The organism is Methylobacterium sp. NMS14P, from assembly GCF_028583545.1.
Lineage (GTDB): Bacteria > Pseudomonadota > Alphaproteobacteria > Rhizobiales > Beijerinckiaceae > Methylobacterium.
In genome coordinates this window covers 1,855,230-2,289,567 of record NZ_CP087106.1, presented here as the reverse complement: position 1 = coordinate 2,289,567, position 434,338 = coordinate 1,855,230, and the positions used below count along the sequence as shown (strand labels likewise).

Here is a 434,338-nt window from a genome sequence, read left to right as displayed (position 1 = left end):
GCGGCTCGTAGTCCTGCGCGAGGCACGCGATGCGCCACGATGACCCGACGGGCGGCACCGACGCGGTTTGCCCGTCGTCTCAGGCGGCGAGGCGTCCCGTCGTCAGCGAAGGAGGTTCGGGGGCACCGGCGGGCTCGCATTGAGCAGCGTGACCGTCACCCGTCGGTTCGGCGCGAGGTAGGGATTGTCGGGGAAAACCGGTTCGGTGTCGCCGCGCCCCGACACGGAGGAGAAGTTGTCGTTGGGAACCCCGGCACCCGACAGGATCTCGCGCACGGCGAGCGCGCGCCCGGCGGAGAGGTTCCAGGGTTCGCCGGCCCGCGTCGAGCCCGGGCGCGCGACGGCCGTGTAGCCGGTGATGGACAGGCGGTTGGGCATCCGGCGCAGGGCGGGCGCGAGCGCCTCCAGCACGCGACGGGTGCGCTCATAGGGCTCGACGGAGCCCTCGCGGAACATGGAGCGGCCGTCCTGGTCCACGAGGGACACGTTCACGCCCTCCTTGGTCTGCTCGATCACGATGTTCTTTGACAGCTCGGCGATGTCGGGCATCGTCTGGAGCGCCTGCCGGAGGCTGGCTATGGCGCTCCAGTTGGCCTCCACGCTGGCGACCGGGCGGCTGGCCTCGACATCGCTGGCGCGGCCGGGACTGGTCGGGCGCGACGTGACCTCCCGCTCGGCGGAGCCCCGCTCCGCGTCGCGCGGCGTGGACGGCTTGTTGCCCGCGGTGTCCAGGGCGGTGCCGTACAGGATGCCGCCAGCGCCGCTGGTTGCAGGGCTCAGGGCCGCCGGCGAGAAGTATTCCGCCAGACCGATCTTCTGCTCCTGCGTCGTCATGCTGATCAGCCACATCAGCAGGAAGAACGCCATCATGGCGGTCACGAAGTCCGCGTAGGCGATCTTCCAGGCCCCGCCGTGGTGGGCGTGGGCGGCCTTCTTGACCTTCTTGATGATGATCGTGGTCATCGAATCCCTGCCGGATCTCGGGTCAGCTCTGGGCGGGCAGAGCGGCGGTCGCCGCCTCCACCTCGTTGAAGGTCGGGCGGACGTCGCTCATCAGGGACTTGCGGGCGAACTCGACCGCCATCACCGGGGGCTGGCCGGCGATGTGGGCGAGCAGACCCGCCTTGAGTGAGAGGTAGTATTTGGACTCGGCCTCGAAGAGGCTCTTGAGCGACTGCGCCATGGGCCCGAAGAAGCCGTAGGCGACGAAGACGCCGAAGAAGGTGCCGACGAGCGCGCCGCCGATCAGGTGTCCCAGCACCTCCGGCGGCTCCTTGATCGCGCCCATCGTCTTGATCACGCCGAGCACGGCGGCGACGATGCCGAGCGCCGGCGTCCCGTCGGCGAGCGACTGCATGGCCGAGACGACGCGCTCCTGCTCCTGGTGGTGCGTCTCCAGCTCCTCGTCCATGAGCGCGTCGATCTCGTGGACGTTGTTGGCGCCCAGCGTCACCATCCGCATGTAGTCGCAGACGAACTCGACCGCGTGATGGTTCGCCGCGAAGGTCGGGAAGGCGTTGAACAGCGTCGACTCGCCCGGATCCTCGATGTGCGGCTCGAGCGCCATCGAACCCTTCTGCTTCGCGAGCTTGAACAACGAATACTGCATTCCCAGCAGCTCGACATAGGATTGCTGGTTGTACTTGGGGCCCTTCACGAGCGTGCCCAGCATGGCGGGCACGGCCTTGAGCACCGGCCCGGTGTTGCCGATGACGAAGGCGCCGATCGCTGCGCCGAGGATGATGACGAACTCGAACGGCTGCCAGAGGACCAGCAGATGGCCGCCCATCGCCGCGTAGCTGCCGAAGACGCAGGCGAAGACGATCAATGTGCCGACGATCAGCCGCATGGTGTGCCATCCTTGAGCGGCGGCAGGTGCAGCCCGCGCGACGCTACCAATGATCCGGGAAATCACTGATCTTGGTTAACGGCGCGTTTAGAGCCGTGGCCGGAGGCGGGTGGGAGGCCTCCCCCGGCGCCCGGTGGAGCCGGTTCGGCCCGATGCAGCGGGCGCGGGCGTGTCGCGAACGCGATCGCGCCGACTGTCCCAGGCCGCGGCCGACGCCCACCGGTTGGAAGTCCGGATCTCGCGATCGACCGTGCCGTCTCTTTTGACGACGATCTGGGCGTGATACCCCGTCGTCCCGGCCCTCCGCGCGCTCGACGATGGTGCCCATCGCGCGCCTCGCGATGGCGCGGCGCGGGGCCGAGCCGGCGCGGCAGAGCCGGACGCCGAGCGGTCCGACGACCGATGTGGCCCGCCGAGGTACAGCACGAGAGCGACAGCACGTGATTGCCGCAACGGAAGAACCCCGAACTCTCAGCGGATGGCGCTTCTCCGTCGCCCCGATGATGGACTGGACGGACTGATCGACTTTCCCCTCTGCAATTTGCACTTGCGGGCTGGCGTGTACTAGCTGGCGTATCAGGTTGCCCTTTACTCACACAACTGACGGCACTCTTTTCGGGCTGCCTCAATCCGGCGGTCGAGGTACGCCGCGAGGTCGACCAGAGCGACGCCCTTGGCCGATTTCTGGCTGGCGTCGATCCTCACCACTGGCAGATCCAGCTTGCCCTCGCTTATCCGGCGCAGCAGGTGTTCCTGCGACATCCCATCGAAGAAATCCTCCCGCACGCGATCCAGCGGGATGATGACCCGTGGGCCATAATGCTCCCTGAGGGTCGCGAACGTCGTCGGCGCGCTCGGCTCGGGCAGGCGCATGCTACGGGCCTTCACGACTTGCCTCCTGTGTCACTGTCGGGGAGAGGGGCGGCCTTGGCGGCGAGCCTCTGTCGCTTCTTCGCGGCGATGATCTCGGCGCAGTGGCCTACGTCCTCATCGCAGATGAAGACCGAGCATGGGCCAGCGAGCAGGATATCGACCTCGTGCTCACTGCGACCGCAGAACGAACAGTAGAGGGGCTCGGCAGCCTTTGTGATGGGCCAGGTCATGAGCCCTCCTGCGACAGGAGAGCGAGCTTCGCGGAGACGCGGACCGACGCCTCAACGGGCTTGTGCTTGGGAGTTATCCACCCGGCTTCAGCCCAGTAGGCGTCGACATGGGCTTGTGCCTCGGCCTCGGTGTCGAAGATCCGATCGGTCCAGAGCATCCCGCTCCCGTTCGGGATGACCCAAGCGCGGCGGGGGTAGGACAGCAGGTTCTTAGCGGCCATCGCCAGCCTCCTGGTTCGGGGTGAGGGCGGCGCGGGCGGCTTCGGCGATGCGATGAGCGCACCGACCGCCCCAGCGGTCATCAGGGCACTGCCGGCCAGCCATGACCGTATCAGTTCCGCACGGGTTGCCTGTGGCCGTGCAGCGTTCCGGCCCAGGGGCGGGCGGCGTCCGGATCGCCAAGCAGCCTCCGACCTCGTGCTGCTGGTATGGGTACTCAGGCATCGCCAGCGGGCGCGGGATGGGTTGCGCAGGTGGCCCAGGCATCTTGGCGAGTGCCGCTTGGATGGCTTCACGGAAGGCCGGTCCGGGGCCGAGCAGATGCGGCTGTCCTGGCCAGCGGTCTCGCACGACGGCCCAGGCTGCAGCGATCATCTCGGGCGTCGGGACGAAGGGCTCAGCGGGCACGGCGAGCATCCTGTCTCGGAGGCGGCACGATCTGCCACGTCTTGCGCCACGCCCGGCTCAGCGGAGTCGTCTTCTCAGCGACGACCCAAGCGGCAACTTCCACGCACTCGTCGCAAATATGGACCGTCCTTCCGCAAAGGAGCGCCGCAACCTCGTATTGGCTGTGACCGCAGAACGAACAGTAGAGGGGCTCGGCAGCCTTTGTGATGGGCCAGGTCATGAGCCCTCCTGCGACAGGAGAGCGAGCTTCGCGGAGAGGGCTTCGCGGGCATCCTCACACCAGCCGCGTTCGGCCTCGGCATCGCATTCTCCGCAGGGAGTGATCCCTTCGGCCCCGTCGCAGTGCTTCGCGCACAACTCACGGGCCTTGGCCGCGATGGCTTCCTCAGAGATGCCTTGGCGAGCGAGGATCAGCCCCCGCACATAGTTGCCAGCCGCGGCCAGGAACGTGGCGTTCGCCTTCTCGGCGCCAGAGCCGGTGCTGGTGAGCGCGATGGTCAACGCCGGCATCCCGTTCCGGCAGACCTTGATGGCGTAGTGGTCCGGCCAGGATGAGAACTCGCCGGGCGTGGCCTTCGCGCTCAGAGCCGAAAGCTCGGAAAGGCGCGCGTCCTCAATCTGCTCAGCGTGGCTCATGATCGCCAGCCTCCTGGTTCGGGTTGAGGGGCAGGCCTCTGATCGCGGCAGCTAGGTCGGCTCGTGTCGTCGCCCGGTAGCCATTGCCGGGCGGGCTACGAGGGCCGCGCGAGTGCCAAGCCAGGATCTGCTCAGGAAAGGTCTCGAGCAGCCTCGCGTAGGCTTCCCGCATCGCCTCCCCGCCCTGCTCAGCCTCGAGGAGACGGGAGCGGAGTTGGGCGATCTCGGCGCGAAGGCGCTCAACTTCGTTTGGCGGTGGCGGTAGGACCGGCGCACGGTCGTCCTGCATCGCGTGGTGAAGCTCGGTCTCGCAGCGCTCGCAGCTCGTGCCGTAGTACTCCTGTTCCTCGGCGGTGAGTGGGCGCCCACAGTGAGCACAGGCGGCCGTCCGGCCGGTCTCGGGGGCAGAGGTCATGGCGTCTGGCCTTCGGCCACCGCGCCCTCGTGAACGAAGCCGCCTTCAGCGTCTTCGCCCTTCGGGCTTCGGTCGCATGACGCTGGCGGCTCCGGGATCGGCATCCAGTGCGTCGGGCCGAAGTTCTTCAGCTCGTCGGGGTCGACGTCCTCGTCCACCTCGGCATCAGGGTCGAAGCCGGCGTCGTTCTCGTCCACAGAGCCTTCGCCCGTGAACCACTGGCCCTGCTCGAAGCGCCCCATCTGGACGCCCCAGGTCCAGTCCCAGGCCGCCGCGTAGAGCAACACGTCGGTGCCGTCCTTGGGCGCCGTCGCAATTGGCTGCCACCCGCGCGAAGGACACTCGGGCGAAGCCTTGAGACCGGAGGGCTCAACTCGCGAGTGGCCTGACCCCATCGGGGTCGCGCCCTTCGTCTCTTCCTTCCTCGATCCTGTAGAGGCGACGAGCTTGCCGGTAAGGCCAGACTGCAACTCATAGGCAGCGTCGAGATGCTCGGTCGGCTCCTCGTTCCCGCAGCGGGAGCACGTCAGGAACCCGCTCTTGAGGTACATCAGCGCCATCTCTGCCGAGGCGCGGACTGCCTTCTCGCCAGCGATCTGGCCGGTGGTGTGGGCCAGCCTCAGAGCTTCGGCGATGTCGGTCAGGTGCCCTGCCGGCAAGGCTATGTCGCTGCCCCGCATGAATGCCGTCTGCATCCACTTCAGGCGGATGTCCTTGGCGGCCTCATAGGCCCAATCGCTCGCCCCTTCTCCGGCCGGTGCAGTGTTGGTTGCTTCGGCCATGTCAGGCCTCCGAGGCGGTGAGAGCGGAGGACTCGGGCTCAAGCAGCCGGGTGATCTCGGCAGGAAGAGCCGGCGGCGTCAGCTCGACAGCCTGCGGGGCGGCCCAGGGCTCGCCAGCGGTCGGCTCCGGTCCCCAGTCCACGACGATCTCGCCCGTGGCGAGGTAGTGGTCGCGGAGGCGTTTGAGGGTGGCGATGACGCGGTGGGCGGGGTAGCGAACGACGCCTTCGCCCTCATCAAAGTAGCCGTCCGGCATGTAGAGGTCATTCGGAACGACGTCTTCGGGGTCGAAGGCCTCGCAACCAATCGTGTCGCCGAACAGCAGATCCGAATGCGCGAGGATGCAGCCGCATTCGCCGACGAGCGGGCGCTGTCGGACGGACGTGAAGGCCATATTGATCCGCTCCGGCGGCTGCGCCTCCAGATGCGCGATGAGCTTGTCGAGGTTCGGGACGTTGAGGGTCATCTCAGTCTCCTATCGGTTCGATCGAATGAGGCAGCGCAGCCAAGTCCGCCTCGCTCCTGCTGAGCGGGGAGTCTGTTGGGGCGCCCGCATCAGCGGTCCTCGGTCAGCCACAGCAGCGGCCAGACCGTCGCCCACATCCCGGCCCAGCGCAGGGCATCCTGCGGGCCCGGGTACATGCTGGCTCTGTTCAAGCCGACGATGACGCCGGCTCCCATCCAGCCCATCACAGCCAGTGCGGCGCCGGTCATCGCGTGAGATCCCCGCCCCAGGCCCGGCTCACGAAGGCAACGAAGCCGTTGAGGTTGCCGAGCACGAGGGACTTCTCGTCCTCACTCGCGGAGACCCAGATCATCTCCATGATGAACTCCTGCTTCAGGCGCTCCAGATCGGCCAAGCGCAGGACTGCGCGCTGAGCAATTGCCTCGTCCCGTGCGGCAGCCTCTGGCGACTGCATCGCTTCGTCGAAATCGCGGGCGAATTCTTCATTCGTAATCATCTCAGTGTCCCTTTTCAATTTGCGAACCATCGGCCCCAGCCGGTAGCCAACGAAGGCAGAGGACGCTGCGGTGTAGGCGAGCAGACCGGCGGCCAGGGCGAGGGAGGGGGTCATGTCGACGCCTCGTCTTCAGCCATCTCGGCACGAAGCTCTGCGGCGTGTTCGGGATCGACGATGTCCCAGTCGGCCAGCGTCATGCAGTCTTCGCAGACTGCCTTGCCGGCGACGTTGTGGCCGCACATCTCTTTGGCTGTTTCGTAGTCGCAGCGTGAGCAGATCGCCTCACTGCCGATGTCGAGCCAGTCGCCGCTGCCGATACTGGCTTCCGGGCGGCCATCCCATTGGGTGACGCGCGTCGCCTCGTAGTTGCCCCGCGCCAAGCAGGGCTCGCACTCGCAGCCGTCCGGGCCGGCGAAGTCCTCATCGTCCTCGCCTTCGCACTCATCGCAGCGGAGAAGGACAGCCGCCTCGCGCGTCGCCGCACGGATGATCTCGTGATCCCACTCGCCGGGCGTGCCAACGATCCAAGTCGGCAGCGGAGGCTTCACGGCCTTGGCGATAGGCGCGACGGGGACGCTTGCTCCCGCCGGTAGCCCGGCGACGGCAGCAACTGCACCTGCGCTCGCCAGGAATGCTCTGCGGCTGACAGAGGTCATGCGTCATCTCCCGCGGTGATCGCGATGGCGCCGGCTAGGGCGAGGGGGAGGAGGACGGAGGTCATACGGCCTCCCGCGTGCTGTCCCAGATCGTTTCGGACGGGGTCACGATCAGCCAGGAGTGCTGGCACAGCCGCTCCCGCAGCCGGTTCGCGAGCGCGATGGCCTTTGCGAAGATCAGATCGGGCTCGGCCGGGAAGCGCGGGTAGTTCAGCAGCCCGACGCGCACGCCAGCCTCGGCGCCGCCCGTGTAGATGAACTCGGTCGGCTCGACCGTGACGCAGAGCCCCGACATGCAGAACTCGCGGCAGACCTGCCGAGCCGTCGCGAGATCGCCCGCGAGGTAGATCGTGGCCGTGAAGGTGGGGTCGATGCGGCTGGTCATTGCTCGCACCACATGCTGTCACAGACGGCGGCGGGCTCTTCCGGCGGCTCGTACTGGCCGCGGGGGCTATGGGCCCACTTGATGATCTCGTGGATGCCCTTGGCGCCCATGCTCCGATGTGGCCGGTACATCGTCTTGCCGACCTCGGCCTCGAGGGCGGCGATGGCTTCGATGTCGGCCTGATCGAACAGGCGCAGATCGGCCTTGTTGGCGTTGATGCAGCGGCACTCGCGGGACCGGTGCGGCAGCACCTCGATGCCGGCGCGGGCGAGCAGGGCGTTGCGGCCCTCCTCCTTCATCTCGACGAAGGGTGCGAGCACCGCGCGATTGCCGTGATTGCCGCTCTTCGGCGAGAACCCAGGCCACTGAGCGCGACCGTCGTTCGGGTTTTTGGCTTCCTCGTGCCGGACGCCGACGATGCAGATCGCCCGCTTCTCCGGATCGTGCTCGGCGAGCCAGCGCATGCCCGGCTCGATCTTGAGGCGCCAGGAGCACCACTGGAAGCGCTGGGTCGGAAACCCCTTCTTCTCGCGGGCGAGGTTGGCGAAGCCGATGGACGACGTGCGGTAGGTCGCAAAGCCCAGGCTTTGAGCCCAAGCCTCCATCTTCTCGACGCGCTCGGCCCACGCCGCGGTGGCCCAGCCCGTGTCGGAGTAGACGACAGCGACGCCCTCAAGGCCCCACTCATGCGCCCACTGGATCAGCGCACAGCTATCGTTGCCGTAGCTGGAGAAGATCACGAAGCGGATCGCCGTGCTGGCGGTTGCCGCGACGGGGAAGAGATCGGTCTGCGTGGGCGAGGTCATGCGCAAGTCCTCTCGTCCTCACCCGCCTTCACGGCGGCCAGGGCATCGGTGGCGGGGAGAGCGGAAACAGCGCGACGGATGTCGAGCCAGAGGCTGATGAGCTTGACGCCGAGGCGGCCAGCGAAGGGGATGAGGAGCCAGAGGGCGAGGTGCTGGTTCATGCCGCGGCTCCCGGATGATCGGTCGGAGCGCGCTCAATCGTGCGTCCGCAGGTCCGGCAGACGTCCCGCACGTAGATGCGGACCTTGGCCGCCTGAAGCACGGAGACCGTGAAGTCGCGATCACCCTGGGTGTCGGCCGGGGTGCCAGGCGCCTCGTCGTATCGGGGCTCATAGTGGCAGCCGCGGATCCACTTGCCCCGCCGGGTGCAGTAGGGGTTCGGGCCGGCGCTCATGCCGCCTCCCCCCTCGCAGCGGCCTCGCGGCGCACGGCTTCCTCAAGCGCGGAGGTGGCGGCACGCTGGGCGGCGCGGGCTTCGGCGACAGAGAGGGGCTCCGGCACCCGGACCGGGCCCGGCTCGTCGTAGAAGGACGCCACCGGTGCCCCGAGAAGCTCGGCAACCTCCTCGAGCCGGCCGGCGCCGATGCGGTTCGTCCCGAGCTCGTATTTCTGGACCTGCTGGAAGCTGACGCCGAGAGCGTTGCCGAGATCGGTCTGGCTGAGGCGCATGAGCTCGCGGCGGGCTCGGATCCGTGCACCGATGCGGATGTCGCGATCGGTGGTGCGCTTCGGGGCGGGGGCAGGCACGGCGGCGCTCACGGGCACACCGCGGCGAGCGCGGCGCGGCGCTCGTCCTCGGATGCGGCGCGGAATCGGTTCAGCAGCACGCGCTCGTCGGCCGTCGCCGCGATGGCGGCCATGTCGAGCCCGTCGATCAGCGCGATGTCGAAGCCGTAGAGATCCGCGATCCTGGTGCGCATCTCCGGCGGGACGGCCTGCTTGGCCCGCTCCCACTTCGAGAGGAGGGCCTGCGAGATCCCGAGCTGCCGGGCGGCCTCGACCTGGAGCATGCCCTTCCGGAGCCGTGGCTCGCGGATGAGGCGGGCGACGCGCAGGCGCTCGGCCTGCTCGAGGCGGCCGTCCACCCGCTGCGGGCGGGGCCCGGCCTCGTAGCGCGGGCGAGACGGTCCCCGGGGCGCCGGCTGGCGCAGGAATGCGAGCTCGCTGGCGCTCATCGGCGCGGCTCCGTGAAGGTGTTGCGGGGAAGGCCGGCGAGCTTGCTCGGGACCCGGCAGGGCGAAGGCTTGTCGGCGGGCCGGCCGGGCAGGCCGCGCCCCTGGATCGTCTTCTGCGGCGGCTGCCAGCGATCCGGCTTCGGCGCCCAGCGCGCGATGCTCGGATCGTCGGGGGCGACCTCGCCACGATCGATCCGCTTCCCGACGAGCTGCCGGGTCTTCCGCATCTCGCCGACATCGCTGCCGGCGGTGGTGGCGCCGGTACCGCGGGTTTTCACCGCGTGCCGCGCCTTCGGCCGCCAGACGAGATACCTGGGGTCGTGCTGGTGCGGGCGGTGCTCGCCGGTGGCGGAATCCACGTCGCGGAGCCCTAGGGCCGGCTCGTGGTCGAGCTCCAGTTCCACGGGCTCGCTGACTGCCACCATGCCCAGGCGCTTCATCAGCTCGGCAATCTGGCGCTTAGACGCCTCGAGCTGCTTCGCGAGCGGCACGGCGCGGCGGGGCTCGGCCTTCATGCCGCCCTCCCGACGTTCGCGCTGAGCGCCGAGGCCGGAACGCCGATCAGATCGGCGACCACCTCGAGGCAGCCCTGCTTGGACCGCTGGAAATCCTCGCGACCCATGGCCCGCAGCGACTGCGACATGGCCCGCAGATGCCGGACGACGTCCCGGCGGACCTCGGTGACGCTGTAGGGGTCTAGGCTGCCGATGACGGTCGCGAGCCGCTGAGCCTCGGCCTGCGAGCCGCAGACGTGCTCGGTGACCGTGGCGAAGCCGGCCTTGATGAGGGCGAACTTCCGCAGGGCCTCGGCGGTCGGGAACCGCTCGGCCAGATGCTCGGGCAGCGTGCGCCAGGCGTCGCCGATCTCAGCGAACTGGTGCCCGTGCGAGGCGCGCGAGCGCTGCTCCTCCGGGACGAGGTTGCGGATCTCGCCGATGGCGTAGTGCTTGTCGGCGACCCGCTGCCAGTGCGGGGTGAGAGGCACCCAGCTCTCGCCCGTGTAGCGGTGCGGGATCGGCGGAACGATGTCCGTCACAGCGCGCCTCCAACGTTCGAGAAGAGGTCGATCTGGCCGGGCAGCGCGGCGGACGGCGGCGTCGCCCGGCGGCCCGGGACGGCCGGCTTCGCGCCGCGCCCGAAGAGGCCGCTCGCGTAGACCGGGTACTCGTGGCAGTTCTTCCGCCGGTCGGTGGCGCACGGCCGGGTCCGTCCGGTCTTGACGATCACGCCCTCGCGGATCGCGCGCTTCCAGACGCTGCCCCAGGCGTTCGGCGAAGTCGGCCGCACGGCGCAGGCGGTCAGCACGTCATCGACGTGCACCGTGGCCTGACGGGTCGCGACGGAGAGGATGGCCGCGTAGGCGGCGACAGCGAAGGCGGGCTGGCGGCGATCCTCCGCCTCGGCCGCGGCCTCCATGCCGGCATCGCGCCGGGCGCGGGCGTCAATGAGGGCGCTCATGACCCGGCACCGCGCTGCGCCGCCTCGATCGCCTTCTTCGTCTCCAGCGGGTCGCGAGAGTCGTCGCGGCCCCACCACTCCCGCAGGCCGTGCCGGTTCTGCATCTCCCAGGCGCGCACGGCCGCTGGATCGCCGGCGAGGGCCTTGAGGTGCTCCCGCACGCGGTCGGCGATGCGGCCGATCTCGACGGGCTCCAGGGGCGTATTCGGCCCGAACTGGAAGAGGATTGTCCGGCCGGCGCCAATGCGCTCCAGCCGCTCCTGTGTGGCACCCTCGGCCGCCGCCTCGGACGGCAGCACCTCAGACGCCCGGCTCCGGTCCATCTCCTCGGCGGCGTAGACGTTCGCGAGATCGTCCGGCCACGCCTTGCGCAGAGCCAGAGCCTCGGCGACCTTCGCCAGCATCAGCCGGGGCATCTTCCCCCAATTGCCGGACGTGTCGAGCTTCAGGATCCGGGTCGCGCCCTCGGCGGGGACGACGTCGTACTTCACGTCGCCGTTCGGCCATGTCTTGCCCGAGTCCTTCCGGACCACGTCCGACCACTGCTCGGTGACCGGCGCGTACTCCTCCCAGTAGGCGGAGGCCGTCACGCGGTGCCACCCGCCGTGCGCGAACTTGAACACCCGGACGGTGGCCTTCACGAGCCCCGCGGGGTTGGCCGGGCCCTTCAGCTCGGGATCGATCTCAAAGGATGGCTCGTCCTCGTCCGGCCGGTAATCGCCGGTCCGGTCCGCGATCGCGCGAAAGCCGTCGATCGCCACGATGATCGACATCCGCCGCTTGGCCGGCTTGTCCTTGTTGTAGACGAAGGCGAAGATCTGCCGGCGCAGCGGGTCCAGGCGCAGATGCCGAGCCGTGTGAACGAAGAGGTTGAACTCGTCGTCGTTGGTGTCGGCGGCGACCGTCCGGCGGATCAGCGCCACGGCCTTGGCGTCGTAGGCGGCCGCGGCCGCGGGCATGGAGACCACGTTCGACACGTTCAGGCCCTCCGGATGCTGATGGTGGTGCCGCCGTTGCTCAGGCTGGCGCCGGGGACGTCCCGGCCTTCCTTCAGCGCGGCCAGCAGTGCGCGGCGGTCGAGCTTCGGCGGCTGCGGCTGCCAAAACTCAGCGGGGATGTCGGCGATTTCACCCTCGACGACCTTCGGCGCGACCGGGCGCAGCGTGACCGTGCCGCCGTCCGTCTCGATCGTGGGCCGGCCCGAGATCTCCAGGGCCTGCACGAGCAGCCGGCGCTTGAACTCGGCGCGCTCCCCGTACAGCGCGACCCGGAGTGCGATCTGGTCCTGGTAGGCCTTCAGGCCGACGGCGTGCGCCTCGTCCTCGCCGATGGCGTGCACGAGCGTGGAGACGAGCCCGTCGAGGTCAGTCTCGCCCTCAAGCGAATCCCGGATGAAGAGCTCATCACCCTGCGCGAGATCGGAGAGGTGCTCCCGCAAGACGCGGGCGGCCTCCAGCTCCTTCACGGCGTCGCGGGTGAGGTCGGGCCGGCGGCGGGCGGTAGCCATCACGCGGCCTCCCCGTTCGCGCCAGCAATGCTGACGATCTCGAAGGGGCCGCGGCCGGCCATCTCGTTCGCCTTGGCGCAAGCGCCCGGCCCGAACCGCCGGACGTCGCCGACGGAGAACTTCGACCCGCGCAGGGCCGCGTCGGTGCAGCAGCCCTGCTCATCCGTGATGCGGATGATCTCCAGGGCCATGTCGGCAGTCATCCGCCGTGCATGCTCGTCTTGGAAGCCGGCCCAGCCAGCGCGCAGATCCGCAACGACCTGACCCAAGTCATCGCCCTTGCACACGAAATTCGGGCTGCGCTGACTCATGCCGCCTGCGTAGATCGAGGCGCTGAGGATGCCCTCCGCGTATTCGGAGACGGTGATGCTGACGGAGACGTAGGCCTTCGGGCCGATCTCGGTTCGCAGAGCCGCGAGCGCGGCATGCGCCTCGACAGCGCTCATGGGGGTGATGGTCTTAGCCCGCTTCATTTGTGAAGACCTCCATCGCCAGCAACACGAGACGCCTCTTCAAGACTGTCGAAGATGCCGCGGTAGAACACTTTGCCGCCCGCACATCCCGAGACTTGATATTTGATCTTCCCGTGTCGAAGGAGTTGGCTGACGTACTTCGGTACGTGAGAAGGCTTGCGCGTTCTCGCGCTGTTGATTGAATTTCCGTAAGGGTCCACGAGCCTTAGGTTGGCAATCCTGTTGTCAGCACGATCCCTGTTGATGTGATCGATCAGCATGTCTCGCGGCGGATGCGAGCCGCTATAGAGAGCCCAAGCAAGACGATGGGCAAACATATGGTGGCGGATGCCGTTGATAGTCGGGCTAACTACGACGTATCCCTGATTGCTTATGCTGCGAAATTCTTTCCCAGCCGGCGAGGTTGAGCGCCGAACCTTGAGGCGAATGACGCCAGCTTCGGGGTCATACGAGTAGAGAGCGGACAGCTCGTCGAGGCTTGGCAGCGGCCGGGGCATCTACAGCGCCCCCGCGCCCGCAACGGCGGGCAGCCGCGCCGCCGGCGCCGCCAGCCGCGCATCCTTGTCGTTCCGGCCGAGCCGGATCTGCATCGCCAGGGCGAGCGAGATGCTGGTGACGGTGCCCGCGTGGGGCTCGCCGAACATCAGGGCGTGGGCGGCCTGCTGGTAGGCGTACTCGGCCTCGAAGGCGATCTTGTTGACGCGCTTCAGGCGCTCGTCGGGGAGGCCCTTGTTGAAGGCGGTGGTCCGGGCACCGTCGTCGATGTCCTGGAGGAGCTTCTGCCGGGCCGCGAGGGCAATCAGCAGATCGTCGTAGGCCGCGTCGGCCTTCTCGCGCAGCGTTGGCGTGTCGAGATGGCGGGGCTGGTCAGTGGCGGTGAGGAGGCACATGACTAGGCGGCTCCATGCAGGCGGAGGACGATCACCACGCCGAGGCCGAGACCGGCCAGGACGTAGAGGGTGAGCCCGGCGGCGAGGCCGCGGGCGGTCGCGTCCGGCAGGACGTCGGCGAGGAAGGCGCGCATGACGGCTCCGGAGGTTCAGGCGGGGAGGAAGGCGGCGCTCGCGGCGGCGACCGTGAAGAGGGCGGCCACGGCGATGAGGGTCAGGATCTCGACCACAGCTCAGGCCGCGGGCTTGAGGTCGGAGACGATGGCGGCGCGCTCGGCCGTGTTCTCGGCCAGCCGGTGCACGTGCACCTCGGTGGCGCCCTTGCTGCGAGCCTTGGCGGTCCAGCGCTGAAGGGTGCCGGCATCCAGGCCGGACACGGCGCTGATCAGCTCGGCGATGCCGTCCTTGTCGCGGCCGACGGCGATGCAGACGGCCTCGGCGCCCTCGTCAGCCTCGAAGCCGACGATCGGATGCACGCCGACCACGTAGCGCCGGCCGGAACGGCCGCGCCAGGCCGAAAGCGGCAGAGCCGGAGCGCCCCGTAGGCCGGCCGTGGTCTTCAAGCGTTCCTCGCGCACGTCGTGCCTCTGCTTCCTGTCGGACTTCAGGTCGCGAAGGGCGGCGGCCCAGCTCATCTTGCGGTTGGACATCGGGGCGGCTCCATCGCGTCGCTGCGATGAAGCGAAATTAATGGGGGACATTGCCCCCGTCAATGGCCGGCGAGGGCATTTGCCCCCATTTTTTGCCGAGGCGCCGCAAAATCCGCCAGTTGTGGCGTTATCCACACCGCAACTTCTGAGGATTTTTCAGCGCAATCAACGCGCTACACGGCATTCGTCCACCGGAATAAAGATTCCTTGGCCTCTCGTTGACTCCCATCCTGATGAGAACATGATGGCAACATTCAACAGGAGAGACAGCCCATGCCGTTGCTGATGCCGTCGAATTGCGAGCTCGCCAGGGAGACGCTTCCGCTCCTCCAGGAGCGTTCCTTCAGCGTCCGCTTGAGGTGCGTTTGCTGCGACCGCGAGCGTTCACAGATCGTGCGTCTGGCCGACGAGCCGAACGATCCCGCAACGGTTCAGGAGTTCTACGAAGGAGGCGCGACGCGCGAGATCGATCCCGATTGCATCTACTGCGGTGAGACGGGCGCAGTGATCCTCGGCGTGGTCTACCTTCGGCAGCCGGGAGACGAGCGCTCCGCAGCTATCGGATAACCTGGTTGTTGAACACGAACCGGACGAGCGCGAGCACTACGACCTCGCGCCCGTCGTCCGGCGCATCATTCTCTGGGACGAAGATCGCCTCATGCTCGGGGTTGGTCGACTGAGGTCGCAGCTCCCAACCGCCCGACACCTTGAAGACCGCTTTGACCGAACGCTCCCGAAGGCGCCCGCCGTCGATCGTCTGCTGAACGACGACGATCTGGCCGTCTGTGAGCCGGATGCCAAGGTCGGCCCACACTGCGCAGATGATGAAGTCGCCATCCATGATCGGACGCGGCTTGGCCGCGTTCATCGAGTCACCGTCGACCCGGTACGCGATCTGCCGAGCGGCCGGATAGTCGGGATCTCGCGGCGCCGAGATGGCCTCACCAAGATCATCGTCGAACGCCGACGCTCGCAAAAAAGCTCCGGCTTTCACGGCGCCGTCTACGCGCGCAAGCGTGAATAAGTGGCCGGCATTGGTGAGGCCGCCCCGGTCCTGAACCCTCAGGGTCTTGGGCCCGGCCTCGAACGCCAGCCAGGAAGGCGAGACGTTTAAGCCCACCGCTAGCTTCTCCACGGTCGCCATCGTCGGCGAATTGTCCGTGCGCTTGAGGATGTCCTTGATCGCCGTGGCGCCGAGCCCCGAATCCAGTGACGCGGCTCGGGCCGACTTCTTCAGCTCTTCCAGGCGCTCGCTGATGCGCTCCCGTATGTCCCTCGTCATGCGGGGGACGATACCCTCAACTATTTTTGTTCCGGAGGAGGATGTAGCCCTTGACCGATGGGGGACATTGCCCTCACTTATGGACCCATGCTCACGACCGATCATCTCCTGCGGGTTATCGACGCCTTTCGGGAAGCCCGTGAGGTCTCGGACGCGCGCGTCTCGGCGCTCCTCTTCAACGACGGCAAGCGAGTGCGCCTCCTGCGCTGCGGCGGCGACGTCGGATCCCGGCCGTTGGCCGCTTCCTTCCAGTGGCTGTCGGATCATTGGCCCGCCGGCGGTGAGTGGCCCGCGGACGTGCCGCGCCCTCCGGTCTCTGAGGCGCTCGTCATGGCGAGCGCCCAGCCCGAGGCGCTCGCGTCATGAGCACGCTGATCGCGCTCCCGATCGCCTGCTCGGTCTCCACCGGTGCCGCTGCCCTGCTGTGGTGTCGCGGACTCCTCCCGATCATCGCCACGACGCTAGCCGTCGGTGCCTGCGTGCTGGTGCTGGCATGAGGACGCTGGCGAACACGCCTGAGCGCATCGCACGCGAACTCAGCGACGGCGCGCAGGTCGAGATCACCCACGCCCACGGCCGCACGTACCTCCGGATCAAGCCGAAGGGCGCGCGGTGCTGGTGCTCGGCCCCCGTTGATCTCGAGAGTGCCGAGATCCTGGCCGGCCGTTGGGCCCTCATGAACAGCGTCGAGCGCGCGGCCCGCGCCGCCAAGCAGCGGGAGGGCTGACATGCTCGCCGATCTCGTCTGCCTCGGCATCGCGCTCCTTCCGCAGATCAGCCTGCTGTTCTGGTCGCCCGCGCCCGCGCGGGTCGCTGCCGGAGGTCGTCGCTGATGCGCGCCTCGATCCTCTTCCAGACCCCGCGACAGGGGCCCACCACGCCTTCCGACCTGTCGCGGCAACTCGCTCGGCCCACAACGCCCACCGGGCCGAGCCTTTCTCATCCGCAGATCCGCGGTGTCGGCCTGCCTGCCGGCACATCGCGGAGGGCTCTCGGCCGTCCTTCGGTCGCTCGTGTTCAGCCGAGAGCCCGCGCCTCTTCACCGCGTACCCGCGCCCAGTCGGCGCTCTCTCACCGGAGCATGCGCCGCGTGACGCAAGATGCACCCGACCTATCCGCCCTGGCCGCCGCGGCCCGGGTCGCCGCCGATGACGCGCTCGCCCTTGCGGCGCGCACGGATCACCTGACGCACCTGTGCGGCGAGAGCGCCGGCGACTGCCAGCGCGGCATGGCCGACGCGATCCGCGCCCATGCGGAGGATCTGGATCGCGGTGCGGTGTTCCTGGAGCGCTGCTCGACCGTCCCCGAGCTGCCGGCCCTGATCTCGGCCATGGAAGCCGGGATTACGTTCGTTCCGACCTCGGCCACCTCCGTCCGGTCGGTTGTCGTTGTGGGCCAGGACAAAGCCGCCAACCGCTCGCCGCTTCGCCATCGCGTTGCCGCGGGCCTTCGCCGCCGCCTGCGCGGGGGCGCCTGAAATGATCTCATCCGTCGCCATGGCCGCGCCGACCAGTCTCCGTGCCACCGGAGAAGGTACAGCGCGTCTCGCCATGTCGTCGTCAACGGCTCTGATTGAGCTGTGCATTGCCTTTTTCCTCTCGCCCCTGCCGCGAAGCCGCCAAGCACTCGGCCTGGGCGCTGACTTTGTCCTGCGTACCGTTCACCTCCCTCGTCTCTCCGCTGCCACTCCGGTGCATTCACAGTGCACCGGAGCCCTCCCGAGATGTCGGAATACCCTCCCGAGCGTTCGGAAAAACCTTCCGAGGGCAGTCGCATGACGACGATCGAAACCGCCTCGCGCCTTCTCCAGGAAATCGCCGAACCCCGACCGGTCGGCGACACCATCAAGGCTGCGATCACCCGTGCGGCTCGCGCCGTGTCCGCCGTTTCAAAGGAGCCGATGCGCTATGGTCGTGCCGAAGATATCTGGCGGCGCGAAGCTCGTCGGATCGACGCCGCAGAGATGGACGCCATCCGCGCGGCCCATGAGCGCCGCAACCGCGCGCTTCGTCAGGAGCTTCGCGACGCTGCGGCGCTGGCGGACCGTCTTGAGCGCCTGGCCGCTCAGGCCATTCCGTCGACGGATCTTGCTGCACTTGATGAGATCGTCAGCACGGCTCGGCAGGCGAAGCGAACGGCGCGCGCGCTTCGCGACCTTGCTGCAGCAGGACAGCGAGGACTCTGAGCGATGATGACGACGCGCCTCGTCCATCGTGCAGCCATTGTGGCTCGGCGCCTTCCGGTCGGACACGTCTACAGCCTCGTCGAGATCGCGGACGTCCTGTCGCGCTGGGATGCTGGGCACGGCCCTGACACCGCGACGATCGCCCTCTCGACTCGCATCCCCGAGGCCAAGGTCTCCGCGATGATCGCGCTGGACCAGGACATCCGCCACGCCGAGCGCGCGGCGAGCCGCTCCGCCTCCTGATCTTCACCGCGGCGGGCGGCTCCCGCCATCGGCACCACGAGGCATCGCCATGGACATGGATCACGCGGAGCACGTCTCCCACGCCGTCGGCATCGTCACGGCCTATGTCGGCCAGCACCATGTGCCGGCAGCCGACCTGCCTGGGCTGATCGCGTCGGTGCACCGCGCCGTCGCTGGCCTCGGCCAGCCCGCCGAGGATGCGCCGGCTCAGGCCGACAAGCCCACGAAGAAGCAGATCGACGCCTCGGTCCGCCGCGACGCGATCATCAGTTTCATTGACGGCAAGCCCTACAAGACCCTCAAGCGCCACCTGACCAAGCACGGCCTCGATGCCCGCGGCTACCGCGAACGCTTCGGCCTGCCGGACAGCTACCCGCTGGTCGCCGCCGACTACGCGGTCAAGCGCTCCGCGCTCGCGAAGGCGGCCGGCCTCGGAGCGCCGCGTCAGCCGCTCCAGGCCGTGGCCTGATCCTGAGACCTCGCCCCTGATCCTTTCTCCAGCCGCACGAGGGCCGCCATGGCCGATTCCGAAGTCACGTCAGCCGAAGGCGTCGCCGCCGACGAGCTGAAGCAGTTCATCGAGCGCCTGGAGCGCCTCGAGGAGGAGAAGGCCGGCATCATGGGCGACATCAAGGAGGTGTTCGCCGAGCTGAAGGGCCGGGGTTTCGACGCGAAGGCGGTCCGCGAGATCTTGAAGATCCGGAAGCAGGATCATGCCGAGCGGCAGGAGCTCGACGCAATCCTTGAGCTCTACATGCAAGCTCTCGGCATGGTCTGAGCGCCATGGCTGAGCACCCGATCCTCTCCCTGTTCCTGGCCGAGGCCGAGAGTGGACGGGCCACCGCCCGCTCTCTCGCGGTGCTCTACGCCCTCATCATCGCCGGCGGTGACCACGTGCATCACGGCGACTGGATCCGCGTGAACGAGGCCGTCAACGCGGCGCTCGGCTTCCGCACGCCGAAGCAGAACGACGCCTTCCGCCGGCTGGCCTGGTCGATCGTCAACGCGACCACCGAGCGGCAGCATGCTGTGCTCGGTCTGACGGCGGCGAGCGCTCACGAGGCGCCGAGGGCCGTGCAGTGATTCCGGCTGGCCACACCGCTGTCATGGCGTCCAGGCGCGAGCCGCCGGACAGCCTCGACTTCTTCCCGACGCCGCCCTGGGCGACGCGCGCCTTATGCGAGCACGTCCTACCGCATCTCGGCTTGCAGCAGGTCATGCGGTTCGACGCGTGCTGGGATCCCGCCTGCGGCGAGGGCCACATGTTCGAGGTCCTGCTCGAGTATTTCGGCGGGGGCGGCTGGGGCTCAGACATATTCGATTATGGCCGCGGCTACCGCCTCGAGGACTTCCTTGACGAGGGCACGGTGATCGGGTCGCCCGAAGACGGGATGGCGCCCGAGTTCATCATCACCAACCCGCCGTTCCGCCCGGCCACGGCCTTCACGCTGCGCGCGCTGACGCTGGCCCCCGTGGTCGCAATGCTGCTGCGCACCGTCTGGGTTGAGGGCGTCGAGCGCTACGAGACCCTGTTCCGGGATCAGCCGCCGACTCTGCTCGCGCCGTTCGTCGAGCGCGTGCCCATGACGAAGGGAAGGTGGGATCCGGACGCTGGCACAGCCACGTCCTACGCCTGGTTCGTCTGGGTGCGCGGGCGTGCCCCGCGGGCTCCGTTCTGGATCCCGCCGGGCTGCCGGCAGCGCCTGACCAAGCCGGCGGACCGTGCTCGATTCGCCGTCGTCGCCGACGCGCCCCTCTTCGACCTCGCAGCTGCGGAGTAGCCCATGAGCGACGGCCCTGCCTGCGAATGCACGGAGGAGCGGATCGGCCGTGATGGTCGATCCCGCATCGTCTGCACATGTCCGATCCCGGAAGGTCGGAAGCCCGCCCTGCGCTACGGCTTGAAGCAGTCTGAGTGGCGCCGCATCAGCCGTCACATCATCGCTCGCGACAAGGGCGTGTGCCGGTACTGCGGCAGCACTCAGCAGCTGATGCAGTGCGACCACGTCGTGGCCTTCACCCGCGGTGGAACCAACGACGATAGCAATCTCGTCGCTGCCTGCGCTGTCTGCAATCGCAGCAAGAAGAATACACCGCTGGAGGCTTGGCGAGCATGAGCGTCGAAGCACTCCGTTGGGCGAAGACACAGAAGCCGAAGAGTGCGACCCAGCGGGCCGTGCTCATGGCGATCGCCGACTACGCGAACGAGCATGGAAAGGCGTGGCCGTCTCAGAAGACGCTCGCCGACGAGATGATGCTGACCGATCGCACCATCCGCACGGCGCTGGCTGGGCTGGAGGATGCGCTGCTCGTCATGCGGTTCTCAAAGCGGAACCCGGACGGCACCCGTGGGGTGGATCGGATCCAGCTGGTGATGACGCCCGAGCTGCACGCTCAGGCCGTTGAACGCATCCAGCGGAAAAAGCTTCCGGTGGTCAAACCACCGGAAAATGACGCCCGAACCACCGGAAATTCCTTCCAAAACCACCGGAAATTGACGACCGAGCCACCGGAAGCACGTTCCGGGCAAGAACCCTCACTAGGGGAACCACCACTAGGGATCCCCCACAAGCAGAACGGTTCCGAGGCTACCGCCTCGGGCCGGCCGGCTGGCGCCGCCCTGCCTGCTGACGCTTCCTGGACCGATCGCCTCTGGCTCGACGGCAAGGTCTGGCTGATGGAGTGCGGCTGCACCCCGAAGCTGGCCGGCGACGTGATCGGCCAGTGGCTGCGCCGCTTCCACGATCCCGAGCGGATCCACGGCGCCATCGCGGCCGCCAAGTCCGCCAGGACGCAGAGCCCGATCCCCTACGTGCTCGCCGTGCTGGACGCTCCGCAGACGCGGCCGCGCGCCTCGCCCCGCCAGCGATCCTCGGCAACCACCCGTCTCATTGAACGCATGGAGGCCCGCCATGCCCGGCAGGCAAATCGAGACCAGGAAGACGCAGCCGGCTCCCGAGGTTCGGGCCCCCTCATTGAGCACGAGGGCGATGGGCGACCTGCTGGGGCGCTTCACTAACCGGGCGGACGATCACCCATCGCAGTTCGGGCGCAAGATCATCTCGGCCTCGCAGGCCCCGCAGGGCGCAGAGCGGGACGCGCTGGAAAGCCGCCGCCGCGAACTTCTGGCGTCCCTGCGCGCGACCCCGGGCGAGGATCTGGAGGACGTGCTGGCCGCCATCATGGCGACCGGCGAGACCTTCGGCGCCTCGGGCGAAGAGACCGACGTGAAGGTGAAGCTGTACGCCGAGGCGCTCCGCGACATGCCGACCTGGGCAGTGGAGCGCGCCCGCATCGCCTTCAGTCGCCCAGGTTGGAAGGCGCCGTGGAATGGACGCGGCATCCCGTCCAGCGCGGATGTGGTTGCCGAGTGTCGGGCGATCGTCCAGCCGATCGAGGCCGAGCTCTACCGCATCGGGCAGATTCTCGACGCGGAGATCGTCGAGAATCACACGACACCGGAACAGCGGGCCGATGCCCTGGCGCGCTGGGAGCGACAGAAGGCTGCGCTCGGCCGCAGCAGCGCCATGCCCGGCCGCACCGAGGATGAGATCGCCCGCGAGCGGTCGGAGCAGCAGCGCGCCAACGCTCTGATCCGAGACCGCGAAGAGCGCGCCAAGCGCCGCCTCCAGGCCGAGATCGATGCCGTGCTTCAGTCCGGCGGCGAGCCGTTCACTGGCGTCGAGCGCACCGCCTGACCCCCAGTCGCGTAACCCCACAGAGGCCGCCAGCACATGCCCAGAGGACAGCACGGCAAGGGATACAACACAGCCCAGGCGACGCCGCAGCACAACTCGACGATCGCGCAGGACGTGCCGATCGAGGAGGGGCGGCGCAACGTGGTGCCGAACTTCGGCGGCCGTCGCTCGCCTGTCCGCTGGTACATCGCCACCACGGCGCCGAGCCGCGAGCTGTCCGCTGCCGCCAGCATCCGCAGCATCGTCATGACCGGCCGCCGCGCCGGCGAGACGCCGTTCCTCGCCTACGTGCCGTGCGAGTTCTTCTGGCGCCGCTCGGTGCGCTCGAACCTCCGCGTGCCGCGCCGGGAGCAGCAGTTCCCGATCCTGCGCCACTACCTGTTCCTGGGCGTGATCGATGGCCTGTGCGACGAGACCCTGGCTGTGCTCCGCGATCGCGACATCGACGGCCGCAACGTGCACGGGCTGGTCGGCATCCTCGGCTCACCCACGCTGGGGCCGCTTCAGATCGGACCGGTCGGCATGCGCTGGCTACGGGATCGAGGCGCCGAGGAGCTCGCCGGCGCGACCAACCGGACACCTATCGGGGCCATCGCCTCGGGTGAGCCGGTTCGCGCCATGTCTGGGCCCTTCGCCGGCTTCCTCGGGACGTTCGTGTCCGCGGCGCAGGGCGGCACCGTCGGTGTCATCTCGCTGAGCATGATGGGCTCGGTCTGCGACATCCGGCTGCCCATTGAGGATGTGGAACGAGCCGCCTGACATCAATAGCGCGCTTGACAGGCGATAGACGAAACCTATCATCCGCTCATCGCTTGCCGACGAAGAATATGCGCGGGCTCGCGACGAGAGCGGATGAGGCCGGAGGCCCAAGACCGTTTCTTGCCCCCGCGCGAAGCGTCCCGAGGCCGCGATGCCCGATCCCCGCCTCATCGCCTACGCCAACCTCTGCCACGCCGTCCTCACCGCGGGCCTCGTGCTGTGGCTCGATCTGGTGGGTGAGGCGCTGATGTGCGGTCGCCGATGTCCGGCCTGACAGACACCGGCGGTTCGCCGCTCCCCCGCGTCCCTCGGTTCCAGGATCCCGTCATGCCCCACGCCAAGCTCGTCGAGCACAGTACCGCCATGGCCCGCGCCGTCGGGGAGGCCTACGCCCAGCTGCACAACGTGCGCGCCGCGGGTGTGTCGGCCACCGCCATGGTCGCCCTCGGCACCCTGGAAGGCGCCCTGGCCCGGGTGTCCGAGAGCAACGCCGCCATGGGTGAGCTCGCCCAGGGTCTGGATGACCAGGCGCCGGCCGATGCGAAGGATGCGAGCGGTGCCGGCAAGAGCGTGGTCAAGACGGGGGCGTGACGTGCTATGCTGATGCATGAGCACCGTCTACTTGCTGTGGGCTGAAGGCACCGATCGTTTCAAGGTCGGGTACACTGGCGGCAGCGTTGATGCCCGCGCGTCTCAGCTGGAGACAGGCTGCCCCTATCCGATCAGGATCCTAGGCGAGCGGCATTGGAACTCGGCAGGCGAGCGCAGGCTGCACCGCCTTCTGGATGCCTACCGTGTACATCGTGAGTGGTTCGCTCTTCCAGAGGCAATCGTCTGGCCGCTCCTGCGGTTCTTCCGAGTGGACCTGTTACCCGCAGACGGAGAGGTTATGAATGGGACGCCCGTCGGATTACGGGCCTGAGATTGCCGGGGAGATCTGCGACCGCCTCGCCTCGGGTCAGACCCTTCGTGAGATCTGCCGCGACGAGATGATGCCGAAGCACACCACTATCTACCGGTGGATGCGGGAGCACGACGAGTTTCGTTCACAGTACGCGCAGGCGCGCGAGGCGCAGGCCGACACCTGGGCAGATGAGATCGTCGAAATTGCTGACGACGGCACCAATGATTGGATGGAGCGTCGAGGCAAGGACGGGGAGGCGTTGGATCCCGTTGCTGATCACGAGCACATCAGCCGATCGAAGCTTCGGGTCGAGGCCCGGAAGTGGCTGATGGGTAAGGCGGCCCCGAAGAAGTACGGCGACAAGGTCGACGTGAACCTCGGCGGCGAGGTGAAGCATGGCGCAGACGACGCGCTTGCCCGAATCTTCGGAAGACTCGACGCTGCTGCCGCCCTCAAGTCGAGCGGCGGCCTTGCGGCGAGCGGAGTGGATCGAGAGAGCGAGGCCTGAGCAGCTCACGCCGCCGGGGACATCCTGGTCGACGTGGCTGATCCTCGCCGGCCGCGGATGGGGTAAGACGCGCACCGGTGCCGAGCATGTCGCTTGGCGCGGGGCGAGCAAGCCCGGGCGCCGCATTGCTGTTCTGGCGCCGACCTACGCGGATGCGCGAGACACCTGCGTTGAGGGCGAGAGCGGGCTTCTGGGCGTGCTGCCGCCTGAGATGGTGGCGACCTGGAATCGCTCCCTCGGCGAGCTGATCCTCGTCAACGACACGCGGTACAAGCTGTTCTCGGCCGACGAGCCGGACCGCCTCCGCGGGCCTCAGCATCACGACGCGTGGTGCGACGAGCTCGCAGCCTGGGACAAGCCGGACACCTGGGACCAGATGCTGTTCGGGCTGCGGCTCGGCGAGGATCCTCAGGTGGTCGTCACGACGACACCGAAGCCAGTGCCACTCGTCCGACGCATCCTTGCCGACCCTCGAACCAAGATCACCCGCGGCCGCACTATGGACAACGCGGCCAACCTTGCGCCGAGCGCGCTGGCCCAGCTTCAGGCCCGCTACGCCGGCACCCGGCTCGGGCGGCAGGAGCTTGAGGCCGAGATCCTCGACGACGTGCCCGGCGCCCTCTGGACCCGGGCGATGATTGACCAGGCCGTGCGCCCGGTCGGCCTGCCACAGATGCAGCGCGTGGTGGTCTCGATTGATCCCTCCGGGACGCGTGGAGCGGACGATGACGGCGACAGCGTCGGCATCGTGGTCGGAGGCAAGGGTGTGGACGGTCGCGGCTACGTGCTGGCGGACCGGACCTGCAAGCTGTCACCAGCCGGCTGGGGCCGCATCGCTGTCGCGGCGTACCACGAGTTCAAGGCTGACAGGATCGTGGCCGAGCGCAACTTCGGGGGCGCCATGGTCGAGGCGGTCATCAGAGCCGCCGATCCGAACGTGGCCTATGGCGAGGTCACCGCATCGCGCGGCAAGGCGGTTCGGGCCGAGCCGGTGGCGGCCCTCTACGAGCAGGGACGCGTCAGCCACGTGGCGGGCCTGTCCGAGCTCGAAGATCAGATGTGCCAGATGGCGGGTGACGGCTACCTCGGTGAGGGCTCGCCCGACCGCCTCGACGCGATGGTGTGGGCCATGACCGACCTTATGCTCGGCGAGTACCGCGCCCCGATCGTCGTCGGCAACGACATGCTCGCCTGGGCGGCTCGAGGCCGCCGTTGACGAAGCGCGCCGCCCGCCGCCGGAGGGCGCAGGTAGCGGCCCCCGCCGCTGTGCCCGCGCCGCCCCGCACCATCATCGTCCCGCACGAGGCCACAGCGCTCGCGAAGCTCCGCGGCGAGACCGAGAAGGTGGTCGATCCGTTCAAGCCCGCTCTCCACCCGCCCGGCGTCGCACCCGACGCGAAGCTGGCGATGGACGATGCTTTCACCGACACCGCCGGCTGGGCGCAGTCCGGGCTGGCGGCATACGGCATCGCGGATCCGGCAGCCTTCCTCGGCTACCCCGTGCTCTCCGAACTCGCGCAGCGGCCCGAATATCGCCGGGTGAGCGAGACCGTCGCGACGGAGATGACCCGGCGCTGGATCCGCGTCACGGCCAAGGGCGACAAGGACAAGTCCAACCGCGTCGAGGCGATCGTCTCGGACCTCGAGCGGCTCGGTGTGCGAGACCATTTCCGCCGCGCCTCCGAGCACGACGGGTTCTTCGGCCGGGCCCACATCTACGTCGACCTCGCCGGCGGTGACGCGCCGACCGAGCGCCTGACGCCGATCGGCAACGGTCGGGACGCCGCCAGCATCGCGAAGGTGCGCAAGGGCTCGCTGCGCGGCTTCCGCGTCGTCGAGCCGGTCTGGTGCTACCCCGGCGGCTACAACACCACCGACCCGCTCGGGCCGGACTGGTATCACCCGACGCTCTGGTACGTGCAGGGCAAGGCGGTGCACGCCACGCGCCTGCTGACGCTGGTCGGGCGCGAGGTGCCGGACCTCCTGAAGCCCGCCTACTCGTTCGGCGGCGTCTCGCTGTCCCAGATGGTCCGCCCCTACGTGGACATCTGGCTGAAGAACCAGAGCAGCGTCGCGGCGCTGATCAGGTCGTTCTCGGTTTCGGGCGTCAAGCTGGATCTGGTCAGCGCCCTGGCCTCCGGCGGTGCCGACAATCTCCAGCGCCGCATCGAGCTGTTCACGCTCATGCGAGACAACCAGGGCACCATGGTGCTCGACAAGGGCAACGGCGGCACCAGCCCGGCCGAGGAGTTCTTCAACGTCTCGACCCCGCTCGGCACGCTCGACGTCCTGCTGGCCCAAAGCCAGGAGCACATCGCCAGCATCGCCGGCATCCCGCTGATCAAGTTCACCGGCTTGCAGCCGTCGGGCCTGAACGCCTCCTCCGACGGCGAGATCCGGGCTTGGTACGACTGGATCCACGCCAAGCAGGAGGACGACTACCGCGCGCCGCTGACGACGGTCATCGACCTGATCCAGCTCTCGCGCTTCGGCGACGTCGATCCCGACATCACCTTCACGTTCGAGCCGCTCTGGACGATGGACGAGAAGGAGCGCGCCGAGGTTCGCGAGGTCGAGGCCCGCACGGCTCAGGCCATGATCGACAGCAACGTGATCCTCCCGAGTGAGGAGCGTCAGCGGATCGCGCGTCAGGAGGGGACCGCCTACCCGGGCCTCGACCTGACGCTGGATGTCGACGACGTGGGTGGCGAAGGCGACCTGCCCGGGGTGTCCGGTCCTTCCGACGAGCGCGACGATGCTGACGACACAGACCGCCGCGCCGCGGCCTGAATCGCCATACTCGCGCCTGTCGATCCGATCTCGGCAGGCGGCCGCGGCATCGTCTCGTCCTCGGATCTCAGAGCCGATCCTGGCAATGGACCGCGGACCGCTCTCGGCGGCCTCGCTGTTCAAACGGGCGAAGCGACTGGAGAAGCAGTACGGGCAGCGGCTGCGCCGGATCGCGCGTCACGTCGGGGACATCGTCTCGGGTTTCGAGGCCGGTACCCAGGCCGCAGCCGACGCCATGGCCGGCGCTCTCCGGCGCTACGCCGACACGCTCGACCCCTGGGCTCGTGCCGTCGGTGAGAGGATGGTTGCCGAGGTGGCAGCGGCGGACCGGTCGGCTTGGCGCAAGCTGTCAGCCAGCATCGGCCGCGGTCTGCGACGCGAGATCGACGACGCTCCGACCGGCCAAGCGACGCGCGAGGCGCTGGACCGGCAGGTAGGGCTGATCAAGTCGCTACCGCTGGAGGCCGCCGAGCGCGTCCACCGGCTCACGCTGGAAGGCATTTCGCAGGGTCGCCGCGCCGAGGACATCGCGGCCGAGATCGCGGCCACGGGCGAGGTCACGAAGAGCCGGGCGACCCTGATTGCCCGCACCGAGGTCTCGCGCACCGCGACCGAGCTGACGAAGGCCCGGGCGCAGCACGTCGGCTCGACACACTTCGTCTGGCGCACCGCGGGCGACTCGGACGTCCGGGCCAGCCACCGCAAGCTCAACGGGCAGACCTTCCGTTGGGACGATCCGCCCGAGTGCGACCCCGGCCACCGTGCACTGCCGGGCGGGATCTGGAATTGTAGATGCTGGTGCGAAGTAATCGTGCCTGACTAAAACTGATGTGCTAAGATAAGCGAGCCGCCGCGGGCGCTTGCAACACCTGCGACGGCTCTAACCAGCCAAGCGTAGGAGCGCTCAGTGGCTCAGAAGGTTATAAACCAAACGCACGGACACGCATCCTTTGGGGCGACAACCGCCGAGTACGAGGCTTGGCGAAAGGCTCGACAGCGGTGCGAGAATCCCAAAAACCCGCGGTATGCCAGCTATGGCGGTCGCGGCATCCAAGTCTGCGAGCGCTGGCGCGATTTCGCAGCCTTCTTCGCGGACATGGGGTCGAGGCCGACGCCCGCTCACCAATTGGACCGCAAGGACAACGACAAGGGCTACGAGCCCGGCAACTGCCGCTGGGCGACGCCCGCAGAGCAAATGGTCAACCGCCGGAACACGCGGTTCGTTGAGGTGGACGGCAAACAAGTCCCGCTGGCCACTCTCGCGAAAGAAGCCGGCCTCCCGATTAACACCCTGCGTTTTCGCATCCTGAAGGGCTGGGACCTGACGAGAGCGCTGACGGCGCCGCTCGCCAACACCGGGCCAAAGCGCACCTAGAACAGCGCCGTATGGCGCTCGCGAGGCGCCATGCTCCTACATGACAAGCGCCAGGACACCCTGGCCTTCGATCTCGCGCCGACGGCGCGGCGCCTCGACGGCGACGGTCACCTGCACGTGGCGCGAACCGCCATCAGCAAGGCCAACGTCTGCGAGTACCTGGGCCGCGAGATCCCGAACTGGCGTGACCTCGGGTTGGACGCGGACCGCCGCTACAAGCTGCTCCGCGACCCCGAGGAACTGGCCAAGGCCGTCGACAGCTTCAACGGGAAGCCGCTGCTGCTCGACCACAACCCGGTCAACGCGGACGACCACGATCACACCCGCACCGTCGGCGCCCTGTCCAATGCGGCCTGGGATCCGCCGTACCTGCGTGCCGATCTGTCCTGCTGGTCCGGGCCGGCCATTCGCCTGATCCAGGACGGGTCACAGAAGGAACTGTCCTCCGCCTACCGCTACCGCGCCGACATGACGGCCGGGCGCACGGAGGATGGCCACGCCTACGATGGCGTCATGCGCGACATCGTCGCGAACCATGTCGCTCTCGTGAAGAAGGGCCGCGCCGGGCCCGATGTCGTTGTCGGCGATTCCGCACCATCCCGAGGAACCCTCATCATGGCATCCACCGCCCTGTCGCGGGCTGCTGCGCACACGCAGGGCGCGCTGTTCGCCTACCTCCGACCCAAGCTCGCCCAGGACAAGGCGATCGACCTGGGCCCGATCGTCGCCGGCCTGACGGCTAAGACGATGAAGACCAGCGTGCCCGCGATCGTGCTCGGCGTGCAGAAGGCTGCCCGCGGCAAGCTCGCTCAGGACGCCGACCTCGACGACCTCCCCGAGGTGGTCGAGGCGCTCGTCGACCTGACCCCGCCCGAGGTCGCCGAGACCGTCGAGGGGAAGATCGACGACATGGCCGGCGCCGGCGGCGAAGGCAACGGCGGCGAGGCGCAGGACGACGCCGAGGGCGCCAAGGCCTTCCTCAAGGAGAAGGGCCTCACCGACGAGGAGATCGAGCGCGTGCTCGGCATGCTTGGCGGCGCGCCCGCGATGGATCGCAAGGCCGTCGCCACTGCGGTGCAGACCGCCACCAAGGGCATGGTCTCCAAGCCTGCCATGGACGCGGCCATCGACGCCGCTGTCACCCGGGCCCGCACCGAGGCGGCGGCCGAGCAGCGCGCGATCCGTGAGGCCGAGCGCGCTGTTCACCCGTGGGTCGGCGATCTCGCTATGGCCCACGATTCGGCTGAGGACGTCTACCGGACCGCGCTCGGCGCCCTGAAGGTCGATGTCGCGGGCGTACACCCCTCCGCCTACCCGGCCATCCTGAAGGCCACCTCGAAGCCGAGCGAGGTCACGCCCCGCCCGGCCCGCCTCGCCATGGATGCCGCCGCGACCAAGGACTTCGCGGATCGCTTCCCCCACGCCAACCGCCTGAAGTGAGAGGGAGCGACCCATGCCCTTCCAGCAGTCCATCAACGTCACGCAGGCTCCCGGCGTCGCCGGCGACTTCTGCTCGACGAACCCGCGCCATTCGGCGCTCTCGGTGCCGGGCGGCTACGTCGCCGGCCCGAGCGGTCTGACCGTCGGCCTCTTCGCCTGGGCGGACACGGCCACCGGCACAGTGCTGCAGAACAGCGGAACCGGTCTCCCGACCGGCTTTGTGCACCGCAACCTAAACGCGCTGATCGTCACCTACCTCGCCGAGTTCGGCATGACGATCCAGCAGGGTCAGCCGGTCGGCGACCTCTTCGACGAGGGCGACTTCTTCGTGAAGAACGCCGGCGCTGGCGCGGTCACGAAGGGCATGAAGGCCTTCGCCAACACCAGCAACGGGACCGTTTCGTTCGCCGCCACCGGCGCGACCGTGAGCGGCTCCGTCGAGACCAAGTGGTACGCCCATTCGATCGGCGCGGCGGGCGAGCTGATCAAGATGTCCAACACCATCCCCGGCTGAGCCCCGTCGCACTGAAGGAACACGCACCATGAACGCGCGCACCGATTTCGCACGCCTGGAGCGCGAGTGGGGCATTATCCCGCTCGGCCAGGACTGGATGCCCGAGGAGTTCCGCCGGGATTTCCACCTCGCGATGGACGCCCAGCCCGTGCTGGTCACCACGCCGAGTGCCGGCATCCCCGCCTACCTCACGACCTACACCGACCCGGAAGTCGTCCGGATCCTCCAGACCCCGAACAAGGGCGCGGAGTTGCTGGGCGAGAAGAAGGTCGGCGATTGGACGACCCAGACCGCGATGTTCCCGGTGATCGAGAACACCGGCGAGGTGTCGAGCTACGGCGACTTCAACGAGAACGGCAAGTCCGACGCGAACTTCATGTTCCCGCAGCGGCAGTCCTACAAGTTCCAGACCATCATCGAGTACGGGGACTTGGCCGCTGAGGTGGCCGGACTCGCCAAGCTCAACTGGGTCGGCGAGCAGCAGCAGTCCGGGGCTATGACCCTGGAGAAATTCCGGGACTATTCCTACCACTTCGGCATCGCGAACCTTCAGAACTACGGGACGCTCAACGACCCGGCGCTCTCGGCCGCAATCACGCCGTCCGCGAAGGCCGCGGGCGGCAACAAGTGGGTCAATAACGGTGTCGTGGTCGCGACCCCGAACGAGGTGAACCTCGATCTGCAGTCGCTGATGTCCACGCTGATCGCGCAGACCGGTGACCGCGTGTCGGTCGACGACGAGCTCGTGCTGGTCGTCTCGCCGGGTTCCAACCTCGCGCTGACCGCCGTGAACAACTTCGGCGTCTCGGCCAACGACCTCCTGAAGAAGACTTTCCCGCGGCTGACGGTCGTCACCGACGCCCGCTACGCCACGGCTTCGGGCAACGTCGCCCAGCTCTGGGCCAAGCGCTTCGACGGCAATGACGTTGGCTACTGCGCCTTCGGCGAGAAGATGCGCGACTTCCCGCTCGTCCGCGAGCTGTCGGCCGCCAAGCAGAAGAAGGCCGGCACCACCTGGGGCGCGATCATCAAGTACCCGCTCGCCTGCGCGCAGATGCTGGGGATCTGATCATGGCCGGCAGCTCAGCAACCACTGTCACCGTCGCCTCCAAGCTGCCGCACGGCCTTGTGCTGCAGCTCCAGGAGCTCTTCAAGGTCGGTCAGCGCACCGACATCGACGCCGCCGGCAAGCCCGTGCAGCGGGACATGGTGATCCACAAGCATGTCGGGCCGCAGTACGTGCTGAAGGGGGTTGCACCCGTCCACGCGCGCATCGAGGCCGGCGACGGCACCCGCATGGCGGCCGGCTTCGCGCTGACGCCGGGTATCCCCTCCGACTTCTGGGCCAAGTGGAAGGCGCAGAACGCCGACTCTGACGTGCTCACGAAGGGCATCGTCTTCGCCCATGAGGGCGGCGACACCACCGGTCAGGCTCGCGACCACGTCGGCGAGCGCAGCGGGTTCGAACCCGTCGATCCCAAGAACCTGCCCAACGAGTTCAAGCGCACCATTCAGCCGGCCGCGGCCTGACGCACGGCCCTCGCATCGCTCGGAGACAGCCATGTCCGACATCATCCGCGTGGGCTCGCGCCTGCACACCGCCATCCGCATCACCGAGCCGATGGAGAACATCGAGAAGCCGGGCGAGGCCGGGCCGCTGCGCTCGCATGTCATCGCTGGCGCCCCGCACGACGGCGGCGAAGCCGTCACCGAGGGTGTACCCGCTGATCTGTATCGCGCGTGGCTGAAGGCCAACCCGCTTCACCCGGCCGTGCAGGGTGAGCTTCTGCGTGAGATGGGTGATGAGGAGCCTTCCGAGCCGTCCTACGGCTTCCAGCCCGGCCTCGACGCCATCACCGGCGACAAGGACGAGAAGAATCTGGCGAGCAAGGGCAGCACGGTCGGCGGCGATGCACCAGTGTCCGCCACCGACATGGCCGCGACCAGCGACGCGCCGGTCGACAACTCGCCGCGCTCGCAGACTCTGCTGGACGGCGGCCCGTCCGCGAATGCCGTGAAGGATGCGTCCGCAGGCAAGAAGCGGCACGCGTGACCCTCGCGCGCGCCGATCTCGTCGCAGCGTTTCCGGAGTTCGGGAGCGTCGTGGCGTTCCCGGATGCCACGGTAGCCTTCTGGCTTGGCCAAGCCGGCACGGTGGTGGACGCGACGCGATACGGCGCGCAGGGCACGCTGGCGCAGCTTCTCTTTGCCGCCCACTATCTCGTGCTGGCGGCGCAGTCCGCCCGTGCGGCACTGATCGGCGGTGGTGCGAACATCGGTGCTCCGATCACCGTCGCAACGTCGAAGTCCGTCGGCCCGGTTTCCAAGGGCGTCGATGCCGGGCTCACCAGCATCGCGGGCGCGGGCGAGTGGAACGCGACGTCCTACGGGCAGCGCTACTACCAGATCATCCGCGGGTTCGCGGGTGGTCCCCGCTACACCGTGCCCGGCCGGACGCCGCTCGGTGGCATGACCCGGGTCTGACGCCATGCCCGTCATCAAGGTCGCGGACCGGTTCGGCCTTCTCGATAAAGCTGTCCTCGCCCTGACGAAAAACGGCGTCTACGTCGGCATCCCCGGCGGCGATGCGCGGACACCTGTGAAGGGCGAGCCCGCGCCGCCCTCCAACGCCACGATCGGGTACATCCAGGAGTTCGGTGCGCCGGACCAGCACATTCCCGCTCGGCCATTTCTCGTCCCCGGCGTGCAGTCGGCGCAGGAGCGTATCGTCAGCATCTACCGGAGCGCCGGAAAAGCGGTGTTGACGGGCGACTTCCAGGCGATCGAGGCCGCGCACCAGAAGGTCGGCCTCATCGCCACGGATGCCGTGCGCCGGCAGATCGACGACGGCACGTTCGCGCCGCTCTCCGAGCGAACTCTCGCGGCACGCAAAGCCCGTGGCGTTACGAGAGAGAAGCCCCTGGTGGACACGGGCGAGATGCGCCGGTCCATCCAGTACATGGTCAAGCCGAAGAAGGGTGCCTGACATGGCCGACGAACAGCATCAGGGCTTGCCCGTTTCGGGCTACCTGCCGCAGGGCGCCGACAAGGTCGCCATCGTCAACGAGAACAAGCTCCTGGAGGAGCGGTGCATCCGCGCCGCCGAAGCGATCCGTGATGCCGAGGGCATGGACGGGCGCATGGCCGCGCTGGCGATCACCAACATCCAGCAGGGCTTCATGTGGCTGAACCGGGCGGTGTTCCAGCCCAGCCGCGTGAAGCTGCCCGAGGACGCCTGAGGCTCCGCCTCTCATGGCCGACCTCGACGTCAGCGACGTCCTCGACGACCCCGACTTCAACACGCCGATCACGGTCCTGTCGTCGGTCGAGCAGGTCGGGTCCGACGGCCTCGCGGTGGCGATCGAGATCGTGCCCGGCGGTGTCGTGGTCATGGCGGTCGTAATCCCCGACGGCGGCCGCGACCTGATCCAGTCCAGCGCCGGCGACATGATCCAGGGCGACATCACGGTCTACACCCGATACCCGCTCACGACCGGCAGCCGCACCCGCGAGCCGGACGTCGTGTTCTGGAACGGGGACAGCTACCGGATCATCCAGGCCAAGCCCTGGCTGTTCGGCGATGGCTACACGCAGGCGATCTGCAAGCTGGCCACCATCGAGCCCGCCGACCCGCTGGACACGCCCGGCGTTCCGGCGCCCGCACCCGGGGGCGGGTTCTATGGCTAGTACTTGTAAGAATAGGACGGCCAGCTAAGATGTCTGTATGGGCAGATATCGGCGAGAGTTCAGGGTCTACGCATTGCTCAGGCCCGATGGCCGGCCCTTCTACATAGGTAAGGGCTCCCGAGCACGGTTCGCAGATCATCTTCGTGAGGCGAAGAGCGGCGGTGGAAGCCTAAAGTGTAAAATGATCCGCAGGATGATCGCTGCGGGCGATGAAGTCGGCTACATCGTTTTGCGGGAATGCGAAGATGCAGCTGAGGCCTTCGCCCTGGAGCGAGCCCTCATCGCAGAATATGGCCGGCTCGATCAGGGCACCGGGATACTGGCGAACCACACTGAGGGTGGAGACGGGGTCTCAGGTCATTCCGAAGAGCTCAGAGCCCTTCTGAGCCTCAAGGCTCGCGAGAGCATGACCGTCGAGGCGCGTGAGAAGCTTAGGCGGTACGGCAAGGCTCAGCAGGCAGATCCGAAGTTCCGAGCGAAGATGTCGACTCTGCTAAAGGCAATTCAAAACTGCCCGGATCGCATCGCTGCCAATAGAGCCCGTGGCGTCGCTCAGGCGGCGCAGCCCGGCGCTCGGGAGCACCTTTCTCGGATCTCGCGATCCTATAACTCGACGCCGGAAGGTAGGGCGGCGAACAGCGCAAACCGGAAAGCCATGTGGGCTGATCCGGTATGGCGCGCAAAGGTTCTGGCCGCTCAGGCGGCTGGTAAGGCAGCCAGAAGAGCCCGTCTCCATGGCGACCAATGATAGTTCGACCGGCGGCTACCTCGGCCCGACCACGCCGGCGCCGCTCGAGGATCTCACCCTCGATGTCGTCATCGCGGGCCTCATCGCCGGAGTGACGGGACTGGATCCGATCCGCGTCCTGCCGCGCGATCAGCCGAACCAGCCCCACATCCCCGACATCGGGGTCACGTGGGTCTCGGTCGGCGTGATGACCTCGACGCCGGACGACACCCCCGCGCAGATTCACCACCCGGACGGTGACGGCTACAGCATCCTGCGCTCGTTCTACCGCCTGGACGTCCTGGCCAGCTTCTACGGCCCCAAGGGTGACCTCTACGCCAAGCTGACCCGGGACGCGCTCTATGTCGCCCAGAACCGCGAGGCGATGCGCGTCTATGGTCTGAACCTCGTGGGCTTCGATCCCATCCGGCGCCTGCCGGACATCGTCGCCACTCAGACCCGGCGGCGCTCGGATCTCGCGTTTCAGCTGACCCAGGTCATTGAGCGCCGGTACGAGATCCGGAACGTCCAGTCCCTTGACGGAACGATCAAGGCGCAGGGCGGGTCATCCGCCGGCCCGAAGCTTCTGACGAGCCCGCTCAGCACGACGCCGCCCGCCGGCGCCTGACGCGCCCTTCCGGCGCACTGCTTCACCTCCGCAACACCCACAGGGACGCCGGCGACGGCGCTTTTGCCATGGCTGCAGGCCTCGCCCCCGGCGTCGACATCAGCGACTTTGTCAGCGTCTCCGTCACGATCTCGCGGACGGCCGCGCTCTATCGGAATTTCGGCATCGGGCTGATCCTGGGATCGACCCCCGGGGTGATCGATACCAGCGAGCGCCTTCGCTTCTACACGGGCATCACGGGCGTCGCGCAGGACTTCGGCACCTCGGCGCCCGAATACCTCGCGGCGCTGGCCTATTTCAGCCAGAGCCCGCAGCCGGGCGCGCTCTTCATCGGCCGGTGGGCTCAGGCTGCCACCCACGGACACATCCGCGGCGCGACCCTGTCGCCGATGCAGCGGCTGCTCTCGGTCTTCACGGCCGTCAGCAACGGCTCGCTGTCGCTCAGCATCGACGGGACGGCCCGCAACATCACCGGAATCAACCTGTCGAGCGCGCTGAACCTCAACGGCGTGGCCTCGGCGATCCAGACGGCCATCGCCGCGGTGGTGCCCGGCGTCACGGTCAAGTGGGACGCCGTCTACAACCGATTCGACATCGTCTCGCCGACCACCGGAACCGCGTCCTCCGTGAGCTACGCAACCGCGTCCGGCAGCGGCACCGACCTCGGTCCGCTGATGCACCTCACGAGCGTGGATGCGTCCGCCCCTGTTCCCGGTATCGCCCCCGAGACGCTCGTCTCGGCCGCGGCGACGCTCGCGAACATGTCGACGGCTTGGTACGCGCTGCTCCTGGCGCCCGCCAGTGCGCCGCTCGACTCCGACGTCATCGCGGTCGCCTCATTCATTGAGGGCATCGCCACCAGCCAGAGCCGAATCTTCGGCGTCACGACGCAGAATGCGAACGTCCTCGACGGCACGCAGTCGGCCGATCTCGCGAGCCAGCTGCAGTCCCTCAACCTCGCACGGACCTTCATCCAGTTCTCGTCGAACAACGCCTACGCGGCTGCATCCCTGTTCGGTCGTATTGCAACCGTCGACTGGGAGGGCAGCAACACGGCCATCACCCTGGCCTACAAGCAGCAGCCCGGTATCGCGTCCGAGAACATCGCCGAAAGTCAGTTCGCGGCCCTGAAGGCGAAGAACTGCAACGTCTACATCAAGGTCAACAACGGCACGTCTATCGTCTGGGCGGGCGTCATGACCGATGGCGACTTCATCGACGAGCGGGTCATCGCCGACTGGTTCCAGAACCGCATCCAGGTCGACGTCTACAACCTAATGTACGGCACCCAGACGAAAGTGCCACAGAACGATGCCGGGATGACCCAGATCGGCAACCGCATCAAATCGTCGTGCGAGATCGGTGTGACCAATCAGTCGATTTCCGAGGGCATCTGGCTCGGGCCGCCGATCGGTCCGATCAACACCGGGGACAATCTGCCCAAGGGTTACTACGTCTACTACCCGCCGGTGGCGACGCAGTCCGATGCCGATCGAGCGGCGCGAAAGTCCGTCCCCTACCAAGTCTTGGCGAAGCTCGCGGGCGCCGTGCACCTCGTCAATGTCGCCGCCATTCTCGACCGCTGAGGAGTAGCCCTCGATGACCGTCGCCTACTCCTTCGCCGACGTGAACCTGATCCTCAGTGGACCCGGCACGGCCGACCTGATCCTGTCCGAGTCCGGTGTGGCCGACGAGGGCATCACGGTCGTTCGCACCGGCGATCAGAACACGATGACCGGCGGCGCCACCCGCGGCGTCATCCACTCGCTGCACATGACCCGGTCCGGGCGGATCACGCTGCGCCTGCGAAAGGACAGCCCCTACAACCGGATCCTGAACACCCTGGCGAACTACCAGTTTTCCTCCGGAGCCTACCACGGCCAGAACATCCTAACCGTGAGCAACCGCGTCTGGGGCGACGAGGTCGACGCCACGCAGTGCGCCTTCGTCCGCTACCCCGACGGAACTTGGGCGAAGGCCGCGGCCCTTACCGAGTGGATGTTCGACTGCGGCGACATCGCCCAGCAGCTCGGCGACGGCACGCTGGTTGCGGCCTGACGTCGGTCGGCAGGACACTCCAGCGATGAACACCACCCAACAGGCCGACCGGAACGCGAGCCGCGCGCGCCGTGCCACCGCCGTCTCGCGCATCGAGGCGCTCGGCGTGGAGTACGCCGTCCAGCGCGTGCCGCCGCTCAAGGTGATCGGCATCGCGCGGCGCCTCTCGGCCTTCGCCAACAGCGCGCTCGCCAGCGCCGCGGCAGCGTCGCGCGCGCAGCGTGTCCGGGCCAAGGCGCGCCAAAAGGCGATCGAAGAGGCGGCCGCCGCCGGCACGGAGGCCGAGGAAGAGACCAAGCTTGAGGCGCAGGCCTTCATCGCGGACCTGTTCTCGCCCGTGCTTGATGCCTTCGCGCGCATGCCGGAGGACGATCAGACCTACATCGTCGAGGCGTGCCTGCGCTGCGTGAACGACCCGTCGAACCGAGCGCATCCGACCTTGTGGGACGATGCGGCCGGCAGCCCGGTCATGATCCTGTCGGCCGGCGACGTGCTGGCGATCACGGGCGAGGTGCTCAAGATCATCCTTCCCGAGCTGTGGGAGGAGCTTCAGCAGGTCATGGGCTCCATCGCAGCCTCGTTCGTGGGCGGAGCCGATACCTCCGCCGCCGCCTGATGGCGCTTCAGTACCTCCGGAAGATCGGCCTCACCGTCAGTGGGAGCGCCGGCCAGCGCGATTTCTCGACCCTGCGCGTCGTGTTCCACGTCGAGCAGCAGACCCGCCAGACGCCGAACATCGCCGAGATCTCGATCTACAACGTCTCCCGGCAGACGGCGCAGCAGTTCATCGACAAGGAGTTCACGAAGGTCACCCTGACGGCCGGCTACGAGGGCAATCCAGGGGTGATCTTCAAGGGCAACATCAAGTTCTCCCGGTTCGGCCAGGAGACGCCCGTCGACAAGCGCCTGGACATCTTCTGCGGCGACGGCGACGAGCCCTACGTGCACGCGGTGACCAACAAGGCGCTGCCGTCGGGCTGGACACACAAGGACGTGGTCGACGCCGCCCTGGAGCCGATGAAGGCCTTCGGCGTGACGATGGGCTACGTCGCCGGCCTGCCGACCACCAAGTTCAACGGTCCCCGCATCCTGTTCTCCAACGCGCGGGACATCTTGCGGGACACCGCCAGAGCCACGAAGACCGAGTGGAGCATCCAGAACGGCCAGCTGCAGGTGCTACCCTACGATGGCACGCTGCCGGGCTCGGAGATCATCCTGAATTCGGACACCGGGCTGATCGGACTTCCGGTTCAGACGCCCGGCGGGATCGTCGTCCGGAGCCTGCTGAACCCGATCGTGATGCCCGGCCGGGTGATCCGCATCAACAACGGCTCGATCCAGCGGGCCTCGCCGGATCTGAGCATCTCGGGTGAGCTCACGAACGCAAAGCTGCCATCGATCGACGCGGACGGCCGCTACAAGGTCATCGTGGTCAACCGGATCGGGGACACTCACGGCGGGCCGGGAGGCCCCTGGTTCAACGAGATGACGTGCCTCTCGGCCGACGGGCGGGGCTACGTCCCGCAGAACCTGCGGCAATACGTGCCGCAGTGAAGTGGTCAGCGTTGAAACTTCGGAGGGTTGGCAATCTCTCGCGCGGTCTGATCGTCCCTCATGAATGAGATCAGATACGACTCCATCGAGTTGTAGTAGGCGACGCCATTTCGCATCGGCGCTGCATAGCGAATGCTCTCCCGTTTCGCATGATCGGTTGCGTACATCCACATGCGCTTGATCAGCTCGTAGCTACGCTGCTCGCTCTTCACGCATTCAATCCGAGACTGGGCATAGCTAAGCCGGCCACAGGCTCCATCCACATCGCTGCCTGGGATGAAAAGGATCGTCTCCTCGGCCGGCTCGCTTGCGGGGCGCGCAGGCTTCGCTGGCTGGCCAGTGTTGGCGGGGTCGGCCGGTGACCTCGGCCGGGCCGCCGGCGGGTACCAGCTGGTACCGCCGAGAGCGTTGGAAATGTCGTCGTTGGTAGAGGCTCGGCCCTGCGCCCAGGCTGCGACGGGTAAGGCGATGAGCAGGCAGGCGAGAGCATGGCGCATGGCCTGAACCTAGCCGATCTGGTCGCGGCGTCGAGGTAGTGGTCGATGGATGACGTCCTCAAGTCGCTGTGGGTCGCCATCGGCTTCAAGGCCGACGATGCGTCGAAGGCCGCTGCCACCAAGTCGGTCGAGGACTACCAGCGCGCCGTTGAGCGGGCTGAGAAGGCGATTGAGGACGCACGCTGGGCCGGTGCGAAGACCGAGGAGGAGGTCGCTCGCCTCACGCGCGAGACCAACCTGCGGCTCGCGAAAGAGGCCCTAGAGCGGGCCAAGAAGGAGGAGCGCGACCGCGCCGAGACGGACAAGAAGCAGGCCGCCGCCCTGAAGGAGGCCAAGGCGCGGATCGGCGATTTCGTGAAGGTCGCCATCGGCATGGGCGCGGCGATCGAGGCGGCCGCACTCGGCGTGCATGCCGGCGTCGTGAAGATGGCTCAGGGCTTCGACACCCTGAACTTCACCTCGCAGCGCACCGGCGTGACGGTCCGGAACATCCAAGCGATCGGCTACGCCGCGAGCCAGATGGGGTCCACTGTCGAGGCCGGCGTCGGCTCCCTGGAGAACTTCGCCCGCACGCTGCGGCAGAGCCCCGGCAGCTACTCGCTGCTCGAGCGGCTCGGGATCAAGACCACGGATGCGAGCGGCGCTCGGCGCTCGGCCGACGCGCTGTTCCAGGAGTTCGGCAAGGCGCTCAAGGACAAGCCCGGCTACTTGCAGGACGCTTACCTCCAGGATTTCGGGATCGACGAGAAGACCGGCCGTGCCCTGATCCAGGGGCTCGACAAGTTCACCGAGGAGTACAACGAGAAGCTCCGGAAGACCGGGCTCGACCCGGACAAGGCGGCCAAGGACGCGGCGGCGCTCCAGCGCACCTTCGGCAGCCTCGCGGCTAGCATCAGCATCATCGGCCAGAAGGTAGCCTCCAACCTGTTCTCGGGCGAGAACAACGCCTTCCAGAAATTCATTGACTTTCTGGATCAGCATGGCGACGAGATCGCGGCCGTCATCAGCCACATCGCCCAGGTCGTGTTGGAGCTCGCTCGGGCGCTACTGGAACTGGTCACCAGCCCGGAGGCCAAGAAGTGGTTCGACACGCTGATGCTGGCGTTCGGCGACTTCGACAAGGAGACGGGCAAGTTCACCGCCAACACGGAGAAGATGAAGGTCGCGCTCGGCGTGTTCGGCACGTTCATCGCGACCACGTGGCTGTCGAAGATCCTCGGCGCCTTCGGCATCTTCGGGAACGGCTGGAAGGGCTTGCTAGCCATCCTCGGCATCGGCGCCGGCGCGACGGGCACCGTGGCTGTCGGCACCGCGATCGGCGCGGATCTGGCCACGCCGAACAACCTGAAGCCCGGCCTCTCAGACCAGTGGGATGAGGATCATGCCGGCGCGGCACCCGGCGGCGCGCTCGGGGCGGCCGGGCGGCTCGCACGGCGGGCGTGGGGCGCGGTGAAGCGAGCGGTCGGTGGCGGTGGCGCAGAGGCACACACCAGGGGCGGCGAGGCCGCCGCACTGGATGGCAGCTACACCGGCAACGATGGCAGGCGATCTCGAGGTGCAACCTCGGCGCAGGGCCGCGAGAACGTCGCGTCGTGGATGGACTTCCTGCAGAAGCCGGTCGCCGATGGCGGCCTCGGCATGCCGAAGGGCAAGGCGCAGGCTACGATCGCCATGATGCAGGGCGAGAGCGGAGGAAACCTCGACCCTGGCGCGATCGGCGACAGCGGGCACGCCCACGGCACGGCGCAGTGGAGCGATCAGAACGGCAACCCGCGCTTCCCGCTCTTGCGGAAGTATGCCGAGTCGCAGGGCAAGGACTGGCGGGATCGGACCATCCAGCAGCAGTACCTGCGGATGGAGATGCTCGGCCTGCCGGGCGCGATCAGCCACCGCAAGGCCTACGACGCTATGATGGGCGCGCCGACAGACGAGCAGACGCTGTACGAGGGCATCTCGAAATTCGAGAACCCACAGAAGCACGCGCTCGCCTACCAGATCCGCAAGCCCTTCCTCGATCGGTTGCGTCAGCAGCCGGCTCAGGCGGCCGCCGGTCGTCAGGTCACGGGCCTCGACGGGCAGGTCGGTACCGATCTCGGTGACGGCACGATGCGGATGCCGAGCGGGGCGATCCGCTCGATCCCCGCGAATGCGCCTACTGCGTCGGCACCCAAGCCAGAGCGGAAGCCGGTCACGGCGAAGGACATCCTGCCGAACGGGATCCCTGGCGCTTTCAACGGCAACCTGCCATCCTTCACCTCGCCGGCAGCGCCTGCGACGAGCAACGACAATAGTAAGACGGTGCACGTCAGCATCAAGCAGGGCGACACGCACGTCCGCGGGGTCGACGATCCGAAGCGGGCCGCCGACCACATCGGCACGGTCGCCGGCTATCGAAACAGCGACCTCGTCAGGAACCTGCGCTCGTCACTGGCGTGATCAATCGCCGGGCGTGATCAGGAAGGCGCTGCCTCGAACGAAGCTGACACCCTCCTCGGTCTGCACCTTATAGGTGGAGCCCGACTTGCTGATGATCTTGGCCGGAAGGTGATCCATTGCAGGGTGGCACCCCCGACCCGGTGACCGGCACAGATCGTTGCCGGCCTTGATGAAGCAGTGCTGCTGCTCCGTCGAAACGCAGAATTTCTTGAGGTCGCCCTGGAAATCCTGCGCATGCGCGGTCGCAGCCATTGAGGCCATGGCGGCGGCGGCGAGGATGTAGCGCTTCGGTTTCAAGTGGGTCGCTCCATAGGGCTTGTCGGATCTGGACGACGAGAAAACTGGAACTCGCATGCGGGCCGCGCAACCTCGTCCTTTCGCATTCTGCGGCGAGACCTATCGCGCCGCCCGGCTCTCTGCCTGGGATCAGTGGGAATCGCTGCGGGTTCTGCGGCCGGCACTTGAGGACGGGCAGAAGCGCGCTCGAGCTCAGCGCGGCGCCGCGACGGACGATCTCACGACAGCCTTCGCCGACGCCGTGAAGGACATCGCACCGGAGACTCTAAGCGCTCTGTTCGATCTGGCGCTGACTGGTGTCGAGCGACGTGAGGGCGGGGACTGGCAGCCCGTCTGGGACGCAGCCGAGGGCGTGCCGCTGTTCGACGACCTCGGTGCCGGCAGAGTGGTCCTGCTGGTCGTCCGGATCCTCGGCGACAATCTGCACGGCTACTTCTCGTACACGCCGGTCTCGTTTGATCGGATCGAGGAGGGGCCCAGCTACGACCCCGTGCTGATGCCCGACGGCCAGTCCTGGCTCTTTGCACCGATGCAGCACAAGCACTGCCTCTACAGCGAGCTGTTCGACGGCACGCTCGACCTTCGGGATGTGGCTCGCATGAACGACCTCATCGCCGTCAGCAACGAGAACCGATCCCGGGCGCGGAAGGCGGCCCAGGATGAGGCGGCGAGGCAGACGACGTGAGCGCAGGCATCGGCGCCATTGCGCAGGTCGCCAGCGCTCTGTTCCTGTCTTCGGGCCGGAGCATCGGGCCCTACGTCCCGCACGTCATCGTCGAGGAGCAGCACCGGGACGACTCCGTGATCACCGAGTTCCCCGTCGAGACTGGGGCGGCGATCACGGATCACACCTACGAGCGACCCCCGACACTGGTGCTGCGGGTCGGATGGTCAGACAGCACCGCCGGCATCCCCGGCTACGTGCGGATCGTCTATCAGCAGCTGCTGGCGCTGAAGGCCTCCCGGCGCCCGTTCAACGTCGCCACCGGCAAGCGCCTCTACCAGCAGATGCTGTTCGCCTCGCTCGACGTCATCACCGATGGCGCCAGCGAGAACTCGCTGATGGTCATCGCGGCACTGCGTAAGATCAATCTGACCTCGACCCAGTCGACCCGCCCGAACACCGCAAAGCCGGCCCAGGACAGCGCGAACCAGGCCAACCCGGAGAGCACGGGCAGCGTCGCGGACCGCGGCGCGGTCCAGACGCAGGACGTCAGCGCGCAGAACTTCGCTGGATCGTTCAACCCCGGCGCCTACAGCCCAGATGGTGGATCAGTGGGCAACGGCAGCTTCGGCCTTGGCGGCATCAATCCGCCGGCGGCCACCGCCGTCGATATGGGGCAGCTGACGGGGCTCAGCCCCGCGACCGAGATCATGCTCCCCGAGCTGAGCGTCACCGCGCCCACGCCTGTCGGTGGCCTCCAGGGCGCCGGGCCGGACCAGTACAACATGTTCGGGGGCGGCCCGTGAGCGCCGCGCAGCTGATCCCGACCCAGCCGGGCCTACAGATCTTCTCCGTTACCCTCGCGGGCGTGCCCTACAACGTCCGCATCATGTGGAACGACGTGGCGGTCCCGCCCTTCTACGCGATCGACATCGCGACGATGAACGGGGCTGCCTTCGCCGACGGGTCGACCCTGCTGGCCGGCCTGCCGCTTCTGACGGGCGTCGATGTGATCGGCCAGTTCGCCTACCTCGGCATTGGCGGCAAGCTGCTCGTCCTCTCCGATCGCGATACCGGCGAGGATCCGACCTACGATGGGCTCGGCACCAGCAGCCGGCTCTACTTCATCCCCGACGCCTGACGGACGCGACGCGCGCATGGATGCCGATCAGCTGTTCGACCGCGAAGAGGAGATGCGGGTCATCAAGGAGGCCGTGCTCAGCGGTCTCCACATCGCGCTCCCCGTCCGCGTGATGAAGGATGGCGACGGCAAGACGACCTCGGTTCAGCCGACTATCACGCGCCGGCAGATCATGCCCGACGGGACCACGAAGGAGGTGCCGTACCCCGTGATGGAGGGGCTCAACCGGTTCATGAGCGGCGGCGGCGTCACTGGAACGCACCCGATCAAGAGGGACGACGAGGGCATGGTCATCATGACTTCGCGCTCGTTCTGGAACTGGCGGGAACAGGGCGGCACGCAAGCGCAGGTCGATGCGCGCAGCCACGATCTGTCCGACGCGATCTACGTCTCAGGGATCCGCTCGAAGCCACGGGACCTGAAGGACTACAACACCGAGGCGGCCGAGACGCGCAGCGACGACGGCAAGCACCGCACCATCTCGCACCCTAAGAACGGGGTGAAGGTGACGGTCAACGGCGGCAAGCAGACCCTCGACGTGAACGCCATCTCCGGCGCCCTGGAGATGGTCTCGAAGACGGTGACGCTGAAGGCCGGCATGACGTTGCCGGGCGCGCCGGTCAACACGGCGAACACGACCGACCGAGACCTGAATGAGCAGCTCAAGGGGCTCGCCGCCCGGGTGGCGCAGACCGAGCAGCACGTGGCCGGCCTCTTCGACGTCACCTCGCAGTTTCGGGCGATCGTGCAGACCCAGATCCCCGCGGTGGCGGCGGTGGCGTCGATCCTGAACCAGGATCCGTCGGGGCTGATGATGGCCGCGACCGCCATCGAGGGGAAGGCGCAGTCCTACCTGCAGCAGCAGATGCAGCAGGCGCTCGCCAAATTCCTGTCGCCGAACCTCGCCGGCCTCGCGAGCCTGTTATCGGGCAGCGTCGAGGGGCTAATTGCCAATGTCCAGGCGCAGATCGCCAACCTCGTCGCCAACAACCCCGTCCTCGCGACGGTCGATGACCTGCAACGACAGGCCGACGCCATCCTGACCCGCGGAGCGGCGCCGGACGTCACCGCCGCGGCGCTGAAGCCGATCCAGGATCAGATCGCCCAGCTGACGCAGGCGAATCCGGTAGTCGGGACGCTGCTCAACCTGAACTCGCAGCTGCAGTCGCTGACCACTCAGGCCGGGCCCGGGCTCAACTTCCTCGGCCCACAGCAGCGCCTTGTGCAGGGTGTCGTGAAGTCCCTGCACCTGTCGGAAGGATAGGAGGCAGCATGGCAACCATCTCCCTTCGCGTCCGCAAGGTCGATGCGAACGGCGATCGCGTCTTTGGCGGCAATCAGGCCGCCTTCCTGCGCAACTCGCCCGAGGCCGTCGCCCAGATCTGCGAGAGCCGCCTGAACCTCTGGACCGGTCAGTGGTACCTGGATCGGACCTCGGGCACGCCCTACGAGACCGACGTGCTGGGCTACCGGACGGAATCGGTGCGCGATCTCGTCATGCAGGCGCGGATCCTCGAGACCCCGGGTGTGTCCGGCCTCGTCGCCTACAGCAGCACCACGGATCGGAACACCCGGACGTTCACGCCGACCGCCGAGGTCGCCACGATCTTCGGCGCATCAAACCGGCAGACCGCCGGCGCGACCGTGCGCCTCCCCGTCGAGCAGGACCGCTGACATGGGCACCACGCCGGTCGGGACGATCACCGCCGCGGGCTTCGCACGCCCGGCGTTCTCGTACTGCCTCGACTACCGGCAGTCCGGGACGCGCGCGATCTACGGCCAGGACCTCTACCTCGGCGAGGACTGCCAGGACGGCCAGATCGAGGTGTTCAACGCGCAGGGCATTTTCGACGTCAGTGGCGTCGCCCTGGACACCTACAGCCACTACTCGCCATCGGGCGCGCGCGGCGCTGGCCTGTCGTCGCTGGTCAAGATCAATGGCCTCGCCCGCAAGGTTGCGACCAACTCGACCTGCGACTTCCTTCAGGTCGGTCAGGCTGGCACGGCGGTCTCGGGCGGCACGGTCACGGACCCATCAGGCAACGTGTGGTCGCTGCCCGATTTCCTGATCCCAGCGGCCGGCCAAATCCTCGTCACCGGTACATGCCAAGTCCTCGGCGCCGTCGCCCTGGCTGCGGGTGCGGTCGACACGGCCAACGGCGAGGGTGCGCTCGGGAACGTGCAGCGCGGCTGGCAGTCGGCCACCAACCCCTCCGCTGCCGCGCCTGGGCAGCCGGTCGAGACCGACAGCCAGTTGCGACGGCGGCAAGCCGTCTCGGTAGCGCTGCCGTCGCTCAGCATCCTCGGCGGCCTCGTGGGCGCGCTCAGAGCTGTGTCGGGCGTGACGCGACTGCGCGCCTATGAGAACGACACCAATCAGCCCGACGCGAACGGCATCCCTGGCAAGGGCATCGCACTCGTCATCGACGGGGGGGATGCGGCGACCATCGCCAGCGTGATTGCTCTGAAGAAGGGTGCAGCCGGAACCTGGGGGTCCACGGTCGTGCCGGTGACCGACGATGTCGGAATCACCCGCACCATCGCATTCTTTCGCCCCACCCAGGTGCCGATCACCTACGCGCTCAAGGTGCGGCCTCTGTTCGGGTACACGTCGTCCGTGGAGGCGCAGATCCAGCAGGCGTTGTCCGACTGGACCAACGGTCTCGGCATCGGCAACGGCGTCATGCTCTCCCGCGCCTACGTCCCGGCGGATCTGTCCGATCAGCCGACGGGCGCCACCTTCGAGATCATCGCCAATTCGCTGACGGTCGCTCGCGATGGCGTCGCGCCGACGGGGCAGGATGCCGTGCTCGCCTTCAATGAAGCAGCCATCTGCGCCCCAGGCAACATCTCGATCAGCTACGCGTCATGACGAAGACCGTCGACGACTACGCGGGGCTCGTCACGCCATGGCAGGCCAAGCCAATCAAGGCTCGGTTCCTTGCGACCGTGCGTGCCGATGCTCTGCCCTACGCCGATGCGCAGGCTGCGATCGCCAGCATGCCGGGGCTGTTCGACCTCGACGTTGCGGTCGGCGATCAGCTTGATAAGACAGGCGAGTGGGTCGGTCAGAGCCGCGGCGTGCCGATCACGCTGCCGAGCCTGTACTTCTCGGCCGACATCGCGGGCCTCGGAGCAGATGAGGGCTATGCCGCCCAGCCCTACGGCAGCGGCTACAGCACCTCCTACCTGCCGGATCCGTATTACCGGAAGCTCCTGCGCGCCAAGGTGCTGGCGAACCGGTGGGATGGGACCGCGGCAGGCCTTCAGGCGATCCTGACGACCTACTTCGACGACTCTGCGACCCTCGTCTTCATCGACGACAAGAGCGGCAGCGCGAGCCCGGCCCTGTTCTTTGCCGCCGACGACGCCATGGCGGGAGCCGACGTCGGCGTGGCGTATCCAGGCGGTGCAACCGGCACTGCCGTTGCCTCGTTCGCGATGCAGTGGCTCGTCGCCTTTGCGGGCAAGATCCCAGCCCCGGCGGACCTCGCGATCCTCACCGCCGGGATCCTGCCCGTGAAGCCGATGGGTGCCGACGTGCAGACGCTCGTCACCACTGTGGATGGGGCCCCGCTGTTCGGGGCCGACATGGACAACGCCTACGTTTCCGGCGCCGACATCGGCGCCGCTGACGGCTCCCCCGCCTACGTGGCGAGCCTCGCCGCTTAGCCTCTCCTCTCGCTGACACCGCTCTCGCACCGCCGGGCTCGCCCGAGCGGTCGCTGTTGCCTGCACGGGATCCCGCATGCCCACGAACTCCTACTTGCCGTTCGCAATTGCCGCAGGCGCCAATGTCTGGTCTGACGCGACCTACAACGGGTCTAGCCAGCAGCAGACCGGCATCCAGAAAGGCATCGTGCCGTCTGGCCTGATGTCGAAGGCATGGCGGCAGGCGACCGTTCCCGCCAGCGCCCTCGGCCAGATCATCGTTGATCATGGCCTGATCGACGCCGCCGACGACGGCAACATGCTCGGCTTCAAGGCCAACCTGCGCATGTCGATGGCCGCCATGCTAGCGGGCGTAGCCTTCGCGGTGGACCAGTCCAGCACGCCCAACGTCATCACGGTCATTCTCGACCCCGCCCCGCCGACGCTGACCAGCTACCGCGGTATCTTCGTCAAGCTTGCCAACACGAACACTGGACCGGTCAATCTCGCGCTAAACAGCCTCGGCACGCGCGGCGTGGTCAAACGGTCCGGCGCTCCGCTCGTCTCGGGCGATCTGCTCGCAGGCCAGTTCGCTCACCTTCTTTTCGATGTAGCGCTCGGCCAATGGGTGCTGGCTGGGATGGTCACGTCCGACCTGCTCGCCATCATCGCCAGCAATCAAATCGGCATCCAGAACCCGCTGGCAGCCGTGACGACCGCTGGCACCTACACCTACGTTCCGTCGAGCGCGAAGGTGCGGGCAATTTACGTCCGCGGTCAGGCCCCGGGCGGCGGCGGCGCGGGCAGTACCAGCACCGCATCCGGCTTCATGTCCGTAGGCTGCTCCGGCGGCGGTGGTGCGTATTTCGAGCATTACGTGGTCATCGCGAATGCCGCTACGTACACGGCCTCGTACACGGTCGGAGCGGCGGGCACGGCGGGCGCCGCTGGCGGCGGCGCAGGCGGAAACGGGGGCACGACTTCCTTCGGTGGCGTTGCGACGGCCACGGGGGGGCAGGGAGGCTTTGCGGGCGGCTCGGTCCCGACCGGCTCCTACACTGTGACCGCGACGAACGCGGGCGGCGCGGCGTCCGGCGGCAATATCCTCAACCGCCCCGGCGGCGGTTCTTCGACTGGCTTGTACATCAACACGGTCGCCAGTGTTGGCGCAGCCGGTCCTTCGCAGCTTGGAAGCTCAGACCTTCCGTATTCGGTCGCGCACTCCGGCACGCAGGGTAACGGCTACGGCGCGGGCGGCACAGGCGGCTGCTCGCCTCCAAATACCGCGTCGCCCCAGACTGGCGGCCTCGGTGGGCTCGGTCTCATCCAGATCACGGAGATCTTCTAAGGTGCCGCTCGCTTCGCGCCCGAAATGGGAGGACCATTTTCTTGGGCTGGTGCTGGATCCGCGATATCGGATCGTGCTTGGGGCAACGTCGCAGGACGCAACCAAAAATCCGGTCGTCAAGCTCTGCCAAGGCAGCAGCCAGAGCGATCCGAACTCCATTGGGGGGCGCGTTACCCTTCAGACGGGCACGGCAATCCAGGCGAATTGCTACCTTCGGTTCGGCGAGGCGTCCGGCTCATCGTCATGGTCTGCTCCGCAGGATGCCCGCAACTGGACCGTGAAGAGAAACGCGGTCGGGGAGTCCCGCGTAGTTTATGGGACCAACACGTATCTGCAAACCTCAGTGGGGTTCGTCGGATACAATGACCCGCAGAATTTCTGCGAATTTTACTATGACTCCCGCGATGTCGCGACTACTTGGCGGATCGCGGCGTGCCTCAACGGACAACACTCCTTTATCGACACCGGCGTTACGCATCAGCCCGGCGAGTGGCTTATCCTTCGTGTCCAGACAAATTATTGCGATGGAACGCCGACCGTCGAGGCGTATATAAATGACGCCTTGGTCGCGACGATAACCGACTCCTCAAAGATCCCACTGGATGGGATGGCTTGGGAGTGGAACATCTACAATTTCCCACTTAACGGGCGCTTTTCAAACAGCGCCATGTGGATTGATTGGCTCTATCTCAGCCAAGATCTATAAAGGAACTCCGCTCGTGCAGATCTACGCCCGCGTCGTTGACAGCACCGTTGCCGAGCTTTGGCCGCACGAGCCGGATGCTCCCATGCCGAATCCACAGCCGACCCCCATTGAGGTCTTCGGCGAGGAGATCGGAAGCCAGTTCGTCGCGTGCGGCCCCGAGGTGCAGCAGGGCTGGGCTCTGAAGGGGAAGAAGTTCTCGGCGCCGATCATCGTGCCGCCGACCGAGCCCGTGCCGGATCGCTGCTCCAAGCTCGGGCTCAAGCGCGCACTCGCCGAGACCGGGCCCGACGCGGTGTTCCCCAAGCCCGAGTGGCCAGCCGTGAAAGAGGCCATCGCCTCCGATGCCGATCTTCAGGAAGACTGGGATCTCGCCGTCAGCATCGTGCGCACTGACCCGCTCGTGCAGGCCATGGTCGCGGCCCGAAAGTACGACGACGCGACGGTCGACAAGATCCTGGTCCGCGCCAACGCGCTCGCGGCCTGATCTACGCCCGTGACTCAGATCCTCAACCTCCCGCAGTTCGACGGAACGCAAAGCGTCTTTTCCGTCGTCAAGGGCGCGGGCTGGTACGACACGATCATGTTCTCGGCGCCGGGCTCGCCCGCTTTCCAATCGGCGAGCGGCGCGCTCACGTCTGGGTCGGCCACGGTAGCGGGGCTCCCGGCTGCAACGGTGGCGGCTATCGTGCCGGGTCAGCTCGTGACTGGCTTCGGCATCCCGGCAGGCACGATTATCGCCGCGGTCCCGAGCACGACCAGCATCACGCTCAGTGCTGCCGCAACAGTGACGGATGCGGCTGCCAACTTGGCCTTCCAGCCCATGCCGCTCGACCTCACGGGCATCGCGTTTGATCTTCAGGTCCGGCTTACCGCTGACTCGCCTGTGCTTGGGCTCGACATCTCGACAGCCGCTGCCACGATGGTCAACGGTGGCACGAATGGACAGCTCGCATTCAACGTGCCGCCATCAAGTCTGAATGGCCTTACGGTCGGAACCTATACGACCGACATCGTCGCCACCGCGGACGGGCGCACGATCAACTTGTTCCAGACCAACGGCCCGGCTTCTCTCATCGTCAGGCAGGGTGTGACGCGATGAGCATCGCGCTCGTCAATGCCGCACCAGGGCCGAAGCTGGTCCTGGCCGGCAATTCATCGGCTTTGGCTGGTGCGGGCGGCATTGGCGCCGTCGTGCCGGCGACCGCTTATCCTGCAGGCGCCCAGGGCCCCACCGGGCAAGCTGGACCGCAGGGCACCCCCGGCACAAACGGCACCAACGGCGCCAACGGTTCCGATGCGTCGGTCACTGCCGCCAACATCACATCTGCGCTCGCCAGCCTCCCGACCACGCTCCCGGCCATCGCTGGGCAACTCTGGTGGAACGGCGGCGTCCTCGCACGATCCTAGGCATCACCGCATGCGCCTTATTCTCGCGCTGCTGATCGCGGCGCTCCCCACGCTCGCTCGCGCGCAGTCCTACCCCTCGCCGATCTTCGCGTCAGTTACTCTGGGCGGCGCAGGCGGGCAGACGATCACGGGTGTCGGCACCACCGCCGGCACGGTCGCGGGCGGCAACGACAGCCGGATCGTCGGGGCCACGCAGAACGCCGCTGCGGCGATCGTCAACGGGACGATCAACGGCACCGCCATCGGCGGCACGGCTCCGGCAGCCGGCGCGTTCACGAACCTCAGCGCCTCGGGCGGCATCACCGGCGCGCTGACCGGGAACGCCTCGACCGCCTCGGCACTCGCGACGGCGCGTACCCTGTCGCTCTCCGGCGATATCACTGGGTCGGCGTCCTTCGACGGGTCGGCGAACGTCGGCATCGCCGGAACCCTGGCGGCCTCCGGTGTCACTGCGGGCTCCTACGTCCTGCCGAACCTGACGTTGGACGCCAAAGGCCGGGCGACGAGCGCGTCAAACGGAGCTCTGACCGGTGACGTGACCACCTCGGCGGGCTCGCTCGCGACGACCATCGCGCCGAACGTCGTCACGCCTGCGAAGATGTCCCAGGCCGCGGCCGGCACGCTTCGCGGCAACCCGACCGGCAGCACGGCGAACGTCTCCGACAACTCCCTCAGCTCTTACCTCGACGTCCAGATCGGCTCGACGCGCAGCACGATCGCGGTTCGGGGCGCATCGATTTGGGGCGCGCTCACGCCCTCGACCTCGGGCTGCACATTCCAGTTCAATGGCACCGACACGGTGTGTGCGGCGGCCTCCCCTGGCACGGGCGCCCTGCGCTACGACGCCAGCCAGACCCTGACGTCGTCACAGCAGGATCAGGTCCGGAGCAACGTCTCGGGTCCCGTCCCGTCCACTCCCTCTACTGCGGTCACGCTCGTCGCCGCAGATATCGAGCGCCCTCTCTACCCCACCGGAACCGGGACGATCACTGCCGCGAACGGAGGCGCGGGCTGGCGGTCGGGGCCGATCCTCAACAGCAACACGACCACCGGCACGATCGCTCTGGCCGTCCCGTCTGGCGCCACGCTCGATGGCGTGACCAACGGCACGACCGCGCTTCTACCGAAGCAGAAGGCCCGGATCGTCCAGACCGGCGCGACCGCCTACGTCACCGACTGGATCGACCGGACCCCGCTGCTGATCAGCGCGCGGCTCACGAGTGCGGCCGTCTCGGCGGACTACCTGCTGCCGCTCGGCTACAGCGCCTACGAGATCACGCTGACGGCCCAGGTGGATACCGCGGGTGCGGGTGTCGGTCTTCGGTTCTCGTCCGACGGCGGATCGACGTTCAAGGCCGGCTCCTCGGATTACCTGTGGCAGTCCGTCTACAGCAGCGCCTCCGGCGTCTCAGCAGGCGCCCCCAGCAGCCAATCCTATTACCCTCTCGTCAGCAACCAAGACGCGCAATCTGTCAATTGGACGATCGCGCGCGCGATGCTCGTCCAGGGCACCGGTACGATCAAACCGCTGATGCAGACTGTCACCTCGGCCGGCATTGAAGGCGGCAACTTCATCCAGCGTGCCCCGGCCGTCGGCAATTATTCGACCGCCGCCCTGGTGGTGAACGCCCTGCGCGTCCTCACCACCACGGGAAATATGGTCGCCGGCACCACCTTCTCGGTTCGCGGGATCCCGCCGACATGAGCGATGCTCCGATCCGCCAGGACCTGTCGGGACAGTTCGTGCCCGTCGATCCCGCCGCGCGTGCGGCCGACGTAGCGGCGATGCAGACGCCCGCGGCTCCATCCGGCATCACCGGCAACCAGTTCTTCTTCGCGCTGGGAGACCTCGGGCTGGCGGACGCGTGGCTCGGAGGCGTGGCCCGGTCCAAGGGCAAGGACCGCAACCGGGTCGGGCTGATCTCCCGCGACACACCGCTGGTAGCCTCCGACCCGTTGCTGGTTCGCGTGGCAGCCAATGCCGGGGCGGACGCCTCGGGCAAGGCGCTGATCGACGTGCCTGCCGTTTTCGCCAAGGCGCAGACCGAGCCGACCTGAGGGAGCGCACGGAATGGACGCGACGCTCGCGGCCTCGGTCGCCTCAACGGACTACCTGAAGGTCGTGCAGCCCGGTGGCGAGGCGCTTGCCGCGGTCGCGCAGGTGAACGCCGACCCGTTGGCCACTGCCGCGGCTCTGTCGTCCCGCCTCGATGCCCTGGCGGCCCGCGTCGCGGCACTGGAAGGCAAGCCCGAGGAGGTCGCACACTTCGGCGCCGTTGCAGCCCTGCCGAACGTCGCCGCCTTGGCCAAATTCACGATCACCCTGACCAACCTCGTACCTGCACGGGCGGGCGACGCGCTGAAGGCCGGCGAAAGCGTGTCGGTCCAGCCGCTCGCTGCCCTGCCGGACGGCGTCACGCTGATCGGGCCGCCCACGGTGCCGAGCGACGGGACCGTGCTCCTCAGGTTCTCGGCCGCCTTGGCGATGTCCGCGGCCGCACCGATCCCCTGGGCGATCTCCGCGCTTCGGTAGCCTCTTCACCACCAGGACCCTCCATGATCCGCTCGCGTCTCGCGGCGCTGGCGCTCGCCTGTGCGCTCCTGTGGCCGGCCGCTGCCGAGGCCCGGCCCCGCTGCCGCCCGCACGCCGTCCCGGTCTTCATTGAGGGCGCCGGCACCGTCTGGATCTGCGCCTGGCCGCCGCGTCGGCGCGGCTGACGCTCCACCACCGCAAACATCGTGAGGACCACATGGCCGCTGCCAACTTCGAGCGGGCGCTCGCGCTCGTCCTGGTGCACGAGGGCGGGTACGTCGATCACCCGGCGGATCCGGGCGGCGCGACCAACCTCGGCATCACCATCGGAACGCTGTCGGGCTGGCTCGGTCGCCCGGCGACCAAGGCTGAGGTTCGCGCCCTCACGAAGACGACCGTCGCGCCGATCTACCGCAAGAACTACTGGGATGCGATCCGGGGCGACGAGCTGCCGGCAGGCGTCGATTTCTGCGTCTTCGACTTCGCTGTGAACTCGGGCCGCGCGCGCGCCGTGATGTCGTTGCAGCGTGCCGTCGGGGTCGCCGACGACGGGAAGCTCGGTCCGATCACCCTTAAGGCGATCGCGGCGAAGCCTGCGGCCCAGACTGTCGAGCGCATCTGCGCGGACCGGCTGGCCTTTCTCAAGCGGCTTTCGACCTGGCGCACCTTCGGCAAGGGCTGGAACGCCCGGGTCAATGGCGTCCTGACGCAATCCCTTGCCCTCGCGAAGGGCGGCGCCGCCGAGCCGCCCGCCCCGATGGCGAAGAAGGCCAAGGCCCCAGCCCGGAGGCGCGCCTGATGCCTACCTCCCGTCTCACCGCGCAGATCCTGTCGCATCTGGCCAACGCCCCGGCGGCCGAGCGCTCCGGCGCCGGCATCTCCAAGGCGACGCGGGTCGGCGCCGGCTCGCTGTACCCGGAGTTGGCGGCGATGGAGAGCGCCGGCCTAATCGTCAGCGCCTGGGACGAAGGTCCCGAGCCTCGCCGACGGCTCTACGCCCTGACCGAGGCCGGCCGCCGGCAAGTCGGCGCCATGCCGGCCGTGCAGGTCCAGCCGGCCCCGGGCCTGGGCAACTGGTTCTGGCGCACCTTCGTCTCCCCGTTCTTCGGCGGCTGACCCGTGAAGTGGTTCCTCGTCGCCCTGGTCGCCATCGGCATCGCCCTGATCGCCTGGGGCGTCGCAATTACCAGCGGCCCCGGCTCGGCGGACGAACGCGTCGCCGGCGCCATCCCGGTCGTGTCCGGCGTCGGGTTCATCGTGCTCGCCGTCGTCATCGCCTTCGCGTGGGTCGTCATCCGCGCGTGACCTGCGCCGGCGGGTAGCCCGGCAACCTCCACCTCGAGATCTCCTATGACCCGCATCGTCCTCGTGGCGCTGGCGCTTGTCTGCGTCGGCTCTCCAGTCCTGGCCGCAACCGGCCAGCCGTTCGACCTGTCCCGCGCCGCTGGCCACGGCGTCATGGTGCTCCTGCTCGGCTCGGCACTCATCGGCGCGCTGATCTGCGCCGCCCGCCGCGTGCCCGGTCTGACGCTCGCAGCCGTCGCGCTTGCGGTCTCCGTCGTTGGTCTCGGCATCCATCCGGCCTTCGCTCAGGCCGCGGCTACTGTCGCGCAGCCCGCGACCGATACCGCGGTGGTCACCGTCCCGCTCGGGACCTGGATCGCCTCCTATGCGCAGGCGGCGGTCGAGATCGTCACCGCCTTCGTGATGGCAGCGATCACCTGGGGCCTGCGCCGCCTGCCGGCCTCGATCGGCGCCGTGGTGAAGGGCCTGATCACTCAGCAGCTCGTCGAGAAGGCTATCAGCTTCGGCGTGAACACGGTGGCGGGCGCCGCCAAGGACAAGACGCTCAGCTTCGACGTCGGCAATCAGGTGCTGGCCAACGCCCTGAACTACGTCGTCGAGCACACCCCCGGCTGGCTGCTCTCCTGGACCGGCGGCACGAACGCGATCCGCGACCACATCATCGCGCTGCTGCCGGTGGAGGATGGCGCCTCGCTCGCGACCTCGACGCCGACGGCGGCCGGCCCGACCACCACCGCACCCGTAGTGGCCGGCTGACGTGTTCAGCCTCTCAGCCCTGCTGAGCACGCTGCTCGGCCTCCTCGCGCGGATGTTCTCGGACGCCGTCGTTAAGGAGGTCGACAGCCTGCGACACGATCAGGATCAGCGCGACCTCGGCGCGGCGCAGCAGGCGAACGCCTCCACGCTGGTCGCCGAGGCGCAGGAGGCCCGGGCGCGTGCGGCCGCCGATGCCGCGGCGGACGGCGCTGACAACCCTGACGACCTGCTCCCGGAGACGACCTCGTGACCTGCATTGGCTTTGCCCTCGGGCTCGCGATCCTGCGCTGTGACCTTGAGGCGCCCGCGGTGCCGGCCGCCCGGCTGTGCGCCGTGATGACGTCGCCCGTGCAGTACGCCCGGACCGACGACCCGCGCACGCGCCGCCGGCTGCGGTCGCTGAACGCCGCGTGGCGCTCGGCCTGCGCGGGTCGGTGATCTGAGGGATGGAACGCATCTTCCTCGCCGCCGCCGAGGTGCCGACCGGCATCCCGACGGGGCTCCCCTCCGCGGTCAACGAGGCCGCCTCCAAGATCGTCGCCGAGGGCGGCATCACCGAGTCGCTCCTGATCCTCGCCATCGCGGCCATCGTCGTCCTCGCCTGGATGGTCGTCTGGTGGCAGCCCAGGCAGCACAAGGACGCTCTGACCAAGCAGCAGAGCGAGCACGAGGAGGATCGGGACGCCTGGGAGAAGCGGCACCAAGCGATCTCGGATCAGCGCATCGCCGAGATCCGCGAGGTGATGACGGCCCTGAACAACAACACGGGGGCGCTCAACGTCATCTCGCAGACGCAGGCCGACCGGACGGCCTCGATGGACCGGCTGGCCGCGAAGCTCGGCGAGCTCGTCCAGCATGTGGCCAACCTCGAGCGCCTGAACGGCGAGCACCATCGCGACATCGACCGCAATCACGAGATGCTGCGAGGCATCGCCTGGACCCTCGGCGGCAAGGGGCCCGGCCTCCCGGGGCCGCCATGATGGGGGTGCTCAAGATGCTGCACCAGTGGCTGGCCGCGGCGAAGACGGATCGGCCCTCGCGTCGGGGCGGTCCGCCAGCAACGCCTCGCGTCGAGGCGGGCGCGGCCTCAATCAGCAAGGCGCGCCAGGCCAATGACCGCGCCGCCCTGGGCCTCGTGCTCACCTCGGGACAGGCCATGTCGGCCGAGACCCGCATCCAGGCGTCGATGGCCGGGATGCTCAGGAAAATGGACAGAGCGCACGATGCCGTGGATTAGGGACGTCCTGTTCAGCCGGTTTTTCTGGCTCTCCGTCCTGCTGACGATCGGCTTCGCGATGGTCGCGCGCGCGTCGCAGGCCGACGATCTCGGCGAGAGCGTGCGGATCTTCGTGCTCGCGGCCGCCGCGATCGCGCTCGTCACCTACATGCCGAACGCCATGCGGGCCGCCGCGGAGCGCCCCTGGCCGAGCCCGTCGAGCCGCGGCGTCTGGGGCGTCTACCTCCTGGCGCTCGGCTCGGTCGGATCCGGCGTGTTCGGCCTGCTCTGGCGCCTCGGCGGCTTCCAGAACTTCGTCGTCAACAACGCGGTGAACTACTACTTCATCGCCCTGTCCGGCGTCGGCTTCATGTTGATGGTGAGCGCGCCCAACCTGTTCGGCGAGGGCGTGCCGCCGAAGGAGCGCATCCTGCTCGGCAGCAAGTGGGTCGTCGCGCTGGGCCTCGTGCTGATCCTGGCGCTGACGCAGCCGGACTTGCGCTGGCTGGTGGAGAAGCTGCGGCCTTGGCTCGACCGGGAGCCGCGGATCTGACCGGAACCGCCAGCCCGTCCGCGCGTAGACGGCGCACATTCCCTGACGATCACCTTGAACCGCCCGGCTCCGGCCGCGGCGGTTTTTTCGTGCCCGACGGCCTGCTATTGCACCGCGACCGGCAGCTTGGACGGCCGCCGCCACTTCAGCCCCGCCGGCACCGCCGCGCGGGGCTTTTTCGTTTTCAGGCTACTTCGCCTGGTCCCACTGCTGACCGACCTCGTCGATGATCCTGGCCGCGTTCGCGCCGGAGACGGTGGGCTGTGCGGTGGCGTCCGCTCTCGCGGCCGCGACGATGGCCGCGGCGTCGGCCTTCGTGATGACGCCCTTGCTGATGAGCAGCTCCCCGAGATGCGCAGCGAGGAGAGACCCGGCAATGCCGAGTTCCTGGGCGCCCTGGCCGTAGACGATCATTCGATGTTCCTCTTGATGAAGTCTGAGACGATCAGAAGTAGCCCGGCACCCTCGCGGACGCCGGGCGACACGGGCGCTACGCCTGACGCATCTTCTTCGGGATCGGCCGCGGCGGCAGGCGCTTCGCGGGGGCGTGCAGCCCGGCGGCCGCAGCCTTCGCAAGCAGCCGCGGCAGGTACTCCAGAGCCCGGCTGTCGCGGCCGGCGAAGTAGGCCTCGGACTTGAGCGGGAGCCACGCCGTCCAGAAGTGCCGACGGAACTCCGCGAGCATGTCGTCCGGGTAGGCCTTGGGCCACACGACGCGGCCATCCTCGAAGTCGTGCCGGTACTTGGGCAGCGCGTCCGTGTCGATGCCCCACTCCTCGCGGAGCCACTTGCAGAACATGAGGCCCTGCGAGATGTCCGGCAGCAGGTGCTCAGGCAGCGTGTAGCCCATGTCCTCCATCGGGGCGATCAGCAGGATCGTCATCTCGACCAAGATGGAGAAGTGCCCAGCCGGCACGTTCGGATGGTTCGCCAGGTGGCGTCGCAGATGGTAGGGCAGCGCCGGCCGGACCGCGGAGTGACCGCGCATCCAGTCATGCACCCACTTGCTCACCTGCACCGCGAAGATCGGCGAGCACCAAGTGGCCAAGTTGATGGCGACCTGCGGGTGCACCCAGGTGCCCTGCAGCTCGGGCGTTCCGCCGCTAAGTGACTGAACTAACACCGCGGCCGGAATTCCGGTATCGGCCGCGAGCGCCGCGATGAAGGCCTTCGTGCCCTCGTTGGATGCATAGTGGTTCCACCGCTTCCCGGTCGCTTGGCACATCGCCGTGGCGTTGATGTAGCCGTCGCTGGGGCGCTGGCAGACGAGGCCGCCGGCCGTCTGGTGGGGGATGAGTTCGAGGTGCTGTTGCACGTTAAGTACGCGTCCTGACTGCGTGTTGATGACGCCGGTCAGGGACTAGACTCATCCTCCGGATCAGCGCTTAGATCCGGTTGCCCGAGGTGGTCGCGTCCCTGGCCGACCTCTCAACGGAAAGCCGCTTCGACTCGCGTCGGGGCGGCTTTCTCGTTTCGAGACAGGCAGCATCCCTGCTCGCCGGCCTCAAGTCGACGTGCGCCGGGCCGCGGAGGGACGATATCCACCGGTTGTGCCCCGGAAGCACCGATGTGCACAGGACGCCTGTGGACAGTGGGAATTACGCGATTTCCCCTTGCGCGGCCGGCTTTCTCGATCAGCGCATCAAGATCGAACGCCTCGCGGTAGCTCAGAGCTTGATCTCACGGTGTGCTCGTTGGCGTAGCCGGGCTAGAAGCAGCCCGGCACCAGCGGCAACCCGGTCCGCGCGCTCCACGCCTTCGCCCTAGCCCACGCGGCAGCCAGCGCCTCGATCGCCTCGTCTCGGGTGTCGGCCATGCCGTTCAGCGGCCGCACGCCTTCGGCCTCATGCCCGCGCTGGCAGCCGGTGCAACTCCAAGTCCACGTGCCGTTCTGCGGGCCGCCGTCCATCCGGCGGATGCGGCCGACGTGCTGGCCGGCTTCCTCGGCTACGAAGTCGTGGTGCGTGCCTGGGAAGGTGCGGCGCCAGGTGAAGGTCACGGACTGCCGTCCTCACCGCTCCCCAACACCTCCAGCAGGTCCCGCCCGGCCGGCGTCAGAAACCACCGTGGCTCTCGCTGCCCAATCCGTGTCCGCTCCTCGACATAGCCGAGGACGGCTAGAGCCTGCATGGATCGCTTGTGCGCCCCGTGCCGCATGCCGTTGCCTGAGTGGAAGGCACAGGCGCGCAGGGCGGTGACGTGGGTTTGCGAGATCGGCTGCTCGGGCATGGGCCCGTCACTGCAACCGCGGCGCCGACGAGTCCATCAGGCCCAGCCGGATAGCCAAGGCCAAAAGGTCGCTGTCGTTCATCCCTTTGCCGTTCACGACCCAGAGCGCGAAATCATCACCGACCGGCTCGACCTTGTAGCCGTAGGCGATCAGGGCGTCGGCGGCTTCGGTGATCGCGTCGTGGTCGTCAGGCATGTCAGGTCACACCGCGCAATAGGACCCGTCCCCTACCATATTCAACGCGAGGTGGATCGCCTCGCCCTCAAACCCCTCTGGGTCGTTGCAGCCGTCGTACTGGTCCCAGAGGCCGCGCAGCAGATGCAGCGGCATCTCCTTGAGGATGTCAGCCTGCCGGAACAGGCGCTGGTGGTAGGCCCTCGTCTCTGAGTCGAGGCCGGCAGGGTTGTATGTGTTGCGTGCCATCGCCACCCCTTCTCTCAACCCGCTGCCAGACGGAGATCCTGGGCGGGCCGGGCTCGCATTGCCCGTTCGGGGCAGCACGAGATTGAGCCCGGCCAGCGCGACCGAAGCTGCGCGATGCTCTGGCGGCAGCCGCAGTGAACGCACTGTGCCGGCGTTCCGGCCTCGATCTGCGCGTCAGTGATGACCGGCGTCGCGAGCCGGGCGCGGATGTGTGGCGGGTCTTGGTTCATCCTCTCCTCCTCTACGCGTCCTTGATCGCGAGGCGTCCGGCTTCGGTGAGGGCGGGCGCATGGCCTTCGGCCACCGAGCCCTCGCAAGCCGAGCCCAAGGTCTCGGCCCTCTGGGCTTCGGTCTCTTGCGCTTCCGCGTTGAGCCGAATAGCCGCGTCGAGGCCATCAAGCGCCATCTCGGCGAGTCGGCGCCTGTGCTCGCCAGTGTCGACAGGATCTTTCTGATCTGGGAAGTCTCTGATGTCTTCCAGCGCTTGCCGGAGATCATCAATGATCTCACCGGGACCTACGGCCTGCCAATCACAACGGCACACGTACCGCTCTGGTAAGCCAGGTACATCGGCATCAGCGATAGCGAGGCTCTGCGTGTGGCGGCACGCCATGAATGTGTCGTTGATTGAGCCGACGATCTCCAACACCTTTTCATGGGGCTCGACCGATGTGCGCGTCCAAACACGGGCCCGCAACGGCCAGTCCATTTCGCACTGGTCGCGCGAGGGATCGTAGGCCGAAGGCTCCTGATCCGTAGGAGCAGGACCCGAAGGGCTAGAGCCCGGCCCGGAGGGCGCGTCCTCGGCTTCCTCCCGCCGAACCTCTGCTTCTCCCAGCCGGGAGAGGATCGCGGCGGTGAGGGCTTCTCTCGCTTGGTTGCAAACCTTCGCCTGTTCGCACCAAGCGCTCGCGTTCGATGCACCCTTGCGAAATTGGTCGTGCTCGGCGTCGATCAGCTCCTCAATCGCCGTAGCGATCTCCTCTGGAAGATCTGATCGGGAAAGGGAGAGGGCGTCAGGCATCATCCGATCCTCTCCACGATCTTGGCGAACTCCTTGTTCACGCCCATGCCCTTGATGCCGGATGCGAACCATTCGGCATGCTCGCGCGGCACTTCGACGACGAGCGTCACGGTGGACTGGGCCTTGAGCCACTTGCGGGCAAACTTGACCGCATCCACGTACTCAATGAGGCTTGGCGGCTGGCTTTGGTCCGGGATGATCGTGCCGCCAAGGATCGTCACCGTGTCGGTGTCGGCGTAGTAGGTCGGATCGCTGTCGCGTCCCTCATCCACCTCCTCGCCGTTCTTCAGAATTTCGGTGTCCTCCCAGTAGGCGTCAGGCCCCCACTCAGTAGCCAAGAACGCCTTGAACTGAGCGCCGGTCATTTTAACGGGCATGGTGCGCCTTCCTCTCGGCCATGGCGTTTAGATCCTTGGGTTAGGCGGGGAACATCGCGAGCACTTCGACCGCGAGCGTGCGTGGGTCGTTGTGCCCAGCGGCAATGCTCTCAAGGGCTGCCTTGGCCGCCGCCTGAGCATCACGAGTTTGGCGCTCGCGTTCGTCCTTTGCGCGAGCCCTAGCCCACTCTGCCTCCACCCGGTCTTGGCGGGCTTTATTGCGAGCCCTGACCGCCTCGGGGTCGTGCTGGCGGCAGAACCCAAGCTCGCCCTCGTGGCCCTCAACACACCGAAAGACGATCGCCTTTCGTGGGCACTGATAGCCGTGGAGCCAGCCATAGGTCTCCTTCGGGTAGACGACGGCTCGGCAGTGCGCGAGATCAGGGCGCCGGTTGTCTAGACCGTTCCTCGGCGACCAGATGGCCATCGCGTCTCTCCTATTTGCGCAGAAAGGTTAGGCAGCGCGCTCGTCCATGGCGGCCAGTCGGCGCTCTTCGAACGCGACGAAGTCGGTGACGCTCGGGTAGGTGGACTTGGACCGAAGCGTCTTGCTGGTGACGGTCGCCTTCGTGGTTCGCTTCCCGATGTCGAGCTTGAGGTCGTAGCCGTGCGCAGCCAACCGGTCGCGAATGGCCTCAAGTCGCCCGCGCATCGGCATACTGAACATCTCGTCGGCGAGATCAGCGTGAGCCAGGATCCAAGGCGTCGCGCGAGCCATCACGCGGCCTCCGAAACGCGAGCCGAGAACCGAGGCACGAAGTTGCGCAGCAGCTTGCCGGTTGTTCGATCCAGACAGTTCGCGATGCCGATAAAATCGTGTCGGAAGTTGAAGTCGTCCGCGGCCAGCAAGTCAGCAAGGCGCAGCGGGTTGCCGTTCGCATGCGTAGCGATCAGGTCCATCTCCGAGCCGATCCGCTCCTCCTGTCCCTCAATGAGGGCGAGCCTCGCGGCACGCTCCACGATGGCAGAAACAATGGCCCGATCGGGCCGCGCAATCTGAAAGCTGACCATCGCTTAGGTGCCTTCCAAAAGTCGTTTCGTTGACAGAAGGGAACTTATAGTCTACCGAAGGGCACGTCAACCGCAAGGGACGAAAAGTTGCCCGCAGGACTCGAAAAAGTGGCCGCGACCGTCTATCCGGCTGGCGTGATTGATCGCGACACCATTAAGGCCGCTCGGGCCCTTCTAGGCTGGAATGCCGAGCGCCTTGCGTCGGAGAGCAAGGTCTCTCTCGGCGCGATCAAGGACATTGAGCGCGGAGCGACGAACCCGAAGCTTGACACGCTCAAGGCGATCCAAGAGGCGTTCGACCGTGGCGGCGTCGTGATCCTTGAGCCGGGCGACATGCGGCTCGGCGGCAGGGGCGTTCGGTTCAAGGACTGATCGCCCGTCGGCTCCGCACCCCTCGCAAACCATCTTCCGCCCGCGAGCGCACCAAGCCCAAGCCGGACTGATCTGAGGTAAGCTCCGCCCCTCGCCAAGCCGAGGACGCTTCCCATGCCCGACAGACCCGAACCTGCCCTAGACCCCTACGTCGCCCTCACGGCGATCAGAACCTTCGCCAAGATCGCCCTTGAGAACGAGGAACCGACAGAACGGTCCTTCCAGCTCATCCTCAGAGAAATCTTGAACGCGACTGAGAGAGCGCTTGCTGGAGATCCGGGTGGGGAGGGGGATTAAGGCTCCGGCTCCGTAACAACCTTCAGCCAAGGCCAGCTGGCCATCCGATCGCCCTTCTGGCTGATATGGGTGTAGCGCTGGAGGCTTTGCCACGACCGATGACCCGACACAGCGGCCGCCTGCGGGAGCGTGCGCCCCATCTCGAAAAGGCGTGACACGCCGGCATGGCGCATGTCGTGGAAGTGCAGATCCTCAATGCCTAGGAAGGCGCACGCCCGGGTGAACGAGGTCGATACCGCGTCGGTGTTGAACGGGAAGATGCGGTCCGAGATCCGCGGCATGGCGAGCGCGATGGCTAGGGCCTCCGGCGGCAGTTCGCACCACTGGTCATTGCCGACCTTCTGGCCCGGGTGCTTCATGTCGCGAACGAGCACCTTGCTATGGGCCTCGTCCAGATCTGCCCAGGCGATGCGTAGGATCTCCTCCTGCCTGCGGGTCGAGAACAACGCGAAGGCGACGATCCGCTGCATGGGCAGCGAGTTCGACCGACGTCGCAGCACGTCCCCGAAATGCGCCATCAGCCGGTCCAGCTCGGGCAGGGTCGGGACGCGCTCCCGGCTTCGGGATTTGGCGATCACGCCTAGGGACCGGGCCCCGCGCTGCGCCTCCTTCATGGCAGTCGGGCTGATCGGCCAGCCCCACAGGTCGCGGGCGGTGTTCATGACCGCCGACAGGTGCGAGACGTAGTTGCCGACCGTGGCCGGCGTCCGCCCCTCGCTCAGCTCCTGCATGAACGCGGCGATCTCGGCGTTCGTCACCTCGGAGCACGGTCGCTCGGCGATCGGGAACGCCTTGATCGCGTTGAGCACCTGGGCCTTGGTTCGGCCGATGGCTTTCCGGCTCTCGCGGATGTAGCGGTCGATCGCCTCGCCGAGCGTGGGATCGTCAGCCTTCTTGCGGTCGAGCGCGCCGGGCTCGCTTAGCTCTCTCTCGCGCCGCTTGATCCAGGCCGTAGCGGCGGCTCGGCGGTCGAACGTCTGCGTCTCCCGATGCACGACGCCCGCCCTTTGCACGACGATGCGGGCGCTGTATCCCGTGCTGCCATTGGCTCGGCGCCTCTCAATGATCGTCCCCATGCCGGCCTCGCGAGCTGATACACGGGCAGGGCGCTTAGTACACGGGGCTGATACACGGCAAGAAAATACCGCATGTTCCCGTCCCGTTCTAGGCTACGCAGGGAAACGTTGGCAAACGCACAAGAAGGCAAATGGCTGATCCGACAGGAAAACTGAACAATCTCAGCGGATGGCGCTTCTCCGTCGCCCCGATGATGGACTGGACGGACCGGCACTGCCGGGCGTTCCACCGGTCCCTCTCGGCGCGCGCCCGCCTCTACACCGAGATGGTCACCACCGGCGCGGTGCTGCACGGGCCGCGGGAGCGGCTGCTCGGCTTCGCGGCGGTCGAGCACCCGGTGGCGGTCCAGCTCGGCGGCTCGGACCCGGCGGAGCTGGCGCAGGCCGCCCGGATCGCCGCGGATCTCGGCTACGACGAGGTCAATCTCAATGTCGGCTGCCCCTCGGACCGGGTGCAGGAGGGCCGCTTCGGCGCCTGCCTGATGCGCGAGCCGGCCCTGGTGGGCGACTGCGTCGCCGCCATGAAGGCGGCGGTCTCCGTACCGGTGACGGTGAAGTGCCGGATCGGCGTCGACGACCAGGACCCCGAGGCGGCGCTCGACACCCTGGCCGACGCCGCGGTGGCGGCGGGCGTCGACGGGCTGATCGTCCACGCCCGCAAGGCCTGGCTCCAGGGGCTCTCGCCCAAGGAGAACCGGGACGTGCCGCCCCTCGATTACGGCCGTGCCGCGCGGCTGAAGCGGCGGCTTCCCGGACTGCCGATCGCGGTCAACGGCGGCCTGCGCGACCTCGACGCCGCGCGGGCGCGGCTCGCCGAGGTCGACGGCGTCATGGTCGGCCGCGCCGCCTACACCGAGCCGGCACTGCTGCTCGGCGTCGATCCCGACCTGTTCGGCGTACCGGCCCCGGCCCCCGACGTTTTCGCGGCGGTCGCGATGTTCGAGCCCTACGTCGCCGCGTGCCTGGCCCGGGGCGAGCGCCTGCACGCGGTCACCCGGCACATGCTCGGGCTGTTCAACGGCCGGCCGGGCGCTCGGGCCTTCCGGCGCCACCTCTCGACCCACGGGATGCGCCCGGGGGCCGACCTCGCGACCCTGCGGGAGGCGGTGGCGCTGGTCTCCCGCGCCGCGCCCGAGGCCTGCGCCGCCTGAGCGCCTTGCGCGGCGGCCCGGTCAGGGCCGGCGCAGGATCAGGCGGTCGCCCCGGACCTCGTAGCCGGACAGCCGCGACAGGAAGGTCTGGCCGAGGAGGTTCGCGGAGAGCGCGCCCGGCTTGGCCACCATGGCGTTGACCCGCCGCTCGGTGATGGTGCCGACGCTGAGCGAGTCGAGCTGGGTCGGCGCCGCGTAGGTGATGCCGTTGGCGGTGGAGACGCGGGCGGTGAAGTCGGCGGGCGCGGGCGTGAGCCCCAGCGCGGCGGCGTTCTCGGCGGTGAGCACGACGCTGCTCGCCCCGGTGTCGAACAGGAAGGGCTGAACCCGGCCGTTCACCTCGGCGTCGACCCGGAAATCGCCGTCCGCCCGCCGGGTGACGGTGACGGAGCCGTCGCCGCTCGAGGTCGCGCTCCCCGGCCGGAGATCGCCGAGCACGCGGGCGCCGACGTCCTGGATCCGGTCGCGGTAGCTGTAGCCGATCACCAGGGCGAGGCCGATCAGTGCCCAGGCCAGGAGGGCCTGCAGGTTCGCGCCGAGCCGCGCCGTGAATTGCCGCCAGAACCCGGCCACCACCAGGAGCAGGATCGTGCCGGTCCAGGCGAGGTTGGCCAATTGGTCGGGCCCGATCACGCCGCCGACGCTGTCGCTGCCGTCGCTGAGGACCAGGGCCACGAGGACCAGGGCGAGGGCCGCGAGGCCGAGATAGATCATGACGGCAGCGGCGCTTCGAGGGGCGTGAGCCGGGCGGCGCGCATCCGGGCGGCGAGCCCCGCCATCACGGCGCGGCGCTGCGCCTCCGACAGGGAGCCCCAGGCGGCGATCTCGTCGCGGGTCCGCCCGCAGCCGCAGCACAGGCCGGTCGCGGCGTCGAGGACGCAGACCTTGGTGCAGGGCGAGGAGGGTTTCGGCGCGGGCGGCATCGGTGATCCTTGGCCGGGGGATCGTGGCCGGGTCAAGACGGGCGGGGCCCGTCAATCGGCCACGCCCGCCGTCGCCGCCACCAGGGCCAGCAGGGCGGCGATCTCCGCGACCTGCTGGCAGGCACCGATGACGTCGCCGGTCTGGCCGCCGATCTTGGCGCGCGCCAGCCGGGTGAGGCCCAGAGCCGCGAGCCCGGCGCACAGGATCATCAGCGCGACCCCGCCGAGGGGCAGGCCGAGCGGCACGGCGCCGAGCGCCAGCACCGCGCCGAGGCCGAGCGCGGTGGCGAGGCTCGCCCGGCCCGGGCGGCCGACCGAGGCGGACAGGCCGCCCGGCCGCGCCGGCGCGAGCAGCACCATCGGGGCGAGGGCGGCGACCCGCGACAGGGCGGCCGCCAGGATCAGGCCGGTCACGGCCGCGTGGCCGATCCGGTCGAGGAGCGTCGCCAGGGCGCCGATCCGCAGGGCCAGCGCCAGGACCAGGGCCGCGCCGCCGTAGGCGCCGATCCGGCTGTCGCGCATGATCTCCAGGCGGCGCTCCCGCGTGGCGCCGCCGCCGAACCCGTCGGCGACGTCCGCGAGCCCGTCCTCGTGCAGGGCGCCGGTTGCCACCACGGCGACCGCCACCGCGAGGGTCGCGGCCAGGAACGGGCCGAGCCCGACCGCCCAGCCGGCCGCCAGCACCAGGGCGGCGGGCAGCGCCAGGATCAGGCCGGCCAGCGGCAGCATCCGCGGCAGAGTGGTGAAGTCGGGGCTGCGGTGCGGGTCCGGCTCGCCGGGCAGTTGCGGCACCGGCAGGCGGGAGTAGAAGCGCAGGCACCCGGCGAGGTCGTAGAGGGCACCGCGCCCGGGCCAGTCGGCCTCCCCGCCGGTCTGCCTGTCCATCGCGGCCTCTCGCATCCGCCCGCCACCGCGCCCCACCGCGCGCCCCTCCCGTATAGTCTCCCCGTCCGGAGGCGCCCACAGGAAATCATCGCCGCCATGACCGACCCGATGACCGCTCCCGAACCCGGCCCCTTCGACGACATCCGCAACCTTCTGAAGGCGATGCCGGGTCCCGACACGGAGGCGAAGGCCGCCGTCGCGGCCCGGGACGCGACCCTGACGAAGCCCGCGGGCGCGCTGGGGCGCCTTGAGAGCCTCGTGACGTGGCTGGCGGCGTGGCAGGGCAAGGCGCCGCCGACCTTCGACCGGCCGCTGGTCTGCGTCTTCGCCGGCAGCCACGGGGTCACGCGCCGGGGCGTCTCGGCCTTCCCGGACGCGGTCAACCGGCAGATGCTCGACAACTTCGCCGCCGGGGGCGGGGCGATCAACCAGATCTGCGCCGCTTACGGCCTCGGCTTCAAGGTGTTCGACCTCGCCCTCGACATGCCCACGGGCGACATCACGGAGGGGCCGGCCCTCGACGAGCGCGCCACGGTCGCCACCATGGCGTTCGGCATGGAGGCGGTGGCCGCCGGCACCGACTGCCTGGGCATCGGCGAGATGGGCATCGGCAACACCACGGTGGCGGCCGCCCTCTACGCCGCCCTGTTCGGCGGCGACCCCGCCCACTGGGTCGGGCGCGGCACGGGCGTGGACGGGGACGGCCTGTCCCGGAAGGTCGCGGCCGTGGAGGCGGCGCTCAGTCACCATGCCGACCACCTCGACGACCCGCTCCAGGTCCTGGCGCGCCTCGGCGGCCGGGAGATCGCCGCCATGGCGGGCGCGATCCTGGCGGCCCGGCTGCAGCGCATCCCGGTGGTGATCGACGGCTACGTGGCGACCGCCGCCGCGGCCGTGCTGCACGCCGCCGACCCGAGGGCCCTCGACCACTGCCTCGCCGGCCACGTCTCGGCGGAGGGCGTCCACGCCGAGGTGCTGGAGCGGCTCGGGCTGGTGCCGCTGCTGGCGCTCGGCATGCGCCTCGGCGAGGCCTCGGGCGCCGGCATGGCGATGGGCCTGCTGAAGGGCGCGCTCGCCTGCCACACCGGCATGGCGACCTTCGCGCAGGCCGGCGTGTCCGAGAAGGGCGCGGGCTGACGCCGCAGGGGCATCCGAGACGCCGCGTCTTTGCCAGCGCAGCGAAGCAACCCAGGGCAGCGGGACGTCGGCAAGCGTAGCGTCGCTGGATTGCTTCGCTGCGCTCGCAAAGACGGACGGTCTTCTGGCCGGCCGTGATCAGCCGGTCTTCTCGATGTTCCAGAAGAACTGCACGGGCGCCATGACCATGCCCTTGAGCTTCGCGCTGACCGCCATCGGCTGCTGCACGAGGCCCGCGGGCGCGTAGGGCACGACCTCGAAAGCCCGCTCCTCGATGCGCGCGGCGAGCGCCTTCTGCTGCGCCTCGTCGCTGGTGGCGATCCACTCGCTGCGCAGCGTCTCCAGGGTCGGGTCGTCCGGCCAGCCGAACCACGCCGCCTGACCGTTGGCGCGGATCAGCGGGTGCAGGGCCGGGTTCAGCACGTCCGCCCCCGACCAGAGGGTGTGGAACAGGGACCAGCCCCCGCCATCGACCGGCCCGCGGTTGCCGCGGCGGGCGATGAAGCTGCCCCAGTCGGTCGAGACCAGATCGACGTTCATGCCGAGCTGCTTCAGCAGGTCCTGGGTCACCAGCGACTGGTTGTAGGCGATCGGCTGGTCGGCGGGGGCCAGGAGCACCACGCGCTCGCCCTTGTAGCCGGCCTTGGCCAGCATCGCCTTGGCCCTGGCGAGGTCCGCCTGCATGGCGGCCGCCCCGCCGGCCCCGGTCGACATCGGCGAGCCCGGCGTGAAGAAGGTCTTGGCCTCCCGGTAGTATTCGGGGCTGCCGACCACCGCCTGCATGTAGTCGTCCTGCTTCATGGCCATCATCACGGCCCGGCGGATCTCGGGATTGTTGAACGGCGGCTGCGTGTGGTTGAACCGCATCAGCAGGATCAGCCCGAGCGGCACGTTGCGGATCTCGATCCCCGGCTTGCCCTTGAGGACCGGGATCAGGTCGATCGCCGGCTGCTCGTACCAGTCGACCGCGCCCTGGATCATCGCGCCCACCGCGGCCGAGGCCTCAGTGATGGCGAGCCACTCGATCCGGTCGACCTTGGCGACCTTGCCGCCGGCGGCCCAGGAGGGCGCCTCCTCGCGGGGTCGGTAGCCCGCGTGGCGGGTGTAGATCGCGTTCTGGCCGGGGATCCATTCCCGCGCCTCGAAGCGCCACGGCCCGGAGCCCGTGGCGTCGGCGATCGGCTTGGACGCGTCCTGGAGGGCGACGCGCTCCGGCATGATGAAGGGCACGTTCGAGGACAGCTTGCCGAGCGCCGCCGGGAGCAGCGGGAACGGCTTCTTCAGCGCGACGGTGAAGGTCCGCGCGTCCTCCTGGCCGTACCCCTCCACGAAGCCCGCCAGGGTCTGGCCGAACGCGTCCCGCTTGGACCAGCGCGCGATGGACGCGATGCAGTCCTTGGCCTCGACGGGGGAGCCGTCGTGGAACGTGAGGCCGTCGCGGAGATGGAAGGTCCAGCGCAGGCCGTCGGGCGCGGTCTGCCACTCGCTGACCATCTGGGGCTGGATGCGGAAGTTCTCGTCGGTGGCGAACAGCGTGTCGTAGACGAGATAGCCGTGGTTGCGGATGACGTAGCTCGTGGCGACGATCGGATCGAGGGACGGCAGGGGCGTCGACGGGATGAAGCGCAGCACGCTGCCGCCGCCGGGCTGGGCCCGGACCAGGTGCGGGAGGCCGAGGCCGGCGGCCGCACCGGCGGTTCCGGCCAGAATCTGGCGGCGGGAGAGCGTCATCGCGGGCACCCTTGTCCTGATCGAGCCCGTTGCCCGATTGATTTTATACAATTTCAGCACCGGAGCTCCGCCGTCAAGGGTCCTGCGGAGCGCCCGGAGCCGACCGGGAGCGAGACGATGAAGAACCGGACCATCGCGGGGTCGATCGGGACCGAGATCCGGCGGCGCATCCTCGACGGCCGCTACCCGGCCGGCTCGCAGCTCCGCCAGGACGGCCTCGCGGCGGAGTTCGGGGCCAGCCGAATCCCGGTGCGGGAAGCCCTGTTCCAGCTGGAGGCCGAGGGCCTCGTGCGCATCCTGCCCCACCGCGGGGCCATGGTGGCGCCGCTCTCGCCGGCGGACGCGGCGGAGGCCCTCGAGCTCCGGGGCGCCCTCGAGCCGCGCCTCCTGGCCCTCTCGGCGCCCCGCCTGACCGACGACGACTACGCCCGGGCCGACGCCCTGCTGGAGGAGTACGCCGCGGCGCTGCGAGCCGGCGCGACGGCGCGCTGGGGCGCCCTCAACACGGAGTTGCACCTCCTCCTCTACGGCCGCGCGGAGCGCCCCCGCGCCCTCGGGCTGGTCGGCTCCCTGCTGGCCGAGTGCGACCGCTACACGCGCCTGCAGCTCTCCACCGACAGCGCGGAGCTGGAGCGGGCCGACCGCGAGCACCGCGAGATCGTCCGGCTGTGCCGGAACGGCCACGCCTCGGCCGCCTGCGCCCTCCTGACCGACCATATCGACCACGTCGCCGCCGCGCTGATGGCGTTCCTCGGCGCCGCGCCGGTCCCGACCCGCTCGACCGAGATTGTATAAAATCCTTGCCAGACCTGCGCGTCGCTGCCATGGAGAGGCGTGCCGCCCCGCGAGGCCCGCAAGGCCGCCCGGGACGATCCCACCTCCCAGCAGGCGAGCCGGCGATGGCCTTCGATCGACACATCTTCTCCGGCACGATCCCGGCCCTGATGACGCCCTGCCGGCCGGACCGGACGCCCGACCTCGACGCTCTCGCGCGCAAGGGGCGGGAACTCGTCGATGCCGGCATGTCGGCGGTCGTCTACTGCGGCTCGATGGGCGACTGGCCGCTGCTCACCGACGAGGAGCGGATGGCGGGCGTCGAGCGGCTGCTCGCGGCCGGCGTGCCGGTGATCGTCGGGACCGGCGCCCAGAATCCGAAGCGGGCCGCGGCGCTCGCGGCCCACGCCAAGGCGGCCGGCGCCCACGGCCTGATGATCATCCCGCGGGTCCTGTCGCGCGGCAGCTCGGCCGCGGCCCAGGAGGCGCATTTCGGCGGCATCCTGGAGGCGGCCGTCGACCTGCCGGCGGTGATCTACAACAGCCCCTATTACGGGTTCGAGACCCGGGCGGACCTGTTCTTCCGCCTGCGCGCCCGCTACCCGCACCTCGTCGGCTTCAAGGAGTTCGGCGGCGCCGCCTCGCTCACCTACGCGGCCGAGCACATCACCGGCCAGTCGCCCGACATCACCCTGATGGTCGGGGTGGATACCCAGGTGGTGCACGGCTACGTCAATTGCGGCGCCCGGGGCGCCATCACGGGCATCGGCAACGTCCTGCCGCGGGAGGTGCTCCACCTCGTCGGCCTGTGCGAGAAGGCCGCCGCGGGCGACGTCCGGGCCCGGCGCCGGGCCGAGGAACTCGACGCCGCGCTGGCGATCCTGTCGAGCTTCGACGAGGGGACCGACCTCGTCCTCTACTACAAGCACCTGATGGTGCTGGAGGGGAACCCGGAATACGCGCTCCACTTCAACGCCACCGACGCGCTGAGCGCCGGCCAGCGCCACTACGCGGAGACGCAGCTGCGCCTGTTCAAGGCGTGGTACGCGCAGTGGTCGGAGGCGGGCGCCGGGGCCTGATCCCCGGCCGAGCCGCCGAACGCAGGGCAGCCCGCCTTTGCGCGGGACCGCCCGTCGGCGCTATGGCGGGGGCGAGATCGGCCTTACCCGCGAACCCTCCCATGAAGATCACCCAAGCCTTCACCTTCGAGGCGGCCCACCGGCTGCCGAACGTGCCCGAGACCCACCGCTGCCACCGGATGCACGGGCATTCCTACCGGGTCGAGCTGACGGTCGCTGGCCCGGTCGATCCCCATACCGGCTGGGTGATCGACTTCTACGACATCGAGTCGATCTTCGGGCCGCTGCTCGCCCGGCTCGACCACCACTGCCTCAACGAGATCGAGGGGCTGGAGAACCCGACCGCCGAGAACATCGCCGCCTGGATCTGGCAGCGCCTCCGGCCGGACCTGCCGGGCCTCGCGCTCGTGCGGGTCGCCGAGACCCCGATGTCTTGGGCCGAGTACGATGGCGCGTGAGACCGCGATCGCCGGCGACCGCGCCGCGCTGGTGCTGTTCTCCGGCGGCCAGGATTCGGCCACCTGCCTGGCCTGGGCGCTGGACCGGTTCGACCGCGTCGAGACCCTCGGCTTCGACTACGGGCAGCGCCACCGGGTCGAGCTCGACCGCCGCGCGGCCCTGCGCGCGGGCACGACGGCCCTCGATCCCGCCTGGGCAGCCCGCCTCGGCGAGGACCACACGCTCGCCCTCGACGCCCTCGGGCAGGTGTCCGAGACGGCGCTGACCCGGGAGGCCGCGATCGGCTACGAGGCGTCGGGTCTGCCCAACACCTTCGTGCCCGGCCGCAACCTCGTGTTCCTGACCTTCGCGGCGGCGCTCGCCTACCGGCGGGGGCTCCGGCACGTGGTCGGCGGCATGTGCGAGACCGACTATTCCGGCTACCCGGATTGCCGCGACGACACCATCAAGGCCCTGCAGGTGGCGCTCAATCTCGGCATGGAGCGGCGCTTCGTGCTGCACACGCCGCTGATGTGGCTCGACAAGGCGCAGACCTGGGAACTCGCCGAGAGCCTCGGCGGGCGGGCGCTGGTCGACCTGATCGTCGAGGAGAGCCACACCTGCTACCTCGGCGAGCGCGGGCAGCGGCATCCCTGGGGCTACGGCTGCGGGACCTGCCCGGCCTGCCGCCTGCGGGCGGACGGCTACGCCCGGTTCACTGCGGCCTGAGGCCGTCGACCAGCACCGCCAGCGTCCCCCGGAAGGCGTCGGGGCTCGCGAACAGGCGCTCCATCAGGAGCGCCCCCTCCAGGGTGGCGACGACGTAGCGGGCGAGCGCCGCAGGATCCGCGCCGCCGCGCACGCTGCCGTCGGCCTGGCCCGCGCGCAGGATGCCCTCCAGCCACGCGAGATGGTCCGCGAAGAAGGCCGCGATGTCCCGGCGCAGGCGCTCGGGCAGGGCCTCGCCCTCGATGGCCAGCGCCACGCAGAGGCAGCCGAGCCCCTGCTCGACGCCGCCGAGATAGAGCCGCCCGTAGGCCTCGACCCGGCCGGGCCCGTCCGGCACGTCCCGGCGGATCACCTCCAGGGCCGCGGCGTAGCGCGCCGCGTAGGCCGCCACCAGGGCGGCCCCGAGATCGACCTTGGTGGGGAAGTGGTGGTGGATGCTCGCCTTGCGGATGCCCACCGCCGCCGCGAGGTCGGCGTAGCTGAAGCCGGCGAAGCCGCGGCCCCGCACCAGGGTCTCGGCCTGCATCAGCAACTCGGCGCGGGTATCCCTCATCGCGGCGATCGTCGCTCCAAACTCGCCCCCATCATCGCACGAAATCACGCGAACGTGCGGCCGCTTCGGAGACCGGCTCCCGGCGGCCCCTTGACGGACCGGTAATCTACCTACTTAATGGTAGACAATCAAGAATGGGCAAGATCGGGAGGTTTCGGCATGACGGCACCCGCCGTCCATCCGCGGACGCAGGTCGCCGGGCCGACGCGGCGGCACGCCCTCTTCGCGGGTCTCTGCCTGTGCTGCCTGCCGACGCTGGGCCGCGCCGCCGAGAGCTTCACGATGGAGGAGGTCGGGCCGGGCCTGTACGTGCGCAAGGGCCTGATCGCCGACGCCACTCCCGACAACGCCGACGCCATCGCCAATATCGGCTTCCTCGTCGGCAGGACCGGCGTGGTGGTGACCGAGTCCGGCGGCAGCCTCGCCGACGGCCAGTGGCTGCGCGCCGAGATCGCCAAGCGCACCGACAAGCCGATCACCCACGTGGTTCTGACCCACGTCCACCCGGACCACGTCTTCGGGGCAGGGGCCTTCGTCCAGGACAAGCCGGTCTTCATCGGCCACGCCAAGCTCACCGAGGCCCTGGCGGCCCGGGGCGAGTTCTACCGCAAGCGGCTGGTCGATCTGCTCGGCGAGGACCGGACCGGGCCGGTGGTCTACCCGACGATGACCGTCGCCGACACGGCCGAGATCGACCTCGGCGACCGGCGCCTGACCTTCACGGCGCACGGTCCGGCGCACACCACCTCGGACCTGTCGATGATCGATTCCGGCAGCGGCCTGCTGTTCCCCGCCGACCTGCTGTTCGTGAACCGGATCCCCTCCCTCGACGGCAGCCTCAAGGGCTGGCTCGCCGAGATCGAGCGGCTGAAGGCCATGGGTCCCGCCCGGGCCGTCCCGGGCCACGGCCCCGTCGCGGTCGACCTCGCCCCGGCGCTCGCCGACCTCTCCGGCTACCTGACCGCCCTGCGCGACGGCACCCGGGCGGCGATCGCCAAGGACGTGCCCATCGAGAAGGCCGTGACCAGCGTCGCGGCGGACCAGCGCGACAAGTGGGCCCTGTTCGACACCTACAACGGCCGCAACGTCACCGTGGCCTACCAGGAACTCGAGTGGGAATAGGTTTTTAGGATCCCCATATCCAAGCCAATCGGGAGGCACGCCATGACGCACAGGATCGGACAGACCTTCATCGGACAGACCTTCTCCACCCTCGCCCTCGGCCTCGTCCTGGCGACGACGGCCCTGTCGGGACCGCTCGCCGGCGCGGCGCGGGCGGCCGGCGCCTCCGACACCGATCAGGAGCGGGCGGCCCGCTGGCAGGAGATCGCCAAGTCGATCTTCGGCGACCGCCAGATCGCCCCGACCGACAGCCTCGTGAAGATCGAGGCGCCCGCCCGGGCGCTCGACGCCGCCCTGGTGCCGATCACCCTGACCATGCCCAAGGACGGGCAGATCAAGGCGGTCTCGCTGATCATCGACGACAACCCGGCGCCCTACGCGGCCAAGTTCGAGTTCGGGCCGGCCGCCGACCCGGCCGAGCTGAAGCTGCGCGTGCGGGTCAACAACTACACCGACATGCACGCCGTGGTGGAGACGACGGACGGCAAGCTCTACGAGGCCAAGCAGTTCGTGAAGGCCTCCGGCGGCTGCTCGGCCCCGATGGGGATGAGCGACGAGGAGGCCATGAAGGGCATGGGCGACATGCGCATGAAGTTCGCCGAGACGGCGGCCGGCAAGCCCGTCGAGGCGACGCTGATGATCCGCCACCCGAACTTCTCCGGCATGCAGATGAACCAGGTGACCCGCGACTACACGCCGGCGCGCTACATCGACAAGCTCACCGTCTCGGCGGGCGACCGGACGGTCTTCACCATGACGGGCGACATCTCGATCGCGTCGAACCCGGTGATCAACTTCGCGTTCAAGCCGGACGGCAAGCCGATCCAGGTGGCGGCCTCCGACAACCAGGGCGGCCAGTGGCAGCACAGCTTCACCGCGCCGAGCCCGACGAACTGACCATGCGGCGCCTCCTCCTGACCGGCCGGGCCGCGGCGGCCTGCGCCGCGCTCCTCTGCCTCGCCGCGGCGCCGGCCGATTCGCCGGTCAACGTGCCCGAGCCGGAGGGGCTCTACGCCGGGCCCCCGAAGGGCTACACGCCGCCGACCCTCAAGGGCGCCGCGGTGGTCGACGCCGACGCCGTCGCCGCCCTGATCGCCGGCCCCGACAAGCCGGTGCTGCTCGACGTGGCGGCGCCGGACCGCAAGCCGTCGAACTTCCCGGAGGGCCGCCTCTGGTTGCCGGTGCATCCGTCGATCCCAGGCGCCGTCTGGATGCCGGAGGCCGGTGCCGAGCCCCTGGCGCCGGCGCGCGAGGCGCTCTTCTACGCCCGCGTCGCGGCGCTGACCGGGGGCGACACGGCGAAGCCCGTCGTGGTGTTCTGCCACGTCGAGTGCTGGGGCAGCTGGAACGCCGCCAAGCGGCTGGTGCTGAAGGGCTATACCGGCGTGCGCTGGTTCCCCGAGGGCGTCGAGGGCTGGCAGGAGATGCACGAGACCGCGAACCTGACGGTCGATCCGGACTGGAAGGCGGGCGCCGAGCCGCAGGCGGGGCGCTGACCCGCATCGCCGGGCATTGTAAGAGACGCCGCGGAACGAGGCCCGCGCCGCGTGCCGAATGGCCGGAATGAGGTCTGAACCATGTCGCAGGTCGTGCAGTCCCGACGGCTCCGGGCGGTCGATATCGGCAAGCGCAAGGCCGAGGGGCGCAAGATCATCGCGCTCACCGCCTACCACGCCCACACGGCCGGTATCGTCGACCCCTATTGCGACTTCATCCTCGTGGGCGATTCCCTCGGCATGGTGATGCACGGGATGGAATCGACGATCCCCGTGACCCTGGAGATGATGATCCTCCAGGCCCAGGCGGTGATCCGCGGCACGCAGAAGGCGCTGGTCGTGGTCGACATGCCGTTCGGCTCCTACGAGGCGAGCCGGGAGCAGGCCTTCCTCAGCGCCTCCCGGGTTCTCAAGGAGACCGGCGCCGGCGCGATCAAGATGGAGGGCGGCGCCCATTTCGCCGAGACGGTGGCGTTCCTGGTCCAGCGCGGCGTGCCGGTGATGGGCCATATCGGCCTCACCCCGCAGGCGGTGAACACGATGGGCGGCTTCAAGGTCCAGGGCCGGGCCCCCGACGACGAGCGCCGCCTCCTGGAGGATGCCCGCACCATCTCGGAGGCCGGCGCCTTCGCGATCGTGCTCGAGGGGATCGTCGAGCCGGTGGCGCGGGCGATCGCGACCTCCCCCCAGGTCACCGCCGCCACGATCGGCATCGGCGCCTCGGCGGTCTGCGACGGCCAGATCCTGGTGCTGGAGGACATGCTCGGCCTGTCCGAGCGCACCCCGAAATTCGTTCGCCAGTTCGGGAGCCTGCGGACCCACATCGAGGACGCCGTGAAGGCCTACGCGGACGAGGTCCGGGCCGGGCGGTTCCCGGCCGACGACCACACCTACGGTTAGGGCAGGGCGGCCCATGACGCGCATGATCGGACCGTGGAGCGCGCCCGCCGCGTGGCCTGTCCGCGCGCTCGCGGTCTGCACCGCCCTTGCCGGATCGGGGCCGGCCCTCGCGCTGGAGAATCCGGCCTCGGCCTTCTGCGCGACGATGGGCGGGCAGACGATCCTCGCGAAGCTGCCCGATGGCGGCACGGTCGGGCTCTGCGCCCTTCCGGGGCGGAAGATCGTCGAGGAATGGACGCTGTACCGGATGCTCCACGGCGTGAAGCCGGCACCCGACGCCGACCCGTTCCGCTAGTCAGGCCCGGCTCCCGAACAGTCTTCGTCCGTGTCCGTCGGGCCGGCTCGCGCATTCGGCGCGCGGCCCGTGGCGGCGCGATTGATTTCGCCGGCCCGACGATGCCACTCTCAAGGTCCGAGCTCTCCCGCACAGGATCGACGACTCATGCAGCGGGCCCGATCGCGCCGGCGCCTCGTCCGCGCGTGCCTCGCCCTCGGCCTGATCGCGGCCGGGCCCGGAGCCGGGTCCGCCGGGACGCTCACGCGGGCGCAGGTCGAGGCGCAGCTGCCGGCGCTGGAGGCGCTGGCGCAGCGGGCCGTCGACGCGGGCGCGGTGCCGGGCCTCGCGGTCGCGGTCGTCCTCGGCGACGAGACGCTCCTCCTGAAGGGATACGGCCTCAGGCAGGCCGGGAAGCCCGAGCCGGTCGGCCCCGACACTGTCTTCCAGATCGCCTCGCTGTCCAAGCCCGTGACCGCGACGATCGTGGCGGCCCTGGTGGGCGACGGGGTGGTCGACTGGGATTCGCGCGTCGCGGATCTCGATCCCGCCTTCCAGCTGCGCGAGGCCTACCCGACCGCGCAGGTCACGGTGCGCGACTTCCTCAACCATCGCAGCGGCCTGCCGGGGACCGCCGGCGACGACCTGGAGGCCATCGGCTTCGGCCGCGACGCGATCCTGCACCGGCTGCGCCTCGCGCCGCCCGCCTCCAGCTTCCGCGCCGGATACGCCTACAGCAATTTCGGCTTCACCGAGGGCGCGGTCGCCGCCGCGAAGCCGACCGGCCGGCCCTGGGAGGCGGTGGCCCGGGACCGGCTGTTCCGGCCGCTCGGGATGACCGCCACCGGCACGACCCACGCGGAGTTCCTGAGCCGGTCCGACCGCGCGGCGCTCCACGTCCGGGTCGGTGGCGTCTGGACCGCCGCGGTCGAGCGCAACCCCGACGCGCAGGCCCCGGCCGGCGGCGTCAGCGGCCCCGTCCGCGACCTCGCGCGATGGCTGCGGCTCGTGATCGGCAACGGCCGCTTCGAGGGCGCGCAGCGCGTCGCGGCCGCGGCCCTGGCGCAGACGCACGTCCCGCTCATGGCCCGCGGCCGCAACCCCGTGACCGGCGGCGCGTCCTTCTACGGCCTCGGCTGGAACGTCGAGTACGGCCGCCACGGCCTCGTCTGGGGCCACGCGGGCGCCTTCAGCGCCGGGGCGCAGACGCTCGTCTCGATCCATCCGGAGGCCGGTCTCGGGATCCTCGTCCTGACCAACGCCTTCCCGTCCGGCGTGCCGGAAGGGCTGGCCGACAGCTTCGCCGACCTCGTCTTCGACGGCCGCGTCGGCCGGGACTGGGTGCAGGCCTGGGGCGCGGCCTACGAGAACCTGTTCGCGCCGGGCATCGCCGCCGACAAGGCGGCCTACGGCACGCCGCCGGCGCCGCCCGCCGCGCCTCTGGCGCTCTCGGCCTACGTCGGGCGCTACGCGAACGCCTATGTCGGCGAGGCCGTGGTGGCGGAGGCGGACGGCGCCCTGACGCTGACGGTCGGCCCCGCGGGCGCGCGCCGCTACCCCCTTCGGCACTTCGACCGCGACCTCTTCCTCAGCTTCCCGGACGCGGAGGCGCCCGACCGCCCCTCCGCCGTCCGCTTCGCCATCGGGAGCGACGGCCGGGCCGCCGCCCTGACGGTCGACGCGCTCGACGCGAGTGGGGGGCTCGGCACCCTCGCGCGGCGGGACTGACCGCCGCCGTCACCCCGCGCGCCGCGACGGCAGCCGCAGGCCCGGGGCCGGGCGCTCCAGCAGCACCTCCCGGCGGAAGCGCACCAGCCGCGCCGGTCGGCCGGCGGCGCCACTGGTGACGCTCTCGGTCTCCTCGACCAGCCCCTGCTGGGCCACGAGGCGCCGGAAATTCTGCTTGTGCAGCTGCGTTCCCGACAGGGCCTCCACGGTCTTCTGCAGCTGCAGCAGGGTGAATTCCGGCGGCATCAGCTCGAACACCACCGGGCGGTACTTGATCTTGCCCCGGAGCCGGCCGATCGCGGTCGCGAGCACCCGCCGGTGGTCGAACGCCATGGGGACGCCGGTCGGGTCGTTCGGCAGGGCCGGGCCGGGATTGCCCCGCGCCTCCGGGATCAGCCCGGCCTCGAACAGCAGCTCGTAGCGCTCCAGGACGCGCTCCTCGTTCCACGTGCCGCCGTTCATGCCGAAGGTCAGGCCGAGGCGGTCGAGGCGGCGGGTCCGCGTGGCGCAGTCCTCGGGCTCGGACGCCCAGGCGGCGAGCCGCGCCTCGATGGCGTCGAGCTGGCGCGGGCGCCCCTGCCGGAAATCCTCGTAGGGCAGGTAGCGGTACCAGTTCTGCCACGCGGCCTCGGCGATCCCCGCCGGCCGCTCCTCGCGGACGAGCGCCAGGTAGGCCACCGAGAGCGAGTGCACCCCCGACACGGTCGCCGTGCCGGAGCGGTCGCGGTCGCCGAAGGTGTAGAGCTGCTCCACGTAGCCGAGGCGCTGGTGCGTCTGCCGCTCGACCCAGGCGCGCAGGCCCCGCTCCAGCGTCGCGTGCTCGGGGACGAGGGGGCCGGCCGGCAGGCCGTCGCCGCGGCCGGGCGCCTGGTCGGGGACCCGGATCGTCAGGGCGCGCGGCTCCCCCTTGGTCGCGGCGACGATCACCGCGACGAGGCCTACGGAGGAGCGCTCCGGCGGGGCCTGCCCCCCGCGCGCGTCCGTCTGCGCCGCGGCACCCTTCATCGTTCCTCGACCGTCCGTCCCCCGGGCTGCGCCGTAGCGGATCCCACCTATAGGGGGACAGGATCGCCGCGCGTCAACGCCGCCGTACGACGGAGCGGGAGGCCCCGTCGACGCACCGCTTTCCACCGGCCGCTTGCCAACGCCGCGAGGCCTGCCCAAACAGGGCCCCGGGAGGGCCGGCACGGGGCCGGCCGAGGCGGACCGAGCGACGACAGCGATGCCAGCGAGCGCGACTTCCCCCGCGACTTCCCCCGCGACCGGCAGCCGGGCCGTCGACCTGCGCCTCTACGGGCTCCTCGATGTCGGCGTCTGCGGCGCCGACGGGGCGCGGCTGGCGGAGCTCGGCGCCGAGGCGGTGGCGGGGGGCTGCACCCTGCTCCAGTACCGCGAGAAGGACATCGCCGATGCCCGCGCCGCCCTGGCGCGGATCCGGGCGATCCTGGCGGCGGTGGACGGCCGCGTCCCGGTCCTCGTCAACGACCGCGTCGACCTCGCCCTCGCGGCCGGAGCCGACGGGGTGCATCTCGGCCAGGGCGACCTCCACCCGGCCGACGCGCGCCGGCTCCTGGGGGAGGGCGCGATCATCGGCCTCACCCTGAAGAAGCCCGCCCAGGCCGACGAGCTGTACCGGCTGCCCGTCGACTACGCCTGCATCGGCGGCGTGTTCGCCACCACCAGCAAGGACAATCCCGACCCGCCGGTGGGCCTCGACGGCTTCGCCAGCATCGCCTTCCGCGCCCGCCTCGCCCGCGGGGCCGGCCTGCCGCTCGGCGCCATCGCGGGGATCGGCCTCGACAACGCCGCCGCGGTGGTCGCCGCGGGGGCGGACGGGGTCGCGGTCATCACCGCGCTGTTCGGCGCGGAGTCGGTGCGCCAGCGCGCCCGCGACCTGCGCGCGCGGATCGACGGCGCCCTGGCGGAGCGGGCCGGCGCCCGATGAGCGGCCCCGCGCCCATCGCGGTCACGATCGCGGGCTCGGATTCCGGCGGCGGCGCCGGCATCCAGGCGGACCTCAAGACCTTCTCGGCGCTGGGCGTCTACGGCGCCAGCGTGATCACGGCGCTGACCGCGCAGAACACGACCGGCGTCCAGGGCATCCACGACGTGCCGGCGGAATTCGTCGCCCGGCAGATCGACAGCGTGTTCTCCGACCTCGCCGTGAGGGCCGTGAAGATCGGCATGCTGTCGCAGACCGCGGTGATCGCCGCGGTCGCCGAAGGCCTGGCGCGCCACGCCGGGTCGATCCCGGTCGTCCTCGACCCGGTGATGGTCGCCACCAGCGGCGACCGGCTGATCACCGACGCCGCCGTGGCGACGCTGCGCGAGCGGCTGCTGCCGCGGGCCGACCTGATCACCCCCAACCTGCCGGAGGCCGCGGTGCTCCTCGGCGAGCCCGTCGCCGCGGACGCGGCGGCGATCGTGGCCCAGGCGCGCCGGCTCGTGACCCTCGGCGCCCGGGCGGTGCTGATCAAGGGCGGCCACGGCACGGGGCGCGAGAGCATCGACCACCTCGTCACGGCGGACGGCGCCCTGCGGACCCTGTCGGCGCCGCGGATCGCGACCCGCAACACCCACGGCACCGGCTGCACCCTCTCGGCCGCGGTGGCGGCGGGCCTCGCCCAGGGCCTGGCGCTGCCGGAGGCGGTGGCGGAGGCCAAGGCCTACCTCACGGCCGCCCTCGCGGCGGCGGACAGCCTCGCGGTCGGGACGGGGCACGGGCCGGTCCACCACTTCCACGCCGTCTGGTCCTAGGCCGGCCCCGGGCCGATCACGGGCCGATCACGGGCCGATCACGGCTGGCGCTTTCCGGTGCGCACGCCGCCCGCCGCCTTGCAACCGGGCGGCGATTGCGTTTGAAGAAGCGCACGATCGTTCGGATAACGGAACGGTGCAGGCGGATCGGGGACGATGCAGGATCAGGCGGAACGGCCCGACCGGGCGCGCGGGCGCGACCTGCTGACCGGCGCGCAGGTGCTCTCCGGCCAGCTCGGCAAGACCATCCAGCGGTTGCGCAAGGCCTACAACCTGTCGCTCTCGGAACTCGCCGAGCAGTCCGGCGTGGCCAAGTCGATCATCAGCCAGATCGAGCGCAACGAGACCAACCCGACGCTGGCGACGATTTGGCGCCTGTCCCAGGCCCTCGACGTGTCGATCGAGCGGGTGCTGGCGGCCGGCGACGAGGAGCCGTTCATCGAGAAGACCTCCCGGGCCGACACCCCGATCCTCGTCTCCGAGGACGGGAAGGTGCGGCTGGCGATCATCGGCTGGCTCAAGACGATCGAGTGGCTGCAATGGTACGAGGTCACGGCCGATCCGGGCGGCGTCCTCGACTCGGACCCGCACCAGCGCGGCTCGGTGGAGTCCCTCTCGGTCACCGAGGGGGCGTTCGAGGTCGAGATCGGCGGCGTCGTGCAGCGGGCGCGGGCCGGCGAGACCCTGCGCTACCGCTGCGACCGGCCCCACCTCGTGCGCTGCACGGACGGCCCGGCCCGGGCCACCATGGTGGTGATCATGAAGGCCGCCGTGATGGAGTGAGGCGGCCTCACCGCCCGCTGTTCACCCAGCGCACCACGTCGGCCAGCACGATGCTCAGCGCCTGATCGAGGGCGCGGGCGCCGCTGCCGGCATCGATCTTGGACACCGGCACGCGGGCCGTGAAGATCCGCGCCGCCGCCACCTTGCCGGTGCCGTCGGCCACGAGCTTCAGCGACAGGTCGACCACCGCCTCGCCGGTCCCGGACTGCACGTCGAAGGCCCGGATCTCGCTGATCAGCTGGTAGTCGGCCACGACCTTGTCGCCGGGCCGGCTCACCGAGCGGAGCCGCCCGGAATTCTCCAGGCTCTGGATGAGCCGCGTCTGGATCAGGCGCGGCAGCCGGTCGGCCCACTGGCCGCCGCCCAGGAACGACAGGGCGCCGCCGTTCTCGCGGACGATGATCCGGTCGGCCTCGAAGGGCTGGATGCTCACCGGCTCGGAGACCGCGATCGAGCGGCCGGCCGCGATCGGCCGCCCCGCGGCCGGCAGCGCCGCGAGGTCGAAGGTGAGAGGCGCCGCGCCGCCGCAGCCGCCCAGGAGGGCGGCGAGCAGCGCGGCGGCGGCGATGTGGGACGAGCGGACCATACGCATGACCTGAAGGACCCCGCCGGCGAACGGCGGAGCTGTATAAGCTATGCGGTTAAAACTAATCCGCTGCGGCATCCGTGCCGTGCGCCGGGACACATCCGCCCGGCGACGCGGCATTTCACCGGCCACCGTTGTATTCAGGCAACGAAGGCTTGCCGCCGAAGATCACCTGGCTCGGGTCGCGCTCCAGGCTGCGCACCGTGCGGTTGAGGGTGCTCAGGGTCCGCTGCCCGTCTCCCGACAGGGCCTCGACCTCCCGGCGACCGGTGCCGCTCAGCCGGCCGAAGTTGGACGAGATGCTGGCGGTGCGCTTGTCGAGGTTCTCCGACATGGTCCGGAACGCCTTGCCGGCGTCGCGCACCGAGATCGCCGCCGCGCGGATCTCCGTGAAGGTGCTGGAGCCCTCCTGGCCGGAGGCCGAGCCCAGGAAGCTCTGGGCGCCGTTGAGCACCGCGTCGATCTTGTCGGCCGAGGCGCTGAGCTTGCCGGCGAGCAGCCGGGCGTCGTGCAGGCCGGCCTCGATGTCGGGGCTGGCCTTGGACAGGGCGGCCGAGAAGCGGTCGGCGTTGTCGATCACCCGGCCGAGCTTGGCCCCGTCCACCGCCTTGACCAGCGCGGAGATGTTCGGGCCGGCATCGGCCAGCGTCTTCGAGAAGGTCTCGACGTTGGTCAGAGACCGGTTGATCGCCCCCTCGTTGGCGGAGACGAGCCGGTCGAGGCGGGCCAGCATGTCGTCGGCCCGCTGCGCCACCTGGCGGGCCAGCGCCATCATGTCCTGCATGTCGGAGGAATCGGCGAAGATCGTCGGCGGCTCGCCGTTGGCCATCGGGGTCAGCACCGGCGCGTCGGCGTTGCCGCCCGACAGGGAGATCACCGAGACGCCGGTGAGCATCGCCGAGTCGAGGCGGGCGCGGGTGTCGGCCCGGAGCGGGGTCGCGGGATCGACCTTGATCGTGGCGAGCACCCGGCGGGGATCCTGCGGGGCGAGGCGGATATCGGTGACCTCGCCGACCTTGATGCCGTTGAAGTTCACGCTCGAGCCGCGCGACAATCCCCCGACCGAGCCGGAGAAGACGATGCGGACGAGCTGGCTGACCTGCCGCGACGAGCCGCCGGAGAGCCACAGCACGGTGCCGAAGCCCGCCAGGATGACGGCGATCGTGAAGGCCCCGATCAGGGCGTAGTTCGCGCGGGTTTCCATGCGCTCAACCTGCGGTTCTGGCCGGCGGAGATCCGGCCGGGCCTGGAGCCCCAGCTCCCGGAGGGGAGCAGGGCGGGATCTGGGTGGGACGGCGGCGATCGGGCATCGGATCAGGCACGGGATCAGGCATGGGCCGAGGCGCCGCCCGTCGCGATGGTCCGGGCGCGCTTGCCGTGGAAGTACGAGCGCAGCCAGGGATGGTCGCTCGCCAGCATCTCGTCGATCGTGCCGGCGGCGATGATCTGGCCGTCGCCGAGCGCCGCGATGCGGTCGCAGGCGGTGTAGAGGCTGTCGAGGTCGTGGGTGACCATGAACACGGTCAGCCCCAGCGTCTCCTTGAGGGTCGAGACGAGGTCGTCGAACTCGCCCGCGCCGATCGGGTCGAGGCCCGAGGTCGGCTCGTCCAGGAACAGGATCTCGGGATCGAGCGCCAGGGAGCGGGCGAGCGCCGCGCGCTTGATCATGCCGCCCGACAGCTCCGACGGCAGCTTGTCGGCGGCGTCGGGCTTGAGGCCGACCATCTCGATCTTGAGCCGGGCGAACTCGTCGAGCAGGCGCTCGGACAGGTTCAGGTGCTCGCGCATCGGCACCTGGATGTTCTGCTTGACGGTGAGCGCCGAGAACAGGGCGCCCTGCTGGAACAGCACGCCCCAGCGCTGCTCCATCCGGCGCCGCTCGGCGTAGGTCAGCTCGTCGACGTCGCGGCCGAACACCTCGATGGTCCCGGCGCGCTTCGGGTTGAGGCCCAGGATCGTCCGGGTCAGCACCGACTTGCCCTGGCCCGAGGGCCCGACGAAGCCCAGGATCTCGCCGGGGCGGATGTCCAGGCTCAGACCTTTCAGGATGTTGCGGTCGCGGAAGCCGACCACGAGGTCGCGCACGCGGATGATCGGGGCGGGGCCATTCGGCGAGGCGGTCATCGGGGCATCCATCGCGGCGGCCTCAGAAGTCGATCGCGGCGAAGAACACCGCGAACAGGCCGTCGAGGACGATGACCATGAAGATGGACTTCACCACCGACGCGGTGACGTGACGGCCGAGCGATTCCGCGGAGCCCTCGACCGCGAAGCCCTCGATCGTGGCGATCACCCCGATGGTCAGCGCCATGAACGGCGCCTTGATCAGGCCGACCATGACGTGGTGCACGCCCACCGCCGCCTGGAGCCGGACCAGGAACTGGTCGAGGGTCAGGCCGCCGTAGAGCATCGCGGTGAGGCCGCCACCGGCGAGCGCCGCGAGGTCGCCGATCAGCGTCAGCATCGGCAGGCCGATCATCAGCGCGAGCACCCGGGGCACGATCAGGATCTCGACGGGGTCGAGGCCCATGACCCGGAGCGCGTCGACCTCCTCGCGCATGCGCATGGAGCCGATCTCGGCGGTGATCGCCGAGCCCGAGCGGCCCGCGACCATGATCGAGGTGAGCAGCACGCCCATCTCGCGCAGGATCAAGAGGCCGATCAGGTTGACCACGAAGGTCTGGGCACCGAAGCGCTGGAGCTGGAAGATGCCCTGCTGGGCGACGATGCCGCCGACGAGGAACGAGATCAGCACGATGATCGGCGTGCCGTTGAGCGCCACCTGCTGGATCTGGTTGATCAGGGCGTTGCCGCGGAACGTGCCCGGCCGCAGGGCGACGCGCCCGCAGGCGGCGATCAGCTCACCCAGGAAGGCGAGGGCGGTGACGAACTCGTGGCCGCCCTGCACGGTCCGGCGCCCGGTGGCGTCGAGCAGGCCGACGACCGGCCCGTGCCGCCGCGGCGGCGGCGCGTCCGGCTCGCGCAGCCGGACCTCGCCCAGCAGGGTGCGGTGCTCCGGGCGGGCGCCGAGATAGGTGAGGGCGCTGCCCGCCTGCTCGATCTCGGCGCGGGTCCGCTCCAGAACCCAGGCGCCCAGGGTGTCGAGGCGCTCGATCCCCGACAGGTCGACCGCCACCGGCCCGGCGCGGCCGGCCGCCGCGATGCGCGCGGCCGCGGCCTCGACGGTCGGGGCCTGGTCGGCGGTCCAGCGGCCGTCGAGCGCCAGGCGGCCGTCGGCCGACCGGTCCCGCAGCGCGGCGCCGGCCAAGGCGCCGGGAACAGTGCCCTCGCTCAGCAACACCCATACTCCTCGATAGAGGCACCACCCTGCCCGGCGGTTATGACGACATTACGGTTGACGATCCGTCTCCAACCTCACCCCCAGCGCGCGGCGGGAGGCCAGGGCGAGGCCCAGGCCCGCGGCGGCGAGCGGCGCCATCAGCAGGAAGGCGAGGGGGCCGCCGGCCCGGTAGGCGACGCCGCTCCCCAGGGTCGCGACCACCGAGATCCCGGCATTGACCGCGCTGAGGGTACCCTGCGCCCGGCCCCGCGCGCCGTCGGGGGCGTAGGCCGAGACCGCCGCCATGGCGCCGAGCTGGGTCGCCCCGAAGGTCAGGCCGTGGAGGCACTGGAGCGGCACCAGCGCGGCGAGGTGATCGCCGAGGAGGTACATGCCGATCGCCCGCAGGATCGCCGCCACGGCCCCGGCGCCGAGGAGCCGCACCGGGCTGCGCCAGGCGGCCGGCAGGGCGGGCAGGCCGGCGAACAGGGCGATCTCCGCCAGGACGCCGATCGCCCAGAGCGCCCCGACCCAGGTCGGCGGGATGCCCTGGCCGGTCCAGTAGATGCTGCCGAACCCGTAGATCGCGCCGTGGCTCGCCTGGATCGCGGCCGCCGCGCCGATGCACAGCCAGAGCCGCGCCGGCAGCCGCTTCCGGCCGTCGCCCTCCGCCGACGGCGGCAGGGCCGCCACCGCGCGGCTGCGCCACGCCACCAGCGCCGCGCCGAGGGCGAGGCCGGTCAGGAGCAGCGGCACGGCGAGCCGGCCGCCGAGCGCCGTCAGCAGCACCCCGCCCGCGAGGTTCGCCAGCAGGAACGCGACGGAGCCGGCCATCCGGATCCGCGAGTAGGTGAGGCGGGTATCCCGGCGCACGGCCGCGAGCGTCAGGTAGTCGATGCAGGGCACGAGCGGCGCGCCGGCGACCGCGTTGAGCACGATCAGCCCGGCCAGCAGCGGCCACGCGGTCCCGGCCGCGGCGGGCATCAGCGCGTAGGTCAGGCTCAGGGCGAGGCTGCCGAGCAGGATCAGCCGCCGGGGCCCGAGGCCGCGGTCGAGGAGGCTCATCAGCGGCGCCGTGGCGGCGATCCGCGTGGCGATCGGCAGGGCGAGGAGGACGCCAATCACCCGGGCATCGAGCCCCAGGGCGTCGAGCCAGAGGGGCATGAACGGCATCGCGATGCCGATCTCGGTGAACACCACGGCGTAGAGCAGCGACAGGCGCGCCGGGCCGGACGGGCGGGGCAAGGCGGGTCTCGACGAGCGGGCTGGGGGACGGAGGCGGGAGCGGGAGGGCGTCCGTAAGCGCCCGTTAAAGGGCCTCTGTCAAATTCGCGGCGATTGGCGCGCACCGGGGCGGGCCGCCCCCGCGCCCGCATCGAGCGTCCAGAGAGGCCCATGTTCGGTTCCGTCACCCCGAGCGCGCACGCTTCGGCCGAGTACGAGGCGATCGAGGCGACGATCAGCGCCAGCGAGCGCGGCCGCTGGTTCCTCGCCGAGTACGCCCGGCGCAACCGGGGTGCCGAGACCGAGGTGCTGCTCGGGGCGATCGCGCGGCTGGAGCGGAGCGTCACCGCCGACCGCGGGCAGGAGGCCTTCGGGCACCTGCGCGGCAACCTCCTCGACATGGCCGACGCGATCAGCCGGACCAAGGGCGAGATCGCGGCGCTCAACGCCCCGAACAGCGACGAGACCCGGCTGACGCAGGCGTCGCTCGCCCTCGACGCCATCGTGCGCGAGACCGAGCAGGCGACCTCCGACATCCTCAGCGCCGCCGAGTCGATCCAGGAGGCGGCCTGGACCCTGCGCGAGCACGGGGCCGACGCGCAGGCCTGCGACGCCCTCGACCGCCACGCGACCGCGATCTACACGGCCTGCTCCTTCCAGGACCTGACCGCGCAGCGCACCGCCCGGATCGTCTACACCCTGCGCTACCTGGAGGACCGGGTCTCCGCGATGATCGCCATCTGGGGCGAGGACGCGGTGCGGGTGCCGCCCCACCGGGGCGCGCGGCCGGCCGGCGAGCCGGCCGATCTGAACCAGAGCGACATCGACCGCTACATCGCCATGGACGTGCCGGCCGTCACGGTGGCGGCCCTCGTGGCCCGCCCCGGCAGCCCGGCGCTGCACGAGGACCTGATGTTCCTGCCGGTCCCGGAGGAGGCCCGGGCGCCGGAGGCCGAGACTGTGGCCGAGACTGCGGCCGAGACTGCGGCCGAAGCGCCGGCCGAGCCGGAGCCGGTGGCGGAGGTCGAGCCCGACGCCGTCTCCGAGCTGGTCGGACTGGCCGCGCTGGGGGACGCGCTGGGGGACGCGCCGGAGGCCGCGCCGGCGGGCAACCTGGACGCTGGCGCGAAGACCGATCTGGACACCGACTGGGCGGTCGATTTCGAGGCCGTCCCGGAGACGGTGCCGGAGCCGGCTCCGGAGGCCGCCTCCCCCCCTGTCGCCGACTCGTCCGCCGAGGCCGCGCCGGAGCCCGACGCCGCGATCGAGGACAGGTTCGAGGAGACGTTCGAGGAGGATTTCGCGCAGGACATCGCGCGGGACGTGGCCGACCTCACCTGGGGCGAGACCGTCGCGGCGGCCCCCGAGCCGGCGATGCCGCCGGAGGAGCCGGCCCTGAGCTTCGCCGAGATCGACGCGCTGACGCCGGAGCAGCGGCTCGCGCTGTTCGCCTGACCGAGGCCGCCCGGGACCCGCCGCCGACGCCGCGCACCGGGAAGGCGCGCCGCGGCGCGGACCCTGCTATCAGGGGCGCCCCCGGCAACCCCGAGCACGCGCATCCGTGGCCCTGCACCTGATCAAGCTCTGCGTCGGCCCCGCCACCATCGCCGATCTCGAGGCCCGGCAGGCCCGGTTCCGGGAGGAGGCGCTCCGGGACGGTCGGCCCGCGGCCCCGTTCCACGTCACCCGCACCCTGCCCAAGCGCCACCGGGAGATCACCGGCCACGGCTCGATCTACTGGGTGATCCGCGGGACGCTGTCCTGCCGGCAGGCGATCACCGCGATCGAGCCGCTCACCGACGCGGACGGCATCCCGCGCTGCCGGCTGGTCTTCGATCCCCGCCTCGTCCCGGTGGCGCCCCGGCCCTACCGGCCGTTCCAGGGCTGGCGCTACCTCACGGCGCGCGACGCGCCGGCCGATCTCGGGGCCGAGGCCTCGGGGGACCTCGCCGAGATGCCCGAGGCCCTGCGGCGCGAGCTCGCCGGCCTCGGCCTGCTGTGAGGGCGGGGCGGCGCCCGCGCCGCACGGCCCCGCGCCGCACGGCCCCGCGCCGCACGGCCCCGCGCGCATAACCTCTGGATGCGGGGAGAGGGTGCGACGGGTCTCGTCGTCCCCGGTGCGGGTCCCGCCGGCGCCGCGAGCGGCCCCGGCGGGATCGGTCCTACGCCCCGTCGAAGCGCCCGCTGGCATGGGCCAGCATCGTGTAGACCTTGCCGGTCTCCGAGGTCAGGTAGGCGTCGGTGCGCTTGGCGTCGCTGTCGTTCTTGACCACGTCGCCGAGCAGGCGCTCGAACTCGCTGACGTAGCGGTCGACGCTGCGGCGGAACTCCGCGTCGATCCTGTACCGGCGCTGGATCTCCGCGAAGGTGGCCCGACCCTGCGGCGTGTAGATCCGCGGGTCGAACAGGTTCGGCTCGCCGCGGCGGTACCGCTCCCACAGGTCGACCGCGGTCCGGTGCTCGATCATCTTGGCGATGTCGGTCGAGATCGTGTCAAGGGCGATCCGCCCGGTCTCGGCGGCCGCCACCGCGGGGCGGCGGGCCGCCGGCGCGGGCGCCGGGGCGGCGGCCGGCGCGTCGGCCGCCGGCTCCTCGTCGTCGTCCAGCGAGGCGCGGGTCAGCAGGTCGGACAGCCAGCCGCGCTTGTCGCCGGCCTGCGCCGGGCGGGCGGGCGCGGACGGGCGCGGCGCCTCGATCTTGGCCGTGGCGGCGCGGGGCGTCGCAGCGGGCGCCGGCAGGGCCGGAGCCGCGGGGGCCGCCGTCGGGATCGACGGTGCGATCGGGGCCGCGGCGGACGGCGCCGCCGCGACGGCGCGGCCGCCGCTCTCCGCGACCCGGCGCTGGGGCTGCGCCTGCGGCTGGGCGACGTCGACCGCGCGGCCGGAGCGGGAGACCAGGGACGACAGCTCGTTGAGGGCCTTGATCTGGTCCGCCACCACCCGGCGCATCTCGCCGGTGGCGTCCTGCGTCTCGCGCGGCAGCTCGAGGACGCCCTTCGCGAGTTCGGCGCGGGTCGCGTCGAGTTCGCCACGGATCGAGCCCGCCATCTCGCGCAGGGCCGAGAAGGAGTCGCCGAAGCTGGCCTGGGCCTCCTGGAAGCCGCTGCGCATCTCGCGGGCCGCCTCCTCGATGACCTGCCGGACGCCCTGGGCGGTCTTCTCACCCTCGGCGCTGGCGCTGTCCTTCAGGTCCGCGAAGGCGCTCGTCACCGAGGCCCCGGCACCCTGGGCCGACTGGGCCAGGGACTCGCCGACGCTGCGGGCGCGCTCCTCGGCGGCGCGCAGGGTCTGGTCGATGGTCTGCGCCAGGGCGGTGCCGTTCTGCTCCAGGGCGGCGGCCCGGGCCTCGAAGGCGGCCAGCGCCTCGGTCAGCTTGGACTCGCGGCCCGACAGGGCCGAGTCGAGGCGCTCCTCGATGGCCGCCAGGGAGGCCGCGGCCCGGTCGAGGGCCGCCACGTGCGCGGCGGTCTGCTCCCCGAGCGAGCGGCCGCGGCCGTCGAGGGTCTCGGCGAGGCGCGAGGCCTCACTGAGCGCGCCGTCGGCGGCGCCGCGCAGGGCCTCGACCTGGGCCGAGACGCCGGCGCTGGCGCGGCCGGTCTCGGCGGCGATGCGCTCCAGCGCCGACTGGACCTGCTCGATCCGGCCGGCGAGACCCTGCTCGATCGCGCCGAGATTGGTGTCGGCGCCGGCCACGAGGTCGGTCAGCGCCGTGTTGGCGGCCTCGATCCGCTGGAGCAGGGCGCCGAGCTCGCGGCCCATCCGGTCGTTGGTCTCGAACAGCTCCGAGAGCGTGCGGCCCGCGCCGTCCTCGACGGCGGCGCGCAGCAACTCGGCCGAGGCCCGCGACTGCACGGCCAGCTCCTCGGTGCGCTCCCGCAGGCTCTCGGCCAGGGGCACGCCGGTCTCGGCGAGCGTCCGCTCGATCGCCTCGGCCCGGTCCGACAGGGCCCGCGACAGGTCCATCATCGGGCCGTCGATGGCGCCGCGCAGGCGCTCGACATGGCCCTCCAGGCTGTCGCCGACGGCGCGGCCGCTGCCCTCGACGCTGGCGAGCAGCGCGCCGCCGCGCTCCTCGATGGCGCGCACCAGGGTCTCGGCGCTCTCGGCGAGGCGGCGGGACAGGGCCTCGCCGCGGGCGTCGACCAGGGCACCGAGCGCCGTGGCGCGGCGCTCGAATCCGGCCCCGAGGGCCTCGGTGCGGGCGTCGATCAGGCCGGCGAGCGCGGCCTCGCGGCGGCTGAGCGTCTCGGCCAGGGCCGCGTTGTGGGCCTCGACCTGCTCGGCATGGGCGCGCGCCCGCTCGTCGAGGGCGGCGACCAGGGACGCCGTGCGCTCGTCCATGAGGCCCGCGAAGGCCTCGTGGCGGTCGTCGAAGGCGGTGGCCAGGGTGTCGGCGCGCTGCGCCACGAGGGTCGCGAACAGCCGCATGCGGCTGTCGATGCGCTGCGTGAAGGCGTCGGCGCGGGCGTCGACGCCGCGGGCCAGGGCCTCGCTCTGCGCCTCGACGGCCTGCGCCAGGGCCGCGGTACGGCCCTCGACCACGCCGTCCAGTTCCCGCAGCCGGGTGTCGAAGGTCTCCACGAGGGCGCCGGTCCGGCCCTCGACGGCGCCGTCCAGGGCGCGCAGGCGGGCGTCGAAGGTCTCGACCAGGGCGCCAGTCCGGCCTTCGACGGCACCGTCGAGAGCGCGCAGGCGGGCGTCGAAGACCTCCACCAGGGCGCCGGTGCGGCCCTCGGCGGCCGCCACCAGGGCTTGGCCGCGGTCCTCCAGCAGGCCCTCGATCGCGGCGCGCGCCTGCTCGAAGGTCGCCCGCAGGGTCTCGACGCGCGCGTCGACCCGCTCGGACACGTCGCGGCCGGTGCCCTCGACCAGGGCGCCGAGGCGGTTCTGCACCCGGTCGAACAGGGTCTGCAGCTCGCCCGTCCGCTCCTTGAGGGTCTCGGCCAGGCGGGTCTCGCGCTCCTCGAGCAGGCCGGCGATGGCCGGGTTCACCCCCTCGATGGTCGCCTGGAGCGCCTGGGTGCGGTGCTCGATCGTCCCGGCGATCTGGCGGCCGCGGGTATCGACGAGACGGTCGATCTCGCCCTGTGCCCGCTCGAACAGGCCCTGGAGGTCGGACAGGCGGGTGTCCAGCAGGTCCGCCATCTGGGCGGGCGCCGCGTCGAGGGTCGTGCGCAGGCCCTCGGTCCGGGCCGCGATGGCGTCGGCGACTTCCTGGCCGCGCCCGTCGACGAGGTCGCGCAGGCCGGCCTGGGCCTCCTCGAACAGGGTCTGCAGGCGCTGCGTGCGGGCGTCGAGGGTGGCGGCGAGCTGGCGCTCGCGGGTCTCCACCAGCGCCGAGACGGCGGCGGGCGCCTCCTCCAGCACCGCGCGGAGAGACTGGATGCGGGCGTCGACCGCGGCAGCGAAGCGGCCGCCGCCGCCCTCGACCACGCCGTCGAGGGCCGACTGGGCCTCCTCGAACAGGGTGCGCAGGGCCTGGGCCCGGGCGGTGAGGGTGTCGGCGAGGCGGTTGCCGCGTCCGTCGACCAGGCTCTCCAGGTGGCCCAGCCGCTCGTCGAACAGGCTGCCGAGCTGGCGGGTGCGGTCGTCCAGGGCGCCGGTGGCGGAGCCGAACGCGCCCTCCAGGGCGGCGACCATCGCCTGCCCGCGGCCGTCCAGCGCCTCGTGGATCGGGCCCATCCGGCCGTCCAGGGTGGCGGCCAGGGTGCCGGCATGGTCGTCCAGCAGGACGCGGATCTGGTTGGTCCGGTCGTCCAGCAGGGTGTGGACCGAGCGCACGCCCTCGTCGAGGAGGCCGCTGATGTCGGCGGTGCGGCTCGACAGGGTGTGGCCGAGGCGGCCCTCGCCGGCATCGAGCATCCGCTCGGCGTCCGCGATGGTCTGCTGGAGCTTGGCGAGCACGCTCTCGCCGCGCTGATCGATGAGCTCGGCGAGCGAGGTGCCGCCGCGGTCGAGCAGGCGGGCGAGCTCGGTGATCCGGCCGCCGATCGCCCCGAACACGGCGCGGCCCTTCTCGTCGAGCTCGCCCGACATGGCGGCGACGCGCTCGTCGATGAGGCGGCCGAGGAGTTCCGCGCGCTCCGCGAAGGCCGCGTGCACGGCCTCGGTGCGGGCGGCCAGCGCCGCGTCGGCGCTCTCGGTGCGCTCGTCCACCAGCCGGATCATCGAGTCCGCGCGGTTCGCCAGCGCGGCCTCCAGGCCGCGGGTGGCCTCCTCGATGGTGCCGGTGAGGGCGCGGACGCGCTCGGCCATGGCGCCGTCGAGGCCGCCGGTCCGGTCGGCGATCATCGACACGAGGTCGCGGGTCCGGCCGGCCAGCTCCTCGTCGACCGCGCGGGTGCGCGCCTCGATCAGGCGGATCGCCTCGAAGGCCTGCACGCCGAAGCTCTCGTCCACGAGGCGGGCGCGCTGGTCCAGGGTCTCGGCGATCGCCTGCAGGCGGCCGATGACGCCGGTGTCGAAATGGCCGGCGCTCTCCTCGATCCGCCGGGCGATCTCGCCCGTGTGGCGGGCGATGTCCTGGCCGAGCCCGGAGGTGCGGCCCTCCAGCATCTCCATCAGGCCGCGATGGCCCTCGGCCATGATCCGGCCCATCTCGTCGGTCCGGGCGCGCAGCGCCTCGTCCACGGCGTTCGCGCGGCTGCCGAGACGGTCGTCGATCTGGCCGACCAGCGCCGCCACGGCGGCCGCGATGGCGGCGGCCCGCTCCGCGGAGCGCGTCTCCAGGCCGCCGAGATGGGTCTCGATCAGGCTGCCGGCCTCGCGGGCCCGGGTCGTGATCGTCTCGGCGACGGCCTCGCCCTTGCCGGTGAGGAGCCGGTCCATCTCCTCAAGCCGCGCGCCAACGGTCTCGCCCAGCGCGGCGGTGTCGCGGCCGATCCGGTCGGCCAGGATGTCGCCGCGGGCGATGGTCTCCTGCAGGGCGGCGAGGCGGTTGCCCAGCGTCTCGTCGATCGCCCGAACGCGGCCGTCGGCGGTCTCGGCGAAGCTTGCGCCGGTCTGGCTGAGGGTGTCGGCGATGCGGGCGCCCTGGCTCGCCACGGCGAGCACGATGTCGCGGCCGGTGCCGCTGATCCGGGCCTGGGTCTCGTCGGCGTGGCCGGCGAGCAGCTCGGCGACGCCGCGGCCGTGCTCGCCGAAGGCCGCCTCCATCTCGCCGATCCGGGCGGCGAGGTCGGCCGAGATCGCGCGGGCGGCCTCGGCGAGGCTGCCGGTGGCGTCGCCGGTCCGGGCGGCGAGCTCGCGGTTGAGGTCGTCGAGGGCGGCGCGGACCGCCGCGACGGCCTCCGTGCCGCGGGCGCCGAGCTCGGTGCCGGTGCGGTCGGCGGCGTCGCGGAACCGGGCGGTGAGGATCGCGGTCTCGGCCTCGACGGCGCCGGTGACCTCGCCGGAGGCGTTGCGCAGGGTCTCCAGGGCCTCGGCGAGCCGGGCGGCGGCGTCCCGCGTCTGCGTCTCGGCGGCCTGGCTCGCCTGATCGGCGGCGGCCCGCAGCGCGGCGGCCGCCTCCTCGGTGCGCGCCGACAGGGCGGCGGCGGAATCCGCGACCCGGCGCTCGAACACCCGCACGGCCTCGAGGGTCCGGGCCTCGACCGCGCCGGTGGCGTCCTCGGCGGTGCCGCGCAGGGCGCTGGTGGCCGCGTCAGCGCCGCGCTGGAGCGCCGCGACCGCCTCGGCGGTGCGGCCGTCGATCTCGCCCGACAGGCCCTCGACGGTGCCCCGCAGGGACTGGACCGCCGAGGAGGCCCCGGTCTCGAAGCCCTGGCCCAGGGCCGCGAAGGCGGCCTCCAGGTTCGCCGCGACCGTCTCGGTCCGGTGCGCGATGCTGCCGCCGGCCCGCTCGGCCGCCGCCGCGACCCGGTGCTCCAGGTCCGCCGCTCGGACCGTCACGGTCTCGTCGAGGCGCGCCGCGATGCCGTCCATCCGCTCGGCGAGGGCGCCGCCGCGCTCCGACAGGGCCTCGGCGATCCGCTCGGCGGTGCCGACGAGGTCGTCGCGCACGGCGCCCGCGCGGGCCGCCAGGGTCTCGCCGGCGCCGCTGGCGGCGAGCGCCAGGGCGGCCTGGGCGTCGCGCCCGCGGCCCTCGATCGTCTCGGCGACCGACAGGCCGGCGCTCTCGATCTCGGCGCGCAGCGCGAGGCCGCGGCCGGCGATGTCCTGGGTCAGGGCCGAACCGGTGTCGGCGAAGCGGGCGGTGATCTCGGCGCCCATCGCGCCGAAGCGCTCGGTCAGCTCCGAGCCCCGCGACAGGAAGACGGATTCCAGCCCCGTCACGGAGCGCTCGAAGGTCTCGCGCACCGTGCCGGCCTGGCGCTCCAGCGCGTCGCCCACGCGGCTGCCGGTCTCCTCCAGGGTCCGGGTGAGGGCGCCGGCATTCTCCGACAGGCGCTCGGCCAGGGCGGTCCCGGCGGCCTGGAAGGCGCCGGTCGCCGTGCCGGCGCGGTCCTCGAAGGTGCGGGTCAGGGTCTCGCCGACCTCCTGGAAGCTGCCGCGCACCTCCTGGCTGGTGGCCGCGAGGGTGTCGATCAGGTCGCTGCCGCGGGCGGTCATCAGGTTGACCACCCGGTCGCCGGCCTCGCCCAGGGAGGCGGTGATCGCGGCGCCGCGGGTCTCCAGCGCGCCGGTCACGCGCTCGCCCGCGCCGGTCACCGCGGAGACGATCCGGTCGGAGGCGCCCTCCAGGTCCTGGCTCAGGCTCTGGTGCGACCCGGTGATGGCGCTGCGCACCCGCTCGGCGTTGGTGACGATCGCCTCGCGCTGGGCCACCAGCTCGTCCACGAGGGAGCGGATGCGGATCTCGTTGTCGGAATAGGCCCGCTCCAGGGTGGCGATCTCGCCCCGGACCAGGGTCTCCAGCTCGCCGGCCCGGGCGAGCGCCCGCTCGACGCCGTCGCCCACCGCCGCCACCTCGCGGCGCACGGTCTGCGACATGGTCAGGACCGCGTCGGTGGAGAAGCTCTCGGGCTCGGCCAGACGCACCGCGACCTCGCCGACCGCGCGGGCGACGAGGCGCATCTCCTGGGCGCGCACCGCCAGCATGGCGGCGATCACGAACAGCACCACCGGGCCGAACAGGGCCGCGGCGCCGACGCTCGCCTGGAGGGCGGAGAGGCCCGACACGACCGCGCGCAGGTCGCCGTCGGACTTCGACCACGCGATCAGCACCAGGGCGCCGATCCAGACGGCGCCGGCGGCGAGCGCGAGCAGGTAGGGCTTGGGCGAGGAGCGCACCCGCAGGGTCTGCTGCAGGATGCCGATGTTGCGCCGGTCGTCGTTGGCCACGAGCGAGCGGTCGGGGGGCAGGAGGCCGCCCTCGCGGCGAGGGCGGTCGAGGCCCGGCGGCGGCAGGTCGGAGGCGAGCGGCGGGTCGAGGTCGAGGCGCGGCGGCATGGTCCGGCCGGCGTCGAGGCCGCCGTCGCGCAGCGGGTCGGCGTCACCGACATCGGGCAGGCGCGGCTCGGCGCGGCCGTCGGTGCCGTTCGGCGTCAGGGCGTCGAGGTTCAGCGCCTGCTCGATCGCAGAGAGCGCGGCCTCGGCCGGGTCCTTCAGCTTCTTCTCGGTCGCCATTCAACGCCTCGTTACACGGGTTCACCGGCGCCTGGGGAGGCTTGAGCCGGAGACGCAACGCCCCGTTTACCATTACAAGACTAAACTCGGGCAGCGACTGCCGATACCCGAGCCCTCGACCGGCCCCAGAAAAGGTTAACCGAATGGTTACCGGGCCCGTCGCTCACCGCCTCCACCATCCTGCCGCAGGGGAGGGGTCCGGCGCGATCCCCACCCGGCGAATCAGGGGGTGAATTGTGTGGATCAGATCCGCAATCCCCGACGAATCCGGATGCCGGGAGTTCGAGCATGCAGGCCATCGACCCCGCGGAACTCGAGGCCCAGACCGGCGGCGACGCCGATCTGGCCCGTGAGGTTCTGGAGCTGTTCGCCGGCCAGTGCCGGTCGATCCTGCCGCGCCTCGCCGACCCGGCCCTGCCGCGGGAGCAGCGCGCCGACCTCGCCCACACCCTGAAGGGCTCGGCCGCGGGCGTCGGGGCGGTTCACGTGCGCGCCCTCGCGGACGCCGCGGAGGCGCGCCTGCGCGGCGGGGCCGGGGCGGTGCCGGTCGACGACCTCGCGGCCGCGGTCGCGCGGGCGCTGGCGGAGATCGCGGAGGCGCGCGCCTGACGGTGTCGCCGCAATGCGGCGATCGATCCGGGACCGGTGTCTAATGCCGCGCTTGCATTCCGCGTTTCCAGCCGCCAAGCAGGCACGCCGCCCGTCGGACAGACTGCGCTCGACGCGAGCCCGGAGCCCCCAGCATGCCCAAGATCACCTACGTCGACCACGCCGGGACGGAACGGACCGTCGAAGGCAGCGTCGGCGCGACCGTGATGGAGACGGCTATGCGCAACAACGTCCCGGGCATCGACGCGGAGTGCGGCGGCGCCTGCGCCTGCGCCACCTGCCACGTCTACGTGGCCGACGCCTGGATCGACACGGTCGGCAAGGCGCAGGATATGGAGCAGGACATGCTGGATTTCGCCAGCGACGTCCGCGAGAATTCCCGCCTGTCCTGCCAGATCAAGATCACGCCGGCGCTCGACGGCCTCGTGGTGACGACGCCGTCCCAGCAGGGCTGAGACGGGAGCCGTCTCGGTCGCGCGATCCTTTCCCGTCCTCGCGAGCGCAGCGAAGCGACCCAGGGTAGCGCGACATCCGTGTATGCGGCGCTGCTGGATCGCTTCGCTGCGCTCGCGAGGACGGCATCGCCTCCGGTCGCATCGCGCTGTGAGGCCGTAACCGCACCTGTCATCGCACCAGTGCCCGCGCCGCGGCGTCGAGCCCCTCCAGCGTCAGCGGGAACATCCGGCCGGCGACCAGCCGATGCACCATGCCGATCGACTGGGTGTAGCCCCAGTGCGTCTCGGGCACCGGGTTCAGCCACGCCGCCTTCGGGAAATGGTCGAGGAGCCGCTGCATCCAGACCGCGCCGGCCTCCTCGTTCCAGTGCTCCACGGAGCCGCCGGGCGTGGCGATCTCGTAGGGGCTCATCGAGGCGTCCCCCACGAAGACGAGGCGGTAGTCGGCGCCGTAGGTGCGGATCACGTCGAGGAGCGGCGTCTTCGCCTCGTGCCGCCGCCGGTTCTCGGTCCAGACCGCCTCGTACGGGCAGTTGTGGAAGTAGTAGTGCGCGAGGTGCTTGAACTCCGAGCGCGCCGCCGAGAACAGCGCCTCCGCCTGCTCGATGTGCCAGTCCATCGAGCCGCCGACGTCCAGGAACAGCAGCACCTTCACGGCGTTGCGCCGCTCCGGCCGCAGCTTGACGTCGATGTAGCCCTGGCGGGCGCTCGCGCGGATCGTGCCGTCGAGGTCGAGCTCCTCGGCCGCCCCGGTCCGGGCGAAGCGGCGCAGGCGCCGCAGCGCCAGGCGCATGTTGCGCGCGCCGATCTCCCGGTCGTCGTCGAGGTCCTTGAACTCGCGCTTGTCCCAGACCTTCACCGCCCGGAAGTTGCGGTTGCCGTCCTGGCCGATGCGGATCCCCTCCGGGTTGTAGCCGTAGGCGCCGAAGGGCGAGGTCCCGCCGGTGCCGATCCATTTCGAGCCGCCCTGGTGGCGCCCCTTCTGCTCGGCGAGGCGCTGCTTCAGGGTCTCGAACAGCGCGTCCCAGCCGAGCGCCTTCAGCTCCGCCTTCTCGGCCTCGGTCAGGTACTTCTCGGCGAGCTTCCTCAGCCACTCCTCGGGAATGGCGGCGGGCTCCACCGCCTCGCCGAGGGTCTCCAGCCCCTTGAACACCGTGCCGAACACCCGGTCGAACCGGTCGAGATGCGCCTCGTCCTTCACCAGCGCCGTGCGCGACAGGAAGTAGAACGCCTCGACGTCGTGCTCCGCGAGGCCCCGGTCCAGGGCGCCGAGCAGGGTCAGGTACTCCTTCAGGGAGACGGGGACCTTGGCGTCCCGGAGGGCCGTGAAGAACTGCAGCAGCATCCCGGGAGAACGCGCCAGCCGGGCGTCCGGGTCAAGCCCGCGCGAATCGGTCGGCATCCCGACGAGCGGGGCAGGACTTTCCCGGAGGACTTCCGAGTCTTCGACGATGGTCGACAAGATTCAGCCCCGTCGGCAACGCTGATTCCGGGGCTCTAACGAGTCTCTCCGACCCGATGGGACTCATAACCTGGGTATAAGTCGTCGAATCTGTTGATATGTGGCCGGACAAGCCTCGCCCAGTCACTCAATCGGTCATGGGAATCGCTCAACTCGGGACATCGAGTGTGTGCGGACGCGGCGACGCGGCCCACACGGAGCTAGCGAGGAGACCTGCGATGGCGGTCATCCTGCGGAATCTGACGGAATTCAAGCGGTTTCTCGGGAAGCCGGGGGCGACGATTCAGCTGGTGCGCAACACCTTCATGGACCGCCAGCCGGAGGCGACCCGGGACGCCTACCGCGACAAGGGCATGTACGCCCCGCGGGCGGTGCAGGCCCTGTCGCGCAAGGCGGCGGTCTTCACCCTGCGGGGCTATCCCGGGACGGTCTGGCTCTACTGGGACAAGGGCGCCCGCGGTTGGCGCTTCTCCGGCGACACCGTGACGGTGCCCCTGGTCACCGGCCTCGGGCCGGCGGACGAACTGGTCTACCGGTGCAGCTTCGCCGACGGGTTCGAGCCGGCGCCGCGCAGCCGCGTGGCGCGGCGGGCCAAGCACGAGGACGCGCATCCGGTCCTGATCTGAGGAGACCCGGACGCCGCGGCGGCAGCCGCGGGGCCCTCGCGACGAACGCGGGCGGCCCGGCCCGGGCTCAGTGCCGTCCCCGCTGGAGCCCGGCCCAGACCCTGAACTCGGTCGGCGTCTGCCCGAACCGCTCCTTGAAGCGCCGGGAGAAGTGAGCCTGGCTGGCGAAGCCGCACTGATAGGCGACGAGCCCGACCGGCAGGACGCCGTTGGCAGGATCGGCGAGCTTGGCCTGCGCCATCTGCAGGCGGCGTTCCCACATCCAGTCCATGAGCGCGACGCTCTCCGCGCTGGCGACCTCCTGGAGCCGGCGAACCGAGATGTTCAGCGCCGCCGCCACATCGTTGATCGACAGGCCCTCGACGCCGATATGCGCCGTGATGAAGGCCTGTGCGCGGCAGAGGATCGCGGCTCCGCTCAGGGAGCGGGGCGGGTCGGCCTCCAGCCGCTCGGCGAAACCCGCCGCCAGGAGCTCGACGGCGACCGAGGCCATCCGCGCCTGACGGGCGGGATCGAGCGATGCGCCGTGCTCGACGAGGGAATGGAGATACGCCGCGATGATCGGGAAGCTCGTCTGCGCGGCGGTGATCGACGATCCGACGGCGTGGCGGCTCGGCCCGAGGGCCCGGTCCAGGGTCGCGCGCGGGATGAGGAAGCTGACGACGTCGAGACCCTCGGGGTGCCCCCCCACGTAGGGCTGAGCATTGTCGATGAGCGAGATGCCGCCCGAGACGGCCTCGTGGTAGCGGCCCTGCGCGAAGTTCCAGGTCCGCCGCGATCCGAGAATGATGTTGTAGTCATCCGTATCGGACGACCGGAGATGACTTTTCCGCCGCTCCATGGTGTGGGCGGCGCCGAAATAGTGGCACACCTTGATGGTGTCGACCGCGAACAGGTCGAGCCCGGCGCGAAAATCCTTCCGCGCGTAATCGACGAATTCGAACAGGCCGACCGCGTTCCGGCAGGCATGCTCCCAGTATTCGAAGCCGGAATGCCGCGGCACGTCGTCGGTGCTCATGCTGTAGGTCGCGTGCCGAGCGATGATGCGGCCGGGACTGCCGCCGTGATCCCCTCCCTGACTGTCGCCCATCGCCGCACACCCGAGCCCCGGCTGCTCGGCCTCCCGCTGACCGGTCCGATATTCGCAGCCGACGCACCGCTACAATCGAATAGCCCACCCATCAAAGCAGAAATCTTACTTCGAAGTCTCCATGAATGCAATCGATCGACCCGGCACGGCAACTATATTGGCTAGGCCACATCGACCGGCCGCGATCGAACTCCAGCAAGAGATGCCCGAAGAGCGGATTTCATCCGTGAATATAGCGCTAATCAGACAAGCCTAGATATCACGCGGTTGTGATCAGATACGGCGCGTCATTCGCGCGCGGCGGCGGCCGGGCGGCAGGCGCCGTGGCCGCGGAGGGATCTGGCATTCGGCCGATCGGCGTACGGAGACGATCACGGTCCTGGCCGGCAGGGCCTTGGGCGCAGGAGAAGCCGTCGCTCTCCCGCGGGCCACGCCCGGAGAGCCGTCTCGATCGCGGGCCTGTCCGGGCAGCCGCGACGTCGTCCGCCAGGGGTGCGCCGCGCGCCGCGGAGACGGTCGGCCCCGCGCGCGATCGCCCCCGCTCTCGCCGGGCCGCGGATCGTCGACGGACCGCCCCGGGCGCCACCGGGCGGCCGCGCTCTGGCGGCGCTCCGACGGCGACCGCGGGAGGCCGCCCTCAGGCCTCCTGGCCGGCCGCCTCCTGGCGCTCGGGCTCCCGCTTGACCGGGGCCTTGCCCAGCGCCTTCCCGACGGTCCGCCGGGCCCGGAAGATCGGCTTCGACTCGCCCTCGCGCTTCTTCAGCAGGGCGCGATACTCGTCCCGCCGCTCGTGGATCGACGCGATCACCAGCCCCATCGGCACGCCGACATCGACCAGCACGGCCTCCGACAGCTGCAGCGACGCCTCGATCGTCTCCGGCACCGCGTCGTCGACGCCGAGCTCGTAGAGCGAGGAGGCGTGGCGGGCGTCGCGGGCCCGGGCCACGATGGTCAGGTCCGGCCGCTCGGCGCGGGCCGCCGCCACCGCCGCCTCGACGGCGCGGGGATTGTCGAGGGTGACGACCAGCGCCCGGGCCGTGGCGATGTCGCAGCGGCGCAGCATCTCGGTGTTGCCGCTGTCGCCGAAATAGACCGGCGCCCCGGCGCGGCGCTGCTCGGCCACCCGCGCGGCGTCGGAATCGAGGGCGATGTACGGGATCTTGTGCCGCTCCAGCATCTCGCCGACCTGCCGGCCGACGCGGCCGAATCCCGCGACGATCACCCGGTTCCCCATTCGCTCCGGCACCGGCTCCGCCTTGGCGGCGGCCTGGGCGCTGGCGGTCGCCCGCAGCTTGAGCCGGCGGCCGACGGCGGCGAGCGCCGGGATCATGATCATCGTGACCGTGGTCACCACGAGGGCCGCCGCCCCGACCTCCTCCGGCACGAGGCCGGTGGCCATGGCGCCGCCGATCAGCACGTAGGCGAACTCGCCGCCCGGACCGAGGAGCAGCGCCGTCTCAAGCGCCACCGGCCGGGGGATCTTCAGGACGGGGGCCGCCATCATCACCACGGCGGCCTTGATCAGGACCAGCGCCAGCGACAGGCCGATGATCGCCCCCGGCGTCGCCATCAGCTGCGCCGGGTCGAGGTTCATGCCCACCGAGACGAAGAACACGCCGAGCAGCAGGCCCTTGAACGGGTCGATCGTCGCCTCGATGGCCCGGCGATACTCGGTCTCGGCGAGCAGCAGGCCGGCCACGAAGGCGCCGAGCGTCATCGACAGGCCGCTCGCCGCCGCGGTCAGCGCCGTGCCGACGATGACCAGCAGGCAGGCGGCCATGAACAGCTCGGTGGAGCGCGTGCGCGCCACGAGCTGGAACAGGGGGCGCAGGGCGAGGCGGCCCGCCACCACGATCAGCACCAGCGCGACGGCGGCCTGGCCGAGCGCCATGGCGAGGGCCCAGCCCTTGTCGCCGCCGTCGTCGCGGCCGAGCACCGCGATGGCGAACAGGACCGGCGCCACCGCCAGGTCCTGGAACAGCAGGACCGCGAAGCTGGTCCGGCCCGTGGGCGCGTTCAGCCGCTTCTGCTCGGCCAGGACCGGCAGCACCACCGCGGTGGACGACAGGGCGAGGCCGATGCCCACGATCACCGCGCCGGTGAGCGGCACGTTGAGCCCGTAGAGGATCGCCCCGAGGATCAGCGCGGAGCAGCCGACCTGCAGGGAGCCGAGGCCGAAGACCAGCCGGCGCAGCACCCGCAGGCGCTCCCAGGACAGCTCGATCCCGATCATGAACATCAGGAAGATCACGCCGAACTCGGCGAGGTGCGAGATCTCGGCCCGGTTGCCGATGGTGAAGAGGTGCACGGAGGGATAGGTGTCGGCCAGCCGGCCGAGGCCGAAGGGTCCGAGCAGGGCCCCGGCGCCGATGAAGCCGAGCACCGGCGAGATCCGCAGGCGGTGGAACAGCGGCACCACGATGCCCGCTGTGACGAGAAACAGGATCGCTTCCTTGTAGGAGCCGGCGTGGACCTCTGGCATCGGCGGCGGATCGAACCTCGTCTCTCGGGGGCGGGGGGATGCCGATCACGGCTGCGCGATCATGGGTCGGCACCGCCCCAGGGGCAACCGGATTCGGGCCGCGATCGACCCCGCGGATGTGCGTTCCGACACAAGCCGGATACAGGCGCGGGTGAGACATTTCGGTCACCGGCACGCGGGATGCGGGCGGCATCCAGAGGATGCGTGCGGTGAAGGCGTGCAACGCGGCTCAAAATCGGCACAATGCGCGCATACACGCCTGAGTTAACCGGGGGTTAAGCTCGGCCGGGCCCAGCCCGGAACTGGACCCGATGGATGCGACGAGGCCGATGATCTCCATCAAATCGATATTTGCCGGTCCGACAGCGCCCCCCAGCCGCGACCTCGAGCGCGAGAAGCGCGAGTGGAAGCTCGAGTCGGACCGCTGGCGCCACCAGCGCCACGTCGAGAAGGGCTACCGCATCAAGTGGGGCTACGTGGGTATCGCGTACCTCGTCGAGTTCATGGTGATCGGCGCCTCGCTCTGGGGCGCGTGGCTGTTCGCGGGCGTCTACAGCGACGGCGACTGGCACGCCTTCTACTTCATGCTGCTGGCGCCGCTGGTCTACGCCGCGGTCGAGCTGTGCCGCGTGCCGCTCGGCATCCTGGCCCGCACCCAGCGCTCCTACTTCGTGCGCGGCCTCGCCGTGCTGGGCATCATCTTCGCGGCGGGCGTGACCACCAAGTCGGTGTCGCAGCTCGGCGAGATGATGTTCCATCCCCGCCTGATGGAGGCGGCCCGGACCAAGACCGCCCTGAAGGACGCCCAGGCCGACCGCGCCACGATCGGCGACCGGATCAAGGCGGCGGACGAGCGCGTGGCCCAGTACACGGCCGAGCTCGACCAGATCGAGAAGCGCTCCGCCGACAACGCCCAGCAGCTCGCCGGCCTGCCGGCCCAGCGCTGCGAGCGGGTCTTCGGCACCAACAGCAAGGGCCGCAAGTACCAGAACCTGAAATGCGTGGCCGATCCCCGCGTCGCCGCCCTGTCGCAGGGCGTCGCCAAGGCGTCCGCCGACCGCGCCGGGATGATCAAGGACCTGGAGGAGGCCCGCAAGGCGCGCGCCGCCCTCGATCCGGGCGCCGCCGACCGGCGCGTGGCCGACGCCGAGCAGGGCTACCGCAACGCGGTCAACCGCTCGCAGCTCCACTCCTTCACCGCCATGGTCTACGGCGTCGACCCGATCGACGTGACCGAGAGCCAGGTCCACGCCTTCCTGCGGATCTTCGTGTTCCTGCCCGCGGTCTGCGCGGCCTTCGCGTCGACGATCCTGGCGCTCTGCGCGGTCTCGACCCGCCGGACCTTCATGGACGAGGACGATCTCGGCGCCGCCGTGAACCCGGAGGCGGCCCCGTACATGCTCGACGCGATCGCCGACGCCCTGCGCTCGCATCCCGAGCCGATCCTGCCGCGCGCCGCCAACGCGTCGGGCGCGGTGATCCCGATGAACCGGCCGGCCCAGGGCCAGCAGGCGCTGCCGAACCAGACCCATCCGGGCCCGACCCTCCCTGCCGCTGGAGCCGGCGCATGAACTACGTCGCGAGCGGGACCCCTGAGAACATCGCCCTCGCCCAGCAGGTGAACTCCCGCCTGCGGGCGGATTCGAGCTACGTCGCGGCCCGGGCCTTCCTGTTCCGGGCGCTGGGCTTCGGCGCCTTCGCGTGCCTCGCCGGCATCGGCGTCGGCGCGGCGGCCTACGGCTGGGCGACCCTGAACCAGTTCGACACCGCCGCCGAGAAGATCGCCGCCGCCATGCAGGCCGCGCTCTCGGACGTGACCCTGAAGACCAAGGGCGAGGTCACGCTGACCGACAACACCCTCAAGCTCGAGGGCCTGCCCAAGGTCGCCGCCTCGCCGACGCCCACCCGGGCGCAGCTCGGCAGCGACGCGACCCCGGCCTCGAAGGCGACGGTGAACACGACCTTCACGGTGTTCAAGCAGGTGCCCTACCTCGACGGGCAGATCGTGACCGGCTGGAACTTCAAGGACAGCGCCGACCAGCCCTACCAGCAGTACTGCTACTTCTCCCGCCGCACGGCCGAGGCGAAGGGTCAGGTCGAGATCAAGATCGACCTCGCCATGGACGGCAAGACCCTGCCGCAGCCGCAGAAGTCGGACGTCAACCTCGAGATCCTGGCCCGGAACTGCGTCTGGCACGAGAAGGGCTGAGATCGCTCGCGGCGCCACCGTCCTTGCGAGCGGAGCGAAGCAATCCAGGGTAGCGCCACGCCTCCGAACGTCCCGCTGCTCTGGGTCACGTCGCTCCGCTCGTGATGACGGCGTCAGCCATTCAGCGCGCGCGTCGGCCGGGCCCGGACGGGACGGCCGGACAGGTACGGCGCTTGCGGCGCGGCGGCGCGGCGCGTTACCCCTGGGCCCGAGCCCACCTCTCCGAGACCGCGATGCGCTTTTCCGGAACCGAGACCTACGTCGCGACCCCCGACCTCACCGCGGCGGTCAACGCCGCCGTGGTCCTGGAGCGGCCGCTCCTCGTGAAGGGCGAGCCCGGCACCGGCAAGACCGTGCTGGCCGAGGAGATCGCCAAGGGGCTGAACGCGCCGCTGATCGTCTGGAACATCAAGTCGACCACCAAGGCGCAGCAGGGGCTCTACGAGTACGACGCGGTCTCGCGCCTGCGCGACTCCCAGCTCGGCGACCCGCGGGTCTCGGAGATCGGCAACTACATCCGGCGCGGCAAGCTCTGGGAGGCGTTCACCGCGCCCGAGCGCCCGGTGCTGCTCATCGACGAGATCGACAAGGCCGACATCGAGTTCCCCAACGACCTCCTCACCGAGCTCGACCGGATGGAGTTCCACGTCTACGAGACCGGCGAGACCGTGAAGGCCGTGCGCCGGCCGATCGTGATCATCACGTCGAACAACGAGAAGGAGCTGCCGGACGCGTTCCTGCGCCGCTGCTTCTTCCACTACATCAAGTTCCCCGACGCCGAGACGCTGCAGCGCATCGTCGACGTCCACTATCCGGGCATCAAGCACCGCCTCGTCGAGGAGGCGCTGCGGACCTTCCTGGCGATGCGCGAGGTCCCGGGGCTCAAGAAGAAGCCTTCGACCTCGGAGCTGCTCGACTGGCTGAAGCTCCTCGTCTCCGAGGACATCGCCCCCGAGACCCTGCGCGAGCAGGACGGCCGCAAGCTGATCCCGCCGCTGCACGGGGCGCTCCTCAAGAACGAGCAGGACGTCAGCCTGTTCGAGAAGCTGGCCTTCATGATGCGCCGGGACCAGCGCGGCGGCTGAAGGCCGGAGGGAAGACCCGAGGACTCCCGCGAGAGGGGCCCGGGACAGGGAAGGGAGCGTGCGGCATGGGCGAGATCGCGATCGTCGGCGGCGGCGTGATGGGGCACGGCATCGCCCTGGTTCTGGCGCTCGCCGGCCACGGCGTGCGGATCACCGACACGCAGCCCGAGACCCGGGCGCGGATCCCGACCCTGATGGACTCGGCCCTCGCGACCCTGCGGGAGGCGGGCGCCGCCCCGGAGGGCTGGGATGCGGGGCGGCTGGCCCGCGCCGTCCGGGTCGAGGCGGAGCTGGACGCGGCGGTGTCGGGCGCCGACCTCGTGATCGAGGCGATCACCGAGAACCCGGAGGCCAAGCGCGCGCTCTTCTCCGAGCTCGACCGGCTCTGCCCGGCGGACGCGGTCCTCGCCAGCAACACCAGCTACCTCGACGTCTTCCCGCTGATCCCGGAGCGCCGCCAGGCGCGGGCGCTGATCCTGCACTGGTACACGCCGCCCTACATCGTCGACCTCGTCGACGTGGTGCCGGGGCCCGGCACCGACCCGGTGGTGATCGCCGCCATGGCCGACCTCGTGCGCGGCCTGGGCCAGGTCCCGATCGTGCTGAAGCGCTTCATCCCCGGCTACGTCGCCAACCGCATCCAGCAGGCGATCAGCGCCGAGGTGTTCCGGCTCCTCGACGAGGGCGTCGCCGCGCCGCGGGACATCGACGACGCGATCATCCACGGCCTCTCCTTACGCATCCCGATCCTCGGCCACCTCGCCAAGGCCGACTTCACCGGCCTGGAGCTGACGCAGCGGGCGCTGGCCAACGGCAGCTACGCGCCGCCGCCGCCGCGCACCCGCTCCGAGACCCTCGACGCCCTCTGCGCCGAGGGCCGGACCGGGGTGATGGCGGGGCGCGGCTACTTCGACTGGGGCGGGCGGGAGCCCGCGGACCTGTTCCGCGAGCGCGACCGCAAGCTCCTGGCGCTCAAGGCGGCGATGGCCGGGATCGGCCGGATGGAGGGATCATGATCGGAGCGGACCTGTCCGGACGGCGCGTCCTCGTCACCGGGGCCTCCTCGGGCATCGGGCTGGCGACGGTCGCGATCTTCGCCCGCAACGGCGCCACCGTGGCGCTGAACCACCTGCCCGACGATGCCCGCGGCCCCGAGGAAGCCGCCCGGCTCGCCGAGGCGGGGCTCTCGGTGATCGCGCTGCCCGGAGACGTGTCGCGGGCGGGCGAGGCCGAGGCGATGGTGGCGGCCGGCATCGACCGGCTCGGCGGCCTCGACGTGCTCGTCAACAATGCCGGGACTTCGGGCACGACCACGCCCATCGCCTTCGAGGATCTCGACGCGATGAGCGAGGATTTCTGGGCCACGATCCTGGCGACCAACCTGCTCGGGCCGTTCCGCTGCGCCCGGGCCGCGGCCGCGACCCTCAAGGCGAGCCGCGGCGCCATCGTCAACACCGCCTCGGTGGCCGGGCTCGGGCGGCGCGGCTCGTCGGTCGCCTACTCGGCCAGCAAGGCCGGGCTGATCAACCTGACCCGCAGCCTCGCCCGGGCGCTGGCGCCGGACGTGCGCGTGAACGCGGTGGCGCCGGGGCTGGTCGCCACGCCCTGGACCGAGCCCTGGTCGGAGGAGCGCAAGGCCTCGACGGTGGGGCGCACCATGCTCGGCCGCATGGCCCGCCCGGAGGACATCGCCGAGACGATCTTCTTCCTGGGCGCGGGCGCGGCCTACATCACGGGCGAGACCCTCACGGTCGACGGCGGGGCTATGTGAGTCCGGGGAGCACACCGATGTCGAGCACCACCGTCATCACCTGCGCCCTCACGGGCTCCTTCGACACGCCGAAGAAGAACCCGGCCGTGCCGGTGAGTCCGAAGGCCATCGCCGAGTCGGCGCTCGAGGCCGCCGCCGCCGGGGCCGCGGTGGTCCACATCCACGTCCGCGACCCCGCGACCGCCGCGCCCAGCATGGCGCTCGTCCATTACCGCGAGGTGGTGGAGCGGATCCGCGAGAAGAACGACGCCGTGATCCTCAACCTGACCACGGGGGCAGGGGGCCGGTTCGTGCCGGGCGACCCCGACCCGGCGGTCGCCGGCCCGGGCACCACCTTCGTGGGACCGGAGGCCCGCACCCGGCACGTCGGCGCGCTGCGGCCGGAGATCTGCACCCTCGACATCGCCACGATGAATTTCGGCGAGCACCTGTTCCTCAACACCCCCGGCCACCTGCGGGCGATGGCGGGTCACATCCGCGACGCGGGCGTGAAGCCCGAGATCGAGGTGTTCGACCTCGGCCAGATCGAGCTGGCCCGGCACCTGATCGCCGAGGGGCACCTGGCGCGCCCGCCGCTGTTCCAGATCTGCCTCGGCATCCCGTGGGGCGCCCCGGCGACACCCGAGGCGCTGGTGGCGATGCGGGCGCGGCTGCCGGAGGACGCGGTCTGGTCGGCCTTCGGCATCGGCCGGGAAGAGTTCCCGATCCTCGCGGTGGCCGCCGGCATGGGCGGCAATGTCCGGGTCGGCCTGGAGGACAACCTGTACCTGTCCCGCGGCACTCTGGCGCCGAGCAACGCCGCGCTGGTGGAGAAGGCCGTGAGCCTGCTGGCCCATCTCGACCGGGAGCCGGCCACGCCCGATCAGGCGCGGGCGATTTTTGGATTGGCGCCGCGTAATGGGACGGCGGCAGGCGGATAAGCCGATCGCGGCCGCCCTCCGTCATCGCGAGCGCAGCGAAGCGACCCAGGGCAGCGCGACCTCGGCGAGCGTGGTGCTGCTGGATTGCTTCGCTCCGCTCGCAAAGACGGCGGTGTCGTCTCGGGCGGGAAGGGCGGCCCCTGACGGATCGCCGGCATCCTCACGCGCACCCGTTCCAGCAGCCGACCGCCACGGATAGTCTGCCTTCGGAAACATCCCGAGCGGCGATCAACGCCGCCGGGTGGACACGACAGGGAGAGAGACATGACGCTCCGCCACCGCGCCGCGGCGCTGCTCGGGAGCTTGTGCGCACTCGGTGCCGGCGCGGCGCTCGCGGCCGACCTCGTGCCGGTGAAGATCGGCGTGCTGAACGACCGCTCCGGCGTCTACTTCGACTCCACCGGCGAGGGCTCCGTGGTGGCCGCCCGCATGGCGGTCGAGGATTTCAAGCCCGAGGAACACGGGCTGAAGGTCGAGGTTGTCGCCGCCGACCACCAGAACAAGCCCGATGTCGGCGCCTCCATCACCCGGCAATGGTACGACCGCGACGGCGTCGACGCGGTGTTCGACGTCCCCACTTCCTCGGTAGCGCTCGCCATCGCGCAGATCACCAAGGAGAAGAACAAGGCCTTCATCAACTCGGGCGGCGGCACCGCCGACCTGACCGGCCCGGCCTGCACGCCCAACACCGTGCACTGGACCTACGACACCGCGGCGCTGGCCAACGGCACCGGCAAGGCCATCCTCAAGCGCGGCGGCAAGTCCTGGTACTTCATCACCGCCGACTACGCTTTCGGCCTCGCCCTGGAGCGCGACACCAAGGCGGTGGTGGAGAAGAACGGCGGCAAGGTCGTCGGCGGCGTGCGCACGCCCTTCCCGAACCCGGACTTCTCCTCGTTCCTCCTCCAGGCCCAGGCCTCGGGCGCGCAGGTGATCGGGCTCGCCGATGCCGGGTTGGATGCCGCCAACGCCATCAAGCAGGCGCACGAGTTCGGCATCCGCCAGGGCGGCCAGACCCTCGCCGCCCTGCTGATCGCCATCACCGACATCCACTCGCTGGGCCTGGACGTGGCGCAGGGCCTCGCCTTCACGGCCTCGTTCTACTGGGACCTCAACGACGGCACCCGCGCCTTCGCGGAGCGCTTCGAGAAGCGGATGCCCGGCAAGAAGCCGACCTCCTACCAGGCGGGCGTCTACGCCAGCACGCTGCACTACCTGAAGGCGGTGGCGGCCCTGCACTCGGCCAAGGACGGCGCCGCCGTGGTCGCCAAGATGAAGGAGATGCCGACCGACGACCCGCTGTTCGGCAAGGGCACGATCCGGCCGGACGGGCGCAAGATCCACCCGATGTACCTGTTCGAGGCCAAGGCGCCGTCCGAGTCGAAGGGCGAGTGGGACCTCTACAAGGTGCTGGAGACCATCCCCGCCGAGCAGGCGTTCCGCCCGATGAGCGAGGGCGGCTGCCCGATGGTGGCCGGCATGACGGCGAAGTAAGCGTCGGCTCGATCGATTCGGCACCGCCGTCTTTGCGAGCGGAGCGAAGCAATCCAGACGGCGCGACGCCGACCGTCGTCGCGCTGCCCTGGGTCACTTCGCTGCGCTCGTGATGACGCGGAGGGAGACCGCAAACGAGCGTCCGAACGGAACCGTTCACGCCGCCCCGATCCGATCAAGGGCCGCCATGGCGTCGTCCGGCAGGCGAAGCTCCGCCGCCGCGAGGTTCTCGCGCAGGTGGCCGAGGGACGACGTCCCCGGGATCAGCAGGATGTTGGGCGACCGGCGCAGCAGCCACGCGAGCGCCACCTGCATGGGCGTCGCGCCGAGCCCGGCCGCCGCCTCCGACAGGGTGTCCGACTGCAGCGGGCTGAACCCGCCCAGCGGGAAGAACGGCACGTAGGCGATCCCGGCCGCCGCCAGATCGTCGATGAAGGCGTCGTCGCCCCGGTGGGCGAGATTGTACTGGTTCTGCACACAGACGATGTCGGTGATCCGCCGCCCGTCCGCGACCTGCCGCGGCGTGGCGTTGCTCAGGCCGATCCGGCGGATCAGCCCCTGGCGCTGCAGCTCCGCCAGCACCGTCAGCGGCGCCTCGATCGACCCTTCCGCGGGGCCGTGGACGTCGAACATCAGGCGCAGGTTGACCACGTCGAGGACGTCGACGCCGAGGTTGCGCAGGTTGTCGTGGACCGCCTGGGTGAGGTCCTCGGCCGAGAAGGCCGGGTTCCACGAGGCGTCGGCCCCGCGCTTGGCGCCGACCTTGGTGACGATCACGAGCCCGTCCGGGTAGGGGTGCAGCGCCTCGCCGATGATCTGGTTGGTGACGTGCGGCCCGTAGAAGTCGCTGGTGTCGATGTGGTCGACGCCCGCCGCCACGGCCGCGCGCAGCACCGCGACCGCGGCCGCACGGTCCTTGGGCGGCCCGAACACGCCGGGCCCGGCGAGCTGCATGGCGCCGTAGCCGAGCCGCTTCACGTTCCGGTCGCCGAGGGGGAAGGTCCCGGCCTGCGCGATGTCGGCGGTGATGTCGGTCATGACGTATCTCCTGTTGGCGCCCCGGATGTAGACAGCACCGATTGCGCCGATAAGCCGTGACGATCGGCACGACCCGTGCGAGATCCCGAACAATGCCCACCGATCTCGCAGATCTCACCGCCTTCGTGACCGTGGCGCGGGCCGGCGGGTTTCGGGAAGGCGCCCGGGCGAGCGGCGGGAGCGCGTCCGGCCTCAGCGAGGCGGTGCGCCGGCTGGAGGCTGGCCTGGGGGTGCGCCTCCTGAACCGCACCACCCGCAGCGTCGCGCCGACCGAGGCCGGAACCCGCCTGCTGGAGCGGCTCGGCCCGGCGCTCGCGGAGGTGGATGCCGCCCTCGACGTGGTGAACGGGTTCCGCGACCGGCCGGCCGGCACGCTCCGGCTCAACGTGCCGCTCAGCGCCGCCCGGCTGGTCCTGCCGGCGCTCGTGCCGCCCTTCCTGGCGGCCTACCCGGAGATCCGCCTGGAGGTGGTGGTCGAGGACGGGTTCGTGGACGTGCTGGCGGCCGGCTGCGACGCCGGCATCCGCTACGACGAGCGGCTGGAGCAGGACATGATCGCCGTGCCGATCGGCCCCCGGCGGCAGCGCTTCGCCACCGCGGCGGCCCCGGCCTATCTCGAGAAGCGCGGCCGGCCGGAGCACCCGCGGGATCTCCTGGGCCATGCCTGCCTGCTCGGCCGGTTCCCGAGCGGTGCCCTGACGGCGCCGTGGGAGTTCGAGCGCGACGGCGCGGTCGTCCGCGTCGACCCGTCCGGGCCCCTGATCGTGCGGGTCGGCGCCAGCGACCTCGCGGTGGCGGCGGCGGTCGCCGGCACCGGGATCGTCCACCTGTTCGAGGACTGGCTGCGCCCGCATCTCGACAGCGGCGCCCTGGAGCCGGTGCTGGAACCCTGGTGGCAGGACTTCTCCGGCCCGTTCCTCTACTACCCCGGCCGGCGGCACCTGCCGGCGCCGCTGCGCGCCTTCGTGGACTTCGTCAGTGGCCGGCCGGCGGTGCCGGATCCGGCAGTTCGAACACCGTGAGCTGCCCGCCCGGCGCCGTGTACTGCGACAGGGCCGCGTAGCCGCCGACCGCCCCCGAGCCGTCGGCCGGGTCGGTCAGCCCGGCCGCCAAGCCGATCCCGGCCCAGCCGCCGATTCCGGAGAGCACCGCCACGTACTGCCTGCCGTCGTGCAGGTAGGTGGTGACGTTGCCGACGATCCCGGACGGGGTCTTGAACCGGTAGAGCTCGTGCCCGTCCCGGGCGTCGACCGCCTTCAGGTAGCCCTCCAGCGTGCCGTAGAAGACCACGTTGCCCGCCGTGGCGAGCGCCCCCGACCAGACCGAGAACGGCTCCGGGATCGTCCAGGCGATCCGGCCCCTGGCGCCGTCCCAGGCGATGAACGCCCCAGTCCGGTCCGAGCCCTCGGGCGGGTGCAGGGTGAGCGTCGCGCCGACATAGGGCTGGCCGGGCGTGTAGGTCACCCGGAACGCCTCGTAATCCATGCACATGTGGTTGGTCGGCACGTAGAACAGCCGCGTCACCGGCGAGTAGGCGGCCGGCTGCTGGTTCTTGGCGCCGAGCGCCCCGGGGCAGATGTTCCTCGTGGCCTCGTCCTCGTCGGCCTCGCCGGGGGCGTAGCGCCTGTCGACGACCGGCCGGCCGTAACCGGGGGCGGCGGGGTCCATCTCCACGCGGCTCGCCCAGTTCACCGTGGGATCGAACTTCTCCGCCACCAGCAGCGCGCCGGTGGCCCGGTCCAGCGTGTAGCCGAAGCCGTTCCGGTCGAAATGGGTCAGCACCTTCCGGGCGCGGCCGTCGATCACCTGCTCGGTGAGGATCATCTCGTTGACGCCGTCGTAGTCCCACTGGTCGTGGGGGGTCATCTGGTAGACCCAGCGGGCGATGCCCGTATCGGCGTCGCGGGCGATGATCGCCTGTGCCCACCGGTTGTCGCCCGGGCGCTGGTTCGGGTTCCAGGTCGAGGGATTGCCGGTGCCGTAATAGACGAGGTTCAGCTCCGGGTCGTAGGAGAACCAGCCCCAGCTGCAGGCGCCGCCGGTCCGCCACTGGTCGCCCTCCCAGCTCTTCAGGGAGGAATCCCGGCCGACCGGGCGCCCGAGCTCGGTCGTCGCCTCCGGATCGACCAGCATGTCGGCGTCCGGCCCGGTGGCGTAGGCGCGCCAGAGCCGCCGGCCCGTCGCCTGGTCGTAGGCCGTGACGTGGCAGCGCGCCCCGTACTCGCCCCCCGCGAGCCCGACGATGAGCTTGCCGCGCACCGGCAGGACCGTGGCGGTGTTGGTCTCGCCCCGGCCCGGGTCGCCGTTCCGCACCGACCACAGCACCCGCCCGGTCTCCGGATCGAGCGCCACCACGGTGGTGTCGGCCTGCTGCAGGAACAGCCGCCCGTCCGCGTAGGCGAGCCCCCGGGAGACCGTGTCGCAGCACATCACGGCGATGACGCCCGCGTCCTGCCGCGGCGCGTAGCGCCACAGGATCTTCCCGCCCTGGTCGAGGTCGAGGGCGTAGACCGTGTTGGGGAACGGCGTGTGCACGACCATCACGTGCCCGACCACGATCGGCGCGCCCTCGTGGCCGCGCAGGACGCCGGTGGAGAAGGTCCAGGCGACCTTCAGGCGCCCGACATTGCCGGCGTCGATCCGGTCGAGGGCGGAGTAGCGGGTGTTGGCGTAGTCCAGGGTCTGCAGGATTGGCGACGGGCCGGCCGCCGCCGCCCCGGCGAGGCCGGCGAGCGGCAGGGCCGCGAGGAGTGAAACGCGCATCGACGACCGCATCCTAGTGATCCCCATCGCCGCGCGGCCGGCGGCGGGCCGGACCCCGCGCCCGTCCGGGATCCGCGACGGCACGCACCTACATGCGCTGCTGGACGATGCTCTCGGCCTTCGGGTCCGGCTCGTGGCCGGCCGCGCGGAGCAGCGGCACCACCTCGGCCGCCTCCCGGGCGACGAGGTAGCTCAGGTCGAGGCCCTCGCGGATGAAGCCGTGGCCGCGCATGTGCTCGAACAGGGCCAGCAGCGGCGCCCAGAACTCCGCCACCGAGACCAGCACCACCGGCTTCCGGTGGCGCCCGAGCTGCGCCCAGGTCAGCTGCTCGACCAGCTCCTCCAGGGTGCCGATGCCGCCCGGCAGGGTCACGAACGCGTCCGAGCGCTCGAACATCAGGCGCTTGCGGGTGTGCATGTCGGACACAACCACGGTCTCCTGGATGTCCGCCAGCATGTGCTCGCGCGCCTGGAGGAAGTCCGGGATGATGCCGGTGACGTGTCCGCCGGCGGCGAGCGCCGCCCGCGCCACCGTGCCCATCAGACCGACATCGCCGCCACCGTAGACGAGGCCCATCCCGGCCTGCGCGACCGCGGTCCCGAGGATCTCGGCGGCCTCGCGGAAGGCCGGGTCGCGGCCGAAGCCGGAGCCGCAATAGACACAGACTGTCCTCACCGGAGCCATCCGGCGTCCTCCTCGCGCGTCCGTTGCGAGCCGTCCAGAACGCGCCCCGCGCCCGGCACTCCACGTGCCAAACTGCTGAATTCGCGTGGGATTCACCCGCCTGGGCGGCAGGACGGCTTGGTGTGGGGACCATGTACGGTATTATGGGCGGCGCCGTCGACGGTTTTCGCGCGGGCGGATGGCCGCCCGCCGGGCGGTGGCAGGATGCGGGGAGGCCTTCGTGGCGATGTCGAGACAGGTGCGGCGTAGTCTCGCCCTGGCGCTCGCCGGCCTTCTCGGCGGACTGGGACTCGTGCTGGCGCTGTTCGGCGGCGACTCCCTGCGGCGGCTCACCGGCCGCGCCGGTCCCGAGACGTCCGCGTCGTCGGTGCCCAGCGGCGGCCTGCGCAGCCTCGCCGATCCGGGCGCCCTGGCCGGCCGCGCCGACCCGACGATCGACTTCCGCGACGACAAGCCGGGCCGGGCGAGCCCGGCGCCGGGGACGGGCCCCGTGGCGGCGCTCCCGCAGGACCCCCGCGCCGGCACCGCCGGGGCGCCGCAGGTCGGTCCGGGCCAGGACGCGCGCCTGCCGGAGGCGGCCGAGGCGCCGCGCTTCGACATCGTCCGGGTCGAGCCGAACGGCGACGCCGTGGTGGCCGGCCGCGGCGCGCCGGACGCCGCCATCGAGATGCTGGTCGACGGCAAGCCCGTGGCCCGGGCGAAGGCCGACGCCAACGGCCAGTTCGCGATCGTGCCGCCGGCCCTGCCGGCGGGCGCCAGCACCCTCCGCCTGCGCATGACCGGTGCGGACGGTCGCGCGACCGAGTCGCAGCAGAGCGTCGCGGTGGACGTGGCGCCCGGCCGGGACCGCCAGCCCCTCGTGGCCCTGACCGCCCCGGACGCCGCGACCGTCGTGCTGTCGCAGCCCGGCGCGACCGCCGACGCGAAGGGCGGCCCCGGATCCGGGACCGACCCCAGCACCCGCACCGCGCCGGGCACCAGGGCCGCCGACGCGGTGCCGGCCGGGCGGCCGGCCGGGAGCGGGGAGACCCGCGATGCCGCGGGATCGGGATCAGGATCGGGATCAACCCGGATCGCCAGCGTGGACGTGCAGGGCAACGGCCGCCTGTTCGTGACGGCCACCGGCGCGCCGGGGGCGCGGATCCAGCTCTACCTCAACGACACGCTGATCGCCCCCGGCAGCATCGGGCCGGACGGCCGGGCGACCTTCACGATCGGGCGCGGGATCAAGCCCGGGCAGTATCAGGTGCGGATCGATCAGGTCGATCCGGCCACCGGCAAGGTCGCCAGCCGCGCGGCGGTCCCCCTGTCGGTGCCGGAGCCGACGCAGGTCGCCGCCCGGGAGACCGCCGAGCCCGCACCGTCACCCGCTCAGAGCGGCGGGCGCGATCAGGCCGCGCGCGACGGTGCCGGGCGGGACCGGCCGGCGGCAGCCTCGCCCCCGGCCGCCATCTCGAATCCCCAGATGGCCGACATGGCGGAGCCGGACCGGGTGGGCGCGGTGTTCGTGCCCGAGATCAGCACCGCCCGGATCACCCGCGGCGACAACCTCTGGCGGATCAGCCAGCGCACCTACGGCCGCGGCGAGCGCTACACGGTGATCTACGACGCCAATCAGAACCAGATCCGCGATCCGGACCTGATCTACCCGGGCCAGATCTTCGTGCTGCCCACCGACAAGCGCGGCTGAGCGGCCGCGCCTACTCCACCACCTGATCGTCGCCCGCGAAGGCCAGGCGGCGCAGGCCGCGCAGCGCCCGGTCGAGCTCCTCCCGCGACGGCGAGGCCAGGGCGAGGCGCACCGCGTTCGGCGCGTGGCCGGGATGGACCGCGAAGGACGAGGCCGGGAGGAGGGCGATGCCCTGGCGCAGGGCCGCGGCCGCGTAGGCCTCGGCCCGCCACGTCTCGGGAAGTTCCAACCAAAGATGGTAGGCCTGCGGATCGCCCACGACCCGCAGGTCGGCGAGTGCGGCCCGGGCGAGCGCCTGCCGGGCCGCCGCGTCCCGGCGCTTGGCCGCGGCCAGAGCCGCCGCCGAGCCGCCCGCCATCCAGTGCATGCCGGCCGCGAGCGACAGGCCGAGCACCGTCCAGGCGCCCTGGCGGACGGAGGCGGCGAGCCGGTCGGTGAGCGCCGGCGGCGCGGCGATCAGGCCGACCGTCAGCGCCGGCATCACCCGCTTCGACAGGCTGTCCACGAAGATCACCCGGTCCGGCGCCAGGCCGGCGAGCGGCGGCGCCGCGGCCAGGAAGCTGTAGACCGCGTCCTCGACGGCGGTGAGCCCGGTCCGCTCCAGCACCTCCGCCAGGGCGGCCCGGCGCGCCGGCCCCATCGTGGCGCCGAGGGGGTTGTGCAGGGTCGGCTGGAGATAGACGCCGCTCAGCGGGGTCGTCCGGTGGGCTTGGAGCAGCGCCTCGGGGCAGACGCCCTCCGCGTCCATGGCGAGCGGGATCAGCGTGATCCCGAGCCGCGCCGCGATGCCCTTCACCCCCGGATAGGTCAGGGGCTCGCAGCCGATCCGCTCGCCGGGCGCCGCCAGGGCCGCCAGGGCGGCGGCCAGCGCCTGCCGGCCGTTGCCGGTGAACAGGATGTCGGCGGGATCGGGGGCGTAGCCCTCCCGGGCCAGGAACCCGGCGGCGATCGCCTGCGCCGACGGCGTGCCCGCGGGCCCGTACTGGTTGAAGCCGATCTGGCCGTCGTCGCGGGCGAGCGCCGCCAGGGTCTCCGCCAGGACGGCCTCCTGCTCGGGCAGGCGCGAGTGGGTCCGCTGCAGGTCGAGGGCGGCCGGGGGCGGCTCCGGGCGGAGCAATCCGGCGCGCCCCGGCTCGCTGCGGACGTAGGTGCCGCGCCCGACCTCGCCGGTCACGAGCCCCCGTCGGGCCAGCTCGGCGTAGACGCGGCTGGCCGTCGAGACCGCGATGCCCCGCGCGTAGGCGAAGTCGCGCTGCGGCGGCAGCCGCGCGCCGGGGCGGAGCCGGCCCGCCGCGATGTCGGCCGCGATGGCGTCCGCGACGGAGCGGTAATCCGCGGGCCGCATAATTGCTCCGAGGTCAATGTTTCGATTGATCCGAGGTTTGTATCGGATCAATGCTCCGCCTGCAATCCCGGCCGGACTGCATTCCCGCCACCGGATCGTCTGCGATGCAAGCCGTCACCCTGTCCTCGTCGCCCGCCGCCGCTCGTCCGAGCGCGCACCCGTCCCTGCTCGGCACGTGGCTGCAGCGGATCCGCACCCGCCGCGCCCTGGCGGCGCTCCACCCCGACCAGGCCCGGGATGCCGGCCTCGAGCCCTGGGACCTGCGCGCCGAGGTCGCGAAGCCGTTCTGGCGGGCGTGAGACGGGGGCCTGCACGCAGCGCGGGTGCTCCCGCGCGGCAGCGGGCCTATATGCGGGGCCAGGACATCCCGCCCCGCAGAACCCTTCATGACCGACCACACCGCGCCCGCGGCCGGGACGCCGATCCCGGCCGAGCGCCCCGGCCTGATCGCCACCTACCGGCGGCTCTGGCCGCATCTCTGGCCCCACGGCCGGCCCGACCTGCAGCGCCGGGTCTTCCTGGCCTTCGGGCTGCTGCTCGCCGCCAAGCTCGTGACCATGGTGACGCCGTTCACCTTCAAGTGGATCACCGACGCGCTGGTCGCCGCGGTCGGCGGCAAGGACGAGCCCGTGCCCACGGGGCTGCTCGCCGCGCCGATGCTGCTGATCGCCCTCTACGGCGTCTCGCGGATCGCCATGTCGGCGCTGACCCAGGTGCGCGACGGGCTGTTCGCCAAGGTGGCGATGCACGCGGTGCGGCGGCTGGCGCTCCAGACCTTCGAGCACATGCACCGCCTGTCCCTGCGCTTCCACCTGGAGCGCAAGACCGGCGGCCTGACCCGGGTGCTGGAGCGCGGCCGCGCCGGCATCGAGGAGCTGTCGCGCCTGATGGTGCTGACCCTGGTGCCGACCATCGTCGAGTTCGTGCTGGTGCTCGGCGTGCTGGCCTACGAGTTCAGCTGGACCTACGCGGCGACCGCCTTCCTGACGGTCGCGGCCTACCTGGCCTTCACCTACAAGGCGACCGAGTGGCGGATCGCGATCCGCCGCCGGATGAACGCGTCGGATACGGACGCCAACACCAAGGCGGTCGACTCGCTGCTCAACTACGAGACGGTGAAGTACTTCGGCGCGGAGCGCCGCGAGGCCGCCCGCTACGACGAGTCGATGGCCAAGTACGAGAAGGCCTCGACCCAGACCTACGTGTCGCTGGCGGTGCTCAACGCCGGGCAGGCGGTGATCTTCACCCTGGGCATGACCGTGGTGATGTGGCTCGCGGCGCGCGACATCCTGGCCGGGCGCACGACGATCGGCGGCTTCGTGCTGGCCAACACCATGCTGGTGCAGCTCTCGATGCCCCTGAACTTCATGGGCATGATCTACCGCGAGATCAAACAGGCGCTGATCGACATCGACGACATGTTCCGCATCCTCGGGCAGAACCCCGAGATCGCCGACCGGCCGAGCGCCGCCCCGCTCGCCGTGGCGGGCGGCACGGTGCGGTTCGAGGACGTGCGCTTCGCCTACAATCCCGAGCGGCCGATCCTGCGCGGCGTCACCTTCGAGATCCCGGCGGGCCAGACCGTGGCGGTGGTGGGGCCCTCGGGCGCCGGAAAGTCGACGCTCTCGCGCCTGCTGTTCCGGTTCTACGAGCCGCAGGGGGGCCGGATCAGCGTCGACGGGCAGGACATCGCCGCGGTGACGCAGGCGACGCTCCGGGCGGCGATCGGCATGGTCCCGCAGGACACGGTGCTGTTCAACGACACGATCGGCTACAACATCCGCTACGGCCGGGCCGACGCCACCGAGGCGGAGCTGCGGGAGGCGGCCCGCCTCGCCCAGATCGACCGCTTCGTCTCGGGGCTGCCGGAGGGCTACGACACCCCGGTGGGCGAGCGCGGCCTGAAGCTCTCGGGCGGCGAGAAGCAGCGGGTCGCCATCGCCCGCACGATCCTCAAGGCGCCGCCGATCCTGGTCCTCGACGAGGCGACCTCGGCGCTCGACTCCTTCACGGAGGCCGAGATCCAGGCGGCGCTCGACCGGGTCAGCCGCGGCCGGACCACCCTGGTGATCGCCCACCGGCTGTCGACGGTGGTCAACGCCGACGCGATCCTGGTCCTCGACCACGGCCGCATCGTCGAGCGCGGCACCCACGCCGCGCTGCTGGAGGCCGGGGGCGTCTACGCGGCGCTGTGGGACCGCCAGCGGGAGGCCGACGCCGCCCTGGAGGTGCTCCAGCGCGCCGACGCGCCGGTGCTGCCGCCCCGGCAGGGCCACGCCGCCGTGCCGGAGACCGCGGCCGCGGAGTGACCGAAAGGCCACACGTGGAGAGCGCAATCCGGGCGGGACGCAACCGGAGGCGGTAAGCGCGGTTCTGCGGTTATGCCGCACTTCTACCTGCACATCCGGGACGGTCAGTGGCTGGTCGAGGACCTCGACGGCTCCGACCTGCCCGACCTCGACGCCGCCCGCACCGAGGCGGAGCGCTCCGCCCGGGCGCTGCTGGAGATCCAGCAGGTCGACGGCGCGGTGCTGGCCGGGCAGTCCTTCGAGATCGCCGACGCGTCGGGGCAGGTCCTGGCGGTGGTGCCGCTGAAGGACGTGCTCGAGCTGCCGTAAGCTCCAGGGCGCGGGCGGGACGGTCGGGAACGACCGCCCGATGGCCCCTACGGCCGCGACCGCACCCGGACCCCGAGCAGGTCCTCGAACGGCAGCACCATGGCGCCCTTGTCCCGGTCGCCGTGGCCCTGGCGCAGGGCGGTCTGGTAGGTGGCGGTGGCGGCCGCGGTGACCGGCATCGGGAAGCCGTTCTCCGCCGCGACCGCCGCGGCGGCGACGAGGTCCTTGTAGGCCGCCCCCATCGGGTAGCCCTCGTCGAACTGTCCCCGGAGGATGCGCGGCACGAAGTACTGGGCGGCGTAGCTCCGGCTCGTGCCCGTGGTGACCACCTGGGCGACCTGGTCCGGGTCGAGCCCCATGGCGACGGCCATCGGCAGCACCTCGGCGAGCGCCGCGATGTTGATGTCGTACAGCACGTTGTTGATCGTCTTGGTGAGCTGGCCGGACCCGGCCGGGCCCATGTGCAGGATTGTCGTGCCGATCCGCTCCAGGAGCGGGCGCACCCGCGCGACCGCCCCGGCCTCGCCGCCGCACATCACGGTGAGCGTCCCGGCCTCGGCGCCGGCCGGCGCGCCGGAGACGGGCGCGTCGACGAAGGCGCGCCCGGTCGCCGCCATCGCGCGGCCGATCGCCAGGGCCTGGGCGTGCGCGATCGTGCTGAGATCGACCGCGACCGCCCCCGGGGCGAGGCGCTCCGCCAGGGCACCGGTCCCGAGGAGGGCCGCCTCGACCGCGTCGCCGTTCGGCAGGCACAGGAACAGCACCTCGGCGCCGGCGGCTTGGCGGGGATCGGTGGTGGCGACGAGGCCCGGCGCGTCGAGACCGGCGAGGCGCGCCGGGTCGGTATCGATCGCGACGAGCGTCTCGGCGCCGGAGGCCCGCTTGGCCGCGAGGTTGCGGGCGATGGGATGCCCCATCGCGCCGAGGCCGAGGAGGGCGATGCGCGCAGCCATGCGGGTGTCCCCGTTCCGAGTGTCCGGGCGCCCCCTGTCTGTGTCGAGGAGGCGCCGCGCCAGCATGTCGCCGGACGGGGCCGTCTTCCAGCCCCGGCCCCAACATTGGGGAGAGGCGCGTCATCCCGGGGCCGCTCCCGATCGTGCTGCGGCGGTCAGGACGGCGGGCGTCCCCGATCGGGACATCCGCGCCGTGCCCCCTCTCCCGTGCGGGAGAGGGCTGGGGTGAGGGATACGACGGATCCGGATCGGGCCGACCATCGCCGTGCGTCGGCGTCGAGCCACGTCCGGGCAGGCCTGATCCCTCACCCTGTCCCTCTCCCGCACGGGAGAGGGGACCGGCGTCTCGCACTCACGCGCCGAGACGACCCGCGGCCTTCCGATCGTGACCGTCTTTCCTATTTTGCACTTCCTGTCCGCGGCGTCCCGTGAGCGATCCCGCGGCGTCCCGCGTCCCTCGTGCTCGCGTCCCGGGCCATGCCCCCGGCGCCGCACGGCGCGCGGGGACGATGGCGCGCACCGGAACGGCGGGCGGGGGGCAGGGATGCGTGAAGTTGCGCCGCGCCGTTGTTCCCTCGCCCGGGAAATCGGTCTACACGGCCGCTCCCTCGAAACCGCTTACCTGCCCCGTATGCAGGACTGAGCCCGGAGACGCTCGTACCATGCCGATTCTCACCTTCCCCGACGGCAACACGCGGGAGATCGCCGCCGGCACGACCGGCCGGGCCGTGGTCGAGGGCATCGCCAAGTCGCTGGCCAAGCGCACCGTCGCCATGGCGCTCGACGGCACGGTCGCCGACCTCGACGACCCGATCGACCGCGATGCCCGCATCGAGTTCCTGGACCGCACCGACCCGCGCAGCCTGGAGCTGATCCGCCACGACTGCGCGCACGTGCTGGCCGAGGCCGTGCAGGCGCTCTGGCCGGAGACGCAGGTCACGATCGGCCCGGTGATCGAGAACGGCTTCTACTACGACTTCCACCGCGAGACCCCGTTCACGCCCGAGGACTTCCCGAAGATCGAGGCGAAGATGCGCGAGATTATTTCGCGCGATGCTCCGTTCACCAAGGAAGTCTGGAAGCGCGAGGACGTGCGGGCGCTGTTCGCCGGCAAGGGCGAGGGCTTCAAGGTCGAGCTGGTCGACGCGATCCCGCCGGGCGAGGACCTGAAGATCTACCGCCAGGGCGAGTGGTTCGACCTCTGCCGCGGCCCGCACATGACCTCGACGGCCAAGGTCGGCACCGCCTTCAAGCTGATGAAGGTCGCGGGGGCCTACTGGCGCGGCGACTCGAACAACCCGATGCTGACCCGCATCTACGGGACGGCCTGGGCTGCCCAGGCCGACCTCGACGATTACCTGCACCGGCTGGAAGAGGCCGAGCGCCGCGACCACCGCCGGCTCGGCCGCGAGATGGACCTGTTCCACTTCCAGGAGGAGGGGCCGGGCGTCGTCTTCTGGCACGCCAAGGGCTGGACGATCTTCCAGGAGCTGATCGCCTACATGCGCCGGCGCCTGCGCGGCGACTACGCCGAGGTGAACGCGCCGCAGATCCTCGACAAGGCCCTGTGGGAGACCTCCGGCCACTGGGGCTGGTACCGGGAGAACATGTTCGCCGCGCAGTCCGCGGGCGAGGAGGCCGAGGACAAGCGCTGGTTCGCCCTCAAGCCGATGAACTGCCCCGGCCACGTGCAGATCTTCAAGCACGGGCTGAAATCCTACCGCGACCTGCCCCTGCGCATGGCGGAGTTCGGGATCGTGCACCGCTACGAGCCGTCCGGCGCCATGCACGGGCTGATGCGCGTGCGCGGCTTCACGCAGGACGACGCCCACGTCTTCTGCACCGAGGACCAGCTCGCCGACGAGTGCCTGAAGATCAACGACCTGATCCTCTCGACCTACGCGGATTTCGGATTCGACCAGATCGTCGTGAAGCTCTCGACGCGGCCCGAGAAGCGCGTCGGCTCCGACGCCCTCTGGGACCACGCCGAGGACGTGATGACCCGGGTCCTCGCGCAGATCGAGGAGCAGTCGGCCGGCCGGATCAAGACGGCGGTCAACCCGGGGGAGGGCGCGTTCTACGGGCCCAAATTCGAGTACGTGCTGCGCGACGCCATCGGCCGCGACTGGCAGTGCGGGACCACGCAGGTGGACTTCAACCTGCCCGAGCGGTTCGGCGCCTTCTACATCGACGCCGACGGCGCCCGGAAGCCGCCCGTGATGGTCCACCGGGCCATCTGCGGCTCGATGGAGCGCTTCACCGGCATCCTGATCGAGCACTTCGCCGGGCACTTCCCCCTGTGGCTGGCGCCGGTCCAGGTGGTGGTGGCGACGATCACCGGCGAGGCCGATCCCTACGCCCGGGACGTCATCCGCACCCTGGAGCGCGCGGGCCTGCGGGTCGAGGCGGATCTGCGCAACGAGAAGATCAACTACAAGGTCCGCGAGCACTCGCTCGCCAAGGTGCCAGTGCTGCTGGCGCTCGGCCGCCGCGAGGCGGAGGAGCGGACGGTCTCGATCCGGCGGCTCGGCAGCCAGCAGACCCGCACGCTGCCGCTGACCGAGGCCGTGGCGGCCTTCGTGGAGGAGGCGACCGCGCCCGACATCCGCCGCGCCGAGGCGGTCGCCGCGACGGTCCCGACCAGCGACACGGTGCTCGACGGCCATCACGACCGGCACGACGCGCCCTGACGGCGCCTCCGGAAGACCGCGTCCCGGGGCCGCGCGGCGGCGCCGGGACGACGGAGCGAATCGACCGCGTCGACGCGTCGACCGACAGAGTTCGCGCGCCGGGATCGCGCTCGCAACTTGCGGATGGTCAATCTCGGCACGGATCGCTCAACGCGCACGACTTTCGTCAAGGTTGGCGAAAGGAATCCCATTCTATGAAGATCGGAGACTAATTTCCGGGCCGGCACGTTCCGGCAATCGCCCGACGACGCTGTCGGGCGCTTCGGGGGACCGGCCATGGCGGCGGAGGCGGGCAGGGCGGCGACGAGGCTGGCGCGGCGCCACCGGCAGGTGGCCTGCGACCGGCGCCAGGACGGGCTCGGCCGCGGGCGCAAGCTCGGACCCGGCATCGTTCAGGCGCTGGATTCGCTGCCGCACGGCCTGTGCCTGTTCGATTCCGCCGACCGGCTGCTGTTCGTGAGCGACGGGTTCCGGCGCCTGTTCGGCCCGCCCGCGAGCCGGGTCCGGCCCGGCATGCACGCCCGGGCGGTGGGCGCGGCGAGCGCGGCGGGGGCCCTCCCGGCCGACCGGGATCCCTGCGGCCTCTGGGCGGCGCGCCGGCGGCTCCTCGCCCGGGGCGCGACCGACGCCGTGGTGCAGACGCTCACGGACGGGCGCCAGGTCGCGATCACCCTGCACCCGCAGGCCGGCGGCGGCTGGACCGCCCTGTGGGAGGACGTGACCGAGCGCCGCCGGGCGGAGTCCCTCCTGCGCTACATGGCCCACCACGACCCGCTGACCGGCCTGCCGAACCGCAACCTCTTCGCGGCCCGGCTCGACCGGACCCTGGCCGACCTCGACGGCGCGCCCTGCGCGCTGCTGTGCCTCGACCTCGACGGCTTCAAGCCGGTGAACGACCGCCACGGGCACGCGGTGGGCGACGCGCTCCTGCGGCAGCTGGCCGAGCGCCTGCGGGCGGCGCTGGGCGCGGGCGATTGCGCCGCGCGGCTCGGGGGCGACGAGTTCACCATCCTGCTCGGCGACGCGGCGCCGGCGCCGGCCCTCGGCTTCGCCCTGCGGCTCCAAGCCCGCCTCGCCGAGCCCTACGATCTCGGGACCGGGTCGCCGATCCGCATCGGCGCGGCGATCGGCGTGGCCTGCGCGCCCCTGCACGCCACCCGGGCGCAGGCCCTGGCGGAGCGGGCCGACGCGGCGATGTACGCGGCCAAGCGCCTCGGCCATCCGTACCTGTGGGACGACGCGCTGGGTCCCGGGCCGGCGGATCGGGGCGGCGCGGCCTCGAACGCGGCGCCGGCCTGAGGCGGCCGGGACGGCGCTCAGCGCGCCTTCTCGTGCTCCGCGAGGCCCACGGCCCTGTAATCGTAGGTCGGGAAGAACTCGGTGCGGTAGGCCCCCCAGGCCGTGTCCTCGAGGACGCGGTTGACCTCGCGCAGGCGGGACGCGGGCAGCCGCAGGACGATGATCTGCCCGATCCCCATGACGACGTTCCAGGAGACGACCTCGATGCCCGGCGGCGGGAAGGCCTTGTAGAAGCCCTGCTTGGCGAGCTGCGCGTTCAGCTCCGCCAGCGGGCGGGACTGGTCGTGGCGCAGGAAGACCGTCAGCAGCGCGGCGTTGTCGGCCGTCGCCGCGGCGAAGCCAGCCGGCGGGGGCGGCGCGGTCTGCGCCACCGCCTGTCCGCCGGGACCGAGCAGCAGCAGCGCCGCCGCGAGCGGGGCGGTCAAACCTGTTGGACGTCGCATGCGATCTCCTGGCCTTCCGGTGCGCCGGCCGTCGTCAACGCGCCCGGGCGCCGGACTTTCCCGCTCCGCGCGCCGGCCGCGCCGTCAGCCGCCCTCGACATCGTAGGAGAGCCGCAGGCGCAGGCGGACCGCGCCCTGCGCGTCGCGCACGGCGATCACGTAATCCTGCCGCTCCATCGGATCGGTCAGGCCCTGCGCGAGCCGGGTCAGGATGCGCACCGCCTGCGCCCGCGCCGCGGCGAGATCCGGAAGATCGAAGCCGTCGCGGTCGCGAACCAGGTTGGCGCCGTCGTGGAGGTCGATGAAATAGCGGGGCACGGATGCGAGCTCAGCGAGCGCCGGAGCTCGCAAGGATCAATCTCCGCTGTTTCTACGTAGTTTCCCGAGGGCCGCAATCCGAGGTCGCCCGTGTCGCACCCCCAGAGGCGGCCGGTTGTAAGGCGGGCCAAGCGGGCGGCGTCAGCTCCCCAGCAGGCTCTCGGCGAAATCGTCCGGAACGGTCCCGAACTGGCCGAGGATGGTGACGCCCTCGAGCTCCCCGGTCTCGTCGTCGGCCACGACCTTGAGGGCCGCGGCGCCCGGCATGCGGGCGGCCAGCGCCTCCGCCTTCTTGAGGGCGCCGAACTCGCTCTGCGCGGGCTCCTGGCGGGCGGGGCGCAGGCGGTTCCGGTGCAGCTCGAACGGCTGCACGAGGTAGGTGGTCTTCAGGGTCATTCCGGCCTCCTCGGCGCGGCGAGCGGTCGCGAACGGGCCGCGGCGCGGTCCGCTACAGGCTGCGGGTGGTCACCCCGAGGGCGAGCAGGGCGTAGGCGCCGATGAAGAACCATTGCCGGTGCGCCACGACGGTTTTTCCGACCATCGGGATGCGCGTGTACAGGCTGGCGACGGCGAGGCCGATCAGCACGGCCGATACCAGGAACGTGAGCAGGCGCGGGGCGGAGAGCGTGGGCATGCTCCATGCTCCGCCCGGTACACTTACCGGACCGTTACCGGTCGAGTCCGGGCACGAGGGGGCGATACGCCGTCAACGGCCCCTGCGTTCCGGGAAGCAGCCCGACCTCGGCGAGCCAGAGGACCATGATCGCCCCGGCCAGCAGCGTCGCGAGCGAGGCCAGACGCCCGGTCCACCGCCGCAGGACGAACATGGCGACCACGACGGCCAGCAGGGCGACGAGAAGGGCGAGCATCAGCATGGTCGGGCCATGCCACGCCCGGGCCGGCGCGTCACCGCGGATGACGGCGAAACACGCTGCCGGCCGGGGCGCATCGGCGTCGCGGCCGCCAGATGCACGTTCTGGTCGTTCCGCAGAGTGGAAACTCTACCGCAGTCGATAAGCTGCCTCGGGAGGCGCCCGGAAATACTCCGCCGCAAATCGCCAGAAATAGCTGTCCGCTCTCCGCGGCGGGCACCCCAATCATGCACCGGATGCGGCCAACCAACGCTTTTGTAACTTGCATTCAGTGCTCAAAAGTAGCAGATCCCGGGCGAGGGGCACACCAGGAATCTTGCAGTGACAGAAGAAACCACAGGGCCCAACTCCAACTTCATCGAGCTGGCGGGCGATATCGTCGCCGCCTACGTGTCGAACAATCCGGTGCCGGCCGCGGAGCTGCCGGCGCTGATCGCGCGGGTGCACGGCGCGATCAGCGGGCTCGTCACCGGGACTCTGACGGCGGAGATCGGGGCGGCTCCGGAGGCCGAGGTCGAGAAGCCGAGCGCGGCCCAGATCCGCAAGTCGGTCCGGCACGACGGGATCGTCAGCTTCATCGACGGCAAGACCTACAAGACGCTGAAGCGTCACCTGACCAGCCACGGCCTGGACCCGCGCAGCTACCGCGATCGCTACGGCCTGCCGGCCGACTACCCGATGGTCGCTCCGAGCTACGCCGAGCAGCGCTCCGCCCTCGCCAAGGCGATCGGCCTAGGCCAGCCCGGCGCCATGGCCGAGCGCGAGCGCAAGGGCCGCAAGGCCGCCTGAGGATGAAGACCCCCGAGGGTGCCCCGCCCGGGGCACCCTCGCAACGACGCGTCGCGGAGCCCGGCGCGTCGCGCGGCCGCGGCCGGCCCCTCCCGGAGCGCGGGAGCCGACCGCCGCGTGGCCCGAAACCGCGCCGAGATCGTTGCATCCTCGCCACACACGCCCAGGACATCGCGCGACACGGACAAGCTGCCACACTCTGCACAAAGCTGATGCGCACGCCGGAGCCCGAGGATGCTACCGAAGGGTTCGGCGAGATGAAGCGAGAGCAGACGATGACGAGTTCGGTCGTGCCGTTCCCGGCGCATATCGCGCCCGCGGTCGTGGACGAGGACACCGCGTCGATCATCGCCGTGTTGCAGGACCAGCTGGCACTGGCCCGCGAGGGCCGGCTGCGCTCGGTGGCGGTGGTCTCCGTCTCGGCGGACGGCGAGGCGATCGGCACGCAATGGTCCTGCAAGGGCTCCGATATCAGCAACCTGATCGGCAAGCTGACCGTCCTGACCCACGACCTGATGGCCGCCCGGAAGTGACCGACCGGAGCTGACGGGCGCGCCCGCGAGGCCGGCCCCGCGCGCTGCGGTGAGGGGTGGCACGGTCCGCCCGGTGCGGCGTTCCAGAGTCGGGTCCAGCCTCGGACCGAAGGAATGCCCCGGATGACTCGCGCTCTGCTGCTCGCCGCCCTCCTGGCCACGGCCGTCCTGCCGGGCGCGGCCCGCGCTGCCGAGGAGACGGACGACACCAAGCGCACCGAGACGATTCAGGGGCTCGTGCGGATCGTCGGCGCGCAGGCCGGTATCGTCCTGTACTGCCGCAAGCTCTACACCATCGACGACACGGTTTCCGAGGGTCTGTCCCGCACGGTGCGCCGAGCCCTCGACGTGTCCCTCGGCCACCCGCGAGCCCGGAACGCCATCGCCGAGGAGGGCCGGCGGGTCGCGGACGAGATCGCCGCGGTCGGAGCGGAGCAGTGGTGCGCCGACCAGCGCGACATCCTGAACACGGACGGCGTCCGGGTCTTCATCGACTGATCCCGTCGGATCCCGTCTCCCGGGCCGGTCCGGGCGGTTCAGTCGGCCGGCATCCCTCGAGAATGGCGACTCCGGCGGCGCGCGTGCCGCGAGTCCCGCGTCCAGATCGGACGAAGGCGGCCTTGCGGCGGATGTTCCGCAGTGCAGAACAGATGAGCGTCTTGTTCACCGCGTCTTCGTCTGTCATGTTTTGACGACGGAAGAGCCTGAACAGATCAAGCCGGTCGCACTCGTCCGTTTACAAGAGCCCTCAAGGGCCGCGAGACCGGCGCATAGGGAAACGCCATGTCTCGTCCGATTCTCCTGGCCCTCGCTCTCGTCATCTGCGGGGCCGCGGTCACACTGTTCGCCTTCCTGCGCGCACCCCAGTCGCGGGAGTTCGCCGGGTGGGACGCCGCCTTCATGGGCGGCATCGGCGCGGTCGCGCTGGGCTTCCTCACCACCCTCGTCGAGGTCGTGACCGGGTAGGTCGATCCTGGGGCAGGCCTCGAGCCGCCGGGCGACCCGACCGAGGCCGCCCCGGTTCCTCGGATTCGCTGCCCCCGCCGCTCGGCGGGCGGCGAAGCTCTGCGCATCCGGTACTCGGCCGAACCCGCATAAAGAGCGCAGAATTCACAGGGACGCGGGCATCCCGACAATTCGAGGCATTTCGCAAACCCCGCTTGAACCCGGGTGACCGATCCTGTCGGGCAGAGGTTCTCGAGGCGGTGATGTTCGAACGACGCAGCGCTCCACGCACGCTTCTCAACGAGACCGGCAGCATCTCGGTCGACGAGCATCGAAGCTTGCCCTGCATCGTCTACGACCGGTCCGCCGGCGGCGTGCGGGTCGCGCTTCCGGATGCCGAGATCGTGCCGGACAGCTTCATCCTCAGCATCGACGCGAGCAGCGAGATCCTCGTCTGCCGCGCGATCTGGCGGAAGGCGGAGGAGATCGGCGCCACGACCGACATCCCCGAAACGGCGCGGTCGGGCCGCGTGACTCTCTGGCGCGAACTCGAACCGAGCTGACGGGCGCCTCCGGCGGATCATCCGGCGCTCGGCACGACCACGCTCACCGACAGACCGGGGCGGCGGCGTTGCCGGCCGGGCGCGCGTCACTCCCAGTCGATGTTGAGCGAGCGCTCGAAGGCGGCCGCGGACAGCTCCTTGCCCTTCGGATCGGCGACCGTGATCTCGCGGAAGCCGCGCCGGGCCAGCTCCCAGGTCTTCTCCATCGCCTGCTCGTCCGTCCCGCAGGCGAACGTCATGACGCGCCCGGACGGATCAATCCCCTTGACGGTGAACACACCACTCTCCCTGCTCGCGCCTCCCATATAGAGCCGCGATCCGAAACGCGCCTCCCGCCATCGTGACGGAGCCCCGGGACCCGTACCCGCGCCGTCGCGTTGGCTGCAGGCAGGGAGAGACCGCATGACGAGCGCGCGCGAGACCGCAGCCCCGACGAGCCTCGATCCGGATCCGCGCGAGGCGGATACGGTCCCGGCGGAGCGCCGCGAGAGGGCGGCACCGGCCACGCTCCCGACCGACGATCCCGAGGTCGGCCTCGCGCAGAAGGGCAGCGGGGAAGAGGCGGTCGTCCGGCGCGAGACCGAGATCTGACCGGTCGCGCCGGCACGCGGGCGATCCCTGGACGCCGTCACGTGTGCGATGCACAAACGGGCCGGCCGCACCCGGATGGCGGCCGACAGGAGACCGCTCATGGCACAGATGTCGAGCTGCGAGGTCCCGAACCAGATCCGCGACCGCGCCGAGACCAGCGTCGCGCAGGCCCGCGAGGCCTTCGAAAGCTTCATCGGAGCGGCGCGGTGCGCCTCCGACACGGTGCACGGGACCGCCGATCTCGCCCGCACCAACGCGCAGGCCCCGTACGCCCGCAGCCTGGAGCACGCGGAGCAGAACATCCGCGCCGGTCTGGATCACGCGCGGAAGCTCGCGGCGGCCAGATCGCACTCGGAGGCGACCGCGCTCCAGGCCGAGTACGCCCGCGAGCGCCTCGCGGCCCTGCAGGCGCAGGCCCAGGAGGTCGGCAGCCTGGCCCAGAGCGCGTTCCAGCAGGGAGCCGAGCGCGCCGGCGCCGCTCTGCAGCGGGGCGCCGACGCGGCCCGCACGCCCCTGGAGCAGGGGCAGGATGCGGCCCGGGAGGCGGCGGTCGCGGCTCACGAGGCCGCCGGGGCGGCGTCGCACTGACCGGAACCGCCGAGCGGCTTCAGGGCGAGTGGCCGGCGGCCCTTCGCGGCACTGCCGGCCGTGTTCGGACGCGGAGTTGGAGATGATGTACGGGGAGGTTGGCCGCCTGGCGGATGAGAGCCTGCGGCTGGGCCTGAGACAGGCCGAGAACGCCGTCCTGCTCGTGTTGGCGGCGCAGTACGCGTGGGCGGATCTGTGGTTCGAGGGGTATCGCGCGGCGGGGACCGCCCTCAGCACCGAGCTCGATCAGCGGGCGCGGACGCGGCGGCTGATCCGTCGCGGCGTGGCACCATCGGTGGCCGCGCAGGAGTTGCACATCGTCTGAGCCGTGGCCGGGGACGGAGCCGCTCGAGGCGCGCCGTCCCCGGCAGCGGGCTCAGCGGCCGGCCTCGACGGACGCCTGGACCATCGGTCGGCCGAGGGACGAGACCGTCCCGTTGACGGTCGCCGGCGCGGCGACGGGCTGGGGCGTGGTGGTCAGATCGTGGATCGCGCGGATCTGCTGGGCGGGCCGGGCCTGATCGCGATAGAGCGGCGGCGTCAGGTGCAGGCGGTCGTCGGCGGCGGAGAGACCCGTGAAGGCCGCCGAGGTGAGCGCGGCCGACGCGAGGATAAGGATCGTGCGCATGGTGCGTCTCCGGTTCGATCGCGGCGTCGACCGCGGGATGCGATCGACCAGCGCAGGAGACCACGGATTTGTGCGGCGCGGCATGCAATTTGCGCATTGCACCATATCGCCATGACGGCACGGTATTGCAGTGTTTCCGGGGAATTCTCAGCCGTGAATTCAGGCACGGATCGCGCGCGCCATGCATTCGATGCAAATGAACTAAACTTCCACCGGCGCGTTCTCAAATCAAACTTGAGGAGCGCGTCATTTGTTTTTGGCGCGCCATCCCCGGATCGATCGAAACCGTCGGGCGAGCGTGAGCATTGTTGGCGTCGCGGCCCGCGACACGAATCAGAGGCCTCAGCGCCAGATCCGCGTCACACAGGCACGCTAGAAAATCGCCTATCCCGCGCAAGCATCCTGCGAAGCACCACGAGAGCGCCGATGACGCCCTCCGACCTCGACAGACGAGCCGAGCTGACCATCTGGCCCAAGGGTGCGCCCGGCCACGCCGCGGAGGGGCGGCCCTTCGCGACCCTGCGCGAGGCTCTCGCCGTCGCGATCGCGGCGATCGAGTCCGGCGAGGCCCAGCCCTGGATCATCACCGAGGCCGGCGACATCCTCTCGCCGCGCTGGATCCAGGCGAATTCCCGATCGCGGGCACCGCACTAGCCGGCGCCGCGCCGCGGGCGGAGCGGATCAGCAGCCGATGCAGATGTCGCGGACGACGTGCTGATGCCGCTGGCCGGTGCGCTGGTTCGGCAGCTGTCCGTCGATCGACGAGAATCCGCTGCCCAGGGCCCGGAAGCGGCGCTCGACCGCCGGAACAGACACGGCCTTGACCGGGGCGGGCACCTCCGCGGCCGGGGCGGGAGGCGGCGCCGCCGTCGGGGCGGGCGCCCCGTTGGCCATGCCGGGATCGGGCAGGGCCAGGGCCATGCCCGGCGCCGGCGGCGCCTGCGCGAACTCGCCTGCCCGACCCGGCAGGGGCGCGGCGACCAGGAGCGCGAGGACCGGGGCCGCGACGACGCGCCGGTTCAGCGGATGCATCACACTCTCCTGCCTCGGGAGCCGGCACGCCACGGACCCCGTGCCTCTGGGCCATTGCCCGATCGGCCCCCGTCCCGATGACGGGAGCGGGGCCGGCCTCGGTTGTGCGCGGCGGAGCGGGGCGCCGCCACTCATCCATTCGGCGGAGCGTGCGCCGGGCGGCTCAGTAGGCCCGACCGTAGAAGGGCTGCGAGACCGGGCGATAGCGGTCGCTCACCGGCCACGTATAGGGCTGCTCTTTGCCGGTGCGCAGGTCCGAGCGGAACTTCGGCTCGTTGAAGCCGATCCCGTGCAGGCCCGCCGCGCTCCTGGCACCGTGGCCCTTGGACCCGGCATCGCGCGCCAGGGCAGCGCCCGAGACGCCGATAACGAGAGCGGCCGCGAGTGAGACGCGGCCCAGCATGACGTTCATCTCTGTCTCCTGTCCCGGCCGAGGTGCCGGCACAGAAGCAACGGCAGCGGTTCGGCCCGGTTCCGGGCCCGGAGGCCGCTCAGAACCCCTGGCCGAGGCAGGCTTCGGCGAAGGGCCCGCCGCAGAGGTCGCCGGTCCGGATCGGCGCGGCCGCCGCGCCGCCGATGCCGGCACCGCCGATCGCCCCGCCGCCGGTCGGCAGGGTGCGGGCCGCCTGGGCGGAGTCGTCCGCGGGCAGCCCGGGCGTCCCGGCGATCCCGGCGCCGCCCGTGCCGGTGCCGACCGCCCCGGATGCCGTCACGGCCGCGGTCCCGCTGGCGGCCGTTCCGGTCCCGAGCCCGAGAAGTCCGAACAGCCCGAACAGCCCGCCGGTGGACAGGGTGGTGCCCGTCGCGCCGATGCCCGACGCGTTGGCCACGCCGCTGCCGGCACCGGTCGACCCGGCGACGCCGGTCGAGCCCGTCGCGAGCGAGGATCCGAGGGTCCCGGCGGCGTTCAGGCCTGTTCCGACACCTGTTCCGACACCTGCGCCGATACCGGTTCCGGCGCCCGTGACACCGGTGCCTAGGCCGGAGGCGAGGCCCGTCCCGCCCCCGAGCCCGCCCGTGCCGAGGGTCGACGTCAGGAGGCTCCCCGTGCTCGAGCCCGGTCCCGTGCGGGACGCACCGCTGAGACCGCTGCGGACCCCGGTGGCGCCGATCGTCCCGCCGGTCCCGAGGGTCGTGCCGGTGACGCCGGCACCGCCGGTCGCGGTGGATCCCAGGCCGCCGAGCTGGCCCGCGCCGCCCGAACCGGCGGTCGTGGTGCCGAGCGTCGTCCCGGCCGAGGCGCCGGCCGACGCGCCGATGCGGCCGCCGCCTCCGCCCCCGCCGCCGCCGAAGCTCAGCTGGCCGGCATTCACGAGGCCGCCGGTCTGCGCCGAGACGGTCGGGAAGGGCCCGGTGGTGGAACTGCCGCCCAGGCTGAGCTGGCCGGGATTGGCGATGGGGGTGATCGGCTCCAGCGCGGCCGAACTCGGAACCGTCGCGGTGGCCGACAGGCTCTGCGCCCCGGCCGGGACGGCGATCGCCAGCAGCAGGGCGGCAGCGAGGATGGACCGCATGGCACGCTCCACAGGCGGGGACGGCGGCGAGGGCCGGGACACGGTATGGCTCGGAAACCGGAGGGCGTCCGACCGGTTCCGGCGGCGCAGGGACGCGGCGCGGCGCCGTCGGGTGGGAGAAAGGAGGCCGCCGGCCTTCATGCTGCCGGAAAGGCGGTGTGCTCTCGGCACAGGATCTGCCCGACCCGCGTCCTGACCCGCGTCCTGACCCGCGTCCCGACCTGCGCCCGAACCTGCGACCGTGCCGTTGCCCGAAACCCTCGCCCAAGGCCTGCGCAGCGCCGGCTGGCTCGCCGGCCTGCCGGCCCTCGCGCTGATCTGGGCGAGCGCGACCCTCTACGCCGCCCCGCGGATCGCCGACGGGCTCGCGGCGGAGGGCGCGGCGATCGCCGCCGGCACGGCCACCGCCACCGGCGAGCCGTGGCTGCGCCTGGAGGCCAGCGGGCGCGACCTCGTGGCCGCCGGCGAGGCGCCGGACGTCGCCGAACGCGCCACCGCGCTGTCCCGCCTCGCGGCCCTCGACGGCCCGCGCCGCATCGTCTCCGAGCTCGGCATCGTGGAGACCGCCGCGCCGTTCCAGTGGGCGGCGATCCGCACGGGTCAGAACCGGATCGCCCTCGAAGGCAGCCGCCCGGTGGAGATCGGCCGGCGGGCCCTGGAGGCGCGGATCACCGGCGCCCTCGATCCCGGCACCGGCCTCGACGACACCGCCCGGGCCGCCCGGGGCGCGCCGCCGGATTTCGCCGGCGCGGCCGCGTTCCTGGCCGCCCGGCTCTCCGGCCTCGCCAGGGGCGGGCGGGCGGCGCTCAGCGACACCGTGCTCAGCCTGTCGGGCGAGGCGCTCGACGTGCCGGCCTACGAGGCGCTGCGGGCGGCCCTGTCGAACCCGCCGGAGGGGTTCAGCGTCGGGCGGGTCGAGATCCTGCCGCCCAGGGTGGCCGCGTACCGGTTCGCCGTGGAGAAATCGGTCCGGGGCCTCGTCCTCGACGGCTTCGCCCCCTCGGCGGCCGACCGCGAGGCCGCCCTGCGCGCCGCCACGGAGGCCGCCGCGGGCGGCACCGTGGAGGACCGGCTCCTGGCCGCCCGGGGGCTCGACCCGGCGATCGACCCGAAGACCCTCATCGCCTTCGCGTTCAGGCTCGCCGAGCTGATCCAGTCCGGGCAGGTCGTGTTCCAGGACGGGGCGGTCTCGGTGACCGGCGACGCCATTGACGGGCAGGCGCTCCCCGACGCCGAGGCGCTGATGCGCGACGGCCGACCCGCCGGCGTGGCGGCCGGGCGGGTGGCGCTCACGGCGCGGCCGCTCTCGCCCTACCGGGTGGCGATCCGCCGGACCGCCGACGCCGTGACCCTCACCGGCCACCTGCCGGACGCGGCGACCCGGGAGCGGGTGCTCGCCGCGCTGCGCCCGCGCCTGTTCCGGGAGCCGGTCATCGACCGCACCCGCCTCGCCGACGGCGCCCCGCCGGATCTCGGGGACGCGCTGGCCGCCGCCGCCCCGCTGGTGACGAACCTCGCGGACGGGACCGTCGCGGTCTCGGACCGCGCCCTGACGCTGACGGGCGAGAGCCTCTACCGGGAGGGCGCCGCGCGCGCGCCCGACCGGCTCGCCGAGGTCCTGCCCCCCGGCTGGATCGGGCAGGCCAGCGTCACGGCCCGGGACGCGGCGGAGCGGCGCGATCCCGCCACCTGCCGCGCCGACGCCTCCGCCGCCCTGGCGGGGGCGGATCTGCGCTTCCCCGCGGGCGGCGCCGTGCTGACACCCGCCTTCTACCCGACCCTCGACGCCCTCGCCGCCCTGGCGAAGACGTGCCCGTCGCTGCGCGTCGCGGTCTCGGGCCCCGCCGACCCGGCGAAGCCGCCCGCGACCCCGGCCGCCGGACCGGCACCGGGGGAGGGCGCGACCGCCGAGCCGACCCGGGTCGCCGACGCCGCCAAGCCGGAGGCCCCTGCCAAGCCGGCGCCCCCCGCGCATCCGGCCCCGGCAGCCAAGGAAGCCGCGACGCACGCGGCCAAGGATGCGGCGAAGGACGCGGCCAAGGATGCGGCGAAGGACGCGGCCAAGGATCGAGGCAAGGCGAGTCCGGCCAGGAAGGAGCCGGCCGCGCCCGGCAAGGCGGCGGCGAAGAAGCCCACCGAGGCCCCCGACGAGCCGCCGGTCGACCTGCCGCGCCTGCGCGCCCAGGCGGTGGTGGAGTATCTCCTCCAGGCCGGAGCCCGGCCGGAGCAGGTCACGGCCGGGCCGGACGGGCCGGCCGGCCCCGTCGTCTTCGCGCTGCTGCCGTGACGGACACCCGCTCCGCCACGCGCCCGCCAGCCGGGCCGCGCCCATCAGCGCGCCCATCCGCGCGCCACCATCGCGCCCGCAGGGAGGCCGGACGGCCGTGACGCTGCTGCTCGCCGGATTCTGGCCCGGGCTCGCCGGGGCGGCCGCGCTCGGCCTCGTGGTCGGCGCGCTGGTCGGCTGGCCGGACCGGCTCGCCGTCTCGCTGGGCCTCTGCGTGGTGGCGGGGCTGGTGGCCGCGGCGGCGATCGCCGGGTTCGTGCCGGGCCTGCCCGGCCTGTGGCTCGACGGCGCGGCCCTGATGCTGCCGGTCTACTGCGCGGCCTGCCTGCTCGGGGCGCTGGGACGCCGTCTCGTCGGTCGGACCTGACGGCGCGGGAACCTCTCCGCCCCCTGTCGGCGTTTTTCCGGCAGAAGGGCCCCGAGGGCCCGCCCCGAACCGGAGAGGCCGCGATGTCCAGGACCGTCGACAGTCCCCATCCCGCGCGACGCCGCGCCGTCCGCCTGCCGCGCCCCCGCGCCGGCGCCGCCGCCACCGGCCTGTTCCTGGCCGGCCTGATCCTCTCGGCCGCGACGGTGCCGCTGGTCGAGCCCGCCGATGCCACCACCGGCGGCGGCACCGCGCAGGCCGCGCTCGCGACGCCCGCCCGCTGAGCGAGGCAACCCGGGCCCGCCCCGGATTGTTGTTCGCCCGGGCCTGTCCGGCCCGGACCCACGGGGGAGACGCGCATGGGACTGCTCGAATCGGCGATCGGCGGCGTGCTCGGTCAGGTGTTCGGCGGGCAGAAGCAGGGCTCCGGGGGCATGTCGCCCCTGGTCAAGGCGCTGCTGATGCTGCTGCTGGCCAAGGGCGCCAGCGGCGGCTTCGGCGACATCTTCGGGCGCGGGCACCGGGGCGAGCCCGGCCCCGAGGCCGACCGCTCCGGCGGCGCCGGCCCCTACGGGCGCGATCCCGGCCAGCACCCCGCCGATGCCGGCGGGCGCCGCCCCGACGACGGCGGCGACATCGGCGGCTGGGACCAGTACGGCGGCCGCCGCGACGGCGGCCCGGGCGCGCCGGCGGACCCGTCCCTGCCGCCCGGCGACTTCTCGGACCTCTCCGGCATGCTCGACGGCCCCGGCGGCGCCCCACCGCCGAGCCGCGCCGCCCCGGACGGGCAGGGGGATCTCGGCGGCCTCGACGGGCTGGTCGACCGGTTCCGCCAGGGCGGCCTCGGCGACGTGATCGAGTCCTGGATCGGCCACGGGACCAACCGCCCGGTGGCCCCGGACCAGCTCGCCCGGGCGCTCGGCCCCGACACGGTGGACACCCTTCAGAGCCAGACCGGGCTGGACCGCGAGACGCTGCTGTCGCAGCTCGCCCAGGCGCTGCCGGAGGTGGTGCACACGCTCACGCCGCAGGGGCGGGTGCCGGGGGAGAACGAGCGGCAGGGCTGGTAGCCGGACGCGGGGGCAGGGGCCGCGCGGCGCGCGTGATCCGGATCCCGGTCACGGCTTCATCCTGAAGGGCCAGGGCGCCGCGCGGGCCTCGAAGGCGCCCCCTCTAGTCGAGGCTGCTGCGCAGTCTGCCAGGAGGAGGGCGCGCGGGGTCTCGCTCACAGCGCGCACGAAGCCGGGCTCGCGGACTATCAGGACCAGTGCCTGCGCGGGCACGATCGCTAGATCGAAGCCCGTATTCCGGACGTCAGCGCGCGGCCAGAACTTGCGGACGACGTTCCGAAGACCCGCGACGCGTGCCGGCGGGAGACGACGACGCGCTTACACGACCCGCCGCATCACCAGCGACGCGTTCGTCCCGCCAAATCCGAACGAGTTCGACAGCACGACGTCCACCTGCTTGCGCTTCGCCTCGAACGGCACGAGGTCGATCTTGGTCTGGACGGAGGGGTTGTCGAGGTTGAGCGTCGGCGGGATGACGTTGTCGCGCAGGACCAGGATCGAGAAGATCGCCTCGACCGAGCCGGCGGCGCCCAGCAGGTGGCCGACCGAGCTCTTGGTGGACGACATGGTGGCGCTCGCGGCGGCGTCGCCCAGGAGGCGCTCCACGGCCTTCAGCTCCAGCTCGTCGCCCATGGGCGTCGAGGTGCCGTGGGCGTTGATGTAGCCGATCTCGGACGGCGAGATGCCGGCGCGCTTCACCGCGGCGGTCATGCAGCGGAAGGCGCCGTCGCCGTCCGGGGACGGGGAGGTGATGTGGTAGGCGTCGCCCGAGAGGCCGTAGCCCACAACCTCGGCGTAGATCTTCGCGCCGCGCGCCTTGGCGTGCTCGTACTCCTCGAGCACCACGATGCCGGCACCCTCGCCCATGAGGAAGCCGTCGCGGTCGCGGTCGTAGGGGCGGGAGGCCTTCTCGGGCGTGTCGTTGAAGCCCGTGGTCAGCGCCCGGCAGGCGGAGAAGCCCGCGATCGACAGGCGGTTCACCGGCGACTCGGCGCCGCCCGCCACCATCACGTCGGCGTCGCCGAGGGCGATCAGGCGGCTCGCGTCGCCGATGGCGTGGGCGCCCGTGGAGCAGGCCGTCACCACGGCGTTGTTCGGCCCCTTGAGGCCGTGGGCGATCGAGACCTGGCCGGAGGCGAGATTGATGATCCGGCCCGGGATGAAGAACGGCGAGATCCGGCGCGGGCCCTTCTCGTGTAGGGTCACGGAGGCGTCGTAGATGCCGCCGATGCCGCCGATGCCGGAGCCGATCAGCACGCCGGTGGCGCACTGGTCCTCGTGGCTCTTGGGCGCCCAGCCGGCATCCTTCAGCGCCTCGTCGGCCGCCGCCATCGCGTAGACGATGAACGGGTCGACCTTGCGCTGCTCCTTCACCTCCATCACGAGGTCGGGGTTGAAGGTGCCGTCGGTGCCGTCGCCGAACGGGACCTGCGCGGCGATCCGGCAGGGCAGGTCGGCGGATTCGAAGCCGCGGATCGGGCCGGCGCCGCTGTCGCCCGCGATCAGCCGGCTCCAGGTGTGCTCCACCCCGCTGCCCAGCGGCGTGACCATCCCCAGACCCGTGACCACCACCCGCCGCATGTGCCCTGTCCCGTCTTGAGGCGCCGCCCCGCCGGCACCGCCGCGGTCGCGCATCGTCCTAACGTGCTCGGAGGCAGAATCGGTCCCCGCGGGACCCGTCACGACTCCGAGCCTTGAAACGCGTAACGGCGCGGGGGCTGTTTCGCCTCACCCGCGCCGCGTCAAACCCGGTCCCCGGCGCCTCAGGCGGCGGAGTTCTTCTCCAGGAACTTCACGGCGTCGCCGACCGTCTGGATGGTCTCGGCAGCGTCGTCCGGGATCTCGACGTTGAATTCCTCCTCGAAGGCCATGACCAGCTCGACCGTGTCGAGGCTGTCGGCACCGAGGTCGTCGATGAAGTTGGCGCTCTCGATCACCTTCTCGGGCTCGACGCCCAGGTGCTCGACGACGATCTTCTTCACGCGCTCAGCGATATCGCTCATCGGTCTTCCGTCCTCGTCCTTCTGGTCTGTCAGTCTTCTCGGGGTGGTGCCGTGGCCGCGTCGCGCCCTTGCGGGCTTGTTGTGACGGGCCGGTGTCCGATCGCGCGTGCTTCTGAGGTGAACCGGCGCGTGAGCCGGGACGCCCCCGCCGGAGGGCCTTGGACTGAAAACCCGCTGAACCGTCAACCCCCTGTACGGCTGCGGGGGGTGGTAGCACAGGGTTCCCGCCCTGGCGAGGGCCCGTTCAGAAAGCCTTCATGGGTGTGGCACTTGCGTGTCGGCGGGGGTGATTCGCGCGCCGTTCCCGCCGGCCGGGAACCGGTATACGCGCCCTAGTACATGGCCATCCCGCCATTCACGTGCAGCGTGTGGCCGGTGACGTAGCCCGCCTCCGCGGAGGCGAGGTAGAGGCAGGCCGCCGCGACCTCCGACCCCTCGCCGAGCCGCCCGGCGGGCACGCGGGCGAGGATGCCCTCGCGCTGCTTCTCGTTGAGGGCGTCGGTCATGGGCGAGCTGATGAAGCCCGGGGCGATGCAGTTGACGGTGATTCCCCGCGACGCGACCTCGGCGGCGAGGGCCTTGGTCATGCCCACGAGGCCGGCCTTGGCGGCGGCGTAGTTGCCCTGGCCGGGATTGCCGGTGCTGCCGACCACCGAGCCGATGTTGACGATCCGCCCGGAGCGGCGGCGCATCATGCCCTTCACGGCGGCCCGCGACAGGCGGAAGGCGGCGGTGAGGTTGACGGCGATCACCTGCTCCCACTCCTCGTCCTTCATCCGCATGAAGAGGTTGTCGCGGGTGATGCCGGCATTGTTCACGAGGATGTCGAGCGGGCCGATCGCGGCCTCGGCGGCCGGGACGAGGCCCTCGACCGAGTCCTTGTCGGACAGGTCGGCCGCGACGGGGCTGGCGCGCTCGCCGAGTTCGGCGGCGAGCGCCTCCAGGGCCGCGGGCCGCGTGCCCGAGAGCGCCACGGCGGCCCCCTGCGCGTGCAGGGCCCGGGCGATCGCCTGGCCGAGGCCGCCGGTCGCGCCGGTGACGAGGGCCTTGCGGCCGGTGAGATCGAACATGCGGGACTCCGTCGGATCAGAGCGCGCGGATCAGAGCGCGAAGGCGGCGACGTCGGCGGGGGTGCCGATTGCGGCGGCGCTCGCCTGGGGGGCGATGCGCTTGACGAGGCCGGTCAGCACCTTGCCGGCGCCGAGCTCGTAGAACCGGTCGACGCCGGAGGCGGCCATGGCGGCGACGCTCTCGCGCCAGCGCACGGTACCGGTGACCTGCTCGACCAGGGCCGCGCGGATCGCCTCCGGATCGGTGACCGGGGCGGCCGCGACGTTCGCGTAGAGGGTGACGCGCGGGGCCGCCAGGGCGACGGCGGCGAGCGCCCGGGCCATGGCCTCGGCGGCCGGGGCCATCAGGCGGCAGTGGAACGGCGCCGAGACGTTGAGCATCACGGCGCGCTTGATGCCGCGGCCGGTGGCGATGCCGACGGCGCGCTCCACGGCCGGGCGGTCGCCGGAGAGCACCACCTGGCCGCCGCCGTTGTCGTTGGCGACGTCGCAGACCGCGCCGTCGCCGGCCTCGTCGGCCGCCGCCTCGGCGACGGACCGGGCGGCCTCCAGATCGGTGCCGATCAGCGCCGCCATGGCGCCGGCGCCCGGCGCGACGGCCTCCTGCATGGCCTCGCCGCGCAGGCGCAGCAGCTTGGCGGCGTCCGCGACGGTGAGGCTGCCGGCGGCCGCGAGCGCCGCGTACTCGCCGAGCGAGTGGCCGGCCACGCAGGCGACGTCGCGGGCGAGGTCGAGGCCGCGCTCGGCCTCCAGCACGCGCAGCACCGCGAGGCTCGCCGCCATCAGCGCCGGCTGGGCGTTGGTCGTGAGGGTCAGTTCCTCGACCGGCCCCTCGAACATCAGCCGCGACAGGTTCTGGCCCAGGGCGGCGTCGACCTCGTCGAGCACGGCCCGGGCCTGCGGGAACGCCTCCGCGAGGTCCCGCGCCATGCCGACCGCCTGGCTGCCCTGGCCCGGAAAGATGAGTGCGCGCATGTTGCGTCCTGATCGCCGGCGCCGCGCGGCGCGCGAACGCCGCCCGTGTCGGCCGAGACTCTGGAATGGCGCGCGCACTCGCACCCGCGGCCCCGGGTGTCAACAATGCGCCGCACCATGATGCCGCACCACGCCGCACCGCGACGCGCGTCGACGGCGCGCCTCGCAGGGTCCCCGCGGGCCCCGGGTCGGCCGGACCGGCACGCGCGCCGGGCGCCTGCCGGACGCGCGCCGGGTTCGCGCCGGACGCGCGCCCTGCGCAACCCGCTGTGCTTGTTGCACAACGGCATCCGGTGTAGAGTGCCGCCATACCCGACATCACCCGTCGCTCAAGCCCAAGGAGCCGCCCCGCATGGCGCGCGTCACCGTCGAAGACTGCATCGAGAAGGTCGAGAACCGCTTCGAGCTGGTGCTGCTGGCGAGCCACCGGGCCCGCCTCCTGGCCGCCGGCGCCCCGCTGACCATCGACCGCGATCGCGACAAGAACCCGGTCGTGGCTCTGCGCGAGATCGGCGACGAGACGATCACGGCCGACGACCTCAAGGAGCAGCTGATCCACTCGATGCAGAAGTACGTCGAGGTGGACGAGCCCGAGGCCGAGACCGTGCCGCTGCTGTCGAGTTCGCCGGCCGCCGCCGCGGTGGCGCCCCAGTCCTCCAGCGACGACGCGGCGGTCCAGTTCGACCGCATGAGCGAGGAGGACCTGCTGCGCGGCCTCGAGAACCTCGCCCCGCCGGTCGAGACCGACGACGAGGGCGAGTGAGCCTGGAAACGTGGGCCTGGACGCGCGCGACCTGACCGAGACCGGACCCGGCGGAGACGCCGGGTTCTCTCGTTCCGTGGCCGGCCCGCCGGCCCCCGGCGCGGCCCCGCCGCCGGAGGCCAGCGCCGTCCCGGCGGCCGCGGAACCGTCGCGCGTGATCCCGGCCCCGCGCACGGCCCCGGACGCGCCGGTCCCGTCCCGGCGGATGATGCGCCAGTACGAGCTCGTCGAGCGGGTCAAGCGCTACAACCCGGCCGCCGACGAGGCGCTGCTCAACCGCGCCTACGTGTACGCGATGCAGGCGCACGGCACGCAGAAGCGCGCCTCGGGCGACCCGTTCTTCGCCCACCCCCTCGAGGTCGCGGCGATCCTGACGGACCTCCACCTCGACGACGCCACCATCGTGGCGGCGGTCCTGCACGACACCGTCGAGGACACCGAGGCGACGCTCGAGGAGATCCGCCGGCTGTTCGGGCCGGAGATCGGCGCCCTGGTCGACGGCCTGACCAAGCTCAAGCGCCTCGACCTCGTCTCCAAGCAGGCCGCGCAGGGCGAGAACTTCCGCAAGCTGCTGCTCGCGGTCGCGGCGGATGTCCGCGTGCTGCTGGTCAAGCTCGCCGACCGCCTGCACAACATGCGGACCCTCCAGCACATGCGGGAGGACAAGCGCCACCGCATCGCGCAGGAGACGCTCGACATCTACGCGCCGCTCGCCGGGCGCATGGGCATGCAGGAGCTGCGCGAGGAGCTGGAGGACCTGGCCTTCCGCAACCTGGAGCCGGAGGTCTACGCCACCATCACGCAGCGCCTGACGCGGCTCTCCGCCAAGTCCGAGAGCGTGGTCGAGACCATCGCGCAGGTGCTCACCGAGAAGCTCGGCGCGCAGGGCATCACCGCCGAGGTCAGCGGCCGGCAGAAGCGCCCGTTCTCGATCTGGTCGAAGATGGAGCGCAAGTCCGTCGCCTTCGAGCAGCTCTCCGACATCTTCGGCTTCCGCGTGGTCGTCGACACCGTGCAGGACTGCTACGCGGCGCTCGGCATCGTCCACACCAGCTGGCCGATGGTTCCGGGCCGGTACAAGGACTACATCTCGACCCCGAAACAGAACGATTACCGCTCGATCCACACCACGGTGATCGGCCCGAAGAGCCAGCGCGTCGAGCTGCAGATCCGCACCCGCGCCATGGACGACATCGCCGAGTACGGCATCGCGGCCCACGCGCAGTACAAGGAAGTCGGCGCCGAGCTGGTCAAGGACCCGGCCCGCGCCGAGGGCAGCGTGCATCCCCGGCTCGCCGCCGAGAGCGGCGCCTACCAGTGGCTGCGCCGGACCATCGAGCTCCTCGCCGAGGGCGACAGCCCCGAGGAGTTCCTGGAGCACACCAAGCTGGAGCTGTTCCAGGACCAGGTGTTCTGCTTCACCCCGAAGGGCCGGCTGATCGCCCTGCCGCGCGGCGCGACGCCGATCGACTTCGCCTACGCGGTCCACACCGACGTCGGCAACACCGCGGTGGGCGCCAAGATCAACGGCCGGATGGCGCCGCTGCTGCACGAACTCGCCAACGGCGACGAGGTCGAGATCAGCCGCTCCGACGGGGCCTCGCCCCCGGCGGCCTGGGAATCCCTGGTGGTGACCGGCAAGGCCCGCGCGGCGATCCGGCGGGCGACCCGCACCGCCGTGCGGCGGCAATATGCCGGCCTCGGCCGCCAGATCCTGGACCGGGCCTTCGAGCGCGCCGCCAAGACCTTCTCGGAGGACAAGCTCCGGGGCGCCCTGCCGCGGCTCGCCCGCGCCACCACCGAGGACGTGTTCGCCGCCGTGGGGCGGGGCGAGATGTTCTCGGGCGACGTCGTCCGCGCCGTCTATCCCGACCACCGCGACGAGCGCCGGCCCTCCGCCGCGCAGGGCGCCGCCAGCGGCGCCGGCCGGCTCGTGCGCTCCTCCGACCAGACCATGCGGCTGACCTTCCCGGGCGCCGAGGGCGGCAATCAGGGGGAGGACGCGGATCGCAGCGACGCCATCCCGATCCGCGGCCTCGCGGGCGACCTGCCGGTGACCTTCGCGCCGAACGGCGGCGCGGTCCCGGGCGACCGGATCGTCGGCATCCTGACCCCCGGCGTCGGCGTGACCGTCTACCCGATCCAGTCGGCGGCGCTCGCGGCCTTCGACAACGAGCCGGAGCGCTGGCTCGACGTCCGCTGGGACACGGAGGCGCTCGGCGGCGAGCGCTTCCCCGCCCGGCTGGCGCTCAAGTCGATCAACGAGCCCGGGGTGTTCGCCCAGATCGCCCAGGTGATCGCCGACCACGACGGCAACATCGACAACATCTCGATGAAGCGGCGCACCCAGGACTTCACCGACATCACCATCGACCTGTCGGTCTGGGACCTCCAGCACCTCAACGCGATCATCGCCGAATTGCGCGGCAAGCGCCCGGTCAACAGCGTCGAGCGCGTGAACGGCTGAGGCCGAGGGGCGCGGCGCGCGACGCATCTGAGGTTTACAGGATCAACTTCCGTAAACCACCGTTTTCATGATGAATCCCTGTCTCGGGCAATTAATCCCGGCCACGGATCCAGTTTTTCACGACCGCACAATCTCGTGCTCTGCTTGACACGGACCCGTTTGAAACGAATGGTCCGGCGGCCGGGGCGGCAGTCGCGCGGATCTCCGACCGCGCCGGCCCACCCCGGATTGCAGAGCGTGGCGGCCGCGATCGCGGAGCACCGTCCTCGGCCGTTCGTCCCGGCCATTCGCCCCGGGCGTACCCTGACCGATTGTTCAGACGATTTCCTGTCACCCACGATTTTCCGGGACCTGACCTGTTCATGCCAGTCACCCAGCGCAGCGCCATCTTCATCGACGGCGCCAACCTCTACGCCACCACCAAGGCCCTCGGTTTCGACATCGACTACAAGAAGTTGCTCAAAGAATTTCAGTCGCGGGAGAACCTCCTTCGGGCATTCTACTACACGGCCATGATCGAGGACCAGGAATACTCCTCGATCCGGCCGCTGATCGACTGGCTCGACTACAACGGCTACCGCGTCGTGACCAAGCCCGTGAAGGAGTTCACGGACTCGATGGGGCGCCGGAAGTACAAGGGCAACATGGACATCGAGCTGGCGATCGACGCCCTCGAGCTCAGCCCGCACATCGACCACATGATCCTGTTCTCCGGCGACGGCGATTTCCGCTCCCTCGTCGAGGCGATGCAGCGGCGCGGCGTGAAGGTGACGGTGATCTCCACGATCCAGACCCAGCCGGCGATGATCTCCGACGAGCTGCGGCGGCAGGCCGACGAGTTCGTCGACCTCGCGAGCCTCGCGGGCCGCATCGGGCGCGAGCCCGGCGAGCGCCCGGCCCGGGCCTCCGGGGAGGCGCCGACGCGCTACCGCGGCGAGGGCCGCGCGAATCCGGGCCTGGAGAACCGCTACGGCATCCGTCAGCCGGAGGCCGAGGAGGAGTAGCGCCTCAGGCGCCGCCCCCGTCGAGCCAGTCGAGGACCTGCCGGGCGCTCCGGTCCGGCGGGAAGACCGGGTAGAACAGCTCGCTCACGACGCCGTCGTCGATCACCAGGGTGAGGCGGCGCAGCAGCACCTGGCCGCCGGCCTCGAAGACCGGCAGGCGCGCCGCCATCGCGAAGGCCCGGTGCGGGTCGGCCAGCAGCGGGAAGGGCAGGCGCAGGCGCTCGGCCGCCTCGCGCTGGTAGGCGCTCGTCTGGGTCGAGAGACCGAAGACCTGGGCGACGCCGCGGTCCGTCAGCGCGGCGTGGTGATCGCGGAAATCGCAGGCCTGCGGCGTGCAGCCCCGGGCGCCCGGGATCGCGTCCCAGTCGGGTGTCAGGCCCGGCCGTCCCGGCTCGCCGGTGCGCGGGTAGGCGTAGGCCACGGTCCGGTCGGCCAGCCGCGCCAGCGAGACCGTGCGGCCGTCGGTGGCGGTGAGCGCCACGTCGGGCAGGCGCATCCCGCGGAGATGGTCGGCCGCGCCGTCGTCGACCGGGACCGGCAGGTCGTCGGGCAGGGCGTCGGGCAGGGCGTCGTGGGTGGAGGGCATGGGTCGCTCCGCAGGATCGCAGGCTCGGGACGCAGCACAGGCGAATCCGGGATCTTGAGACATCGCGCGGTCAGCGCAAGGCGAGCGCATCCCGTCCTCCGCGGCCCCCCTGTCGGAACGATCGTCTTCGCGAGCGGAGCGCAGCGATCCAGCGGCACCACGCCCGCGGACGTCGCGCCGCCCTGGGTCGCTTCGCTCCGCTCGCGATGACGGCGCGGCCTCAGCCCCGGTCCCGCAGCAGCCGCGCCCGGTCGCGCTGCCAGTCGCGCTCCTTGACCGCCTCGCGCTTGTCGTGGGCCTGCTTGCCCTTGCCGAGGCCGAGCTCGACCTTCGCCCGCCCCTTGTCGTTGAAGTAGATCTTCAGCGGCACCACCGTGTAACCCTGGCGCTGGGTCGCGCCGATCAACTTGTTGATCTGGCGGCGGTGCAGCAGCAGGCGGCGCGGGCGCTTGGTGTCGTGGTTGAAGCGGTTCGCCTCCAGGTATTCCGGGATGTAGGCGTTGAACAGCATCAGGTCGTTGCCGGAGGGTCCGGCATAGGCCTCGCCGATCGTCGCCTTGCCGCCGCGCAGGGACTTCACCTCGGTGCCGGTCAGCGCGATGCCGGCCTCGAGCGTGTCCTCGATCGTGTAGTGATAGCGCGCGGCGCGGTTGTCGGCGACGATGCGCCGACTGGGCTCCGGTTTCGGGGCCATGATGCGTGACTTCCCTCAGTCGACCAGAAGGCCGGCGTGGCGCAGGGCGTCGTCGACGATGCGCTTGGTGGGCTCGGTCACCGGCACCAGCGGCAGGCGCAGCTCGTCGGTCATGTGGCCGAGCCGCGACAGCGCGTACTTCACCGGCGCCGGGTTGGCCTCGGCGAACAGACCGGTCTGGAGGGGGAACAACCTGTCCTGGAGGGTCAGCGCCTTGGCGTAGTCGCCCGACAGCGTCGCCTCCTGCAGGTCGGCGCAGAGCCGCGGCGCGACGTTCGCCACCACCGAGATGCAGCCGTGGCCGCCGTGGGCGTTGTAGCCGAGCGCCGTCGCATCTTCGCCCGAAAGCTGGATGAAGCTCTCACCCATGGCCTGACGCTGCTGGCTGACGCGATCGATCTTGGCGGTCGCGTCCTTCACGCCGGCGATGTTCTTCAGCTCGAAGAGCCGGGCCATCGTCTCGACGCTCATGTCGACGACGGAGCGCGGCGGGATGTTGTAGATGATGATCGGAATGCCGACCGCGTCGTTGACGGCCTTGAAGTGGGCGTAGAGGCCCGCCTGCGTCGGCTTGTTGTAGTACGGCGTCACCACCAGGACGGCGTCGGCGCCCGCGCGCTCGGCGTGCTGCGCCCGCTCGACCGCCTCGGCGGTGGAGTTGGAGCCCGCGCCGGCCACGACCGGCACGCGCCCGCCCGCCTCGTCGATGCAGGCCTCGACCACCCGGTCGTGCTCGGCATGCGTGAGGGTCGGGCTCTCGCCGGTGGTGCCGGTGGGCACGAGGCCGTGGCTGCCCTGCTCGATCTGCCAGCGCACGAACTTTCGGAACGCGGCCTCGTCGAAGGCCCCGTCGCGGAAGGGCGTCACAAGCGCGGTGAGCGAGCCCCGCAGGCGGCTCCCGGTCATCTCGGTCATCTCAGGCGTCCCAAAGGGTCCCAGCTGGGATTTCGGCGGTCTCGGCGCCGCGCGTGGTCCGCATCGTACGGGCACGGACCGGCAGACATAGGCGGTCGCGTCACGGCGCGCAAACAGATCGTGGCGACGGTTAACGCGATCTTAATGGTCACGGCACGATCCTCGACCTTTCCCGCTCCGGTGATCAGTAGGGGGGAATCGTGATCCGACCCGCGGCCTCGCATCCGGCCTCGAAGCGCACGTCCCTCACCGCCGCCGCGCTGGTCGCCACCGTCGGCGTGGCGCTCGCCGGCTCGGTCGGCCAAGCCGGCACCGACGCGCCCGCGACGCCGCCGGCCTCGCAGCCGACGCCGCCGGCGAGCGACGCCGCCCTCTCGACCGCCCAGGTCCGGGGCGCCCAGGCCGCGAAGGCCGCCGACCCGGTCGCGGCCGACGCCCTGAAGCTCGACCCGGTCCACGCCTCCGGCGGCGACGACAAGGGCGAGGAGCCCGCCCGGACGCTGCCCGCCGCGGCCTCGGCCTACGCCTCCGCGGACCCCGACGCCCCGGTGGCCTTCCCGCTGCCGGACGCCGCCGTCACCCCGGCGGCCCCGGTCCCCGAGGTGCCGGACCCGGGGCGCCCGAAGATCTCCGGCGACACCGACCCGACGCTGCTGCGCGGCGCCATCGACCTCTACCGCAAGGGCCGGGTCGCCGACGGCGACCGGATGCGCGACGGCTTCACCGACCCGGCCGCGAAGGCGCTGCTCGAATGGGTGGCGATCCGCGCGGGCGCCGGGATCGGCTTCAACCGCACCGTCGCCTTCGTCCGGGCCAACCCGGACTGGCCGGCCGGCCCGCTGCTCCGCCGACGGGCCGAGGAGGCGCTGCTCTCCGAGCGGAAGTCCCCCGCGCTCGTCCGGGCCTACTTCGCCACGGCGAAGCCGTCGAGCGCGCCGGGCAAGTTCGCCCTGGCGCTGGCCCTGCGCGCCGACGGCTGCGAGACCGACGCCGCCGAGATGGTCCGCGACCTCTGGCGCACCGAGAGCTTCGGGCGGAGCCTGGAAGCGAAGGTGCTCGACGCCTTCCCCGATACGCTCACCCGGGTCGACCACCGCTACCGGATGGAGCGGGCGCTCCTGAAGGACGACTGGGAGAGCGCCGGCCGGGCGGCCGGCTACGCGGGCGGCGGCTACGCCAGCCTCGTGCGCGCCCGCCGGGCCGTGGAGGACAAGTCCTCCGGCGCCGCGGCCGCGCTCGCCGCGGTGCCGCCGTCGCTGCGCGGGGACGCGTCCTACATCTTCTCCCGGGCGCAGTATCTCCGCCGGGCCGACAAGCCCGAGGCCGCCGCCGCCGTGCTCGCGACGGCGCCGAGCAACCCGGACGTGCTGGTCGACGGCGACGAGTGGTGGATCGAGCGCCGGATCGTGGCGCGCAAGCTCCTCGACCTCGGCGACGCCAAGACCGCCTACGCGGTCGCGAGCCAGCAGGCGGCGCGCACGCCCGAGAAGCGGATCGAGGCCGAGTTCCACGCCGGCTGGATCGCCCTGCGCTTCGCCGGCGATCCGGCCGCCGCCGCGCAGCATTTCGCCCGGGTGGCGGCCATCGCCGAGAGCCCGATCTCGGTGGCGCGGGCCGCCTACTGGCAGGGACGGGCGGCCGAGGCGCTCGGCCAGTCGGAGGAGGCGAAGCGCTTCTACGAGCGCGCGGCCCTGCAGCCGATCGCCTATTACGGCCAGGTGGCGCGGGCCCGGCTCGGCCAGACCAGCCTGCCCCTGCGGGCGCCGGCCGACCTGGAGGGCGCCGAGCGCCAGGCCTTCGACGGGCGGCTCTCCGTCCGCGCCCTGCGCCTGCTCGGCGAGGCCGGGATCAAGGAGCTGGCCCTGCCGCTCTACATCGACGCCGCCCGGGACCTCTCGGACCCGCGCGAGCTCCAGGCACTCGGCGACCTCGCCACCGACATGAAGGATCCGCGCGCCCTGGTGGCGATCGGCAAGCTCGCGGTCCAGCGCGGCCTGCCGCTCGACGCCCACGCCTATCCGACGATCGGGATCCCCACCTACGAGACCTTCACGGCGGTGCCGCAGGTGGAGCGGGCCATGGTCTACGCCATCGCCCGCCAGGAGAGTCAGTTCGACCCGCGCGCCCAGTCGGGCGTCGGCGCAAGGGGGCTGATGCAGATGATGCCGGCCACCGCCCAGCGCACCGCCCGCCGGGTCTCGACCGCCTTCGACGTCGACCGGCTGACCAGCGATCCCGCCTACTGCGCCAAGCTCGGTCAGGCCCATCTCGGCGAGCTGATGGAGGATTGGCGCGGCTCCTACGTGCTCGCCTTCGCCTCCTACAACGCGGGCGGCGGCAACGTGAAGAAGTGGATCGACGCCTACGGCGACCCGCGCAAGGGCGACGTCGACGTGATCGACTGGGTGGAGCGCATCCCCTTCACGGAGACGCGCAACTACGTGCAGCGGGTCATGGAGAACCTGCAGGTCTACCGCTCGCGGCTCGACAGCCGCAGCGCCCTGCTGATCGAGGGCGACCTCCACCGCGGCGCGCGGTAGCGGGCTCCTCACCGTCCCTGCGAGCGGAGCGAAGCAACCCGGTCGCGCCAGACCGCCGGACGTCGTGTTGCCCTAGGTTGCTTCGCTCCGCTCGCAGAGACGTAGTTCTCAACCTGCAGCCCGCCTCCGGGACGTAACCCACACCCCAGCTACGCCGCGGCATAGCTTTTGGTTGTGCCTCCGCTGCCTGGCTCCCTAGAAGATGGGCCGGTCCGCATTGGCCGGCTCCCGTGAGCCCGCGCTGCCGAGAGGTTCCCCATGCCGCGTTCGAGATCGGGTTTCGCCCTCCTGCTGAGCACCGCGCTCGCGGCCGCCGCCCCGGCCCTGGCCCAGGAAGCCTCCACCGCCGAGCAGACGATCGACGTGATGAACACGCTGTTCGGCAAGCATCCGGGGGCGCGGGCCAACCACGCCAAGGGCGTGGTCGCCGAGGGCAGCTTCACCCCGTCGCCCGAGGCGGCGAAGATCAGCAAGGCCTCCCTGTTCCAGGGACCGGCGGTGCCGGTGACGATCCGGTTCTCGGACGCCACCGGCGTCCCGACCATCCCGGACGGCGTCGCCGACGCCAACCCGCACGGCCTCGCGCTCAAGTTCAAGCTGAGCGACGGCTCCGAGATGGACGTCGTCACCAACTCGCTGAAGTACTTCCCCGTCGCCACGGGCGAGGAGTTCCGCGACCTCCTGAGGGCCGCCGCCGAGAGCGGCCCGAAGGCCGCCCATCCGACCGCGCTGGAGCGCTTCGCCGCCGCCCACCCGGCGGCCGCCACCGCGGGCGGAACCGCCAAGACCCCGTCGAGCCTCGCCCGGCAGACCTATAACGGCGTCAACGCCTTCATCCTCGTGGATGCCGCCGGCAAGCGGCAGCCGTTCCGGTTCCGCTTCGTGCCGGTGGAGGGCGAGGAGATCCTCGCCCCCGAGGACGCGGCCAAGCGCGATCCGAACTTCCTGATGGCCGAGATCGGCCCGCGGGTCGCCAAGACGCCCGCGAAGTTCAGGATGCTCGCCCAGCTCGCCGAGTCGGGTGACCCGACCAACGACGCCACCAAGCCCTGGCCGGACGACCGCAAGACGGTCGATCTCGGCACCGTGACGGTGAGCAAGGTCGTGCCCGACAGCGCCGAGGCCGAGAAGGCGCTGCTGTTCATGCCGAACAACCTGACCGACGGGATCGAGGTCTCGGACGACCCGCTGATCGACGCCCGGGTCCAGGCCTACGCGGTCTCGTTCAGCCGCCGCTCGCAGTAGGCGATCCGGCCGGACGGAACCTCCGGTTCGCGCCTTCGTCCTGCGGCGCCCGCCTCAGGACGAGGTCCAGGGTGGGACGTCGCCCGAGGCGGGGCGGATCAGCGGCCCGTCCCGGCCTTCGGAGCGGAGGGCGGCTTCGCGCCGCCCGGCTGCCCCTTGCTCTCGACCGAGCCCGTGCGGGCACCGTCCTGGGTGGAGCCGGTGCCGCTGAGGCCGCCCGCGCCCATGCTGGTCGTGGGCGCGCCGGCATCCTGGCCGGCCTTGCCCTGGCCCTCGGCGGCGTGAGCGGTCCCCGCCGCGCCGGCGAGGAGGGCGGCGAGCAGCGTCGTACGGGTCAGGATCCTCATGGGGCCTCCGCGGTTCCACCTGCGCCCGGGCGGGCTTGCCGGTCCAACCGGGCGCGCCCGGGAGCGTTCCCGCTGACAACCGGCCTGTCACCCGGCGGCGCCGAGCGCGGCGGCGGCGCGCCGGCCCCGCCGCTCGGCGGGATCCTGGAACACCCCCGACCACAGGCCGAGGCGGCGCCCCCAGGCCCGGTCCGCCGCGGGCGCGTAGTCCGGCGCGAGGTCCCGGTCGGGCAGGGCGAGGCCCTGCGCCACCATCCAGGCCCCGAGATCCGCGTCGCCGACCCGGCAGAGCGCCGTGTTCGCGTCACCCCGCGGCTCGCAGGCGACGGACGCCCCGCCGATCCGGTCGGCGAGCGCCCGGGCGGCGTCCCGGCCGCACGGGTAGGGCCGGTCCTGGGCATCCGAACAGGTCGCGTCGCCCTCCGGCGCGGCGATCCCGAACAGGCTGACCTGCCGCGCGCCGAGGCGGAGGGTTCCGCCGTCGATCACCTGGGCGGGGCCGCGCAGGATCTCGCCGGCCCGGGCGGGGGCGTGCCAGGACAGGCCGCCGATCAGGAGCGCGGCGAGGAGCGGCGGGCGCGAGCGGGCCCCCTTGTCGTCCGGGCAGAGGAGGGTGCCGGCGAGGCCGGCCGCGCAGGCGAGGAGGATACCGACGAGGAGCGACATGGTCTCAGGTCTCCGGAAACGCTATGGCCGCCCTTGTGCCGAATCCCCGTCCCGCGACCCTGACGCCGCCTGTCAGCGTCCCGTCAGGCGGCGCGGCCTAGCCTGCGCCCGCATGAGCCCGTTCCCGTCCCGCCGCGTCTTCATTCTCGCCCTCGGCCTGCTGGCCGCCCTCGCGGGCGGGCCCGTGCACGCCTCCGAGGATGCCGACCGGGCCCGCCGGGCCCTGGAGAGCGGCGAGATCCGCCCCCTCGACGCGGTGCTGGCGGCGGCCCGGGCGGCGGTGCCGGGCGACGTCGTGTCGGTCGATCTCAAGCACGACGACGGGCACTGGCTGTACAAGCTGCGCATCCTCGGGCCCGACGGGAAGCGCCGGACCGTGAAGGTCGATGCCGGCACGCTCAAGATCCTGGACGAGGACGACGATGATTGAGGAGGCCGGGCCGTGCGCGTCCTGATCGTCGAGGACGAGCCGCGCATCGCCGCCGACATCCGGCAGGGGCTGGAGAGGGCCGGCTACGTCGCCGACGTGGTGGCGGACGGCGAGGCGGCGTGGTTCCGGGCCGAGACCGAGACGTACGACGCGATGGTGCTGGATCTCGGCCTGCCGCGGCTCGACGGGCTCGGCGTGCTGCGCCGCCTGCGCGCCGCGGAGGTCGCCCTGCCGGTCCTGATCCTCACCGCCCGCGACGGCTGGCGCGAGCGCGTCGAGGGCATCGACGCCGGCGCCGACGACTACCTCGCCAAGCCGTTCCGCATGGAGGAGCTGGTCGCGCGGCTCCGGGCGATCCTGCGGCGCACCGCCGGCCACGCCTCCCCGGTGCTGCGCACCGGCGCGGTGGAGCTCGACACCCGCACCCGCGCGGTCAGCGTCGACGGGCGGCCCACCGAGCTGACCGCCCTGGAGTACCGGCTCCTCGCCTTCCTGCTGCACCGGCCGGGGCAGGTGGTGCCGGCGGGCGAGCTGCTCGACCACCTCCACGGGGTCGGGACCGAGCGCGAGGCCAACGCCCTGGAGGCGCTCCTGACGCGCCTGCGCCGCAAGCTCGGGCCGGGGGTGATCGAGACCCGCCGCGGCCAGGGCTACCTGATCGCCGGACCGGGCGGATCGTGAGGCGCGACTCCCTCCGCCTGCGGCTCGGCCTCGCGGCGGCCGCGCTGATCGCGCTGGCGCTGGTGCTCGCCGGGATCGGCCTCACGGTGATCCTCGACCGGGTGCTCGACGCCCGCACCGTCGCGGATCTGGACCGGACCGCCAAGCTCATCGCCGGGCGGGTCGGCCTCGCGCCGGACGGGGCGCCGACGCTCTCGCGCGACCTGCCGGACCCGCGCTTCGCCACGCCCTACGGCGGCCTGTACTGGCAGGTGGAGGCGGGCTCGCACCTGCTGCGCTCGCGCTCCCTCTGGGACAGGAGCCTCGATCTCGGACACGCCGGGGCGGACGCGCGGGCCCCCGCCACCCTCGACACGACCGGGCCCGACGGCGGCCGGCTCATCGCGGTGGTGCGGCCGCTGCAGCTCGGCGCGCCGGGGGCCGAGACCGCGCTGCGCGTCGCGGTGGCGGAGGACCGGCGCGGGCTCGCGGCGAGCCGGACCACGTTCCTGCGCCTGCTGGTCCCGGCCCTGGTCGCCCTGTTCGTCGTCCTGACCCTGGCGATGGGCCTGTTCGTGCACCGGGCGCTCGGCCCGTTCCGGGTGCTGCAGGCGGAGCTCCTGGCGGTCCATGCCGGCCGGCGGGCGCGGCTGCCGGAGCAGTTCCCCGACGAGGTCCGGCCGCTGGTCACCGACCTCAACCGGCTGCTCGACGCGCAGGAGCGGGCCCTGATCCGCGCCCGCGACGCCGCCGCCGAGATGGCCCACGGCCTCAAGACCCCGCTGGCGGTGCTGGACGCCCTGGCGCGCCGGACCGGATCGGCCGACCCGGCGCTGGCGGCCGAGATCGCCGAGCAGGCGCGGGCGATGGGCGGTCAGGTGGAGCGGGCGCTGGCCCGGGCGCGGGTCGCGGCCGCGGGCGACCTGCGGCGGCGGTCCTGCCGGGTCGCCCCGGTGGCGGAGCGTCTCGTCGCGATCCTGCAGCGGCTGCCGGAGGGCGACTCCCTGGAATGGACAGTGGCGGTGTCCGAGACCCTCGCCTATCCGGGCGAGGAGGGCGAGCTGATGGAGGTGCTGGGCAACCTCCTCGACAATGCCCGCAAGTGGGCGCACCGGCGGGTCCGCGTCACCGGGACGGCCAGCGGCCGCCCGGGCCTCGCCGTCGAGGATGACGGCCCCGGCATGAGCGCCGCGGCCATCGCGGGGATCGGGCGCGGCCAGCGCTGGGACGAGAGCCGGCCGGGCACCGGCTTCGGCATCGCCATCGCCCGCGACGTCGCCGAGGCCGCGGGCGCCCAGCTCGATTTCGGCCGCTCGGAGCTGGGCGGCCTGCGGGCGGACCTGCGCTGGCCGGGCGGATAGGGGCACCGACGCCGCGGGCGGGCGCGACCTGCCCCCTCTCCCGGTCGGGAGAGGGCTGGGGTGAGGGACGAGAGCGCCCAGGATCGAGCACGTGATCGACGCGCCGACCGGGCGCGCCGCGTCCGGTCCGACCTGATCCCTCACCCTGTCCCTCTCCCGACGGATCTCGGGCCTGCCTGAGATCCGTCCTGAGAAGCCCGAGTCGGGCAAGCCCGACTCGGGTGGAGAGGGGACCCGCGCCCGGTCCCGGATGGTCAGCGCGTCCGCGGCTCGTCCGCAGCTCTTGCGGCCGCCCGGCTCAGCCGCATCAGCCGCGCGCTCAGGGCGCGGGCGCAGGCCGCGGTGCCGCGGCCCTCGGTGGCGATCGTCAGGTCCGGCCGCTCCGGCGCCTCGTAGGGCGCCGAGATGCCGGTGAAGCCCGGGATGCGGCCGGCGCGGGCCAGACGGTAGAGGCCCTTCGGATCCCGGGCCTCGCACAGGCCCAGCGGCGTGTCGACGAACACCTCCAGGAACGGGATGTCGCCGGCGATCCGGCGGGCCAGCGCCCGGTCGGCCCGGTAGGGCGAGATCAGCGAGACGATCACCACGGTCCCCGCCTCGGCCATCAGCCGCGCCACCTCGGCGGTGCGCCGGACGTTCTCGGCGCGGTCCTCCGGCGAGAAGGCGAGGTCGGCGTTCAGCCCGTGGCGCAGGTTGTCGCCGTCGAGGACCGCGCTGTGCCGGCCGCCCGCCACCAGGGTCCGGTCGGCCTCCGCCGCCAGCGTCGACTTCCCGGCCCCCGACAGGCCGGTCAGCCACGCGATCACCGGCACCTGGCCGAGGCGCGCCCAGCGCGCCTCCCGCGCCTGGAGGGGGTGCCAGGTCACGGGGCCCGGAGGGAGGCCGGCCGGGATCGCCTCTGGAATCGTCTGCGGGATCTTCTGCACGACGCACATATCCACCGCCTGGTCCAGCGCCTGGGGCAGCGTCCGCGGGGGCGGCCGCCGGTTCTCGGACATCGACACGGGCGCGCGGGCCCCTACGGCACGCGCCAGACCGGATAGCCGACGGCTTCGCCGAGGCGCTCCCGGCACTCCTCCAGGACGTGGGCCGTCCGCCGCCGCCACGCGGGCGGGGACCGGAAGGCGGCCCGCGCCGCCGCCGCCCGCACCAGCGCCTCGACCGCGGCCTCCGTCTCGGGCGCGACCGGCCCGGCAGCGAGCTCGTTCGGCGGCGCGGCGGGCGCGGCCGCGATCACCGCGTCCCAGCTCTGCCCCCAGCAGGCGGCGGCGAAGCGCGCGTTCCCGGCCGCGTAGCGCGCCGCGACGCGGGCCAGCCCCTCCGGGGCGTCGCCGCGGAACCGCTCCGCGTCGAGCCCCCGCGCCCAGGCCCAGTCGTCGAGGACGTGGCCGAGCAGCCGGCGATGCCCGGTCACCTGCCGGTGCACGCCGAGCCGGTACAGGCGGCGCGACGCCTCGACCGCGACCGGCCCGGAACTCCGGTTGGTGCGGTAGGCGAGGTCGGCCGGGCCGAGGAGCGGGGCGAGGCGCTCGCCCAGCCCGAGCCCGTCGACCAGCCGCGCCAGCAGCGGCGCGTCGGACCGCCGGTCGCGGTACGGCAGGGCGGTGACGCGCCCCGCGGCGGCGCGGCGCCAGGGCTCGAGCCGGTCCGCGTAGTCGTAGCGCCGGGACCCGCCCTCGGAGCGCAGGAAGCCGCGGAACGTGCGGCCCTCGGCGACGACCTGCGCCCGCAGGGCGTAGGCCGAGGCCAGCTGCTCGGCCTGCGGCTTGACCACGAGCGCCGCCTCCAGGGCGAAGCCGCGGCGCGCGAACAGGTCGGACAGGATCCCGGGCACGCGCCAGAGCGGGCGCTGGACGGAGAAGTCCTCGTAGGAGAGCAGGACCGTGTCGGCCGGCGTGGCGGCGAGGATCGCGTCGAGGCGCGCGAGGGCCTCGCGGCGCTCCGCGGCGCCGCGGCGCCGGTCCAGCGCCTGGCCGAGCCGGTAGTGGTTGACGTCGTCGCTCCCGGGGGCACCCGGCGGGGCGAGGTTCGGGTAGCAGATCCCGACCGAGACGAGGCGGGGGCGCAGGCGGGCCAGCACCTCCTGGAACGCGGTGGAGCCGGTTCGCGGCATCCCGATGTGAACGATCGCGCGGCGCACGTGTCCTGTCGACCCTGCTGGAATTCGCGGTTGCGGCAAGTCTTCCGCGCGGCCGGACACAGTCCACGACCCCTCGTGGACGCGCACGTCTCGGGAAAACGCCAGACGAATCCGTAATCACGGTCCGATCACGGGAACGCGACCAGAAATAGCCAAGCTCCGTTTCTGCTCTATTTCAGACGGATTCCGGAATCGCCGGGCCGGGGCGCGGCGGGCGCCGACCCTCGAGGCCCGGACAGCAGCGCGATGCGAGAGTCGCTCCCGATCGGGTTCGGACGGAGGCGATTGCCGAGCCCGTGCCGTCCGTGACGCGGGTCCCCTCTCCACCCAAGTCGGGCTTGCCCGACTTGGGCTCCTCAGGGCGGATCTCGGGCAGGCCCGAGATCCGTCGGGAGAGGTCTGCTCTCGCAGAGAGCCGGGTGAGGGATCAGGTCTGGCCGGACGAGGCGCGCCGTTCGGAAGCGTCCGGTCCCTCACCCCAACCCTCTCCCGCACGGGAGAGGGGGCTCGGTGTGACTGTCTCGACCCGGGTCGCCGTCCTTCCAGACCGTCGCGACGCGACCGGCAGCGGCGCTAGTGCCCGGCATCCTCGCGCCGGAGCAGGAACACGCCCTGCGCGCCGAACAGGTTCCAGACCCACCAGGGCATGGAGAACCGCATCGGCCGGCCGCGGGCGTCCAGCGCCGTGGCGTGCTCGATCCGGGCGCCGATCAGGCGGCACAGGCCGACGAAGTCGCGGATCGTGCAGTGGTGGATGTTGGGCGTCTCCCACCACGCGTCCGGCATGATCTCGGTGACCGGCATCCGCCCGCGGAGGGCCAGCTCGGAGCGCACGCGCCAGTGCCCGAAATTCGGGAACGAGATGATCACCTGCCGGCCGATGCGCAGCAGGTGCTCCAGCACCACCCGGGGGTTGCGGGTCGCCTGGATGGTCTGGGACAGGACCACCACGTCGAAGGCGCCGTCCGGGTAGTTGGCGAGGTCGGTGTCGGCGTCGCCCTGGATCACCGACAGGCCCCGGGCGAGGCAGGCGTTCACGCCCTCCCGGGACAGCTCGATCCCGCGCCCGTCGATGCCGCGGCGGTCGCGCAGCAGCGCCAGCAGCGAGCCGTCGCCGCAGCCGATGTCGAGGACCCGGGCGCCGGCCGGGACGAGGCCGAGCACGACGAGGTGGTCGACGCGGGCGCCGCTACCCTCGGCCGCGTGGGGGAGGGCGTCCGCGCTCTCCCAGGGGGCGCCGTGCCGGATCTTGCCCGAGGAGATCTTGCCCAAGGAGATCTTGGCCATGGGCAGCTTGCCGAAGGTCATCTTGCCGGACCCGCCGCTCGCCATCCGCGTCACAGCCCGCGCGCCCGGGCGGCGGCGTCGATGAAGCCGCGCGCCGCGGAGAACATCGCCGGCTCGTCGAGCAGGAAGGCGTCGTGGCCCTTGTCGCTCTCGACCTCCACGAAGGCCACCGGCGCCGCGGCGGCGTTGAGCGCGTGCACGATCGCCCGCGAGTCGCGGGTCGGGAACAGCCAGTCGGAGGTGAACGAGATCACGCAGAAGCGGGTCTTCGTGCCCCGGAAGGCGTTGGCGAGCACGCCGCCGTGGTCCTCGGCGAGGTCGAAATAGTCCATCGCCCGGGTCAGGTAGAGGTAGGCGTTGGCGTCGAACCGCTCGACGAAGCTCAGGCCCTGGTGGCGCAGGTAGCTCTCGATCTGGAAATCGGCGTTGAACGAGAAGGTCGGCGCCGTGCCGCCCTGGAAGCGCCGGCCGAACTTCCGGTGCAGGGCCGGCTCGGACAGGTAGGTGATGTGCGCGCCCATCCGGGCGACGCCGAGCCCCTTCGCGGGGCGCGTGCCGGCCTCGAGGTAGCGCCCGTCCGCCCAGGCGGGGTCGGCCATGATCGCCTGCCGGCCGACCTCGTGGAAGGCGATGTTCTGCGCCGAGTGGCGGGCGCCGGTGGCGATCGGCATCGCGGCGAAGACGCGCTCGGGATAGAGCGCCGCCCATTGCAGCACCTGCATGCCGCCCATCGAGCCGCCGATGCACAGGAACAGGTCCCGGATGCCGAGATGCTCCAGCAGCATCGCCTGGGCCCGGACCATGTCGCGGATCGTCACCAGCGGGAAGTTCAGCCCGTAGGGCCGCCCCGTCGCCGGGTCGATCGAGGCCGGGCCGGTGGAGCCCATGCACGAGCCGATGACGTTCGAGCAGACGACGAAGTAGCGGTCCGTGTCGATCGGCTTGCCGGGGCCGACCAGCGTCTCCCACCAGCCGGGCTTGCCGGTCACCGGATGGGTGTGGGCGAAGTACTGGTCGCCGGTCAGCGCGTGGCAGATCAGGACCGCGTTCGAGCGCGCGGCGTTGAGCGTGCCGGCGGTCTGGTAGGCGATCTGGAAGGGCGCGAGCTCGACGCCCGCGTCGGTGAGCAGCGGCGTGTCGGCGGCGAAGCGCGCCACCGGGCTCCTCGGGTCGAGCGCCTGCGAGCGCTCGGACGCGCGCCGTGCCGGCTCGTCGATCGGGTCCGGCCTCAGGGCCGTGTCCGTTTGGGTGTCCATGGCGGGTCTTGACGACCGTGTATCGGTTCGGATCCGAACCGGGAGAGCACGGGATCGCCTGACGCGCCGCACTCGCCCGACGCGGCCAGCCCCGCCGAGGTAATGCGCGGGGCGTCGAGCGTCAACGCGGGCGGGCCGGTCGGTCAGGCCCGGTCGGGTCGCTCACGCGATCGGGGCGGCCATCACGGCGAGGCCCAGGGCGGGCAGGCCGAGCGCGAGGGCGGCCCGGGCATCCAGACGGTCCGCGCGGACGCCCGACCGCCAGTGCCGGCTCGCCGCGCTCTCGATCAGCATGCCGGCGAGCACGAGACCGCAGCCGATCAGGGCCTGCATCGAAACCATGGAACCCTCGCCCAGCCAGCCGCGCCTCCGGGCGCAGGCCCGGACGCCGCTGGGAAAGTCCGTCCGGTGTCCGACGGTTCCTCAGAGCATGGCGGCCGCGCAGGCCGCGAAGACCAGGGCGGCGCCGGCGGCCGTGATGCAGCCGTTGGCCCACGGAGCCGCCTCGACACGGCGCAGGCGGCAATCCGCGGCGACCGACACGAGGATCCCGATCAGGAAGAGGCTGCAGGGGATCAGGTCACCGGGCATCGTCGATCCATCCAGGGGCTGCGGGGCGGGGCACGCCCGACGCGCCCCTGTTCTCCCGGTTCAACAGGCCGAAACGTGGCGAGTGCCCCGCGGCATTTGCGCGTCGCCGATTTGCCGCGGCGCCCCGGATGGACCGAGCCGGTCAGGGCCTGGCGGTCAGGGCTTGGCCGAGGCGGGCCGGGTATCGAAATCCTCCGGGCCCAGATCGAGGAGGTCGTTGGGGGTCTCGGTCCGGTCGTAGGCCTGGCTCGCCGCGGCCTCGATCACCGCCTGATTGCGGGCGAACAGCTCCAGGGGGGCAGAGTCGGCGCCGCCGCCGAACTGCTGGCGCAGCACGGGAACCGGGACCTCGACCGCGATCACCCGCTGGCCGTTGGTCATGGCGAAGCGGATCAGCGAGTCGTCGGCGGGGAGGATGTGGGCGCCGCCGTCCAGGTAGCGTTCGAGGGGCATGCGGGGATCCTTCGTGTTGGGCGCCTGTCGGCGGAGCGCCGGCATACAGCCACGACTCCGTGCACGCGGACAAGTCGCCCTGGCCGGGTCGGCACCTCCGGGCGCGGCCCCGGGTTCACCGGCAGAGGAAATGCTGTAGACGGACGCGGAACCGAACGAACCCCGCGCATCCCGAGTCGCACCGCAATGTCCGCCCCCCGACCCGCCCGTCCGGAACCGCGTCCCGGCGTCCTGGCGATCGACACCTACGTGCCCGGCAAGAGCGGGCGGCCCGGCGGCGGCAAGGTCTACAAGCTGTCCTCCAACGAGACGCCCCTCGGCCCGAGCCCCGCGGCGCTGGCCGCGCTCCACGCGGCGACCGCCAAGCTCGAGACCTACCCGGACGGGCGCGCCACCGCGCTGCGCACCGCCATCGCCCGGCGCTACGGGCTCGATCCCGAGCGGATCGTCTGCGGCGCGGGCTCGGACGAGCTGCTGTCGCTGCTGGCCTACGCGTATGGCGGGCCGGGCACCGAGGGGATCTACTCGGAGCACGGATTCCTCGTCTACCGGATCGCCATCCTGGCCTCGGGCGGCGAGCCCGTGGTCGCGCCCGAGCGCGACCTCACCGTCGACGTCGACGCGATCCTGGCCCGGGTCACCGACCGGACCCGGATCGTCTACGTCACGAACCCCAACAACCCGACCGGCACCTACCTGCCCTTCGACGAGATCCGCCGGCTCCACGCCGGCCTGCCGCCGCACGTGCTGCTGGTGATCGACGGCGCCTACGCCGAGTACGTCCGGGCGAACGACTACTCGGCCGGGCTCGAGCTGGCCCTTGAGGCCGAGAACGTCGTGATGACCCGCACCTTCTCGAAGATCCACGGCCTCGCCGCCGTGCGGATCGGCTGGATGGTCGCGCCGGCGCACGTGGCGGACGCGGTCAACCGGATCCGGGGGCCGTTCAACGTCTCGGGCCCGGCGATCGCCGCGGGCTCGGCCGCCATCGCCGACGAGGCCCACATGGCGGCCGCCGCGGCCCACAACGCCGAGTGGCTGCCGAGGCTCACCGAGGGCGCCCGCGCGCTCGGCCTGGAGGTCACGCCGAGCGTCGCGAACTTCCTGCTGATCCACTTCCCGGACGCGCCGGGCCGCTCGGCGGGGGACGCGGACGCGTTCCTGACCGAGCGCGGCCTCATCACCCGGCGGGTCACGGCCTACGGCCTGCCGAACGCCCTGCGGGTGACGGTGGCCGGCGCCGAGGCCAACACGGCGTTCCTGGCGGCGCTGGGCGACTTCGTGCGGGGCCAGCATGGCTGAGCCGCTGAAGGCCGGGACGCCCGCCGTCGGCCGCCTCACCATCGTCGGCCTCGGGCTGATCGGCTCCTCGATCGCCCGGGCGGCGCGCCGCTACGGCCTCGCCCGCACGATCGTGGCCGTCGACCGCGACGAGGCCGTGCGCGCCCGGGTGCGCGACCTCGGCATCGCCGACGTCGTCACGGCCGACCCGGCGGAGGGGGCCGCCGACACCGACCTCGTCATCCTGTGCGTGCCGGTGGGCGCCATCGGGGCGGCGGCGGCCGAGATGGCGCCGCACCTCAAGCCCGGCGCGATCGTGTCGGATGTCGGCTCGGTGAAGGGCGCCGTGGTGGCGGCGGTCCGGCCGCACCTGCCCGAGGGCGTCGCGCTGGTTCCCGGGCACCCGATCGCCGGGACCGAGTTCTCGGGGCCGGACGCGGGCTTCGCGACCCTGTTCCAGGGCCGCTGGTGCATCCTGACCCCGCCCGAGGGCACCGACCCGGCGGCGATCGAGACCGTTCGCGCCCTGTGGGCGGGGATGGGCGCCGATGTCGAGACGATGAGCGCCGAGCACCACGACCACGTGCTCGCCATCACCAGCCACCTGCCGCACCTGATCGCCTACAACATCGTGGGCACCGCGGCCGACCTCGAGGCGGCGACGCAGTCCGAGGTGATCAAGTTCTCGGCGAGCGGGTTCCGCGACTTCACCCGCATCGCGGCGTCGGACCCGACCATGTGGCGGGACATCTTCCTCAACAACCGCGAGGCGGTGCTGGAGATGCTCGGCCGGTTCAACGAGGACCTGTCGGCGCTCGCCAAGGCGGTGCGCTGGGGCGACGGCGACGCGCTCCACGCGATGTTCACCCGCACCCGGGCGATCCGGCGCAGCATCGTGGCGCAGGGCCAGGAGACCGCGGCCCCGGATTTCGGCCGGCCGCGGCCGCCGGAGGAGTAGGGAAGGCTGGACGGCTCGCGCCGATCGCACCGTCGTCCTCGCGAGCGGAGCGAAGCAATCCAGTTGGCGCCACGCTCAAAGGCTGTCGCGCTGCCCGGGTCGCTTCGCTGCGCGCGCGATGACGGCGCGGGCCCTCACGCCGGCGGGCGATTCACCAGAACCGGCTGCGCGGCCGTGCGCTCCGGGAACAGGCTGCGCAGCGCCTCCAGCTTCGGCGCGTCGTTGGCGGCGATGTACGGGTGGCCGGGGTGCAGGGCCATGAAGTCCTGGTGGTAGCCTTCCGCCGGGTAGAACGCGGCGCCCGGCTCGATCCGGGTGGCGACCGGCCGCGCGTAGGCCTGGGCCGCGTCGAGCTGGGCGATGTAGGCCCGCGCCACCCGCGCCTGGTCGGAATCCTGCGGGAACAGGGCCGAGCGGTACTGGCGCCCGGCATCGGGTCCCTGGCGGTCCACCTGGGTCGGGTCGAGGGCGACCGAGAAGAAGATCCGCAGGAGCTCGTCGTAGCGGATGACCGAAGGGTCGTAGGTGACCGACACGGCCTCGGCATGGCCGGTCCCGCCGCCGCTCACGGTGCGGTAATCGGCCTCCGCGCGGGTGCCGCCGGCGTAGCCCGACACCGCGCCGCTCACCCCGCGCACGTGCTGGAACACCCCCTGCACGCCCCAGAAGCAGCCGCCGGCGAAGACGGCCACGCGCGGCCCCGGCGGCTCGGCGGAGCGGGTCGCGGCCTCCGGCAGGCGCCGGGGCGCCTCCTCGGCGAAGGCCGGGAGCCGGGGCAGCAGGACGGCCCCCGCGAGGCCGAGCCCGAGGGCTGCCCCGAGGAGCGGGCGGGCGAGGGGGCGGGCGAGGGAGTGGGAGAGGGTGCGTACCGTGTCGCGCAGTGCCATGCTGACCTCCTTGACGGCCTCCTGGCGGATGCTGACAGCCTGTTCGCCCCGGCACCCGATCCGGTTACGCGCGCGGCAGGCCGCATTGCGGTGACGGCCGCATGGGTCTAGGCACCCCGCAAATCATCGCTTCGCCCGCAGGATCCGTCCCGTGACCATCGCGCCCGAGCCCAACTCCTTCCGCACCGGCCCCGACGAGCGCGGCCGCTTCGGCATCTTCGGCGGCCGCTTCGTCGCCGAGACGCTGATGCCGCTGATCCTCGAGCTGGAGGCGGCCTACGAGACGGCCAAGCAGGACCCGACCTTCAAGGCCGAGATGGAGAGCTACGGCACCCACTATATCGGCCGGCCGAGCCCGCTCTACTACGCCGAGCGCCTCACCGAGCACCTGCGCGCCAAGGCGCCGGCCGGGCAGGGCGCCAAGGTCTATTTCAAACGCGAGGAGCTGAACCATACCGGCTCCCACAAGGTGAACAACGTGCTGGGCCAGATCCTGCTGGCCCGCCGCATGGGCAAGCCGCGGATCATCGCCGAGACCGGGGCCGGCCAGCACGGCGTCGCCACCGCGACGCTCTGCGCGCGCTTCGGCCTCAAGTGCGTCGTCTACATGGGCGCGGTCGACGTCGCCCGGCAGGCGCCCAACGTCTTCCGCATGAAGATGCTCGGCGCCGAGGTGATCCCGGTGGAATCCGGCACCAAGACCCTCAAGGACGCCATGAACGAGGCGCTGCGCGACTGGGTCACCAACGTCGCCGACACGTTCTACTGCATCGGCACGGTGGCGGGCCCGCACCCGTACCCGGCCATGGTGCGCGACTTCCAGTCGGTGATCGGCCGCGAGACCCGCGAGCAGATGATCGCCCAGGAGGGCCGGCTCCCGGACTCCCTCGTCGCCTGCATCGGCGGCGGCTCGAACGCCATGGGCCTGTTCCACCCGTTCCTGGACGACCGCGAGGTCGAGATCTTCGGCGTCGAGGCCGCGGGCCACGGCGTCCAGTCGGGCCTGCACGCGGCCTCGCTCACCGGCGGCAAGCCGGGCGTGCTGCACGGCAACCGCACCTACCTGCTGATGGACGGGGACGGCCAGATCGCCGACGCCCACTCGATCTCGGCGGGTCTCGACTACCCGGGCATCGGCCCCGAGCACGCGTGGCTCCACGAGATGGGCCGGGTCACCTACCTGTCGGCGACCGATTCCGAGACGCTGGAGGCGTTCAAGCTCTGCTCGATGCTGGAGGGGATCATCCCCGCCCTGGAGCCGGCCCACGCCCTGTCCAAGGTCCTGGACCTCGCGCCCCAGCGCCCGGCCGAGCACCTCATGGTGATGAACCTGTCGGGCCGCGGCGACAAGGACATCCCGCAGGTGGCCGAGATCTTCGGCACGAAGATCTGAGGGCGCACGGCCCCGGTCCTCTGCCCGCCGCTCGGCCCGCGCGCGGACCGCCGGCTTCGGCGGGTCTCGATGTCGGTGAGCGGGCCGTCGCTGCCCCTGCAGAGCAGCGGCACGCCGTGGGCCCGGGCGTGGGCGGAGCCGTCGCCGACGTTCAGGCCGGCCGGGTGCCGGCCCTCGCCCTAGCGGTCGCGGGCGTCCAGCGCGGCCGCGGCCGCTCACCGCACGGTCACCGCACGGTCACCTGATCCTTGATCTTCTCGTAGACCGACCGGCTGAGCACCCGCTTCGACAGCAGCTGCTCCACCGACGTGTACGGGCGCTTGGCGACGATCGCCCGGCCGATGGCGCCGCCGCCGCGCAGGCGGTTGAGATCCGCCACCGAGGCGGTGTTGAGATCGACGACGGCCAGGGCCCGGGGACCGGCGCTGTCCTCCGCCCGCTCGACCTCGGCCTGTCCGGCCGCCTCCTGGGCCGGCGGCTCGGGCTGCGCCTCCCGCGGGAGCGGCTCGGCGGGGAAGGCCGTCGCGTCGGAGGGCATCTGCGTCGGCCCGGCCGGCGCCGGGGCGCCGCCCGGCGGGGCGGGGGCGGGCTCGACCGCGGCGGGCGGGGCGGTCGAAGCGGCTGGCGCGCGCGGGGGCGCCGGAGCCGGTGCCGGCGCCGGCTCGACGCGCCGGACCGTCGCCGAGGGCTGGGGAGCCGCCGGTGTTTCCGGAGCGGACGCCGGCGGAGTCGCCGGTCCGGGTGAGGGGCTCGGCAGCAGGACCTGCACCACCGCCGCGAGGATGCCGGCAATGATGAGGAGGACCGAAACTCTGAGAATTGCAGGACCGCTGAGCACGCACCACTCGACGAGAATTAAAACTATATGCATCTACAGTTAATGCTGCCCTTGCGCGTCGTCCAATCCACGCCCGAAACCCGGCGGGTCATCCCCAGGGGATGAGCGGTCCCGCGCCGCGGCCGGGGGCGGGCCCGCGTCGGCGACCCGGCGAGCGACTCGGCGGGCGACTCGGCGATCGCCTGGGCGTGCGCGTCGGCGCCCTGCGCTACCTGCCGACCCTGTTCCGGGAGATCGCCGCGGCGAGCCCCGGCCTGCTGGCGGCGAGCCTGTCGCTGCGCCTCGTGGCGGCCTGCCTGCCGGTCCTGACCCTCTACCTCGCCAAGCTGATCCTCGACGGGATCGTGGCCGAGCACGCCCGGCCGGCGCCGGAGGCGGGGCTCGCGGCGTGGCTCGCCGATCCCGGCCGGGCGCGGCTCGCCGGCCTCGTCGCCGCCGAGCTCGGCCTCGCCCTGCTCTCGGACCTGACCGGCCGGCTCACGAGCCTGGTCGAGACCCTGATCGGCGACCTCTACGCCAACGCGGCCTCCCTGCGGCTGATGGCGCACGCCGCCGACCTCGACCTCGCGCAGTTCGAGGACAGCGCCCAGCAGGACCGGCTGGAGCGGGCCCGCCGGCAGGTCAGCGGCCGCACCGGCCTCATCGGCACGGTGTTCGGCCAGCTGCAAGGCCTCCTGACCCTCGCGACCCTGGCGGTCGGTGTCGCGGCCTTCACGCCCTGGCTCGTGGTGCTGATCGCCGCCGCCCTGGTCCCGGCGGTCCTCAACGAGTGGCACTTCACCAAGGCCGGCTACCGCCTCGCCTGGGTCCGCAGCCCCGAGCGGCGGCGGATCGACTACCTGCGCTACCTCGGCGCCAGCGTCGAGACCGCCAAGGAGATCAAGCTCTTCGGCCTCGCGGGCTACCTCACCGGGCTCTACGCCGCGGTGGCGGGGCGGCTGCTGGCCGAGAACCGCAACCTCGCGGTCGCCCGGGCCGGCTGGGGCTTCGCCTTCGCGAGCCTCGGGACGCTCGCCTACTACGCCGCCTACGCGGTGATCGTCTGGCGGACGGTGGCGGGCGCCTTCTCGGTGGGCGACCTCGCCTTCCTGGCCGGCGCGTTCCAGCGGCTGCGCGGCGGCCTGGAGGGGCTGCTCCTCGGGCTGACCCAGATCACCGGCCAGGCGCAGTACCTCGAGGATTTCTACGCCTTCTTCGCGATCCGGCCGCAGATTCGCTCGCCCGCGCGGCCCGCGCCGGTGCCGAGCCCGATCCGCGCGGGGCTGGTCTTCGAGGGGGTCGGCTACCGCTACCCGGGCACGGAGGCCTGGGCGCTGCGCCACCTCTCCTTCGCCGTCCGGGCCGGGGAGACGGTGGCGCTGGTCGGCGGCAACGGCGCCGGCAAGACCACGATCGTCAAGTTGATGACCCGGCTGTACGACCCGCACGAGGGCCGCGTGCTCCTCGACGGCGTGCCGCTGCCCGCCTACGACCTCGACGACCTGCGGGCGCGGATCGGGGCGATCTTCCAGGACTTCGTCCGCTTCGACCTCACCGCCGGGGAGAACGTCGCGGTCGGCCGGATCGAGGCCGCCGACGACGCGGCCCGCATCACCGCCGCGGCGGCCCGGGGGCTCGCGGCCCCGGTGATCGAGCGCCTGCCCGGGGGCTACGCCCAGCCGCTGGGCAAGCGCTTCGCCGGCGGCCTCGACCTGTCCGGGGGCGAGTGGCAGAAGGTCGCGCTGTCCCGGGCCTACATGCGCGAGGCCGAGATCCTGATCCTGGACGAGCCGACCGCTTCCCTCGACGCCCGGGCCGAGCACGACGTCTTCGCGCGGTTCCGGGAATTGTCGGCCGGGCGGACAGCGGTGCTGATCTCGCACCGCTTCTCCACCGTGCGCATGGCCGACCGCATCCTCGTCCTGGAGGGCGGCCGCGTCCTGGAGGAGGGCAGCCACGCCGCCCTCATGGCGCGGGGCGGCCGCTACGCCGAGCTGTTCGCCCTCCAGGCCGAGGGCTACCGGTAGGCGCGCCCCCGACCGCCCGAGGCCGGGAACGGCGCGCGGCCGGCGCCTCGCCGGCGCATCGCCGGGGCGGCCCAAGCATTGCCCGATTCCCTCAGCCTGCTATCTGCGGCGGACCGAACCGGGGTTGTCCATGCGCCTGCGCCTCTTCCCACTGCTGACGGCCGGCCTTCTCGTCTGCGCCGGGCCCGCCCGCGCGGCCCCGCCCGCCGGGCCCGAACCGGAGGCCAAGCCGCCGGCGCCCGAGATCGTGCTCGCCAACCACCGCGCGGTCTACGACCTGTCGCTGGCCGAGGGCGGCGGCACCCGCTCGGTGGAGAGCGCCCGCGGGCGCATCGTCATCGACTTCCGGGGCGACGCCTGCCGCGGCTACACGATGCAGACCCGCCAAGTGACGGAGCTGTCCTCCGGCGAGACCGGCGCGCGCCTGTCCGACATGCGCAGCACCACCTTCGAGGGCGGGCAGGGGCGCGAGTTCCGGTTCAAGACCACGACGCTCACCAACAACAAGCCCGCCGCCCCCGTGGACGGGACCGCCTCCGAGCAGGGCGACGCCCTGACGGTGAAGCTGAGGGGCGGCCCGAAGCCGTTCACCGTGGAGGGGCCGGTTCTGTTCCCGAGCGAGCACATGCGCCGCCTGATCGAGGCGGCGCGGGCCGGCCAGTCGACCCTCGCGGTCAAGGTCTTCGACGGCTCCGACGACGGCAAAAAGGTCTACGACACCTTCGCGGTGATCGGCCACGCCGCGACCGGACCGGCCCCGGCCTCCGACTCGACCCGCGACAAGCCCCTGCGCGACGGGTCGCTGGCCACGATGCCGCACTGGCCGGTCCGCCTCAGCTACTACACCGAGGGCGCCGGGGAGCGGACGCCGATCTACACCCTCGGCTTCGACCTGTACGAGAACGGCGTCAGCGGCGCGCTCAAGCTCGATTACGGCGACTTCGCCATCCTGGGCGACATGACCGCCCTCGACATCGACGCCAAGGCCGGGCGGCCCGACCGGGAGGCGGGGAAGGGCTGCACGCCCTGAGGGCGCCCGCCCGCCCAGGTCCCGGCCCGCTCACGCCCACTCGTCGTCCGGCCGCGGCGACAGCCTCTGCCAGGCCGCGGCGATCCGCTCCGGCTTGATGCCGAGGCCGTTCGCGCAGGCAACGAGCACGTTCTCGTCGCCCATCACGTGGTCGAGGACGCCCACCAGGAAGGCGGGCTCCCGGGCGCTCGCGCGGAGCGTGTCGGGGCTCAGGCCGCTCGCCGCCAGGAAGGGCAGGAGACGGTCGTCGTCCCCAGCGATCCACAACAGAACGTCCAGGGCGAGCCGTTCGGCCGACTCATCCCCTTGAAGAGGTTTGCCATTCATCAACATGTGAACGCTACAAAGGTGACGGAGGGGCTTCACGGCCCGCTAATCATGATCGGCGCGCACCGGGACAACGGATCATGAAGAAGACGGTGCTGATCGTCGAGGACAACGAGTTGAACATGAAGCTGTTCAACGATCTCCTGGAGGCGAACGGCTACGCCACGCTCAAGACCGCCCACGGCATCGAGGCGATCGAGCTGGCGCGCGCCCATCATCCCGACCTGATCCTCATGGACATCCAGCTCCCCGAGGTCTCCGGCCTCGAGGTGACGAAATGGCTCAAGGAGGACGACGACCTCAAGAGCATTCCGGTGATCGCCATCACGGCCTTCGCCATGAAGGGCGACGAGGAGCGGATCCGCGAGGGCGGCTGCGAGGCCTACCTGTCGAAGCCGATCTCGGTCGCGAAGTTTTTGGCAACGGTTCGGGCCTATCTTGAACCGCGTTGACGCCGGCGAGGCGTGCCGTTGAACCGCTCCCCCGGCCGCGCCGGGCCGGGTGACCGGTTCAACCGTTCGTCCCGTCGTGTCCGTCCCGGCCCCGGGGGCCGCCCGGCGGCGCGCACCCACGGCACACGGCGCCCGGTCCGGGCCGCTCATCCGCGCCCTCACGAGGAAGCATGTCGGCCCGTGTCCTGATCGTCGACGATCTGTTCCCGAATGTCAGGCTTCTCGAGACGAAGCTCGGCCTGGAATATTTCGACACGCTCGCGGCCATGAACGGCCGCGACGCGATCGCGATCTGCGAGAAGGGCCTCTGCGACCTCGTCCTGCTCGACGTGATGATGCCCGGCATGGACGGGTTCGAGGTCTGCCGGCACCTCAAGAACAACCCGCTCACGGCCCACATCCCGGTGGTGATGGTCACGGCCCTCGACCAGCCCGCGGACCGCCTGCGCGGCCTCGATGCCGGGGCCGACGATTTCCTGACCAAGCCGGTGGACGACACCGCCCTGTTCACGCGGGTGCGCAGCCTCGTGCGGCTCAAGGCCGTGACGGACGAGTTGCGCCAGCGCGCGCTCGCCTCCCGCGAGTTCGGCATCGGCGATCCCCTGGCGCTCGCCACCGCCGAGACCGGCCTCGACGCCCGGATCCTGCTGATCGAGGACCGGCCCGGATCGGCCGAGCGCCTCGCCGGGGCCCTGCGCCAGCACCACGTCGTCGCGGTCGAGCCCGACCCGCAGGAGGCCCTGCGCCGCGCCGCCGAGGAGGCCTTCGACCTCGCCCTGGTGAGCCTCGACCTGACCGACTTCGACGGCCTGCGCCTGTGCAGCCAGCTCCGGTCCCTCGACCGGACCCGCGCGATGCCGCTGATCATGCTCGCCGAGGAGTACGACCGCGCCCGGGTGGTCCGCGGCCTCGACTTCGGCGTGCACGACTTCCTGATGCGGCCGGTCGACCGCAACGAGCTGATGGCCCGGGTCCGCACCCAGGTGAAGCGCAAGCGCTTCACCGACGCCCTCCGGGGGGCGATGCAGGCCTCCCTGCAGATGGCCGTGACCGACGCGCTCACCGGCCTGCACAACCGGCGCTACCTCGACAACCATCTCGGCACGCTGTTCGGCGACGAGGCCGCCCGCCGGGCGAACCTCGCCGCGCTGATCCTCGACATCGACCACTTCAAGGGGATCAACGACAGCCTCGGCCACGAGGCCGGCGACGAGGTGCTGCGCGGCTTCGCCGAGCGCGTCCGCCAGCACACCCGGCCCATCGACATCGTGGCGCGCTACGGCGGCGAGGAGGTGGTGGTGATCCTGCCGGAGGCGGGCCTCGTCGAGGCGCAGGGCATCGCCGAGCGCATCCGCGAGCGCGTCGAGGCCCTGCCGTTCACCGTGCAGCGGGCGACCCGGACCGTGTCGGTGACGGTCTCGATCGGCGTCGCCGTGCGCCGCGGCGAGGATCTCGGCCCCGCCGACATGCTCCGGCGCGCCGACCTCGCCCTCTACCGGGCCAAGGCGGCCGGGCGGAACCGGGTCGAGTCGCAGGCGGCCTGACGGCCCCGCCCTCGGCGCCGGCCCGAGGCGGTGGATCCGCCCCCGCGCGCCCGCGTCAAAACGCGCGCGCCCCCGCGCGGATGAAAACCCCAGGGTCCGCGTGTTATCGGACGCGGCCGGCACGCCGGCGCAGCGATGCAGGGGATCGGACGAGCCACATGGACATGCAGGTGCCGGCACATTCCGGCCGCGACGCGAGCGTGCTGAACCACCGCCGCCTGTGCAAGATCGCCTCCTCGCCGCACGCCTATGTCCGCGGCAGCACGGCGCGGTTCTACGACCTGCTCGGCGGGATGCCGGCCGGCACCCTGCCCGAGGGGCCGCCGGTCTGGATCTGCGGCGACGCGCATCTCGGCAATCTCGGCGCGCTCGCCGGCCCGGACGGCGGGATCGACATCCAGATCCGCGACCTCGACCAGACCGTGGTGGCGAACCCGGCCTTCGACCTCGTCCGGCTCGCGCTCTCCCTGGTCACCGCGGCGCTCAACGCGACCCTGCCGGGCATCGTCACCGCCCGGATGATGGACGCCATGGCGGACGGCTACGCCGACGGGATCGCCGATCCCGAGGGGGCCGAGCGGGGCGTCGACCCGTCCGAGATCGTCGTCACGACGAAGCGGCGGGCGCTCGGCCGGCGCTGGCGCCACCTCTCGCGCGAGCGCCTGAAGGGCAAGGCCGCCCGGCTCCCGCGGGGCAGCCGGTTCTTCGACCTCGACGCCGACGAGCAGGAATCGCTGGCGGCGCTGATCCGCGCCCCGGAGATCCGCCGCCTCGTCCTGGCGCTCGGCAGCGCGGCCGACGACGCCGAGATCCGGCTGCTCGACGCCGCCTACTGGATCAAGGGCTGCAGCTCCCTCGGGCGCCTGCGCTACGCCGCCCTCGTGGAGGTCCTGGGCGGCGACCGTCCGAACCTCGCCCTCCTCGACGTCAAGGAGGCGGTGCCGCACCTCGCGCCGGCCGCCGCCGGGATCGCGGTGCCGTCGGACCACGCCGAACGCGTCGTCGCGGGGGCGCGGGCGCTGTCGCCCAACCTCGGCGACCGGATGGTCGCCGGCCATGTCGGTGGCCATGTCGGTGGCCATGTCGGTGGCCATGTCGGTGGCCATGTCGGCGGCCATGTCGGCGGCCATGTCGGCGGCCATGTCGAGGGCCGTGCCAGTGGCCACGTCGGCGGCCAGGTCGGCGGCCAGGTCGGCGGCACGCCCGTCACGGTCCGCGAGCTGCTGCCGCAGGATCTCAAGATCGACGCCGAGCAGTTCTCCCGCGGCGAGGCGGTCCGCGTCTCCCGGCACCTCGCCGCCATCCTGGGCCGGGCCCACGGCCGCCAGATGGGCGAGGCAGACCGCCGGGCCTGGATCGACGCCGTGCGGGCGCCGGGGCCGGGCCCCGACGCCCCCGGCTGGCTCTGGTCCGTGGTCACCGACCTGATGGGCGCGCACCAGCGCGGCTACCTGGAGCATTGCCGCCGGATCGCCCGGGAGGAGCTGGACGCGGCCTGACGCGGCCTGACGCGGCCCGGCCCGGCCCGGGCCCCGACCGGACCGGACGCGGGGCGCTTCCGCCACGACGCCGGTTGACACCATCCCCGCCATCGCCAACACCTCGCGCCCGCCGCCTCTCGCGCGGCGGACCCCGGGAAGACCTGTGATACGATGGCGGTGACGCGCACCTACCTCGACTTCGAGAAGCCGGTGGCCGAGCTGGAGGCCAAGCTCGAGGAGCTGCGCGCCGTGAGCGCGCGGGACGGCGCGGTCTCGATCGCCGAGGAGGTCGGCCGGCTCGAGGCCAAGGCCGGCCAGGCGCTCGCCGAGATCTACGCGAATCTGACCCCCTGGCAGAAGACCCAGGTGGCCCGCCACCCGCAGCGGCCGCACTTCGTGGACTATCGCGACGGGCTCATCACCGAGTTCACCCCGCTGGCCGGCGACCGCAGCTTCGGCGAGGACGAGGCGATCCTGGGCGGGTTCGGCCGGTTCCGCGGCCGGCCGGTGCTGGTGCTCGGCCAGGAGAAGGGCGCCACCACCGAGGCGCGGCTGCGCCACAATTTCGGGATGGCCCGGCCCGAGGGCTACCGCAAGGCGGTCCGGCTCATGGAGACCGCCGACCGGTTCGGCCTGCCGGTGCTCGCCTTCGTGGACACCGCCGGCGCCTATCCGGGCATCGAGGCGGAGGAGCGCGGCCAGGCCGAGGCCATCGCGCGCTCCACCGAGGCCTGCCTCGCGCTGGGCGTGCCCAACGTCGCCGTGGTGATCGGGGAGGGCGGCTCGGGCGGCGCGATCGCGCTCGCCACCGCCAACCGGGTGCTCATGCTGGAGCACGCGATCTACGGGGTGATCTCGCCGGAGGGCGCCGCCTCGATCCTGTGGCGCGACCAGGGCCGCGCCTCCGACGCCGCCACCGCCATGAAGATCACCGCCCAGGACCTGCTGCGGCTGGGCGTCATCGACGGGATCATCCCGGAGGCCACCGGCGGGGCGCACCGCGACCGCGAGGCGGCGATCCGGGCCGCCGGCGACGCCGTCGCCGACGCCCTCGGCCAGTTCGACGGCCTCTCGCCCGTCGAGGTCCGCGACCGGCGCGCGGAGAAGTTCCTGGCGATCGGCCGGACCCTGTGACCGAGCCCGGGGCGACGGGGGGCCTGCTCGGCGCGCTCGGCCGGCTGCTGGGCCGGCGCGACGCGCGGGAGCCGGGCCGGCACAACCACGTCTCCCTCGGCTGCAATTGCCAGATGGCGCACGTCCTCAAGACGCTCGACCTGCGCCAGTGGTCCGGCCCCCTCGACTGGATCTTCTCCATGCCCGGCATGGCCCGGGACTGCCTCGCCGACGACTTCGCCGCGCTCGTCGACCGGGGCCAGCTGGAGAGCATCCCGGAGGCCGAGCGGCGCGGCCCCGGCATCTGGCGGGGGCGCCACCGCCTCTACCGGGAGCGGCACGGCCTCGAGTGCGTGTTCAACCACCACGACCCGGCGACGAGCGAGGCGGACTACGCCTTCCTCACCGAGGGCGTGCGCCGGCTGCGCCGGGCCCTCGACACGCCGGGCACCGACAACCGCCTCTGGATGATGACCCATCTGCACACGCCCCGGGACGTGGTCGAGGCGATCGACGACCTGCTCGGGCGGCGCGCCAGCCGCAACCACCTGACCTTCGTGCAGCTGGAGACCGGGCACCCGCGCATGGCGGTGGTCGAGGCGGTCGACCTCCGGCCCACCCTGCGCTGGCTCACCGTGCACACGCCCTCGGAGCCGGTCGGCCTGCGGCTCGCCGACCCGGCCGACGACGCGGCGCTGGTGGCGATCGTCCGCGCCGAGGCGGCGCGGCGGCCGGTCCTGTTCGCCTGAGCGGGCGGGCCGGGAGGCCTCGTCGAGCCTCCGCCGCGGCGCGCTGTGGATAGCGCGCATCCGCCGGCTCTCCACACCGGAGAACAATCCAGTGTTGCAGCCGGGTCCTTGCGGTAAGGAAGGCGCAAGCTTAACGAGCCTATTGGGTTGGGGAGTGGCACCCGACGCGGCCAGCAAGGCCCGCGGGCGCGCGTAAGACGATCGAGGTTCCCCATGACGGCGCGTCTCGCGACCGCGCGACTGCTGGCGGCGGCGTCCCTGCTGGCCCTGTCGCTCGCCGCCTGCCAGGACGGTTCCGGGATCAACGGCCCGAGCGCGCGCAGCCTCGCGCCGATCGCCCCCCAGACCGTCGCGTTGATGCAGTCCAAGGGGATGCAGCCCTCCGACCCGATCCTGATCCGCACCTTCAAGAAGGAGGCGGAGATGGAGATCTGGAAGCGGGGGAACGACGGCCGCTACGCCCTCCTGAAGACCTACCCGATCTGCCGCTGGTCCGGCCAGCTCGGCCCCAAGACCCGCGAGGGCGACCGGCAGGCGCCCGAGGGCTTCTACACGATCACCCCGGGCCTGATGAACCCGAACTCCTCGTACTACCTCTCGTTCGACACGGGCTTCCCGAACGCCGTCGACCGGGCCAACGGGCGCACCGGCAAGTACCTGATGGTGCACGGCACCTGCTCGTCGGCGGGCTGCTTCGCCATGACCGATGCCACCATCGCGGAGATCTACGCCGTCGCCCGCGACGCGTTCATCGGCGGCCAGCGCAGCTTCCAGTTCCAGTCGTACCCGTTCCGGATGACGGCCGAGAACATGGCCAAGTTCCGCAACGACCCGAACATCGCCTTCTGGCAGAACCTCAAGGAGGGGTCCGACTATTTCGAGGCCCTGCACGAGGAGCCGAAGGTCGGCCAGTGCGGGACCAAGTACGTGTTCGGCGGCGCCGACGCGGCCGCCGGCTCGTGCAAGCCGCGGGTCGACCCGCTGGTCGCCGAGAAGAGCGCGCGCGACACGCACGCGGTCGCCGACCTCGTCGCCAAGGGCACGCCGGCGGTGCGGGTCGTCTACCAGGACGGCGGCCAGAACCCGGTCTTCCGCCCGCAGAACGCCAGCGCCTTCGCGAGCCTCGGCGGGACCGAGACGGTCCTGCCCTACGACGCCAAGGAGTACGGCCGGCACAATCTCGGCGACGTGAGCCGGCCCGAGACCCTGGCGGCGGGTCCGCAGGAGATCGAGCTCGCGCCGAAGGGCCAGCCCACGATGCTGGCCGGCGCCGAGCCGGCGGCCGCGACCCGCGCCGCGAAGGCCGGCGGCAAGGGGCACGGGCGCGAGCCCGCCCCGGCCACGCCCACGACGCTCATGGCGAACCGGGCCGATCCCGGCGCGCAGGTCGAGACCACGGCGGCCCTGCCCGACAAGCCCGCGCGGATCGCCGTCGCGGACGCGGACGGCGATCCGAGCAGCTACCAGAAGCTGTTCGGCCAGCTCTTCGCCAAGGACAAGCCGGCCCCGGCGGCGCCTCCGACCCCTTCGGTCGACGCCGCGGTCATGCCCGCGGCAGCGCCGGAGCCGGCGAAGGTCGCCCACGCGGCCGAGACGGTCGCGCCGAAGGCCGCCAGGGTCCACGCGGTGAAGACCGCGAAGGCGGAGTCGAAGGGCGACGCGAAGGCGGAGAGGCCCGCCCTCCGGAAGGGCGAGCCCGAGGGCCGGAAGCCCTGACGGCTCAGACCAGCGGCCGGTCGCGGTTCATCAGCCACAGGGCGTGGACCGTGCCGGGCAGCCAGCCGAGGATCCACAGCAGGATGTTCAGCAGGAACTGCAGGCCGAAGCCCGTGGTGACGAGCACGGCGATCGGCGGGAAGAAGATCGCGAGCAGGATGCGGACGAGGCTGGACACGGGGACTCCGGGCGCGAGGTAGGCACGTCCCGGCTCCAACGAAACACGGTTTTATCCGTTCCGCTCGGTCCGGCCGCGACAACCCCGGCATGCCGGGGCCGCGCGGCGGCGCCTCAGTTCTTCGCCGGCGGCGTGGTGGCGGAGGGGACGTTGGCGGCCTGCTTCTCCGGGTGCTTCACCTGGCTGTAGGCGACGTTGGCGAAGGTGCCGATCACCGCGGGCCAGCTCGGCTTGCCGTATTGCGGGTCGTCGCGGCCGACCTTGCAGAAGGCCGTGGTCAGGCCGTTGACGATGTCGTCGTCGGTGACGCCGGTCGGCTCCGCCTTCACCTGCTGGACCAGCCGGACGAGGGTCGGGACGAAGTCCTGCTGCTTCAGACCGGTCAGGCTCGCCTGGATGCCGATCTTGTCGAAGGCGGCCTTGAGCTTGTCCTGCTCGATCTCCGCGCAGGGCGCCGTGCCGGCCAGCATCGTCCGGGTGGCGGCGCGCGCCTCCGAGGCCTTGTCGCCGGTCACCGGCGGCGCCTTGTTGCCCCAGGAATTGCGGATGTAGTCGGTGACGTTCTTCACCTCGACGTCGGTCATCTGCTGGCCGATCGCCACCATCGGGGCCAGCCCGCTCTGGGCGGCGAGCCCGCCGTAGATCACCCGCAGCACCGTCTCGGGCCCCTCGGACTGGACCGAGGTGTTGCCGGCGAGCGCCGGGACCGCACCCTCGATGCCCTTGCCGTCGGGCTGGTGGCAGGAGGAGCAGTAGGTCAGGTAGGTGGAGGCGCCGGGCGCGTCCGGCGTGTCGAAGGCCGCGAGGTCCTTCGGCTTGTAGGTCTGCTTGGCCGGCACGGTGCGCAGGTACGCGACCATGGCCTTCAGGTCCTCCTCCTTCACCTTGGAGAGGGATTCCATGATGGTCTGGCGCATCGGCCCGGCGGCGACGCCCGGCCGGTCGCCCGGGGCGGTGCCGGTCTTGAGGTAGGTCACCACCTGCTCGTCGGTCCAGGCGCCGATGCCCTGGTGGCCGTCCGGGGTGATGTTGGGGGCGTACCAGCCGTCGATCACGCCGCCGCCGAACCGGCCCGCGAAGCTCGAGTTGCCGACGAGCTTGTTCTCGTTGTGGCACATGGCGCAGTGGCCGAGCCCCTCCACCAGGTAGGCGCCGCGGTTCACCTCGGCGCTGGCGTTCGGGTCGGGCTTGAAGCGCTCGTCGGTGAAGAAGGCCGTCCGCCACGTCACCAGCGCCGTGCGGACGCTGAACGGGAATGGGATCTGGCTCTCCTGGCGCTTCTCGTTCACGGCCGGGACCGACTGGAGGTAGGCCCAGATCGCCTTGGTGTCGTCGTCGGTGACCTTGGTGAACCAGCCGAACGGGAAGGCCGGGTAGAGGTAGCCGACATTCTTGCTGTAGCCGTGCCGGAACGCCTGGTCGAAGTCGGCGTAGCTCCAGTTGCCGAGGCCGGTCTCCTTGTCGGGGGTGAGGTTGGGGGTCATGATCACGCCGAAGGGCATGTTCAGCGCGTAGTTGCCGGCGAGGTACTTGCCGCCCGGCGCCGTGTGGCAGGCCGCGCAGTCGCCCATGGTCACGAGATACTTGCCGCGCTCGATCTGGTCGGCCGACCCGTCCTGCGCCAGCGCCGGCGCGGCCAGGAGCAGGCCCGCGAGGAACGGGGCGGCCCGCATCGGGGCCGCGCGCATCGGGACCGTCACGCGGCCGGAGGAGAGGGCTCTCGTGCGCTGCATGCCGCGTCTCCCATCCCGATTTTAGAGCTGTTTGAAACTTGTGACGCGCGTGAACGCGGCCCCGCCGGGCGTTGTTCCTGCCGGGGCCGAACTGCGGCGTTGTGCCGTGGCCGCCCGGACGCGCAGGCCGAGGTCGACGAGATGGGCGACGAGCCCGGCCAGCATCCACCCGGCGACCGCCACCCAGCCCGCCCCCACGAGCGCCGCCCGCAGGGCCAGCATCAGGGCGGCGCCGGAGGCGAGGTTGGCCAGCAGGGACGGCAGCGGCGGCCCGCCCCGGCGGGCGAGCCACGCCAGGGCGAGCGCCTCGGCGGCGACCAGCAGGAGGATCCCGTCGACGATCCGGCCCGACGCGAAGGCGGGGCGAAGGACCGGGTCGAGCAGCGCCTCCATCAGGCGGGCTCCGCGAACGGCCCGTTGAGGCGGACGATGCGCAGGTTCAGGCAGGCGGCGACGCTGACCCAGGCGAGGTAGGGCAGGTTCATGAGCGCCGCCGCGCCCGAGACCCGGCCGGTCACCAGCACCAGCGCGGCGATCGACAGCCACAGGGCGGCGACCTCGGCCAGCGCCCAGTCGGGCCGGCGGAACCGGAAGAACAGCACGCTCCAGGCGATGTTGAGCACCCCGTTCACCGCGTAGGCGGCCACCAGGACGCCCCGGGCGGCGGGACCGGCGTCGCCGTTCCAGGCCAGCACGCCGGCGGTGGTGGTGAGCGCGAAGATCACCGCCCAGACCGGCCCGAAGGCCCAGTCCGGCGGCTTCCAGGCCGGGACCCGCAGGCGCCGGTACCACGTGTCCGTGGTGGTCGCGAGGCCGCCGGCCACGGCCACCAGCACGGCGGCGACGGCGGCCACCACGGGCGGCCCCAGATCGGCGGCGGCGAGGCTCACGGCGAGACCCAGCGGAACAGGTGGGCGAGGTCCTTGAAGAAGATCCGCGCGTGGGCGGCGGGCTTCGCGCGGACCAGCTCCTTGTTCATGTAGCTGTCCCAGGTGAGCTGCTGGACGTCCTTGTCCCGGCAGATCGAGACGAAGCGCTCGCGCAGGCCGTCGCTGCGGTACCAGACCCACTGCATCATCCCGAGGATCCAGAACACGCGCCCGTGCAGCTTCATGAACCGCCGGCGCGCGCCCGCGAGGGCGCGCGCGTCCCCGGTCCGCAGGAAGGCGGTGGCGGCCTCGGCCGACAGCCGGCCGCCGAGCATCGCGTAGTAGATCCCCTCGCCGGAGGCCGGCGCGACGACGCCGGCGGCGTCGCCCGCGAGCAGCACGTCGCGGCCGTTGTCCCACCGCTTCAGGGGCTTCAGCGGCAGCGGCGCGCCCTCCCGGCGGACGGTCTCGGCGCGGTCGAGGCCGGTGGCGGCGCGCAGGGCCCGGATCGAGGAGCGGAGGGAGAACCCCTTCCTGGCGCTGCCGGTGCCGATGCTCAGCGTGTCCCCGTGGGGGAAGATCCAGCTGTAGAAATCCGGCGAGTGGCGGCCCTGGTAGTAGACGTCGCAGCGGGTCGCCTCGACCGACTCGGCCCCGGGGGTGCCGGCCTCCGGCACCCGCAGGATCTCGTGATAGGCGAAGACCTGCCGCATCTTGGCGTGGCCCGGCACCTCCGCGCGACCGACCGGCGAGCAGGCGCCGTCGGCGCCGAGGACGAGGCGCGCCCGGACGGCGTGGCGGGCGAGGCCGGCCCCCGCGCCGGTGGTGAAGTGGACCAGCGGCGGCCCGTCGTCGGGCCGGGTGATCCGGTCGTAGGCCGCCTCCCGGAACTCGGCGCCGGCCTCCGCGGCCCGGGCGCGCAGCCACGGGTCGAACTGCTCGCGGTCGACCATGCCGACGAACCCCTCGCCCACCGGCATGTCGACGGCCTTGCCGCTCGGCGCCACCATCCGGGCGGACCGGATCTTGGCGACGAGGAGCGAGTCGGGGATCGCGAAGTCGCGGATCAGCCGCGGCGGGATCGCGCCGCCGCAGGGCTTGATCCGGCCGGGCTTGTCGAGGAGCAGCACCGCGTGGCCGGCCCGGGCGAGGTCGGTCGCCGCCGTGGCGCCGGCCGGCCCGCCGCCGACCACCACGACGTCGTAGCTGTCGCGGCCGGGGCCGCCATCGTCCAACCGGGCCATGGCCTCACCTCGCGCTGAAGGCAGGATCGAGCGGCACCGAATCCGGTGCCGGAGCGGGTTCGAGCCGCGCCGCCAGGGCGACCGCGACGAGGAACAGCAGCCCTTCCGCGGCGAAGACCGCCGCGTAGGCCTGGACGGGTTCGGCGGTGACGAGCCGGACGGCGTCGACCGCCACGGCCCCGAGGAAGCCGCCGGCCCCGAAGGCGACGCCCTGCGCGGCGCCCCAGACGCCCATCCGGGTGCCGCGCTCCCGCGCGTCGCCGCGGCCGGCGAGCGCCATCATCGAGCCGATGGCGGCGACCGCGTAGGCGCCGTTGGCCACCCCGAGGGCGAAGACCGTCGCGCGCAGGGGGAAGTCCGATCCCGCCGCCGCGCCGCTCGCCAGGGCGAACAGGGCGGCGGCCGAGCCGGCGCAGCCGATCCCGATCCACAGCCGCAGGGAGGCGAGGGCGGTGCCGCGGGCGACGAGCGTCACCGCCGCCACCAGCAGCATGCCGGCGAGCACGCCGCCGTGCTGGAGGCCGGCGAGCTTGGTTGTGGCGCCGGGGCTCATCGCGAAGACGAGGCCGGCATAGGGCTCCAGGATCAGCTCCTGGGCGCTGTAGGCCAGCATCGACACGAAGACGAAGACCGTGAAGGTCCGGGCCACCGGGTCGGCGAGCACGTGGGCCAGCACGGTGAAGAACGGGCGGCGGGCCTCCGCGGCCTCGGGGGCCCGGACGGGCAGCCGGCGCTCGACCCCGGCGACCGCGAGCGCCGCCACGCAGAAGGCGACGAGCGAGACCGTGCCCGACACCGCCGCGAGGCGCGGGCCGGAGAACGGGTCGAGGAAGTGCCCGGCGAGCGGCGCCGTGACGGCGAAGCCGACGATCATCATCACCCAGACGACGGTGGCGGCCGCGCCCCGCCGGGCCGGCGCGACGCCGCCCGACAGCAGGACGAGGAGGGAGGTCCCGGCCGCGCCGGCGCCCATGCCGACGCACAGGAACGAGAGGGCGGCGAGCGCCAGCCCCAGGGCGAGGTTCTCGGCCGCCAGCGCGGTGCCGCAGGCGGCGCCGAACCCGCCGAGGCAGAGGGCCGCCATGCCGCCGACGATCCAGGGGGTGCGCCGGCCGCTGCGGTCGGACCCGTAGCCCCAGCGCGGGCGCAGGATCTGCACGGCGTAGTGCAGGGCGACCAGCAGGCCCGGCACGAGGGCGGGGAGCGCCAGTTCCACCACCATCACCCGGTTGAGGGTGGCGGTCATCAGCACGACGACGCTGCCCAGCGCGGTCTGGACGAGGCCGAGGCGGACGATCTGGGGCCAGCCGAGGCCCGCGCTTCGATCCTGCGCCATCACGCCCCTCCCACCAGCGGCCGCAGCGCGAAGGCCGCGACCAGCATGCCGAGGACGTAGAGGGTGGTGCCGGTGCCGTTGTACCAGATCGCCCGCTCCCGGGGATTTTCGAGGAACCGGACCATCAGGGCGAACTGCCCGGCGAGCAGCGCGGCGACGAGGCCGGCGTGCCAGTAGCGCTCCCAGCCGACGAGGAGCGCGATCACCGCCACCTGCGGCAGGGCCATGACCAGGCAGGCGAAGCGCGCGGCGCGCTCGGAGCCCATCTGCACCGGCAGCGACAGCAGCCCCATCCGGCGGTCGCCCTCCACGGACTTGAAGTCGTTGAGGGTCATGATGCCGTGGGCGCCGGCCGCGTAGAGCAGCGCCACCAGGAGCACCCGCCGGTCGGGCAGGGCGGCGGCCATGACGGCGGCGCCGGTGAACCAGGGCAGACCCTCGTAGCAGAGCGCCACCGCGGCGTTGCCCCACCAGCCGTTCCGCTTCAGCCGCACCGGCGGCGCCGAGTAGATCCAGGCGAGCACCAGCCCGAACAGCGCGGCCCCGAGGATCCAGGGCCCGAGGGCGGCGGCCACCGCCAGCGACAGCGCCGTCCAGGCGAGCGCGAGGTAGAGCCCCCAGCGGCCCGGGATCCGCCCGGACGGGATCGGCCGGTTCGGCTCGTTGATCGCGTCGACGTGGCGGTCGAACCAGTCGTTGGCGGCCTGGCTGGTGGCGCAGACCAGTGGGCCGGCCAGCAGGATGCCGGCGGCGATCACCGGCCACTGGCCGCTGGCCGGCTGGCCCGACGAGATCACCCCGCAGGCGAAGGCCCACATCGGCGCGAACCACGTGAGCGGCTTCAGCAGCTCGATGACTGCGCTCGGGGCGGGCGTAGCGGTCATGGCGGGAGGCTACCGGCGCCGGCCCGAGTGTCAAGCCAGATTTACACGGCGCGGCCGCGTGTGCGCGACGTTTGTCGGATAAATACAGCGGCGCGCCAGAAATACATTATCCGAGACACCGGAGAACCGCGCCGGTGAAACCCCCGGCGCGGGCGTTCTCCGGCGCTCCGGCGGCGCTCCGGGCGCTCCCGCCGACCCCTCGGCCGCGAGGACAATTCCGCGATCCTCGAGGCCCTCGGCACCGGGCTCCCGGCACCGGATTCCGCGCGGATGCGGGGCGCGCGCGCGGCTCCGGCAGGCCGGGCGGGAAGAGAATCGGGCGGGAAGAGAATCGGACGGGACGGGATCGGACGGGACGTAATCGGACGGGACAGGGCGGGACCCGCGGCCGGCCGCGGGTCCCGGGCCCTCAGGCCTCCTCGACCGGGCCGTCCAGGTCGCCGACGCCGTAGCGGCGCATCTTGGCGTAGAGGCCCTGCCGGCTCAGGCCGAGCATCTCGGCCGCCGAGGCCCGGTTGTCCCGGGTGATCCGCAGCGCCGCCTCGATGCAGAGCTTCTCGATCAGGTCCGTCGTCTCGCGCACCAGGGTCTTCATCGAGACCCGGCCCACCAGCTCGGTCATCTGCTCCACCGAGCGGGGCACCTCCCGCCCGACCCCGGCGCGCGCCTCGGAGATCCGCCGCGGGCCCGACCGGATGGCGAAGCCCAGGCAGGGGCGGGTCCCCGCCACCGACACGGCGGCGACCTCCACGTCCTCCACGCCGCCGTAGGCGCCGCGGACGACGGTGGCGAAGCGGCGCACGGCGCCGTGGTCGACGAGGGTCGCGAACAGCGCCTGCGCCTCGGTCTCGTCGCGGCCGAGCCAGTGGTCGAGGGTGCGCCCGCGGGCCTGGCCCACGGTGGCGAGCTGCGCCAGCTCCAGGAAGGCGGCGTTGGCCATCAGGACCCGCCGCGCCGTGTCGGTGACCACGAAGCCCTCCGGCATCGCCTCGATCACCGCGGCGGTGGGCGCATCCTGGTCGGGGCCGGCCGCCGCGGCCGCCGGGTCGGGGACCAGCTGCAGCAGGGCGCTCGCGCCGCCCTCGCCCCGGAACAGCGAGGCCGAGACCGTGACCTCCCCGCGCCCGTGCTGGAGGGCCGCGCGGATCTCGCCCGCCTGCCCGGTCGCCCGCAGGGCGGCGAACTGGGCCTCCAGGGCCCGGGTGCTGGCGGGGTCGAACAGCTCGACGGCGTCCTGCCCGGCGATGCGCTTGGCCGGGCGCCCGAGCAGGCGCGCCGCGGCCGGGTTGGCCTCGGCCACCCGGCGCGTGCCGGCATCGACCACCAGCACCGGCTCGCCGGAGATCTGGAACAGGAGCCGGTAGCGGGTCTCGGCGGCGCGGAGCCGGTCGTAGTCCCGCTCCAGGGCCTGCTGGGTCTCGACCAGCCGGCGCTGCAGGGCCGCCACCGCCCGCATGTCGCGCCCGAGCACGAGGATCGGACCGCCCTCCGAGGGCCGGATCGACGCGTAGCGGATCGGCAGGTCGGCGCCGTCGGGCGAGGGGTGGTTGACCTGGCGCCAGCGGGTGATGCCGTCGGCCCCGGCGTCCCGCAGCAGGGCGTCGATCTTCGGGCGGCTCTCCACCGTGACGGTGTCGATCCAGCGCCGGCCCAGCCAGCCCGCCACGGTCTCGGCCGCGAGGTCGGCGCCGACCGTGGCGTCCCGAATCACCCCGTCGGCGTCGATCACCAGGGAGAGGTCCGCGGACGCCGCGACGATGCGCCCGACCGCCTCGCCCTGGAGGAGGCCGGCCACCTGCTGCAGGGCCGCGGGCGGCGACTGCGGGGAGGGGCGGGGCTGAGGGGTCACGGTCACCGCAATGTGATAGTCGGTTTGAAGCCCTTTCAGCAGGCCAGTGCCTGTCTGTCCAGCAAAGCTTCCGCCGCGGCGGGCGCGAGGCACGCGTCCGCCGCGCAGGCATCCGCCCCGACGATCCCCGCCTCGCCGCCGTAGCGCGCGAAGAAGGGGCCGCCGACCAGCACCCGGACGTGCCGGTTGCGCGAGTCGCGGCGCACCTCCGCCACCGTCGCCGCCAGGACCGGCAGCAGGACGTCGCAGGAGAGCGACAGGCCGACCACGTCGAACCAGTCGGACCGGAGCAGGTCCAGGGGGTCGATCCCCGGCCCGGGCACCGCGGTGGTCACGTCCCAGCCGGCCTCCCGGAAGAAGCTCGCGACCAGCGACAGGCCGAAGACGTGGGTCTCGCCCGGGCAGGGCAGCAGCAGCACGCTGCGCCCGTTGGCCGGGACCGATTCGCTCTCCAGCTCGGCGCAGAGGCGGCGGCTCACCGCGTGGAGCCGCCCGAGGGCCTCGGTCACCGCCAGGAAGTCGCAGGCATCCTCCTCCCAGAGGGCGCCGAGGTGCCGGGCGGCCGGGGCGAGCAGGTCGAGGAGCAGGCGCGGGAGCGGCAGGCCGCCGTCGCGCAGGGCGTCCACGCGGGCGTCGAGGTCGACCGGGCCGGAGGCCAGGAGCAGGGCGCTGAAGTCGGCGATCTCCCGCGCGCTCGGCGCCCGGTCCGCCGGGACGGCGCGGCCGGCGGGCCGGTGGGCGAGCATCAGGCGGGGCAGGATCTCCGCCTCGACGACCTTGGCGAGCGCGTCGGGGACGGGCCTGGGCAGGTCGGACCACCCGAGGGCCGCCTCGCGGAACACGGGGAGACCCTCGCTCACGGGGCTGCAGCCGGCCGCGGACGGACCGTGATCCAGACGGCCCCCGAAATGCCTCCAGTTTCCCATCGGCATCCTCCCTGAGACGGCCCCGACCCGGGAGAGCCGGCGGATCCGCTCGCGCGCTCGGCGTGGCGTTGCTCGCCCGTCTATTCTTCGTGTCCGTCAGTTCCTGGATCTGACAAGCCAAACGGCGGCAATCTCTGCCGTTGCAGTCGACGATACGCTTCCTGGCGATCTTGGCAATGATCTTATTCGAAGAAAAAATATCTCTCCCCCTGTCAGGCCGTAGAAGCGTCAAGTGCACTTGACACTTCCGGGACCCCCGCCCTAGCCTCTGTGAACGACGGAGCCTCTGGCGCCGCCGACCATCAGGGAGCGGATGCATGGGTCCCGAGGACCGGCCGGCACGACCGCTCTACACGCCCGCCGAGCGGCGCCGGCGCGATACCTCGCCCTGGACCCTGGTGCAGGGCGTGCTGGCCCCGCTGCAATTCGCGATCTTCCTGGTGAGCCTCGTCCTGGTGCTGCGCGCCCTGGCGACCGGCGACGGTCTCGCCGCCGCCGAGATCTCGGTCGTGGTGAAGACGCTGGCGCTCTACGCGATCATGATCACCGGCTCGATCTGGGAGAAGGCGGTGTTCGGCCGCTTCCTGTTCGCGCCGGCCTTCTTCTGGGAGGACGTGGTCAGCATGCTGGTGCTGGCGCTCCACACGGCCTACCTCGCCGCGCTCGCCACCGGCACCCTCGGGGGCGAAGCGCTCCTCGTCCTCGCGCTCGCGGCCTACGCGACCTACGTGGTGAACGCCGGCCAGTTCGTGCTGAAGCTGCGGGCGGCGCGCCTGCAGGGGACCGGTCCGGCCGGCGCGCGCCTCGCGGAGGCGCTGTGATGAACGCGCCGCTGCCGCGCTCTGCCGCCCCCTGCGGCGGGATCGACCTGCATCAGGAGCAGGGCCAGCGGGCCGTGTTCTGCGGGCTCACAGGCATCGTCTGGCTGCACCGGAAGATCCAGGACGCGTTCTTCCTCGTGGTCGGCTCGCGCACCTGCGCGCACCTGATCCAGTCGGCGGCCGGGGTAATGATCTTCGCCGAGCCGCGCTTCGCCACCGCGATCATCGACGAGCGCGACCTCGCCGGCTTGGCCGACGCCAACGAGGAGCTCGACCGAGTGGTGACCCGGCTGATCGAGCGGCGGCCGGACATCAAGCTGCTGTTCCTCGTGGGCTCCTGCCCGTCAGAGGTGATCAAGCTCGACCTGTCCCGGGCGGCGCAGCGCCTGTCGGGCCGCCTCGCCCCCGTGCGGGTGCTGAACTATTCGGGCTCCGGCATCGAGACGACGTTCACGCAGGGCGAAGACGCCTGCCTCGCGGCCCTGGTGCCGGACCTGCCCCGCGAGATGGAGTCGGCCGCGCCGTCGCTTCTGATCGTCGGCGCGCTGGCCGACGTGGTCGAAGACCAGTTCCTGCGGATGTTCTCCGCGATGGGCATCGCGGATGTCCGGTTCCTGCCCGCCCGCCGGGCCGGCGCGATGCCGGCGGTCGGACGCAGCACGCGATACCTCCTGGCTCAGCCCTTCCTGACCGATACGGCCCGCGCCCTCGAAGAGCGCGGCGCCCGCCGGCTCGCAGCCCCGTTCCCCCTCGGTGCCGAGGGCACCACCGGCTGGCTGCGGGCCGCCGCCGAGGCATTCGGCGTCTCGGACGCAGCCTTCGAGGGCGCGACCGCCCCGGGCCGGGCACGCGCCGAGACCGCGCTGGCGCCTCACCGGGAAAAACTCGGCGGCAAGCGCGTGTTCTTCTTCCCCGATTCGCAATTGGAGGTGCCGCTCGCCCGCTTCCTCGCCCGGGAACTCGGCGCCGAGCTGGTGGAGGTCGGGACGCCCTACCTGCATCGGGGGCACCTCGCCGCCGAGATCGAGTGGCTACCCGCGGGCACGCGCGTGACGGAAGGCCAGAGCCTCGACGACCAGATGGACCGCTGCCGGGCGGCCCGGCCGGACCTGACGGTCTGCGGCCTCGGCCTCGCCAACCCGCTGGAGGCGGAGGGGCTGTCGACCAAGTGGTCGATCGAGCTGCTGTTCACGCCGGTGCAGGGCTACGAGCAGGCCGGCGACCTCGCCGAGCTGTTCGTGCGCCCGCTCCGGCGCCGCGCCCTGCTGGAGGTGTAGCGCCATGCAGCTCACCCTCTGGACCTACGAGGGCCCACCTCACATCGGCGCGATGCGCGTCGCCACGGCGATGTCCGGGCTGCACTACGTGCTGCACGCGCCGCAGGGCGACACCTACGCCGACCTGCTGTTCACGATGATCGAGCGGCGGGACGCGCGCCCGCCCGTGACCTACACGACCTTCCGGGCCCAGGATCTCGGCCGCGACACCGCCGAGCTGTTCAAGCAGGCGGTCTCCGCCGCTCACGAACGGTTCCAGCCGCAGGCGATGATCGTCGGCGCCTCCTGCACGGCCGAGCTGATCCAAGACGATCCGGGCGGCCTCGCCAAGGCGCTGGACCTGCCGATCCCGGTGATCCCCCTGGAGCTGCCCGCCTACCAGAAGAAGGAGAACTGGGGCGCGTCGGAGACCTTTTATCGGCTCGTCCGCGCGCTCGCCGGTCCGCCCGCCCCGCGTCCCGCGCGGGAGCCCGGGCAGCGCCCGCTCTGCAACATTCTCGGGCCGACGGCGCTGGGCTTTCGCCATCGGGACGACCTGATCGAGATCCGCCGGCTGCTCGACACACTCGGCATCGCCGTGAACGTCGTGGCGCCGCTGGGGGCCACGCCCGCCGATCTCGGCCGGCTCCGCGAGGCCGATTTCAACGTCGTGCTCTATCCCGAGACCGCCCGGTCGGCCGCGGAATACCTGAAGAAGAGCTTCGGGCAGCCGTTCACGAGAGAGCTGCCGATCGGCGTCGGCGGCACGCGCCGGTTCGTCGAAGAAGTGGCGGGCATCGCCGAGATCGATGCGGCGCCGGTGCTCGACGGCCCCGGCTCGCGACTGCCCTGGTACTCCCGCTCGGTCGATTCGACCTACCTGACGGGCAAGCGCGTCTTCGTGTTCGGCGACGCCACGCACGCCATCGGAATCGCCCGAGTCGCCGCCAAGGAACTCGGCTTCACCGTCGTCGGGCTCGGGACCTACGGTCGCGAGTTCGCGCGCGAGGTCCGGGCCGAGGCGGCCGAGCACGGCCTCGAGGCGTTGATCACCGACGACTACCTCGACGTCGAGGCGGCGATCCGCGCGGCCGCTCCGGAACTGGTGCTCGGCACCCAGATGGAGCGCCACGTCGCGAAGCGGCTCGGCATCCCCTGCGCGGTCATCTCCGCGCCGGTGCACGTTCAGGACTTCCCAGCGCGCTACGCCCCGCAGATGGGCTTCGAGGGCGCCAACGTCCTGTTCGATACCCTGGTCCACCCGTTGATGATGGGCCTCGAAGAGCACCTCCTCGGCATGTTCCGGGAGGATCCCGAATTCCACGACGGCGTCGGCCCCTCGCATCTCGGCGGCAAGTCCTTCGGGACTCCGGCGGACGGGGCGTTCGAGGCCGCGGAACGGGCGCCGGCTGACACCCCTCCGACGCCGGCGCCCGTTCCGATCCTGCTTGAACGGGCGGTCGCGGCCGCGTGGTCGCCCGAGGCCGAGAAGGAACTGAAGAAGATCCCGTTCTTCGTGCGGGGCAAGGCGCGCACCAACACCGAGACTTTCGCCCGGGAGCGGCACCTGCCGCTCATCACCCTCGAGACCCTCTACGATGCCAAAGCGCATTACGGCCGCTAGGCCGCCGATCCGCGTCGTCATCGTCACGCTCGACAATCACTTGGCGAGCGCGGTGGAACGGGCGCGCCTGCGCCTCCGGTCCGAGATGCCCGGGCTGGTGCTGGGCTTCCACGCGGCCGCCGAGTGGGACAACGATCCCGCGACTCTGGAGGCCTGCCGGGCCGACATCGCGCAGGCCGACATCGTGCTCTCGGCCATGCTGTTCATGGACGAGCATGTCCGGGCGATCCTGCCGGCGCTGGCGGCGCGGCGCGAGGCCTGCGACGCGATGATCGGCTGCCTCTCGGCCGGCGAGGTGGTGAAGACCACGAAGCTCGGCCGCTTCGACATGAGCGGCACCAAGCGCAGCGCCCTCGACTTCCTGAAGAAGCTGCGCGGCAAGCCCGGCCAGCAGGGCAATGCCGGCCGCCAGATGGCCCTGGTCCGCAAGCTGCCGAAGATCCTGCGCTTCATCCCGGGCTCGGCCCAGGACGTGCGCGCCTATTTCCTGACCCTGCAATACTGGCTGGCGGGCTCGGACGAGAACGTCGCCGCTCTGGTCCGGTTTCTCGTGCACCGCTACGCGGCCGGCGAGCGGGCGGCCTGGCGCGAGGGCCCGGCGGCGCCCGCGCCCCTCGATTACCCGGAGACCGGCCTCTACCACCCGCGCCTGCTCGGCCGGATCGGCGCCGACCCGTCGCGCCTCCCGCGCCGCTCTGACGCGAAGGGCCGCGTCGGGCTGCTGGTGATGCGCAGCTACGTGCTAGCCGGTAACACCGCCCATTACGACGGGGTGATCGCCGCCCTCGAGGCCAGGGGCCTCGACGTGGTGCCGGCCTTCGCCAGCGGCCTCGACAACCGTCCGGCAGTGGATTCCTTCTTCATGAAGGACGGGCGCGCCTGCATCGACGCGCTGGTCTCGCTCACCGGCTTCTCGCTGGTCGGCGGCCCCGCCTACAACGACGCCGCCGCCGCCGAGGCGATGCTGGCCCGGCTCGACGTGCCCTACCTCGCCGCCCAGGCGCTGGAATTCCAGACCCTGGAGCAGTGGGAGGCGGGCGACCGCGGCCTGTCGCCGGTCGAGGCGACCATGATGGTCGCGATCCCCGAACTCGACGGCGCCACCGCTCCGATGGTGTTCGGCGGCCGCTCCTCGGCCTCGGGCAGCGACAACGCAAGGGACATGCGGGTTCACCCGGAGCGGGCCGCGCGCCTCGCCGAGCGGGTCGCCCGGCTGGTGTCGCTCCGCCGGACCGCGAAGGCCGAGCGGAAGCTCGCCGTGGTGCTGTTCAACTTCCCGCCCAATGCCGGCGCCACCGGCACAGCCGCGTTCCTGTCGGTCTACGCCTCGCTGCTCAACACCCTGAAGGGCCTGGCGGCGGACGGCTACACCGTCGAGGTCCCGGAGAGCGTCGATGCCCTGCGCGCAGCGATCCTGGACGGCAACACCAAGCGCTACGGGACGCAGGCCAACGTCCACGCCCGCATCCCGGCCGAGGATCATCTGCGCCGCGAGCCCTACCTCGCCGAGATCGAGGCCCAGTGGGGTCCGGCGCCGGGTCGCCACCAGACCAACGGCGCCGAGATCTTCGTGCTGGGCGCGCAGTTCGGCAACGTCTTCGTCGGGGTTCAGCCCGCCTTCGGCTACGAGGGCGACCCGATGCGGCTGCTGTTCGAGCGCGGCTTCGCGCCGACCCACGCTTTCAGCGCCTTCTACCGCTACCTGCGCGAGGACTTTTCCGCCGACGCCGTGCTGCATTTCGGCACCCACGGAGCGCTCGAATTCATGCCCGGCAAGCAGACCGGCCTGTCCGAAGCCTGCTGGCCGGAGCGTCTGATCGGGGCGTTGCCCAACGTCTACCTCTACGCGGCCAACAACCCCTCCGAGGGGACGCTCGCCAAGCGCCGCTCGGCCGCGACGCTGGTGAGCTATCTGACCCCGAGCCTCGCGGCGGCCGGGCTCTATCGCGGGCTGCTCGACCTGAAGAGCTCGATCGAGCGCTGGCGCGGCCTCGGCCCCGATGCGGGGGGCGAGCGCGAGACGCTGGCGCGCCTGATCCAGGACCAGGGCGCGGCGGTCGATCTCGTGACGGCCGAGCCGGCCTGGAGCGGCGATCTGGAAGCGCGGGTTTCCGGCCTCTGGACCGCGCTGCAGGAGCTGGAGCAGACCCTGATCCCGCACGGGCTGCACGTGGTCGGCGCGGGGACGCCGGAGGAGGAGCGGGTCGATCTGCTCCTGGCGCTCGCCGAATCCGCACACGGCGCGCGGCCTGAGCGGGCCGGGATCGCGGCGCTGGTCGCCGGGCAGGGCGTCGAGGCGGCGCTCAAGGCCTCCGGTCTGGCCACGGACGCGGCGACACGCGATGTCCTAAAAAGTCTGGCCGAGACCGACCGGCTGCTTGCCCGGGACCACGAGGTGCCGGCGCTGCTGCGGGCGCTGGACGGCCGCTTCGTGCCGCCGGTGGCGGGCGGCGACCTGCTGCGCAACCCGGCCGTACTGCCGACCGGCCGCAACCTCCACGGCTTCGACCCTTACCGCCTGCCCTCGGCCTTCGCGGTGGCCGACGGCGCCCGGCAGGTGGCCCGGATCCTCGAACGCTTCGCGGCGGACGGGAAGCCCTGCCCGGAGAGCGTCGCCCTGGTCCTGTGGGGCACCGACAACCTCAAGAGCGAGGGCGGCCCCATCGCCCAAGCGCTGGCGCTGATCGGCGCCGCCCCGCGCTTCGACGGTTACGGGCGCTTGAGCGGTGCGGAGCTGATCCCGCTGGAAACGCTCGGCCGCCCGCGGATCGACGCGGTGGTCACCCTCTCGGGCATCTTCCGGGACCTGCTGCCGCTGCAGACGAAGCTCCTGGCCGAGGCGTCTTACCTCGCCGCCACCGCCGACGAGCCCCTGGAGCAGAACTACGTCCGCAAGCACGCACTGGCGATCCAGGTCGAGCAGGGCTGCGATCTGGAGACGGCGGCGCTCCGCGTCTTCTCCAACGCCGAGGGCGCCTACGGGGCCAACGTCAACCACCTCGTCGACTCGGGCAACTGGGACGACGACGCGGAGCTCTGCGAGACCTTCTCGCGCCGCAAGAGTTTCGCGTACGGCCGCACCGGCCGCCCGGCGCCGCAGCGCGCCCTGATGCAGGCGGTGCTCGCCTCAGTCGACATGGCCTACCAGAACCTCGACTCGGTCGAGGTCGGCGTCACATCCGTCGACCACTACTTCGACGGGCTCGGCGGCATGGGCCGGGCGGTGGCCCGGGCCAAGGGCGAGTCGGTGCCGATCTACATCAGCGACCAGACCCGCGGGGAGGGGCGCGTCCGCTCCCTGGAGGAGCAGGTGGCGCTGGAGACGCGCACCCGGATGCTCAACCCGAAATGGTACGAGGGCCTGCTCGGCCACGGCTACGAGGGCGTGCGCCAGATCGAGACCCACCTGACCAACACGGTCGGCTGGTCGGCCACCGCCAACGCGGTCCAGCCCTGGATCTACGAGCGGATCACCGAGACCTACGTCCTCGACAAGGACATGCGCGAGCGCATGGCCGCCTTGAACCCCACCGCCTCCGCCAAGGTCGCCCAAAGGCTGATCGAGGCGCACCGCCGCGGCTTCTGGACTCCCGACGCAGCGATGCGCGACGCCCTCGACCGGGCCGAGGAGGAGCTGGAGGACCGCCTGGAAGGCGTCACCGCAGGAGTGGCCGCATGAACATCGCGATCCGCAACCCCGTCGTGGCCCGGAAGGAGGAGGGGAGCCTTCAGGTCGCCCTCGATCCCGATCTGAAGATCGAGACCGCCAAGGTCTTCGCGGTCTACGGCAAGGGCGGGATCGGCAAGTCGACCACCTCGTCGAACCTGTCGGTGGCGTTCTCGAAGCTCGGCAAGCGGGTGCTGCAGATCGGCTGCGACCCGAAGCACGACTCGACCTTCACGCTGACCAAGCGCCTCGCCCCCACGGTGATCGACGCCCTGGAGGCGGTGAACTTTCACTCGGAGGAGCTGCGCGTCGAGGATTTCGTGGTCGAGGGCTACAACGGCGTGATGTGCGTCGAGGCCGGCGGTCCGCCCGCCGGCACCGGCTGCGGCGGCTACGTGGTCGGCCAGACGGTCAAGCTCCTCAAGGAGCACCACCTCCTCGAGGACACCGACGTCGTCGTCTTCGACGTGCTGGGCGACGTGGTCTGCGGCGGCTTCGCCTCGCCGCTCCAGCACGCCGACCGGGCGCTGATCGTCACCGCCAACGACTTCGACTCGATCTTCGCCATGAACCGGATCGTCGCGGCGATCCACGCCAAGTCGAAGAATTACGGCGTGCGGCTCGGCGGCGTCATCGCCAACCGCTCGGCCAAGACCGACGAGATCGACCGGTTCAACGACGCGGTCGGCCTGAAGCGGCTCGCCCACTTCCCCGACCTCGACGTGGTCCGCCGCTCGCGGCTCAAGAAGTCGACCCTGTTCGAGATGGATTCCTCGCCGGAGCTCGACGCCGTGACCGCCGAGTACATGCGGCTCGCCGAGACCCTCTGGGCCGGGGGCGAACCCTGCGAGGCGATCCCCATGAAGGACCGCGACCTGTTCGAGTTCCTCGGTTTCGATTGAGTTTGGGGTCCGACCGATGGCCAGCGCCAGCTACGACGCCCGCCGGGGCGAGCTGACCACCTACTTCGACCGCACCGCGGTCGAGGCGTGGTCGCGCCTGACGTCGGACGCGCCCGTGAGCCGGATCCGCGCCACCGTGCGGGCCGGGCGCGACGCCATGCGGGCGACGCTGCTCTCCTGGCTCCCGGCCGACATGACCGGCCTGCGGCTGCTCGATGCCGGCTGCGGCACCGGGGCGCTCAGCGTCGAGGCGGCCCGGCGCGGCGCGGAAGTGGTGGCGATCGACGTCTCGCCGACGCTGATCGGGCTCGCGCAGGAGCGGTTGCCGGCGATCTCCGGAGCCGGCCGCATCGACTTCCGCGTCGGCGACATGCTCGATCCGGCGCTCGGCCGGTTCGACCACGTCGTGGCGATGGACTCGCTGATCCACTACCGCGCCGCCGACATCGCCCGGGCGCTGGCGGTTCTGGGTGCGCGCGCGGACGGCTCGGTGCTGTTCACCGTGGCGCCCCGCACGGCGCTGCTAACCGTGATGCACGCCGCCGGGAAGTTCTTCCCGCGCGGCGACCGCTCGCCTTCCATCGTGCCGGTGACCGAGGGCGGGCTGCGGCGGCGAATCGCCTCGGAGAGGGCCCTCGACGGCTTCGCCTGGACGCAGAGCCACCGGATCAACAGCGGGTTCTACCTGTCGAACGCGGTCGCGCTCAGGCGCGCGTCCCCTCTCCCCCGCGAGGCGTCCGGTAGAGGCCTCCGATGAGCCCCGCCCAGAGACTCACAGCCGCCCTGATGCGCCTCGGCCCGGCGGTACTGCCCTTCGCGGATGCCGCCACCGTCGAGCTGCCGCTGGGCCGCCTCCTGCGCCTCGCCCTGTTCCAGGTCACCGTCGGCATGGCCGCGGTGCTGCTGATCGGCACCCTCAACCGGGTGATGATCGTCGAGCTCGGCGTCCCGGCCTGGATCGTCGCGATGATGCTGGCGCTGCCGCTGGTCTTCGCCCCCTTGCGGGCGCTGGTCGGCTTCCGCTCGGACACGCACCGCTCGGTGCTGGGCTGGCGGCGCGTGCCCTACATCTGGTTCGGCACGCTGCTCCAGTTCGGCGGGCTGGCGATCATGCCGTTCGCCCTGCTGATCCTGTCGGGCGACACGACCGGGCCGCTCTGGGTCGGCGACCTCGCGGCGGCGCTCGCCTTCCTGCTGGTCGGCGCGGGCCTGCACACGACCCAGACGGTCGGGCTGGCGCTCGCCACCGATCTGGCCCCCGCGCATGCCCGCCCGAAGGTGGTGGCACTGCTCTGCGCGGCGCTCCTGTTCGGCATGATGGCGAGCGCGGTGATGTTCGGCCTGTTCCTGGCCCATTTCTCCCCGGTGCGGCTGATCCAGGTGATCCAGGGCGCGGCGCTGGTCACGATCATCCTCAACGGGTTCGCCCTCTGGAAGCAGGAGCCGCGCGATCCGAACCGGACGCGGACGGCGCCGCAGCGGGACTTCCGGTCCTCCTGGCGGGCCTATGCGGGTGAGGGCACCGCCCGGCGCCGCCTCGTGGCGATCGGGCTCGGCACGGCCGGTTTCTCCATGCAGGACATCCTGCTCGAACCCTATGGCGGTCAGATCCTGCACCTCTCGGTCGCCGCCACCACGGCGCTGACCGCGCTGCTGGCCGCCGGCGGCGGGCTCGGCCTGCTGGTCGCGGCGCGCTGGCTCGGCCGCGGGGGCGACCCGTTCCGCGTCTCCGCGGTGGGCGTCGGGATCGGGATCCTGGCCTTCTCGGCGGTGGTCTTCGCCGCCCCGCTCGCCTCCGCCGACCTGTTCGCCGCGGGCGTGAGCCTGATCGGGCTCGGCGGCGGCCTGTTCGCCCACGGCACGCTCACCGCCTCGATGAACCGCGCCGGCCCCGAGGATACCGGGCTGGCGCTCGGCGCCTGGGGCGCCGTGCAGGCGACCGCGGCCGGCCTCTCGATCGCGGCGAGCGGCGTCGTTCGCGACGTCGGCGGCGCCATCGCCCAGTCGGGGGTGCTCGGCGAGGGCATGAACGAGCCCGCCATCGGCTACCTCATCGTCTACCACATCGAGATCGCCCTGCTGTTCGCGGCCCTCCTCGCCCTGGGGCCGCTGGTGCGGGAGGACGCGCGGGCAGGGACGCAACACCGACTCGGCGGCGATCTTGCCGGCCGGACGGCCTGAGATACGGGGAGGTCAGCCATGCCAACCGGCGCACTCACGGGTTACGTCGACGTCGCCCAGGTCGTGCTCTACGCGTTCTTCATCTTCTTCGCGGGGCTGGTCTTCTGGCTGCGCCGCGAGGACCGGCGCGAGGGCTACCCGCTGGAGAACGAGGCGGTCGGCCGCCGCAAGGCGGACGACCCGATCCTGATCCCGCGCTCCAAGGCCTTCCACCTCCCCGGCGGTGAGACGACCTACGCGCCGCAGGCGGTCCATGGCCGGGACGACATCGAGACCGGCATCCCGGCCCGCAAGGTCGAGCCCTGGCCCGGTGCGCCCTACGAGCGCACGGAGACGTCGCTCCAGGCCGGCGTCGGCCCCGGCTCCTGGGTGCTGCGGCACGACGTGCACGACCGGACCTGGGACGACGAGATCCGCATCGTGCCCCTGCGGGTGGCGAAGAACTTCGTCATCCACGAGGACGGCCCGAATCCGATCGGCATGACGGTGTTCGGCACCGACAGCGCCGTCGCGGGCGTGATCAGCGACGTCTGGGTCGACCGCGGCGAGTCGCTGATCCGCTACTACGAGGTCGAGCTCCCGACGGGCGGGCGCCGGCTGATGCCGACCACGTTCTGCCGGGCCGGCGGCTTCACCAAGACGGTGACGACCGAGGCGCTGCTCGCCAGCCAGTTCGCCGACATCCCGGCCACCCGCGACCCCGACAGCGTGACCTTCCTGGAGGAGGAGCGGATCATCTCGTATTTCGGCGCCGGCACGCTCTACGCGACGCCGGCCCGGGCGGAGCCCCTGATATGAGCGGCGACTTCCTCCCCGAAGGCACCCTGCGAGGCCTGCCCGGCCCGCTGCCGGCGGGCGAGCGCATCCTCTGGCAGGGTGCGCCGACCACCGCGGGCCTGCTGGTCCGGGTGTTCCACGCCCGCCTCGTGATCGCGTGGTTCTCGGTCTGCGCCCTGGCCTTCGGCCTCGCGGCGGGCTCGCCCGCCGCGGCGATGAGGGTGGTGGGACCGACCCTGGTGATCGGCGCCGGCGCCGTCGCGCTGCTCTGGCTGCTCGCCTGGCTCACCCACCGGACGACGCTCTACACGGTGACCAACCGCCGCGTCGTGCTGCAGGCCGGCATCGCCCTGCCGGTGACCCACAACCTGCCCTTCGCGCAGATCGAGACCGCGGCCCTGCGCGCCTTCACGGATGGCAGCGGCGACCTGCCGCTGCGGTTGCGGCCGGGCCTCCGGATCGCCTACCTTCACATCTGGCCGCATGTCCGGCCCTGGCATCTCGCCCGGACCGAACCCATGCTGCGCTCGGTGCCGGACGCGGACGCCGCGGCGGCGCTGCTGGCACGCGCCCTCGAGGCCCATGCCGACGGCACAGCGCCGCCGGTCCGGGTGGCGCGTCTCGGCCGAGCGGACGAGAATCCCGGTCGCCTCGTCGCGGCCGAATAGGGAGGGGCACGATGGGCGAGCGGGCGGAGGGCGCCGGCCGGGCCATGGCGGTCGCGGGACCGGCACCGGCGCTGCTGATGATCGGCGCCGGCGCGCTGATGGGCTTCACCATGCTGGCGGTCCTGATCGGCCGGAGCGAGAAGGTCGGCCTCGTCGCCCTGCCGCCGGCCAAGGTTGTGGAGCGTCTCGAGTTCCGCGCCGAGGATCAGGTCGACGGCTCGATCGCCCTGCGGGACGTCGCCGACCGGCACATCGTCGCCTGGATCCGCCCCGGCGAGGACGGATTCCTGCGCGGGACGCTGCGGGGCCTCGCCCAGGCGCGCCAGCGGGAGGGCCTCGGCCCCGAGAAGCCGTTCAGCCTGACCCGCTACGACGACGGCCGCCTCGCGCTGGCCGACGAGGCCACCGGCCGCCGGGTGCCCCTGGAGGCCTTCGGGCCGACCAATGCCGGGGCCTTCGCCCGGCTGATGCCCGCGCCGGGCGCGCCCGCCACGGAGGCGCGGTGATGGGCCTGTTCGGCAGCCGCACCGTCACCGTGCCCTGCACGGTGGAGATCGAGCAGACGCCCGAGAGCCTGCACGCGCACGTGACCCTCGATGCCGGCTTCGAGATCGAGCCCGGCGACGCGGTCCAGGTCCACGACGCGCCGACCTCGGTGCCCTACGGCGAGCGCCTCACCGTGCGGCGCACCGCCACGATCACCCGCGCTGGCCCGCTGGAGCGGGCCTGGACCAAGCTCATCGCCCATCTCGAGCTGACCGAACTCTACGAGGTCAGCTTCTCCGAGAGGAGGAAGCTGTGAACGCACCCGTCGCGCCCCCCACCGGCCAGCCCGTTCCGAAGACTCCGGTCAACGAGTCGACCAAGGCCGCCCAGGAGACGACCTTCCTCAGCCCGCGCTTCTACACGACCGATTTCGACGAGCTCGACCGGACCAACGTCGAGCCGGTGCGGCGCGACTGGGACATCCTGATCGCCGAGCTGCGCTCCGACCCGAACAAGCGCCACTTCACCCGCAACGAGGAGTTCGACTGCGACCTGTCGCGGATGGAGCCCGAGCTGCGGAAGGAGTTCTTGGATTTTCTGGTCTCGTCGATCACCGCCGAGTTCTCGGGCTGCGTCCTCTACGCCGAGATGCGCAAGCGCGCGAAGAACAAGGACATCAAGGAGCTGTTCGGCTTCATGAGCCGCGACGAGGCGCGCCACGCGGGTTTCATCAACGACACGCTCAAGGATTTCGGCATCGGCGTGGACCTGGGCTTCCTCACCAAGTCAAAGAAATACACGTTCTTCCGGCCGAAATTCATCTTCTACGCCACCTATCTCTCCGAGAAGATCGGCTACGCCCGCTACATCACGATCTTCCGCGAGCTGGAGCGGCACCCGGAGCGGCGCATCCACCCGATCTTCAAGTGGTTCGAGCTGTGGTGCAACGACGAGTTCCGCCACGGCGAGGCCTTCGCGCTGCTGATGCGCGCCAACCCGAAGCTGACGAGCGGCGTGAACCGCTACTGGATCCGGTTCTTCCTGCTGGCGGTCTTCGCGACCATGTACGTGCGCGACCATCACCGCCCGGCCTTTCACGCGGCGCTCGGGGTCGATCCCAGCGACTACGACTTCAAGGTCTTCCGGATCACCTCGGAGATCTCCCGCCAGACCTTCCCGCTGGAGCTCGATATCGACAACCCGAAGTTCAAGGCGGGGCTCGACCGGCTGCTCGCCTGCTCGCGGGCGATCGCCGACGCCAAGGCGCGGGGCGGCCTCGTCGGCAAGGCCCTGCAGGGCCTCCACGCCGCGCGCGCGGCCGTGACCTTCGCGCGGCTCTATCTCCTGCCCGTCAAGGCCAACGCCCTGCCGGCCGACATCCGCCTCCAGCCGGTCTGGTAGCATGGGGACCTACGCCGCCCCGGTCCTGTACGCGGTCCTGCTCTGGTGGTTCTCCACCGGGCTGATCCTGCTGCTCGACCACGCCCCGCGGCGGACGCATCCGTGGAGCATGGCCGGGGCGACCCTGCTGCTCGCCGGCGCCCTGGTGGCGATCCGGTCCAGCGCCGCCGACACGAGCGCCACGGGGGCCTACACGGCCTTCACGGCCGCGCTCGTCGTCTGGGGCTGGCAGGAGATGAGCTACTACATGGGCTTCCTGTCGGGCCCGCGGCCCGTCGCCTGCGCGCCGAGCGTGCGCGGGCTTGACCGGTTCCTCGCCGCGCTCGCCACCAGCCTGTGGCACGAATTCGCCATCGTGGTCGGCGGGGTCGCGATCCTGGCGCTGGTCTGGGGCAGCCCCAACCGGTTCGCCCTGTGGACCTACGGCACGCTCGTGGTGATGAACCTGTCGGCGCGGCTCAACCTGTTCCTCGGGGTGCGCAACCTGCACGCCGAGTTCCTGCCGGACCATCTCGGCTACCTCGCCTGCTACCTGTCCCGGAAGCCGATGAACCTGCTGTTCCCGGTCTCGGTGAGCCTCGGGACCATCGCGGCGGCCCTGCTCGGGCGCGCGGCGCTCGGCGCCGACCTGCTCGAGCACGAGCTGATCGGCTTCACGGTCCTGGCGACGCTGACCGCGCTCGCCACCCTGGAGCACTGGTTCCTGATGCTGCCGCTGCCCTCGGCGGAGCTGTGGCGCTGGAGCCTGCCGGCCCGGGCACCCGGGGAGGCGGCCGGACCGCCGGACCACGTGTAGGCCGAGGGATCATCGCGGGGCGACGCACGTCCACCAATCTGGAACTGGTCTTGTGCGAAGTCCGGTGTCACAGGCGGGATCAACCCGCAGGATTTGTTCGGGGAGAGGCGACATGGATTACGAGACCTTCTTCGAAGGCGAGATCGCCGGGCTCCACCGGGAGGGCCGCTACCGGGTCTTCACCGACCTCGAGCGCCACGCGGGCAACTTCCCGCACGCCACCCACCACCACGCGGCCGGCACCCGGCCCGTGACGGTCTGGTGCTCCAACGACTATCTCGGCATGGGCCAGCACCCGACCGTCACGGGGGCGATGCACGAGGCGATCGACCGCTGCGGCGCCGGCGCCGGCGGCACCCGCAACATCTCGGGCACGAACCACTACCACGTGCTGCTGGAGCGCGAGCTCGCCGACCTCCACGGCAAGGAGGCGGCCCTGCTGTTCACCTCCGGCTACGTGTCGAACTGGGCGGCGCTCGGCACCCTGGCGTCGCGCCTGCCGAACTGCGCGGTCTTCTCCGATTCCGAGAACCACGCCTCGATGATCGAGGGCATCCGGTTCTCCCGCGCCGAGCGCCACATCTTCCGCCACAACGATCCGGAGGACCTGAACCGCAAGCTCGCGCTGGTCGACCCGGCCCGGCCGAAGCTGGTGGCCTTCGAGTCGGTCTACTCGATGGACGGCGACATCGCGCCGATCGCCGAGATCTGCGACGTGGCCGAGGCCCACGGGGCGCTCACCTACCTGGACGAGGTCCACGCGGTCGGCCTCTACGGCGCGCGCGGCGGCGGCATCTCGGAGCGGGACGGCGTGGCCCACCGGCTCGACGTGATCGAGGGCACGCTCGGCAAGGCCTTCGCGGTGCACGGCGGCTACATCACGGCGTCCGAGAAGCTCTGCGACTTCGTGCGCAGCTTCGCGTCGGGCTTCATCTTCACGACCTCGCTGCCTCCGGCCGTGGCGGCGGGCGCGGCGGCGAGCATCCGCCACCTCAAGGAGAGCGGCACCGAGCGCGCCCGGCATCAGGAGCGCGTGGCGAAGGTCCGGCAGGCCCTGGAGGCCGCCGACATCCCGACCATGCCGAACGACAGCCACATCGTGCCGGTGATGGTCTGCGACCCCGTGCTCTGCAAGGGGATCTCCGACACCCTGCTCGACGAGTTCGGCATCTACGTGCAGCCGATCAACTACCCGACGGTCGCGCGCGGCACCGAGCGCCTGCGGATCACGCCGTCGCCGCTGCACACGGATGCCGACATCGCGCGTCTGGTCCAGGCGCTCACCACGATCTGGGGGCGGATCGGGCTGCGGCAGAAGGCGGCGGAGTAGGGCTTCCCTTCTCCGCATCACACCCTCATCCTGAGGTACCCGCGCCAGCGGGCCTCGAAGGAGGGCTCCAGCCAGCCGCGCGTTTCCTCGAAGCCTCCTTCGAGGTCTTCGCCGCGCCGCGGCACCTCAGGATGAGGGGGTGGGTCGAATGCCCCCGCAGCATCGAGTCATCGCGTGCCCACCTTCCCCTTCTCGGCCATCGTCGGCCAGGACGAGATGCGCCAGGCGCTGCTGATCGCGGCGGTGGACCCGGCGGTCGGCGGCGTGCTGGTCTTCGGCGACCGCGGCACCGGCAAGTCCACGGCGATCCGGGCGCTGGCCGCCCTGCTGCCGCCGATGCGGGCGGTGGTCGGCTGCCCGTACAATTGCGATCCGGACAGCCCGGCGGAATCCTGTCCGCACTGCGCGGCGGGCGGCCCGCGCAAGAGTCACAAGAAGCCGGTGCCGGTGGTGGACCTGCCCCTCGGCGCCACCGAGGATCGGGTCGTCGGCACCCTCGACCTGGAGCGGGCGCTCGGCGCCGGCGTGAAGGCCTTCGAGCCGGGGCTGCTGGCCCGGGCCAACCGCGGCTTCCTCTACATCGACGAGGTCAACCTGCTCGAGGATCACCTCGTCGACCTGCTGCTCGACGTGGCGGCCTCCGGCGTCAACACGGTCGAGCGCGAGGGCCTGTCGCTCCGCCACCCGGCGCGGTTCGTCCTCGTCGGCTCCGGCAACCCGGAGGAGGGGGAGCTGCGGCCGCAGCTCCTCGACCGGTTCGGGCTGGCCTGCGAGGTCACGACCCCGAAGGACATCCCCACCCGCATCGCGGTGGTGCGCGCCCGCGACGCCTACGAGCGCGACCCGGAGGGTTTCGTCGCGGCGCGCGCGGGTGACGAGCGCAAGATCCAGAAGAGAATTCTGCTGGCGCGGGAGCGCCTGCCATCGGTCACCGTGCCGGATACCGCCCTGGAGCGCGCGGCGCGGCTCTGCCTCGCCCTCGGGACGGATGGCTTGCGCGGAGAACTGACTCTGATGCGCACCGCCCGGGCGCTCGCGGCGCTCGACGGCGCCGCGATGGTCACCGACGACCACCTCCGGCGCATCGCCCCGGCCGCCCTGCGCCACCGGCTGCGGCGCAACCCGCTGGACGAATCCGGATCCACCGCCCGGGTGGAGCGGGCGCTGGCGGAGGTATTCGCGTGACTGCATCGCTGCGCGCCCCCCAAGGGCGAGGGCGTTCATCGCGCGGCTCCGGCCGGGGCGGCTCAGAACGGAGCGCGGGTCCCCTCTCCCGGGCGAGAGCGAGTCATGGTGAGAGATCGGGTTTCTTCGGAGGAGGCGCGCCCTGGTCGCGCGTCGGCGGCGCGCTCGATCCTGAACCATCTCGTCCCTCACCCCAACCCTCTCCCGCACGGGAGAGGGAGCTTGTGGCGCCCCTTCGGCTGCGTTGCGGTTCGATCGACGCGTGCGGCCTCCGCAGCCCGGTCGGGAGAGGGCTCCTGCGCCGTGCTCAACCCGATGCGTGACCCTCCAGGCTCGCCCGAAGCGGATGGGATGACGGCCGGCCCCTGGGCCGATGCCCGCCTCGCCGCCCGGCTTCTCGCCAGCGACCCGCACGGGTTCGGCGGCGCGGTGCTACGGGCCCCCGCCGGGCCGGTGCGCGAGCGCTGGCTCGACATCCTGCGGGCGGCGCTGCCCCCGGGAACGCCCTGGCGGCGCCTGCCGCCCGGCATCGGCGACGACGGCCTGCTCGGCGGCCTCGACCTCGCCGCGACCCTGGCGGCGGGCCGACCCGTCGCGCGGGCCGGCCTGCTCGCGGAGGCCGATGGCGGGATCGTCGTCGTGCCCATGGCCGAGCGCCTCGCGCCCGGCACCGCGTCCCGCATCGCCGCCGCCCTCGACACCGGCACGGCCTCGGAGCGGAGCGCCCGCTTCGGCCTGATCCTGCTCGACGAGGGCGTGGCGGACGAGGCCGTCGCCGAGGCGCTGGCCGATCGCCTCGCCTTCCGGGTCGACCTGAGCGGGCTCGGCCTCGCGGAGGCCGCGGCGGCCGCGCCGGAACCCGCCCCGGGCGCGCCGGAGCCCGACCCGGTCGGCAGCCTCTGCGCCCTGGCCGAGGCCTTCGGGATCGCGTCGCTGCGCGGCCCGATCCTGGCGGCGCGGGTGGCGCGCGCCCTCGCGGGAGACGGGCCGGTCGGCCAGGCGGCGATCGTGGCGGCCGGGCGCCTCGTCCTGGCGCCGCGCGCCGCGCGCCTGCCCGCACCGGAGCAGCCCGCACCCGAGACCGCGGAGCCGCCGCCGGCGGAGCCGCCCGAGCCGAACGACGCGGAGGCGTCGGACCCGGCCGCCGCGGAGGCGCCCGACGACGTCGTGCTGGAGGCGGTGCGCGCCGCGATCCCGCCGAACCTCCTCGACCAGCTGCTGGCGGGCGCGCAGCGTCTCCCGGCCGCGAAGGCCGGCCGGGTCGGGCAGGCCGCCTCGGCCCGCACCGGGCGCCCTGTCGGCAGCCGGCGGGGCGACCCGCGGCGGGGGCGGCTCGACCTGCTCGCCACCCTGCGGACGGCGGCGCCCTGGCAGGCCCTGCGGCGCGGCGCGGAGGAGACGCGCCGCATCGTGGTGCGGCGGGACGACCTGCGGATCCGGATCCTCAAGCAGCGGACCGAGACCACCACGGTGTTCTGCGTGGACGCCTCGGGCTCGGCCGCCCTGGAGCGGCTGGCGGAGGCCAAGGGCGCGGTCGAGCTGCTGCTGGCCGAGGCATATGTCCGCCGGGACCGGGTGGCACTGGTGGCGTTCCGCGGCGCCGGCGCGGACCTGGTCCTGCCGCCGACCCGGTCGCTCACCCGGGCCAAGCGCGGGCTGTCGGGACTGCCGGGCGGGGGCGGGACGCCGCTCGCGGCGGGGATCGACGCCGCGGTGGCGGTGGCGCTGGGCGTGCGCCGCGGCGGCAGCCGGCCGGCGATCGTGCTGCTGACCGACGGGCGCGCCAATGTCGCGCGGTCGGGGGAGGGCGGTCGTGCCCGGGCGGGCGCGGAGGCCCTGCAGGCGGCCCGCGCCCTGCGCGCGGCCGGGCTGCCAGCCCTCGTGGTCGATACCGGCACCCGGGGCGACGAGGCCCGTTCAGTCGCGGACGCGATGGGCGCCCGCTACCTGAAGCTGCCGCGGGCCGAGGCCGGCCAGCTCAGCGCGGCGGTGCGCGCGGCGCTCTGAGCGCCGCGCGCGTCACCACCGGGGCAGGGTGTCAGAGGTCGCCGCCGATGCCGCTGTCGGCGAGGCGCTGGTGGTGGGCGAGCCAGGAGTTCAGCATCTCGCGAACGATGGCCTTGAGGCTCCAGCCGCCGGAGACCGGGGCGGCGATGTTCTGGGTCGAGGAGGTGAAGAGGATCATGGCCTTCTCCGGAGTTGGTGGACGCGTCTTGTTCTTGCTCGCCCGTGATATGCCGTCGCTGTTGCAGCGCAGCAATCGGTCTCCGCTCACCGGTGGCATGCGGCCGCCGCATGGGATTGTTCAATATTACGAAATACTTCCGGCCATGAACGATAGCGCCGCCATCACCTCCGGATCGTCCGGGGATGCCGCAGTGCAGGATACGGGCGCATGCTGACCGGTTTCGACGCGGACCGGCCGGACTGGGCCGTGGAGGGCCGGGACTGGCCCCATCGAGAGGCCAGCCGCTTCGTGGAGGCGGCCGGACTGCGCTGGCACGTCCAGGAATTCGGGTCTCCGGACGCCCCGACGCTGCTGCTGCTGCACGGGACGGGGGCGGCCACGCATTCGTGGCGCGGGCTGGCGCCGCTCCTCGCGCGCGACTTCTTCGTGATCGCCCCGGACCTGCCGGGCCACGGCTTCACGGATCCGCTGCGCGACGCCGACCTGTCCCTGCCCGGCATGGCCCGGGCCGTGGCCGGCCTCGTGGCGGCGCTCGGCCGGCCGCCGGTCCTGGCGGCGGGCCACTCGGCCGGCGCCGCCGTTCTCGCGCGGATGTGCCTCGACGGCGCCATCGCACCGCGGCTGCTGGCCGCCTTCAACGGCGCCCTGGCGCCGCTGCCGGGGGCGGCGAACCTGCTGTTCCCCAGCATGGCGCGGCTGCTGTTCCTCAACCCGTTCACCCCGCGGATCTTCGCCTGGACGGCGGACCGGTCCGCGGCCAAGCGGCTGATCGAGGGGACCGGCTCGCGCCTCGACCCGGAGGGGGTCGACCTCTACCGGCGGCTCTTCGCCCGGGCCGGCCATGTCCGCGGGGCGCTGGGCATGATGGCGAACTGGGATCTCGCCGGGCTGCACCGGGCGCTGCCCGGCCTCGCGACCCGGACCCTGCTGATCGTCGGCGGCGACGACAAGGCGATCCTGCCGGACACCGCCTTCGGCCTGCGGGACCGCCTGCCCGACGCCCGCGTCCGCCTGATCCGCGGGCTGGGCCACCTCGCCCACGAGGAGGCGCCGGAGCGCGTGGCCGAGGTGCTCCGCGCCGAGGCTTCGGACGCGGGCGTTCTGTCGCCGCCGTGAGCCGGACAGGACTGGCGCCGGCCTTGCGTGGGTCGTAGAGCCTGCCGCGGAGCGCGGCAGCCGCCGCGCGGCCAGGGCAGGATCGAGGAGCAGCCGGGACGATGGCGAGACCCGTGATCGGCGTCATCGGCAACGCGCGCCTGATCGACAGCCGCTTCCCGGCACAGATCGTCGGCGAGAACAACATGCGGGCGGTCGCCGCGGTGGCCGGCGCCCTGCCGCTGATGTTCGCCGCCGTCCCGGCGATCACCGACCTCGGCGACCTCCTCGACACCGTGGACGGCGTCCTGCTCACGGGGGGCCGCGCCAACGTCCACCCGGCGCGCTTCAACACCGAGCCCTGCGCGGCGCACGAACCCTACGACGAGGATCGCGACGCCGTGGCGCTGCCGCTGATCGAGGCCTGCGTGGCGGGCGGCGTGCCGCTGTTCGGCATCTGCCGCGGCTTCCAGGAGATGAACGTCGCCTTCGGGGGCAGCCTGCACCCGGAGATCCGCGATCTGCCGGGCCGGCTCAACCACCGCATGCCGCGCCTCGCGAACGGCGAGATCCACCCGGACCTGGAACTGATCTTCGCGGACCGTCACGAGGTCCGGCTGACGCCCGGGGGCGCCTTCGCCCGCCTCCTGGAGCGCGAGACGATCCGGGTGAACTCCCTGCACGGCCAGGGCATCCTGGAGCCGGGCGGCCGGATCGTGGTCGAGGGCGTCGCCGAGGACGGCACGGTCGAGGCGATCCGCGTCCGCGACGCGGCGGGCTTCGCGCTGGGCGTGCAGTGGCACGCCGAGCACGATCCGGCGACCAACCCGATCAACCGCACCCTGTTCGAGGCCTTCGGGGCCGCGGCGGCGACGCGGCACCGGGCGCGAACGGCCGGGCGGGGCTGAGTCCCCCGCGCGGCGGATCGGCCCAGTCCAGGCAGCCATCGAGGCAGCCACCGGGGCAGCACAGCGCCGGAACGGCGCCTATGCCGCGAGTCTTTCCCGCCTTAACCTATGTTTATCCAGCGGCCCTGATCCACGGAATATTGGCGGATCGGCCGGACATGACTTTCCCGCATCCGGCACGATTCACCTTATCCCCCGGACGACCTGTCGCAGGACGGAACAGCGTGCGCCCGGTGGTGTTGCCGGAGTCCCGAACAGCGACCGCCTTCACGTCGAGGCCGGCCGCGCGAGAGACCGGGCAGGACACGCATGCATCTTCCCCGCGACGACCGAGAGCACCCCCGTGCCGAGGCCTTCCGCGAGTTCATCCGGAACCCGCCTTTCCCCTGCGTGGGCGCCAAGTCGGCCCTGTCGCGCGGGCGGATGCGGATCGTGGTGGCCCGGGACATCACCTCGGGCTGGGACGACATGCGGATCTACCCGGCGCTGCTCGCCTTCGTGGCGCAGTACCGCGCGCAGCCCGACCTGTTCCAGAGTTTCGCGGTCGTGTTCGAGGGTCCGGGCGATCTCTCGGAGGAAGCGTTCGAGCGGAACCTCTGGGCCCGCGCGCAATCCCTGACCGACAAGGATGCCTGGCTCGGCCAGCCCCACGATGCCCGCGTGGCCGAGGATCCCGACAACCCGCACTTCTCCCTGAGTTTCGGCGGCGAGGCGTTCTTCGTGGTCGGGCTGCACCCGCAGGCGAGCCGGCCGGCGCGGCGCTTCTCGTCGCCCGTCCTGGTCTTCAACCTGCACGCGCAGTTCGAGCGGTTGCGGGCGGAGGGGCGATACGAGAAGCTGCGCGCCGCGATCCTGGAGCGCGACGAGGCCCTCGCCGGCAGCGTGAACCCGATGCTGGCGCGCCACGGCGAGACCTCGGAGGCGCGCCAGTACAGCGGCCGGGCGGTCGACGCGGACTGGCGCTGCCCGATGAAGGGCCGACCGGCGCCGGCCCCGGAGGCGCAGGACTGGCACCCGCCGGTCCTGCCCTTCGACCGTGGCCTGCCGGGCAGCGGCGCCTGAGCCGGTCGGATCGCGGGCCTCGGAACGGAGTGAGCCAACCCACCATGTGCCAAGCCGACGTGCAGACGATCGAGCCGCGCTCCGGCGTCGCCTTCACCCTCGACCGGGGTCAGCGCCTCACGGTGATCGACCCGCGCGGGGAGCAGGTGGCCGACCTCCTCGCCTTCAACCGCCACGACACGGGGGAGGTGATCTCGTCGGGTCGGACCCTCGACTACGCCAGCCGGATCTACCTGACCACCGGAGACCCGCTCTACTCGAACCGCTCCAACGTCCTGCTGCGGATCGTCGAGGACACGGTGGGGCGGCACGATTTCCTGCTGACGCCGTGCTCGGCCGACACGTTCCGCATCATCTACGGCGACACGAACCCGCATCGCGGCTGCTTCGGCAACCTCGCGGCGGCGCTCGCCCCCTACGGCATCGCGCCGGACGCGATCCCGGTGGCGTTCAACTGCTTCATGAACGTGCCGGTCGACGGCGCGACCGGGGCGCTCACCGTGGCGCCGCCCCTCAGCCGGGCGGGGGACCGGATCGTGTTCGTGGCCGAGACCGACCTGATCATCGGGCTCACCGCCTGCTCGGCCCTGCAATCCAACAACGGCAGCTTCAAGCCGATCCACTACAGCGTCAGCGCGTAGCTGCGGGCCGGCGAACGTCCCGGTTCGACACCGATACTAATCCATGTAAACCTCTAGACTGTATCGCATTCGCTGATTTGGCACCGATATTCGCCCCCTGAGCGCCGGCTAACGGCCGCAGCTCTTTGCGATTTACTAACCCGATTGCACGACGTTGATGCGGTGCAGCGCCGACGGCGAGTCCATGCCGGCCGGCCGAAGGCCTCCTCTTCCGGTGCTCGGATGACCCCCACGCAGACCAGCCGCCCGCCCGCCGCCCGTGCCGCGCCGTGGCAGCGCCTCGCCGATCTCCGGCTCCGCCACAAGCTCGCGGCCGTGATGGCGCTGGTGCTCCTGGCCATCGGCGCCCTCAGCGCCCTGAGCTTCGTCGACATGCGCGGCTCGGCGCTCGAGGATCGCGCCCTGATGACCAAGCGCCTGACCGAGGTCGCGCAGAGCCTGCTCGTCCACTACGAGGCGCAGGCCCGGACGGGCCAGATGCCCGTCGCCGAGGCGCAGAAGGCCGCGCTCGCGGCGATCACCGCTCTTCGCTTCGGCAGCGAGGACTACTTCTTCGTCCTCGACGACCGGGGTCACCTGATCGCCAACGCCTTCAACGCCAAGAACGTCGGCAAGCAGGTGGTGGACCAGACCGACGTCCCCGGCGGCAAGCGCTACTTCGCCGAGATGGTCGAGACCGCCAAGCGCGACGGCTCCGGCTTCGTCGACTACATGAAGCCGCGCCCCGGCGGGGCCGTCCCGGTGGAGAAGGTCGCGAGCGTGCAGATGTTCAAGCCGTGGGGCTGGATCGTCGCCACCGGCCTGTACCGGGACGACGTCCACGCGGCCGTGCGCGACCGCGCGGTCACCATCGGCCTCTGGTCCGCCGGCCTCGCCCTGCCGATCCTGGCGCTGCTCCTGCTCGTGGGCAACAGCCTGTCCCGCCCGATCACCCGCCTGACCGCGGCGATGCGCGGCCTCGCGGACGGCGACCTCGCGGTGACGGTCGCCGACCAGCGCCGCGGCGACGAGGTCGGCGCCATGGCCCGCGCCGTCCAGGTGTTCAAGGACGCCCTGATCGCCAAGCGCGCCGCCGACGCGGCCGCCGTGGCGGAGAACGACGCGAAGATGCGCCGCGCCCAGATGCTCGACACGGTCACCGCCCGGTTCGACGCGCAGGTCAGCGCGCTGACGCAGGGCCTGTCGGCGGCCGCGGTGGAGATGGAGGCCACGGCCCGGGAGATGACGCGCACCGCCGCGCGGACCACCGACCAGTCGGTGCGCGTCGCCGCGACCTCCGAGCAGACCTCCAGCAACGTGCAGACCGTGGCGGCGGCGAGCGAGGAGATGGCGGCCTCGATCAACGAGATCGCGTCCCGCGTCGCCCAGTCCTCCGCGATGGCCGACCGGGCCGGCACGGACGTGGCCCAGACCAACGCCCTGATGCAGGTGCTCGCCCGCGGAACGGACCAGATCAGCGAGGTCATGGGCCTGATCGCCGGGATCGCCGGGCAGACCAACCTGCTGGCCCTCAACGCCACCATCGAGGCCGCGCGCGCCGGCGAGGCCGGCAAGGGCTTCGCCGTGGTGGCGGGCGAGGTGAAGGCGCTGGCCTCGCAGACGGCCCGGGCGACCGAGACCATCGCGACGCAGATCGCGGCCATCCAGAACGAGACCCGCCAGGCGGTCGAGTCGATGCGGACGATCGGCGGCACGATCGAGGAGATGCGCACGGTCGCGCTCAGCGTGGCCGCCGCCATGGAGGAGCAGGGCGCGGCGACGAGCGAGATCGTCCGCAACGTCACCCAGGCGGCACAGGGCACCCAGGCGGTGAGCACCGACATCGCCGACGTCCGGCAGGCGGCCCGCGAGACCGGCGCGGCCTCCGACCAGGTGCTCAGCGCCGCGCAGGAGCTGGCCCGCTACTCGACGAGCCTCGGCCAGGAGGTCACGACCTTCCTGGCCGCCGTGAAGGCCGCCTGAGGACGGGACGCCGACGGCCGATCGCGGGATCGGTCCGTCGGCCGCGCGGCCTCAGAGGCTGATCCGCTCCCGCACCGCGATGTCGGGGCTGGACGCGCCGCAGGTCGGCAGGCTCTCGACGGGGCCGTGCACCGCCGACGTCGTCGCCGACAGGTCGTGGTAGCAGATGCAGCCCTCCGCGAAGTAGTGGTGCACCAGGGCCTTGCGGGAGCGCTGCATGTCGGCCCGCGCAGAGCCGCCGTGCAGCAGGTTCGCGTGCCAGAACAGCACGTCGCCCTTGCGCGCCGTGAAGTAGGCCGGCGTCGCCCCGTGCTCCCGGATCTCCTGCTTGATCGCCGGCTCGTAGCGCTCGGAATAGGCGCCGTAGCCGCGCTCGCGGAACTCGTCCGTGGTGATGCCGACGTCGTGGCTGAACAGGTACGGCAGGCGGTGGGTGCCGGGATAGTAGACCAGCGGCCCCGCATCCGCGTGGATGTCCTCCATGGCGACCCAGCAGGCGGCCAGGTAGCCGAGCGGGTAGGTCGTCATGTGGATCGAGTCCGAGTGCTCGGATTGCTGGCTGCCCTTGTGGGACGCGATGGTCTGGAACGGGATCGCGGGACGGCCCAGCACCATGCTGCTGAAGTTCATCAGCACGGGATGCTTCAGCAGCCGGTCGATCGCCTCGACCTTCAGGTGCGGGTTGAGGTAGCGGCCCGGGTGCGGATCGTCCGGCGCCGCCTTCTCGGGGGCGAGGGTTAGGTCGCCGCCGGCGATCGCGGCCTCGTAGTCGGCCCAGACCTCGTCGATCGTCTCGGGATCGATCGCGCCGCGCAGGACGTAGTAGCCGTGCTCCACCCAGGACCGGCAGATCTCGGCCTGCCGGGGCGTGATCTCCCGGCGCGCGACGCGCCGCGCGACGATGTCGAGGGCGTCGGGCTGGTCGAGCCAGGGGCTCGGCCCGGATTCGGGGAAGCTCTCGGCCCGGAACACCTTGATGCAGCCGATATCGACCGGGATGTCGGCGTCGACCGTGTGCGACGGCGCGGGCGGCAGGTGGGGCGCGAGGGGCGGGACGTCGTCGCGGCCGAGGGCGAGGTTGCGCACCGTGGTCCCCACCGTGCGCGCCAGCGATGCAGCGCGCGCAAACCCCTGAGCCATCGTCTCAACCCGCCGGTTCCGTCTCCAGCATAACCAGGCCGGACGATCGCGACTTTAGCGAGGCAAACAACTTTACGGCGACGGACTTTCGTCTCCGTCGCGTCGGCGGTCTCATCGATGCTCAGGTAGCAGTCCGGTCCGCCCGCGACTCAGGCGATCCCGTCGATCGCCACCCGCAGGTGCTCCGGCCCGCGCAGGGCGGCGCCCGGCCGGTATGGCGGCGGGTCCTCGACCAGGCGCGGCGCCTTGAGCCGGCGGGCGAGGGCGGTGAGCGCCGCCTCGGCCTCGAACCGGGCGAGCGGCGCGCCCACGCAGTAGTGCAGGCTGCCGCCGAAGCCGAGATGGCGGGTTCCGGTGCGGTCCGGGTCGAACCGGTCGGGATCGGGGAAGACGGCCGCGTCGCGGTTGGCGGAGGCCAGCAGCAGCACGAGGTCGGCCCCCTCGGGGATCGTGACCCCCGCGATGTCGATGGGCGACAGCGTCCGCCGCGTCCGGAACTGCACCGGCGGCTCGTAGCGCATCAGCTCCTCGATCAGCCTCGGGGCCCGGAGCGGATCCTGCCGCAGGCGCTCCAGCTCGTCCGGATGCCGCAGCAAGGTCAGCAGGCCGTTGGTGATCAGGTTCACGGTGGTCTCGTGCCCGGCCACCAGCATCAGGATCGAGGTGGCGATCAGGTCGTAGTCGCCCATCTTCACGCCGGCCGGGGTGGCGTGGTTGGCGAGGCCCGACAGCATGTCGTCCTGCGGGTGCCTGCGCTTCTCCCTGATCAGGTCGGCCATGTAGCCGCCGATCGCGTCGAAGGTCCGGCTGTTGGCGGCGCGGATCTCGGTGTCGGACAGGCTGTCGGGCTCCAGGGCGGTGGCGAGCTGCGTCGCCCAGCCGTGGAACTTCGGCTCGTCCTCCCGGGGCACGCCGAACAGCTCGCAGATCACCGTCACGGGCAGCGGGTAGGCGAGGTCGTCGACCGCGTCGATCTCCCGGGCACCGCACTTCTCGTCGAGCAGGTCGGCCACCAGCCGGTCGGAGCGGGCGCGCATCGCCTGGACGCGCTCGCGGGAGAACTGGTGCATCACCGCCGAGCGCAGGGTGTCGTGGTCCGGCGGGTCGCGGAAGATGAAGACCCGGTGCCGGTCCATCATCCAGTCCTTGAGCGGCTTGACGATCAGGTCGGTGAGGGGGTTGCCGGTGCGCGGCCGGTCGGCCGGCGGCAGCGTGTCGGAGCTGACCCGCGGGTCCTGAAGCAGTTGCGCGACGGTGCCGTGGGTCGCCGCCACCCAGGTGCCCGCCTCGGTGCCGTCGTCCTGGCGCGAGACGGGATTCTCCCGCAGCTTCGCGTAGACCGGGTAGGGGTTCGGCCGGTTGGCGAAGTCCTTGACCTGGTCGAGGAGGGTGGCGTCGGGCATGCGGTCTCCTTCACGCATCTACCCGGACGGCGGCCACCGGCCCTCCGGAAAAGATGCCGCGACAGCAAAGGCTTCGCGCGTCGTGGCGGTTCCGCCCCGCTCGGGAGGCGCGATAGCGAGGCCTAGGCGAAGCCCGGCTCGAAGACCGTGACGCCCTTCGGCCGGTCGGTCGCGGCGCCCGCGGGCGGGAACGGGGCGCGGGCCTCGACCAGCTCCGCATGGGCGGGCAGCCAGCGGGCGGAATCCACCGAGACCGCCGCGATGCAGCGCCCCGCGCGGCCGTAGGTGGCGACGAAGCGGCCGGCTGCCGGATCGCCCTGCGTGATCGCCACCGCGTCGGCGCCCTCGGTCAGGCCGACGGATTTCACCACGAGGTCGCCCTGCGTCGACCAGAAGGTCGGCAGGGCGCCGTAAGGGACTTCAGGCTCCGCGCCGGCGAGGAGCCGGCCGGCATGGACGCCCTGCGCCACCGCGTGGCTCCAGTGCTCCAGGGCGACGCGCCGGCCGTCGTAGAGCGGGTGGGGAAAGCGCGCCACATCGCCGGCGGCGGCGATGCGCGGGTCGGGCCCGCCGTCGGAATCGAGGACGTGGCCGTGCGCGTCGCAATCGACCCCGCCCGGATCCGCCGACAGGCCGGACCCGTCGAGCCACTCGGTGTTGCGCACCGCTCCCAGGGCGATGACGGCGACGTCGGCCGCGAGGCTGCTGCCGTCGACGAGGTGGGCGCGCACCAGCCGGCCGTCCCGGCCCTCCAGCCACTCGACCTCGCGGCCGCAGCGCAGCGCGACCCCGTGGCCCTCGTGGATCGCGCCGATGAACGCCCCGACGGTGCTGCCGAGGACGCGGCCCAGGGGCGTCGGGCCGGGCTCGACCAGGGTGACCGGGAGGTCGAGCTGCCGGCACAGGCTCGCGACCTCGCAGCCGATGAAGCCGGCGCCGATCACCAGCACGTGCCGCGGGCCGGCGGCCAGCGCCCGCCGCAGGGCGGCGGCGTCGTCCCGCCCGCGCAGGGTGAAGACGCCGGCGAGGCGGCCCTCGTGCGGGTTCGCCCAGGGGCGGGCGCGGGTGCCGGTGGCGATGAGCAGGCGGTCGTAGGGGAGGGTCCGCCCGTCCGCGAGGCTGACCGTGCGCGCCTGCCGGTCGAGGCGCCGAGCCGCGCTGCCGAGCTGCCAGTCGGCCGCGAGGGCGCCGACCCCCGGCAGGGTCGTGGCCTCCGCCGGGACCGCGCCGGTGAGGACGTGCTTCGAGAGCGGCGGCCTGTCGTAGGGAAAATGGGGCTCGTCGCCGACGATCGTCAGCGGGCCGGAGAAGCCCGCCTCGCGCAGGGCCTCGGCCCCGCGCAGGGCCGCCAGGCCGGCGCCCACGATCAGCACACGCCCGGACTCCCGCGCCATCAGGCGCCCCGCTCCGGATCCTCGACCCGGATCGCCTGGACCGGGCAGGCGACGCGCGCCCGCTCGATGTCGTCCCGGTCCCGCGCGGCGGGGGCGGGATCGTAGAACAGGGCCTCGTGCCCCTCGATGCGGAAGTGCCGCGGTGCCGCGTAGCAGCACTGGGCGTAGGCTTGGCACAGGTTGAGATCGACGCTCACCCGCAGGCCGGGCGGGGGACCGGAGGACACATCGGCTGGGGCGGACATGGCGGGGCAACCGCGCGCGCCGCCGCGGGTTCCGCGGGCCTTCGTCGCGGGCTTGATCGCCGCGATCCGTCGCCGGACCGCCGGACGGCATCCGCCGGCGCGCGTCATCCGTATTAAACGTGTTTCGGCGATCCTGGTGGAAATGCAGCGACGCGATTCCCCTGCGCGGCGGTTCGATCTATTGTTGCGCTGCTCCGCGGATCTGTCCGAAACCCCGCGATGACAGGAGGGCACCATGCCGCACGGTGCGCGAACGAGCCTCGCCGCCCTCATGCTGATCCTCGGGATCGGCGGCGCCTCCGCCGAATCCGCCGCCACGACCTGGACGGATCCGCCGGCCCACAAGGCCGTGCCCCCGAAGGCGCCGGCCTCCGACCCGAAGGCCGCCGCGCCGGCGCCGTCCGCCGCGACCCCCGCCGCGGCGACCGAGACCCGGTCGCCCCCCGCCCGGCGGAAGGCCGTGGCCGTGGCCGTGCGACGCGCGCCGGAGCCGAAGGCCGCCCGCGCGGCGTCGGTGCCCAAGCGGGTCGCCGCCGCGCCGCGCCGCGCCCGCGTCGCGGCGGCGCCGGCCCGGACCTTCCGGGGCGCCCCGCAGGTCGTCGCGGCGGCACCGCCCCCCCCGGAGGGCTACGCCCGCTACCGGGCCTACAATTACGGGCCGGGCTACGGCTACGGCTACGCGCCGGGTTACGCCGCGGGCTACACCGACGACCGCCTCGACCGCCTGAGCAGCGCCCAGGCCGCCGGCTACGTCGTTGTCCACCGCCGGACGGTGCAGTTCCCCGACGGCCGCACCCTGCGGGTCTACCGCCCGGACGACGAGGGCGAGCCGTTCTGACCTGAACCCGCCGCGAACACCGCCCGCAGGGGCGCCCGCAGGATCTTCCCGGCGGGGTTGCGGGGCAGGAGCCCGTCCCAGATCTCGATCCGCACCGGCACCTTGAACGCCGCGAGCCGCTCGGCCGCGAAGGCGCGGATTGCCTCCGGCCCGGCCTCGGCGCCCTCGGCGAGCACCACGATGGCGCCGGGCTCCTCGCCCAGCGTCGGGTGGGGCACCGGCAGCACCACGGCGTCGATCACGTCCGGGTGCTCGTAGAGGGCGTTCTCGACCTCGCAGCAGTAGATGTTCTCGCCGCCGCGGATCAGCATGTCCTTGATCCGGTCGACGATGGTCAGGAAGCCCTCGTCGTCGGCGCGGCCGAGGTCGCCGGTGCGCAGCCAGCCCTCGGAGAGGACCTCCGCGGTGGCGGCCGGGTCGTCCCAGTAGCCGCGGACCACGTTCGGGCCCTTCACGCACAGTTCGCCGACGCTGCCCGGCGGCAGATCCTGCCCGAGGGGATCGAGGATCCGCACCTCGCAGACCGGCAGGGGCGGGCCGCAGGATTCCGGGTGGGCGAGGTAATCCTCGCCCTGGTGGTGGGTGAAGGTCGCCGAGGTCTCGGTCATGCCCCAGCCGGTGCCCGGGACGACCCGCGGCAGGGCCTCGCCCAGCGCCCGCACGAGGTCGCCGGCGGCCGGGGCGCCGCCGTAGGTGACGCCCTCGAGGGTCGGCAGGGGCCGGCCGGCCTCGCGGGCCGCGTTGGCGAGCTGCCACGCGATGGTCGGCACGCCGCCCGCGCTGGTGCAGCCCTCCCGCTCGATCAGGTCGAGGGCCGCGCCCGCGTCCCAGCGGTGCATCATCACCAACCGGTGGCCACCGTAGAGGGCCGCCCCCAGGCTCGCGTGGCAGCCGGTGACGTGGAACAGCGGGATCACCAGCAGCGCCGCCCGCTGCGGCGCGGCCGGGTCGGGCTTCGGCGGCGCCTCGCCCCGGCGCAGGGCGCTGCGCGCCGCCGAGTAGGGGTAGGCCATCACCGTGGTGGCGGCCGCCCGGTGGGTGCCGACGGCTCCTTTCGGCTTGCCCGTCGTGCCCGAGGTGTAGAACAGGGTCGCGTCGTCCTCCGGGTCGAGGGCGATGTCGGGCGGGGGCATGTCGGGCAGGGCGCCCCAGTCCCGAACCGGCCCGACGATGTCGGCGAGCGGCGTCGCCCGGGGGTCCCGCGCCGTCCGGGTGGTGAGGACCCGCTCGAGGGCCGGGCACTCGGGCAGGTGCGGGGCGATGCGGTCGAAGCGCTCGCCGTCGGCGATCAGCACCCGCGCCCCCGAATGCTGCAGCCCGTAGGCGAGTTCGGGCCCGGTCCACCACGCGTTGAGCGGCGTCGCGATCGCCCCGGCAAGCAGGGCGCCGAAATAGCTCACCGGCCATTCGGGCAGGTTGCGCTGCGCGATGGCGACCCGGTCGCCCTTGCGCACGCCGGCCTCGACGAGCGCCCGCGCCAGGGCGGTGGCGGCGCGGGCGAAGCCCGTGAAGGTCACGCGCTCGTCCTGGTAGACCACGAAGGTCTTGTCCCCGTGGCCGCGCGCGATCCGGAACAGGTCGCCGAGCGTCGGCGGGGCCTTCTCCCAGATCCGGGTCGGCACGCCTCGGATGTCGATCGTCGTGATCGCGAAGGGCCCCCCTGAGGCGGTGAGCCGCGCCTCGGCCTCGCGGAAGGGCAGGGCCGGCCAGCCGGCGGGGATGCGGGGATCGGAGCTCATCGCGCGATCGTCACGCCGCCGTCGATCACGAGCGCCTGGCCGGTCACGAACCGGCTGGCCGCCGAGGCCAGGAACACGGCCGCGCCGGCGATCTCGTCGGGCTCGCCGATCCGGCGCAGGGGGGCGGCGTCCGTGGTGGCGGCCAGCATCTCCGGATCCTCCCACAGGGCCCGGGCGAAGTCGGTGCGGATCAGCCCCGGGCAGAGGCAGTTCACCCGCACGTTGGCGGGGCCGTACTCCACCGCGTAGTTGCGGGCGAGCTGGAGGTCGGCGGCCTTCGAGACGTTGTAGGCGCCGATGACCGGCGAGCCCTTGAGCGCCCCGATCGAGGAGACGATGACGATGGCGCCGTCGCGCCGCGCCACCATGCCGGGGGCGACCCTCTGGATCAGCCAGTGGTTCGACAGGACGTTGTTCTCGAGGATCTTCCGGAACTGCGCGTCGGAGATGCCGGCCAGCGGCCCGTAATAGGGGTTGCTGGCGGCGTTGCAGACCAGCACGTCGACCGGCCCGAGCCGGTTCTCGGTCTCGGCGACCAGGGTTTCCAGCTCCTCCTTCACCGAGATGCTGGCCGGGATCGCCACGGCGCGGCCGGCGCCGTGGGCGGCCTCGATCTCGGCCACGACCGCCTCGCAGGCCTCGCGCTTGCGCGACGAGATCACCACCCGGGCGCCGTGCTCGGCCATCCGCAGGGCGATCGCCCGCCCGATGCCCCGGGACGAGCCGGTGATGAGGGCGGTTTTGCCGGTCAGATCGAACAGGGACATGGCTCGCCTCTGCGCTGGATGAACTGGCGAACGGCTTCGATCGTCGTTCCGCGGGATCTGGCGGCCGCGACGCGCCCCCTCTCCCGCACGGGAGAGGGGACCCGCGCCCCGTCCGGCCGCCGACAATCTCGCCGGACGGCGCCCATCGTCATGGCCCCGCCCGCATCGACCGGCGCAGGCGCGCCATGCCGGCGAGCCAGCGCTCGGGATCCTCGGCCCGGCGGCGGGCGTACTCGGCCACCTGCGGGTGCGGCAGGATCAGGAAACGCCCCGCCGCCAGCCCGTCGAGGGCGGCTTCGGCCACGGCCTCCGGCGCCAGCACGCCGTCGCGCGACGCGGCGCTGGCGGCCCCCAGCATGGCGGTGTCGACGCCCTGCGGGCACAGGGCGGCGACCCGGATCCCGTCCTCGGCATGGGCGATGGCGAGGTGCTCCAGGAAGGCGAGCGCCGCGTGCTTGGTGGCCGAGTAGGTGGCGCTGCCGATCTGGCTGAGCAGCCCCGCGGCCGAGACCGTGCCGAGGAACGCGCCCCCGCCCCGGGCGCGCCAGAGCGGAACCAGCACCCGCGCCGCGTGGACGTGGCCCATCACGTTCACCGCCCAGGCGCGCGCCCAGCTCTCCGGGTCGGCGGAGGTGGCGAGATCCGGATCGGGGTCGCGCTCCAGGATGCCGGCGTTGGAACAGTAGAGCGCGACCGGGCCGATCTCGGCCTCGATCCGTGCCAGGATCGCGGCGACCGCCTCCGCGTCGCCGACGTCGAGCCTGAAGGCCCGTCCGCCGAGTTCCGCCGCCGCGGCCTCCGCCCCGTCCCCGTCCCGGTCGAGGGCCACGATCGTCGCGCCCCGGGCCCTGGCCGCGACCGCGAGCGCCCGGCCGATGCCCCGTGCGGCCCCCGTGACGGCGACGACGCGGCCGGCGAGCTCCATGCTCAGGCCCCCGCCCGCTCGGCGAAGACCCAGGCCGCGGCGGCGAGCTTCGGCACGCGCGCCGCCATGGCGGAGGCGTGCTCGCTCGCGGCGTTGCCAGCCTTGGCGCGGGCGGCAACCCCCTGCAGGATGCCGACCAGCCGGAACAGGTTGTAGGCGAAGTACCAGTCGAGGTCGGGCAGGCTTTTCCGATCGGCCGCCCGGCAGTACAGCGCCACCGCCTCGTCCCGGGTGGGGATACCCAGAGCCGTCAGGTCGAGCCCACCGAGCCCGCTGCGCCCGTCGGCCGGCAATTCCCACTGCATCAGCAGGTAGCTGAAATCGGCGAGCGGATCGCCGAGCGTCGACAGCTCCCAGTCGAGGACGGCGCTGACGCCGCCGTCGCGGGAGAAGATCAGGTTGTCGAGGCGGTAGTCGCCGTGGACCACGCAGGCACCCTGCTGCTCCGGCACGGTCCGGGGCAGCCACGCGATCAGGCGCTCGACATCCTCCAGGCGCCCGTCCTCGGCGGCGCGGTACTGGCGAGTCCAGCGGTCGACCTGCCGGGCGAAGTAGTTGCCGGGCCGGCCGTAATCGGCGAGCCCCGCCGCCTCCGGGTCGATGGCGTGGAGCCGGGCGAGCGTCGCGATCATGCCGGCATAGTGCCGGTGGCGGGCGTGGGGGTCGAGGCCCGGCAACGCCCCGTCCCAGTGCACGGCACCGTCGACCGCCTCCATCACGTAGAAGGCCGCGCCGATGATGTCGGGATCCTCGCACAGCGCGAAGGGGCGCGGCACCGGGAAGCCCTCGCCGTAGAGGGCGCCGATCACCCGGAACTCGCGGTCCACCGCGTGCGCGGAGGGGAGGAGCGCGCCGAAGGGTTTCCGGCGCAGCACGTAGGCCTGGCCGGGCGTGTCGAGCCGGTAGGTCGGGTTCGACTGGCCGCCGCGGAACTGCTGCACGGTCAGCGGGCCGGCGTAGCCGCGGACGTGCCCTTCCATCCAGGCGGAAAGCCGCGCCTCGTCGATCCGGTGGCGCGGCTCGACCGGCTTCACGCCGGAGAAGACATCGGCGTCGCTCATGCGCGCTCCGCCTCGCTTCTGTTGGTGTAGCGCCCGAATTCCAGCCGGGCGATCGAGCGGTTGTGGACCTCGTCCGGCCCGTCGGCGAGCCGCAGGGTGCGGATATGGGCGTACATCTTGGCGAGCCCGAAATCCTCCGAGACGCCGGCGCCGCCATGGGCCTGGATGGCGTCGTCGATCACCTTGAGGGCGACCCGCGGCGCCGCGACCTTGATCATGGCGATCTCGAGCTTGGCGCCCTTGTTGCCGACCTTGTCCATCATGTCGGCGGCCTTCAGGCAGAGGAGGCGGGTCATCTCGATGTCGATCCGCGCCTCGGCGACCCGCTGCTCCCAGACCGACTGCTCGCTGATCCGCTTGCCGAAGGCGACGCGGGACACGAGCCGCCGCGCCATGGCCTCCAGCGCCACCTCGGCCGCCCCGACGGTGCGCATGCAGTGGTGGATGCGGCCTGGCCCGAGCCTACCTTGCGCGATCTCGAAGCCGCGCCCCTCGCCGAGGATCAGGTTCTCGGCCGGCACGCGAACGTTCTCCAGCACCACCTCGCCGTGGCCCTTGGGCGCGTCCTCGTAGCCGAAGACCGGGAGCAGGCGCTCCACCCTGACCCCCGGCGTGTCCATGGGCACGAGGATCTGCGATTGCTGCCGGTGGCGGGGGGCCTCCGGATCGGTCTTGCCCATCAGGATCGCGATGCGGCAGCGCGGATCGCCGACGCCGGTCGACCACCATTTGCGGCCGTGGATGACGTAGTGGTCGCCGTCGCGGCGTATCGACGTGCTGATGTTGGTGGCGTCCGAGGAGGCGACCTCCGGCTCGGTCATCAGGAAGGCCGAGCGGATCTCTCCGGCCATCAGGGGCTTGAGCCACCGGTCCTTCTGGGTCGCAGTGCCGTAGCGGTGCAGCACCTCCATGTTGCCGGTGTCGGGCGCCGCGCAGTTGAACACCTCCGAGGCGATCCCGACACGGCCCATCTCTTCGGCGCAGAGGGCGTAATCGAGGTTGGTCAGGCCGGCGCCGCGATAGGCGTCGGTGTCGTGCTCGGGGGAGGGCGGCAGGAACAGGTTCCACAGGCACTCGGCCCGGGCCTTCTCCTTCAGCCGCTCCATCGTGGGGGAGGGTTCGCGGCTCTGCGCGCGCTCGGCCGCCACCGCGGCGGCGGCCGGCAGGATCGCGTCGGCGATGAAGGCGCGGACGCGGGTCAGCCAGTGCGTCTGGGACTGGGAGAGGGTGAAGTCCACGGTGTCCGCTCCCTAGGGTTTCTCTGCCGGGAGAGCGCACCGAGCTTGCGTGCGCGGGCTGCCCGCCTTCCCATTGCCTTCACCCACGGCGCGACGCGCCCCCTCTCCCGTGCGGGAGAGGGTTGGGGTGAGGGACGAGAAGCCACAGGATCGAGCCCGCCCTTGTCGCGCAGTCAGGTCGAGCCCTCTCTGGACAGACCTGATCCCTCACCCTGTCCCTCTCCCGTACGGGAGAGGGGACCCGCGCTCCGACCCGAATCGAACGTGACGCTCGATCGACCCACATCACGCCGCCGCTCACAGATAGGCCGATCCCATCTCGCTGGCGAAGCGCTGCGGCGGCCCTTCCCAGACGATCCGCGCCTGCTCCAGCACGTAGACCCGGTCGGCGTGGGGGAGCGCGAAGGTGACGTTCTGCTCGCCGAGCAGGACCGTGATCGGCGTGGTCTGACGCAGCTTCTCCAGCGCCTTCGACAGCAGCTCCAGGATCACCGGGGCGAGGCCGAGCGTCGGCTCGTCGAGGATCAGGAGGCGCGGCCGCATCATCAGCGCCCGGGCGATGGTCAGCATCTGCTGCTCCCCGCCCGAGAGGGTGCGGGCGGTCTGGCCCTCGCGGGCCTTGAGGATCGGGAACAGCTCGTAGAGCCACTCCCGCTGCTTGGCGCTCTCGGCCTTCGGGAAGTGCTGGCCGCCGAGATCGAGGTTCTCGCGCACGCTGAGGTCGCCGAACAGCTCGCGGGTCTCCGGCACCTGGACGATGCCGGCCCGCGCGATGGCGGCGGGCTTCATCCGGGCGAGGTCCTGGCCGTCGAACCGGATCGCGCCGGTATGCGGCACGAGGCCCGAGATGGCGTTGAACAGCGTGGTCTTGCCGGCGCCGTTCAGGCCCACCACCGAGACGAACTCGCCCTCGTGGACGTGGATCGAGGCGGAGCGCAGGGCCTGCGCCTTGCCGTAGAGCACGTCGACGCCCTCGACGGTGAGCAGCGAGTCCGGCTTGAACGCCGCCTCGGGCCGGGCCGCCGTCTCGATGCTGCCGCCGAGATAGACCCGGCGCACGGTCGGGTCGGCCATCACGGACTCGGCCGAGCCCTCGGCGATGCGCTCGCCGAGATACATGGCGAAGACCCGGTCGACGATGGCCGCGACGCTCTTCACGTTGTGGTCGACGAGGAGCACGGCCTTGCCCTCGTCGCGGAAGCCGCGGATCAGCTCCGAGAAGGCCGCGACCTCGCCGCCGGTCAGGCCCGCGAAGGGCTCGTCGACCAGCACCACCCGGGGGTCGCGGGCGATGGCCTTTGCGAGTTCCAGCCGGCGCAGGTCGGCGAAGGGCAGGGTGCCGGGACGCCGGTCGACGACGGCGCCGAGGCCCACGCGCTCGGCGATTTCTTTCGCGCGCCGCGCCACGTGCGGGTCGGCGGCCAGCCGGATCAGGCTGTCGGGCAGGAGCGCGAGGCTGATGTTCTCCAGCACGGTCTGCCGCTGGAGCGGCCGCGCGTGCTGGAACACGAGCCCGATCCCGGAGCGCGCCACCCGGTGGGCCGGCATGCCGCCGATCTCGGCGCCGTCGAGGCGGATCGAGCCGGCGCTCGGGCGCTCCAGCCCCATGATCAGCTTCATCACGGTGGACTTGCCCGAGCCGTTCGGGCCGATCAGGCCGAGGATCTCGCCGGGCCGCAGGTCGAGGTCGATCTCCTTGACGGCGACGAGGCCGCCGTAGCGCTTGGTCAGGCCGCGCACGGTGAGGCAGGGCTCGGCCAGGACGGGCGACACGGCCGGCGGGGGCGCGACGGCGACGGTCATCGGGCTCTCCGGAGCGATCCGAGGCCGAGCAGCCCCGAGGGCACGAACAGGATCACCAGCAGCGCCACCGCCGAGACCACGAAGGTCGAGAGGCCGCCGAGCGGGCGCAGCAGCTCGCCCGCCGCGATCAGGAACACGGCGCCGAGCGCCGCGCCCACGATGGTGCGCCGGCCGCCGAGCACCGCCGCGATGATCACCTGCACGCCGACCGACGTGTTGATCAGCGTGCCGACCGAGGCGGTGCCCATGTAGAAGACCACCAGCCCGCCCGCGAGGCCCGAGAAGGCGGCGCTGACCGCGAAGGCCGCGAGCTTGTGCTTGGCGACGTTGAAGCCGAGCGCCCCGGTCACCACCGGGTCCTGCCCGGCGGCCTGGAGGATCAGCCCCGCGGGCGAGCGCGCGATGGCGGTGAGGATCAGGCCGGAGACCGCCATGAAGCCGAGCGCCAGCCAGTAATTGGTGTCGGCGTCGATCGAGATGACGTCGGGTACGGTCAGGCCGATCTCGCCGCCGGTGAGGCCGGAGAAGACCACGATCATGTTCTGCAGGAGCAGCACCGCCACCAGGGTGATCAGGCCGAAATAGGGCCCGCGCACCTTTAGCGCCGGCAGCGCCAGGGCGAGGCCGCCGACCACGGCGAGCACCGTCCCGACCGCGAGGCAGTAGGGGATCGGCAGCTCGTAGCGGTTGTTGAGGATGCCGGCACCGTAGGCCCCGAGGCCGATCAGGAAGGTCGGGCCGAAGTTCACCTCGCCGGCGAAGCCGAAGAGCAGGTCCCAGGCCATGGAGAACACGCCGAAATAGTAGGCGATGGTCAGGAGGCCGAGGATGTAGCCGGAGACCCACCAGGGCAGGGTGGCGGCGGCCGCGACGGCGAGGATCGCGATCCAGAAGCCGGGGATGGTGAGGAGCTTCATGGATTAGCCAGACCGGGACCGACTGCGAGGGATCCGATTGCCCGAAGCGATACGGGCAAGGCGCGGGTCCCCTCTCCAGTGCGGGAGAGGGACAGGGGGAGGGATCAGGTCTTGCAGGACGAGGCGCGACCGGAATGCGCGGGGATAGGGTGCTCCATCCGGAGCCTTCTCATCCCTCACCCCAGCCCTCCCCCGCTCGGGAGAGGGGGTGCGTCGCGCTCTGCGGCCGGCGTCGATGCCCCACTCCGGTTCCATCATCACCGCCGCCCCAGCAGGCCCTGCGGGCGCAGGTACATGACGGCGACCAGCAGGAGCAGTGCCGGGATCACCCGGTAGGCCGGCGAGATCAGGTAGGCGGTGGCGGTCTCGAGGTACCCCACCACGTAGGCGGCGATCAGCGAGCCGGTGACGCTGCCCAAGCCGCCCAGCACCACGATCGAGAAGGCGCTCGCGGTGAGCGGCCCCACCGAGTACGAGGACACTCCCAGGAACATCCCGAGCAGCACCCCGGCGGTGCCGGCGAGCAGGCCGTAGATCGCCCAGACCGCCACGTAGATCTTGCCCATGTCGTGGCCGAGCAGCGTGACGCCCCGCGGATTCATGGAGGCCGCGAGGAGGACCTTGCCGGCCCGCGCCCGGTTCACGAACAGCCAGAGCAGGCCGATCACGATCCAGCAGATCACCGCGGTGAAGACCTGGTTCCGCGGCGTCCGCACGCCCGCGATCTCGAAGACGCCCTCGACGATCGGCAGCACGGTCTTCGGGTTGTCGGTGAAGAAGTAGGCCACCAGCTCCTGGATCATGATCCCCCAGAGCAGGGTGCCGGTGAGCACGAAGATCTCCTTCTCCTCCCGCGGGATCGCCCGGCTGCGCTCGATCGGCGCGACCACCGCGAAGTAGGTGACCAGCGCGCCCGCGAGCCCGCACAGGATGCCGATCGCCGCGCCCGCGTAGGAGCCGAGTCCGAACAGCGCCGAGGCCGCCCAGGCCGCCACCGCGGCCATGACCATCAGGGCGCCGTGGGTCAGGTTGAGGACGCCCGAGACCCCGAAGATCAGGGTGAAGCCCATCGCGCCGAGCGCGTAGAGGGCCGAGATCGCGAAACCGTCGACGAGGATCTGGAGGCCGATCACCGCGCTCTCCCCGCCCGACCTACTGGACCGCCGGCTTGACCGCAGGGGGCAGGATCATGGTCCCGTTGGCGGTCGCGGCCGGCCAGATCGCCACCTGCTTGCCGTTCTGCCACTGCCCGAGCACGCTGGTCATCAGGCCGGGCCCGTACTGGATCGAGTGGGTGAACGGGTCGTCCTTGCCGTAGAACTTGAGATGCCCGACCGTGCCGACGTAGTCGGTCTTCTCCAGGGCCTCGACGAGCTTGTCGGCCTCCGTGGAGCCGGCCCGCTTGATCGCCTCCGCGCTGTAGTAGACGGCGTCGTACGCCATGAAGCCCGCGTAGGAGGGCGCGCCGCCGAAGCGCTTGGCGAAGGCCTCACCGAAGGGGATCGTCTTCTCGGTGAGCGCCACGCCCGGCAGCGCCACGCTGTCGAACAGCACGCCCTGCGTGCCGCCGTTGGTGTTGGCCCAGAAGGTCGAGGAGGTCGCCTGGCCGCTGATCCCCGTCATGGCGATCGGCACCTGCTGGTTCTGCCACTGCACCGTCGGCTGGACGCCGACATGGGCGATGCCGGTGACGATCAGGTCGGGCTTGGCCGCCTCGATCTTGTTGTAGATCGGCGTGAAGTCGCCCGTGTCCGGCGAGAAGCGGACGTGCTCGACCACCTTCAGCCCGGATTTCGGCAGGCATTCCTGGTAGGCGGCGTCGAGCGGCCGGGTCCAGGCCGCGTCCTCGCTCATGATCGCGGCGGTCTTGGCCTTGAGCTTCTCGACCAGCACCTCCTTGGCCGAGTCGCAGACCGCCTGCGCCAGGGCGTGCGAGGTCAGGTAGCCGTGGAAGGTGTACTTGTTGCGGGCGTAGTCCTTGTGGACCGCGACGCTGATCTCGTTCGAGGCCGCGCCGGGCGTGATCATCGGCGTCTTGAGCCGGGCCGCCCAGGGCATGAGTGCCAGCACGACCTCCGAGATGTAGCTGGCGATGACGAGGTTGACCTTGTCCTCGGAGACCGCCCGCTGGAAGGCGCGGACCGCGTCGGAGGCGGAGGACTTGTTGTCGTAGGTGACGACCTGGATCTGGCGGCCGTCGATGCCGCCCTTGGCGTTGATCTCGTCGGCGGCGAGCTGGACGGCCTGCGGGATCGAGGCCCCGGCCACGGACTGCGCCTCGGCGATCACCCCGATCCTGATCGGATCGGCGGCCCGGACGGGCCCGGCGGCGACCAGCCCCGCGGCGATCAGCGCGGGCAGCGTGCGCCGAATCGGGGCAACCCGGGCGGCGGCGCGCACGGTCTCGGACATCGGCGTTCCCTCAATCCCAGTGCCCGAATTTTATATTCGCGGGCTTGGCCCGGACTGTACCCGCGCTCCGACGGATCACAAGGGGCCGTTCGGGACCGGCCGGTGACGTTTGCACCGAGTCGTTTTCCGCCCGGGGTATCGCCGCGCGCAGCGGCGGCCTAGGCTCGCCGCGGCCCTGCGAAGCGCGGGCCCGGCGGCCTCGAAGAAGGGCACGGTCCGGTGGGAAACGCACGCTCGGCCGCGGCCGGGGTTCGCCCCGGACCGCGGCCCCGGAGCCTCAGGAAGCGGCCCGCTCCGCGGCCGGCGCGGGCAGGGGAACCACAGGCATGACCCTGCGCTGGACGCGGCGGCCCGAGGGCTCGACCTGGGGGGATTTTGGCCCCGACGACGAGCGGGGGCGCCTGAACCTGCTCACCCCCGAGAAGGTGCTGCAGGGCGTCGCCGAGGTGCGCGAAGGCCTCACCTTCTGCCTCAGCCTGCCGCTGGACCTGCCGGGCGGCAACGTCCTGAACCCGCGCCGCCACCCGCCGCGGATCACCCCGACGCGCCGCGCCAACGGCCGGCCGAACATGAACTTCCCGGTCTGCGAGGAGGTCGACGGCGCCACCGACGTGATCTGCGACGACCGCGCGCTGATCCACCTGCAATACTCGACGCAGTGGGACTCGCTCGCCCATGTCGGCTCGCTGTTCGACGCGGACGGGGCGGGCGCCGCGCCGACCTTCTACAACGGCTTCCGCGGCGGCCACGACATCGTCGGGCCGAGCGCGCCGGAGGCGGCGGATGAGCCGTCCCGGGCGAAGCGCCTCGGGATCGAGCGCCTCGCCGAGACCGGCATGCAGGGCCGGGCCGTGATGATCGACCTGCGCGCCCATCTCGGCGACGCCAAGACCCGCGTCGGCTACGACCAGCTCGCCCGGATCCTGGAGGCCGACGGCGTCGTGGTGGAGCCGGGCGACATGGTCTGCCTGCACACGGGCTTCGCCGAGCGGCTGATCGCCATGGGCGGCGAGCCGGACCCGAAGCTGGTCCACAACCTCTGCGCCGGGCTCGACGGGCGCGATCCGCGCCTCCTCGACTGGATCACCCGCACCGGCCTGTGCGCGCTGATCGCCGACAACTACGCGGTGGAGGCCTATCCGGCGGGCCCCGGCCCCGCCTGCTGCGCGACGCTGCCGCTCCACGAGCACTGCCTGTTCAAGCTCGGGGTCAATCTCGGCGAATTGTGGCACCTGACGCCGCTCGCCGACTGGCTGCGGGCCCGCGGCCGCAGCCGCTTCCTGCTCACCGCCCCGCCGCTGCGCCTGCCCGGCGCCGTCGGCTCGCCGACGACGCCGATCGCCACGGTGTGAGGATCGGAGCGGTCCCGGGACGCGCTCCCGAGGTCGCCCGGATCAGCCGAGCGCGACGGGCGCGGCGTCGGCGCGCGGCGGGTCGCCGACCGGCTCCGCGGCTTGCTGGGGCGGCCCGGGACGGAGGACGGCGCGCTCGCGGAAATGCGGGATGGCCGCCTCGAACACGGCCTCGGCGGCCGCCCGGTCGCCGGCCGCCACGGCGTCGCGCAGCCGCGCCACCCAGGCGGCGAGCTGGCCCCTGTCGGCGAAGACCGGCCGCGCCGCCATCACCCCGTCGATGCCCGGCAGGGCGATCCGGGGCTCCTCGCGGGCGAACAGGATCTCGTTGAGCCGCTCGCCGGGCCGGGCGCCGGTATAGGCGATCTCGATCTCGGTGCCGGGCTCGAAGCCGGCCAGCCGGATCATCCGCTCGGCGAGGTCAGCGATCCGCACCGGCTGCCCCATCTTGAGCACGTAGACCGCGGCGCGCTCCGCGCCCGACCGGGCCTCGCCGTCGGCGTGCGAGGCCGCCGTCAGCACGAGGTCGCAGGCCTCCCGCACGGTCATGAAGTAGCGGACCATGTCCGGGTGGGTGACGGTGACCGGTCCGCCCCGGGCGATCTGCGCCTTGAACACCGGCACCACGGAGCCCACGGAGCCCAGCACGTTGCCGAAGCGCACGGCGATCAGCCGGGTCGGTTGGTCCGGCCGCGCCGACTGCGCGGCGTCGAGGGCCTGGGCGACCATCTCGGCGAAGCGCTTAGTGACGCCGAGCTGCGAGACCGGCTCGATCGCCTTGTCGGTGGAGATCATCACGAGCGCCCGCGCGCCCGCCGCCACCGCCGCCTCGGCGACGTTGATCGAGCCGAACACGTTGGTCTTGATGCCCTCCTGCCAGTCCCGCTCCAGGAAGGGCACCTGCTTCAGCGCGGCGGCGTGGAGCACGTAGTCGGGCCGGAACGCCGCGATCACCGCGTGCGTGCGCTCCCGGTCGCGGATATCGGCCAGCACCCCCGTCACGGCGGTCTCGGCGGCCAGGATCGCGGGATGGCTGAGGATGCCGTGGAGCGCCGGCTCGGAGGATTCGAGCACCAGCACGGCGGCGGCCCCGAAGGCCACGGCCCGCAGGCAGATCTCCGAGCCGATCGACCCGCCGCCGCCGGTCACCACGACCCGGCGGCCGGCCAGGAACGCCTCCAGGCGCGGCCGGTCGATGGCGACGGTCGGCCGCAGCAGCAGGTCCTCGATCTCCAGCGGCGCCAGTTCCGGCCCCTGCACGCCCTCGCCGAGGCCGACGACCCGGGCCAGGGGCAGGCCGAGGCGCCGGGCGCGGGCGATCAGGTCGTCCGGCGCCGCCTCCGGCACGAGGGCGCTCGGGGCGGCCACGAGCCGCCGCACCGGCTCGCCGCGGGCGGCGAGGTCGGCGACCACGCGCTCGAGATCCGGGAAGCCGCCGAGCACCGGCACGCCGCGCATGAACTGGCCGCGCTCGTCCGCCCGGGGCGACAGGATGCCCCGCGGCGCGAGCTTGCGCACCGAGCCCGCCTCGATCGCCCGGATCAGCACGTCCATGTCGGCGCCGCGCCCGAGGAGCAGGGTCGGGACGGTGGCGGCCCGCGCGCTCGACTGCCGGGAGCGGGTGTCCTTGAGGTAGCGGAACGCGAGACGCGTGCCGCCCAGGAAGAAGATCTGCAGGACCCAGTAGAGCAGGATCGCGATCTTGCCGAAGAAGTAGAAGCCGTAGAGGTCGGACGAGACCAGCACCCAGTCGATCACCAGGAGCGCCAGGGCCAGGACGCTGGCCGCCCGGACGATGCCGGCGAGGTCCTGCAATGAGGCGAAGCGCCACTTGGTCCGGTAGAGCCGGAAGCGGCCGTAAACGAGGCCGGCGAGGACGAGGAACGGCGGCAGCAGCAGGGGCAGGGCGTGCAGGCGCTCGGCCAGCATGCCGCCCTGGAAGCGGAACAGGAAGGTGAGCACCACGGCGGCAGCGGTCGCCGCGAGGTCGTGGGTCACCATCACCGCGGTCTTGTAGAGGCGCTGCTGCATCGTGTGCCGGATGGGATGCCGCGGGGTATCCGCCGCGGCACCGGCCCTGTCAACGCGGCCCGTCCGGGGCCGGAGGCGGCGCCGGCCTCAGCCCAGCGCCCGGGCCGCCGCACCGGCCGCGTCGTCCACCCGGTCGATGTCGGGGGCGTCGATGTGCCGGTAGCGGGCCTGGATCAGCCCGAAGGCCCCGAAGGCGGCGTGGCCGGCCGCCACGAGCCCGAGGAGGATCCAGCCGTAGGGCTGGGCGCGCAGCAGCGCGAAGGCCTCGGCCAGACCCTTGGCATCCGAGGAGCGCTGGTGCCACGCCGCCGCCACGAGGAACCCGCCGATGATCAGGAAGGCGAGACCCCGCGCCGCGTAGCCGAAGCGGCCGATCGGGCCGGCCCAGCGGTCCCGGGCCCGGGCGTCGAGGGCGAGCCGGTCGGTGACGTCCCCGCGCCACGCCTTGCCGAGGAAGCCGAAGCCGCCCGCCACGATCGCGAGGCCGACGAGGGCCACGAGCCAGCGGCCGAAAGGCTTGCTCAGGAGCCACGCGGTGCCGTCATGCACGCCGTCGCCGCCGCTCATGCCCAGGCCGAGGCTGAGCGAGGCCGCGCTGGCGGCGAGACCGAGATAGAGCCCGGCGCTGATCAGGTGGGCGCCGCGCACCGCGAGGCCCTTGGCGGAGGTGCCCCGCCGGTCGGCGTCGGTGATCCCTTCGACGAGGCGCCAGAGGGCGAATCCGGCGAGACCGAGGGCGATCAGGCCGACGACGGCCGCGCCGAACGGCCCGGCCATAACGGCGCGGAGCGCGTCCTTGCTGTCGCCGGCCCGGCCGCCATGCCCGAGCGCCGCCAGCAGGGCCAGGGCGCCGACCACGATGTAGACCACGCCGCGGGCGCCGTAGCCGAAGCGGGCGATGCGCTCGATCGCGTTGCGGCCGCCGGGAAGGGTCCTCATCGGCGGGACCCGGCTTCGGGGAATCGGGCGTCGGGCACGGGCGGCATCCTGTGGGGCGGGAGCGTTCAACGCCCGGCGCCGCGCACCCGATCCGTTGCCGGCATAACCTCCGCGGCCGCCCTACATGGGCGTCCGGTCGGCCCGGCCGGTGAGCGCCACGTAGAAGCCGAGGCCGTCCTGGGCCGGCAGGGTCTGCAGGCGCTCGATCAGGCCGCGGCGCTTCGCGTCGAGGAGCAGGCGCCCGGCCGGCTGGAACAGGGTCTCGCCGCCGCCCTCCGGGGGCGGATCGAGCCGGATCGCCACGGTCTTGCCCTTGGCGAAGCGGCTGCGCTCCAGCATGTCCTTGAGCGAGGCCTCGGCGGTCGCCCGGTTGGTGCCGCGCAGGTCGAGCACCGACTCGGCGTCGGTCACGCCGAGGGAGCCGCGCAGCTTGGCCGCGTAGAAATCTTCGAAATGGGGCAAGTCGGTGCCTTGATGCTTCGCCGTTCGATCAGGTGGGGTGCGGCCGCTCAGAAGGCGAGACCGCGGTAGAGGTCGCGCACCGGCACGGCGCCGTCGAGCTCCGGCAGCGACACGGTGCCGTCGAGCCCGAGGGCCGCGACGCTCCAGTCGTCGCCTTCGCGCCGCCAGACCTCGACCCGCGCCTCGTCGAAATAGACGATCAGCAGGACCGCGAGGCGCGGCACGGTCCGGTAGAAGTCGATCTTCCGGCCGCGGTCGAGGCTCATGGTCGAGGGCGAGAGCACTTCGGCGACGAGGAGCGGGTCGGCGGCGTAGCCCTCCGGCAGCGGCGGCCCGCACCGCACCACCACGTCGGGGATCGGGGCGAAATCGTCCATCGCGGCGCTGAGGATCGCCAGACCCGGCATGGCGCGGCAGCCTCGCGGCTCCGCCAGGGCGTCGAGTCGTCCCGCCAGGTTCATGACAATTCGCTGATGCCGCTCCCGCGGCGGCGCCATGAGCACGGGCTCGCCGTCGAGCAGCTCCCAGCGCTCGTGCGCGGGCCGGCCCTCCACCCAGAGCCTGAACTCGGACACATCCATCCGCGCGTCGCGCTTCGCGGCCAGAGCCATCGCCGATCCCCACCTCGGCCGGATCGTAGCACCGGGCCGGCCGCCCGCAACAGGTCCGACTCGGAAGGCCATCCCCGCGCGCGCGCCACGGCCGATGCCAGGCCGGCCTCCCTCAGGGACTCGGACGCCGGCACAGGGCGACCGGCGCAGCGAGGGACTCAGTCGGCGCCGAGCCCGGCCGCCGCGACGGTGGCGCCGGCCTCCAGGAAGCGCTGCGGATCCACCGGCTCGCCGTCGATGCGGGTCTCGTAGTGGAGATGCGCCCCGGTGGAGCGCCCCGTGGAGCCGACGGCGCCGACCGCGTCGCCCGCGGCCACGCGCTGCCCGGGGCGGACCGCGATGCGGGCGAGGTGGCCGAACCGCGTGGTGACGCCGTGGCCGTGGTCGATCTCGACCATGTTGCCGTAGCCGCCCGCGGCCTCGGCGGCGATCACCCGGCCCGGCGCGGTGGCGCGGGCGGGCTCGCCGTACTCCGCCTTCAGGTCCAGCCCGGTATGGAGGGCGAGGCCGCGGGTGAAGGGGTCGAGGCGCGTGCCGAACGGGCTCGACACGGTCGCGCCCCCCCGGATCGGGCGGGCCAGGGGCAGGGTGGCGGCGAGCCGGCGCAGGCGCTCGCCGTCGTCGAGCGTGCGCCGGGCCAGGGCGAGGCCCTCCGCGAAACCGGTGCCGTCCAGGGCGCGGCCGTCGAGGGGCACGAATGGTCCGCCCAGCCCGGCGGCCGGCACGGCCGCGCCGGTGCGGTCGAGATCGAGGCGGTCGGGGTCGAGACCGGTGCGGCCGATCAGGCCGCGCAGCCGCCGCACCGCGTCCCCGGCCCGGGCGGCCAGCCCGGCGAGGCGCTCGCCCTGGGCCGCCTGCAGGCCGTCGAGCCGGGCCTCCAGCCGGATCAGGCCGGTCTCGGCCTCGCGCGCGCCGCGGCGGGGCAGGGGATCGCGGGCGGAGCGCGGCGCCGGAGCCGCACCCTCGGTCGGACGCAGGAAGAGATCGTCGTAGCTCCCACCCGGCGCAGCGCCGGGCCGCCCGGGCAGGGCGCCGGTCGTGGACGGCTCGGGCAGGGCCTGCCGCTCCAGGTCGGCGAGGGCGGCCGTGCGCCGCTCCAGCTCGGCCTGGCGCTCCAGGGCGGCCGCGACCCGGTCGGCCAGCCCCGCCTCGCTCCCCGCCCGGTCGCTCCGGTCGCGGTCGAGGCGGTCCTGAAGCTCGCCGATGCGCGCCTCGTAGGCGTCGCGCAGGGCGGCCTGCCGGGCCACGAACCCAGCGAGCACGTCGTCGTGGAAGACGATCAGGTAGGAGGCCCCGAGCGCCCAGGCCAGCGCCAGGGCGAGGCCGGCGGCGAGCCAGGGGGCCGGCCGGTGCGGCCGGAGACGCGCGGGGAACTTCGGAGGCTGCATCGGGACGGCACCGGAGGAGCCGCCATTCAGACCTCAGTAGGGTTAAGGATCCGTCGCGCGCCGGGCGTCAGGGGGACATCAAGCGGACGTCAGGGCAGCGCGCGCGCGGCCGCCAGGACGGCCTCGGCGTGGCCGGGCACCTTCACCTTCGGCCAGATCCTGGCGACGCGCCCCTCCCGGTCGACCAGCACGGTGGTCCGCTCCACGCCCATGTACTTGCGCCCGTACATGCTCTTCTCGACCCAGACGCCGTAGGCCTCGAGGACAGTCTTGTCCTCGTCGGCGGCGAGCGGGAAGGTCAGCCTGTACTTGCCGCAGAACTTGTCGTGGCTCTTCACCGAGTCCGGCGACAGGCCGACGACCTTGGCGTCCGCCTCCGCGAAGGCCGGCAGCAGACCGTTGAAGTCCTGCGCCTCCAGCGTGCATCCGCTCGTGTCGTCCTTCGGGTAGAAGTAGAGCACGACTTTGTGACCGCGGAGCGCGGACAGTCCGACACGCCCTCCGCCCGAGGCGGGAAGGTCGAAATCGGGGGCGGGATCCCCCTCTGACAGCGGCATCGTGCCTTCCTTTCGGCCGATTGATGATGTGCAACCGATCTCGTGCGTCGGCTCGAGCGATGGCCTCGCGCACGTCCGAGCCAAGCCCGGAGTCGCGGCCGCTGTAAAGCGCGGGCGCGCTTCGATCCACCGGCCGCGGAGCCCGAGGGCGCCGCGCGCAGAGACCCCGGAACAAAGGTCCCGATGGCGGACGAGACAACGCCGGCATGCAGGCCTCGGGGGAAGGCGCGACGCGTCGGCGGCGTCTGCCTCGCGAGCGCCCTCGCGCTGGTGCTGCTCGTCGGCGCCGGTGTCGGCCTCGTGGCCCTGCGCCTGTCGAACGGGCCGCTGCAGATCGACGGCCTGTCGCGCCGCGTCGCCGCCGCCGTGGCCGAGCGGATCGGGCCCGGCTGGAGCATCGGGCTGCGCGGCAGCAGCCTGGAGCTCGACCGCGAGAACGCGCTGAGCCTGCGCTTCTCCGGCCTCGACATCCGCAACCCGCAGGGCGACCTCGTGGTGCGCGCGCCCCTGGCGCTCGTCAGCCTCGACCTCTGGAGTCTCCTGCGGCTGAACCTGCAGCCGCGCTCGATCGAGTTCCGCGCGACGCAGACCACCGCGCTGCTGCACCGGGACGGCTCCATCGCCTTCGCGGCCTCGGAGGCCAACCACCCGGTCGACGTCGCGCCGCACACGCCGCCGAGCGTGGACGGGGTGCGCGGCACCGTCTCGCCGCTCTCGGCCGCGATCGCGTCGATCTTCGGGGTCGTCCTCGACTCGGGCGGCGTGGTCGGCGCCCTCGACCGCGCCCGCGTCACCGACGCGCGGCTGCGGCTGATCGACGAGGACGGCCACGAGCGCGCGGTCTTCGCGCGGGTCAACGGCCTGTTCGGGCGCGATCCGGTCAACGGGACCCGGAACTTCGAATTGCGGCTCGACGGGCCGCACGGCGAGTGGCGCTTCGGCGGCACGCTGCGCGACGGCGCGGACGGGCAGGAGCGCTCGGGCGTCATCACCCTCGACGACCTGCCGGTCACCGATCTCCTGCTGCTCTCCGGCCAGTCCGGCCTGCCGCTGACCACCGACCTGAAGCTCTCGGCCCGCGCCGACGTCAGCCTGACGGCCGGCCGCATCCGGACCATGAACGCCAAGCTCCACACCGGCGACGGCACGTTCCTGATCGAGGAGAAGGACTTCAACCCGGTCACGGTCGAGAGCCTCGACGCCTCCCTGGACTGGGACGAGGCCAACCGGGTGATGTCGCTCACCGGCCTGGACTATCGCGGGGCCGGCAACGCCGTGCACCTCACGGGGACGTGGAAGGGCAGCCCGCCCGACGCGAGCACGGCCTGGACCGCGACGCTGGCGAGCCGCGACGCCACCCTGCGCGGGGCGACCCCGCAGGACGCGCCGGTGAAGATCGACGCCCTCGACGCGCAGCTCTCGGGCCGGGACGGCGGCATCGCCATCGACGCGCTGACCCTGTCGGGTCCCGGCGTGAAGGGCGCGATCACCGGCACGATCGGCACCAGCGCCGACGACGGCGGCCTGACGCTCCATATCGCCGGCCACGACGGCGAGGTCCGCACCGGGCTGCGGCTCTGGCCGGAGCACATCGCGCCGCCGGCCCGCACCTACCTGGTGGACCAGCTCCGCCGCGGCCGGGTCGAGTCCGTCGACATCAAGGTGAAGATGTCCGGCTCGGTCCTGGCCGCCGCGACCCGGGGCGACCCGGCCCCGGACGACGCCGTCCATATCGACTTCCACGTCTCGGACGCGGCCATCGACGTCACCGCCGACGCGCCGCCGGTGACCAAGGGCAACGTCGTCGGCGTGATCACCGGGCGCTCGACCACGGTGCGCAACGTGACCGCCGAGGTCCACGGGCCGGACGGGCGCGGGCTCGCCATCTCGGACGGCGCCTTCGTCATCCCGCAGATCACCCCGGACCGGGTCGTGGCGCAGATCGGGATGCGGCTCTCCGGCGGCGCCGACGGCATGGCCTCCGTGCTCCAGGCCAAGCTGTTCAAGAGCGTGATGAGCGTCGACCTCGACCCCGCCACGATCAAGGGCAGCGCCGATCTGCGGGTCGACTTCCCCCTCGACCTCAAGCACATCCCCGACCTGCCGGACCTGCCGGTGACGCTGACCGGCTCGCTGGCCGACCTCTCGGTCGACAAGGTGATGGGCCGGGACCGGCTCGAGTCGGGCCGGTTCAACCTCGTCTACGATCGGGGCGCCTTCACGCTGAAGGGCGACGGCCGGGTCGCGGGCGCGCCGATGTCGGTCGACCTGCGCCAGCCGAAGGTCGGGCAGCCCGGCGAGGCGGTGGTCACCGTGTCGCTCGACGAGGCGGTCCGCGGCCGCAAGGGCCTGCCGACCGCGCCGCAGCTCACCGGCACCATCCCGGTCCGCGCGGTGGTGCAGATCGGCCGGCCGGGGTCCGGCAAGCCGCCGATCCGGGTCGAGGCGGACCTGGCGAAGGCCGGGATCGATGGGCTGATCCCGGGGCTGACCAAGCCCCCGGGCAAGCCGGGCCGGCTCACCTTCACCCTCGTCGACAGCGGCCAGACCTTCGACCTGCGCGACTTCGCCCTCGACGCGGCCCCGGCGAGCGCCCGCGGCACCGTCTCGATCACCCAGGAGGGCGGCCTGGAGCGGGCGGACCTGAGCAGCGTCAAGCTCTCCCCCGGCGACGACCTGCGCGTGAGCCTCGACCGGACCGGCGGCGGCTACAAGGTCGTGGTCCGGGGCGCGGTGGCCGATGCCCGGCCGTTCCTGAAATCGCTGGGCGCCCCCGACCCGAAGGGCGGCCGGGAGGCGCGGGACGCGAATCCGAAGGATATCGACGCCGACATCCAGGTGCCCATCGTCACCGGCTTCAACGAGGAGGCGCTGACCGGCGCCAACCTGAAGCTATCCCTGCACGGGAAGACCCTGCGCGCCGCCAACATCACCGGGCGCTTCCGCGCCGCCCCCTTCGCCGCCACGGTGACCCGCGGCGAGCGCGGCGTGCCGACCCTGTCGGTGGAATCGGCCGATGCCGGCGCGACGCTGCGGTTCGTCGACGTGTACCGGCGGATGTATGGCGGCCGGCTCACGGCCGGGATCGGCCTCAACGACGGCCCGCAATCCGGCGTCGTGCAGATCCGCGACTTCATCCTGCGCAACGAGCCCGCGCTGTCGAGCATCATGGCGCAGGGCCCGGAGCCGTCCGAGGCGGAGACAGCCCGCGGCCGCCGGGTCGCCCCGGGCCGGGGGGCGGGCGACGTCACCTTCGACCGCATGCGCGCCAATTTCGTGCGCACCGGCACCCGCGTCGACTTCACCGACGCGGCGATCTCGAATGCCGCCATGGGCTTCACCCTGTCGGGCTGGCTCGATACCGGCCGCGAGCGCACCGACATGACCGGCACCTTCGTGCCGCTCTACGGCCTGAACAACGTGGCCTCGCAGCTGCCGCTGCTCGGGCCGCTGCTGGGCGGCGGCCACAACGAGGGCCTGTTCGCGGTCAATTTCCGCGTCTCCGGCAAGCTCGCCTCGCCCGACGTGAGCGTGAACCCGCTCTCGGCGATCGCCCCGGGCTTCCTGCGCAAGCTGTTCAGCGCCGGCGGCGGCCCCTTCGCGGACGGGATGCCGGGCGTGCCGCAGCAATAGGGCGGGCAGCCCGGAAGAGCCGCCCGCCCCTGTCTCACGCGCGGATGAAATCCGCGACCACGGCCGGAGCCGCGGTGTCGAAGCCGACCACGTCGAGCATGCCGGGATCCTCCGGGTCGGCGATGCTGAAGCCGTTGGAGACCAGCCCCACGACCACCAGCTTCGCCGGGATCCCGGTCTTCTCCCGGTACGCCCGCAGCGCCTGGACCGGGTGGACCGGCCCCGCCCAGGTCTCCGAGTCCGTGTAGACCACGAACGCGTCGGCCTTCACGCCCCGCTCCAGCGCCCAGCGCATCGGCAGGGCGCAGTCGGTGGCGCCGAACGGCAGGTCGGCGGTCGCCCGCACCGCCTGATCGAGCCGCGTCGACGGCCCGATCGGCAGCGGCGTCAGCGCGGCTCCCTCGCGCCAGGCCCGGCCGCCCTCGGCGGTGAAGCCGAGCACCTGCCAGTGCTCCTCGGTCGCCGCGGTGACCAGGGCCATCGCGGCGGCCGCCTCCCGGGCCGTGAGCGTCGAGCCCGCGACCGTGCTGGCGCCCATCGAGCCCGAGACGTCCAGCGCCAGCACGAGGCGCCGGCCCGTGGGCTCGACCGCGCCGAACGCCGTGTAGAACGCGGCGTTCAGCGCCTCGACGATCGCCGCCACCGGCTCCCAGGCGAGCTTGCCCCGCTGACCGTGCCCGGAGGCGTAGGTCTTGAGGGCCAGCAGCAGCGCCATCGGGTGCAGGCGCGCCCGGAGGATCCGCTCCCGGTCCGACAGGACCGCCCGGACGTGCTCGGTGCCCTCCGAGAAGGGCGCGAGCACCCCCGCGGCCGTCAGGCGGCCGAGCTGGCGCACGAGGGCGCCGACCGGCATCCGCTCGATCAGGGCCTCGCTCACGGCGCGGCTGCCCATCAGCCCGGTCGGCAGCGCCTCCCAGGGCAGGCCGTGGGAGCGCACCAGGGCGGCGGCCACCGCCCCGTCGAGGCCCTCCGCCTGCACCCGCGCGAAGGCGTGGACGATCCCGGGGGCGGCCTCGGTCACGGTGCCGCGGCAGATCCAGTCGAACAGCGCCTTCCGGGCGGGCTCCCCCGTCTCCGGATGGGCCAGCCGCAGGAGGTCGCGGTGCGACCAGCCCTGGCGGGTCCGGTACTTCACCGCCTGGAAGGCCAGGGCCTCCACGGGCTTGGCGCAGTACCAGTCACCGACCGCCCGGCGCAGGCCCCGGCCCCAGCCGCGCATCGCCTCGACGGAGGCGGCGAACTGGAACAGGTGCGTGCCGGTGCGGCAGACCCGCGGCAGGGCCGCGAGCGCCGCGCGCCGGGTCGCGAGGTCCGCCGACGCGGCGGCCAGCGCCAGGGCGAAGATCGCCGGATCCTGCTTCGGAGCCCGGCCACCCTCGCTCACCGCCACGATGGCGGCGACCGCGCGGGCGCCGTCCTGCGCGATGCACCGCTGCACCGCCGCCGCGTTCTCGGCGGTCAGGGCGCGCGGGCTCGCGTAGTACGAGCCGCCCTCGGAGCCGAGCACCAGGAAGCGGTCGAGCCGCGCCCAGTCGCCGACCGCGAAGGCGTGGCCTCCGGCGGCGTTCGGCACCGTGCCGGGGATCGGCTCCGTCTGCGGGGTGGCGCGGAGCCGGAACATCTGTGCGAGCTTCGTCATGGCGGGCTCCTCTCGGTCTCTCCTCTCTCCATCGCGGCCGATCGCCGGCCGGTGGCGCGTTCCGGCGCGCGCGATCGGGCGGGGACGCGGCCGCGGCGCGTCGTCCACCGCCGCTCGCGCGCGGCCGGTATCTCGTGTGGTCGGTGGCGGGGTTCCGTCCGGCCGGGCGCGGGCGTGGCGGCGACGAGGGGCTTGTCCGATGCTCTGCTTGAGCTACGGGCCTGACGGCCCGGCGGGACTCGCACCCGCACCCCTCGGATCCCGATAACCTTCGTCTTCCGGCCCGCGTCCGGGCGATGCGGGCGTGGGGTGAGGAACGGTGTCCGGGCGCTCTATCCGGGCTGAGCTATGGGCCTCGCGGCCCGGCGGGATTCGAACCCGCGACCTCCCTTCCGTGAAGATAACCGTTCCTCTCCGGCCCGCATCGTCGGCCGGAATCCACGCACGGTCGGCGCCCCGGTCGTCTCGCGGGCCCTGCGGTCGTGGTGTCGGGGACGGGCATGAGCTCCGGCGACCTCGCGGCCCCCGGCGGGGATCGAACCCGCAACCTCCGCGGGACAAGCCCGCGGCGCTCTACCGATGATAACCGTCCCCTGCCGGCCCGCAGGGTCCTCGAGACGCGCTCAGCCTCTCGGGCCGAGAGCCCCGCGATACGACCGTAACGGTCGCATCAGCCCGGGACGGGCGAACGCCGCGACGCCGATGCCGTCGTGCTGTTTCATGCCAGGCTCCGTCCGAACGGGGCTGCGGGTGACGCGGGCGTGTCGATGAGGCTCGGGGGGATCCGTGACAGGGATAACCGAGCGTCTCCGGCCCGCGCCGGTGAACTGCGATTGGCTGCCAGTAGCGACTGACGCGAAGGGAACCGGACTCTTCCGCCGCGGCGCGCAGGCCGCGGATACCCGGAGAGTGCGGTCACTTCAGATCACCGGCCCGGCAGGCCGATGGCGGGGTGGATACGGTCGCGCTCGGCCTGCGTCAACCGGAAACTTGAAAATTCTTTCAGTTCGGGCGATCTCGGGGCCATGATCACTGCCGCCCAGATCCGCGCCGGCCGCGGACTTCTCAAGTGGACGCAGGGGGTTCTCGCGAGCCGCGCCGCGGTCTCCGTCGTCACCCTGAACATGATCGAGAGCGAGCAGGTCCAGCCCCGCATCCGGACCCTCGCGGCGATCCGCGCGGTCCTCGAGGGGGCGGGCATCCGCTTCGTCGGCGACCCGCAGGAGGGCTACGGGGCGATCCTGCGCCCCGCCCCCGCGACCGGGTCCGGGGACGCACCGGCACAGAAAAGCCCGGCGCGGCGGACCGCACCGGGCTGAAGCCGAACCGGCCTGCGCGGGTGCGCTATTTCTCGACGAAGGCCTTCTCGATGACGTAATGGGCGGCCTCGCCGTGGTTGCCCTCCTCGTAGCCGCGCGACGTCAGGAGCTCGCGGGTGTCGCGGATCATGTCGGGGCTGCCGCAGAGCATGAAGCGGTCGTTCTCGATCGACATCGGCGGCAGGCCGATATCCTCGAACAGCTTGCCCGAGACCATCAGGTCGGTGATCCGGCCGCGGTTGCGGAACGGCTCGCGGGTCACGGTCGGGTAGTAGACCAGCTGGCTCGAGATCATCTCGCCCAGGAACTCGTGGCGCGGCAGCGTCTCGGTGATGGTCTCGCCGTAGGCGAGCTCCTGCACCTGCCGGCAGCCGTGGACCAGCACGACCTTCTCGAACCGGTCGTAGGCCTCGGGATCCTTGATGATCGACAGGAACGGCGCCAGGCCGGTGCCGGTGCCCAGCAGGTACAGGTTCCGGCCCGGCAGCAGGTTGTCGAGCACCAGCGTGCCGGTGGGCTTCTTGCCGACGATGATCGGGTCGCCGACCTTCAGGTGCTGCAGCTTCGAGGTCAGCGGGCCATCCTGGACCTTGATCGAGAAGAACTCGAGCTCCTCCTCGTAGTTGGCCGACACCACCGAGTAGGCGCGCAGCAGCGGCCGGCCCTCGACCTCCAGGCCGATCATGGTGAACTCGCCGTTGCGGAACCGGAACGCCGGATCCCGCGTGGTGCGGAACGAGAACAGGTTGTCGGTCCAGTGGTGGACCGACAGAACGCGCTCCTCGTAGAACTTGCTCATCGACGGATCAGCCCTCGAATCCTCTGACGCTCGGCTCACGGTCCCGACGATTCGGGGCCCGTGGTGCGGGGGATCCCCGCCGCCCCGCTCGGGCGGGGGTGGATCCTCGGCAGGAAATCCGCCCGGATCCGGATGCGAACACGCGCGCGCTGCTTCTTTCGCAGTTGCAGCACGCCCGTCAAGGCGTGCCGGGATCACACTGGCGAAAGAAGTGAACGGCCTGGAATCGTTCGAATATTTAGCGTCTTCGCGGACGCTCCGCAGCGCCGCTCCGGACATGGGAGGGTTGCCGCAGGCCGGGCCCCGCGCGGCGTTCTCAGACGGGGGCGGCGGGCCGGAGCGGCGTCAGCCCGGCCTCGATCTCGGCCCGGCGCGGCTCCAGGAACGGCGGCAGGGCCAGGCGCGCGCCCAGGGTCTCCAGGGGCTCGTCCGCGGTGAAACCCGGCCCGTCGGTGGCGATCTCGAACAGGATGCCGTTGGGCTCGCGGAAGTAGAGGCTGCGGAAGTAGTAGCGGTCCACCGGCCCGCTGCTCGGCACCCGCGCCGCCCGGAGCCTGTCGGCCCAGACCTCGTGATCCCCGTCCGGGATGCGGAAGGCGACGTGGTGGACCGCGCCCGCGCCCTGGCGGGCTGGCGCGGACCGGTCGGCCAGGAGCTGGAGCTCCGCGGCCGGTCCGCCGGGTCCCATCGCGTAGACCTCCACCGGGCCGTCCCCCGTCTCGAAGGCGCGGTCCCGGCGCATGCCGAGCACCTCGGTCAGCACGGCGGCGGTGCGGGCCGGGTCCGGAACCGAGAGCCGGATCGGGCCGAGGCCGCGGATCTGGTAGGCGGCCGGCACCGGCGATCCGTCCCAGGGATGCTCCGGCCCGGTCCCGCCATCGTCCACCAGGGCGAGGCGCTGGCCCTCCGGATCCTCGAAGTCGAGGGTGAGGCGCCCGTCGCGCGCGACGGGCTCGGCCTCGACGAGGCCGGCCTCGCGCAGGCGCGCGTGCCACCACGCGACCGCGCCCTCGCCCGGGACGCGCAGATGCGTGCGGGTGATGCTGCCGGAGCCTCGCCGCTCCCGGGGCGCCGGCCAGTCGAAGAAGGTGATGTCGGTCCCGGGGCTCGCCAGCCCGTCGGCGTAGAACAGGTGGTAGGCCGAGACGTCGTCCTGGTTCACCGTCTTCTTCACGAGCCGCAGGCCGAGCGTGCCCGTGTAGAAGGCGACGTTCTCCGCCGCGCGGGCGGTCACCGCGGTGAGGTGGTGGATGCCGGTGAGCTGCATGTCGGTCCTGGGGGCTGCGGCCGATCTGGCTAAGGTGGGGATCGGGGGTGGCGTTGCGAGGGCAGGGTCCTGATGGACGGAGCCGACGCCATTCTGCCGCCGCTGCATCCCGGCGCGGCCCTGCGGGACGATCTTCTGATTCTCTCGGGATCGTCTGCCGCATCGATCGCGGATCGCGCGCGCGCCACGTTCCGGGCACCCTCTCGAGCGGATTGCCGCCAGGCAGATCGGGATATCCGCCGATACGGCCCTGCGCCTCGGCCGCCCTTTCGGAACGAGCGCGGAGTTCTGGCTCGGACTGCAACACCGGTCCGAGCTGGAGACCCTGAGCACGGCCATCGGTTGAGGCCGCCCGCGCCGTCATCACGAGCGCAGCGAAGTGACCCAGGATCAGCGCGCCCACCGGAAGCGTCGCGCCGACTGGATTGCTTCGCTCCGCTCGCAAAGACGGCCGCGCCGGAGGCAGCACCGGAAAACGGTGTCAGAGCCGCTACTTCGACAGAACGGCCTCGACCTCGGCCTCCGTCGCAAGATCTCCGCGCGCCTGTTCCGCCCGCGCCTCGATCAGATCGGCCACGTCGTCCGGCGTCAGTTCGATCACCCCCATCTCAGGCGACAGGGCGCGGGCGCCCTCAGAGTCCGACGGGCCGGCCGGCGGCGACCACCAGCATCCTCCCGTCCGCGAAGGTGCGGGCGGCGGCGCGGCGGATATCCGCCTGGGTCACGGCCGACACCATCGCGTTGCGCCGGGCGATGTAGTCCATGCCCAGCTCCTCGAAGGCGATCTGCACCAGCTGGTGGGCGATCTTGGTCGAGGTGTCGAAGCCGAGCGCGTAGGAGCCGGTCAGGTAATCCTTCGCCTTCTGGAGCTCGTCGTCGTCCGGGCCGTCCGTGATCAGCCGGCCGATCTCGTCGCCGATCACCGACAGGGCCTCGCCGACGCGCTCGTTCTTGGTGGCGGTGTAGCCCCAGGTCATCGCGGCCGACCGGTGGCTGACCAGCGAGGTCCCGACCGAGTAGGCCAGCCCGCGCTTCTCGCGCACCTCCTGGAACAGGCGCGACGTGAAGGCGCCGCCGCCGAGGATGTGGTTCAGCACGTAGGCCGGGATGAAGTCCGGGTCGCGCCACGGCACGCCCGCCATGCCGAAGCGGATCACCGACTGGGGCACGTCGAGGTCGACGACGACGCGCTTGCCGAGTTCGTGCACCTCGGTGCGCGGCACCGCCTTCAGTTCGCCGGCCTCCGGCAGGGCCCCGAAGGCGCGGTTCAGGCCCTCGGCGAGCTGCTCGGCGCCGATGGCGCCGACCGCCGCCACCTTCACCCGGCCCCGGCCGATGATGCGCGCATGCATGGCCAGCAGGTCGTCCCGGGTGATCGCCGTCACGCTCTCCACGGTGCCGGAGGACGGGCGCGCGTAGGGATGGCCGGCGAACGCCTCCTTGAAGAAGCGGCGGGAGGCGAGAACACCGGGATCGTTCTGCTGGTAGCGCAGGCCGGCGATGATCTGTCCGCGGACGCGCTCGATCGCGTCGGGGTCGAGGCGGGGCTTGGCGAGCGCCAGGGCGAGGAGCGCGATGCCCTCGTCGGCGTGCTTGACCAGCATCTTCAGCGAGCCGCCGACCGCGTCGGCCCCCGCGTGGAACGACAGCTCGATCGCCCGGGCGGCCAGGCGCTCCTGGAACAGGTCGGAGGTCAGGTCGCCGGCGCCCTCGTCGAGGAGCCGCGCCAGCATCTGCGCGCAGCCGGCCTTGCCGGCCGGGTCCTGGGCGGCGCCGCCCTCGAAGGTGAAGGCCAGGGCGATCATCGGCACCACCGGGGACTCGACGTGCCACGCCTCGATGCCGGGGGCGGTCGTCACTGGCAGCGCCGTGGTGGGCGAGCTGACGGTTTGGGCGGTGGTCTCGACCAGAGTCTCGGCCAAGCTCATGGGAACCTCGTGTCTCTTTCTCGGGCGACGGCGGAGCGGGCCAGGGCTCCCGTTCGGCAGAACGCCCCGCCCGGACCCGTAACGGACCTGGCGGGACGCACCCGGGGTTACTCGGCGGCCATCGCGACCGGGGCGTCGGGATCCTGCGCCTTGGTCAGGTAGCCGGTGACCGAGCGGGCCGGCGTCAGCCAGCGCTCGGCCGCGCCCTTGAGGCGCTCCTGCGTCACCGCCTCGATGTCGGTCGGCCAGCGGCGGACCTCCTCGATGGTCTCGCCGATCGCCAGCGCCGAGCCGTAGATCCGGGCCAGCGACGACTGGCTGTCCGAGGAGTAGACGGTCTCGGCCACGAGGCGGGTCTTGGCGCGCTCGATCGCCTCGGCGTCGAGGGCCTCCGCGGGCGCGCGGCGCAGCACCCTGTCGACGGCCTCCTCCAGCTTCTCCAGCGGCACGCCCTCGGCGGGCACCGCGTAGACGGAGAAGCGGGTGTCGTCGATCGCCGAGCCCATGTACCAGGCGCCGGCATTCACCGCGAGGCCGGTCTCCATGACCAGCTTGCGGTAGAGGTACGAGGTCGAGCCGCCGCCCAGAACCTCGGCCAGCAGCTCGAGATCGTGGCAGCCGCCGTCGCGGGCGGTGATGCAGGACGGGGTCAGGTAGAGCCGCTGCAGGGTTGGCTGCTCGACCTTCGGGTCGGCGACGGCGACGCGGCGCAGGGCCTTCGGCTCCGGCTCCCGCGCCCGCAGGCGCTCGGGCCGGGCCCCCTGGGGCGCGACGCGGCCGTAGGTGGTCTCGGCGAGCCGCCGGACCTCGTCGGGGGTCACGTCGCCGGCCACCACCAGGATGGCGTTCTCGGGGGTGTAGAAGCGCTTGTAGTAGGCCAGCGCGTGCTCGCGGTTCAGGCCCTCGATCTCGTGCATCCAGCCGATGATCGGGATGCCGTAGGGATGGTGCACGAACAGGCCGGCGGCCATCGCCTCGGAGAGCTGGGCGGAGGGGTCGGTCTCGACCCGCATGCGCCGCTCCTCCAGCACGACGTCGCGCTCGGGGGCGACGACGGCGTCGTCGAGGACGAGGCCGCTCATGCGGTCCGCCTCGAACGCCATCATGGTGCCGAGGTGGTCCCGGGCGACCCGCTGGAAGTAGGCGGTGTAGTCGTAGCTGGTGAAGGCGTTCTCCTGGCCGCCCAGGCCCGACACCGCCTTCGAGAAGGCCCCGACCGGGTGCTTCTCGGTGCCCTTGAACATCAGGTGCTCGAGGAAGTGGGCGATGCCCGACTGGCCGAGCGGATCATCGGCCGAGCCGTTGCGGTACCAGATCATGTGGGTGGCGACGGGGGCCCGGTGATCGGGGACGACCACCACGTCGAGGCCGTTGTCGAGGGTGAAGGCCGTCACTTCCGGTCCGCCCGCCTCGGAACGCCCGAACGGCGCGGCCTCGCCCCGGCCGGCGCTGCCGCCGTAGGGCGAGCCCGGACGCAGCGGGAAGAGGGTGGGCGTCGCCTTCCTGAACAGGTGCATTCCGCTTTCCTTCTGCCGGCCCCGGATCGAGGCGTCCCGCGTCGGGACGCGCACGAGGATCGGGGCCGTCCTGGTCACCGGGGCGCAAGAACCGCACCGGGACGATCATCTCATGTTGCCACGCCGCCGCGCCGTTGCAACGGCGACACGGCGCCCCCGTCACTGCTGCGCGCGCTGACGGAGATACGCGCGGGGATCCGACTCCTCGCGCTCGCGGCTGGCGTTGTTGATCGGGTCGCTCGACGGCGGCCGGGCCAGCTGCTTGGGCGACTGCCGGTACCCGGTGGGCGGATCCGTGAGCGTGTCGCGGCTCGGCTCGATGTCGGAGGGCTCGGCGTTGGCGCTCTTGCCCTTCAGGAGATCGAAGGGGCTGAGCAGGCTGTCGTCGCGGTTGTTGTCGCCGGGCTTGCGCTCGGCGGTGGTCGTCAGGCCCGCCCCGGCGCGGCGGCCGCCGCGCATCTCCTCCACGGAGAGCGTGGCGTTGTTGTCGTCGTAGCGGCCCTGGGCCTGGGAGCCCTTGGGATTGCGGCGCTCCACGGCGGCGCGCTCGCGCTCGACGATCTCGGGATCCTTCGGCCAGGCGGTGCTGGTGGAGCGTGCCCGCGGCTGGGGCAGGGCCTTGCCGTCGATCTTCGGCGGCATCACCAGCGGCGGCCGCTCGTGATAGTCGATCGGATCCTGGCGCTTCTCCAGGAGGCCGATGCCCGACAGGGCGTCGCGCATGAACTCGCCGCGCTCCTGCGCGTGCGCGGAACCGACGACGCAGAGCGGAGCCAGGGCCACCGCGGCGGAGAGGAGGGGACGAAGCCTGCGATGCCCGGTCATGCTGCCTCACGGGTTCCGGACGGGGCGTCCGGCTCTGGGATGGCCGCGGCGCGGCCCGATCCGACGGGTCCCGGCCTGAGGCCGGTTTCCGGCGATCGTATGGCGCCTTGACCGCGTCGCGCCAGGAGGGGGATGCGGCCGTACCTGTGTGTTGCAGGGATCACAGGCGCGGCGCCGGGTCGCCCTGCGGCGGGGACGCCCGGCCCCTGCGGCCGTCCGGGAACAGGCTGTCGAGGATCAGGCCGATCACGCCGGCCACGATCGCCGCGTCGGCGACGTTGAACACGTACCAGGACCAGCCGCCGGCATGCAGGTGGACGAAGTCGAAGACGGCGCCGTAGGCGGCGCGGTCGATGGCGTTGCCGAGCGCGCCGCCGACGATCAGCCCGAGGGCGATTCCGAGGAGCCGCGACGTGGCCCGGCGCATCCAGATCCCGAGGCCGATCGCGGCGGCGAGCGACAGGGCCACGAGGAGCCAGCGGCCGAGGCCGCCCTCCTGCTGGAACAGCCCGTAGGAGACGCCCCGGTTCCAGACCACCACGAAGTCGGCGAAGGGCGCCAGCCGCCAGGGCTGCGTCAGCACGAGGTCGGTGCCGAAATAGAGCCCGAGCTTGGTGGCCTGATCGAGGATCAGGGTGAGGACGAGGGCCAGGAGGCCGGCGCGGAAGGGCGTCACGGGCGACGCGCCCGGCCCGGGCCGGCGCCCCCCTCTCCCCGCGGGCGGGGAGAGGGGGTGGCGCCGCCGACGACGTGGAACGCCCTCACGCCGCGCTCGCCTCCGGATGCGCCGCGTCCCACTCGCGCAGGGCCTGGGCGTCGCGGGGCGTCACGTCCGGGTAGTCCGGGTCGCTGCCCACCTCCGGGCTGACCCGCCAGGAGCGGGCGCATTTGCGCCCCTCGGCCGGGCTCGGCACCACCGCCACGCCGCGCACCTCGTCGAGCCGGAAGGCCTCGGCCGGGCCCTCGCCCGCCGTCACGGTGATGGCGGAGGTGATGCAGGTATCGGCGAAGTCGCAGCCCTCGAGCGCCGCGAGCAGCTCCGGATCCGCCACGTAGACCGTCGGCGCCGCCTCCAGGCTCGCCCCGATGCGCTTGGCCGCGCGCTCGATCTCCAGGGCGCCGGTGACCACCCGCCGGACCCGCCGGATCCTGTGCCAGCGCTCCGCGAGGGGGGCGTCGAGCCAGTCGGCCGGAGTCTCCGGCAGGGTCTGGAGATGCACCGAGCCGTCCTCGGACGGGTAGCGGTCGAGCCACGCCTCCTCGGCCGTGAAGGCCAGCACCGGGGCGAGCCAGATCGTCACCCGGCGGAAGGCCTCGTCGATCACCTGCAGCGCCGCCCGGCGGCGGACAGAGGACACGGGATCGCAGTACAGGGCGTCCTTGCGGACGTCGAAGTAGAAGGACGACAGGTCGCCGGTCATGAAGCCGTTGAGCAGCGCCACCACCCGCTTGGTGTCGAACGCCGCGTAGGCCTCGCGGATCTCGCCGTCGAGCTCGGCGAGCCGGTGCAGGATCAGCCGCTCCAGCTCCGGCATGTCCGCGTACGCCACGTCGTCGCCCGGCACGCGGTGCGCCAGGGAGCCGAGCATCCAGCGCAGGGAATTCCTGAGCTTCCGATAGGTCTCCGCGAAGGTCTTGATGATCTCCGGCCCGATGCGCAGGTCGTCGGTGTAGTCGGAGGCGGCGACCCACAGGCGCAGGATGTCGGCGCCCGAATCCTTGATGACGCTCTGCGGCGCGACGACGTTGCCCTTCGACTTCGACATCTTCAGGCCCTTGCCGTCGAGCACGAAGCCGTGGGTCAGGACGATGTCGTAGGGCGCCCGGCCGCGGGTGCCGGCGGATTCGAGCAGCGAGGACTGGAACCAGCCGCGGTGCTGGTCGGAGCCCTCCAGGTACATGACCCGGTCCTGGCCGCCGTCGCGGACGCGCTTCACCCCGGCCAGCCCCGGGAAGGCCTCCGGATCGTCGAGCACGAAGGCGTGGGTCGATCCGGAATCGAACCAGACGTCGAGGACGTCGGTGACCTTCTCGTAGGACGCCGGGTCGTGGTCGGGCGCCAGGAAGCGCTGCGCGGCGTCGTCCCGGAACCACGCGTCGGCGCCCTCGGCCGCGAAGGCGTCGCGGATGCGGGCGTTGACGGCGTCGTCCTTCAGGATCTCGGCGGTGTCGCGGTGGACGAAGACGGTGATCGGCACGCCCCAGGCGCGCTGGCGCGAGACCACCCAGTCCGGCCGGTTGGCGACCATGCCGGTGATGCGGTTCTTCCCTTGCGTCGGCACCCACTGGGTGTCGTCGATGCCTTGGAGCGCCACCTCGCGGAGCGTCCGGTTGCCGAGCGAGTCCACCGGCCGGTCCATGGCGATGAACCATTGCGGCGTGTTGCGGAAGATCACCGGCTTCTTGGAGCGCCAGGAATGCGGGTACTGGTGGCGCAGCACCCCGCGGGCGATCAGCGCCCCGGCCTCCGTCAGCGCGGCGATGACCGCCTTGTTGGCGTCGCCCTTCTCGCCCTTGGCGGTGAGCACGCGGGTGCCGGTGAAGCCCGGGGCGGCCTCCGTCAGCACGCTGTCGGCGTCGACCGTGTACGGAATGGTCGCGTCGATGCCGCGCTCGCGCAGCAGCCGGCCGCTCGCCATCCAGAGCTCGAAATCCTCGCGGCCGTGGCTCGGCGCCGTGTGGACGAAGCCGGTGCCGGACTCGTCGGTGACGTGGTCGCCGTCGAGCATCGGCACGGCGAAGGCGTAGCCGAGCTTGGCCAGGGGATGGGCCAGGGTGAGGCCGGCAAGCTGCGCCGGGCTGACATTCGCCACGCGCTCGACCGCCTCGACCCGGGCGGCCTTGAACACGGTCGCGGCCAAGCTGTCGGCGAGCACGTAGGTCTGGCCGGGGGTCGCCCAGTTGTCGGCCGGCGCCTCCGTGACCCGGTACAGGCCGTAGGCGATCTTCTTCGAGAACGCGACGGCGCGGTTGCCGGGGATCGTCCAGGGGGTGGTCGTCCAGATCACCATCCGGGCCGCCGCGAGGTCGCCCTCGGCGCCGGAGCGGATCGGGAAGGCGACGAACACCGTGTCGCTGACGTGCTCCTCGTACTCGACCTCCGCCTCGGCCAGCGCGGTCTTCTCGACCACCGACCACATCACCGGCTTGGAGCCGCGATAGAGCTGGCCGCTCATCGAGAACTTCATCAGCTCGTCGGCGATGACGGCCTCGGCCGGGAACGCCATGGTGGCGTAGGGATGGTCCCAGTCGCCGGTGACGCCCAGCCGCTTGAACTCCTCGCGCTGCACGTCGAGCCACTGGGCCGCGAAGGTCCGGCATTCCTGCCGGAACTCGATCACCGGCACGTCGTCCTTGTTGCGGCCCTTGGCGCGGTACTGCTCCTCGATCTTCCACTCGATCGGCAGGCCATGGCAGTCCCAGCCCGGGACGTAGTTGGCGTCGAAGCCGAGGGCGGTCTGCGAGCGGACCACCACGTCCTTGAGGATCTTGTTGAGCGCCGTGCCGATGTGGATGTTGCCGTTGGCGTAGGGCGGGCCGTCGTGGAGCACGAATTTCGGCCGGTTCCGCCCACGGGCGCGCAGCGTCCCGTAGAGGTCCATCCGCTTCCAGCGCTCGATGAAGAGCGGTTCGCGCACCGGCAGGCCGGCGCGCATCGGGAACTCGGTCTGCGGCAGGAACAGGGTCTTGGAATAGTCGCGGGCGGGCGCGGTCTCGGGGGCGGTCATCGGATCTCGCATCGGCGGTCGGGCCGGCAGCGTCGGGCCGGCGGAATCGGGTCGGGCGGCAGGAGGATCCCGGACCTCCGCGCGGCCGCGCTAGAGCGGGCCCTCAGGCGGAGGCCGGGCCGGTAATTCGGATCGGGCGGCCGGGGCCGCGCAGGGCGCGCGAAGCGTGCATGACGCGTTCTCTACCAGCCGCCCCGGCCCGAGGCCAGCGGCAGCGCGGATCGCGCGCCCGTGACCGCGGATGGGACCAATCGGCGTCTGAACCGTTGACCGACACACCCTCCGCCCGCCGCGGCGGCGCGGAGCCGACCCAGACCGACATCCGGGAGTATCCCCATGAAGAAGCTTCTGATCGCGACCCTCGCCCTCGCGCCGCTGGCCTACGCGGGCGCCGCGGAGGCCCAGGGCACGGCGCGCGGCGCCCAGCGCGGCGTCGAGGACGGCTCGGCCGCGGCCGGCCCGGTGGGCGGCGTCGTCGGCGGCGCGGTCGGCGCGGCGACCGGCACGGTCGGCGGCGTGCTCGGCACCGATCCGGACCCGGCCCGCCGGGCCCGCGAGAACCGCCGCGAGGAGCGGATGGAGCGCCAGGAGCGCCTCGGCCGCTGACAGGTTCCGGCCGGTCGCCTCAGGCGGCCGGCCGCGCCTCCCGGCGGATCGTCTCCTGCGCCAGGAGATACAACCCTGAGCCGACCACGATCATGGCGCCCGCCACCGTCCAGCGGCTCGGGACGTCGCCGAACAGCAGGAAGCCCAGCGTCACCGACCACAGCAGCTGCGTGTAGATGAACGGCGCCAGCACGTTGGCCGGGGCCCGGGCATGGGCCATCACCAGCAGCCAGTGGCCCAGCGTCCCGAACAGCGCGACCCCGAACAGCAGCGCCCAGTGGGTCAGGCTCGCCGGGCTCGTCCAGATCCACGGCAGCAGCGGGGCCATCAGCGCGAGGCCCGCGAGGCCGGTGTAGAACATGGTCGTGGCGGTCGAGTCGTAGGCGGCGAGCTTGCGCGTGATGATCGCGTAGAAGGCGTAGACCACGACGTTGGCGACGCAGAGCAGCGCGGCCGGATGCATCCCGCCGACACCGGGCCGCACGATCACCAGCACGCCCAGGAAACCGACGCCGATCGCCGCCAGCCGCGCCCGCGACGACCACTCGCCGAGCAGCGGCCCGGCGAGCAGCGCCACGGTGAGCGGCGCGGCAAACTGGATCGAGATCGTCTCGGCGAGCTGCAGGTAGCGCAGGGCCAGGAAGTTGAGGGCCGTGGAGGCGAAGAGCAGCAGGGAGCGCGCGATCTGCAGCGGCAGGCGCCGGCTCTTGACGACGCCCGGCGTGCGCACCGGGTTGATGAACAGCGAGATCATGGCGACGCTGGCCGCGTAGCGCATGAAGGTGGTGACCAGGGGGTCGACGCCGGCCCGCGCCAGGGTCTTGCCGCAGGCGTCGAGGCTCGCGAAGAAGGCGACCGCCCCGCACATCAGGGCGATGCCGACGATCCGCCGGCGGCCGGCGAGGTCGGCCTCCGGATCGGCGCGCGTCGCGGCGATGTCGTCGGGGACGGAGGTCGCGACCTGCGTGCTCATGCCTGACCAATCTCGGTAGAGGCCGAAATCCCTGCCACGCCCGGCACCGCGCCGGTATCCGCCGGCGCGCAGGGGAACCATGCAGCCGGCACGGTCGCCCGCGCCGGCGGGAGCTCAGCGCTTCGCCGCGACCTTCTCGGCGACGGGCGCCTTCTCGGCGGAGGCCGTCTTGGTCGCGGTCTTGGCGAGCTTCGGCTTGGGCGGCGTCGTGCCGGCGATCAGGGCGGCCAGGTGCGACTGGTCGAGCCCCGCGGCGGCGCGCGCGGCCGGGGCCGGCGCCGCCGCGGCGACCGGCGCGGGCGCCAGCGCGGCGGCCCGCTCGACCCGGCGCGGCTCGATGGAGCCGGTCGCGGCCGGCTCGGCGAGGCTCGCCGTCGCGACGGCGGGCGCGGCGGACTCGCGCTGGACCCGGAGGGTCCAGTGCGCGGCGGTGGAGAGCGCGGCGATGCCGAGGATCGCCTTGATGCCGCTGGTGAGCAGGGCTCGCATGGTCGTCAGGCCCGAGAGAACGCGGTTACGCGGAACCGGATCCCCGGCCCTGACGCATCATCGCGCGGGAGCGTGAACGAAGCCGCAACGGCCCCGGGTGCCCCTGTCCCGGAACGGGGCAGAGCCCCGCGCCCGCGACAGGTCTCGCGGGCGGAATCGGGCGGGAAATCATGTGGGCCATGCGCCGGACCCGCGGTTCCTGTTCCCCGCGCTCCCGACACTCCTGCAGCGACTCGGCCCACTGAGCCTCACAGGAACGGCCCAGAGAACTGGTCCGGACCGTCCCGTCACTGCCGACCCCGCCGCCATGCAGGCCCGAGCGGGCTCGCGAAACCTTCAGGCGCATCGGCCGCTGGGGACAGCCCGTGTAGATGGTGACAGCCGAGCCGGCAACAGAGGCGGGGCCGTTTCCGGGACCCCGCGGCGATCAGTGCTCCGCCGCGGCCGCGGCGAAGCGCATCAGCGCGGCGATCTCGCCCGCGCTGTCCTCCGCGGCGAGGCGCCGGTAGAGCGCGGCGTAGCCGGAGAAGACCTGCCGCCCGGCCGCGTCGGGCCCGAGGAACCCGGCGATCTCCTCCATCTCGGGCGCCCAGCGATAGGCCTTCGGTGCCATGTCGGGCAGGCCCCTGGCGAACCGGGCGAGGAGCGCCGGCTCGTTCTCGGCGAGTTCGGCCAGCAGCGCTTCCCCGGCGCCGGCGCGCTCGGCGGCGCCGATCACGAGCGCGGCGAGAGCCGTCAGGCCCTTGTTGAGGCCGGCATAGCTCATCTTGAGGCTGGAGGCGGCGCCGACCGCGCCGGGACAAACGCGCAGGTCGAGGCCGAGGTCGCGCAGGACCAGGGCCGAGGCCGTGTCCGGACCCGAGACGTAGACGCGCGGTCCCGCGCTGCCGGGCTTCGGCGGCAGGCCGAGGATCGCGCCGTCGAGGAACGGCGCGCCGGTGGCCGCGACGATCCCGGCGATGCGCCCGACCGTCTCCGGGCCGACGGCGTTGGCGTCGATGTAGACCGGCTTTCTCGGCGATGCCGCCAGGGCGGGCGCGAGCCGGCGGGCCAGCGCCTCCGCGTCGGCGGGCGGCACGATGGAGAGCAGGAGATCGGCGGCGGCGAGATCGCCGTCCCCGGCATGCGCCATGCCGGCGGCCTCGGCCCGGGCGCGGCTCGCCGCCCCGCGCCCGTCCAGGGAGGTCAGCACCCGGGCGCCGTGCCCGGCGAGCCGGGCCCCGACGGCGCTGCCCATGGCGCCCGGGGCGATCACCGCGATCGTGGGCACGGGACCCTCCGGGACCTCGGGGCCGCTACCGCAGCGAGCCGCAGAAGCGCTGGATGCGCCGGCAGGCCTCCTCCAGCACCGCGTTCGACGTCGCGTAGGAGATGCGCAGGTTCGGGCCGAGCCCGAAGGCCGAACCGTGGACCGCCGCCACGCCCTCGGCCTGGAGCAGCTCCATGACGAAGTCCTCGTCGGTCTCGATGGTCTTGCCGGCCTCGGTCCTCTTGCCGATCAGCGCCGCGCAGGACGGGTAGACGTAGAACGCGCCCTCGGGCGTCGGGCAGGTCAGCCCGTTGGTCTGGTTGAGCATCGACACGACGAGGTCGCGCCGGCCCTGGAAGGCGGCCCGGAACGTGGCGAGGTGGTCCTGCGGCCCGTCGAGGGCGGCGACCGCGGCCCATTGCGCGATCGTGCTGGCGCCGGAGGTCTGCTGGCCCTGGACGAAGTCCATCGCCTTGATGAGCGCCTCCGGCCCGGCCGCGTAGCCGATGCGCCAGCCGGTCATGGCGTAGCCCTTCGAGACGCCGTTCATGGTCAGCGTCCGCTCGATAAGCTGCGGCTCGACCTGGGCCGGCGTGACGAACTCGAAATCGCCGTAGGTCAGGTGCTCGTAGATGTCGTCGGTGAGGATGTGCACGTCCGGGTAGCGGAGCAGCACGTCGGTGAGCGCCTTCATCTCGGCGCGGGAATAGGCGGCGCCCGACGGGTTCGACGGCGAGTTGAGGACGATCCACTTGGTCTTCGGGGTCAGCACCCGGTCGAGCTCCTCGGCCTGGAGCTTGAAGCCGTTGGCCATGTCGGTGTCGGCGAAGACCGGCGTGCCGCCGCACAGCCCGACCATCTCCGGGTAGGACACCCAGTAGGGGCGGGGGATCACCACCTCGTCGCCGGGGTTCAGCGTGGCGAGGAAGGCGTTGTACAGCACCTGCTTGCCGCCGGTGCCCACGATGGTCTGCGAGACCTTGTAGTCCAGCCCGTTCTCGCGCTTGAACTTGCGCACGATCGCCTCGCGCAGGGGCACGATGCCGGAGACCGGCGGGTAGCGGGTCTCGTTCCGGTGGATCGCCGCGATGGCGGCCTGCTTGATGTGCTCGGGCGTGTCGAAGTCGGGCTCGCCCACCGACAGGCTGATGACGTCGACGCCGGAGGCCTTCAGGTCCCGGGCCTTCTGGGTCATCACGATGGTCGCGGACGGCTTCACCCGCGAGAGGACGTCGGCGAGGAGAGCCATGGCGTGCGGTGCTCCGGATCGTGTGGGCGAAGAATGCCCGGACGCCGCCCATATCGCGGCGCGGCGGACCCTAGGCCCGGGACGCTGAGCCGGCAAGGCGGTGCGCGGCACGCAGCAGCCGCCCGCGCCCGGCGCGCGGCGCAGGGCTCTCCTGCGCGGCCGCTCTCGCTTTGCGGGAGCGTCGTTACCAGATCCTGCCCATGACTCCGCTCTCTGTCCTCGACCTCTCCTTCGTCGGCGCCGACTCGACCCCGGCGCGGGCGCTGCACGACACGCTGGCGCTCGCCCGCCACGTCGACGGCCTCGGCTACCGGCGCTACTGGCTCGCCGAGCACCACGCCCTGCCCAACGTGGCGAGCCCGGCGCCCGAGATCATGATCGGCCAGATCGCCGCCGCGACCCGCAACCTCCGGGTCGGCTCGGGCGGCATCATGCTGCCGAACCACGCGCCGCTGATGGTCGCCGAGCGCTTCCGGGTCCTGGAGGCCCTGTTCCCGGGCCGGATCGACCTGGGCCTCGGGCGCGCGCCCGGCACGGACGGCCTCACCGCGCGGGCGCTGCGCCGCCGGGAGGCGCCGGGGGAGGGCGGCGGCCACGGGGGCGGGGACGACTTCCTCGACCGCCTGCAGGAGCTGCTGTTCTGGGACGGCGGCTTCCCGGAGGGGCACCCGTTCGCGCGGATCGAGGCGAGCCCCGCGGGCGTGCCGCTGCCGCCGATCTTCCTGCTCGGCTCCTCCGACTACAGCGCCCGCCTCGCGGGCGAGATCGGCTGCGGCTTCGGCTTCGCGCAGCACTTCTCCGGGATGCCCGCGGAGCCGCCGATGGTGGACTACCGGAACCGGTTCCGGCCGACGCGGCTCGGCGCGAAGCCCCACGCGATCCTGGCGGTGGCGGCGGTCTGCGCCGCCACGGACGCGGAGGCCGAGCGGCTGGCGTCCAGCGCGCGGCTCGCGACGCTGCGGCGCGAGCGCGGCGAGTACCGGCCGCTGCCGAGCCTCGCCGAGGCGCTGGCCTACCCGTATTCCGACGGCGAGCAGATGCAGATCGAGCGCGGCCGCGACCGCCTGCACGTGGGCGGCCCCGAGACCCTGCGGGCCCGGCTCGCCGACATGGTCGCGCGCACGCAGGCCGACGAGCTGATGATCGTCTCGGCGATCCCCGACCAGGCGGCGCGGCACGAATCCTACGCGCTGCTGGCGCGGGCCTGGGGGCTCGGCGCCGCCTCACAGGCGGCCTGAGCCGTCACCCGGCACCTGCCGCGCCTCCTGGCGGCAGCGGCGCCGGCCGTGCAGGCTCCTCCTCGGTTCACGCCCGCGACCGGACGGGCCGACCGGAGGAGAGGCAGCATGGGCAACCGACGCGAATTCCTGACCGCCACGGGGGCACGATCGCGCTGCCGACCCAGGCGGCGCGGGAATTCGACTACGAGACCGAGCTGGTGATGATGTTCGGCCGCGAATGCCGCAACGTGTCCGAGGCGGACGCCCTCGATTATGTCGCCGGCTACTGCACGGGCAACGATTTCAGCGCCCGGGATCTCCAGACGCTGACCTCGCAATTCATGATCGGCAAGACCTCGGACGGATTCGCGCCGCTCGGCCCCTACCTGGTGACGGCCGACCGGGTGAAGGACCCGAACAATCTCAAACTGAAGACGCTGGTCAACGGCCAGGTGCGCCAGGACTGGAGCACCGACGACATGATCTTCAACTGCCGCCAGCTCATCAGCTTCGCGTCGAAGGTGATGACGATCCGGCCGGGGGACATCTTCTACACCGGCACCCCGCAGGGCGTGATCTTCGGCGAGAAGATCCCGCGCGAGGACCGCGCGTGGCTGAAGCCCGGCGACGAGGTCGTGTCGGAGCTGGAAGGGCTCGGGGCGCTGCGCTTCAGGCTGGTCTGATCCGCCGTCCGATCGAAGCGACCCGCACCGTCTTCACGAGCGCAGCGCAGTGACCCGGGGCAGCGCGACGGCGGGAGTCGTCGCGCCGGCTGGATTGCTTCGCTCCGCGCGCATGGACGGCACTGTCGCAGCCATCACCCGAGAACGGCCGGGGTGCTCGGGTCGTCCTCAGCGCCCGAACAGACGACCGAGGCGGGCGAGGAACCCGGCCCCTTCCGCGGGCTTCGCACCGGGCGTCGTCGCCGGGGCGGCGTCCGCCTTGGGCGCCAGGACCAGCCCGAGGGCCGCCGTGTCGGTGGTCTCGCGGTCGATCAGGATCAGGCTGCCGGTCTCGCGGTTCTCCGCGTAGGCGTCGACCGCCACCGCCCGGTCGAGGCGCAGGGCCACGTCCGCGATGTCGTTCGCCGACAGGCGCTCGGCCGGGCCGGGCCTGCCGGTCTCGGGATCGATGCGCGAGACGATCCGCTCCACGGTCGCGGTGACCGTGGCGGTGCCGATCTTGGCGAACAGGCTGGCACCCGGGCTCAGATCGGTCTCGGCCGCCCAGAACAGGCGCGCGTCGAGGGTCTCGGTGACCCGCATCGGCGCGTCGGTGGCCACGATCACCTGCCCGCGGGAGGCGTCGATCTGGTCGGCGAGCACCAGGGTCACCGACTCGTCCTCGCCGGCCTCGGGCAGGTCGCCGTCGGCGGTGTAGATCCGCGCCACCGTGGAGGTCCGGCCGGAGGGCTGGACCGTCACCGGGTCGCCCGGCCGCACCCGGCCGCTGGCGATCCGGCCGCTGTAGCCGCGGAACTCGGAATTCGGCCGGTTGACCCACTGCACCGCCATCCGGAACGGCGCGTTGAGCGCCTCCGCGTGGACCGGCACGGTCTCGAGGTAGTGGAGCAGGGTGCCGCCCGTGTACCACGGCGCCGCGACACCCGCGTCCACGACGTTGTCGCCGTTCTTGGCCGAGAGCGGGATCGCCTTGACCTCGGCGAAGTTCAGCCCGCGGGCGAAGTCCGAGAACCCCGACACGATGCCGTCGAAGGTGCCCTGCGCCCAGCCGGCGAGGTCCATCTTGTTCACCGCCAGCACGACCCGGCGGATCCCGAGATTCGACACGAGCAGCGCGTGGCGCCGCGTCTGGCGGGTCAGGCCCTGGCGGGCATCGACCAGGATCACCGCCACGTCGGCCGTCGAGGCGCCGGTGGCCATGTTGCGGGTGTACTGCTCGTGGCCGGGGGTGTCGGCCACGATGAAGGAGCGCTTGTCGGTCGAGAAGAACCGGTAGGCGACGTCGATGGTGATGCCCTGCTCGCGCTCGGCCTGCAGGCCGTCGACGAGCAGCGCGAGGTCCACCTCCTGCCCCTGCGTGCCGTGCTTGCGCGAGTCGCGCTGGAGCGCCGAGATCTGGTCGTCGAAGATCTGCTTGGTGTCGTGCAGGAGCCGCCCGATCAGGGTCGACTTGCCGTCATCCACCGAGCCGCAGGCGATGAAGCGCAGCACCGCCTTGTTGCGGTGGGCGGTGAGGAAGGCCGCGTAGCCGGCCGCGCGGTCGCCGAAGGCGTTGGGGGCCTGGTGCAGCGTCATCAGAAATAGCCCTCCTGCTTCTTGCGCTCCATGGCGCCGGCCCCGTCCTTGTCGATCACCCGGCCCTGGCGCTCCGAGGTGCGGGCGGCGAGCGTCTCGCCGATGATCTCGGGGAGCGAGGCGGCGTCGCTCTCCACCGCGCCGGTGAGGGGGTAGCAGCCCAGCGTCCGGAAACGGACGAGGCGCTGCTGCGGGGTCTCGCCGGGCTCGAGCGGCAGCCGCTCGTCGTCGACCATGATGAGCTGGCCCTCGCGCTCGACCACCGGCCGCTCCTTGGCGAAGTAGAGCGGCACGATCGGAATGTTTTCCTGCTCGATGTAGAGCCAGATATCGAGCTCGGTCCAGTTCGACAGCGGGAAGACCCGCAGGGACTCGCCGCGCTTCTTCTTGAGATTGTAGAGGTGCCAGGGCTCGGCGCGCTGGCGCTTCGGGTCCCAGCGGTGCTGCGCGGTCCGGAGCGAGATGATCCGCTCCTTGGCGCGGCTCGCCTCCTCGTCGCGGCGGGCGCCCCCGAAGGCGGCGTCGAACTTGTGCTTGTCGAGCGCCTGCCGCAGGGCCTGTGTCTTCATCACATCTGTGTGAACCTCGGAGCCGTGGCTCACCGGTCCGACGCCGCGGGCGAGTCCATCCGGGTTGGTGTGGATCAGCAGGTCGAGGCCGAGTTCCTCCGCGCGGGCGTCGCGGAAGGCGATCATCTCGCGGAACTTCCAGGTCGTGTCGACGTGGAGCAGCGGGAACGGCAGCCGCCCGGGCGCGAAGGCCTTGAGGGCGAGGTGCAGCAGCACCGAGGAATCCTTGCCGATCGAGTAGAGCATCACTGGGTTCTCGGTCTCGGCGACCGTCTCCCGGAAGATGTGGATGCTCTCGGCCTCCAGCCGCTTGAGGTGGCTGAGGCGGTCGGCGGCGGTCGGTGCGGGCGCGGGGGCGCTCGGCTGCACGGCGGCGGCGAGGGCGGCGCTCATCGGGCGAACTCCGGCTGGCGGGCGGTCTGAGTCGGGGTGGTCTCGAAGGCGGCGGGCTCCTGACCCGGCTGCACCGACGCGAGCGGGCGTCCGACGTGCAGGCCGCACTCCTTCTTGTCTTCCTGCTCCCACCACCAGCGGCCGGCCCGCTCCGGCTCGCCGAGCTTCACGGCCCGGGTGCAGGGGGCGCAGCCGATCGACGGGAAGCCGCGATCGTGCAGGACGTTGTAGGGCACGAAGTTCTCGCGCACGAAGCTGTCGACCCGGTCGCGCGACCAGTCGGCCAGCGGGTTCAGCTTGATCAGGCCGCGCTCCGCGTCGAACGCGGCGAGCGGCGTCTCGGCGCGGTTGGCCGACTGGCCGGCCCGCAGCCCGGTGAGCCAGCCGCTCGCCCCGGCCAGCGCGCGGCCCAGCGGCTCGACCTTGCGGAAGCCGCAGCAGGCCTGCCGGGCGGCCACCGAGCGCCGGAAGCCGTTGATGCCCGCGTCGCGCACGAAATCCTCCGCGGCCGCGCGCTCGGGCGCGTAGGCGGTGATTCGGATGCCGTAGGCCGATTCGGTCTCGGTCCAGGTGTCGTAGGTCTCGGCGAAGAGGCGGCCGGTATCGAGGGTGACGATCTCGACGCGGCCCTTCGCGAGGCCCGCCATGGCCAGCGCGTGGGTGAGCGCCTGATCCTCGACCCCGAGGCTCGTCGTGAAGACGAGGCGGCCGGGGATCTCCGCGGCGATCAGGTGGAGGCGGCCTGGAAGGTCGAGCCCGGACAGTCGCTCCGCGAGGGAATCGGCCGTCTGTCGGTCCGGACGGGTCATCGCGCCATGTCCCGGGGTTCGCGTGGTGGAAAGGCCACGGCCCGCGCCGTGCCTGTTGTCGAACGGTCGAAATGTTCGCTATACCGAACGAAGTCAAGGCGCTCCGGCGCGCTTGGCCGGGTCCGACCCGCGGTTCGGCGTGCGGTTGCGCACAGCTTCCGGCGCGGGCAGCATGGGCCCGAGGTAAAAGATTATTCTCACCGGTACCGGTAGACACGTAGATGCGCTCGCGCCTCGCGCGCGGCGGAAGCCCACGGAGACAGCTTTGGACGCGATCGATCTGAAGATTCTCGCCCTGCTGCAGACGGACGCCACGCTCTCCATCGCGGCGATCGGCGAGCGCGTGGGCCTGTCGCAGACCCCGTGCTGGAAGCGCATCCAGAAGCTGGAGGCCGACGGGGTCATCGACCGCCGGGTGGCGGTGCTCGATCCGGTGAAGCTCGGCCTCGGGCTGACCGTGTTCGTCTCCATCGAGACGGCCGACCACTCCCAGGAGTGGCTGCAGCGCTTCGCCGCAACCGTCTCCGCCATGCCGGAGGTGCTCGAGTTCTACCGGATGGCCGGCGACGTGGACTACATGCTGCGGGTCGTCGTCGCCGACATGCAGGCCTATGACAGCTTCTACAAGCACCTCATCGCGGTGCTGCCGCTCAAGAACGTCACCTCCCGCTTCGCCATGGAGAAGGTGAAGTCCACCACGGCCCTGCCGCTGCCGGCGCCGCCCAAGAACGGGCGGCACCTGCCGGGGACCGCGCCGGTCCTCGCCGTGGTCGGAGAATGAAGTTCTCTTTTTTCGCAGCGCAGCGAACGTGATGTCCTAAACTCCGCCCGTTCTGCAAAACGAACGTTTCTCGATTGACACCGGCCGCGCCGGCCCCGACATGGTCCCGTGATGTCCCGCCAGAATCTCCTCCCGCGCACCGCCCCGTTCGGGGACGGCGAGCGCGCCAGCCTCGACGCGGTGCTCGGTGCCGCGAGCCCCACGCAGCGCGCGTGGCTCGCCGGCTTCCTGGCCGGGCTCGACGCCGCGGGCGGCCAGCCCGCCGCGGTCCCGGCCGCCCCGCCCAAGGCCGCCGCGCCGCTGACGGTGATCTACGCCAGCGAGTCGGGGAACTCCGAGGCGCTCGCCGGCAGCGTCGCCAAGCTCGCGCGCAAGCAGGGCTTCAAGCCGAAGGTCGTGGACTTCTCCGACCTCGACGTCGCGACCCTGCCCAAGGCCGGCAAGCTGATCGCCATCGCGGCCACCTGGGGCGAGGGCGAGCCGCCGGCCCGGGCCGTGCGGGCCTACGGCGAGCTGATGGGGGAGGGCGCCCCGCGCCTCGACGGCGTCGAGTTCGCGGTGCTGTCGCTCGGCGACACCTCCTACGCGGAGTTCTGCGCCATCGGGAAGGCGCTCGACGCGCGCCTCGAGGCGCTGGGCGCCAAGCGCGCCGCCGAGCGCGCCGACCTCGACCTCGACTTCGAGAAGCCGGCCGCCGACTGGATCAAGGGCGCGCTGAAGGCGCTCGCCCCGGCGGAGCAGCCCGACAACGTCGTGGCGGTGGACTTCGCCCGCGCCGGGTCCGGCGAGGACGACGACGCCGAGCCGAGCCGCGAGCCCGCGGTGGTCGAGGTCGTCGAGCACGTGAACCTCAACTCCTCGCGCTCCGACAAGGAGACGATCCACTTGGCGCTGGCCTTCGAGGACGGCGCGCCGGCCTACGAGCCGGGCGATTCGCTGGAGATCTTCCCCGAGAACGACCCGCAGCTGGTGGACGAGATCCTCAACGCCGCCGGGCTCCCGGGCGACGAGGCCCTGCGCGCGGCGCTGCTCGCCGAGCGGGACATCACCACGCTGTCGGCCGCCACGATCGAGCGGTTCGTGAAGGCCACCGGCCACGCGGACGCGCAGACGCTGATCGACAGCGGCGCGGCCAAGGCCTGGATCGAGGGCCGGCACCTGATCGACCTGCTAGAGACCTACCCGGCGAAGCTGACGGCCGAGCATATCGGCACCATCACCCGGCCGCTGCCGCCGCGGGCCTACTCGATCGCCTCCTCCCGCAAGGAGGTGGGCGACGAGGTCCACCTCGCCATCGCGGCGGTGCGCTACGAGACCCACGGCCGCGCCCGCTCGGGGGTCGCCTCGGTCCACGTCGCCGACCGCATCCGCGACGGCGCCAAGCTGCGGGTGCGGCTGAAGCCGAACCGCCACTTCCGCCTGCCGCAGGATCCGGCCACCGACATCATCATGGTCGGGCCGGGCACCGGCGTCGCGCCGTTCCGCGCCTTCGTGCAGGAGCGCCGGGCTGTCGAGGCCCCCGGGCGGTCGTGGCTGTTCTTCGGCGACCGGCACTTCACCCACGACTTCCTGTACCAGCTCGAGTGGCAGGACGCCCTGGAGGACGGGTCGCTCACGAAGATCGACGTCGCCTTCTCGCGGGACCAGCCGGAGAAGGTCTACGTGCAGGACCGGATCACCCAGCACGCGCGGGAGCTGGTCTCCTGGCTGGACGGGGGGGCGCACCTCTACGTCTGCGGCGACGCGAAGAACATGGCCAAGGACGTGCGCGCCGCCGTGGTGGGAGCGTACCAGACCGCGAAGGGCCTCAGCGCCGCCGACGCCGAGGCGCAGGTCGCGGCTCTGGAGCGCGGCCACCGCTACCAGCAGGACGTTTACTGACGGACCGGCCTTCCGAGGCCGCAGGATCGATTGCAGCGGAGCAGGACGGGGCGCGGGACCCCTCTCCCGGGCGGGAGAGGGACAGGGTGAGGGATCCAGGTCTTTCCGGAGAGGGCGCATCCCTCACCCCGACCCTCTCCCGCACGGGAGAGGGGGACCGTCGCGGATCCCGCCCCTCCCGTGAACCGGCACGCGTTCCGCCCGGCACCCACCCCTGACGCGCGGGGTGGCAGACGCGCTCAGACAGACGGATTCACCCCATGGACGACCACAGCCCCCGCGACGCCGCCGAGACCCCGGCCCCCGGCCCGACCGCCACGCCGGCCAAGCGCGTCTACGAGACCCCGCCGACCGCGCGCCCGATCACGGACGCCGAGGCCGCGCGCGCGGAGAAACTCGCCGCGAACGAGCACATCAAGATCGCCAGCGGCTACCTCCGCGGCACCCTGGCGGACGGGCTCCTGAAGCACGCCACCGGGGCGATCTCGGAGGATGACGGGCAGCTCGTGAAGTTCCACGGGATGTACCTGCAGGACGACCGCGACCTGCGCCCCGAGCGGACCAAGAAGAAGCTCGACAAGGCCTACAGCTTCATGATCCGCCTGCGCATCGCCGGCGGCGTCATCACCCCGAAGCAGTGGCTGATCCTCGACGACATCGCCCGGACCTACGCGGGCGGCGCGCTGCGCGCGACCACGCGCCAGACCTTCCAGTACCACGGCGTGATCAAGTCGAACCTGAAGCGCACGATGGCCGCCATCGACGGCGCGCTGCTCGACACGATCGCGGCCTGCGGCGACGTCAACCGCAACGTCATGGCGGCGACGAACCCGGCCCAGACCGGCGCCCACAAGGCCGCCTACCAGCTCGCCAAGGACATCTCCGACTCGCTGCTGCCGAAGACCAGCGCGTGGCGCGAGATCTGGCTCGACGGCGAGCGCGTGGTCGGCGGCGAGGACGCGGCCGAGGTCGAGCCGGTCTACGGCCGCACCTACCTGCCGCGGAAGTTCAAGACCGTCGTGGCGGTGCCGCCCTCCAACGAGGTCGACATCTTCGCCCACGACCTCGGCTTCATCGCGATCCTCGACAAGAAGAACCAGGTCACCGGCTGGAACGTCACGGTGGGCGGCGGCATGGGCATGACCCACGGCGAGCCCGACACCTTCCCGCGCACCGCCGACGTGATGGGCTTCGTGAAGCCCGAGGACGCCCTGAAGGTCGCCGAGGCGGTGATGACCGTCCAGCGCGACTGGGGCAACCGCAAGAACCGCAAGAACGCCCGGCTGAAGTACACGATCGAGCGCTACGGGCTCGACGCCTTCCGGGCCGAGGTCGAGAAGCGCGTCGGCAAGAAGCTCGGCGCGCCCAAGCCCTACACCTTCACCGGCAACGGCGACCGCTACGGCTGGGTCGAGGGCGACGACGGCCGCCACCACCTGACGCTCTACGTGCCCTCGGGCCGGATCAAGGACATCGAGGGCGGCGCGCAGTTCCTCTCGGGGCTGCGCCGCATCGCCGAGGTTCACCAGGGCGATTTCCGCCTCACCGGCAACCAGAACGTCATCATCGCCAACGTCCCGGCCGAGAAGCGCGCCGAGATCGACGCGCTGGTCGACGAGTACGGCCTGACCCGGGGCGCCAGCGCGCTCCGGCGCAGCTCGCTCGCCTGCGTGGCCCTGCCGACCTGCGGCCTCGCGCTGGCCGAGAGCGAGCGCTACCTGCCGGACCTGATGACCGAGCTGGAGGAGAGCCTCGCGTCCCACGGGCTCGCCGAGGAGGAGATCACGATCCGCTCCACCGGCTGCCCGAACGGCTGCGCCCGGCCGTTCATCTCCGAGATCGGCTTGGTCGGCCGCGGCCCCGAGCGCTACCACCTCTACCTGGGCGCCGCCCATGACGGCTCGCGCCTGAGCAAGCTCTACCGGGAGGACGTGGCGGCCTCCGAGATCCGCGACACCCTCGACCCGCTCTTCGCCGACTACGCGAAGGGCCGGCAGCCGGGCGAGCATTTCGGCGACTACCTGATCCGCGCCGGCCACGTGGCCCGCACCACCAACGGCCCGGACTTCCACGAGCGGACCGGCGCCCTCAAGCCGGCCGCACTCGGCTGACGGCAGGCCGCGCGTCCGGGACGAGGCTCCCGGACGCGGCGGAACCGCGGGGCCGCGGCGGCAGGGAGCGGGGGCCCGGCGCGACACGCCTCCCGCGCACCGGTCCGGACGACCGCTCCGGCACACCCCGAACCGCCGTCGAAGACCCGGCCACGCTCCGCCCACAGCCCCCGACAAACCCCGCCACGGCAGCGGCCGCCGCGGTGACGCCCTGTACCATCGATGAGAATGAACGTTCATTGACATGAGAATGAACGTTCATTACAAGGGTGAGGCAAACAGGAGCGCGCGATGGCTCTCATCCTCGAAGGCCGCTGGTCCGATCTCGATGCCGAGCGCTTCGGCGCCCGCGGCCCGGGCGCGCTCGCCCACGTCCGCGCCGTCTGCACCCCCGCCAACCTGACCTTTGGCGCCGTCCTGGCCCTCGCCTGGCTGGCGCTGATCAACTGGACCGGCGCCGGCCCGGACGGCTGGCAGGCCCGGATCTGCGCGGACCTGCATCAGGGCCCGCAATCCTGCGCCGTCGCCAGCCTGGGCAAGGATCAGAGCCGCGTCGCCCCGGTCGCCCTCACGGCGCAGCCCGGGTCGTGACCGGCGCGGCGGACAGGGCGGCGGAGACCCGCGGCAACCCGTCCGCCCGGCGCGAGCACATCCTCGACGCCGCCGAGACCTGCTTCGCGCGCAACGGCTTCCATCGCACGACCATGCAGGACCTCGCCCGCGAGGCCGCGATGAGTCCGGGCAACTTCTACCGCTACTTCGAATCCAAGGAGGCCCTGGTCCTCGGGCTGGTGGAGCGCGAGCGCGAGCGCGGCACGCTCCTGGTCGCCGAGATGGAGGGCAGCGGCGACCCGCGCGGGACGTTGCTAGGCATCATCGCCCGCTACTTCGCGTCGATCACCCGCGAGGCCGCGACCCTGCGGGTGGAGATCTGGTCGGAATCGACCCGCAACCCGGACATCGCCGCCATGACGGCGCGGACCGAGGCGGAGAGCCGCGACTGGTTCGTGGCGACCCTGGCGGCGCTCGCCACCGCGCCGGGATGCGATCCGGCCGGGCTCTACGCCCTGCTCGCGCCGCTGATGAAGGGGATCGTCGTCGGCCGGGCCGCGCTGCCTGATTACGACGTCGCCGCGGCGATCGCCCAGCTCCACGCGCTCCTCGACGCCGGACTGGACGGCCGCCTGCCGACCCCGGCGCCCCCGGAGCGGCCCGCGGCCCGCTGATCCCGGCGACGCGCCGGCACAGCCGCCATCACCGATCGCGCGTCGGATCCGGCGCGCGGTACGCCGGCCGGTCCCCGATCCCCCCTCACGCGGGCCGGCCGGCCGTCCGTCCGGGCGATGCCGCGCGATCCCGCGCGATCCCGCGCGATGCCGCGAAGGACACGACGCCGCGAGTCGGCCTGCGTCCGGCGCTCGTCCGGGGCTGCAGCTGGTTGCGAAGCCCAGCATTGCACACGCAAAAGTTGGTATCTTTGAACGACTTCAAAGCATTGCCCCTCAAAGCGTGCCTTCCGCGCCACATCCGGGCAGAGGATGCGCGCGTCACCCGCCGCTTTCCCGATCGGCATTGAGAAAAGACGGCGTTTGCACTCTAGAAACGCCGCATCGCGTCGATACGTCGCTCTTGAGAACGATTTCAAATCATGCCCGCCGCCCGGATCGACGTCGTCGGTCGCATCAAATACTGCCGGTCGCGCCCGAATATCTGCAGCACTGGACTCGCAACGTCGCTCCTTCTGCTCGCGCCGACAGAGATCCGCGCGCAATCCGAGCCGGCCGCCGACGAGATCGTTCTCTCGGAACTCAGTGTTGCGGGCACGGGCCCCGTCAGCGAGCGGGCCGACGGTCCCGTCGTCGGCTACCGGGCGACGCGCTCGGCGACCGCCACGCGCACCGACACGCCCGTGCGCGACTCGCCGCAATCGATCAACGTCGTTTCCCGCTCGGTGATCACCGATCAGCAGGACCTGCGGCTGACCGATGCCGTGACCAACGTCAGCAACGTGGTTCTCGGCAGCACGGTGCAGGGACGGTCGCAGAACTACCTGATCCGCGGCTTCTCCACGCAGGTCTTCGCCGTCGACGGCGTGCTGGTCGACCCGGCCATCAACTTCTACCCGGTGACGCGCGACCTCGTGGATGCCGAGCGCGTCGAGGTGATCAAGGGGCCGGCCTCCGTGCTGTTCGGTCGGGGAGATCCCGGCGGCGTCATCAACATCGTGACCCGCCGACCGACCTTCGAGCCCACGGCCGAGGCGAGCGTGCAGGGCGGCAGCTTCGGTTTCCGGCGCTTCCAGGGCTCCGTGTCGAGCGCGCTGCCCGCCGTCGAGGGCCTCGCCGCGCGTCTCAGCTTCGCCGCCCAGGAGGATCCGACCTTCCGCAACTACGGTGGCGACACCAACCGGCGCGTCTTCGTGGCGCCGGCCTTCAGCTGGACGCCGAGTGCCGACACCCGGGTCTACGTGAACTCGGAATTCACCAACCAGCGCACCCAGTACGACGAGGGGCTGGTGGCCTTCCGCGGCCGCGTCCCCCTCGACAACATCAGCCGGTTCTACGGCGAGCCGTCCTCGCGCTACTTCGGCGAGTTCAACTCGATCACCATGCGGGCCGAGCACGACGTCAACGAGAACCTGACGCTCCGGCAGGTCATCGCCGGGCAATGGGGCACGTTCGACGTGTTCGCGGCCCGTGCCCTAGCGGTCAACAATGCCGGCACGCTGCTGACCCGGCGGGAGGCCACGGTCAACTCGCGCTTCGCCGCGGTCGACAGCCAGACCGAGGCCGTGATGAAGTTCGACACCTTCGGCTTCGCCCATACGGCGCTCCTCGGGTTCGAGTACTCGAACGGCTTCCGCCACGCCTTCTCCCAGCAGGGCAACCTCGCCCCAGTCAGCTTCCTCAACCCGATGTTCGGCGCGGCCTTCCAGCCGCTCCAGTTCCAGGCCGACCTGAAGCAGAAGCTGGAGGTGTTCGGGCTCTACGTCCAGGACCAGATCGTGCTGGCGCCGGGCTTGCAGCTCGTCGTCGGGGCCCGGTTCGATCTCGGCAGCCAGTACTATTTCAACCGCCAGCCGGCCTCGCGGACCCAGCCGCCCGAGCAGACCCTGTTCGGCGCCTCGCCGCGGGTCGGGCTGATCTACCGGCCGTTCGAGCCGCTGACCTTCTACGCGAGCTACGCCACGTCGTTCCTGCCGCAGACCGCCAGCGTGCTGAACGTGGCGAGCCCGCCGCCCAGCACGGGCGAGCAGGTCGAGGCCGGCACCCGGGTCGATCTCACGCCCGGCCTGACCCTGAGCGCGGCCGCCTTCCAGATCGTCCGGGACAACGTCGCGGCCACCGACCCGCGCAATCCCACCTTCTCGGTCATCACCGGCCAGCAGCGGTCGCGGGGTGTCGAGGCCGACCTGGCCGGCGAGATCCTGCCCGGCTGGAGCATCATCGGCAGTGTCGGCCTGATCGACGCGCGGATCACCAAGGACACGACCTTCGCGGTCGGCAACCGGCTCACCGGCGTGCCGGTGTTCAGCGGCAGCCTGTGGACGACCTACGCGTTCCAGGAAGGCCCGCTGCGCGGGCTCGGGCTCGGCTTCGGCGTCACCCATGTCGGCCGGCGCTACGGCGACCTCGACAACAGCTTCACCGTGGGCGCCTACAACCGGCTCGACGCGCTCGTGTACTACGATTTCGACGCCCACTGGCGCCTGTCGGTGAACATGCGCAACCTGACGAACGCGCGCTACATCGAGGCGCCGACCAACGCGACCAACAACACCCCCGGCGCGCCGTTCACGGTGCTGGCGACGATCACCGCCCGGCTCTGACGGGCGGGCCGCATCGCCCGGGCGGCCGGGCCGTCGCCCCGCCGGAGGCCGCCGTCAGGGGCTCGCCGTGCGGACGGCGCCCGCCGGCGCCCCGGCCGCGACGGTCCTGCGGCGGGCCCCGGCGCGGCGGCGCAGGACGTAGAGCGTCAGGCCAGTCGCCGCGAAGCCCGGCATAGCCAGTGCCGCGAGGCAGAACAGCAGCGCGACGAGGTCGCCGAAGAAGCGGCCGCGATGCACCTCCAGGACGTTGTCCAGGAGGCGCCGGCCCAGGGGCGCGTCGGCGGCCCGCTCGGAGGCCAGCAGGGCGCCGGTGGCGGGATCGTAGCGGGCCTCGTTGCGGGCGCTCGGCGCGTCGACGCCCTTCGGCAGCCAGCGGATGCGGATCGCCTTCGTGTCGGCGCCCGGCAGGGTCAGGACCGCCGTCCCGGCCTCCGCGCCGGTCCGCGCGCGGAAATCCGCCCAGGCGCGGTCGACGGCCGCGCCGTCGGCGGCGGGATCGGCCGGCTTTCCGGCGGCCCTGCGGCCGGCCGGCTTCGCGGCGTCCGGAGCGCCCGTGAGCAGCCGCGTCGCGCCGTCCTTGAACCACGGGTAGGACCACGTCAGGCCGCTGAGCGCGATGACCAGGTAGACCGGCAGGAGCCACGTCCCGACCACGGCGTGCAGCGACCACCAGCGCGGCCGGCCGGGCCGCGACAGGGCCGGCTTCAGCCAGATCCGCCAGCGGTGGATCCGGGGCCAGCGCAGGTAGAGGCCGGTCGCCAGGAAGGCCAGCAGCGCCAGGGTGCAGGCGCCCGTGACCGTGCGGCCCCAGCCCTTGGACCCGCCGGGCAGCAGCAGCCAGCGGTGCAGGTCCCGCACCGTCGTGAAGGCGCCCTCCAGCCGCACCGGGCCGAGCAGCGCGCCGTCGTAGGGGTCGGCGTAGGCGGCGGGCGGCCGCGCGCGGGTCTCGGGATCGCGGGCGAAGCGGACGTGGACGCTCGCGCGCGGATCGTCCGACAGGGTCAGCACGTTGGCGACGCGGCCGCCCGCCTGCGCGTCGATCCGCGCCGCCAGCGCCGCGGGGGGCAGCGCCGCCCGCCCGCCGGGCGCGACCTCGAGCCGGTCGCGGTTGGCGAAGGCGGTGACCGCCTCCTCGTAGCTCATCAGCGCCCCGGTCAGGCCCATCAGGGCGAGGACGAGGCCGGCGGTGAGGCCGAGCGCCCAGTGCAGGCGGAAGAGCAGGGTCCGGAGGGAGGGAATCGGCAGCGTCATGGCGATGCCGGCTGCCTAGCAGAGTCCGGCCACGCTGACGACGCGGCGGGACGCAACTCCGTCCCGCCGGTGAGTCTCAGGTGATCGGCGCGGGATTGAACAGGGTCAGGTTGTTGAACAGCCCCCACTGGTCCGACCAGGGGCGCTTGCGCCCGCTCGCGACGTCGAGGATCAGGTGGAACAGCTCCCAGCCGACCTCCTCGATCGTCGCCGCGCCGGTGGCGATGCGGCCGGCGTCGAGGTCGATCAGGTCGGACCAGCGCTCGGCCAGCTCCGTGCGGGTGGCGACCTTGATCACCGGCGCCTGGGCGAGCCCGTAGGGCGTGCCGCGGCCGGTGGAGAAGACCTGCAGGGTGATGCCCGAGGCGAGCTGCAGCGTGCCGCAGACGAAGTCGCTCGCCGGCGTCGCGGCGAAGATCAGGCCCTTCTCGCGGACGCGCTCGCCCGGCGCCAGGACCCCCGAGATCGCGCTCGTGCCGGACTTGGCGACCGAGCCCAGCGCCTTCTCGACGATGTTGTTGAGGCCGCCCTTCTTGTTGCCCGGCGACGGGTTGGCGCGGCGGTCGGCCTCGCCCTTGGCGAGGTAGGCGTCGTACCACGCCATCTCGCGGACCAGCGCCGCGGCGACCTCCGGGGACTTGGCGCGCGGGGTGAGCAGGTGGATCGCGTCGCGCACCTCCGTCACCTCCGAGAACATCACGGTGGCGCCGCAGCGGACCAGCAGGTCAGCCGCGAAGCCCAGCGCCGGGTTCGCGGTGACGCCCGAGAACGCGTCGCTGCCGCCGCATTGCAGGCCGACCACCAGCTCGGAGGCCGGGCAGGTCTCGCGGGTCCGGCGGTTCAGCACCTCCAGGCGGGCCTCCGCCATCGTCAGGATGCTGTCGATCATGGCCGAGAAGCCGCGGTGGCGCTCGTCCTGCAGCCGCACCACCCCGTCGCCCGCGGCGCCGTTGTCGGGCAGGAGCCGCTCCGAGACGAGCTTCTCGCAGCCGAGGCCGACGACCATGACCTCGCCGCCGAAATTCGGGTTCTGCGCGAGGCTCTGGAGCGTCCGGATCGGCACCACCGCCTCGGGGGCGTTGATGGCGACGCCGCAGCCGTAGGCGTGGGTCAGGCCGACCACGTCGTCGACGTTGGGGTAGCGCGGCAGCAGCTCCTGCTTGATCCGCCGGATCGCCACGTCGAGGGTGCCGGCGACGCACTGCACGCTGATCGAGATGGCCAGGATGTTCTTGGTGCCCACCGACCCGTCCGGGTTGCGGTAGCCCGCGAAGGTGTAGCCCTCGAGCGGGGGCAGGGGGGCCGGCACGCGGGAGGCCATCTCCAGGGCGTCGAGGGCGGGGGCGACCGGCGTCGCGACGCGGGATTCCTCCACCCAGGCGCCCCGCGGGATCGGTTGCGTCGCGATGCCCACCACCTCGCCGTAGCGGCGGACCTCGCCGCCCTCCGGGATGTCGGTGAGCGCCACCTTGTGGCCCTGCGGCACGAACTCGACGAGCTCCAGCCCGTCCGGGAACACGGTGCCGGCCGGCAGCCCGAAGGCGTTGACCACGATCGCGACGTTGTCGCTGTCGCTCAGGCGGATCGTGCGCGGCACGTCTCCGGCGGCCCCTCCGCCGGCCCCTCCGGGTCCCGCGCCGGCCAGGTGCGGGCGGGTCGGGGCTTCGATCTCGGCCTGCATCGGATGCTCCTTCCGTCTCGCGCCCGTCCGGGCTTCTGTCGGGCTCAGGCGGCGTCGCCGACCGCGTGGTTCGCCAGGGCCTCCAGGGCCTTCACCATGGCGGAGTGGTCCCAGGCCGCGCCGCCCTGGGCCACGCAGGCCGAGAACAGCTGCTGCGCCAGCGCCGTGGCGGGCAGGCTGAGGCCGAGCGTCCGGGCGTTGTCCAGGGCGAGGTTCAGGTCCTTCTGGTGCAGGCCGATGCGGAAGCCGGGATCGAAGGTCCGCTCGATCATCCGCGCGCCGTGCAGCTCCAGGATCCGCGACGTGGCGAGGCCGCCGGTGATCGCCTGCCGCACCTTGGCGGGGTCGGCGCCGGCCTTCGAGGCGAAGAGCAGCCCCTCGGCCACCGCCTCGATGGTCAGGGCGACGATGATCTGGTTGGCGACCTTGGCCACCTGCCCGGACCCGACCGGGCCGACATGCGTCACCGTCTTGCCCATCGCGGCGAACAGGGGCTCGGCGCGCGCGAAGGTCTCGGCCTCGCCGCCGACCATGATCGAGAGCGCGGCGTTCTTGGCCCCGACCTCGCCGCCGGAGACCGGCGCGTCGAGATAGGCGCCGCCCCGCTCGGCGATCCGGGCGGCGAAATCCTTGGTGGCCAGCGGCGCGATCGAGCTCATGTCGATCACGGTCTTGCCCGGGCTGAGCCCCTCGGCGACCCCGCCCGCCCCGAACAGGACCTGCTCCACGTCCGGGGTGTCGGGCAGCATCAGGATGATCGTGTCGGCGCGCTCGGCCACCTCGGCCGCGGTGGCGCAGGCGGTGCCGCCCGCCGCGAGAAGGGCTTCGGGCACGCTGCGCCGGCTCTTGAGGAACAGGCTGTGGCCCGCCGCGATCAGGTGTCCGGCCATGGGCGTGCCCATGATGCCGAGGCCGACGAATCCGATGTTCATGGGTGCGATCCCGGTTGCGGAACTCAGGCGCGGAAGCGGGCGGCGAGCGCCTCGGAGCTGCGGGCGAGCAGCCCCATGTCGGAGCCGACCGCGGTGAAGCGGGTGCCGGCCGCGATGTAGCGGCGGGCGAGCTCCTCGCTCGGCGTGAGGATGCCGGCCTGCTTGCCGGCCCGGACGATCCGGGCGACCGCCGCCTCGATGGTGGCGACCACCTCCGGGTGGCCCTGCTGGCCGACGTAGCCGAGGCTGGTGGAGAGATCGCCGGGCCCGATGAACACGCCGTCCACGCCCTCCACGGCGGCGATCGCGTCCAGATTGTCGAGGGCGCGGCGGGACTCGACCTGCACCGCCACGAAGATCTCGGCCTCGCAGCGGGTGTGGTAGTCCTTGATCCGGCCGAACCGGGCGGCGCGGGGCGCCTGCGAGAAGCCGCGGATGCCGCGGGGCGCGTAGCGCGTCGCCGCGACCACCCGGGCGGCCTGCTCGGCATCGTCGATGTTGGGGATCATCAGCGACTGTGCGCCGGCGTCGAGGACGCGCTTGACGGTGATCGGGTCGTCGCTCGGCACCCGCACCATCGGGTGCGTGTCGCCCTCCATCATCGCCTGGAGCTGGGCGTAGATGTCCCGGAGGTCGTTGGCCGAGTGCTCCATGTCGAGCAGCAGCCAGTCGAACCCGGCGCCGGCGACCACCTCGGTGGAGATGGGACTGGCGAGGCTGCACCACAGGCCGATCTGCTGGCGCCCCTCGGCGAGGGCCGCCTTGAAGCGGTTGGTGAGGTTGTCCATCACGATCCTCCCTGGGGGCGTCGCGGCGTCTGCGCGCCGTCCGCCCCATCACGCGCAGCCTTCCGCCGCGAGGTCAAAGCCAAACACTGGATCGACCGATGCGGATCGCGCATCAATCGACCGCGCGGGCTCACGCGGGCGGCATCTCCGCCACGATCGAGACCAGCTGGGCGATCAGCGGGTCGTCCGCGTCGCGCCGCCACGCGAGGAGCAGCTCCACGGGGCGCGGCGCCGGCAGGGCGAGGGGGCGGAACACCACGCCCTCGAAGCGCAGGCGCTCGGCGGCGGCCGGCACCAGGGCGATGCCGAGCGCCGCCCGGACGAGGGCCAGGATCGAGTGGATCTGCGTGAGTTGCTGGACCATCGGCGGCCGGATCTCGGCCTCCGCGACGAGGCCGAGGACGAGGTCGTGGAAGTAGCGCGCCTCGTTGGGCGCGTAGCCGATGAGCGGCTCGCGCCCGAGATCGGCGGGCGTGAGCCCGTCGCGCAGGGCCAGGGGGTTCCCGGCCGGCAGGGCCACCACGAGGGGCTCGGCGAGCGCCCGGACGGCGATCAGGTCGGGATGCGTCACCGGCGGGCGCACCAGCGCGGCGTCGATCCGGCCGGCGAGGAGTTCCTCGATCTGGTCCTTGCTGACCATCTCGCGCAGCGCGAGCGTCACGTCCGGCAGCGCCCGCCGGAACGCGGTGACGAGGCGCGGCAGGAAGTCGTAGGCCGAGGCCGCCGTGAAGCCGAACTTGAGGACGCCCGCGCGCCCCGCCGCCACCTGCCGGGTGACGTGGGTCGCGGTCTCGGCGAGCCGCAGGATGCGCTGGGCCTCGGGCAGGAAGCTGCGGCCGGCGGCGGTCAGCCGGACGGTCCGGCTGGTGCGCTCCAGGAGCTGCACGTCGAGGACGCGCTCCAGGACCTGGATCTGCCGCGACAGCGGCGGCTGCGTCATGTTCAGCCGGGCGGCCGCACGCCCGAAATGCAGCTCCTCCGCCACGGCGGCGAAGCACCGGAGCTGGCTGAAATCGAACATGAAGGCTCCCTCTCCCGGACCGCGGCGCGGTCCGGGAGAGCATAAGGCCTTCGCGGCGGCCACGCTGAGAGGGCCGCCCTCATCCAATTAGGTGAGGCGGCGGTCGCGCTTCCGGCCCGACCGGCTTCGCGCCCGACCGGACTACGGCGTCACCTCGTGCCCGGCATAGTCGATCCGGCCGTCGGGCCCCTTGGTCCACTCGTAGATGACGTAGTCGGGCCGGGTGAGGTCACCCTTCCTGTCGTAGGCGATCGGGCCGACCACCGTGTCGACCGGCTTGCCCTGGTGCAGCCAGTCGGCGAGCGCCTTGCCGTCGCTGGAGCCGGTCTCGGCCATCGCCTTCGCCAGCACCTGCACGGCCGCGTACGAGTAGAGCGTGTAGGCCTCGGGATCGATGCCCCGGGCGTTGAGCGCCGCCACCACGCCCCTGGCGTTCGGGTTCTTGCGGGCGTCCGGCGCGAAGGTCATCAGGGTCCCCGCCGCGCCCGGGCCGGCGATCTGGACGAACTCCTTGTCGGGGATGGCGTCGCCGCTCATCATCCGGGCGGTCAGCCCCTGATCGCGCATCTGCCGGATGATCAGCCCGGCCTCGGTGTGCACGCCGCCGAAATAGACGACGTCGACGTTGGCCGACTTCAGCTTGGAGACGAGGGCGGAGTAGTCCTTCTCGCCCGGGTTGATGCCCTCGTACAGCACGTCCTTGCCGCCCCTGGCCTTGAGCGCCTTCAGGGTCTCGTCGGCCAGGCCCTTGCCGTAGGGCGTCTTGTCGTGGACGAAGGCGATCTTCTTGCCCTTGAAATGCGCGGCCAGGTAGTTGCCGGCCACCGCGCCCTGCTGGTCGTCGCGGCTGCAGGTGCGGAACGTGTTCCACATGCCGCGCTCGGTGAGCTTCACGCTCGTCGAGGCGGCCGTGACCTGGATGATGCCGGCGTCGAGGTAGACGTCGGAGGCCGGGATCGTGACGCCGGAATTGTAGTCGCCGACGACCATCTTCACGCCGTCGCTGGCGAACTTGTTGGCGACCGAGACGCCCTGCTTCGGGTCGGAGGCGTCGTCGCCGACCGTGACGGTCAGCGTCGTGCCCTTCAGCGTGCCGGCCTTGTTGATATCCTCGACCGCCTGGCTCACGCCGTTCCGGATCTGGGCGCCGAAGGCCGCGTTCGGCCCGGTCATGGGCGCGGCGACGCCGATCTTCACCGGCGCGCCGCCCTCCTGACCTCGCGCCGCGGTCATGAACAGCAGCCCGGCTAGGCCGGCCATCAGTAATCGCGTCATCTTTCCCCCAAGATGTGGCCGGACAGATCGCCGACGAACGCTGAATTCGGATAGATCAACGCGGATCCACGCGCGTCGAGTCGCAGATCACCCGGCGCGATCCTGTCGCTCACCTTCACCGGGGTCAAGGTTTCTGGGGCGGGCCGAGATGTTCACCGACGCCGGCGCGCGATCGGCCGGCGGGCCCTCACGGAGCCGTGCGGCGGCCCCGCGGCGCCCCGAGGGCCCGCCGGGTCGGGATGGCGCCGATGATGCATCGGGCCGGCGCATCCGCAGCAACCCGCCGTGACCGATGGCCGCCTCCCGTCCCCGCCGCACCCCCAGCCCCAGCCGTCCGAGCCCGCGTCCGGGACGCGGCTGATGGGGCCGCGCGGGAACGAGGAGCGTGACGAGGAGCGTGACGAGGTGCGTGCCGAATTTCGGGACGCGTCGGTGGACTGGGCCGAGCGCCGCCGGATCGCCGAGCAGGGCCGGGGCGACCGGCCGTGGTCGCTCTGGGGCCCCTATCTCAGCGAGCGGCAATGGGGGACCGTGCGGGAGGATTACAGCCCCTGCGGCAACGCCTGGGCCGCCCTGACGCACGAGGACGCCCGCTCGCGCGCCTATCGCTGGGGCGAGGACGGGCTGGCGGGGATCTGCGACGAGCGCGGCGGCCTCTGCCTGGCCCTCGCCCTCTGGAACGGCCGCGACCGCATCCTCAAGGAGCGGCTGTTCGGCCTGACCAACCAGGAGGGCAACCACGGCGAGGACGTGAAGGAGGTCTACCACTACCTCGACGCGGTCCCGAGCCACGCCTACCTGAAGATGCTGTACCGCTACCCGCAGGCGGCCTTCCCCTACGCGGACCTCGTCGGCGAGAACATGCGGCGCGGGCGGGAGCAGCCCGAGTACGAGATCGAGGAGACGGGCGTCTTCGACGGGGACCGGTTCTTCGACGTCACGGTGGAGTACGCCAAGGCCGACGCCGACGACGTCCACGCGGTGATCACCGCGCTGAACCGGGGGCCCGAGCCCGCCGACCTCCACGTCGTCCCGCAGCTCTGGTTCCGCAACACGTGGTCCTGGCAGGCGGGGCCGGACGGGCAGGCGCGCCCGCGGATCGCCCGCGCGCCCGACGGGGGCGCGGTCTGCGCGCACGAGAGGCTCGGGCCGTACCGGCTCGCCTTCGACGGGGCGCCGGACCTCCTGTTCTGCGAGAACGACACCAACCTGCGGCTGCACGGCGGCCGGCCGGACGCCGCCGGGCCGTTCAAGGACGGGCTCCACGCGGCGATCGTCGACGGCGATCCCGCTTCGGTGCGCCGGGACGCGGGCACCAAGCTCGGCCTGCACTACGCGCTGCGGCTGGCGCCCGGGGCGACCGCCCGGATCCGCCTGCGGCTGTCGGCGGGCCTGCGCGCCCGGGCCGTCGACGACGGCTCCCTGGTCCGGCGCCGGGTGGCCGAGGCGGACGCGTTCTACGAGGAATTGCAGGACGGCATCGCGAGCCCGGACTCCCGCGCGATCTTCCGCCAGGCCGCCGCCGGCCTGATCTGGTCGAAGCAGCTCTACTGCTACGACGTGCGGCGCTGGCTGGAGGGCGACCCGCTCCAGCCGCCGCCGCCCCGGGGGCGCGCGGGCGGCCGCAACGGCCAGTGGCGCCACTTCGCGGCGGCCGACGTGCTGTCGATGCCCGACACCTGGGAGTACCCCTGGTTCGCCGCCTGGGACCTCGCCTTCCACTGCCTGCCGCTCGCCCTGCTGGACCCGGACTTCGCCAAGAAGCAGCTCCTGCTGCTCACCCGCGAGTGGTACATGCACCCGAACGGCCAGCTCCCGGCCTACGAGTGGGAGTTCGGCGACGCCAACCCGCCGGTCCACGCCTGGGCCACCTACCGGGTGTTCGAGATCGACCGGGACCGGCGAGGCGGGCGCGGCGACCTCGCCTTCCTGGAGGGCGTGTTCCACAAGCTGCTGATCAACTTCTCCTGGTGGGTGAACCGCAAGGACGCGCAGGGGCGCAACGTCTTCCAGGGCGGCTTCCTGGGGCTCGACAATGTCGGCGTGTTCGACCGCTCGCGCCCGCCCCCGGGCTTCGGGGTGGTGCACCAGGCCGACGGCACCGCCTGGATGGCGATGTACGCGCTCAACATGATGCGCATCGCCCTGGAGCTCGCGCTCCACAACGACGTGTACGAGAGCACCGCCTCCAAGTTCTTCGAGCACTTCCTGCTGATCGCCGAGGCCATGACCGACATGGGCGGGGCAGGCGGGGACGGGCAGGGCTACGGCCTGTGGGACGAGACCGACGCGTTCTACTACGACGAGGTCGACATCCCCGGCGGCGGGATGCTCCCCTTGCGGGTCCGCTCCATGGTCGGGCTGGTCCCGCTCTTCGCCGTCGAGGTGATCGAGCCCTCCGTGCTCCACCGGCTGCCGGACTTCGCCCGGCGCCTGAACTGGGTGCTGGAGAACCGGCCCCACCTCGCCCGGCTGGTCTCCCGCTGGACCGAGGGCGGCGTGAAGGACCGCAAGCTGCTGTCGCTGCTGCGCGGCCACCGGATGAAGGCGCTCCTGCGCCGCATGCTCGACGAGGCCGAGTTCCTCTCGCCCTACGGCGTGCGCTCCCTGTCGAAGGTGCACCGCGACGCGCCCTACGTGCTCAACGAGCTCGGCGCCTCCTTCACGGTCCGGTACGACCCGGCCGATTCCACCTCGAACATGTTCGGCGGCAACTCGAACTGGCGCGGCCCGGTCTGGATGCCGATGAACTTCCTCATCGTCGAGGCGCTGCGGCGCTTCCACACCTATTACGGCGACGACTTCCGGGTGGAGTACCCGACGGGCTCGGGCGCGATGCTGACGCTCAGCGCCATCGCGGACGCCCTCGAGGACCGCCTGATCGCGCTGTTTGCCAAGGACGGGACCGGCCGCCGGCCGGCCTTCGGGACCCGGCCGCCGATCGCCCCGGCGCCGGGTGCCGAGGAGCCGCTGCTGTTCCACGAGTTCTTCGACGGCGATACCGGCCGGGGGCTCGGCGCCGCGCACCAGACCGGCTGGACGGCCCTGATCATCAACCTGCTGCGCGACCGAGCACGCCCGCGATAGGCGCGCCCGGCCGGGAGCCGGCCGATCCGGTCAGCAGCCGGTCAGCAGCTCAGCCGCCGGCCCTCGCGGCGCCCGAACACTTTGTAGTGGGCGGCGCCCGATTCCATCTGGCCGTTGGCCACGGCGCGGCGAACGTCGGGGTTGCAGCGCAGGTACTCGCGCTCGTCGAACCCGTAATTGGCGCGGCCGCGGTAATCGTCCCGATCGCGGTAGCCACGGTCCCGGTAATCGTAATCGCCACGATCGCGGTAACCGCGGCCGCCGCCATAATCGTCGTAGTCGGGGCGGGGCTGCGCGGAGACCGGGCCGACCACGCCCAGAATGCCGAGGCTCACCGCGGCCGCTGCCAGAATCGCCTTCATCGTACCAATCCTCCCTTTCGGTGGCCAGAAACGCGTCGGGGCGCGGATGGTTCGATCGCCTCGGACGTGGCAGCCTCGGCCGGTCCCGCCCCCGCGCAGCCCCGCATCGCGGATCTTCCACGACCCGCGCCGGGGCGATCGCCGCCCCGGCGCGGACGCCCGTCACATGCGGCGCATCATCTCGCGGCGCATCTCGCGGTGGCGCATCTCGCGGCGCATCTCCCGATGCATCATGTGGCGCTCCATCCGGTGGCGCATCATCCGACGCTCCATGCGACGGCGCATCATGTGGCGCTCCACCGGATCCATCTGGACCGTCGAGACCATGTCGGCGGGCGCCGACACGCCGGTGCCGGGGCCGATCGGCGCGGCGGAGGCCGGGATCGCGAAGGCGGAGCCGAAGACCGCCAGCAGGGCGGCGGTGATGATCGTTGAACGCACGGGAAGTGTCCTCTCTCGCCGCCCGGAAAGACGGGCGGGCGTTGTCAGCAGGCTCGCGGCCGGACCCGATCCGCCCGTCGACCCGCCCAGGAAGACGCGGGCCGCCCGGATGGTTCCGCGGATCGCGCCCGAGCGGATCGAGGCCCCGGTCCTGCCGCCGATCCGGGGCAGCGGTCGACGGGTCGCAACCCGGTGATGCACGAACGCATCAGCCGCCGGCAAAATCAGATCACTTCGCGCGGAACGCGGGGAAAAACTTACCAACTACTCACGGACCATAAGGCCAAGAAATTACGCGACATCTCTGATTACAACGCCATCTATCAGTTCAAGTCGCCACAATTTTTACGTCCATGACATTGACATTCTTGCTCGAGCGACGATCGCAAAGAACTTCACATCTTCAGAATCGAGAAAATATGCCGTAGCCATAGCCGGTCATCGCAGTGACTGCGCGCAATCGGCAGACGTTTCATTTCAAGCATCGCACTGAGCGACAACGAGAACATGACGTCGGCGCTCTCGATTACGCACGACGGGGGATTTCTCATGTATCGAATCTCGGGTTCTGGACTTCTTCTCTGCCTCCTGTCGCAGACCGCGCTGGCGGCGGACCTTCCGCGGCGAGCCCCGCCGGCAGCGCCGGCCGCGCTGCCGGTGTTCTCCTGGACCGGCGCGCATGCCGGCCTGTTCGCCGGCTACGGCGCCCTGGACCGCGCCACGCAGTTCGTGTGCACGGGCCCGGGCGGGCAGCCCGGCGCCCGGTACTGCCCGGTCATCCCGGCGAAGCGGGCCTCGGACGCGAGCTTCGTCGGCGGCGCCGAGGCCGGCTACGATTGGCAGCTGAATTCCGGCTTCGTCGCCGGCGCCGCGGCGGATTACCAGTTCACCCGGCTGTGGGGCTACGACCGCCGGGAGGGCACCTTCCCGGCCGCGGGCGGCGGCTTCTATAACCGCAGCGTCGCCCATTCCGGCCAGAGGCTGGACGAACTCACCACCGTCCGCGGCCGGGTCGGCTTCGCCGTCGACCGCACCCTGGTCTACGCTACGGGCGGCCTCGCGGTGGGCCATGTCCGGACCGACAACAACCTGTCGCTGTCCGGCCTGCCGCTGTTCGACGGGCGACAGGGCGGCGCGCGCGCGGGCTACGTGGCCGGCGCCGGCATCGAGCACGCCTTCAGCCAGCACCTCTCCGCCAAGGTCGAGGGCCTCTACTACGATCTCGGCACCCGGGCGGTCCTCCCGGGCCCGTCCTATCGCGTGCTGACCGGCTATCACGCCGGCTCGCGCGTCGCGACGGACGGCCTCCTGGCCCGCGTCGGCCTCAACTACCGGTTCGGAGCCGGGCTGCCCGACCTGCCGCCGGTGGCGCTGGCCGGCCCGGCGACCTGGGATTTCGAGGGCGGCCTGCGCTACTTCTTCAGCGCCGGGACCCCGCGCGAGAAGCTCGGCGACCCCGACGCGCCGGGCCAGCTCAATTCCCGCCTGACCTACGCCAACGCCCAGGCCCATGCCGGCGAGAGCTTCGCCCGGCTCGAGCACAATCCCACGGGCCTGTTCGCCAAGGGCTTCCTCGGGACGGGCGGCGTCACGGGCGGACGCCTGGTCGACGAGGACTTCCCGCCCGCCCTGCGCCGCTACTCGAAGACGCTGTCGCCGATCAAGGACGGCGACGTCGGCTACGGCGCGGTCGATTTCGGCTACGACGTGCTGCGCCGGGACGGGTACAAGCTCGGCGGCTTCATCGGGTACCAGTTCGCCTCCGAACTGTATAACGGCTACGGCTGCCGCCAGGTGGCGGGCGGGGCGCCCTGCGCCCGGCCGTACACGACCGGCACGAAGACGCTGGGTGAGACCATGCAGTGGAACGCGCTGCGCGTCGGCGTGATCGGCGAGGCGCGGTTCGACCGGATCCGGGTCAGCCTGGAGGGCGCCTACCTGCCGGTCGTGAGCCTGAGCGGCGTCGACCGGCACTGGCTGCGGCCCGACATCAATCCGGGGCCGGAAGCCGGCCACGGCGACGGCTACTTCCTGGAGGGGATCATCGCGTACGACCTGACGCCGTCCGTCAGCGTCGGCGTCGGCGGCCGCTACTGGCAGCTCCAGGCCGACAGGGCGCACACGACGGCCTTCCCGTTCCTGGCGCCCAGCCCGATGAAGTTCGAGACCGGCCGCTACGGCGGCTTCGCGCAGCTCTCCTACCGGCTGGCGGATTTCGGCTTCGGCGAGACGGCGGCCCCGGTCCGCAAGGACTGATCCCGCCTCCGCCCGGCGCCCGACCGCGACCGCTGCGGGCGAGGGGCCGGGCCGCACCGGACCGCTGGACTGGCGCGGCCTTGCCGGCCTCGATGCAGGCTGTCCGGTGCCGGCCTCTCGATCCCGGTATCGGCCCCGTCCGACCCGCGGCCGGCGACCGCGGGGCCGCCCGGCTCGGCCGCGCGACCGCACGGGCCGTTCACGACCGGGCCGTCGGCGTCCGCGGCAGATCCGGCCCGCACGGGGACCCGGCGCACGCGGCGCCGGGGCCGGGGCCGACGCGGCCGGACCGGCGAACCGCGCAGCAGGCGCCCCGCACAGCACGCACCCGGCGCAGCGCGCCCGCGCGTCCTCATCCCCTCATGGCCGCGGCCGGGCCGGGTTCCCCACCACAATGGCGCCGGCCGGGACGTCGCGCGTCACCACGCTGCCCGCCCCGACGATCGCGTCGTCGCCGATCGTGACCCCGGGGAGGATGATCGCGCCGCTGCCGATCCAGACATTGGCGCCGATCACCACCGGGCGGGCGAATTCCAGCATCTGCCGCCGCTGCGCCGGGTCGCGCGGATGATCGGGTGTCAGGATCTGCACGGCCGTGCCGATCTGCGTCAGGTCGCCGATCGTGACCGACATCACGTCGAGGATGGCGCACCCGAAGTTCAGGAACACGCCGCGGCCCAGGCTGATGTTGTAGCCGTAGTCGCAGTGGAACGGCGGCCGGATGTTGCAGCCCGGGCCGACCCGCGCGAAGGCCTCCTCCAGGAGAGCCTGCCGCTCGGGCTGGCTCCGCGTCTGCGTGGCGTTATACCGGTCCATCCATTCCGAGATGCGCCGGTTGTCGGCGGCCAGTTCCGGGTCGTCGGCGCAGTACAGCTCGCCGGCCAGCATCTTCTGCTTCTGGGTCTTCATGATCTCTGTCTTCATGGTGAGGACCTCCCTCCGGCCGCGTCGGGCCGCCTCCGGCCCGGTGCCCCCGTGCGGGCCGGAGGCGCCGGCACCGCGGGCCCTAGCTATGCGTACATATGTACATATCAAGGCCGTGCGCGCCACGGCCCGGCTGCCCTGAACCGGATCCGAGGAGGTCTGCTTGCCCGCCGCCCAGCGCCGTTTCGACCCGGATCGCCGGGCGCGCATCATCCAGGCGACCCTCGACGTCGTCGCCGAGCACGGCGTCGCCGGCACCACCCACCGCCGGGTCGCGGCGGCGGCCGACGTGCCGCTCGGCTCCATGACCTACCATTTCGACAGCCTCGACGCGCTGCTGACGGAGGCGTTCACCGGGCTCGCCGACACGGTCTCGGCGCGGTTCGCAGACCGGCTCTCCGCGGCCGCGACTGTCGACGAGGCCTGCGAGGCCGTGGTCGACCTGATCGTGAGCGACCTCTGGGCGAGCCCGCGCACGATGCTGCTGAGCTACGAACTCTACGCCTTCGCGGCCCGGAACCCGCCGCTGCGCCGGGTCATGCAGGACTGGATGGCCAAGAGCCGGGCCGCCCTGGGGCGGCACTTCGCGCCGGAGACCGCCAAGGCCCTCGACGCGATGATCGAGGGCCTGACGATCCACCGCTCGGTCGACCCGCAGCCGGCGGATCGGGCGCAGGTGCGGGCGATCGTGGAGCGGCTGGTGCGGTAGGGCCGCACCCGCTCCCGCGTCGAGGAGCCGGCCGCGGCGCGCCAGCCCCTCAAGCGATCGTGATCGTCGGGTGGACCGGCGCCGAATGCCGCACGGTGCCGGCAAGGAATCCGCAACCATCGCGCGAGCAGTTTCGTCCCGATGCGCGCCGCCGGCGCGCCCGGGCGCGATCCGCGCCGGCGGTGGGGATCCCCAAGGGCCGATGCAGACTGACGCGACCCGCCCGGCCGCGCCGCCGGATCCCGCTTCGCCCCAAACCGCGGGCGAGCCTGCATCCTGGGACGGCGCCCCCGGCTTCGGGCAGTGGCGTCTCGATCCGCGCACCCGCCGGGTGACCCGGTCGGCGAATCTCGCGCGGCTGCTCGGGACGCCCGGCGCGTGCGACCTGCCGCTCGCCGAGCACGTCGCCTGCTATCATCCGGACGATCGTGCCACCCTGGTCGCGCGGCTCGAGGGGATCCTGGAGGGAAGCCGGCCGGCGGTCCCCTACCAGGCGCGGGCCCGCTTCGTCCGCCCGGACGGGACCGTGCTGGACGCGATCATCCAGGGACTGCCCGAGCTCGGGCCCGACGGCACCCTCGTCGCCCTGCACGGCCTGCTGCTCGACGTGACCGACCTCGTCCAGTCGGAGCGGCGGGCGCGCGAGACCGACATGATCCTGCGCGGCACGCTGGACAGCATGGACCAGGGCCTCGTCGTCCTCGATGCCGACCAGCGGGTGCGCGCGTTCAACCGGAGCGCCGCCGACCTCCTCGACCTGCCGGACGACGTCCTGCGGGCCGGCGTCGCCCTCCCGGACATCCACGCCTACCAGCGGGCCCGCGGCGACTTCGCGGAGGCCGGGTCCGATCCGGGCCTCGGAACGGGCGCGCGCGGCGCGCTGCCGCCGCTGTTCGACTGGCGCCTGCCCAGCGGCCTGATCCTGGAGGTCCGGTGCGCGGCCCTGCCGGACGGCGGCACGGTCCTGACCTTCGGCGACGTGACCCAGAACCGGATCGCCGAGCGGGACCTGGAGGAGAGCGAGCGCCGCTACCGGCTGCTGGCCGAGAACGCCACCGACATCATCATCTGGTCCGACCTGACCGCCCGCCGCCGCTACGTCTCGCCGGCGGTGCGCGCCGTCCTGGGCTACGACCCGCAGGACCTGATCGGTACCCATCCCCTCGACTTCGTCCATCCCGACGAGGTCGGCGACTACCGCCGCGTCCTCGACGACCTCACCGGCGGGCGCGCGGCCCGCGCCCTGACCTCCCAGCGCTACCGGCACCGGGACGGGCACTGGGTCTGGCTGGAGATCTCGTTCAGCCTGACCCACGACCGGGCGACCGGCGCCCCGGACGGCTACGTCGCGACCCTGCGCGACGTGAGCGCCCGCAAGGCCGCGGAGGACGCCCTGCGGTTGAGCGAGGCCCGCTACCGCGCCCTGGCGGACGCGCTTCCGCAGCTCGTCTGGATCGCTAGCGCGGAGACCGGCGACGCCTCCTACGTCAACCGGCGCTTCGAGGATTACTACGGCCCGATCGGCCCGACGCGCGCCGCCCGGATCGCCCGGACCCATCCCGACGACACGGAGCGGATGGAGCGGCTGTGGTCGGAAGCCCCCACTTGCCGCGCGCCCTACGAGGTCGAGGGCCGCCTGCAGCGGCACGACGGCCGCTACCGCTGGCACAAGATCGTGCTCCTGCCGATCTGGCAGGGCGAGACCAGGGTGGGCATGCTCGGCACCGCCCTCGACATCGACGAGATCGTCACCGCCCGGCGCGAGGTGGAGGATGCCAGCAGCCTGCTGCACCTCGCCCAGCAGGCCGCCCATGCCGGGACGTGGCACCTCGACCTCGACAACGGCCGGATCGAGTGGTCCCCCGAGAGCGCGCGGCTCCACGGCATCGAGACCGACCGGGACCACGCCCTCGACACCCGGGACTGGCTCGCCCTGATCGACCGCGCCGACGGCGAGCGGGCGCTGCAGATCGCCGCGGCGGCCGCGGCCGCGGGGGAGACCTTCTCGATCGAGTTCCGCGTCCCCACCCCGGACGGCGGGGTGCGCTGGATCAACGGCGTCGGGCGCGGCGCGCCCGGGCAGACGCGGCGGATGATCGGCCTCAACATCGACGTCACCGCCCGCAAGGTTGCCGAGGCGGCGCTCCTCGCCGCCAAGGCGGCGGCCGACGCCGCGTGCCTGGAGGCGGAGCGGGCGAGCGCGGCCAAGAGCGAGTTCCTCGCCGCCATGAGCCACGAGATCCGCACCCCGCTGAACGGGGTGATCGGCTACGCCGACCTGCTCCTCGACGGGACGGATCTCGGCCCGGCGGCGCGCCGGAACGCCGACCGGATCCGCACCGCCGGGGCCGCGCTCCTGACGGTGGTCAACGACGTCCTCGACTTCTCGAAGGTCGAGGCCGGCCAGATCGAGATCGTGCCCCGGCCCTTCGCCCTGGAGGCGCTGATCGACAACGCGGTGTCGATCGTGCGCCCCTCCGCGGAGCGCAAGGGGCTCGCCCTCACGGTCGCCCACGGCCCGGGCCTGCCCGACTGGGTCGAGGGCGACGAGGACCGCCTCCGGCAGATCCTGCTCAACCTGCTCAACAACGCCATGAAGTTCACCGCGTCGGGCGGCATCGACCTGTCGGTCCGGGTCAGCCCGGACGCCGCCAGCGCGACGGGCGGGACGCGGCTGCGCTTCGCGGTCCGCGATACCGGCATCGGCATCCCGACCGGCAAGTGCGACCGCCTGTTCCGGCGCTTCTCGCAGGTCGACGGCTCGATCAGCCGCGAGTACGGCGGCACCGGGCTGGGGCTCGCCATCTCGAAGTCCCTCGTCACGCTGATGGGCGGGACGATCGGCGTCGCGAGCACGGTCGGGCACGGCTCGACCTTCTGGTTCGAGGCCGACCTGCCCGCCGCCGTCCCGCCGGCCCGCGAGACCGCGCCGGCCTCGGCGATCGCCCGCGCGACCGGCCGCCGCCTGCTCCTGGCCGAGGACGTGCCGCTCAACCAGGACCTCGCCCGGATGATCCTGGAGCGCGCCGGGCACGCGGTGGACGTGGTGGCCGACGGGGTCGCCGCGGTGGCGGCCGTCCAGGCGCGGTCCTACGATCTCGTGCTGATGGACGTGCAGATGCCCGTGATGGACGGCATCGCGGCGACCCGGCGGATCCGCGCCCTGGGCGGCGGCGCCGGCCGCCTGCCGATCCTCGCGATGACGGCGAACGTCCTGCCGCAGCAGGTGGCCGAATTGCGCGCCGCCGGGCTCGACGACCATATCGGCAAGCCGTTCCGCGCGGACGCGCTGCTCGCCGCGATCGACCGCTGGGCGGGTCCCCGCGCGGAGCCGCCGCGCCGGGGAGGCACGATCGACCGCGCCACCCTGGACGAGATGACCGCGATGGTCGGTCAGGCGCGGATGGGCGATCTCCTGGCGATGCTGGCGAAGGAACTCGCGGAGCGGTTCGGGCCGGCGGCGCCCGACGGCGACCGGACGCGGCTGATGGGGGACGCGCACGCCATGGTGTCGGCGGCCAGCATGATCGGCTTCGTGGATCTGGCCGCGACCTGCCGGGCCTTCGAGACGGCCTGCCGCGCCGGCGACGACGTCACCGCGCTGCTGTCCGCGCTCCGGGCCCAGGCGGCCGCCACGATCGACGAGATCGCGGTGCTGCGCGCGGCCTGAGCGGACGGCCTGAGAGCGGACGCCCCGAACCCGCTCGGCCCCGGCCGAGCGCGGCGCGGGCGGGGCGCACCACGTCCTCTTCGGCGGCCCGCGAGAGCCGCCCCAGGTCGTCCCAGGTCGTGCGGCGACCGAGCCGAGGACGGCCTTCGGACGGCCGTCGCCGATCCGGATCGGGCGCCTGCCTCGCCCCTCCGACGACCCTGATCGGGACGCTTTCGCGACCGAACCTCGAACAGGAAGCGACGGCGTCGGGGATGCCGATGGCCCTGCGCCCGCGGCCGAGCCGACCGTCAGGGTCCTGCCTGAAACACAACCTATATCAGCACTACCCATATATACGCATACTATTAGCGCCAAACTCCGGTCTATTAGGACATAACTTCTTATTATCTGTGATGACATAAGCCGTCTTCGCCGACCGAACTGCGTTCCGGCCTGCCGCTTATAGCCTCCACGAAGCTCTCCCCCTCTCGCGCATGCGCCCCGCGTCAGACGCGGCGGCCCTGCGCCGCGACGCCCGGACTCCCATGACCCTGCGCATCGGCACCCGTCTCCAGCTGATCACCGCGATGGCCCTGCTCGGCATGGCGGTGCTGATCGGGCTGGCGGCCTGGGACCTGTCCCGAGTGATCGGCGACGCGCGCGCGCTGCAGACCCGCAACCTCGTCGAGGCGGCGCACGGGGCCCTGGCCTACTTCGAGGGCGAGGAGCGGGCGGGGCGGTTGAGCCGCGCGGCCGCCCAGGCCTCCGCGATCGCGGAGATCCGCGGCCTGCACTACGCTGGCAGCGAGTATTTCTGGATCCAGGACATGCAGCCGCGGATGCTGCTGCATCCGAAAGAGGCGCTGATCGGCCAGGATGTCGGCGGCCTCACCGATCCGGCCGGCAAGCACCTCTTCGTCGCGATGGTCGAGCAGGTTCGCCGGGCGGGGGCGGGGTTCGTCGCCTATAGCTGGCCGAAACCGGGCCACGATCGGCCCGTGCCCAAGATCTCCTACGTGAAGGGCTTCGCGCCCTGGGGCTGGATCATCGGGACCGGGATCTACGCGGACGACACCGCCGATCAGGTGCGCCCGGCCCTGCAGCGCCTCCTCGCCGGCGCCGCCCTCGCCGCATTGGTCATCGCGGGCCTGGCGACGCTGATCGGCCGGGGCGTCGCCCGCCCGATCCGGGCGCTGACCAACACGATGGACGGCCTCGCCGCGGGGGACCTCGAGCGGGCGGTACCCCGCTCCGGGGGCGCCGAGGAGATCGGCCGGATGGCCGCCGCCGTGCAGGTGTTCAAGGACAACCTGATCCGCACCCGGCAGCTTGAGGCGGAGACGGCGCAGGCCCGCGCCTCGGCCGAGGCGCAGCGCCGCGCCGGCATGCGCCAGATGGCGGACGGTTTCGAGGCCGCGGTCGGGGGCATCATCGGGCAGGTCTCGGCCGCGGCCACGGAGCTGCAGGCCACCGCCGGCTCCATGTCGGGCCTGGCCGGCCAGACCTCGGTCCAGTCCCGCACGGTCGCGGCGGCGGCCGAGGAAGCCGCCGCCAACGTCGGCACGGTCGCGGCGGCGGCCGAGGAACTGGGCGCTTCGGTGCAGGAGATCGGCCGGCAGGTGCAGGGCTCGGCCGGTCTCGCCCAGGCAGCGGTCGGCGAGGCCGACCGGACCGGCGCGCTGGTGCAGGAGCTCAGCGCGGCGGTGACGCGGATCGGCGACGTCGCCGGGCTGATCGCCGCGATCGCCGGCCAGACGAACCTGCTGGCGCTCAACGCCGCGATCGAGGCGGCCCGCGCCGGCACCACCGGCCGCGGCTTCGCGGTGGTGGCCTCCGAGGTGAAGGCTCTGGCCGAGCAGACCGCCAGGGCGACGGCGGAGATCTCGGGTCAGATCGCGCGGGTTCAGGGGGTGACCGGGCAGGCGGTCGGCGCGGTCGACGCGATCACGGCGCGCATCCGCGAGATCGACGCCGTGGCGACCTCGATCGCGGCCGCCGTGGAGCAGCAGGGCGCGGCGACCCAGGAGATCGTGCGCAATGTCGGGGAGGCCGCTCAGGGGACCGGGGCGGTGACCGGCACGATCGCGCGCGTGGCGGGCGCGGCCGGGGAGACCGGCGCGGCGGCGGGGCAGGTGCTCGGCGCGGCCTCCGCGCTGTCGCGTCAGTCCGAGCACCTCGCCGCCGAGGTCGGGCGCTTCCTCGCGACGGTGCGCGCCGCCTGAGCCCGGGCGCGGTCCCGCCGCAGGATTGCACCCGAGGGTTTTGCACGCCGAAATTTTCTTCTCCCGCGGGCGCGGCGGCCAGCAGCAACGATCCCGGCCGTCGGTCCGGCCCGCCGGACCGTGCCGGGCCAAGCGCTGCATCGACCCGGCAGGGCGGCGTGCCCGCACCGCGCCTCCGCTCCGAGCTGGCCCCGGGGCGACGAGGAGCGGCATCTCCGATCGGGCCGTTCCGGAGATCAGGCCCCGATCCCTCGCGCTCCGGGGAGATGGGAAATCCCGACGCGCGCGATCCACGCGCCGTCGGGCGCGGCCGTCTCCGACCCGTTTCCCGGCGCGGCGGCCCGCGGCGCGGCGCGGATCCCGGGCGCGACCCGGCCGGAGCGCGGGCCGCGCGCGCGGGTGGCGCGTCGCGGGCCGCCCGGCCGGGCCCTTGCCTTCGACGCCGAGCTTGGCCGACCCTGCCCCCGGCCGCCCGAGTCGCCTCCGCGCCGGGCCGGCCGGAGAGGGGGAACATCTCATGACATCTGCCGGTCCGCACCGCCGCGCCGTCGCGCTGGCCACCCTGGCCGCCCTGGTTCTCGGCGCGCCGCTCCCCGGCACCGCCCGCGCGGCCGACCGGGAGGTCACCTTCGCCCACCAGGACATGGTGGTGCCGTTCCGCGCGCTGATGGCCTCCGGGGCGCTCGAGAAGGCGACCGGCTACACGATCCACTGGCGCAAGTTCGGCGGCGGCGGCGACGTGATCCGCGCCATGGCCTCGGGCAGCGTCCAGATCGGCGAGGCGGGGTCGAGCCCGATCGCGGCGGCCGCCTCGCAGGGGCTCGACATCCAGCTGTTCTGGATCCTCGACGAGATCGCCGACGCCGAGCAGCTCGTGGCCCGCGCCGGCAGCGGCGTGACGGGCGTGGCCGACCTGCGCGGCAAGACGATCGCGGTACCGTTCGTGTCGACCGCCCACTACCAGCTGATCGCCGCCCTGGCGGAGGCCGGGCTGACGCAGGCCGATGTCCGGATCCTCAACATGCGCCCGCCCGAGATCGCCGCCGCCTGGGAGCGCGGCGACATCGACGCGACCTTCATCTGGGATCCGGTTCTCGCCCGGGTGAAGAAGTCCGGCACGGTGGTGGTCTCGGCCGGCGATCTCGCCCGCCGGGGCAAGGCGACCTTCGACGGCCTCGTGGTCGACCGGGCCTGGGCGGCGCGGAACCGGGACTTCCTGGTGACGCTCGTCCGGCTGATCGCCGCCCAGGACGCGGCCTACGCCGCCAGGCCCTGGAGCGCCGACGCGCCTGAGGTGGCGGCGGTGGCCCGGATCAGCGGCTCGGCCCCCGCGGAAGTGCCGGCGAGCCTCGCGGCCTACCGGTTCCCGACCCTGGAGGCGCAGGCCTCGCCGGCCTGGCTCGGGGGCGGCGCCGCCAAGGCCCTGACCGAGACTGCCGCGTTCCTGAAGGCGCAGGGGCGCGTGCAGGCGCTGGCGCCCGACTACGCCCGGTTCGTCACGACGGAGGTCGTGGACGCGGCCCGGAAATAGCCTGTCGCCGGACCGGAGGGCCCATGATCGAGATCCGCAACCTGAGCGTCCGCTACGGGGCGGGCGCCGACACGGTCGCCGCGCTGTCGGGGATCGACCTGACCATCGCGCCCGGGGAGTTCGTGGTGGCGCTCGGCGCCTCGGGCTGCGGCAAGACCACCCTGCTCTCGGCGATCGCGGGGTTCCTGGCGCCCACCGAGGGCCGCGTCCTCCTCGACGGGGAGCCGGTCCGGGGGCCGGGGGCCGAGCGGGGCGTGGTGTTCCAGCGCCACGCCCTGATGCCCTGGCTGGACGTGGCCGAGAACGTGGCCTTCGGGCCGAAGATGCGGGGCGTGCCCAGGGCCGAGCGGCGGCGGATCGCCCTGGCGATGCTCGATCTCGTGGGTCTGCCCGGCTGCGCCGACCGGAAGGTCTACGAGCTCTCGGGCGGCATGCAGCAGCGGGTCGGCCTCGCCCGGGCGCTCGCGGGAGACCCGCGCGCCCTGCTGATGGACGAGCCGCTCGGCGCGCTGGACGCGTTCACCCGCGAGCAGATCCAGGAGCTGATCCTCCGGATCTGGCACCGGACCGGCAAGATGGCCTTCTTCATCACCCACGACGTCGAGGAGGCGGTGTTCCTGGCCACCCGGCTGGTGATCATGAGCCCGCGGCCCGGCCGCATCGTCGAGACGCTGGACCTGCCCTTCTCCCGGGCCGCGGTCGGCGGCCGCGACACGCGGGCCGTGAAGTCGGACCCCGCCTTCATCGCCGTGCGCGAGCGCGTGCTCGCGCGCATCCGCGGCGCCGGCGCGCCGGCCGAGGCCGTCCGATGAGCGGTCTGCCCCGCGCCGCGCCGGACGCGGTCCCGGCCCCGGACTCGGCATCGAACTTGGCATCGGGCTTGGCATCGGACTTGGCACCGGCCCCGCGGGCGCGCTTCGGATCCCGCCGCAGCGGGATCCTGGTGCCGGCGGTCAGCACCGCCACCGTGCTGTCAGCCCTCGGCCTCTGGCTGGTTGCCACCCGCGCCGGCTGGGTGAAGCCGCTGTTCCTGCCGCCGCCGGAGGCGGTCCTGGCGGCCTTCGGGCAGGCCTGGCGCGGGGAGATCGACGGCGCCCCGCTCGGGCTCCACATCGGCGACAGCCTCCTGCGCGTCCTCGGCGCCTTCGCGCTCGCCGCCCTGGTGGGCATCCCGGCCGGCCTCGCCATGGGCACGAGCCGGATCGCCCGGGGCATCCTCGACCCGCCGATCGAGTTCTACCGGCCGCTGCCGCCGCTCGCCTACCTGCCGCTGATGATCATCTGGTTCGGGATCGGCGAGCTGTCGAAGGTGCTGCTGATCTTCCTCGCCTGCCTCGCCCCGGTGGCGCTCGCCGCGCGGGCGGGGGTGCGCTCCGCCTCGCTCGACCAGATCAACGCCGCGCGCGCCCTCGGGGCGAGCCGCTGGCAGGTCCTGCGCCACGTGGTCTTCCCGGCGGCGCTGCCGGAGATCCTGATCGGCCTGCGGATCGGCATGGGCGTGGGCTGGACCACCCTGGTCGCTGCCGAGATGGTGGCGGCCCAGGCCGGGCTCGGCCAGCTCGTCCTCAACGCCTCCAACTTCCTGCGCACCGACGTGGTGCTGATGGGCATCCTGGTGATCGGCCTGTTCGCGGGCCTGTTCGAGCTCGGGATGCGAGGGCTGGAGCGCGTGCTGGTGCCCTGGAAGGGCAAACACTAGCGCCGCCGCAGCACCTGCTTGAGCCGGCTGTCCGCGTGCGGATCGGCGTAGTGCAACAGGGCGGTGGCCCGGATCGCGTCGGACGCGCAGGGCTCGTTCGTGTGCAGCGAGCGGTAGCCCCAGAAGAAGTAGAGGCTTCCCGGCCTCAGCGACAGGCGGATCACGCGGTTGCTGCCGCGGTCGTAGGCGCGGGTCAGGAGCGTCTGCGCGAGCGGATTGTCGACCAGCACCTTGTCCACGAGGTTGACCAGGTAGCTCCGACGCAGCGGGCGGGTGTTCGGGTGGATGATCAGGCGCCCCGGGGACCCGTGGTCCGGCATCGTGATGGGGATGAGGGCCGTGAGCACGTAGGAGTCGAAGTGGAAGCGCATCGAGTGCGTCCTGGCGCCCGCTCCCGCCAGGCAGCGCAGGATCTGGTAGAAGCCGACATCCGGCGCGGGCCGTCCCACGGCGCTCTCGTAGATGCCGCGGCACAGGGCGTTGAAGGCCGGGTCGTCCGGGAGGGCGGCCAGGAACGTGCCGCCGAGATCCTTCGTCCCGGCGAAACCCGCGTACGCGCCGCCCTTCGCGGCGACCGCCCGCGCGACGAAAGCCTGCGCGACACGCAGGTCCTCCGGGCTCACGTAGTCCTCGAGAACCGCGTAGCCCCGTGACGTGATCTGCCGTGCAATCGCCCCCGCGGCCGGTTCGGAGGGGGCCTTGAACATGTAGCTCATGGGACCGAACCTTGCCGACGCGCGCCGCACGACACCTGAGAGCCGGTCAAACCGCTACCAAGATCAATATCTAAGCCGATACAGACAGATTCGGCAATCGTTAAGCGGCATCAATAGCTGCACAGGATGGCGCACTTTGCGCCCTTACTGCACGAACCAACGGGACAGGGGGCCCCATTCTCACGGCGTGGCGAAGGATGGTTCCGCGGATCGGAGGAACCTGCCGGCTCGCGCCGGTCCCTGCATCCACGTCCGCGTCCCGACAAGATGTGGGGCCCACCAGGCAGCGGACGTGGAGGTCGGCAGAACCAACCCGTCCCTAATCGCGTCGGCCCGCTCGCCGGTCGCCCTCATTTGATGCGCTGACGAACCGCGCTCAGCGGTCGCGCGGATGGGCCGGGCGGGCGCACGGTCCGGGTCGGCCTCGGCGCCGGTGCCGGTGCCGTTCCTGCCGGAGTTTGTCAGGTGCCGGCCAGTGGAAGAGACGGCACGTCGCGGCGCCGAGCAGAAGAAAATTCTCTTCGATCTCACCGCTCAGCGCTGACGGAAGCCTTCGGCAGGCGAACCGGGAGGGGAGAGACGAAGCATATATTTGAATACAACGTCTTTACGAACATTTGTATTACCCTAAAATGAATTGCGTAGGATCATAATCGTCGTGCAGCGTCGCCTCTGGTTGCGGTGAGATCGGGGATGTCTCGGATGGACCACGCGGACGACGTCGTATCCGAGGCGGCGCTCGTGGCGGCGCTCGAGACGTCCGGCGGCGTCGGCTTCTGGATGTGGGACGTCCTCCGGGACGAGGCGCGGGCCGATCCGGTGAGCGCCCTGCTGTTCAACATCAGCCCGGCCCGGTCGCGGGCGGGGGTCAGCCTCGCCGAGATCCTGAAGGCCGTCCATCCGGATGATCAGCCCCATATCTCGCAGGTCATCCTGGACTGCGTCCGGACCGGCGGCTCCTACACGGCGGAGTACCGCGTCTGCTCGCCGGAGGGCCGGCTGCGGTGGCTGTTCACCCGCGGGCACTTCTACCTGGACCAGGACGGGCGGCCGACCACCGGGCGGGGCGTCATCGTCGAGATCTCGGACAGCAAGTCGGTCGGCGCGGCCTTCGCGGAGCGCGACGGGGACACGATCGACGATGCGCTCAACCGCACCGCCGACCTCTGCCTGTCGCTGCACAACACCGTCTCGGTGCTCGGAGACACCGCCCTGGTGGCGCTGACCGAGACGCTGCTCCTCGAGATCGGCAAGCGCCTCGCGGCGCGCCAGCGCGCCGAGCGCAGCGGCGCCCTGCACTGAGCGGAGCGGCCGCTAGAGGTCGCGGATCTTCCGCTCGATGCGCGCCGCCTCGGCTTCGTCGACCTCCACCGGCCGGCCGGTGTCGTTCGGCAGGCCGCGCCCCGTCTGGGCGATGGTCTCGTCGCGCGGGCGGCCGCTCGGGCCGTCGGAGAGCGGCGGCTCCTTCGCGCGTTCGCGGTCCTGGTCCATCGGCATCCTCCACGTCCGCGACCGCGCCCCGGCCGGATGCCGGACGCGCCTCACAGGACCGGAACACCGCGCGGCCCCGCGCGGGTCCCGGCGCCGTGCCGTCCCAGTCGGGACCGGCGCTCAACCCCGCGCGGTGCTGTTTCAGCCCGACCTCGAAGTCCTGAACCGCCGCCCTCAGCGCGGTCACGGGGCGGGGCCGGGCCCGCCTGGCGTGCGGCGGGGGCGGCGCCGCGCCTGCGACCTTCCGACCGGAACTTGGCCGTGCGGCACCCGTGTTTGCCGGTTGAATGAGCCCCGAGCTCGCAACCGCTGAGAGGTGAACGCCATGACCATGGACGCCCGCGAGATCTACGTCACGGCCCTGAAGAACACCCATGCTGTGGAGATGCAGGCGCTGCAGATCATGGAGCGGCAGGTCGAGCGCCTCGAGCGCTACCCCGAGATGGAGCAGGCCCTGCGCCGCCACATCGAGGAGACGCACGGGCAGCGCCACCGGCTGGAGGAGGCGCTCCAGAGCCTGGGCGACAGCCCCTCGGCCCTCAAGGAGGGCTTCCTGGGCTTCGTCGGCAACATGATGGCGCTGGGCCACACGCCGGCCCAGGACGAGATCCTGAAGAACACCTACGCCAACCACGCCTTCGAGAATTTCGAGATCGCCGCCTACGAGTCGCTGCTCACCATCGGCGACGCCGCCGGTCAGCAGGGCCACCGGACGGCGTTCGAGCAGTCGCTGAAGGAGGAGCAGGCCATGGCGGAGGCGGTCCGCAAGCTGATCCGCCCGACCACCGAGCGCTACCTCTCCCTGACAACGTCCGGCGCCAAGGCCGACCGCTGAGGTCCCGCCGTCCCGGCCCCGAGACGGGGTCGGGATGGCCTTCGCGCCCAACGTCACCCTCTCCCGAGCCACGCCGCCCCGGCCTGATCGCGCCCATGGACACCGGACGCCGCCCATCGACCGACAGCCCCCGGCCGGAGCCGGGATCTCCCGGCGGGCCCCTGGGACGGGGCTGCGTCCATCTCTGCGTGGACATGCAGCGCATGTTCGCCGAGTCCACCGACTGGCAGACGCCGTGGATGAACCGCGTCCTGCCCCATGTCTGCCGCCTCGCGGCGGCGCACCCGGAGCGGACCGTCTTCACCCGCTTCATCCCGGCGGCCCGGCCGGGCGAGGGCCGCGGCACCTGGGCGACCTACTCGCGGCGCTGGGCCGGCATGACCCGGGAGCGCCTCGACCCGGGCTTGATCGACCTCGTCCCGGACCTCGCCCGGCTGGCTCCGCCCGCCGAGATCATCGACAAGACCGTCTACTCGCCCTGGCTGGACACCGGCCTCGACGCGCGCCTGCGCGCGCGCGGCGTCGACACGCTGATCGTCACCGGCGCCGAGACCGACGTCTGTGTGCTGGCCGCCGTGCTCGGCGGGGTCGATCTCGGCTACCGGATCGTGCTGGCCACCGACGCCCTGTGCAGCTCCTGCGACGAGGCGCACGACGCCCTCCTTCTGATGTACCGGATGCGCTACGGCCACCAGGTCGAGACGATGACGACCGCCGAGATCCTCGACCGCTGGCACTGAGCCGGCCGCGCGCCCGCCCGCCGGGCCCGAACATTCGCCCTGTAATGGCCAAGCTCACGCGAGTTCTCCGCCGAGCCTCGCCACCATTCACGGCTCACGAACACTCGATCCGTGCGCTCGCGCACGCGAAAAACAGTCGCAACGCATGAACCAGCGGCCGGTACGACCGTTATGCTCCTGAGCACAGTTCCGGAGGAAAGGTTATGGCCAAGCACGAGATCCTCGGCTACTTCGAGCACCGCCGCGACGGAGCCTGGGTCTGCGTCCGTCCCTTCACCCTGACCACGCGGGATGCCAGCGTCGACATCCGCCAGGGCATGCGCTTCGACTACGGCAAGCGCGTCGGGGGCGTCGATCTGGCCGAGTACCTCGAGCGCCTGGGCTCGCAGTTCGGGTCCTGAGGCGCGGCCGCGGGCCCACCGCAGATCGCAGACCCTTCGACGCGGCGCCGGCGTGATCCCGGCGCCGCGCTTCGTCGTTCAGGCCGTGCTTCAGGCGCCACCCCACTGCATCGTCAGGCCGCCGTCGACCACCAGGGTGTGGCCGGTGACGTAGGCGGCGTCGTCCGAGGCCAAGTAGAGGATCGCCCGGGCGATCTCCTCCGGCTGGCCGGCCCGGTGCCACGGGATCCGCTCCAGGGATTCGTCGAGAACCTCCGGCTTCTCGAACCGGTCGGCGGTCATCGGCGTCTCGATCAGGCCCGGGGCGACGCTGTTGACGTTGATCCGGTCCTCCGCGAGTTCGCGCGACAGGGACCGGCAGAGGGAACCGAGTCCGGCCTTCGACATGCCGTAGGGGGCGCTCTCCGGCGTCGGCAGGTGCTGGGCCACGGAGGAGACGAACACGATCTTGCCGTTCCCGCCCTGCGCCCGGCGCATCCTGATGAAGGGGCGGGCGCAGAACAGCGGCCCCATGAGGTTCACCCGCAGGATCCGCTCCAGCACCGCGTCGTCCATCTCGGCGACCGGCATGCCGCTCATGGCCTGCCCGGCATTGGCCACGAGGATGTCGAGGGTGCCGAACTCGCTGCCGATGCGGTCGAAGGCGGCCGTGACCGCCGCCGGGTCGCCGACATCGAGCTGGAGCACCAGCGCCCGGCGGCCCGCGGCCTCGACCCGCGCGGCGGTCTCCCGGATGCCGTCCGCGTCGCGGTGATAGGTGATGGCGACGTCGGCACCCGCCCGGGCGAGCAGCTCCGCGGTCGCCTGGCCGATGCCGGAATCGGCTCCGGTGACCAGGGCGCGGGTGTCGGTGAAGCTCATCGCGGATCTCTCGCTGGCGCCGCCGTCGCGGCCGGGTGCCTGGGCAATGGGTGTCACCCGGGCCGGTTCCGGGCGCGCGCAGCCGCCGCAGAGGAACCCGATGCGGGTTCGCGTCTTTGACGCCCCGCCGCCGCATGGCCTAGTGAGGTCGCATGTCCCTCGAAGATACGACCCGCTCGCTCGCGGAGGAGTGCGCGCCCGACACGCGGAGCCGCATCCTCGCGACGGCGGGCGCGTATTTCCGCGAGATCGGCTACCAGAAGACGACCGTGGCCGACATCGCCCGGACTCTGAAGATGAGCCCGGCCAACGTCTACCGCTTCTTCGAGTCGAAGAAGGCCATCAACGAGGCGGTGCTGGAGCGGTTGATCGGCGAGAGCGAGGCGGTGATCCTCGGCATCGCCGACCGGCCGGGCCTCGACGCCACCGCGCGCCTCGCGGCGGCGATCGAGGCCCTGCATCGCGACTCCACCCGGCGCTGCGAGACGTTTCCCCGCCTGCACGAGATGATCGAGGCGGCGATGGCGGAGAGCTGGGACGTCTGCCGCCACCACGTGGCCCGGATCACCGCCGGGTTCGAGCGGATCATCCGCGACGGGGTGGCGCGGGGCGAGTTCGAGGCGGCCGACCCCGCCGAGGCGGCCGCCTGCGTCCACGTCGCCATCGCCCGCTACACCCACCCGCTGCTTGTGGGCTGCTCCACCCTTCAGCCGGTGCCGCCCATGGCGGCGATGACCGCGTTCCTGCTGCGGAGCCTCGCGCCGCGCGGGACCCTGTCGTAGCACGCCGGGGCGGGACCCTCTCGGGCTCCGCCCCCTGCGGCGCGGCCTACTCGGAGGCCGGCCCCGCCTCCGGCGCCGGCTCGGAAGCGCTGGGCTGCGGGCCGTCATAGCCCTCGATGACCAGGATCTCGGCCTCGACGCCGCCGCGCTGCTTGGCCTTGGCGGCCTGGTAGAGGTCGGAGTTCCAGCAGGCGAGGGCGTCGGCGTAGCTCGGGAACTCGATCACCACGTTGCGGGACCGGGCCGGGCCCATCACCGCCTCGTGGGCGCCGCCGCGCACGAGGAAGCGGCCGCCGAACTTGGCGAAGGCCGCGCCGTTGGCCGCCACGTAGTCCTTGTAGGCCTCCGCGTCGCGGACATCGACCCGCGCGATCCAGTAGCCCTTCGTCATGCTGCGTCTCCTGCCCTGGGAGCGAAGTGGATCCGGTCCGCGCGAAGGCAATCCCTGTTCAAGTCAGGCGAGATCCGCCACGATCGCCCGCGCCACCGCGCGGGGGTCGGCGGCGCCGGTGATCGGGCGGCCGACCACCACGTGGTCGATCCCGGCCCGGCGGGCATCGCCCGGCGTCATGACCCGCTTCTGATCGCCCGCCTCGGCGCCCGCCGGGCGGATGCCCGGGGTGACGATCAGCCGGTCCGGACCGACGACGCGCCGGACCGAGCCCGCCTCGGCGGCCGAGCAGACGAGGCCGTCGATGCCGATCTCGGCCGCCTGGGCGGCGCGCTTGGCGACGAGCTCCGCCACCGGCAGGCCGTAGCCGGCCTCCGCGGCGTCGGCATCGTCGTAGGAGGTCAGCACCGTCACGGCGAGGACCTTGAGCCCCGCGCCCCGGCCGCGGACCGCCGCCCGCATGGTCTGCGGGTAGGCGTGGACGGTGAGGAAGGTGGCGCCGGAGCCCGAGGCCGAGCGCACGCCCTCCTCGACGGTGTTGCCGATGTCGTGGAGCTTCAGGTCGAGGAAGACCTTGAGGCCGCGTCCCGCCAGCCGCTCGGCCAGGGCGAGGCCGCCCGCGTAACCCAGCTGGTAGCCGATCTTGTAGAAGGTCGCGGCATCGCCGATCCGGTCGATCAGCGCCTCGGCCGCCTGCACGCTCGGCAGGTCGAGGGCCACGATCAGGCGGTCGCGGGGGTCGGCAATCTCGGTCATCGGCGCGTCCTTCGGGGGTCGCGGCACGGATCACGGGCCGGCGATGCCTGTCAATGCGGGCGGGTTCGGGCGACGCCGTCCCTGACCTGCCGTGCGCGTCCTGGCGCGCGCCGTCCTTGCGAGCGCAGCGAAGCTATCCAGGGCGGCGCGCCATTCTCGGATTTGGTGCGTCCCTGGGTTGCTTCGCTGCGCTCGCAAAGACGGCGCGACCCTTAAGTCCCAAGCGATCTGGAACGCGGATGTCGTCGCCGGCTGGACGAGACCCCGACGGCCCCTCACCCCGCCATCACCCGCGCCACCTCGGCGCGCAGCACCGGCAGCAGTTCCGCCTCGAACCAGGGCTCGCGCTTGAGCCAGCCGTTGTTGCGCCAGGACGGGTGCGGCAGGGGCAGGACCCGGGGGCGGCGCGGCTCGGCCAGGATCTCGCGCCAGCGCCGCACCGTGCCGGTGAGGCCGCCGTCCATCTTTCCCAGATGCCAAGCTTGCGCGTACTGGCCGATCACCAGGATCAGCGCGAGGTCCGGCAGGCCGGCGAACAGCTCGTCCCGCCAGCGCTCGGCGCATTCCCGGCGGGGCGGCCGGTCGCCGCCCTTGGCGTCGAGGCCGGGGAAGCACGACCCCATCGGCACGATGGCCACCCGGGCGGCGTCGTAGAACTGCGCCGCGTCGAGCCCGAGCCAGGACCGCAGCCGCACGCCCGACGGGTCGGTGAACGGCTGGCCGGTGCGGTGGGCGCGGGTGCCGGGGGCCTGGCTGGCGATGCACAGGCGGGCCGTGGCCGAGCCCTGCACGATCGGCCGGGGCTCCTGGGGCAGGGGCGGCCCGTAGCGCGGCGTGTCGCGGCAGAGGCGGCAGGCGCGCAGGCGCGCGGCGGTGTCGTCGAAGGCGGGCATGGCCCGGAGATGGCGTCGCGGCGCGCGAAAAAGAAACGGCGCGGTGTCGCGCCGCGCCGTCGTCAGTCGGGTCTCTTGCCTTGGGGGGAAGGCCCACCCTTCCTACGCCGATCCGGGCCGGCGGAACGTGCGTTTCCTCACGCGCCCTTCACGCCGGAGAGGTCGAGCGGCAGGGAGCGCAGGCGCCGGCCGGTCGCGGCGAAGACCGCGTTGGCGATCGACGGCCCGAGCACGGGCACGCCCGGCTCACCGATCCCGGTCGGCGCCGCCTGGCTCGGCACGATGTGCACCTCCACCTTCGGCATCTCGCTCATCCGGGTCGGCTCGTAGGCGTCGAAATTGTGCTCCTGCACCTGCCCGTCCTTGAGGGTGATGCAGTTGCGCAGCACCGCCGACAGGGCGAAGCCCACCGCGCCCTCGACCTGCGCGCGGATCACGTCCGGGTTGACCGGAACGCCGACATCCACCGCCGCCACGATCCGGTTGACGCGGATCGCGGCGTCGTGCGCCGTGACGTCGGCCACCATGGCGACGTAGGAGCCGAAGGATTCGTGGACCGCCACCCCGAGGCCGCGGCCCTGGTCCTGCGGCTTGGCGCTCCAGCCGGCCTTCTCGGCGGCGAGCTTGAGCACGCCGGACAGCCGCGGCGCCTGGGTCAGGATGGACAGCCGGTAGGCCACCGGATCGACGTTGGCGGCATGGGCCAGCTCGTCGATCATCACCTCCATCACGTGGGCCGTGTGGGTGTGGCCGACCGAGCGCCACCACAAGACCGGCACGCCCTCGCGGCCGTTATGGACGCCGAACCGGTAGGCCGGCAGCGCGTAGGCGGTGTCGGAGGCGCCCTCGACGGTGGTGGCGTCGATGCCGTTCTTGACGATCATCGCCTCGAAGGGCGAGCCGATCATGATCGACTTGCCGACCATGACGTGGTCCCAGCCGACCACCGCGCCCCTGCCGTCGATGCCGGCCCGGACCCTGTGCAGCACGGTCGGGCGGTAGTAGCCGCCGGCCATGTCGTCCTCGCGGGTCCAGACGAGGTGCACGGGGGCCTTCTCGCCGGACGCCTTGAAGACGGTGGCCGCTTCCGCGAGGTAGTCGGCGGTGGGCGTCGCCCGGCGCCCGAACGAGCCGCCGGCCCAGTTGCTGTGCAGCCGGACCCGGTCGGCCGTCACGCCGAGGATCGCCGCCATGGTGGCCTGCTCGACGGTCTGGAACTGGAAGCCCGCGTAGACGTCGTAGCCGCCGTCGGACCCCTTATCGATCGTGGCGTTCAAGGGCTCCATCGCCGCGTGGGCGAGGTAGGGGAAGGTGAACTCGGCCTCGACGACCTTGGCGGCGCCCTTGAGCGCCGCCTGCGGGTCGCCGCGCTCGGACGCCGTCAGGCCGGGGCCCTTGGCGCGCTCGCGGTACTCGGCCAGGATCGCGTCGGACGAGCGGGTCTCGGCGGTGCTGTCGTCCCACGCGACCGTGAGCGCCTCGCGGCCCTTCATGGCCGACCACGTGTCGCGGGCGATCACCGCCACGCCGGTCGGCACCTGCACGACGTCGAGCACGCCCGCGACCTTGCGGGCGGCCGCGGCGTCGAAGCTCTTCACGGTGGCGCCGAAGCGCGGCGCCCGGGCCACGACCGCCGTGACCTGGTTCGGGCGGCGGATGTCGAGGGAGTAGACCGCCGTGCCGTTGGTCTTGGCGACGGAATCGAGGCGCGGCACCCTCTGGCCGATCAGCGTCCACTCGCTCGGGTCCTTGAGCCGCGGCTCGGAGGGCACCGGCAGCGAGGCCGCCGAGGCCGCGAGCTCGCCGAACCGGGCCTGCCGGCCGGACGGGGCGTGGCGCACGAGATTGTCGGCGACCGTGATCTCGGAGACCGGCACCTTCCAGCGGAAGGCGGCCTCCGCCATCAGCATCTCGCGGGCGGCCGCGCCGGCCTTGCGCAGCTGGAACCAGGAATTGGCCACCGCGGTCGAGCCGCCGGTGCCCTGGATCGGGCCCATCAGGGTGTTGTTGTAGAGCGTCGCGTCGGCGGGGGCGAACTCGGTGCGGACCTTCGCCCAGTCGGCGCCGAGCTCGTCGGCCAGGATCGTGGCGAGCCCGGTCGTGTTCCCCTGGCCCATGTCGAGGTGCTTGATCACCACCGTGACGGTGTCGTCCGCGCCGATCCGCACGAAGGCGTTGGGCTGCGCCTTCACGTCGGCGAGGTTCGGTCCGGGCGCGGCGCGCGCGGGTTTCGGGTCGAGCCGGAACGCGACCACGAGGGCGCCGGCGCCCGCGAGCAGGCCGCGGCGGCTGGGACGGACGGGCAGGGGATTCGGTCGACGGGCGTTCAGCATGGCGGCGAGGCTCCGGTCGGGACCGCGGGGAAGGTGAGGCGTCAGGCCGATCAGGCGAGGCTGCGCGCGGCTTCGTGAATCGCCGCGCGGATGCGCTGATAGGTGCCGCAGCGGCAGATGTTGCCGTCCATGGCGCCGTCGATGTCGGCGTCGGTCGGCTTGGCGTTGCCCGAGAGCAGGCCGATGGCCGACATGATCTGGCCGGACTGGCAGTAGCCGCACTGGACCACGTCGAGCTTGCGCCACGCCGCCTGAACGGCCTCGGCCACCCGGCCCGACACGCCCTCGATGGTCGTCACCTGCGCGGTGCCGACGTCACCGATCCGCGTCTGGCAGGCACGGACCGGCTGGCCGTCGAGATGGACCGTGCAGGCGCCGCACTGCGCGATGCCGCAGCCGTACTTGGTGCCGGTGGCGTCGAGCCGATCGCGCAGCACCCAGAGCAGGGGCATGTCGGGATCGGCGTCGATCGCGTGCGCGACGCCGTTGACGGTGAGATTCGGCATGGTCGGCGACCCTCTCTCGACGCGCGTGTCCGGGCGGCCCGGATGGCGGCGTGCGGCCGCGCTCGGGCAAGCGGCCTACGCGCCAGACTAGCGGGCGCGGGCCCGGGCCCGATGTGCGGCACCGCACGTCGATCCGGCGGCACGACAGTCTCGATACAGCCCGCGATGCTTAAGATTGAAGGGATGTCGGCAGCCGCTTCTTAACACATCCGCCCCATCCTCACGGAGTGCTTCCCCGCCACCGCCGCCCGTCCGCGCATTCGAGCCGAGTTTCAAGACGCGCATGCCCGATCTCACCGTCGAGATGGTCCAGCGCGGTCGCGGCCCCTCGACGGAGGAGGCGGCGCGCCGCCTCGGGGTTGCCCGCGAGATCCGCTCGGCCCGCGAGAAGCTGACCTCGCAGACCGGCCTGGAGCGGGCCTTCGACTACGAGCTGCTGCGCCACTACGCCCAGTACCGGGTCGGCGCGGGCATCCCGCTGGCGGGGTTCGCGGCGGCGCTGGCCGCGGCGGCGACCTTCTGGATCGCGCCGCCGGTGGCGGCGGCCTGGGCGCTCGGCGTCTTCCTGATGATCACGCTCAACACGACGTTGAGCCGGCGCTTCCTCCGCGCCGACCCGGCGACGATCCCGCTCGCCCGCTGGCGGCGCCGCTTCCTGATCGGCGAGGTGCTGCAGAGCCTGTCGTGGGCCGCGATGATCGGGCTCGGCACCACCGGCGGTTGGACCTTCGCGCTGTTCGGCCTGGTCATCGCCGCCGCGGTCACCACCATGCTGGCCGCGACGGTGCCGCTCGCCGCCATCGCCGCCCTGGTGCCGCTCGCCCTCGCCACCGCCTCGCTCGCGGCCTTCTCCCGCGGGATGGACCTGCTGATGCTGGTGGTGATGGCCGGCGGCGCGCAGGTCTTCTTCCTCGGCCTGTCCCGCCGCCTCTACACCTCGACGGTCGGCGCCCTGCGCTCCCGCGCCGAGAAGGACGCGGTGTTCGGCGAGCTGGAGCAGGCCAAGGCCAACTCGGACGAGGCCCGGCGCCGGGCCGAGGAGGCCAACCTCGCCAAGTCGCGCTTCCTCGCCACGATGAGCCACGAGCTGCGCACGCCGCTCAACGCCATCCTGGGCTTCTCGGAGGTGATGAAGAACGAGGTCTTCGGCACCCACACGGCGCCGTCCTACCGCGAGTACTCGCACGACATCCACGACAGCGGGATGCACCTCCTGAACCTGATCAACGAGATCCTCGACCTGTCGCGGATCGAGGCGGGGCGCTACGAGCTCAACGAGGAGCCGGTGCAGCTCGCCCACGTGGTCGAGGAGTGCCGCCACATGATGGGCCTGCGGGCCAAGGCGAAGAACCAGACCTTCCACGACCTCGTCGACGGCTCGCTGCCGCGACTCTGGGCCGACGAGCGGGCGCTGCGCCAGATCGTCCTGAACCTGCTGTCGAACGCCGTGAAGTTCACGCCCCCGGGCGGCGAGATCTGGCTGAAGGTCGGCTGGACCGCCTCGGGCGGGCAGTACGTGTCGGTGAAGGACAGCGGTCCGGGCATCCCCGAGGACGAGCTCGGCACGGTCCTGTCGTCGTTCGGGCGCGGCTCGCTCGCGATCAAGACTGCCGAGCAGGGCTCCGGCCTCGGCCTCCCGATCGTGAAGGGCTTGGTGGAGCTGCACGGCGGGCAGTTCCAGCTGTCGTCCAAGCCCCGCGAGGGCACCGAGGTGGTGGTGACCCTGCCGGCCGCCCGGGTCATGGACACGCTGCCGCCGGTCGACGTCGAGCCGGAATTCATGGGCCCCGTGCGCGGCCCCCTCAACCGCGCCGCCTGAGCCGCCCGTCGGCGGCGCGCCCGGCTCAGCCGAGACCGCCGAGCGCGCAGACCCGCGCCCACTCGGCCTCGGTCACCGGCTGCACCGACAGCCGCGAATTGTTGACCAGCACCATGTCGGCGAGCGCCGGATCGGCCTTGATCGCCTCGAGCGTCACCGGGCTCTGCATCGCCCGCACGGCCTTGACGTCGACCATGCCGAAGCGGCCGGTCTCGTCGGTGTGGTCGGGATAGTAGGCGCGGATCACCGCCACGATGCCGACCACCGCCTTGCCCTCGTTCGAGTGGTAGAAGAAGCCCTGCTCGCCGACCCGCATGGCCATCAGCTGCTTCTTGGCGAGGTGGTTGCGCACGCCGTTCCAGTGCGTGCCGGCCTCCCCGGCGGCGACCTGCTGATCCCACGACCAGGTCGCGGGCTCGGATTTGAACAGCCAGTACGCCATCGCTGAAGTCCCAGTAGACCGCCCGGCCGGGCGGCACGCCCCGCCATAGCCCAGCTTCGCCCCCCGGGGACAGGCCGGCCCGGCCCCGGCCGCGCGCGGCACCGCCGGCCAAGCAGAACCTGCGTAAAACGCCGCATAGTTCTATCGCAATTCTTGGGCAAATTTTAAATTCTGCATGCCAATAGCCGTATCATTCGCCACATACCAATTACCGGTTGCATATATGTTCTCAGTCATCGGTTGTTTTGCCGGGGAACACAACCTGTGGCTGGTAGGCCTCGCGGCCCTCGTCTGCGCGCTGGCGAGCGGCACCGCGATCGAGCTGCTCACCCATGCCGGCCGGACCGGCGGCCGCGGCCGCTACGCCTGGCTCGCGGTGGCCGCCGCCGCCGGGGGATCGGGGATCTGGGCGACGCATTTCCTGGCGATGCTCGCCTTCGAGCCGGGGCTGCCGTCCGGCTACGGCGTCGGGCTGACGCTCCTCTCCTACGTGGACGCCGTCGCGATCACCGGGCTCGGCTTCGCCCTGGCCGCGTCCGGCCGGGCGGTCCAGGCGGGCCTGGGCGGCGCCGTGGTCGGCGGCGGCATCGCGACGATGCACTACACCGGCATGGCCGCCTATCAGGTGGCGGGGCACCTCGCCTGGAGCCCCGCGCTGGTTGTGGTCTCGGTCGGCCTCGGCGCGGGACTCGGCGCCGCCGCCTTGGTGGTCGGCCTGTCGGCCACCACGGTCCGGGGCCGGTACGGCGGCGCCGCGCTGCTGATCCTGGCGATCTGCGGCCACCACTTCACCGGCATGGGCGCGGTGACCCTCCATCCCGACCCCGCGGTGGCGATCCCTTCGGGCGCGATCCGGACCGGGTGGCTCGCCGCGGCCGTGGCGGTGGCGAGCTGCCTGATCCTGCTGCTCGCCGGCGCCGCCCTGATGGTCGACCTGCGGGAGCGCCGCCGCGCCGATCTCGAGCGCGAGCGCCTGCGCAGCCTCGCCAACGCGGCCGTGGAGGGCCTCGTCGTCTGCCGCGGCGGCGAGATCGTCAGCGCCAACGAGGCCTTCGCCCGGCTCGCGGGCCTGGAGGCGGCCCTCCTGACGGGCCGGAGCCTGAACGCCTACCTGCCGGACCTCGTGCCCGGCGCCGGGACGGCCGACCAGCCCCTGGAGACCGAGCTCGTCCCGGCGGGGGGCGCCCCCATCCCGGTGGAGGTGATCATGCGCCCGGTCGCCGAGTACGGGCGCCTGCCGCACCACGCCGTGGCGGTGCGCGACCTGCGCGCCCGGCGCCGGGCCGAGAGCGAGATCCACTACCTCGCCCACCACGACGCGCTCACCGGTCTCGCCAACCGCACGAGCTTCCACGCGCGGCTCGAGCGCGAGATGCGCGCCGCGGACGTCCAGGGCGGCCGGCTCGCGGTGCTGTGCCTCGACCTCGACCGCTTCAAGGAGGTCAACGACCTGTTCGGGCACGCGGCCGGCGACGCGATGCTGCGCGACCTCGCGCTCCGGGTCGGCGGCCTCCTCGATCCCAGGCAGCTGATGGCGCGGCTCGGCGGCGACGAGTTCGCCATCCTGACGCCGCAGGCGGACGGATCCGCCGAGCGGCTGGCCGAGCGGATCCTCGCCACCCTGGCGGCGGTGCCGGCCGCCTCCGGCCCGGTGATCGCCACCAGCATCGGCGTCGCGGTCTATCCCGACGACGCCGCGGACCAGCGCGCGCTCCTGAGCCACGCCGACGCCGCCCTCTACCGGGCCAAGAACGAGGGGCGCGGCACCTGCCGGCGCTACGACGCCAGCATGGGCGCGGAGATCCGCGACCGGCGCCAGCTCGAGCACAACCTCCGCCACGCGGTGGCGCGGGGCGAGCTGGAGCTCGTCTACCAGCCGCAGAGCCAGATCGAGTCCGGCACGGTCACGGGCTTCGAGGCGCTGCTGCGCTGGCGCCATCCGGCCAGGGGCAGCATTTCCCCGGCCGTGTTCGTGCCGATCGCCGAGGAGACCGGGGCGATCCTGGAGATCGGCGCCTGGGTGCTGCGGGAAGCCTGCCGGGCGGCGGCCGGCTGGCCGAACCCGCTGGCGATCGCCGTCAACGTCTCGGCGGTGCAGCTCCACAACCCGCTCTTCGTCCAGTTCGTCCACGGCACCCTGTACGAGTCCGGGCTGAAAGCGGAGCGCCTGGAGATCGAGATCACCGAGACCGCGCTGATCCGGGACCCGGCCCGGGCGCTCCTCACCCTGCGGCAGCTCAAGGCCCTCGGCGTGCGGATCGCCATGGACGATTTCGGCACCGGCTACTCGTCGCTGTCGAACCTGCGCTCCTTCCCGTTCGACCGGATCAAGATCGACGGCTCGTTCATCAAGGCGGTCCACAGCAACCCGCAGGGGGCCGCGATCGTGCGCTCGGTCCTGGGGCTGGGGCGCGGCCTCGGGCTCGCCGTGGTGGCGGAGGGCGTGGAGACCGCCGAGGAGCTGTCCTTCCTGGCCGACGCGCAGTGCCCCCTCGCCCAGGGCTACCTGCTGGGCCGGCCGGCACCGATCGCGCGCTTCTCGGCCCACACCCACGGCCACGCTGTCCCGCCGGAGGCGGCCTCGGTGGCGTGACAGGGGCCGCGGGCCACGGGTTGCGGGCCGGGGCCGGCGCTCAGTCGGTCTCCCCGCGCAGCGGCCGGGCCAGCAGGCCGGCGATCACGTCGTCGACGCTGGCCGTACCGGCCACGATGGCGGCGACGGCCGCCGCCACCGGCATCTCGATGCCCCTGGCGGCGGCCAGCCCGGCGAGCGCCGCGGCCGTGAACGCCCCCTCGGCGAGCTTGCCGCCCGCGGCCTCGGCCGGGCTCGCCCCGGCGCCGAGGCGCTGGCCGAAGGCGAAGTTGCGCGATTGCGGCGAGGAGGCGGTGAGCACGAGATCGCCGAGGCCGGAGAGGCCCATCAGCGTCTCGGGCCGCCCGCCGAAGGTGCGGGCGAAGCGCATCAACTCGGCGAAGGCCCGGGCGATGAGCGCCGCCCGGGCGCTCTCGCCGAGCCCGCGCCCGGCCACGATCCCGCAGGCGATGGCGAGCACGTTCTTGCCGGCGCCGCCGATCTCGACGCCGCGCACGTCGTCGGTGTGGTAGAGGCGGAAGCTCGGGCCCGACAGCAGGGCGCTCAGGGCCGCGGCGCGGCCGGCATCGGACGCCGCCAGGGTCACGGCCGTGGGCAGGCCGCGGGCGACGTCGATGGCGAAGCTCGGGCCGGACAGGACCGCCACGGGCGCCCCCGGCGGCAGGACCTGCTCGGCCACCGCGCTCATGAAGCTGTCGCTGCCGCGCTCGATCCCCTTGGCGCAGAGGATGACCGGCCCGGCCGTCGCCAGGGGCTCGCGCAGGGATTCGAGCACGCCGCGCACGGTCTGGGCGGGCACGACCAGGAGCGTCGCCCGTCCACCCGCCAGGGCGGCGGCATCGCCGGTCGCCCGGATCGCCGGGTGGAGCGGCACGCCCGGCAGGTAGCGCGGGTTCTCCCGCTGGGCCTGGAGGGCGGCGGCGGCCCCCGCGTCGCGCAGCCAGAGGGTGACGGGATGGCCGGCCCCGGCGGCGGCGTTGGCCAGCGCCGTGCCCCAGGCACCGCCGCCGACGACGTTGATCGGGGTCTCGGCGCTCATGCCGCTTCCTCCCTTTCGGCGCAGTCCAGCCGGTAGAGCACGTGGTCGCGCAGCGGCCCCGCCGGCACCGCCGGATGCGGGAATGTCCCGGCCAACCGCATGCCGAGGCGCTCCATCACGGCGCGGGAGCGGCCGTTGCCGGCCGCCGTGAAGGCCACGACGCTCCGGATCCCGCAGCGCCCGGCGAGGTCGGCGCGGGCGAGCCGCGCGGCGCGCGTGGCGAAGCCGCGGCCCCAGGCATCCCGCGCGAGGCGCCATGCCAGCTCGACCGTCGAGCCGGGCCGGTCGCCGCCCGGGAAGGGCAGGGGCCGCAGGATCCGCATCGCCCCGGCGAAGCCGACGAACCGGCCCGCGTGCTCCAGCGCCCAGGGGCCGAACCCGTCCGCCACGAAGCGGCGGTCGAGGAGACCGGCCTCGGCTTCGCTCTCCGTCGCGGTCCGGGTCCGGGGAAAGTGGGCCATCACCGCCGGATCGGCGTTGAGCGCCGCGAACGGCGCCGCGTCCTCCGGGCACCAGCGGCGCAGGGTCAGGTCGCCGTCGCGGAGAGCCCTCGGCACCGGCGCGACGGCGATCTTGCCGCGCCACGCGAGCGACCGGCGGTTGAGGAGGGCGAGATCCGCGTGACCGGCGAGCACCGCCTCGCCGAGCGCGATCGCCAGCTCCAGCTGCTCGAGGGGCATGGTGGCGTAAGCGGGCGGGCGGACATGGTCGCGCCAGGCGCCGCCGCAGGCCTGGTCCAGGAGGATGCGGGCGAAGCAATGGTCCAGCCGCACCGGCCAGCCCGGCCGGGCGGCCTCGGGCAGGCGGCGCTCCACCAGGTCCCGCCAGTGCGCGCGCCGGTCCGCCGCGCTCATCCGGCCGGGACCGCCGCGCGGGCCGGGGCGGCCGCCAGCGGCCAGCGGGGCCGCGCCGGGGCGGTGAGGTCGTCCACCAGCCCGAGGCGCAGGCGCTCCAGCCCGGCCCAGGCGATCATCGCGCCGTTGTCGCCGCAGAGGGGCAGGGGCGGCGCCACGAAGCTCAGGCCCGCCTCGCCCGCGAGGGACGCCAGCGCCCGCCGGACGGCGCCGTTGGCCGCCACGCCCCCCGCCGCCACCAGGGCGGTGGGGCGTCCGGCCACGTCCGAGAAGGCGCGCAGGGCGACCCGGGCGCGGTCCACCACCACGTCGACCACGGCGGCCTGGAAGCTCGCGCAGAGATCGGCGACGTCGCGCTCGGCCAGCGGGGCGATCCGCTCGGCCTCGATCCGCACGGCGGTCTTGAGGCCCGAGAGGGAGAAGTCGGCCTCGCGGCGGCCGAGCATCGGCCGGGGCAGGGCGAAGCGCTCGGGATCGCCGGCCTCCGCCGCGCGCTCGACCTCGGGGCCGCCGGGATAGCCGAGGCCCAGGAGCTTGGCGACCTTGTCGAAGGCCTCGCCGATAGCGTCGTCGACGGTGGAGCCGAGGCGCACGTAGTCGCCCACGCCGCGCACGGCCACGAGCTGGGTGTGGCCGCCCGAGACCAGGAGCAGCAGGTAGGGGAAGGCGATGCCGTCGGTGAGCCGCGCCGTGAGGGCGTGGGCCTCGAGGTGGTTGACGGCGAGCAGGGGCTTGCGGGTCACGAGCGCCAGGGTCTTGGCGGTGACGAGGCCGACCAGCACGCCGCCGATCAGCCCGGGCCCGGCCGCCACCGCGATGCCGTCGAGGTCCCGGAAGCCGGTCCCGGCCCGGTCAAGGGCGCGGGCGATCAGTCGGTCGAGCACCTCGACATGGGCGCGGGCGGCGATCTCCGGCACGACGCCGCCGTAGGCCGCGTGCTCGGCGATCTGACTGAGCACCTCGTTGGCGCGGATCTGAGCGACGCCATCCTCGTCGATCGACACCACGGCGGCGGCGGTCTCATCGCAGGTGGTCTCGATGCCGAGCACGGTCTTCTGCACGCGCGGAACTCCTTGTCCGGACTCATCCTATCCGGCGGCGGCGGCGGCGCGAAGGCGGCCGGCCCCCGCCCGGGCCCGGAGCGTGGTGGATGCGCGCCGCCCTCCGTCCCCGGAGGGCGGCGCGCGAACCGTCGTCAGTCGACGGCGACCATGACGTCGGAGGCCTTGATCACCGCGTAGGCGGGACCGCCGGCGACGAGCTTGAGGGCCTCGACGGCCTCGTTGGTGATCGAGGCGGTGACCACCTGGCCGGGGCTGATCTCGATCTTCACGTGGGAGGTGGTCGCCCCCTTCTCCACCGAGACGACCGTACCCTTGAGGACGTTGCGCGCGCTGATCTTCATGGTCTTCTGCCAATCTCCATGAGCGGCACCGGAACGGATCGCGGGGCGGCCCCGGGCCGGTCTCCTACAGCATGGCGGAGCCCGGCGCGACCACCTCAGCGCGGATCGGCCTCGGGCTCGCCGGGCTCGTCCTCGGGGACCGGCGCGGCACCCCAGGCGGCGAGCGCGGCGTTCAGGTCGTCGAGGACGAAGTGCCGGGCGCTGTCCCGGTCGTAGCCGTCGGCCAGGAGTTCGTCGTAATCGGTGAAGACGTGGCGCGCGTAGGTCACGAGGGCGAGGCGGGCCGCCGTCTCGGGGGCGGCCCGGCGCAGGCCGGGACTCGCCAGCGCCCGGTCGAGAGCGGCCTCCGCCTCGAAGTCCGGCAGGCGCGGCGCGAGGCGGGCCAGGGCCGCGGCGACGGCCTCCCGGCGGTTCAGGGGCGGACCGGCGCTCACCGGGGATCTGCCATCGGCATGATTTTAAAGGTGTGATCGGGTAGGATCGCCGCCAGATGAGGCGGGGCCGGCACAGGATCCTCCGCCGGGGAGACCAGGTCCATGGCAATTCTTCGTCCCGTGCTGCTTCTCGGCCTTCTGCTCGGGGCGACGCCGGCGCTGGCCCAGAGCCCGGCTCCGGGCGCGGGCCCCGGCCCTGCCGCCACCCCGGCCGGCCCCATCGTGGGCGGTCGCCGGGTGACCCCCATGGTCCAGACCAAGCCGCCGGGCAACGCCGCGGTCACCGGACTGCCGCAGCCCGTGAACCAGGCCGAGATGATCAAGGCTCAGAAGGCCGCCGAGGCCCGCTCGAAGGCCTGGGACAGCAAGATGCGGCACACGATGGGCTCGATCTGCCACGGCTGCTGAGGCCCGCGCTTCGCCCTGGCCCCGGTCGCCGGCCTTCGGGACAGGGTCCTCGAAACGCGAAGGGGCCGCCCGAACGGGCAGCCCCTCCGTCGGTCGCCGAGGCGACAGGATCAGCGGGAGTAGAACTCGATGACGAGGTTCGGCTCCATCTGCACCGGGTAGGGCACCTCGGACAGGCTGGGGATACGGGTGACGCGGGCGGTCATCTTGGCGTGGTCGGCCTCGATGTAGTCCGGCACGTCGCGCTCGGAGAGCTGGGTCGCCACGATGACGATCTCGAGCTGGCGGGACGACTCCTTGACCTCGATTAGGTCGCCGGCCTTCACCTGGTAGCTCGGGATGTTGACGCGGACGCCGTTGACCTTGACGTGCCCGTGGTTGACGAACTGGCGCGCGGCGAACGGGGTCGCGACGAACTTCGCCCGGTAGACCACGGCGTCGAGGCGGCGCTCGAGCAGGCCGACGAGGTTCTCGCCGGAATCGCCGCGCAGGCGGATCGCCTCGGCGTAGTAGCGGCGGAACTGCTTCTCGGTGATGTTGCCGTAGTAGCCCTTGAGCTTCTGCTTGGCGCGCAGCTGCGTGCCGAAGTCGCTCATCTTGCCCTTGCGGCGCTGGCCGTGCTGGCCGGGGCCGTACTCGCGGCGGTTGACGGGGCTCTTCGGGCGGCCCCAGATGTTCTGGCCCATGCGGCGGTCGAGCTTGTGCTTCGCCTGAATCCGCTTCGACATATCTTCCGCGTCCTCTCGTGACGAGAATGAGGAACGCGCCCTCCTTTTCCCGGCCCTTCGCGGTCCGGGACGACAGGGCGGGAGGATCCCGCCCACGGGTGCGCGTGAAAACGCGACGGGGCCCCGTGCGGAGCCCCATCGACGGGCGGGTCTTTAGGGGACGGACGCGCCGCGGTCAACCGTGAGAGGTCAGATGGACGAGTCAGTCGCGCTCCGGCGCGGTGCGCCGGCGGACGCGGAGGCGATCCGGGCGCTGGTGGAGGCTGCCTACACCAAGTGGATCCCGGTGATCGGCCGCCTGCCGATCCCCATGCGGGCGGACTACGCGCAGGCTTTGCGGGACCACCGCTTCGACCTGCTGCTGGCTGGCCCGGATCTCGCCGGCCTGATCGAGACGCGGGCCGAGGCCGATTACCTGCTGGTCGTCAACGTCGCGGTGCACCCGGCCTTCCAGGGCCGGGGCTTCGGCAGCCGGCTGATGGGACGCGCCGACGCCGCCGCGGCCGAGGCCGGGCTCGCGCGGCTGCGCCTCTACACCAACAAGAAGTACACGGCGAACCTGCGCCTCTACGGCGCGCTCGGCTACCGGGTGGAGCGGGAGGAGCTCTACGACGGACCGGGCCGGACCCGCGACGACGACGTCACCGTGCACATGGTGAAGGACTTGGTTTGAGGCATCGGTGCCGGCCCTACCGTCATCGCGAGCGCAGCGAAGCGACCCGGGGTGGCGCGCCGCCGCAGAGCGTGGCGCCTCTGGATTGCTTCGCTGCGCTCGCAAAGACGGGGCGTCTCCCGACACCCCTCAGGTCACCACGCTCGGCTCAGGCCTTCCGGTGCGCGGCTCGATCTCGGCGATCGCGCGGGCCGCGGCCGCGACCGGGGCCAGCACCTCGGCAACGGCCAAGTCGAGCCGGTCCGGCGCGTTCTCGTAGCGCTCCAGGTAGACCCGCAGCGTCGCCCCGGCGGTGCCGGTGCCCGAGAGCCGGAACACCGCCCGCGCGTCCTCGGCGAAGCCGATCCGGATGCCCTGGCGCTCGGTCAGCGAGCCGTCCACCGGGTCGCGGTAGGCGAACTCGTCGGCCGTCGCGACGGTGAGATCGCCGATCCGCGTGCCCGGCAGCCCGGCGAGCTTCTCGCGCAGCGCGTCCATCAGGCCGTTGGCCGCCTCGGAATCGACCTCCTCGTAGTCGTGGCGGGCGTAGTAGTCGCGGCCGTAGGCGCGCCAATGCGCCCGCACCAGCGCGTCGGCGCGCTCGCCGGTGGCCGCGAGGATGTTGAGCCAGAGCAGCACCGCCCAGAGCCCGTCCTTCTCGCGCACGTGGTTCGAGCCGGTGCCGGCGCTCTCCTCTCCGCACAGGGTGATCAGGCCCGCGTCGAGGAGATTCCCGAAGAACTTCCAGCCGGTGGGGGTCTCGTAGGCCTCGATGCCGAGGGCGGCGGCGACCCGGTCGGCGGCGCGGCTCGTGGGCATCGAGCGGGCGACGCCCGCGAGGCCACCCGCGTAGCCCGGCGCCCGGTGGGCGTGGGCGGCGAGCAGCGCGAGGCTGTCGCTCGGCGTCACGAACAGGCCCGGCGCCACGATCATGTTGCGGTCGCCGTCGCCGTCCGAGGCGGCGCCGAAATCCGGCGCGTCCGGGCCCTGCATCAGGTCGAACAGGTCGTGGCAGTGGACCGGGTTGGGATCCGGGTGGTGGCCGCCGAAATCCTCCTTCGGCACGGCGTTGACCACCGTGCCGGCGGGGGCGCCGAGCATCCCTTCGAGGATCGCCGTCGCGTACGGCCCCGTCACCGCGCTCATGGCGTCGAAGCGCATGCGGAAGCCGGATGCGAACAGGCGCGACACCGCGTCGAAGTCGATGAGCGTGCGCATCAGTTCGGCGTAATCGGCCACCGGGTCGATGACCGTGACCGTCATGGCGCCCAGGCGGGAGTCGCCGAGCCGGTCGAGGTCGAGGTCCGGGGCCTCGACGAGGCGGTACTCCGTCAGCGCCCTGGCCCGCGCGAAGATCGCGTCGGTGACGGATTCCGGCGCCGGGCCGCCGTTGGCGGCGTTGAACTTGATGCCGAAATCGCCCTCCGGCCCGCCCGGGTTGTGGCTCGCCGAGAGGACGATGCCGCCGAGCGCCTTCGCTTTCCGGATGACGCAGGAAGCGGCCGGCGTCGAGAGCAGGCCGCCTTGCCCGACCAGGACACGGCCGAAGCCGTTGCCGGCGGCCAGCCGCAGCGTCTTCTGCACCACGTCGCGGTTCAGGAAGCGCCCGTCGCCGCCGAGCACCAGCGTCGCGCCCGCCTTGTCGGGGAGGGTGTCGAAGATCGCCTGGACGAAGTTCTCGACGTAGTTCGGCTGCCGGAACACCGGCACCTTCTTGCGCAGGCCCGAGGTGCCCGGCTTCTGGTCGGGGAAGGGCGTGGTCGCGACGGTCGTCGGGGTCGTCATAAGCGGGCGTCTCCCGGGCTCTCCCGCCTCAATGCCCGCGCGGAGGCGCGGCGTCACCAGCCCCGGCGACAGGGGCGGGCGTTTTTCACGCGGTTTCGGGAAATCAGACGACGGAACCGTCCTTGCGAGCGGCGCGAAGCAATCCAGCAGCGCCACGCTCACCGAGGTCGCGCGGCCCCGGGTCGCTTCGCTACGCGGGCAATGACGACGGGATCGAAGCGTGCCGCACGCTACTCCGCCGCCTGCCGGACCTCATACCCCAGCCGCTCGTTCAGCGCGCGGATCAGCTTGGCGGCCGCCTCGGCGATCACCGTGCCGGGCGGGAAGATCGCCGCCGCGCCGGCCGCCGTCAGCGCCTCGTAGTCGCCCGGCGGGATGACGCCGCCGATGGCGATCATCACGTCGTCGCGACCCTGCTCGGTGAGCGCCGCCTTCAGCTCCGGCACCAGGGTCAGATGGCCGGCCGCCAGCGACGAGACGCCGACGATGTGGACGTCATTCTCCACCGCCTGCCGCGCGGCCTCCGCCGGCGTGGCGAAGAGGGGTCCGATATCCACGTCGAAGCCGAGATCCGCGAAGGCCGAGGCGATCACCTTCTGGCCGCGGTCGTGCCCGTCCTGGCCCATCTTGGCGACCAGGATGCGCGGCCGGCGGCCGTCATTCTCCTCGAACGCCTCGACCAGCGCCCGGACTTCCTCGATCACAGGCGACATGCCCCCCACCTCGCGCTTGTAGACGCCGGAGATCGAGCGGATCTCGGCGCGGTGCCGGCCCCAAGCCTTCTCCAGAGCCTCGGAAATCTCGCCCACCGTCGCCTTGGCGCGGGCGGCCTCGACGGCGAGTTCCAGCAGGTTGCCGGCGCCATCGGCGGCCTTCGTGAGCGCGTCGAGCCGGTCCGCGACCGTCGCCTCGTCGCGCTCGGCACGCAGGCGCTTGAGCTTGTCGATCTGGAGCCGGCGGACGTTGCCGTTGTCGACCCGCAGCAGCTCGATCGCCATCTCGTCGTCGGCCCGGAACTTGTTGATCCCGACGATGGTCTGGCGGCCGGAATCGATCCGCGCCTGGGCCCGGGCTGCGGCCTCCTCGATCCGCAGCTTCGGGATGCCGGCCTCGATCGCCTTGGCCATGCCGCCGAGCCCGTCGACCTCGCGGATATGCTCCCAGGCGCGCGCCACCATGTCGGCGGTCAGCTTCTCGACGTAGTAGGAGCCGCCCCAGGGATCGACGATCCGGGTGGTGCCGCTCTCCTGCTGCAGGAACAGCTGGGTGTTGCGGGCGATCCGGGCCGAGAAGTCGGTCGGCAGGGCCAGCGCCTCGTCGAGCGCGTTGGTGTGGAGCGACTGGGTGCCCCCTTGCGTCGCCGCCATCGCCTCGATGTTGGTGCGGGTGACGTTGTTGAACACGTCCTGGGCGGTGAGCGACCAGCCCGACGTCTGCGAGTGGGTGCGCAGGGCCAGGGACTTCTCGGATTTCGGATCGAACCCCTTCACGAGCTTCGCCCAGATCAGGCGCGCGGCCCGCATCTTGGCGACCTCCATGAAGAAGTTGGTCGAGATCGCCCAGAAGAACGACAGGCGCGGGGCGAACTGGTCGATGGTCAGCCCGGCGGCCAGCCCCGCCTTGATGTACTCGACGCCGTCGGCGAGCGTGTAGGCGAGCTCCAGGTCGTTCGTCGCCCCGGCCTCCTGCATGTGGTAGCCGGAGATCGAGATCGAGTTGAACTTCGGCATGTTCTTCGACGTGTAGGCGAAGATGTCGGAGATGATCCGCATCGATCCCTTGGGGGGATAGATGTAAGTGTTGCGGACCATGAATTCCTTGAGAATGTCGTTCTGGATCGTGCCGGCGAGCTTCTGCGGCGGCACGCCCTGCTCCTCGGCGGCGACGATGTAGAGGGCGAGGATCGGCAGCACCGCGCCGTTCATCGTCATCGACACGGTCATCTCGTCGAGGGGGATCCCCGAGAACAGCGTGCGCATGTCGTAGATCGAGTCGATCGCCACGCCCGCCATGCCGACATCGCCCGAGACGCGGGGATGGTCGGAATCGTAGCCGCGGTGGGTGGCGAGGTCGAAGGCCACCGACAGGCCCTTCTGCCCGGCCGCGAGGTTGCGGCGGTAGAACGCGTTCGAATCCTCGGCCGTGGAGAAGCCGGCGTACTGCCGGATCGTCCACGGCTGGGTGACGTACATGGTCGGGTACGGGCCGCGCAGGAACGGCGCGATGCCCGGATAGGTGTCGAGGAACTCGATGCCCTCCCGGTCCTCCGGCCCGTAGCGGCCCTTCACCGGGATGCCCTCCGGCGTCATCCAGGGCTCGCCCAGGGCCGGGGCCGCGATCGCGAGCGATTCGCCGGCGAGGGGGATTTCGGCGAAGTTCGGGATGCGGGAGGTCATGGCGTTGACTCGTTGTGGCGTTTGTCACGCCATTATAGGGACCCGCTCGGAGCGGGCTACTCCCCTATCGGTCAAGCTTCCGCGGAGCCGCGCAGCACCGGCGCCTCAGCGCACCTCAGCGCACCTCAGCGCAACGTGGCGTCCCGGTCCCCCGGGCCGCGCCGCAGCAGGTAGACCCCGGCGCCGGCCAGCATCAGCGCCATCCCGTACCACGTGATCGCGTAGACGAGGTGGTTGTTGGGGAAGGCGATCACCGTCAGGCCGCCCACCGGCAGGCCGCCGGGATTGGGCGCCGCGTCGGCGTCCACGAAGTAGGGGGCGACGTCGGTCAGGCCGCGCGCCGCCGCGATGGCCGCCACGTCCCGGGAGTACCAGCGGTCGTCCTCGGGGTCGTTGGAGCGCAGGAACGCGCCCTTCGGCTCGGTCAGCCGCAGGAGACCGGTGACCGCGGTCTCGCCTGCGACCTGCCCGGCCGCCCGGCTCGCCGGATCCCGCCGGTCGCCGGGCACGAAGCCGCGGTTGACCAGCACGAGAGTCCCGTCGGGACGGCGCAGGGGCGTCAGCACCCAGAAGCCGCCGCCCCGCTCGGTGACCGCCTGAACCAGGGTCTCGCGATCGTTCAGGAAGGTGCCGGAGACCCGGACGTGCCGGTAGGCGTCGTCGGGGCCGACGCGCGGCCACGCGGCGGGACCGGGGGCCGGCACGGGCGGGGCGTGGACCCGGGCATCGACCCGGGCGATCAGGTCGAGCTTCCAGGCCCGCCGCTCCACCTGCCAGGTCCCGAGCCCCAGCAGCACCAGGAAGACGAGGCCCGCGCCGACGCCGAACACGGCGCGCCGCAGCAACGAGAGCGGGGCCGGGGAGGGGGCCGATCCCGGATCGGCCACCTCTCCCGACCCCGCGGGCCTCGTCTCCGGACGCGCGCTCAGCGGGCGTTGTTCATGACGTCGTGGGCATCCATCGGCATCATGTTGTGGTTGAGGTGGTACATCACCCACACCGAGCCGGCGAGCATGATCACCACCAGCGTGATGGTGAAGATCAGCGCCATGAAGGTCCAGCCGCCCTCCGACTTCGTGCTCATGTGCAGGAAGTAGATGACGTGCACGACCATCTGGACGCCGCCGAGCGCCAGGATGACCAGGGTGGTGACGAGGCTGTTGTCGAGGACGTTGCCCATCACCAGCCAGAACGGGATCACCGTCAGGATCACCGACAGGACGAAGCCCGTCATGTAGCTCTGGAAGGTGCCGTGGCCGCCCTCGCTGTGGGCGTGGGCGTCGTGCGTGTCCTGACCGTGGCCGGTGAGGTGGTGTGCGTCGGCGCTCATTCGAGCACTCCCATCAGGTAGACGACGGTGAAGACGCCGATCCAGATCAGGTCGAGGAAGTGCCAGAACATCGACAGGCACATCAGCCGGCGCTTGTTCTCGACGATCAGGCCGCGCTTGCCGACCTGCACCATCAGCACGACGAGCCACAGGATGCCCATCGAGACGTGCAGGCCGTGGGTCCCGACCAGGGTGTAGAACGAGGACAGGAACGCGCTGCGCCAGGGCGGCGCGCCCTCGTGGAACAGGTGGACGAACTCCCGGATCTCCAGGGCCACGAAGGCGACACCGAACAGGCCCGTGATGGCGAGCCAGATCTGAGTCTGCTTCACCCGGTCCCGGTCCATCTCCAGCATGGCGAAGCCGTAGGTGATGGACGAGAACAGCAGCATGGCGGTGTTCACCGCGATGCCCGGCAGGTCGAACAGCTCCTTCGGGGTGGGGCCGGCCGCGTAGCTGCGCCCGAGCACTCCGTAGGTCGCGAACAGGGTCGCGAAGATGAGGCAGTCGCTCATCAGGTAGAGCCAGAACCCGAGCATGGTCGAGCCCTCGGAATGATGGCCCTCCTCGTCGATCTGGTAGAAGACCGGCGCCGCGGCGCCGGGGGGTGCAGTCTCCGCGTGCATCATCGGATCACGCCATCTCCAGTTCGCGCGTCCGCTGACCTTCCGTCCGACTGACAACGTCGGCGGGAATGTAGTAGTCGCGATTGTAATTGAAGGTGTGGGCGATCGCCACGACGAAGATCGCCACGAAGCTGAGGATCGCCAGCCACCAGACGTACCAGACCATGGCCAGGCCGAAGATGAAGTTCAGGACCGCCAGGATCGCGCCGGCCGCGGTGTTCTTGGGCATGTGGATCGGCTTGTAGCCCTTGAGCGGACGGTCGAAGCCGCGGTTCTTCATGTCCCACCACGCGTCGGAATCGTGGACCACCGGCGTGAAGGCGAAGTTGTAGTCCGGCGGCGGCGAGGAGGTGGACCACTCGAGCGTCCGGCCGCCCCACGGGTCGCCGCTGAGGTCGCGCAGCTTGTCGCGGTTCCGGATCGAGACCACGAACATCACGATCTGCGAGGCGATGCCGCAGGCGATGAGCGCCGCGCCGATGGCGGCGATCACGAACCAGATCTGCAGCGACGGGTCGTCGAAATGCTGCATGCGCCGGGTCACGCCCATCAGGCCGAGCACGTAGAGCGGCATGAAGGCGACGTAGAACCCGGTCACCCAGAACACGAGGGCCATCTTCCCCCAGAACTCGTCGAGCTTGAAGCCGAAGGCCTTGGGGAACCAGAAGGTGACGCCGGCGAACATGCCGAACAGCACGCCGCCGATGATCACGTTGTGGAAGTGCGCGATCAGGAACAGCGAGTTGTGCAGCACGAAGTCGGCCGGGGGCACCGCCAGGAGGACGCCGGTCATGCCGCCGATCACGAAGGTGACGATGAACGCCACCACCCACATCATCGGCACCTCGAACCGGATCCGGCCGCGGTACATCGTGAACATCCAGTTGAAGATCTTCGCGCCCGTCGGGATCGAGATGATCATGGTCGTGATCCCGAAGAACGAGTTCACGTCCGCGCCCGAGCCCATCGTGAAGAAGTGGTGCAGCCACACGAGGTAGGCGAGGATGGTGATGACCACCAGCGCGTAGACCATCGAGGTGTAGCCGAACAGGCGCTTGCCGCAGAAGGTCGAGGTGATCTCCGAGAACACGCCGAAGGCCGGCAGGATCAGGATGTAGACCTCCGGGTGACCCCAGATCCAGATCAGGTTGAAGTACAGCATGGCGTTGCCGCCGAGGTCGTTCGTGAAGAAGTGCGTGCCGACGTAGCGGTCGAGCGACAGCATCGCGAGAACGGCCGTGAGGATCGGGAAGGCGGCCACGATCAGGATGTTGGTGCACAGCGCCGACCAGACGAAGATCGGCAGCTTCATCATGGTCATGCCGGGCGCCCGCATCTTCACGATGGTGGCGACTAGGTTGATGCCCGAGAGCAGCGTCCCGATACCGGCGATCTGCAGCGCCCAGATGTAGTAGTCGACGCCGACGCCGGGGCTCATCGCCGCACCGGAGAGGGGCGGGTAGGCCAGCCAGGTGGCGCGGGAGAACTCGCCGACGAACAGCGAGACCATCACCAGCAGGCCGCCGGCGACCGTCATCCAGAAGCTGAAGTTGTTCAGGAACGGGAAGGCGACGTCGCGGGCGCCGATCTGCAGCGGCACGGCGAAGTTCATGAGCCCCGTGACGAACGGCATCGCCACGAAGAAGATCATGATCATGCCGTGGGCGGTGAAGATCTGATCGTAGTGGTGCGGCGGCAGGAAGCCCTGCTGGTCGCCGAACGCGACCGCCTGCTGCGAGCGCATCAGGATCGCGTCGGCGAAGCCGCGCAGCAGCATGATGCCCGCGAAGATGCAGTACATGATGCCGATCTTCTTGTGGTCGATCGACGTGATCCAGTCACGCCACATCGGCCCCCAGAAGCGGTAGTAGGTGATGACGCCGAGGACGGTGAGGCCGACGACGGCCACGCCGGCGAACGTCGCCTGCAGGATCGGCTCGTGATAGGGGATCTGCTCGATCGTAAATCGCCCGACGAGCAGCTGCTGTAGGTCCAGGTTTGCGAACATGGGATCGGCCCGTTCAGTGGGTTCGACGGCGACCGCCGGTTGTGTGTGTGGAGTCCGCTGTCAGCACGCGCGGCCTCACTGGTTCAGCTGCTTGGGGGCGATCTGGCCACCCTCGCTCTGGCCCTCGCCGGAGCCCTTGCCCTGGCTGTCGGGCGACTTCTGGCCCCGGACGTCCGGGTTGCCCATGTCGGGCCGCGGCTTCATGCCCTGCGGCTGCGTCTGGCCGTGCGGGGCGGTCTCGGAGGCCGGCGCCGTCGCGCCGGGCGCCTCGACACCGCGCTCGGCGAGGCGGTTGTCGTACTGCAGGCGCTTGTAGTTCTCGGCGGCCTCCGCGCCGTGGGCACCGCCCTGCGCGTCGATCTTCACCATCTCGCCGACGCACATCTGGTCGGGCCGCGGGCACATGCCGATGATCCGGTCGTAGAGGCCCTTCATGTACGCCTTGTAGAACCGCGCCGGCTCGGCCTCGCTCGGCTCCTCGAGCTTCAGGTAGGCCTCCTGGGTGAGCTCGCCGCCCTCGGCCTTGGCCTTGGCGACCCACTTGTCGAAGCCCTCGTTGGTGAGGCCGTGGAACTTGAAGAACATGTTGGAGAAGCCGGCGCCGCTGTAGTGCGCCGAGCGGCCCTCGTAGGCGCCCTCGCGGTTGATCACCGCGTGGAGCTGGGTCTGCATGCCCGGCATCGCGTAGACCATGCCGGCGAGCGTGGGCACGTAGAACGTGTTCATCACGTCGGTGGCGGTGATCTTGAAGCGGATCGGCCGGTCCACCGGCGCGGCGAGCTCGTTGACCGTGGCGATCCCGTATTGCGGGTAGAGGAACAGCCACTTCCAATCCATGGCCACCGCCTCGACCTCCAGCGGCACGGTGCCGGCCGGAACGTCGCGCTTCGGGTCGATCTTGCTGAGCGGCCGGAACGGATCGAGGGTGTGGGTCCCGATCCAGGTGAGGGCGCCGAGCGCGATGATGATCATCAGCGGCGCCGTCCAGATCAGCACCTCGAGCTGCGTCGAGTGGTGCCACTCGGGATCGTAGACCGCGTCCTCGTTGGTGGCGCGGTAGCGCCACGCGAAGATCAGCGTGAAGGCGATCACCGGGACGATGATCAGGAGCATCAGCCCGGTCGCCGCCAGCACGAGGTTGCGCTGCTGCTCGGCCACGTAGCCGGCCGGGTGCAGGACCACGAAGTTGCAGCCGCCGAGCAGGGTCAGGAGCGGCAGGGCGAGGAGCGGCAGGAGGCGCCGCCCGCGGCCGCCTCGGCGGGTCGCAGTGTCGGTCCTGTCCGGTCGATGGATCGTGGAGGTCACAGCACGCGTCTCGTCATCCCATGCCGCTGCCGCGGCGCTTCTGCCGTGCCGCGCGAGGCGGCGTTCCAGTCAGCTTATACGGGCGGGCCGGGCGGCCAGCGCCGCCGCCCGCCGACTCACATCTGGCGCAGTTCCGACCGGTCGGTGAACAGCGCCACGAGGCTGCAGACCGCGCCGGAGAGGAGGTAGACGCCGATCATCGCCAAGCCGTAGCGCTGCGACAGGAACAGGGCCACCAGGGGGGCGAAGCCGGCCCCGATCAGCCACGCGAAGTCGGAGGTCAGCGCGGCGCCGGTGTAGCGGTAGCGGTTGCCGAGGCGGGCGCTCACCGCACCCGCGGTCTGGCCGTAGGCGAGGCCGAGCAGCATGAAGCCGATCGTGACGTAGATGGTCTGGCCGATGGCGCTCTCGCCGAACAGGAGCGGCGCGATGATGCTGCCGACGGCGAAGAAGGCGATCAGCGAAGAGCTCATGATCAGGCAGTTGCGGCGGCCGATCTGGTCGGCGATCAGGCCCGAGGCCGCCACCGCGCCGGCGCACACGATCGCGCCGGAGAACTGCACGATCAGGAACTCGCCCGGCGAGCGGGTGGTGCTGTTCAGCGCGAGCCACGCGATCGGGAAGATCGTCACGAGGTGGAACAGCGCGAAGGCGGCGAGCGGCACGAAGGCGCCGCGGGCCACGTCGCCGGCGTGGTGGCGGAACAGCTCCAGGGCCGGGACCGGGCGCAGCCGGTCGAGGTCCATCATCCGGGCGAACTCGTCGGTGGCGACGAGGCGCAGCCGGGCGAACAGCGCGACCACGTTGATGGTGAAGGCGCAGTAGAACGGGAAGCGCCAGCCCCAGTCGATGAAATCGGCCTCGTCGAGGTTGACCAGGAAGAACGCGAACAGCGCGCTCGCCACCATGAAGCCCAGCGGCGCGCCGAGCTGCGGGATCATCGCGTACCAGCCGCGGCGCTCCCGCGGGGCGTTCATGGCGAGCAGCGAGGCGAGACCGTCCCAGGCGCCGCCGAGGGCGAGGCCCTGCAGGATGCGCAGGCCGGCCAGGATGTAGACCGCCGAGATGCCGATGCTGTCGTAGCGCGGCAGGAAGCTCACCGCCGCCGTCGACCCGCCGAGCAGGAACAGGGCCGTGGTCAGCTTGACGCTGCGCCCGTGGCGCCGGTCGATCGCCATGAACAGCACGGTGCCGAGCGGCCGGGCGATGAAGGCGAGGGCGAAGATCGAGAAGGCGTAGAGCGTGCCCTTCAGCGGGTCGACGAAGGGGAAGAACACCTTCGGGAAGACCAGCACGCAGGCGATGCCGAACACGAAGAAGTCGAAGTATTCGGACGCGCGCCCGATCACCACGCCGATGGCGATCTCGTTGGGATGGACCTTGTGGTCTCCCATCGCCTGCTGGGCGTCGCGCTCCAGGCCCGCGACCGTAGGGGTGTTCGCACTCATCTCTGATTGTCGCCCTCGCCGCGCGCCCGTGGGGACGCCTTGGCCGGAACTGCCTCTTGCGGCATGTCCAGAGGTATCGCAACCGGCTCCGGACGCAAGTTCACCCACTGACGCATGCATAGCACCGCGCGGTCGCCGGTCACCGGCGGCGGCGAGGGCGAGGACCGCTCACACGCGGTAATGCGCCGAATTCCGTGACAGGTTGATGTTGTAATAGGGGTCGGCGCGCAGCTCCGGTCCCCAGCGGTCGAGCATGGTCAGCACTTCGCCCTCGAAGCGCTTCTGCTTCTCCGGCGTGTCCTCGGCCCCGCGGCTCTTCGACTCGTGATGAATCAATTTCGCGAAGGGCGTCCAGACGATCCGGTAGCCGGCCCGGCGGATCTTCAGGCAGAGATCCACGTCGTTGAAGGCGACCTTCAGGGCCCGCGCGTCGAAGCCCCCGACCTCCGTGAACACGTCCGCCCGCATGGCCAGGCACGCGCCGGTGACCGCCGAGACCTCGTGGGCGATGACCATGCGGCAGAAGTAGCCCGGATCCGCGTCGGCGACGCCGAGATGGCTGTGGCCGGCCACGCCCCCGATCCCGAGGACGATGCCGCCGTGCTGGATCGTGTGGTCCGGATAGAGGAGCTTGGCCCCGACGGCCCCGATCTCCGGCCGCACCGCGTGGCGGACCAACTCGGCGAGCCAGCCGGGCTCGAGCACCTCGATGTCGTTGTTGAGGAACAGGAGCACCGCGCCGGTGGCCGCGGCGGCGCCGCGGTTCGACAGATCCGAGAAATTGAACGCCCCCGGCACCGGCACGACGCGCACCCGCGGGTCGTCCCGGTAGCGGGCGAACAGGGCGGCAGTCTCGGGCTCGCGGCTGTCGTTGTCGACGATGATCACCTCGATGTCGGGGTAGTCGGTCGCGCCGAGCAGCCCGTCGAGGGTCACCGACAGGATCTCGGCCCGGTCCCGGGTCGGGATGATCGCGGAGACCCGCGGCGGTCGCGCCGGCAGCGGCCGGACCAGGCGGTTGAAGCCGCCGGGACCGCGCTCCGCCCGGCCGCCCCAGGGGGCCACGACCTCCTCCAGGGCGCGCAGGCGCGCGGCCTCGGCCCGGGCGAGCGACCGGTCCGAGAAGGTGCCGGAACCCTGCGCGGCGCGCCAGTGATAGAGCACCCGCGGGATGTGGCGGATGCGGGCGGGGTCGAGCCCGTCGGTCAGCCGCAGCAGCAGGTCGTGGTCCTGACTGCCCTCGAAGCCGGGGCGCAGGCCGCCGACGGCGCGCAGCGCCTCGGTGCGCACGACCGTGAGGTGGTTGATGTAGTTCTGGGCGTAGAGCAGCTCCCGGTCGAAGCAGGACTTGAAGTGCGGGTCGAACCGCCGGCCGCGCCCGTCGATCTTGTCCTCGTCGCTGTAGATCAGCACGAGGCCGGGGTCGCGGCGGAGCGCCCGGGCGACCTCGTAGAGGGCGTCCTCGGTGAGCGCGTCGTCGTGGTCCATGAAGGCGCAGACCGCGCCCCGGGCCATGCCCAGCGCGTCGTTGGTCGCCCGGGCGATGTGGCCGTTCTCGGTCCGGGCGAGGACGCGGATGCGCGGGTCGGCCTCGGCCGCCCGGCCCAGGATCCGCGGGATCTCGGGGCGCGTGGAGGCGTCGTCGACGGCGCACAATTCCCAGTGGGGGTAGAGCTGCGCGCGCAGCGACGCCAGGGCCGCCCGCAGCACCTTCGGGTCCGGATTGTGAACCGGCATCAGCACGGAGATCAGCGGCGGATCGGTCCAGGCGGCGATCTCGGCGGCGATCCCGTCCCGCTCCGCGCGGCGGAGGGTGTGGGTGCCGAGCCAGGCCTCGTAGCCGCTCACGCGCCGGTGGCGCAGCGCCCGGCCGAGGAAGCCCCGCGCGCGCACCTTCTTGCCGAGGATCCGCCAGGTGAAGGCCTGCACGGTCAGGCCGGGATCGCGCAGGAGCCCGCGGGCGGCCAGGACCGGCCGCGCGAGGCGGCGCACGGCGATCCGGCGCAGCCGGGCCGGCACCCGCCCCGCCGGGTCGGCGACGCGCAGCTCGGCGACGTCCTCGGGCAGGCAGCCGATCCACGCGAAGGCGCCGCCGCCCCGGGCCTCCTGGGGCAGCAGCGTGCCCGGGCGCCCGTCGGGACCGACGAAGCTGATGTCGGGGAGGGTGTCGCGGGCCTCGGCCGGGTCGTTGGACAGGATGATCTCGACCCAGCGGCCCGCGAGATCCGGCAGCGCGACGCGCAGCCCGTCGGAGCCCGCCCGCGCCGGGAGGGCGCGCCGCTTACCCCAGAGCCCCGTGACCTGCGCCGTCGGGAGGCGGGATTCGGGCACCGCCGGCCCGGTCGAACGCACCATCAACTCCAGCTCTTGTCGACCGAGGCCTTCACGGCATCCGACATGGCCACGTCGAACACGATCATGTCCTCGACCGCCTTGACGCTCTTCAGGCGCTCGGCCAGCGCCAGCGTCTCGGCCGGCACCGGCGGCAGGATCGGGATCGGCGTGCCGATCCCGAGGCGGTCGAACAGCGTCGACGCGAAGGCGGGGAACCGGGTCTTGTGGCCGACGATCCCGACCCGGGCGAGAATCTCGATCGCCGCGATCGAGTTGCCCGGGTGCAGCCGGTCGTCCGGCATGCGGGTCCCGAGCTGGCGGGTCAGCGGGTTGTAGAGCAGCCGGTAGGCGGGCTCGGGCAGCATGCGGAAGAAGCGCTTGAGGCTCTTCACGTCGGAGAAGTCGTACCCGTCCGCGAAGGCGGCGGCCTCGGCCAGCGGCCCCAGGCGCCAGCTGCGCCCGGGATCGGCGGCATCCGCGGCCCGGGCCTTCAGCCAGCGCATCCGGGCCGCCATCTCGATCTGCGGCTCCTGGAGCAGGATGGCCGTGACCATCAGGTCCGGCGTCATGAAGTTCTCGTAGCGCGGGATGGTCACGGCGCCCGACAGGAAGGCCGACGGGGCGGCCGGGCCGGCCAGAACGCAGCTCAGGATCTCGTCCGGCAGCTTGTGGATGCCGAAATAGCAGTGCTGGAAATACGGGAAGAGCGCCGTCTGGAGGACGGTCTCGGGCTCGATGCCGGTGTTGATCAGCATGGTCCGCAGCCGGATCTGACCCTCGACCGGCATGCGACGGTAGACCAGAACGTTGGTGTCGGCATCGTAGAGTTCGAGCCGCGGGATCTCGGACAGGCCGGGCACCTCGGCCTCGCTGACCACGAAGGTGCATTGCCCGGTGGCGTGCCAGCCGTTGCGCTTGAAGGCCTCGTCGATGACGCTGGCCGGGACCTCGGCCACGCGCCGCCCGTCGACCGCGACCATGACCCGGCTGATGGCGAGGGGATTGTCCGGCACGATCCAGCCGCGGATCGAATCGCCCTGATCGTGGTCGATGAAGTAGCGCATGTCCTGAAGCGTGAGGCGGCGGCATGCCGGCGCCAAGTGTCCGCCATGTGTCGCGGCGCGGCCGGATGCCGAGCGGCAGGGCCATAGCGCATTTTTCCGTCGGCGTGCACCATGGCGCGTTCGGCCCGGAGACGGATCCCGGCGGGCCGACCCCGCCGGCTCGATATGGCGGTCTCTAAGCCATTGACGCGGAATGCGCTATCCGATCGCGGCGCGGGGCGGTCGGGTCAGCGCGCGCCGCGGCCGGACCATTGAGGGACGCGACCGATCGGCCTGGTCACGCAGGTTCCGCTTGCGCCCTCGCCGGGCAGCCGCTATAGGCCCCGCCCACCGGAGCCCGAACGGCACCGGCCCGGGGGCGTAGCACAGCGGGAGATCACTACCTTGACACGGTAGTCGACACTCCTCATAAGCTACTGAGCAGTATGGACTATTTCGATAGCGTCCAGGTTCGGAGAACCTGATCGCGTTCGATGAGGAGACGTAGCACAGCGGTAGTGCATTCCCTTGACATGGGAAAGGTCACAGGTTCGATCCCTGTCGTCTCCACCACTCGACGCTGCGAACGGTCCGGCTTTTTCCAGAACAGGTGCCCCAGGCTGATCCAGTGCAGGATCACCGATCCTGAAAGGGACTGCCGAAGCCGGCGCAGCATCACGCGGCCTCCGGCAACGCGCCTGCCCGCCCACGCCTCGGTCACATAGTCGCTCGTCGCCCCTTCGCGTGGGACGGTGAGGCGCGAGCGCGCGCGTGTCATCGGCACTGTGGCGCCCCCCGTGAGGGACGCGGCGGGCCGGGTCTTCAAGGTCGATCGGGCCGCGATCGGACAGCGCGCGGTCCCGCATCAGCCCGCGCGGCGGCGATGGCCGACCCGCGGTCGCGCGGGCGGGCCCACTGAGCGGGGTGGGGAGCCTCACGGGCATCTGCGAGACCCGGACCAGCCGCGCGCGACCGCCTCGGACAGGGGCGGAAAACCGCCGCGCAAATCGACGGACGCGATCCAGTATCGGCGGTCGCCGAGGACCCGGTTCAACCGCGCGACGCGCCGCGCGCGCTTCGTCCAGGGCAGGGACGCCGCGATCCGGGGATCGACCTCGAAGGCGATCATGCGCTGACGCCGGACCTGCACCGTCGCGACGCCGCTTACGGCCGCCCAGGGGATCCAGTCGGTGGAGAGCCGCCGATCGAAGATCCCGCCCGGTCCGACCGACACCACCGGGCCGCGCTGGAACAGCGTGCGGAGGACGCGCGCCGCGCACAGCCCGAAGACGCCGATCCCGAGCCAGGCCGCCCCTTCGGTGAAGCGTCCGGGATCGTCGGCGAGCAGCCGGACGCAGGCAACGACGAAGCCGCAGGCGGCCGCGAACAGCCCGGCCGCCCTCCAGGGCGAGCGATGGATCTCGACGACGGTCAAGGCGACGCGCTCCCGCCTGCCTCCGGCCCCGCGCACGGGGTGCAGGGTCCCATAGCGGAGGCGCGCCGGGCCGGCACCCCGCCGAGGCGGCCGCGGCTGCAGCCTCGGCCACGGACGCCCCGTCGGCGAGACCGGGATCCTACCGCAACGCGGCGCGGGCGAGGGCCGCGCGGCGCAGCCGACAGGCGGCCTCCGAGACGCGGCGCGTCGGGTTCCGTCCCGCCTCCGGCCGCGCGCGGTCGCAGGCCTCCGCCACCGCGTCCAGCACGGCCGAGGCCGCCGCCATCAGGGCCAGCGCCGCCGCCGAACCGACCGAGACCAGGAAGAAGATCGTTGCGATGACTTGCGGAGCGGTCATGACGCACCTCCTCGGGTGCTTCGCGGTGATGCGGAAGACTTATGGCCGGTGCGGCGGGAACCGCGTGCGGCCGAGCACGGGCCGCGTCGCGTCGGGCGCATCGCGTGCGGGTCCGGCGCCCGCCGTCGCGGCCGTCGCGGCCGTCGCGCCCTCGGGCTCCGGACGGGCGGAGAACCTCAGCTCGATCGTCCGGCCCTCTCGCGCGACGACCTCGCAGGCCTGGTTCAGCAGCAGGGCGATCGAGACGAGCCGGACGGCGCGCGGCGGCACCGCCTCCGGCTGGACCTCGATCCGCGCGCCGGATGTCCTGAGCTCCCAGACGAGGCAATCACAGCATTCCTGCGGCTGCCCGAAGAAGATCTGTCCGGTCTTGAAGGCCGGCCTCCAGGCCTCTTCCGAGCGGTTCCCGGCCATCGCGATCTCCTGAAGAACAACCGATTCAGCCCGTAACGATGAGCTGAATAAGGGGCCATTCCGGGCGCGAATTCTGTATCAAACAACACATCCGGCGAGCGCGCCGGTACTCCAGCCGCCGGCCCGGGCCGGCGATCCGGAGCCTGTGGGAGGGCCGCCCTCCCGGCCGGCGGCGGCCACCGCGCGCGAATGATCCGCGGTGTTAATAGTCCGACACCGGATCGCGCGCCGTTTAATCCTTCGTTAACCATTCTAAACAGTTTAGTCGGATCAGAATTGCGTCCACAGGGAGCAGGGGATCCGTGAGCGAGCTGCAGAGGCTTCTGAGCGATCCTCGGTTTCGGTCCGCAGACAAGGCCAAGCGCGGCGCCGGTGCCGCGCCCGAACCCGACCTCGGCAACGTCCTGCGCGCCGTCGCGTCGCTGCAAGCGCGGCCCGAATCCCCGACGCCGCCGGCCGCGCCGCGGGACTGGGACGCGCTCATCCACCGGGTGCAGACCGCCGCCCGCCAGGCGCGCGTGATCGAGGCCCAGACGCGCGAGCGGGAGGCGCGGATCGAGCAGGTGCTGGATCAGGTCCGGGAGGAGATCCACGCCTCCAACGAGCGCGCCAGGATGGCCGAGATGCAGGCGCGCGAGGTCCAGCTGCGCGCCGAGGCGCAGCTCGCCGCCGCCGAGGAGCGCGCCAAGGCGGCCGAGGCCCGCGCCCGCACCGCCGAGGATCGGGCCCGGCAGACCGAGGAATGGCTGGACCGTGTCCAGCAGGCGATCCTGTCCGAGTTCTCGGACCTCACCGAGCAGGCCGCGGCATGAGCGCCGCCCGCGCGTGGGCCGGGCCGACGGAGCCCCAGCCCCTGTCGGACTCGGCCTTGCCGCGCGACGGCCACGCCGACCCGATCGACCGGGTCGTGGCACTGTTCTCCGGCGCCGCGTCCCCCGCGCCCGCGTCCCCCGCGCCCGAGGATGACTGGTCGACCTCCTTGACCGCCGTGCGCGGCGCCGCGGCGCGGGTGCGCGCCCTGCAGGCGAGCGCCCGCGAGTCCGTCCGGGAGGCCCAGAGTTCCGTGCGCGCGGCCGAGACGGCGCGCCGCGCGGCGGACGAGCGGGCCCGCCACGCCGAGGCGCTCCTCGAGGCGGCGCTCGCCCGGGCCGAGCAGGCCGAGGCGCAGGCCCGCGCGTCGGACGAGCGGGCCGAACGGGCGGAGGCCCAGCGGGCGGAAGCGCGGGCGTGGCTGCGCCGGATGCACGAGTGCATGGTCAACGAGTTCGGCGCCCTGTCCGGAGCGGCGGATCGGCCCTGAGCCGGCGCGCCGGCCCCGGTCGCCCGCGGGGCTCCGCCGGCGCCGGCGGAGCCGTGACATCCGCCGGCGGCAGGATCCGGAGGCGGGCGTCGGACGAATCCGGCAGCAGGTCGGGCGGACGTCCGGCCCGGAATCGCGCGGGCCGATCCGGGAGCGCGGGCATACGCTCGACCCCGGCGCGGGTCCGCGAAGCGCCGGCCTGGAACGAGCGTACGCCGCCGCGATGACGCGCGGCGGCCGCCGCCACGCGGGCCGGTCGCCCCGGCGCGACGCACGCCGCGCAGATTTCCCCGAGCTTCTGCAATTACGAGCACTCGCCTTAAGCCGGCGAAAACAATTCTCAGGCCATAGAATTCTGATCTCGTCGCCACGACATCGTCCGCCTGGCAGGATCGCCGTGACCCTCAGCCTCGTCCTCAGCACGTCCCTTCCGCTCCTCACCGGGGCGGTGGCCCTGCTGTGGGCGGGGTTCGTCGCTCCGGAGCGGGAGGAACGTCCGGACGTGCCCGGCGCCCGCGACCTGCGCACGTGGTGAGCGCCGGAAGCCGGCCGGGCGTCCGCGCCCGGTGGCGGCGCGAGCGGCACGGATCCCGGTTCCGGCCGTGAGACACACTCCGCCGGACCGGCCCCCCGGAAGCGGAGACACTCCGCGAGGCGCAGTGCCCTGTCCCGGGCCGCTTCCGGGGACGGCACCCGGCGCGCTATGACGCGCCGGACGCCCTCGCGCGGCGAGGGCCGGCTCACGGAGGCTTCCCATGGATCTCGGCTTGAGCGGGCGCCGGGCGCTCGTCTGCGCGGCGAGCAAGGGGCTGGGCAAGGGCTGTGCCCTGGCGCTCGCCCAGGAGGGCGTCGCGGTGACGATCACGGCCCGCACCGCGGAGACGCTGGAGCGAACCGCGGACGAGATCCGCAGGGCGACGGGTGTCACCGTCACCGCCGTCGCGGGCGACATCGCCACCGAGGCCGGCCGGGCCGCCGCGCTCGCCGCCTGCCCCGAGCCCGACATCCTGGTCAACAATGCCGGCGGCCCGCCCCCCGGCGATTTCCGCGAGTGGGACCGCGACGCCTGGATTCGGGCGCTCGACGCCAACATGCTGGCGCCGATCGCGCTCATCAAGGCGACGGTCGACGGGATGATCGACCGCGGGTTCGGCCGGATCGTCAACATCACCTCCGGCGCCGTGAAGGCGCCGATCGAGCATCTCGGCCTGTCGAACGGCGCCCGCTCGGGGCTGACGGGCTTCGTGGCCGGCCTCGCGCGGAAGACCGTGCGGCACGGCGTGACGATCAACAACCTGCTGCCCGGCCCCTTCGACACCGACCGGATCCGCGGCAACGCCGCGGCGGGCGCCGCCAAGGCCGGCACAACCGTGGAGGCGTTCCTGGAGGCGCGGGCCCGCGACAACCCCGCCGGCCGCTTCGGCCACCCCGACGAGTTCGGCGCCGCCTGCGCGTTCCTGTGCAGCCAGCAGGCGGGCTTCATCACCGGGCAGAACCTGCTGATGGATGGCGGCGCCTATCCCGGCACGTTCTGACGCGGACCGGCCCGACCGGCCCTCCGTTTGCAGGGACGGCCCGGATCAGATCATTCGGTGAGGACCATGAGCGTACGCGAGACCCTCGAGGCCCGGCTGGCCCGGATCGCCGCGGGGGACCCGGCGGTCTTCACCCGCCTCTACCCGGAGCAGGCCCGCGCGGCGGCGGACGCCGCCGATGCGCGTCGCCGGGTCGGGGTCTCCCTCGGCCCCCTCGACGGCGCGATGGTCTCGATCAAGGACCTGTTCGACGTGGCGGGCGAGACGACGCGCGCCGGCTCGGTCCTCTTGGCCGACGCGGCGCTCGCGCGGACCGACGCCCCGGTGGTCGCCCGCCTGCGCCGCGCCGGCGCGGTGATCCTGGGCAAGACCAACATGTCGGAGTTCGCCTTCTCGGGGCTCGGCCTCAACCCGCATTACGGCACCCCCGGCAACGCCGCCGATCCGGCGCGCATCCCGGGCGGCTCGTCCTCCGGCGCCGGGGTCTCGGTGGGGCAGGGGACGAGCGACATCGCGATCGGGTCCGACACGGGCGGCTCCGTCCGGATCCCGGCCTCGCTGAACGGCGTCGTCGGCTTCAAGCCGACCGCGAGCCGCGTGCCGCTGGAGGGGGCGTTCCCGCTGTCCTACGCCCTCGATTCCCTGGGGCCGCTCGCCCGGACGGTCGCGGATTGCGCGGCCGCCGACGCCGTGCTGGCGGGCGAGGAGCCCGCGCCGATGGAGGCGCTCGCCGTCGCCGGCCTGCGCATCGGCGTGCCGCGGGGCCTGCTGTTCACCGAGACGGAGGCGCCGGTCGCCGAGGCCTTCGAGCGGGTGCTGTCCCGCCTGTCCCGGGCCGGCGCCCGGATCGCCGATCACCCGATCGACGACCACCTCGCCGCCATGGACGCGGCGCTCCCGGACGGCTCCCTCGCGGCGATCGAGGCCGCGGCGATCCACGCCGACTGGCTCGACAGCGCGGCCGACCGCTACGACCCGCGGGTGCATCGCCGCATCGTGGCCGGCCGGAATGCGACGGCCGTGGGCTACATCCGGACGATGCGCCGGCGGGCCGCGCTGATCGCCGACTTCGACCGGCACCTCGCCCCGCTCGACGTGCTGGCGCTCCCGGCGACCGCCACGACGGCGCCGCTCACCGCCCCGCTGGCGGCGGACGACGCGGCCTTCCTGGCGGCCAACCGCCTGATGCTGCGCAACACGGCCTTCGGCAACTTCTTCGATCTCACCGGCCTGTCCCTGCCGATGCCGGACCTGCCCCGGCCGGCGGGCCTGATGCTGCTGGCCCGGCACGGGCAGGACCGCCGGCTCCTGGCGATCGGGGCCGGGATCGAGGCCGCGCTGGCGGGGTGAGCGCCCCGCGCGGCCCGGGCTTGCTCAGCGGATGTGGCGGGACAGCGCCACGCCGAGGCGCTCCGCGCCGATCTTCGGCTGGCCGCCGGCCACGAAGACGACGAGATCCTTGCCCGGATTGACGACGACCACGCTGTTGAAGCCGTCGGTCCCCCCGACTTTCAGGAAGACCGGCCGCTGGCCCGCGTCCGGGTCGCCGATCTCCTCGATCCAGGCCATGCCCTGCCGGAAGGTCTGTCCCTCCGGCTGGTAGATTGGGGCCATCGCCTCGCGCAGCGCCCGGGTGAGTGCCGGCGGCACGGGCGCGCCGTTCACCGCCTCGTGCCCGAGCGCCGCCTCGCCGAAGGCGAGCATGTCGGCGGCGGTCGAGCGGAGCGCGCCCGCCGCGTACCACGCGAAGACCGGCCAGGGCATGACCGGCCGGCCCTCCATGCCGTAGCCCTGCGCGAGACGCGCGCGGTCGGCCGGCTTCACGGTGACCGCCGTGCTGGTCATCCCGAGCGGCCCGGTGATCCGCTCGTGCACAAGGCTCTCCCACGGCGTGCCGAGACGTTCGGAGAGAACGTAGCCGAGCAGGCCGATGCCGGCGTTCGAGTACCGGTAGGGGGCGGGCAGGGGGCAGCCGCCCGCCTCGGATCCCTCCGGGCTCCAGCGCGACACCCAGGCCAGGAACGCCTCCGGCGGGTAGGTCCGGACGCTGCGCTCCGCCAGGGCACGCGGCAGGTCGCCCGGCAGGGTCGGCATCCCGGAGGTGAAGTCGGCGAGTTGCAGCGGCGTGATCTGGGCCGTGCAGGGCCGGAGCCGCAGGTTCGGCAACAGCTCCTGCAGCGGCGTGTCGGGGCGCAGGCGGCCCGCATCGACGGCCTCGGCGAGCAGCGCGGTCGTGAACACCTTGGTGATCGAGCCGATCTCCACGATCGTGTCGGACTGGTAGGGCGCGCCGCCGGCGCCGTTGAAGCCGAAGTAGCTGCGCCGTCCGCGGTGGCTCACGCCCACGATCAGGCCCGGGATCGCCCCCCGCGCGACCCAGGCACCGGCGAGGCGCTCGACGACCGGCCGCAGCGCGTCCACCTCCGGGCCGGTCGCGAGGTCGGCCGGGCGCCCGGCCCCCTCACCGAAGCCGTCCTGCGCGCCGCCGGGACCGACGGCGAGCGCGAGGACGAGGGCGGCGAGGCCGGCCGTCACGATGGGCCGAGACCGTCCGCCGGCCCGACGATCCGCGCTGTTCATGGTTCTCCTCCCGATCCGTCACCGGCGCACCGGGTGCGTCAGGTTGGAGCGAATGCATTGACGAACACTGAATACATAACGGAAATCGCGCGGCTCATAGATGATGATGCGTAGTTGATACAGGTATTGACTGAATGCGCGCCATTGACATCAATCTTGGTTCGCCAGCAGCATGACGCACGATCCGGACGCGGACAGCGCGCCGGTCGCGGGAGGATCACGCCGTGCATTTCATGCGGATGATGGGGCTCGTGGCCCTTGTGTTGAGCGGCCTGGGCCTGGCGGGCCCCGCGTCGGCGGCCCCGCTCTCACCGGCGCCGCTGGCCGGCGACGCGAGCGGGCTGACCCGGGTCGGCTACTGGTGCGGGCCCGGGTTCCACCTCAACCCGTGGGGCCGGTGCGTCCCGAATGCCCGCCGGTTCTACGGCCCGGGCCCGGCCTTCTACGGAGCCCGCTACTACGGAGGCCGGCGCTTCTACCGGACCTACAACTATCGCTGGCACCGCAATTACCGCTGGCATCGCAACTATCGTTGGCACCGCAACTATCACTGGCATCGCAGCTACCACTGGCGTCGCCGCTGACGAACGCGCCGGCGGCGCTCCGGACGGTCTCGCCCGGAGTGCCGCCCGCACCACATACCGTTTCCCAGATCCGCGGCCGGCCGGACAGCGGCCGCCGCGGCACCGTATCCGGAGACCTTTGACGATGCGCCTCCCGCTGATTGCCTTCTCGACCGCGATCGCCCTGACCACGGGGGCGGCGGCGCAATCCGTGCCGGAGCCGCCCATCCAGAGCCCGCAGGACGCCGCCTGCCGCGAGCAGGCGCGGGCCCAGATCTTCAGCTATCCCAACCCAAACAATCTCAGCCTCTACGACCTCGGCTCGCAGATCTGGCACCTGTGCATGGCGTCCTATCACGGTCGCGGGCCCAATTCCGGCCGCACAGAGCAGCGCTTCTAGGCAGCGCTTCCAGGCAGCGCTTCCAGGACGGCCCCGGGCCGCGGTCGCGGCCGCCGGGAAGGCCCCTCGAGACAGCTCAGCGGAACCGATCATGACGAGCAAGCTCCGCGGCACCGGGCAGCACGGCCACGCACCGCCCGTCGCGCCCGATGCGGGCCGGCGCGCGTTCCTCGGGGCCGCGGCGCTCGGCGTGGCGCTGTCGACGGGCGCGCGCCCCGCGTCGGCGACCACCGCCGCTCCGGCCACGGCCGCGGACGAGACCTTCATGCGGGCGGCCATCGCCGAGGCGCGCCGCGCCGACTTCCCGTTCGGCGCCGTCATCGTCGCTGAGGGCCAGATCCGCGCCCGGGGCCTGAATCTCGGGAAGCAGCAGCGCGATCCCACGGCCCACGGCGAGATGGTGGCGATCCGCCGCTTCCTCGCGGAGCACGGGCCGGAGGCGCTGCGGGGGACGACCCTCTACACGTCCGGCGAACCCTGCGCGATGTGCATGGGCGCGATCGTCTGGTGCGGGATCTCGCGCGTCGTCTTCGCCGCCTCGCTGCAGCAGCTCGCCACGAAGATCGACCAGATCATGATCACCTGCACGGAGGTCGCGGACCGGTCGGCGTTCCGCCCGATCGCGATCACCGGCGGCGTCCTGGCGGAGGAGGCGCTCGCGCTCTTTCCGCCAAGTGACCGCCCGTCCAAGTAAGGGACTGGAAGACGGCAGCGACCGCCCGCGCGGCACGCGCAGGGCCCGCGCCGGCGACAGTCCGGCAGGAGACACGGCCGTCGCTCCCCCGGAGGTCCCGCCGCATTGCCGGGCCGCGCGCCCTGGTGCACCCTGCCGGCGATTCCCGGACAGCGCCCCGAGCACCCGCCTCGGGCGCCCGGGGATCGCGGGACCGCCTGCGCCGGGCGGCGATCCCGGAGGGCCGACAGGGCCGACCGGCAGGGAGCCGTCGCATGAGCGCAGCCACACAGTCGATCGACGCGGACCGGCACACGGGCCCCACCGATCACGCCGCGATCCGCGCGATGCGCGTCGACCTCGCGGCCGCCTACCGGCTGATCCATCGGCTGGGCCTCGACGACAGCATCTACACCCACATCTCGGCGCGGCTGCCGGGCGGCGGGCACCGGTTCCTGATCAACCCCTACGGGATGCGCTTCGAGGAGGTGACGCCGGAGAACCTCGTCACCGTCGACATCGACGGGAAGGTGCTCGAGGATCCGATGAGGCTCGGCATCAACCCGGCCGGGTTCACGATCCACAGCGCCATCCACGCCGCGCGCCACGACGCGATCTGCGTGCTGCACACCCACACGGTCGCGGGCGTGGCGGTCTCCTGCCAGGAGGAGGGGCTCCTGCCCCTGAACCAGTGGTCGATGCAGTTCACGGGGCGCGTCGCCTACCACGCCTACGAGGGCATCGCCCTCGACCTCGACGAGCGGGAGCGGCTGGTGGCCGATCTCGGCGACAAGCCCGTGATGGTGCTGCGCAATCACGGCCTGCTGACCTGCGGGCGCACGGTCGGCGAGGCGTTCCGGCTGATGCACAACATGGAGCGCTCGTGCCGGGCGCAGCTGGCGATCCAGGCGGCGGGCGCGCCGGTGATCCGGCCGTCCTCCGCCATCGCCACCAAGACCGCCGGGCAGTACGCCGCCGGCTACGACCGCGTCGTGGTCCAGGGGGCGCCCGACAACGAGTGGGCGGCGTTCAAGCGCATGCTGGCGCGGACCGATCCGGACTTCGCGCAGGGCTGAGGGCGGATCGGTCGCCAGCTGACCGGTTCGGTCGACGCGCCCCTCTCCGTCATCGCGAGTGCAGCGAAGCGACCCAGGGCAGCGCGCGATCGGTAAGCGTGGCGCTTCCCTGGATTGCTTCGCTCCGCTCGCAAGGACGGCGGTCCCGCACGCATCGACAGGCGTTGGTATGAGACGTCCAACGGACATCTCATATCCTGTAGGAGCGATACGCCGCAGCACGGGCCTCACCCCTCCGCCCAGGCCCCGCTCGACCGGTAGGTCTGCTTGAGGAACGCGATGAAGGCCCGCGTCTTGGCCGGCACGAAGGCCCGGCTCGGGTAGACCGCGAAGATGCCCGCCGAGGCCGCCGCCGCGTAGGCCGGCAGCACCACCTCCAGCAGGCCGTCGCGCAGCTCCGCGTGCACGTCCCAGGTCGAGCGCAGCGCGATCCCGAGGCCGCCGATCACGGCCTCGCGCACCACCTCGTTGGAATGGGTGCGCAGCGGCCCCGACGCGCCGACCGTGCAGGGGCCCTCAGGCCCGACCAGCCGCCAGGGATTCTGGTTCTCGGTGGCGAGGCAGACATGGCCGCGCAGGTCATCGAGGCTCTGCGGCCGCCCGGTCGCGTCGAGGTAGCTCGGCCGCGCGCAGAGGACCCGCTGCACCGGCGCGAGGCGCACCGCCGTCAGCCCGGAACTCTCCAGCGCGCCGACCCGGATCGCGAGGTCGTAGCCGCGCTCGACGATCGACTCGAAATCGTCGCTCAGCTCCAAGTTCAGCACGATGCCGGGATGGAGGGCGAAGAAGGCCCTCAGATGCGGGACGATGTGCAGGCGCCCGAAGGAGCTCGGTGCCGTGACCCGGAGCGTCCCCCGGGCCCGCGTCGCCGTCTGCGACACGAGGCTCTCGGCCTCCGCGATGGCGTCGACGATCGGGGCGATCCGCTCGAAGAAGGCCGCCCCGACATCCGTCGGCGCCACGCGCCGCGTGGTGCGATGCAGCAGGCGCACGGCGAGCCGTTCCTCCAGCCTTTTCAGCCGCTTCGAGACCACCGCGACCGACAGGCCGAGCTCCGACCCGGCCTGGGTGAGGCTGCCGGTGCGGACCACCCGGGCGAAGATCTCAAGGTCGCTCTGGTCGTGCATTCTCAACGCTGCGGAAAAAATCAAATCCCTTTTGCCGCCTTTCTCGCGGATGCCAAGCGATCTATCGAGGGGACATCAAAAATTTTTCACGGCGCGTTCGATTTTTTCTGACGCGCGTCGCCACGCATCCCCGAGGATCGCCATGTCGAAGCTCGTCGTCGCCGAGGATCTCCGCACCTTCCTCTCCGAGGAAGCGCTGCCGGGGACCGGCCTCTCGGCCGGCCAGTTCTGGTCGGACTTCGCCGCGATCGTCCGCGATCTCGCACCGCACAATCGGACGCTCCTCGACCGGCGCGACGGCCTCCAGGCCGACATCGATTCCTGGCACCGCGACCATCGCGGAGCGCCGCACGACCCGGCGGCCTACGCGGCCTACCTGACGCGGATCGGCTACCTGCAGCCGGAGCCCGAGACCGTGCGGGTGACCACCGAGAGCGTGGACGCGGAGATCGCCACGATCGCCGGGCCGCAGCTCGTGGTGCCGATCTCCAACGCCCGCTACGCGCTGAACGCCGCCAACGCCCGCTGGGGCAGCCTCTACGACGCCCTCTACGGCACCGACGCGATCCCGCAGGACGGCGACCGCGCGCCCGGCACCGGGTTCAACCCGGTCCGCGGCGCCGCCGTCGTGGCCAGGACCAAGGCGTTCCTCGACGCGACCGCGCCGCTCAGCGTCGGCTCCTGGGCGGATGCCGTGGGCTTCTCAGTGACGGACGGCCGCCTCGCCGCCGATCTCGGCGCCGGCCGCAGCGCCGGCCTGACCGGCTCGGCCGCCTTCGCGGGCTACACCGGCGACGCCGCGGCGCCGACCGCGCTCCTGCTGCGCCACAACGGCCTGCACATCGAGGTCGTCATCGACCGGACGAGCCCGATCGGCCGCACCGACCCGGCCGGCATCGCCGACGTGGTGCTGGAGGCCGCCCTCTCGACCATCATGGACATGGAGGATTCGGTGGCGGCCGTGGACTCGGCCGACAAGGTCGCGGTCTACCGGAGCTGGCTCGGCCTGATGCGCGGCGACCTGGTCGCCACCCTGTCCAAGGGCGGCCGCACGGTCGAGCGGCGGCTCGCCGCGGACCGCACCTTCACGGCCCCCGACGGCGGGCGCCTGACCCTGCCGGGACGGTCGCTGATGCTGGTCCGGCATGTCGGCCACCACATGTACACCGACGCCGTGACCCTCGACGGCGCCGAGATCCCCGAGACGATCCTCGACGCGGCCGTCACCGCGCTGATCGCCCTGCACGACCTGAAGGGCACCGGTCCGCTCCGCAACAGCCGGACCGGCTCGGTCTACATGGTCAAGCCCAAGCTGCACGGCCCCGACGAGGTCGCCTTCGCGGTGGCGCTGTTCGGGCGGGTCGAGGCGCTGGTCGGCCTCGCGCCGCGGACGCTCAAGATCGGCGTCATGGACGAGGAGCGGCGCACGACGCTGAACCTCAAGGCGGCGATCGCCGCGGCGTCGGACCGGCTGTTCTTCATCAACACCGGCTTCCTCGACCGGACCGGCGACGAGATCCACACCGCGCTGGAGGCCGGCCCCGTGGTCCGCAAGGACGCCATGAAGGCGACCGCCTGGATCAAGGCCTACGAGGACGGCAACGTCGATGCCGGCCTCGCCTGCGGCCTGCCGGGCCACGCGCAGATCGGCAAGGGCATGTGGGCGGCCCCCGACCGGATGGCGGCGATGCTCGACGCCAAGGGCGCCCACCCGGAGGCGGGCGCCAACACCGCCTGGGTGCCGTCCCCGACCGCCGCGACGCTCCACGCGCTCCACTACCACCAGGTGGATGTCCGCGCCCGCCAGGCAGACCTCGCCGGCCGGGCGCCCGCGACCCGCGCCGCCATGCTGACCCTGCCGCTCGCCGAGGGCGCGTTCGCGCCGGAGGCGGTGCGGGAGGAGCTCGACAACAACTGCCAGGGGATCCTGGGCTACGTGGTCCGCTGGGTCGACCAGGGCGTCGGCTGCTCCAAGGTGCCGGACATCCACGAGGTCGGGCTGATGGAGGACCGCGCCACCCTGCGGATCTCCAGCCAGCACATCGCCAACTGGCTGCGCCACGGGATCGTGGATCGCGCGCAGGTCGCCGCGGCCCTGCGGCGGATGGCCGAGATCGTCGATCGCCAGAACGCCGGCGACCCGGCCTACCGGCCGATGGCCCCGGGCTTCGACGGGCCGGCCTTCCGCGCCGCGGAGGCCCTGGTCTTCGAGGGCGCCGGCCAGCCGAACGGCTACACCGAGTTCGTGCTGCACCGGTTCCGCCGGGAGGCGAAGCGCCTGGACGCCCACGCTCGGGCGGCCTGAGGCCGCTCCCGGATCCCGGGCGCCCCGCCCCGGGATCCGTCCCGGGTTCCGCCCCGGCGGCCTCGCTCAGGCCTGCGCCCCGCCGGCCCGGCGATACGCGAGCATGTGCGGCACGTGATCGGCCTTGCCTATGGCGATGCCCCGGGTTCGCAGGATCGCGCAGGCGCTGACCGCGTGAAAATAGAACTGCGGTAGCGCCCAGTCCCGCGCGCAGGCCTCGCCCGCCAGCTCGAAGGCGAGGCCGTCCGGAAGATCGAGGGCGATCGCGAGGGCCGCTCCGCCATCGAGGGCGGCGGGCTCCAGCGCGTCCGGGCGGGCGAGCGCCTGCTCGAGCCGCGCCCTCGCCTCCGCGACGGTGCCGGGCCTGTCGCGTACGTCCCAGCCCTCGGCGGCGACCTGCACGAGCCAGCCGGGCAGCGCCTGCCCGGTGAGCCGGTAGACCGCCTCCTGAGCCTGAAACGCCGCGAAGCGGATCTGCGAGGCGAGCGGCAGCATGTCCGGCGCGAGACGGGCGGCGAGGAGCTCCTCCGCCGCGTCCGGCCTCTGCTCGAGAGCCCTGTCGAGCAGTCCCGCCAAGGTCCGCAGCATCTGCCGGTAGGTCGGAACGAGCAGATCGGTCAACGCCGTGGCCACGCCTCCGCGCCGGTCAGCGGCGCTTGCGCGTCATCACGTAGACCAGCAGGTTCGCCACCGCCCGGTAGAATTCCGACGGGATCGCCTGGTTGACCTCGACATGGTCGTACATCGCCCGGGTGAGCGCCTTGTCGACGACGACCTCGATCCGGTGCTTCTCGGCGATCTCGCGGATGCGCAGGGCGATCAGGTCGGCCCCCTTGGCCAGCACCATCGGGGCGTCGCTCTCGCTCTGGTCGTAGCGCAGCGCGATCGCGTAGTGCGTCGGGTTCGCCAGGATCATCGTGGCGCGGGGCACCGCCGCCATCATCTGCTTGCGCAACCGGTCCTGCGCCAGCGAGCGCATCTTCGCCTTCACGAGCGGGTCGCCCTCGAGCTGCTTGAACTCGTCCTTCACCTCCTGCCGCGACATCCGCAGATCGCGCTGCCAGCGCGCGCGGGTCCAGACCAGGTCGCCGGCGACCAGCGCGATCGTCGCGACGCTGACGGCCGAAACGAGGCGCACCGACAGGGTCAGCAGGAATTCGGGCAACCCGACTGGATCCACGAACATGACATTGACGATCTCGTGGCGGTCCGCGTGCAGGACCATGTAGGACATGCCGCCGATCGCGAAGAACTTGAACAGGTTTTTCCCGAACTCGATAAGTCCCTGCAGACTGAAGAGCCGATTCCAGCCGGCGGCAGGGGAGATGCGGGACCATTTCGGCTGAATTCGATCGAACACGACGCGCGGTGCGTTCTGGAAGATCGAGGCGGCGATGCCGGCCACGAGGAGGATGACCAGGATCGGCAGCAGGAACCGGCCCATCTCCAGGGCGAGGGCGTGGACGAGGCGCATCGCGTCGTGGCTCGTCTCCACGCTGAAGTTGCGCGGCTGCTCCAGGATCAGCGCGAGCCTCTGCACGAAGGGCAGCCCCTGATCCCGCGCCACGAAGACGAGGAAGACCAGCAATCCCAGGATGGAGGCGAAGACGGGAGCTTCGCGCGAGAACGGCGTGTTGCCCTCCGCGATCGCGTCGCTGATCTTCTTCTCGCTCGCCGCCTCGGTCTTGCTCTCCTTGTCCTCAGACATCGCGGTGGCCCGATCCCGGGCCACCGACGGCCCTGCGCCGGCCGGCCCGGCGGGACGTGTCGGTCGGACCGGGGCCCGGGAGCCGTCCCCGGCCGGGGACGGCGCTAGCGGAAGTAGGTCTCATCCGAGTCGGCCGGGGTGAGTTCGATCTCGCCGCGCGCCGCCATCTCCAGGGCCTGGTCGGTGATCGCGCGACGCGCTTCGAGCACGTCCCGCTGCGGGGCAGGCTCGCCCCCCTCCAGCTCGTGCTCGACCAGGCGCCGGGCGCGGGCGGTCAGCGCGCTGAGCACGACGTTCCGCAACGGCCCGTTCGTGCCCTTGAGGGCGAGGATGACCTTCTCGTGCGGGACTTGGTCGAAGAGCGTCGTCCGCGCCCGCGGCGTCATGTGGATGATGTCGTCGAAGGTGAAGAGCAGGCTCTTCAGGATCTCGGCCGATTTCGGCCGCGTCTGCGTGAGGTTGTCCAGGACCTCCTCCATGCTCTGGCGCTCCATCTTGTTGACGATGTCGGCCATGCGCGAATGGGTATCCGCCGCGGCATTGCGCGCCAGATTGATCATGAAGTCCTCGTGGATCGTCTGCTCGATCATCTTCATGGTCGCGTCGACGATCGGCTTGAACGTCAGCATCCGCCGCATGATGCCGTTGCGCAGCGGCGCCGGCAGCTGCGCCATCACCTTGGCGGCGCAGGCCGGCTTGACCTTGGACAGCACCAGCGCCGCGGTCTGAGGGTGCTCCTTGATCAGGTAGCCCGCCAGGGCGGTCTCGGACCCGTTGGAGATGCGGTCCCAGATCGAGCGCTCCCCGCTGCCGAGCACGTCGGCCATGATGTCGGCGATCTGCTCGGGGGGAAGCACGCCCTCGAGCAGCTTCTCCATCTCGCGGGCGGTGCCGATCAGGTTCGCACCGTCGGCGAAGAACGCGGCCAGCTGCTCGACGATGACCTCGAGCTGCGGCCTCGGGACGGGCCCGAGCTGCGAGACCGCCCGGGTGATCTGCTTCAGCTCACCGGTGTCGAAGTATTTGACCAGTCGACTCGCCGAGCCCTTGCTCATCGCGATGAGGACGGCCGCGACTTCCTCGGCGGGCGTGAGAACCTTCCGACCAACCTTGGTCACGGAGCCTGCGGCCATGATGATCCGCCCCGTCAGCCGTTGGTGTCGGCCGCAGCGGGGCCGACGATCTCGGTCAGGGAGACGCCGAAGCGCGAGTTGTCATCCTCGACGACGACCACTTCGCCGCGGGCGATGACGCGGCCGTTGACCACGACGTCGACCGGTTCGCCGACGCGGTGATCCAGGGGTACGATCGCGCCGCGTCCCAGCTTCATCAGGTTGGAGACCGGCATCGTGGCCGAGCCGAGGACCACCTGCATCAGGACCGGGATCCGCAGGATCGAGTCGAGGTTCCGGCCGCTGCCCAGGCGCTCGTCGTGCACCCGCTGCCCTTCGGCCTGGGCCTCGATCCGCGTGAACAGGCTCTCGCTGTGACCGCCTCCCTGTCCGGACTCGGTATTCGGTTGTTCTGAGGGGGATGACATCGAGCGTCGTACATGCTCACCCGGGCCGGGATCGACGAAGCGCGGATCTGGCGCGTCGAGGGCGCCGCGGACCGGGTGCCGCGCAACGCCGCGGATCCGAAGGCTCCGGAGAACCGCCGGATCGAGATTCTCCTGCAGGGATCTCCGGGATGAGCGCTTCCCGGATCGGGCGGATCGTGGCGGCCGCGCTCGGCCTGCTCATCGCGGGGAGAGCGGGCCCCGTCGCCGCGGAGCCGGCGCCCGGACCTCCGGCCGGGCCGGCCGCCGAGGCGCGGGCGCCGACGGGCGACCCGGTGCAGTGGGTGCGGACGCTCCAGTTGCTGCAGGATCGGGTCGCCGCCGGCTCCCTGGCCGCCCACGAGAGCCAGCCGCTCCTGATCGCCCGCATCAACGCGGATCTCCTGGCCGTCCCACCCGAGATCTGGGGCCGCCGGAACAATCTCCGGTCGGCGATCACGTTCGCCCTGAGCGGCGGCGGTCCGGCCGTGCTGCGACGGCTGACGGCGCAGGACGGCCTCGGTGAGCCCGAAGCGACGCTCGCGCGCGGCGCGCTCGCCTATGTCGAGGGACGGGAAGCCGAGGCGAGGCGCCTGCTCCAGGATGTCGACACGACGGATCTGCCGCCGACGCTGGCGGGCGCCGTCGGCCTGACGCAGGCGTCGCTCGCCGTGGCCGACCAGCCGGTCCGGGCGATCGCCCTGCTCGATCGCGTCCGGGTGCTGCTGCCGGGAACCCTGACCGAGGAGGGCGCCCTGCGCCGCGAGATCTTCACCCTCGGTCAGATCGGCGACCTGAAGAAGTTCGAGGCGCTGGCGATCCAGTACCTGCGCCGCTTCCCGCACTCGGTCTACGCGGGCAACTTCCGGCACCGCCTGGCCTATCAGCTGACGCAGCTCGATATCGGCCGCGATGAGGAGCGGTTCGCGACCCTCAACAGGATCCTGAGCGAACTCCGGCCCGAGAGCCGGCGCGACCTGTATCTCCTGGTCGCCCAGACGGCGATCCAGGCGGGCAGGACGGCCGCGGCGCTTCGCGCCAGCGAGAAGGCCCTCGCGCTCTGCATTCCCGGAAGCGCCGAGGCGACCCGGGGCCAGCTCTACCGGGCGGCCGCCGAGATCGTGAGCCTGGCGACGTTCCAGTCCGGTCTGCGAACGCTGCGGTCCCTGGACAGGGCCAAGCTCACGGCCCGCGACCTGCTCCTCCTCGAGACGGCCCTGTCGACGGCCGAGGCGATCGGGCGGGGGCTCGCCGGCCGGCCCGGCCTGCCGGAGGCCGACGGCGTCCCGAAGCCGGCGCGGGCCGCGCCAGATCCTGCCGACGGGCCCGCGAGCCTGATCCCGAAGGCGCAGGCCACGATCGACCGGATCGATCTGATGCTCAGCAAGGCGACCCCGTGAACACGATCTCCGCCGCGCTCCAGAAACCCGCGCCCACACCCGATCGGGACGTCGCACCGTCGCAGCCTGCGGCGGGCGACCTTCAGCCCCTGCCGGATCCGGGGGCGCGGAGCGCCTTCGACCTGGTTCTGCGCGCCGTCTCGAGGCGCGCGACCGCGTCCCGATCCGACGCCGACGCGGGTGAGGCGGACGAACCGGACGGCGCCACCGGGAAGGACCCGAGGGCCGAGGCGGGCGCATCTCCCGGGACGCCGCCATCACCGGTCGATCCCGGCAACGCCGCCGCGGTGCTCGCCGAGATCCTGAGCACCGCCGTCCTGTCGAGCGTTCCGGACTCCCTCCCGCGACCTGGGACCGAGGCCCCGGGACCGGCCCCATCCGCGGCGTCTCCGGCGGGCCCCGACGCGCTCCCGGAGATCACCCGCGTGGGGAACGGCGAGGCGGCGAGCCCGGGCAGCCTCCCCCTGGGCAGCCCCCCGCAGGTCGAGGTGCTCGACCGGGCGGTTCACTTCAAGCCCGTCCTCCCCGGTGCCGCCCGGCGTTCCCCCGCATCGGCAACGTTCCCGTTGCCGGCCCCGGCGGACGCGGCGGACGCGCAGCTTCAACCCGGCCGCCGCGGATCGGCGGATCCGGCCGCCGCCGCGCCCCAGACGGCTCGGATCGCGCTGGCCGACAAGGTCGCCGCCGCCGCGCCGAAGGCGACGGTCGCCCTCAAGACCGATCCCGAGCCTCGATCCGGCGATGCGGCGCCCCGCGCCGCAGCGACGGGGATCGACGGGCCGGGGGACCCCGCGGCGCGCGAGGACGACCGTCCCCGCTCCGGCACCGCCGGGATCCTCCTCGCCTCGCCCGGCCACCGGGGGCCGCCGAGCGGCTCCGTCCAGAGCGCGGGCAACGGATCCGGGTCCGATCCGGGCCAGCCCGCCGCCGCCCTGCCCGCGATCGCGGCGGCCATCAAGGAGGAGATCGAGCGCGCGGCCGCGGCCGGACCGGAGGGGCGCGGTGGCGCCGACCCGGCGATCCCCACGGCGCCGGACGGGCCGCTGCGGGTGCTCAAGATCCAGCTTCGGCCGGAGAACCTCGGAATCGTCACGGTGGAATTGCGGCTCACCGACGGTCAGCTCGAGACCCATCTGCGCGCCTCGCGTCCCGAGACGGCGGCGATGCTGCAGCGGGATTCGGCGATCCTCGCCGAACTGCTGAAGCAGGCCCATTACCGGCCCGAGATCACCGTCGGGTCCGTTCGCCCGGCCGACGCCGGGTCTTCCGCAGGAGGATCACCGTCACAGGGCCAACCCGCCTTCACCGACGGCGGTGCCCGGCCGGGCCACGGCGGGGACGGGCAGCGGCAGGGAGAGCAGCAGCGGGCAGAGCAGCGGCCGGCGATCGGCAGACGCGACGGGGAGCGGACGGATGAGACGGTACGTCCTCGCGACGGCGGCGTTTATCTGTAGCGCCGCCCCGGTCGCCGGGAACGTGTGCGAGGCCGAGATGGGCCGTGCCTCGGCCCGTTACGGCGTGCCCCTCGGCGTGCTCTACGCGGTCGGCCTCACGGAGACCGGCAAGCGCGGCTCGCTCCAGCCCTACGCCATGAACATCGAGGGGGCGGCCTATTTCGCGACCGGGCCACAGGACGTGCTCGCCCACTTCACCGCGGCGCGCAGCCGGGGGGTGCGCCTGATCGATCTCGGCTGCATGCAGATCAACCACCACTACCACGGTGGCAAATTCGCCTCGGTCGAGGCCATGATCGACCCGCGCGCGAACGTGGACTACGCGACGCAATTCCTCCGGGATCTGAAGCAGCGGGAAGGCAGCTGGACGATGGCGGTGGCGCGCTATCATGCCGGCCCGCACAACAACGCGGCGCAGAAGATCTACATCTGCCGGGTCCTGGCGAACATGGTCGCGACGGGCTTCGGCCAGTGGACACCGGCCGCGGCGCATTTCTGCCGGTGATCGTCCAGGCCAGCCGGGGCGCAGCATGCGGACCGGGGCGGGCCAGGGAACCAACGGAAGGACCGGGGCCTTTCGGCAGAGGCCCCGTCACCGGCCGGTCAACGGACGGGGACGGCCGTCCCCGTCCGTTGACCGGCCTGGAGGAGCCGCATGACCGACGCCCCAGACCCGCCGGAGGGACCGTCCGGGAAAACGGCGCTGCTGGTCGTCCTCACCCTCACGGCCGTGGCCGCCGCCGCCTACGTCCTGATCCACATGGACTAGGTCGCCCGGCGACGCCCCTACAGGGTCCGACAGTTCCCGTAGCTGACCTTGACGTCGTGGCGGTCCTCGGGATTGAGCTGCGCCTCGACGAAGTTCATCTTGTTGAGGTCGATCAGCAGGAAGTAGACGCCGTTCTGACACTTGATCGCGTTGCGCGGCGTGCGCTCGTTCAGCCGCGGCGAGGCCGTCTGGCACTCGTAGTAGTCGGAGCGCCCGGCCGAGATCACGGTCAGCAGGCCGCCGCTGGAGACCAGCGAGAATGTCCGGGCCTTGTGGGGCTGCGGTGTCGCTCCTTCGGGTGCGGCGACATCGAGACCGGTCGACGCCTCCACCGTGCACGTCATCGGACGGCGCAGCTGGGAAACCGAGGGCGTGATGCTCAGCAGGAGGAGCGCACCAGCGAGTGCTACCCGTTTGGCGATCATCGGCGGAGGATCCGTGATTCGTGGGTAGTTTCTACCCAGAAGCTAGGCCGTTATCCATCGTTGTAAATGCCGCCTGATCGGATCGATGGGCCGATCAACAGATTTGCCGCCCGCTCCATTGCACCGCCCCAAGGATTACGGGTCAGGCCGGCTCTTCCGTCCGGACCCGGTCGGACCAAAACGCCGGCGAGGCGGGCGCTAGTCCTCCAGGGCATCCGGATTGTCGTTGGCGGCCGGGTCGGCGTCGCGCCGCGCCGCGATCTCCGTGCCGATGTCCATGAGCAGCAACCGGGACAGGAGCTGCATCGTCGCCGTGCCGTGCGCGGCCACGAGTTGATGGGCCAGGATGGTCGCCTCCACCATGCGGTCAAAACCGTCGTCGTCGGACATGGCGGTGCAGTAACCTGGTTGAATGCCGAGCATACAACTTAAAGGTAAGGATCCGGTTCGACCGCCCGCGCAGAAACAGGATTCCCCATGATCCCGACCGCCCAGGCCGACGCGCTGCTGGGGAGACTGGCCGAGGCGCTGGGGCGCCCGGTCGAGATCTTCTTCGCCGGGTGCGGGCCCGCGGCCGGGAGCGCATCCGGGGACGGATCCGGGGACGCGTCTCCGGAGTGCGACGCGCTGCCGACGCTGGAGCTGCTCCGACTGTGGGAGGCGCTGCGGGAGCCGGTGAGCCGGCAGCGGGTGCTGGCCGCCGCCCGGCAGGAGGCCCGGACCCTGCGGGCGATCCGCCCGGAGGATGCCGCCGCCGGCTGACCGGCGCTCGCCGCCGGGATCCCGGGGCGCGGCGATCGACCCGGACCGTCTCGATCAAGGGCTCGCGGCAGGCGGCGCGGGTACGGCCGCGAAGGTCAGGGCCGTCGCGGGCAGGGCGGGCGCGGCGGGCTTGTCCTGCTGAGCCGGCTTGTCCTGCTGAGCCGGCTTCTCCAGCTTGGCCGTGCGCCTGTCGCGCTTCTCGTAGAAGGCGTTGCCGCCGGCGACGGCCACGTAGTGCATGTTCGTGTAGGGGAAGTGGTGGCCCGCGGTGTGGAAGTACATCGCCTTCCCGACCTTCGGGTGGCGCTCGCCGGCCAGGACGGCGTCCGCGGCGTCGGCGACCTTCATCAGGTCCTTCTCCTGCATCGGCTTGGTGAGGACGCCCGGCGCGAACTGTCCCGGCTGCCCGACCACCGCGCAGATCCCGCCCGGGAAGATCGCGTTCTCGAGCCGGTTCATGACCACCGTGCCGACGGCGACCAGCCCGTCGCTGTCGCTCCGGTTCGACTCGAAATACATGGCGCGGCCGAGACAGTCGCGCTCGGCGTCGCTGACGACCATCGGCGGCTTGCGGTCGGGGATCGATCCCGTCGTGAGCACCGGCGACGCGGTGTTGCAGGCCCCCAGGCCGCCCGCCGCCGCCAGAACGATCAGTGCAGGACCGACCTTCGTCCTCTCGCTACCCCGCATGCATCCGCGCTCCGTGCTCCTTCAGCCTGACCGGTCGGGCGGTGTTCCGCTCCGACCGGACGAAGGCCAAGCTTGACGGCACGTTCGCGGCGAGGATGTGGCGAGGGCGTCCCGTTTCGGGACCGGCCCGGACCCGGAGCCTCAGTGCTGGCCCTGGCCGGCGGCCAGGATGGTCACGCCCGCGGCGATCACCCCGATGCCCACCAGCATCGTCGGGTTGAGCGCCTCACCGTACAACCACGCGCCGCCGAGCGCCGCGCCGATCATGCCGATCCCCGACCAGATCGCGTAGACGACGCCGATCGGCAGCATGTCCATGCTGGTCGACATCAGCCACAGGGCGGTGCCGTATCCGAGGGCCACGATCACCGTCGGCCCCGGGCGGGTGAGGCCCTCGGCGGCCTTCAGCGCCAGGGTGGCGGTCACCTCCGCGCCGATGGCGAGCCCGAGGATCAGGTACGGATTCATGGCACGGCGGACTTTCGGGCTGCGCGGGCGGGGTGAGTCGGGCGGTCGAGGCGAGTAGAACCAGGGTCGAATCGGACGCCCGAGCAGACAGGGCGGTGCCGGGCCGGCCCGGATCCGCGTCGAAACGGCCGCGGGCGTCGGCGGCCGCCGGACACAAGGCCACAGATCCGTGAACATTTCCGAACCGGCCCCGCCGCCGCGCCGGCGACGGACCGGCCCCGCGCCGGTTGGGGCTTTCGTTAAGGCCTCCTAATCATGGTGACCGCGCGCCGTACCGCCCCCGGGCCCGGGCGCGCGACAGCGACGATCCAGAGCGACACAGACCCAGCATGACCGCGTCCTTGGCGATCCCGGATTCCCCGGCCCGCGCACGCCGGGGCCGCCGCTGGGGCGCGATCGCGGCGGCGGGCGGCGCGGCCGTCGCGGGCTGCGCCTGGACCGCCGCCGCCCTGATCAACGTCCCCGACCCCGTCACCCTGACGGCGCTCGCGGTCATCGAGCCGTCGTCGGTGGGCACGTGGTTCCCGAGCCGGATCGTCCAGGCCCCGGCCCGGGCGAGCGACCTGCCGGTGCGGCCGCGCCCGATCCTCGACCGCGTCCCCTGGAAGGGGAAGGCGGTCCCGCTGATGACGGTGCTGGGCGCGACCCACACCAACGCGTTCCTGGTGCTGCAGGACGGCGTCCTGATCCACGAGTGGCAGCGCGCGGGCACCGGACCGGAGACGCTGTTTCCCTCGTGGTCGGTGGCGAAGTCCATCGTCTCCCTGCTGGTCGGCGCCGCGGTGGCGCGGGGCCAGCTCGCCGAGACCGACCGGGTCTCCACGCTCCTGCCCGAGTTGCGGAACGGCGCGGTGTTCGGTCAGATCACCGTGCGCAACCTCCTCGACATGGCGAGCGGGATCGCGGTGCCGGAGAACTACGATCCCCGGCACCCCCTGACCGGCACCGCCGGGATGTACCTGACGCGCGATCTCACGGCCTTCGTGCGCGACAACGCCCACCTGGCCTTCAAGCCCGGCACCAAGGGCCGCTACCGCAGCATCGACACCGAGTTGCTCGGCCTCATCCTCGCCCGGGTCGAGGGCAAGCCGCTGGCCGACATCCTCTCGGAGCGGATCTGGAAGCCGATGGGCGCCCAGGCCGACGCCACCTGGAACCTCGACCGGCCCGGCGGCATCGAGAAGGCGTTCTGCTGCATCAACGCGACGGCCCGCGACTTCGCCCGCCTCGGCCTGCTGGTGGCCGACCAGGGCCGGTCGGGCGAACACCGCGTCATCCCGGGCCGCTGGATCGAGCGGATCATGACGCCGGCCCGGCGCGACGTCGACGGCTGGCAGTACTCGGCCCAGTGGTGGCACGCGCCGGGGGGCGAGGACGACGACATCTCGGCGATCGGCGTCTACGGCCAGTACATCTACGTGAATCGCGCGACCGGCACGGTGATCGTGAAGCTCAGCGACCACGGCGCCGAGCAGGACGAGGTCGACACGCTGGCGGTGATGCAGGCCATCGCGGGCGATCTCGCCGCCGGTCGCCCCGCCGCCGCCCGCGAGGACCCTTGAGCGGCACACCGCCGCCCTGAGCCGGTCGGGACTGCGGCCCGACCGGGACTCGATCAGGCCTCGGTGGGGCCGGCTCCCGGCACGGAGGGCTGCCGGGCGACCGGGCCCAGGGGCGCGAGGTCCCGCGCCCGCCAGTTGCGCAGGAGCCGCCACCCGACCCGCTTCCAGGCGATCGACGGCACCGACGAGGCCGGATCGACGAGGGCGCTCAGCGCCCGCGTGTAGTCGAGCACCAGGCCCGGGGTCCAGGTCATGGACCGCGCCCCGTTGCGCAGGAAGGCCGCCGCCCAGAATTCCGGCGTCGTCAGCGCCGCCGCGAGCCGCCGCCAGGGATGGCCGCCGCGGCTGAACGCGCCCTCCACGGCGATGTCGAGCGCCCGCGCCACCGTGGTTGAGCAGTTGCGGCTGATGAAGTTGTAGGTGGTGTCGCGGCTGTACTGCGCCCAGAACGCCCGCAGCCGGGCGGCGTCGATGCCGTCGAGCGTCACCGCCACCGTCGCCGGGCACCAATCCGCCACCTCCGCCGCGTGCGAGGGCAGGAAGCGCCCGGGCACGTCGTTCTCCGGGCCCGCGCGCAGGCTCGAGCGCAGATTGGCGGGCGAGCGGTCGATCTCCACCGCAGGGTAGTGGCTGACGTAGAGGTCGTCGCCCTGCTGCAGGGCCGCGTGGCCGGTGGAGAACCGCCCGGCCTTGTCGACGGAGGCGACGTAGCGCCGGATCAGCCGCTGGCCGGCCGGCGTGGTCGCCTGCCCGGTGGGCGTCCAGACATAGACCGTCAGGCTGCCGCGCCCGGCCGCGCCGGTGCCGGCCGCGGATACTGCCGGCTCGGCCGTGCCCAGGCGCCGGGTGCGCAGCCCGACCAGCGCGAGGTTGGCGCCGTTCAGGATCAGGAACATGCCGATGCAGTAGCCGACCGTGCCGGCGTACCAGGTCGGCCAGGGCTGGAGATGGAACAGGCCGAAGGCGATGCTGAGGCCGCCCAGCGCGACCGATATCCGCCAGCCGGAGAATTTCAGCAGGCCGGCGATCGTGATCCGGACGAGGCCGTCGACCACGAAGGCGACGCCGAAGATCATGGCGAGCAGGAAGGTGCTGTGCCGCGTGGCCATCATGATCAGCACGGCCATGACCGACAGCAGCGCGCCCTTGGCGAGGCGCAGGCGGCGCGCGGCGCCGACCGCGGACGCGCCGACGACGAGGGCGCTCACGCCCTCGGCCAGGAGGATCAGGCCGAACCACCGGTCCGGGACGTGGAGCGCGCCGTCGAGGGAATCGACCACCACCAGGAGGCCGAGCGACGACCACAGCAGGCCGGTGGCGACGATCAGGTGCCAGTGGCGGCGGACCGCGGCCCGGCCGACGAGCAACATCCAGAGGGGCGGCATCCGGCCGCCGACCGCATCCGCGGCGCCCGGTCCGGGCGCTTCGAGCGCGGAGAGCGCGCGCGGGATTGAGGTCGCACAGGGTCCGGACATAGGGGTCGCCCTCGAAAGCGCGCGTCGACGAGCCTCTCGCACGGATGCCGCCGTGCCGTCACGGCCGGAGAGAGGCTCCCGACAAGCGAGCGTCTCGCGATGCGCCCGGGGCGCACGATCCACGCCTTGCCTGAGAACTTTGTTAATTCGGGGCCTGGTCCGGGCGCCAGCGCCCGCGGATCGGCCGCGGACAACCGCCACGGACCCCGCGATCCGGCCGCGCGCCGCCCGACCCGCGGGGCGACAGGGCCGCGGATCGCGGCCCGATCGACCCGTAACGGCGCCGCATCCGTGATCGGTCCCTGTCTCCGCCACTGATTCGCGCGCCCGCAGCCTGTCCTCGTGCGGCCGTTCGAAGTCATCGCCGACAGGCTGTCGGGCCGGATGCCGAAACTGCGCACTGTTTGCGACTGGTCGCGCGCGTAGCAACCTCATGTTGCCCGGCAAGAACAGAAAGTGTTCAAAGCACATCCTAAGATAAAGCGTAGACAAAATAGACAGTTTTTGTATAGTTACGCGCCAATGTTGGCAGACTCGAAGCAGTTTGGTGCATGCTTGGGCGGTAAAAGCTGATCAAAGCCTCAGCTTTATCGATGCACCGTTTTCCATGCCTCGACTCTCGGTACTGGGGGATTCATGAACACCATCGATTTGAACGAAAAGACCTCGGACCCGAACACAGACCTGATCAAGTGCACGGCATCACTGGTTGCGGCCTACGTGTCCCGGAATGCGGTGGGCGTGGGAGACCTGCCGGTTCTGATCGACCAAGTGCACACGGCCATATCGGTGCTGCAGGGCGGCGGTTCGGGATCCGGTCCCGGCTGGACCGGCCCGACGGCGGCGCAGATCGAGGCCTCGATCCAGCAGGACGGCCTGATCAGCTTCATCGACGGCCGGTCCTACAAGACCCTGAAGCGTCACCTCACCGCGCACGGCCTCACCCCCGAGCGGTACCGGGCGAAGTACGGCCTGCCGGCCGACTACCCGATGGTGGCCCCGGGCTACGCCGCCAAGCGCTCGGAGATCGCCAAGGCGATCCAGCTCGGCCACAAGGCGGCCTGAGGAGGCCCGGCCCGCACCGCCCTGGATCGGCGGCCCCGTCCGGGCCGCCGCGACACGCGGGCGCGGGGACGCCTGACGGCGGATCGCCCGCGACCCGCTCCTTCCGGTCTCCGCGCCGGAGGCGGGGTCCCTCGGGGGCCGGCGCGGAGACCGTCCGTGGCCCGACCTGGTGGGGCAGGGCAGGACGGATCCCGCGGAGGGCCCGTCGGCCGCGCGGGCCGTTCAGACCCGGGCGACCGCCAGGGTCCCGTCATCCATGGGAACGAAGCGGACGCCCGCCCGGCGCAGCGCCTCGACCGCGTGCAGGCGGGACCGGCTTCCCCGATGCTCGCTGTCCTCCTCGAGACGCCGCACCGTCGAATGCGACAGGCCGCTCGCCTGGGCGAGATCCATCATCGACCAGTCGAGGAGAGCCCGCGCGGCCCGCAGGTGGTGACCGGTCACGGAATGCTCCAGCCCCTCGTGCAGGCCGACCAGGGGCGGGGCGTGGTTGCGGACGGGGTACTTGAGCCCGCAGCGGCCCAGGTAGGTCCCGTCCGGATCCCAGACCGGCATCGTGAGGATCCGGAAGTGCCAGAGCTCGCCGTTGGCGAGCCGCTCGTGGGCACCTCGCTGGAAGAACGCCCGCCGCTCGATCTGCGCCTGGGCCGCCGCCCGGAAGACCTCGCGCTCCTCCGGCACGACCAGGAGATACGGCTCGGCGCAGATCTCATCCAGCGGGAGCCCGTGGACCTGGGCCACGGCGAACGGGATGTCCCGGACGCGGTCGAGCCCCATCGAGAAGGTCGCGATATGCTCCGTGAGGTAGAGCGCGCTCTGCCGGCGGCGCTCCTCCTGCCGCAGGCGCGCCAGCTGCTCGCGGTCGCTCACGTCGAGCGCCGTGCCGTTGAGGGCGACGGGCCGCCCTTCCGCCGAGACGCGCACCTCCATCGTCAGCGAGAGGGTGCGCACCGTGCCGTTCGTCCGGATCACCCGGACGATGACCTCGCGCGGGACGTGCCCCTGCCGGATATCGGCCAGCGCCGGCATCAGAGGACGGTCCTCCGGATGGATAAGGCTCAGCAACAGGTCGTAGCGCGCCTTCGCGGCGTTCGGAACGAGCCCGAGCAGCCGGTAGAACCCGGGGGACCAGACCTGCTCCTCGCCCGCGAAGATCCAGCTCCAGGCACCACTCACGCCTCGGCTTTCCGTGAGAGTCAGGAACTCTCCCGACGAGAAAGTCAGAGCGCTTAAAGCAGTATGGAACATCTCAGCACCGATCGAACGGTATCACCGTCTCGCCTCTCCCGCCATGAGAATTTTTCCAGCATAAACATTCAGAATTCAGCCGAATTTTCTCTCGGTCAAGTTCGGATCTCTATCGATCTCACTCGAAAGCGTCGATAAAGACCCCTCGGAGACATGGCGGTGCGGCGCGATCTGTTCCCGAAATCGCGAACCGACTGCTGCCGTGCAGCGGAGTGAGATTTCCGAGATCCTCAACCGCGTCCCGCCGCTGGGCGCGTTCGGCACACACCGCCATGACAGCAACGCGACGGACTCCTGATCGGCCATGACCGCTCTCGCGAGGGCCGTTCTCGATTATATGGCGTTTCAGAAGTGTGATTTTCCGCTCCGGCATTGAAGCGATCTGCGAAGAACGCGACGCAGAGCGCGCATCATCAATTCCTGTCGAGCGCGCGAGGAGCGTGTTACGATTATTATTGCGAACATTTGTCTATAATACGGAATCAGATCAACGTAAGTCGATACTTTTGCCAGAACATCGTAGCACGAAGATATAAATACCGATCAGATGGGCGCGGTTCGCGGATCGTCGCGCTCCGGAAGCCGCGCGCGGCCGGACCGAGCCGGCGAGGCCGGGACCTGCGGACGATTGACAGGTCGGGCCGAACAATGCGGGGAGACGGGGTCGCGCACCGGGAGGAACCGCATGAGGGTCGCCTGCATCGGCGAGTGCATGGTCGAACTGTCCGAACGCCCGGACGGGAATCTGGTCCGGGGCTTCGGCGGCGACACGCTGAACACCGCGCTCTACCTCGCGCGCCTCGGCGTGGCGGTGGATTACGTGACGGCGCTGGGCGACGACGTCTGGAGCGACGAGATGGCGGCGGCCTGGGGCCGCGAGGGCATCGGCCTCGACCGGGTCCGGCGCCTGCAGGGCCGGATGCCGGGTCTCTACATCATCCGCACGGATGCCGACGGCGAGCGCAGCTTCCACTACTGGCGCGACCGGGCCGCGGCCCGGGACCTCTTCACCGAGCCGGGCGCCGCCGAGACGGAGGCGGAGCTGGAGCGCTACGACCTCGTCTACCTGTCCGGCATCAGCCTCTCGCTCTACGGCGAGACCGGGCGCGCCGCCCTGTTCGAGACGCTGTCGCGCCTGCGGAGCCGGGGCGGCCAGGTCGCCTTCGACACCAATTACCGTCCCCGCGGCTGGCCCGACCGGGACGAGGCCTGGGCGGCCTTCCGCACAGCCCTGGCCCTGGCCGACGTGATCTTCGCCTCGGCTGAGGATCTGGACTGGCTCTTCGGCGCGGCGGGCGAGGACGAGGTGCTGCGCCACCGCGGCCGGGCCGAGATCGTGCTCAAGGTCTCGGGCGCATCGGGCCCCGTCGCCCGGGTGCTGCACGGCGCGGCCGACACCGCCGTTCCGGCCGGGCGCGCCGCGCGGGTCGTCGACACGACGGCGGCGGGCGACAGTTTCGCGGCGGGCTACCTCGCGGCGCGCATCGCCGGGCTGGCGCCGGAGGCCGCCGCCGCCGAGGCGCACCGCCTGGCCGGGGCGGTGATCGGGCATCGCGGCGCCGTGATTCCCCGGGACGCGATGCCGGTCCCCGCCGCCCGACCGCCTGGTCCGGACGCCTGAGGGCGGCGGGGCCGCCCTTGAGGCGGACAAGCGCAACCGCTACCTCTCTGCCAGCGGGGGACGAGCCTCGCAGCGTCATCGCCGCGCGCGGTGCGGCCGAGAGGGCACCCGTGGCGCCGATTCCCCCGCCGATCCAGGCTCCCGAGCCCGACGCCGCCGCGGCGGGCGGCGGCGCCCCGAAGACGCGGGTCAGCGCGCGCGGCCGGCTGCGCACCTATTTCCTCACCGGCATCATCGTCGCCGGCCCGCTGGCCATCACCGCCTACATCACGTGGTGGTTCATCGCGCTGATCGATTCGTTCGTGAAGCCGCTGGTGCCGGCGAGCTACCTGCCGGACCATTACCTGCCGTTCTCGATCCCGGGCCTCGGCCTCGTGATCGCGTTCCTGGCGGTGACGCTGCTGGGCTTCCTCACGGCGAACCTGGTCGGACGCTCGGTGATCGAGTTCGGCGAGGTCCTGCTGGCGCGGACCCCCGTGATCTCCGGCCTCTACAAGGGCCTGCGGCAGATCTTCGAGACGCTGTTCTCGGCCAACGGCACCTCGTTCCGCACGGTGGGGCTCGTGGAGTTCCCCGTGAAGGGCACGTGGTCGGTGGTGTTCCTGTCCGCCCCGGCGGCCCACGAGGTCGAGGGGGCGCTGCGGGCCCGGGGGGCGCCGGCGGACGACCTCGTCGGCGTCTTCCTGCCCTGCGCGCCCAATCCGACCACGGGCTTCTTCTTCTACCTGCCGCGCGCGGAGGTGGTGGAGCTCGCCATCAGCGTCGACGACGCCGCCAAGCTGGTGATGTCGGCCGGGGTGATCCAGCCGGAGGACCCGCAGGGCCGCCTCAACGCCATGGCGGCCAGCCTGCGGACGGCCCAGCAGGCCGGCGGCCCGGTGCCCCGTCGGGAGCCGCAGGACGCGTGAGGCTGGCGGCCCGGGCAGACTCGCGTCGGCCGGTCCGCGGGACACGGCAACGCCTCCCGGCAGGCTGATCGGGTGCTCTCACCCGACGCCCTCATCCTGAGATGTCCGCGTCGGCGGGCCCCGAGCGAGGTCTCCGCTCCGCTTCGGCACCTCAGGATCGGGCCGCGCGCCGGTTGATCCGGTGCCCGAGCCGCTCCGTCCGTGCTCGGGAACGGCGGCGGACCACGAAAAAAGCCGCCCCGCGCGCGGGACGGCCCTGGATGTTCGGGCTGTCGGCGCGGCTCAGCGCTGCAGCGAGGCCGTCTGCGGCGCGATGGTCGGCGACGCCGCCTGCGCGACCGTCACGGCGCTGCGGGGCGCCGTCGGGCCCCAGCCGGACGCGCATTGCAGGGTGAGCGCGAGCCCCAGCGCGATGCAGAGCCCGTTGGCGGCCAGCCAGAAGGGCCGGGACGCCCGGCGCACGGCGGCCTGCAACTCGTCCGCGGTCTTGCCCGCCGCCTCGGCGGCGCGATCCGTGATCGGCAGGAGCCAGGGCTCGGTCGGCAGGGCGTGGGCACCGGCCATCTCGTGGGAGCCCGGCAGGCCTTGGAACAGTCCGTTCGACATGTCCGTCCTCCAGATTCGTCCGTGATGTCCCGGCTTACCGGGCCATTCGTTCATCTCCAGTTAAGGGAAGAATATGGCTGATGCAAGGTCACGAGGCCTGTCCGGAGCCCTCCGGACCGCCGACCCGTCGCCGCCAAGCTTCCGCGCATTCCCGCCAAGACCCTGATAAAATTCATCTTTTCAGGGCGCCTGTGACATTGGCGCATCGAAGTATCGATCCGGCCGCGCGGCGACGATTCCGGATCCGGCCGTTCAGGAAGGCCGGACTTTCCTGAACGGATCCGTTCAGGAAACCGTTCATCCGGCCCCGATCAGCCGGATCGCGGCCTCCCGCTCGAACAGGTAGAGCAGCACCCGCAGCGCCTGCCCCCGCGGGCTCCTGAGGCCGGGATCGCGCTCCACGATCATCCGCGCGTCGTCGCGGGCCGCCTCCAGCAGGGCGGCGTCGCTCTCCAGCCGCGCCAGCCGGAACGCCGCCATGCCGGATTGCCGGGTGCCGAGCACCTCGCCCTCGCCGCGCAGCTTCAGGTCGGCCTCGGCGATGCGGAAGCCGTCCTCGCTCGCGCGCATCATCTCGAGCCGGGCCCGGGACACCTGCCCGAGGGGCCCCCGGTAGAGCAGCAGGCACGAGGAGGCCTTCGAGCCGCGCCCGACCCGGCCGCGGAGCTGGTGCAGCTGCGCCAGCCCGAAGCGCTCCGCGTGCTCGATCACCATGATGGTGGCCTCGGGCACGTCGACCCCGACCTCCACCACCGTGGTCGAGACCAGGAGCTCGGTCTCCCCGGCGGCGAAGCGGGCCATGGCGGCGTCCTTCTCGGGGCCCGGCATCTTGCCGTGGATCAGCCCGACCGCGTCGCCGAAGTGCTTCCGCAGGTCGTCGAAGCGCTCGGCCGCGGCGGCGAGGTCGACGAACTCCGATTCCTCCACCAGGGGGCAGATCCAGTAGACCCGCTCGCCCCCGGCGATCGCCCGGGCGAGGCCGGCCACGACCTCGTCGATCCGCTCGGTCGGCAGCGTGATCGTGCGGATCGGCTGCCGGCCGGCGGGCTTCTCGTCGAGGATCGAGACGTCCATGTCGCCGAAGAAGGTCAGCGCCAGGGTGCGGGGGATCGGCGTCGCGGTCATGACCAGGAAATCGACCGCCTCGCCCTTGGCGCCGAGCGCGAGGCGCTGGTGGACGCCGAACCGGTGCTGCTCGTCCACCACCGCGAGGCCGAGGTCGCGGAACGTCACCGCCTCCTGGAACAGGGCGTGGGTGCCGACCAGGATGTCGATCTCGCCCGCGGCGAGGTCGGCGAGCGTCGCCTTGCGCTCCGCGGCCCGGTCGCGGCCAGTCATCAGGCGCAGGCGCAGGGGACCGGCCAGCGGTTTCAGCCGCTCGAAATGCTGCCGTGCCAGGATCTCGGTGGGCGCCATCAGGGCGGCCTGACGCCCGGCCTCGACCGCCGAGGCCATCGCGAGCAGGGCCACCGCGGTCTTGCCCGAGCCGACATCGCCCTGGAGCAGGCGCAGCATCCGCCGGGGCGCCGCGAGGTCGGCGCGGATCTCCGCCACCGCCCGCGCCTGGGCGCCGGTCAGCGCGAAGGGGAGGGCGGCCTCGAGGCGGGCGCTCAGGGCCCCGTCGCCGGCATTGACGCGGCCGGCCTTGCGCCGCTGGCGGGCGCGCAGGAGGGCGAGTGCCAATTGCGAGGCGAGGAGCTCGTCGTAGGCCAGCCGCTTCCGGGACGGCGTCGCGGGCGGCGGCTGGAGCGGGTCCTCGGCCTTCGGGGGCGCCTCCTCGGGGCGGTGCTCGAGGCGGAGCGCGTCCGCGAAGGGCGGCAGGCGGTTCCGCTCCAGCCAGGCCGGGTCCTGCCATTCCGGCAGGACCGGCAGCCGGTCGAGGGCCGCGACCGCGAGCTTGTTGATCGCCCGGGAGGTCAGCCCCTCGGTGGCGCCGTAGACCGGCTCGACGGCGGGCAGCTCGGCCAGGCCCGCCTCGTCCACGATCCGCGACGGGTGGACCATCTGGCGGGTGCCGTCCCAGAGGTCGATCCGGCCGGTGATGTAGCGGTGCGCCCCGAGCGGCAGCATCTTCTCCACCCGGGGGCGGGGCATGCCGAAGAAGACCAGGGAGATCTCGCCGGAGGCATCCTCCACCAGCACCCGGTGCGGGCGCCGGCCGGGCCCGGCCTGGGCCGGGCGGTGCGCCACCACGGTGACGCCGATCGTCACCGGCTCGCCGGTGGGGGCCTCGCTGATCGAGCCCATGAGCTTCCGCGCCACGCCGCCCTGGGGCAGGTGGAACAGCAGGTCCACGACCCGGGCCTCGCGCTCGGGGGTGCCGAGCAGCTTCTCGATGAGCGGCGCCATCTTCGGCCCGATCCCCGGCAGGGCGCGGGCCGGCGCGAAGAGCGGGTCGAGGATGCTCGGCCGCAGAGTCGGGGCGACGGCAGGCGCGGGGGCGGCCTCCGCCGCCGGCGCATCGGCCGCGTCGGAATCCTTCAAGGCCGGGTCCTGAGTCGCGCGTGCATCTGTCATGGCGGTTCGGCGGACATGGTGCCGGAGGCGCCTTATCATCCGGTGCATCCCGGCGCGCCAGTGCGGCAGGATGGAGACCGAACCCGGAGACCGAATCCATGGCCCGCGACTTCCTGCCGGGTTTCGACCGGCACCGGATCGAGACCGCGCCCGGCGTGACGATCAACGCCCGCTCGGCCGGGTCCGGGCCGCCGGTGCTGCTCCTGCACGGCCATCCGCAGACGCTGTCGACGTGGCTCCACGTCGCGCCGCGCCTCGCGGAGCACCGCACCGTGGTGGCGATGGACCTGCGCGGCTACGGCGATTCGGCCAAGCCGCCGGGGGGCGAGCGCCACGCCAACTACGCCAAGCGCGCCATGGCGGCGGACGCGGCGGCCCTGATGCGGGCGCTCGGGCACGCGCGCTTCGCCGTCGTCGGCCACGACCGGGGCGGCCGGGTCGCCCACCGCCTCGCCCTGGACCACGCCGCCGCCGTCGAGCGCGTCGCCGTCCTCGACATCGCGCCGACCGCGACCATGTACGCGCGCACCGACAAGGATTTCGCCACCCGCTATTTCTGGTGGTTCTTCTTCATCCAGCCCCACCCCCTGCCGGAGACGCTGATCGGGGCCGACCCGGAATACTTCCTGCGCCACCACGTCGAGGGCCAGTCGAAGACCCCCGGCTCGACCCCGCCGGAGCTCTTCGCCGAGTACCTGCGCTGCTACGCCGACCCGGCCTGCCGCCACGCGATCTGCGAGGATTACCGGGCGGCGGCCGGGATCGACCTGGAGCACGACGCGGCCGATGCCGAGGCCCGGGTCACCGCGCCGCTGCTGGCGCTGTGGGGGGCGAAGGGCGTGGTCGGCCGGACCTACGACGTGCTGGAGACGTGGCGCGAGAAGGCGACCGACGTCTCGGGCCGGGCGCTGGATTGCGGCCACACCCTCCAGGAGGAGCGGCCGGACGCGGTTGTCTCGGAGCTGGCGGCGTTCCTGCGCTGAGCCAGCCGATGAGTCAGCCGATGGGTCAGCCGCCGGCCCGGAACAGGTCGACCGCGAGACGGGCCGTCATGGTCTCGGCGCGGTCGAGGCCGCCGGGCTCGGCCGCCGCCCAGGCCTCGGTCTCGGCCAGGGCCGCCGCGTAGGCGGCCTCCGGCACGTACCAGAACTCGGCGAAGATCCGCTCGCGCAGGCCCCGGAGGGTCTCGGCGGCCGACGTGTCGAAGCGCCACGTGAGATCCGCCGTCGCCACCGGGACCGGCGACCAGCCCCGGCCGGCCAGGAAGGCGACGAGCTCCGCGCTGGAGCCGGGATCGGGCCCGAGGAACAGCCGCGCGAAGCCGGCCGCGCGGAGGCGCGCCGCGAAGTGGCGGCGGACCGCCGTGCCGTAGGCGCCCCGGTCGCGCAGGTGGGCGATCGGCGCGCCGGGCCTCGCCACCCGGACCAGCTCCAGGACCGCCGCCTGCCAGTCGGCGATGTGCATGAACAGCTTGGAGACGACCACCGCGTCGCAGGCGCGATCCGCCTCGGGCAGGGCGCGGACATCCGCCACCGCGTAGAGGGCGTCCAGCCCGGCCGGCAGCTTCGCCCGGGCACGCTGCACCATCTCGACCGCGATGTCGTAGCCCGCGACTGCGTAGCCGCGTCCGGCGAGGGGCAGGGAGATCTGGCCGGTGCCGCAGCCCGCGTCGCAGATCCGGCCGCGCGCCGGGAACAGCCCGGCGGCGATCAGCCGGTCGTAACAGGCGTGGAGATGCGCCTCCGGGATGCGGCGCTGTGGCCTTCGCGGATCGGGCTTGGCAGAGATACCCGAAAGCTCAGATACGGGCACGTGCCGTGCGCGGGAGACGCGCCGGCCTTCTCCCGGGCCTCCGGCGAGCGAGGTCCGACCGGCACGGGAACGAGCGGAGATCGTGCGGGGCAGCATGTCCGAAGGAGCCGAGATCGAAGAAGCCGGCGCGCCGTTCGCGGTCGCGGTGGTCGGAGCCGGGGCCGCGGGGCTCGCCGCCGCGCTGGCGGTCGCCCGCGAAGGGATCCCCACGGCGCTGATCGGGCGCCACGCCCCGGTGGCGGACGGACGGACCGTCGCGCTCCTCGACGGGTCGGTGCGCCTGCTGGAGGCGCTCGGCGCCTGGGAGGCGGTGGCGCCGCACGCGAGCCCGCTCTGCACGCTGCAGATCATCGACGACACCGGCAGCCTGTTCCGGCCACCGCCGGCGCAGTTCCGCGCCGCCGAGATCGGCCTCGACGCCTTCGGCTGGAACGTCGAGAGCGCCCGCCTGGTCGAGAGCCTGCGCGCCCGCGCCCGGGCGCAGGACAACCTCACCCTGTTCGAGGCGGATGCCGCCGGTACCGTGGCCGGCGAGACGGCCGCGCGGGTCGCGCTGGCGGACGGGACGAGCGTCGAGGCCCGGCTCGTGGTGGGGGCCGACGGGGCCCGCTCGCCGCTGCGGGCCGCCAGCGGCGTCCGCGTGCACGACTGGACCTACCCGCAGAGCGCCATCACCACGATCCTGGCCCACGCGCGCCCGCACCGCGACGTCTCCACCGAGTTTCACACCCGGTCGGGGCCCTTCACCCTGGTGCCGCTGCCGGGCGGCCACCGGTCCAGCCTCGTCTGGGTGACCGGGGAGGGGGCGGCCCGGCGGCTCGCCGCCCTCGACGACGCGGCGCTGGGGCAGGCGGTGGAGCGGCAGGCCCGGGCGATGCTCGGCGCCATGCGGGTTGACGGTCCCCGGGGCCTCGTGCCGATGCGCGGCCTCGCGGCGGCGACCCCGGTGGCGCCGCGGCTCGCGCTGATCGGGGAGGCGGCCCACGTCTTCCCGCCGATCGGCGCGCAGGGGCTCAATCTCGGCCTGCGCGACGCCGCGACCCTGCGCGACGCGGTGCTGGCCGCCGCCCGCGACCGCCGCGATCCCGGCTCCCGCGCCGTGCTCGACGGCTACGCGCGGGCGCGCCGCGTCGACACGGCCGCGCGCACCGCCGCGGTCGATCTCCTCAACCGCAGCCTGCTCACCGACCTGCTGCCGGTCGACGCGCTGCGCGGCCTCGGCCTGCTGGCGATGACGCAGCTCGGGCCGCTGCGGCGCCTGGTGATGCGGGAGGGCGTGCTGCCGCGAATCGGCGCGCCGGAGCTGATGCGGGCGGCGCGCTAGGGCCGCGCCCGATCGTGGTGCAACGGCCAGGACGACAGGCATCTCCGGTCGAGACAGCCGCGCCGTGCCCTGCCCCCTCTCCCGTGCGGGCGAGGGGAGCCGCGCGTCCCCCGGCACGGACGGGCTCGGCCGTCGGCCCTGTCCCGGGCGACGGCGGCCCGATTCGCTCCCCCGTCCTGGGTTGCGGGAGTACCAGCGGAGGCAGTGATGGGTTATTCCAGGCGGCGCTCGGCCCCGGCGCGGCCTCCGTCGCGTCGCACGCGTCCGGGCGCGGTGGCCGCCCGCGTTGAAGGCGGAGACGGGCCTCAGAGATCCGGCTGCGCGGCCACGTAGGCGCCGAGCCGGGTCGCGAGATCGACCGGGCCGCCGGCGCGGGCCTCGCCCGAATCACCGATGAGGATCACCGGGATGCCGCGCTCGCGCAGCTGGCCGCGGAGGCGGGCGGCGCGGCGCGCGTAGGCCGGATCCCGGCGGGTGGGCGCCTGGAGCAGCACGGCGGCCGGGCGGGCGATCACGGTCAGCACGTCGTCCGCCGCCTCCATCGAGGCGGTCACGCTCGCGTATCCGAGGCTGGCCAGCTCGCCCGAGAGGGACCGGTCCACGGCGCGGACGCCGTCGTCGACCACGAGCACTTGTTGCAGCGCACCCATAAGCTTGAGCGGTACTCCATCCGGGACGGCTTGGAAAGATAGCCGTCACGACAATCCGATGCAGAACCCGCGAACAGGCGGATCGGATCCGTCGGTCCGTGTGCAGATGCGAGATTATCCGCGCCGCCTGAGTGCCGGATGAACCGGGGATCGTCCGCCGTTCAGGCGGACGGGACCGTCGCGGCGATCGCCGTCACCGTGCCATCCGCGAGCCCGTCCGCGCGGAGCGGCCGGAAGCCCGTGCTCCGCCACGCCAGGGGATCCGTCGCCGGGGTCTCGCCGCGGGCGAGCGGGACCGCCGCGCAGGCCGCGCCCCGGCAGGCGAGAGCGCCGTCGGCGCCGCCGGCGAGGTCCAAGAGATCGCGGGGCAGGAAGGCCCCCTCGGGCTCGGCCAGGGTCGCGGCGAGGTCGTCCGGGCCGGGGCGCGTGAGCACCAGCGCCTCGCCCAGGACCAGGGACTCGAGGCGCTGCGGGCCCGCGGGCCCGGCGCCGCGGGGGGTCAGCCGGGCGGGCGCGCGGTGGACCACGTCGAGGACCCGGACGGTCCAGGGCAGCGGCAGGGCGGCGAGGGCCGATTCGACCCGCGCCGGGACCACCAGCCGCGTCGGCACCGGCCGCAGAAGGGCGGCGCGGAACCCGGCCTCGTCGAAGGGCAGCACGGTCTCCAGGCCGGCGCCGGCCGCCAGGGCGGTGCCCAGGCCGGTCACGAGGCCGCGCAGGTCGTGGCCGGGCAGGAGCGTCAGGACCCGCTCGTCCGCGGTCACGGGCAGCGCGTCGAGATGGGCGGCGACCGCCGCCGCCAGCGCCGCGGCGGTGCGGTAGACCGGCCGGCCGGGATCGCCGGCCGCGAAGGTGACGAGGCCGCGGCTCGGCGCCGGCTCGACCACGCCCCGCTCCAGGGCCATCGCGTCGAGGCTGATCACGCCGTCCGGCACGCTCGGGCCGAAGGCCGCGAGGTAGCGCAGGGCGAAATGGCGCATGGCCGCGCGGGTGAGGTCCTCGGCGGGCCGGCGCGCGCCGCGGCGGCCCTCCGTCAGCACGGCCACGAGGCCCGCCGCCTCGATCCCGGCGGAGAGCTCCGCCTCGTCCCAGAGGGCGGGCATCGCGCAGGGCAGGTGGCCCGCCGCCTCGACGGCGAGGTGGGCCAGGGCCGATTCGGCACCGCCCGAATACCACAGCCCGACCCGGCTGCCGGCCGGGAGCCGCCACGCGCCGATGCCGCGGGCGAGCCGCCCGACGATCTCGGCGGCGGCCGCGTAGGTCCAGGTAATGGACGGGCGCCCGCACCACGCGACCCGGTCCCCCGAATCACGCAGGACCGTGCGCTGCGGGCCCGTCAGGGCGGCGGCGAACAGGCGGGTCGCGAGACCGTCGGACAGCCCGCCGAACAGCCCGCCCAGCGGCGCGCCGGCCAGGCCGTCGGGCGCGTCCTCGGATCGCGCGGACGCGTCCGGTGCGGCGTCGGCCGCCCACTCCGCCACCGCCAACGCGCTCAATCCCGCCGCCCCCGCCGATCCTGCAGAACCTCTATCATCTCGGCCCGGCAGGGTTAACCGACCGCTAAGAGGGCCGCGCAACGTCGCGCTTGCGGCCGGGCGGATGGGAGCCTATCGGGGGCCGGGCGCGGCCAGGACGGTTCCGACAGCCTCCGAGGCCGCGGTGTCATGCCTTCGCCTCATTCGAGGGGAAAGGCAGGCCGCCCGGTCGCCGGGGCGGGGGATGCGCGCAGACGGGCGCCCGTCCCGCCCGATGGCCGGACCGATTCATCCGGAGCTCCGGGCGGTGCGCCAACGCGGCGGGCGGCCGGTCGCTCCGGCGGACCTGCCGCCAGGCCGGCTCCGCGTCCTGCCAGCCACACACGTCCGTTCCAAGGGGTCAGAGCCGATGTCCTTCACCCGCACCGCGACGCTCGCCCGCGCCGCCCTCCTCGGTCTCGCGGGCCTCGGCCTCGCGGCCGCGCCGGCCCTGGCGCAGCCGAAGAAGCCCGCCGCGCCCGCGCCGGCCGCCCCGGCGCCGACCGCCCCGGGCACCCCCGCGGCCAACACCCCGGCCGCCCAGACGGGCCCGCAGATCGTCGCGGTGAAGTCCGAGCCGAGCCAGGCCGACTGGACCAAGGTCTGCGGCAAGGATCAGGGTTCGGGCACCGACATCTGCTACACGACCCGCGACTTCGTGTCCGACCAGGGCCAGCCGGTGCTGGCCGTGGCGGTCTACGAGATGAAGAACGCCGCCCAGAAGCAGGAGGTGCGCGTGGTGCGCTACCTGCTGCCGCTCGGCCTGCTGCTGCAGCCGGGCATCCGCTTCAGCGTCGACGGCCAGGCGGCGACCGCCGGCCGCTTCGCGGTCTGCTTCCCGAACGGCTGCTTCGCCGAGGCCGGCGGCGTCGATGCCGGCGTGATCGCCGCGATGAAGAAGGGCACGACCCTGAACGTCTCGGTCCAGAACCAGACCCAGCGCGAGGTCACCTTCGCGGTGCCGCTGGCCGGCTTCGGCAAGGCCTTCGACGGCCCGGCCATCGACCCGAAGGTCCTCGAGGAGCAGCAGAAGAAGCTCCAGGCCGAGCTGGAGAAGCGCTCCGAGGACATGCGCAAGAAGCTCGAGCAGCAGCAGGGCGCCGCCCCGGCCGCCGGTGCGGCGCCGGCGCCGGCCCCGGCCGCCAAGTAAGCGCCATCGACCCGCCGCGCGGCGGGTCCGTATCGGGGGCCGGGCCGCGAGGTTCGGCCCCTCGCGTTCGACCCGCCCGGCGGCGAGACCTAACGGGTCCCCGGGGTCCCCGAGGCCGGCTGGACGATCAGCACGCGCAGGTCCTGGTCGGGCACGTAGTCCCGGGCCTCCCAGCGGAACGTGGTCGGCCCGGTCTTCCGGATGTCCGTGCGGCAGAAGCTGACGACCGCCTCCGGGCTGCCCTTGTCGACCGTCAGGGTGAAGCGCCCGATCGGCGCGGCCCAGTTGCGCGCCGTGGTGACGATGTAGGGTACTACGGTCGCCCGCAGGTAGCCGCCGGGACCGGCCGCCTTCGCGTGCAGGCGTCGGATCGCCGCGAGCCCGGCCTCGTCCAGGCAGTAGGTCGCCCGGTAGCCCGGGCGGGACGCTTCCTTGAGGTCGAGGAAATGGGCGCCGTTCACGGGCGCGTAGCTGTGGGCGATCCGGACCTCCTGCCCGGGCGGGAAGGTCTGGAGCCAGTGGAACTTGGCCTCGCCGCGCCAGAGCCCCTCGGTCATCCGGTCCGGCGTGTCGGGGACGTCGGGGAAGAGCCCGGCCTTGACCAGCGCGGCCCATTCGGGCGCGCCGATCCGCTTGGCCGCCGTGCTGATCGCGTCGAAGCGCAGCGGGTTCAGCGGCAGGCCGTGCCGGCGCAGCAGGTCCGTCACCTCGCGCTCGCCCACGAAGGCGCGCTCCTCCAGCTCGGGCTCGAGGGGCTTGCCGTCGACCGTGACGGTGAAGCCGACGAAGTTCGGGCTGTCGGGCCGGGGCAGCGCCAGGGCCGAGAAGCTGAGCTCCCGCCCGTCGATCGGCGGCAGCGGGAAGGCGATCCGCACCGTGCGCGGCTCCTGAACCTGATTGCGGAACAGGTAGGACACGTCGATCCGGTCGCGGGCGATCGACAGGTCCTCGCTCGCCAGCACGATCCCGGGCTCGCGCCGCAGGACGAGGCCGCCGGCATCGAGCTCGGCCGCGCTGTCGTTGGCGCGCGCCGCGCCCGTGAGCAGGCCAGCGAGCAGGAGCGCAGCGGCGATGCGGGGGTTGGCGACCACGGGGCGGGCTCGTCCGACGGCACGGGCCGTCGCGGCAGACGAGCGCCCGCCGCTTGCCAGGACCTTCACGGACCGGGCGCCTCAGTTCGTGGCGCGGTCGCGCATCCGGTACGCGCCGGCGGCGTCGCGCTCGAACATCTCGGCGATGCCGGCGTGGCGCAGGGCCTCGCCCGACGTGTCGGGCAGGAGGTTCTGCTCCGACACGTAGGCCACGTACTCGGTCTCGGCGTTCTCGGCGAGCAGGTGGTAGAAGGGCTGGTCCTTGCGCGGCCGGACCTCCTCGGGGATCGACAGCCACCATTCCTCGGTGTTGTCGAACACCGGGTCGACGTCGAACACGACGCCCCGGAACGGGTAGATCCGGTGGCGCACCACGGCGCCGATCGCGAATTTCGCGGTTCTCAGTGTTACGTCCGACATGGTTCAACCCGTCCAGATCGGACAGATAGGTCCGATGACGGATCGTGTCACCCGGTCGCCGCGGAAGTCGGCGTCTCCGCGGCGCGGGCCAGGCGGTCCCGGACGGCGATCGCCTCCGGCAGCGGCCGCCACAGGACGGTCATCTCGGCGATGCGCCCGGCCGCGTCGAGGCGCCAGTAATCCATCCCGTCGAGGCGGTGCGGGCCGGCCGTCGCGCCGAAGAAGGCGGCGGCGTGCGCGGGGCCTTCCAGGATCTCGCGGACCTCGAAGGCGTCGACCGCCGCCAGCAGGGCGTCGACCACCGGCCGGATCGCCGCCTTCCCGCGCACGGGCTCGGCGGCGAGCGGGGTGTTGAGCACCACCCCCTCGGCCATCTGCGCCAGCATGGCGTCCCGGTCCTTCGCCGCCAGGGCGGCCGCGAAGGCGCGAACGTGGGTGAGGTCCATCGGAGGTCTCCTACGGGATCCGGATGCCGAGCTCGGCCGCGATCGCCCGGGCGGTTTCCTCGCGCCGGGCCGTGATGTCGGCCGCCGCCGCCCGCGCCCGCGCCACGGTGGCCGGGGAGGCCGTGCGGGGCGTGCCGCTGTCGAACGGGGGCTCGGGGGCGTACTGCATGCCGAGCTGGATGGTCCGGGCGGCCTCCTCGCCGCGCAGCGCGGCGGCGAGCTGCAGCGCGCCGTCGATGCCCGCGGTGACGCCGGCCGCGAACACCCAGGTGCGGTCGTCCGCGTCGCGGTCGATCACCACGCGCGCGTCCACCGGCTCGGCGCCGAAGAACGGGAGCAGGTGCACGGCGTTCCAGTAGGTCGTGGCCCGCCGCCCGACCAGCAGGCCGGCCGCGCCGAGGATCAGGGCGCCGGTGCAGACCGAGAGGACGTGGCCGGCCCCGGCCACCTGGTCGCGGATCCAGCCGAGCACGGCCGCGTCCCGCATCAGGGCCTCCTGGCCCGTGCCGCCCGGGACGTGCAGCACGTCGAGCCGCGGGGCCTCGCCGAGCGTGGCGTCCGGCAGCATCCGGAGGCCGCGGACGTCGCGGACGGGCCCCGGGCCCGGCGCGTAGACCCGGTAGGTGCTGTTGGGCACCCGGGACAGGACCTCGAACGGGCCGGTGAGGTCGATCTGGTCCAGCCCCTCGAACAGGAGCGAGCCGATCTGCAGGTGGGTGTCGGGCGGGATCATGCCGGGCCTCCGTGGTGGACAGGGAGATCCTAGCGCGTCAGGATCTGGCCGAAATGCCAAAGAGCCCTCGTTTCTCGCCAGATCCGCCGCGCCCGGTCGAGGTGCTGGCCTTCCCGTCGGTGCAGCTCCTCGACGTGGCCGGGCCGCTCCAGGTCTTCGCCACCGCCAACGAGCACGGCGGCGCCGGGATGCCCTACGCGCCGCGGGTGATCGCGGCCGGCGACCCGGGACTCACCGCCTCGGCGGGCCTGCGGCTGGTGGCCAACCCATTGCCGGATCCCGACGCGCCGGTGGACACGCTGGTGATCGCGGGCGGCCCCGGCGTCGTCGCGGCCTGCGACGACGCCGCCCTGGTGGCCTGGGTGCGGGCCCGGGCGGGCCGGGCCCGCCGGGTCGCGTCGGTCTGCACCGGCGCGTTCCTGCTCGGGGCGGCGGGACTCCTCGACGGGCGGCGGGCCGTGACCCACTGGACGCAGTGCGGGGCGCTCGCCGCCCGCTACCGGCGCGCCCGGATCGAGCCCGACCCGATCTTCGTGCGCGACGGCCCGGTCTGGTCCTCGGCGGGGGTGACGGCGGGCATCGACCTGGCCCTGGCGCTGGTCGAGGAGGATCTCGGCCGCGCGACCGCCCTGACGGTGGCGCGCCACCTCGTGATGTTCCTCAAGCGCCCCGGCGGGCAGGCGCAGTTCAGCGCGGCGCTGGCGCTGCAGGCGGGCGAGGAGCGGTTCGGGCGGCTCCACGCCTACGTCGCCGACAACTTGGCCGGCGACCTGTCGCTGCCGGCGCTCGCCGCGGCGGCCGGGATGAGCGCGCGCAGCCTGAGCCGGCACTATCGCGAGGCGACCGGCCTGACCCCGGCCAGGGCCGTGGAGCGCCTGCGGGTCGAGGCGGCCCGGCGCGCGCTCGCCGAGACGGCGCAGCCGGTGAAGCGCGTCGCCCGGACCTGCGGCTTCGGCTCCGAGGAGACGATGCGGCGCAGCTTCCTGCGGCACGTCGCGGCGACGCCGCAGGAGTACCGGGCGCGGTTCGGCGGGTGAGGGGCCTAGAGCCGTATCCGACCATGTTGCAACGGCCGGGAAGGACGGCGAGCCCGGTCTCGCCGGCAGCGTCAGGCCCCCTCTCCCGTGCGGGAGAGGGGGCGCGTCGCGACTCGCGGACGCCGTATCGGGACCGCCACACGCGGCCCCGGCAGCCCGCTCACCCCAGCTTGTAGACCGCCGCCAGCTCCGGGTCCTTCGCGGCGACCAGCCTGGCGAGGTCCACGATGACCTTGGCCTGCTTCCAGGTGGCGTCGTCCTGCATCTTGCCGTCGAGCATCACGGCGCCGGTGCCGTCCGGCATGGCCTCGACGATCCGGGCCGCGAAGGCCACCTCGGCCGGGTCCGGCGCGAAGACCCGCTTGGCGATCGCCACCTGGCTCGGGTGCAGCGTCCAGGCGCCGGCGCAGCCCATCAGGAAGGCGTTGCGGAACTGCGCCTCGCAGGCGTCGCCGTCGGAGAAGTCGCCGAACGGGCCGTAGAAGGCCTTGATGCCGTTGGCCATGCAGGCGTCGACCATCTTGGCGATGGTGTAGTGCCAGAGGTCCTGCTGGGCGCTCGCCCGGGGCGCGTCGCCCGCCGGGTCGGCGATCACCCGGTAATCCGGGTGGCCGCCGCCGACCCGGGTGGTCTTCATGCCGCGGGACGCCGCGAGATCCGCCGGCCCGAGGCTCATGCCGTGCATCCGGGGCGAGGCCGACGCGATGGCGTCGACGTTGGCGACGCCCTCGGCGGTCTCCAGGATCGCGTGGACCAGGATCGGCTTCGTCACGCCGTGGCGCGCCTCGAGCTGGGCGAGGAGCTGGTCGACGTAGTGGATGTCCCACGGCCCCTCGACCTTGGGCACCATCACGACGTCGAGCTTGTCGCCGACCTCGGCCACGATCGTGAACAGGTCGTCCAAGATCCAGGGCGAGTTGAGGGCATTGATCCGGGTCCAGAGGCCGGTGCCGGTGGCGGCGAAGTCGGTGGCCTGGGCCATGGCCACGAAGCCCTTGCGGGCCGCCTCCTTCTGGTCGGCCGGGACCGCGTCCTCCAGGTTGCCCAGCACCACGTCGACGGTCCCGGCGAGGTCCGGCACGCGGGCGCGGACCTTGTCGTTGTGGGGCGGCACGAAGTGGATCATCCGCTCCAGCCGCACCGGCAGCTCGCGGAACGGGGCCGGCGCGCCGGTGGCGAGGGGCTGGAAGAAGCGGCGGGGCAGTTTCATCGGGTGCCTCTTGTCAGGGCTGGCGTCTGAGCCCCGTTAAGGCAGCTTGGGCGGGCGCGTAAAGCCGCGCCGCGCCGAAGTGATCCCGGACGTTCGTGATTTCGGACGTTCGTGATTTCGGACGTTCGGCCCGGCGCGCCGCCGGGGCCGCCGATCCTCAGCCCCGGCCGCCCCGGCGGCCGATCATGCCGATCCGGTTGAGGATGCCGCCGGCCTCGCTGCCGGCCACCACCACGAGGCGCCGGACCTCGCCCCGCAGGAAGGCCTGCAGGAAGCGGTTGTAGTCGCGGAACGAGACGCAGCCGTTCGAGGCGCCGGGCTGCCGCAGCATGTAGGTGTGGGCCAGCAGACCGTCGCGGCCGTGGATCGCGGCGCTGCCGCCCACCGGGTTGAGCCGGATCGCCCGGACCCCGTGGAACAGGCGCTCGCGCTCGGTCAGCGTGTAGGTGCCGGGCGGGGTCGAGCCGCGCATGCGCAGGTGGACGTAGCGCGGGTTGTCCATGTGCTCGCCGAGGCCGGAATGGGCCTCCAGCACCTCGCCGGAGGGCAGCGTCACCGTGCGGGCGGTGATGTCGTAGACGGCCGTGCCGGCCACCGAATCGGGCTCCGGGCTGATCCGGGTGCGCGGCGCCTCCTGCGGCAGGGCGTCCGGGCTGGCATAGGCCAGCGCCTGACGGGGCTCCTGTCGGCTGTCCTGGCGGCTATCCTGAGACGGCGCCGCGGCGCCGACCCCGAACAGCTTCTCGAAGAAGGACGGCTCCTCGGCCATCGCGGCGCGGAACACGTCGCGGGTCCGGGGCAGGGCGCGGCTCGCCACCCGCGCGGGCGGCGCCGCCGGCGCGCGCCGCAGCTCGGCCGGGCGCGCCACCGGCAGCGGCACCAGAGCGGGAACGGGGACGGGTGCGAGGGCGGCGGGGGCGGGCTCGGCCGCGGCCATCCGGACCGGCGCCCCCGCCCCCTTCTCGCCGGCCTTCTCGCCGATCTTGTCCGCGACTCTCTCTGCAGCTTTGGCCTGGGCCATCCGGACCTGGGCGGCCCGCGCCCGCTCCGCCTGCGCGACCTGCCGGGCGATCTCCCGGACCGCCGGGGACGGGGCGGCGGCGGCGACCTGGAAGCCGGGGACCGGCGGGGCCTCGCCCCCGAAGGCCGTGGCGGTGCCGGCGCCCAGCGCCGGGCTCCGGTCGAGCATCCAGGCGAGGCTCGGCCGCGGCGCCACGGCCTGCGGGGGCGGGACGGCGGCCGGCCCGGCCGCCGCGACGGACTCCGCCTCGGGGCGGGCCGGCCCCTGCGGGTGGCTGAACACGGCCCAGCCGGCGAGGCTGACGCCGGTGAGGGCGATGAGCGCCGTCAGCCGGGCGCGGCGACGTGCGCGCCGCATGGCGCTCGGGTAGGGCGCCCGGGTGCGGACGACCGGATCGTAGGCGGTCTCGACGTAGGTGGGGCGCGGGGGCGCCGGTCGCGCCGGTTCCGCGCTCGGATACGCGGTCTGGAACGCGGCGAGGGACAACGCAGCCTGGGCCATTCGGGAACTCGCGTACGCGCTTCCCCTGGGCAGCCGCCGCCGTTCGCCCGCGAGAGCCGTTCTCGCGCACGTGGCCCGGGTCACCCGTCTGGGGAGGACATCAACCGTCCACCCCATTAAGCCGCGGTGTGGTTAATCCCCGCTGAAGAGACAGTTTCCGCGCGCGTTCCCGTGTTGGGACACAGCCTCAGGTGGCCCGATCCGGCGCGTCCCCGGCCGCGTGCCCGAGCGCGTCCCCCGCCAGCTCCATCGGCCCGTGCCGGCGCGCGACCAGCAGGCAGAGCAGGGCCACCGGCACGCCGATCAGCGACGTCCCGACGAAGAACCACGCGAAGCCGGTCCACTCGATCACGAAGCCCGAGAACCCGGCGAGCAGGCTGCCGGGCAGGGCGCAGAGCGAGGTCAGCAGGGCGTACTGGCTCGCCGCGTGGGCGGTGGCCGAGAGCCGCGACATGTAGGTGATCAGCACGATCGACGCGAAGGCGTAGGCGAAGCCGTCGATGCCGACGGTCAGCGCGAAGGTCCAGAACGCCGCCCCGCCGTGGCCGCCGTGCCAGGCGAGGTAGGCGAGGGCCAGGTGCGAGGCCGAGGCCGTCACGGTGCCGATCAGCAGGCTCGCCATCATGCCGATCCGCGGGATGATGGCGCTGGCCAGGAAGGTGCCGCCGAGCGCGATCCAGAAGCCGAACAGCTTCGTCACCGTCGCGATGTCGGTGTTGGTGTAGCCGAGCGTCTTGAACAGCGGGATCGCCATGGCGTTCGAGACGTAGCCGGGCATCCGGAAGCCCGCGACCAGCGCCAGCACCGGGACGGCCAGCGGCCCGAGCCGGGCGAGGAGGTCGCGGATCGGCGCCCAGACGGTCTCGACGAAGCCGCCGGTGGCGGGCGTCTCGGGGGCGGGGGGCTCGGGGGCGAGGAGCGCCGCGACCGTGCCGGGCGCCATCAGCGCGGCCATGCACAGGTAGGCCACGCGCCAGCCATACGCGTCGGACAGGTAGAGGGCGCCGGCGCCGGCCGCGAGGTTGCCGATCCGGAAGCCGATCTCGGCCCAGGACGACATCAGCGCCTGCTGCTCGGGGGGCGCGGCGGTGATGCGCCAGCCGTCGATCACCACGTCCTGGGTGGCGCCCGCGACGCCGAGCGCCAGGGAGAACGCCACCGTCCAGGCGAGCCAGTGGGCCGGGTCGCCGAAGGCGACGCCGGCGAGCGCCAGCGCCACCAGGATCTGCGTGGCGACGATCCAGCCCCGGCGCCGCCCGAGCCAGCGGCCGATGAGCGGCGCGTCGTGGCGGTCGAGGAACGGCGCCCAGAGGAACTTGAGCTTGTAGGCGATGGTCAGCTCGCTCATCAGCCCGATCGTGGCGAGCGGCACCTTCGCCTGGACGAGCCACGCCGACTGCGTCGCGTAGACGAGCAGGAACGGGATGCCCTGCGCGAAGCCGAGCCCGAGCACCGCGGCGACGCGCCGGTCGGTGAACAGGGGCGTGAGGAAGGCGCCCGGCGCGGCCTTCACCGGCTCGGGCGCGCCGGTGACCTGCGCCGGGTTTGCCATCCACGCGTCTCCTGGGCTTCGGGGCGGAGAGAGCAGAGATGCGTCGCGCGTGCAACGATCGCGCGACTGTCCCACCCGCTACCGCGTCCCGAGGAGGCCTGCCGGGAGGACCGTCACGCCGCCTTCTTCGCCCGCTCGGCGATCGTCACGAGGCTGCGCAGCACCTCGGTGGCGGTCTTGAGCCGGGCCGGGACCGTGGTCAGCTCGCGCACGAACACCACGCTCATGTCGGGCCGCACCTTCGCGAACGACGCCTGCTCGGCGACGTAGGCCACCAGCCCCTGCGGGTTGGCGTAGGAGCGGTCGCGGAAATGGACCACCACGCCCTTCGGCCCGGCCTCGACCTTCTCGACGTTGGCCTTGAGGCAGAGGATCTTGATCGTGCCGATCTTGAGGAGCTGCTCCACCTCCGGCGGCAGCGGCCCGAACCGGTCGATCATCTCGGCGCCGAAGCTCTCCATCTCGGAATCGTCCTGGAGGGTGGCGAGCCGCCGGTAGAGCGCCAGCCGCACCCCGAGATCCTCGACGTAATCCTCCGGGATCGTCACGGGCGCGCCGAGCGCGATGGTCGGCGACCACGCCTCCTCGGGCACGTCCTCGATGCCGGCCTTGAGCGCCGTCACCGCGTCCTCCAGCATCTGCTGGTAGAGCTCGTAGCCGACCTCCTTGATGTGGCCCGACTGGGCGTCGCCGAGGAGGTTGCCGGCGCCGCGGATGTCGAGGTCGTGGGACGCGAGCTGGAAGCCCGCGCCCAACGTGTCGAGGCTCTGGAGCACCTTGAGGCGCTGCTCGGCCTGGGCGGTGAGCTGGCGGTTCGCCGGCGTCGTGAACAGCGCGTAGGCCCGCGCCTTCGAGCGCCCGACGCGGCCGCGCAGCTGGTAGAGCTGCGCGAGGCCGAACATGTCGGCCCGGTGCACGATCAGCGTGTTGGCGGTGGGGATGTCGAGGCCCGATTCCACGATCGTGGTCGAGAGCAGGACGTCGAACTTGCCCTCGTAGAAGGCGGTCATCACGTCCTCGAGCTGGCCCGCCGCCATCTGGCCGTGGGCGACCGCGACCTTGATCTCGGGCATCTCGGCGTCGAGGAACTTCTTGACCTCGGCCAGATCCTCGATCCGCGGCACCACGTAGAAGGACTGGCCGCCGCGGTAGCGCTCGCGCAGCAGCGCCTCCCGGATGGTCAGCGGGTCGAACGGCGTCACGAAGGTGCGCACCACCAGCCGGTCGACCGGCGGGGTCGCGATGATCGAGAGCTCGCGCACCCCCGTCATGGCGAGCTGGAGCGTGCGCGGGATCGGGGTCGCCGAGAGCGTCAGCACGTGGACGTCGGCCTGGAGCGCCTTCAGCCGCTCCTTGTGGGCGACGCCGAAATGCTGCTCCTCGTCCACGATGATCAGGCCGAGATCCTTGAAGGCGATGTTCTTGGCCAAGAGGGCGTGGGTGCCGACCACGATGTCGACCGTGCCGGCGATGAGCCCCGCCCGCGTCTGCTTCATCTCCCCCGCGGAGGCGAAGCGCGAGAGCTGCGCCACCTGGACCGGCAGGCCCTTGAAGCGCTCCGCGAAGGTCCGGAAATGCTGGCGGGCCAGCAGCGTCGTGGGGACGATCACCGCCACCTGCTTGCCGGAGATCGCCGCCGCGAAGGCGGCGCGGAGCGCCACCTCGGTCTTGCCGAAGCCGACGTCGCCGCAGACCAGCCGGTCCATGGGCCGGCCGGCATTGAGGTCGTCCAGCACCGCGTCGATGGCGTTGGCCTGGTCCTCGGTCTCCTCGAACGGGAAGCGCGCGGCGAACTCCCCGTAGAGCCCCTCGGGCGCCTGCAGGGCCGGGGCCTTCCGGACGAAGCGCTGGGCCGCGACCTTGATCAGCTCGCCCGCCATCTCGAGGATGCGGCGCTTCATCTTGGCCTTGCGGGCCTGCCACGCGCCGCCGCCGAGGCGGTCGAGGGCGACCTCGGAATCCTCCGAGCCGTAGCGGGTCAGGAGCTCGATGTTCTCCACCGGCAGCAGCAGCAGGCCGCCGGTGTACTGCAGCTCCAGGCAGTCGTGCGGAGCGCCGGCGGCGTGGATCGTCTTGAGGCCGACGAACCGGCCGATGCCGTGGTCGGCGTGGACCACGAGGTCGCCGGGCTGGAGCGCCTGCACCTCCAGGATCACGTCCTGCGGCCGCTTGGCCTTGCGCTTCTGGCGGACCAGCCGGTCGCCCAGGATGTCGCCCTCGGAGACGACGGCCAGCTCGCCCGCGGTGAAGCCCGCCTCCAGGCCCCAGACGGCGACCGCCGCGTCGGTGCCGCGCTTGAGCGCGTAGACGTCGGTGAGCCGGGTGATCGCCACGGGCTTCTTCAGGCCGTGGTCGGTGAGCACGCCGCAGAGCCGGTCGCGGGAGCCGTCGGACCACGCGCCCAGGATCACGTGGTGACCGGATCCCTGGAGGTCGCGGATATGCGCCACCGCGGCGTCGAACACGCTGGCGTTCTCGTCGGCCCGCTCGGGGGCGAAGTTCCGTCCGGATTTCGCGCCGCAATCGATGACGGCGCGCTCGGACGATTCGGGCTGCGCGAACGGGGTCAGCCGCGCCACCGTGGCGGCGCCGATCCGCTCCTTCAGCTCGTTCGGCGTCAGGTAGAGGGCGCGGGGCGGCAGGGGCTTGTAGGGGGCGACGCCGGGCTGCGGCGTCTTCATCGCGCCCTCGCGGGCCTGATAGTAGTCCTGGACCAGCGCGATCCGCTCGGCGGCGGCGTCCTCCACCTGCGGGTCGAAGACCAGCGGCACGCCGCCGAGATAGTCGAACAGCGTGTCGAGGTGGTCGTAGAACAGCGGCATCCAGTGCTCGAGGCCGGCGTAGCGCCGCCCCTCGCTCACGGTCTCGTAGAGCCGGTCGTCCCGGGTCGCCGCGCCGAAGCTCTGGATGTAGTTCTGGCGGAAGCGCCGGATCGTCTCCGTGGTGAGCTGGACCTCGCTCATCGGCATCAGGTCCAGCGAGCGGAGCTGGCCGGTGGTGCGCTGCGTCTCCGGGTCGAAGGCGCGGATCGATTCCAGCGTGTCGCCGAAGAAGTCGAGGCGGATCGGCGCGGCCAAGCCCGGCGGCGACAGGTCAAGGATGCCGCCGCGCACCGCGTACTCGCCGGTGTCGCGCACCGTCCCGGTGCGCAGGAAGCCGTTGGCCTCGACCCAGGCCACCACGTCGTCCATCGCCACGACGTTGCCGATCGCGGCCGAGAACGCCTCCCGGGCGATGTGGGCGCGGGGCGGCACCCGCTGCACCAGGGCGTTGACGGTGGTGCAGAGGATGCGCGGCCTCTCCTCGGCCGAGCGGGTGCGGGCGAGGCGGGCCAGCGCCGTCATCCGGGCGGCGGCGACCGCCGTCGTCGGCGAGACCCGGTCGTAGGGCTGGCAGTCCCAGGCCGGCAGGCTCATCACGTCCATCTCGGGCGCGACGAAGCCGAGGGCCGCCTGGAACGAGGCCGAGCGGCCGGAATCGCGCGCCACGTGGACCAGCACGGCCGGCGCGTCGACGGTCGGCGCCAGGGCGCGGGCGAGGTCGGCGAGGGCGAGGGCGTCGAAGCCCTCCGGGGCGTTCGCCAGCACCGGGCTGTCGCCGCGCTTCAGGGCGTCGATCGCCCGGGCGAGCGCGGAGGATTTCGGCAGCGCGAAGCGCGCGACCTGCGGCTTGGCGGCGGGGGCGGGGGGCTTCGGCTGAGGCTTGGCCATCGGGTCTTTCGCGGGGAGTCCCGCCGGGCGCGTCAGGGGAGGAGGTCGGGTGGCGTTAGCCCAACGGGCCGCCGCGATAAAGCGTCCCCGCGGTCACGGCCGAAGGCCCTATATGGCGGTTCCGCTGCGGCAGGGAACGGTGGTCATCCTCGCGAGCGCAGCGAAGCGATCCAGCAGCGCCACGCTGACCAAGGACGCGCTGCCCTGGGTCACTTCGCTGCGCTCGTGATGACGGAGCGGGCCGCATCGGCCGAGAGCTTCGATCGGATGCGATGAAAATCCCCGGCCCTCGCCCTCAGGCGTCGGGCCCGACGATCTCCGCCAGCGCCGCCTCGACCCGGCCGCGGAAGAAGTCCGCGTTGGGCATGGGCTCGGTCATCGCGGCGGCGCGCGCCGTCGCCTGCCGGAGGATCTCTCCGCGGAGCGCCGGATCGGAGCGCTCCATCATCTCCAGCATGATCCGCACCACCAGCTCGGTGGCGATCGACCGGGCCGGGTGGTCGTAATTGGGTTTCGGTTCGTCCATCGGGGCTCTCTCAGGCGGGCTCTCTCAGGCGGGCTCTCTCAGGAATGGATCGGCGCGTCGTGCCGGTGGAACGCCCGGACGCGCCGCCAGACCGACGTGTCGTAGTTCGAGGGCGTCTCGACCTCGCCGGTGAGCCACTTGAACAGGTCCCGGTCCGGCACCTCGATCAGCGCCTCGAACTGGTCGAGCTCCGCCTCCGACAGCTCGCCGATCGCGGCGTCGGCGAAGCGGCCCATGATCAGGTCCATCTCGCGGATGCCCCGGTGCCAGGCGCGGTAGAGGAGGCGGCGGCGGCGCGGATCGAGGTCGGCGCTCGTGCGGGTGGTGCCGGACATGGATCTCGGACCTCGGCTCGAACAAGGGGTAGGCGCTAGATAGGCCCCCCGCGGCGACGGATCCAGAACGGCGCCGCGACCGGGCGAGTTACAACTGGAGGGCGAGACGGCAAAAAGAAATTGCCTCCGCCGGGCGCTCCGTTATCTCGGGCTGCAACGCCCCCGGACGGGGCGGCGAGCGGGAGTCCAACGATGCCGAAGGCGATCCGGGTCTACGAGTACGGCGGCCCCGAGGTGATGCGCTTCGAGGACGTGCCCCTGGCCGAGCCCGGCCCCGGGCAGATCCGGGTCAAGCAGGCGGCCATCGGCGTCAACTTCATCGACATCTACTTCCGCACCGGCGCCTACAAGTCCCCGCACATGCCCTACACCCCCGGCAAGGAGGGTGCCGGCACCGTCACGGCGGTGGGCGAGGGCGTCAGCCAGTTCAAGCCCGGCGACCGGGTCGCCTACGGCTCGGTGGCGGACGGCTGCTACGCCGAGGAGCCGGTGATCCCGGCCTCCGCGGCCGTGCCGATCCCCGACGGCGTCGACGAGACGACCGCCGCCGCCATGATGCTCAAGGGCCTGACCGTCGAGTACCTGCTGCACCGGACCTACGCGGTGAAGCCCGGCGACACGATCCTGTGGCAGGCGGCCGCCGGCGGCGTCGGCCTGATCGCCTGCCAGTGGGCCAAGCACCTCGGCGCCACCGTGATCGGCACCGCCGGCAGCCCCGAGAAGGCGGACCTCGCCAAGCGGAACGGCTGCGACCACGTCATCCTCTACCGCGAGGAGGACGTCGCCAAGCGCGTCCGCGAGATCACCGGCGGCAAGGGCGTCCCGGTGGTCTACGACGGCGTCGGGCAGGCGACCCTGATGGGCTCGCTGGACAGCCTCGCGCCGCTCGGCCTGCTGGCGAGCTTCGGCTCGGCCTCCGGGGCGATCACCGGGCTCGACCTCGGCCTGCTGGCCCCGCGCGGCTCGCTCTACGTGACGCGCCCGACGCTCGCGACCTTCTCGTCGAACCGCGCCACCCTGGAGGAGGCGGCCGCCCGCCTGTTCAAGGTGGTCCGCGACGGCGCGGTGAAGATCGCCGTCAACGCCACCTACCCGCTGGCCGAGGCGCAGCAGGTGCACCGCGACCTCGCGGGCCGGGAGACCACCGGCTCGATCGTGATGCTGCCGTAGAGACCGACCGTGACGCCCGGCAACGCCGACCTGCTCCTCGTCGTCGACGTGCAGGTCGATTTCCTGCCGGGCGGGGCGCTCCCCGTCCCGGGGGGCGACGCGGTGATCGGCCCGATCAACGCGCTCCAGCACCGCTTCCGGCACGTGGTGCTGATGCAGGACTGGCATCCGGCGGACCACGTCTCCTTCGCCGAGACCCATCCGGGGCGGGTGCCGTTCGAGACCGTGGCGCTGCCCTACGGGCCGCAGGTGCTGTGGCCGCGCCACTGCGTCCAGGGCAGCCGCGGGGCCGCCTTCGCGCCGGATCTCGCCACCGACCGGGCCAGCCTGGTGGTGCGCAAGGGGCTGGATCCGCGGGTCGACAGCTACTCGGCGTTCCTCGAGGCCGACCGGGCCACGCGCACCGGCCTCGCGGGGGCGCTCCGGGAGCGCGGCATCGCCCGCGTCGCCGTGTGCGGCCTCGCCACCGACTTCTGCGTCGCCTGGAGCGCGCTCGACGCGCGTGACGCGGGTTTCGACGTCCTCGTGGTGGCGGACGCGGTGCGCGGGATCGACGTGGACGGGTCGCTCGCGCGGGCCTGGGCGCGGATGGAGGCGGCGGGCGTCCGCCGGATCGCGGCGGCGGAGATCGGCTGAGGACCTGCGGGGACCGGGAGGCGAACCGCCGCACGGGCCGCGGGAGACCGTCTCCGCCCCGGTGCGTTGGCCCGGCATCAGCATCCGACAGGAGCCTGCATGTCGTCCAAGCATCTGAAGACCGACACCCCGACCGACGCCGACCTCAAGGGCAATCCCGGGATCGGCACCTCGAAGGGGATGAGCGGCGCCGACCCGGCGGATCTGCAGGCGGATTCGACCTTCGTGGGCGACGTCGACAACGAGACGAAGCTCGACGGCGGCGTCGACCCGGACCACCGGCCGCGCAAGAACGCGTGACCGGAACCGCGTGACGGGCTGCCCGGGCCGGCGCGGCCCGGGCGAGCCCCGTCAGCGGGCGCGGGCCGGCGGCTTCGGCCGCTGCGGTGCAGGGGCTGCGGGCTTGGCGCTCGGGCCGCCTGCCGGAACGTAGATCTGGGCCGGGCTGGCGGTGTAGCCCCGGAGCTGGGCCGCGTTGGCGGCCCCGAAAGCGGATGTGCCGTCCGCGCGGACGGCGCCCGCCGCGAGGGCCGATAGGAGCGCGGCGGCCAGGGCCAGGCGGGCGTGCTTCGGCATCGACAGGGTCCTCGTGTTCGCCCGGGCTCGAAAAACCCTGATCCGTACCGGATCGCTCCGCTCTGCGATCGACCCGCCCTTCCCGACGTGCGGAACCGCACAGGCGCCGTGTCGTGCATGACGGCGGCGGCTCCATCGCTTTCCGGTTGATCGCTCCCCCACCGTCGTCGTTGCGCGTGGAGCGAAGCAATCCAGGGCAGCGCCACGCCGACCGATGTCCTGCTGCCCTGAGTCACTTCACCGCGCCCGTGATGACGGAGCGTGGGCCTGCCCCGGAGGCCGTGTCAGAGCGCCAGCCCGAGCTGGAGCGGCGCCTCGGGCGCGTCCTGCGCGAAGCCCGACAGCGATACCCCGATCAGCCGCGCGCTGCGCCGCAGGGGGAACAGGCCGGCCAGCAGGTCGAGGCCGATCCGCTCCAGCCCGGCCCGGTCGGCGACGGGGACGGGCAGCGACCTCGCCCGGGTGACCTGGGCGAAATCCGAGAACTTGAGCTTCAGGGTCACGGTCCGGGCGCGCATGCCCTTGGCGTCGGCCCCCGCCCAGACCTTGTCGAACAGCGGCGCCAGCCGGGCGGCCAGGACCTCGAAGGCGGCGGTGTCGTCCGAGAAGGTGGTCTCCGCCCCGATCGACTTGCGCACCCGGTGGGCGCGGACCGGCCGCGCGTCGATCCCGCGGGCGACGGCGTGGTAGTAGGCGCCCGCGGAGCCGAAGGTCTCGCGCAGGCGCTCCGGCGTCCAGGCGCGCAGGTCCGCCCCGGTCTCGATCCCGAGCCGCTTCATCTTCGCCTCGGTGACCGGGCCGACGCCGTGGAACCGGCCGATCGGCAGCGCCGCCACGAAGTCCGGCCCCATCGCGGGGGTGATGACGAACAGGGCGTCGGGCTTCCTGTGGTCGGACGCCACCTTGGCGAGGAACTTGTTGTACGAGACCCCGGCCGAGGCGATCAGGCCGGTGCGCTCCAGGATCTCGGCCCGGATCGCCCTCGCCACGGCCGTGGCGGTCGGGAGTCCCAGGAGGTTCTCGGTGACGTCGAGATAGGCCTCGTCCAGGGCCACTGGCTCGATGACGGCCGTGTGCCGGGCGAAGACCGCGCGGATCTCCTCCGAGACCGCCCGGTAGACCTCGAAGCGCGGCTTCACGAACAGCAGGTCCGGGCAGAGCCGGCGGGCGGTGGCCGACGGCATGGCCGAGCGGACGCCGAACCTGCGCGCCTCGTAGCTCGCCGCCGCCACGACGCCGCGCTCCCGCGAGCCGCCCACCGCCAGCGGCAGGCCGCGCAGGGACGGGTCGTCGCGCTGCTCCACGGAGGCGTAGAACGCGTCCATGTCGATGTGGATGATCTTTCGGAGCGCGACCTCCGGATCCATCGCCGCCTCGGAGATCCGCCGCCAGTTCCCGCTCTGTTCTGAATGACCGCGGCGGGACGGCTGGGTCAAGCCGCGCCGGGCGCGGCGTCAACAGGAGTCCGGCCCGCGCCCGCCATCGCGGGCGCGGCGACGGTGTTCCGCGTCAGGCGACGCTGCCGTAGAGGTCGTAGGCCTCGGCCCGGTCGATCTTCACGGTGACGATGTCGCCGACCCGCACCGGGCGCCGGAAGGCGGCGTGGACGGTGCCGTCAATCTCCGGCGCGTCGGCCTTGGACCGGCCCCGCGCGACCCCGCCCTCGACGGAATCGACGATGACGGGCAACCGCTTGCCAACCTTGGCCCGCTGCAGCCGGAGCGCGATGCCGTTCTGGGTCTCCATGAACCGGCGCTTGCGCTCGGCCTTCACCGCCGGCGGCACGAGGTCGCCCAGCGCGTTGGCGGTGGCGCCGGCCACCGGCTCGTACTCGAAGCAGCCGACGCGATCGAGCTTCGCCTCCTGGAGCCAGGCCAGCAGCTCCTCGAACTCGGCCTCGGTCTCGCCGGGGAAGCCGACGATGAAGGTCGAGCGGATCGCGAGGTCCGGGCAGGTCTGCCGCCAGCTGCGGATCCGGTCGAGCTGGCGCTCCTGGTTGCCGGGGCGGCGCATGCGCTTGAGCACGGAGGGGCTCGCGTGCTGGAGCGGCATGTCGAGGTAGGGCAGCACCTTGCCCTCGGCCATCAGCGGGATGACCTCGTCCACGTGCGGGTAGGGGTAGACGTAGTGCAGCCGCACCCAGGCCCCGAGCTCGCCGAGTTCCCGGGTCAGGTCGTAGAACTTCGCGCGGACCTGGCGGTCCTGCCACGGGCTCTCACTGTAGCGGATGTCGACGCCGTACGCGCTGGTGTCCTGGCTGACGACCAGCAGCTCCTTCACGCCGGCCTTCACCAGCTTCTCGGCCTCGCGCAGCACGTCGGCGGCGGGGCGGCTGACGAGGTTCCCGCGCAAGCTCGGGATGATGCAGAAGCTGCAGCGGTTGCTGCACCCTTCCGAGATCTTCAGGTAGGCGTAGTGGCGCGGGGTGAGCTTGATCCCCTGCGGCGGCACGAGGTCGAGGAACGGGTCGTGGGCCGGCGGCACCGCCTCGTGGACGGCCGCCACCACCGACTCGTAGGCCTGGGGCCCGGTCACCGCGAGGAGGTCGGGGTACTTCTCGCGGATCTCCTCCGGCTGCGCGCCCATGCAGCCGGTGACGATGACCCGGCCGTTCTCCGCCATGGCCTCGCCGATCGCCGAGAGCGACTCCGCCTTGGCCGAATCGAGGAAGCCGCAGGTGTTGACGATCACCACGTCGGCGCCGTCGTGCCGGCGAGCCAGCTCGTAGCCCTCGGCGCGCAGGTGCGTGAGGATCCGCTCGGAATCGACCAGCGCCTTCGGGCAGCCCAGCGAGACGAACGAGATCTTGGGGGCCGTGATCTTGGGGGCGGCGCCGGGAGCGGGGCCGCGGGGGGCGGGCGTGGCGGTCATGGCATTCGGGTCGGACGGTCCGGCAGGGCGACCGGCGATCGGCCGCCCGGCGCGCGGGACCAGGAATTCGGGGTCGCGCTCCTATACAGGGTCCCGCGCCTCCGCGCGAGGCCGGCCGCCGCAGGGGTGACCGGCCCTGCGCGCGAGCCTGGGCCCGGCCGTCGATCCTGCCGTTACAGCAGAGCTTTACGACGGGCTCCTCAGACCCCACATCAGCCCAGGGCGGCGTCGCCCTGCGCCCCGGACACGGCCCGCCCGCGCGGGGCGGCGGGGCCTGCGTGGAACTGCCGCTTCCCCCGCGGCATCGCCTGTGCGACGGCAGCGGACGACGCGCAGCCCGAGGATAACGGCCCCGAACCCGGTCATGTGGACCCGAGAGATCCCCTTCATCGATCCCGTCGCGGCGGCGGCCCGGCTGCGCGCCCTGCCCGGGCTCGCCTTCCTCGACAGCGCCATGCGGCACGACCCGCTGGGCCGGCACTCGATCGTGGCCGCCGACCCGTTCGCGCGGTTCCGCTACCGCGACGGGCGCGCGACCCTCGACGGGCGACCGGTGGCGGGCGGCCCGATGGCGGCGCTCCGGGCCTGCCTCGAGCCCTACCGGCTCGAGCCCGGGCCCGAGCCGTTCCCCGGCGGGGCGATCGGGTACCTGGCGTACGACCTCGGCGCGGCGCTGGAACGGGTGGCGCCGCCGGCCCGGCGGGCGGGGCTCACCGACGACATCGCACTCAATTTCTACGACACGGCGCTGGTCGTCGACCACGCCGCCGGCACGGGCCGGCTCGTCGCCACGGGGTTCCCCGAGACCGCGCCGGACGCGCGGCGGGCCCGCGCGGAGGCGCGGCTCGCCCGCTTCGCCGACCTGCTCGGCGGCACGGAGCCGCCCGCCGCGGCCCCCGCCCGGCCGGCCCAGCCGCTCGCGTGGCGCTCGAACTTCGACCGCCAAACCTACGAAGAAGCTGTCGAAAAGGTCCGCGCCTATATCCGGGCCGGCGACATCTACCAGGCCAACATCGCCCAGCGCTTCACCGCCGACCTGCCGGCCGGCTTCGACCCGTTCGCCCTCTACCGGCGGCTGCGCGAGACCAATCCGGCGACCTTCGGGGCCTACCTGGAACAGGAGGGCCTGACCGTCGCCTCGTCCTCGCCGGAGCGGTTCATCCGCCTCGACGGCCGGCACGTGGAGACGCGCCCGATCAAGGGCACGGCCCGCCGGCTCGATGACCCGGCGGCCGACCGGGCGGCGGCCGAGGCGCTCCAGGCCAGCGTCAAGGAGCGGGCCGAGAACGTCATGATCGTCGACCTGCTGCGCAACGACCTGTCGCGGGTCTGCCGGCCGGGCAGCGTCGCCGTGCCGACCCTGTGCGGCCTGGAGACCTACGCCAACGTCCACCATCTGGTGTCGGTGGTGACCGGCGACCTCCGCGACGGGCTCGACGCCCTCGACCTCTTGGAAGGGACCTTTCCGGGCGGCTCGATCACGGGCGCGCCGAAGATCCGCGCCATGGACATCATCACGGAGATCGAGGGCGACGCGCGGGAACTCTACTGCGGCGCCATCGGCCGGATCGGCTTCGACGGGGCGCTCGACACGTCGATCGCGATCCGCACCGTGTTCATGGACGACCGGCAGGCGGTCCTGCAGGCCGGGGGCGGGGTGACGCTGCTGTCGGAGCCGGGCCCGGAATACGACGAGACCCTGGCCAAGGCCGCCCGCGTGTTCGAGGCCTTCGCATGATCCTCGTCCTCGACAATTACGACTCGTTCGTCTTCAACGTCGTCCGCTACCTGGAGGAGCTCGGCGAGACGGTCCGGGTCGTGCGCAACGACGCGCTGGACGTTCCCGGCATCCGGGCGCTCGGACCGGAGGCCCTGGTGGTCTCGCCCGGGCCCTGCACCCCCGCGGAGGCCGGGATCTCCCTGCCGGCGATCCGGGACCTGTCGGGCGCGGTGCCGATCCTCGGCGTCTGCCTCGGCCACCAGGCGATCGGCGCGGCCTTCGGCGGCACGGTCGCGCGGGCGCAGCGGCCCCTGCACGGGCAGATGACGCCGATCGCCCACGCGGGCGAGCGCCTGTTCTCGGGTCTGCCGGCGCCGATGCCGGTCGGGCGCTACCACTCGCTGGTGGTCACCCCCGGCCCCGACATGGCGCAGCACCTCGCGGTCGACGCGGTCTCGCAGGAGGGGGAGGTGATGGCGCTGTCGCACCGGACCCACCCGACCTACGGCATCCAGTTCCACCCGGAATCGGTCCTGACCGAGGGCGGCCACGCCCTGTTCGCCAACTTCTTGGGACTGGCCCGCGCGTGGCGGGAACGGCCGGAGGGACGCCGCGATGCTGTGGCGTGACGGGGCGCTCGCGCCCGGAACCACGGCCCCCCTCGACCACACCGACCGCGGCCTGACGCTCGGCGACGGCCTGTTCGACACCGCACTGGCGCTCGGCGGCCGGGTCGCCTTCGAGGACGCCCATATCGCCCGGCTCGTGGCCTCCGCGGAGACGCTGGGAATCCCGGCCGAGGCGGAGCGGATCCGGGACGCCGTGCGGGCCGTCGCCCGCCAGGGCGAGCGGCTCGCGATCCGCACCACCCTCACCCGCGGGTCCGGCCCGCGCGGCCTGAAGCCGCCGGAGGATCCGCACCCGACGCTGTTCGTCACCGCGGCGCCGAGCAGCAAGGCCGCGTCCTTCGCGCCCCTGCGCCTGTGGCCGACAGCCATCGCCCGCAACGACACCTCCCCCGCCAGTCGCCTGAAGACGCTGGGCTATCTCGATGCGGTGCTGGCCGCCCGGGAGGCCGCCGCCGCGGGCTGCGACGAGGCGCTGTTCCGCAACACGCGGGGGCGCGTCGCCTGCGCGGGCACGGGCAATCTCTTCGCCCTGTTCGGCACCGCCCTGGTCACGCCGCCGCTCGGAGACGGCGTGCTCGCCGGCATCGTGCGGGCGGAGGTGCTGGGTCTCGCCGCCGGATGCGGGCTGCGGGCCGAGGAGCGGTCGCTCGGCCTGCCCGATCTCCTCGGCGCGGAGGCCGTGTTCCTGACCAACTCCCTGCGGCTCCTGGCCCCCGTGACGGCCATCGGCGACACGGCCTTCCCGGGCGCCGGCCACCCGGCGGTGACGCGGCTCATGGCGGCTCTGCGCGCCCGCGTGGCGCAGGCCTGCGGCGCGGCCGAGGACACGGTCGCGTGACCGACCGGGCGATCGGGACGGGGCGACGCCGGCTGCGCTACGGGCTCGCAGCGCTCTACGGGTTCGTCGGCGTGGTCCACCTCGTGGCGACCGACGCGATGCTGCCGCTGATGCCCGACTGGGTACCGCAGCCGCGGCTCGTCGTCCTGGCCACCGGCCTGTGCGAGATCGCGGGCGCCGCCGGGCTCCTGACCGGCCGGTTCCGCCGGGCGGCCGCGATCGGCCTCGCCCTCTACGCGGCCTGCGTCTACCCGGCGAACCTCAAGCACGCCTTCGAGCACGTCCACGTCGACGGCATCCCGGATTCCTGGTGGTACCACGGGCCGCGGCTCGCCTTTCAGCCGGTCTTCGTCTGGGCGGCGCTCTGGGCCGGCGGCCTGATCGACTGGCCGTTCGGCGGGGGCCGCGGGTCCGCCGGTGGCGCGGCCGGGACCGCCCGCGATCCGGCGCGGCCGCCGCCGGCTCCGGGACCGGACGCGCCGTCAACCATCCGGGAACCCTGATCACAGGATCCCGGGATCCCGGGATCCCGGCAGGCTTTGATCTCAGGATCCTGGCCGCTCGACCGGCCGGCAGCCGCCGCGCGGGCCGGAACACCGGTCCGCCCGGCCCCGATACGGGCGGACGACATGCCGAAGCGCCGCGACCCGGGCCGATCAACCCCGCCACCGCCGGAGACCGTGCCGGACCGCGACGCCGTGGAGCGCGCCCTGGAAACAATCCTCGACCGCCTGCGCCCGAAGCCGGGCGCCGCGCCGCGGGCCGGCCGGAAGCCGCGCCCGGACGGGGCGGGCCGCTGAGCCCCGAAAGGTTCCTCCACAGGGCGAAGATATCGTCCGGATACGGCCGGCGGGACCGGCGTTGCCCGGAAGACGCCGCCGACACGGCGCGCGGCCCCCAGCGGAGACAGACCGAATGGCCAAGCAGAAGACGCTGCAGGACGCTTTCTACGAGACCCTGAAGGACGTCTACTACGCCGAGAAGCAGTCGGTGAAGGCGCTCAAGAAATCCGCCAAGGCGGCGGAGCACGACGAGCTGCGCCAGGCCTTCGAGACCCACGCCGAGGAGAGCGCCCAGCAGGTGGAGCGCCTGACGCAGGTCTTCGAGATCATCGGCAAGCCGGCCCGGGCCAAGACCTGCGAGGCGATGCAGGGCATCGTCTCGGAGATGGAGGAGGATCTCGACGACTTCGCCGACAGCCCGGCCGCTGACGCGGTGCTGGCCGCCTGCGCCCAGGCGGTGGAGCACTACGAGATCGCCCGCTACGGCACCCTGAAGACCTGGGCGGGCCAGCTCGGCTACGCGGACGCCGCCAAGCTCCTGGACGAGACCCTGCAGGAAGAGAAGAAGACCGACGCGCTGCTCTCGAAGATCGCCGAGTCGATCAACGCCGCGGGCGAGCCCGGGTCGGCCGAGCCGGACGCGGAGCCGTCGAAGGGCCGGGGGAAGAAGGCCGCCTGACCGCGGACCGGCCGCGCGGGCGGGCCGGCGCCCCGGGCGCCGGCCCGCCGCCGCCCGGGGGCGCGTCAGTTCGCCGTCAGTCCGCCGTCAGTTCGTCTTCTCGATGGCGCTCAGCGGCGTCCAGTAGCAGCGATCCTGCGTGTCCTTCAGGGCGAGGCAGCCGTAGCTCATCGTCCGGGACTCGAGCCGGACCTCCTCGCCGGGCTTGAACGACCGGCACTCGCCGCTGGCGAGGCTGCCCTGCAGCAGCTGGCCGAAGCCGGATTCGTCGCCCGCCATGACCAGCTTGAACAGGCGGTCCGTGACCTCCTGGGTGTGGCAGCCGAACCGCTCCTGGAGGACCGTCTCGGCCGCGGCGGGCCGGGAAAGGGCGGCGGTGACGGCGAGGGCGGCGAGGACGGGCAGGGTGAAGCGCATGCGCGGAACATATCCGCGCGCCGCGACGTGTCGAGCCCTCGACGCGCGGGGGCACCGCGGAGGATCGCCGCGGAGGATCGCCGCGGGCATGCTCGGCGCGGGTCGCGGCGCGGCCGAGCACGTGCCGACCTGCGCTACCGGGCGACGGGCCTGACCACGACGTCCTCGGCGTAGACGAGGGTTGCCATGACGCCGGACCGGATCCGATCGAAGACCGCGTCGAGATCCCCGACGCTCTGCATCAGCACGGCGCACGAGAGGGCAACGATCTGCGGGGTGCGCTCCGTCCCTTCGGCGAGGAACTCGCGGATCGCGTCGACGAGGGACGCGGTGGCGTCCGCCTCCGCGGTGGCGCCGAGGACGTGCAGGCAATCCTCCCGCAGGGACGCGAGATCGCCGTCCACGACCGAGACCCATTGCCGGTCGTGATCGTAGATGAGCCAGCGCACCGATCCCGCCGCCACGGGGGCCAGTCCCGCGAGATAGCGCTGAGCGGCTGCGTCGTCGAACATGGCACGGGTTTAGCGCCCGCCCTCCGGAACGCCAACGCGTCGGATCGCCGTTTCGGAGCCCGACGGATCCGCCGCGACGGGCCGGCATCTCGGGCCGCGAGCGGGCGGGGCGGCGCGGCCTGACAGCGCCGCTACGCCTGTCCCGCCGCCTCGTCGCGCTTGGCCGCCTGCCACGCCGCCTCCATGGCGGCGAGGTCGGAGCGGCCGAGGGCGCCCCCGGACGCCGCGAGATGCCGCGCCATGGCGGCGAAGCGGCGCTCGAACTTGGCGGTGCCGTCGCGCAGGGCGGTCTCCGGGTCGATCCCGGCGTGCCGGGCGAGGTTCGCCACCGAGAACAGGAGGTCGCCGATCTCCTCCGACAGGGCCTCCGGGTCGCCCGCCGCCAGGGCCTCGGCGACCTCGTCGGTCTCCTCGCGGACCTTGTCGACGACCTGGGTGGCGTCGTCCCAGTCGAAGCCGTGGGCGGCCGCGCGCCGGGAGATCTTCTCCGCCCGGGCGAGGGCCGGCAGCGCCCGCGCGACGCCGCCGAGGGGGTCGGGTGCCGGGTCCGGCGCGAGCCCCGCGTCCAGCCGCTCCGCCTGCCGGGCCGCCCGCTCCCGCGCCTTGATCGCCGCCCACTGTGCCTCGACCGCCGCGGGGTCGCGCAGGGCCGAGCCGGCGGGCAGGGGCGCGCCGTCCGGGGTGAAGACGTGGGGGTGGCGCCGGACCAGCTTGTCGCCGATGGCGCGGGCCACGTCGTCGAACGCGAAGGCGCCCCGCTCCTCGGCCATGCGGGCGTGGAACACCACCTGGAGCAGCAGGTCGCCGAGCTCGTCGCGCAGGTCGCCGAGGTCCCCCCGCGCCACCGCGTCGGCGACCTCGTAGGCCTCCTCGATCGTGTAGGGGACGATGGTGGCGAAGCTCTGCGCCACGTCCCAGGGGCAGCCGGCGACGGGATCGCGCAGGGCCGCCATCAGGCGCAGGAGCCGGCCCAGGGGCGCCTCCGCGGCCGGATCGTCGTCCCGCACCCCGTTCGGCCCGGACCGGCCCGCGTCGCGTGTCTCGCTCATGCGGACGGCGTTAGCGCACGGCGCGGCGCAGGGAAATCCGTCCCGGGGATCGCCGGGCCTCGGCGCCGGGCGTCAGACCCGGCGGGGATCGCGCTCGCGCACCTGCTCGGCCTGCAGGCCGTTCAGGTAGCCGGTGAGGCGGCCGCTGACCGCCGGGTCGGCGCACTGCACCCAGAGGGGCGCCGGGAGCGCGCGGACGGGCAGGCGCAGCAGGAAGGCCTCGGCCGAGAGGGCCGCCTCCCGCTCGGAGGCGGCGGCCAGGAGGCGCGCGCCCGCCTGCGTGCCGATCAGGATCGCGATCGTGCTCATGGCAGCTCTCCCGGCAACTCTGTCGGCACCCCTCCGGGCCACGCCCGTGCGGGACAACGGCGCGCGGGCCGCGGGCGTTGCACGGCAAGCCGATCCGCGTCCCGATCCGCGCGGCCCTCAGCTCGTCGGCCGGACGCAGAGCGGCTCCCGGGCCAGCGCCAGGGTGAACGACCACAGGATCCGGCCGAAGGAATCCGTCAGCACCGCCCCGGTCAGGAGCATGTTGGCGGCGGTGCGGCACAGGTCGCGGGCGCTGCGGATCGCCGCCTCCGCGTCGTCCGCCTCCACACAGTCGCTGGCGAAGGCGAGGCCGCAGCGGCCGTCCGCGTGCTCGAGGGTGCGTCGGAGGTGATAGGCCGGCATCGCTTGGACCACCGCGAGGCGAATCGCCGGCCGCCCGCGGCGCGGGCGGGTGCCGGCCGGCCAAGCTAGCGGCCCGGCGCGGCGCCGCGACTGATCCAGATCAAGCCGACGCGCATGCGCCGCCGCCCGGCCCTGGCCCGGTGTCGCAGGCTGTCGCAGGGTATTCCCCACGGCGGCGACGCCGGCCGCTGCGGGAGGTCCGCGCGAGGCCGTGCCGGGTCTTGTTCCAGCGCAGCGGCGCGCGCACCAGCTCGATCAGCGCCAGCCACGCGGCCAGGCTGACCAGGAGGAAGTAGACCGGCATCCACGGGACCGACCGGGCGAGATCCCCCCAGCCGCGCCGGGCGCAGCCCACGAGGGCGGGCAGGACCAGGGCGGCGAGCCCCGTCCCGAACAGCGTGATGGCGAGCCCCGTGGAGAGGTTGTCCAGGAAGACGGGGGCGGCCGGGATCTCCCGGACCAGGAAGGACCACGCCGCCGCGGCGAGGCAGACCGGGTAGGCGAGCGCCGAGACCACCGTCCCGGGGACCAGGGCGGCGGCGCAGAGCGTCTCCAGGCCGCCGAGCCTGCGGGCGTTGGCCAGCGGGCGCCGCCCGTGGGTGAGGCTCGTCTGGACCAGGCCCTTCAGCCAGCGGGTGCGCTGGCCGAGCCAGGGCCCGAGGCGGGCCGGCGCCTCCTCGAAGGTGGGGCTGGGCAGGTCGCCGACCGTGTAGCCCGCCAGGGCGAGGCGCAGGCCGAGATCCGCGTCCTCGGTGACGTTGTGGGCGTCCCAGCCGTGCAGCGCCCGCACCACGCGGGTGCGCAGGTGCATCGAGGTGCCGCCCAGCGGGACCGGCAGGCCGCAGCGGGCGAAGGCCGGGTTCAGCACGTCGAACAGCCCGGCATATTCGAGGGCGAAGGCGCGGGCGAGGCGCGAATCGCCGGCATTGTCGATCACCAGCCGCCCCTGGAGGCAGGCGGTGCGCGCGGGCAGGCGCGCGAACAGGGCGGCCGCCAGCCGCAGCTGCCCGGGATCGGGCACGTCCTCGGCGTCGTAGACCGTGAGCAGGGCGCCGCGGGCCAGCGGTAGGGCGGCGTTGAGCGCCCGCGGCTTGGTGCGCGGGCCGCCCGGCGGCACCGTGATCACCTCGAACCGGGCCGGCAGGGTGTCGCGGGGGAGGGCCGAGGCGGTCTCCGCGTCGTCCGCCTCGAGCAGCAGCTTGATGTCGAGCTTGGCGGCCGGATAGTCGAGGGCGGAGAGCGCCCTGAGCAGGTCCGGCACCACCGCCGCCTCCCGGTGGAGGGGGACGAGGATCGTGTAGACCGGCAGGTCGGTCTCGGCGAGGGGCGCCACCGCCTCCGCGGCCACCGGGGCCGCGATGGCGAGGGCCGCGATCCGCAGGGTCGCCATGGCCAGGAACAGGACCTGCCCGGCCGTCATCGCCGCGCGCGCCAGCGGGGCCGGCAGCGCCGCGCACAGGCAGAGCGCGGCGGTGCCGGCGAGGGCGAGGACCAGCAGCCAGCGGAGGGCCGGCTCGGGGGCGGCCGCCCGCTCGGGGCTGTGCCGCCGCAGGTCGTGCGCCGCGTGATCCGCCACCTGCCCGGGGACGGACGCGAACACGGCCTCGCGCAGGCGCGTGGGGCTGGTGATCGCCGGCACGGCGGCGTGGCCAGCGGCGTGGCCGGCGGCGTCGAGGAGGTCCGCGATCGCCCGCCCGCGCGGCGCCAGCACCCAGGGCGCCACCGAGCCCGGCGCCAGCGGCGCGAGGCCGGCCACGAGACTGTCGGGGAAGCGCAGGCCCAGGCCGAACGGGATCGGGCCGTCGAGGTAGGGCGCGCCGAGCGCCCGGGCCAGGGCCGCGTAGTAGGCCGATTCCGCGATCAGGCCGGCATTCATCAGCGCGGTCGCCGCGTCGGTCCCGGCCGCGGCCGCCGCGGCGGCGGCCCGGACCAGCAGCCGCCCGTCGACGCCCTCGGCCAGCAGGAAGGCGATCTCGGGCGGCAGGGCCTCCGGCCCCGCGGGCGGGCGCTGGAACGACACGCCGCGCGCTCCCCCCGCGGCCCGAGGACGTGGTAGAGGAGGGGGGTGAGCCAGTCCCCGCCCCCGCGCTCCGAGAGGAGCACCGCCCCGTCCCCGTCGTCAAGAGGCGATAGGACAGCCATCCCATCCTGGATCGTCGCGGGCGCGGTCGCGGCGCTCCTCGCGGCACCGGGGCCGGCCGGTGCCGCGGCGCCCCCGACCGCGCCCGCTACCGCAGCTGCCCCTGCCACCGCCGGGGCTACCGCCGCCCCCGCCGTTACGGTGCCGGATTTCTGGAACCCGCGCAGCCGAGGCGAGCGGATCGAGGCGCCGCAGACCGGCCGGGCGGTCCGCTTCCTCACGGACGACGAGTTCCCGCCGCTGCACTTCGCCGGCCCCGACGGCAACCCGACGGGCTTCGTGGTCGAGCTCGCCCGGGCCGTCTGCGAGAAGCTGACGATCACCTGCACGGTGCAGGCGCGCCGCTTCGACACCCTGCTGGACGCCCTCGACGGCAAGCAGGGCGACGTGGTCGCGGCCGCCATCCCGCTGACCGCGTCCCTGCGGTCGCGATTCCTGGCGACGCGGCCGTATTTCCGCTGGCCGGCGCGCTTCGCGGCCCGGACCGACAAGGGCCTGCCGGTCCCCTCGGCCGCGGGGCTCGCCGGCCGCGGTGTCGGGGTCATCGCCGGCAGCGCCCACGCGGCCTACCTGAAGGCGTTCTTCCCGAAGGCCGTGCCCAAGGACTTCACCGACCTCACGGCGGCCGAGAGCGCGCTCAAGCGCGGCGAGATCGACTACCTGTTCGCCGACGGCCTCAACCTCGCCCTGTTCGTCGGCGGCCAGGACGCGGAGAATTGCTGCGCGCTGACCGGCGGCGACTACCTGGAGAACCGCTATTTCGGGGAGGGGATCGGCCTGATCACCCGCCAGGAGGACGCCGCCCTCTCCCGGGCGCTGGACGACGCGCTCCAGCGGGTCTGGGACGACGGCAAGTACACCGAGCTGTACCTGCGGTTCTTCCCGGTGAGCCCGTTCTGAGGGAGCGCACCGGGGCTTCCGGCGGAAGCGCGAATCGGGGATCCTGCACGGTGTCGGGTATCCATGGATCAGGAGCGGCGCATAACGGATCTGCTCGAGAAGGCCGTGGCGAAGGCGCGGGTCCTCGCACCGGAGATGCAGGACGAGATTGCCCGCCTGATGCTGGCCTTCGTGGATGACGGGGCCTCCATCTATCGGTTCACGCCGGAGGAGGCGGCGGAACTCGACGAATCCGAAGCTGCGGCTGCACGGGGCGACTACGCCACGGATGCGGAGGTGCGCGCCATCTGGGCCAAGCATGGGCTGTCAGACTGCGTCTAACCCGCCCCGCGGCTGACCAACTCGACAGCGTGCTCACCTACATCGCCCAGCGAAATCCGCACGGCGCGCGTCGTGTGCAGAAGCGTCTGCAGGCGCTCATGGACCTTCTGCTGCAACCACCCCTTCGTGGGTTCGATGACGGCCCGGGGCGGCATCAGGCGCGTCGTGGCACGTCCCTATCCCTATGCCATCACCGATCGCGTTGCGGATGACGAGATCCTCATCCTCGGGATTCGCCACACCGCTCGGCAGCAGCAAGCTTGAACGCCCGGCACAGGTACCGTGTCCCCCCGCTTACACGGGACTGGAACCCCGGTTGCACCGCCGGGCGTTCCGCTCCGGTGCGAACCGCTCTAGGGTGCGCGCGTCCAATTCGCGTACATCCCAGAAGACATGCCAGCCGCCCCCCCAGCCCTGACCCTCGACCCCGACACCATCGAGGCCGCCGCCAACGCCGCCGCCTGGCCCTTCGAGGAGGCGCGCAAGCTCGTGGCGCGGCTGGAGAAATCCGGCAAGACCGAGGTGCTGTTCGAGACCGGCTACGGCCCGTCGGGCCTGCCGCATATCGGCACGTTCGGCGAGGTCGCCCGCACCTCCATGGTGCGGCACGCCTTCCGGGTGCTCACCCGCGACGCGGTGCCGACCCGGCTGATCGCCTTCTCGGACGACATGGACGGGCTGCGCAAGGTGCCCGACAACGTCCCGAACCGGGAGATGCTGGCCGCCCACCTCAACCAGCCGCTCACCCGCGTGCCGGACCCGTTCGGCACCCACGACAGCTTCGGGGCGCACAACAACGCCGAGTTGCGCCGCTTCCTCGACGCGTTCGGGTTCGCCTACGAGTTCCGCTCAGCGACCGAGTGCTACCGCGCGGGCGTGTTCGACACGGTGCTGCTGCGCGTGCTGGAGCGCTACGATTCCGTGATGGAGATCATGCTGCCGTCGCTGCGGGCCGAGCGCTCGGCGAGCTACTCGCCGTTCCTGCCGCTCCACCCGGTCACCGGCCACGTGATGCAGGTGCCGATCGACGAGGTGAAGGCGGAGAGCGGCACGATCGTGTGGCGCGATCCCGCCACCGGCGAGCGCTACGAGACCCCGGTGACCGGCGGCCACGCCAAGCTGCAGTGGAAGCCCGACTGGGCGATGCGCTGGGTGGCGCTCGGCGTCGATTACGAGATGGCCGGCAAGGACCTGATCGACTCGGTCAAGCTCTCGGCCAGGATCGCCCGGGCGCTCGGCGGCGAGCCGCCGGAGGGCTTCAACTACGAGCTGTTCCTCGACGAGAAGGGCCAGAAGATCTCGAAGTCGAAGGGCAACGGCCTGACGATCGACGCGTGGCTCACCTACGGCACGCCGGAATCGCTGGCCCTGTTCATGTACAACAAGCCGCGCGAGGCCAAGCGCCTGTTCTTCGACGTGATCCCCCGGCACGTCGACGAGTATATCGGCTTCCTCGACCGCTACGCCGGCCAGGACGCGAAGCTGCGGCTGGGCAACCCGGTCTGGCACCTCCATGCCGGCAATCCGCCGGAGCCCGAGCGGGTCGAGGGCGCGAGCCTGACCTTCGCGATGCTGCTCAACCTCGCGGCGGTCGCCAACACCGAGGATCCGGCGGTGCTGTGGGGCTTCATCCGCCGCTACGCGCCGCGGACCGGTCCGGAGACCCATCCGGGCCTCGACCGGCTGGTCAGGCACGCGCTGAAGTACTTCTCGGACTTCGTGCGGCCGGCCAAGACCTACCGGGCGCCGACGCCCGAGGAACGGGCGGCGCTCGAGGACCTCGCGGAGACCCTCCGGGAACATGCCGGCTCCACCGACCCGGAGGCCCTGCAGGCGGCGGTCTACGAGGTCGGGCGGCGCCACTTCCCCGACACGTCCGGCAAGGCCAAGAGCCCGGACGGGCGGCCCGGCGTGTCGCAGGCGTGGTTCACGAGCCTCTACAACGTGCTGTTCGGCGAGGCGCGCGGACCCCGGTTCGGCTCCTTCGTGGCCCTCTACGGCGTCGACGAGACCCGCGGCCTGATCGCCGCGGCCCTGTCGGGGGCGCTCGTGGCCGAGCACGAGGCCTTCGCGGCCGGCAAGGCGGCCCCGGTCGCGTGAGGGCACGATGATCGTCGACGATCTCGCCGCGCTGGAGGCGATCTACAGCGCGCCCCTGGCGCCCGCCTCCACGGTGAAGGTGGCGGCCGCGATCACGCCGGACTACGCGGCGCTGATCGCGGCCTCGCCCTTCGCGGTGCTGGCGACCGCCGGCCCGGAGGGGCTCGACTGCAGCCCGCGCGGGGACCAGCCGGGCTTCGTGCGGGTCGCCGACTCGCGCACGCTGATCCTGCCGGACCGGCGCGGCAACAACCGGATCGACTCGCTGCGCAACATCGTGCGCGATCCGCGGGTGGCGCTGCTGTTCCTGATCCCGGGCTCGGGCACGACGCTCCGGGTGAACGGGCGAGCGGTGATCTCGGCCGACCCGGAGCTCCTCGCGTCCTTCAGCGTCGACGGCCACGCGCCGCGCACCGCGGTCGTGATCACGGTCGCGGAGATCTACTTCCAGTGCGCCCGGGCGATCATCCGGGCGAAGCTGTGGGATCCGGAAGCCCGCGTCGACCCGGCGAGCCTGCCGACCCCCGGGGCGATCCTGGCGGCGCTGACCGCGGGCGCGGTTGGCGGCCAGCGCTACGACGCGGAATGGCCGGAGCGGGCGGCCAAGACGATGTGGTGAGGGTAGTGAGGGTGGTGAGGGTGGCGTCCGCGACATCTCCGTCCTTGCGAGCGGAGCGATCCAGTGTCGCGCCATCTTCGGGGATGTCGCGCCGCCCTGGGTCGCTTCGCTGCGCTCGCGATGACGGAGCGTCACCTCACCCCACCAGCGCGAGATCCTGCGTCTCGGTGTCGGGGATGACGTCGACCTCGACCTTGAGGCGCTGCTTGCCCGAGCCGCTGACGATGCCGTCGACCGGCGCCACGTCGCCGTAGTCGCGGCCGCGGGCCACCACGATGTGGTCGTCCCGCACCGCGACGCCGTTGGTCGGGTCGAGGCCGAGCCAGCCCTCGCCGCACCAGACCGCCACCCAGGCGTGGCTCGCATCCGCCCCGCGCAGGCGCGGGCGGCCGGGCGGCGGCACGGTGCGCAGGTAGCCGCTGACATAGGCCGCCGGCAGGCCCATGCCGCGCAGGGCGGCGATCATCACGTGGGCAAAGTCTTGGCAGACCCCGGCCCGGAGCGCGAAGGACTCCGCGAGCGGCGTCGAGACGGTGGTGGCCCGGGCGTCGAAGCGGAAATCCCGGCCGATCCGCAGCATCAGGTCGTGGGCCGCCCCGTAGGCGCTGCGGCCGGCGGCGAAGCTCGGGCGCGCGTAGTCGGCGATCGCGGGCAGCAGCGGCACCCGGCCGCTCGGGAACAGGAAGTGCACCGGCGCCCGGCCGCCGAGGTCGCGCCCCGCCAGGACGGCGTCGCGGACCCGCTCCCAGGACGTCCCGGATTCCGGCGGCGGCGGGGCCGGGCGCTCGACCCGCACGGTGGAGAGCGCCTCGACGCTGAAGGCGGTGTGCGGCGTCTCCAGGGTGATCGCCACCGCGTCGATCCCGAGATAGTCGCGCCGCATGACCGCGCGGGCGGGGCTCGGGTCGATCGTGACGGCGCTCGCCAGCACGCTCTGGCCCTCGCCGTCCTGCGGTTTGAGCCGCAGGGTGCAGCGGGCGAAGTGCACCGGCCGGCCGTAGCGGTAGGCGGTGCGGTGGCGCAGCGTGTAGATCATCCCAGCGACCGCCCATCGCGACGTCCGTCGCCTGCGGTCGCCGGCAAGCGCGAAGGCGCGCCGCAGCCCCTGCTGCGGATCGTCCTTGAGGCGGCAGCGTCAAGGACACACAACATCAAGCCAGCCCCGTCAGCTTCTCGGGGCGCAGCGCGTTCGGCCCGGTGGGGAAGTAGCGGGCCGCGATGCCGTCGGCGAGGCGCTCGAGGTCGGTCGCGAGCGCGGTCAGGCGCACGGCGTCGAAATCCGCGGCCTCGCCGCTGCGCAGCTCCGCCAGGATCCGGGTGGCGAGGCGGCAATGGGGCTCGGGGATCCCGTCCGCGGCGAGCGCCGGCAGGTCGGCGAGGTGCCGGGTGATCGCCTCCGCCTGGAAGGCGATCGAGCGCGGGTTGTAGGGGTCGAGCAGCACCATGTCGCGCACGGGGTCGAGGGCCGCCCCCTGCAGGTAGCGCCGCCCGTAGCTGATCTGCGAATCGCACAGGGACAGCATCACCCCGAGGCAGCCGGGGGTCGCCTCGTCGTTGGCGAAGGCCAGCGCGAAGGCGCCGGTGTTGATCGCCCGCTCGATCCGCCGGCCGAGCTCGATGAAGTGCCAGCCCTCGGCCCGGCTCATGTTCTCGTGGGTGAGGCCGGCGAGCGCCGCGAGCTGGCTCAGCGCCCGCTCTGCGCGGCCCGCGAGCTGCGACTCGGTGAAGGCCCGCGCGGTGTTGAGGGACAGGAACTCGTTCAGGTCGGCGAGCACCCGCCACGCCTCGCCCGACAGGCGGGCGCGGAGCGCGGCGGCGTTGCGGCGGGCCGCGATGACGTGGGACCGGGCCGAGCCGGGCCGGTCCCGCCCGGCCAGCGCCTCCTGGGCGAGGCGGGCGGTGGGCAGGTCGGCCGCACCGATGGCGCCCCACTCGTGCAGCAGGGCCCGGAGCGCCAGGGCCGCCGGCGTGTCGAGGGCGCCCGAGATGTCGGTCCCGACCGCGTCGCCGACGCTGCGCAGATGGGCCAGCACCAGCCGGATCACCGCCTCGCCGCGCTCCAGGTAGCGGCCGAGCCAGAACAGGCCGTCGGCGGCCCGGGCGGGGAGGTGGCCGCCGACCCGCCGCACCCGCGGGGCCGCCTGCGTGCCGATCAGGGGCGCGGCGACCGGCGCCTCGGACAGGACCCAGACGTCGGCGGAGCGGATGCCGAGCCGCAGCTCGATCGGGTCGACGTCCTCGCGCTCCGAGACCCGGCAGAAGCCGCCGGGCATGACCTGCCAGCCGAGCGGCGTCCGCGCGGCGAAGACGCGGACCGCGAAGGGGCGGGGCGTCAGGAACAGGCCGTCCGGACCGCGCTCCCAGCCCGGCATGGTCGAGAGCGGCGCCGCCTCCTGGGCGACGTAGTCGAAGGGCCGGTCGCGCAGGGCCGCCACGACCCGCTCCCGCTCCGCCGCCAGGACCGGGCCGGCCAGGATCGCGTCGCGCGCCGCGCCGCGCTGCGGCGTGGCGGCCGGGCGCAGGGTCAGGCTGTCGAGGTTGGCCCGCGCGTGCGCCAGGCCCTCGAGGTCGCCGCACCACCACGTGCGCGGGTGGCCGAGCCGCAGGGGCTCGCCGAGGACGCGCCGGGCGATGCCGTCGAGATAGGGGGCGAGCGCGGCCGACTCGACGAGCCCCGCGCCCGGCATGTTGGCCATCACCAGGGAGCCGTTGCGCAGGGCGTCGAGGATGCCGGGCACGCCGAGCCGCGAGGCCGGGTTCAGCTCCAGGGGGTCGAGGAAGTCGGCGTCGATCCGCCGCCACAGGGCGTCGGCCCGCTTCAGGCCCGAGACGGTACGCACGTGCAGGCACCCGTCCCGCATGACGAGGTCGTCGCCCTCCACCAGCATCAGGCCGAGATAGCGGGCGAGCGCCGCCTGCTCGACGTAGGTGCTGCTGTAGGGGCCGGAGGTCAGCAGGCAGATCCGCGGGTCGGCGCGCTCCGCCCCCAGCGCCAGCCCGTCGCGGAACGCCTGGAAGAAGGCCGGCAGGCGCTCGACGTGGAGGTCCTGGAAGAAGTCCGGGAAGGTCCGGGCCAGGACCATGCGGTTCTCCAGCGCCCAGCCGAGGCCCGAGGGCGCCTGGGTCCGGTCGGCGAGCACCTGCCAGCGCCCGTCCGGCCCCCGGCCGAGATCGGCGGCGTAGAGCTTGAGGTAGTGGCCGCCGGGGGGCGCGACCCCGTGGAGCGGGTGCAGGAACTCGGGCGTGCCGGCCACGATCGCGGCGGGGAGCAGCCCCTCGGCGACCAGCCGGCCCTCGCCGTAGGCGTCGGCGAGGATCGCCTCCATCAGCTCCGCGCGCTGGACGATCCCGGCGCTGAGCGCCGCCCACTCCGCCCCCTCGATCACCAGGGGCAGGCAGCCCAGCGGCCAGGGATGCTCGCGCTGGTCGCCGGCGATGCGGAACGAGATGCCCGCGTCCCGGATGTGCCGCTCCGCCGCGACGAAGCGGGCCATGATCTCCGGCTCGGTGAGGCCGCCGAGACGGTCGAGCAGGCGCGGCCACGCCCCGCGGGGCGCGCCGTCGGGGCCCAGGAACTCGTCCGGCCGGCCGGGCGCCGGGCGGTAGCCCGCGCTCCAGCGGGCGACGCGCTCCCGCGCGCCCTCCGGCCGCTCGGCCCGGCCGCGGCTGCCCGCGAGCGCCGCCTCCATCACGGATACCGGGTCATCGCGGCCCGCGGAGCCACACGTCGTGGACGACGTGGCTGCAGAGCGGAGCGCGGGTCCCCTCTCCCGTGCGGGAGAGGTCTGCTCGCGCAGGAAGCCGGGTGAGGGATCAGGTCTCGCCGGATGAAGCGCGACGCGAACGCGCGTCGATGGAGGAGTGCCCGCTCCTGAAGCCTCTCGTCCCTCACCCCAACCCTCTCCCGCACGGGAGAGGGGGCGCGTCGCGCTCTGTCGCCCGCGCCGGTGTCCGACCCGGATGTCCGAACATCGCGGATCATTGCGGGGCCGGCGTCCGCAGGTCGAGGGTCAGCGGGAACTCGGCGCTCGGTTCCGGGCGGGGCATGTCCACCCGGCCCGGCGTGTGGCCGTTCGGCTGGAACCGGGCGAGGCGCCGCCCCTCCGCCTCGTAGGCGTTGACCGGATGGGTCTCGTAGTTGCGCCCGCCCGGATGGGCGACGTGGTAGCGGCAGCCGCCGAGGGAGCGCCCGCTCCAGGCGTCGAGGATGTCGAAGGTCAGCGGCGAGTGGGCCGGAATGGTCGGGTGCAGCGAGGAGGCCGGCTGCCACGCCTTGAAGCGCAGGCCCGCCACGGCCTCGCCGCCGCGGCCGGTGGAGGTCATGGGCAGGCGGCGGCCGTTGCAGGCGATGACGTGCCGCTCGGGCACGAAGCCCTCGACCCTGACCTGCAGCCGCTCGACCGAGCTGTCGACGAAGCGCACGGTGCCCCCGCTGGTCCCTTCCTCGCCCATCACGTGCCAGGGCTCGAGCGCCTGGCGCAACTCCATCCGGACCCCGCCCTGCTCGATCGTGCCGAAGACCGGGAAGCGGAACAGGGCCTGCGCCTCGAAGGCGACCGGATCGAAAGCGTACCCCGCCGCCCGCAGATCCTCCAGCACCGAGAGGAAGTCGGACCAGAGGAAATGCGGCAGCATGAACCGATCGTGGAGGTTCGTGCCCCAGCGGACACAACTCCCGGTCTGGGGCTCGCGCCACAGCCAGGCCACGAGGGCGCGGAGCAGGAGCTGCTGCGCGAGGCTCATCCGCGCGTCCGGCGGCATCTCGAAGGCGCGGAACTCCAGGAGGCCGAGGCGCCCGGTCGGGCCGTCCGGCGAGTAGAGCTTGTCGATGCAGATCTCGGCCCGGTGGGTGTTGCCGGTGACGTCGACGAGAATGTTGCGGAAGATCCGGTCGACGAGCCAGCGCGGGATGTTGGGCGCGTCCGGGGCCGGCACCTGGGCCAGCGCGATCTCGAGCTCGTAGAGCCCGTCGTGGCGGGCCTCGTCCATGCGCGGCGCCTGGCTCGTGGGCCCGATGTAGAGGCCCGAGAACAGGTACGAGAGCGCCGGGTGGCGCTGCCAGTACAGCACGAGGCTCTTCAGCAGGTCGGGCCGGCGCAGGAACGGCGAATCGTCCGGCGTGACGCCGCCCATGACCACGTGGTTGCCGCCGCCGGTGCCGGTGTGGCGCCCGTCGGTCATGAACTTCTCCGCGCCGAGCCGGGTCTGGCGGGCCTCGGCGTAGAGGTCGGTGGTGATGGCGACCGCCTCCCGCCAGGAGGCGGCCGGGTGGACGTTCACCTCGATCACGCCGGGATCGGGCGTCACCTTGATCACGCCGATGCGCGGGTCGTAGGGCGGCTCGTAGCCCTCGAGGTGGATCGGCAGCCCCAGCTCGGCGGCCACCGCCTCCAGGTGGCCGGCGAGTTCGAGATACTCGTCGGCGCGCTGCACCGGCGGCATGAACACCCGCACCACCCCGTCGCGGGGCTCGATCGACAGGGCCGTGCGCACCGCGACGCCGGTGACGCCGGCGCCGTTGACCACCGTGGCGCCGGGATGCCCGTCGGGGAGGGCGGCGCGGGGCTCCAGCGGGTCCTGCGGCTGGTAGTACGGGTAGTGCTCCGGCGGCACGTAGGGCAGGGACGACAGGGGCAGGCGGAAGCCCACCGGCGAGTCCCCCGGCACCAGGAAGGCGGCGCCGCGCCGGAAGTCCCACTTCTCCGAGATCCAGACCCGGTCGGCCTCGCCGTCCTGGCCGGTGGGCAGGCTCGCCAGCGGCAGGACGTAGCCGGCCGCCTCCCCGAGGCCCCGCGCGTAGACCCGCCTGATCCGGGCATCGAACTCCACCGAGCCCGACTTGGCGTCGGCCGGCGTGACGTTGACCGGCAGCGCCGCGGTCTTCCTCTCCCAGAGCTCGCCGTCCTCGAAGGCCGGGAAGACGTAGTCGGCGAGGCCGAGGCGGCGGGCCAGCGCGTCGGCGAACGCCTCGGCCCGCGCGATGGTGGCCGTCCCCGCCTGCCCGGGGGCGGCTTCCGGAGCGATCAGGTCCGGGTTGCGCCAGATCGGCTGGCCGTCCTTGCGCCAGTAGAGCGCGAAGGCCCAGCGCGGCAGGCTCTCGCCGGGATACCACTTGCCCTGGCCGTAATGGAGCAGCCCCCCCGGGCCGAACCGGTCGCGCAGGCGCCGGATCAGCTGGTCGGCGAGTCCCCGCTTGGTCGGGCCGACGGCCGCGATGTTCCACTCGGGCGCTTCGAAGTCGTCCACCGACACGAAGGTCGGCTCGCCGCCCATGGTCAGGCGCACGTCCTGCGCGGCGAGGTCGGCGTCGACCCGCTCGCCCAGCGCGTCCATGGCGGCCCAGACCGCCTCCGGGAACGGCTTGGTGATCCGCGGCGTCTCGGCGACGCGGGTGATGGTCATCTTGAAGTCGAACGCGGTCTCGGCGGGCTCCATCGCCCCCGAGATCGGCGCGGCCGAGTGGTAGTGCGGCGTCGCGGCCAGCGGGATGTGGCCCTCGCCGGTGAGCAGGCCCGAGGTGGCGTCCATCCCGACCCAGCCGGCGCCCGGCAGGTAGACCTCGGCCCAGGCGTGCAGGTCGGTGAAGTCCGACGACGCGCCGGTCGGCCCGTCGACCGCGGTCGTGTCGGGCACGAGCTGGATCAGGTAGCCGGAGACGAACCGGGCGGCGAGGCCGATCCGGCGCAGCACCTGCACGAGCAGCCACGCCGAGTCGCGGCAGGAGCCGCTCTTCAGCCGCAGGGTCTCGGCGGGGGTCTGGACGCCCGGCTCCATGCGGACGCCGTAGGCGGTCTCGCGGGCGATCAGGCCGTTCAGCGCCACTAGGAACTGGACGGTGCTGGGCTCCGTGGGGAGACGGGCGAGCAGCGCCTCCATCTCCGGACACTCCGCGTCGACCGGGGCGAGGTAGGGGGCCAGCTCCTCGGCGAGGCCGGGGTCGTACGCGAACGGCCGGACCTGCGCGTAATCCTCCACGAAGAAGTCGAACGGGTTGATCACCGCCATGTCGACGGTGAGGTCGACCTCGATCTTCAGCTCGTCGGTCTTCTCCGGGAAGACGAGGCGGGCGAGCCAGTTGCCGCTCGGATCCTGCTGCCAGTTCAGGAAGTGGTTGGCCGGCGTCACCGTGAGCGCGTAGGCCGGGACCTTGGTGCGCGCGTGGGGGGCCGGGCGCAGGCGGATCACCTGGGGGCCCAGGCTGATCGGCCGGTCGTAGCGGTAATGCGTGACGTGGTGCAGGGCGGCTCTGATCGACACGATGGCTCCGTCGGAAGGATCGAACGCGGTCGCGCTGCCGGTCCCTGGCGCCGGCGCCCACCGCGCGGTTATGCGATACTACCCCGCCGGCAAGCAATTTCCGTGCGGCGCCGCCACCCGGTCGCTCGGCAGGAACTTTGCCGCCCGGCCCCGCTTGACCGGCAGGTGGGCCGGCCGCCGGCCCGGGACCGCGCCATGAAGATCTTCCAGTGCCAGGCCTGCGACCAGCCGGTCACCTTCGAGGCGACCGCCTGCGAGAGCTGCGCGCGGCCGCTGGGCTACGCCTGCACGGTCCACGAGGTCTCGGCGCTGGAGCCCCAGGGGCTCTCGGCCCACCCGCTGATGGGCGGGGCGCAGGTCTTCCACGCCTACGCGGATCCCGGCCGGCGCTACCGGCGGTGCAACAACGCCCTCGCGCAGGCCTGCAACTGGCTGGTGCCGGAGGACAGCCCCGACATCTACTGCACCGCCTGCCGCCACAACCGCGTGGTCCCGGACCTGTCGCAGCCCTGGAACCTCGCGCGCTGGCGCCCGATCGAGGCGGCCAAGCACCGGCTGTTCTACTCGCTGCTGCGCCTGGAACTGCCGCTCGCCACCCGCGCCCAGTACACGGACGGGCTGGCCTTCGACTTCCTGGTCGACCCGTCCGAGAGCGTCTCCGGCGGGCCGCCGGTGCTGACGGGCCACATCAACGGCCTGATCACCATGAACATCGCCGAGGCCGACGACGTCGAGCGGGAGCGCCGCCGGATCCTGTTCGGCGAGCATTACCGCACCCTGCTCGGCCATTTCCGGCACGAGATCGGGCATTACTTCTGGTACCTGCTGGTGCTGAACAGCCCCTCCTGGGAGCCCTTCCGAGCCCTGTTCGGCGACGAGCGGCTGAACTACGTCCAGGCCCTGCAGGAGCACTACGCCAAGGGCGCCCCCGCCGACTGGGACGAGGCCTACGTCTCGGCCTACGCCACGGCCCATCCGTGGGAGGACTTCGCCGAGACCTTCGCGCATTACCTGCACATCGTCGACACGGTGGAGACCGCCTCGACCTTCGAGCTGCACGTGCGCCCGCGCCTGCGCCAGCGGGGGCAGTCCGTGCCCCAGGCGCCGACGGTGATCGACTTCGACCCGTACAACACGGCCGACCTCGACCGGCTGATCGCCGCGTGGCTGCCGCTCACCTACGCGATCAACTCGCTGTCCCACAGCATGGGCCAGCCGGCGCTCTACCCGTTCAAGCTGACGCCTGCGGTGATCGCCAAGCTCGCCTTCGTGCACGAGCGGATCTACGCCTCCCGCACCGGCACCCTGCCGGATGCCGGCGAGGCCGGGGCCGAGATGCTCCGGGCGGTGATCCTGGGCCTGCGCCAGAAGGTGGCGGCGCCGATGGTGTGAGGGCCGGAGAGGCGCCGGTCACGCCCCCCCGTGCCGCTCCGCGAAGGCGCGGAACGCCGCGAGCGTCTCGGCGCTGACGTGGTGCTCGATCCCCTCCGCGTCCCGCCGGGCCGTCTCGGGGCTCACCCCCAGCGCGCACAGGAAGCGCTCGACGATGCGGTGGCGCTCCCGGGCCTGCGCGGCGAGCCGGCGGCCGGCCTCGGTCAGGAACACGCCGCGATAGGGCCGCTGCTGGACGAACCCGTCCTCGCACAGGCGCTTCAGCATCTTGGCGACGGTCGGCTGCGCCACGCCGAGCCGGGCCGCGATGTCCACCTGCCGCGCCTCGCCGCCGTCGCCGATCAGGTCGTCGATCAGCTCGACGTAATCCTCCACGAGCTCCGAGCGCCGCGCCTCGCGGGCCTGGCGGAAGCTCTCCACGTGGCGCTCGGGATCGACCAGCACGGTCTCGGGCGAGCCCGGCTCGGACGGTTCCTGCATCGGCTCTCCCCCACCACGGCCCGCGCGGGCCGCCCCGACCCCTGTCTAGCAAACACCGCCCCGGGGAGGGGAGTCCCGCGGAGGCGGTGCGGGCCCCGCGAATCCCGGCCCTCGAAACCTGACCCTTGAATCCCGGCGCCGAACCCTGAATATAGCCTCCGCTATATCTTTGAGGAGAGGGTGAGCATGGTGGCGCCGAACGCCGCGACGGCCCCCGGGCGCGCCGCGCCCGGGGCGATGAGCCGGCGGACCGAGGGCGCGATCCGCGACGTCCTCGACGGCCGTCCCGGCGGCCGGGCCCGGTTCCTGCTGTTCGCCGGCCCGGCCGTGACGGCGTCGATCGCCTACATGGACCCCGGGAATTTCGCGACCAACATCCAGGCCGGCGCCCGCTACGGCTACGGCCTGCTCTGGGTGGTGCTGCTCGCCAACCTGACGGCGATGCTGTTCCAGGCCCTGTCGGCCAAGCTCGGCATCGTGACGGGCAAGAACCTCGCCGAGCATTGCCGGGACGCGACGACGCGGCCGGTGCGCCTCGCGCTGTGGGGCATCAGCGAGGTCGCCGCCATGGCGACCGACCTCGCGGAGTTCCTCGGCGGCGCCATCGGCCTGTCGCTGCTCACCGGCATGCCGCTGATGGCCGGCATGGCGATCACCGCGGTGGTCACCTACGCGATCCTGCTCCTGGAGCACGAGGGCTTCCGGCCGCTGGAGATCGCAATCGGCGCGATGGTCGGCACGATCGGCCTCTGCTACGCGGTCGAGCTCCTCGTCGCGCCGGTGGCCTGGGGCGAGGCCGCCAAGGGCCTCGTCACCCCGCGGATCCCGGACGCGCAGGCGCTCACCATCGCGGTCGGGATCATCGGCGCCACCGTGATGCCGCACGCGCTGTTCCTGCATTCGGGCCTGACCCAGGGGCGGGGCAACCCCCGCACCGAGGCCGACCGGCGCCTGCTGGTGCGCTACTCGAACCGCGAGGTGGTGGTGGCGCTGCTGCTGGCGGGCCTCGTCAACATGGCGATGGTGATCATGGCGGCGGCGGCCTTCCACGTCGGCCACAGCGAGGTGGCGGAGATCGGCGAGGCCTACCGCACCCTGACGCCGCTCCTCGGGCCCGCCGCGGGGGCGGCCTTCCTGGTGTCGCTGCTCGCCTCCGGCATCTCCTCCTCGGTGGTGGGCACGCTCGCCGGGCAGCTGGTGATGCAGGGCTTCACCGGCTGGCGCATCCCGCTCCTCGCCCGCCGGCTCGTGACCATGCTGCCGGCCTTCGCGGTGGTGGCGATCGGGGTCGACCCGACGCAGGCGCTGGTCCTGTCGCAGGTGGTGCTGTCGCTCGCCCTGCCGGTCCCGATGGTGGCGCTGGTGGTGTTCACCCGGCGCCGCAGCGTGATGGGCCCGTTCGCCAACGGGCCGCTCACCCAGGCCGCGGCCGTGGCGGGGGCCGCCCTGGTGCTCGCCCTCAACATGGTGCTGCTGGCGGCGGCCTTCGGGGTGCCGGTGCCGGGGTTGGAGTGAGAGCCCCCTGGCCGCCCGCTCAGGTCGCCCGCACCACCACCTCGACGAGGTTGGTGCCCCCCGACCGGATCCCGGCCTCGATCGCCGGGGCGATGTCGGCGGCCCGGGTCACCCGCCGGGCCGGCACGCCCATGGAGGCGGCCAGCGCCGGGAAGTCGATCCGCGGGTCGGTGAGGTCCATGGCGATGAAGCGGTTGGCGCGCACCGAGGCGTAGTGCGCCTGGCCCTTCATGAAGGTCTTGAGGATGTTGTACTCGGCGTTGTTGATCACCACGAAGGTGACCGGCAGCTTCTCGTGCGCCGCCGTCCAGAGGGCCTGGGGCGAGTACATCGCGGCCCCGTCGCCCACGACGCAGACCACGGGCGCGCGATCGAGCCCCAGGGAGAAGCCGACCGCGGCCGGCATGCCCCAGCCGAGCACGCCGCCGCGCATCGCCGCGTACTGGTGCGCCGAGGGGCTGTCGAGGAAGGTGCGCAGGTGGGTGAGCGTCGCGGGCGCCTCGTCCACGATGGTGGTCTCGGCGCCGACCGCGCGGGCCACCTCCCGGGCGGCGACCAGCGGCGCGATCACCGGATCCTCGAAGGCCGCGTCGGCGGCGGCGGCGAGCTTCGCCCGGCGCTCGACCCGGGCGGTCACCGCCTGGGCGCGCAGGCCCGCGAAGGCGTCGGCCCGGTCGGCGAGGCGGGGCGCGAGCAGCGGCAGCAGGGCGTCGAGGGAGGCGCGGATGTCGCCCACCGTCGACAGGCAGGTGGCGTAGGTGCGCCCGAGGTCGCGCACGTCCGCCGAGAGCTGGAAGACCTGCACCCCCGGCGGCACCGCCGACACCTCCGAGTAGAGCACGGTGATCAGCGACTTGCCGCCCAGCGCGAACACCGCGTCGTAGCGCCCGAGGATGTCGGCGATGGCGTCCGCCCGGGTCGGCAGGTTCCCGGCCCAGAGCGGGTGCGCGGTGGGGAAGGGGATGTGGGCCGGCCAGGACGAGCCGTAGACCGGCGCCGCCAGCAGGTCGGCGAGCGCCACCATCTGCGCCGAGGCGTCCGAGGCGTCGATCTCGTCGCCCGCGATCAGGGCGAGGCGGCCCGGCGCGATCGCGGCGAGTTTCTCGGCCAGCCGGTCGAGGGAGCCCGCCACCGCCCGCTGGTCGATGGTCGAGGTCTCGCCGGCCGGGACCGTGCTCATCGCCTCCATCACGTCCATGGGCAGGGACAGGAAGACCGGGCCGGACGGGGCGGCCCCCGCGTCGTGGAAGGCCCGGCGCAGCAGGATCGGGATCTGGTCCGGGCTCGTCACCTCGCGGGCCCACTTCATCACCGGGTCGGCGATGGCGACGAGGTCGCCCATCAGCAGCGGGTCGGTGAGCGCGTGGCGGAGATCCTGCTGCCCGGCGGTGACCACGAGCGGCGTGCCGGAGACCTGGGAATTCACCAGCCCGCCCATGGCGTGGCCGAGGCCGCCCGCCGTGTGCAGGTTGAGGAAGGCGGGCCGGCGGGCGCCCTGCGCGTAGCCGTCCGCCATGGCCACCGCGGTCGCCTCCTGCAGGGCGAGGATGTAGGCGATGTCGGGCGCCTCGGTGAGCGCGTCGATGAGCGGCAACTCGGTGGTGCCGGGATTGCCGAAGATGTAGCGCACCCCTTCCGAGCGCAGCACCTCCACCAGGAGGTCGGCGCCCCGGCGGCGGCCGGCGGTCTCCACGGTCTCGATCGGCATGCCCTGTCCTCTCCGACGGAATCAGCCGGAGGCTACCCCATGGGCGGACCGGGGCAATGCCGCCGCCCCGCGCCGGGCGGCAACCGGTCGGCAGCCTTTTCGGCGTACCCTCCGTCCGGGACGCGCCCGCGCCCCCGGGCGCAGGCCCGACGATCCACGCCACCGACCAGGACGACACATCATGCGGATCGCGGCATCTCTGGCGCTCCTCGCCACCCTGGCGGGCCCCCTTGCGGCCCCCCTGGGCCTCGCCGCGGGGGCGCGGGCGCAGGGGCTCGAGCGCGGGGCCCAGGAGGGCGCCTCGCGCGGCGAGGAGATGGCGGGCCCCCTCGGGGCGATCGTCGGCGGCGCGATCGGTGCGGCCGTGGGCACGGCCAACGGCATCCTCGGCGTCGACCGGCGGGAGCGGTTCCGCATCTACGCCCTCGGCGAGCGCCGCCCCTCCGTCGCGCTCGCGGGCCCCGTGCGGGTCGGGACGGTGCTCCCCGAGGACGGCATCGTGTACTACGATGTCCCGCGGGAGTTCGCCTTGCCGGATTACAGCTACACGATCGTCAACGACCACCCGATCCTCGTCGATCCGCGGTCGCGCCGGATCGTGGAGGTGATCGAGTGACGGCCCCGGCGGGCGGCGCGCGGCCGGAGGATCCGGCGCGAGGGAGAGGGCGATCCGATGCCGAGAAGGAGGGGGGGCCGGGCGGGCGCCCCCGGTGACGGGCCTGGTGACGGGCCTGGTGACGGGCCCGGTGACGGGGTGAGCGCGCGCGACGCCGCGGATGCCGGGCGGCGGCACTGGTTCTACGACAGCCGGGTCCTGGTCTGCACGTTCTGCCTGCTCGCGGTCATGGTCATCTTCTGGCAGGTGAGCCGGTTCGAGGGCTTCCAGCCGATCTTCACCTGCGCGCGGGATCAGGACGTCGATCGCGACCTGCTCTCCGTCGGGATGCGCGCCTGCATGGGCGACGCGCCCTCGCAGGCCGCCCAGGCGCGCTGCATGCACGTCGTCTACCTGCTGGCCTGTACGGACGAGCGGTGGCGCTGACTCGGCCGCGCGCGGGCGCGCCCGGCGGCCCTACAACCCCAGCGCGAGGCTGAGCGCCAGGGAGGCCGCGGCCTGGGGCCCGTCCGCGGCGAGGCGGATCGCCGTGCGGGCGACGCGGTTGCGCAGGCGCCGGGCCCGCCACAGGGCGCCGGTCTCCACCGCGAGTCCGCGGGCGTACCGGCTGGCGCGCAGGCTGCGGGCGTCGCAGGCCCGCTTGACCGGGTCGGCGTAGAAGGCCGCGATCTTGTCCCGGCCCATGCCGGGCGTGGCGAGCCAGGCCGGCACGTGGACGCGGGCGAGCCGGTCGGCATCGGTGAGGAGCTTGCCGATCCCCGTGCCGGTGACCGGGCAGGCGGTCTGAAAGGCGTCGCCGATCACCACCAGACCGTCGCGCTCCACCCCCTCGGTCCGGACGAGGTCGATCGGCCGGATCTCGAGGGGCCCGGCGACCGCGAGGTCGGGGCAGGCGGCGGGCAGGCGGGGCATCGTCGCCCGGAGGGTGGCCGCCGGGTCCCGGCGCAGGTCCGCGACCCAGGCCTCGCCGGGATCGCGGTAGCAGAACAGGTTGGCCCGCATGACCGTCCCGAGGGGGAACAGGGTCAGGTAGGCGTCGCGGCCGCCGAACCCCTCGGAGAAGTAGGTCAGCGCCGGGAACGGGAAGCGGTCGCGCGGCGCCGCCATGTCGAACCCCGCCGCCAGCGAGTGGCGCGGGCTGAGGACGCGCCGGCGCAGGCCGGCCCGTGCGTGCAGCGCCTGCCCGAGCCCGGTGGCGAGGACGACGAGGCGCGCCGCGAGCCGGCTCCCGTCGCCGAGGGTGATCTCCTGGCGCTCCGGCCCGAGGGCGAGATCCGCGACCCGGCCCGGCCGCAGCAGCCCCGCCGGCAGGGCCTCCCGCACCGCCCGGACCAGCACGGGGTAGGGCGCCCCCCACTCGCGGGCCGCCTCCCGGCAGGCCAGCCGGCCGTACCGCACCACCGCGACCTCCCGGGTCTCGGTGGTGCGGGCCCGCAGGGCGGGCCCGAAGCCCAGGCCCGCGAACAGCGCCATCTGGTCGGCCCCGAACTTCTCCGCCCGGAACTCCCGCCGCGCCGCCGCGTGGCCGGCCTGCGCGTCGATCAGCGCGACCCGGATCCCGGCGCGGGCAAGGGCGCCGGCGAGGCAGCTCCCGGCCAGTCCCGCCCCGATCACCGCGACCTCAACCTGGTCCACGCCCCCCGCGTTCACGCTTCCCTCCGCCGCCTGAGTCCGGCCGCCCCGGCGCGCCGGGCGGACGAGGGCCGCGCGGCGCGGGACGGCGTCCGGGTCCCGACGCTCCGGTCCGCCGGGCAGGGACCGTGCCGGAGACCGGGGATACCCGGCCCCGGGACAGTCCCGACCGGACGCCGCGGCGGCCCTGCGCGGATCGCGCCCCGGACGACGCGGATCATGTCGGCGAGCGTCGAATGGTTCCGCGGCGCGGTCCGCGGCCTCCGCTCAGGCGCGCAGCTCCGCCACGAAGGCCCGGATGAACGGCGGCAATCCGTCGAGGTCGCGCAGGCACAGGGTCAGGTCGCGCCGCGCCCAGGCGTCGGCGAGGGGCACGACCGCGAGGGCGAGGCCCTGGGCGGCGCGGGCGGCGGCGCTCTCGGGCAGGACCGCCAGCCCGACCCGCGCCTCGACGAGCCGGCAGACGGCGTCGAAGCCCCGGAGCTGGACCCGCAGGCGCATCGGCCGCCCCTCGCGCACCGCCTGGGCGACGAGGAAGCGGCTGATGGCGCTGCGGCGGTCGAGGCCGACGAGGTCGTGGCCGAGCACCTCGGCGAACGGGATCGTCCCGCGCGCCGCCAGGGGATGGTCCCGGGCCGCCACCAGCACGAACCGGTCCTCCCGGAACGGGAAGGTCTGCAGCGACCCGGTATCGACCGTGCCGGACAGGATGCCGAGATCGGCCGCCCCCTCGGCCACCAGCCCGACGATCTCCTCGGAGGTGCGCTCGTCGATCTCGACGCCGATCCCGGGGTGATCGGCCAGGAAGGCCGAGAGCGCCTCCGGCAGGAACTCGGTCAGCGCGTTGGTGTTGGCCAGCACCCGGATCTGGCCGAAGGCGCTCCCCGAGAAGGCCGCCATCTCCTCGCGCAGGCGCTCCACCCCGGCCAGCACCTCCCGGGCATGGACGAGGAGCGCGCGCCCGGCCGGGGTCGGGCTGACGCCCTGCCGGCCACGGGTCAGCAGGGCGGCGCCGAGGGATTCCTCCATCAGCCGGATCCGCGTCGAGGCGGCCGCCAGGGCGAGGTTCGCCCGCGCGGCCCCGTGGGTGATCGAGCCGGCCTCGACCACGTGCCGGAACAGGCCGAGATCGACGAGATCGAACCGCATCATCGCGAAGGCGCCTCCCGCCGCGCCGTCCGGCCGGCGCGCCCCGGGCCGCCTGGGACCCGTCCCGGTCCCCGTCTCCGTCGGGGGGCCGCGCGGCCGCGTCAACCCTTCGTCTCGAAGCCGGGCCGCGGTGATCCCCATTACAGACGCGCCGCTCTTTCAGGCGCACCGGAGCGGACGAGGCCGGCTCTCCGCCCGTCGATCGCCGCGGCCTCACCTGTCTCCGACAGACGAGGACAGGAATTCACGCGCACTACGCTTCTGATTAAAATAAATCTCCCAAATATAACCCAGAGCGACGATTTACCACCCGTTAATGCCGCATCATTCAATGCTGCTCGACAGTCTTGCGAGGCGTCGCGGCGATGGTTCCTGTGTCGACATACCCGGTCCGGCGGCCGCCCCGCGATCGCCTGCGCCGGTCCGGGAGCCGCTGATGGACGCGCTCCTCGTCGACGACAGCGCCACCATGCGGATGCGGCTGCGCCTCCTCCTGGAGGCCAAGCCCGACGTGTCGGTCACCGATCACGGCGACCCGGTCGCCGCCATGGTCGAGGCGCGGACGCGGGCCTTCGACCTCGTCCTGGTCGACTGCCACATGCCCGACATCGACGGGATCGCCTTCATCCGGCAGATGCGGACCATCCCGCACTACGCGCAGGTGCCCATCGTGATGGTCACCAGCGACATCTCGGACGCAGTGCGGCTCGCCGCCCTGGAGGCCGGGGCGACCGATTTCCTCGACAAGTCCATGCAGGGCGTCGAGCTCACCGTCCGCCTGCGCAACATGATCCGGCTCGCCCGTGCGGTGCGGCGGCTGGCCGAGCAGGCCGCCTGGCTCGACGGCGAGGTGGAGGCCGCCCTGCGCCACATGCGCGAGCGCGAGGAGGAGATCATCTTCCGGCTCGCGCTGGCGGTCGAGTACCGCGACAACGACACCGGCGACCACACGTGGCGGGTGGCCCGCTACAGCCAGATCGTGGCCGAGGGGCTCGGGCTGGCGCCGGAGACCTGCCGCAACCTCTACCTCGCGGCGCCGCTGCACGATGTCGGCAAGGTCGGCATCCCGGACGGCGTCCTGCTGAAGCCCGGCCGGCTCGACCGGGACGAGTTCGACCTCGTCAAGACGCACCCGGCGATCGGCCGGCGCATCCTGGGCGGGAGCGCCTCCGAGCTGATCCGGCTGGCCGCGGAGATCGCCGAGTTCCACCACGAGCGGTGGGACGGCGGCGGCTACCCGCACGGGCTCGCCGGCGCCGCCATCCCTCTCTCGGCCCGGATCGTCGCGGTGGCGGACGTGTTCGACGCCCTGACCACGGCGCGGCCCTACAAGGACGCGATGTCCTTCGAGGCGGCCCTGGACTGCGTCCGTGCCGAGAGCGGTCGCCATTTCGATCCGGACTGCGTGGCGGCGTTCTGCGCGCGCTTCCCGGACATCCGCGTCGCCGGCGGGCAGAACCGGGCGGCGGTGCGGCCGAGCGCCGGGCCGGTCACGGAACCCTGGGCCCGGGTCCCGACCCTGCTCCGCGAGGTCGCCCCGGCCGCGTCCGTCCCCACGGGGTGGCGCGCCGACACCCTCGACACGCTCCTGAAACCGTCCCTGGACTCGTCCCTGGACTCGTCCCCGGCATCCTCCCCCGCACCGTCGGCGAACCCGGACGCGTTTGCGCCGTTGATCCCCGACCCGCACGGATCACGGACGGAGCCGGACCATGACCCCGACCTGGAAGACGCTGCCGGAGATCGCCCTGGCGCACGGGATCTCCCTCGAGGATGCCCAGCGCCTCGTGGACGGGGCGAACTGCCCGAAGGTGTTCCGCGCGGACGGCACCGTCTACCTCATCTGAGCCCGTCCCATCCGGGTGCGTCCCATGCGGGTGCGACCCATGCGGGTGCGTCCCGCGAGTCCGTCCCGGGCGGATGACGCGCGGCCCGGCGGGCCCTAACCTGCCGGCATGCGCATCGTCCACACGCCCGATTCGAGCCGGCACGATCCCGAACGCTACATGCGGCGCGGCGCGCCGATCCCGCATCCCGAGCAGGCCGCCCGCTACGCGATCCTGCGGGACGCGGCGCTGCGGGGCGGCCACGACCTCGCCGAGCCGGCCGATCACGGCCTCGACCCGATCCGGGCCGTGCACGACCCGGACTACGTGGCGTTCCTGGCCGGGGCCTGGGCGCGCCGGGACGAGATCCCCGGCATCGGCGACGAGATCCTGACGGGCGCCTTCGCGCGGCCGCAGATGCACCGGAAGCCCGCCGGCCTCCTCGGGCGCCTGGGCCTCTACACCGCCGACACCTCGACGCCGATCCGCGCCGGTACCTGGGCGGCGGTCTACGGGTCGGCGCAGTGCGCGGTCGCGGCCGCCGACACGGCGCTAGCGGCGGGGCACGCCTACGCCCTGTGCCGCCCGCCCGGCCACCACGCCTACGCGGACTCCGCCGGCGGCTTCTGCTTCCTCAACAACAGCGCCATCGCGGCCGAGCGGATGCGCGCCGCGACCGGCGGCCCGGTGGCGATCCTCGACATCGACGTCCATCACGGCAACGGCACGCAGGGGATCTTCTACGCCCGCGCCGACGTGCTGACCGTCTCGGTCCACGCCGACCCGTCCGACTACTTCCCGTTCTTCGCCGGCTACGCCGACGAGACCGGCGCCGGGGCGGGGGCGGGGTTCAACCGCAACCTGCCGCTTCCGCCGGGCTCGGGGGACGCGCCCTGGCTCGAGGCCGTAGAGGCGGCCCTCGGGGCGATCGCCGCGCACCGGCCCCGGGCCCTCGTGGTGGCGCTGGGCCTCGACGCCGCCGCGGACGACCCGATCGGCGCCCTCGCGGTCTCCCGGGCGGGCTTCGTCGGGGCGGCGGAGCGGATCGCCCGGGCCGGGCTGCCCACGGCCCTGGTCCAGGAGGGCGGCTACCTCTGCGCGGCCCTGCCGGACAACCTCGCGGCCTTCCTCGCCGCCTTCGACGCCGCGCGCTGAGACTCGCGCCGCGTCCGCGCCGCGCCGCACGTGAAAAGTGAAGGCGTGATGCGATCATGATCGCCGAGGCGCCGGGGTGGCCACTCGGATATGGTCGACCCGATGCCACAACCGACCTATCAGGGCGGGGCGGGCGCCGCCGACGTGCCCCGGGCGGGAGGAACGGGCGATGGACGCGGGCGACGTGGGCATGCGCGGGACGGCCGGCGCTCCGTGGCACGCGGGTCTGACCCGGCGCCACTGGCGGATCCTGTGGGGCAGCTATCTCGGCTGGATCTTCGACGGCTACGAGGCGGTGGCGCTGGTCTACGCCCTGCGCCCGGCGCTGGCCTCGATCCTCACCCCCGAGCAGGCCCAGGCGCCGGCCTTCTACGTGGGTCTCGCCATCGGCATCACCCTGCTCGGCTGGGGGATCGGAGGCCTGATGGGCGGGATCGCGGCCGACTATATCGGCCGCAAGCGCATGATGATGGTGTCGATCCTGGGCTACGCGCTGTTCACGGGGCTCACCGCCTTCGCGGAGAGCTTCGCGCAGCTCGCGCTGCTGCGCTTCATCACCGGGCTCGCCATCGGCTCGGAATGGTCCACCGGCATCGCCCTCGTGGCCGAGACCTGGCCGAACCGGGCGCGGCCGAAGGGCTGCGGCTTCCTGCAATCGGGCTTCGGCGGCGGCGCGGTGCTCGCCGCCATCGTGTGGGCCGTGCTCGCCGCCACCGAGCCGCTGGGCGCGGAATCCTGGCGGATCCTGTTCGCGCTGGGCGCGCTGCCGGCCTTCGTGTGCCTGTACCTGCGCCGGGCGCTGGAGGAATCCGAGCAGTGGATGCGGGCGCTCAAGGCGCAGCGCTGGGCGGCCACCGCGGAGGACGCGCACCGCGCGCCGCGGAGCGCGCGGCGCCCGTTCTCCCTGACGGAGATCTTCCGCGAGCCCGAGAGCCGGCGGCGGGTCCTGCTCGCCACGCTCCTGTCCTTCGCCACCACGGTGGGCTGGTGGGCGGTCTCGTCCTGGCTGCCGGCCTACACGGAGGGGCTCGCCAAGGCCGCGGGCGCGCCGGCCAATGTCTGGGGCCCGCGCATGGGCATCGTCTACAACATCGGGGCGATCACCGCCTACGTGATCTCGGGCTTCGTGGCCGACGCGATCGGGCGCCGCGCCTTCCTGCTCGTGACCTATGCCGGCTGCATCGCCACGTCGCTCGCCTGCTATCTCTGGACCGGCGGGCTGGTGCCGTTCATGGCGCTCGCCTTCCTGAACGGGTTCTTCACCCTGGGCTTCGCCTTCTCGTGGATGGCGATCTACCTCGCGGAGCTGTTCACCCCGGCGGTCCGGGCGACGGCGTCGAGCGCGGTCTTCAACGGCGCGCGGCTGATCGCCTGGATCTTCCCGATCCTGGCCGGGCAGATCGTGACCGCCTTCGGGGGCGTCGCCGCGGCGGCGCTGACCCTGTCCAGCGTCTACGTGATCGGCCTCGTCGTGCCGTGGTTCATGCCGGAGACCCGGGGCCGGCCGCTGCCGGAATAGGCCGGCCCGGCCTCCGCCCCGCCGGCGGGCACCCCTAAGATCCGACCCGACGCGGAGCGGCCCCCGGCTCCGAGGGAGCCGGGGGCCGCGTCCTGCACGGGCCGTCCGGGGCGCCCGCCCTGCCTTCGGCCGGGCCGGCGCCGGCCGGTTCCTAGTCCTCGTCGTCCTCGTCCTGGTGCCGGCCCTTGAGCTTGGCGAAGACCGAATCGGCGTCGAGTCGCTCCTCGCGGCCGCCGTGATCGTCCTCGTGCTCCCGCTCGTCGGCGTCGCGGGCCGTGGAGACCTCGGCCGGCAGCAGCGACGCGCCGGACTCGGCCGCCACCGCGGCCGGGCGGTCGGCCGCCGCGCGCTGGACCTCGAAGTCGAGGTTGATCTGGGTGGTCAGGCCCAGCGTCACCGGGTCCATCGGCTGGAGCGAGCCCGAGTTCCAGTGGGTGCGCTCGCGGATCTGCTGGATCGTCGACTTGGTGGTGCCCACGAGCCGGATGATCTGCGAATCCTTCAGCTCCGGGTGATTGCGCAGCAGCCACAGGATGGCGTTCGGCCGGTCCTGGCGGCGGGAGAGGGGGGTGTAGCGCGGACCCTTGGTGGTGCGCTTCACCTCCGGCAGCTTCACCTTCGAGACGGCGGGCTTGAGCTTGTAGTGCGGGGCCTTCTGGGCCTTCTCGATCTCGTCGCGGGTGAGCTGGCCGGTGGAGACCGGGTCGAGCCCCTTGATGCCGGCCGCGACCTCGCCGTCGGCGATGCCCTTCACCTCCAGCGGGTGGAGCTTGCAGAAATCGGCGATCTGCTCGAAGGCGAGGGAGGTGTTCTCGACCAGCCAGACGGCGGTCGCCTTGGGCATCAGCGGACCCTGGGACATGCTTCTCGTGCTCCGGCCTGGCGGGACGGGGGCCGGGCATCGGGCCGCGGGCTCCGGATGACAGATCCGGATGTCCCGTCTCACGCTGTCGAATGGGGATGACGCACTATAGGCCCGGGCGGGGAGGGGCGCAATCGCGGGTTGGGCCCGTTCGGGGCCCGGCGCGCCGATTCACCGGCGGCCGGGATCACCGGGGTCGCACCCGGCCGTCGCGGGGTCCGGACCGGACAGCACCGCTTCGGCCCCGGCCGCCCTCAGCGCGGGCGCACCCCGTCGAGGAACAGCCGCACCGCCGCCTGCCGCCGCCGCTCCTGCGCTTCCGGGTCGGTGGCGATGCCGTAGAGGGTCGCCTGGGACGACCGGCCGAGGACGAGGCTGAGGAACAGGTCGGCCGCGATCTCGGGATCCGCCACGGCGATCCGCCCGCGCCGCGCGAAGGCGTCGAGCAGCTGCGCCACGGCGCGAACGCCGCGCAGCCAGCCCTCCTCGTGGGCGAGGCGGGCGAGCTCGGGGAACTGCAGCGCCTGGGCCACGAGGTTGCGCTTGAGCATCGCCGCGCCCGGCGACTGCCCGTGGGCCAGCAGGGTGCGGCTGAGATCCTCCAGGGCGGTCTCGACGTCGTCGCTCCCGCCCTGCGCGGCCTGGGCCTCGGCCGCGGCGGAGAGCGGCGCCAGCCACGCGGCGATCCGCTCGCGCAGGACCGCCTCGAACAGGGCCCGCTTGTCGCGGTAGCGCGCGTAGACCGTCGGCTTGCTCATGCCGGCGGCCTCGGCCACCGCGTCGATGGAGGTGGCGTCGAAGCCGCGCTCCAGGAACAGGGTCGTGGCGACGGCGATCAGGTGCGCCTCGCGCCGGGCCGCCTCCGCGCGGGTCGGCCGGCCGCCGCGCCGCGGGCCCGCCTCCGCCCGCTCGATCTCCGTGACCGTCACCCCGCGATCCTCCTTGCTCACCACCGCCAATCGTCCTATTAAAACGATACCGTACCGTTTTGATTCTGGCCAGACCCGATGGACGCACGTCGCAGCGACAGCTTCAAGAGCGCCGACCCGGTCGCGGCTGCGCCGGTCACCGCCCCGGCCACCGCGGCTGTCACGCCCCCGGTCCCCGCGCCGGTCCCGGCCACCGTCTCCGCCCCGGCGCCGCGCCGCCGCGCGCGGATCGTGCTGCCCCTCCTCGGCCTGCTCGCGCTGGGCGGGGCCGGGACCTACGGCTGGCACTGGTGGAGTGTCGGGCGCTTCCTCGAGGTGACGGACGACGCCTATCTCCAGTCCGACAAGGTCACGGTGGCGCCGCGCATCGCCGGCACCGTCGCGGCGGTGCTGGTCGGCGACAATCAGCCGGTGAAGGCCGGGGACGTCATCGCCCGCCTCGACGACCGGTCCTACCGGGTCCAGCTCAAGCAGGCCGAGGCCGAGGTCGAGAAGGACAGGGCGCAGATCCTGGGCGTCGCCTCGGCGATCGTCCAGCAGCGGGCGCAGGTCGCCTCGTCGCGGGCCGACCTCGCCAACGCCGAGGCCGCCCTCACCTTCGCGCAGCAGGAATACACCCGCTACCAGAACCTGCTGCAGACCGGGTCCGGCACGGTGCAGCGCCAGCAGCAGGCGGATTCCGACCTGCGCCAGCGCCACGCCGCCCGCGACAAGGCCGCCGCCTCCCTGGACGCCGCGCAGAAGCAGATCGACAGCCTGAAGGCGCTCGAGGCCAGCACCCGCGCGAGCCTGGAAGGCGCGCAGGCCAAGGTCGAGGGGGTGAGGCTCGACCTGAGCTACACCACCATCCTGGCGCCGATCGACGGCGTGGCCGGCGACCGGGCGCTGCGGATCGGGCAGGTCGTCTCGGCCGGCACCGGGCTCCTGACCCTCGTGCCGATGGGCCGCGACATCTACCTCGTGGCGAACTTCAAGGAGACCCAGACCGGCCGCATGGTCGAGGGCCAGCGCGTCACCTTCACGGTCGACGCCTTCGGCGACCACGCGTTCCGGGGCCGGATCGAGAGCTTCTCCCCGGGCACCGGCTCGCAGTTCGCGCTGCTGCCCCCCGAGAACGCCACCGGCAACTTCACCAAGGTGGTGCAGCGGGTGCCGGTGCGCGTCGCCCTCGACCCGTCGGACCCGCTCATCGGCCGCCTGCGCCCGGGCCTGTCGGTGGAGGCCACGGTCCACACCGCCGACCCGGTGGAGCCGGTGCGGCCCGCCCGGCCGAGGCCCGCTCCGGCCCTTGTCAGCGAGGCCCTGCCCCGATGAGTCCGGCCCCGATGAGTCCGGCCCCGACCAGCCCCGTGCCGGCCGTGGCCGTGGCCGTGCCCGAGGCGAAGGCGAGTGCCCGGGACTGGCTCGCCGTGTTCGGGGCGATCCTCGGCGCCTTCACGGCGATCCTCGACATCCAGATCACCAACGCGTCGCTCGCCGACATCCAGGGGGCGCTCGGCGCCTCCACCGAGGAGGGGAGCTGGATCTCCACCGCCTACCTGATGGCCGAGATCATCGTGATCCCGCTCACCGGCTGGCTGTCCTCGGTGATCGGCCTGCGCCGCTACCTCGCGGTGAACACCATGCTGTTCACCGCCTTCTCGCTGGCCTGCGCGCTGTCGACGACCTTGGGCCAGATGATCCTGTTCCGGGCCGGCCAAGGCTTCACCGGCGGCGTGCTGATCCCCACCGCCATCGTGATCGTGCGCACCCGGCTCTCGAAGGCGCAGCAGCCCATCGGAATCGCGCTGTTCGGGCTGACCGCGACCTTCGCGCCCGCGATCGGCCCGACGGTCGGCGGCTGGCTCACCGACAACCTGTCGTGGCACTACATCTTCTACCTGAACCTGATCTTCGGGCCCGTGGCGGCGGCGATCCAGCTCGGCGCCTTCGACAGCGTGCCGGCGCGCTGGGGCGAGTTGCTCAAGGGCGACTGGATCGGCATCGGCCTGATGGCGACCGGCCTGCCGGCCCTGACCTACGTGCTGGAGGAGGGCCAGCGCAAGGACTGGTTCGGCTCGCAGGTCATCGTGAACATGTCGCTGCTGGCGGCGGCCGGCATCACCGGCTTCATCGTCCGCGAGCTCACGACCGAGCGCCCGTTCATCAACCTGCGTGTCCTGGCCAACCGCTCGGTCGGCGGCGCCTGCGTGCTGATGACCGTGCTGGGCGCGGTCTCGTTCGGGTCGATCTACATCATCCCGGTCTACTGCGCGCAGATCCAGGGCTACAACGCCCAGCAGATCGGCTACGTGGTGATGTGGTCGGGCCTGCCGCAGCTCGTCCTCTTCCCGATGATGCCGCTGCTGATGCGGACCTTCGACGCCCGGGTGCTGGTGGTCACCGGCACGCTGTTCTTCATCGCGAGCTGCTGGATCAACGTCGGCCTGACCCACGATGTCGGCGCCGACCAGCTGATCCTGCCGCAGCTGATGCGGGCCATCGGCCAGCCGCTCTTCACCATCCCGCTCTCGCAGCTCTCCACCGTCGGCCTCGCCCCGCGCGACACCGCGGACGCCTCCGCCCTGTCGAACATGATGCGCAACCTCGGCGGCTCGATCGGCATCGCCATGCTGTCGACCATGATCGACCGGCGGGAGCACTTCCATTTCTCGATGCTGGCCGAGGCGATCACCGTCAACGCCACCCGCACCCAGGACCGGCTCGCGGCGCTCGCCGCCGGGATGCACGCCCGCATCGCCGACCCGCTGGCCGCCAAGGGCGTCGCGCTGGGCCAGCTCGCCGCCCAGGTCCGCCGCGAGGCCTACGTGATGGCCTACGCGGACGGGTTCTGGCTGGTGGGGGTGAGCCTCGTGGCGAGCCTCGCCGTGGTGGCGATCCTCAAGAAGCCGCAGCGCGCCGCCGGGCCCGTGGAGGCGCACTGAGCGGCCGGGGTCCTACCGCCCCGGCAGATTGTGGACGATCGGGAAGAACGTGTCCTTCCAGTCCTTGGGCTCGGTCTTGATGGTCTTCATCGCGTAGAAGTGCCGGGCCTGGAGCATGATGCCGTAGGGCGTGGTAGAGAAGTTCGTCCCGGGCTCCTTCATGATCTCGACCAGGGTCTCGGGGGGCGTCTTCTCGTTGGTGGCCGCCACGTAGTCCTTGGCGGCCTTGAGCGGATCCCGGGCGATCTCGGCATTGGCCTCGTCGATGGCGGCCACGATGGCGGCGGCGAGCTTCGGGTTGCGGTTGTACCAGCCGGTCCGGGCGTAGAAGATCGCGTTGCTCACCGGCTCGCCGACCAGCTCGTAGGAATTGAGCACCTTGTGGATCGCCGGGTCCTGCAGCTCGCGCTGCTGGAACGGCGGCAGCGAGAAGTGGCTGTTGACCTCGTTGTGCGGGCTCGCGAGCGCCGCCACGGCGTCGGGATGGCCGAGCTGGACGGTGAGCGGGTCGAGCTTGGTGGCGTTCTCGGGCCCGAACGCCTTCTTGGCGGCGATCTGGAGCAGCACCGCCTGGGACGAGACCTTCACGGAGGGCAGGGCGATCTTGTCCTTGGACGAGAAGTCCTTGAGTTCCTTCACGTCCGGATTGCGGGTGAGCAGCATCATCGGCGTGGTGCCGACCCCGCACAGGCCCTTCACGTCGCCCTTGGTGCGGTCGTTGAGCAGCAGCATGTTGGTCGAGCCGCTGTCGACGATGTCGATGTTGCCCGAGAGCAGCGCGTCGTTGCCGGCCGCGCCGCTCGTCAGGTTGACCCACTCCACCGTGACGTCCCCGAGGCCCGCGGCCCTGGCGTGCTTCTCGATCAGCTTGTGCTGCTCGGCGAGCACGGCGGGCAGGTAGACGAAGCCCGGCTGCCGGCTGATCCGGACCTTGGCATCGTCGGCCCGGGCGGGGGTGGCCAGCGCCAGCCCGGCCAGCAGCAGGATCGATCCCGCCCGCAGGAGCCGGCGGCGGCCCGGCAGCAGCGAGCCCGTCCGCGACGTACGCACCATGACGCTTCTCCCTGTGGCCCGGCACGATCCTGAGCGGCGCCGGGCTTTCGTTGGACGGGGAGTGGACAGGCTCGGACCGGCGCGCGCAAGGCCGTCTTCACGCTCCGCTAACGCAGAAGCTGCAAAATACCGCACGTTGAAATCATCTTCTTGAAATCATCGCGGGGGCGTGGGTGAAGATCGGGCTCGGAGCGAAGCTCCACACCATCACGGCCACCGCGCTGGTCGGCATCGTCGCGGTCTCGGGCATCGGCCTCGTCAGCCTGAAATCCCAGGTCGAGCAGGACCGGATGGCCAAGACGCGGAACCTCACGGACGTCGCCTACGGGGTCGCGGCCTATTTCGAGGGCGAGGAGCGGGCCGGGCGCCTGTCCCGGGCCGACGCGCAAGGGGCCGCGATCCGGGCCCTCAAGGCCCTGCGCTACGACGACAGGGAGTACTTCTGGGTCAACGACATGCAGCCCCGCATGGTCGCCCACCCGATCAAGCCCGAGCTGGAGGGCAAGGATCTCGCCGCCGTGCAGGACCCCACCGGCAAGCACCTGTTCGTCGACTTCGTCGAGACGGTGAAGCGGCAGGGCCAGGGCTTCGTCGACTATTACTGGCCGAAGCCCGGCGCCGACGCCCCCGTGCCGAAGCTCTCCTACGTGCGCGGCTTCGCCCCCTGGGGCTGGGTGATCGGCACCGGCATCTACGCCGACGACACCGCGGCGATCCTGCGGGACGCGGCCTGGAAGGCAGCGGCCGGCATGCTCGTGGTGGTGGCGCTGATCGGCCTGCTCGCGGCGCTGATCGGCCGGCGGCTGACGCGGCCGCTGCGCGCGCTGAACGGCGCCATGCACCGCCTCGCGGCCGGCGAGACCGCCGTCCCGGTGCCGGCGCGGGAGCGCCGGGACGAGATCGGCGCCATGGCGGGCGCCGTGCAGGTGTTCAAGGACGCGCTGATCGCCAAGGCCGAGTCCGACGCCCGCGCCGCCGCCAGCGCCGACGGGGATGCCCGGCGGGCCGCCGCCCTCGACCGGCTGACCCGGTCCTTCGAGACCCGGGCCGGCGCCCTGAGCCGCGGCCTCGCGACGGCGGCCGCCGACCTCGAGGCGACGGCGCGGACGCTGACCGTCACGGCCGCCCACACCACCGAGCGCACCGGCGCGGTGGCCGCGCAGGCGGCCGGCACCTCCGCCGACGTCCAGACCGCCGCGGCCGCCACCGAGGAGATGTCGGCCTCGGTCCAGGAGATCGCCGGGCAGGTGCAGCGCGCCTCGGAGATCGCCGGGCAGGCCGCCGTCAGCACCCGCCAGGGCGAGGCGACCGTGCGGGCGCTGGCCGCCGGCACCGAGAAGATCGGCGACGTGGTCGGGCTGATCGCGTCGATCGCCGGCCAGACCAACCTGCTGGCGCTCAACGCCACCATCGAGGCGGCCCGCGCCGGCACCGCCGGGCGCGGCTTCGCGGTCGTGGCCTCCGAGGTGAAGGCGCTCGCCGAGCAGACCGCCCGGGCGACCGAGGAGATCTCCGGCCAGATCGGCCGGATCCAGGGCGAGACCCGGGACGCGGTCGCGGCGATCGGCGCGGTCGGCCAGACCATCGAGGAGATGCGCAGCATCGCGGTCGGGGTCGCGGCCGCCATGGAGGAGCAGAACGCCGCCATCCAGGAGATCGTCCGCGGCGTGGCGAGCGCCGCCACCGGGGCGCAGGGCGTGTCCGAGAACGTCGTCGACCTCCGCCGCGGCGCCGACGAGACCGGCAGCGCCTCCGAGCAGGTGCTGGCGGCCGCCCGCGACCTCACCCGCGGCTCGGACGAGCTCGACCACGCCGTCAAGGCGTTCCTGGCGGAGGTCCAGGCGGCCTGAGTGAGGGGGCGGCCTGAGGGCGGCCGTGAGGGCGGGACCCGCGAGCGGGCAGGGCGGCGCTCAGCCCGCGGAGAAGCCCCGCACCGCTGCCCGCACCAGGGCGTCGATCATCGGCCGCACGTCGTCCACCCCGAGGGGGCCGAGGCTGCCGAGATCGGCGAGGTAGGTCATGCCGTGGACGCTGGACCACAGCGCCCGCGCCATCACGGGGATCGCCGCCTCGGCGAGGCGGCCGCCGTCGCGCAGCACCCCTTCCAGGATCCCGAACAGGGCCGCGATGTCGGCCTGCACCGAGTCCGGCGCCGGCACCGTGCGGCGCTCGAAGATCGCCGCCCAGGCGGCGTGGTGCGCGCCCGCGAAGGCGAGGTACGCGTCGGCCAGGCACAGGAGCCGCGCCTCCGTGTCCCGCGACGGACAGGCCGCCAGCGCCCCCGCGAGGGTGTCCCGGAGCCGGCGCATGGTGACGGCGTTCGCCTCCAGCCGCAGCACTTCCAGGCTGTCGAACTGCGTGTAGACCGAGCCGACCGCCGTGCCGGCCCGCTCCGCGACGCCGCGGGCGGTCAGCGCCGCCGCGCCGCCCGCGTTCAGGATCGCCACCGCGGCCTCGATCAGGGCCCGGCGATCGGCCTCCCGATCGCCGGGCTCCTTCCGCGGCCGCCCCCTCACTTTTTTCTGAACCTCGTTCATTTTATCCCTTGCGGCCCGGCGCGTCCCGTGTTTTATCTGTTTAATGAACGACGTTCAATCAAATCCGGACGCGGTCCGGCCCGTCGTTCCCGCGAGGTGAACCGTGATGAGGACCCTCTCCTTCCTGATGCGCGGCGTGATCGCCGACAACGCCCAGGCGATCCACGACGCCCATGCCGTGACGACCCTGCGCCAGCAGATCCGGGACGCCGCCGGCGCCCTGGCGACCGCCCGGCGGGAACTCGCCGTCGCCGTGGCCTACCACGCCGCCGAGGCGCGCGCCCTCGACGCCATCGGCACCCGCATCGACACCCTGTCGGACGGGGCGCGTCGGGCACTGGCCGACGGGCGCGAGGATCTCGGGACCGAGGCGGCGATCCACATCGCCGCCCTGGAGGACGAGCGGGCCGACCGCCGGGCCGCCGCCGAGCGCTTCGCCGCGGAGGTCGAGCGGCTGAAGCGCTTGGTCGCGCAGGGCGGCGAGCGGCTGCGGGACCTCGACCGCGGGCTCCAGACCGCCCGCACAACCGAGGCGCTGCGGCGGGCCGGCCTGGAGGGCCGCCGGGTCACGACCCTGTCGGCGGGGGCGCTGGGGGAGGCCGAGCGGACGCTGGCGCGCCTGCGCGAGCGGCAGGCGGCCGAGGCGGACGTCGCCGCCGCGCTGACCGAGCTCGAGGCCGAGGCCGCGGGCGGGATCGAGGCCGATCTCGAGGCGGCGGGCTACGGCCGCCCCCGCACGGACCCGCGGGCCGTGCTCGACCGCCTCAGGGCCGGCGCCTGACCGGCGCCGCACCGCTTCCCCTTCGATCATTCCTCAGGAGACCGCACCATGACACCGCAGATGCCCCATACCGGCGCCTGGAAGACCTTCACGCTGGTCAGCTTCGCCGCCGCCGCCGCCATGCTGACGTTCGGCATCTTCTTCCTGCCCGCCGACATCTGGATCAAGGGCTACCTCGCCATGGCGTCGCTGTTCCTCACGGGCACGACCTTCACCCTGGCCAAGACCCTGCGCGACGAGCACGAGGCGAGGCGGCTGATCAACAAGATCGAGGACGCCGCCACCGAGCGCGTCCTGCGCGAGGCGGTGCCGGGCCGGCTCTGACGCCGGCAGGCCCGGCACCGCCCCGGGCGGCGCGCGACCCGGGGCGGGGGAGGCGGCGCGCGACGGAGCGCGACCCGCTCCCCGGAGCCCTCAGGCCGCGGCGTCCAGGAACCCGGCCACGACCCGGGCGAATTCGGGGGTCCGCAGGTAGCCGTAGGATTTGTGCCGGTTCTCGGCGCCGTCCGGCCTCCGGTAGGCGTTGATCACCGGCACGTCCCGCACCCGCACGCCGGCGGCGTTCGGCGCGTAGAGGGCCGCGAGGTCGTCGCCCACCGTGGCGATGTCCTGGCGGTCCATCAGGTTGGTCCAGGCGGCGAGCGCCGCCGGCACCCGGAGGTCGCCGTGCTCGTCGGCGAGCTTCAGTTTCAGCTCGGCGAGCCCGAGGGGGGCGCCGAGGGTGACGAGGTCGCAGCGCGGCATCGGCGTCCCGTCCGCCTCGGCGGCGCGCAGCACGTCGTGGGCGATCAGGCCGCCCATCGAGTGCGCGGCGATCAGCACGCGGTCCGCCGCGGCCGCCGCCAGGGCGTCGCGCAGGCGCGCCCGCGCCGCCGCCCGGAACGCCGCGTCCTCGTAGTAGCCCCAGAGGTCGTCGAGCCGGTATTCCAGGATCAGGTCGTCCACCGGCGTCAGCCCGGCGGCCTCCTGCAGGTGCGACAGGCCGCGGTAGATCCGGTCGGTGAGGGTCGGCTCGGCGCGCTCCGGCTCCCCCGCCGGGGAGGGGAACGGCCCGAGGCCGTTGTCGGGGCGGTAGGGCTCGCGGTTGCGGTCGCCCGCGAGCGGCTGCGGGTAGCGCAGGTCCGCCCAGTAGACGAAGGTGAAGGGCAGGTCGGCCTCCGCCACCCGGAGCCCGAGATTGCGGTCGAGCCCCTCGCGGATCGCGGCGCGCCACCAGGCGGCCTTCTCGTCCCGGGGCGGCTTGTTGGCGAGCCCGTGGATGCCGATGATGTGCGTCCGACCCAGTGTCCGCTCCCAGACCGACGAGAGTGCCGGCCGGGCAAGATAGGGCCGCCCCGCGCGGACGGAACTGCGGCTAAGTTTCCGCGCGGCCGCACGCGGCCCGTCGTTCCTGCCGCTGCCCCGCGCCGTCGCCCTCCCCCTCACCCCGCCGTCACCCCACCGTCCCCCCATTGCCACACCTCGCGCCCGCCATAGCTGCGCTGCGGGAACCGGATCGGGCCCGGGGCCTTCTCCCACGACAGATGATCCTGCCGCGCTTGCGTCCCGGTGCGCGCGGCCAATGACGAGGACGGTGGCCCGATGCGGCGCGCCCACAGCATGGAATTCGGGGCCGAGATGGTCGGGGGCGGCGTCCGCTTCGCCCTCTGGGCGCCCACCGCCCGGAGCGTCGACCTCGTCGTCGACGGCATCGACCACCCGCTGCCCGAATCCGGCGGCGGCTGGCGGCGCACCGCCCTGCCCGGCGTGAAGCCCGGCGCCCGCTACGGCTTCCGCATCGACGGCGACCTCGTCGCCCCCGATCCCGCCTCGCGCTTCCAGCCGGACGACGTCTCGGGCTTGAGCGAGGTGATCGACCCGCGGAGCTTCGAGTGGTCCGACGCGGGCTGGACCGGGCGGCCCTTCGCGGAGGCGGTGATCTACGAGTGCCACGTCGGCACCGCGACGCCGGAGGGCACCTATGCCGGCCTGCAGGCCCGGCTGCCCGACCTCAAGGCGCTCGGCGTCACCGCCATCGAGCTGCTGCCGCTCGCCGACTTCAAGGGCTCGCGCAACTGGGGCTACGACGGCGTCCAGCCCTACGCGCCGGACGGCGCCTACGGCCGCCCGGACGACCTCAAGCGCCTGGTCGACGCCGCCCACGGGCTCGGCCTGATGGTCTATCTCGACGCGGTCTACAACCACTTCGGCCCGGCCGGGAACTACCTCCACGCCTACGCCAAGACGTTCTTCACCGAGCGCCACCAGACGCCGTGGGGCGCGGGCATCAACTTCGACGGCAAGGAGAGCGGCGCCACGGTGCGGCAGTTCTTCATCCAGAACGCCCTGTACTGGCTGGAGGAGTACCGCTTCGACGGCCTGCGCTTCGACGCCGTCCACGCCATCCTCGACGATTCGCCCCGCCACTTCCTGGCCGAGCTCGGCGAGACGGTCCGGAGGACCTTCCCCGACCGCCAGATCCACCTGATGCTGGAGAACGAGGCCAACCAGGCCCGCTGGCTGGAGCGGGACGCCGCCGGGCGCCCGAAGATGCACGACGCCCAGTGGGCCGACGACCTGCACCATTGCTGGCACGTCCTGCTGACGGGCGAGGACGCCGGCTACTATAAAAGCTTTGCCGACAAACCGGTCGCCCACCTCGCCCGCTGCCTCGCGGAGGGTTTCGCGTATCAGGGCGAGCCGTTCCCGACGCTCGACAACCACCCGCGCGGCGAGCCCTCCGGGCACCTGCCGCCCTCGGCCTTCGTGACCTTCCTCCAGAACCACGATCAGGTCGGCAACCGGGCGCTCGGCGAGCGGCTCAACCATCTGGCCGATCCCGAGAAACTCGACCTCGCGCGGGCCGGGCTCCTGCTGGCGCCGCAGATCCCGATGCTCTGGATGGGCGAGGAATGGTCGGCCTCGGCGCCGTTCCTGTTCTTCGTCGACTTCGCGCCGGACGAGGACCTGAACAAGGCGGTGCGCGACGGCCGCCGCCGGGAGTTCAAGAGCTTCGCGGCGTTCGCGGACGACACCTCCAAGATCCCCGATCCGACCGAGGCCGAGACCTTCGCGGCGTCCAAGCTCGACTGGTCCGAGCGGGAACGTTCGCCCCACCGCGAGGTGCTGGCCGAGACGACGCGGCTCCTCGACCTGCGCCGCGACGTGGTCGTGCCGCTGGCGAAGTCCGGCTACGAGGGCGCCGCCGCCACCCTGCCGCGGGCCGATGTGGTCGACTGCACGTGGCGCTTCGGCGCCGGCACCCTGCGCTTCGTCGCCAATGTCGGCGACGCCCCCTTCGCGCTGGATCCGGGCGGCGCCCGCGTGGTCTGGACCAACGCCCCGGACGGCGCCGGACGCGACCTGCCGTCCTGGACGGGCGTGTTCCTGACGGAGGCCCGCTCGTGAGCGCCCTGGAACAGCTCGCCGACCTCGTCGGCGTCGCCGCCGGCTACACCGACGCCTTCGGCAAGCCCGTCGAGACGCCGCTGGAGGTGCGCCGCGGCCTGCTCGCGGCGCTCGGCTTCGCGGTGGACGACGCGGCGGCGATCGCCGGGAGCCTGGCGGAAGTCGAGCGCCTGCGCCGCGGCCTGATCCCGCCGCTGCTGCCCGTCGAGGCCCGCCGGGCGGCCCGGGTGCCGGTGCGCCCGCAGGACGGCGCGCCCCACACCCTGGTCTGGCGCCTCGTCGACGAGCGCGGCACGGCGCGGGAGGGGCG

General features: G+C 72.3%; 453 protein-coding genes, 3 tRNA genes and 2 pseudogenes (1 of these 458 running past the window's edge). 235 read left to right on the top strand and 223 right to left on the bottom strand.

Going from position 1 to position 434,338, the window contains the following annotated elements:
• Positions 1 to 102: 102 nt before the first annotated feature.
• From LOK46_RS10875 to LOK46_RS10745, 28 genes and pseudogenes are all read right to left on the bottom strand, one after another.
• Positions 103 to 963: a flagellar motor protein MotB gene (locus LOK46_RS10875; protein ID WP_273563784.1), complete on the bottom strand. Its 861-nt coding sequence runs from the start codon at positions 961 to 963 to the stop codon at positions 103 to 105.
• 22 nt (positions 964 to 985) lie between these two features.
• A complete protein-coding gene (motA, locus tag LOK46_RS10870; protein WP_273563783.1) occupies positions 986 to 1,849 on the bottom strand; it encodes a flagellar motor stator protein MotA in 864 nt (287 codons plus the stop codon).
• Between the two features lie 588 nt (positions 1,850 to 2,437).
• A complete protein-coding gene (locus LOK46_RS10865; RefSeq protein WP_200906156.1) occupies positions 2,438 to 2,722 on the bottom strand; it encodes a pyocin activator PrtN family protein in 285 nt (94 codons plus the stop codon).
• Positions 2,723 to 2,825: 103 nt separating this feature from the next.
• Positions 2,826 to 2,952: pseudogene (locus LOK46_RS10860) on the bottom strand (ClpX C4-type zinc finger protein); the annotation flags it as partial.
• Positions 2,949 to 3,173, bottom strand: a complete 225-nt coding sequence (locus LOK46_RS10855) for a hypothetical protein (RefSeq protein WP_273563782.1) — start codon at positions 3,171 to 3,173, stop codon at positions 2,949 to 2,951. The pseudogene LOK46_RS10860 and the gene LOK46_RS10855, both read right to left, overlap by 4 nt.
• Before the next feature lie 395 nt (positions 3,174 to 3,568).
• Positions 3,569 to 3,799, bottom strand: coding sequence for a ClpX C4-type zinc finger protein (locus LOK46_RS32850; protein WP_337251969.1), 231 nt, complete (start codon positions 3,797 to 3,799; stop codon positions 3,569 to 3,571).
• A complete protein-coding gene (locus LOK46_RS10850) occupies positions 3,796 to 4,215 on the bottom strand; it encodes a hypothetical protein (protein ID WP_273563781.1) in 420 nt (139 codons plus the stop codon). Before LOK46_RS10850 ends, LOK46_RS32850 begins: the two co-directional genes overlap by 4 nt.
• 411 nt (positions 4,216 to 4,626) lie before the next feature.
• The gene (locus LOK46_RS10845; protein WP_273563780.1) at positions 4,627 to 5,412 is read right to left on the bottom strand and encodes a DUF551 domain-containing protein; all 786 of its coding nucleotides are present in this window, start codon (positions 5,410 to 5,412) and stop codon (positions 4,627 to 4,629) included.
• 1 nt (position 5,413) lies between these two features.
• Positions 5,414 to 5,878 (bottom strand): hypothetical protein, encoded by a 465-nt coding sequence (locus tag LOK46_RS10840; protein WP_273563779.1) that lies wholly within the window; start codon positions 5,876 to 5,878, stop codon positions 5,414 to 5,416.
• A gap of 89 nt (positions 5,879 to 5,967) precedes the next feature.
• Positions 5,968 to 6,126 (bottom strand): hypothetical protein, encoded by a 159-nt coding sequence (locus LOK46_RS10835; RefSeq protein ID WP_273563778.1) that lies wholly within the window; start codon positions 6,124 to 6,126, stop codon positions 5,968 to 5,970.
• The gene (locus LOK46_RS10830) at positions 6,123 to 6,488 is read right to left on the bottom strand and encodes a hypothetical protein (protein WP_273563777.1); all 366 of its coding nucleotides are present in this window, start codon (positions 6,486 to 6,488) and stop codon (positions 6,123 to 6,125) included. Before LOK46_RS10830 ends, LOK46_RS10835 begins: the two co-directional genes overlap by 4 nt.
• Positions 6,485 to 7,030, bottom strand: coding sequence for a hypothetical protein (locus LOK46_RS10825; RefSeq protein WP_273563776.1), 546 nt, complete (start codon positions 7,028 to 7,030; stop codon positions 6,485 to 6,487). The genes LOK46_RS10830 and LOK46_RS10825 overlap by 4 nt, the downstream gene beginning before the upstream one ends.
• Positions 7,031 to 7,091: 61 nt before the next feature.
• Positions 7,092 to 7,415 carry a hypothetical protein gene (locus LOK46_RS10820; protein ID WP_273563775.1) on the bottom strand — a complete coding sequence of 108 codons (324 nt, stop codon included), beginning with the start codon at positions 7,413 to 7,415 and terminating at the stop codon, positions 7,092 to 7,094.
• On the bottom strand, positions 7,412 to 8,221 hold the full coding sequence (locus LOK46_RS10815) for a phosphoadenosine phosphosulfate reductase (RefSeq protein ID WP_273564578.1): 810 nt from the start codon (positions 8,219 to 8,221) through the stop codon (positions 7,412 to 7,414). Before LOK46_RS10815 ends, LOK46_RS10820 begins: the two co-directional genes overlap by 4 nt.
• Positions 8,218 to 8,382 (bottom strand): hypothetical protein, encoded by a 165-nt coding sequence (locus LOK46_RS10810; protein WP_273563774.1) that lies wholly within the window; start codon positions 8,380 to 8,382, stop codon positions 8,218 to 8,220. Before LOK46_RS10810 ends, LOK46_RS10815 begins: the two co-directional genes overlap by 4 nt.
• Positions 8,379 to 8,615, bottom strand: coding sequence for a hypothetical protein (locus tag LOK46_RS10805; protein WP_273563773.1), 237 nt, complete (start codon positions 8,613 to 8,615; stop codon positions 8,379 to 8,381). The genes LOK46_RS10810 and LOK46_RS10805 overlap by 4 nt, the downstream gene beginning before the upstream one ends.
• Positions 8,612 to 8,980, bottom strand: a complete 369-nt coding sequence (locus LOK46_RS10800) for a helix-turn-helix domain-containing protein (RefSeq protein ID WP_273563772.1) — start codon at positions 8,978 to 8,980, stop codon at positions 8,612 to 8,614. The genes LOK46_RS10805 and LOK46_RS10800 overlap by 4 nt, the downstream gene beginning before the upstream one ends.
• Positions 8,977 to 9,396 carry a helix-turn-helix domain-containing protein gene (locus LOK46_RS10795; protein ID WP_273563771.1) on the bottom strand — a complete coding sequence of 140 codons (420 nt, stop codon included), beginning with the start codon at positions 9,394 to 9,396 and terminating at the stop codon, positions 8,977 to 8,979. Before LOK46_RS10795 ends, LOK46_RS10800 begins: the two co-directional genes overlap by 4 nt.
• Complete coding sequence (locus tag LOK46_RS10790; protein ID WP_273563770.1) at positions 9,393 to 9,911, bottom strand: hypothetical protein; 519 nt, start codon at positions 9,909 to 9,911, stop codon at positions 9,393 to 9,395. Before LOK46_RS10790 ends, LOK46_RS10795 begins: the two co-directional genes overlap by 4 nt.
• On the bottom strand, positions 9,908 to 10,432 hold the full coding sequence (locus LOK46_RS10785; protein WP_273563769.1) for a hypothetical protein: 525 nt from the start codon (positions 10,430 to 10,432) through the stop codon (positions 9,908 to 9,910). Before LOK46_RS10785 ends, LOK46_RS10790 begins: the two co-directional genes overlap by 4 nt.
• A complete protein-coding gene (locus tag LOK46_RS10780) occupies positions 10,429 to 10,854 on the bottom strand; it encodes a hypothetical protein (RefSeq protein ID WP_273563768.1) in 426 nt (141 codons plus the stop codon). Before LOK46_RS10780 ends, LOK46_RS10785 begins: the two co-directional genes overlap by 4 nt.
• The gene (gene bet / locus LOK46_RS10775) at positions 10,851 to 11,831 is read right to left on the bottom strand and encodes a phage recombination protein Bet (protein ID WP_273563767.1); all 981 of its coding nucleotides are present in this window, start codon (positions 11,829 to 11,831) and stop codon (positions 10,851 to 10,853) included. The genes LOK46_RS10780 and bet overlap by 4 nt, the downstream gene beginning before the upstream one ends.
• Before the next feature lie 2 nt (positions 11,832 to 11,833).
• Complete coding sequence (locus LOK46_RS10770; RefSeq protein WP_273563766.1) at positions 11,834 to 12,361, bottom strand: siphovirus Gp157 family protein; 528 nt, start codon at positions 12,359 to 12,361, stop codon at positions 11,834 to 11,836.
• Positions 12,361 to 12,807, bottom strand: coding sequence for a hypothetical protein (locus LOK46_RS10765; RefSeq protein ID WP_273563765.1), 447 nt, complete (start codon positions 12,805 to 12,807; stop codon positions 12,361 to 12,363). Before LOK46_RS10765 ends, LOK46_RS10770 begins: the two co-directional genes overlap by 1 nt.
• A 23-nt stretch (positions 12,808 to 12,830) precedes the next feature.
• The gene (locus LOK46_RS10760) at positions 12,831 to 13,331 is read right to left on the bottom strand and encodes an HNH endonuclease signature motif containing protein (protein ID WP_273563764.1); all 501 of its coding nucleotides are present in this window, start codon (positions 13,329 to 13,331) and stop codon (positions 12,831 to 12,833) included.
• The gene (locus tag LOK46_RS10755) at positions 13,332 to 13,724 is read right to left on the bottom strand and encodes a hypothetical protein (RefSeq protein ID WP_273563763.1); all 393 of its coding nucleotides are present in this window, start codon (positions 13,722 to 13,724) and stop codon (positions 13,332 to 13,334) included. It abuts the gene before it with no gap.
• Positions 13,725 to 13,726: 2 nt separating this feature from the next.
• Positions 13,727 to 13,858: a hypothetical protein gene (locus LOK46_RS10750; RefSeq protein ID WP_273563762.1), complete on the bottom strand. Its 132-nt coding sequence runs from the start codon at positions 13,856 to 13,858 to the stop codon at positions 13,727 to 13,729.
• Between the two features lie 99 nt (positions 13,859 to 13,957).
• Entirely contained in the window at positions 13,958 to 14,374 is a 417-nt protein-coding gene (locus LOK46_RS10745; RefSeq protein ID WP_273563761.1) for a hypothetical protein, read from the bottom strand.
• Positions 14,375 to 14,647: 273 nt separating this feature from the next.
• Between LOK46_RS10745 and LOK46_RS10740 the strand changes: the two genes are divergently transcribed.
• Positions 14,648 to 14,941, top strand: coding sequence for a hypothetical protein (locus tag LOK46_RS10740; RefSeq protein WP_273563760.1), 294 nt, complete (start codon positions 14,648 to 14,650; stop codon positions 14,939 to 14,941).
• Here the strand turns inward: LOK46_RS10740 and LOK46_RS10735 are convergent.
• Positions 14,931 to 15,656, bottom strand: a complete 726-nt coding sequence (locus tag LOK46_RS10735) for a LexA family transcriptional regulator (RefSeq protein ID WP_273563759.1) — start codon at positions 15,654 to 15,656, stop codon at positions 14,931 to 14,933. The two genes, LOK46_RS10740 and LOK46_RS10735, sit on opposite strands and share 11 nt — an antisense overlap.
• Before the next feature lie 87 nt (positions 15,657 to 15,743).
• On the opposite strand from LOK46_RS10735, the gene LOK46_RS10730 reads away from it, so the two are divergent.
• The 37 genes from LOK46_RS10730 to LOK46_RS10555 all read left to right on the top strand — a co-directional run bounded on the left by LOK46_RS10730 (position 15,744) and on the right by LOK46_RS10555 (position 38,726).
• Positions 15,744 to 16,022: a hypothetical protein gene (locus tag LOK46_RS10730; protein ID WP_273563758.1), complete on the top strand. Its 279-nt coding sequence runs from the start codon at positions 15,744 to 15,746 to the stop codon at positions 16,020 to 16,022.
• Positions 16,019 to 16,153 (top strand): hypothetical protein, encoded by a 135-nt coding sequence (locus LOK46_RS10725; protein ID WP_273563757.1) that lies wholly within the window; start codon positions 16,019 to 16,021, stop codon positions 16,151 to 16,153. The genes LOK46_RS10730 and LOK46_RS10725 overlap by 4 nt, the downstream gene beginning before the upstream one ends.
• Positions 16,150 to 16,383, top strand: coding sequence for a hypothetical protein (locus LOK46_RS10720; RefSeq protein WP_273563756.1), 234 nt, complete (start codon positions 16,150 to 16,152; stop codon positions 16,381 to 16,383). The genes LOK46_RS10725 and LOK46_RS10720 overlap by 4 nt, the downstream gene beginning before the upstream one ends.
• Positions 16,384 to 16,737: 354 nt before the next feature.
• The gene (locus LOK46_RS10715) at positions 16,738 to 17,133 is read left to right on the top strand and encodes a hypothetical protein (RefSeq protein ID WP_273563755.1); all 396 of its coding nucleotides are present in this window, start codon (positions 16,738 to 16,740) and stop codon (positions 17,131 to 17,133) included.
• Between the two features lie 297 nt (positions 17,134 to 17,430).
• Positions 17,431 to 17,841: a hypothetical protein gene (locus LOK46_RS10710; protein WP_273563754.1), complete on the top strand. Its 411-nt coding sequence runs from the start codon at positions 17,431 to 17,433 to the stop codon at positions 17,839 to 17,841.
• A 3-nt stretch (positions 17,842 to 17,844) separates the two neighbouring features.
• The gene (locus tag LOK46_RS10705; RefSeq protein ID WP_273563753.1) at positions 17,845 to 18,084 is read left to right on the top strand and encodes a hypothetical protein; all 240 of its coding nucleotides are present in this window, start codon (positions 17,845 to 17,847) and stop codon (positions 18,082 to 18,084) included.
• A 49-nt stretch (positions 18,085 to 18,133) separates the two neighbouring features.
• Positions 18,134 to 18,553: a MucR family transcriptional regulator gene (locus LOK46_RS10700; protein WP_273563752.1), complete on the top strand. Its 420-nt coding sequence runs from the start codon at positions 18,134 to 18,136 to the stop codon at positions 18,551 to 18,553.
• Positions 18,554 to 18,601: 48 nt separating this feature from the next.
• Entirely contained in the window at positions 18,602 to 18,862 is a 261-nt protein-coding gene (locus LOK46_RS10695; protein ID WP_273563751.1) for a DUF2312 domain-containing protein, read from the top strand.
• 5 nt (positions 18,863 to 18,867) lie between these two features.
• Positions 18,868 to 19,167 (top strand): hypothetical protein, encoded by a 300-nt coding sequence (locus tag LOK46_RS10690; protein WP_273563750.1) that lies wholly within the window; start codon positions 18,868 to 18,870, stop codon positions 19,165 to 19,167.
• Between the two features lie 23 nt (positions 19,168 to 19,190).
• Positions 19,191 to 19,865, top strand: coding sequence for a hypothetical protein (locus LOK46_RS10685; RefSeq protein ID WP_273563749.1), 675 nt, complete (start codon positions 19,191 to 19,193; stop codon positions 19,863 to 19,865).
• 3 nt (positions 19,866 to 19,868) lie between these two features.
• Entirely contained in the window at positions 19,869 to 20,201 is a 333-nt protein-coding gene (locus tag LOK46_RS10680; protein WP_273563748.1) for an HNH endonuclease, read from the top strand.
• Positions 20,198 to 21,103 carry a helix-turn-helix domain-containing protein gene (locus LOK46_RS10675; protein ID WP_273563747.1) on the top strand — a complete coding sequence of 302 codons (906 nt, stop codon included), beginning with the start codon at positions 20,198 to 20,200 and terminating at the stop codon, positions 21,101 to 21,103. The genes LOK46_RS10680 and LOK46_RS10675 overlap by 4 nt, the downstream gene beginning before the upstream one ends.
• Positions 21,075 to 21,782 carry a hypothetical protein gene (locus LOK46_RS10670; RefSeq protein ID WP_273563746.1) on the top strand — a complete coding sequence of 236 codons (708 nt, stop codon included), beginning with the start codon at positions 21,075 to 21,077 and terminating at the stop codon, positions 21,780 to 21,782. The genes LOK46_RS10675 and LOK46_RS10670 overlap by 29 nt, the downstream gene beginning before the upstream one ends.
• A gap of 36 nt (positions 21,783 to 21,818) precedes the next feature.
• Positions 21,819 to 22,541, top strand: coding sequence for a transcription termination/antitermination protein NusG (nusG, locus tag LOK46_RS10665; protein ID WP_273563745.1), 723 nt, complete (start codon positions 21,819 to 21,821; stop codon positions 22,539 to 22,541).
• 151 nt (positions 22,542 to 22,692) lie between these two features.
• Positions 22,693 to 22,815 carry a hypothetical protein gene (locus LOK46_RS10660; RefSeq protein ID WP_273563744.1) on the top strand — a complete coding sequence of 41 codons (123 nt, stop codon included), beginning with the start codon at positions 22,693 to 22,695 and terminating at the stop codon, positions 22,813 to 22,815.
• Positions 22,803 to 23,132, top strand: coding sequence for a hypothetical protein (locus tag LOK46_RS10655; protein ID WP_273563743.1), 330 nt, complete (start codon positions 22,803 to 22,805; stop codon positions 23,130 to 23,132). The genes LOK46_RS10660 and LOK46_RS10655 overlap by 13 nt, the downstream gene beginning before the upstream one ends.
• Before the next feature lie 16 nt (positions 23,133 to 23,148).
• Positions 23,149 to 23,463, top strand: coding sequence for a GIY-YIG nuclease family protein (locus LOK46_RS32920; protein ID WP_443192884.1), 315 nt, complete (start codon positions 23,149 to 23,151; stop codon positions 23,461 to 23,463).
• Positions 23,435 to 23,953 (top strand): terminase small subunit protein, encoded by a 519-nt coding sequence (locus LOK46_RS10650; protein WP_273563742.1) that lies wholly within the window; start codon positions 23,435 to 23,437, stop codon positions 23,951 to 23,953. Before LOK46_RS32920 ends, LOK46_RS10650 begins: the two co-directional genes overlap by 29 nt.
• Positions 23,841 to 25,169 carry a DNA-packaging protein gene (locus LOK46_RS10645; protein WP_273563741.1) on the top strand — a complete coding sequence of 443 codons (1,329 nt, stop codon included), beginning with the start codon at positions 23,841 to 23,843 and terminating at the stop codon, positions 25,167 to 25,169. The genes LOK46_RS10650 and LOK46_RS10645 overlap by 113 nt, the downstream gene beginning before the upstream one ends.
• On the top strand, positions 25,166 to 26,743 hold the full coding sequence (locus tag LOK46_RS10640; RefSeq protein WP_273563740.1) for a DUF1073 domain-containing protein: 1,578 nt from the start codon (positions 25,166 to 25,168) through the stop codon (positions 26,741 to 26,743). The genes LOK46_RS10645 and LOK46_RS10640 overlap by 4 nt, the downstream gene beginning before the upstream one ends.
• Complete coding sequence (locus LOK46_RS10635) at positions 26,709 to 27,566, top strand: phage head morphogenesis protein (protein ID WP_273563739.1); 858 nt, start codon at positions 26,709 to 26,711, stop codon at positions 27,564 to 27,566. Before LOK46_RS10640 ends, LOK46_RS10635 begins: the two co-directional genes overlap by 35 nt.
• A gap of 84 nt (positions 27,567 to 27,650) precedes the next feature.
• Entirely contained in the window at positions 27,651 to 28,118 is a 468-nt protein-coding gene (locus tag LOK46_RS10630; RefSeq protein ID WP_273563738.1) for a hypothetical protein, read from the top strand.
• 30 nt (positions 28,119 to 28,148) lie between these two features.
• Positions 28,149 to 29,558 (top strand): DUF2213 domain-containing protein, encoded by a 1,410-nt coding sequence (locus tag LOK46_RS10625; protein ID WP_273563737.1) that lies wholly within the window; start codon positions 28,149 to 28,151, stop codon positions 29,556 to 29,558.
• Between the two features lie 13 nt (positions 29,559 to 29,571).
• Positions 29,572 to 30,072 (top strand): structural cement protein Gp24, encoded by a 501-nt coding sequence (locus LOK46_RS10620; protein WP_273563736.1) that lies wholly within the window; start codon positions 29,572 to 29,574, stop codon positions 30,070 to 30,072.
• Between the two features lie 28 nt (positions 30,073 to 30,100).
• Entirely contained in the window at positions 30,101 to 31,141 is a 1,041-nt protein-coding gene (locus tag LOK46_RS10615; protein WP_273563735.1) for a hypothetical protein, read from the top strand.
• Between the two features lie 2 nt (positions 31,142 to 31,143).
• Positions 31,144 to 31,602 carry a hypothetical protein gene (locus LOK46_RS10610; protein ID WP_273563734.1) on the top strand — a complete coding sequence of 153 codons (459 nt, stop codon included), beginning with the start codon at positions 31,144 to 31,146 and terminating at the stop codon, positions 31,600 to 31,602.
• A 31-nt stretch (positions 31,603 to 31,633) separates the two neighbouring features.
• Positions 31,634 to 32,125: a hypothetical protein gene (locus LOK46_RS10605; protein WP_273563733.1), complete on the top strand. Its 492-nt coding sequence runs from the start codon at positions 31,634 to 31,636 to the stop codon at positions 32,123 to 32,125.
• Positions 32,122 to 32,556, top strand: a complete 435-nt coding sequence (locus tag LOK46_RS10600; protein WP_273563732.1) for a DUF4054 domain-containing protein — start codon at positions 32,122 to 32,124, stop codon at positions 32,554 to 32,556. The genes LOK46_RS10605 and LOK46_RS10600 overlap by 4 nt, the downstream gene beginning before the upstream one ends.
• 4 nt (positions 32,557 to 32,560) lie before the next feature.
• A complete protein-coding gene (locus LOK46_RS10595; RefSeq protein WP_273563731.1) occupies positions 32,561 to 33,058 on the top strand; it encodes a hypothetical protein in 498 nt (165 codons plus the stop codon).
• Between the two features lies 1 nt (position 33,059).
• A complete protein-coding gene (locus LOK46_RS10590) occupies positions 33,060 to 33,311 on the top strand; it encodes an Acb2/Tad1 domain-containing protein (protein ID WP_273563730.1) in 252 nt (83 codons plus the stop codon).
• 13 nt (positions 33,312 to 33,324) lie between these two features.
• On the top strand, positions 33,325 to 33,759 hold the full coding sequence (locus tag LOK46_RS10585) for a hypothetical protein (protein WP_273563729.1): 435 nt from the start codon (positions 33,325 to 33,327) through the stop codon (positions 33,757 to 33,759).
• A 37-nt stretch (positions 33,760 to 33,796) separates the two neighbouring features.
• The gene (locus tag LOK46_RS10580; RefSeq protein ID WP_443192883.1) at positions 33,797 to 34,507 is read left to right on the top strand and encodes a GIY-YIG nuclease family protein; all 711 of its coding nucleotides are present in this window, start codon (positions 33,797 to 33,799) and stop codon (positions 34,505 to 34,507) included.
• Positions 34,494 to 35,114, top strand: coding sequence for a phage neck terminator protein (locus LOK46_RS10575; protein WP_273563727.1), 621 nt, complete (start codon positions 34,494 to 34,496; stop codon positions 35,112 to 35,114). The genes LOK46_RS10580 and LOK46_RS10575 overlap by 14 nt, the downstream gene beginning before the upstream one ends.
• Before the next feature lie 68 nt (positions 35,115 to 35,182).
• Entirely contained in the window at positions 35,183 to 36,700 is a 1,518-nt protein-coding gene (locus LOK46_RS10570; protein ID WP_273563726.1) for a DUF3383 domain-containing protein, read from the top strand.
• Positions 36,701 to 36,713: 13 nt separating this feature from the next.
• The gene (locus LOK46_RS10565) at positions 36,714 to 37,172 is read left to right on the top strand and encodes a phage protein (RefSeq protein WP_273563725.1); all 459 of its coding nucleotides are present in this window, start codon (positions 36,714 to 36,716) and stop codon (positions 37,170 to 37,172) included.
• The gene (locus LOK46_RS10560; RefSeq protein ID WP_273563724.1) at positions 37,162 to 37,788 is read left to right on the top strand and encodes a phage tail assembly chaperone; all 627 of its coding nucleotides are present in this window, start codon (positions 37,162 to 37,164) and stop codon (positions 37,786 to 37,788) included. The genes LOK46_RS10565 and LOK46_RS10560 overlap by 11 nt, the downstream gene beginning before the upstream one ends.
• The gene (locus LOK46_RS10555) at positions 37,788 to 38,726 is read left to right on the top strand and encodes a phage protein (protein ID WP_273563723.1); all 939 of its coding nucleotides are present in this window, start codon (positions 37,788 to 37,790) and stop codon (positions 38,724 to 38,726) included. The genes LOK46_RS10560 and LOK46_RS10555 overlap by 1 nt, the downstream gene beginning before the upstream one ends.
• A gap of 5 nt (positions 38,727 to 38,731) precedes the next feature.
• Here LOK46_RS10555 and LOK46_RS10550 read toward each other — a convergent pair whose 3' ends face one another.
• Positions 38,732 to 39,223 carry a hypothetical protein gene (locus tag LOK46_RS10550; protein ID WP_273563722.1) on the bottom strand — a complete coding sequence of 164 codons (492 nt, stop codon included), beginning with the start codon at positions 39,221 to 39,223 and terminating at the stop codon, positions 38,732 to 38,734.
• A gap of 45 nt (positions 39,224 to 39,268) precedes the next feature.
• Between LOK46_RS10550 and LOK46_RS10545 the strand changes: the two genes are divergently transcribed.
• Positions 39,269 to 41,659 (top strand): phage tail tip lysozyme, encoded by a 2,391-nt coding sequence (locus LOK46_RS10545; RefSeq protein ID WP_273563721.1) that lies wholly within the window; start codon positions 39,269 to 39,271, stop codon positions 41,657 to 41,659.
• On the opposite strand, the gene LOK46_RS10540 is transcribed toward LOK46_RS10545, so the two are convergent.
• Positions 41,660 to 41,956, bottom strand: coding sequence for a hypothetical protein (locus tag LOK46_RS10540; protein ID WP_273563720.1), 297 nt, complete (start codon positions 41,954 to 41,956; stop codon positions 41,660 to 41,662).
• Positions 41,957 to 42,011: 55 nt separating this feature from the next.
• Between LOK46_RS10540 and LOK46_RS10535 the strand changes: the two genes are divergently transcribed.
• From LOK46_RS10535 to LOK46_RS10415, 25 genes are all read left to right on the top strand, one after another.
• On the top strand, positions 42,012 to 42,641 hold the full coding sequence (locus LOK46_RS10535) for a DUF6889 family protein (protein ID WP_273563719.1): 630 nt from the start codon (positions 42,012 to 42,014) through the stop codon (positions 42,639 to 42,641).
• On the top strand, positions 42,638 to 43,426 hold the full coding sequence (locus LOK46_RS10530; RefSeq protein WP_273563718.1) for a phage baseplate protein: 789 nt from the start codon (positions 42,638 to 42,640) through the stop codon (positions 43,424 to 43,426). The genes LOK46_RS10535 and LOK46_RS10530 overlap by 4 nt, the downstream gene beginning before the upstream one ends.
• Complete coding sequence (locus LOK46_RS10525; protein ID WP_273563717.1) at positions 43,423 to 43,761, top strand: phage baseplate plug family protein; 339 nt, start codon at positions 43,423 to 43,425, stop codon at positions 43,759 to 43,761. Before LOK46_RS10530 ends, LOK46_RS10525 begins: the two co-directional genes overlap by 4 nt.
• Before the next feature lie 16 nt (positions 43,762 to 43,777).
• Positions 43,778 to 45,025 (top strand): Gp138 family membrane-puncturing spike protein, encoded by a 1,248-nt coding sequence (locus LOK46_RS10520; RefSeq protein WP_273563716.1) that lies wholly within the window; start codon positions 43,778 to 43,780, stop codon positions 45,023 to 45,025.
• A gap of 8 nt (positions 45,026 to 45,033) precedes the next feature.
• The gene (locus LOK46_RS10515; RefSeq protein WP_273563715.1) at positions 45,034 to 45,435 is read left to right on the top strand and encodes a hypothetical protein; all 402 of its coding nucleotides are present in this window, start codon (positions 45,034 to 45,036) and stop codon (positions 45,433 to 45,435) included.
• Position 45,436: 1 nt separating this feature from the next.
• On the top strand, positions 45,437 to 46,633 hold the full coding sequence (locus tag LOK46_RS10510) for a baseplate J/gp47 family protein (protein ID WP_273563714.1): 1,197 nt from the start codon (positions 45,437 to 45,439) through the stop codon (positions 46,631 to 46,633).
• Positions 46,630 to 47,433, top strand: coding sequence for a DUF2612 domain-containing protein (locus LOK46_RS10505; RefSeq protein WP_273563713.1), 804 nt, complete (start codon positions 46,630 to 46,632; stop codon positions 47,431 to 47,433). Before LOK46_RS10510 ends, LOK46_RS10505 begins: the two co-directional genes overlap by 4 nt.
• A 76-nt stretch (positions 47,434 to 47,509) precedes the next feature.
• The gene (locus tag LOK46_RS10500) at positions 47,510 to 48,760 is read left to right on the top strand and encodes a hypothetical protein (protein WP_273563712.1); all 1,251 of its coding nucleotides are present in this window, start codon (positions 47,510 to 47,512) and stop codon (positions 48,758 to 48,760) included.
• 1 nt (position 48,761) lies between these two features.
• A complete protein-coding gene (locus tag LOK46_RS10495; protein ID WP_273563711.1) occupies positions 48,762 to 49,466 on the top strand; it encodes a hypothetical protein in 705 nt (234 codons plus the stop codon).
• A gap of 13 nt (positions 49,467 to 49,479) precedes the next feature.
• Complete coding sequence (locus tag LOK46_RS10490) at positions 49,480 to 49,950, top strand: hypothetical protein (RefSeq protein WP_273563710.1); 471 nt, start codon at positions 49,480 to 49,482, stop codon at positions 49,948 to 49,950.
• A gap of 9 nt (positions 49,951 to 49,959) precedes the next feature.
• Positions 49,960 to 50,565 (top strand): hypothetical protein, encoded by a 606-nt coding sequence (locus LOK46_RS10485; RefSeq protein WP_273563709.1) that lies wholly within the window; start codon positions 49,960 to 49,962, stop codon positions 50,563 to 50,565.
• On the top strand, positions 50,562 to 50,873 hold the full coding sequence (locus LOK46_RS10480) for a hypothetical protein (protein WP_273563708.1): 312 nt from the start codon (positions 50,562 to 50,564) through the stop codon (positions 50,871 to 50,873). Before LOK46_RS10485 ends, LOK46_RS10480 begins: the two co-directional genes overlap by 4 nt.
• Positions 50,874 to 50,883: 10 nt before the next feature.
• Entirely contained in the window at positions 50,884 to 52,578 is a 1,695-nt protein-coding gene (locus tag LOK46_RS10475; protein WP_273563707.1) for a hypothetical protein, read from the top strand.
• Positions 52,575 to 52,931, top strand: a complete 357-nt coding sequence (locus LOK46_RS10470) for a hypothetical protein (protein WP_273563706.1) — start codon at positions 52,575 to 52,577, stop codon at positions 52,929 to 52,931. The genes LOK46_RS10475 and LOK46_RS10470 overlap by 4 nt, the downstream gene beginning before the upstream one ends.
• A gap of 13 nt (positions 52,932 to 52,944) precedes the next feature.
• On the top strand, positions 52,945 to 53,406 hold the full coding sequence (locus LOK46_RS10465) for a hypothetical protein (protein ID WP_273563705.1): 462 nt from the start codon (positions 52,945 to 52,947) through the stop codon (positions 53,404 to 53,406).
• Between the two features lie 23 nt (positions 53,407 to 53,429).
• The gene (locus LOK46_RS10460) at positions 53,430 to 53,591 is read left to right on the top strand and encodes a hypothetical protein (protein ID WP_273563704.1); all 162 of its coding nucleotides are present in this window, start codon (positions 53,430 to 53,432) and stop codon (positions 53,589 to 53,591) included.
• Positions 53,592 to 53,623: 32 nt separating this feature from the next.
• Positions 53,624 to 54,205: a glycoside hydrolase family 108 protein gene (locus tag LOK46_RS10455; RefSeq protein WP_273563703.1), complete on the top strand. Its 582-nt coding sequence runs from the start codon at positions 53,624 to 53,626 to the stop codon at positions 54,203 to 54,205.
• Positions 54,205 to 54,522: a PadR family transcriptional regulator gene (locus LOK46_RS10450; protein ID WP_273563702.1), complete on the top strand. Its 318-nt coding sequence runs from the start codon at positions 54,205 to 54,207 to the stop codon at positions 54,520 to 54,522. The genes LOK46_RS10455 and LOK46_RS10450 overlap by 1 nt, the downstream gene beginning before the upstream one ends.
• A gap of 3 nt (positions 54,523 to 54,525) precedes the next feature.
• The gene (locus LOK46_RS10445) at positions 54,526 to 54,711 is read left to right on the top strand and encodes a hypothetical protein (protein ID WP_273563701.1); all 186 of its coding nucleotides are present in this window, start codon (positions 54,526 to 54,528) and stop codon (positions 54,709 to 54,711) included.
• A gap of 45 nt (positions 54,712 to 54,756) precedes the next feature.
• Positions 54,757 to 55,467, top strand: a complete 711-nt coding sequence (locus tag LOK46_RS10440) for a hypothetical protein (protein WP_273563700.1) — start codon at positions 54,757 to 54,759, stop codon at positions 55,465 to 55,467.
• A gap of 1 nt (position 55,468) precedes the next feature.
• Entirely contained in the window at positions 55,469 to 55,717 is a 249-nt protein-coding gene (locus LOK46_RS10435; protein WP_273563699.1) for a peptidoglycan-binding protein, read from the top strand.
• Positions 55,714 to 55,905, top strand: a complete 192-nt coding sequence (locus tag LOK46_RS10430) for a hypothetical protein (protein WP_273563698.1) — start codon at positions 55,714 to 55,716, stop codon at positions 55,903 to 55,905. Before LOK46_RS10435 ends, LOK46_RS10430 begins: the two co-directional genes overlap by 4 nt.
• An 8-nt stretch (positions 55,906 to 55,913) precedes the next feature.
• Complete coding sequence (locus LOK46_RS10425) at positions 55,914 to 56,447, top strand: hypothetical protein (RefSeq protein ID WP_273563697.1); 534 nt, start codon at positions 55,914 to 55,916, stop codon at positions 56,445 to 56,447.
• On the top strand, positions 56,444 to 56,704 hold the full coding sequence (locus LOK46_RS10420) for a hypothetical protein (protein WP_273563696.1): 261 nt from the start codon (positions 56,444 to 56,446) through the stop codon (positions 56,702 to 56,704). Before LOK46_RS10425 ends, LOK46_RS10420 begins: the two co-directional genes overlap by 4 nt.
• Complete coding sequence (locus tag LOK46_RS10415; RefSeq protein ID WP_273563695.1) at positions 56,691 to 57,236, top strand: hypothetical protein; 546 nt, start codon at positions 56,691 to 56,693, stop codon at positions 57,234 to 57,236. Before LOK46_RS10420 ends, LOK46_RS10415 begins: the two co-directional genes overlap by 14 nt.
• 189 nt (positions 57,237 to 57,425) lie before the next feature.
• On the opposite strand, the gene LOK46_RS10410 is transcribed toward LOK46_RS10415, so the two are convergent.
• From LOK46_RS10410 to LOK46_RS10360, 11 genes are all read right to left on the bottom strand, one after another.
• On the bottom strand, positions 57,426 to 57,650 hold the full coding sequence (locus tag LOK46_RS10410) for a hypothetical protein (RefSeq protein WP_273563694.1): 225 nt from the start codon (positions 57,648 to 57,650) through the stop codon (positions 57,426 to 57,428).
• A gap of 76 nt (positions 57,651 to 57,726) precedes the next feature.
• Positions 57,727 to 58,551 (bottom strand): KilA-N domain-containing protein, encoded by an 825-nt coding sequence (locus LOK46_RS10405; protein WP_273563693.1) that lies wholly within the window; start codon positions 58,549 to 58,551, stop codon positions 57,727 to 57,729.
• 393 nt (positions 58,552 to 58,944) lie between these two features.
• Positions 58,945 to 59,235 (bottom strand): hypothetical protein, encoded by a 291-nt coding sequence (locus LOK46_RS10400; protein WP_273563692.1) that lies wholly within the window; start codon positions 59,233 to 59,235, stop codon positions 58,945 to 58,947.
• Positions 59,232 to 59,465: a hypothetical protein gene (locus LOK46_RS10395; RefSeq protein ID WP_273563691.1), complete on the bottom strand. Its 234-nt coding sequence runs from the start codon at positions 59,463 to 59,465 to the stop codon at positions 59,232 to 59,234. Before LOK46_RS10395 ends, LOK46_RS10400 begins: the two co-directional genes overlap by 4 nt.
• Before the next feature lie 7 nt (positions 59,466 to 59,472).
• Positions 59,473 to 59,661: a hypothetical protein gene (locus LOK46_RS10390; RefSeq protein ID WP_273563690.1), complete on the bottom strand. Its 189-nt coding sequence runs from the start codon at positions 59,659 to 59,661 to the stop codon at positions 59,473 to 59,475.
• A 6-nt stretch (positions 59,662 to 59,667) separates the two neighbouring features.
• Positions 59,668 to 59,889 (bottom strand): hypothetical protein, encoded by a 222-nt coding sequence (locus LOK46_RS10385; protein ID WP_273563689.1) that lies wholly within the window; start codon positions 59,887 to 59,889, stop codon positions 59,668 to 59,670.
• 241 nt (positions 59,890 to 60,130) lie between these two features.
• Positions 60,131 to 60,916, bottom strand: coding sequence for a hypothetical protein (locus LOK46_RS10380; protein WP_273563688.1), 786 nt, complete (start codon positions 60,914 to 60,916; stop codon positions 60,131 to 60,133).
• Complete coding sequence (locus LOK46_RS10375) at positions 60,913 to 61,290, bottom strand: hypothetical protein (protein ID WP_273563687.1); 378 nt, start codon at positions 61,288 to 61,290, stop codon at positions 60,913 to 60,915. Before LOK46_RS10375 ends, LOK46_RS10380 begins: the two co-directional genes overlap by 4 nt.
• Before the next feature lie 40 nt (positions 61,291 to 61,330).
• Complete coding sequence (locus LOK46_RS10370; protein WP_273563686.1) at positions 61,331 to 61,717, bottom strand: hypothetical protein; 387 nt, start codon at positions 61,715 to 61,717, stop codon at positions 61,331 to 61,333.
• Positions 61,718 to 61,744: 27 nt separating this feature from the next.
• Positions 61,745 to 62,008, bottom strand: a complete 264-nt coding sequence (locus LOK46_RS10365) for a hypothetical protein (protein WP_273563685.1) — start codon at positions 62,006 to 62,008, stop codon at positions 61,745 to 61,747.
• Entirely contained in the window at positions 62,008 to 62,301 is a 294-nt protein-coding gene (locus tag LOK46_RS10360; protein ID WP_273563684.1) for a DUF6874 family protein, read from the bottom strand. The genes LOK46_RS10365 and LOK46_RS10360 overlap by 1 nt, the downstream gene beginning before the upstream one ends.
• 108 nt (positions 62,302 to 62,409) lie before the next feature.
• On the opposite strand from LOK46_RS10360, the gene LOK46_RS10355 reads away from it, so the two are divergent.
• Complete coding sequence (locus LOK46_RS10355) at positions 62,410 to 62,673, top strand: helix-turn-helix domain-containing protein (RefSeq protein WP_273563683.1); 264 nt, start codon at positions 62,410 to 62,412, stop codon at positions 62,671 to 62,673.
• A 293-nt stretch (positions 62,674 to 62,966) separates the two neighbouring features.
• On the opposite strand, the gene LOK46_RS10350 is transcribed toward LOK46_RS10355, so the two are convergent.
• A complete protein-coding gene (locus LOK46_RS10350) occupies positions 62,967 to 64,046 on the bottom strand; it encodes a tyrosine-type recombinase/integrase (protein WP_273563682.1) in 1,080 nt (359 codons plus the stop codon).
• Between the two features lie 131 nt (positions 64,047 to 64,177).
• Between LOK46_RS10350 and dusA the strand changes: the two genes are divergently transcribed.
• On the top strand, positions 64,178 to 65,197 hold the full coding sequence (gene dusA, locus LOK46_RS10345; RefSeq protein WP_273563681.1) for a tRNA dihydrouridine(20/20a) synthase DusA: 1,020 nt from the start codon (positions 64,178 to 64,180) through the stop codon (positions 65,195 to 65,197).
• A 21-nt stretch (positions 65,198 to 65,218) separates the two neighbouring features.
• Here dusA and LOK46_RS10340 read toward each other — a convergent pair whose 3' ends face one another.
• From LOK46_RS10340 to cobS, 3 genes are read right to left on the bottom strand one after another with little or no spacing between them, the layout of a single operon-like run.
• Positions 65,219 to 65,911 (bottom strand): retropepsin-like aspartic protease family protein, encoded by a 693-nt coding sequence (locus tag LOK46_RS10340; protein WP_273563680.1) that lies wholly within the window; start codon positions 65,909 to 65,911, stop codon positions 65,219 to 65,221.
• A complete protein-coding gene (locus LOK46_RS10335; protein ID WP_273563679.1) occupies positions 65,908 to 66,120 on the bottom strand; it encodes a DUF1289 domain-containing protein in 213 nt (70 codons plus the stop codon). The genes LOK46_RS10340 and LOK46_RS10335 overlap by 4 nt, the downstream gene beginning before the upstream one ends.
• Positions 66,121 to 66,171: 51 nt before the next feature.
• Complete coding sequence (gene cobS / locus LOK46_RS10330) at positions 66,172 to 67,005, bottom strand: adenosylcobinamide-GDP ribazoletransferase (protein WP_273563678.1); 834 nt, start codon at positions 67,003 to 67,005, stop codon at positions 66,172 to 66,174.
• Positions 67,006 to 67,101: 96 nt separating this feature from the next.
• Here cobS and cobT point away from each other — a divergent pair, with 96 nt between their 5' ends.
• Entirely contained in the window at positions 67,102 to 68,142 is a 1,041-nt protein-coding gene (gene cobT, locus LOK46_RS10325) for a nicotinate-nucleotide--dimethylbenzimidazole phosphoribosyltransferase (RefSeq protein ID WP_273563677.1), read from the top strand.
• A 138-nt stretch (positions 68,143 to 68,280) separates the two neighbouring features.
• Here the strand turns inward: cobT and LOK46_RS10320 are convergent, their stop codons facing one another.
• A complete protein-coding gene (locus tag LOK46_RS10320; protein WP_273563676.1) occupies positions 68,281 to 69,873 on the bottom strand; it encodes an ABC transporter substrate-binding protein in 1,593 nt (530 codons plus the stop codon).
• Between the two features lie 117 nt (positions 69,874 to 69,990).
• Here LOK46_RS10320 and LOK46_RS10315 point away from each other — a divergent pair, with 117 nt between their 5' ends.
• The 4 genes from LOK46_RS10315 to queC all read left to right on the top strand — a co-directional run bounded on the left by LOK46_RS10315 (position 69,991) and on the right by queC (position 72,893).
• On the top strand, positions 69,991 to 70,668 hold the full coding sequence (locus LOK46_RS10315) for a GntR family transcriptional regulator (protein ID WP_273563675.1): 678 nt from the start codon (positions 69,991 to 69,993) through the stop codon (positions 70,666 to 70,668).
• Between the two features lie 104 nt (positions 70,669 to 70,772).
• Entirely contained in the window at positions 70,773 to 71,726 is a 954-nt protein-coding gene (locus LOK46_RS10310) for a dihydrodipicolinate synthase family protein (protein ID WP_273563674.1), read from the top strand.
• A gap of 101 nt (positions 71,727 to 71,827) precedes the next feature.
• Positions 71,828 to 72,184: a 6-carboxytetrahydropterin synthase QueD gene (queD, locus tag LOK46_RS10305; RefSeq protein ID WP_273563673.1), complete on the top strand. Its 357-nt coding sequence runs from the start codon at positions 71,828 to 71,830 to the stop codon at positions 72,182 to 72,184.
• Positions 72,174 to 72,893, top strand: coding sequence for a 7-cyano-7-deazaguanine synthase QueC (queC, locus tag LOK46_RS10300; RefSeq protein ID WP_273563672.1), 720 nt, complete (start codon positions 72,174 to 72,176; stop codon positions 72,891 to 72,893). Before queD ends, queC begins: the two co-directional genes overlap by 11 nt.
• Here the strand turns inward: queC and LOK46_RS10295 are convergent.
• Positions 72,880 to 73,446, bottom strand: a complete 567-nt coding sequence (locus LOK46_RS10295; RefSeq protein ID WP_273563671.1) for a TetR/AcrR family transcriptional regulator — start codon at positions 73,444 to 73,446, stop codon at positions 72,880 to 72,882. The genes queC and LOK46_RS10295 overlap by 14 nt on opposite strands.
• 159 nt (positions 73,447 to 73,605) lie before the next feature.
• Between LOK46_RS10295 and LOK46_RS10290 the strand changes: the two genes are divergently transcribed.
• From LOK46_RS10290 to LOK46_RS10265, 6 genes are all read left to right on the top strand, one after another.
• Positions 73,606 to 74,568, top strand: a complete 963-nt coding sequence (locus tag LOK46_RS10290; RefSeq protein WP_273563670.1) for a quinoprotein relay system zinc metallohydrolase 2 — start codon at positions 73,606 to 73,608, stop codon at positions 74,566 to 74,568.
• Between the two features lie 42 nt (positions 74,569 to 74,610).
• Positions 74,611 to 75,465 (top strand): quinoprotein dehydrogenase-associated SoxYZ-like carrier, encoded by an 855-nt coding sequence (locus tag LOK46_RS10285; protein ID WP_273563669.1) that lies wholly within the window; start codon positions 74,611 to 74,613, stop codon positions 75,463 to 75,465.
• Between the two features lie 2 nt (positions 75,466 to 75,467).
• Positions 75,468 to 76,064, top strand: coding sequence for a rhodanese-like domain-containing protein (locus LOK46_RS10280; protein WP_273563668.1), 597 nt, complete (start codon positions 75,468 to 75,470; stop codon positions 76,062 to 76,064).
• Positions 76,065 to 76,145: 81 nt separating this feature from the next.
• A complete protein-coding gene (gene panB / locus LOK46_RS10275) occupies positions 76,146 to 76,964 on the top strand; it encodes a 3-methyl-2-oxobutanoate hydroxymethyltransferase (protein ID WP_273563667.1) in 819 nt (272 codons plus the stop codon).
• A 13-nt stretch (positions 76,965 to 76,977) separates the two neighbouring features.
• Complete coding sequence (locus LOK46_RS10270) at positions 76,978 to 77,259, top strand: DUF333 domain-containing protein (protein WP_273563666.1); 282 nt, start codon at positions 76,978 to 76,980, stop codon at positions 77,257 to 77,259.
• A gap of 147 nt (positions 77,260 to 77,406) precedes the next feature.
• The gene (locus LOK46_RS10265; protein ID WP_273563665.1) at positions 77,407 to 78,966 is read left to right on the top strand and encodes a serine hydrolase; all 1,560 of its coding nucleotides are present in this window, start codon (positions 77,407 to 77,409) and stop codon (positions 78,964 to 78,966) included.
• Positions 78,967 to 78,975: 9 nt separating this feature from the next.
• Here LOK46_RS10265 and LOK46_RS10260 read toward each other — a convergent pair whose 3' ends face one another.
• A complete protein-coding gene (locus LOK46_RS10260) occupies positions 78,976 to 79,971 on the bottom strand; it encodes an NUDIX hydrolase (protein WP_273563664.1) in 996 nt (331 codons plus the stop codon).
• Between the two features lie 217 nt (positions 79,972 to 80,188).
• On the opposite strand from LOK46_RS10260, the gene thiE reads away from it, so the two are divergent.
• From thiE to LOK46_RS10245, 3 genes are all read left to right on the top strand, one after another.
• Positions 80,189 to 80,911 carry a thiamine phosphate synthase gene (thiE, locus tag LOK46_RS10255; RefSeq protein ID WP_273563663.1) on the top strand — a complete coding sequence of 241 codons (723 nt, stop codon included), beginning with the start codon at positions 80,189 to 80,191 and terminating at the stop codon, positions 80,909 to 80,911.
• Positions 80,908 to 81,723: a bifunctional hydroxymethylpyrimidine kinase/phosphomethylpyrimidine kinase gene (gene thiD, locus LOK46_RS10250; protein WP_273563662.1), complete on the top strand. Its 816-nt coding sequence runs from the start codon at positions 80,908 to 80,910 to the stop codon at positions 81,721 to 81,723. The genes thiE and thiD overlap by 4 nt, the downstream gene beginning before the upstream one ends.
• A gap of 156 nt (positions 81,724 to 81,879) precedes the next feature.
• Complete coding sequence (locus LOK46_RS10245) at positions 81,880 to 82,506, top strand: helix-turn-helix domain-containing protein (RefSeq protein ID WP_020092335.1); 627 nt, start codon at positions 81,880 to 81,882, stop codon at positions 82,504 to 82,506.
• 7 nt (positions 82,507 to 82,513) lie between these two features.
• Here the strand turns inward: LOK46_RS10245 and LOK46_RS10240 are convergent, their stop codons facing one another.
• The 5 genes from LOK46_RS10240 to LOK46_RS10220 all read right to left on the bottom strand — a co-directional run bounded on the left by LOK46_RS10240 (position 82,514) and on the right by LOK46_RS10220 (position 87,617).
• Positions 82,514 to 83,092, bottom strand: a complete 579-nt coding sequence (locus tag LOK46_RS10240) for an ABC-type transport auxiliary lipoprotein family protein (RefSeq protein WP_273564577.1) — start codon at positions 83,090 to 83,092, stop codon at positions 82,514 to 82,516.
• Between the two features lie 121 nt (positions 83,093 to 83,213).
• Positions 83,214 to 84,296, bottom strand: coding sequence for an MlaD family protein (locus tag LOK46_RS10235; RefSeq protein ID WP_273563661.1), 1,083 nt, complete (start codon positions 84,294 to 84,296; stop codon positions 83,214 to 83,216).
• Positions 84,297 to 84,418: 122 nt separating this feature from the next.
• The gene (locus tag LOK46_RS10230; RefSeq protein ID WP_273563660.1) at positions 84,419 to 85,228 is read right to left on the bottom strand and encodes an ABC transporter ATP-binding protein; all 810 of its coding nucleotides are present in this window, start codon (positions 85,226 to 85,228) and stop codon (positions 84,419 to 84,421) included.
• Positions 85,229 to 85,238: 10 nt separating this feature from the next.
• Complete coding sequence (locus LOK46_RS10225; RefSeq protein WP_273563659.1) at positions 85,239 to 86,393, bottom strand: ABC transporter permease; 1,155 nt, start codon at positions 86,391 to 86,393, stop codon at positions 85,239 to 85,241.
• Positions 86,394 to 86,441: 48 nt separating this feature from the next.
• Positions 86,442 to 87,617: an MFS transporter gene (locus LOK46_RS10220; RefSeq protein ID WP_273563658.1), complete on the bottom strand. Its 1,176-nt coding sequence runs from the start codon at positions 87,615 to 87,617 to the stop codon at positions 86,442 to 86,444.
• Between the two features lie 150 nt (positions 87,618 to 87,767).
• Between LOK46_RS10220 and LOK46_RS10215 the strand changes: the two genes are divergently transcribed.
• Both LOK46_RS10215 and LOK46_RS10210 read left to right on the top strand, forming a co-directional pair.
• The gene (locus LOK46_RS10215) at positions 87,768 to 89,051 is read left to right on the top strand and encodes a hypothetical protein (RefSeq protein ID WP_273563657.1); all 1,284 of its coding nucleotides are present in this window, start codon (positions 87,768 to 87,770) and stop codon (positions 89,049 to 89,051) included.
• 106 nt (positions 89,052 to 89,157) lie between these two features.
• The gene (locus tag LOK46_RS10210; protein WP_273563656.1) at positions 89,158 to 89,598 is read left to right on the top strand and encodes a DUF1489 family protein; all 441 of its coding nucleotides are present in this window, start codon (positions 89,158 to 89,160) and stop codon (positions 89,596 to 89,598) included.
• A 160-nt stretch (positions 89,599 to 89,758) separates the two neighbouring features.
• On the opposite strand, the gene LOK46_RS10205 is transcribed toward LOK46_RS10210, so the two are convergent.
• Entirely contained in the window at positions 89,759 to 97,162 is a 7,404-nt protein-coding gene (locus LOK46_RS10205; protein WP_273563655.1) for a hypothetical protein, read from the bottom strand.
• A 288-nt stretch (positions 97,163 to 97,450) separates the two neighbouring features.
• Here LOK46_RS10205 and LOK46_RS10200 point away from each other — a divergent pair, with 288 nt between their 5' ends.
• Together LOK46_RS10200 and LOK46_RS10195 are read left to right on the top strand one after the other, a co-directional pair.
• Positions 97,451 to 97,771 (top strand): Hpt domain-containing protein, encoded by a 321-nt coding sequence (locus LOK46_RS10200; protein WP_273563654.1) that lies wholly within the window; start codon positions 97,451 to 97,453, stop codon positions 97,769 to 97,771.
• Positions 97,772 to 97,905: 134 nt separating this feature from the next.
• The gene (locus LOK46_RS10195; RefSeq protein WP_273563653.1) at positions 97,906 to 98,226 is read left to right on the top strand and encodes a 2Fe-2S iron-sulfur cluster-binding protein; all 321 of its coding nucleotides are present in this window, start codon (positions 97,906 to 97,908) and stop codon (positions 98,224 to 98,226) included.
• A 169-nt stretch (positions 98,227 to 98,395) separates the two neighbouring features.
• On the opposite strand, the gene LOK46_RS10190 is transcribed toward LOK46_RS10195, so the two are convergent.
• Entirely contained in the window at positions 98,396 to 99,571 is a 1,176-nt protein-coding gene (locus LOK46_RS10190) for a vWA domain-containing protein (RefSeq protein ID WP_273563652.1), read from the bottom strand.
• Positions 99,572 to 99,906: 335 nt separating this feature from the next.
• Here LOK46_RS10190 and LOK46_RS10185 point away from each other — a divergent pair, with 335 nt between their 5' ends.
• On the top strand, positions 99,907 to 100,314 hold the full coding sequence (locus tag LOK46_RS10185) for a hypothetical protein (protein WP_273563651.1): 408 nt from the start codon (positions 99,907 to 99,909) through the stop codon (positions 100,312 to 100,314).
• 67 nt (positions 100,315 to 100,381) lie between these two features.
• On the opposite strand, the gene LOK46_RS10180 is transcribed toward LOK46_RS10185, so the two are convergent.
• Positions 100,382 to 101,332 (bottom strand): helix-turn-helix domain-containing protein, encoded by a 951-nt coding sequence (locus LOK46_RS10180; protein ID WP_273563650.1) that lies wholly within the window; start codon positions 101,330 to 101,332, stop codon positions 100,382 to 100,384.
• 709 nt (positions 101,333 to 102,041) lie between these two features.
• Positions 102,042 to 103,886 (bottom strand): cation:proton antiporter domain-containing protein, encoded by a 1,845-nt coding sequence (locus LOK46_RS10175; RefSeq protein WP_273563649.1) that lies wholly within the window; start codon positions 103,884 to 103,886, stop codon positions 102,042 to 102,044.
• 311 nt (positions 103,887 to 104,197) lie between these two features.
• On the opposite strand from LOK46_RS10175, the gene LOK46_RS10170 reads away from it, so the two are divergent.
• The 7 genes from LOK46_RS10170 to LOK46_RS10140 all read left to right on the top strand — a co-directional run bounded on the left by LOK46_RS10170 (position 104,198) and on the right by LOK46_RS10140 (position 111,365).
• A complete protein-coding gene (locus LOK46_RS10170) occupies positions 104,198 to 105,457 on the top strand; it encodes an ATPase (RefSeq protein ID WP_273563648.1) in 1,260 nt (419 codons plus the stop codon).
• Positions 105,454 to 106,095, top strand: a complete 642-nt coding sequence (locus tag LOK46_RS10165; RefSeq protein ID WP_056532713.1) for a hypothetical protein — start codon at positions 105,454 to 105,456, stop codon at positions 106,093 to 106,095. Before LOK46_RS10170 ends, LOK46_RS10165 begins: the two co-directional genes overlap by 4 nt.
• Positions 106,096 to 106,328: 233 nt before the next feature.
• On the top strand, positions 106,329 to 107,180 hold the full coding sequence (locus tag LOK46_RS10160; RefSeq protein WP_012318919.1) for an AAA family ATPase: 852 nt from the start codon (positions 106,329 to 106,331) through the stop codon (positions 107,178 to 107,180).
• Positions 107,181 to 107,245: 65 nt separating this feature from the next.
• Complete coding sequence (locus LOK46_RS10155; protein WP_273563647.1) at positions 107,246 to 108,196, top strand: 3-hydroxyacyl-CoA dehydrogenase family protein; 951 nt, start codon at positions 107,246 to 107,248, stop codon at positions 108,194 to 108,196.
• Positions 108,193 to 108,951: an SDR family NAD(P)-dependent oxidoreductase gene (locus LOK46_RS10150; RefSeq protein WP_273563646.1), complete on the top strand. Its 759-nt coding sequence runs from the start codon at positions 108,193 to 108,195 to the stop codon at positions 108,949 to 108,951. The genes LOK46_RS10155 and LOK46_RS10150 overlap by 4 nt, the downstream gene beginning before the upstream one ends.
• A 17-nt stretch (positions 108,952 to 108,968) precedes the next feature.
• Positions 108,969 to 109,871: a 3-keto-5-aminohexanoate cleavage protein gene (locus tag LOK46_RS10145; protein ID WP_273563645.1), complete on the top strand. Its 903-nt coding sequence runs from the start codon at positions 108,969 to 108,971 to the stop codon at positions 109,869 to 109,871.
• Between the two features lie 264 nt (positions 109,872 to 110,135).
• A complete protein-coding gene (locus LOK46_RS10140; protein WP_273563644.1) occupies positions 110,136 to 111,365 on the top strand; it encodes an ABC transporter substrate-binding protein in 1,230 nt (409 codons plus the stop codon).
• A 156-nt stretch (positions 111,366 to 111,521) separates the two neighbouring features.
• Here the strand turns inward: LOK46_RS10140 and LOK46_RS10135 are convergent, their stop codons facing one another.
• A complete protein-coding gene (locus LOK46_RS10135; protein WP_273563643.1) occupies positions 111,522 to 112,403 on the bottom strand; it encodes an aldo/keto reductase family oxidoreductase in 882 nt (293 codons plus the stop codon).
• Between the two features lie 92 nt (positions 112,404 to 112,495).
• Between LOK46_RS10135 and LOK46_RS10130 the strand changes: the two genes are divergently transcribed.
• Positions 112,496 to 113,425, top strand: a complete 930-nt coding sequence (locus tag LOK46_RS10130) for a LysR family transcriptional regulator (RefSeq protein WP_273563642.1) — start codon at positions 112,496 to 112,498, stop codon at positions 113,423 to 113,425.
• On the opposite strand, the gene LOK46_RS10125 is transcribed toward LOK46_RS10130, so the two are convergent.
• Together LOK46_RS10125 and LOK46_RS10120 are read right to left on the bottom strand one after the other, a co-directional pair.
• Positions 113,379 to 115,166, bottom strand: coding sequence for a methanol/ethanol family PQQ-dependent dehydrogenase (locus LOK46_RS10125; RefSeq protein ID WP_273563641.1), 1,788 nt, complete (start codon positions 115,164 to 115,166; stop codon positions 113,379 to 113,381). The two genes, LOK46_RS10130 and LOK46_RS10125, sit on opposite strands and share 47 nt — an antisense overlap.
• A gap of 88 nt (positions 115,167 to 115,254) precedes the next feature.
• A complete protein-coding gene (locus LOK46_RS10120; RefSeq protein WP_273563640.1) occupies positions 115,255 to 115,851 on the bottom strand; it encodes a TIGR00730 family Rossman fold protein in 597 nt (198 codons plus the stop codon).
• 226 nt (positions 115,852 to 116,077) lie between these two features.
• On the opposite strand from LOK46_RS10120, the gene LOK46_RS10115 reads away from it, so the two are divergent.
• On the top strand, positions 116,078 to 117,541 hold the full coding sequence (locus LOK46_RS10115; RefSeq protein ID WP_273564576.1) for a LysM peptidoglycan-binding domain-containing protein: 1,464 nt from the start codon (positions 116,078 to 116,080) through the stop codon (positions 117,539 to 117,541).
• A 10-nt stretch (positions 117,542 to 117,551) separates the two neighbouring features.
• Here the strand turns inward: LOK46_RS10115 and LOK46_RS10110 are convergent, their stop codons facing one another.
• Positions 117,552 to 118,886: an aminotransferase-like domain-containing protein gene (locus LOK46_RS10110; protein WP_273563639.1), complete on the bottom strand. Its 1,335-nt coding sequence runs from the start codon at positions 118,884 to 118,886 to the stop codon at positions 117,552 to 117,554.
• Positions 118,887 to 118,990: 104 nt separating this feature from the next.
• Here LOK46_RS10110 and LOK46_RS10105 point away from each other — a divergent pair, with 104 nt between their 5' ends.
• The 3 genes from LOK46_RS10105 to LOK46_RS10095 all read left to right on the top strand — a co-directional run bounded on the left by LOK46_RS10105 (position 118,991) and on the right by LOK46_RS10095 (position 121,504).
• Positions 118,991 to 119,185 carry a DUF1127 domain-containing protein gene (locus LOK46_RS10105; protein WP_273563638.1) on the top strand — a complete coding sequence of 65 codons (195 nt, stop codon included), beginning with the start codon at positions 118,991 to 118,993 and terminating at the stop codon, positions 119,183 to 119,185.
• A gap of 87 nt (positions 119,186 to 119,272) precedes the next feature.
• Positions 119,273 to 121,195, top strand: a complete 1,923-nt coding sequence (locus LOK46_RS10100; RefSeq protein WP_273563637.1) for an ABCB family ABC transporter ATP-binding protein/permease — start codon at positions 119,273 to 119,275, stop codon at positions 121,193 to 121,195.
• 72 nt (positions 121,196 to 121,267) lie between these two features.
• Positions 121,268 to 121,504, top strand: coding sequence for a DUF6894 family protein (locus LOK46_RS10095; protein WP_273563636.1), 237 nt, complete (start codon positions 121,268 to 121,270; stop codon positions 121,502 to 121,504).
• A gap of 47 nt (positions 121,505 to 121,551) precedes the next feature.
• Here LOK46_RS10095 and LOK46_RS10090 read toward each other — a convergent pair whose 3' ends face one another.
• Positions 121,552 to 122,457 (bottom strand): NAD(P)-dependent oxidoreductase, encoded by a 906-nt coding sequence (locus LOK46_RS10090; protein WP_273563635.1) that lies wholly within the window; start codon positions 122,455 to 122,457, stop codon positions 121,552 to 121,554.
• Between the two features lie 662 nt (positions 122,458 to 123,119).
• Between LOK46_RS10090 and thrS the strand changes: the two genes are divergently transcribed.
• Entirely contained in the window at positions 123,120 to 125,147 is a 2,028-nt protein-coding gene (gene thrS, locus LOK46_RS10085) for a threonine--tRNA ligase (protein WP_273563634.1), read from the top strand.
• Between the two features lie 276 nt (positions 125,148 to 125,423).
• Positions 125,424 to 126,446, top strand: a complete 1,023-nt coding sequence (locus tag LOK46_RS10080; protein WP_273563633.1) for a sensor domain-containing diguanylate cyclase — start codon at positions 125,424 to 125,426, stop codon at positions 126,444 to 126,446.
• 17 nt (positions 126,447 to 126,463) lie between these two features.
• Here the strand turns inward: LOK46_RS10080 and LOK46_RS10075 are convergent, their stop codons facing one another.
• The 5 genes from LOK46_RS10075 to LOK46_RS10055 all read right to left on the bottom strand — a co-directional run bounded on the left by LOK46_RS10075 (position 126,464) and on the right by LOK46_RS10055 (position 128,076).
• Positions 126,464 to 126,889, bottom strand: a complete 426-nt coding sequence (locus LOK46_RS10075) for a hypothetical protein (protein WP_273563632.1) — start codon at positions 126,887 to 126,889, stop codon at positions 126,464 to 126,466.
• 84 nt (positions 126,890 to 126,973) lie between these two features.
• Positions 126,974 to 127,207, bottom strand: a complete 234-nt coding sequence (locus LOK46_RS10070; RefSeq protein WP_273563631.1) for a DUF6894 family protein — start codon at positions 127,205 to 127,207, stop codon at positions 126,974 to 126,976.
• Positions 127,208 to 127,348: 141 nt separating this feature from the next.
• Positions 127,349 to 127,603 (bottom strand): hypothetical protein, encoded by a 255-nt coding sequence (locus LOK46_RS10065; RefSeq protein WP_012318899.1) that lies wholly within the window; start codon positions 127,601 to 127,603, stop codon positions 127,349 to 127,351.
• Positions 127,604 to 127,655: 52 nt separating this feature from the next.
• Positions 127,656 to 127,841: a hypothetical protein gene (locus LOK46_RS10060; protein ID WP_012318898.1), complete on the bottom strand. Its 186-nt coding sequence runs from the start codon at positions 127,839 to 127,841 to the stop codon at positions 127,656 to 127,658.
• A 34-nt stretch (positions 127,842 to 127,875) separates the two neighbouring features.
• Positions 127,876 to 128,076, bottom strand: coding sequence for a hypothetical protein (locus LOK46_RS10055; protein ID WP_331316575.1), 201 nt, complete (start codon positions 128,074 to 128,076; stop codon positions 127,876 to 127,878).
• A gap of 324 nt (positions 128,077 to 128,400) precedes the next feature.
• On the opposite strand from LOK46_RS10055, the gene LOK46_RS10050 reads away from it, so the two are divergent.
• From LOK46_RS10050 to LOK46_RS10030, 5 genes are all read left to right on the top strand, one after another.
• On the top strand, positions 128,401 to 128,868 hold the full coding sequence (locus LOK46_RS10050) for a MucR family transcriptional regulator (RefSeq protein ID WP_273563630.1): 468 nt from the start codon (positions 128,401 to 128,403) through the stop codon (positions 128,866 to 128,868).
• Positions 128,869 to 129,125: 257 nt separating this feature from the next.
• On the top strand, positions 129,126 to 129,401 hold the full coding sequence (locus LOK46_RS10045; protein WP_012318895.1) for a hypothetical protein: 276 nt from the start codon (positions 129,126 to 129,128) through the stop codon (positions 129,399 to 129,401).
• Between the two features lie 123 nt (positions 129,402 to 129,524).
• Complete coding sequence (locus LOK46_RS10040) at positions 129,525 to 129,899, top strand: hypothetical protein (protein ID WP_273563629.1); 375 nt, start codon at positions 129,525 to 129,527, stop codon at positions 129,897 to 129,899.
• 285 nt (positions 129,900 to 130,184) lie between these two features.
• On the top strand, positions 130,185 to 130,367 hold the full coding sequence (locus LOK46_RS10035) for a hypothetical protein (protein WP_273563628.1): 183 nt from the start codon (positions 130,185 to 130,187) through the stop codon (positions 130,365 to 130,367).
• Positions 130,368 to 130,609: 242 nt separating this feature from the next.
• The gene (locus LOK46_RS10030; RefSeq protein WP_273563627.1) at positions 130,610 to 130,909 is read left to right on the top strand and encodes a PilZ domain-containing protein; all 300 of its coding nucleotides are present in this window, start codon (positions 130,610 to 130,612) and stop codon (positions 130,907 to 130,909) included.
• 86 nt (positions 130,910 to 130,995) lie between these two features.
• Here the strand turns inward: LOK46_RS10030 and LOK46_RS10025 are convergent, their stop codons facing one another.
• On the bottom strand, positions 130,996 to 131,214 hold the full coding sequence (locus LOK46_RS10025; protein WP_210383195.1) for a hypothetical protein: 219 nt from the start codon (positions 131,212 to 131,214) through the stop codon (positions 130,996 to 130,998).
• Between the two features lie 97 nt (positions 131,215 to 131,311).
• Here LOK46_RS10025 and LOK46_RS10020 point away from each other — a divergent pair, with 97 nt between their 5' ends.
• From LOK46_RS10020 to LOK46_RS10010, 3 genes are all read left to right on the top strand, one after another.
• On the top strand, positions 131,312 to 131,500 hold the full coding sequence (locus LOK46_RS10020; protein ID WP_273563626.1) for a hypothetical protein: 189 nt from the start codon (positions 131,312 to 131,314) through the stop codon (positions 131,498 to 131,500).
• A gap of 99 nt (positions 131,501 to 131,599) precedes the next feature.
• Positions 131,600 to 132,088, top strand: a complete 489-nt coding sequence (locus LOK46_RS10015; protein ID WP_273563625.1) for a phasin — start codon at positions 131,600 to 131,602, stop codon at positions 132,086 to 132,088.
• 82 nt (positions 132,089 to 132,170) lie between these two features.
• Positions 132,171 to 132,413: a hypothetical protein gene (locus tag LOK46_RS10010; RefSeq protein ID WP_273563624.1), complete on the top strand. Its 243-nt coding sequence runs from the start codon at positions 132,171 to 132,173 to the stop codon at positions 132,411 to 132,413.
• A gap of 51 nt (positions 132,414 to 132,464) precedes the next feature.
• Here LOK46_RS10010 and LOK46_RS10005 read toward each other — a convergent pair whose 3' ends face one another.
• The gene (locus tag LOK46_RS10005) at positions 132,465 to 132,716 is read right to left on the bottom strand and encodes a hypothetical protein (protein WP_273563623.1); all 252 of its coding nucleotides are present in this window, start codon (positions 132,714 to 132,716) and stop codon (positions 132,465 to 132,467) included.
• Positions 132,717 to 133,142: 426 nt separating this feature from the next.
• Between LOK46_RS10005 and LOK46_RS10000 the strand changes: the two genes are divergently transcribed.
• On the top strand, positions 133,143 to 133,370 hold the full coding sequence (locus LOK46_RS10000) for a hypothetical protein (RefSeq protein WP_012318886.1): 228 nt from the start codon (positions 133,143 to 133,145) through the stop codon (positions 133,368 to 133,370).
• 27 nt (positions 133,371 to 133,397) lie between these two features.
• Here the strand turns inward: LOK46_RS10000 and LOK46_RS09995 are convergent, their stop codons facing one another.
• The 3 genes from LOK46_RS09995 to LOK46_RS09985 all read right to left on the bottom strand — a co-directional run bounded on the left by LOK46_RS09995 (position 133,398) and on the right by LOK46_RS09985 (position 135,262).
• Positions 133,398 to 133,748, bottom strand: a complete 351-nt coding sequence (locus tag LOK46_RS09995) for a hypothetical protein (RefSeq protein ID WP_273563622.1) — start codon at positions 133,746 to 133,748, stop codon at positions 133,398 to 133,400.
• Positions 133,749 to 133,911: 163 nt separating this feature from the next.
• Complete coding sequence (locus tag LOK46_RS09990) at positions 133,912 to 134,160, bottom strand: hypothetical protein (RefSeq protein WP_273563621.1); 249 nt, start codon at positions 134,158 to 134,160, stop codon at positions 133,912 to 133,914.
• 79 nt (positions 134,161 to 134,239) lie between these two features.
• The gene (locus LOK46_RS09985; RefSeq protein WP_273563620.1) at positions 134,240 to 135,262 is read right to left on the bottom strand and encodes a hypothetical protein; all 1,023 of its coding nucleotides are present in this window, start codon (positions 135,260 to 135,262) and stop codon (positions 134,240 to 134,242) included.
• Positions 135,263 to 135,503: 241 nt separating this feature from the next.
• Between LOK46_RS09985 and LOK46_RS09980 the strand changes: the two genes are divergently transcribed.
• The 4 genes from LOK46_RS09980 to LOK46_RS09965 all read left to right on the top strand — a co-directional run bounded on the left by LOK46_RS09980 (position 135,504) and on the right by LOK46_RS09965 (position 138,986).
• Positions 135,504 to 137,549 (top strand): hypothetical protein, encoded by a 2,046-nt coding sequence (locus tag LOK46_RS09980; protein WP_273563619.1) that lies wholly within the window; start codon positions 135,504 to 135,506, stop codon positions 137,547 to 137,549.
• Positions 137,550 to 137,646: 97 nt separating this feature from the next.
• Positions 137,647 to 137,916: a hypothetical protein gene (locus LOK46_RS09975; RefSeq protein WP_273563618.1), complete on the top strand. Its 270-nt coding sequence runs from the start codon at positions 137,647 to 137,649 to the stop codon at positions 137,914 to 137,916.
• Between the two features lie 83 nt (positions 137,917 to 137,999).
• Positions 138,000 to 138,200 (top strand): hypothetical protein, encoded by a 201-nt coding sequence (locus LOK46_RS09970; protein WP_273563617.1) that lies wholly within the window; start codon positions 138,000 to 138,002, stop codon positions 138,198 to 138,200.
• Between the two features lie 75 nt (positions 138,201 to 138,275).
• Entirely contained in the window at positions 138,276 to 138,986 is a 711-nt protein-coding gene (locus tag LOK46_RS09965; protein ID WP_273563616.1) for a YidB family protein, read from the top strand.
• 318 nt (positions 138,987 to 139,304) lie between these two features.
• Here LOK46_RS09965 and fabF read toward each other — a convergent pair whose 3' ends face one another.
• From fabF to fabD, 4 genes are all read right to left on the bottom strand, one after another.
• Positions 139,305 to 140,567: a beta-ketoacyl-ACP synthase II gene (gene fabF / locus LOK46_RS09960; RefSeq protein WP_273563615.1), complete on the bottom strand. Its 1,263-nt coding sequence runs from the start codon at positions 140,565 to 140,567 to the stop codon at positions 139,305 to 139,307.
• A 182-nt stretch (positions 140,568 to 140,749) separates the two neighbouring features.
• The gene (locus tag LOK46_RS09955) at positions 140,750 to 140,989 is read right to left on the bottom strand and encodes an acyl carrier protein (RefSeq protein ID WP_273563614.1); all 240 of its coding nucleotides are present in this window, start codon (positions 140,987 to 140,989) and stop codon (positions 140,750 to 140,752) included.
• Positions 140,990 to 141,321: 332 nt separating this feature from the next.
• Complete coding sequence (gene fabG, locus LOK46_RS09950; protein WP_056523896.1) at positions 141,322 to 142,059, bottom strand: 3-oxoacyl-[acyl-carrier-protein] reductase; 738 nt, start codon at positions 142,057 to 142,059, stop codon at positions 141,322 to 141,324.
• Positions 142,060 to 142,089: 30 nt separating this feature from the next.
• A complete protein-coding gene (gene fabD, locus LOK46_RS09945; RefSeq protein WP_273563613.1) occupies positions 142,090 to 143,034 on the bottom strand; it encodes an ACP S-malonyltransferase in 945 nt (314 codons plus the stop codon).
• A 352-nt stretch (positions 143,035 to 143,386) separates the two neighbouring features.
• Between fabD and rpoZ the strand changes: the two genes are divergently transcribed.
• From rpoZ to LOK46_RS09930, 3 genes are all read left to right on the top strand, one after another.
• Positions 143,387 to 143,797, top strand: coding sequence for a DNA-directed RNA polymerase subunit omega (gene rpoZ, locus LOK46_RS09940; RefSeq protein ID WP_010685409.1), 411 nt, complete (start codon positions 143,387 to 143,389; stop codon positions 143,795 to 143,797).
• Between the two features lie 205 nt (positions 143,798 to 144,002).
• Positions 144,003 to 146,264 carry a RelA/SpoT family protein gene (locus tag LOK46_RS09935; protein ID WP_273564575.1) on the top strand — a complete coding sequence of 754 codons (2,262 nt, stop codon included), beginning with the start codon at positions 144,003 to 144,005 and terminating at the stop codon, positions 146,262 to 146,264.
• Between the two features lie 362 nt (positions 146,265 to 146,626).
• Entirely contained in the window at positions 146,627 to 147,268 is a 642-nt protein-coding gene (locus LOK46_RS09930; RefSeq protein ID WP_020095206.1) for a LabA-like NYN domain-containing protein, read from the top strand.
• A 4-nt stretch (positions 147,269 to 147,272) separates the two neighbouring features.
• Here the strand turns inward: LOK46_RS09930 and LOK46_RS09925 are convergent, their stop codons facing one another.
• From LOK46_RS09925 to dapA, 3 genes are all read right to left on the bottom strand, one after another.
• Positions 147,273 to 147,854 (bottom strand): peroxiredoxin, encoded by a 582-nt coding sequence (locus tag LOK46_RS09925; protein WP_273563612.1) that lies wholly within the window; start codon positions 147,852 to 147,854, stop codon positions 147,273 to 147,275.
• Positions 147,855 to 148,074: 220 nt separating this feature from the next.
• Positions 148,075 to 148,548, bottom strand: a complete 474-nt coding sequence (gene smpB / locus LOK46_RS09920) for an SsrA-binding protein SmpB (RefSeq protein WP_020095208.1) — start codon at positions 148,546 to 148,548, stop codon at positions 148,075 to 148,077.
• A 15-nt stretch (positions 148,549 to 148,563) separates the two neighbouring features.
• Positions 148,564 to 149,463, bottom strand: coding sequence for a 4-hydroxy-tetrahydrodipicolinate synthase (gene dapA / locus LOK46_RS09915; protein ID WP_273563611.1), 900 nt, complete (start codon positions 149,461 to 149,463; stop codon positions 148,564 to 148,566).
• Positions 149,464 to 149,663: 200 nt separating this feature from the next.
• Between dapA and LOK46_RS09910 the strand changes: the two genes are divergently transcribed.
• Together LOK46_RS09910 and LOK46_RS09905 are read left to right on the top strand one after the other, a co-directional pair.
• Positions 149,664 to 152,003, top strand: a complete 2,340-nt coding sequence (locus tag LOK46_RS09910; RefSeq protein WP_273563610.1) for a lytic transglycosylase domain-containing protein — start codon at positions 149,664 to 149,666, stop codon at positions 152,001 to 152,003.
• A 258-nt stretch (positions 152,004 to 152,261) separates the two neighbouring features.
• Positions 152,262 to 153,248: a catalase family peroxidase gene (locus LOK46_RS09905; protein ID WP_273563609.1), complete on the top strand. Its 987-nt coding sequence runs from the start codon at positions 152,262 to 152,264 to the stop codon at positions 153,246 to 153,248.
• 98 nt (positions 153,249 to 153,346) lie between these two features.
• On the opposite strand, the gene LOK46_RS09900 is transcribed toward LOK46_RS09905, so the two are convergent.
• Both LOK46_RS09900 and LOK46_RS09895 read right to left on the bottom strand, forming a co-directional pair.
• A complete protein-coding gene (locus tag LOK46_RS09900) occupies positions 153,347 to 153,595 on the bottom strand; it encodes a hypothetical protein (RefSeq protein ID WP_273563608.1) in 249 nt (82 codons plus the stop codon).
• Positions 153,596 to 153,682: 87 nt separating this feature from the next.
• Positions 153,683 to 154,261 (bottom strand): thermonuclease family protein, encoded by a 579-nt coding sequence (locus LOK46_RS09895; RefSeq protein WP_273563607.1) that lies wholly within the window; start codon positions 154,259 to 154,261, stop codon positions 153,683 to 153,685.
• A 112-nt stretch (positions 154,262 to 154,373) separates the two neighbouring features.
• On the opposite strand from LOK46_RS09895, the gene LOK46_RS09890 reads away from it, so the two are divergent.
• From LOK46_RS09890 to LOK46_RS09880, 3 genes are read left to right on the top strand one after another with little or no spacing between them, the layout of a single operon-like run.
• Complete coding sequence (locus tag LOK46_RS09890; RefSeq protein WP_273563606.1) at positions 154,374 to 154,691, top strand: PepSY domain-containing protein; 318 nt, start codon at positions 154,374 to 154,376, stop codon at positions 154,689 to 154,691.
• A gap of 12 nt (positions 154,692 to 154,703) precedes the next feature.
• Entirely contained in the window at positions 154,704 to 155,372 is a 669-nt protein-coding gene (locus tag LOK46_RS09885; RefSeq protein ID WP_273563605.1) for a response regulator transcription factor, read from the top strand.
• Positions 155,369 to 156,712, top strand: coding sequence for a sensor histidine kinase (locus LOK46_RS09880; protein ID WP_273563604.1), 1,344 nt, complete (start codon positions 155,369 to 155,371; stop codon positions 156,710 to 156,712). Before LOK46_RS09885 ends, LOK46_RS09880 begins: the two co-directional genes overlap by 4 nt.
• 254 nt (positions 156,713 to 156,966) lie before the next feature.
• Here the strand turns inward: LOK46_RS09880 and cysC are convergent, their stop codons facing one another.
• The 7 genes from cysC to LOK46_RS09845 all read right to left on the bottom strand — a co-directional run bounded on the left by cysC (position 156,967) and on the right by LOK46_RS09845 (position 162,439).
• Positions 156,967 to 157,647 carry an adenylyl-sulfate kinase gene (gene cysC, locus LOK46_RS09875; protein ID WP_273564574.1) on the bottom strand — a complete coding sequence of 227 codons (681 nt, stop codon included), beginning with the start codon at positions 157,645 to 157,647 and terminating at the stop codon, positions 156,967 to 156,969.
• 83 nt (positions 157,648 to 157,730) lie between these two features.
• A complete protein-coding gene (locus tag LOK46_RS09870) occupies positions 157,731 to 158,852 on the bottom strand; it encodes a hypothetical protein (RefSeq protein WP_273563603.1) in 1,122 nt (373 codons plus the stop codon).
• 573 nt (positions 158,853 to 159,425) lie between these two features.
• Positions 159,426 to 160,139, bottom strand: coding sequence for a methionine biosynthesis protein MetW (gene metW, locus LOK46_RS09865; protein WP_273564573.1), 714 nt, complete (start codon positions 160,137 to 160,139; stop codon positions 159,426 to 159,428).
• A 50-nt stretch (positions 160,140 to 160,189) separates the two neighbouring features.
• A complete protein-coding gene (gene metX, locus LOK46_RS09860) occupies positions 160,190 to 161,395 on the bottom strand; it encodes a homoserine O-acetyltransferase MetX (protein ID WP_020095220.1) in 1,206 nt (401 codons plus the stop codon).
• A 162-nt stretch (positions 161,396 to 161,557) separates the two neighbouring features.
• Positions 161,558 to 161,737 carry a hypothetical protein gene (locus LOK46_RS09855; RefSeq protein ID WP_273563602.1) on the bottom strand — a complete coding sequence of 60 codons (180 nt, stop codon included), beginning with the start codon at positions 161,735 to 161,737 and terminating at the stop codon, positions 161,558 to 161,560.
• 81 nt (positions 161,738 to 161,818) lie between these two features.
• Positions 161,819 to 161,986, bottom strand: a complete 168-nt coding sequence (locus tag LOK46_RS09850) for a hypothetical protein (RefSeq protein ID WP_175543907.1) — start codon at positions 161,984 to 161,986, stop codon at positions 161,819 to 161,821.
• A gap of 156 nt (positions 161,987 to 162,142) precedes the next feature.
• Positions 162,143 to 162,439: a hypothetical protein gene (locus tag LOK46_RS09845; RefSeq protein WP_273563601.1), complete on the bottom strand. Its 297-nt coding sequence runs from the start codon at positions 162,437 to 162,439 to the stop codon at positions 162,143 to 162,145.
• Between the two features lie 186 nt (positions 162,440 to 162,625).
• On the opposite strand from LOK46_RS09845, the gene LOK46_RS09840 reads away from it, so the two are divergent.
• Together LOK46_RS09840 and LOK46_RS09835 are read left to right on the top strand one after the other, a co-directional pair.
• Positions 162,626 to 163,741 carry a pyridoxal phosphate-dependent aminotransferase gene (locus tag LOK46_RS09840; protein WP_273563600.1) on the top strand — a complete coding sequence of 372 codons (1,116 nt, stop codon included), beginning with the start codon at positions 162,626 to 162,628 and terminating at the stop codon, positions 163,739 to 163,741.
• Positions 163,734 to 164,678, top strand: coding sequence for a prephenate/arogenate dehydrogenase family protein (locus LOK46_RS09835; protein ID WP_273563599.1), 945 nt, complete (start codon positions 163,734 to 163,736; stop codon positions 164,676 to 164,678). The genes LOK46_RS09840 and LOK46_RS09835 overlap by 8 nt, the downstream gene beginning before the upstream one ends.
• Positions 164,679 to 164,812: 134 nt before the next feature.
• Here the strand turns inward: LOK46_RS09835 and msrA are convergent, their stop codons facing one another.
• Complete coding sequence (gene msrA / locus LOK46_RS09830; RefSeq protein ID WP_273563598.1) at positions 164,813 to 165,565, bottom strand: peptide-methionine (S)-S-oxide reductase MsrA; 753 nt, start codon at positions 165,563 to 165,565, stop codon at positions 164,813 to 164,815.
• 151 nt (positions 165,566 to 165,716) lie between these two features.
• Here msrA and trpB point away from each other — a divergent pair, with 151 nt between their 5' ends.
• The gene (gene trpB / locus LOK46_RS09825; protein WP_273563597.1) at positions 165,717 to 166,958 is read left to right on the top strand and encodes a tryptophan synthase subunit beta; all 1,242 of its coding nucleotides are present in this window, start codon (positions 165,717 to 165,719) and stop codon (positions 166,956 to 166,958) included.
• Between the two features lie 226 nt (positions 166,959 to 167,184).
• On the opposite strand, the gene LOK46_RS32845 is transcribed toward trpB, so the two are convergent.
• Positions 167,185 to 167,496, bottom strand: coding sequence for a helix-hairpin-helix domain-containing protein (locus LOK46_RS32845; protein WP_337251968.1), 312 nt, complete (start codon positions 167,494 to 167,496; stop codon positions 167,185 to 167,187).
• Between the two features lie 401 nt (positions 167,497 to 167,897).
• Here LOK46_RS32845 and LOK46_RS09815 point away from each other — a divergent pair, with 401 nt between their 5' ends.
• Both LOK46_RS09815 and LOK46_RS09810 read left to right on the top strand, forming a co-directional pair.
• Positions 167,898 to 169,802, top strand: coding sequence for an ABC transporter ATP-binding protein (locus tag LOK46_RS09815; RefSeq protein WP_273563595.1), 1,905 nt, complete (start codon positions 167,898 to 167,900; stop codon positions 169,800 to 169,802).
• 130 nt (positions 169,803 to 169,932) lie between these two features.
• A complete protein-coding gene (locus LOK46_RS09810) occupies positions 169,933 to 170,832 on the top strand; it encodes a cell envelope integrity EipB family protein (RefSeq protein ID WP_273563594.1) in 900 nt (299 codons plus the stop codon).
• A 30-nt stretch (positions 170,833 to 170,862) separates the two neighbouring features.
• On the opposite strand, the gene LOK46_RS09805 is transcribed toward LOK46_RS09810, so the two are convergent.
• A complete protein-coding gene (locus tag LOK46_RS09805; RefSeq protein ID WP_234741816.1) occupies positions 170,863 to 171,099 on the bottom strand; it encodes a DUF3572 domain-containing protein in 237 nt (78 codons plus the stop codon).
• Between the two features lie 140 nt (positions 171,100 to 171,239).
• Between LOK46_RS09805 and LOK46_RS09800 the strand changes: the two genes are divergently transcribed.
• From LOK46_RS09800 to LOK46_RS09775, 6 genes are all read left to right on the top strand, one after another.
• Positions 171,240 to 171,611 carry a response regulator gene (locus LOK46_RS09800; RefSeq protein WP_007560977.1) on the top strand — a complete coding sequence of 124 codons (372 nt, stop codon included), beginning with the start codon at positions 171,240 to 171,242 and terminating at the stop codon, positions 171,609 to 171,611.
• A 170-nt stretch (positions 171,612 to 171,781) separates the two neighbouring features.
• Positions 171,782 to 173,155 carry a PleD family two-component system response regulator gene (locus LOK46_RS09795; RefSeq protein WP_273563593.1) on the top strand — a complete coding sequence of 458 codons (1,374 nt, stop codon included), beginning with the start codon at positions 171,782 to 171,784 and terminating at the stop codon, positions 173,153 to 173,155.
• A 158-nt stretch (positions 173,156 to 173,313) separates the two neighbouring features.
• On the top strand, positions 173,314 to 174,654 hold the full coding sequence (locus LOK46_RS09790) for a DUF2252 family protein (protein WP_273563592.1): 1,341 nt from the start codon (positions 173,314 to 173,316) through the stop codon (positions 174,652 to 174,654).
• Positions 174,655 to 174,807: 153 nt separating this feature from the next.
• Positions 174,808 to 175,770: an acetyl-CoA carboxylase carboxyltransferase subunit alpha gene (locus tag LOK46_RS09785; RefSeq protein WP_273563591.1), complete on the top strand. Its 963-nt coding sequence runs from the start codon at positions 174,808 to 174,810 to the stop codon at positions 175,768 to 175,770.
• Entirely contained in the window at positions 175,767 to 176,498 is a 732-nt protein-coding gene (locus LOK46_RS09780) for a DUF1796 family putative cysteine peptidase (protein ID WP_273563590.1), read from the top strand. The genes LOK46_RS09785 and LOK46_RS09780 overlap by 4 nt, the downstream gene beginning before the upstream one ends.
• 213 nt (positions 176,499 to 176,711) lie before the next feature.
• Positions 176,712 to 178,214, top strand: coding sequence for a L,D-transpeptidase family protein (locus LOK46_RS09775; protein ID WP_273563589.1), 1,503 nt, complete (start codon positions 176,712 to 176,714; stop codon positions 178,212 to 178,214).
• A 4-nt stretch (positions 178,215 to 178,218) separates the two neighbouring features.
• Here the strand turns inward: LOK46_RS09775 and LOK46_RS09770 are convergent, their stop codons facing one another.
• The 9 genes from LOK46_RS09770 to LOK46_RS09730 all read right to left on the bottom strand — a co-directional run bounded on the left by LOK46_RS09770 (position 178,219) and on the right by LOK46_RS09730 (position 187,233).
• Positions 178,219 to 178,392, bottom strand: coding sequence for a YqaE/Pmp3 family membrane protein (locus LOK46_RS09770; protein WP_012318839.1), 174 nt, complete (start codon positions 178,390 to 178,392; stop codon positions 178,219 to 178,221).
• Between the two features lie 113 nt (positions 178,393 to 178,505).
• Positions 178,506 to 180,125, bottom strand: coding sequence for a c-type cytochrome (locus LOK46_RS09765; protein ID WP_273563588.1), 1,620 nt, complete (start codon positions 180,123 to 180,125; stop codon positions 178,506 to 178,508).
• A gap of 21 nt (positions 180,126 to 180,146) precedes the next feature.
• Positions 180,147 to 180,518 (bottom strand): hypothetical protein, encoded by a 372-nt coding sequence (locus LOK46_RS09760; RefSeq protein ID WP_273563587.1) that lies wholly within the window; start codon positions 180,516 to 180,518, stop codon positions 180,147 to 180,149.
• Positions 180,518 to 181,015: a TspO/MBR family protein gene (locus tag LOK46_RS09755; protein ID WP_273563586.1), complete on the bottom strand. Its 498-nt coding sequence runs from the start codon at positions 181,013 to 181,015 to the stop codon at positions 180,518 to 180,520. The genes LOK46_RS09760 and LOK46_RS09755 overlap by 1 nt, the downstream gene beginning before the upstream one ends.
• A complete protein-coding gene (locus LOK46_RS09750; protein ID WP_273563585.1) occupies positions 181,012 to 182,238 on the bottom strand; it encodes a geranylgeranyl diphosphate reductase in 1,227 nt (408 codons plus the stop codon). The genes LOK46_RS09755 and LOK46_RS09750 overlap by 4 nt, the downstream gene beginning before the upstream one ends.
• Positions 182,239 to 182,242: 4 nt before the next feature.
• Entirely contained in the window at positions 182,243 to 183,574 is a 1,332-nt protein-coding gene (locus LOK46_RS09745) for a BCD family MFS transporter (protein WP_273563584.1), read from the bottom strand.
• On the bottom strand, positions 183,574 to 184,458 hold the full coding sequence (chlG, locus tag LOK46_RS09740) for a chlorophyll synthase ChlG (protein WP_273563583.1): 885 nt from the start codon (positions 184,456 to 184,458) through the stop codon (positions 183,574 to 183,576). The genes LOK46_RS09745 and chlG overlap by 1 nt, the downstream gene beginning before the upstream one ends.
• Positions 184,459 to 184,867: 409 nt before the next feature.
• Complete coding sequence (gene ppsR, locus LOK46_RS09735; protein ID WP_273563582.1) at positions 184,868 to 186,313, bottom strand: transcriptional regulator PpsR; 1,446 nt, start codon at positions 186,311 to 186,313, stop codon at positions 184,868 to 184,870.
• Between the two features lie 29 nt (positions 186,314 to 186,342).
• The gene (locus LOK46_RS09730; protein ID WP_273563581.1) at positions 186,343 to 187,233 is read right to left on the bottom strand and encodes a cobalamin B12-binding domain-containing protein; all 891 of its coding nucleotides are present in this window, start codon (positions 187,231 to 187,233) and stop codon (positions 186,343 to 186,345) included.
• A 317-nt stretch (positions 187,234 to 187,550) separates the two neighbouring features.
• Between LOK46_RS09730 and bchF the strand changes: the two genes are divergently transcribed.
• From bchF to LOK46_RS09650, 16 genes are all read left to right on the top strand, one after another.
• Positions 187,551 to 188,054, top strand: a complete 504-nt coding sequence (gene bchF, locus LOK46_RS09725; RefSeq protein WP_273563580.1) for a 2-vinyl bacteriochlorophyllide hydratase — start codon at positions 187,551 to 187,553, stop codon at positions 188,052 to 188,054.
• Complete coding sequence (locus LOK46_RS09720) at positions 188,054 to 189,331, top strand: ferredoxin:protochlorophyllide reductase (ATP-dependent) subunit N (RefSeq protein WP_273563579.1); 1,278 nt, start codon at positions 188,054 to 188,056, stop codon at positions 189,329 to 189,331. Before bchF ends, LOK46_RS09720 begins: the two co-directional genes overlap by 1 nt.
• Positions 189,332 to 189,335: 4 nt before the next feature.
• A complete protein-coding gene (bchB, locus tag LOK46_RS09715) occupies positions 189,336 to 190,934 on the top strand; it encodes a ferredoxin:protochlorophyllide reductase (ATP-dependent) subunit B (RefSeq protein WP_273563578.1) in 1,599 nt (532 codons plus the stop codon).
• Positions 190,909 to 194,613, top strand: a complete 3,705-nt coding sequence (locus LOK46_RS09710; protein ID WP_273563577.1) for a magnesium chelatase subunit H — start codon at positions 190,909 to 190,911, stop codon at positions 194,611 to 194,613. Before bchB ends, LOK46_RS09710 begins: the two co-directional genes overlap by 26 nt.
• Positions 194,610 to 195,503, top strand: coding sequence for a ferredoxin:protochlorophyllide reductase (ATP-dependent) iron-sulfur ATP-binding protein (gene bchL, locus LOK46_RS09705; protein ID WP_020095252.1), 894 nt, complete (start codon positions 194,610 to 194,612; stop codon positions 195,501 to 195,503). The genes LOK46_RS09710 and bchL overlap by 4 nt, the downstream gene beginning before the upstream one ends.
• A 16-nt stretch (positions 195,504 to 195,519) precedes the next feature.
• The gene (gene bchM / locus LOK46_RS09700; RefSeq protein ID WP_273563576.1) at positions 195,520 to 196,260 is read left to right on the top strand and encodes a magnesium protoporphyrin IX methyltransferase; all 741 of its coding nucleotides are present in this window, start codon (positions 195,520 to 195,522) and stop codon (positions 196,258 to 196,260) included.
• A complete protein-coding gene (locus tag LOK46_RS09695; protein WP_273563575.1) occupies positions 196,257 to 197,684 on the top strand; it encodes a BCD family MFS transporter in 1,428 nt (475 codons plus the stop codon). Before bchM ends, LOK46_RS09695 begins: the two co-directional genes overlap by 4 nt.
• Before the next feature lie 18 nt (positions 197,685 to 197,702).
• Positions 197,703 to 198,482 carry a photosynthetic reaction center subunit H gene (gene puhA, locus LOK46_RS09690; RefSeq protein ID WP_273563574.1) on the top strand — a complete coding sequence of 260 codons (780 nt, stop codon included), beginning with the start codon at positions 197,703 to 197,705 and terminating at the stop codon, positions 198,480 to 198,482.
• Positions 198,479 to 199,129 (top strand): photosynthetic complex putative assembly protein PuhB, encoded by a 651-nt coding sequence (puhB, locus tag LOK46_RS09685; protein ID WP_273563573.1) that lies wholly within the window; start codon positions 198,479 to 198,481, stop codon positions 199,127 to 199,129. The genes puhA and puhB overlap by 4 nt, the downstream gene beginning before the upstream one ends.
• An 11-nt stretch (positions 199,130 to 199,140) precedes the next feature.
• Positions 199,141 to 199,635, top strand: a complete 495-nt coding sequence (gene puhC, locus LOK46_RS09680) for a photosynthetic complex assembly protein PuhC (RefSeq protein WP_273563572.1) — start codon at positions 199,141 to 199,143, stop codon at positions 199,633 to 199,635.
• On the top strand, positions 199,635 to 199,931 hold the full coding sequence (locus LOK46_RS09675; protein ID WP_192710362.1) for a hypothetical protein: 297 nt from the start codon (positions 199,635 to 199,637) through the stop codon (positions 199,929 to 199,931). Before puhC ends, LOK46_RS09675 begins: the two co-directional genes overlap by 1 nt.
• Positions 199,928 to 201,016 (top strand): magnesium-protoporphyrin IX monomethyl ester (oxidative) cyclase, encoded by a 1,089-nt coding sequence (gene acsF, locus LOK46_RS09670; protein ID WP_273563571.1) that lies wholly within the window; start codon positions 199,928 to 199,930, stop codon positions 201,014 to 201,016. The genes LOK46_RS09675 and acsF overlap by 4 nt, the downstream gene beginning before the upstream one ends.
• A 1-nt stretch (position 201,017) precedes the next feature.
• The gene (puhE, locus tag LOK46_RS09665) at positions 201,018 to 201,812 is read left to right on the top strand and encodes a putative photosynthetic complex assembly protein PuhE (protein WP_273563570.1); all 795 of its coding nucleotides are present in this window, start codon (positions 201,018 to 201,020) and stop codon (positions 201,810 to 201,812) included.
• Between the two features lie 112 nt (positions 201,813 to 201,924).
• Positions 201,925 to 203,142, top strand: coding sequence for a 5-aminolevulinate synthase (hemA, locus tag LOK46_RS09660; RefSeq protein WP_273563569.1), 1,218 nt, complete (start codon positions 201,925 to 201,927; stop codon positions 203,140 to 203,142).
• A gap of 174 nt (positions 203,143 to 203,316) precedes the next feature.
• Positions 203,317 to 204,327 (top strand): magnesium chelatase ATPase subunit I, encoded by a 1,011-nt coding sequence (gene bchI, locus LOK46_RS09655; protein ID WP_273563568.1) that lies wholly within the window; start codon positions 203,317 to 203,319, stop codon positions 204,325 to 204,327.
• Positions 204,328 to 204,678: 351 nt separating this feature from the next.
• Positions 204,679 to 206,334, top strand: a complete 1,656-nt coding sequence (locus tag LOK46_RS09650; protein ID WP_273563567.1) for a magnesium chelatase subunit D — start codon at positions 204,679 to 204,681, stop codon at positions 206,332 to 206,334.
• 31 nt (positions 206,335 to 206,365) lie between these two features.
• On the opposite strand, the gene LOK46_RS09645 is transcribed toward LOK46_RS09650, so the two are convergent.
• Entirely contained in the window at positions 206,366 to 206,512 is a 147-nt protein-coding gene (locus LOK46_RS09645; RefSeq protein ID WP_012318814.1) for a hypothetical protein, read from the bottom strand.
• Between LOK46_RS09645 and LOK46_RS09640 the strand changes: the two genes are divergently transcribed.
• The 6 genes from LOK46_RS09640 to LOK46_RS09615 all read left to right on the top strand — a co-directional run bounded on the left by LOK46_RS09640 (position 206,511) and on the right by LOK46_RS09615 (position 212,183).
• On the top strand, positions 206,511 to 206,729 hold the full coding sequence (locus tag LOK46_RS09640; protein WP_273563566.1) for a hypothetical protein: 219 nt from the start codon (positions 206,511 to 206,513) through the stop codon (positions 206,727 to 206,729). The two genes, LOK46_RS09645 and LOK46_RS09640, sit on opposite strands and share 2 nt — an antisense overlap.
• Entirely contained in the window at positions 206,723 to 207,631 is a 909-nt protein-coding gene (gene bchO, locus LOK46_RS09635; RefSeq protein WP_273563565.1) for an alpha/beta fold hydrolase BchO, read from the top strand. Before LOK46_RS09640 ends, bchO begins: the two co-directional genes overlap by 7 nt.
• A 101-nt stretch (positions 207,632 to 207,732) precedes the next feature.
• Positions 207,733 to 208,518 carry a gamma-glutamyl-gamma-aminobutyrate hydrolase family protein gene (locus LOK46_RS09630; protein WP_273563564.1) on the top strand — a complete coding sequence of 262 codons (786 nt, stop codon included), beginning with the start codon at positions 207,733 to 207,735 and terminating at the stop codon, positions 208,516 to 208,518.
• A 309-nt stretch (positions 208,519 to 208,827) separates the two neighbouring features.
• Positions 208,828 to 209,580: a guanitoxin biosynthesis heme-dependent pre-guanitoxin N-hydroxylase GntA gene (gene gntA / locus LOK46_RS09625; protein WP_273563563.1), complete on the top strand. Its 753-nt coding sequence runs from the start codon at positions 208,828 to 208,830 to the stop codon at positions 209,578 to 209,580.
• Between the two features lie 44 nt (positions 209,581 to 209,624).
• A complete protein-coding gene (locus LOK46_RS09620; protein ID WP_273564572.1) occupies positions 209,625 to 210,221 on the top strand; it encodes an urea carboxylase-associated family protein in 597 nt (198 codons plus the stop codon).
• 222 nt (positions 210,222 to 210,443) lie between these two features.
• Complete coding sequence (locus LOK46_RS09615; protein ID WP_273563562.1) at positions 210,444 to 212,183, top strand: methyl-accepting chemotaxis protein; 1,740 nt, start codon at positions 210,444 to 210,446, stop codon at positions 212,181 to 212,183.
• 51 nt (positions 212,184 to 212,234) lie between these two features.
• On the opposite strand, the gene LOK46_RS09610 is transcribed toward LOK46_RS09615, so the two are convergent.
• From LOK46_RS09610 to LOK46_RS09595, 4 genes are all read right to left on the bottom strand, one after another.
• Complete coding sequence (locus tag LOK46_RS09610; protein WP_273563561.1) at positions 212,235 to 213,323, bottom strand: phytanoyl-CoA dioxygenase family protein; 1,089 nt, start codon at positions 213,321 to 213,323, stop codon at positions 212,235 to 212,237.
• Between the two features lie 149 nt (positions 213,324 to 213,472).
• Positions 213,473 to 214,726, bottom strand: a complete 1,254-nt coding sequence (locus LOK46_RS09605; RefSeq protein ID WP_273563560.1) for a cytochrome P450 — start codon at positions 214,724 to 214,726, stop codon at positions 213,473 to 213,475.
• Between the two features lie 122 nt (positions 214,727 to 214,848).
• Positions 214,849 to 216,120, bottom strand: a complete 1,272-nt coding sequence (locus LOK46_RS09600) for an NAD(P)/FAD-dependent oxidoreductase (protein ID WP_273563559.1) — start codon at positions 216,118 to 216,120, stop codon at positions 214,849 to 214,851.
• Entirely contained in the window at positions 216,120 to 216,365 is a 246-nt protein-coding gene (locus LOK46_RS09595; RefSeq protein WP_273563558.1) for a ferredoxin, read from the bottom strand. Before LOK46_RS09595 ends, LOK46_RS09600 begins: the two co-directional genes overlap by 1 nt.
• 235 nt (positions 216,366 to 216,600) lie before the next feature.
• Here LOK46_RS09595 and LOK46_RS09590 point away from each other — a divergent pair, with 235 nt between their 5' ends.
• Positions 216,601 to 217,203 (top strand): hypothetical protein, encoded by a 603-nt coding sequence (locus LOK46_RS09590; protein ID WP_273563557.1) that lies wholly within the window; start codon positions 216,601 to 216,603, stop codon positions 217,201 to 217,203.
• Here LOK46_RS09590 and LOK46_RS09585 read toward each other — a convergent pair.
• From LOK46_RS09585 to LOK46_RS09545, 9 genes are all read right to left on the bottom strand, one after another.
• A complete protein-coding gene (locus LOK46_RS09585) occupies positions 217,170 to 218,942 on the bottom strand; it encodes a class I adenylate-forming enzyme family protein (protein WP_273563556.1) in 1,773 nt (590 codons plus the stop codon). The genes LOK46_RS09590 and LOK46_RS09585 overlap by 34 nt on opposite strands.
• On the bottom strand, positions 218,939 to 219,709 hold the full coding sequence (locus tag LOK46_RS09580; protein WP_273563555.1) for an SDR family NAD(P)-dependent oxidoreductase: 771 nt from the start codon (positions 219,707 to 219,709) through the stop codon (positions 218,939 to 218,941). The genes LOK46_RS09585 and LOK46_RS09580 overlap by 4 nt, the downstream gene beginning before the upstream one ends.
• 148 nt (positions 219,710 to 219,857) lie before the next feature.
• The gene (locus LOK46_RS09575) at positions 219,858 to 220,634 is read right to left on the bottom strand and encodes an SDR family NAD(P)-dependent oxidoreductase (protein WP_273563554.1); all 777 of its coding nucleotides are present in this window, start codon (positions 220,632 to 220,634) and stop codon (positions 219,858 to 219,860) included.
• Between the two features lie 2 nt (positions 220,635 to 220,636).
• Complete coding sequence (locus LOK46_RS09570) at positions 220,637 to 221,695, bottom strand: phosphotransferase family protein (protein ID WP_273563553.1); 1,059 nt, start codon at positions 221,693 to 221,695, stop codon at positions 220,637 to 220,639.
• Positions 221,692 to 222,933, bottom strand: a complete 1,242-nt coding sequence (locus tag LOK46_RS09565; protein ID WP_273563552.1) for an acyl-CoA dehydrogenase family protein — start codon at positions 222,931 to 222,933, stop codon at positions 221,692 to 221,694. Before LOK46_RS09565 ends, LOK46_RS09570 begins: the two co-directional genes overlap by 4 nt.
• A gap of 297 nt (positions 222,934 to 223,230) precedes the next feature.
• Positions 223,231 to 224,736 carry an ATP-binding cassette domain-containing protein gene (locus tag LOK46_RS09560; RefSeq protein WP_273563551.1) on the bottom strand — a complete coding sequence of 502 codons (1,506 nt, stop codon included), beginning with the start codon at positions 224,734 to 224,736 and terminating at the stop codon, positions 223,231 to 223,233.
• On the bottom strand, positions 224,733 to 225,653 hold the full coding sequence (locus LOK46_RS09555) for a branched-chain amino acid ABC transporter permease (RefSeq protein ID WP_273563550.1): 921 nt from the start codon (positions 225,651 to 225,653) through the stop codon (positions 224,733 to 224,735). Before LOK46_RS09555 ends, LOK46_RS09560 begins: the two co-directional genes overlap by 4 nt.
• Before the next feature lie 257 nt (positions 225,654 to 225,910).
• On the bottom strand, positions 225,911 to 226,786 hold the full coding sequence (locus LOK46_RS09550; RefSeq protein ID WP_273563549.1) for a branched-chain amino acid ABC transporter permease: 876 nt from the start codon (positions 226,784 to 226,786) through the stop codon (positions 225,911 to 225,913).
• 19 nt (positions 226,787 to 226,805) lie between these two features.
• The gene (locus LOK46_RS09545; protein WP_273563548.1) at positions 226,806 to 228,065 is read right to left on the bottom strand and encodes an ABC transporter substrate-binding protein; all 1,260 of its coding nucleotides are present in this window, start codon (positions 228,063 to 228,065) and stop codon (positions 226,806 to 226,808) included.
• Positions 228,066 to 228,391: 326 nt separating this feature from the next.
• Here LOK46_RS09545 and LOK46_RS09540 point away from each other — a divergent pair, with 326 nt between their 5' ends.
• Positions 228,392 to 229,417 (top strand): cyclase family protein, encoded by a 1,026-nt coding sequence (locus tag LOK46_RS09540; protein WP_273563547.1) that lies wholly within the window; start codon positions 228,392 to 228,394, stop codon positions 229,415 to 229,417.
• A gap of 42 nt (positions 229,418 to 229,459) precedes the next feature.
• Here LOK46_RS09540 and LOK46_RS09535 read toward each other — a convergent pair whose 3' ends face one another.
• The 6 genes from LOK46_RS09535 to LOK46_RS09510 form a co-directional block, all read right to left on the bottom strand.
• On the bottom strand, positions 229,460 to 231,448 hold the full coding sequence (locus LOK46_RS09535; protein ID WP_273563546.1) for an SDR family NAD(P)-dependent oxidoreductase: 1,989 nt from the start codon (positions 231,446 to 231,448) through the stop codon (positions 229,460 to 229,462).
• Between the two features lie 87 nt (positions 231,449 to 231,535).
• The gene (locus tag LOK46_RS09530; RefSeq protein ID WP_273563545.1) at positions 231,536 to 232,387 is read right to left on the bottom strand and encodes a DUF1206 domain-containing protein; all 852 of its coding nucleotides are present in this window, start codon (positions 232,385 to 232,387) and stop codon (positions 231,536 to 231,538) included.
• A gap of 120 nt (positions 232,388 to 232,507) precedes the next feature.
• Positions 232,508 to 232,849 carry a hypothetical protein gene (locus LOK46_RS09525; protein ID WP_020096438.1) on the bottom strand — a complete coding sequence of 114 codons (342 nt, stop codon included), beginning with the start codon at positions 232,847 to 232,849 and terminating at the stop codon, positions 232,508 to 232,510.
• Between the two features lie 47 nt (positions 232,850 to 232,896).
• Positions 232,897 to 233,460, bottom strand: coding sequence for a Uma2 family endonuclease (locus tag LOK46_RS09520; protein ID WP_273563544.1), 564 nt, complete (start codon positions 233,458 to 233,460; stop codon positions 232,897 to 232,899).
• A gap of 158 nt (positions 233,461 to 233,618) precedes the next feature.
• Positions 233,619 to 234,848, bottom strand: a complete 1,230-nt coding sequence (locus LOK46_RS09515; protein ID WP_273563543.1) for a M23 family metallopeptidase — start codon at positions 234,846 to 234,848, stop codon at positions 233,619 to 233,621.
• Between the two features lie 89 nt (positions 234,849 to 234,937).
• Positions 234,938 to 235,405 (bottom strand): peroxiredoxin, encoded by a 468-nt coding sequence (locus LOK46_RS09510; protein ID WP_273563542.1) that lies wholly within the window; start codon positions 235,403 to 235,405, stop codon positions 234,938 to 234,940.
• 183 nt (positions 235,406 to 235,588) lie between these two features.
• On the opposite strand from LOK46_RS09510, the gene LOK46_RS09505 reads away from it, so the two are divergent.
• Entirely contained in the window at positions 235,589 to 239,038 is a 3,450-nt protein-coding gene (locus LOK46_RS09505; protein WP_273563541.1) for a DUF3971 domain-containing protein, read from the top strand.
• Positions 239,039 to 239,072: 34 nt separating this feature from the next.
• On the opposite strand, the gene LOK46_RS09500 is transcribed toward LOK46_RS09505, so the two are convergent.
• From LOK46_RS09500 to LOK46_RS09490, 3 genes are all read right to left on the bottom strand, one after another.
• Entirely contained in the window at positions 239,073 to 240,677 is a 1,605-nt protein-coding gene (locus LOK46_RS09500) for a TROVE domain-containing protein (RefSeq protein ID WP_273563540.1), read from the bottom strand.
• A 224-nt stretch (positions 240,678 to 240,901) separates the two neighbouring features.
• Positions 240,902 to 241,033, bottom strand: a tRNA-OTHER gene (locus LOK46_RS09495).
• Positions 241,034 to 241,100: transfer RNA gene (locus LOK46_RS09490), tRNA-Ser, on the bottom strand.
• Positions 241,101 to 241,702: 602 nt separating this feature from the next.
• Here LOK46_RS09490 and LOK46_RS09485 point away from each other — a divergent pair.
• Positions 241,703 to 241,996, top strand: a complete 294-nt coding sequence (locus tag LOK46_RS09485) for a helix-turn-helix domain-containing protein (RefSeq protein ID WP_273563539.1) — start codon at positions 241,703 to 241,705, stop codon at positions 241,994 to 241,996.
• 25 nt (positions 241,997 to 242,021) lie between these two features.
• Here the strand turns inward: LOK46_RS09485 and LOK46_RS09480 are convergent, their stop codons facing one another.
• The 7 genes from LOK46_RS09480 to ileS form a co-directional block, all read right to left on the bottom strand.
• Positions 242,022 to 242,795: a ferredoxin--NADP reductase gene (locus LOK46_RS09480; RefSeq protein ID WP_273563538.1), complete on the bottom strand. Its 774-nt coding sequence runs from the start codon at positions 242,793 to 242,795 to the stop codon at positions 242,022 to 242,024.
• Between the two features lie 316 nt (positions 242,796 to 243,111).
• The gene (locus LOK46_RS09475) at positions 243,112 to 244,062 is read right to left on the bottom strand and encodes a ring-cleaving dioxygenase (RefSeq protein ID WP_273563537.1); all 951 of its coding nucleotides are present in this window, start codon (positions 244,060 to 244,062) and stop codon (positions 243,112 to 243,114) included.
• Between the two features lie 632 nt (positions 244,063 to 244,694).
• Complete coding sequence (locus LOK46_RS09470) at positions 244,695 to 245,990, bottom strand: M16 family metallopeptidase (protein ID WP_273563536.1); 1,296 nt, start codon at positions 245,988 to 245,990, stop codon at positions 244,695 to 244,697.
• A gap of 107 nt (positions 245,991 to 246,097) precedes the next feature.
• Positions 246,098 to 247,507 (bottom strand): M16 family metallopeptidase, encoded by a 1,410-nt coding sequence (locus LOK46_RS09465; RefSeq protein ID WP_273563535.1) that lies wholly within the window; start codon positions 247,505 to 247,507, stop codon positions 246,098 to 246,100.
• A gap of 159 nt (positions 247,508 to 247,666) precedes the next feature.
• Entirely contained in the window at positions 247,667 to 248,332 is a 666-nt protein-coding gene (locus LOK46_RS09460; protein WP_273563534.1) for a hypothetical protein, read from the bottom strand.
• A gap of 160 nt (positions 248,333 to 248,492) precedes the next feature.
• On the bottom strand, positions 248,493 to 249,008 hold the full coding sequence (lspA, locus tag LOK46_RS09455; RefSeq protein ID WP_273563533.1) for a signal peptidase II: 516 nt from the start codon (positions 249,006 to 249,008) through the stop codon (positions 248,493 to 248,495).
• Positions 249,009 to 249,093: 85 nt separating this feature from the next.
• Entirely contained in the window at positions 249,094 to 252,060 is a 2,967-nt protein-coding gene (gene ileS, locus LOK46_RS09450) for an isoleucine--tRNA ligase (protein ID WP_273563532.1), read from the bottom strand.
• A 336-nt stretch (positions 252,061 to 252,396) separates the two neighbouring features.
• On the opposite strand from ileS, the gene LOK46_RS09445 reads away from it, so the two are divergent.
• Complete coding sequence (locus LOK46_RS09445) at positions 252,397 to 252,666, top strand: hypothetical protein (RefSeq protein WP_273563531.1); 270 nt, start codon at positions 252,397 to 252,399, stop codon at positions 252,664 to 252,666.
• Positions 252,667 to 252,685: 19 nt separating this feature from the next.
• Here LOK46_RS09445 and LOK46_RS09440 read toward each other — a convergent pair whose 3' ends face one another.
• From LOK46_RS09440 to LOK46_RS09425, 4 genes are all read right to left on the bottom strand, one after another.
• Positions 252,686 to 253,639: a DMT family transporter gene (locus LOK46_RS09440; RefSeq protein WP_273563530.1), complete on the bottom strand. Its 954-nt coding sequence runs from the start codon at positions 253,637 to 253,639 to the stop codon at positions 252,686 to 252,688.
• A 114-nt stretch (positions 253,640 to 253,753) separates the two neighbouring features.
• Positions 253,754 to 254,128, bottom strand: a complete 375-nt coding sequence (locus LOK46_RS09435) for a hypothetical protein (protein ID WP_273563529.1) — start codon at positions 254,126 to 254,128, stop codon at positions 253,754 to 253,756.
• 427 nt (positions 254,129 to 254,555) lie between these two features.
• Positions 254,556 to 255,398 (bottom strand): NAD(P)-dependent oxidoreductase, encoded by an 843-nt coding sequence (locus LOK46_RS09430; RefSeq protein ID WP_273563528.1) that lies wholly within the window; start codon positions 255,396 to 255,398, stop codon positions 254,556 to 254,558.
• Positions 255,399 to 255,423: 25 nt separating this feature from the next.
• The gene (locus LOK46_RS09425) at positions 255,424 to 256,626 is read right to left on the bottom strand and encodes a pyridoxal phosphate-dependent aminotransferase (RefSeq protein WP_273563527.1); all 1,203 of its coding nucleotides are present in this window, start codon (positions 256,624 to 256,626) and stop codon (positions 255,424 to 255,426) included.
• A gap of 200 nt (positions 256,627 to 256,826) precedes the next feature.
• Between LOK46_RS09425 and LOK46_RS09420 the strand changes: the two genes are divergently transcribed.
• Together LOK46_RS09420 and LOK46_RS09415 are read left to right on the top strand one after the other, a co-directional pair.
• Positions 256,827 to 257,864, top strand: a complete 1,038-nt coding sequence (locus LOK46_RS09420; RefSeq protein ID WP_273563526.1) for an LLM class flavin-dependent oxidoreductase — start codon at positions 256,827 to 256,829, stop codon at positions 257,862 to 257,864.
• Positions 257,807 to 258,529 carry a fumarylacetoacetate hydrolase family protein gene (locus LOK46_RS09415; protein WP_273564571.1) on the top strand — a complete coding sequence of 241 codons (723 nt, stop codon included), beginning with the start codon at positions 257,807 to 257,809 and terminating at the stop codon, positions 258,527 to 258,529. Before LOK46_RS09420 ends, LOK46_RS09415 begins: the two co-directional genes overlap by 58 nt.
• A gap of 168 nt (positions 258,530 to 258,697) precedes the next feature.
• Here the strand turns inward: LOK46_RS09415 and cysN are convergent, their stop codons facing one another.
• Genes cysN through LOK46_RS09400 form a run of 3 tightly spaced genes read right to left on the bottom strand, consistent with a single transcriptional unit; the run spans position 258,698 to position 261,875 of the window.
• Positions 258,698 to 260,104, bottom strand: coding sequence for a sulfate adenylyltransferase subunit CysN (cysN, locus tag LOK46_RS09410; RefSeq protein WP_273563525.1), 1,407 nt, complete (start codon positions 260,102 to 260,104; stop codon positions 258,698 to 258,700).
• Positions 260,104 to 261,066, bottom strand: a complete 963-nt coding sequence (cysD, locus tag LOK46_RS09405; RefSeq protein ID WP_273563524.1) for a sulfate adenylyltransferase subunit CysD — start codon at positions 261,064 to 261,066, stop codon at positions 260,104 to 260,106. Before cysD ends, cysN begins: the two co-directional genes overlap by 1 nt.
• The gene (locus tag LOK46_RS09400) at positions 261,063 to 261,875 is read right to left on the bottom strand and encodes a phosphoadenylyl-sulfate reductase (RefSeq protein WP_273563523.1); all 813 of its coding nucleotides are present in this window, start codon (positions 261,873 to 261,875) and stop codon (positions 261,063 to 261,065) included. Before LOK46_RS09400 ends, cysD begins: the two co-directional genes overlap by 4 nt.
• Before the next feature lie 265 nt (positions 261,876 to 262,140).
• On the opposite strand from LOK46_RS09400, the gene LOK46_RS09395 reads away from it, so the two are divergent.
• From LOK46_RS09395 to LOK46_RS09370, 6 genes are all read left to right on the top strand, one after another.
• The gene (locus LOK46_RS09395; RefSeq protein ID WP_010686224.1) at positions 262,141 to 262,656 is read left to right on the top strand and encodes an Lrp/AsnC family transcriptional regulator; all 516 of its coding nucleotides are present in this window, start codon (positions 262,141 to 262,143) and stop codon (positions 262,654 to 262,656) included.
• A gap of 111 nt (positions 262,657 to 262,767) precedes the next feature.
• Positions 262,768 to 264,537, top strand: a complete 1,770-nt coding sequence (locus tag LOK46_RS09390; protein ID WP_273563522.1) for a diflavin oxidoreductase — start codon at positions 262,768 to 262,770, stop codon at positions 264,535 to 264,537.
• Positions 264,538 to 264,797: 260 nt separating this feature from the next.
• Complete coding sequence (locus LOK46_RS09385) at positions 264,798 to 266,648, top strand: NADPH-dependent assimilatory sulfite reductase hemoprotein subunit (protein ID WP_273563521.1); 1,851 nt, start codon at positions 264,798 to 264,800, stop codon at positions 266,646 to 266,648.
• 291 nt (positions 266,649 to 266,939) lie between these two features.
• Entirely contained in the window at positions 266,940 to 267,239 is a 300-nt protein-coding gene (locus LOK46_RS09380) for a hypothetical protein (protein WP_273563520.1), read from the top strand.
• Complete coding sequence (locus LOK46_RS09375) at positions 267,236 to 267,874, top strand: TetR/AcrR family transcriptional regulator (protein ID WP_273563519.1); 639 nt, start codon at positions 267,236 to 267,238, stop codon at positions 267,872 to 267,874. The genes LOK46_RS09380 and LOK46_RS09375 overlap by 4 nt, the downstream gene beginning before the upstream one ends.
• Before the next feature lie 422 nt (positions 267,875 to 268,296).
• Positions 268,297 to 270,477 carry a TonB-dependent siderophore receptor gene (locus LOK46_RS09370; protein WP_273563518.1) on the top strand — a complete coding sequence of 727 codons (2,181 nt, stop codon included), beginning with the start codon at positions 268,297 to 268,299 and terminating at the stop codon, positions 270,475 to 270,477.
• Between the two features lie 54 nt (positions 270,478 to 270,531).
• On the opposite strand, the gene LOK46_RS09365 is transcribed toward LOK46_RS09370, so the two are convergent.
• The 6 genes from LOK46_RS09365 to LOK46_RS09340 all read right to left on the bottom strand — a co-directional run bounded on the left by LOK46_RS09365 (position 270,532) and on the right by LOK46_RS09340 (position 277,425).
• Positions 270,532 to 271,728 (bottom strand): PepSY-associated TM helix domain-containing protein, encoded by a 1,197-nt coding sequence (locus LOK46_RS09365; protein WP_273563517.1) that lies wholly within the window; start codon positions 271,726 to 271,728, stop codon positions 270,532 to 270,534.
• A 76-nt stretch (positions 271,729 to 271,804) separates the two neighbouring features.
• Positions 271,805 to 273,409 (bottom strand): galactarate dehydratase, encoded by a 1,605-nt coding sequence (gene garD, locus LOK46_RS09360; protein WP_273563516.1) that lies wholly within the window; start codon positions 273,407 to 273,409, stop codon positions 271,805 to 271,807.
• A 44-nt stretch (positions 273,410 to 273,453) separates the two neighbouring features.
• On the bottom strand, positions 273,454 to 274,341 hold the full coding sequence (locus LOK46_RS09355; RefSeq protein WP_273563515.1) for a 2-hydroxy-3-oxopropionate reductase: 888 nt from the start codon (positions 274,339 to 274,341) through the stop codon (positions 273,454 to 273,456).
• Positions 274,342 to 274,364: 23 nt separating this feature from the next.
• Positions 274,365 to 275,129: an HpcH/HpaI aldolase family protein gene (locus tag LOK46_RS09350; protein WP_273563514.1), complete on the bottom strand. Its 765-nt coding sequence runs from the start codon at positions 275,127 to 275,129 to the stop codon at positions 274,365 to 274,367.
• A 130-nt stretch (positions 275,130 to 275,259) separates the two neighbouring features.
• Complete coding sequence (locus tag LOK46_RS09345) at positions 275,260 to 276,150, bottom strand: LysR family transcriptional regulator (RefSeq protein ID WP_273563513.1); 891 nt, start codon at positions 276,148 to 276,150, stop codon at positions 275,260 to 275,262.
• 141 nt (positions 276,151 to 276,291) lie between these two features.
• Positions 276,292 to 277,425 carry a branched-chain amino acid ABC transporter substrate-binding protein gene (locus tag LOK46_RS09340; RefSeq protein ID WP_273563512.1) on the bottom strand — a complete coding sequence of 378 codons (1,134 nt, stop codon included), beginning with the start codon at positions 277,423 to 277,425 and terminating at the stop codon, positions 276,292 to 276,294.
• A gap of 360 nt (positions 277,426 to 277,785) precedes the next feature.
• Between LOK46_RS09340 and LOK46_RS09335 the strand changes: the two genes are divergently transcribed.
• A complete protein-coding gene (locus LOK46_RS09335) occupies positions 277,786 to 280,512 on the top strand; it encodes an MGH1-like glycoside hydrolase domain-containing protein (RefSeq protein ID WP_273563511.1) in 2,727 nt (908 codons plus the stop codon).
• Between the two features lie 41 nt (positions 280,513 to 280,553).
• Here LOK46_RS09335 and LOK46_RS09330 read toward each other — a convergent pair whose 3' ends face one another.
• Positions 280,554 to 280,874, bottom strand: coding sequence for a hypothetical protein (locus LOK46_RS09330; RefSeq protein ID WP_273563510.1), 321 nt, complete (start codon positions 280,872 to 280,874; stop codon positions 280,554 to 280,556).
• A gap of 162 nt (positions 280,875 to 281,036) precedes the next feature.
• Positions 281,037 to 281,315, bottom strand: a complete 279-nt coding sequence (locus tag LOK46_RS09325; protein ID WP_273563509.1) for a hypothetical protein — start codon at positions 281,313 to 281,315, stop codon at positions 281,037 to 281,039.
• 549 nt (positions 281,316 to 281,864) lie between these two features.
• Between LOK46_RS09325 and LOK46_RS09320 the strand changes: the two genes are divergently transcribed.
• The gene (locus LOK46_RS09320) at positions 281,865 to 283,571 is read left to right on the top strand and encodes an outer membrane beta-barrel protein (RefSeq protein WP_273563508.1); all 1,707 of its coding nucleotides are present in this window, start codon (positions 281,865 to 281,867) and stop codon (positions 283,569 to 283,571) included.
• Between the two features lie 360 nt (positions 283,572 to 283,931).
• Here the strand turns inward: LOK46_RS09320 and LOK46_RS09315 are convergent, their stop codons facing one another.
• Complete coding sequence (locus LOK46_RS09315; protein WP_273563507.1) at positions 283,932 to 284,495, bottom strand: sugar O-acetyltransferase; 564 nt, start codon at positions 284,493 to 284,495, stop codon at positions 283,932 to 283,934.
• 163 nt (positions 284,496 to 284,658) lie between these two features.
• Here LOK46_RS09315 and LOK46_RS09310 point away from each other — a divergent pair, with 163 nt between their 5' ends.
• The 6 genes from LOK46_RS09310 (at position 284,659) to LOK46_RS09285 (ending at position 294,308) form a co-directional block, all read left to right on the top strand.
• Entirely contained in the window at positions 284,659 to 285,204 is a 546-nt protein-coding gene (locus tag LOK46_RS09310) for a TetR/AcrR family transcriptional regulator (protein ID WP_273563506.1), read from the top strand.
• Between the two features lie 202 nt (positions 285,205 to 285,406).
• Complete coding sequence (locus tag LOK46_RS09305) at positions 285,407 to 288,874, top strand: PAS domain S-box protein (RefSeq protein WP_273563505.1); 3,468 nt, start codon at positions 285,407 to 285,409, stop codon at positions 288,872 to 288,874.
• 527 nt (positions 288,875 to 289,401) lie between these two features.
• Positions 289,402 to 291,078 carry a methyl-accepting chemotaxis protein gene (locus tag LOK46_RS09300; protein WP_273563504.1) on the top strand — a complete coding sequence of 559 codons (1,677 nt, stop codon included), beginning with the start codon at positions 289,402 to 289,404 and terminating at the stop codon, positions 291,076 to 291,078.
• Positions 291,079 to 291,595: 517 nt separating this feature from the next.
• Positions 291,596 to 292,609: a taurine ABC transporter substrate-binding protein gene (tauA, locus tag LOK46_RS09295; RefSeq protein ID WP_273563503.1), complete on the top strand. Its 1,014-nt coding sequence runs from the start codon at positions 291,596 to 291,598 to the stop codon at positions 292,607 to 292,609.
• A gap of 23 nt (positions 292,610 to 292,632) precedes the next feature.
• Positions 292,633 to 293,421, top strand: a complete 789-nt coding sequence (locus LOK46_RS09290; protein ID WP_273563502.1) for a taurine ABC transporter ATP-binding protein — start codon at positions 292,633 to 292,635, stop codon at positions 293,419 to 293,421.
• A complete protein-coding gene (locus LOK46_RS09285; RefSeq protein ID WP_273563501.1) occupies positions 293,418 to 294,308 on the top strand; it encodes an ABC transporter permease subunit in 891 nt (296 codons plus the stop codon). Before LOK46_RS09290 ends, LOK46_RS09285 begins: the two co-directional genes overlap by 4 nt.
• On the opposite strand, the gene LOK46_RS09280 is transcribed toward LOK46_RS09285, so the two are convergent.
• Positions 294,305 to 295,024: a hypothetical protein gene (locus LOK46_RS09280; protein WP_273563500.1), complete on the bottom strand. Its 720-nt coding sequence runs from the start codon at positions 295,022 to 295,024 to the stop codon at positions 294,305 to 294,307. The two genes, LOK46_RS09285 and LOK46_RS09280, sit on opposite strands and share 4 nt — an antisense overlap.
• A 702-nt stretch (positions 295,025 to 295,726) precedes the next feature.
• Between LOK46_RS09280 and LOK46_RS09275 the strand changes: the two genes are divergently transcribed.
• The gene (locus LOK46_RS09275) at positions 295,727 to 296,326 is read left to right on the top strand and encodes a PAS domain-containing protein (RefSeq protein ID WP_273563499.1); all 600 of its coding nucleotides are present in this window, start codon (positions 295,727 to 295,729) and stop codon (positions 296,324 to 296,326) included.
• 12 nt (positions 296,327 to 296,338) lie between these two features.
• Here the strand turns inward: LOK46_RS09275 and LOK46_RS09270 are convergent, their stop codons facing one another.
• Positions 296,339 to 296,515, bottom strand: a complete 177-nt coding sequence (locus LOK46_RS09270; protein ID WP_273563498.1) for a hypothetical protein — start codon at positions 296,513 to 296,515, stop codon at positions 296,339 to 296,341.
• A gap of 325 nt (positions 296,516 to 296,840) precedes the next feature.
• Between LOK46_RS09270 and LOK46_RS09265 the strand changes: the two genes are divergently transcribed.
• The 3 genes from LOK46_RS09265 (at position 296,841) to LOK46_RS09255 (ending at position 298,491) form a co-directional block, all read left to right on the top strand.
• Positions 296,841 to 297,350 carry a ferritin-like domain-containing protein gene (locus LOK46_RS09265; RefSeq protein ID WP_273563497.1) on the top strand — a complete coding sequence of 170 codons (510 nt, stop codon included), beginning with the start codon at positions 296,841 to 296,843 and terminating at the stop codon, positions 297,348 to 297,350.
• 194 nt (positions 297,351 to 297,544) lie between these two features.
• Positions 297,545 to 298,090, top strand: a complete 546-nt coding sequence (locus LOK46_RS09260; RefSeq protein ID WP_273563496.1) for a cysteine hydrolase family protein — start codon at positions 297,545 to 297,547, stop codon at positions 298,088 to 298,090.
• Positions 298,091 to 298,293: 203 nt separating this feature from the next.
• On the top strand, positions 298,294 to 298,491 hold the full coding sequence (locus LOK46_RS09255; RefSeq protein WP_012318739.1) for a hypothetical protein: 198 nt from the start codon (positions 298,294 to 298,296) through the stop codon (positions 298,489 to 298,491).
• 90 nt (positions 298,492 to 298,581) lie between these two features.
• Here LOK46_RS09255 and LOK46_RS09250 read toward each other — a convergent pair whose 3' ends face one another.
• Positions 298,582 to 299,352, bottom strand: a complete 771-nt coding sequence (locus LOK46_RS09250) for an SDR family NAD(P)-dependent oxidoreductase (protein WP_273563495.1) — start codon at positions 299,350 to 299,352, stop codon at positions 298,582 to 298,584.
• A gap of 152 nt (positions 299,353 to 299,504) precedes the next feature.
• Here LOK46_RS09250 and LOK46_RS09245 point away from each other — a divergent pair, with 152 nt between their 5' ends.
• Positions 299,505 to 300,134 carry a TetR/AcrR family transcriptional regulator gene (locus tag LOK46_RS09245; RefSeq protein WP_273563494.1) on the top strand — a complete coding sequence of 210 codons (630 nt, stop codon included), beginning with the start codon at positions 299,505 to 299,507 and terminating at the stop codon, positions 300,132 to 300,134.
• Between the two features lie 46 nt (positions 300,135 to 300,180).
• Here the strand turns inward: LOK46_RS09245 and LOK46_RS09240 are convergent, their stop codons facing one another.
• The 5 genes from LOK46_RS09240 to LOK46_RS09220 form a co-directional block, all read right to left on the bottom strand.
• Complete coding sequence (locus LOK46_RS09240) at positions 300,181 to 300,525, bottom strand: DUF1330 domain-containing protein (protein ID WP_020093214.1); 345 nt, start codon at positions 300,523 to 300,525, stop codon at positions 300,181 to 300,183.
• Between the two features lie 63 nt (positions 300,526 to 300,588).
• Entirely contained in the window at positions 300,589 to 301,281 is a 693-nt protein-coding gene (gene pyrF, locus LOK46_RS09235) for an orotidine-5'-phosphate decarboxylase (protein ID WP_273563493.1), read from the bottom strand.
• Positions 301,282 to 301,556: 275 nt separating this feature from the next.
• The gene (locus LOK46_RS09230) at positions 301,557 to 302,174 is read right to left on the bottom strand and encodes a uracil-DNA glycosylase family protein (protein WP_273563492.1); all 618 of its coding nucleotides are present in this window, start codon (positions 302,172 to 302,174) and stop codon (positions 301,557 to 301,559) included.
• Positions 302,175 to 302,311: 137 nt separating this feature from the next.
• On the bottom strand, positions 302,312 to 304,507 hold the full coding sequence (locus LOK46_RS09225; RefSeq protein WP_273563491.1) for a xanthine dehydrogenase family protein molybdopterin-binding subunit: 2,196 nt from the start codon (positions 304,505 to 304,507) through the stop codon (positions 302,312 to 302,314).
• A 50-nt stretch (positions 304,508 to 304,557) separates the two neighbouring features.
• Complete coding sequence (locus LOK46_RS09220) at positions 304,558 to 305,013, bottom strand: (2Fe-2S)-binding protein (protein WP_273563490.1); 456 nt, start codon at positions 305,011 to 305,013, stop codon at positions 304,558 to 304,560.
• 283 nt (positions 305,014 to 305,296) lie between these two features.
• Between LOK46_RS09220 and LOK46_RS09215 the strand changes: the two genes are divergently transcribed.
• The gene (locus LOK46_RS09215; protein WP_273563489.1) at positions 305,297 to 306,832 is read left to right on the top strand and encodes a sensor histidine kinase; all 1,536 of its coding nucleotides are present in this window, start codon (positions 305,297 to 305,299) and stop codon (positions 306,830 to 306,832) included.
• A 25-nt stretch (positions 306,833 to 306,857) separates the two neighbouring features.
• On the opposite strand, the gene LOK46_RS09210 is transcribed toward LOK46_RS09215, so the two are convergent.
• Positions 306,858 to 307,274: an EVE domain-containing protein gene (locus tag LOK46_RS09210; RefSeq protein ID WP_273563488.1), complete on the bottom strand. Its 417-nt coding sequence runs from the start codon at positions 307,272 to 307,274 to the stop codon at positions 306,858 to 306,860.
• 223 nt (positions 307,275 to 307,497) lie between these two features.
• Between LOK46_RS09210 and LOK46_RS09205 the strand changes: the two genes are divergently transcribed.
• A complete protein-coding gene (locus LOK46_RS09205; RefSeq protein WP_273563487.1) occupies positions 307,498 to 309,867 on the top strand; it encodes an EAL domain-containing protein in 2,370 nt (789 codons plus the stop codon).
• Positions 309,868 to 309,907: 40 nt separating this feature from the next.
• On the opposite strand, the gene LOK46_RS09200 is transcribed toward LOK46_RS09205, so the two are convergent.
• The 5 genes from LOK46_RS09200 to LOK46_RS09180 form a co-directional block, all read right to left on the bottom strand.
• A complete protein-coding gene (locus LOK46_RS09200; protein ID WP_273563486.1) occupies positions 309,908 to 310,906 on the bottom strand; it encodes an NAD(P)H-dependent glycerol-3-phosphate dehydrogenase in 999 nt (332 codons plus the stop codon).
• Complete coding sequence (locus tag LOK46_RS09195) at positions 310,903 to 311,760, bottom strand: GNAT family N-acetyltransferase (protein ID WP_273563485.1); 858 nt, start codon at positions 311,758 to 311,760, stop codon at positions 310,903 to 310,905. Before LOK46_RS09195 ends, LOK46_RS09200 begins: the two co-directional genes overlap by 4 nt.
• Positions 311,757 to 312,821, bottom strand: coding sequence for a tRNA (adenosine(37)-N6)-threonylcarbamoyltransferase complex transferase subunit TsaD (gene tsaD / locus LOK46_RS09190; RefSeq protein ID WP_012318726.1), 1,065 nt, complete (start codon positions 312,819 to 312,821; stop codon positions 311,757 to 311,759). Before tsaD ends, LOK46_RS09195 begins: the two co-directional genes overlap by 4 nt.
• 134 nt (positions 312,822 to 312,955) lie before the next feature.
• The gene (locus tag LOK46_RS09185; RefSeq protein ID WP_273563484.1) at positions 312,956 to 313,165 is read right to left on the bottom strand and encodes a TOBE domain-containing protein; all 210 of its coding nucleotides are present in this window, start codon (positions 313,163 to 313,165) and stop codon (positions 312,956 to 312,958) included.
• A 95-nt stretch (positions 313,166 to 313,260) separates the two neighbouring features.
• Positions 313,261 to 313,599 carry a DUF2293 domain-containing protein gene (locus tag LOK46_RS09180; protein ID WP_273563483.1) on the bottom strand — a complete coding sequence of 113 codons (339 nt, stop codon included), beginning with the start codon at positions 313,597 to 313,599 and terminating at the stop codon, positions 313,261 to 313,263.
• Between the two features lie 102 nt (positions 313,600 to 313,701).
• Between LOK46_RS09180 and LOK46_RS09175 the strand changes: the two genes are divergently transcribed.
• Positions 313,702 to 314,007: a hypothetical protein gene (locus LOK46_RS09175; RefSeq protein ID WP_273563482.1), complete on the top strand. Its 306-nt coding sequence runs from the start codon at positions 313,702 to 313,704 to the stop codon at positions 314,005 to 314,007.
• A 110-nt stretch (positions 314,008 to 314,117) separates the two neighbouring features.
• Here the strand turns inward: LOK46_RS09175 and rpsD are convergent, their stop codons facing one another.
• Positions 314,118 to 314,735 (bottom strand): 30S ribosomal protein S4, encoded by a 618-nt coding sequence (gene rpsD, locus LOK46_RS09170; RefSeq protein ID WP_010686187.1) that lies wholly within the window; start codon positions 314,733 to 314,735, stop codon positions 314,118 to 314,120.
• A gap of 193 nt (positions 314,736 to 314,928) precedes the next feature.
• On the opposite strand from rpsD, the gene LOK46_RS09165 reads away from it, so the two are divergent.
• Positions 314,929 to 315,408 carry a GNAT family N-acetyltransferase gene (locus tag LOK46_RS09165; protein ID WP_273563481.1) on the top strand — a complete coding sequence of 160 codons (480 nt, stop codon included), beginning with the start codon at positions 314,929 to 314,931 and terminating at the stop codon, positions 315,406 to 315,408.
• 129 nt (positions 315,409 to 315,537) lie between these two features.
• On the opposite strand, the gene LOK46_RS09160 is transcribed toward LOK46_RS09165, so the two are convergent.
• From LOK46_RS09160 to LOK46_RS09115, 10 genes are all read right to left on the bottom strand, one after another.
• On the bottom strand, positions 315,538 to 317,172 hold the full coding sequence (locus tag LOK46_RS09160; RefSeq protein ID WP_273563480.1) for an alpha-D-glucose phosphate-specific phosphoglucomutase: 1,635 nt from the start codon (positions 317,170 to 317,172) through the stop codon (positions 315,538 to 315,540).
• 230 nt (positions 317,173 to 317,402) lie between these two features.
• The gene (gene scpA, locus LOK46_RS09155) at positions 317,403 to 319,568 is read right to left on the bottom strand and encodes a methylmalonyl-CoA mutase (protein ID WP_273563479.1); all 2,166 of its coding nucleotides are present in this window, start codon (positions 319,566 to 319,568) and stop codon (positions 317,403 to 317,405) included.
• Positions 319,569 to 319,693: 125 nt separating this feature from the next.
• On the bottom strand, positions 319,694 to 320,455 hold the full coding sequence (locus tag LOK46_RS09150) for an SURF1 family protein (protein ID WP_443192882.1): 762 nt from the start codon (positions 320,453 to 320,455) through the stop codon (positions 319,694 to 319,696).
• 38 nt (positions 320,456 to 320,493) lie between these two features.
• A complete protein-coding gene (gene cyoD / locus LOK46_RS09145) occupies positions 320,494 to 320,898 on the bottom strand; it encodes a cytochrome o ubiquinol oxidase subunit IV (RefSeq protein WP_043073575.1) in 405 nt (134 codons plus the stop codon).
• Positions 320,895 to 321,527 carry a cytochrome o ubiquinol oxidase subunit III gene (gene cyoC / locus LOK46_RS09140; protein WP_273563478.1) on the bottom strand — a complete coding sequence of 211 codons (633 nt, stop codon included), beginning with the start codon at positions 321,525 to 321,527 and terminating at the stop codon, positions 320,895 to 320,897. The genes cyoD and cyoC overlap by 4 nt, the downstream gene beginning before the upstream one ends.
• A 4-nt stretch (positions 321,528 to 321,531) precedes the next feature.
• Positions 321,532 to 323,532: a cytochrome o ubiquinol oxidase subunit I gene (gene cyoB / locus LOK46_RS09135; protein ID WP_273563477.1), complete on the bottom strand. Its 2,001-nt coding sequence runs from the start codon at positions 323,530 to 323,532 to the stop codon at positions 321,532 to 321,534.
• A gap of 75 nt (positions 323,533 to 323,607) precedes the next feature.
• Complete coding sequence (gene cyoA, locus LOK46_RS09130; RefSeq protein WP_273563476.1) at positions 323,608 to 324,837, bottom strand: ubiquinol oxidase subunit II; 1,230 nt, start codon at positions 324,835 to 324,837, stop codon at positions 323,608 to 323,610.
• A 116-nt stretch (positions 324,838 to 324,953) separates the two neighbouring features.
• Positions 324,954 to 326,285 carry an MFS transporter gene (locus LOK46_RS09125; RefSeq protein WP_273563475.1) on the bottom strand — a complete coding sequence of 444 codons (1,332 nt, stop codon included), beginning with the start codon at positions 326,283 to 326,285 and terminating at the stop codon, positions 324,954 to 324,956.
• A 168-nt stretch (positions 326,286 to 326,453) separates the two neighbouring features.
• A complete protein-coding gene (locus tag LOK46_RS09120; RefSeq protein ID WP_273563474.1) occupies positions 326,454 to 328,640 on the bottom strand; it encodes a glycosyltransferase family 2 protein in 2,187 nt (728 codons plus the stop codon).
• Positions 328,640 to 329,683 carry a hypothetical protein gene (locus LOK46_RS09115; RefSeq protein ID WP_273563473.1) on the bottom strand — a complete coding sequence of 348 codons (1,044 nt, stop codon included), beginning with the start codon at positions 329,681 to 329,683 and terminating at the stop codon, positions 328,640 to 328,642. The genes LOK46_RS09120 and LOK46_RS09115 overlap by 1 nt, the downstream gene beginning before the upstream one ends.
• A gap of 477 nt (positions 329,684 to 330,160) precedes the next feature.
• Between LOK46_RS09115 and LOK46_RS09110 the strand changes: the two genes are divergently transcribed.
• Positions 330,161 to 330,235, top strand: a tRNA-Val gene (locus tag LOK46_RS09110).
• 361 nt (positions 330,236 to 330,596) lie between these two features.
• Here the strand turns inward: LOK46_RS09110 and LOK46_RS09105 are convergent.
• The 3 genes from LOK46_RS09105 to LOK46_RS09095 form a co-directional block, all read right to left on the bottom strand.
• The gene (locus LOK46_RS09105; protein ID WP_273563472.1) at positions 330,597 to 331,097 is read right to left on the bottom strand and encodes an STM3941 family protein; all 501 of its coding nucleotides are present in this window, start codon (positions 331,095 to 331,097) and stop codon (positions 330,597 to 330,599) included.
• A 139-nt stretch (positions 331,098 to 331,236) separates the two neighbouring features.
• Positions 331,237 to 331,455 carry a hypothetical protein gene (locus LOK46_RS09100; protein ID WP_273563471.1) on the bottom strand — a complete coding sequence of 73 codons (219 nt, stop codon included), beginning with the start codon at positions 331,453 to 331,455 and terminating at the stop codon, positions 331,237 to 331,239.
• 39 nt (positions 331,456 to 331,494) lie between these two features.
• Positions 331,495 to 331,869, bottom strand: a complete 375-nt coding sequence (locus tag LOK46_RS09095; protein ID WP_273563470.1) for a hypothetical protein — start codon at positions 331,867 to 331,869, stop codon at positions 331,495 to 331,497.
• A gap of 302 nt (positions 331,870 to 332,171) precedes the next feature.
• Here LOK46_RS09095 and LOK46_RS09090 point away from each other — a divergent pair, with 302 nt between their 5' ends.
• The 5 genes from LOK46_RS09090 (at position 332,172) to LOK46_RS09070 (ending at position 336,054) form a co-directional block, all read left to right on the top strand.
• Positions 332,172 to 332,681, top strand: a complete 510-nt coding sequence (locus LOK46_RS09090) for a hypothetical protein (RefSeq protein ID WP_273563469.1) — start codon at positions 332,172 to 332,174, stop codon at positions 332,679 to 332,681.
• Positions 332,678 to 333,169 carry a hypothetical protein gene (locus LOK46_RS09085; RefSeq protein WP_273563468.1) on the top strand — a complete coding sequence of 164 codons (492 nt, stop codon included), beginning with the start codon at positions 332,678 to 332,680 and terminating at the stop codon, positions 333,167 to 333,169. Before LOK46_RS09090 ends, LOK46_RS09085 begins: the two co-directional genes overlap by 4 nt.
• Before the next feature lie 397 nt (positions 333,170 to 333,566).
• A complete protein-coding gene (locus LOK46_RS09080; RefSeq protein ID WP_020093244.1) occupies positions 333,567 to 333,704 on the top strand; it encodes a hypothetical protein in 138 nt (45 codons plus the stop codon).
• Between the two features lie 220 nt (positions 333,705 to 333,924).
• Positions 333,925 to 334,704 (top strand): SDR family oxidoreductase, encoded by a 780-nt coding sequence (locus tag LOK46_RS09075; protein WP_273563467.1) that lies wholly within the window; start codon positions 333,925 to 333,927, stop codon positions 334,702 to 334,704.
• 66 nt (positions 334,705 to 334,770) lie between these two features.
• A complete protein-coding gene (locus LOK46_RS09070; RefSeq protein ID WP_273563466.1) occupies positions 334,771 to 336,054 on the top strand; it encodes an amidase in 1,284 nt (427 codons plus the stop codon).
• 24 nt (positions 336,055 to 336,078) lie between these two features.
• Here LOK46_RS09070 and LOK46_RS09065 read toward each other — a convergent pair whose 3' ends face one another.
• Positions 336,079 to 337,284 (bottom strand): serine hydrolase domain-containing protein, encoded by a 1,206-nt coding sequence (locus tag LOK46_RS09065; RefSeq protein WP_273563465.1) that lies wholly within the window; start codon positions 337,282 to 337,284, stop codon positions 336,079 to 336,081.
• Between the two features lie 233 nt (positions 337,285 to 337,517).
• On the opposite strand from LOK46_RS09065, the gene LOK46_RS09060 reads away from it, so the two are divergent.
• The 4 genes from LOK46_RS09060 to LOK46_RS09045 all read left to right on the top strand — a co-directional run bounded on the left by LOK46_RS09060 (position 337,518) and on the right by LOK46_RS09045 (position 339,996).
• Complete coding sequence (locus tag LOK46_RS09060) at positions 337,518 to 337,868, top strand: GCG_CRPN prefix-to-repeats domain-containing protein (protein WP_234082999.1); 351 nt, start codon at positions 337,518 to 337,520, stop codon at positions 337,866 to 337,868.
• 124 nt (positions 337,869 to 337,992) lie between these two features.
• The gene (locus LOK46_RS09055; protein WP_273563464.1) at positions 337,993 to 338,247 is read left to right on the top strand and encodes a hypothetical protein; all 255 of its coding nucleotides are present in this window, start codon (positions 337,993 to 337,995) and stop codon (positions 338,245 to 338,247) included.
• 91 nt (positions 338,248 to 338,338) lie between these two features.
• Positions 338,339 to 338,941, top strand: coding sequence for a nucleoside deaminase (locus tag LOK46_RS09050; RefSeq protein WP_273563463.1), 603 nt, complete (start codon positions 338,339 to 338,341; stop codon positions 338,939 to 338,941).
• Between the two features lie 254 nt (positions 338,942 to 339,195).
• Positions 339,196 to 339,996 (top strand): class II aldolase/adducin family protein, encoded by an 801-nt coding sequence (locus LOK46_RS09045; RefSeq protein ID WP_273563462.1) that lies wholly within the window; start codon positions 339,196 to 339,198, stop codon positions 339,994 to 339,996.
• A 227-nt stretch (positions 339,997 to 340,223) separates the two neighbouring features.
• Here the strand turns inward: LOK46_RS09045 and LOK46_RS09040 are convergent, their stop codons facing one another.
• The gene (locus LOK46_RS09040) at positions 340,224 to 341,123 is read right to left on the bottom strand and encodes a LysR family transcriptional regulator (RefSeq protein WP_273563461.1); all 900 of its coding nucleotides are present in this window, start codon (positions 341,121 to 341,123) and stop codon (positions 340,224 to 340,226) included.
• 142 nt (positions 341,124 to 341,265) lie between these two features.
• Here LOK46_RS09040 and LOK46_RS09035 point away from each other — a divergent pair, with 142 nt between their 5' ends.
• On the top strand, positions 341,266 to 343,428 hold the full coding sequence (locus LOK46_RS09035; RefSeq protein WP_273563460.1) for a malate synthase G: 2,163 nt from the start codon (positions 341,266 to 341,268) through the stop codon (positions 343,426 to 343,428).
• A 66-nt stretch (positions 343,429 to 343,494) separates the two neighbouring features.
• On the opposite strand, the gene LOK46_RS09030 is transcribed toward LOK46_RS09035, so the two are convergent.
• From LOK46_RS09030 to fliN, 4 genes are all read right to left on the bottom strand, one after another.
• Positions 343,495 to 344,049 carry a DUF1993 domain-containing protein gene (locus LOK46_RS09030; protein WP_273563459.1) on the bottom strand — a complete coding sequence of 185 codons (555 nt, stop codon included), beginning with the start codon at positions 344,047 to 344,049 and terminating at the stop codon, positions 343,495 to 343,497.
• A 25-nt stretch (positions 344,050 to 344,074) separates the two neighbouring features.
• Positions 344,075 to 345,136: a flagellar biosynthesis protein FlhB gene (gene flhB / locus LOK46_RS09025; protein WP_273563458.1), complete on the bottom strand. Its 1,062-nt coding sequence runs from the start codon at positions 345,134 to 345,136 to the stop codon at positions 344,075 to 344,077.
• A gap of 104 nt (positions 345,137 to 345,240) precedes the next feature.
• Complete coding sequence (locus LOK46_RS09020) at positions 345,241 to 346,269, bottom strand: flagellar motor switch protein FliG (RefSeq protein ID WP_273563457.1); 1,029 nt, start codon at positions 346,267 to 346,269, stop codon at positions 345,241 to 345,243.
• Between the two features lie 14 nt (positions 346,270 to 346,283).
• Positions 346,284 to 346,676 carry a flagellar motor switch protein FliN gene (fliN, locus tag LOK46_RS09015; protein ID WP_273563456.1) on the bottom strand — a complete coding sequence of 131 codons (393 nt, stop codon included), beginning with the start codon at positions 346,674 to 346,676 and terminating at the stop codon, positions 346,284 to 346,286.
• Between the two features lie 12 nt (positions 346,677 to 346,688).
• Between fliN and LOK46_RS09010 the strand changes: the two genes are divergently transcribed.
• Genes LOK46_RS09010 through LOK46_RS08995 form a run of 4 tightly spaced genes read left to right on the top strand, consistent with a single transcriptional unit; the run spans position 346,689 to position 350,032 of the window.
• Positions 346,689 to 346,829 carry a hypothetical protein gene (locus LOK46_RS09010; protein WP_273563455.1) on the top strand — a complete coding sequence of 47 codons (141 nt, stop codon included), beginning with the start codon at positions 346,689 to 346,691 and terminating at the stop codon, positions 346,827 to 346,829.
• Positions 346,826 to 348,073 carry a chemotaxis protein gene (locus tag LOK46_RS09005; RefSeq protein WP_273563454.1) on the top strand — a complete coding sequence of 416 codons (1,248 nt, stop codon included), beginning with the start codon at positions 346,826 to 346,828 and terminating at the stop codon, positions 348,071 to 348,073. Before LOK46_RS09010 ends, LOK46_RS09005 begins: the two co-directional genes overlap by 4 nt.
• Entirely contained in the window at positions 348,070 to 349,527 is a 1,458-nt protein-coding gene (locus LOK46_RS09000) for a flagellar hook-length control protein FliK (protein ID WP_273563453.1), read from the top strand. The genes LOK46_RS09005 and LOK46_RS09000 overlap by 4 nt, the downstream gene beginning before the upstream one ends.
• Entirely contained in the window at positions 349,487 to 350,032 is a 546-nt protein-coding gene (locus tag LOK46_RS08995; RefSeq protein WP_273563452.1) for a transglycosylase SLT domain-containing protein, read from the top strand. The genes LOK46_RS09000 and LOK46_RS08995 overlap by 41 nt, the downstream gene beginning before the upstream one ends.
• 281 nt (positions 350,033 to 350,313) lie before the next feature.
• On the opposite strand, the gene LOK46_RS08990 is transcribed toward LOK46_RS08995, so the two are convergent.
• On the bottom strand, positions 350,314 to 350,628 hold the full coding sequence (locus tag LOK46_RS08990) for a hypothetical protein (protein WP_273563451.1): 315 nt from the start codon (positions 350,626 to 350,628) through the stop codon (positions 350,314 to 350,316).
• A 291-nt stretch (positions 350,629 to 350,919) separates the two neighbouring features.
• Positions 350,920 to 351,111, bottom strand: a complete 192-nt coding sequence (locus tag LOK46_RS08985) for a hypothetical protein (RefSeq protein ID WP_273563450.1) — start codon at positions 351,109 to 351,111, stop codon at positions 350,920 to 350,922.
• An 87-nt stretch (positions 351,112 to 351,198) separates the two neighbouring features.
• Between LOK46_RS08985 and LOK46_RS08980 the strand changes: the two genes are divergently transcribed.
• Positions 351,199 to 351,483, top strand: a complete 285-nt coding sequence (locus LOK46_RS08980; protein WP_273563449.1) for a hypothetical protein — start codon at positions 351,199 to 351,201, stop codon at positions 351,481 to 351,483.
• 54 nt (positions 351,484 to 351,537) lie between these two features.
• Here LOK46_RS08980 and LOK46_RS08975 read toward each other — a convergent pair whose 3' ends face one another.
• Both LOK46_RS08975 and LOK46_RS08970 read right to left on the bottom strand, forming a co-directional pair.
• On the bottom strand, positions 351,538 to 352,173 hold the full coding sequence (locus LOK46_RS08975) for a cell wall hydrolase (RefSeq protein ID WP_273563448.1): 636 nt from the start codon (positions 352,171 to 352,173) through the stop codon (positions 351,538 to 351,540).
• Between the two features lie 141 nt (positions 352,174 to 352,314).
• Positions 352,315 to 352,641 carry a DMT family transporter gene (locus tag LOK46_RS08970; protein ID WP_273563447.1) on the bottom strand — a complete coding sequence of 109 codons (327 nt, stop codon included), beginning with the start codon at positions 352,639 to 352,641 and terminating at the stop codon, positions 352,315 to 352,317.
• A 329-nt stretch (positions 352,642 to 352,970) separates the two neighbouring features.
• Between LOK46_RS08970 and LOK46_RS08965 the strand changes: the two genes are divergently transcribed.
• Positions 352,971 to 354,203: a serine hydrolase domain-containing protein gene (locus LOK46_RS08965; RefSeq protein WP_273563446.1), complete on the top strand. Its 1,233-nt coding sequence runs from the start codon at positions 352,971 to 352,973 to the stop codon at positions 354,201 to 354,203.
• Positions 354,204 to 354,256: 53 nt separating this feature from the next.
• On the opposite strand, the gene LOK46_RS08960 is transcribed toward LOK46_RS08965, so the two are convergent.
• Complete coding sequence (locus tag LOK46_RS08960; RefSeq protein WP_273563445.1) at positions 354,257 to 355,573, bottom strand: DUF4105 domain-containing protein; 1,317 nt, start codon at positions 355,571 to 355,573, stop codon at positions 354,257 to 354,259.
• Between the two features lie 741 nt (positions 355,574 to 356,314).
• Between LOK46_RS08960 and LOK46_RS08955 the strand changes: the two genes are divergently transcribed.
• Positions 356,315 to 356,743, top strand: a complete 429-nt coding sequence (locus tag LOK46_RS08955; protein WP_012318650.1) for a MucR family transcriptional regulator — start codon at positions 356,315 to 356,317, stop codon at positions 356,741 to 356,743.
• Between the two features lie 222 nt (positions 356,744 to 356,965).
• Here LOK46_RS08955 and LOK46_RS08950 read toward each other — a convergent pair whose 3' ends face one another.
• Positions 356,966 to 357,919 carry a PAS domain-containing protein gene (locus LOK46_RS08950; RefSeq protein WP_273563444.1) on the bottom strand — a complete coding sequence of 318 codons (954 nt, stop codon included), beginning with the start codon at positions 357,917 to 357,919 and terminating at the stop codon, positions 356,966 to 356,968.
• Between the two features lie 757 nt (positions 357,920 to 358,676).
• Here LOK46_RS08950 and LOK46_RS08945 point away from each other — a divergent pair.
• Together LOK46_RS08945 and LOK46_RS08940 are read left to right on the top strand one after the other, a co-directional pair.
• Entirely contained in the window at positions 358,677 to 359,612 is a 936-nt protein-coding gene (locus tag LOK46_RS08945) for a sugar kinase (protein WP_273563443.1), read from the top strand.
• Between the two features lie 110 nt (positions 359,613 to 359,722).
• A complete protein-coding gene (locus LOK46_RS08940) occupies positions 359,723 to 360,520 on the top strand; it encodes a DUF502 domain-containing protein (protein WP_273563442.1) in 798 nt (265 codons plus the stop codon).
• A 282-nt stretch (positions 360,521 to 360,802) separates the two neighbouring features.
• On the opposite strand, the gene LOK46_RS08935 is transcribed toward LOK46_RS08940, so the two are convergent.
• The gene (locus LOK46_RS08935) at positions 360,803 to 361,126 is read right to left on the bottom strand and encodes a hypothetical protein (RefSeq protein ID WP_273563441.1); all 324 of its coding nucleotides are present in this window, start codon (positions 361,124 to 361,126) and stop codon (positions 360,803 to 360,805) included.
• 297 nt (positions 361,127 to 361,423) lie between these two features.
• Positions 361,424 to 363,643, bottom strand: coding sequence for an ATP-dependent DNA helicase RecG (gene recG, locus LOK46_RS08930; RefSeq protein ID WP_273563440.1), 2,220 nt, complete (start codon positions 363,641 to 363,643; stop codon positions 361,424 to 361,426).
• 98 nt (positions 363,644 to 363,741) lie between these two features.
• On the opposite strand from recG, the gene LOK46_RS08925 reads away from it, so the two are divergent.
• Positions 363,742 to 364,626 (top strand): alpha/beta fold hydrolase, encoded by an 885-nt coding sequence (locus LOK46_RS08925; RefSeq protein ID WP_273563439.1) that lies wholly within the window; start codon positions 363,742 to 363,744, stop codon positions 364,624 to 364,626.
• Positions 364,627 to 364,651: 25 nt separating this feature from the next.
• On the opposite strand, the gene LOK46_RS08920 is transcribed toward LOK46_RS08925, so the two are convergent.
• Entirely contained in the window at positions 364,652 to 365,455 is an 804-nt protein-coding gene (locus LOK46_RS08920; RefSeq protein ID WP_273563438.1) for a class I SAM-dependent methyltransferase, read from the bottom strand.
• A gap of 94 nt (positions 365,456 to 365,549) precedes the next feature.
• Here LOK46_RS08920 and LOK46_RS08915 point away from each other — a divergent pair, with 94 nt between their 5' ends.
• Complete coding sequence (locus LOK46_RS08915) at positions 365,550 to 366,779, top strand: UbiH/UbiF family hydroxylase (protein ID WP_273563437.1); 1,230 nt, start codon at positions 365,550 to 365,552, stop codon at positions 366,777 to 366,779.
• A gap of 305 nt (positions 366,780 to 367,084) precedes the next feature.
• On the opposite strand, the gene LOK46_RS08910 is transcribed toward LOK46_RS08915, so the two are convergent.
• Together LOK46_RS08910 and LOK46_RS08905 are read right to left on the bottom strand one after the other, a co-directional pair.
• A complete protein-coding gene (locus LOK46_RS08910; protein ID WP_012318642.1) occupies positions 367,085 to 367,429 on the bottom strand; it encodes a hypothetical protein in 345 nt (114 codons plus the stop codon).
• A 161-nt stretch (positions 367,430 to 367,590) separates the two neighbouring features.
• Positions 367,591 to 368,916 (bottom strand): AMP-binding protein, encoded by a 1,326-nt coding sequence (locus tag LOK46_RS08905; protein WP_443192895.1) that lies wholly within the window; start codon positions 368,914 to 368,916, stop codon positions 367,591 to 367,593.
• 397 nt (positions 368,917 to 369,313) lie between these two features.
• Here LOK46_RS08905 and LOK46_RS08900 point away from each other — a divergent pair, with 397 nt between their 5' ends.
• Positions 369,314 to 370,093: an invasion associated locus B family protein gene (locus tag LOK46_RS08900; protein ID WP_020093277.1), complete on the top strand. Its 780-nt coding sequence runs from the start codon at positions 369,314 to 369,316 to the stop codon at positions 370,091 to 370,093.
• Positions 370,094 to 370,182: 89 nt separating this feature from the next.
• On the opposite strand, the gene LOK46_RS08895 is transcribed toward LOK46_RS08900, so the two are convergent.
• From LOK46_RS08895 to LOK46_RS08880, 4 genes are all read right to left on the bottom strand, one after another.
• A complete protein-coding gene (locus LOK46_RS08895; protein ID WP_273563435.1) occupies positions 370,183 to 371,184 on the bottom strand; it encodes a DUF4424 domain-containing protein in 1,002 nt (333 codons plus the stop codon).
• Positions 371,185 to 371,265: 81 nt separating this feature from the next.
• Complete coding sequence (hspQ, locus tag LOK46_RS08890; protein WP_012318638.1) at positions 371,266 to 371,604, bottom strand: heat shock protein HspQ; 339 nt, start codon at positions 371,602 to 371,604, stop codon at positions 371,266 to 371,268.
• A gap of 47 nt (positions 371,605 to 371,651) precedes the next feature.
• Positions 371,652 to 372,050, bottom strand: a complete 399-nt coding sequence (locus LOK46_RS08885) for a nuclear transport factor 2 family protein (protein ID WP_273563434.1) — start codon at positions 372,048 to 372,050, stop codon at positions 371,652 to 371,654.
• 10 nt (positions 372,051 to 372,060) lie between these two features.
• Positions 372,061 to 372,783 carry a DJ-1/PfpI family protein gene (locus LOK46_RS08880; protein ID WP_273563433.1) on the bottom strand — a complete coding sequence of 241 codons (723 nt, stop codon included), beginning with the start codon at positions 372,781 to 372,783 and terminating at the stop codon, positions 372,061 to 372,063.
• Positions 372,784 to 372,836: 53 nt separating this feature from the next.
• Between LOK46_RS08880 and LOK46_RS08875 the strand changes: the two genes are divergently transcribed.
• Positions 372,837 to 373,820 carry a GlxA family transcriptional regulator gene (locus LOK46_RS08875; RefSeq protein ID WP_273563432.1) on the top strand — a complete coding sequence of 328 codons (984 nt, stop codon included), beginning with the start codon at positions 372,837 to 372,839 and terminating at the stop codon, positions 373,818 to 373,820.
• Between the two features lie 160 nt (positions 373,821 to 373,980).
• On the opposite strand, the gene LOK46_RS08870 is transcribed toward LOK46_RS08875, so the two are convergent.
• From LOK46_RS08870 to LOK46_RS08845, 6 genes are all read right to left on the bottom strand, one after another.
• Entirely contained in the window at positions 373,981 to 375,030 is a 1,050-nt protein-coding gene (locus tag LOK46_RS08870; protein ID WP_273563431.1) for an HpcH/HpaI aldolase/citrate lyase family protein, read from the bottom strand.
• A 157-nt stretch (positions 375,031 to 375,187) separates the two neighbouring features.
• Complete coding sequence (locus LOK46_RS08865; RefSeq protein WP_273563430.1) at positions 375,188 to 376,552, bottom strand: DUF2778 domain-containing protein; 1,365 nt, start codon at positions 376,550 to 376,552, stop codon at positions 375,188 to 375,190.
• A 187-nt stretch (positions 376,553 to 376,739) separates the two neighbouring features.
• Positions 376,740 to 378,104, bottom strand: a complete 1,365-nt coding sequence (locus LOK46_RS08860) for an AmpG family muropeptide MFS transporter (protein WP_273563429.1) — start codon at positions 378,102 to 378,104, stop codon at positions 376,740 to 376,742.
• Positions 378,105 to 378,217: 113 nt separating this feature from the next.
• Positions 378,218 to 381,814, bottom strand: a complete 3,597-nt coding sequence (mfd, locus tag LOK46_RS08855; RefSeq protein ID WP_273563428.1) for a transcription-repair coupling factor — start codon at positions 381,812 to 381,814, stop codon at positions 378,218 to 378,220.
• A gap of 295 nt (positions 381,815 to 382,109) precedes the next feature.
• Positions 382,110 to 382,340, bottom strand: a complete 231-nt coding sequence (locus tag LOK46_RS08850) for a hypothetical protein (RefSeq protein WP_273563427.1) — start codon at positions 382,338 to 382,340, stop codon at positions 382,110 to 382,112.
• A 38-nt stretch (positions 382,341 to 382,378) separates the two neighbouring features.
• Positions 382,379 to 382,675, bottom strand: coding sequence for an FAD assembly factor SdhE (locus LOK46_RS08845; RefSeq protein WP_273563426.1), 297 nt, complete (start codon positions 382,673 to 382,675; stop codon positions 382,379 to 382,381).
• Positions 382,676 to 382,867: 192 nt separating this feature from the next.
• Here LOK46_RS08845 and LOK46_RS08840 point away from each other — a divergent pair, with 192 nt between their 5' ends.
• The 3 genes from LOK46_RS08840 (at position 382,868) to LOK46_RS08830 (ending at position 384,781) form a co-directional block, all read left to right on the top strand.
• On the top strand, positions 382,868 to 383,845 hold the full coding sequence (locus tag LOK46_RS08840) for a quinone oxidoreductase family protein (RefSeq protein ID WP_273563425.1): 978 nt from the start codon (positions 382,868 to 382,870) through the stop codon (positions 383,843 to 383,845).
• Between the two features lie 9 nt (positions 383,846 to 383,854).
• Positions 383,855 to 384,481 carry a bifunctional nicotinamidase/pyrazinamidase gene (gene pncA / locus LOK46_RS08835; protein WP_273563424.1) on the top strand — a complete coding sequence of 209 codons (627 nt, stop codon included), beginning with the start codon at positions 383,855 to 383,857 and terminating at the stop codon, positions 384,479 to 384,481.
• Between the two features lie 99 nt (positions 384,482 to 384,580).
• Entirely contained in the window at positions 384,581 to 384,781 is a 201-nt protein-coding gene (locus LOK46_RS08830) for a hypothetical protein (RefSeq protein ID WP_273563423.1), read from the top strand.
• A gap of 51 nt (positions 384,782 to 384,832) precedes the next feature.
• Here the strand turns inward: LOK46_RS08830 and LOK46_RS08825 are convergent, their stop codons facing one another.
• From LOK46_RS08825 to rimO, 3 genes are all read right to left on the bottom strand, one after another.
• Positions 384,833 to 385,057, bottom strand: coding sequence for a hypothetical protein (locus LOK46_RS08825; protein ID WP_273563422.1), 225 nt, complete (start codon positions 385,055 to 385,057; stop codon positions 384,833 to 384,835).
• A 284-nt stretch (positions 385,058 to 385,341) separates the two neighbouring features.
• Positions 385,342 to 386,424, bottom strand: coding sequence for a DNA polymerase IV (gene dinB, locus LOK46_RS08820; RefSeq protein ID WP_273563421.1), 1,083 nt, complete (start codon positions 386,422 to 386,424; stop codon positions 385,342 to 385,344).
• 142 nt (positions 386,425 to 386,566) lie between these two features.
• Entirely contained in the window at positions 386,567 to 387,928 is a 1,362-nt protein-coding gene (gene rimO, locus LOK46_RS08815) for a 30S ribosomal protein S12 methylthiotransferase RimO (protein WP_273563420.1), read from the bottom strand.
• Positions 387,929 to 388,292: 364 nt separating this feature from the next.
• On the opposite strand from rimO, the gene pabB reads away from it, so the two are divergent.
• The 6 genes from pabB (at position 388,293) to LOK46_RS08785 (ending at position 392,576) form a co-directional block, all read left to right on the top strand.
• Positions 388,293 to 389,666 carry an aminodeoxychorismate synthase component I gene (pabB, locus tag LOK46_RS08810; RefSeq protein ID WP_273563419.1) on the top strand — a complete coding sequence of 458 codons (1,374 nt, stop codon included), beginning with the start codon at positions 388,293 to 388,295 and terminating at the stop codon, positions 389,664 to 389,666.
• Positions 389,663 to 390,277 (top strand): anthranilate synthase component II, encoded by a 615-nt coding sequence (locus tag LOK46_RS08805; RefSeq protein WP_273563418.1) that lies wholly within the window; start codon positions 389,663 to 389,665, stop codon positions 390,275 to 390,277. The genes pabB and LOK46_RS08805 overlap by 4 nt, the downstream gene beginning before the upstream one ends.
• Positions 390,264 to 391,115, top strand: a complete 852-nt coding sequence (locus tag LOK46_RS08800; RefSeq protein ID WP_273563417.1) for an aminotransferase class IV — start codon at positions 390,264 to 390,266, stop codon at positions 391,113 to 391,115. Before LOK46_RS08805 ends, LOK46_RS08800 begins: the two co-directional genes overlap by 14 nt.
• A 32-nt stretch (positions 391,116 to 391,147) precedes the next feature.
• Entirely contained in the window at positions 391,148 to 391,618 is a 471-nt protein-coding gene (locus tag LOK46_RS08795) for a DoxX family protein (protein WP_443192894.1), read from the top strand.
• Positions 391,619 to 391,744: 126 nt separating this feature from the next.
• Positions 391,745 to 391,915 (top strand): hypothetical protein, encoded by a 171-nt coding sequence (locus LOK46_RS08790; RefSeq protein WP_273563415.1) that lies wholly within the window; start codon positions 391,745 to 391,747, stop codon positions 391,913 to 391,915.
• A gap of 115 nt (positions 391,916 to 392,030) precedes the next feature.
• Entirely contained in the window at positions 392,031 to 392,576 is a 546-nt protein-coding gene (locus LOK46_RS08785) for a YciE/YciF ferroxidase family protein (RefSeq protein ID WP_273563414.1), read from the top strand.
• 87 nt (positions 392,577 to 392,663) lie between these two features.
• Here the strand turns inward: LOK46_RS08785 and LOK46_RS08780 are convergent, their stop codons facing one another.
• The 6 genes from LOK46_RS08780 to LOK46_RS08755 all read right to left on the bottom strand — a co-directional run bounded on the left by LOK46_RS08780 (position 392,664) and on the right by LOK46_RS08755 (position 397,246).
• Positions 392,664 to 392,993 carry a hypothetical protein gene (locus LOK46_RS08780; RefSeq protein WP_273563413.1) on the bottom strand — a complete coding sequence of 110 codons (330 nt, stop codon included), beginning with the start codon at positions 392,991 to 392,993 and terminating at the stop codon, positions 392,664 to 392,666.
• Between the two features lie 134 nt (positions 392,994 to 393,127).
• On the bottom strand, positions 393,128 to 393,505 hold the full coding sequence (locus LOK46_RS08775) for a hypothetical protein (RefSeq protein WP_273563412.1): 378 nt from the start codon (positions 393,503 to 393,505) through the stop codon (positions 393,128 to 393,130).
• Between the two features lie 131 nt (positions 393,506 to 393,636).
• On the bottom strand, positions 393,637 to 394,554 hold the full coding sequence (gene mazG, locus LOK46_RS08770) for a nucleoside triphosphate pyrophosphohydrolase (RefSeq protein WP_273563411.1): 918 nt from the start codon (positions 394,552 to 394,554) through the stop codon (positions 393,637 to 393,639).
• Positions 394,555 to 394,626: 72 nt separating this feature from the next.
• Positions 394,627 to 394,863 (bottom strand): hypothetical protein, encoded by a 237-nt coding sequence (locus tag LOK46_RS08765; RefSeq protein ID WP_273563410.1) that lies wholly within the window; start codon positions 394,861 to 394,863, stop codon positions 394,627 to 394,629.
• Between the two features lie 117 nt (positions 394,864 to 394,980).
• Complete coding sequence (locus LOK46_RS08760) at positions 394,981 to 395,226, bottom strand: hypothetical protein (protein ID WP_273563409.1); 246 nt, start codon at positions 395,224 to 395,226, stop codon at positions 394,981 to 394,983.
• Positions 395,227 to 395,326: 100 nt separating this feature from the next.
• A complete protein-coding gene (locus LOK46_RS08755) occupies positions 395,327 to 397,246 on the bottom strand; it encodes a glycosyltransferase family 2 protein (RefSeq protein WP_273563408.1) in 1,920 nt (639 codons plus the stop codon).
• 45 nt (positions 397,247 to 397,291) lie between these two features.
• On the opposite strand from LOK46_RS08755, the gene LOK46_RS08750 reads away from it, so the two are divergent.
• The 5 genes from LOK46_RS08750 to LOK46_RS08730 all read left to right on the top strand — a co-directional run bounded on the left by LOK46_RS08750 (position 397,292) and on the right by LOK46_RS08730 (position 401,306).
• A complete protein-coding gene (locus LOK46_RS08750) occupies positions 397,292 to 398,266 on the top strand; it encodes a transporter substrate-binding domain-containing protein (RefSeq protein WP_273563407.1) in 975 nt (324 codons plus the stop codon).
• A gap of 81 nt (positions 398,267 to 398,347) precedes the next feature.
• Entirely contained in the window at positions 398,348 to 398,587 is a 240-nt protein-coding gene (locus LOK46_RS08745; RefSeq protein WP_273564569.1) for a hypothetical protein, read from the top strand.
• 29 nt (positions 398,588 to 398,616) lie between these two features.
• Entirely contained in the window at positions 398,617 to 398,799 is a 183-nt protein-coding gene (locus tag LOK46_RS08740) for a type II toxin-antitoxin system RelE/ParE family toxin (RefSeq protein WP_273563406.1), read from the top strand.
• 181 nt (positions 398,800 to 398,980) lie between these two features.
• A complete protein-coding gene (locus LOK46_RS08735) occupies positions 398,981 to 400,687 on the top strand; it encodes a lysine--tRNA ligase (protein ID WP_273563405.1) in 1,707 nt (568 codons plus the stop codon).
• Between the two features lie 7 nt (positions 400,688 to 400,694).
• Positions 400,695 to 401,306 carry a pyridoxamine 5'-phosphate oxidase family protein gene (locus LOK46_RS08730; RefSeq protein WP_273563404.1) on the top strand — a complete coding sequence of 204 codons (612 nt, stop codon included), beginning with the start codon at positions 400,695 to 400,697 and terminating at the stop codon, positions 401,304 to 401,306.
• 136 nt (positions 401,307 to 401,442) lie between these two features.
• On the opposite strand, the gene LOK46_RS08725 is transcribed toward LOK46_RS08730, so the two are convergent.
• The 3 genes from LOK46_RS08725 to LOK46_RS08715 all read right to left on the bottom strand — a co-directional run bounded on the left by LOK46_RS08725 (position 401,443) and on the right by LOK46_RS08715 (position 408,563).
• Positions 401,443 to 402,342, bottom strand: a complete 900-nt coding sequence (locus LOK46_RS08725) for a transglutaminase family protein (RefSeq protein ID WP_273563403.1) — start codon at positions 402,340 to 402,342, stop codon at positions 401,443 to 401,445.
• 115 nt (positions 402,343 to 402,457) lie between these two features.
• The gene (locus tag LOK46_RS08720; protein WP_273564568.1) at positions 402,458 to 404,995 is read right to left on the bottom strand and encodes a circularly permuted type 2 ATP-grasp protein; all 2,538 of its coding nucleotides are present in this window, start codon (positions 404,993 to 404,995) and stop codon (positions 402,458 to 402,460) included.
• A 289-nt stretch (positions 404,996 to 405,284) separates the two neighbouring features.
• On the bottom strand, positions 405,285 to 408,563 hold the full coding sequence (locus tag LOK46_RS08715) for a transglutaminase family protein (RefSeq protein ID WP_273563402.1): 3,279 nt from the start codon (positions 408,561 to 408,563) through the stop codon (positions 405,285 to 405,287).
• Positions 408,564 to 408,758: 195 nt separating this feature from the next.
• Here LOK46_RS08715 and LOK46_RS08710 point away from each other — a divergent pair, with 195 nt between their 5' ends.
• On the top strand, positions 408,759 to 409,955 hold the full coding sequence (locus tag LOK46_RS08710) for a zinc-binding metallopeptidase family protein (protein WP_273563401.1): 1,197 nt from the start codon (positions 408,759 to 408,761) through the stop codon (positions 409,953 to 409,955).
• An 18-nt stretch (positions 409,956 to 409,973) separates the two neighbouring features.
• On the opposite strand, the gene mntR is transcribed toward LOK46_RS08710, so the two are convergent.
• Entirely contained in the window at positions 409,974 to 410,435 is a 462-nt protein-coding gene (mntR, locus tag LOK46_RS08705) for a manganese-binding transcriptional regulator MntR (RefSeq protein ID WP_012318602.1), read from the bottom strand.
• A gap of 186 nt (positions 410,436 to 410,621) precedes the next feature.
• Here mntR and LOK46_RS08700 point away from each other — a divergent pair, with 186 nt between their 5' ends.
• Positions 410,622 to 411,950 (top strand): Nramp family divalent metal transporter, encoded by a 1,329-nt coding sequence (locus LOK46_RS08700; RefSeq protein WP_273563400.1) that lies wholly within the window; start codon positions 410,622 to 410,624, stop codon positions 411,948 to 411,950.
• Positions 411,951 to 411,969: 19 nt separating this feature from the next.
• Here the strand turns inward: LOK46_RS08700 and LOK46_RS08695 are convergent, their stop codons facing one another.
• Positions 411,970 to 413,658, bottom strand: a complete 1,689-nt coding sequence (locus LOK46_RS08695; protein ID WP_273563399.1) for a thiamine pyrophosphate-binding protein — start codon at positions 413,656 to 413,658, stop codon at positions 411,970 to 411,972.
• Between the two features lie 181 nt (positions 413,659 to 413,839).
• Between LOK46_RS08695 and LOK46_RS08690 the strand changes: the two genes are divergently transcribed.
• Positions 413,840 to 414,274: a DUF1236 domain-containing protein gene (locus tag LOK46_RS08690; RefSeq protein WP_273563398.1), complete on the top strand. Its 435-nt coding sequence runs from the start codon at positions 413,840 to 413,842 to the stop codon at positions 414,272 to 414,274.
• 138 nt (positions 414,275 to 414,412) lie between these two features.
• A complete protein-coding gene (locus LOK46_RS08685; RefSeq protein WP_273563397.1) occupies positions 414,413 to 414,700 on the top strand; it encodes a hypothetical protein in 288 nt (95 codons plus the stop codon).
• Positions 414,701 to 414,730: 30 nt separating this feature from the next.
• On the opposite strand, the gene LOK46_RS08680 is transcribed toward LOK46_RS08685, so the two are convergent.
• Positions 414,731 to 415,924 carry an FAD-dependent oxidoreductase gene (locus LOK46_RS08680; RefSeq protein WP_273563396.1) on the bottom strand — a complete coding sequence of 398 codons (1,194 nt, stop codon included), beginning with the start codon at positions 415,922 to 415,924 and terminating at the stop codon, positions 414,731 to 414,733.
• A 249-nt stretch (positions 415,925 to 416,173) separates the two neighbouring features.
• Positions 416,174 to 417,058: a LysR family transcriptional regulator gene (locus LOK46_RS08675; RefSeq protein WP_012318597.1), complete on the bottom strand. Its 885-nt coding sequence runs from the start codon at positions 417,056 to 417,058 to the stop codon at positions 416,174 to 416,176.
• A 433-nt stretch (positions 417,059 to 417,491) separates the two neighbouring features.
• On the opposite strand from LOK46_RS08675, the pseudogene LOK46_RS08670 reads away from it, so the two are divergent.
• The 3 genes and pseudogenes from LOK46_RS08670 to LOK46_RS08660 form a co-directional block, all read left to right on the top strand.
• Positions 417,492 to 418,592, top strand: a pseudogene (locus LOK46_RS08670) (HD domain-containing phosphohydrolase); the annotation flags it as partial.
• Positions 418,593 to 419,010: 418 nt separating this feature from the next.
• On the top strand, positions 419,011 to 420,036 hold the full coding sequence (locus LOK46_RS08665; RefSeq protein ID WP_273563394.1) for a histone deacetylase family protein: 1,026 nt from the start codon (positions 419,011 to 419,013) through the stop codon (positions 420,034 to 420,036).
• 169 nt (positions 420,037 to 420,205) lie between these two features.
• Positions 420,206 to 421,555, top strand: a complete 1,350-nt coding sequence (locus tag LOK46_RS08660) for an MFS transporter (protein ID WP_273563393.1) — start codon at positions 420,206 to 420,208, stop codon at positions 421,553 to 421,555.
• Between the two features lie 151 nt (positions 421,556 to 421,706).
• On the opposite strand, the gene LOK46_RS08655 is transcribed toward LOK46_RS08660, so the two are convergent.
• Together LOK46_RS08655 and LOK46_RS08650 are read right to left on the bottom strand one after the other, a co-directional pair.
• Positions 421,707 to 422,417 carry a DUF1013 domain-containing protein gene (locus LOK46_RS08655; RefSeq protein ID WP_273563392.1) on the bottom strand — a complete coding sequence of 237 codons (711 nt, stop codon included), beginning with the start codon at positions 422,415 to 422,417 and terminating at the stop codon, positions 421,707 to 421,709.
• 254 nt (positions 422,418 to 422,671) lie between these two features.
• The gene (locus LOK46_RS08650) at positions 422,672 to 423,346 is read right to left on the bottom strand and encodes a TetR/AcrR family transcriptional regulator (protein WP_091926397.1); all 675 of its coding nucleotides are present in this window, start codon (positions 423,344 to 423,346) and stop codon (positions 422,672 to 422,674) included.
• Positions 423,347 to 423,424: 78 nt separating this feature from the next.
• Between LOK46_RS08650 and LOK46_RS08645 the strand changes: the two genes are divergently transcribed.
• Together LOK46_RS08645 and LOK46_RS08640 are read left to right on the top strand one after the other, a co-directional pair.
• Entirely contained in the window at positions 423,425 to 424,660 is a 1,236-nt protein-coding gene (locus LOK46_RS08645) for an HlyD family secretion protein (RefSeq protein WP_273563391.1), read from the top strand.
• Positions 424,661 to 424,671: 11 nt separating this feature from the next.
• Entirely contained in the window at positions 424,672 to 426,270 is a 1,599-nt protein-coding gene (locus tag LOK46_RS08640; protein ID WP_273563390.1) for a DHA2 family efflux MFS transporter permease subunit, read from the top strand.
• A 12-nt stretch (positions 426,271 to 426,282) separates the two neighbouring features.
• Here LOK46_RS08640 and LOK46_RS08635 read toward each other — a convergent pair whose 3' ends face one another.
• Positions 426,283 to 427,323: an ABC transporter substrate-binding protein gene (locus tag LOK46_RS08635; protein ID WP_273563389.1), complete on the bottom strand. Its 1,041-nt coding sequence runs from the start codon at positions 427,321 to 427,323 to the stop codon at positions 426,283 to 426,285.
• A gap of 173 nt (positions 427,324 to 427,496) precedes the next feature.
• On the opposite strand from LOK46_RS08635, the gene LOK46_RS08630 reads away from it, so the two are divergent.
• The gene (locus LOK46_RS08630) at positions 427,497 to 429,173 is read left to right on the top strand and encodes a methyl-accepting chemotaxis protein (protein ID WP_273563388.1); all 1,677 of its coding nucleotides are present in this window, start codon (positions 427,497 to 427,499) and stop codon (positions 429,171 to 429,173) included.
• 60 nt (positions 429,174 to 429,233) lie between these two features.
• Here the strand turns inward: LOK46_RS08630 and LOK46_RS08625 are convergent, their stop codons facing one another.
• Positions 429,234 to 429,860: a TetR/AcrR family transcriptional regulator gene (locus LOK46_RS08625; RefSeq protein WP_273563387.1), complete on the bottom strand. Its 627-nt coding sequence runs from the start codon at positions 429,858 to 429,860 to the stop codon at positions 429,234 to 429,236.
• Between the two features lie 106 nt (positions 429,861 to 429,966).
• On the opposite strand from LOK46_RS08625, the gene LOK46_RS08620 reads away from it, so the two are divergent.
• Both LOK46_RS08620 and LOK46_RS08615 read left to right on the top strand, forming a co-directional pair.
• Positions 429,967 to 430,641 (top strand): PspA/IM30 family protein, encoded by a 675-nt coding sequence (locus LOK46_RS08620; RefSeq protein WP_273563386.1) that lies wholly within the window; start codon positions 429,967 to 429,969, stop codon positions 430,639 to 430,641.
• Between the two features lie 48 nt (positions 430,642 to 430,689).
• Positions 430,690 to 430,965 (top strand): YiaA/YiaB family inner membrane protein, encoded by a 276-nt coding sequence (locus LOK46_RS08615; protein ID WP_273563385.1) that lies wholly within the window; start codon positions 430,690 to 430,692, stop codon positions 430,963 to 430,965.
• A 90-nt stretch (positions 430,966 to 431,055) separates the two neighbouring features.
• Here LOK46_RS08615 and LOK46_RS08610 read toward each other — a convergent pair whose 3' ends face one another.
• Positions 431,056 to 431,925, bottom strand: a complete 870-nt coding sequence (locus tag LOK46_RS08610; RefSeq protein WP_273564567.1) for a hypothetical protein — start codon at positions 431,923 to 431,925, stop codon at positions 431,056 to 431,058.
• 297 nt (positions 431,926 to 432,222) lie between these two features.
• Between LOK46_RS08610 and treZ the strand changes: the two genes are divergently transcribed.
• Positions 432,223 to 434,028, top strand: a complete 1,806-nt coding sequence (treZ, locus tag LOK46_RS08605) for a malto-oligosyltrehalose trehalohydrolase (RefSeq protein ID WP_273563384.1) — start codon at positions 432,223 to 432,225, stop codon at positions 434,026 to 434,028.
• Positions 434,025 to 434,338, top strand: partial view of a malto-oligosyltrehalose synthase gene (locus LOK46_RS08600; protein WP_273563383.1) — the start only. It continues 4,588 nt past the right edge of the window; the window shows 314 of its 4,902 coding nt (coding positions 1-314); it begins with the start codon at positions 434,025 to 434,027; the stop codon falls past the right edge of the window. The genes treZ and LOK46_RS08600 overlap by 4 nt, the downstream gene beginning before the upstream one ends.

What these genes read in the sequence shown, in the direction of transcription:
- LOK46_RS10875 (WP_273563784.1), bottom strand. Translation starts at nt 963, where the DNA reads ATGACCACGATCATCATCAAGAAGGTCAAGAAGGCCGCCCACGCCCAC.
- motA (WP_273563783.1), bottom strand. Translation starts at nt 1,849, where the DNA reads ATGCGGCTGATCGTCGGCACATTGATCGTCTTCGCCTGCGTCTTCGGC.
- LOK46_RS10865 (WP_200906156.1), bottom strand. Translation starts at nt 2,722, where the DNA reads ATGCGCCTGCCCGAGCCGAGCGCGCCGACGACGTTCGCGACCCTCAGG.
- LOK46_RS10855 (WP_273563782.1), bottom strand. Translation starts at nt 3,173, where the DNA reads ATGGCCGCTAAGAACCTGCTGTCCTACCCCCGCCGCGCTTGGGTCATC.
- LOK46_RS32850 (WP_337251969.1), bottom strand. Translation starts at nt 3,799, where the DNA reads ATGACCTGGCCCATCACAAAGGCTGCCGAGCCCCTCTACTGTTCGTTC.
- LOK46_RS10850 (WP_273563781.1), bottom strand. Translation starts at nt 4,215, where the DNA reads ATGAGCCACGCTGAGCAGATTGAGGACGCGCGCCTTTCCGAGCTTTCG.
- LOK46_RS10845 (WP_273563780.1), bottom strand. Translation starts at nt 5,412, where the DNA reads ATGGCCGAAGCAACCAACACTGCACCGGCCGGAGAAGGGGCGAGCGAT.
- LOK46_RS10840 (WP_273563779.1), bottom strand. Translation starts at nt 5,878, where the DNA reads ATGACCCTCAACGTCCCGAACCTCGACAAGCTCATCGCGCATCTGGAG.
- LOK46_RS10835 (WP_273563778.1), bottom strand. Translation starts at nt 6,126, where the DNA reads ATGACCGGCGCCGCACTGGCTGTGATGGGCTGGATGGGAGCCGGCGTC.
- LOK46_RS10830 (WP_273563777.1), bottom strand. Translation starts at nt 6,488, where the DNA reads ATGACCCCCTCCCTCGCCCTGGCCGCCGGTCTGCTCGCCTACACCGCA.
- LOK46_RS10825 (WP_273563776.1), bottom strand. Translation starts at nt 7,030, where the DNA reads ATGACCTCTGTCAGCCGCAGAGCATTCCTGGCGAGCGCAGGTGCAGTT.
- LOK46_RS10820 (WP_273563775.1), bottom strand. Translation starts at nt 7,415, where the DNA reads ATGACCAGCCGCATCGACCCCACCTTCACGGCCACGATCTACCTCGCG.
- LOK46_RS10815 (WP_273564578.1), bottom strand. Translation starts at nt 8,221, where the DNA reads ATGACCTCGCCCACGCAGACCGATCTCTTCCCCGTCGCGGCAACCGCC.
- LOK46_RS10810 (WP_273563774.1), bottom strand. Translation starts at nt 8,382, where the DNA reads ATGAACCAGCACCTCGCCCTCTGGCTCCTCATCCCCTTCGCTGGCCGC.
- LOK46_RS10805 (WP_273563773.1), bottom strand. Translation starts at nt 8,615, where the DNA reads ATGAGCGCCGGCCCGAACCCCTACTGCACCCGGCGGGGCAAGTGGATC.
- LOK46_RS10795 (WP_273563771.1), bottom strand. Translation starts at nt 9,396, where the DNA reads ATGAGCGCCAGCGAGCTCGCATTCCTGCGCCAGCCGGCGCCCCGGGGA.
- LOK46_RS10790 (WP_273563770.1), bottom strand. Translation starts at nt 9,911, where the DNA reads ATGAAGGCCGAGCCCCGCCGCGCCGTGCCGCTCGCGAAGCAGCTCGAG.
- LOK46_RS10780 (WP_273563768.1), bottom strand. Translation starts at nt 10,854, where the DNA reads ATGAGCGCCCTCATTGACGCCCGCGCCCGGCGCGATGCCGGCATGGAG.
- LOK46_RS10770 (WP_273563766.1), bottom strand. Translation starts at nt 12,361, where the DNA reads ATGGCTACCGCCCGCCGCCGGCCCGACCTCACCCGCGACGCCGTGAAG.
- LOK46_RS10765 (WP_273563765.1), bottom strand. Translation starts at nt 12,807, where the DNA reads ATGAGCGCTGTCGAGGCGCATGCCGCGCTCGCGGCTCTGCGAACCGAG.
- LOK46_RS10760 (WP_273563764.1), bottom strand. Translation starts at nt 13,331, where the DNA reads ATGCCCCGGCCGCTGCCAAGCCTCGACGAGCTGTCCGCTCTCTACTCG.
- LOK46_RS10755 (WP_273563763.1), bottom strand. Translation starts at nt 13,724, where the DNA reads ATGTGCCTCCTCACCGCCACTGACCAGCCCCGCCATCTCGACACGCCA.
- LOK46_RS10750 (WP_273563762.1), bottom strand. Translation starts at nt 13,858, where the DNA reads ATGCGCGCCTTCCTCGCCGACGTCCTGCCGGACGCGACCGCCCGCGGC.
- LOK46_RS10745 (WP_273563761.1), bottom strand. Translation starts at nt 14,374, where the DNA reads ATGTCCAACCGCAAGATGAGCTGGGCCGCCGCCCTTCGCGACCTGAAG.
- LOK46_RS10740 (WP_273563760.1), top strand. Translation starts at nt 14,648, where the DNA reads ATGCCGTTGCTGATGCCGTCGAATTGCGAGCTCGCCAGGGAGACGCTT.
- LOK46_RS10735 (WP_273563759.1), bottom strand. Translation starts at nt 15,656, where the DNA reads ATGACGAGGGACATACGGGAGCGCATCAGCGAGCGCCTGGAAGAGCTG.
- LOK46_RS10730 (WP_273563758.1), top strand. Translation starts at nt 15,744, where the DNA reads ATGCTCACGACCGATCATCTCCTGCGGGTTATCGACGCCTTTCGGGAA.
- LOK46_RS10725 (WP_273563757.1), top strand. Translation starts at nt 16,019, where the DNA reads ATGAGCACGCTGATCGCGCTCCCGATCGCCTGCTCGGTCTCCACCGGT.
- LOK46_RS10720 (WP_273563756.1), top strand. Translation starts at nt 16,150, where the DNA reads ATGAGGACGCTGGCGAACACGCCTGAGCGCATCGCACGCGAACTCAGC.
- LOK46_RS10715 (WP_273563755.1), top strand. Translation starts at nt 16,738, where the DNA reads ATGCGCCGCGTGACGCAAGATGCACCCGACCTATCCGCCCTGGCCGCC.
- LOK46_RS10710 (WP_273563754.1), top strand. Translation starts at nt 17,431, where the DNA reads ATGACGACGATCGAAACCGCCTCGCGCCTTCTCCAGGAAATCGCCGAA.
- LOK46_RS10705 (WP_273563753.1), top strand. Translation starts at nt 17,845, where the DNA reads ATGATGACGACGCGCCTCGTCCATCGTGCAGCCATTGTGGCTCGGCGC.
- LOK46_RS10700 (WP_273563752.1), top strand. Translation starts at nt 18,134, where the DNA reads ATGGACATGGATCACGCGGAGCACGTCTCCCACGCCGTCGGCATCGTC.
- LOK46_RS10695 (WP_273563751.1), top strand. Translation starts at nt 18,602, where the DNA reads ATGGCCGATTCCGAAGTCACGTCAGCCGAAGGCGTCGCCGCCGACGAG.
- LOK46_RS10690 (WP_273563750.1), top strand. Translation starts at nt 18,868, where the DNA reads ATGGCTGAGCACCCGATCCTCTCCCTGTTCCTGGCCGAGGCCGAGAGT.
- LOK46_RS10685 (WP_273563749.1), top strand. Translation starts at nt 19,191, where the DNA reads ATGGCGTCCAGGCGCGAGCCGCCGGACAGCCTCGACTTCTTCCCGACG.
- LOK46_RS10680 (WP_273563748.1), top strand. Translation starts at nt 19,869, where the DNA reads ATGAGCGACGGCCCTGCCTGCGAATGCACGGAGGAGCGGATCGGCCGT.
- LOK46_RS10675 (WP_273563747.1), top strand. Translation starts at nt 20,198, where the DNA reads ATGAGCGTCGAAGCACTCCGTTGGGCGAAGACACAGAAGCCGAAGAGT.
- LOK46_RS10670 (WP_273563746.1), top strand. Translation starts at nt 21,075, where the DNA reads ATGGGCGACCTGCTGGGGCGCTTCACTAACCGGGCGGACGATCACCCA.
- nusG (WP_273563745.1), top strand. Translation starts at nt 21,819, where the DNA reads ATGCCCAGAGGACAGCACGGCAAGGGATACAACACAGCCCAGGCGACG.
- LOK46_RS10660 (WP_273563744.1), top strand. Translation starts at nt 22,693, where the DNA reads ATGCCCGATCCCCGCCTCATCGCCTACGCCAACCTCTGCCACGCCGTC.
- LOK46_RS10655 (WP_273563743.1), top strand. Translation starts at nt 22,803, where the DNA reads ATGTCCGGCCTGACAGACACCGGCGGTTCGCCGCTCCCCCGCGTCCCT.
- LOK46_RS32920 (WP_443192884.1), top strand. Translation starts at nt 23,149, where the DNA reads ATGAGCACCGTCTACTTGCTGTGGGCTGAAGGCACCGATCGTTTCAAG.
- LOK46_RS10650 (WP_273563742.1), top strand. Translation starts at nt 23,435, where the DNA reads ATGGGACGCCCGTCGGATTACGGGCCTGAGATTGCCGGGGAGATCTGC.
- LOK46_RS10645 (WP_273563741.1), top strand. Translation starts at nt 23,841, where the DNA reads ATGGCGCAGACGACGCGCTTGCCCGAATCTTCGGAAGACTCGACGCTG.
- LOK46_RS10635 (WP_273563739.1), top strand. Translation starts at nt 26,709, where the DNA reads ATGCTGACGACACAGACCGCCGCGCCGCGGCCTGAATCGCCATACTCG.
- LOK46_RS10625 (WP_273563737.1), top strand. Translation starts at nt 28,149, where the DNA reads ATGCTCCTACATGACAAGCGCCAGGACACCCTGGCCTTCGATCTCGCG.
- LOK46_RS10620 (WP_273563736.1), top strand. Translation starts at nt 29,572, where the DNA reads ATGCCCTTCCAGCAGTCCATCAACGTCACGCAGGCTCCCGGCGTCGCC.
- LOK46_RS10615 (WP_273563735.1), top strand. Translation starts at nt 30,101, where the DNA reads ATGAACGCGCGCACCGATTTCGCACGCCTGGAGCGCGAGTGGGGCATT.
- LOK46_RS10610 (WP_273563734.1), top strand. Translation starts at nt 31,144, where the DNA reads ATGGCCGGCAGCTCAGCAACCACTGTCACCGTCGCCTCCAAGCTGCCG.
- LOK46_RS10605 (WP_273563733.1), top strand. Translation starts at nt 31,634, where the DNA reads ATGTCCGACATCATCCGCGTGGGCTCGCGCCTGCACACCGCCATCCGC.
- LOK46_RS10595 (WP_273563731.1), top strand. Translation starts at nt 32,561, where the DNA reads ATGCCCGTCATCAAGGTCGCGGACCGGTTCGGCCTTCTCGATAAAGCT.
- LOK46_RS10590 (WP_273563730.1), top strand. Translation starts at nt 33,060, where the DNA reads ATGGCCGACGAACAGCATCAGGGCTTGCCCGTTTCGGGCTACCTGCCG.
- LOK46_RS10585 (WP_273563729.1), top strand. Translation starts at nt 33,325, where the DNA reads ATGGCCGACCTCGACGTCAGCGACGTCCTCGACGACCCCGACTTCAAC.
- LOK46_RS10580 (WP_443192883.1), top strand. Translation starts at nt 33,797, where the DNA reads ATGGGCAGATATCGGCGAGAGTTCAGGGTCTACGCATTGCTCAGGCCC.
- LOK46_RS10575 (WP_273563727.1), top strand. Translation starts at nt 34,494, where the DNA reads ATGGCGACCAATGATAGTTCGACCGGCGGCTACCTCGGCCCGACCACG.
- LOK46_RS10570 (WP_273563726.1), top strand. Translation starts at nt 35,183, where the DNA reads ATGGCTGCAGGCCTCGCCCCCGGCGTCGACATCAGCGACTTTGTCAGC.
- LOK46_RS10565 (WP_273563725.1), top strand. Translation starts at nt 36,714, where the DNA reads ATGACCGTCGCCTACTCCTTCGCCGACGTGAACCTGATCCTCAGTGGA.
- LOK46_RS10555 (WP_273563723.1), top strand. Translation starts at nt 37,788, where the DNA reads ATGGCGCTTCAGTACCTCCGGAAGATCGGCCTCACCGTCAGTGGGAGC.
- LOK46_RS10550 (WP_273563722.1), bottom strand. Translation starts at nt 39,223, where the DNA reads ATGCGCCATGCTCTCGCCTGCCTGCTCATCGCCTTACCCGTCGCAGCC.
- LOK46_RS10545 (WP_273563721.1), top strand. Translation starts at nt 39,269, where the DNA reads ATGGATGACGTCCTCAAGTCGCTGTGGGTCGCCATCGGCTTCAAGGCC.
- LOK46_RS10535 (WP_273563719.1), top strand. Translation starts at nt 42,012, where the DNA reads ATGCGGGCCGCGCAACCTCGTCCTTTCGCATTCTGCGGCGAGACCTAT.
- LOK46_RS10520 (WP_273563716.1), top strand. Translation starts at nt 43,778, where the DNA reads ATGGATGCCGATCAGCTGTTCGACCGCGAAGAGGAGATGCGGGTCATC.
- LOK46_RS10515 (WP_273563715.1), top strand. Translation starts at nt 45,034, where the DNA reads ATGGCAACCATCTCCCTTCGCGTCCGCAAGGTCGATGCGAACGGCGAT.
- LOK46_RS10510 (WP_273563714.1), top strand. Translation starts at nt 45,437, where the DNA reads ATGGGCACCACGCCGGTCGGGACGATCACCGCCGCGGGCTTCGCACGC.
- LOK46_RS10505 (WP_273563713.1), top strand. Translation starts at nt 46,630, where the DNA reads ATGACGAAGACCGTCGACGACTACGCGGGGCTCGTCACGCCATGGCAG.
- LOK46_RS10500 (WP_273563712.1), top strand. Translation starts at nt 47,510, where the DNA reads ATGCCCACGAACTCCTACTTGCCGTTCGCAATTGCCGCAGGCGCCAAT.
- LOK46_RS10480 (WP_273563708.1), top strand. Translation starts at nt 50,562, where the DNA reads ATGAGCATCGCGCTCGTCAATGCCGCACCAGGGCCGAAGCTGGTCCTG.
- LOK46_RS10475 (WP_273563707.1), top strand. Translation starts at nt 50,884, where the DNA reads ATGCGCCTTATTCTCGCGCTGCTGATCGCGGCGCTCCCCACGCTCGCT.
- LOK46_RS10470 (WP_273563706.1), top strand. Translation starts at nt 52,575, where the DNA reads ATGAGCGATGCTCCGATCCGCCAGGACCTGTCGGGACAGTTCGTGCCC.
- LOK46_RS10465 (WP_273563705.1), top strand. Translation starts at nt 52,945, where the DNA reads ATGGACGCGACGCTCGCGGCCTCGGTCGCCTCAACGGACTACCTGAAG.
- LOK46_RS10460 (WP_273563704.1), top strand. Translation starts at nt 53,430, where the DNA reads ATGATCCGCTCGCGTCTCGCGGCGCTGGCGCTCGCCTGTGCGCTCCTG.
- LOK46_RS10455 (WP_273563703.1), top strand. Translation starts at nt 53,624, where the DNA reads ATGGCCGCTGCCAACTTCGAGCGGGCGCTCGCGCTCGTCCTGGTGCAC.
- LOK46_RS10450 (WP_273563702.1), top strand. Translation starts at nt 54,205, where the DNA reads ATGCCTACCTCCCGTCTCACCGCGCAGATCCTGTCGCATCTGGCCAAC.
- LOK46_RS10440 (WP_273563700.1), top strand. Translation starts at nt 54,757, where the DNA reads ATGACCCGCATCGTCCTCGTGGCGCTGGCGCTTGTCTGCGTCGGCTCT.
- LOK46_RS10425 (WP_273563697.1), top strand. Translation starts at nt 55,914, where the DNA reads ATGGAACGCATCTTCCTCGCCGCCGCCGAGGTGCCGACCGGCATCCCG.
- LOK46_RS10420 (WP_273563696.1), top strand. Translation starts at nt 56,444, where the DNA reads ATGATGGGGGTGCTCAAGATGCTGCACCAGTGGCTGGCCGCGGCGAAG.
- LOK46_RS10415 (WP_273563695.1), top strand. Translation starts at nt 56,691, where the DNA reads ATGCCGTGGATTAGGGACGTCCTGTTCAGCCGGTTTTTCTGGCTCTCC.
- LOK46_RS10410 (WP_273563694.1), bottom strand. Translation starts at nt 57,650, where the DNA reads ATGATCGTCTACGGCCAGGGCGCCCAGGAACTCGGCATTGCCGGGTCT.
- LOK46_RS10395 (WP_273563691.1), bottom strand. Translation starts at nt 59,465, where the DNA reads ATGCCCGAGCAGCCGATCTCGCAAACCCACGTCACCGCCCTGCGCGCC.
- LOK46_RS10390 (WP_273563690.1), bottom strand. Translation starts at nt 59,661, where the DNA reads ATGCCTGACGACCACGACGCGATCACCGAAGCCGCCGACGCCCTGATC.
- LOK46_RS10385 (WP_273563689.1), bottom strand. Translation starts at nt 59,889, where the DNA reads ATGGCACGCAACACATACAACCCTGCCGGCCTCGACTCAGAGACGAGG.
- LOK46_RS10380 (WP_273563688.1), bottom strand. Translation starts at nt 60,916, where the DNA reads ATGATGCCTGACGCCCTCTCCCTTTCCCGATCAGATCTTCCAGAGGAG.
- LOK46_RS10375 (WP_273563687.1), bottom strand. Translation starts at nt 61,290, where the DNA reads ATGCCCGTTAAAATGACCGGCGCTCAGTTCAAGGCGTTCTTGGCTACT.
- LOK46_RS10370 (WP_273563686.1), bottom strand. Translation starts at nt 61,717, where the DNA reads ATGGCCATCTGGTCGCCGAGGAACGGTCTAGACAACCGGCGCCCTGAT.
- LOK46_RS10365 (WP_273563685.1), bottom strand. Translation starts at nt 62,008, where the DNA reads ATGGCTCGCGCGACGCCTTGGATCCTGGCTCACGCTGATCTCGCCGAC.
- LOK46_RS10360 (WP_273563684.1), bottom strand. Translation starts at nt 62,301, where the DNA reads ATGGTCAGCTTTCAGATTGCGCGGCCCGATCGGGCCATTGTTTCTGCC.
- LOK46_RS10350 (WP_273563682.1), bottom strand. Translation starts at nt 64,046, where the DNA reads ATGGGGACGATCATTGAGAGGCGCCGAGCCAATGGCAGCACGGGATAC.
- dusA (WP_273563681.1), top strand. Translation starts at nt 64,178, where the DNA reads ATGGCTGATCCGACAGGAAAACTGAACAATCTCAGCGGATGGCGCTTC.
- LOK46_RS10340 (WP_273563680.1), bottom strand. Translation starts at nt 65,911, where the DNA reads ATGATCTATCTCGGCCTCGCGGCCCTCGCCCTGGTCCTCGTGGCCCTG.
- LOK46_RS10335 (WP_273563679.1), bottom strand. Translation starts at nt 66,120, where the DNA reads ATGCCGCCCGCGCCGAAACCCTCCTCGCCCTGCACCAAGGTCTGCGTC.
- cobS (WP_273563678.1), bottom strand. Translation starts at nt 67,005, where the DNA reads ATGGACAGGCAGACCGGCGGGGAGGCCGACTGGCCCGGGCGCGGTGCC.
- cobT (WP_273563677.1), top strand. Translation starts at nt 67,102, where the DNA reads ATGACCGACCCGATGACCGCTCCCGAACCCGGCCCCTTCGACGACATC.
- LOK46_RS10320 (WP_273563676.1), bottom strand. Translation starts at nt 69,873, where the DNA reads ATGACGCTCTCCCGCCGCCAGATTCTGGCCGGAACCGCCGGTGCGGCC.
- LOK46_RS10315 (WP_273563675.1), top strand. Translation starts at nt 69,991, where the DNA reads ATGAAGAACCGGACCATCGCGGGGTCGATCGGGACCGAGATCCGGCGG.
- LOK46_RS10310 (WP_273563674.1), top strand. Translation starts at nt 70,773, where the DNA reads ATGGCCTTCGATCGACACATCTTCTCCGGCACGATCCCGGCCCTGATG.
- queD (WP_273563673.1), top strand. Translation starts at nt 71,828, where the DNA reads ATGAAGATCACCCAAGCCTTCACCTTCGAGGCGGCCCACCGGCTGCCG.
- queC (WP_273563672.1), top strand. Translation starts at nt 72,174, where the DNA reads ATGGCGCGTGAGACCGCGATCGCCGGCGACCGCGCCGCGCTGGTGCTG.
- LOK46_RS10295 (WP_273563671.1), bottom strand. Translation starts at nt 73,446, where the DNA reads ATGAGGGATACCCGCGCCGAGTTGCTGATGCAGGCCGAGACCCTGGTG.
- LOK46_RS10290 (WP_273563670.1), top strand. Translation starts at nt 73,606, where the DNA reads ATGACGGCACCCGCCGTCCATCCGCGGACGCAGGTCGCCGGGCCGACG.
- LOK46_RS10285 (WP_273563669.1), top strand. Translation starts at nt 74,611, where the DNA reads ATGACGCACAGGATCGGACAGACCTTCATCGGACAGACCTTCTCCACC.
- LOK46_RS10280 (WP_273563668.1), top strand. Translation starts at nt 75,468, where the DNA reads ATGCGGCGCCTCCTCCTGACCGGCCGGGCCGCGGCGGCCTGCGCCGCG.
- panB (WP_273563667.1), top strand. Translation starts at nt 76,146, where the DNA reads ATGTCGCAGGTCGTGCAGTCCCGACGGCTCCGGGCGGTCGATATCGGC.
- LOK46_RS10270 (WP_273563666.1), top strand. Translation starts at nt 76,978, where the DNA reads ATGACGCGCATGATCGGACCGTGGAGCGCGCCCGCCGCGTGGCCTGTC.
- LOK46_RS10265 (WP_273563665.1), top strand. Translation starts at nt 77,407, where the DNA reads ATGCAGCGGGCCCGATCGCGCCGGCGCCTCGTCCGCGCGTGCCTCGCC.
- LOK46_RS10260 (WP_273563664.1), bottom strand. Translation starts at nt 79,971, where the DNA reads ATGAAGGGTGCCGCGGCGCAGACGGACGCGCGCGGGGGGCAGGCCCCG.
- thiE (WP_273563663.1), top strand. Translation starts at nt 80,189, where the DNA reads ATGCCAGCGAGCGCGACTTCCCCCGCGACTTCCCCCGCGACCGGCAGC.
- thiD (WP_273563662.1), top strand. Translation starts at nt 80,908, where the DNA reads ATGAGCGGCCCCGCGCCCATCGCGGTCACGATCGCGGGCTCGGATTCC.
- LOK46_RS10245 (WP_020092335.1), top strand. Translation starts at nt 81,880, where the DNA reads ATGCAGGATCAGGCGGAACGGCCCGACCGGGCGCGCGGGCGCGACCTG.
- LOK46_RS10240 (WP_273564577.1), bottom strand. Translation starts at nt 83,092, where the DNA reads ATGGTCCGCTCGTCCCACATCGCCGCCGCCGCGCTGCTCGCCGCCCTC.
- LOK46_RS10235 (WP_273563661.1), bottom strand. Translation starts at nt 84,296, where the DNA reads ATGGAAACCCGCGCGAACTACGCCCTGATCGGGGCCTTCACGATCGCC.
- LOK46_RS10230 (WP_273563660.1), bottom strand. Translation starts at nt 85,228, where the DNA reads ATGGATGCCCCGATGACCGCCTCGCCGAATGGCCCCGCCCCGATCATC.
- LOK46_RS10215 (WP_273563657.1), top strand. Translation starts at nt 87,768, where the DNA reads ATGTTCGGTTCCGTCACCCCGAGCGCGCACGCTTCGGCCGAGTACGAG.
- LOK46_RS10205 (WP_273563655.1), bottom strand. Translation starts at nt 97,162, where the DNA reads ATGGCGACCGAGAAGAAGCTGAAGGACCCGGCCGAGGCCGCGCTCTCT.
- LOK46_RS10200 (WP_273563654.1), top strand. Translation starts at nt 97,451, where the DNA reads ATGCAGGCCATCGACCCCGCGGAACTCGAGGCCCAGACCGGCGGCGAC.
- LOK46_RS10195 (WP_273563653.1), top strand. Translation starts at nt 97,906, where the DNA reads ATGCCCAAGATCACCTACGTCGACCACGCCGGGACGGAACGGACCGTC.
- LOK46_RS10190 (WP_273563652.1), bottom strand. Translation starts at nt 99,571, where the DNA reads ATGCTGCTGCAGTTCTTCACGGCCCTCCGGGACGCCAAGGTCCCCGTC.
- LOK46_RS10185 (WP_273563651.1), top strand. Translation starts at nt 99,907, where the DNA reads ATGGCGGTCATCCTGCGGAATCTGACGGAATTCAAGCGGTTTCTCGGG.
- LOK46_RS10180 (WP_273563650.1), bottom strand. Translation starts at nt 101,332, where the DNA reads ATGAGCACCGACGACGTGCCGCGGCATTCCGGCTTCGAATACTGGGAG.
- LOK46_RS10175 (WP_273563649.1), bottom strand. Translation starts at nt 103,886, where the DNA reads ATGCCAGAGGTCCACGCCGGCTCCTACAAGGAAGCGATCCTGTTTCTC.
- LOK46_RS10170 (WP_273563648.1), top strand. Translation starts at nt 104,198, where the DNA reads ATGGATGCGACGAGGCCGATGATCTCCATCAAATCGATATTTGCCGGT.
- LOK46_RS10165 (WP_056532713.1), top strand. Translation starts at nt 105,454, where the DNA reads ATGAACTACGTCGCGAGCGGGACCCCTGAGAACATCGCCCTCGCCCAG.
- LOK46_RS10160 (WP_012318919.1), top strand. Translation starts at nt 106,329, where the DNA reads ATGCGCTTTTCCGGAACCGAGACCTACGTCGCGACCCCCGACCTCACC.
- LOK46_RS10155 (WP_273563647.1), top strand. Translation starts at nt 107,246, where the DNA reads ATGGGCGAGATCGCGATCGTCGGCGGCGGCGTGATGGGGCACGGCATC.
- LOK46_RS10150 (WP_273563646.1), top strand. Translation starts at nt 108,193, where the DNA reads ATGATCGGAGCGGACCTGTCCGGACGGCGCGTCCTCGTCACCGGGGCC.
- LOK46_RS10145 (WP_273563645.1), top strand. Translation starts at nt 108,969, where the DNA reads ATGTCGAGCACCACCGTCATCACCTGCGCCCTCACGGGCTCCTTCGAC.
- LOK46_RS10140 (WP_273563644.1), top strand. Translation starts at nt 110,136, where the DNA reads ATGACGCTCCGCCACCGCGCCGCGGCGCTGCTCGGGAGCTTGTGCGCA.
- LOK46_RS10135 (WP_273563643.1), bottom strand. Translation starts at nt 112,403, where the DNA reads ATGACCGACATCACCGCCGACATCGCGCAGGCCGGGACCTTCCCCCTC.
- LOK46_RS10130 (WP_273563642.1), top strand. Translation starts at nt 112,496, where the DNA reads ATGCCCACCGATCTCGCAGATCTCACCGCCTTCGTGACCGTGGCGCGG.
- LOK46_RS10125 (WP_273563641.1), bottom strand. Translation starts at nt 115,166, where the DNA reads ATGCGCGTTTCACTCCTCGCGGCCCTGCCGCTCGCCGGCCTCGCCGGG.
- LOK46_RS10120 (WP_273563640.1), bottom strand. Translation starts at nt 115,851, where the DNA reads ATGGCTCCGGTGAGGACAGTCTGTGTCTATTGCGGCTCCGGCTTCGGC.
- LOK46_RS10115 (WP_273564576.1), top strand. Translation starts at nt 116,078, where the DNA reads ATGTCGAGACAGGTGCGGCGTAGTCTCGCCCTGGCGCTCGCCGGCCTT.
- LOK46_RS10110 (WP_273563639.1), bottom strand. Translation starts at nt 118,886, where the DNA reads ATGCGGCCCGCGGATTACCGCTCCGTCGCGGACGCCATCGCGGCCGAC.
- LOK46_RS10105 (WP_273563638.1), top strand. Translation starts at nt 118,991, where the DNA reads ATGCAAGCCGTCACCCTGTCCTCGTCGCCCGCCGCCGCTCGTCCGAGC.
- LOK46_RS10100 (WP_273563637.1), top strand. Translation starts at nt 119,273, where the DNA reads ATGACCGACCACACCGCGCCCGCGGCCGGGACGCCGATCCCGGCCGAG.
- LOK46_RS10095 (WP_273563636.1), top strand. Translation starts at nt 121,268, where the DNA reads ATGCCGCACTTCTACCTGCACATCCGGGACGGTCAGTGGCTGGTCGAG.
- LOK46_RS10090 (WP_273563635.1), bottom strand. Translation starts at nt 122,457, where the DNA reads ATGGCTGCGCGCATCGCCCTCCTCGGCCTCGGCGCGATGGGGCATCCC.
- thrS (WP_273563634.1), top strand. Translation starts at nt 123,120, where the DNA reads ATGCCGATTCTCACCTTCCCCGACGGCAACACGCGGGAGATCGCCGCC.
- LOK46_RS10080 (WP_273563633.1), top strand. Translation starts at nt 125,424, where the DNA reads ATGGCGGCGGAGGCGGGCAGGGCGGCGACGAGGCTGGCGCGGCGCCAC.
- LOK46_RS10075 (WP_273563632.1), bottom strand. Translation starts at nt 126,889, where the DNA reads ATGCGACGTCCAACAGGTTTGACCGCCCCGCTCGCGGCGGCGCTGCTG.
- LOK46_RS10065 (WP_012318899.1), bottom strand. Translation starts at nt 127,603, where the DNA reads ATGACCCTGAAGACCACCTACCTCGTGCAGCCGTTCGAGCTGCACCGG.
- LOK46_RS10060 (WP_012318898.1), bottom strand. Translation starts at nt 127,841, where the DNA reads ATGCCCACGCTCTCCGCCCCGCGCCTGCTCACGTTCCTGGTATCGGCC.
- LOK46_RS10055 (WP_331316575.1), bottom strand. Translation starts at nt 128,076, where the DNA reads ATGCTCGCCCTTCTCGTCGCCCTGCTGGCCGTCGTGGTCGCCATGTTC.
- LOK46_RS10045 (WP_012318895.1), top strand. Translation starts at nt 129,126, where the DNA reads ATGAAGCGAGAGCAGACGATGACGAGTTCGGTCGTGCCGTTCCCGGCG.
- LOK46_RS10040 (WP_273563629.1), top strand. Translation starts at nt 129,525, where the DNA reads ATGACTCGCGCTCTGCTGCTCGCCGCCCTCCTGGCCACGGCCGTCCTG.
- LOK46_RS10035 (WP_273563628.1), top strand. Translation starts at nt 130,185, where the DNA reads ATGTCTCGTCCGATTCTCCTGGCCCTCGCTCTCGTCATCTGCGGGGCC.
- LOK46_RS10030 (WP_273563627.1), top strand. Translation starts at nt 130,610, where the DNA reads ATGTTCGAACGACGCAGCGCTCCACGCACGCTTCTCAACGAGACCGGC.
- LOK46_RS10025 (WP_210383195.1), bottom strand. Translation starts at nt 131,214, where the DNA reads ATGGGAGGCGCGAGCAGGGAGAGTGGTGTGTTCACCGTCAAGGGGATT.
- LOK46_RS10020 (WP_273563626.1), top strand. Translation starts at nt 131,312, where the DNA reads ATGACGAGCGCGCGCGAGACCGCAGCCCCGACGAGCCTCGATCCGGAT.
- LOK46_RS10015 (WP_273563625.1), top strand. Translation starts at nt 131,600, where the DNA reads ATGGCACAGATGTCGAGCTGCGAGGTCCCGAACCAGATCCGCGACCGC.
- LOK46_RS10010 (WP_273563624.1), top strand. Translation starts at nt 132,171, where the DNA reads ATGATGTACGGGGAGGTTGGCCGCCTGGCGGATGAGAGCCTGCGGCTG.
- LOK46_RS10005 (WP_273563623.1), bottom strand. Translation starts at nt 132,716, where the DNA reads ATGCGCACGATCCTTATCCTCGCGTCGGCCGCGCTCACCTCGGCGGCC.
- LOK46_RS10000 (WP_012318886.1), top strand. Translation starts at nt 133,143, where the DNA reads ATGACGCCCTCCGACCTCGACAGACGAGCCGAGCTGACCATCTGGCCC.
- LOK46_RS09995 (WP_273563622.1), bottom strand. Translation starts at nt 133,748, where the DNA reads ATGCATCCGCTGAACCGGCGCGTCGTCGCGGCCCCGGTCCTCGCGCTC.
- LOK46_RS09990 (WP_273563621.1), bottom strand. Translation starts at nt 134,160, where the DNA reads ATGAACGTCATGCTGGGCCGCGTCTCACTCGCGGCCGCTCTCGTTATC.
- LOK46_RS09985 (WP_273563620.1), bottom strand. Translation starts at nt 135,262, where the DNA reads ATGCGGTCCATCCTCGCTGCCGCCCTGCTGCTGGCGATCGCCGTCCCG.
- LOK46_RS09970 (WP_273563617.1), top strand. Translation starts at nt 138,000, where the DNA reads ATGTCCAGGACCGTCGACAGTCCCCATCCCGCGCGACGCCGCGCCGTC.
- LOK46_RS09965 (WP_273563616.1), top strand. Translation starts at nt 138,276, where the DNA reads ATGGGACTGCTCGAATCGGCGATCGGCGGCGTGCTCGGTCAGGTGTTC.
- fabF (WP_273563615.1), bottom strand. Translation starts at nt 140,567, where the DNA reads ATGCGGCGGGTGGTGGTCACGGGTCTGGGGATGGTCACGCCGCTGGGC.
- LOK46_RS09955 (WP_273563614.1), bottom strand. Translation starts at nt 140,989, where the DNA reads ATGAGCGATATCGCTGAGCGCGTGAAGAAGATCGTCGTCGAGCACCTG.
- fabG (WP_056523896.1), bottom strand. Translation starts at nt 142,059, where the DNA reads ATGTTCGATCTCACCGGCCGCAAGGCCCTCGTCACCGGCGCGACCGGC.
- fabD (WP_273563613.1), bottom strand. Translation starts at nt 143,034, where the DNA reads ATGCGCGCACTCATCTTTCCGGGCCAGGGCAGCCAGGCGGTCGGCATG.
- rpoZ (WP_010685409.1), top strand. Translation starts at nt 143,387, where the DNA reads ATGGCGCGCGTCACCGTCGAAGACTGCATCGAGAAGGTCGAGAACCGC.
- LOK46_RS09935 (WP_273564575.1), top strand. Translation starts at nt 144,003, where the DNA reads ATGATGCGCCAGTACGAGCTCGTCGAGCGGGTCAAGCGCTACAACCCG.
- LOK46_RS09930 (WP_020095206.1), top strand. Translation starts at nt 146,627, where the DNA reads ATGCCAGTCACCCAGCGCAGCGCCATCTTCATCGACGGCGCCAACCTC.
- LOK46_RS09925 (WP_273563612.1), bottom strand. Translation starts at nt 147,854, where the DNA reads ATGCCCTCCACCCACGACGCCCTGCCCGACGCCCTGCCCGACGACCTG.
- smpB (WP_020095208.1), bottom strand. Translation starts at nt 148,548, where the DNA reads ATGGCCCCGAAACCGGAGCCCAGTCGGCGCATCGTCGCCGACAACCGC.
- dapA (WP_273563611.1), bottom strand. Translation starts at nt 149,463, where the DNA reads ATGACCGAGATGACCGGGAGCCGCCTGCGGGGCTCGCTCACCGCGCTT.
- LOK46_RS09905 (WP_273563609.1), top strand. Translation starts at nt 152,262, where the DNA reads ATGCCGCGTTCGAGATCGGGTTTCGCCCTCCTGCTGAGCACCGCGCTC.
- LOK46_RS09900 (WP_273563608.1), bottom strand. Translation starts at nt 153,595, where the DNA reads ATGAGGATCCTGACCCGTACGACGCTGCTCGCCGCCCTCCTCGCCGGC.
- LOK46_RS09895 (WP_273563607.1), bottom strand. Translation starts at nt 154,261, where the DNA reads ATGTCGCTCCTCGTCGGTATCCTCCTCGCCTGCGCGGCCGGCCTCGCC.
- LOK46_RS09890 (WP_273563606.1), top strand. Translation starts at nt 154,374, where the DNA reads ATGAGCCCGTTCCCGTCCCGCCGCGTCTTCATTCTCGCCCTCGGCCTG.
- cysC (WP_273564574.1), bottom strand. Translation starts at nt 157,647, where the DNA reads ATGTGCGTCGTGCAGAAGATCCCGCAGACGATTCCAGAGGCGATCCCG.
- metW (WP_273564573.1), bottom strand. Translation starts at nt 160,139, where the DNA reads ATGGCCAAGATCTCCTTGGGCAAGATCTCCTCGGGCAAGATCCGGCAC.
- metX (WP_020095220.1), bottom strand. Translation starts at nt 161,395, where the DNA reads ATGGACACCCAAACGGACACGGCCCTGAGGCCGGACCCGATCGACGAG.
- LOK46_RS09855 (WP_273563602.1), bottom strand. Translation starts at nt 161,737, where the DNA reads ATGGTTTCGATGCAGGCCCTGATCGGCTGCGGTCTCGTGCTCGCCGGC.
- LOK46_RS09850 (WP_175543907.1), bottom strand. Translation starts at nt 161,986, where the DNA reads ATGCCCGGTGACCTGATCCCCTGCAGCCTCTTCCTGATCGGGATCCTC.
- LOK46_RS09845 (WP_273563601.1), bottom strand. Translation starts at nt 162,439, where the DNA reads ATGCCCCTCGAACGCTACCTGGACGGCGGCGCCCACATCCTCCCCGCC.
- LOK46_RS09840 (WP_273563600.1), top strand. Translation starts at nt 162,626, where the DNA reads ATGTCCGCCCCCCGACCCGCCCGTCCGGAACCGCGTCCCGGCGTCCTG.
- LOK46_RS09835 (WP_273563599.1), top strand. Translation starts at nt 163,734, where the DNA reads ATGGCTGAGCCGCTGAAGGCCGGGACGCCCGCCGTCGGCCGCCTCACC.
- msrA (WP_273563598.1), bottom strand. Translation starts at nt 165,565, where the DNA reads ATGGCACTGCGCGACACGGTACGCACCCTCTCCCACTCCCTCGCCCGC.
- LOK46_RS32845 (WP_337251968.1), bottom strand. Translation starts at nt 167,496, where the DNA reads ATGCCCTCCGACGCGACGGCCTTCCCCGCCGAGCCGCTCCCGCGGGAG.
- LOK46_RS09815 (WP_273563595.1), top strand. Translation starts at nt 167,898, where the DNA reads ATGAGCGGTCCCGCGCCGCGGCCGGGGGCGGGCCCGCGTCGGCGACCC.
- LOK46_RS09810 (WP_273563594.1), top strand. Translation starts at nt 169,933, where the DNA reads ATGCGCCTGCGCCTCTTCCCACTGCTGACGGCCGGCCTTCTCGTCTGC.
- LOK46_RS09800 (WP_007560977.1), top strand. Translation starts at nt 171,240, where the DNA reads ATGAAGAAGACGGTGCTGATCGTCGAGGACAACGAGTTGAACATGAAG.
- LOK46_RS09795 (WP_273563593.1), top strand. Translation starts at nt 171,782, where the DNA reads ATGTCGGCCCGTGTCCTGATCGTCGACGATCTGTTCCCGAATGTCAGG.
- LOK46_RS09790 (WP_273563592.1), top strand. Translation starts at nt 173,314, where the DNA reads ATGGACATGCAGGTGCCGGCACATTCCGGCCGCGACGCGAGCGTGCTG.
- LOK46_RS09785 (WP_273563591.1), top strand. Translation starts at nt 174,808, where the DNA reads ATGGCGGTGACGCGCACCTACCTCGACTTCGAGAAGCCGGTGGCCGAG.
- LOK46_RS09775 (WP_273563589.1), top strand. Translation starts at nt 176,712, where the DNA reads ATGACGGCGCGTCTCGCGACCGCGCGACTGCTGGCGGCGGCGTCCCTG.
- LOK46_RS09765 (WP_273563588.1), bottom strand. Translation starts at nt 180,125, where the DNA reads ATGCAGCGCACGAGAGCCCTCTCCTCCGGCCGCGTGACGGTCCCGATG.
- LOK46_RS09760 (WP_273563587.1), bottom strand. Translation starts at nt 180,518, where the DNA reads ATGGAGGCGCTGCTCGACCCGGTCCTTCGCCCCGCCTTCGCGTCGGGC.
- LOK46_RS09750 (WP_273563585.1), bottom strand. Translation starts at nt 182,238, where the DNA reads ATGGCCCGGTTGGACGATGGCGGCCCCGGCCGCGACAGCTACGACGTC.
- LOK46_RS09745 (WP_273563584.1), bottom strand. Translation starts at nt 183,574, where the DNA reads ATGGCGCAGGATCGAAGCGCGGGCCTCGGCTGGCCCCAGATCGTCCGC.
- chlG (WP_273563583.1), bottom strand. Translation starts at nt 184,458, where the DNA reads ATGACCGCTACGCCCGCCCCGAGCGCAGTCATCGAGCTGCTGAAGCCG.
- LOK46_RS09730 (WP_273563581.1), bottom strand. Translation starts at nt 187,233, where the DNA reads ATGGGAAACTGGAGGCATTTCGGGGGCCGTCTGGATCACGGTCCGTCC.
- bchF (WP_273563580.1), top strand. Translation starts at nt 187,551, where the DNA reads ATGGGTCCCGAGGACCGGCCGGCACGACCGCTCTACACGCCCGCCGAG.
- LOK46_RS09720 (WP_273563579.1), top strand. Translation starts at nt 188,054, where the DNA reads ATGAACGCGCCGCTGCCGCGCTCTGCCGCCCCCTGCGGCGGGATCGAC.
- bchB (WP_273563578.1), top strand. Translation starts at nt 189,336, where the DNA reads ATGCAGCTCACCCTCTGGACCTACGAGGGCCCACCTCACATCGGCGCG.
- LOK46_RS09710 (WP_273563577.1), top strand. Translation starts at nt 190,909, where the DNA reads ATGCCAAAGCGCATTACGGCCGCTAGGCCGCCGATCCGCGTCGTCATC.
- bchL (WP_020095252.1), top strand. Translation starts at nt 194,610, where the DNA reads ATGAACATCGCGATCCGCAACCCCGTCGTGGCCCGGAAGGAGGAGGGG.
- bchM (WP_273563576.1), top strand. Translation starts at nt 195,520, where the DNA reads ATGGCCAGCGCCAGCTACGACGCCCGCCGGGGCGAGCTGACCACCTAC.
- LOK46_RS09695 (WP_273563575.1), top strand. Translation starts at nt 196,257, where the DNA reads ATGAGCCCCGCCCAGAGACTCACAGCCGCCCTGATGCGCCTCGGCCCG.
- puhA (WP_273563574.1), top strand. Translation starts at nt 197,703, where the DNA reads ATGCCAACCGGCGCACTCACGGGTTACGTCGACGTCGCCCAGGTCGTG.
- puhB (WP_273563573.1), top strand. Translation starts at nt 198,479, where the DNA reads ATGAGCGGCGACTTCCTCCCCGAAGGCACCCTGCGAGGCCTGCCCGGC.
- puhC (WP_273563572.1), top strand. Translation starts at nt 199,141, where the DNA reads ATGGGCGAGCGGGCGGAGGGCGCCGGCCGGGCCATGGCGGTCGCGGGA.
- LOK46_RS09675 (WP_192710362.1), top strand. Translation starts at nt 199,635, where the DNA reads ATGGGCCTGTTCGGCAGCCGCACCGTCACCGTGCCCTGCACGGTGGAG.
- puhE (WP_273563570.1), top strand. Translation starts at nt 201,018, where the DNA reads ATGGGGACCTACGCCGCCCCGGTCCTGTACGCGGTCCTGCTCTGGTGG.
- hemA (WP_273563569.1), top strand. Translation starts at nt 201,925, where the DNA reads ATGGATTACGAGACCTTCTTCGAAGGCGAGATCGCCGGGCTCCACCGG.
- LOK46_RS09650 (WP_273563567.1), top strand. Translation starts at nt 204,679, where the DNA reads ATGACGGCCGGCCCCTGGGCCGATGCCCGCCTCGCCGCCCGGCTTCTC.
- LOK46_RS09640 (WP_273563566.1), top strand. Translation starts at nt 206,511, where the DNA reads ATGGCCTTCTCCGGAGTTGGTGGACGCGTCTTGTTCTTGCTCGCCCGT.
- LOK46_RS09645 (WP_012318814.1), bottom strand. Translation starts at nt 206,512, where the DNA reads ATGATCCTCTTCACCTCCTCGACCCAGAACATCGCCGCCCCGGTCTCC.
- bchO (WP_273563565.1), top strand. Translation starts at nt 206,723, where the DNA reads ATGCTGACCGGTTTCGACGCGGACCGGCCGGACTGGGCCGTGGAGGGC.
- LOK46_RS09630 (WP_273563564.1), top strand. Translation starts at nt 207,733, where the DNA reads ATGGCGAGACCCGTGATCGGCGTCATCGGCAACGCGCGCCTGATCGAC.
- gntA (WP_273563563.1), top strand. Translation starts at nt 208,828, where the DNA reads ATGCATCTTCCCCGCGACGACCGAGAGCACCCCCGTGCCGAGGCCTTC.
- LOK46_RS09620 (WP_273564572.1), top strand. Translation starts at nt 209,625, where the DNA reads ATGTGCCAAGCCGACGTGCAGACGATCGAGCCGCGCTCCGGCGTCGCC.
- LOK46_RS09615 (WP_273563562.1), top strand. Translation starts at nt 210,444, where the DNA reads ATGACCCCCACGCAGACCAGCCGCCCGCCCGCCGCCCGTGCCGCGCCG.
- LOK46_RS09610 (WP_273563561.1), bottom strand. Translation starts at nt 213,323, where the DNA reads ATGGCTCAGGGGTTTGCGCGCGCTGCATCGCTGGCGCGCACGGTGGGG.
- LOK46_RS09605 (WP_273563560.1), bottom strand. Translation starts at nt 214,726, where the DNA reads ATGCCCGACGCCACCCTCCTCGACCAGGTCAAGGACTTCGCCAACCGG.
- LOK46_RS09600 (WP_273563559.1), bottom strand. Translation starts at nt 216,120, where the DNA reads ATGGCGCGGGAGTCCGGGCGTGTGCTGATCGTGGGCGCCGGCCTGGCG.
- LOK46_RS09595 (WP_273563558.1), bottom strand. Translation starts at nt 216,365, where the DNA reads ATGTCCGCCCCAGCCGATGTGTCCTCCGGTCCCCCGCCCGGCCTGCGG.
- LOK46_RS09590 (WP_273563557.1), top strand. Translation starts at nt 216,601, where the DNA reads ATGCCGCACGGTGCGCGAACGAGCCTCGCCGCCCTCATGCTGATCCTC.
- LOK46_RS09585 (WP_273563556.1), bottom strand. Translation starts at nt 218,942, where the DNA reads ATGAGCTCCGATCCCCGCATCCCCGCCGGCTGGCCGGCCCTGCCCTTC.
- LOK46_RS09580 (WP_273563555.1), bottom strand. Translation starts at nt 219,709, where the DNA reads ATGTCCCTGTTCGATCTGACCGGCAAAACCGCCCTCATCACCGGCTCG.
- LOK46_RS09575 (WP_273563554.1), bottom strand. Translation starts at nt 220,634, where the DNA reads ATGGAGCTCGCCGGCCGCGTCGTCGCCGTCACGGGGGCCGCACGGGGC.
- LOK46_RS09570 (WP_273563553.1), bottom strand. Translation starts at nt 221,695, where the DNA reads ATGAGCGACGCCGATGTCTTCTCCGGCGTGAAGCCGGTCGAGCCGCGC.
- LOK46_RS09560 (WP_273563551.1), bottom strand. Translation starts at nt 224,736, where the DNA reads ATGACCGTCGCCGTCGCGCCCCCGCCGGCCGTGTCGCCCGTCCTGGCC.
- LOK46_RS09555 (WP_273563550.1), bottom strand. Translation starts at nt 225,653, where the DNA reads ATGAAGCTCCTCACCATCCCCGGCTTCTGGATCGCGATCCTCGCCGTC.
- LOK46_RS09545 (WP_273563548.1), bottom strand. Translation starts at nt 228,065, where the DNA reads ATGTCCGAGACCGTGCGCGCCGCCGCCCGGGTTGCCCCGATTCGGCGC.
- LOK46_RS09540 (WP_273563547.1), top strand. Translation starts at nt 228,392, where the DNA reads ATGACCCTGCGCTGGACGCGGCGGCCCGAGGGCTCGACCTGGGGGGAT.
- LOK46_RS09535 (WP_273563546.1), bottom strand. Translation starts at nt 231,448, where the DNA reads ATGCAGCAGCGCCTCTACAAGACCGCGGTGATGGTGACCCACGACCTC.
- LOK46_RS09530 (WP_273563545.1), bottom strand. Translation starts at nt 232,387, where the DNA reads ATGAGGACCCTTCCCGGCGGCCGCAACGCGATCGAGCGCATCGCCCGC.
- LOK46_RS09520 (WP_273563544.1), bottom strand. Translation starts at nt 233,460, where the DNA reads ATGGCTCTGGCCGCGAAGCGCGACGCGCGGATGGATGTGTCCGAGTTC.
- LOK46_RS09515 (WP_273563543.1), bottom strand. Translation starts at nt 234,848, where the DNA reads ATGCAGCCTCCGAAGTTCCCCGCGCGTCTCCGGCCGCACCGGCCGGCC.
- LOK46_RS09510 (WP_273563542.1), bottom strand. Translation starts at nt 235,405, where the DNA reads ATGCCGCTGTCAGAGGGGGATCCCGCCCCCGATTTCGACCTTCCCGCC.
- LOK46_RS09505 (WP_273563541.1), top strand. Translation starts at nt 235,589, where the DNA reads ATGGCGGACGAGACAACGCCGGCATGCAGGCCTCGGGGGAAGGCGCGA.
- LOK46_RS09500 (WP_273563540.1), bottom strand. Translation starts at nt 240,677, where the DNA reads ATGACGAAGCTCGCACAGATGTTCCGGCTCCGCGCCACCCCGCAGACG.
- LOK46_RS09485 (WP_273563539.1), top strand. Translation starts at nt 241,703, where the DNA reads ATGATCACTGCCGCCCAGATCCGCGCCGGCCGCGGACTTCTCAAGTGG.
- LOK46_RS09480 (WP_273563538.1), bottom strand. Translation starts at nt 242,795, where the DNA reads ATGAGCAAGTTCTACGAGGAGCGCGTTCTGTCGGTCCACCACTGGACC.
- LOK46_RS09475 (WP_273563537.1), bottom strand. Translation starts at nt 244,062, where the DNA reads ATGCAGCTCACCGGCATCCACCACCTCACCGCGGTGACCGCCCGCGCG.
- LOK46_RS09470 (WP_273563536.1), bottom strand. Translation starts at nt 245,990, where the DNA reads ATGAGCTTGGCCGAGACTCTGGTCGAGACCACCGCCCAAACCGTCAGC.
- LOK46_RS09465 (WP_273563535.1), bottom strand. Translation starts at nt 247,507, where the DNA reads ATGCACCTGTTCAGGAAGGCGACGCCCACCCTCTTCCCGCTGCGTCCG.
- LOK46_RS09460 (WP_273563534.1), bottom strand. Translation starts at nt 248,332, where the DNA reads ATGACCGGGCATCGCAGGCTTCGTCCCCTCCTCTCCGCCGCGGTGGCC.
- ileS (WP_273563532.1), bottom strand. Translation starts at nt 252,060, where the DNA reads ATGACCGCCCCCGAGACCGCGCCCGCCCGCGACTATTCCAAGACCCTG.
- LOK46_RS09445 (WP_273563531.1), top strand. Translation starts at nt 252,397, where the DNA reads ATGAAGAAGCTTCTGATCGCGACCCTCGCCCTCGCGCCGCTGGCCTAC.
- LOK46_RS09440 (WP_273563530.1), bottom strand. Translation starts at nt 253,639, where the DNA reads ATGAGCACGCAGGTCGCGACCTCCGTCCCCGACGACATCGCCGCGACG.
- LOK46_RS09435 (WP_273563529.1), bottom strand. Translation starts at nt 254,128, where the DNA reads ATGCGAGCCCTGCTCACCAGCGGCATCAAGGCGATCCTCGGCATCGCC.
- LOK46_RS09425 (WP_273563527.1), bottom strand. Translation starts at nt 256,626, where the DNA reads ATGGCTCTCCTCGCCGACGTCCTCTCGCGGGTGAAGCCGTCCGCGACC.
- LOK46_RS09420 (WP_273563526.1), top strand. Translation starts at nt 256,827, where the DNA reads ATGACTCCGCTCTCTGTCCTCGACCTCTCCTTCGTCGGCGCCGACTCG.
- cysN (WP_273563525.1), bottom strand. Translation starts at nt 260,104, where the DNA reads ATGACGCTGCACCAGGCCCCCAACGCCTTCGGCGACCGCGCGGCCGGC.
- cysD (WP_273563524.1), bottom strand. Translation starts at nt 261,066, where the DNA reads ATGAGCGCCGCCCTCGCCGCCGCCGTGCAGCCGAGCGCCCCCGCGCCC.
- LOK46_RS09400 (WP_273563523.1), bottom strand. Translation starts at nt 261,875, where the DNA reads ATGACCCGTCCGGACCGACAGACGGCCGATTCCCTCGCGGAGCGACTG.
- LOK46_RS09390 (WP_273563522.1), top strand. Translation starts at nt 262,768, where the DNA reads ATGTCCCGCCAGAATCTCCTCCCGCGCACCGCCCCGTTCGGGGACGGC.
- LOK46_RS09385 (WP_273563521.1), top strand. Translation starts at nt 264,798, where the DNA reads ATGGACGACCACAGCCCCCGCGACGCCGCCGAGACCCCGGCCCCCGGC.
- LOK46_RS09380 (WP_273563520.1), top strand. Translation starts at nt 266,940, where the DNA reads ATGGCTCTCATCCTCGAAGGCCGCTGGTCCGATCTCGATGCCGAGCGC.
- LOK46_RS09370 (WP_273563518.1), top strand. Translation starts at nt 268,297, where the DNA reads ATGCCCGCCGCCCGGATCGACGTCGTCGGTCGCATCAAATACTGCCGG.
- LOK46_RS09365 (WP_273563517.1), bottom strand. Translation starts at nt 271,728, where the DNA reads ATGACGCTGCCGATTCCCTCCCTCCGGACCCTGCTCTTCCGCCTGCAC.
- garD (WP_273563516.1), bottom strand. Translation starts at nt 273,409, where the DNA reads ATGCAGGCCGAGATCGAAGCCCCGACCCGCCCGCACCTGGCCGGCGCG.
- LOK46_RS09355 (WP_273563515.1), bottom strand. Translation starts at nt 274,341, where the DNA reads ATGAACATCGGATTCGTCGGCCTCGGCATCATGGGCACGCCCATGGCC.
- LOK46_RS09350 (WP_273563514.1), bottom strand. Translation starts at nt 275,129, where the DNA reads ATGGACAACCTCACCAACCGCTTCAAGGCGGCCCTCGCCGAGGGGCGC.
- LOK46_RS09345 (WP_273563513.1), bottom strand. Translation starts at nt 276,150, where the DNA reads ATGTTCGATTTCAGCCAGCTCCGGTGCTTCGCCGCCGTGGCGGAGGAG.
- LOK46_RS09340 (WP_273563512.1), bottom strand. Translation starts at nt 277,425, where the DNA reads ATGACGCGATTACTGATGGCCGGCCTAGCCGGGCTGCTGTTCATGACC.
- LOK46_RS09335 (WP_273563511.1), top strand. Translation starts at nt 277,786, where the DNA reads ATGGGGCCGCGCGGGAACGAGGAGCGTGACGAGGAGCGTGACGAGGTG.
- LOK46_RS09330 (WP_273563510.1), bottom strand. Translation starts at nt 280,874, where the DNA reads ATGAAGGCGATTCTGGCAGCGGCCGCGGTGAGCCTCGGCATTCTGGGC.
- LOK46_RS09320 (WP_273563508.1), top strand. Translation starts at nt 281,865, where the DNA reads ATGTATCGAATCTCGGGTTCTGGACTTCTTCTCTGCCTCCTGTCGCAG.
- LOK46_RS09315 (WP_273563507.1), bottom strand. Translation starts at nt 284,495, where the DNA reads ATGAAGACAGAGATCATGAAGACCCAGAAGCAGAAGATGCTGGCCGGC.
- LOK46_RS09305 (WP_273563505.1), top strand. Translation starts at nt 285,407, where the DNA reads ATGCAGACTGACGCGACCCGCCCGGCCGCGCCGCCGGATCCCGCTTCG.
- LOK46_RS09300 (WP_273563504.1), top strand. Translation starts at nt 289,402, where the DNA reads ATGACCCTGCGCATCGGCACCCGTCTCCAGCTGATCACCGCGATGGCC.
- tauA (WP_273563503.1), top strand. Translation starts at nt 291,596, where the DNA reads ATGACATCTGCCGGTCCGCACCGCCGCGCCGTCGCGCTGGCCACCCTG.
- LOK46_RS09290 (WP_273563502.1), top strand. Translation starts at nt 292,633, where the DNA reads ATGATCGAGATCCGCAACCTGAGCGTCCGCTACGGGGCGGGCGCCGAC.
- LOK46_RS09285 (WP_273563501.1), top strand. Translation starts at nt 293,418, where the DNA reads ATGAGCGGTCTGCCCCGCGCCGCGCCGGACGCGGTCCCGGCCCCGGAC.
- LOK46_RS09280 (WP_273563500.1), bottom strand. Translation starts at nt 295,024, where the DNA reads ATGAGCTACATGTTCAAGGCCCCCTCCGAACCGGCCGCGGGGGCGATT.
- LOK46_RS09275 (WP_273563499.1), top strand. Translation starts at nt 295,727, where the DNA reads ATGGACCACGCGGACGACGTCGTATCCGAGGCGGCGCTCGTGGCGGCG.
- LOK46_RS09270 (WP_273563498.1), bottom strand. Translation starts at nt 296,515, where the DNA reads ATGGACCAGGACCGCGAACGCGCGAAGGAGCCGCCGCTCTCCGACGGC.
- LOK46_RS09265 (WP_273563497.1), top strand. Translation starts at nt 296,841, where the DNA reads ATGACCATGGACGCCCGCGAGATCTACGTCACGGCCCTGAAGAACACC.
- LOK46_RS09260 (WP_273563496.1), top strand. Translation starts at nt 297,545, where the DNA reads ATGCAGCGCATGTTCGCCGAGTCCACCGACTGGCAGACGCCGTGGATG.
- LOK46_RS09255 (WP_012318739.1), top strand. Translation starts at nt 298,294, where the DNA reads ATGGCCAAGCACGAGATCCTCGGCTACTTCGAGCACCGCCGCGACGGA.
- LOK46_RS09250 (WP_273563495.1), bottom strand. Translation starts at nt 299,352, where the DNA reads ATGAGCTTCACCGACACCCGCGCCCTGGTCACCGGAGCCGATTCCGGC.
- LOK46_RS09245 (WP_273563494.1), top strand. Translation starts at nt 299,505, where the DNA reads ATGTCCCTCGAAGATACGACCCGCTCGCTCGCGGAGGAGTGCGCGCCC.
- LOK46_RS09240 (WP_020093214.1), bottom strand. Translation starts at nt 300,525, where the DNA reads ATGACGAAGGGCTACTGGATCGCGCGGGTCGATGTCCGCGACGCGGAG.
- pyrF (WP_273563493.1), bottom strand. Translation starts at nt 301,281, where the DNA reads ATGACCGAGATTGCCGACCCCCGCGACCGCCTGATCGTGGCCCTCGAC.
- LOK46_RS09230 (WP_273563492.1), bottom strand. Translation starts at nt 302,174, where the DNA reads ATGCCCGCCTTCGACGACACCGCCGCGCGCCTGCGCGCCTGCCGCCTC.
- LOK46_RS09225 (WP_273563491.1), bottom strand. Translation starts at nt 304,507, where the DNA reads ATGCTGAACGCCCGTCGACCGAATCCCCTGCCCGTCCGTCCCAGCCGC.
- LOK46_RS09220 (WP_273563490.1), bottom strand. Translation starts at nt 305,013, where the DNA reads ATGCCGAATCTCACCGTCAACGGCGTCGCGCACGCGATCGACGCCGAT.
- LOK46_RS09215 (WP_273563489.1), top strand. Translation starts at nt 305,297, where the DNA reads ATGCCCGATCTCACCGTCGAGATGGTCCAGCGCGGTCGCGGCCCCTCG.
- LOK46_RS09210 (WP_273563488.1), bottom strand. Translation starts at nt 307,274, where the DNA reads ATGGCGTACTGGCTGTTCAAATCCGAGCCCGCGACCTGGTCGTGGGAT.
- LOK46_RS09205 (WP_273563487.1), top strand. Translation starts at nt 307,498, where the DNA reads ATGTTCTCAGTCATCGGTTGTTTTGCCGGGGAACACAACCTGTGGCTG.
- LOK46_RS09200 (WP_273563486.1), bottom strand. Translation starts at nt 310,906, where the DNA reads ATGAGCGCCGAGACCCCGATCAACGTCGTCGGCGGCGGTGCCTGGGGC.
- LOK46_RS09195 (WP_273563485.1), bottom strand. Translation starts at nt 311,760, where the DNA reads ATGAGCGCGGCGGACCGGCGCGCGCACTGGCGGGACCTGGTGGAGCGC.
- LOK46_RS09185 (WP_273563484.1), bottom strand. Translation starts at nt 313,165, where the DNA reads ATGAAGATCAGCGCGCGCAACGTCCTCAAGGGTACGGTCGTCTCGGTG.
- LOK46_RS09175 (WP_273563482.1), top strand. Translation starts at nt 313,702, where the DNA reads ATGGCAATTCTTCGTCCCGTGCTGCTTCTCGGCCTTCTGCTCGGGGCG.
- rpsD (WP_010686187.1), bottom strand. Translation starts at nt 314,735, where the DNA reads ATGTCGAAGCGGATTCAGGCGAAGCACAAGCTCGACCGCCGCATGGGC.
- LOK46_RS09165 (WP_273563481.1), top strand. Translation starts at nt 314,929, where the DNA reads ATGGACGAGTCAGTCGCGCTCCGGCGCGGTGCGCCGGCGGACGCGGAG.
- LOK46_RS09160 (WP_273563480.1), bottom strand. Translation starts at nt 317,172, where the DNA reads ATGACGACCCCGACGACCGTCGCGACCACGCCCTTCCCCGACCAGAAG.
- scpA (WP_273563479.1), bottom strand. Translation starts at nt 319,568, where the DNA reads ATGACCTCCCGCATCCCGAACTTCGCCGAAATCCCCCTCGCCGGCGAA.
- cyoD (WP_043073575.1), bottom strand. Translation starts at nt 320,898, where the DNA reads ATGAGCGCCGACGCACACCACCTCACCGGCCACGGTCAGGACACGCAC.
- cyoC (WP_273563478.1), bottom strand. Translation starts at nt 321,527, where the DNA reads ATGATGCACGCGGAGACTGCACCCCCCGGCGCCGCGGCGCCGGTCTTC.
- cyoB (WP_273563477.1), bottom strand. Translation starts at nt 323,532, where the DNA reads ATGTTCGCAAACCTGGACCTACAGCAGCTGCTCGTCGGGCGATTTACG.
- LOK46_RS09125 (WP_273563475.1), bottom strand. Translation starts at nt 326,285, where the DNA reads ATGAGTGCGAACACCCCTACGGTCGCGGGCCTGGAGCGCGACGCCCAG.
- LOK46_RS09120 (WP_273563474.1), bottom strand. Translation starts at nt 328,640, where the DNA reads ATGGTGCGTTCGACCGGGCCGGCGGTGCCCGAATCCCGCCTCCCGACG.
- LOK46_RS09115 (WP_273563473.1), bottom strand. Translation starts at nt 329,683, where the DNA reads ATGCGCTACTTCATCGACCACGATCAGGGCGATTCGATCCGCGGCTGG.
- LOK46_RS09100 (WP_273563471.1), bottom strand. Translation starts at nt 331,455, where the DNA reads ATGACCGCTCCGCAAGTCATCGCAACGATCTTCTTCCTGGTCTCGGTC.
- LOK46_RS09095 (WP_273563470.1), bottom strand. Translation starts at nt 331,869, where the DNA reads ATGGCCGGGAACCGCTCGGAAGAGGCCTGGAGGCCGGCCTTCAAGACC.
- LOK46_RS09085 (WP_273563468.1), top strand. Translation starts at nt 332,678, where the DNA reads ATGAGCGCCGCCCGCGCGTGGGCCGGGCCGACGGAGCCCCAGCCCCTG.
- LOK46_RS09075 (WP_273563467.1), top strand. Translation starts at nt 333,925, where the DNA reads ATGGATCTCGGCTTGAGCGGGCGCCGGGCGCTCGTCTGCGCGGCGAGC.
- LOK46_RS09070 (WP_273563466.1), top strand. Translation starts at nt 334,771, where the DNA reads ATGAGCGTACGCGAGACCCTCGAGGCCCGGCTGGCCCGGATCGCCGCG.
- LOK46_RS09065 (WP_273563465.1), bottom strand. Translation starts at nt 337,284, where the DNA reads ATGAACAGCGCGGATCGTCGGGCCGGCGGACGGTCTCGGCCCATCGTG.
- LOK46_RS09060 (WP_234082999.1), top strand. Translation starts at nt 337,518, where the DNA reads ATGCGGATGATGGGGCTCGTGGCCCTTGTGTTGAGCGGCCTGGGCCTG.
- LOK46_RS09055 (WP_273563464.1), top strand. Translation starts at nt 337,993, where the DNA reads ATGCGCCTCCCGCTGATTGCCTTCTCGACCGCGATCGCCCTGACCACG.
- LOK46_RS09050 (WP_273563463.1), top strand. Translation starts at nt 338,339, where the DNA reads ATGACGAGCAAGCTCCGCGGCACCGGGCAGCACGGCCACGCACCGCCC.
- LOK46_RS09045 (WP_273563462.1), top strand. Translation starts at nt 339,196, where the DNA reads ATGAGCGCAGCCACACAGTCGATCGACGCGGACCGGCACACGGGCCCC.
- LOK46_RS09040 (WP_273563461.1), bottom strand. Translation starts at nt 341,123, where the DNA reads ATGCACGACCAGAGCGACCTTGAGATCTTCGCCCGGGTGGTCCGCACC.
- LOK46_RS09035 (WP_273563460.1), top strand. Translation starts at nt 341,266, where the DNA reads ATGTCGAAGCTCGTCGTCGCCGAGGATCTCCGCACCTTCCTCTCCGAG.
- flhB (WP_273563458.1), bottom strand. Translation starts at nt 345,136, where the DNA reads ATGTCTGAGGACAAGGAGAGCAAGACCGAGGCGGCGAGCGAGAAGAAG.
- LOK46_RS09020 (WP_273563457.1), bottom strand. Translation starts at nt 346,269, where the DNA reads ATGGCCGCAGGCTCCGTGACCAAGGTTGGTCGGAAGGTTCTCACGCCC.
- fliN (WP_273563456.1), bottom strand. Translation starts at nt 346,676, where the DNA reads ATGTCATCCCCCTCAGAACAACCGAATACCGAGTCCGGACAGGGAGGC.
- LOK46_RS09010 (WP_273563455.1), top strand. Translation starts at nt 346,689, where the DNA reads ATGCTCACCCGGGCCGGGATCGACGAAGCGCGGATCTGGCGCGTCGAG.
- LOK46_RS09005 (WP_273563454.1), top strand. Translation starts at nt 346,826, where the DNA reads ATGAGCGCTTCCCGGATCGGGCGGATCGTGGCGGCCGCGCTCGGCCTG.
- LOK46_RS08995 (WP_273563452.1), top strand. Translation starts at nt 349,487, where the DNA reads ATGAGACGGTACGTCCTCGCGACGGCGGCGTTTATCTGTAGCGCCGCC.
- LOK46_RS08985 (WP_273563450.1), bottom strand. Translation starts at nt 351,111, where the DNA reads ATGTCCGACGACGACGGTTTTGACCGCATGGTGGAGGCGACCATCCTG.
- LOK46_RS08980 (WP_273563449.1), top strand. Translation starts at nt 351,199, where the DNA reads ATGATCCCGACCGCCCAGGCCGACGCGCTGCTGGGGAGACTGGCCGAG.
- LOK46_RS08975 (WP_273563448.1), bottom strand. Translation starts at nt 352,173, where the DNA reads ATGCGGGGTAGCGAGAGGACGAAGGTCGGTCCTGCACTGATCGTTCTG.
- LOK46_RS08970 (WP_273563447.1), bottom strand. Translation starts at nt 352,641, where the DNA reads ATGAATCCGTACCTGATCCTCGGGCTCGCCATCGGCGCGGAGGTGACC.
- LOK46_RS08965 (WP_273563446.1), top strand. Translation starts at nt 352,971, where the DNA reads ATGACCGCGTCCTTGGCGATCCCGGATTCCCCGGCCCGCGCACGCCGG.
- LOK46_RS08960 (WP_273563445.1), bottom strand. Translation starts at nt 355,573, where the DNA reads ATGTTGCTCGTCGGCCGGGCCGCGGTCCGCCGCCACTGGCACCTGATC.
- LOK46_RS08955 (WP_012318650.1), top strand. Translation starts at nt 356,315, where the DNA reads ATGAACACCATCGATTTGAACGAAAAGACCTCGGACCCGAACACAGAC.
- LOK46_RS08945 (WP_273563443.1), top strand. Translation starts at nt 358,677, where the DNA reads ATGAGGGTCGCCTGCATCGGCGAGTGCATGGTCGAACTGTCCGAACGC.
- LOK46_RS08935 (WP_273563441.1), bottom strand. Translation starts at nt 361,126, where the DNA reads ATGTCGAACGGACTGTTCCAAGGCCTGCCGGGCTCCCACGAGATGGCC.
- recG (WP_273563440.1), bottom strand. Translation starts at nt 363,643, where the DNA reads ATGACAGATGCACGCGCGACTCAGGACCCGGCCTTGAAGGATTCCGAC.
- LOK46_RS08925 (WP_273563439.1), top strand. Translation starts at nt 363,742, where the DNA reads ATGGCCCGCGACTTCCTGCCGGGTTTCGACCGGCACCGGATCGAGACC.
- LOK46_RS08915 (WP_273563437.1), top strand. Translation starts at nt 365,550, where the DNA reads ATGTCCGAAGGAGCCGAGATCGAAGAAGCCGGCGCGCCGTTCGCGGTC.
- LOK46_RS08910 (WP_012318642.1), bottom strand. Translation starts at nt 367,429, where the DNA reads ATGGGTGCGCTGCAACAAGTGCTCGTGGTCGACGACGGCGTCCGCGCC.
- LOK46_RS08900 (WP_020093277.1), top strand. Translation starts at nt 369,314, where the DNA reads ATGTCCTTCACCCGCACCGCGACGCTCGCCCGCGCCGCCCTCCTCGGT.
- hspQ (WP_012318638.1), bottom strand. Translation starts at nt 371,604, where the DNA reads ATGTCGGACGTAACACTGAGAACCGCGAAATTCGCGATCGGCGCCGTG.
- LOK46_RS08885 (WP_273563434.1), bottom strand. Translation starts at nt 372,050, where the DNA reads ATGGACCTCACCCACGTTCGCGCCTTCGCGGCCGCCCTGGCGGCGAAG.
- LOK46_RS08880 (WP_273563433.1), bottom strand. Translation starts at nt 372,783, where the DNA reads ATGATCCCGCCCGACACCCACCTGCAGATCGGCTCGCTCCTGTTCGAG.
- LOK46_RS08875 (WP_273563432.1), top strand. Translation starts at nt 372,837, where the DNA reads ATGCCAAAGAGCCCTCGTTTCTCGCCAGATCCGCCGCGCCCGGTCGAG.
- LOK46_RS08870 (WP_273563431.1), bottom strand. Translation starts at nt 375,030, where the DNA reads ATGAAACTGCCCCGCCGCTTCTTCCAGCCCCTCGCCACCGGCGCGCCG.
- LOK46_RS08865 (WP_273563430.1), bottom strand. Translation starts at nt 376,552, where the DNA reads ATGGCCCAGGCTGCGTTGTCCCTCGCCGCGTTCCAGACCGCGTATCCG.
- LOK46_RS08860 (WP_273563429.1), bottom strand. Translation starts at nt 378,104, where the DNA reads ATGGCAAACCCGGCGCAGGTCACCGGCGCGCCCGAGCCGGTGAAGGCC.
- mfd (WP_273563428.1), bottom strand. Translation starts at nt 381,814, where the DNA reads ATGGCCAAGCCTCAGCCGAAGCCCCCCGCCCCCGCCGCCAAGCCGCAG.
- LOK46_RS08850 (WP_273563427.1), bottom strand. Translation starts at nt 382,340, where the DNA reads ATGGACGAACCGAAACCCAATTACGACCACCCGGCCCGGTCGATCGCC.
- LOK46_RS08845 (WP_273563426.1), bottom strand. Translation starts at nt 382,675, where the DNA reads ATGTCCGGCACCACCCGCACGAGCGCCGACCTCGATCCGCGCCGCCGC.
- LOK46_RS08840 (WP_273563425.1), top strand. Translation starts at nt 382,868, where the DNA reads ATGCCGAAGGCGATCCGGGTCTACGAGTACGGCGGCCCCGAGGTGATG.
- LOK46_RS08830 (WP_273563423.1), top strand. Translation starts at nt 384,581, where the DNA reads ATGTCGTCCAAGCATCTGAAGACCGACACCCCGACCGACGCCGACCTC.
- LOK46_RS08825 (WP_273563422.1), bottom strand. Translation starts at nt 385,057, where the DNA reads ATGCCGAAGCACGCCCGCCTGGCCCTGGCCGCCGCGCTCCTATCGGCC.
- dinB (WP_273563421.1), bottom strand. Translation starts at nt 386,424, where the DNA reads ATGGATCCGGAGGTCGCGCTCCGAAAGATCATCCACATCGACATGGAC.
- rimO (WP_273563420.1), bottom strand. Translation starts at nt 387,928, where the DNA reads ATGACCGCCACGCCCGCCCCCCGCGGCCCCGCTCCCGGCGCCGCCCCC.
- pabB (WP_273563419.1), top strand. Translation starts at nt 388,293, where the DNA reads ATGTGGACCCGAGAGATCCCCTTCATCGATCCCGTCGCGGCGGCGGCC.
- LOK46_RS08805 (WP_273563418.1), top strand. Translation starts at nt 389,663, where the DNA reads ATGATCCTCGTCCTCGACAATTACGACTCGTTCGTCTTCAACGTCGTC.
- LOK46_RS08800 (WP_273563417.1), top strand. Translation starts at nt 390,264, where the DNA reads ATGCTGTGGCGTGACGGGGCGCTCGCGCCCGGAACCACGGCCCCCCTC.
- LOK46_RS08790 (WP_273563415.1), top strand. Translation starts at nt 391,745, where the DNA reads ATGCCGAAGCGCCGCGACCCGGGCCGATCAACCCCGCCACCGCCGGAG.
- LOK46_RS08785 (WP_273563414.1), top strand. Translation starts at nt 392,031, where the DNA reads ATGGCCAAGCAGAAGACGCTGCAGGACGCTTTCTACGAGACCCTGAAG.
- LOK46_RS08780 (WP_273563413.1), bottom strand. Translation starts at nt 392,993, where the DNA reads ATGCGCTTCACCCTGCCCGTCCTCGCCGCCCTCGCCGTCACCGCCGCC.
- LOK46_RS08775 (WP_273563412.1), bottom strand. Translation starts at nt 393,505, where the DNA reads ATGTTCGACGACGCAGCCGCTCAGCGCTATCTCGCGGGACTGGCCCCC.
- mazG (WP_273563411.1), bottom strand. Translation starts at nt 394,554, where the DNA reads ATGAGCGAGACACGCGACGCGGGCCGGTCCGGGCCGAACGGGGTGCGG.
- LOK46_RS08765 (WP_273563410.1), bottom strand. Translation starts at nt 394,863, where the DNA reads ATGAGCACGATCGCGATCCTGATCGGCACGCAGGCGGGCGCGCGCCTC.
- LOK46_RS08760 (WP_273563409.1), bottom strand. Translation starts at nt 395,226, where the DNA reads ATGCCGGCCTATCACCTCCGACGCACCCTCGAGCACGCGGACGGCCGC.
- LOK46_RS08735 (WP_273563405.1), top strand. Translation starts at nt 398,981, where the DNA reads ATGCCAGCCGCCCCCCCAGCCCTGACCCTCGACCCCGACACCATCGAG.
- LOK46_RS08730 (WP_273563404.1), top strand. Translation starts at nt 400,695, where the DNA reads ATGATCGTCGACGATCTCGCCGCGCTGGAGGCGATCTACAGCGCGCCC.
- LOK46_RS08725 (WP_273563403.1), bottom strand. Translation starts at nt 402,342, where the DNA reads ATGATCTACACGCTGCGCCACCGCACCGCCTACCGCTACGGCCGGCCG.
- LOK46_RS08720 (WP_273564568.1), bottom strand. Translation starts at nt 404,995, where the DNA reads ATGGAGGCGGCGCTCGCGGGCAGCCGCGGCCGGGCCGAGCGGCCGGAG.
- LOK46_RS08710 (WP_273563401.1), top strand. Translation starts at nt 408,759, where the DNA reads ATGAAGATCTTCCAGTGCCAGGCCTGCGACCAGCCGGTCACCTTCGAG.
- mntR (WP_012318602.1), bottom strand. Translation starts at nt 410,435, where the DNA reads ATGCAGGAACCGTCCGAGCCGGGCTCGCCCGAGACCGTGCTGGTCGAT.
- LOK46_RS08700 (WP_273563400.1), top strand. Translation starts at nt 410,622, where the DNA reads ATGGTGGCGCCGAACGCCGCGACGGCCCCCGGGCGCGCCGCGCCCGGG.
- LOK46_RS08695 (WP_273563399.1), bottom strand. Translation starts at nt 413,658, where the DNA reads ATGCCGATCGAGACCGTGGAGACCGCCGGCCGCCGCCGGGGCGCCGAC.
- LOK46_RS08690 (WP_273563398.1), top strand. Translation starts at nt 413,840, where the DNA reads ATGCGGATCGCGGCATCTCTGGCGCTCCTCGCCACCCTGGCGGGCCCC.
- LOK46_RS08675 (WP_012318597.1), bottom strand. Translation starts at nt 417,058, where the DNA reads ATGATGCGGTTCGATCTCGTCGATCTCGGCCTGTTCCGGCACGTGGTC.
- LOK46_RS08665 (WP_273563394.1), top strand. Translation starts at nt 419,011, where the DNA reads ATGCGCATCGTCCACACGCCCGATTCGAGCCGGCACGATCCCGAACGC.
- LOK46_RS08660 (WP_273563393.1), top strand. Translation starts at nt 420,206, where the DNA reads ATGGACGCGGGCGACGTGGGCATGCGCGGGACGGCCGGCGCTCCGTGG.
- LOK46_RS08655 (WP_273563392.1), bottom strand. Translation starts at nt 422,417, where the DNA reads ATGTCCCAGGGTCCGCTGATGCCCAAGGCGACCGCCGTCTGGCTGGTC.
- LOK46_RS08645 (WP_273563391.1), top strand. Translation starts at nt 423,425, where the DNA reads ATGGACGCACGTCGCAGCGACAGCTTCAAGAGCGCCGACCCGGTCGCG.
- LOK46_RS08640 (WP_273563390.1), top strand. Translation starts at nt 424,672, where the DNA reads ATGAGTCCGGCCCCGACCAGCCCCGTGCCGGCCGTGGCCGTGGCCGTG.
- LOK46_RS08635 (WP_273563389.1), bottom strand. Translation starts at nt 427,323, where the DNA reads ATGGTGCGTACGTCGCGGACGGGCTCGCTGCTGCCGGGCCGCCGCCGG.
- LOK46_RS08625 (WP_273563387.1), bottom strand. Translation starts at nt 429,860, where the DNA reads ATGAACGAGGTTCAGAAAAAAGTGAGGGGGCGGCCGCGGAAGGAGCCC.
- LOK46_RS08620 (WP_273563386.1), top strand. Translation starts at nt 429,967, where the DNA reads ATGAGGACCCTCTCCTTCCTGATGCGCGGCGTGATCGCCGACAACGCC.
- LOK46_RS08615 (WP_273563385.1), top strand. Translation starts at nt 430,690, where the DNA reads ATGACACCGCAGATGCCCCATACCGGCGCCTGGAAGACCTTCACGCTG.
- treZ (WP_273563384.1), top strand. Translation starts at nt 432,223, where the DNA reads ATGCGGCGCGCCCACAGCATGGAATTCGGGGCCGAGATGGTCGGGGGC.